This is a genomic window from Kitasatospora sp. NPDC092286, assembly GCF_044755565.1.
Taxonomy (GTDB): domain Bacteria; phylum Actinomycetota; class Actinomycetes; order Streptomycetales; family Streptomycetaceae; genus Kitasatospora.
The window spans coordinates 34,121-392,450 of sequence record NZ_JBIVRD010000002.1; the positions used below are offsets into that span (position 1 = coordinate 34,121).

Genomic DNA, 358,330 nt, shown 5'->3' on the forward strand with positions numbered 1-358,330 from the left:
TGCCGCATCTTCCCCTACGGCACTGGCGCCCCTCACGCCCGCCCCCCCCCCCCCGGGGGGCGGCCCGGGGGGGGGGCGGGGCGGGGGCCCCCGCGGGGGGGGCCCGGGCCGCCCGCCCCCCCGACGGGGCGGAGGGCGGGGGAGAAGGCCGGGCGGAGACCTGGCTGGAGGCCTGGGCGGACGGCTGGGGGGACGGCTGGGCGGGCACCGGAGCCGGCTTGTGCCCGGCCAGCGCCGCCTTGACCGCAGGCACGGCCTGCTCACCCAGGTAGCGGCCGAGCGTCTGGTACGCGTCGAACTGCCGGTGGTCGAACCACTGGTCGCTGGTGCTGTCGTTCGGGAAGGCCGGGTTGGCCACCGCGTAGGAGTGCAGCTCGTACGGCATGCCCGGGGTGAGCACCGCCTGGGCGACGATCAGCGTGCCGTGGGATCCACCGCCGCCGTCCCCGAAGTCGAGCGGTGCCGGATAGCGGATGTCCCCGGTCACGACCGCCCGGGCGGAGAGCCGGTCGGCCAGCTGCGCCGCGAGGCCGCGCAACGGCGGCTGCCGGTCCGCGCCCTGTGTGCCGGTCGGGTCGGCCGGGCGGTTCGGGTCGTCGGGGTTGTCGGGGTCGGCGCTGCCGTCCGCCCGGTCCCCCCGGCGGGTGCCGGAGGGGGACGGGAGCCGGGCGGCGCTGCCGGGGATCAGCAGCTCCGGCTCGTGCAGGGTGATGACGATGCCCAGCTCCTCGCGGGCGAGGGTGATCGCCGCCGCCAGGGTGGCGGCGTAGGCGGTGTCCCCGCTGGCGTCGACGCAGACCGCGGTGCGGACGCCGTGTCGCAGCAGCTCGACCAGACCGAGGTTCTCGTAGTGGCCGCCGTCGGTGGTGAGCAGGAAGCGGTCGTCCATCGGGAAGCGTCCGGACAGCTCGCGCAGCTGGTACTGCAGCCGGCGGACGGCGGGCTGTGGCGCGCGGCGCCAGTCCGGGGCGGCCGTCCAGAGCGGACCGAGCGCGGCGGGGTTGGGCAGCCAGGTGCCGAGCCGGGCGTTGGTGACGGCGAACAGCCCCTGGTACACCCGGGACTGACGGCCCATCGCGGAGGAGAACGCGGCGCCGGAGACGGCCATCGCGGACTGCACGGTGAGGTCCCGGGCGATGTGCCGCCGGGTGCGCCGCTCCAGCAGGTCGGTCCGCGCGTAGCCGACGTCCGGGCCACCCACGTAGTCGTGCGAGAAGGTGAACGAGACCGCCCGGCGCCCGGGCGGGGTGCGGGAGCTGCCGGACAGGTTGGCCGCCGCCGCGAAGATCACCTGGGGGAAGTCGGGGTGCCGGGCCCCGTAGTGGGTGAGCCGGGTCTGCTCCCGGAAGAAGTGGTACGGCCGGGCCAGCACCTCGCCGCCCTCGGTGGATCGGCGCACGGCGAAGGCGGAGGCGAGCCGGCGCCGGTAGAACGGGTGCAGGCTCATCCAGGTCTGGTCGAGGTTGAGCCCGACGGTGGCGAGGACGAGGGGCAGCAGCACCTGGGCGGCGGCGGGCCAGGCGTGGCCGGTGGCGACCGCCCAGCCGAGGGCGAGCAGCGCGCCCGTCGAGAGCGCGGCCAGGGCCGCCCAGACCACCAGGTACTGGGCGATTCCACCGGTGAGCCCGCCGCCGAGCCGGCGGGCCCCGTGCAGCAGGCCGCCGATCGCGGCCGCGCCGTGCTCGATCGCCCGGCGCCCGCGCCACAGTATGCCGAGCAGCAGCGCCAGATAGCTGAGCAGGACGGTGAGGCTGAGGCCCGCGCCGGTCTGCCGCGCGCCGATCGCCAGCTCGTCCTGCAGCCGGACCGCGCCCCAGGCGAGCCCCGGCACCGCCAGCACGCCGACGACCAGCAGCGCGGCCAGGGCCAGCGCGGCGTAGGAAGTCCGGCGCAGCACGCGTGGCAGCAGGGTGTTCCAGCCGAGCAGCGAGAAGGCCAGCAGCCAGAGCAGCCAGCAGACGGCGGCGGCCACGAGCAGCCCGAGGAGCGCGTACAGGGCGGCCGGGCGGACGCCGAGGGCGCCGGGGTGGGCGCCGCCGGTTCGCAGGCCGACGGCGGCCAGGCCGTCCAGGTCGGTCAGCGGGACCAACTGGTAGAAGCGGCTGAGCCCGAGGCCGAGCACCAGGACGGCCGCCAGCAGCAGGGTGAGCGCCGCGACCAGGCCGCGCAGCAGCGTCCCGAGGGCGACCAGCCACTGGCCGGCGCCGTCGGCGAGGTACCGGCCGTGGCGGCGGAGGTGGTCCTCCTCCGGGGAGCCGGGCTCCATCACGTTGTCCGCCGTCAGACCGGAGACGGCGTGCACCGGGCAGCCGGGGGCGGAGTCGCTGAGCGCCAGTTGCAGCGCGCCGACGGTGTAGCCGCCGCCGGAGACGGAGACCAGGTAGCGGGCCTGCTTCAGCCAGGGCCGCAGGGCCTGGAGCGCGCCGAGGGTGACGCAGGCCGAGCGGATGCCGCCGCCGGAGACGCAGAAGCCGAGCCGGGCGTGCTCCCGCCCCGGCGGCACCTGGGTGCCGTTGCGCCAGCGGGCCTGGTGGTCCAGCGGTCCGTGCGCGCGGGGGCCGGACGGCCAGCGGCCGTCATGGGCGGTGGCGACCGGCCAGGGCGGGATCAGCTCGGGGCCGGCGGTGTCGCCGTCCGGCCGGGTGTCGCCGTCCGGTCGGGGGCCGGTGGCCCGGTCGGTGTCGTCGCCCCGTTCGGGTGGAACGCCGCCGCCCTTCGGGCGCGGGCGCCGCCGGAGGCCCGGCAGGGTGGCGCGCAGGGCGCGGGAGAGGGTGACGGCGAGGATGGTCAGGGCGATCGCCCCCGCGGGGAGCAGCAGCAGCCATTTGACGGTGGAGAGGGCCGTCGCGGCGGTGAACGGCGCGTCGGAGCCGGCCCGGCCGGGGCCCAGCCGCCCCAGCCCGGCGGCGAGCAGCACGTCCTCGGCGAGGTCGCAGGCGCCCGCGAGCAGCCCGGCGCCGCCGGCGGCGAGCGCGACCAGCCGCTGGCGCGGCCGGCCGAGGACGTACGCGCCGAGCAGGCCGACGGCGGCCAGGGTCAGGGAGTAGCCGCCGAGGAGCCAGTAGTCGGCCCGCAGCGCGGCGCGGTACTCCCCGATCCGCCCGGTGACCACGGCCTCGGCGGCCGCCCGGGAGCCGGCCAGCTGCAGGCGCACGTCCTGCACGGCGGGCGCCCAGCGGCCGAACAGCAGGCAGCCCAGCGCGAGTGGCAGCAGCGTGCCGAGACCGAGCAGCAGACCGGCCCAGGCCGGGACCGGGGCCGGCCGGTCGGCCTCCTCGGCCCGGCCGATCCAGGACGGCAGCCGGCCGAGGGTGTGCTCCGGCCGAGCGGGCGCGGCCACCCGGGAACCGGGCGCGTCGGGTGCGGCCGTCATCTCCACCTCCCCCGTGAACAGAGTCGGGACCGAGCCGTCAGGCCGGTCGGACGGGCGGCCGAAGTCACTGTCCGCCGCCGATCGGTGACGGATCGGAGCAGCATCATGGCGCGTCTTACCCCGACGCGCGAGACCCCGCACACCGCGCGCCTGGATTCACCCGAATGAGTAAGGAAGTTGGCTGCGGGGTAGATGAGCGTTTCATCCCATCCAGGGGTGCCCGCGTGTCCGCGCAACAGGATCACCCCGGCCGCGTTCCGTCCGACGTATTGTCAGGCCACCGAGGCCGGGCCTACGGTCTACGCACCACGGTCTACGCACGTAGACACCGTGTGGGCCCCTGTGGTCGTCCATTGCCAGGACCGGGACGGCGGCGGGGGGAACGACCGTGGACCCACAGGCAGATCCGCCCCGTCAACCCTCAGACCGCAGGCCCAACCCCGCAGTCGGGCCGCGAAGTTGCGGAGGTACCCATGTCGCAGATCGTCCGCGCCGCCCTCGTCCAGACCCGGTGGACCGGTGATCAGGAGACGATGATCGCCCTCCACGAGCGGTACGCCCGCGAGGCCGCCGCCCAAGGCGCAAAGATCATCGGATTTCAGGAAGTCTTCAACGCCCCGTACTTCTGTCAGGTCCAGGAACCCGAGCACTACCGCTGGGCCGAGCCCGTCCCCGACGGTCCCACCGTCGTCCGGATGCAGGCCCTCGCCCGCGAACTCGGCCTGGTCGTCGTCGTCCCGGTCTACGAGGAGGAGCAGCCCGGCGTCTACTACAACACCGCCGCCGTGATCGACGCCGACGGCAGCTACCTCGGCAAGTACCGCAAGCACCACATCCCCCAGGTCAAGGGATTCTGGGAGAAGTACTACTTCAAGCCCGGCAACCTCGGCTGGCCCGTCTTCGACACCGCCGTCGGCAGGGTCGGCGTCTACATCTGCTACGACCGCCACTTCCCCGAGGGCTGGCGCGCCCTCGGCCTGGCCGGCGCCCAGATCGTCTACAACCCCTCCGCCACCAGCCGCGGCCTCTCCGCCTACCTCTGGCAGCTCGAACAGCCCGCCGCCGCCGTCGCCAACGAGTACTTCGTCGCCGCCATCAACCGCGTCGGCACCGAGGAGTACGGCGACAACGACTTCTACGGCACCTCCTACTTCGTCGACCCGCGCGGCCAGTTCGTCGGTGACGTCGCCTCCGACAAGGAGGAGGAACTCGTCGTCCGCGACCTCGACCTCGACCTGATCGGCGAGGTCCGCCGGCAGTGGGCGTTCTACCGCGACCGCCGACCCGAGGCCTACGGACCGCTCACCGAGGCGTGAGGAGGACACCGGCCATGACCACCCGCACCGTCATCCGCGGCGGCCTCGTCATCACCGCCACCGACGAACTCCACGCCGACGTCCTGATCGAGGGCGAACGCATCGCCGCCCTCGCCACCACCGGCAGCGACACCGCCCAGGCCTGGACCGCCGACACCGTCATCGACGCCACCGGCCACTACGTCATCCCCGGCGGCGTCGACGCCCACACCCACATGGAACTCCCCTTCGGCGGCACCGCCGCCTCCGACACCTTCGAGACCGGCACCCGCGCCGCCGCCTGGGGCGGCACCACCACCATCGTCGACTTCGCCGTCCAGCCCGTCGGCGGCTCCCTGCGCGAAGGCCTCGACACCTGGCACGCCAAGGCCGACGGCAACTGCGCCATCGACTACGCCTTCCACACCATCGTCTCCGACGTCAACGACGGCGTCCTCAAGGAGATGGACGCCCTCGTCGACTCCGGCGAGTCCACCTCCTTCAAACTCTTCATGGCCTACCCCGGCGTCTTCTACAGCGACGACGGCCGCATCCTGCGCGCCATGCAGCGCGGCGCCGCCAACGGCGGACTGATCATGATGCACGCCGAGAACGGCATCGCCATCGACGTCCTCGTCGAACAGGCCGTCGCCGCCGGGAGAACCGGCCCCCGCCACCACGGGGAGGTCCGCCACGAACTCCTCGAAGCCGAGGCCACCCACCGGGCCATCAAGCTCGCCCAGGTCGCCGGCAGCCCCCTCTACGTCGTCCACGTCTCCGCCGCCTCGGCACTCCACGAAATCGCCCAGGCCCGCGACACCGGCCTCAACGTCTTCGGCGAGACCTGCCCCCAGTACCTCTTCCTCTCCACCGACAACCTCGCCGAGACCGGCATCGACGGCTTCGAGGGCGCCAAGTACGTGTGCAGCACGCCGCTGCGCCCGCGCGAGCACCAGGAAGCGCTCTGGCGCGGCCTGCGCACCAACGACCTCCAGGTGGTCTCCACCGACCACTGCCCGTTCTGCTACGTGGGCCAGAAGGAGCTCGGCCGCGGCGACTTCTCCAGGATCCCCAACGGCCTGCCCGGCGTGGAGAACCGCATGGACCTCCTCCACCAGGCCGTCGTCGACGGGCACCTCACCCGCCGCCGCTGGGTCGAGATCGCCTGCACCACCCCCGCCCGGATGTTCGGCCTGCACCCGCGCAAGGGCACCGTCGCCCCCGGCGCCGACGCCGACCTGGTCGTCTACGACCCCACCGCCGTCCAGACCGTCTCCGCCGCCACCCACCACATGAACGTCGACTACTCCGCCTACGAGGGCCGCCGCCTCACCGGCCGTGCCCGCACGGTGCTCTCCCGCGGCACCGTCGTCCTCGACGACGGCGACTGGCTCGGCCGCACCGGCCACGGCACCTTCCTGCGCCGCGACACCTGCCAGTACCTGACCTGAGCCGCCAGTACCTGAGCTGTATCCGACCTGATCCGACCGGACTCTTCGGATCCGTCCGTCTCCCCTCACCACCGCCCGGGGCCGTGGCCCGGCCCCGGGCGGCCACACCCGTTTTCAGGAGCACCCATGGACATCGGCCTCGTCCTGCAGACCGACCCGCCCGCCCGCCTGCTCATCGACCGCATGATCCGCGCCGAACAGGCCGGCTTCAGCCACGGCTGGACCTTCGACTCCTGCGTGCTCTGGCAGGAGCCCTTCGTCATCTACAGCCGGATCCTCGCCGAGACCCGGCGGCTGACCGTCGGACCGATGGTCACCAACCCCTCCACCCGCACCTGGGAGGTCACCGCCTCCCTCTTCGCCACCCTCAACGACATGTACGGCAACCGCACCGTCTGCGGCATCGGCCGCGGCGACTCCGCGATGCGCGTCGCCGGCCGCCACCCCGCCACCCTCGCCCGGCTCTCCGAGGCCATGCACGCCATCAAGGAACTCGCCGAAGGCCGCACCGTCGAGGTCGACGGCACCGAGATGCACCTGCCCTGGGTCCGCGAAGGCGCCGCCCTCCCGGTCTGGATGGGCGCCTACGGACCCAAGGCCCTCGCCCTGACCGGCCGCCAGGCCGACGGCTTCATCCTCCAGCTCGCCGACCCCTACCTCACCGAGTACATGGTCAAGGCCGTCCGCAACGCCGCCGCCGAGGCCGGCCGCGACCCCGACACCCTCACCATCTGCGTCGCCGCCCCCGCCTACGTCACCGCCGACGACTCCCCGGCCGCCCTCGCCCACGCCCGCGAACAGTGCCGCTGGTTCGGCGGGATGGTCGGCAACCACGTCGCCGACCTCGTCACCCACTACGGCGAACACTCCGCCCTCGTCCCCGACGCCCTCACCGACTACATCAAGGGCCGCCAGGGCTACGACTACAGCCACCACGGCCGGGCCGGAAACCCCGACACCGCCTTCGTCCCCGACGAGATCGTCGACCGCTTCTGCCTCATCGGCCCGCCGGACGCCCAACTGGCCCGCCTCGAACAGCTCCGGGCCCTCGGCGTCGACCAGTTCGCCGTCTACGCCATGCACGATGCCGTCGAGGCGACCATCGACGCCTACGGCACCGACGTCATCCCGCACCTCGCCGGCGGACGGCCGACCGGTGAGCGACCGTCCGGCGGGCGACCCGGGCAGGAGACGAGCGGATGACCGCCACCCCCGCGACCGGAGAACCCGGGGACGGCGGATCCGCCACCGCCATATCCCCGGGCCAGACCGAACACCCCGACGGCCGGGTCGAACCCGACCCGGCCGTTCCGCTCCCCGACAACGCCTTCACCAACGACGACCTGCGGCCCGTCCCCGTCGCCCGGCGGACCTGGACCACCTACAACTTCCTCGCCCTCTGGGTCGGCATGGCCCACAACATCCCCTCCTGGACCCTCGCCTCCGGCCTCATCGCCTTCGGCATGGACTGGAAACAGGCCGTCCTCACCATCTCCCTCGCCAACCTCATCGTGCTCGTCCCGATGCTGCTCACCGGCCACGCCGGGACCAAGTACGGCATCCCCTTCCCGGTCTTCGCCCGGGCCTCCTTCGGACTGCGCGGCGCCAACCTGCCCGCCCTCGTCCGGGCCGCCGTCGCCTGTGCCTGGTTCGGCATCCAGACCTGGATCGGCGGCGAGGGCATCTTCCTGCTCGCCGGCAAACTCCTCGGCGAATCCTGGCGCACCGCAGGGGAGTTCGGCGGCCACCCGTGGACGCAGTGGCTCTCCTTCCTGATCTTCTGGGCGGTCGAGATGGCCGTCATCGCCCGCGGCATGGACACCCTGCGCCGCTTCGAGAACTGGGCCGCGCCCTTCGTCCTCGTCGGCGCGTTCGCCCTGCTGGCGTGGATCACCGTCAAGGCCGGCGGCCTCGGACCGCTGCTCGACCGGCCGTCCGAACTCGGCTGGGGCGGCGAATTCTGGAAGGTCTTCTTCCCCTCCCTCATGGGCATGATCGGGTTCTGGTCCACCCTCTCGCTCAACATCCCCGACTTCACCCGCTTCGGCGGCAGCCAGCGCGCCCAGATCCGCGGCCAGGCCCTCGGTCTGCCCACCACCATGACCCTCTTCGCGCTGCTGTCCGTCCTGGTCACCTCCGGCTCCCAGGCCGTCTACGGCGCGCCCGTCTGGGACCCGATCGAACTCGCGGCCAAGATGGAGAACCCGGTCGGCATCCTGTTCGCCCTGCTCACCGTCCTGGTCGCCACGCTCTCCGTCAACATCGCCGCCAACGTCGTCTCACCCGCCTACGACCTCGCCAATCTGCTGCCCCGCCTGGTCAACTTCCGCACCGGCGCGCTGATCACGGGCGTCATCGGGATCGCCATATTCCCCTGGAAGCTGATCTCCGACCCGCACGTCTACATCTTCAGCTGGCTCGGCTTCGTCGGCGGCCTGCTCGGCACCGTCGCCGGCGTTCTCATCGCCGACTACTGGCTCCTGCGGCGCACCCGGCTCCGCCTCGCCGACCTCTACCGCCCGCACGGCGCGTACTGGTACACCGGCGGCTGGAACTGGCGGTCCGTCACCGCCTTCCTGGTCGGCGGACTGCTCGCCGTCGGCGGCGCCTACGGCGGACCGTTCCCGGTGGACGGCCTGGTGCCGCAGCTGAAGCCGCTCGCCGACTACGGCTGGGCGATCGGCTTCGCGGCCTCGCTGCTGCTGTACAGCGGGCTCAGCCTCGGCGCCCGGCGCCGGCTTCGATGACCCTGTCGGCGGGCCTTGTGGGGGCCGGGCCGGCGGCCGGCTACCGCGAGCCGAAGCGGCGGCGCTTGGAGGCCTTGCTCCAGCCTCTCGCGGACTGCTCGTCGGGGGCCTGGCCAGGGGTTGTCCGGCTGGATGCTGCCTGACCAGGTGCCGCCTGGCCGGGTGCCGCCTGGTCGGGTGCTGTCCGGCCGGGTGCCCGGACCGGGGCGCGATCGGCCGGGCGATGGATCAGCGTCAGGCCCTCGTGATCGACGGGGTGCCACTTGTGGTCGTGCGTCGCGAAGGCGTACCCCTGCTCGTTGTCGGTGGTGTACGCCAGCAGCGCACGGCCCTTGCCGGTGTACTTCCTGACCTCGTCCCAGAGCACCTCGCGGATCCGGGCCGACGGATTGCCGATGAAGACGCCGGGAGAGATCTCCAGCAGCCACCTGGTCAGCAGACCGCGCAGGCCGACCGGGCAGTCGGTCAGGACGATGGTGATCACCAGATGATCCCCTCGCCGTAGTTGCGGCCGGATGCCACCATGTCGTCCCGGTCCGTCTGGAGCAGGACGGTGTCCTCCTCTCCGTCCTCCGCCCCGACCGCTGCTCCGTCGGCCGCCCGGCCCCCGGGGCCCGGCCGCTGCGCGTACGGAGCCAGCAGGGCCTTGATGTCGTCGACGCAGCGGTCCAGGAGGCCGCGTTCGCGGATCCGCTCGCGCAGCAGCCGACGGGTGCGGGACGCGACGTCCTCCGGGCCCTCCGCGGCCGCGTCGAAGGCCGCGGGAATGGCGAGGTCCGTCTTGTAGAAGTCGGCCACGTCGAGGACGAAGGAGAGCTCGTGCCCCGAATGGACGAACCCCAGCGACGGGATGCAGCCGAGCGCCGAGACCACGGCCTGTGTGACGCCGTACATGCACTGGGCGGCGGCCGTCACCGCCTGGTTCGGCGCGTCGCCGGAGCCGAAATCGCCCGGGGTGAAGTGCCGTCCGTTCCAGCGGACCCCGGTACGGGCGGCCTCGCGGTGGTAGGTGCGCTTGAGATGGGCACCCTCGTTGCCGAGCAGCTCCCGTCTGCTCAGGCCCGCCGGATCCTCGGCGGGGAACCGCAGCCGGTACATGGCGCGGGCCACCTCCAGCCGGCTGCGGCGGTTGGCCCAGGCCACCGCCTGCGCCTCGGCGAGCGCGGCGGACCGGGTCAGCGCCCGCCCGCCCGCGTAGTAGCGGACGCCGTGCTCGCCAACCCAGACCACACCCGCGCCGGACTCGCCCAGCACGCTGATCGCCTGGTGGCTGATCTTGGTACCTGGCCCGAGCAGCAGCGCCCCGATGGTCGCGGACGGGATGTGCGTCACGCCCGCGTCGTCCGTCGTCGTGATCGCGTTGGCGTCCCGGCTGATGACACACCGCTCCAGATACAGGAACGACAACCGGTCACCGACCCGGGCGAGTTCGCGGGGCGTGGACGTGCGGCGGGTGGCGGGGGCGGCAGCCATCGGCGTCACCGCACCGGGGCGAGCGTCATGAGGCCGCAGCCGTACGCCTTGGCCTTGCCGAGGCCGGAGGTGAGGGCCGCGCGCAGGGCGTCCGGATCGGTGACCGTCAGCCGCCCGTCGTAGGTCGCCGTGCCGATGGTGACCCGCTGCCTGCTACCGGTGACCCGGTCGGCCTTGCCGAAGTCGAGGCTGCGCTGATGATGGACGATCAGCTCGTGCTCATCACCCACAGGCAGTAGACGCCGGTCCGGCGCCTTCTCGACGATGGCGAAACCGGCCCGGTGTTGCTGCTTGATCAGCCAGCCGGTCTGGTGGCCGTGCGTCACATGAGCGGTGCGCTTGGTGGGTTCGGCCTTGTCGCGGCGAATGCTGTGTACGGGATTGGCGGTGAGCCGGAACGCCCAGGTGGAACCGGCTGTCAGGCCCGCCAGGAACCGCCCGTAGTCGTACGTCTGCCAGCCGCCGGTGGTGGGCCAGCCCGCTTGCTCGACCAGGTGGGTGAGGTCCGGGCGGCTCGGGCTGACGAGGTAGAGGAGTACCTCGGAGCGGGAGTTGTGGTCCACTCGCCAGAGCACGCGCGGCTGGGCGGTGGGTGGTGGCGTGGTGGGTGCGTCGGCCCGGGGTGGTGGGGCGGGCGTCCCGGCCGCGGGCGGTTCGGCCGCCGGGGGTTCGGCCGCCGGGGGTTCGGCGAAGGAGGCCATCACGGCGCCGTGCAGCATCTGCGGCGAGGAGAGCAGCCGACGGGCGCCCGTACGGGCGGTGTTGATGCGAAAGCGGGTGAGAAACATGTCAGGCCGGATCCAGGTGGGCCGTCGGGTCATGGTCGGGGTTCAGCGTGGGGACGTCCACGGTGGTGGCCGTCACGGCGCGCAGCGCGTACCGGCGGTGTCGCGGGTCGAAGCTGAGCGGGTGGTCCCGCAGGGCGTCGGCTCTTGCCTGCTCGCCCGGCTCGGCGTCGATGAACACCGAAAGCCGAACGTGTGGGTGGGTGTGCCGGGCCCGGTGCCAGGCGCCGGCCTGCCATGGTTCCTTCGTCAGGGCGGTCTTGAGCGGAACGCCCCGGCGGACACCCAGGTCCACCGGCTCGCTCGGCGGGCAGGAACGGCGTCCGAGGTAGGGGAGGTGGACGGGGGCGCGGACGGCCGACAGCAGCGCGTCGAGCAGTTCGTCGTCGCCCTGGAGGGCCGCGACGAATACGGCGTCCGCGAGATAGAAGCGGTCCGACAGCGGCATCGCCTTGCCGGTGTCGCCGTGGTGGGCCGTCTGGAGGTCTTTGATCCGGGTGCCGGGCTGGTCGATCCGGACGCCGAACCGCAACGCGGCGAGATCGGACAGGTCGGCATCCCGCGCGCGCCCCTGTGCGGCGGCCAGCAGGCCGATCACCCCGCTCTTGGTCGGTGCCGGCTCGGTGGTCCGGCGGGTGAACCGGGCCGAGGCGCCCCATGACTGCAGCGGCCCGGCCAGCCGCAGGAGAAGGACGTTCATCCACGAGGCTCCAGCCGGCTCACGACTGCCTCGCCCACGGCTTCGACGAGTTCGCCGAGGCCCACCTCGGTGCCCAGCCCGGCCAGCGCCGCCGTCCGGTCGCCCACCCGCACGACCCAGGTGCTGGTGCCGCTCTCCGCGCCGAACGCCCGCTCCACGCCGGGCACATGATCGGCCAGCTTCTCGCAGGCGCCCGCGACATGACCGCCCGACCGGTGCCGCCCGCCCAGCGGCACCGGGTCCTCGAAGGCGCCGACGAAGCTGATCGGGCGGGCGGTACGGAGCTTGACGACGACTGCGTCCGGGAGGGTCTGATTGGCGAAGGTGTTCATCTTCCCGCTCGGGATCGACGTGACAAACCCCTCGACGAACGCCTGCACGGCACGCCGCACCGGCTCCGTGCCGGGCTGGTCGGCGCGCAGACCGGACCCGAGGTTGTGGTGCAGCCGGTCGACGTCGACGGCCGCGTAGCGGTACAGCGTCGCGGAGTTGAAGTCGACCGTGCCGATCATTCCGGCGCCCGGCTCGCTGTCCGTGTTCCTGTCGTCGACGGCCGTGTAGTAGTCCGACTCGTTCTCCACCGCGTGCACACTGATCGCGTGGGCGACCTGGGCCGCCGCGTCCACGTTGATGTCGGACGCGTCGGCCACCATCCGGCCGAACAGCGCGATGTCGACGGAGTGGCGGGAGTTGGCGGCCTCCTTGGCCCGCGCCCTGTTCTCCTTGTCCTTGAAGAACGCCTTCAGTCCACCGGAACCCGCCAGCCCCTCGGCGGCGAGTTCTGCGAGAGCGTCGAGTTGACGCGCGCTCAGGAACATCAGGTACGAGGACTCGGGCGCCGGGCCTTCCGCACCCGAACCGGCCGGGTTGGCCGTCTTGCGCTTCGGCGGCTCGATCCTCGCCCCGGTGGCGGCGGTGATGGTCTCGGCGGCCGCGGTCAGCGCCTCGGACTCCTTGAGGGAGACGCTGTCCAGCGCGATGATCCGCCCGGCCAGCAGCTCTGCCACCTTCTTGGTACGGACGCCGAGTTCGTTCGGGTGCAGCAGATTCCCGAACGCCTCCCGGGTGGCGCGCTTCCATGCCTGGCTGGAGACTCGGGAGCGGAGCACCCCGCCGTACACCGCCGTCTTGGGCGAGCCGGTGTCGTCGCGGTTCAGGTTGCTGGGCGGCACGGTCTGCAGAATGTGGACGTCCAGGATGGTGCGGCTCACGATCAGTCCTTGCCCTTGTCCATGGTGGTGTCGGTCGGGTCGGTGAGCGGCTGCTCGTTTGTCGCCGCGGCGTCCGTCGGGTCGTTCGCCGGGTCGCGCGGCGGGCGGTAGGAGTGGAAGCTGCGGCCCCAGGCCCGGTTCACCTCGCCGCGGCGGGTGGGAAGTTGCCAGAGGTGCAGCCGGTCGGCCAGCAGGCCGTAGTCGAGCGGGACGGCCTCGCGGCGAAGCAGCAGGACGATCTCACGCAAGCGCTGGGCGAGGATGTCGAAGGAGATCGCACTCCCGGCCCGCACGAAGCGTTTGCGAAGTGGTTCGTCGATGTCATCGGCCGGCATCAAACGGCGTACCGCAGCTCCGAGTTCAAGACCCCTCGGGTGGTGCATGCCGGCTTCGCGATGCGCCTGCTGATGCAGGGACCAGAGGGTCACTGCCGCGTGCACCGCGTTCTCCGCCGCGGTGTCGGACGGCCCGGTCCGCCCGTCCGGGTAGAGCCTCTCCAGACCGGTGAGGCCCCAGAGTTCGGGCAGACCGTCGGCAGGCTTCCCGGCCCCGCGGCGGATCCGAGCCACGGCCGCCACCGCGTCGGCGCGGTCGGCGCGGTAGCCGTGCTGGAGTTCGGCGATGCGGTGATGCGCGGCATCACCCGCCCGGCCCAGGTCGCGGAGCCGTCGGGCGACGGGAGGGCGGTACGTGGTCATTCGTCGGCCTCCGGGGAGTCGGACCGGTCCGTTTCGGCGGGCGTGGCGGAGTCGCTGGGGTCGGTGGCGCTACCGGTGTCGGTGGCACTGCCGGGATCGGTGGCACTGCCGGGATCGGCGGGGTTGCCGGGCTCGTGGGGCCTGTCGGTCGCGGCGTCCGGGTGGGGCAGCGCCCGGCCGAGCCCACGCATGAACCGGTGGTGGGCGTAGTCGGCGTTGAGCCAGATCCGGCCGCCCTTCCTGGTCGGGACCACCAGCCCCTCGCGGGCGGCCCGCGGGGCGGTGTCCATCAGCCGGTCACCGAGCCGGACGATGATCCGGTGCGCCCGGCGCCGCCACTCGTCGCGCGCCTCCTCGGGGGCCGGCTGTTCGGCCAGTTCCTCGAGCCAGAGCCGGTACGGGCCGTCCAGAGCGCCGTATCCCAGGTCCTCGGCGGTGTCGCGCGGACCGTCCGTCCGGCCGCCCGCGGCCTCGGCGAGATCGGCAGCGAGCCGACCGAGCGCCTGCACGGCCTCCTCGGCCTCCTGCACCGCGCGGACGGCGGTCCGGCCGTACCGGTGGTCGTGTTCGTGGAGCACGACGACGGGCAGCGTGAGGCTGTCGTCCACCACCTCGTCGATCACCGACTGCTGGGTGCCGTAGACCGCGCCGATGATCCGGGCCCGGATCAGCCGGTGCCGGTCCAGGACCCTTTCGCCCGACAGGCGGGACACCCAGTCGAGCACCCGGGGCCGCAACGAGTCCGCAGGCTGTCCGGTCTGCGTTCCGGCGGAACCGTCGTGCGACTCCAGCAGACTCGCCAGCCCCCGCCAGGCGGTGCGCGCCGGGTCGTGCTGGCGTGGCATGTAGACCAGGTGCTCGCCCTGCTTCTTCTCCTGCGCCCGGCTGCGGCGCCAACCGGTCAGTGGCTCGATGTGGTGCCGGTTGTGCGGGGCGAGCGGGTCGCCGTAGGAGAGCACCACCCCGTGCACGGCGTGCCCGTCGTGGTGCAGCCGGATGCGGCGGGACTGCCAGGTGTACACGTCTCGCGGCCCGGAGGGCCGACGGGCGGCCGGGTCGGCGGCCCCCGGGTCCGGTGCCGGGCCGTTCTGTCCGCGACGCCAGGCCGGGAGGTCGTCCTTGGCGATCCGCGGCCCGGTGGAGTCGGCCGCGACGAGGTTGAGCAGCAGTGTCTCGCGGAGGTTGTCGCCCTCGGCCAGGACGCCGCCGAGGTTGCCGGCCCAGCCGACGCCCTGCGGATAGACCTTGCCGCCTTTCAGCCGTGGGTCGCCCACCGCGCCGGTCTTGATCCCCGAGGTGTCGAAGGCATGGGCGTGCACCAGCCAGCGCGCGGCCTCCGCGAAGCCGATCCGTTCGACCTTCGGCAGGCGCATGGTGAAGAAGGGCTCGCCGTTCGGCACATCGGCGACGATCCGGTCGAGGCCGGCCACCTCGTCCTTCTCGGTACGCAGGTCGGGCACCTGGTAGAACGGCGTACGGGGGTGGAGCAGGTCGAAGCGGGCGCGGTGCTGGTCGAGGTAGGGGTGGACGGCGGCGAACGACTCCTGGTCGAGCCAGAGTTGGTGCCAGGCGTCCAGGTCCTTCGGTCCTTCCACGGCGTCGTGCAGGATCGCCAGCAGCAGCCGCATCAGCGCAAACTCCTGCGGAGGGACGTCCCCGACGAGTCGGCGCAGCCGGGCGGCCTCGTCGAAGACCTCGTGCAGTGACAGTTCCGCCGTCGTGCCGTCGAGCCATTGTGCGGGCAGCCAGGGCTGGGCGAGGAGGTCGAACGAGGGCGGCGTGGTGGTGGCTGCCTTCATCGACACCGGGGTGGTGGTCGGCGCCGCGGTTCGTGCGGTGGCCGGCACCGCGGTTCCCGCGGTGGTTGCGGTTCGTGTGGTGGTCGCGGTCGCCGACGTGGTTGTGGTGGGGGTCGTGCTGGTCGCGCCGTTTCGTTCCTCGGGCCGGGTGACCAGCAGGCCGTCGGTGATGCTGTAGTGCAGTTCGTGGCCCGCCAGCTGGGCGCGAAGGTCCTCGTCCAGCGCCAGCACCAGCTCGCCCGCGAGCTGCGGGCACTCCTTCACCTGCCAGGCCTGGACGAGGAGTTGTTCCTCCAGTTCGGCGATCGCCCGGTCGATGACCCACGGTTTGGAGAAGTGGTGGGGCAGGCGGAGGGTGCTGGCCGTCAACGCGCGCAGAGCCCTGGGCGGCGGCACCGCATCCACCGGCAGGTCCAGCCCGCCCATACCCCGGTCCAGCCAGGGGAGGGTGGTGAGCGTGCCGTCCGCCCGGCGCCTGACCACCAGGACCTCGATGCTCTCCGCACCGTCGCGGACCTGTGCCTTCCCGGCCCGGCTGTCATCCGCGTCACCGACTCCGGCGTCGATCCAGCCGACCAGCGAGCGGCCCGGAGTGCGGACCTCGTCGAGGCGGAACACCTCGGCCCGGGCGGTCTGTTGGGCGCAGGCGACACGGTGCCGCTCGGCCGCATCGGACATCGCCTCCGCCCAGTCGGGCGGACCCTCGGGGGCGTCGCCGTAGGCGCGTTGGACGAGCGGGCTGATGTCGGAGGGGAGCCGCAGTAGTCGCAGCGGCCGGGCGTCCCGGTCGTCGGCGTTTTCCGGAGAGGGGTGCAGGTGGGGGCGCAGAACGGCTGCAGCGCGCAGGAGTTGGTGAAGACCGTACACCGAGACCGAGCCTTCGACGGGCTTCGGCGGACCGTCCTGGCCGTGCCCCCAGTCGACGCCGGTGACGAGACAGCGGGCGGTGCGCAGCCGGGCGGGCCGTTCGCTTTGCCCCTCGCCGCGGCGGTGACGGTGCAGCCGGCCCATGCGCTGGAGTAGCAGGTCGACCGGGCAGAGGTCGGTGACGAGCAGATCGAAGTCGACGTCGAGGGACTGCTCCGCGACCTGGCTGGCGACCACGATGTGTGCCCGCGCGGGCCGCGTGCCCCGTGGGCCGAACCGGACGAGCAGGTCGTCGTCCTTGCGGGCCCGGTCGAGGTCGAGGAAACGGGAGTGCGCCACGGTGACCTGCTCGGTGCCGAACCGCACGCGCAGTCGCTCGGCGGTCTCCAGCACCCGGTCCACGGTGTTGCGTACCACGAGTGCGCAGCCGCCGCCGTCGAGCTCCTGCGCGAGCCGGTCGGCCAGGGCGCCGAAGTCGTCGTTCAGCGCCTCCAGCCGGACGTCGGTACCGCGGTCGGCGTCGGCCTCCGGCGTGCGGACCAGCGGAGGGGAGCCGGGGGTGACGGCCGTCAGCAGCGGGTAACCGGTCGTGTTTCGGGCCGTGTTGTGGTCGTTCCCATCGCCGGTGTAGGCGTTGATCAGGGCCTGGCGGGTGGGGACGGGGAGCGTCGCGGACAGCATCACGACCGGTACCCGGTACGCCCCCAGCCAGGCGAGGACGCGCTCCAGGTAGGTGTTCATGTAGGCGTCGTACGCGTGGACTTCGTCGATCACGACGACCTTGCCGGCCAGGGCCAGGTGCCGCAGCGCGAGGTGGCGGCTCTTGAGTCCTGCGAACAACAGCTGGTCGATCGTCCCGACCGTGAAGGAGGACAGCATCCCCTTCTTGCGGCCGCGCAGCCACTGGTGGGCGATCAGCCCGGCGTTCCGGCTCTGCGGGTGTCGGCCTCCGCCCGGTCGCTGCCGGGTGCGGCCGTCCTTGTCGCCGTCCCCGTTGCCGTCCTCGTGGCTGCCTTCGCGGCTGTGGTGGGGTCCGTCGACGTCCACCGCCTCGATCTGTCGCCGTCCGGCCCGCATGAGCCCGGCGTACTCGTCGTGGAGCGAGGCCTTGGCGTGGGCCAGGAACACCGCCCGCTCGCCGTTCCCGGGGAGGTGGTCGAGCCAGGTGGTCAGCCTGGAGAACATCGCGTTGCTGGTGGCCCGGGTCGGCAGCGCCACGAAACACCCGCCCGCCCCACGTCGGGCGGCGAAGATCTCGGCGACGGCCAGGGCCGCCTCGGTCTTCCCCTCACCCATCGGGGCCTCGATCACCATCAGCCCTGGGGAAGGCAGTTCGCGGGCGAGCGCGACCGCCTGCTCCTGGACCGGCCGGGGCCTTGCGGTGGGCGGGAGGTCGAACCGGGACAGCAGCAACCCGGCGGCGGTGCCCTGCGGTTCGGAGGGTTCCCAAAGGGGTGGCAGCTGGAGCCCACGCCAGGCGGCGGTGACCCGCTCCGCCTCGGAACGTGGACGCTCCTCGGGGAAGTAGGGGAACAGCTCGGGATTGCTGGCGATCCAGTCGGCCATGATGACGAGGCCGGTCAGCAGTACCTGGGCCGGCTGCGGCAGCCTGACCGTACGGAGAACGGCCAGGGCGCCGTCCATTCCGCACTCCGCCGTCCATACGTCGAGCAGTTCGAACTGGACCGAGCGCCAGAGGGCTTCACTCTCTCCGGGCGTTCGGAGCAGGTCGGCCCTGAGGTCGAGATCATGGATCTGCGAGAACCCCGGCGGCACCCCGTGATGTCCCCCGGCCACGACCGCGAACTGCCCGGCAGCCCGCGGCGGCCACCCGTGGGCTTCCTCCAGCCACTCCTGGATGAGGAGCTGACCGGCGAGCCCGTGCGGCGCCATCCGCCGGTCGTCCCCGAACTGCTTCGCGGTGGGCATGGCCAGGCCTGCGTCCCGCATACGATCGGCCAGGCCGACCACCTGGCAGGCGAACGCGGGCGTCGCCTTCCCGATGTCGTGCGTCGCCGCCAGCCACACGGCCAGCGCCCGGGCGTCCTCGTCCTTCCCCCCGACTGCCTCCGCCAACAGCCCCCGTACATTCGCGGGCACCCACTCGTCCCACAGCAGCCGCGTGACCGCCGCACTGTCCGCCAGATGCCGCCACAACGGCAGCCACGCCTGCGTCTTCTCGTCGTGCTTCGCCCACACCAGCCGCGCCGCAGGCGAGAGCCGCGCGCCGACGAGGGGCAGTCCGGAGGCCCGTTCGATCACGGGATGATTGAACGCAGACGACGTTGGAGGACGTGGTTTGAAGTCCGGAGCTGACAGAAATTGACTGGTTGAGGCTCGCTGGGGTTTCGGCAATGGCTACGGGTATCGATATCTGTCCGATCCGGGCCGTCGGTCTGATCTCCTGCTACGCCACCAGTACTTGGAGACTCCGGACGCCCGGCGCCGACGCCTACGGGTACACCGCCCGCGCCCCGGGGTCGGCCCGTGCGGGTGAGTGGCATCGATCCGCTCGGAGATCGCACCGGGACCAGCCCCGCGCGGGCGGGGAGCAGCAGCCGACGTACCGTTGGGGGAACCAGCCGGTGGGACCAGCCCCGCGTGGGCGGGGAGCAGTTACGGGTTGAGCCGGATCCGGGTGCCATCCCGGGACCAGCCCCGCGCGGGCGGGGAGCAGGGAGCCCAGCCCCGGGTGCGGACTTCCGCGTGCTGTCGGGACCAGCCCCGCGCGGGCGGGGAGCAGGGGAGCTTGACGACGGACCCGATGAACCAGATGGGACCAGCCCCGCGCGGGCGGGGAGCAGATCTCGATGCCGGTGACCGTGGTGGTGGTCTTGGGACCAGCCCCGCGCGGGCGGGGAGCAGGACAACATCGGCCAGCAGGTCGGTTTGGAGGCGGGACCAGCCCCGCGCGGGCGGGGAGCAGACTTCGTGACGTGCGAGTTTATCGGGGGGTGGGGCGGTTTTCTGCAACTTGTTGGGAACTGGGCATTAGGGTCATAGTCGGTGAAAGGGTGTCAATCGAGCGGATGGTGGTGGGCGTCAGAGGTCAGTCGGCCAAGCGGTCGATGGTGGCGAGGACCTTGGTGGTGCCGTCCTCCTTGGCCAGGGTGGTGGCGATGGCCTGGGCGTGCTGGCGGTACTGCGGGGTGTCGAGGGTCTGGCGGATGGCGGCGGCGAGACGGACGGGGCCGGGGGTGACGCCGAGGCGGGTGAGGCGGGCGGACCAGAAGGGGGCGTCGAGTTGGGCGGGGACGGGGATGGTGGGGGTGCCGGCGAGGAGGGCGGCGGCGGTGGTGGTGCCGGCGCCGGCGTGGTGGATGACGGCGGCCGTGCGGGGGAAGAGCCAGTGGTGCGGGGTGTCGTCGATGGTGAGGACGTCGTCGCTGTCGGATGCGGTGAGGCCGCTCCAGCCGGACTGGACGACGGCCCGGACCCCGGGCGGCACGCAGGGCGGCCAGGACGGTGGCGGTGAGGCGGTCGGGATCGGGGACGACCAGGCTGCCGAAGCCGACGAAGACCGGCGGCGGGTCGGCGGCGAGGAAGTCGGCCAGGCGGGGCGGGGGTTGCCACGTGGGGTCGGGGTGGGGCCACCAGTAGCCGCCGACGTCGAGGCCGGGGTGCCAGTCGGCGGGCCGGGGAATGACGGCGGGTGAGAAGCCGTGCAGGACGGGCTGGGTGTGCTGGGTGCGCGCGGTGCCGTGGCGGGGCAGGCCGAGCCGGCGGCGCAGATGGCGGACGGCGGGAGCGAAGAGGCGGTCGGTGGCGGCCTGGACGGCGTGGCCGGCGAGCAGGTTCCCGGTGCGGCCGAGTGAGCGGGTACCGGTGACGGACGGTGCGAACTCCCGGGTGGGGGAGAGGGGCTGGAGGCGGAGGGCGATGCAGGGAATGCCGGCGGCCTCGGCGGCGACCTGGCCGAGGGCGGCCGTGGTGCCGGTGGTGAGCAGGAGATCGGCGCCCTGGGTGGTGGCCTCGGCGATTCCCTCCCCGAGGACTGGCATGAACGAGCGACTCAGGCGCAGGAGTTGGATGAGTGCGAGGGGGCCCGCGCCGGCCTGGAGGAGGCGTCGGCCCCCGGCGGAGGCGAGGACGGCGCGCGGGTCGATCGGGAGCGGGCGGAACTCCAGGCCGGCCGCCCGTACGGAGTCGGCGAAGGCCGTGTGGGTGGCGACGGCCACCTGATGGCCGGCCGCGTGGAGGCGGGCGCCGAGCCCGGTGAAGGGGGCCGCGTCGCCCCGGGAACCGGCGGTGGCGATCAGGATGTGCATGGCGGCAGTATGGCGGGGAAGGGTGGGGCGGCCCGGAGTGCCACGCCTCCGGGGGTGGAACCGGAGGGGTGGTCGGGGGCGTCCTTCGAGGCAGGGCGGCCCGGTTGGGGCCGCCGTACTGGAGGATGGGAGGACACATGGGCATCGTCGCGTGGATCGTGCTGGGCCTGGTGGCCGGGGCTCTGGCCAAGTTGCTGCTGCCGGGGAAGGACCCGGGCGGCCTGGTGGTGACCACCTTGATCGGCATCGCCGGGTCCTTCGTCGGGGGCTGGATCTCCTCGCGGTTCCTGCACCGGTCGGTGACCGCGCAGTTCTTCGACCTGGCCACCTGGGTCTCGGCGATCGGCGGCGCGCTGGTACTGCTGATCGCCTACCGCCTCATCTTCGGCAACTCCCGCCGCTGACCGGGAACGGGGCCGGCCGCGGGGCCTGTTCCCGCTTCCGGCTCCGCCGCCCGGGCCGCCGCTCAGGCTGTCGGCGAGGCCTCGGTGACCCACGCGGGCAGGTCCTCGCGGGTGGCCAGCCACTCGGCGGGGACCTCGGCGAGTCCGGTGCGGGCGGCGACCACCCCGGCGGCGATGGCGGAGGTGGTGTCCATGTCGCCCCAGCCCTCCAGCGTCCGCCAGATGGCCTCGGGCAGTGAGTCCAACTGCCCTGCGGCGGACCAGAGGGCGAACGGCACGGTGTCCGGGGCGGAGATGCGGAAGCCCGAGCCGAGGACGTTCGCCGCGTGCCGGACGGAGCTGTGCTCGGGGAGGCGGGCGGCGATCCGCAGGCCGGAGCGGATGTCGCTGTCGGGCAGTCGGCCGGCGACCTCCACCAGCAATTCGGCCCGGCCGGGCGGGTCCTGGCCGCGGCTGCGGGTGGCGAACGCCGCCGCCAGCGCGACGGCGACCGCGCCGGTCACCGCCTCCGGGTGGAAGTGTGTGGTGAGCGCCTGGAGTTCGGCCTGGTGCGCGACGGCGTCGAGGTCGTCGGCGAACCAGGCGCCGAGCGGGGCGACCCGCATCGCCGCGCCGTTCCCGTAAGACCCCTGGCCATCGAACTGCCGGGAGGTCACGGCCCGCCAGTCGCCGCCGAGGTCGATCTCGCGCAGCACACGGTGCATCGACGGGCCGTACTTGCGGTTGTAAGCGGTGACGTACTCCTCGGCGAACTCCCCTGCCAGAGCGTCCTGCTGGATCTCGCCGTACGCGATCAGGTGGCGGAGCACGACGAGCGCCATCGCGGTGTCGTCCGTCCAGTGCCAGGGGCCCGGGCGGGTCAGCCGGGCGGCCAGCGCGGCGGGCGCCTCGCTGACGGGCACGGAGAACCAGCGGTCACCGAAGGCATCGCCGAGCGCGAGCCCCTGCAGACTGTCCAGGGCGGGGCCGGTGGCACGCATGTCATCCTCCAGGTGAGATCGACCGAGTGCCGCAGTCTGCCGGGCCGCGGCGCGGACGGGCGAGCGAATTTCCTGGACGGGGCCGACGGGGGCGCCTCGCGCGTGCCGTCGAGGAGGTCGAATCGCGTGCGGGAGTGACGGGAGGGCGGTTGTGCGCCCGCGGTCGGGTATGGGCCCCCGTCGTGACGGGGGCCCATACGGTCAGCGCTTGGCGAGGAGGCCGGCGAGGAGCAGGGCCCAGAGGGCCTCGAAGCGCTCCTGGGCCTTCGGGTCGGACCACTCGGCGGCGTACGCGGGGTCGTGGAAGTGCGCGGTCGCATCGAAGACGGCCCGCGAGACCGACCCGACGTGGGTGAGCCTGAACTCCTTGGTCTCGATGCCGTCCTGGACGATCTGGGCGATCTGGCCGACCAGGGTCTCGATGTGGGCCTCGACGGTGTCGCTGGTCTCGGCGGACCGCTTCATGTAGGTGGCGAACAGCTCCGGGTCGTCGACCGCCTTCTTCCGCTTGGTGGCGAACAGCGTTGCCAGCCAGCGGTGCAGGCGCTCGGCGGCAGGGCCGGGCTCGATGGCGATGGACGAGAGGTTGTTGTGCGCCTGGTCGAGCCAGCGCTGGGTGACAGCCTCTCGCAGCGCCGCCTTGCTCGGGAAATGGCGGTAGACGCTGCTGTGGCTGACGCCGAGGGCACGGGCGACGTCCGAGACGGTGGCCTTGGCCGAGCCGAACCGCCTGAGGACGTCCTCCGTCGCGCTCAGGATCTGCTCGGGGGTGAGTGCGCTGTCCGTGGTCACGGGAGGTACGTCCTTACGGGTGGTGCGTCCGCCATCGGGGCGGCGGACGGTGCTGCTGGCTGGCGGGCAAAGGCGGTCGGACGGCCCGGGCTCGGCGGCGAACCGGTAGCGGCGGGGACGCCGGTCAGCGCTCGCTGTCGAGATGGGCCATCTGAGCGGCAGCGTACCTGTCCCCGGCGGCGGATCCGGCGGGCACCGCGGCCTCGATGGCGGCGAGGTCGGCGGCGGTGAGGGTGATGTCCAGTGCGCCGAGTGCCTCGGTGAGGCGGTCGCGGCTGCGGGCGCCGACCAGCGGGACGATGTCCTCGCCGCGCGAGGCGACCCACGCGATCGCGACCTGTGCCACGCCGGCGCCCTTCTCGGTGGCGACCGCCCGCAGGGCCTCGACCAGCGCGAGGTTGTGGGCGAGGTTGTCGCCCTGGAAGCGCGGGCTGTGGCCGCGGAAGTCGGTGCCGGCCAGGACGCGGTCGTTGTTCCAGTGGCCGCTGAGCAGGCCGCGCGAGAGCACACCGTACGCGGTGACGCCGATGCCCAACTCGCGGGCGGCGGGCAGGATCTCGGCCTCGATGGTGCGCGAGAGCAGCGAGTACTCGATCTGCAGATCGCTGATCGGGTGGACGGCGGCGGCGCGGCGCAGGGTGTCGGCGCCGACCTCGGAGAGCCCGATGTGGCGGACGTAGCCGGCCTTCACCAGGTCGGCGATCGCGCCGACGGTTTCCTCGACGGGAACGTTCGGGTCCAGTCGGGCCGGGCGGTAGACGTCGACGTAGTCGGTGCGCAGGCGGCGCAGGGTGTAGGCGAGGGCGGTCTTGGCGGCGGCCGGGCTGGCGTCGTAGCCGAGCCACTGGCCGTCGGGGCCGCGCTGGGCGCCGAACTTCACGCTGATCTGGACGCCCTCACGGTCGCGGCCGCGCAGCGCGTCGTGGATCAGCAGCTCGTTGTGGCCCATGCCGTAGAAGTCACTCGTGTCGAGCAGGGTGACGCCCGCGTCGAGTGCGGCGTGGATGGTGGCGACGCTTTCGCTCTCGTCGGCCGGGCCGTAGAGGCCTGACATGCCCATGCAGCCCAGGCCGATGGCGGACGTGCTGGGGCCGGTGGTGCCGAGGGTGCGCCGGGGGATTCGGGAAATGGCGGACATCGGGTGCTCCCGCGGGTCGGTGGCGCGTAGGGCGGGGATGGCGGGCTGGGTTCAACTGTGGCACGACAGGTAACAGATTTCAATATCTGTTATCCGTTTTCTGTTTTCTGTCATCTGTTACCCGCCGTCAGTGACCCGCCGCCCATCACCCGCCGCCCGTCACCTGTCGTCTGACATCCGCCGCTCGCCGCCCGGCGCCCGCAGCAGATGGGCCCGGGCCGGCGGCAGGTTGCGCCAGGCCGTCCGGTTCCCCAGTCCGTACACCTCCTCGAACCGCCGCAGCAGCCGCACCACCGCCCGGTGCCGCGCCCCGCGCCGAGGCCCGGAGGTCAGCGTCCGGGCCGTAGTGGTACCCAGATACCCGAAGTACGTCAGCTCGCCGCCGGGCACCAGCAGCCGCAGATAGAGGTCCAGCACGTGCCGCACCTGCGCCGGCTCGAAGTTGGTGAACGGCAGCCCCGAGACGATCACGTCGTACCGCTCACCCGCGGGCCCGCCCCCGTCCGGCGCCGGCGGCCGGCACTCCGGCAGTTCCTCCACCCGGCAGGCGGACAGCCGCAGGTCGATCCCCGGCCCCCGCCGGACCAGCTCCGGATCCTCCCGCAGCCGCTCGGCGAAGCGGGGGTTCGCCTCGACGACGTGCAGCCGGTCGCCCGGGCGCAGCACTTCGGCCAGCCGCCGGGTCACGACCCCCGTCCCGGCGCCGACCTCCAGCACCGAGAGCGGCCGATCGGGGCGGCTGGTCACCGGGACCACCAGGGCGTTCACCAGGTCCGCCCCGCTCGGCGCCAGCGCGCCCGTGCTGTGGAACGTGCGCAGCGCCTCGCGGAGGAAGAGCAGAAGGTCGCCGCCGGTCCGACCCGGGGCGGCGAACGAAGAGCGGGCGTACGGGGCGGGGCGGGGCTGATCTGTCGTCATACCATCGAAGCTAGAAGCGCCTGGCCCCACGCGAATCGGCCGACGAGTGGCGACGACCCCCGACGAAAGTCGAGGACACCGCTGGCCGAAGGTAGGGGGCACCGCCTTGGGAACCGACCGTAGCATCGGGCTAGACCGAAGGGAGGAGACCGATTGAGCACAGGCCGAGCGGACCACCCGGACCACCCGGGCCAACCGCCGTATCAGCCGCAAACGCCGCGCCAGGCATACCCGGGCCACGTGCCCGTCCCGCGTGACCCGGATGAACGGTCGTTCGTGCGCCGCGCTCTGCTCGGCTGGTACGCACCCGGCCACCGTTGGTGGATCGAGACGCTGTTCCTGCTGGCCGTCCTCACCCTGACCGCCGAAGAAACCGTCGTCCACTGGACGAGCACCGAGGACTCCTACCGCTTCCTGCGTACCGTCGTAGCCGCCCTCGCCTCCCTCTCCCTCCTCCTCGTCCGCCGTTACCCAGTCGCCTCCGCGGTCCTCCCCATCCTCACCGCAGGTGTGCTCAATCGCGCCCTCCCCGGCCTGTTCAGCGTCTACAACCTCGCCTCCACCGGCCGCTTCGGCCTCGCCATGGTGGGCGGCGTCGTCATCGCCCTGGTCAGCGCCGCCCGCGCCGACTCGGTCATCGACTGGGTGGGCACCACCGGCTCACAACTTCTCGTCGAGGCCGCCGCCCTCTCCCTCGGTCTCTGGCTGCACGGCCGCCGCGTCCTGATCCAGACCTTGCACGACCAGGTCGACGTGCTGCGCCGTGAACGCGAGCTCCGCGCCGAACAGGCCCGGTCCGCGGAACGATCCCGGATCGCACGGGAGATGCACGACGTACTGGCGCACCGCCTCAGTCTGCTCGTGCTGCATGCCGGGGTCCTCCGGGACCAGGCCCAGGCCGGGACGGTCGCCGACGACCCCGCCCGGCTCGCGCACCGGCTGGAACTCCTGCGGACGACGGCCGCCCGCTCGCTCGACGACCTGCGTGACGTCCTCGGTGCGCTCCGGGCCGAACCGCGGTCCCCGGCCGGCCCCGGAGACACCGAGTACCCCAAGTACGCCGGAGACGTCCACGACACCGGGGGCACCGGGGACGCGGGGGATCGTACGGGCGACTGGGTCTCGGCGGTCGTCGCCGTGCGACCTGTGTCCCCTCGCCCGTCCCCGTCGCTCTCCGCGTCCCCGCCCGTGGGCCCTGGCGAGGCCGGGGGGCCACGACCCGTCCGCGTACCGGCACCGGCGCTGCGCGACCTCACCGAACTCGTCGGCGAGGCCAGGGAGGCCGGACAGACGGTCGAACTCGCCCTCGTCGGCGATCCCGAGAGCATCCCCACCACCCACCGCCTGGCCGTTCACCGAGTGGTGCAGGAGGCACTGACCAACGCCCGCAAGTACGCACACGCCGCACCAGTGACGGTCCGCGTCCGGTACGGTGCCCCGGCGACCAGCGTCGAGGTGCGCAACGGCCCGGGCGAACCGGCACCGTCGGGAGCCTGTACCGGCGGTGGATACGGGCTGGTCGGGCTCACCGAACGGGTCGGCGCGCTGGGCGGATACCTCGATGCGGGCCCCGACGGCCACGGTGGCTTCCGCCTCGCCGCCCAACTTCCGTCACCGAGGCGCCCGCCCGCATCCGTCCGGAAGCCGGCACCGCCCCCGTACCCGCAAGCCGTGCCCTACCCGCAGCCCACGCCCTACCCGCACGTCACGTCGCACCCGCAGCCACCGAGGGAACCCGCATGATCCGCACCATGGTGGTCGACGACGACGCGCTGGTCCGGCTCGGCCTCGTCGATCTGCTCACCCAGGACCCGGTACTCACCGTGGTCGCCGAGGCCGCCGACGGGCTGCAGGCCGTCGAGTTGGCCCGCCGCCAACGCATCGACGTCGCGCTGATGGACATCCGGATGCCCAGACTCGACGGCATCGCCGCCACCCGCCGACTGCGCGAGCTGCCCGAGGGCCCGCGCGTCATCGCGCTCACCACCTTCGACCTCGACGAGTACGTGTACCAGGCGCTCGCCGCCGGTGCCGACGGCTTCCTGCTCAAGGACACCCCGCCCGCCGAGATCGTCCGGGCGGTCCACATCGTGGCCGACGGCCAGGGCATGCTGCACCCGGCCGCCGCTCGCCGCCTCATAGACCGCTACCACCGTGCCGGTGCGCCACGATCGGTCGCCGCCCGCGGCCGTGTCGCCGCGCTCACCCCGCGCGAGACCGAGGTGCTGGGCGAACTCGCCTGCGGGCTCTCCAACGCGGAGATCGCCTCCGTGCTCGGAATGCGCGAGAGCACCGTCAAAGCCCACATCAGCCGGATCCTCACCGCGCTCGGCGTCGGCAACCGTGTCCAGGCCGCACTGCTCGCCCGCGACGCCGGGCTCGTCGAGGGCGCCGACTGATCCGGCGCCGACTGACCCGACGGTGACCGCCCCGACGCCGCCCGCCCCCGACGGCGACCGGTGTGACGGTGGTGGGCCCGACCGTTCGCGCGCCACCCCTGGCACAGGCGCCGGAGGGACCACGAGCACGCCTTCCTCCGCCCCCGCCGAGGGGCTGGCGACGGACCGCCGCCTGGTACCGAATGCTGAGCGGCTGTCACCCATCCGGCGTGGAAAAGCCGTGCCTTGGCGATTTGTGCTGCCGAACCCGGGCGCCGGGTCCATGGTGGAGATGGGCGCGATCCGGCGACCGCGCTCGCGCGCCGATCCAGGCCCGCGCGCCGTGCGCCTGCCGCCGTTCTCCGACGGGCGCCCGAGGCGGGGCCAGGCCCCCGGCGTGCTGGGAGCAGGGCCACCTCGCAGGAAGCCGAACGGTTCTTCTAGGCTCACATCTCGGCTTCCCTGTGGCGGTGCGGTCGCTGCGCCCGCCGCTTCGAAGCCGCCGTCCACGGGGGCTCCGGGCCAACCAGGGCCCCCGGATCGAGCGAGGAGGACGCAATGCCAAGCATGCCGCCCAGCCGTTCCACCGTACTTGGGCCAGACGGGCCGTCCTGGCGGACCGTGCGTCTGACCGGGGCCGTGCGACCGGGCTGGTCCGGGCACCCGGGCTGGTCCGGCCGGCCGGTTCGGCCACTGAATACCGGCGGCGGCCGCGGAGGCGAGCGTTGAGTCCCCAAGCCGTTCGGCCGCCCGGCGCGCCGACCGTGACCACCGACCCCGCACCCGCGTCCGCCCCCGGCACCATGGCCGCCGCCGCCGCTGTTACCGCCACCCTCACCGCAGTTGCCACGGAGGCCGTTCGTCCGGTCTCCCGTCCGGCAGTCGCACCATCGGCGGCGACGGCCACCGCACCGGCCACCGCGCCGGCCGTCGCACTACCCACCGCACCACCCACCGCGCCGCCATCAGCAGCACTGCTGACCGGAGCAACGTCCGCCACGGCGACCACCTCGGCTGTCACGTCGGCTGTCGCATCGGCGACCACCGACGGTGACACCCAACCCGCCCTCACCACCGCCCTCCCGGGCCTTCCGCAGGCCATCAGCTCACGCGCCCGCACGCTGGCCGGAGCCGTCCGCCGACGCTGCGCGGACCTCGCCCGGATCGAGTCCCCCAGTGGCGACGCGCCCCGACTCGACGCCCTCGCCGAAGAGTTGTCCGCAGGCTTCCGGTCCACCGGCGCCACCGCCCGCCGCGAGTCCGGCCCCGCCGGGGACCACCTGGTGCTGCAGTGGGACGGGCAGGACGAAAGCCTGCCGCACCTCCTCGTGGTCGGCCACCATGACACCGTCTGGCCGGCCGGCATCCTGGCCGACTGGCCCGTCACCGAGCAGGACGGCGTGCTCAGCGGCCCCGGCGTGGTCGACATGAAGGGTGGACTCGCCATTCTGGAAGGCGCGTTCGCCCTGCTCGCCGACCTCGGCCAGCGCCCGCACCGCACCGTCCGCCTGGTGGTGGTCTCCGACGAGGAGGTCGGCAGCCCGGACGGCAAGCGCCTGGTCGAACGCCAACTGCGTGGTGCGGCCGCCGTCCTGGGGCTCGAACCGCCCCACCCGGACGGTCGGCTCAAGACCGCCCGCCGGGGCAGCACCCGGGTGCGCCTCACCGTCACCGGTCGCGAGGCGCACGCCGGGAACGACGCGGCCGACGGCGTCTCCGCGGTGGACGAACTCGTGGACCAGCTCGTCGCGGTCCGCGGGCTCGTCTGTCAGCCCGGCACCGAGCTGAACGCCGGCCGGATCAGCGGCGGCACCCGGGCGAACGTCATCGCCGGCCGGGCCGAGGCCGAACTCGGCCTGCGCTTCGCCACCATGGAGGCACAGCGCCGCACGCTCGACAACCTGGCCCGGCTGACCGCCCAGCGCCCGGGGGCCAAGGTCCGGACGGAGGTGCTGTCCAGCCGGCCGGCCTGGCCCGAACGCTCCGGCAATCCGCTGCTGCGGCACGTCCGTTCGCTCGCGGCGGTGCTCGGCCAGCAGCTCGACGGCGCTCCGGCGGGCGGGGCGGGCGACACCAACCTGCCCGGTTCGCGCGGTCTGCCGACGCTGGACGGGTTCGGTGCGGTCGGCGCGGGGGCGCATGCCCGGCACGAGCACATCCGGATCGATCAGCTGGCTCCCCGGATCGCGCTGCTGACGGCGCTCCTCGCGGTTCCGCTGCCGCGCCTGCGGGACCGCTCGGAGGGCTGAGCGGCTTCGTGCGGCGGGAGGGGGCCCGCCCCTCGGCTTCGGCCGGGCGGCGGGCCCCCTTCGTCCGGGGCCTATCGGGGCCCGTCCTCGGCGGACCGCTCACCGTCCGCCGGGGCATCGCCGTCGCGCCCAGCGCCGATTCGGTCGTCGCCTACCCGGTCGTCGCCTACCCGGTCGTCGCCTGCCTGGTCGTCGCCTGCCTGGTCGTCGCCGGTCCGGTCGTCGAGGAGCGGAAACAGGCGGGTGACGGCGGCCACCGGACGGGTGCCGGGCCGGGCGTCGCGCTGTCGGTGCGGGGCGAGCAGGGGGCGGACGGCGGCGCCGAGGTCGGCGAGTTCGTCGGGGGTGAGGTGGAGGACCGCAAGGAGAAGGTCTTCGCCAAGCGCGCCGCCCGCGCCGAGCGGCTGGAAGGCCTGCGCTAGCCGCACCGGAAGGGCCGGGGCGCGAGTGGTGACGCCGCCCGGTGCCGCCCCTGAGCAGCGCCGCGCGCCCCGGCGCGACCGTCGGCGTTCGCGCCCGTGAGGCGCGGACGGCCCGGCTCCCTTGTCAGGCCGCCGCCTCGCCGCGCACAATGGAACCGACCGAACGGTCAGTCGGTGGCCGGGCCCGGGAACCGTGAGGCCCCGCGACAGCCGACGTGTGCACGCGAGAGGGGACCGTGATGACAGCAGAGGTGGCCGAACCGGTCTCCGCGCGGACACAGGAGGACCGGTTCGAGGCGGTGATCGCCGCCGAGCAGCGGATCGAGCCCCGGGACTGGATGCCCGATGCCTACCGGGCGACCCTGATCCGCCAGATCGCCCAGCACGCGCACTCCGAGATCATCGGCATGCAGCCGGAGGGCAACTGGCTCACCCGTGCCCCGTCGCTGCGTCGCAAGGCCATCCTGCTGGCCAAGGCGCAGGACGAGGCCGGCCACGGCCTCTACCTCTACGCCGCCGCGGAGACCCTCGGCGTGGATCGGGCCGAGCTGACCGAGAAGCTGGTCTCGGGCCGCCAGAAGTACTCCTCGATCTTCAACTACCCGACCCTCACCTTCGCCGACGTCGGGGTGATCGGCTGGCTGGTCGACGGCGCCGCGATCTGCAACCAGGTGCCGCTCTGCCGTTGCAGCTACGGGCCGTACGCGCGGGCCATGGTCAGGGTCTGCAAGGAGGAGTCGTTCCACCAGCGCCAGGGTTACGAGCTGCTGATGACCCTGATGCGCGGCACCGACGCCCAGCGGCGGATGGTCCAGGACGCGGTGGACCGCTGGTGGTGGCCGTCGCTGATGATGTTCGGGCCCCCGGACGCGGACTCGCCGAACACCGCCCGCTCGATGGCCTGGCGGATCAAGCGGCACACCAACGACGAGTTGCGTCAGCGCTTCGTCGACATGACCGTCCCGCAGGCGCAGCACCTCGGGGTCACCCTCCCCGACCCCGCGCTGAGCTGGAACGAGCAGCGCGGCGGCTGGGACTTCGGTGAGCCGGACTGGTCGGAGCTGACCCGGGTCATCCAGGGCCAGGGCCCGTGCAACGCCCAGCGGATCGACCGCCGCCGGGCCGCCCACGAGGACGGCGCCTGGGTCCGGGAGGCGGCGGTCGCCTACGCGGAGAAGCGACGGGCGGAGCACCGATCGGCCGAGGGCCGACCTGCGGAGGACCGATCCGCGGGGCACCCGAGATCCGCAGCCGACGGATCCGAAGGCCGTCGCCCCGAACAGCAGGCGAACCAGGCGCAAGCCGAAGCGGAACAGGAGAACGGAAAGTGACCGAGTCCAAGGCCGGCTGGCCCCTGTACGAGGTGTTCGTGCGCCCCCGGCGCGGCCTGAACCACGTCCACGTCGGCTCGCTGCACGCCTCCGACGAGCGGATGGCGCTGCTCGCCGCCCGCGACCTCTACACCCGCCGCAACGAGGGCGTCAGCCTCTGGGTGGTCCGCTCGGACGCGATCACCGCCTCCACCCCGGACGAGCGCGACGCCTTCTTCGACCCCAGCGGCGACAAGGTCTACCGCCACCCGACCTTCTACGACATCCCCGAGGATGTCCCGCACATCTGACGGGGAGCACGCACGATGACCGACGACCACGTCTACCTGAGCCTCGCCGAGGCGTCCCCCGAGCCCGAGGGCGAGGGCCGCTGGGCGTACGGGACGGGCTTCGCCGACCCGCTGCTCGGCGTGGACACCGCCGTACCGGCCGGCCTGGACGGTGCCGACCTCGCCGCCTACTGCCTGATGCTCGGCGACGACGCCCTGGTGCTCGCCCAGCGGCTGATCGAGTGGTGCACCCGGGCGCCCGAGCTGGAGGAGGAGGTGGCGCTCGCCAACCTCGGCCTCGATCTGCTCGGCCAGGCCCGCCAGTTGCTCACCCGGGCCGGCCAGGCCGACGGCACCGGGCGCACCGAGGACGACCTGGCGTACTGGCGCGAGGAGCACGAGTTCCGCAACGTCCGCCTGGTCGAGGCGCCGAACGGGGACTTCGCGTACTCGATCGCCCGGCTGCTGGTCTTCGCCACCGCGCGCGGCGCGCTGTACGAGGCGCTGGCCGGGCACGCCGATCCGGTACTGGCGGCGGTCGCCGCCCGGAGCGTCAAGGAGCTGGCCTACCACCGCGAGTACGCCACCGCGTGGACGCTGCGGCTCGGCGACGGCACGCCGTACTCGTCGGCCCGGATGCAGGCCGGTCTGGACGCCGTCTGGCCGCTGGTGGAGGAGCTGTTCACCGCCCACCCGGTGGAGCTGCGGGCCGGGGTGGACCCGGCGCTGCTGCGCGAGCCGGTGCTGGGCTCGCTCGCCGCCGTGCTCGCCGAGGCCGGGCTGACCGTGCCGGAGGTGCCGGCGCTGGCCACGGTCGGTGGCCGGGCCGGCCGGGACGGTGTGCACACCGAGGCGCTGGGCCCCCTGCTGGCCGAGTTCCAGGTGGTGGCCCGCGCGCACCCGGGGGCGACATGGTGACGACCGCGCGCACCGGCGCCTGGGAGGTCGCGGCGGCCGTCCCGGACCCGGAGCTGCCCATGCTCACCCTCGCCGACCTCGGTGTGCTGGCCGAGGTCGAGGTCGCCGAGGAGGGCGGCGCGGTGACCGCCTGGCTGACCCCGACCTACTCGGGTTGTCCGGCCGTCGCCGAAATGGCCGCCGACGTGGACCGGCGGCTGCGCGCGGCCGGCTATCCGGACGTCCGGGTCCGGCTCCGGCTGGACCCGCCGTGGTCCACCGACCTGATCACCGCCGAGGGCCGCCGCAAGCTGGCGGAGGCGGGCATCGCCCCGCCCGGCCCCGCCGCCCCGGGGCTGCTGGGCCTCGGCCCGACCCGGTTCCTGGACAGCGGTCCCGGCGCCCCCGTCGCATCCGGCGGCCATGGCGGTCACGGGGATCGTGAGGATCACGGGGATCGCGGCGGTCACGAGGCCAGGCCGGCCGCCCCGCCCGTGCCCGCTGTCACCTGCCCGCTCTGCGGCTGCGCCGACACCGAGGAGCTGTCCCGCTTCGGTTCCACCGCCTGCAAGGCGCTCTGGCGCTGCCGCGGCTGCCGGGAGCCCTTCGAACGCGTCAAGGAGATCTGAATGGCCGCCCGTCCCGCCCGTCGCCCGACCTTCCACCGGCTGCGGATCGCCCTGGTGGAGCGGCTCTGCGAGGACGCCGTCGCCGTGACCTTCGCGGTGCCGCACGGGCTCGCCGAGGAGTTCGCGTTCCGGCCGGGGCAGACGCTGACGCTGCGCCGGGAGGTGGACGGCGTCGACGAGCGCCGCTCGTACTCGATCTGCGCCCCCGTCGGCGGCCCGCTGCGGATCGCCGTGCGCGAGGTGCCCGGCGGGCTGTTCTCCCAGTGGCTGGTGCGGGAGGCCCGGCCGGGCGAGGAGGTCGAGGTGCTGACGCCGACCGGGCTCTTCACCCCGGAGCTGGGCGTCCCCGCCGACCATGTCCTGCTGGCGGCCGGCTCCGGTATCACGCCGATGCTCTCCATCGCCGCCTCCGTGCTGGCCGCCGACCGCGTCTCCACCGTCACCCTGTTCTACGGAAACCGGCGCAGCGACACCGTGATGTTCGCCGACGAGCTGGCCGATCTGAAGGACCGCCACCTCGGCCGGTTCCAGCTGGTGCACGTGCTCTCCCGGGAGAGCAGGGACGCCGAGCTGCTCAGCGGCCGGCTGGACCCGGAGCGGGTCGAGGCGCTGCTGAAGGCGCTGGTGGACGTCGAGACGGTGGGCCACTGGTGGCTCTGCGGCCCGTTCGGGATGGTCGCCGGGGCGAAGGACCTGCTGGCCGGGCTGGGGGTGCCCACCGGGCAGGTGCACCAGGAGCTGTTCCACGCCGAGGACGAGCCGGTCGCCGAGCGCGTCGAGGAGGCACCGGCGGGCGGTGGCGCGCACAGCGAGGTCACCGTCGTGCTCGACGGGCGCGGCAGCACGCTCTCCCTCCCGCGGGACCGGTCCATCCTGGACGGCGCCCAGCGTACGCGCCCCGACCTGCCGTTCGCCTGCAAGGGCGGGGTCTGCGGCACCTGCCGGGCTCTGGTCACCGAGGGAGAGGTGGCGATGCGGCGCAACTTCGCGCTGGAGGAGAAGGAACTGGCGGCGGGCTATGTCCTGACCTGCCAGGCCCGCCCGCTGACCGACCGGGTGACGGTCGACTACGACCGGTAGGGGCGGCAGGGCGGGCAGGGCGGCGCGGACCGCGGGCTGGGCGCTGGGGGTGCTGCGAGGCCTCCGGTGGCGGGCGCGCTGATGCCGGCCGGTCGGCATCAGCGCGCGGCTGCCGCCGCCCCGTCAGACCAGGACGGCCGCCGGTTCGCCGAGCAGCCGGACGAGGTCGTTGACGGCGGAGCGCCCGGCCCGGTTGGCGCCGATGGTGCTCGCGGAGGGGCCGTAGCCGACGAGGTGGACGCGGGCGTCGGCGGTGGCGCGGGTCCCGGTGAGGGCGATCCCGCCGCCGGGGGAGCGCAGCCCGAGCGGGGCGAGGTGGCCGACCTCGGGGCGGAAACCGGTGGCCCAGATGACGGCGTCCACCGGGAGTTCCTCGTCGCCCCAGGCGACACCGTGCTCGGTGAGGCGGTCGAACATCGGGCGGCGGTGCAGCGCGCCCAGCGCCTCGGCACGGCGGTAGGCCACCGACGGGCCGAGGCCGGTCACGCTCACCACGCTGCGCACCGGCAGGCCCTGGCGGACCCGCTCCTCGACCTGGGCGACCACCGCCCGGCCGAACTCCGGGGTGAACGGGCCGTCGTGGTAGACCGGCGGGGTCCGGGTGACCCAGACCGTCTCGCCGACCGCCGCGACCTCCGACAGCACCTGGATCGCGGACGCGCCGCCGCCGACCACCAGGACGCGCCGGCCGGCGAACTCCTCCGGGCCCCGGTACTCGGCGTAGTGCAGCTGGCGGCCGGCGAAGTGGCCCGGGTAGTGCGGCAGGAACGGACGGGTCCAGGTGCCGGTGGCGTTGATCAGAGCCCGGGTGGACCAGGTGCCGGAGTCGGTCTCGACGAGCAGCCGGGAGTCCGGCCGCTCGGACTCCGAGCGCACCGCCCGTACGGTGACCGGGCGCACCACGGGGAGCGCGTGCCTGGCCTCGTACGCCGCGAAGTACCCCGGCACCACCTCACGGGCGGGGGCGTCCGGATCGGGCACGGGCAGTTCGAAGTCCGGGAGGTCGTGGAAACCGTGCACGGTGGCCATCCGCAGGGACGGGGAGCGGTGCGCCCAGGCCCCGCCGGGTGCGGCGTCGGCGTCGAGCACGACGAAGCCGCCGTCGGCGTCCGCCCGGTAGGGGGCGAAGCCGCGGCGGCCCAGGTGGTAGGCGGCGGACAGGCCCGCCTGCCCGGCGCCCACCACCACGACGTCCACCCGCAGGTCGGTGCCCACCTCTCGGTCGACGGCCGTGAGCCGCTCCGGGTGTTCACCGTCAGCGGCCCGAGATGTTGCACCGTAAACAGTCACGCCGGTGAAACATCGACGGTGCGGCAGGTGTTCCCGGCGGGGTTCCGCGCCCGGCTCAGGCGGCGGGCGAGATCACCACGGCGGTGCCGTACGCGCAGATCTCGGTACCGATGTCCGCGGCCTCGGTGACGTCGAATCGCATCATCAGCACCGCGTTGCCGCCGCGCGCCTTGGTCTGCTCGACCAGTCGCTGCATCGCCTCGTTGCGGCTCTCCACCAGGGTTTTGGTCAGACCCTTCAGCTCGCCGCCGACCAGCGACTTCAGCGAGGCGCCGATCTGGCTGCCGATGTGCCGGCTGCGCACGGTCAGTCCGAAGACCTCGCCGATCACATGATCGACCCGGTATCCGGGAATGTCATTGGTGGTCACTACCAGGACCTGGGCGTTCGGGCCCTGCCCGCCGCCGTATTCGTCGATGTTTGCCATGGGCCCATCCTGCCGGTCCGCACACGGCCGGACGACAGAGGCCCGGCCCGAATCCGGCGGAGAAGGCGTCGAGAAGCTGGGACGGACCGGTGATCGGGCGGCCGAAAGGCCGTACCGTAGCCCCATGGGCGAGCGAAGCGATCATCCACAGGGGCCGGGCGCGGCGGAGGACTCCGGCGCGCCGGAGATCGAGGCGACGGTGGTGCTGGGCCTGCGGATCACCGACTGGCCGGCGCTGCGCGCGGCCGCGATCGCGGCCGTGGAGGAACTGGACTTCGACGGCATCGACCCGGCCGGCCAGCGCCGCGAACTGCTGCGCGAGGTGGCCGAGGACGCCAACGCGGCGCTCGGCGCGCTGCTGCACCCGGACCGGCTGGTGGCCGCGATCCCGGGCGTCGAGGCGCTCGGCGGCACGCTGGAGATCAGCGTCACCGAGGACTTCGCGCCGGACTTCGCCGAACTGTTCCCGCTGGACGGCGACGAGGAGGACGGTGGCGGCGGGGCGGGGGACTGGACGCTCACCCCTCGGACGGCCTGCCTGCTCCACGCCCAACTGCTGGGACTGGCGGACGCCGCCTACGACGACCTCGACGAGCACGAGGACGAACCGGTCACCGATGGCGACGAGGCCGACTGGACGGTCTTCGGCCGTCTGCCGCAGCGCACCTGGCGCCTCCACCGGGGCTGGCGCCGGGCGATGGCCCGGGCCTTCGACGACCTCGCCGACGACCTCGCGCTCGGCGAGTGGCCGCTGCCGCGCTGCCTGGCCGAGGAGATCGCGCTGCGGATGGCCCTGGTGGACGCCCGCGCGCTGCTCGGCGCACAGCCCGAGTCGGTCGCCGACATGATGGGCGACCTGCCGGCCGACCTGTACGACTACGACTGGGAGGGCTGCCACGACGAGCTGTTCGGTGTCTTCGGCCCGGACGACGGCGATCCGGAGCTGAACGCCGAGCAGCGCACCGAGCTGCTGCTGGCGGCGACGCATCCGGAGGGCTGGTTCCTGTCGTACGAGGACGCGGAGGAGCGGGATCCGCAGCGCGGCTACCGGCGCTGAGGGAGCGGTGACGGGTGAGTGCCCCCACCGGGTTGTTCAGCGTTTTTGTTCAATGACCGAGCGCCGAACCCGAACAACCCCGGTGCGCTACATCTGAAGCGCACGCCTCACCAGTTCCGCCTCACGGGTTCCGTGCCACCGGTGTCGCGTCATCGGTGCCGCGGTTCCGTCGAACGCCGGGAGAGTTCAGCAGATGACGACGCTCTGTATCGGAAACAACCGCACCGAGGAGATGGTCGGGGACCTCACCGGGATGACGCCGCTGGAGCGGCTGTTCGCCGGCTGCGGGGCCCAGCGCATGCTCTGGTTCGCCGAGGACGGCGACGTCCTGGTGCTGCCCTGGGGGCCCGACCCGGTCTACCTCGGGTATGTCACCGGGCTGACCGGTACCCGGGCCGAGAGCCTGACCTTCGTGGTACCGCCGCCGGGCGTGGAGGGCGCGGACATCATCACCCCGGACCGGCTGGCCGAGCCGGGCTTCCGCGAGGAGCTGCGCCGGGCGCTGGCCGGCCGGCCGGTGGAGCGGGTGCTGGCGATCTCGCCCAACGCGGCCGTGGTGGACCTGGCGGCCGCGCTCGGGGCCGAGCACGCCGTCCCGGGCCACGCCTTCGCCGCGCAGGGCGGCAACGCGCTGGTCAACAGCAAGGCGGTGTTCCGGGCGCTGGCCGCCGGGGCCGGGGTGCCGATCCCGCCGGGGACGGTCGCCACCTCGCCGCAGCAGGTGGAGGCGGCGGTCAACGGCCTGCTGGAGCAGGGCCACAGCGTGATGATGAAGGTCGAGTACCAGGCCGGCGGGTTCGGCAATGAGGTCCTCGCCCGGGACGAGGACGTCACCCCGCTGGGCGCCCAGCGGGTCGTGTCGCTGGCGGACCGCGCCGCCGTCGCCGCGTACGTCGCCGAGCGCTGGACCTGGCTGACCGGCGGGCGTGGCCAACGGGTCGTGGTGGAGCGGTACTTCACGGACGCGGTGCCGGTGTACGCGGAGTTCGTGATCGGGGACCACGGGTCGGTGCTGTCCGGGTGCGGCGAGATGGTGATGGACCCGGTGGTGGTCGGCGAGATCACCCCGCCGGTCACCCCTGACGCCGGGGTGCGGGCCGAACTCGTCCACCAGGCCTCCCGGTTGTGCGAGTCGCTGCGGGTGCTCGGCTACCGGGGCACGGTCAGTGCGGACGCGATCCTGACCCCCAAGGGCGAGTTGTACTTCAGCGAGACCAATGGGCGTCTCACCGGTTCGACGCATCTGCACGACGCGTTGTTCGCCCGCCTGGTCGGCGCCGATCACCGCTCCGCCCGGGTGATCCTGGAGCTCGCGGGCCTGCGGGTGCCGTCGTTCCCGGAGGCGGTCGAGGCGCTGGAGCGGGCCGGGCTGGCCTTCGATCCGCAGACCCGGACCGGCGTGGTGTTCAGCTGCGACTTCGCCCCGGCCGACGGCTCGGTGATGTACTGCGTGATCGCCGAGGACGCCGAGGCGGCCCGGGCCGCGGAACGCCGGCTGACCGAACTCTTCCCGCGGTGACGGAGGCCCCGGACGGGCCTTTGGGCGCCGGGCCTTCGGGCCTCGGGCCGTCGGGCATCCGGGCGGCGGTGATCCGGAGGTACGGCGGGCCGGAGGAGTTCCGTGCCGAGACCGTACCCGAACCGGCGGCCGGGCCCGGCCAGGTGCTGATCGACGTCGCCCTGGCCGGGGTCAACTACGCGGACCTGCACTGCCGTACGGGCGAGTACGCGAGGTTCCCGTTGCCCGCGGTGCTCGGCGCGGACGTGATCGGGCGCCGCCGCGGCGACGGACGGCGGGTCGCCGCACTGCTCCGGACCGGCGGCGGCTATGCCCAGGTGGCGTGCGCGGAGCGGTCGTTCACCGTGGAGGTGCCGGACGAGGTCGGCGACGAGCAGGCGCTGGCGCTGCTGGAGCAGGGCGCGACGGCGTACGCCGCCCTGGCCCTGCTCGGGCGGCTGCGGCCGGGTGAGTGTGTCGCGGTGACGGCGGCGGCGGGCGGTGTCGGGCACCTGGCGGTGCAGCTGGCCCGGGAGCTGGGGGCCGGACGCGTGCTGGGGCTGGCCTCGACACCGGCCAAGCGGGAGTTCGTCCGCTCGCTGGGAGCGGACGCGGTGTTCGACCCCGCCGCACCCGAACTGGCCGAGCTGCTGGCCGAGTCGGGCGGAGTCGACCTGTTCGTGGACTCGGCGGGCGGCCGGGGGCTGCGGGACGGGCTGGCGGCGCTGGCGCCGTTCGGCCGGCTGCTCTGCGTCGGCGCCCGAGGCGGACCGGAGGAGGCCTTCGCGGTGGACGAGCTGGCGGAGCGCTCGGCGGGCGTGCTCGGCTTCTGGCTGCAGCATGTGCTGGACGACCGGGTGCTCTTCTCGGGCGTCGTCGAGCAGCTGTTCCGGCTGGCCGGGCGGGGCCGGCTGACGGCGCGGATCGACCGGATCGTCCCGCTCTCCGGCGTGGGGGGCGCGCACCGGGCCCTGGCCGCACGGCAGACGATGGGAAAGGTGCTGATCGACGTCCACCGGGAGGGCTGAGGCATCGGCCCCGAGCGCAGCAGCGCCCGGGGCCCGATGGCTGATGTCCGGCGTCCGGTTTCCGTTGCTCGGCAACCGGGTTCGGCAAGCGGGTTCAGTACCCGGCGGCGTCGTCCAGCCCGTGGCCGCGCAGCGGGACGAGGAAGCTGCGCTCGAAGACCACCACGACCTCGCCGGTGGACTTCGTCCCGGTGGTTCGGCACGTGACGATGCCCTGTCCGGTACGGCTCTTGGAGAGCCGCTTGGCGAGCGTCTCGGTCTGTGCGTACAGGGTGTCGCCCGTGAACACCGGGTGGGTCATCCGGATGTTCTCCCAGCCGAGGTTGGCGATGGTCCGCCCGCTGGTGGAGCGGGCCGTCATCCCGCCGACGATGCTGAGCGTCACCAGGCTGGAGACGATCGGCCGCCCCCAGGGGGTGTGTTGGCTGTACGCGGCGTCGATGTGCAGCGGGGCGTCGTTCATGCTCAGCATGCTCATCAGCACGTTGTCCAGCTCGGTGACGGTCCGCCCCGGGCGGTGCTCGATGACATCGCCGACGGTGAACTCCTCGTAGTAGCGGCCGACCACCTCGCGGTAGTGCCGCTCGCCGATCCGCCGGTAGCCGGCGGGTTCGGGGTCGGGCGTGAGCGCGGACGCGGATTCGGCTTCGGGCATGGCGCGTTGCTCCCCAGGGGTCGGAGTCCGGCGGTGGGCGATCAGGTGTCTGGCGTCAGGTGCCTGGCGTCTGGCGTCTGGTGTCAGGAGGCAGGGATCAGAGGTCGGAGGTGAGCTCCCTGACGTGGCCGGCGAACTCGGTGATCAGCCGCTCGTCCATGTCGGCGCGCATCATCAGCCGCAGACCCGCCTCGCCCTTGGGAACGATCGGGAAGAACACCGCCGAGCTGTAGAAGCCGCGTTCGAAGAGCTGGGCGGAGAGCTTGACCGCACGCTCGGCGTCCCCGACATCCACCCGCCGAACCGGCAGGCCGTTGCCCGCGAAGGTGGTCGGCAGCAGCTTGTCGAAGAGGTCGATGTTGCGGTTCAGCTTCGCCTGGAGTTCGGTGAGTTCGGCGGACCGGTGGACGGCCGCGCTGCCCAGCGAGGCGCCGACCAGCGGCAGTGCCACGTTCTGCGACCAGCCGACCGGACCGGCGTGCCGGTGCAGGAACTCGAACTGCTCGCGGTTGCCGAGCATGGCGATGCCGCCGCCGGTGCCGAAGCCCTTGCCGAGGCTGGCGACGATGACCGTCAACGGGTTCATCTCCAGCCGCGAGCGGACGAAGCCCTCGCCGCGCTCGCCCATGATGGACAGCGAGTGGGAGTCGTCGATGTAGAGGAACAGCCCGTAGCGGTCCTGGAGTTCGAGCAGCCCGTCGAGGGCCGCCGCGCCGCCCATCGAGTACGCTCCGTCGGCGACGTAGGCGACCCGCGGGTACTTGCGGCAGATGTCCTCCAGATAGTTCAGGTCGTTGTGCGGGCAGTTGAGCACCAGCGACTCGTCCGCGCAGATCGGCTTCACATACGCCATGCAGAAGTGGCAGAACCGGTCGAAGACCATCACGCGGGGCCCGCCGCCGCGCTCGCAGGTGCCGTCGAGGTGACCGGAGGCGACCAGCGGCAGGATGCCGGCGGTGAGCGCGGTGCAGGACGCGCCGGGCAGGATGTGCGCGCCGAACAGTTCGCCCAGCTCCTCCTCCAGCCGCACCAGCAGGTTGTGCCGGATCCGGGTGGTGGAGGTGACCAGCCAGGTGCTCTTGGACTCCGTGAGCGCGTCCACCGCTCCGGCCGCGACCTGCGGGTGGTTGTTCAGCCCGAGGTACGCGCAGGAGACCATGTTGGCGAACTCGTGGCCGGTCTCGCGGACGATCAGCCGGTTGTTGGACTCCGAGTCCACCTTGATGCCGATCAGCCCGTTGGCGCCGGCCGCCTGCCAGACCGGGTCGGCGGTGGCGAGCATGGCCTCGGCGTTGCGGTAGCGGCGCGGGCCCTGGATGGATTCTTCGGTCATCGTCACTTCTCCTCCGTGTCGTTCCGGGGGGCTGCGGGCCGTACGGGGGGTACGGGCCGTGCGGGCGGTACCGGCGGTACGGCCCGCGTGGGCTGGTCGGCCTGGCCCGGCGGGCCGAACTGCTCGATCAGACGCTGCGAGGCCTCGAAGAAGGGCATGCCGACCATCACCCCGTCCACGACGGTGACCGAGCGGCCGTTCTCCCGGCCCGCCTCGACCACTCGCAGGGCCTGTTCCAGCAGATGCTCGTCGGGGCTGAACGCCTCGTTGATCAGGGGAAGTTGGCGGGGGTGCACGGCGATCTTGCCACTGAACCCGAAGTCCCGGGCGAGCGCGGCCTCCCGGCACAGCCCGTCCAGATCGGTGACTTCGAAGAACGGCGCGTCCATCGCCTCCACCCCCGCGGCCCGGGCGCTGTTGACCACTCGGCCCCGGGCGTGTGCCAGGGCTTCCCAGGAGAGCCGGGCGCCGACCGCGAACGCGTAGTCGGCGGAGCCGAAGACCAGTCCGCGCAGGCGGTGCCCGGCGGCCGCGATGGCGGGTGCGTGCTCGATGCCCAGGGGCGTCTCCACGACGGCGAGGAACTCCGTCTCCGGGCAGTCCGGTCCGAGCGCTCCGGCGGCGATCTCGATGTCCCGGGGGGACTGCGCCATCGGGATCAGCACGATGTCGGGCTTGACGCGGTACCGGGTGATGGCGATCAGATCGCGCAACCCGTCGGGCCCGGCAAGGGTGTTGATGCGCACCGCGCTGCGGGCGAGCTTGGTGGACGGCAGGTCGAAGAACTCCTCGGCGAGGTGGCGGGCCTCCTCCTTTCGAGCGGGTGGGACCGAGTCCTCCAGGTCGACCATGGCGATATCGGCCCCGGACTGGTGGCTCTTGGCGTACCGCTCCACCGCCATCGCGGGTGTGGACAGCAGGGAACGGCAGTACCGCGTGAACTTCATGGAAATCTCCGAAGTCAGCGAAGTCTGCGGCTCCTGGTTCTATCCCACCGGCATTGTTCGGCGCCGTGCGGCTGGACATTGAACATCAACTCGGAACAACCGCCCCGTGCGACCCATTGTTTGACGCCAACTGTCCTGTGCATGATGAATCTCGAAGGATGGACACCGCCCAGGCGTCAGGACCTCCGGCCGTCAGGACCGCCAGCCGTCAGGTTCTCCTGGCGTCGGCCCCCTGCCGTCGGGTTATCCGCGCTCGGGCCTTCCGCCCTTGGGTTTTCCGTCCACGGGAGACCGCGTCGACGGGGCCTCGGATCATCGGGCTCCGGATCACCGGGCACCGCTTCAACGAAGAAGGGGGCTACTGTGCCGCGTCGGGAGAGTCCACTGGACCAGGGCGACGGGCCGCTGCTGCGGTTCGCGGGCGACTTACGGGCGCTCAGGGAGCGGGCGGGCACCCCGCCGTACCGGCAGCTCGCCCTCCGGGCACACTGCTCGGCCGCCAGCCTCTCGGTGGCGGCGGGCGGCCGGCAGCTGCCGAGCCTCGCCGTCACCCTCGCCTATGTACAGGCGTGCGGAGGGGACGTGCGGGAGTGGCAGCACCGCTGGCAGTTGCTCGCTGCGGAACTGGCCGCGGACACCGCCGCCCGCCGGCGCGCCCAGGACGCCGGGCGGGCCCCGTACCCGGGTGCGGCGGCCTTCGAGGCGGTGGACGCCGAGCGCTTCTTCGGACGGGAGGCGCTGCTGGACCAGTTGGTGGGGCTGCTCGCCGAACGGCGCCTGGTGGTGGTCACCGGGCCCTCCGGGGTGGGGAAGTCCTCGCTGGTCAGGGCCGGTCTGCTGGCGCGGCTCGGCGGGCCGGTGGCGCTGCTCACCCCGGGGGAGCGGCCGATGGAGGCGTACACGCTGGCCCTGGCCCGGCTCGGGCAGCGGGCCGGGGATGGACGGGCCACGCGAGCCCAGGCCGGGAGCGCGCGGGCCGCAGAGGCGCAGGTCGGGCCCGCGCGGGTCGGGTCCGCGCGGACCCGGGGCGGGGGGAGTGGCGAGGCGCGGGCCGGGCGTGGCAACCGGACGGCCGAGGGGGAGTGGGCGGCCGATCCGGTGCTGGTGGTGGACCAGGGCGAGGAACTGGGCACCCGCTGCCGTGACGCCGCCGAGCGCACCCGGTTCCTGGACTCGTTGGTGGCGTGCGCCGAGGACGCGGTCTCCGAGCGGGCGGCCGCCATGGGCGGGAGCGGCGCCGGAACCGCTCGGTGCCGGGTGGTTCTGGTGCTGCGGTCCGACCAGTGTGCCGCGCTGCTCGCCGAACATCCCGCGCTGGCCGCGGCCTGCCAGGACGCCGTGCTGGCGGTCGGCCGCCCGGCGCCCGACGAACTGCGCCGCGCGATCACCGAACCCGCGCTGCGGGCCGGTTGCACCGTCGAGGGTGCGCTGCTCGCCGTCCTGATCTCCACCGCCGCCCAGCAGCCGGGCGCCCTGCCGCTGGTGTCGGCGGCCCTGTTGGAGACCTGGCGGCGGCGCAGCGGCAACGCGCTCACCCTGGCCGGGTTCCAGGCCACCGGCGGCTTCGAGGGGGCGCTGGCCCGGACCGCCGAGGTGTTGTTCGACGGGCTGGGCGCGCTGGACCGCGAGCTGGCCCGGGCGGTTTTCCTGCGGCTCGGCGGTGAGAGCGTGCGGATCCCCGTCGGGATCGGCGAGTTCGACGGCCCCGGGGTGCCGGCCGTGCTGGAACGGCTGGTCCGGGCCCGGCTGGTGGTGCTGGACCGGGACACCGTCGAACTCGCCCACGGCGCGCTGCCGCAGGTCTGGCCCCGGCTGCGGGACTGGCTGGCCGAGAGTCGGGACACGCTCGGCGACCATCGGCGGCTCACCGAGGTCGCCCGCAGCTGGGCCGCCGCCGACCGGGACCCTGAACTGCTCTACCGGGGAGCCCGGCTGGAACTCGTTCGGCGGCGGGTGGCGGCCGGAGAGCTGACCCCGGCCGGAGTCGAGCGGGCGTTCCTGGCGGCGGCCGTGCACGCGGCCGCCGCAGACCGGCGCCGGTCCCGTCGGCAGAGCCTCGCCGTGGCCGGGCTCGCGGCGGCCGGCGGCGCGCTGATCACCCTGGCCGGGGGGAGCCGGATTCTGCGGGCGCGGCGGGATTGATCAGCCCCGGGGCCAGGGAGTTGAACATCGCCCTGTTCAATCAACGGGCGATCGGGGCGCGCCTCGGAATGTCGATCACGTCCTTGCGCGGCCGTCGGCGGGCCGGGTAGCTTGGCGGTCGATCCCGGCTCCCGCAGTTCGTTGATTCACCTTCCAGGATCGGGATTTCCCCTCCGTCGTGGCCGGCCCGGAGCCGGCCGACGGATTTCTCGCGAGCTGATTCCGGTGCCGTCCCGGCCGGTTCGGTATCCGGTTCACCTCGATCCGACTTTTCCCAGCCTCCGGCCCAGCCATTTCCCGAATCCGCGTCAAGGGGGAGTCATGTCCAATTCGGCCCGTCCGGTCCACCCGGTCCACCCGGCCCGTCCGGTTCAAGCGGCCAGTCCGGTGCACAGCTGGGACGAGTTCACCACGCTGCGCGAGGTGGTGGTCGGTACCGCCGTCGGCGCCCGGCTGCCCGGGCAGTCCGACCCTTCGTCCTGGCTGTCCTGCTTTCCGAAGACCAGGGCCGCCGACCTCGGCTCGATCCCGGTCGGCGCCTACTCGCAGCAGGTCGTCGAGGAGACCGAGGAGGACCTGGACGCCCTGGTCGCCACCCTGCGCGGCCTCGGCGTCACCGTCCACCAGCCCGAAGTGGTCGACCACGCCGCCGAGTTCGCCGCCCCGCACTGGAAGGCCGACGGCGGCTTCCACTCCTACTGCCCGCGGGACCTCACCCTGGTGGTCGGTGAGACCGTGATCGAGGTGGCGAGCCCGATGCGCGCCCGCTACTTCGAGGTGTTCGGCCTGCGCGGCCTCTTCCAGGAGTATCTGCGCGGCGGTGCCCGATGGTTGGCCGCACCCCGCCCGCAACTGAACGACGAGCTCTTCGAGTTCGACGCCGACGGGCTGCCGCTGCTCGGCGAGGCCGAGCCGGTCTTCGACGCCGCCAACGTGCTGCGGCTCGGCCGCGACGTCTTCTACCAGGTCTCCCGCAGTGGCAACGAACTCGGGCTGCGGTGGCTGGAGTCCACCCTTGGCCTGCTCGGTGACCTGCGCCTGCACCCGCTGCGCGACATCTACGGATACACCCACATCGACAGCACCATCGCGCTGCTGAGGCCGGGCCTGGTGCTGCTCAACCCCGAGCGGATCAGCCCCGAGACGGTGCCCGAGCCGCTGCGGGGCTGGGACATCCTGTGGTGCCCGCCGGCCGAGCCGTCCGCCGACTCGACCGAGCCCGAGCCCGAGCACTCGCTGAGCGAGAGCTGGATCAGCATGAATCTGCTGATGGTCAGCCCCGACACGGCGATCGTCGAGTCGGACCAGTGGAGCCTGATCAAGCAGCTGGAACACGCCGGCATCACCGTCCTGCCGCACCGGCTGCGCCACTCGCGGGTGCTCGGCGGCGGTTTCCACTGCGTGACCCTGGACATCCGGCGGGACGGCGGGCTGGAGGACTACCTATCGTGATCGCGGCGAGGTGGGGGCTGGCATGCTTGACGGGTGACTTCTCCGTTCGACGCCGCCGTCCCCGCCCCTGCCGCCGCTTCCGTTCCCGCCGTTTCCGTTCCGTCCTCCGCTCCGGAGTCCGTGCCGGCCGCCGAGGACCGGGACGCCCGGCCGCAGTACGTCCTGCCGCTCCTCGTCCGGATGGAGCGGGCCACCCCGCCCGGGCGGACCGACGCGCTGGAGACCTCGGCGCGGGCCGTGCTGACGCTGCTCGCGGACTCGCGCGTCACCGAGCCGGACGGGGAGTGGGCGGAACGGGTCGCCGCCTGGGAGGACGCCCGGATCCGCAAGGTGGTCCGGCGGGCCCGGGGCGGGGAGTGGCGCCGGGCCGGCGAACTGCCGGGGATCACGGTCACCGGGCGGGAGGCGGAGGTGCGAGTGTTCCCGCCCGTTCCGCTGGACGGCTGGCCGAAGGAGCTCGCCAAGCTCCAGGTCTCCGGCACCGATCTGGAGGAGACCGGCCCGGTCGCCGCCGCCGAGCCCGGCCTGCCGGTGCTGTGGCTCAATCCGGAGCTGGAGATGAGCGCGGGCAAGACGATGGCGCAGACCGGCCATGCCGCCCAGGTCGCCTGGTGGCGGCTGGACGAGACGCAGCGCAAGGAGTGGGCCGAGGCCGGTTTCGCCCTCGCCGTCCGCACGGCGACGCCGGAGGCCTGGGCGGAGCTGCTGGTGAGCGGCCTGCCGCTGGTCCAGGACGCGGGCTTCACCGAGATCGCGCCGGGGAGCTGCACGGTGGTCGCGGAGCACCCGGCGCTGCGCGGGTGACGGGTGGCGGGCGGCGGCGAGTGACAGGGAACAGCGGACGGATAACAGCTTTCGGATAACAGAATCTGAAAGCTGTTATCTGTGATCCGTCCCCTGAAAACTGTCATCCGTTCCAGGTCTCCCGTCGCCGTGTCCGAATGCCGCCAGCATCCAGGGCGGCGGGTCGGTGAGTATCGGTGACGAAGGGGTTGGCCCCCGTGCCGTCCGCAGCCGGGCCCGACCCGCCCGAGACTCCGGAAGGACACCCCCGTGACCACCGAGCCCGCCGCCCGGGTGGCGGCCGCCGACTGGGCCGCCGTCGCCGACGAACTGGACGCCCACGGCTGCGCGCTCACGCCCCGGCTCCTCTCCCCGGCCGAGTGCCGGGAGCTGGCGGCCCGGTACGACCGGGCGGAGCTGTTCCGCACCACGGTGGACATGGCCCGCCACCGCTTCGGCTCCGGCCAGTACCGCTACTTCACGCACGACGGCCTCCCCGGGCCCGTCCGGGACCTGCGGGCCGCGCTCTACCCGCACCTGCTCGCGATCGCCCGCACCTGGGCCGGGCGGCTCGGCCGGCCAGCCCCCTGGCCGGACACGCTGGACGAGTGGCTGGAGCTGTGCCACCGGGCCGGCCAGTCGAAGTCCGCCCAGATCCTGCTGCGCTACGGACAGGGCGACTGGAACGCGCTGCACCGCGACGTGTTCGGCGAGATGGTCTTCCCCCTCCAGGTCGTCATCGGCCTCGACGAGCCGGGCAGGGACTACACGGGCGGCGAGTTCCTGCTCGTCGAGCAGCGGCCCCGCGCGCAGTCCCGGGGCACCAGCACCGTCCTCGCCCAGGGCCACGGCCTGGTGTTCACCACCCGGGAGCGCCCGGTGAAGTCGGCCCGGGGGTGGTCCGCCGGCCCCGTCCGGCATGGCGTGAGCACGGTCCGTTCCGGCCACCGCCACGCGCTCGGCCTCGTCTTCCACGAGGCCTGAACGGTTCCGTGATGACCTCCGCCACCCCCGCCCGCTCGCCGCTGATCGGCCCCGCCGCGATCGCCGCCTACGGTCGCCTGCCCGCGCCCGGCCCGCACACCGCGGCCGAACTCGCCGCACTGCTCCGTCTGCTCACCGGCGGCCGGGCCCGCCTCCACACCGTGACCGTCGGCCACAGCCGCGACGACGCCTCCCGCGCCGCCGCGAGGGCCTTCACCGAAGCCTGGCTGGACCTGCCGGGACGGTCGGTGCTCGCCGTCGTCGACTGGCCGGAGCAGGCCGCCTCCTGGCTGCGGCCCGCCCGCCGACTGACCGCCCCGGCGCCGGACGCCTGGGTCCTCGCCGCCGCACCACTCGGCTGGGCGCAACTGGCCCGCCGCCTCGGCCGGGAGCCGGGCTGGCGGGCGTGGCACACCTTCGGTTTCGCCTCGCTCGCCCCGCCCGCCGAACCGCGTGCCGTCGCCCTCGCCGGTCAGGGGGCGCTGGACGGCCTGCGCGGCGCGAGCGCCGACGGCGGCACCTGGGAGATCGCCGACGGCCGGCTCACCACCTGCCCGCCGGGCCGGGCGCCTCAGACGGTGTAGCGGCGCATCGCGCGCAGGCCGCCGTACGCCGCCACGGCCGCCCAGAGGGCCATGATCAGCAGGCCGGACCAGTGGCCGTAATGGATCCCCGGGTCCGGCTGGGTGCGCGTGGCGTACAGCCCGGCCCGGTCGGGCAGGAACTGGCCGGCCTCGCGCACACCGGGGATCGCCGCCAGCCAGGTGGTGCCGAGGAAGACCATCGGGACGAGCAGGCCGAGCGCGGCGCTGAAGTTGCGCAGCATGGCCGTCAGGCCGAGGCAGAGCACCACCAGCAGCGGGTGGTAGAGCACCCCGGCCGTGAAGGCCCGGGCCAGACCAGGGGTGGAGAAGTCCAGGCCGGTGGTGGCGGCGACGACGAGGAACGAGCCGGCCGTGGAGGCCAGCCCCATCAGCAGCCCCAGCCCGATGCCGAGGGCGAGCTTGCCGCCGTAGAGCAGGCCTCGGCGGGGGACGGCGGTGAGTGAGACCGAGATCATGCGGGTGTTGAACTCCTGGCCGATCAGCAGGACGCCATGGCAGGCCACGGCGACATGGCCGAACAGCAGGCCGTAGAAGATCCCGTTGCTCGGGTCCTCGCCCGGGGTGTGGTCCGCCTCCCCGTACGCGGCGTTGACGGCGGCGGCGACACCGACGGTCAGAACGACGGCGACGAGCGGGGCGAGCCACTGGGAGGGAAGGGTGGTGAACTTGACGCGCTCGGAGCGCAGGACGTTCAGGGCGGTCGGAGCGCCGGTCATGGACGTGGTCATCGAGGTGTCGTTCCCAACGGTCTCGGAAGAGGCTGACAGGGAGTGGGCGAGGTGCGGGCGGAGCGGCTCGCGGTGGAGGCACCCCGCCGCCGGTCGCGGAGGCAGGCGCAGGCCCCGGGCCTCGGCGCAGGACTCAGAACTCGGCTCGCCGCAGGGCGCGCAGGCCGCCGTACGCCGCGGCTGCCGCCCAGCCGGCCATGATCAGCAGACCGGTCCAGTGCCCGTACACGACCTGCGGGTTGTCGGCGTAGTGCAGCGCGTACTGGCCGGCCCGGTCCGGGAGGAACTGCACCACGGAACGCGCCCCGGGTACGCCGCTGAGCAGCGGGGAGAGCAGGAAGACGGTCGGCACCAGCAGGCCCATCGCGGCCGTGAGGTTGCCGAGCAGAGCGGTCGCGCCGATGCAGAACACCACCAGCAGGACGGGGTACAGCACTCCGGCGGTGGCGCTGCGGGCGAGGGCCGGGCCGTCCCATGCACCGGGTGTGGTGGCGGCGTATCCGGCGAAGGAGCCGGCCGTCCCGATCAGGCCGACGGCGAGGGCGACGAGTGCGCCGACGGCGAGTTTGCCGCCGTAGAGCAGGCCTCGGCGGGGGACGGCGGTGAGCGAGACGGTGATCATGCGGGTGTTGAACTCCTGGCCGATCAGCAGGACGCCGAAGCAGACCAGCGCGGCCTGGCCGAAGTTGAGGCCGTAGTAGAGGCCGACACCGGGGTCGTCGGTGAGGCTGTGGTCCTTGCCGCCGAGGGCGGCGCCGACGGCGGTGGTCAGGCCGACGGTGAGCAGGGCGGCGAGGACCGGGGTGAACCAGAGCGAGCGGAGGGTGGCGAGCTTGATCCCCTCGGACCGCAGCAGGTTCAGTGCGGTGGACGTGGACGTGGACGTGGACGTGGACGTGGACGTGGACGTGGACGTGGACGTGGCCGGGGCCGGGGCCGGTACGGACGGAACGGTGCTCATGCCGCCGCCGCCCGGTACTCGACGCTGTCGGCGGTCATCCGCATGAACGCCTCTTCCAGCGAGTCCTGCTGGACGGCGATCTCGTACAGCACCACGCCGTTCGCCGCCGCCAGCGCCGCGATCCGCTCCGGCTCGGCCCCGCTCACCTCCCAGGCGTCGCCGTCCACCGGCTCGGCGGTCACCGTTCCCGAACCGAGACTCCCGAGGTCGCCGCCGAGCAGGGCGGCCAGCTTCGTCCGGTCCACCGCGCGGACCCGGATCCGGGTGCGGCCGTGGCGTTGAAGGAATTCCGTGGTGGCGTCGTCCGCCAGCAGCCGGCCCCGGCCGATGACGACCAGATGGTCGGCGGTGAGCGCCATCTCCGTCATGAGGTGGGAGGAGACCAGCACGGCCCGGCCCTCGGCGGCCAGATCGCGCAGCAGGGTGCGGATCCAGCGGATGCCCTCGGGGTCGAGGCCGTTCACCGGCTCGTCCAGCAGCAGCACCGGCGGGTCGCCGAGCAGCGCGGCGGCCACGCCGAGCCGCTGGCGCATGCCGAGCGAGAACCCGCGGATCCGGCGGCCCGCCGCCTCGGTCAGGCCGACCTGCGCGAGCACCTCGTCCACCCGGCGGTTCGGCAGCCCGTTGCTGGCGGCCAGCCAGCGCAGCTGGCCGCGCGCGGTGCGGCCGCCGTGCACGGCCTGGGCGTCCAGCAGGGCGCCGACCTGCCGCAGCGGGTCGGCCAGTTCGGCGTACCGGCGACCGCCGACCAGGGCGTGGCCTGCGGTGGGCCGGTCGAGGCCGAGGATCAGCCGCATGGTGGTGCTCTTGCCCGCGCCGTTCGGCCCGAGGAAGCCCGTCACCGCCCCGGGCCGGACGACGAAGCCGAGGTCGTCGACCACACGCTTTCCGTCGTACTCCTTGGTGAGGCCCTGAACCTCGATCATGACGCCCTCCCGCGTGCTCCCCGGACCTTCCCCGGACTCGCTTCGGGCTCCTCCGGATTCACTCCGACCCGCTCCGACCCGCTCCGGGATTCCGGACCCCGGCTCTCCGGCTCCGACGGCCCCATTCCACCGGAGCGGACCACTCCGGCGGATCCCGCCGGGGAGTGGAGCTCTCTCCCTCTTGGGAGGGAGCCGCGGCACATCGCTGACCTGGCAGGATGGCGTCATGCCCAGGATCCTCGCGCCCCTGCTGAGCGCCGCCACCTACGCGCGGTGGCTGCATCTGGTGATCGGGTGGATCTTCGCCGGCGTCGTCCTGATGATCTACCCGGGGACGTACGGGTTCAGCCTCGCCGAGGTCCTGGCAAGGGCCGTTCTGCTGGATGCCGTGCTGCTCACGCTGGCCGCCCTGCTGCCCGCGATGCGCCGGGCCGAGGGCGTGCAGGCGCGGCTGCTGCTGATGCCCGAACGCGAGCAGGACATCGCCGCCGAACCCGCCCGTACCTGGGCCGACCGCCGACGCACCGCCGTCTGGCTGATCGGCCGGGTGGCTCTCGGCTCGGTGGTCGGGATCCTCGCCGTGCTGGTGCCCGCCGGCGCCGTCGAGCTGGTCGCCGACTCCGCGCCGAACCTGCACGGAATCCAACTCCCGCACCAGCACGGACTGCTCTGGTACCCGCTGCTGGCGGCCGCGGCGCTGTTCGGCTACGGCTGGCTGGTGGTCTGGGCGGGGCGTCTGCAACTCGCCATGGCGGTAAGGCTGCTGGGACCGTCCCCGGCCGAACGGCTGGCCGAGGCCGAGCTGCGGGCCGAACGTCTGCTGGAGCGCAACCGGTTGGCCCGCGAGCTGCACGACTCCATCGGCCACGCGCTGACGGTGACGGTCCTTCAGGCCGGTGCGGCCCGGGAGGTGGGCGACCCGGCCTTCGTCGCCAAGGCGCTCGAAGTCATCGAGGAGACCGGCCGACAGGCCATGGACGACCTGGAGCGCACACTCGTGCTGCTCCGCGAGGCCTCGGACCGGCGGGACGCGTCGGACGGGTCCGTCACCGAGCGCCCCGGCATCGAGCAGCTGTCCGCGCTCTTCGACACCGCGCGGGCCGCCGGCAGCCCGGTGGAGGCATGGATCGACGTGCCGTCGGGGAAGCTGCCCGGGGTGCTCTCCCGCGAGTCCTACCGGATCCTCCAGGAGGGCGTCACCAACGCCCTCAAGTACGCGCCGGGCGAGCCGATCAGCGTCCGGATCGCCCTGCGGGGCGGCCGGTTGGAGCTGCGCTGCGCCAACGCGACGGGCGGGCCTGGCCCGTCGTCCGCGCGCAGCGCGCCGCGCAAGGGCGGCAAGGGACTTCGCGGTATCCGGGAGCGGGCCGCGCTGCTCGGTGGCGAGGCCTCGGCCGGGCTGGAGTCCGGCGAATGGGTCCTGGCCGTCCGCATGCCCCTACGCTTGGGCGTGTGATGATCGACATTCTGCTGGCCGACGACGAGGAACTGGTCCGGGCCGGACTGCGGGCCGTGCTGGAGGCGCAGGGCGACCTGCGGGTGGTCGGTGAGGCCTCCGACGGAGGCGAGGCGGTGGCCATGGCCCGGGAGCTGCGCCCGCACGTGGTGCTGATGGACGTCCGGATGCCGGAGGTCGACGGTCTGGCGGCGACCCGCGCCCTCGTCCGGTCGGGCGCGACCGGGGAGCAGCCGCCGAAGATCCTGGTCGTCACCACCTTCGAGAACGACGACTACGTCTACCAGGCCCTGCGCGCCGGTGCCGACGGCTTTCTGCTGAAGCGCTCCCGCCCGGCCGAGATCGCCCACGCGGTCCGGCTGGTCGCGGCGGGCGAGTCGCTGCTCTTCCCGGCCGCGATCCGTCGTCTCGCCGCAGGCCGGGGCAACGCGGCCGCCCGCGCGACGATGGCCCGTGCCGCCCTGACCGAGCGTGAGGCCGAGGTGCTGCGGCTGGTGGCCCGGGGCCTCGCCAACAGCGAGATCGCCGAGCAGCTGTTCCTCGGCGTGCAGACGGTGAAGACGCACGTCAGCAGTGTGCTGGCGAAGCTCGGCGCCCGCGACCGCACCCAGGCGGTGATCGCCGCGTACGAGTCCGGCTTCGTGGAGCCGGCCGAGGACCGGCTGTCCGAGGAACAGCCGAACCGTGCGGACCCGACGCGGAGTTGAGCCGGCCGTAGGGCAGGAGCCGGCCCACCGACGGGCAGACGCCGGACCCGCCGTCCGGCCCCGCCGTCCGGGACCGGTAACCGGTGGGCCGAAGCGATACCCGGCGGGCCTGGCCGGTACCCGGTGACGGGTGGCCGATGAGGGTGCTCAGGCGGGGTACGCGTGGGTCTGGGCGGCCTTGACCGAGGCCCAGACGGTGGTGCCGGGGGCGAGATCGAGCTCGGCGGCGGCGGCCGGGGTCAGGTCGGCGGCCATCGGCAGGTCACCGGCCAGGTCGGCGCGGACCTGGTCGCCGTGCAGGTCCAGGCCCGCGACCTGGAGCTCCCAGACGTTGCGCGCGCTGGACTGCGGTCGCTCCCGGTGCAGCGTGACGGCGGACGGCGGGAACGCCACGAAGGCGGGGCCGGTCAGCTCCTCGGTGGTGGCCAGCACGGGGCCGTCGGCCAGCGTCACCCGGTGGCCGTCCGCCGTGCCCTGGTAGAGGTTGAGGCCGACCAGGCGGGCGATGTAGTCGGTGCGCGGACGCCGGGCGATCTCGGCGGGGCTGCCGGACTGCACCTCGCGGCCGCCCTCGATCACCACCAGCCGGTCGGCCAGCACCATCGCGTCCAGCGGGTCGTGCGTCACCAGCACCGCCACCGCCTCGAACTCGGCCAGATGGCGCCGGAGTTGGGCGCGGACATCGAGCCGGGTGCGGGCGTCCAGGGCCGCCAGCGGCTCGTCCAGCAGCAGCAGCCGCGGCCGTACGGCCAGCGCCCGGGCGAGTGCCACCCGCTGCGCCTGGCCGCCGGAGAGGCGGCCGGGGCGGGCGCCCGCGTGGTCGGCCAGGCCCATCCGCTCCAGCCAGCCGGCCGCCTCGGCCCGGGCCTCGCGCTTGGGACGGCCCTGGCAGCGCGGGCCGAAGGCGACGTTGTCGAGGGCGCTGAGGTGCGGGAAGAGCAGGTAGTCCTGGAACACCACGCCGACCGGACGCTCCTCGGCGGGGGTGTGCAGCCGCTGCGCCGGGTCCTCCAGGACGCGGCCGTCCAGCCGCAGGTGGCCGCCGGTGAGCGGGAGCAGCCCGGCGAGGGCGCGCAGCGCGGTGGACTTGCCGGCGCCGTTCGGTCCGAGCAGGGCGACCACCTCGCCGGGGGCGGCGGTGAGGGCCAGGTCGAGGGTGAAGGCGGCGCGTTCCACCCGGAGCCGGGCGTCGAGCGCCGGGCCGTTGAGCGCCCGGCCGTCGGGTGCCCGGTCGTCGGGCGTGTGGTCGTCGGGTGTGTGGTCGCTCGGGGTGTCGGCGGGGGCGGTCGTCATGGGGTGGGCGTCCAAGGGGCGGGGGCCGGAGCGGGGGCGGGTGTGCGAGGTGGCGGGCCGGGTGGTCCGGCCCGCCACCGCGGCGCGGGCGGCGCGGCGCTCACGGGGTCGACATCCAGCGGTCGCGCAGCCCGACCAGGACGGCGATGGAGACCACCAGCAGCACCAGCGAGAGCGCGATCGCGGCCTCCGGGTCGGACTCCATGGCGAGGTAGACGGCGAGCGGCATGGTCTGGGTCTTGCCCGGGAAGTTGCCCGCGAAGGTGATCGTCGCGCCGAACTCGCCGAGCGCGCGGGCCCAGGCCAGTACGGCGCCGGCACCGATGCCGGGGGCGATCAGGGGCAGGGTGACCCGGCGGAACGCGGTCAGCCTGGAGGCGCCCAGGGTCGCGGCGGCCTCCTCGTACCGAGGGTCGGCGGCCCGCAGCGCGCCCTCGACGCTGATCACCAGGAACGGCATCGCCACGAACGCCTCGGCGATCACTACGCCGGTGGTGGTGAAGGGCAGCGTGATGCCGAAGGCGGAGTCCAGCCAGGAGCCGACGATGCCGCGCCGGCCGAGGACCAGCAGCAGCGCCACACCGCCGACCACCGGTGGCAGCACCAGCGGCAGGGTGACCAGCGCCCGGATGACGCGGCGGCCGGGCAGCTCGGTGCGCGCGAGCAGCCAGGCCAACGGCACCCCGAGCAGCAGCGACACCGCCGTGGCCGCCGTCGCGCAGACCAGCGAGAGGCGCAGCGCCTCCCAGACCTCGGCGCTGGTGAGCTGGTCGGACAGCGTGCTCCAGGGTGCCCGGACCAGGAGCCCGACCAGCGGGAGGATCAGGAACGCCAGCCCGAGCAGCGCCGGGAGCAGCAGCGCGACCGGGACGCGGTGTGGGCGCCGCCGTCGGCGCGGCATCCCCTTCCCTGGGTGCGCCGCGCCGCCGGTGCCGGTGTTGTGGCCGGTGCCACCGGTGCCGGTGGCACCGGTGGTCCCGGTGGTGCGTCCGCTCACGGTGCCTGGAAGCCCGCCGCGGTGAGTACCTGCGTGGCCTCGGGCGACTCGATGTAGGCGACGAAGGCGGCGGCGCCGTCCTTGTTCGGGGCCTTGGCCAGCGCGGCGATCGGGTAGTCGTTCACGGCCTTGTCGGCCTCGGGGAAGTCCACGCCGTCGATCTTCGCAGCATCGGCCTTCACATCGGTCTTGTACACCAGGGAGGCGTCGACCTCGCCCAGCTCGACCTTGGTGAGCGCGCCCTTGACGTCCTGCTCCAGGGTGACCGGGGTCAGGTTCACGTTGCCGGCCTTGAGCGCGGTCAGGGCGGCGGCGCCGCAGGGCACCTCCTTTGCGCACAGCGCGACCTTGACGCCGGGTGCGGTCAGGTCGCCCAGGCCCGCGATGTGCTTGGGGTTGCCCTTGGGGACGGCGATGGTGAGCGTGTTCTTGACGAAGGTCTTCGACTCGCCGCTGACCCCGCCCGCGTCGGTGACGGTCTTCATGGTGGCCGGGCTCGCGGCGGCGAAGACGTCGGCGGGGGCGCCGGAGTTGATGCTGGTGGCGAGGCCGGAACTGCCGCCGAAGTTGAACTTGACCTTGGCGCCCGGGTTGGCGGCCTCGAACTTCCTGCCGAGTTCGGTGAAGCTCTCCTTGAGCGAGGCGGCGGCGAAGACGTTGATCTCGCCGGAGGCCTTCGGGGTGCCGGCCGACCCGCTGGCGGAGGCGCCCGTGTCGCCCGAGCTCTTGCTGCCGCCGTCGCTGCCGCAGGCGGTGACCCCGAGGCCGAGGGCGAGGGCCACCGCGGTGGCGACGGCGACTCTGCGCGTGGTGGTCGTACGGGTGCTCATCGGTGGTTTCCCCTCCTGGGCGCGCCGGAAGGGCGCGGGGACTCGGTTGCAGATGCGGCCATTAAGGCGATCATAGTGTCGCAAATACGAGTGAAAGTTTGCCTGCCGCATTGCACAGGCAGGGTGCATCAAGGGCGAGTGCCCCGCCGTGGGGAGCCTCAAACGGCGCCGCCCCCGGAAGCCCCGCCTCCCGGAAGCGTGCTCACGGAAGACCCGCCCCCGGAAGCCCCGCCCTGGAAAACCCGTCGCGGCGAAGCGCCCCGGGGCGCGACAGTGGTCACCGTCCGTACGCACCGCCGGCCGACCGGCCGAGCCAAGGGGAGGAGTACACCCATGTCCACGCTGCGCGTCACCGCCGAGCGGCTGACCATCCTGGCGCACCCGAACGCCGACGCACTGGAACTCGCACAGGTCGGCCTCTACCGGGCGGTGGTCGCCAAGGGCGCGTACCGCAGCGGCGACTACGCCGTGTACATCCCCGAGCAGGCGGTCCTGCCCGGCCCGCTGATCGAGGAGTTGGGGCTGACCGGACGGCTGGCCGGCGGAAACGCCGACCGGGTCAAGGCGGTCCGGCTGCGCGGGGAACTGTCGCAGGGCATCGTCTGCCGTCCCGGCGCGCTGGCCGGCACCGACCTGGCGGCCGCCGCCGAGCGCGGCGAGGACTTCGCCGACCTGCTGGGCGTCACCAAGTGGAAGCCGCCGGTCCCGACGTCGATGAACGGCGACGTGGTGAGCGCGCCGGATCTGCTGCCCTGGGTGGACATGGAGAATCTCAAGCGTTTCCCGGGCGTCTTCGAGCCGGGCGAACCGGTGGTGCTGACCGAGAAGCTGCACGGCAGCTGCTGCCTGGTCACCTACCACGCCGCCACCGGCGAGGTGCAGGTGTCGTCCAAGGGCATCGGGGCCCAGGGGCTGGCGCTGGCCGAGGACGAGCGGAACCTGTACTGGCGGGCGGTCCGGGCGTACGGCCTACCGGCGGTGGCCGCCCGGCTGGCGGAGCGTCTCGGCGCCGAGCGGGTCGGCATCTTCGGCGAGGTCTTCGGCGCCGGTGTGCAGGACCTCACCTACGGCGAGTCCGGCCGCGCCGAGCTGCCCGGTTACGCCGCGTTCGACGTCTCGGCGGTGCTGGACGGACAGTTGCGCTGGCTGCCGGCCGCCGAACTGCTGGACGGCCGGCTGCCGCTGGTGCCCGAGCTGTGGCGCGGGCCGTTCGACCCGGACACCGTGCTGGCGCTGGCCCAGGGGCGGGAGACCGTCTCCGGGCGCGAGCTGCACCTGCGGGAGGGCGTGGTGATCCGCCCGGTGGCCGAGCGCTGGAGTCCGGTGGTGGGCGGGCGGGCCATCGCCAAGGTGGTCAGCGACGCCTACCTGACCCGCAAGGGCGGCACCGAGTACGACTAGGCGCAGCCGGTGGGCGTGTGCGGCCGGGCCGGCACATGCCGGTTGATGTACGAGCCGCGGCCGGGCGCCGGCGCTGCACGCCAGGGGCGTGCGGGGCGGTCGTGGGTGATCCGCGACCGCCGTTGTGAGCCCTTCTCCATGTGATTACCAGTCAGTTAAGTTCGGGGGACGGTACTGGAGGAGGAGACAGATGACCACCGCTGCCCAGATACCCGGCCCGTCCGGACTCCCGTTGATCGGGTCGATGCTGGACCTCACCCGGCGCCCGCTGCAGACCTACCTCGCCGCCCGGCGCGACTACGGGGACGTGGTCCGCTTCGTCGCCGGACCGCCCGGGCTCCGCGCCGAGTTCTTCATGGTGTTCTCCCCGGAGGGCGCCCACCAGGTGCTCGCCGGTGAGGCGGCCAACTTCCGCAAGGACAACGGCTTCTACGACGAGCTGCGGACCAGCATCGGCAACGGCCTGCTGACCAGCCAGGACAACGACTACCAGCGCCAGCGCCGGCTGATCCAGCCGCTGTTCACCCGCCGCCGGGTGGACGGCTATGTGGACGCCATCGCGCTGGAGGCGGATGCGCTCACCGAACGCTGGCGGGCGGTGCCCGGCGGTGTGGTGGACGCGGCGGACGAGATGTCCCGGTTCGCGCTGCGCGCCGTCGCCAGGATCCTCTTCGGCTCCGACGTGGAGGCGGCGGTGGAGGTGGTGCACCGCAGCTTCCCGGTGCTCGGCGAGTACATACTCGAGCGGGGTTTCTCCCCGGTCCGCATTCCGCGCGCCTGGCCCACGCCCGCCAACCGGCGCAACGCCGAGGCGCAGCGTGACCTCTACGGGATCTGCGACCAGATCATCGCCGAACGGTCGGCCCGGGCCGGGGCCGTCGAGACGGACGACCTGCTGGCACTGCTCGCCCGGGCCCGGGGCGAGGACGGCGCGGGCCTCGATCCGACGGAACTGCGGGACCAGGTCCTGATCTTCCTGCTGGCCGGGCATGAGACCACCGCGACCTCGCTCGCCTTCGGGCTGCACCTGCTCGCCCGGCACCCGGAGGAGCAGCGCCGCGCCCAGCGCGAGGCGGAGGCGGTGCTCACCGGCCGGTCGCCGACCGCCGCCGATCTGGAGGCCCTGCCGTACATCACCCAGGTGTTGAAGGAGGCGATGCGCCTCTATCCGGCGGCCGCGCTGATGGGTCGGCGCTCGGTGGCCGAGACGGTGATCGGCGGGCACGTCGTCCCGGCGGGCGCGCAGGTGATCCTCGCGCCGTGGGTCACCCACCGCCACCCCGACCACTGGGCCGACCCGGACCGCTTCGATCCGGACCGTTTCCTGCCCGGCCGGGAGAAGGAGCGGCACCGCTACGCCTGGTTCCCGTTCGGCGGCGGTCCTCGCGCGTGCATCGGGCAGCACTTCTCGATGCTGGAGGCGGTGCTGGCGATGGGGGTGCTGCTGCGCGACTTCGACATCGAGGCGGTGGACCACGAGGTGGCGCTCGCTCAGGGGATCACCCTGCGGGCGGACAGCCCGATGCGGATCCGGCTGACGCCGCGGGGCTGACAGGCTGACAGACGGGCGGCGGGCGGCTGACAGGTGGCGGCCGGCAGAAAACAGATGACAGAAAACAGATGTCGGATAACAGATAACGAAAGTCGTCATCTGTTCGCCGTCCTCCCGGGTGGCGCCGGGGTCGACCCGTTCGAGCGTGGGCCCGCCCCGGGTGGTGCGGTGTGCGCGGAAGGGGTGGGGGGTGCGGGCGGAGGGGGTGCCGCCCACCGGGACGGCACCCCCTCGCTCGTCTCCACTCGTCCGATCGCCCGCGGCTCAGCCGCGCGACTGGAAGACGATCCTGGTCCAGCTGGAGCCCGGGCAGTTGCCCCAGACCGCCCACGGCTGCGGTCGCGCGCCGATCCACAGGCCGGTGGTGGAGGTGCCGTTGGCGCAGTAGGTGATGGTGCGCAACTCGCCGGAGTAGATCGTGCAGTTGCCTTCCCAGCGCCAGCCGTAGTTGGCGGTGATCACGCAGTGGTAGGAGGCGGCGATGGCGTCGGCCGTCGTCACGCCGGATCCGGCGGTGATGGACTGGTCGGGGACCGGCTCGGCGGTGGCCGGCAGGGCGGTGGTGCCGAGCACGCCGAGGGCGGCCACGGCTACCACGCCGAGCTTGGTGAAGGTCCTGGCGATACAACCTGACATGGCGTTGTCTCCTCGCTCATGGGGGTTCGTCCCGGCCGGGTGCGGTGCTGGTCGGAATTCCCCGACGCCACCCGACCGGTAACACAATGCACACGAATGACTGCGAAGAGTGAGACGACGAACTATGATGTGACCTGTGTCACAACTAGGCCTTCAGGGTGCCGATTTCCGAGGGGAGCGGCATGGAGCTCAGTGGTCGGTGCACAGGTGGGCGGGAGCCGGATTTCGGCGACGCCGGAGGCGTGCCCGGTCGCGCCCCGGATCCTGGGGCCGCGAATCCCGGCGCGGCTGATTTCGACCGGGTGTTCACGGAGCTGCTGCCCCGGCTCCATCGGGCGGCCGCCTCGCTCACCGGAAGTTCGTTCGCGGCCGGTGACGTGGTGCACGACGCGTATCTGCGAATAGCCCGGCGCCCCGAGCACTTCCTCGGCCATCCGCAGCCGTACGCCTACGTGTTCACCACGATGGCGAACATCGTGCGCGACCAGTGGCGCCGGGAGCGCCGCCGGGCGGCCCTGTCGGGGCCGGTCGAGGCCGAGTTCGGTGCGGCCGATCCCTTCGGCGGCGGGGTGGGGGAGCTGCAGGCGCACTGGGAGGTGGTCCGGCTGCTGCGCTGTCTGACCGTCAAGCAGGCCCGGGTGGTGGTCCTGGTCGACCTCGACGGCTACAGCGTCGACGAGGCCGCCGAACTGCTGGGTGTGCACCGCAGCACCCTGGCGGTCACCCGGCGCCGCGCCCTGGGGCGGCTCCGAGCCGTCCTCGAACACGAACACGAACACGAACGCGGCCGCGAACCCGCCGTCGAACCCGAACCCGGCCCTGGCCCCGAACCCGGCCCTGACCCCGGACCCAGGCCCGGGCCCGGACCGGCGTCCGGTGCCGAAAGAGCTCCCGACGCACCGAACTGACGATGTGTCAGCTGATCCGCCACCCCGGCCCGTACGCTGCGAATCGTGATCACGTACGAGGAGCAACGCCACCGCGCCCTGGCCGGCGAGGGCCGCTGGTCCGAACTGCTGGGTGTCTACCGGCAGGCCCGGGCGGCGGCCGTCGTACGCGGCGGTGAGGACTGGGCGGGGGTGGAGACCGCGCCGCTCGGCCATCTGATCGCCTACGCCGCCCCTCCCGAGCTGGCCGTCCGGCTGTTCGACCCGGACGGTGGCCCGGGCACCGCGGCCGGGGTCGCCGACCACGATGCCGGGCCGCTCTGGGAGGTGCTGGCGACCCGGCACTCGTGGCTGCGGCTGGCCCCGCTGCTCACCCCCGCGCCGGTCCGCCGGCTGGTCGCGCACACCCGGGTGCTGATCGGCGAGGACCTCTCGTACGGCGCCGAGTCCGCCCCGGAGGGCGTGCCGTTGCTGCTGGAGCCCTGGGAGTCGGCGGGCTGGGGCGAGGGCGCGCGGGTCCGGGAGTACCTGCCGTCCGGTGGCTCGTGCAGCGCGCTGCTCACGCTCCCGGCCTCCCGGGAGGGGCTGGGCCCGGTGACACTGCCCGCGCCGGGCGCCCGGCTGCGTGGCCAGCGGGCGACCAGGGCGCTGGCCGCACTGGTGGGCTGGGCGGACTGGGCGGAGGTGGCCTGCGTACGCGGGCCGGCGCCGCAGGCGGTCGCACAGCTCGCCCCGGGGGCGCGGGTCACCGGGGGGTACCTGTCGTTCGCTGCCGCCTACCCGGCCCTGGTCCATGCGGGCGTCGCGGACCGGTCGCACGGCTCGGCGCACGGGCGGCTGGCCCTCTGGCGGGCGCTGGCCGCGATGGCCGGCGCCGACGGGCCGGACCGGGCCGAGGTGAACGCCCTGGTGGCCCGGATGCGCTGCTTCACCTGGTGCGACCCGGCGGACGGTCTGCGTCATCTGCATCTCGCGGTCGAGGACCCGGCGTCCGGCCTGAGCTGGGCGGTCAGCGGCTCCGAGGAGTTGTAGGGCCGGTCCGGCAGCCCCTGGCATCCTTCGGGGCCGCAACCGCGAACCCCCGGCCCGGCGCCGCTCGGGGGTTGGGCGAGGCGCCGGACCGGGGGAGAAGGGGAGGCTCAGGCGGCCGCCGGGGTGGGCGCGGGCGTCGGCTGGGCCCCGCCGGGTACGTCGGTCCCACCGGGCACACCGGCTTCGCCGGACCCCGCGTGGGCGTCCGCCCCCGGGTGGCCGTGCGCGTCGACCAGCGTCCGCTCGTCGAACGGAACCGCGCCCGCCAGCACCTGCCGGGCGCGCTCCCGGTCGAACTCGCCGGTCCACTGCCCGACCAGCACGGTGGCGACGGCGTTCCCGGCGAAGTTGGTCAGCGCCCGGGCCTCGGACATGAAGCGGTCGATGCCGACGATCAGGCCGACCCCGTCCACCAGCGCCGGCTTGTGCGACTGCAGCCCGCCCGCCAGGGTGGCCAGGCCGGCGCCGGTGACCCCGGCCGCGCCCTTGCTGGCGATCACCATGAAGACCAGCAGCGACAGCTGCTCGCCGAGCGACATCGGCTTGTCCATCGCCTCGGAGATGAAGATCGACGCCATGGTGAGGTAGATCGCGGTGCCGTCCAGGTTGAAGCTGTAGCCGGTCGGCACCGTGATGCCGACCACCGGGCGGCTGACGCCCAGGTGTTCCATCTTGGCGATCAGCCGCGGCAGCGCGCTCTCCGAGGAGGAGGTGGAGAGGATCAGCAGGAACTCGCGGCCGAGGTAGCGCAGCAGCGCGAACACGTTCACCCCGGCGACCAGGCGCAGCAGCGCGCCGAGCACCACGACCACGAACAGCGCGCAGGTGACGTAGAAGCCGATCATGATCACGGCGAGGCTCTTCAGCGCGGCCGTGCCGGTCGCCCCGACCACCGCGGCCATCGCGCCGAACGCGCCGATCGGTGCCACCCACATGATCATCGCCATGATGCGGAACACCAGCCGCTGCATGTGCTCGATCCCGCGCAGCACCGGGGCGCCGACCGGGCCCATCGCCTGGAGGGCGAAGCCGGCCAGCAGCGCGACCAGCAGGGTCTGGAGCACCTTGCCCTCGGTGAGGGACGAGACCATGGTGGTCGGGATCATCCCGAGCAGGAAGTCGGTGGTGGACTGCGCCTCGCCGGCGGCGGCCTGGGCGTGGCCGGACTTGGCGAGCGCCGCGGTGAGGTGGAGGCCGGAGCCGGGCTCCAGCAGGTTGCCGACCGCCAGGCCGATGGCCAGCGCCACGGTCGACATGGTGAGGAAGTAGCCGAGGGCGAGCCCGCCGACCTTGCCGACCTTGGCGGCCTTGGTCACCGAGCCGATGCCCAGCACGATGGTGCAGAAGATGACCGGGCTGATCATCATCTTGATCAGGTTGACGAAGCCGGTCCCGACCGGCTTGAGGCCGACCGCGAAGCCGGGCGCGGCCAGTCCGACCACGACGCCCGCGACCACCGACGCGATCACGGCGAGGTAGAGGTAGTGGGTGCGGTCCTTCGCTCTGACCCCGGCCGGCCGGCCGGTCGGCCCTGCGACTCCGGTGATGGACATCTGCGGCTCCTTCGCCCTTGCACGTCCGGCAAGTCCTGGCGGCCTCGGGTGGTGGGCCGCTCCGACTATGGGCCCGCCTCGTGACGAAGGTCACGTTTGTGTTCATAGAGTTCACGGCACGCGGTGGCCGGCGGCTCTGCTCCGGGTGTGGTGCACACTGTCAGGCATGTCCGTGCGCACCCTCCCCGCTCCGCGCCGGCTGGTCCGCAGTCTGGCCGGGCAGCTCTTCGTCGTCCAAGTGGTCATCGTCGCCGCGGTGGTGGCGGGCGGCGCCGTGCTCGCCTACCTGTTCACCGCCGGCCGCACCGAGGCCGCGGCCCGCCGCCAGGTCACCGCCGTCGCCCGCGCGGTCGCCGATTCCCCGTCGGTGCGGGCCGCCGTCGCCGGGCCGGACCCGTCCGCGCTCCTCCAGCCGTACGCGGAGCAGGTGCGGGCGGACACCGGGGTCTCCTTCGTCACCGTGATGGACACCGCCGGGGTGCGCTGGACCCACCCGCTGCCCGGGCAGATCGGCAGGACCTTCCTCGGGCACATCGACTGGGCGCTGGCGGGGGAGACCCGCAGCGAGACGTACACCGGCACGCTGGGCCCGTCGGTCCGCGTCGTCACGCCCGTGCTGGACGACCGGGGCCGGGTGGTCGCGCTGGTCAGCGCGGGCCTCACGGTGCAGTCCATCTCCGCCCAGCTGCGCGGGCCGCTGCTGGCCCTGGCCGGTGTCGCGGTGGCCGCGCTCGCCCTCGGCGGGCTCGGCACCTACCTCGCCAACGCCCGGCTGCGGCGGCACACCCACGGCATGGGGCCGGCCGAACTCAGCCACCTCTACGAGTACCACCAGGCCACCCTGCACTCGGTGCGCGAGGGCCTGGTGCTGCTCGACCGTGGGCACCGGGTGGTGCTCTGCAATGACGCGGCCCGCGAACTCCTCGGCCTGTCAGGGGAATTGGATGGGCAGCCGATCGCCGGTCTGGGCCTGCCGGAGGCGCTGCTCGACGCCGTGCTCGGCGCCGGGCCGGCGCGCGACGAGGTCCACCTCACCGCCGAGCGGGTGGTGGTGCTCAACACCTCCGTCATCGGCACCGGCCTCGGCCGGGTCGTCACCCTTCGCGACCACACCGAACTGCAGTCCCTGAGTGGCGAGTTGGACTCCGTCCGGGGCTTCACCGAAGCGCTCGGCGCACAGGCGCACGAGGCCGCCAACCGGCTGCACGCCGTCGTCTCACTGATCGAACTCGGCCGCCACGAACAGGCGGTGGAGTTCGCCACCGCCGAACTCGCCCTCGCCCAGCAGCTCACCGACCGGGTGGTCGCCGCCGTCGGCGAACCCGTACTGGCCGCCCTGTTGCTGGGCAAGGCCGCCCAGGCGGCCGAGCGGGGAGTGGACCTGACCCTCACCGAGGACAGCCGCATCGACGACGGTGTGCTGCCGCCGGACCTCTCCGACCGCGATCTGATCACCGTCCTCGGCAACCTGCTCGACAACGCGGTGGACGCGGCCGTCGCCGGCGCCGCCGGGAACCCCGCCCCGCCCGAGGTCGCCGTCACCGCCCGGATCGACGACGGCCACCTGCTGCTGCGGGTCGCCGACACCGGTGCCGGGATCGACCCGGCCGCCGTGGACGACGTGTTCCGGCGCGGCTGGAGCACCAAGCGGGACGCCCACGGGCACGGCCTCGGGCTCGCCCTGGTCGCCCAGACCGTCCGGCGCAACGGCGGCACCGTCGAGGTCGGACGCGAGCACGGCGCGGTGCTGACCGTCCGGCTGCCGCTCACCCCGGCCGCCCGGCCGCAGCCGGCGGTGGCCCGGTGACCCCCGCACCTCCCGCCGTGCCGCCGACGCCGGCCGGACCGCCCGCGATCTCCGTCCTGGTGGTCGAGGACGACCCGGTGGCCGCGGCCGCCCACACCCTGTACGTCGAGCGCGAACCGGGCTTCCGCGCCGCCGGGACGGTGCACAGCTGCGCCGACGCCCTGCGCTTCCTGGACCGGGCCCGCGCCGCCGGGACGCCCGTCGACCTCACCCTGCTCGACCTCTACCTGCCGGACGGCCACGGGCTCCAGCTCTGCCGCGGCCTGCGCGCCGCCGGCCACACCACCGACATCATCGCCGTCACCTCCGCCCGCGACCTGGCCATGGTCCGCCAGGCGGTCTCGGCGGGGGTCGTCCAGTACCTGCTGAAACCCTTCAGCGGCGCCGCCCTGCACGACCGCCTGGAGCGCTACGCCCGCTACCGCGACAGCCTGGGCCGTACCGGCGAGGCCACCGGCCAGGACGAGGTCGACCAGGCCCTCGCGCTGCTCCGCACCCCCGAGCGCACCGACCTGCCCAAGGGTCTCAGCGCCCCCACTCTGGACACCGTCGCCACCGTCCTGCGCGAGGCCGTCACCGGCCTCTCCGCGGCCGCGGCCGGCACCGAGGCCGGCGTCTCCCGGATCACCGCCCGCCGCTACCTGGAACACCTCGTCGACACCGGCCTCGCCGTCCGCGAACCCCAGTACGGCACGGTGGGCCGCCCCGAGCTCTGCTACCGCTGGCGGGGCAGGTGAGCCCCGGAGGCCGCCGCCCGGGGCGACCGCCCCGGACCCGGACGTGCGACCGTGCCGCCGCCGGTGCCGACTACGGGTGGACCCGGGTCGCCAGGGCGAGGTACCGGTCGTCCCGGTCCGTGTAGCTGTCCAGGTGCCAGCCGGCGGCAGCGAGGAGGGGGCGCAGGCGGGGTTCGGCGCGCAGGTCGTCGGGGGTGAGGGCGCGGCCGTGGCGGGCGGCGAGGGCGGCGCGGCCGACGGGGTGGAACAGGGCGAGGACGGCGCCGGGGCGGGTGACGCGGGCGAGTTCGCGCAGGGTGCGGGCCGGGTCGGGGAGGTGGGAGATCAGGCCGGCCGCGAACACGGCGTCCAGGGCGGCGCCGGGCAGCGGCAGCCGGGCGCAGTCGGCGAGCAGCAGGGTGGCGGTACCGGGGTGGCGGGTGGCGGCCTGCTGGAGCATCTCGGGGGTGACGTCGGCGCCGAACACCCGGCCCTCGGCGGCGACCGCCGCGCGCAGCAGGGGCAGGGCGCGGCCGGTGCCGCAGCCCGCGTCGAGGACGGACTGCCCGGGCCGCAGGCCGAGTTCGGCGATCGCGGCCGCGTAGCGCGGGCCGTCGTCGGGGAAGCGGGCGTCCCAGTCGGCGGCGCGGGTGGCGAAGAACTCGCGGGTCCGGGCGAGTTCGGCATCGTACGGCGAGGACGGGGGCAGCTGCGGCATGCCCGGAAGAGTAGCGCGCGGGCCGTAACCACCAGGGCGGTCGCTCGTTGGAGAAGCGGGGTTCGTGTCACTCGCCAGGGTGGTTCTCGCTGTCTGTGGGGGGAGCCGACACCAACGGTCGGTAAAGTTAGGCTTACCTAACTTGACTGGGAGTATGCCTTGACGCTCGCCGCTGAGCCCGCCACCGGGCCCGCCGTCCCCGCCCAGGCCCCGGGCGACGCCATCCTGCGCCGCCAGCGCGTCCGCGAGTCCGCCGCCCGTACCTACGCCCGCTCGTTCCCGATCGTCCCCGTGCGCGCCAACGGCATGACCGTCGAAGGTGCCGACGGCCGCCGCTACCTGGACTGCCTCTCCGGCGCCGGCACCCTCGCGCTCGGCCACAACCACCCCGTGGTGCTGGAAGCGATCCGCCGCACCCTCGACAGCGGAGCGCCGCTGCACCTGCTGGACCTCGCCACCGCCGAGAAGGACGACTTCACCACCGCCCTGTTCGAGAGCCTGCCGAAGGGCTTCGGCGAGCACGCCCGGGTGCACTTCTGCGGCCCCGCCGGGACGGACGCCGTCGAGGCCGCGCTCAAGCTGATGCAGACCGCCACCGGCCGCTCCGGCGCCCTCGCCTTCACCGGCGCCTACCACGGCATGACGGCCGGGGCCCTCGCGCTGACCGGCAACGTCGCCGTCAAGGAGCCGCTCCCCGGCGGCGGGGAGGTGGTCCGGCTGCCCTACCCGTACGGCTACCGCTGCCCGTTCGGCGTCGGTGGCGAGACCGGCGCGGACCTCGCCGCGACCTATGCCGAACGGCTGCTGGACGACCCCTCGGGCGGGGTGGTCAAGCCCGCCGCGATGGTCCTGGAGGTGGTCCAGGGCGAGGGCGGCGTCGTTCCCGCCCCCGACGGCTGGCTGCGCGCGATGCGCCGGATCACCGCCGAGCGCGGCATCCCGCTGATCGTGGACGAGGTGCAGACCGGCGTCGGCCGCACCGGCGCGATGTGGGCGGTCGAGCACAGCGGGATCGTCCCCGACGCGATGGTGCTCTCCAAGGCGATCGGCGGCAGCCTCCCGCTCGCGGTCGTGGTCTACCGCGAGGACTACGACGGCTGGCGGCCCGGCGCGCACACCGGCACCTTCCGCGGCAACACCCTCGCCATGGCAGCCGGCGCGGCCACCCTCCGGTACGTCGCCGCCCACGGCCTGGCCGAGCGCGCCGCCCTGGTCGGCGCCAGGATGACCGGGTGGCTGCGGGCCCTCGCCGACGAACTGCCGGTGATCGGCGACGTCCGCGGCCGCGGGCTGATGCTCGGCGTCGAACTCGTCGACCCGGACGCCGAACCGGACGCCTGCGGAGCCCGCCCGGCCGCGCCCGCCCTCGCCGTCAGGGTCCGCGAGGCCTGCCTGGCCCGCGGCCTGATCGTCGAACTCGGCGGCCGCCACGACGCCGTACTGCGCCTGCTCCCGCCGCTCACCATCACCGACGAGCAGGTCGCCGCGGTCCTCGACCGGCTCGCCGACGCCATCCGGGCCGCCTCCGGGGAAACCCGGTGACGGCCCCCGACGAGCCCCGCCTCGACGGATCCCCGCCGGCGGACCTCGGCCCGGTCGACACCCCGCTCGACGCTCTGGCCGGCGGTGTCGCAGGCCCCGCCGCGCTCGGGCCGCTGCTGGCCACGGTGCTGGACGCGCTCGACACCGGGGCCGCCCGGCGCGGCGGTCCGCTGCCCGCCGGCAGCCCGGCCGCGATCGCCGCGCTGGTCACCGAGACCCTGGCCGGCGCCCACGGCCGGGGCGCGCTCGCCCGCCTCACCGAACTGCTGGCCCACGGCGCCGCCGACCCCGCCGACCCGGCCTGCGCCGCCCACCTGCACTGCCCACCGCTCGCCGTCGCGGCCGCCGCCGACCTCGCGGTCAGCGCCCTCAACCCCTCCCAGGACTCCTGGGACCAGGCCCCCGCCGCCACCGCGCTGGAGACCGCGCTGATCGCCGAACTCGCCGTCCTGGTCGGCTACGACCCGGCCCGCGCAACCGGCGTGCTCACCTCCGGCGGCACCGAGTCCAACCTGATGGGCCTGATGCTGGCCAGGGACCAGAAACTCGACGGCATCGTCGAGTTGGACGGCATCCCGGCGGGTGTGACCCCCCGGATCATCGCCTCCCGCGCAGCGCACTTCTCCGTCCAGCGCGCCGCCGCCCTGCTCGGTCTCGGCGAACGCGCCGTCGTCCCCGTCCCGGTCGACCGCGAACTGCGCATGGACCCGGCCGCGTTGGAACGCGCCCTGGCCGAAACCAGCTGGGCCGGGCAGACCCCGATCGCCGTCGTCGCCACCGCCGGCACCACCGACACCGGCGCGATCGACCCGCTGCACACCGCCGCCGACCTCGCCGCCCGCTACGGTGCCTGGCTGCACGTGGACGCCGCGTACGGGGGCGGCGCGCTGCTCTCCGCGCGGCTCGCCCCGCTGCTGGACGGCATCGCCCGCGCCGACTCCGTCTCCCTCGACTGGCACAAGCTCGGCTGGCAGCCCGCCGCCGCCGGGATCTTCCTGACCCGCCGCGCCGAGAGCTACGTCTCGCTCGCCCGCCGCGCCGAGTACCTCAACCCGGCCGACGACGAGCAGGCCGGCTACCCCAGCCTGCTCGGCCGCTCACTGCGCACCACCCGGCGGGCCGACGCCTTCAAGATCGCCGTCACCCTGCGCACGCTCGGCCGGGACGGCCTGGGCAGGCTGGTCGACGCCTGCCACGAACTCGCCCTCGACACGGCCGAGGCCGTCCGCGCCGAGCCCGAACTGGAACTGCACGGCGAGCCCGTCCTCACCACGGTGGTGTTCCGCTACCGCCCGCCGGGGGAGCGGGACCCCGTCGCCGTGGACCGGCTCAACGGCGCCCTGCGCCGGGCGCTGCTGCGCACCGGCCGGGCCGTGGTCGGCCGTACCGAGTTGCCGGGCGAGGGCCCCGGCCGGGTCCGGCTGAAGCTGACGCTGCTCAACCCGCACACCACCCCGGCCGACGTGGGCGCGCTGCTGCACGAGGTGGTCCGGGCAGGCCGGGAGGCCGGGGCGGGGTGACGCGGGGCCGCCGCGACCACGTCCGCGCGGCGGCGGTTGGCCGGTGGTCCGGGCGGGCCGGTGGTTCGAGCGGGCCGGGGCCAGGCGGGCGCTACTCCCCGAACAGGACGGCCCGGGTCTGCTCCCAGGTCTCCTGGTCGGCGGCGACCAGCAGGCCGTCCTCGCCGCCCGGCGCCTCCGGCCGGTACGGGCTGCCGTCCAGCCGGGCGGAGACCCCGCCGGACTCGGTGACCAGCAGCGAACCGGGGGCGTGGTCCCACGGCAGGGTGCGCCAGTAGAGGATGAAGTCCAGCGCTCCCTCGACGAGGTCCGGGTACTCGATCCCGGCGGCGTTCCGGCCGGGCGTGAGCTCGCCGAAGGCCGCCGCGGCGCTGGTCTGGAGCCGGCGGTGCGACGCCGGGTCGAGGTAGCGGCTCTTCACCGAGCCGCGCCACTTGGCGGGCACGGCGGGTGCCGGGGTCCGGGTCAGCCGGTGGCCGTTCCGCCAGGCGCCGGCGCCCAGTTCGGCGCTGTAGCAGGTGGCGGTGACCGGCTGCCAGATCCACGCGGCGACGGTCTGCCCGGCGCGCACCAGCGAGGCCATCACGGCGTAGTCGGGGCGCCCGGCGATGAAGTTCGACGTGCCGTCGACCGGGTCCACCAGCCAGACGGCGGGCTCCGAGTGCAGGGCCTGTGCGAGGGCCGGGTCGGCGGCGACGGCCTCCTCGCCGACCACCGGGACGGGCAGCAGCTCGCGCAGCCGCCGCTCGATGATCACCTCGGCCTCGCGGTCGGCTATGGTCACGAGGTCGCCGGGGGCCTTCTCCATCACCTCGCCCGCGGCCAGGGCCCGGAACCGCGGCTCGACCACCTCGGCCGACGCCTCGGCGAGGATCTCCGCCACCTTGTCCATCAGCACGTGCCCGCTCCCTTCGCTGCCTACCACTCTCGCACGCCTGTGCGGTGGTGACCTGCGGCAGCCCCCTCGGCGGGGCGCGCGTCGCGGCCCCGCGCCGGGCTCCGCCGGTGTCCTCGGCAGCCCCCGGCAGCCTCCCGGCTGTGCCGTCAGCCGTCCCCGGTGGCCGCCCCGTCCAGATAGTGGAAGCCCGGGCGAGGGTGCATCAGGAACTCGTGGTGCGAGATGTTCCACCCGTACGCGCCGGCTATCGCGAACAGCACCCGGTCCGCCGTGCGCAGACCGTCCGCCGCCGGGGCGGCGCGGGCGAGCACGTCCTTCGGGGTGCAGAGCTGACCGGCCAGGGTGGCCCGGCCGGTGGTGACGGCGGGCCGCGGCCAGGGGTGGGGCCAGTCCGGCACCGGCAGCACCGAGAACGGCTGGTCGTGGCCGCGGGTGGCGGGGGTGCGCAGATGGTGGGTGCCGCCGCGGACCACCGCGAAGTCCTCGCCGTGGCTCCGCTTCACGTCCAGGACCTCGGTGGCGTACCAGCCGCAGTAGGAGGTCAGCGCGCGCCCCGGCTCGATCCGCAGGGTCAGGCCGGGGTGGCGGTCGAGAAGTCCGGCCAGGCCCGCGCCGAAGGCCGTCCAGTCGAAGCGGGCGGCCGGGTCGGCGTAGTCCACGGCCATGCCGCCGCCCACGTTGACCTCGTCCAGGACGAACCCGTGCCGGGTGGCCAGCGCGGCCGACCAGCCGACGATCCGCTCGGCGAGGGCCAGCTGCTCCCCGGCGGCCAGCCCGCTGGCCAGGTGGGCGTGCACACCGCGCAGCCGCAGCCGCCGTCCGAGCGGCCCGGCGAGCAGCCGGACGCACTCCTCGGCCCGCTCCGGGTCCAGCCCGAACGGGGTCGGCCGCCCGCCCATCGCCAGCGCCACCGAGGCGAGCGTGCCCGTCGCCACCGGCAGGTTGACCCGCAGCAGCACGTCCACCACGGTCTGCGGCCGCCCGGCCAGGACGGCGGCCAGCCGGTGCAGCTCCTGCTCGCTCTCGACGTGCCAGCGGTGCACCCCGGCGGCCACGGCGGCGGCGATCTCGGCGGGCGTCTTGCCCGGGCCGCCGAACGCCAGCCGGGCGCCCGGCACACTCGCCCGGACATGGGCCAACTCGCCTCCGCTGGAGACCTCGTAGCCGTCCACGGTGTCCCGTAGCGCGGTCAGCAGGGGGGCCTCGGGGTTGGCCTTGGCGGCGTAGTACAGCTCGACCCGCCGGGGCAGCGCGGCCCGGACGGCGGCGGCGTGCGCGCGCAGCGCCGCCAGGTCGTAGACGTAGGCGGGCAGCGCCTCCGGCGCGAGGCCGGCCACGTGCCGGCGGACGGCCTCGGTCATCGGGCACTCCCTGCGGCAGCGGGAACGGGGGCGGTCGCGGTGGCGGGAACGGCGGTGGCGGGAACGGGCCGAGTGCCCGCGAGCGCGTCCCGGCCCGGGGGCTGCGCGGCCCCCGCCAGGACGTGCCCGGCCAGCGGGGACGGCAGCCGGACGTACCCGGCCTCGCGGTCCGCCTTGCGCTCCCAGCGGGTGAGCAGGTTGGCCTTGGCGGGCAGCGGCGCCCCGGCGAGCAGGGCGCGCAGCCTCGGCGGGCAGCCGTGGGCGTGTGCGTACCGTGCCAGTGTGTGGCGGACGGCCTCCCAGAGGGCGCCCTCCAGCGCGGGGTGGCGGTCGGCGAGCGCGGCCAGCAGTTCGGCGATGTGGTTGACCAGTAGGCAGTAGACGACGCGGTCCCAGCCGCGCTCGGCGTCGTACGCCATCGGCCCGGCCACCTCGGGCGGCAGGACGGCGAGCGGGGCGGCGTTCCGTTCGGGGAGGAGCTTGGTGCCCTCCAGGTCGCGGAAGATCACCTGGGCGGGCCACCCGGCCGCGTCCACACCGATCAGCACGTTCTGCAGGTGCGGCTCCAGCACCACGCCGTGGTCGAAGTAGGCGGCCAGCACGGGTGGGACCAGCAGCCGCAGATAGGCGTTCCACCAGTCGAGCGCCACCCGCCCGTCCTCCCGTCGTTCCCCGCCCCCGGGGCCGTCCCGCTGCCCGAGCAGCCGCGAGATGTGCGCCGAGCTGGTCGGGTGCTCGTCGGCGACGGCGGCCGCGAGCAGCGGGGTGACGCCGGGCCGCAGCACACCGGCGAAGCCCTCCCGGACGATCAGGCCGAAGCCCTCGTACAGCGCCTGGTCCGGGCGGCCGTCGGCGCCGGGCAGGGCGAGGGTGCGGAACGCCGGTTCGCGCAGCACCGCGGCGTCCGGGAAGCGCTCGGCGAGGTCGGCCAGCGCCGGGGCGAGCAGCCGGGTGAGCGCGACGGCGCCGGTCAGCTCGTACGCGGCGTTCTTGCGCAGGCAGTTGGTGATCCGGACGTTGAGGCTGAACTTCAGGAACGCGCCCGCGCCGTGCAGGGTGCGCACCGAGGCGGTGGCGGTGAACGGTTCCCCGCCGGGCCCGAGGTCCAGGATCTCCCCGCCGGCCAGCGCGTCACGCAACAGCGGGTGGTCGGCGAGGAGCTGGTACTGCCAGGGGTGGGCGGGCAGCAGTCGGTAACCGGCGGGCGCCTCGCCCAGTCCGTCCAGCAGCGCGGTGGCCCGCTCGTCCAGCGAGGAGTGCGCGAGCAGTTCCTCCCGGACGGCGAGGTGATGCAGCCGGAAGACGGCCCGGGACTCCGGCGCGTAGGCGCGCCAGTCGCCGCGCGCGGCGGAGCGGGACTTCGGGGCGGGGTGGAAGCGATGGCCGAACAGCAGGGCCTGCTCGGACTCCAGGTAGCGGTCGGTGCCGGGTTGTGGTCGGTTCTCCAGCCCCTCCCGCACGCCGTCATGGCTGGACGCCAGCTGGTCGAGGAACTCCTCGTTCACCGTTCCGGTCCGCAGCTCCAGCTCGTGCTGGACGTGCCCGGCCAGCTCACGCCAGTCCAGCTCGGTCCAGCCGTCCGGGCGTTCCTCCTCCACCGGGCCGGTGAAGCGGTGCGCGCCGAGCAGCGAGGTGCGGCGCAGCGTGATCCGCAGCCGGACGCCCCGCCGGGGCAGCCGGACCAGCAGCCGGCCGTCGGTGACGGCGGTCCGGCGCTCGGGTGCGGAGACCTCGCGCAGCAGGCAGTTGAGCAGGGTGTGGGCCACCGCCTGGTCGGCGGTCGGCAGTTCGTGGGTCATCGGCGACTCCAGCGCTTGCGGGACGGGAGGGCTGATCCGGTGGCCGCGACGGCACCGATTCCGGAGTACCACGCCACGGTGTTCGCGCTCATCGCGCGGGCCCGGGCGCCAGGAGGTAGTTGGGGCCGCTGGTGTAGTGCTTGTTGATGTCGGTGGCACCCGAGCGCTGCTTGCCGAGCAGGGTGCCGGCGGTGACCATGGCCTTGACGGGCAGCCGCCCGGCGTCCAGCAGGGCGGTGCGCAGCGGTGCGCCGGCCGGTCCGATCCGGTCGACGGCCTCGGTCAGGCGGCCGCGCAACAGGGCCAGGGTGTCGGTGAGTTCGGCGCGGCCGTGTGCGGCGAGGCCGAACGCCAGGGCGCCGGTGCAGAGATGGCCGGTGATGGTGGTGAACAGGTCGGTCAGCGGCCGGTCGTCCGTGCCGAAGATCCGGGCGTCGTCGAACTCCTCCCGGGCCGGGGCCTGTTCGCCGAGGGTGGCGGCGAGCCGGCCGGTGTGGACGCGCGGTCCGTCGTCGTCCTTGTAGAGCAGCCGCAGGCCGTCGCCGTCCAGGACGAGCGAGGTGTTCTGCTGGTGGGACTCCAGCGCGATGCCGTAGCCGAACAGTGTGGTCTGCCAGTCGAGCAGCAGCTCCAGCAGGGCGTCGTAGAGGGCGAGCGGGTCACCGCCGTAGTAGCGGTCGGCCAGGTGGTCGAGGACGAGGCGGCCGCCGGGGGCGGGGGCCAGCAGGGCGGCCAGCGGGACGGTGACGGCCCGGTCGAGGCCGGCGGGGTAGCGGCGGCAGAGGACGGCGAGCAGTTCGTGCCCGGCGTGGGCCCAGCTCTGTTCGTCGGCGTGCAGGATTCGCCCGGCCAGGCGCGGTTCGCGGGCCAGCACGGCCTCGACCAGTCGCTGGCCGGCGGCGCCGTCGAGCAGGGTGCCGGGCTTGATGGTGCGCCGGTTGAGCCGGCCCAGCGTGGCGGTGGCGAGCGGGAGTTTGAGGTGGCGGGCGGGGTCGTCGGCGACCGCGACGGTGCGCATGGAGAGGGTGGGGACGACGGTCAGGTAGGGCCGGTCGGCGAGCACGGCGCGGTCGGCCAGGCCGGTGGCGCGCAGGGCCTCGGCGAGCGGCGCGCCGACGGTGAGGGGGTGCACCGGCAGGGTGGCCCAGGCGGCGTCGCCGCCGTCCAGGTCGAGGCCGAGCCAGCTGGGGGTGGGCCACCAGCTGGGCAGCGGCCGGTCGCCGTGCGCGGTGACGGCGCCGGCCGGGAGGGCCAGCCAGCGCAGTTCGAAAGCCGGGTGGAACTCCGGTGCATACGAGCGGAGTTGCTGTTCGGTGAGGCCGGCCCGGCCGCGCGCGGTGGGGTAGACCGGGTGGTCGAGATAGGCGGCGAGGGTGTCGTGGCCGAGGGCGGCGGCGGGGCCGGTCCAGTCGGCCGGGTCCGCGCCGTAGAGGTCGGTGAGCGCGGTGTGCACCTCGGCCCGGGAGCGCCGGTGCAGTTCCATGGTGGCCAGGGTCTGCCGGCATTCCTCGGTGAAGGCCGCCCAGCCGGGCCGGTCCTCGTCCTCGGAGAGCCCGGCGAGGGCGGCCACCACGGCCTCCAGGGAGGTGAGTCCGGTGCCGTGGAGTTCCAGCAGCGGCCGCCGGGCCGCGTACTCGCACTGGAAGCCCTCCGTGGCGACGGGCAGGGCGAGGCCGGCCTCGGGGAGGACCAGCCAGCGCCCGTCCGCCCGGTCCTCGGGCCGGCTGTGGCTGCGCAGCCCGAGCACGTCCTCGCGCAGCAGCGCGGAGAGCACCCGCAGGGTCAACTGGGCTTCGGCGGACTGGGGTTCGAAGGAGTCCGGGCCGGTGGTGTTCGCATCGGGTGCAGGGCGCGCGGTGCTCACGGGGTGATCTCCCAGCGGTTGGCCGTGCGGAAGCGGGCGACGGCGGTGTCCACGGCGGCCTGGTCGGTGCCGACGGCCCAGATGACGCCGAGGTAGTCCCGGTTGGTGCGGTAGTGCTCGTGGCGTTCGCCGAGCGGGCGCAGCGGCCGGTAGGCGAGCCGGACGCCGTCGCGCTCCTCGTCGTACGGCCCGGGGGCGGCGGTGAGGATGCCGGCCCGGTCGGCGCAGACGGCCTCGTTGCGGGCGCGGCGGGCGGTGCCGGCGCAGTGCTCGCCGAGATCCTCGGGCAGTGCGCGGCCGAGGTGGGCGCCGAGGATGTGCTCGAACAGCGGGATGCCGAGGACCTCGGCGAGCATCAGGTCGCACTGGTCGCCGATGGCACGGTAGTTGACCTCGATGATCCGGGCCCGGCCGTCCGGCTGGACGACGAACTCGGTGTGGCAGGCGCCGATCCCGATGCCGATCGCGTCGAGCTGGGCGAGCACCTGGCCGACCACGTGCGGCGGGTGCGCGGGGGTGAACTCCAGTGCCTCCTCGATGAAGTGCGGGGGAGGGGAGAGCCTGGTCCGGAAGCCGCCGAGGACATGCCGCCGCCGACCGTCACCAAGCGTCTCCAGGGTGTGCAGCCGCCCCGGCAGGAACTCCTCGACGACGAGGGTGGAACCGGCCCGGCGGTGCTGGATCTCCCGGCATCGGAGCGCCAGTTCGGCGGCGTCGCCGACCAGTGTGACGTCCTCGCTGGCGACGCCCTCGCGCGGCTTGACGACGCAGGGGAACGGCGGGTCCAGCTCGGCCGGGTCCTGCCCGGGCGCCAGCTCGGCGGACCAGACGGAGTCCAGGCCGGCCAGGGCGAGGTGGCGGCGGAGCTGGCCCTTGTCCTTGGCGCGCAGCGCGGCCTTCCAGTCCTTGGCGGGCAGCCCGAAGTACTCGGCGGCCAGGGCGGTCTGGGTCTGGAGGTGGTCGCTGTTGCTGAAGACCGCGTCGGGCGCGTGGTGACGGGAGATGCGGCTGACCACCGCGCGGAAGTCCGGTACCTCGCACTCCAGCACCTCGGGCGCGAACTCCATTCCGGTGTAGGCGCGGTGGTGAGGGCCGGCGTGGTCGGTGAGCACGGTGACGTCCAGCCCGAGCCGGGCGGCGGCCGGGAGGAACCCCTCGGTGACCGAGTCGGTGGGATTGAGGGCGAGCAGATAGAGCCGCATGTCTGGCCTCTCCGTGGTGCGGACGGCTGCCGCCGGGGCCGCGGTGTCCGGCGGGTCGATTCTCGGCACGGGGCGAGATCCTAGGTTAGGTTTGCCTAAGTCCGTCAAGTCGCCCCCGGTGTGGTCCGGGGCATCCATTGATCGCCTATAAGGTAAGCCTCACCTCATTCGATCTCGGGAGTGCCGATGATCTCGGGAACACCTGTGCCCGCCGTGCCCCGCGTCGCGCAGCCCCTCCGCGCGGACTACCGGCGGCTGTCCGACCTCTGCCCGGTGCTGCGGGTCCGGCTGCTCGCCGCCGGCGAACCGCCCCCGCCGGCGGCCATGGGCTGGTACTCGGCGGTCGAACTCGCCCGTGACCCACAGGCGTTGGATGCCGCGCTGGCCGGCGAGGCCGCCCGGATCGCCGCGGCCGACGGCACCGCCCCGCGCCCCCATGTCACCGCCTCCCGGCTGCTGCACCACTACCTGTGGTCCGTCTGCGTCCTGATCGCCGGACCATGGCACCTCGGCCGCCGGGTGCCCACGATCGACCCCGCGGACCTCTGGCTGCACGCCCCCACCGGCGACCTCGCGCTCCGCCCGCGCGACCACATCACCCTCCCCGGTGACGACGAACTCCGCGCCGAACTGCGCGCCGCCGTCGTCACCCACGTCGAACCCCTGCTCACCGCCTTCGCCGCCCCCACCCGGCGCGGCACCCGGGCGCTGTGGGGCATGGTGACGGACGATCTCGCCTCCGCGATCTGGTACCTCGGCCGGATGCTGGGCGAGGAGGACGCCGCCGTCGCCGCCGCCGAGGCCGTCCTGCCCGGCGGCACCCTGCCGCTGCCCGGTGCCGCCGCCTTCCGCCGCCTGACCGGCGCCGACGGCCGCGAGCACATCACCCGCACCCGGCTCGGCTGCTGCCTCTACTACGCGGTCGGCCCCGCCCCCGCCTGCCTCACCTGCCCCCGGACCTCGGACGAGGAACGCCTGCGCCGCCTCTGACGCCCCGTCCGTCACGAGCGGGCCGCGACACCGGTGCCGGTGACGGCCGCCACGCTCGCCCACATGCTCCGCGCCCGGGGAGCCCGAACCGCGGCCGGTCGATGCCGCTCACGCTCCCCGCGGCAGCTCCCGCCGCCCGAACACCGCGACGCCCCGTTCCAGGTCGACCCCCGTCCCGGGCGGGGCACCCGCCAGGTTGTCGTCCCGCAGGGCCAGCTGCTCCTGGCGCTGCTCGATCTGGACCCGCTTGTTGGGGTTGAAGAGGGCGTGCAACTCCTCGATCCCGGCGGCGCCGAGGCCCACCCCGGTACTCCGCGCGCCCGGGCTCCGCCCGCGTCGCCCGATCCGGCGCACCGCGACCGACCCGATCAGCACCAGCATCAGCGCCGCCATCGTCAACATGCTCACGACTATCGCCATGCTGGTCCAACGAGCCCCGGCCGCGCCTTGGTTCCGAGTACCCTGCACCGTGGATCATCTCCCGGACGACCATCTCCCGGACAGTCGTCCCCCGACAACGGAAGCGAGACGCCGATGGCCACCGTGCGCGGAACATCCGTGGACATCCCCACCCAGGACGGCACCGCCGACGCCTACCTGACCCACCCGGACGACGGCGCGCCCCACCCCGCCGTCCTGTTCTACCTGGACGCCTTCGGGCTCCGGCCGCACATCCGGGCGATGGCGGACCGGCTCGCGGCCGCCGGCTACACCGTCCTGGTGCCCAACGTCTTCTACCGGCACGGCCGCGCGCCGGTCGTCGAACTGCCCGAGTTCATCGCCGCGGGCGCGGACCCGGGCCTGTTCGAACGCCTCGGCCCCATCGTGGGGTCGCTCACCCCGGAGCAGACGGAGCGCGACGCCGACGCCTACCTCCGCTGGCTGGCCGACTCCCCGCTCGCCGCCGACGGGCCGGTGGGCATCACCGGCTACTGCCTGGGCGCCCGGCTGGCCCTGCTGACGGCCGCCGACCACCCCGAGCGGGTCGCGGCGGCGGCCGGCTTCCACGGCGGCTTCCTGGCCACCGAGGCAGAGGACAGCCCGCACCTGCTCGCCGACCGGATCACTGCGGAGCTGTACTTCGGGCACGCCGACCAGGACCCTGCGCTCCCCGCCGAGCAGATCGACCGTCTGACGAAGGCCCTCACCGCCGCCGGTGTCCGCCACACCGCCGAGGTGTACGAGGGAGCCCACCACGGCTTCACCCAGGCCGACACCGACCGCTACGACGCGGCGGCGGACGAACGGCACTGGACCGCGCTGCTGGCCCTGCTGGAGCGCGCGCTCTGAGATGATGAGCCGCCTTCCCGCCCGGCCCCCAGGCGGCCACCGTGCGGCAACTCCCCGACGGCACCTGGACGACCCTCACACCCCGCCCTCGGCCGCCCCCTGACGCACCGACTTCCACGCACTGATCGACCCCGAGGCCATCGTCCGAGGTGCAAGGCCGTGGCGTACGGGAGAGTTCGCCCGGCCTCGGGGTGGATGGAAAACCGGTGTCGGCGAGCGTCCTGAGCTGGGATGATCATGTGGTGGTGCACACTGACTACCCACTCCCTCCGTCGCCGGCCGAGGCCGGCTTCCTCGGCGAGTTCGAGACCCATGTGACCGTCGCCTGCCCGGACGGCGATCTGCCGGGGCTCGAACGGTGGGCCGCCGAGCGCGGAGTGAAGCTCCTCCACATCCGCCTCGCCCGGGGCCGGACCAAGTCCCAGCCGATGGTGACCCTGAACGGCGCCGGATCGCTGCGCCAACAGCGTGTCGCGGCGGAGGAGTTGACGGACGGTCTGAGCGCCGCCGGGTACCGGCCGGTGCGGGTGAAGATCGAGGCCACGCCCTGGACGGACGGCGTTCCGGCGAGCGACGAGGACGCGCGCCGGCTCGGCCCGGAGCGGTACTTCGAGCACCATCTCAAGGTGGCTCTCGCCGCCGACGCCGAGCGCGAGGCCCTGACCGCCGTCGCCGTCGGCCACGGCGCGCACGTCTCCTGGAACGCCCGCCGGGTGGCCGGGCCGTCCGGGCGGCAGCAGCGGTTCGTCACCCAGCGCTGCCACGGCGTCGGCCTGCGGACGGCGGGGGACCGGCTGGACCGGCTGGTCGGCGCGGTCGCCGGGGCCGGCTTCGACATCCTCTCGGTGGAACGGGAGTTCGTCGTGTACGACAGCAATCTGGCGGTGGACGACGGTTGGCTCGACGGAACGGACAGACGATGACCGGCACCTGGGAATCCTTCGGATGGCGTAATCGGGAGGTGCCGAAGGCCCCGCTCGACGACGAACGGCGCCCGGGGTACGGGCTGCCGCTGACGCTCCGGCCGGTACAGGACCCGCGCGCGGTCCAGAAGGCGGTTTTCGACCCCGCCCTCAAGCAGTACCCGAACGCCTACCGGGCCACCGACCCCCGGTTCGCGGACCGCGAGGTCGGGCTCGCCTGGCGGGACGCCCGGCGCCGCGCCATCGACCTCGTCCTCGCCGGCATCGCCGGCTCGGACTGGGCCGACCACCTGGTGCTGCGCGGCAGTGTCCTGCTGCGCGGCTGGTACGGCGAGGCGGCGCGCGAGCCGGGCGACCTGGACTTCGTGGTCACCCCGGCCGACTGGGAGATCGGGGAGCCCCGGACGGCCGCGATGATCGACGGCATAGCCCGCGCCGCCGAGCAGGCGGCCGGGCAAGCTGCCGCCGGGCACCCGGTGCGCTTCGACGCTGCGGGCGCCGTGAGCGAGGACATCTGGACGTACGAGCGCGTTCCCGGCCGGCGCCTGGCCCTGCCCTGGACGGCCGAGGGGCTCCCCGGCGGCACCGTGCAGCTCGACTTCGTGTTCAACGAGCGGCTGCCGGTGGCGCCGGAGCGACGGCTGGTCCGTCCGCTGGCGGACGGGCCCGGTGCCCCGGTGCTCGGCGTCACCCCCGAACTCTCGCTCGCGTGGAAGCTGATGTGGCTGGTCACCGACCGGTACCCGCAGGGCAAGGACCTCTACGACGCGGTGCTGCTGGCCGAGTCGTGCCGGCTGCGCCGGTCGGTGCTGCGGGACGCCTTCGTGGGCGGGGAGCACTGGTACGCCTTCCACCCCGTCACCGCGGCGAGGATCGGGGAGCTGGCGGTGGACCTGGAGTGGGACGACTTCGCCCGGGAGTATCCCGAGGCCGAGGGCGGCCCCGAGCAGTACGTCCGACGGCTGGCCGAGGCCCTGGCACCGACCTTCGACGGCGACGACGGGACCGGCCCCGAGGCGAAGCGCTGGTGGCTGGCGGGCTGGGTGGACCGGTATCGCGAGGTGCTCGACAGCGCCGGTATGCCGGAGGTCCAGCGGCGGCTCGCCACCTCCGACGCCCCGGCCGCCCTCGCGATCGTCATCACCCGGGAACTGCTCGGAGGTGAGCGGTGCCGCTTCGAGGACGCCTGCGCCGTCGTCCTGGCGGAGCCGGCCTGGTCCGGCCTGGTCGACCGGTACGGGCGGGACCCGGAGTGGTGGGCCGGCCTGGTGCGAGAGGCCCGCGACGGGGCGTGAGCGCCGGTCGACGGACTGTCAGTGGCGGGTGCGAGGATCGCCGCCATGACCGAGGAGACCTTCGACTGGCGTTCGTTCCTCACCCGGTGGAGCGAGGAGTGGGCGGACGCGCACGCCGACGCCGACGACAACAGGGCGGGTGACGAAGAGCCGCTGCGTGCCCGCTGGCTGGGGTTCGAGCCCGCGTCCGCCGAGCGGACAGCCGCGATGGAGGCGTGGGTGGGGCAGCCGCTGCCGCCGTCGTACCGGGCCTTCCTGGAGGTCAGCGACGGCTGGCGGCACGCGGGCGGCTTCGTCTGGCGGCTCGCCGGTACCGAGGGGGCCCGTTGGCACCGGGACGGCGCGGGGACGGGGCGGCTCGACCGTGAGTTCCTGGACGAGAACTCCTCGCCGGAGCAGGTCATGCGGGCCGGGATGTGGGATCGCGCGGTGCAGTTGGACGTCGAGTCCGACCTGGTGCTCGTCCTGCTCGACCCGCTCGACCGGGACGAGGCCGGGGAGTGGGCGGTCTACCGGCACGCGTCCTGGTCCGGTGGCCCGCCGACCAGGTACGGGTCGTTCCGGGCGTTCATGGCCGCCATGTACCGCGAGTTCCACCGGCTTGCCTCCGGCCGTACGGAGGGGAGGTTCGTCAACAGCACGACCCGGGCGCTGGACGAACTGGTCGAGCAGGGCCGGGCCGAGGCGCTGCGCGGGGGGTACGAGCGGGCCGAGGCGGCACTGAAGGAGGCGGCGGAGTTCGGCAGGCCGCGCGCCACGGAGATGCTCGACCAGATCAGGCGTCTTCTCGGGCAGACCTGGTCGGTCGGCTTTGGCGGCCTGGCGGCCGATCCGCGTTACACCGGTGACGTGGTGGCCGTGCTGGCGGCCGAGCACATCCGGTCCCAACGCGACCCGGGTTCATGGGAGTTCGTGCTGCGTTCCGCGTCCGGAGAGGTGCGCGGCGCGGCGGCGGAGATCCTGCGGCAGGTGGCGGAGCAGACCTTCCGCTACACCGCTCCCGGCGCGTTCGGCCGGGCCGTGGAGCACGCCCGGGAGCAGGCGCGATGGGGCGGCACGGACGAGGCCTGGCGGACGCTGCTCGCCGGGTTGCCGCACTGGACACCGCTGGGGCCGGACCACCTCGCGCCGCTCGGCCTGCTCGCCGACCCCCTCCTCGGGCCGCTCGTCACGCCGGAGCGCGGACGTGAACTCCTCGCCGTCCCGAGGGGCGGGTACGCCGACGACGGACCGGCGGGGGTCGTCGCCCCGGCCGGCGGGTCGGGGTCCGGCTCCAGGTGCGGCTCCGGGTGCGGGGGCGAGTCCGGGTGCGATGGCCTGGCCTGGCTGGCCGCCGAGGACCGGCAGGGGCGCCATAACGGGTACCGCTTCGTCCTGGTCGAGGGTGTGGCCCCGGACGAACTGCCCGCCCGGTTCGGGGCGGACGGCGACGCCACCGCGCTGGGTGCGCCGATGACCCGTTGGGAGGCTCAGCGGCAACGGTTCGCCGGCGGCGTGAGTTCGACGTACGACGACAAGGCGCAGGCCTTCGTCGCCCGGGCCGGAGCCGGTTGGAGCGTCGCGTTCGACACGGACCCGGCCTCCTTCTGCGCCCCGCGCTTCGAGTCCCCGGCCGCAGCCGCCTCGCACGGCACCCGGGCGGTCGTGGTCTGGGGCGTACCGGCCGAGTCGCACGCGGCCGGGGACGGCCTGTTCCACCTCTCCGTCGCGGAGGACGGCGAGGAGCGGTACGCGTACACCGTCGAGGGCGCTGACATCCGCCGCAGCGGCGCGATACCGCCGGCGCTCGACCCGGACCGGTTCTTCGCCCGGGGTGAGGACGCCGGCCCGGACCACGTCATTGCGGAACACGTTCTACCGGAGCAGGACGACCGGCGGCCCGACCGGCGGGCCGAGCGCGCGGCTCTGACGGCGATCGCGGCAGAGTTCGGTGTCGCGCTGCCCCGCTTCGCCCTCACCGAGGGCCGTCTGCACTCCTTCACCACCCGCTCGTGGACGCGCCCGCCGGGGCCCGGCGAGAGCTACGGGGAACTCAGGTGGATGGCGGCGGGCGAGAGCTGACGTGCGGTCGCACCGTGACGGCCACCGGGGTCGCGGGGGTCGCGGGGGTCGCCGGGGCGGACCGGCTCACCTACGGACCGCAGGCGTCCTCGCCCTCGCCGCCGGCGCGTGGCTCCAGCCGCCGCTGACGCAGCAGTTCCTCGTACTCGGCGTGCACCCGCCGGTCCATCGCCAGCGCGAACTGCGCGTCCGCCACCGTCCGGGCCAGCGGGCGTACCCGGAGGATCCGCTCGGTCAGCCGGGCCGCCTCGCCGGGCGGCAGCGGGGCGTCGGCGGAGAGCGCGCCGAGCAGCTGCCCGGCGACCACGGTGGTGAAGATCTCGGCGATCGCGTCCACGTGCTCCCGGGTGCGCCGGCTGGCCTCCAGGACGGCGGAGAGCGGCACCCCCTCGGCGACCAGCGCCGTCGTGGCGTCCATCAGCCGGCGGCTGACGTGGGTGATGCCGTCGTCCTCCACGGTGATGTAGCCCTGGGCGATGGACTCGGCGGTGTTCTCCTCGGTCAGCTGGTCGCCGAAGGTGGCCTTGAGCTCTTCCCAGTCCAGGCGCACCGGCGTCTCGTCCGACCAGGGCGCGACGATCGCGGCCTCCAGCCCGATCAGCTCGGCGACGTCCCGGCCGCTCTCGCCGGCGCCGATCAACTCGGCGATACCGCCCAGGGTGTGGCCGCGCTCCAGCAGTTCGGCGATCACCCGCAGGCGGGCCAGGTGGGCGTCGCCGTACCAGGCGATCCGGCCCTCCCTGCGGGGCGGCGGGAGCAGTTTGCGCTCGCGGTAGAAACGCAGCGTGCGGGCGGTGATGCCGGCCGCTTCGGCCAGTTCCTCCACCCGGTACTCGCGTTGTCCGTCGTCCGCAGCCGCTCTGAGCTTCTCCACGGCGCTCAGCATAGGACCGGCGGTCGTCGAAACGGGGTGGTCGTCCTTCTTCCATCAACTGTCAGCAAGGGCTACCCTGCCAACCATGCCAGTGATTGCTGGCATGGTTACCCGGTCTCCGGGGGGACGCTTCCCGGGACAGTTCCTCTTGGCAGTGTGCAATCCGCGATCCCACCCTCAGGAGGACGCCGCATGGCATCCAGCACCAAGCGCCCCCGGCCCGGCACGCCCGCCCAGGAGGCCGGAAACACCCAGGACGCCGACGACTCCCACGACGCGCACGACGTCCCGGAGACCGACGACGCCCCGGCCGCCCACGACCCCCAGGCCCCCGCGGCCGTCCCGCACGTCCGGGTGGCGGTCATCGGCTCCGGCTTCGGCGGCCTCGGCGCCGGCGTCCGGCTGCGCCGCGCCGGCATCACCGACTTCGTCATCCTGGAGCGCGCCGACTCGGTCGGCGGCACCTGGCGGGACAACAGCTACCCCGGCTGCGCCTGCGACGTCCCCTCGCACCTCTACTCCTTCTCCTTCGCGCCCAACCCCGACTGGCCGCGCAGCTTCTCCGGCCAGCCCGACATCCGCGCCTACCTGGAGAAGGTCGCCGACGTCTTCGGCCTCCGCCCCCACCTGCGCTTCAACACCGAACTCACCGAAGCCCGTTGGGAGGCCGAGCAGACCCGCTGGCGGATCACCACCACCGCCGGTCAGTGGACCGCCGACGCGATCGTCTCCGCCTCCGGGGCGCTCGCCGACCCGCAGATCCCCGACCTGCCGGGCCTGGACACCTTCCCCGGCAAGGTGTTCCACTCCTCCCGCTGGGACCACGACTACGACCTCGCGGGCCGGCGGGTCGCCATGGTCGGCACCGGCGCCTCCGCCGCCCAGATCATCCCGTCCATCCAGCCGAAGGTCGGCCGGCTGACGGTCTTCCAGCGCACCCCCGCCTGGGTCCTCCCGCGCGGCGACCGCGAGATCAGCGGGCTGGAGAAGTGGCTCCACGGGCGGCTGCCCGTCACCGCCAGGATCCGCCGTGGCGCGCTGTTCGCGCTCCGCGAGCTCCAGGTGGACGCCTTCGTCCGCCGGCCCGGCGCGCTGCGCCTCGTCCAGGGGCTCGCCGAGCGGCACCTCGCGCAGGGCGTCGCCGACCCGGCGCTGCGGGCCCGGCTCACCCCGGACTACCGGATCGGCTGCAAGCGCATCCTGCTCAGCAACACCTACTACCCGGCACTCGCCGCCGCCAACACCGAGGTGGTCGCCTCCGGCCTGCGCGAGGTGCGCGGTTCGACCCTGGTCGCGGCCGACGGCAGCGAGCACGAGGTGGACGCGATCGTCTTCGGCACCGGCTTCCACGTCACCGACATGCCGATCGGCGCACGGGTGTTCGGTGCCAACGGCACCAGCCTCGCCGAGGAGTGGAAGGACGGCATGGAGGCACTGCGCGGGTCCACCGTGCACGGCTTCCCGAACCTCTTCTTCGTCGTCGGCCCCAACACCGGCCTCGGCAACAGCTCGATGATCCTGATGATCGAGTCCCAGCTGAACTATCTGATCGACGCGCTCACCACGCTCCGCTCCGTCGGCGCCACCGCGATGCAGCCGACCGCCCGCGCGCAGCGGCACTGGAACCTCGAACTCCAGCACCGGATGGACCGCACCGTCTGGACCACCGGCGGCTGCCGCAGCTGGTACCTGGACAGCAGTGGCAGGAACACCGTGCTCTGGCCCGCCTCCACCACCGCGTTCCGCCGCGCCACCCGCAAGGTGGACCTCGCCGAGTACGAGCTGATCATGCGTACCGCGCCCGCGCCCGCCGCCGGCGCCGCCACCGCCACCACCGAGGAGGCCCTGGTATGAGCCCGACGCTCCCGGCCGACTGCCTTCCGCCCGCTCCCGTCGAGGAGTTGGACGTCCGCTCGACCGACGGCATCCGGCTGCACGTCGAGATTCACGGGCAGCCCGCGGCGCCGACCGTCGTCCTCGCCCACGGCTGGACCTGCTCGACCGCCTTCTGGGCCCCGGTCATCCACCAACTCGCCGACCGTTACCGGGTGGTGGCCTACGACCAGCGCGGCCACGGTCGCAGCGAGATCCCGCCGAGCCGGGTCCGCTACTCCACCCGGGCGCTCGCCGAGGACCTCTCGGCCGTGCTCACCCGGACCGTCCCGGCGGGGGAGCGGGCCCTCCTCGTCGGCCACAGCATGGGCGGCATGACCATCATGGCCGCCGCCGGCCGCCCCGAGGTCGCCGAACGCACCGCCGCCGCCCTGCTGGTCTCCACCGGCCCCGCCGACCTGATCGCCGAACTGACCATCCTGCCGGGAGCGGTGCGCTCCCCGGGGCTGCGCCGCTTCCTCCACCACCGGCTGCTGGGTTCCCGGCTGCCGCTCGGGCCGGTCGGCCCGGCCAGCCGCGCCGGGCTCAAGTACGTGACGATGGGAGCGGCGTCACCCACCGACCGGGTGCAGGCGGCGGCCCGGATCGTGCACGCCTGCCCGACCGCCGTCCGGGCCAACTGGGCGGGCGTGCTGGAGCGGCTGGACGTCAGGGCCGGACTCGCCCGGCTCACCGTGCCGACCGCCGTCATGGTCGGCACCGAGGACCGGATGACGCCCCCGGTGCACGCCCACCGGATGGTCGCCGCGCTGGCCGACCCGCAGGGACTGCTCCTGCTGCCCGGCATCGGCCACATGCTGCCCGTCGAGCGGCCCGCAGAGGTCGTCGCCGAGATCCACCGCCTCGCGGGCGCCCATCTCGCCGTCGCCCACCCGCCCGGCGTCCAGCCGTCGGCCGCCTCACTTGAGAGGACCGCCGACGCATGAACGCCATTCCGCCGCTCTCCGCGCAGGTCGTCGTGATCACCGGTGCCGCCCGAGGCGTGGGCGCCGCGCTCGCCCGCACGCTCGCCCGGCGCGGCGCCGAGGTCGCCCTGGTCGGCCTGGAGCCGGCCGAGCTGAAGAACGTCGCCGCCCTCTGCGGACCGACTGCCACCGCCTGGGAGGCCGATGTCACCGACATCGACGCGCTCACCGAGGCCGCCCGGCAGATCAAGGAACACCACGGCCGGATCGACACCGTCGTCGCCAACGCCGGCATCGCCGTCGGCGGCCCGCTGCTGGACAGTGACCACCGGGTGTTCAGCCGGGTGATCGAGGTCAACCTCCTCGGCAGTGTCGCCACCGCCCGGGCCTTCCTCCCCGCCCTCACCGAGAGCCGCGGTTACCTCCTCCAGATCGCCTCGCTCGCCGCGATCGCGCCCGCCCCGCTGATGAGCGCGTACTGCGCCAGCAAGTCGGGCGTCGAGGCCTTCGCCCACGCGCTCCGCGCCGAGGTCGCCCACCAGGGCGTCAAGGTCGGGGTCGGCTACCTGAGCTGGACCGACACCGACATGGTGCGCGGCGCCGACCAGGACGTCGTCCTCGCCCGGATGCGCTCCCGGCTGCCCTGGCCGGCCGACAAGACCTACCCGCTGGATCCGGCGGTCGCCCGCCTCGCCGCAGGCATCTCCCGCCGCTCCGCCCACGTCTACGCCCAGGCCTGGCTGCGCGGCATTCAGCCGGTCCGCTGGCTCCTCCCCACCCTGATCGCCGCAGTCGGCTCCCGCGATGTCGCCAGGCTGGCCCCGGAGCTGAAGGCCACCGCCGCCACCCGGACGCGCCCCGTCGGCGCGGGCGGCGCCGCCGACGAAGCGGCGCGCGGCGAACGGACCTGAGCGGCACGGGCAACGGAGGATAGGTAACAGACAACAAGTAACAGATGACAGGTAACAGATTTCGAAATCTGTTACCTGTCATCTGTCATCTGTTATTCGAATCTTGTTCGCCCGAGGTGGTGCGGTCAGCTCCAGTTGCCGGTGGTGGGGGTCCAGTTGGGGTTGCCGTAGCGGAAGGTGGTGTCGGGGGTGCCGTTGTAGGCGTTGCTGAGGGCGAAGTCGCCGGTGCTGGGGCGGTAGATACCGTAGGTGGTGCGGCCCTTGCCGGCCCAGTCGCCGACGACGGGGAGGTCGCCGGGGTTGCCGTAGGTAACGGTGGAGACGCTGCCGTCGTCGTGGCGCAGCGCGAAGATGTTCTGTTCGCTGCTGTTGGCGGCGGGGCGGAAGATGCCCATCTGGGTGTGGCCGACGCCGTCCCAGTCGCCGACGATCGGGATGTCGCCGGGGTCGCCGAAGACGACGGAGTCGACGGTGCCGTTGTCATGGCGGACGATGAAGGTGTTGGTGCTGGGGCGGTAGACGGCCATCTGGGCGTGGCCGTTGTGGTCCCACATGCCGGGTACGGGCTTGTCGCCGGGGTCGCCGAAGGTGAGGGAGTCGCTGGTGCCGTTGTCGTGGCGCAGGGCGAAGGTGTTGGTGGAGGGGCGGAAGACGCCGATCTGGTCGTGGCCCACGCCGTCCCAGTCGCCGGTGATCGGGGTGTCCCCGGTGTTGCCGAAGCCCACGTTCGTGGTGGCGCCCGCGGCGTTGCGCAGCGCCCACGTCCCGTCCTGGAACACCCCCGCCGCCGTCGGCCGGACGGAGGGCCCGGTCGGGTCGTCGACGACACTGTTGTTACGGACCGGCTTGTAGGTGCCGAAGTTGGAGAAGTACGGGTAGGGGATGGTGCGGTGCTTGACGCCGCTCCCGGTGAACTCGTAGCCCACATAGGAGTTGTGGCTGGTGTCGGCCCACTGGTCGAATATGACGATGTGTCCGGCAGCCCCCGCGGCGTCGTTCAGCAGGGCGTCGCCGGGCTTGAGGTCGTTCTTGCTGCCGAGCCAGGACGCGACGCCGCTGGGGACGAAGCTGGTGGTGTCCAGACCCGGGGTGGAGAGCTTCCAGGCCATCGAGGCGTAACCGGAGCAGTCCGTGCGGTAGCCCTGGTGGGTACCGTTCCAGCTGTAGACGAGGCCCTGGTTGAACCAGCCGTTGGCACGGCTGATGACCTCGGAGCGGGTGACGGTCGGAGCCGCCGCCAGGAGGGAGGCGCCGCTGCCCGGTGCGCTCTGGACGTTGAGCGGAGCGGACGGCCCCTGGCCGGCACCGCCCTTGTCATTCGTCCCGGGGACGGCGGCCGTGGCGTCGGCGGACGGCCCCGGCTGGGCGAGCGCCGGGGACGCGCCGACGGCGAGGACGGACAGGCCCGTGGCGAGAAGGGCGCAGGCGGCACGCAGGGCGGGGCGCGAAAAAGGCATGGCTGTCTCCAATGAACGGCTCGAAGTCTGCATCGGAAGGCGCCGACGGCAGGGCGGAGGGCGGTGATGGCGACCGGGGCGGCTGTCCTGCAGGAACAGCCGGTCCGGTGCGCCGCCCGGATGGTGCTCCCTGGTGGCAGACACCAGCTTGGTCGCGGCTCAGGGCCGGCGGAAGGGTTGTCAGCTGGACGGAAGCGTCCCTGGACTGTTGCGGCCAGGTCTGTGGCCAGGGCAGGCGAAAGCGTCCGGCGGATGCGTGTGAGGGGTGGCGTGGGGGTGCATCACCGCGGGGAGCGCGCTCATGACGGCGGCTGGGATGCCGGACCGGCCACGGTCGCAGTCGGCACCGCGAAGGAGGCCGACCTGTCCACGGCCCGGGACAACGGAAAACGGCCCCGGACCGGGGCCGTTGGGCGAGTGGGGGCCGGCGGCTACTGCCGGGAGGAGACCTGCTTCAGTACCTCGTAGCCGCGCTGGACGAAGCGTCCGTCCAGCGCCGGGCCGCAGTTGGCCAGAGCCCCGACGACCGAGGCGGTCTGGGGGCAGAGGCCGACCAGTGAGGTGAAGCCGCGCGTGGCGCCGGAGTGGAAGAAGAGGTCGCGGCCGCCGACGCGCCGGTGGTTCCAGACCAGGCAGAGCTGGTCGGTCGAGCGTGGCAACCGCAGCCGGAGCTGCTGGACGTCGTCCAGAGCCTCTCTCAATTCGCTTTCCTCGCCGGGAAGATGCGCGCGGAGGAAGCGCAGCACATCGGCGCCGCCGGCGCGGACGGCGCCGGCGCCGGGCAGGCCGGGGATGCGCCAGGGCGGCAGCGGGCGGCCTCGCCGGTGTCCGACGGCCCGGTCGGGGGCGTCGGGGGAGCAGGTGGTGGACCGCAGGTCCAGCGGGCGGAGAATGCGGTCGGCGAGCAGCTCGGGGTAGGTGGCGCCACCGGCCTCGGTGAGCAGGCGGCCGAGCAGGGCGACACCGTAGTTGGAGTAGCCGAACCAGCTTCCTGGTCTGTGGTGCACGGTGGTTCGCGCCAGGCCCTCCCTCAACTGCTCGTCAAGATAGGCGGCGTACGGGTTGCTGAACCAGGTGGGGGCGGCCTCCGCGAGCAGGCCGGGCGGCAGTCCGGGAAGGCCGGAGGTGTGGGTGGCCAGGTGGAGCAGCCGGATCGGGCCGCCGCGGCGGACGGTCGCAGGGCGCCAGCGCTCGGGGAGGTGGCGTTCCACCGGGTCGTCCAGGGCGAGTTCGCCACGGGCCGCCATGGTGGCGAGCAGCAGTGCCGTGAACGTCTTGGTCACCGAGCCGAGTTCGAAAACGGTCTCGGGCGTGCACGGCGCGGCGCTGTCGCGGGCGAGCCGCCCGTGGCAGCGGACGGCCTGCCGGTCGCCGCGGGCCACCGCCAGTGTGACGGCGGTGGCGTGCGGCGCGGCGGCCCGTACGAGTTCGGCCAGCTCCGGCTCGCCGAAGCCGTCGAGTTCGCCGGGTTCGCCCAGGTCGTCGAGGCGATCCAGGCCGCCCGGGCCGCCCAGACCGTAGGGCCCGCCAGTCGCGGTGGGCCCGCCAGGCCCGCCAGGCCCGTTCACCGGGCCGAACGCGTCGGGCTCCCCCGAACCGCCGAGGGCGCCCGCCACGTTCATGCGGCCACGGCGGCGCCGCCGAGCGCGCGGGAGAGGGTGACGGTGCCGGCCACCACCCCGACCACGGCGGTGTGTTCGTGGTCCTTGAACGCCTGGGCCGGATCCTCCGATACGGGTTCGGAGCTGTCGCGGGGGATCAGTCCGTCCTCGCGCTGAACGGCGGCCAGCGCCTCCCAGCCCTGCATGCCGGTGACGGGCTCGCCGATGCACGAGTCCACCACCAGCAGTTCGCCGACCAGGTCCCACTCGCCGACCTCCAGCCAGATGTCCACCCAGACGGGCAGCCAGGCGCGGACGAAGTCGGCCATCGGCTCGGGCAGGCCTTCCGGGCGGGCGCCCCAGTCGGTGAGATGGAAGACGGCATGAGTGATGTGGTAGCCGGTCATCCAGTCCATGGCCCACGGTTCGGGCGTGGCGCTGAGCCATGTCCCGGCGGCGAGGGCGGCCCAGTCGTCCGGCCGGTCGGCGAGGCCCACCACCCGGCGGGCGTTGGCGACGGCGAGCCGGCGGCCGGGCAGGATCTCGACGGCGTGCACGGACCGCAGCCGGCTGAGCGACGCCAGCAGCTCTTCCAGTGCGGGATGCCGGTAGCCGGCCCTGGCGAAGTGGACATAGGTTTCCAGCGGGTCGGTCATCACCAGATGGCGCAACTGCCGCTCGTAGAGGAGGTTTCCGTTCTGCAGCTGGGACCAGCCGAAGTCCAGGATGTCGCGGGCGACCTGGGCGTTCCGCGGGCCGGTGACGCCGTCCCGCAGGACCAGCGAGGCGGCCAGCGCGCATTCGGCGATCGGCTTGTAGGCGTTGTTGGGGTCGGAGAGGTCGACGGTGACGTTGTCCGGGAGCCGGCCGAAGCCGCGTTCATGGGAGGCGTGCAGCCAGGCCATGGCACGCGAGCCGATCTGCTGTGCGATGGAAAGCCGCTGATCGTCCGTCATGCCGTCGCTCCGTTCGGGGTGATGGCCAGCAGGGCTTCGGCGATGCCGAGTTCGAGCGCGGTTCGGGAGCTGCCGTCTCCGGCGGCGTGGATCCGCTCCAGCACCGGTTCGACCTCCAGCGGCAGTGACAGGCCTTCGGTCCGGGACCAGGCGAGCCAGCGGGCGAGCCGGGCGGCCACCCGGTGGTCGCGGCGCAGCATGGAGCGGACGGTGCCCCGGGCGAGCGCAAGGGTGTGGGTGCGGGCGGTCCGGTGCACCGGGCCGTCGAGGCCGGGCAGGGCGAGCGCGGAGAGCTGGGCCATCCGGACCGACCAGGCCTGCCAGGCATGCGGTTGCGGCTGCGGCGCGTGGTCGGGCTGGGGTGCGCGGAGGGAGAGTTCCGCCAGGCCGGGAGTGCTGATGGAGCGCAGGGTCCGGGCGAACAAGGCCCCGGTGGCCCAGTCCCGCCAGGCGGCGATCAGTGCGGCGCCCTCGGGGGCGTCCGGGCCGTCCGCCTCGGCGGCGGTTGACGGAAAGGCCCGGTGCGCCTCGGCGAGCAGCAGGACGGCCTCGGTGTCGGGCGCGGCGCCGCCGAGCAGTTGCGGGGCGAACAGGTCCGGCCCGAGCACCCGGACGGCGGCGAGCAGCGGCCGGGACGCGTTGGCCGTGCCGGGGTCGACGAGCGCGACCGCACCCCCGGCGCCCCGAAGGGCGCCGAGGGTCTGGGCCGCCATCTGCTCGACCGCTGCGGCGTACTCGTCGCGGAGCGAGGTATGGGCGAATGACATGGCTGGGTGGTCCTCCTTGAGGAAGGCTTCACGAAGGCTTGCGGGGAGGCCCGTTGGGAGAAGTTCCACATCGGTGGGCTTCGCGACGGGTGGCTTCACCGCGCAAGCCTTCGTGCGTGGCCGGTACCCGTTCCGGTTACCGGGTCTTCTCCTTGGGCGGCTTCGGGGACAGAAGGATGAGGCCCAGCAGCAACAGCAGCCCGGCGGCTTCGGGGCGGTACGTGGGCGCGTCGCTGACGACGGCCTCGTCCTCCACCATCAGGGCGCCGAGGGTGTCGAGTTCGGCCCGGGTCGCGCGCGACGCCGGGGCTTTTCCGGTCAGGTACTGAGCAAGCATCAGAAGTGCCTCCTCATAGGATCGTCATCGCCTGGTCCGGCGATGCCCCCGGACCGACCTTATGAGCGCCCACCGATACCTGCATCCGCAGTGCGCTGATCGGTTACCTTTCCGGTCTGTTGGGCCCGCCGGGGTGGGGTCGGTACGGTCGGGGATATGACCACTGCCTTGATCACCGGCGCGACCGCCGGCATCGGAGCCGCGTTCGCCCGCCGGCTCGCCCGGAGCGGCTATCAACTCGTCCTGGTGGCCCGGGACACCGGGCGGCTGGAACGTTCCGCCGCAGACCTGCACGCGAAGTACGGCGTCGAGACGGAGGTGCTCACCGCCGATCTCGCCACCGACGAGGGCATCGCGGCCGTCGAGGCCCGGCTGGCCGATGCCGCCCGCCCGGTGGACCTGCTGGTGAACAACGCCGGCTTCGGCAACAAGGGCGCGTTCCTGACCGTCCCGCTCCAGGACGAACTGGACATGCTGAAGGTGCACATCGAGGCGATCCTGCGGCTGACCACGGCGGCCCTGCCGGGCATGCGCGAGCGGCGGCGCGGGGCGATCGTCAACGTCGCCTCGGTCGCGGCCTTCCTGCCGCGCGGCACGTACGGTGCCAGCAAGGCGTGGGTGGTGAGCTTCACCCAGGGGGTACTGCGCGATGTCGGCGGGACGGGAGTGCGGCTGATGGCGCTCTGCCCGGGCTTCACCCGGACCGAGTTCCACCAGCGGGCGGGCATGGGGACGGGCAACATCCCGTCCTGGGGCTGGCTGTCCGCTGAACGGGTGGTGGACGAGGCCATGCGGGACCTGGCCCGCGGCCGTTCGCTGTCCATCCCGGGCAAGCGCTACAAGGTCGCGATCGCGGCCGCCCGGCTGCTGCCGTCCGGCGCGCTCGGCGGGCTCTCCTCCAAGGCGGCGCGCACCTACGGACCCAACTAGGGCTTGCCCGACGGCCGGGGGCCGGTCGGGCGGCGGTCGGGGAGCGCGGGAATAGAGTGAGCCTCATTATTAGCTTTGCTAACTATGAGCTATTCTCGCTGTGCTGGTGGCCGCCCGACCGCCATGCCCGCCGCGCGCCCGCGCGTCCGACCCCGGGAGGTCCGCCCTTGAGGCCCGAAGGCATCCGATGGACCCCACCCGAGCGCGCCGAGGGCGAGCCCCGCCCGCCGTCCCAGTGGCGCCGGATCCTCGCGCTCTTCCGCCCGTACCGCGGCCGGCTCGCCGTGGTCGGCCTGCTGGTGGCGGCCTCCGCGGTGGTCTCGGTGGTGTCGCCGTTCCTGCTGAAGGCCGTCCTCGACACGGCCATCCCCGAGGGCCGCACCGGGCTGCTCAGCCTGCTCGTGCTCGGGATGATCGCCACCGCCGTGGTGAACAGCGTCTTCAACGTGCTGCAGACGCTGATCTCCACCACCGTCGGCCAGCGCGTCATGCACGACCTGCGCACCGCGGTCTACAGCCACCTCCAGCGGATGTCGCTGGCGTTCTTCACCCGGACCCGCACCGGTGAGGTGCAGTCCAGGATCGCCAACGACATCGGCGGCATGCAGTCCACGGTGACCTCCACCGCCACCTCGCTGGTCTCCAACTTCACCAGCGTGATCGCCTCGGTGGTCGCCATGGTGGCGCTGGACTGGCGGCTGACCGTGGTCTCCCTGCTGCTCCTGCCGCTCTTCGTGTGGATCAGCCGCCGGGTGGGCAACGAGCGCAAGAAGATCACCACCGAGCGGCAGAAGCAGCTCGCCGCGATGAGCTCGGCGGTGCAGGAGTCGCTCTCGGTCAGCGGCATCCTGCTCGGCCGCACCATGGGCCGCTCCCACTCGCTCTCCCGGGAGTTCACCGAGCAGTCCGACCAGCTGGCCGAGCTGGAGGTGCGCGCCAGCATGGCCGGGCGCTGGCGGATGAACACCATCCAGATCGTGATGGCCGCGATGCCCGCGGTGATCTACTGGGCGGCCGGCCTGGCCGCGGCCGGCGGTTCGCCGATCGTCTCGGTCGGCACCCTGGTCGCCTTCGTCTCGCTCCAGCAGGGCCTCTTCCGGCCGACCGTCAGCCTGCTCTCGACCGGTGTGGAGGTGCAGACCTCGCTGGCGCTGTTCCACCGGATCTTCGAGTACCTCGACCTGCCGGTGGAGATCGCCGAGCCCGAGCGGCCGGTCGGCCTGGAGAAGATCCGGGGCGAGGTCCGCTTCGAGGGGGTGGAGTTCCGCTACGACCCGGAGCAGGAACGGCCCACCCTGTCCGGCGTCGAGCTCAAGGTCCCGGCCGGCGGCTCACTCGCCGTGGTCGGCGAGACCGGCTCCGGCAAGACCACGCTCAGCTACCTCGTCCCCCGGCTGTACGACGTGACCGGCGGCCGGGTCACCATCGACGGCGTGGACGTGCGCGAGCTGTCCTTCGAGACGCTGTCCCGGGCGGTCGGCGTGGTCTCCCAGGAGACCTACCTCTTCCATGCCTCGGTCGCCGACAACCTGCGCTTCGCCAAGCCGGACGCCACCGACGCCGAACTGGTCGCCGCCGCCGAGGCCGCGCAGATCCACACGACCGTCGCCGGACTGCCGAACGGCTACGACACCCTGGTCGGCGAGCGCGGCTACCGCTTCTCGGGCGGGGAGAAGCAGCGCCTCGCCCTCGCCCGGACCATCCTGCGCAACCCGCCGGTGCTGATCCTGGACGAGGCCACCAGCGCGCTGGACAACCGCACCGAACGTGCCGTCCAGCAGGCCATCGACACCCTGGCGGCGGGCCGGACCACCATCACCATCGCCCACCGGCTCTCCACCGTCCGGGCGGCCGACCAGATCGTCGTCCTGGACCGGGGTGAGATCGCCGAGCTGGGCAGGCATGACGAACTGGTCGAGGCGGACGGCCGGTACGCGGCGCTGCTGCGGCGCGAGGCGCCGACGGCCGTGCTGGACCGGGCCTGACGGGCGCGCGTTCCGGCCGCGCGTACCGCAGGGCCGGGTACCGCCCGGGGGTCAGGCGGCCTTGGGGACCTCGTTGTAGCTCTCCACGACCTCCTGGCCGGAGAGCTGCTGGATCGCCCGCATCACCTCGTCGGTGACCTGCCGCCGGGCCTTCAGCGAGCGGGCCTGCCCGTGCAGTTCGTCGAAGTGCAGCGGTTCGCCGAAGCGGACCGTCACCTTGCGGACGCGCGGCACGCGCTTGCCGATCGGCAGGATCTGCTCCGGGCCCTCCAGCGCCACCGGCACCACCGGGACACCGGCGGTGAGGGCCAGCCAGGCCACGCCGGTCTTGCCCCGGTACAGCCGGCCGTCGAGCGAGCGGGTGCCCTCGGGGTAGATGCCGAACGCCTTGCCGTCCTCCAGGATCTCCAGCGCCGACTCCAGCGAGGCCTGGGCGGAACGGTAGGTGCCGCGCTCGACCGGCACCGCGCCGATCGACTCGAAGAAGCCCTTGGACAGCGCGCCCTTCAGCCCGGTGCCGGTGAAGTACTCGGCCTTGGCCAGGAAGTGCACCCGGCGCGGCGCGGTCAGCGGGATCACCACGCTGTCGATGAAGGAGAGGTGATTGCTGGCCAGGATCACGCCGCCCTTGCGCGGTACGTTCTCCAGACCTTCGATGTTCGGCCGCCAGATCCCCCGGGAGAGCGGTTTCAGCACCAGCTTGGTGACGAGATTGAGCATGGTCCCTCCCTGGACGAGCATGCCCGGGAGGCGCCCGGGCCTGAACATACGACAATCGGTGATCGGTTCCCGGCCGGGCCGAGATCAGAACCGCAGACTACGACACCCACCCCCGAGCCCGTCCACTCCCGCCGGCCGTGGCGCTCGCCACGGCCGGGTAGGGTACGGCCGTCGGAAACGCACATCAGCAGTTCATAGGAGGGGCAACTCATGGCAGACGTCGACACGATCCGCGCGGCCTTCGACAAGTACGACGTGAACGGCGACGGCCGGATCACCGCCGCCGAGTACGCCAGGGTCGCGCGCGAGCTCGGCGACCTGACCACGTCGATCTCGGTGGCCGAGGCCGTCATCAAGCAGATGGACACCAACCACGACGGCGAGCTGACCTTCGACGAGTTCCTGGCCGCGCGTCAGGGCTGAGTCCGGTCGCAGCCTGCGGGGCCCGCCGTGCGCGGGCCCCGCAGCCGTGTTCCCGGCCCTCCGGTCTCAGCCCCCGGCTGCCGCCCCCTGGGCTGCCGGCCTCAGCTCTCGGTCGGGAACACCCGGCGGACCACCCGCTCCGCCGCCCCGCCGTCGTCCCACGGGCAGAACCGCTCCCGGAACCTCGCCCGCGCGGCCGGCTCCGGGTCGCCCGCCAGCAGCGCCGCCGCCAGCCCGTCGGCGTCCACCGTCACCGCGCCGGGCGGCTCCGCGAACAGGTCGAAGTAGACCCCGCGCACCCGCCGGTACTCGTCCCAGTCCGGCGCGAAGATCACGATCGGCCGGTCCAGCACGGCGTAGTCGAACATCATCGACGAGTAGTCCGTGACCAGGACGTCCGCCGCCAGGTACAGGTCCTCCACGGTCGGGTGCGCGGAGACGTCCACGATCTCCGCCGCGCCCTCGCCCGCCGCCAGGTCGCCCGGGCCGCCGGTGTGGAAGTAGTGGGTCCGCACCAGCAGGGTGAAGCCGGGCCCGAGCCGCCTGGCCAGCTCGCGCACGTCCAGCAGCGGTACGTACCCGCCGCGGCCCTCACGGTGGGTCGGCGCGTACAGCACCGCCGTCCGGTCCGGGGCCAGCCCGAACCGTTCGCGCATCGCGGCCACCTCGGCCGGCGTGGTGTTCGCCAGCCGGTCGTTGCGCGGGTAACCGGTGTCCAGCATCTCGTAGCGGCCGGGGAAGGCCCGGGCGAAGTGCTCGCTGGTGTGCGGGTTCGAGGAGACCAGGAAGTCCCAGCGGTCGACCGCCTCCTGCAGCCGGTCGAAGTCCATCCCGTCCGCGGCGGCCGGGTGGTCCCTGAGGTCCATGCCCATCGCCTTCAGCGGCGTGCCGTGCTGGGTCTGCACATGCACCGTGCCCGGCCGCTTGACCATCGTGCGCGGGAAGTTGACGTTGTTGACGAAGTACTTGGCGGTCGCCATCGCCTTCAGATAGGCGGGCGTGTTGACGATCACGTACGGCACCCCGGCCGGCAGGGTGGCCGCCTGGGCGCGGTTCTCCACCACCCAGACACCCCGGACGCCGGGCACCAGTTCCTTCGCCTTCTCGTAGATCGCGGCCGGGCTGCACGCGTAACCCCGGTGCCAGTAGGCCGCGTAGACCGCCAGGTGCTCGTCCAGCGGCAGCCGGCGGAACGCGTTGTACGCGGTGAAACGGGCGCTGCTGCGCACCCCGCGCTTCACCGCCGGGGCCACCGCCCGTGCCCCGCGCTTGAGTTCGCGCGGCAGCCGGCCGGTACGGCGCAGCTCCGCGTACGCGATCCGCGATCCGCGCGCCGCCAGCCGGTACTGCACGCCGCGCAGGCCGCCGGGGAAGCGGTAGCCGGCCGGCCGGTGGCGGCCGAAGTGCTCGGAGATCCGGCGGAAGAAGTCCTTGCGCAGCTCGGGCGGGACCAGCCCCGGGGTGTCGTAGACGGTCAGCGCCTGCTGGACGGTCCGCTCGAAGACCAGGGTGCGCAGGGTGTCGGGGACGGGTCGGCCCGGGCGGTCCGGACGGTCGAGGAAGCCGAAGATCGCGTCGTACTGGGCGAAGGCGTCGGCGTGCTTGGGGGAGGCGGTGCTGGTGATCGCGCCGGCCCGGCCGCGCCGGTAGAAGTAGCAGGGGCGGTCGAGGTGGCGCAGCCGTTCGGCGGCCAGCAGCGCCGGGTAGGTGACCGAGATGTCCTCGTAGAACCCGCGCCCGAAGGAGACGCCGAGGCCGGTCAGGAACTCGCGGCGGAACACCTTGTTCCAGACCGACATCACGGTCCGGAACAGCGCCGGGTGCTCGGCCAGCGTGCAGCCCTCGACCAGCGGGGAGCCGGCCAGCACGTGCCGCCAGGGGTTGGGCTCGGTGCCGCCGTCGGGGTAGACGTGGGTGAAGCCGGTGAGCAGGACGTCGGCCGGGGTCTCGCGCCGGTGCTCCTGCTCCAGTTCGTCGAGGACCGCCCCGACGGTGCCCTCGGGGAGCCAGTCGTCGCTGTCGACGAACCAGACGTACTCGCCGCGCACCTCGGGGAGGGCGGCGGTACGGGCGCCGCCGAGGCCCTGGTTCTCGGTGAGGTGCAGGACGCGCAGCCGGGGGTCGCGGGCCGCGTACTCGTCCAGGATCGCGCCGCAGCGGTCGGGGGAGAGGTCGTCGACCGCGATCACTTCGAAGCGGGGCCCGCCGGCCGCGCCGGACCTCTCGGCCGGGCCTGGTTCGAGGATCGAGTCGAGGCAGCGGGGCAGGAAGCGCTCCACTCCGTGGACCGGGAGCACGATGCTGAGGAGGACTGGCACGCTGGCCGAGTCTACCGAGCCGGACCAGCGGCGGAGCCGCCCGGGTGCGACCGCCCGGCCGGTACGGGCGGAGGCCGGAACCGCCGGTGCCGGACCCTGTGCGGGACGGCACCGGCAGTCTGGTGGTGGCCCGGCCGACCCTCTACGGCCGAGCCGCCGGTCCGGACCCCTTCCGAGCCTGGCCGCCGCAGCGTCGAGGCGGCCTGGCAGTGGCTCGGAGGAGCCGGAAATCTTCATCAGTCGAACACATGACTGGACACTCTCCCCTAAAGGGGCGTCGATAGAGATATTGCTTGGAGGGTCCGTTGGAGTCAATCCCTCGTATGTGTTCACTTCCTGAAGTGATTTTCCCGGAGTGGCTGCGCGGAGAGGCGTCACCTTCTCTCGTCGTCTCTCCGGTCACCCGGCTCCTGGCGGTGCCCCCGTGCGCCCGGCGCGTGCCTCCCGGCCGGGCGCAGCGCCGGTGCGCCCGGGGCCCCGGGCGCACCGGCCGGTCGTGCACCATCATCGATGCCTAGTCGTGACCGGCCCGGCGGCCCCTGGTGCAGCGTCAGTTGACGCCGCACGATACGGTGGCAGAACACCAGGACGGTTGCGCGAAGACCGTCTGTCACGGATAGTCTTCGCCTCACGGCCCTGGCGCCTCGTAGGGGTGGGAATACTGATGGAACAGATGCAAGTGCGGACTCGGCCCCGAGTGCCGGCGATCCAGTGCGGTGTCGGCGCGACCGGCCGCCGGATCGACCGCCACCTGGCTGTGCTCGGCGCGCCCGCACTCCCGGCGGTGGAGACCGCCGAGGCGGTCGGGTTGATAAGGGAACTGACGCCCCGCGGCGCCAGTGCCCCGACCGCCCGTCGCCGTCACGCGCGGGTGTCGCTGCTGACGCCGCTGCGCCGACTGCGCCGGAGCCTCTTCGGCGGGCGAGGCTAGGGCCCTCACGGCTCGCTGTCGCGCCGCTCGGCACGCGACCCGACGGACCTCCGGGACCGTCGGGTCTTCGGCGTGTCCGGATGTCTCCTTCGCGGGGCGCGGTGCCGGGTTGTTCCGGGGTTCCTGGAGGCTCCCGGGGGGCTGCTTCGGGCCGCCCGCGCGAGCCCGGTTCTCCGGGCGGAAAGGTCTGAACCTCTCAGCGTACGACACCTTGCCCACCTGGCACGGAGAGTCGGCGAGGCAGGTCATCGCACCCCCGGGCGTGGGCCAGGATGGCGTCATGGCGGACAACATCCACTCCACCCCCCTGCAATTCCCTTCCTCCTACTCCAGCACCTTTCACTCCACGACCTTCGAGATCACCACCGGCAGCCACGAGGTGGCGCTCGACATCACCGACCGCTGCGCGGAGTTCCTCAACGAGCAGGCGACCGGGCGCGACGGTCTGCTCAATGTCTTTGTACCGCACGCCACAGCGGGCATCGCCGTTCTGGAAACCGGTTCGGGCAGCGACGACGACTTCCTCGCCACCCTGCGCGAGCTGCTGCCCCCCGACGACCGCTGGCGCCACCGCCACGGCAGCCCCGGCCACGGCCGCGACCACGTGGTGCCCGGCCTGGTCGCCCCGCACGCCACCCTGCCGGTCATCGGCGGTCAACTGGCGCTCGGCATCTGGCAGTCCGTGGTCCTGATCGACACCAATGGCGACAACCCGCACCGGACGGTCCGGCTGTCCTTCCTGGGCTGACGCGCCACCGTTCGGCCGACGGGCTACCGCTGGATCGCGGTGTCCGGGGCGTCGGTGTTCCGGGCCCCGGTGTCCGAGAGAGCTGTAGTGCCGGACGGGCCTGCGGTGCCCGACGTGGCCGGGGCGCCGGCCGGGGCGGTCGTGGCGGCAGTGCCGTCCGCGGCCGCCCCGGCGACCGCCGCGAGATAGCGCTCGATCGCCAGGTACTGGCAGAGCACCGCCACCGGGCGGCCCAGCCGCGCGTACCAGGCGGCGAGCCGGGAGAAGGCCGTGACCTCGAACCACACCTCGCCCGCCGCGTCCATGCTCACCAGGAACGCCTCCTCGCCGCACTCCGGGTGTCCCGGCAGCGTCCCGTACGCGAAGCCGATCCGGTCCGGCGCGGCCACCGTCCACACCACCCGGCAGGGGATCACCAGGTGCGGGCGCCGCAGCCCGGGCAGGCTCAGCCGCAGCAGCACGGTGGCGCCCTGCTCGGCGGGGGCGTACGGGTGGACGGCGAACCCGCTGCCCAGCTGGCTGCCCCAGCCGAGGACGTACCGTCCGGCCCGCTCCAGCACCTCCGGCCCGTGCCCGAGGTGGATCCGCCGCCGCAGCTGCGCGTACCCCGCGGGCAGTCGGGCGTCCCGGGTGGCACCCACCTCCGGGTAGTCGGGCGAGGCGGCGCGGGCGGCTTCAAGGCGCCGGTGGAGAGCGGTCGGCATGGGCCCCACCGTAGCGGGCGCGTTCGGCGGGTGAGGCGGTCGGGCCCGGGTGGCGGGCCGCTGGGCCGAGCCCCGCCACCCGGGCCCGGACGACCTTGCGGGCAGGCGGGGGAGCGGAGTAGGAAGGCGGCATGAGCGAAGCGGTGGACACGGCGGGCGTGCTGAACGAGGACGACGGGCCGGTCTGTGCCCTGGTTCCCACCGGGGCGGAGGCGGCGCTGACGCGTGCCCCGGAGTCGGCCGGTCCGCGCGCGGACTGCGTGCTGTGCGGGGAGCCGACCGAACTGCCCGCCGACCACCCCGGCAGCACGCTCTGCCCCGTCTGCGCCTGGCAGCAGGCCCAGCGGATCGCCTGCACCGGCTGACGGACGCCCCGTGGTCCCATGGCCGCCTGTCCGTTACACCCGATGAGGTGCACCGGGCTGGCTCAGCCGTCGGTGTCGGGGAGCGGGCCGACCCTGGTCACGGCTCCGGTCCACCAGCCCGGTTGATCGGTGGCCGCCCAGTCGACGTCCAGCTCCCGGCAGGTGAGCTCCGCGGCCTTGAGCCGCATGGCGGCCTGAGCGGTCTCCGGCTCGCAGGAGACCGCAGGCCGATCGAGAGCGCCGTCGGCGATGCCCCGGGGGTTCTCGAAGTACACGGCGTAGCGCCAGCGGTCAGGGGTGCGGTACAGGACGAGCGTCCTCGGCGTCCCGAAAGTACGCCAGTACGGCTTTCGTGCGTTTCCCATGCCCGCACGGTATCGGTGCGGGTGCGGACTGCCCGCACCCCGGGCGGCCGGCCCGGAGATCACGCGGCCCGGCCGGCTCGGCGTCGCCCGCCCCTCAGGCGTCCTCCCGGCCGGCCAGGGCGAGGGTGGAGCCGTGACGGCCCTTGCGGACCAGCAGCTGGGCCGGGATCCGGCTGCGCAGGTCGGCCACGTGGCTGACGATGCCGACCGCGCGATCCCGCTCCCGCAGCCCGTCGAGGACGTCCATCACCTCCTCCAGCGCCTGCTCGTCCAGCGTTCCGAAGCCCTCGTCGATGAAGAGGGTGTCCAGCGGCATCCCGCCGGCCTCGTCGGTGACCACGTCCGCGAGGCCGAGGGCCAGGGCGAGCGAGGCGAAGAAGCTCTCGCCGCCGGAGAGCGTCGCGGTGTCCCGTTCGGTGCCGGTCCAGGCGTCGACCACACGCAGCGCCAGGCCCGAGCGCTTGTTGCCGGTGCCCCGGTCGTCGCTGTGGACGAGGGTGTAGCGGCCGCCCGACATCCGCACCAGGCGATCACTCGCCGCCGCCGCGACCTGCTCCAGCCGGGCCGCCAGGACGTACGACTCCAGGCGCATCCGCAGCCGGTTCTCGGTGGAGGTGCCGGCCGCCAGCGCGGCGAGCCGGTTGATCCGGCCGTAACGGACCAGGGCCGGGGCCAGCGAAGCGGCCAGCTCAGCCAGCCGCCGCCCGATCGCGGCCAGCGCCTCGCAGCGCTCGCGCGCCGCGGCCTGGGCGGCGTGCGCCCGGCGCAGCCGGTCGACGGCCTCCTGGAGCCGGGCCCGCGCGCCCGGCACGTCCGCCGGAGGGCGGGCCGCCGCCTCGACCAGCTCGGGCAGCGCGAGCTGCCGCTCCACCGCCGCCAGCTCGGCACGGTGCCGCTCCAGCCGGGCCTCCAGCCGCTCGCGCTCCTCCCGTCGCAGCAGGACGGCGGTGGCCTCCTCCGCGCTCGGGAACCCGGCCGCCACCGCGGCCCTGGCCAGCTCGTCGTCGGCGTTCTTCAGCCGGAGCGCCGCCTCCGTACCGGCCCGCGCGGCCGCGGCCAGCGCCGCCACGCCCCCGGTGAGCCGGGTGAGCGCCGCCGCCCGGTCGGCCACCGAGGGCGCGTCGCCCCGGGCGGCGGCCACCCGTTCGGCCAGGTCCGTCCGCTCGGTGCGGAGCGCCTGGATCCGGGCCGTGAGCGCGGCGCTGCGCTCACCGGCCTCGCGCAGTGCGGCGAGCCGGACGGTCTGCTCCCGCGTCAGCCGCTCGACCCGCTGGGTGACCGGGCCCAGCCCCTCCGCCACCCGCAGCGCCTCGCGGTGCTCCCGCTCCAGCGCGGTGAGCGCCTCCGCCAGCGTCTCCGTGCTCTCCGGCCCGGCCGCGCCGGCGGCGGTGGCCTCGCGGACCCGGAGCCCGGCCAGCTCCCGTTCGGCGGTGTCCGCCGCCTGCTCGGCCGCCGTCTGGGCCGCCCTGGCCCGCTCCTCGTCCTCCGCGCTGACCTGGCCGCCCGCGGGCCGGGCCGGCGCCGGGTGCTCCGGCGAGCCGCAGACCCGGCAGGACTCGCCGGGCCGCAGCTGTGCCGCCAGTTCGGCGGCCATGCCGCCGAGCCGGCGTTCACGCAGGTCCTGGCTGTGTTCGCGGGCGTCCAGCGCCCGGGCCCGCAGGGCCAGCGCCCGGGGCTCCGCGTCCCGGATCTCCGCGCGCAGTCCGTCCCGGCCGCGGGCGGCGGCCAGGCGGTCCGTCGCCTCGCCGCGCCGCGTGTCCACCTGCTCGACCCGTGCACCCGCGGCCCGGGCCGCCGACTGCTCCTCCTGCAACGTGGCGAGCCGGCCGTCGAAGCCGTCCAGCCACTCACCCGCCTCCTCGGCCAGCTCCTCGGCCCGCTGCCGGTCGGCGTCCAGCGCCCGCTCCTGGTGCCCGAGCTCGGCGCACCGCCGCTCGTCGGCCTGCGCCGCCTCCAGCCGGACCACCTCGGCCCGCAGCCGGAGCTCGGCCTGCGCCAGCTCCTCGGCCTCCGCATGGGCGAGCGCCGGGCCCGTGCCGGCCATGACGCGGGCCTCGTCCGGGCCGTAGGCCTTGTCCGGCCCGGCCGCCCCGTCGGGGACGCGCTCCCCGCCCGGGACGCGTGCCGTCTCCGGGATGCGCGCCAGCGCCGCGCGGTGGCGCCGCTCCTCGTCGCCCGCCACGCGGTAGGCCTCGGCGGCGGCCTCGCGCAGCCGTAGCACCGACTCCACGCCGACGGCCGCCTGCGCGGCGGCCAGCCTCCGCCGGTCGCGCCCCAGCGCCGCCTCGCCCTCGGCGAGCCGGGCGGCCTGGAGCGCCGCCTCCTGGTGGCGCCGCTGCCGGCCGGCCAGCTCCTCGGCGGCCTCCCGCGCCAGCTGCGCCTCCCGGTGACCGGCCTCGGCCCCGGCCAGCGCGGCATCGGCGACCGCGAGCTGTTCGGCGGCGCCGCTGCGTAGCATGGCGGCCCAGCCGAGCACCCCGCCGGCGAGATCGGTGCCGGACCGCGTGGGCTCGTCCTCGGCGGGTACCCAGCCCTCGGCGGGCTCGGCCGCCGGGCCGGCCGCCTGTTCGGCCTTGCTGGCCAAGTCCCGAAGGCTCCGCCGCCCGGACTGGACGGCGGCCTCCTGGGCCCTGCGCTGTTCGGCCAGCCAGGACTCGACCTGCCCGAACCGCTCGGTGTCGAACAGCCGGCTCAGCAGCTTGCCCCGCTCCACGGCGTCCGCGCGCAGGAAGCGTGCGAAGTCGCCCTGCGGCAGCAGCACCACCTGGCAGAACTGCTCCCGGCTCATCCCGATCAGCCGGTGGATCTCCTCGCCGGCCTCCTGGTGCGATTTGCTGACCGCCTGCCAGCCGGGTGCGCCCCCGCCCGCGTCGGCCGTCCACTCGCGCAGCAGGGTCTGGGCCCGCTCGACCGTCGTCCCCGTGCCGACCTTCTTCGGCCGTCGCTGCTCAGGGAGCCGGGTGATCTCCAGCCGCCGCCCGCCGAGCGTCAGCTCCAGCCTGACCTCGGTCAGCCGCCGCGGGTCGGCGTGGTCGCTGCGCAGCCGGCTGGCCCGGCGGGCGCCGGGCACCTCGCCGTAGAGGGCGAAGCAGACCGCGTCCAGCACGCTGCTCTTGCCCGCGCCGGTGGCACCGCGCAGCAGGAAGAGCCCGCCGGCGGAGAGGGCGTCGAAGTCGACCGTCTCGGCGCCGGCGAACGGGCCGAAGGCGGTGACGGTCAGCCTGTGCAGTCTCATCGGGGCAGCTCCGCCTTCCGGTCGGTGGTCTCCCGGACGCTCTCGAAGCCCTCGCGCAGCCAGCCCAGCTCGTCCCCGTCCGGTTCGGAGCCCGGGCGGACGTGGCGGAGGAAGCCCTCGGCGATCTCCAGATCCGCGCGCCCGCTCACCCGGGCCGCGTACGACTGCGAGGGCGCCGCCTCGGCCTCCTCGGGGTCGAAGAGCAGTTGCAGGGTGTGCGGGAAGCGCCGGCGCAGCTTCTCCATCGGCTCGGCGGGGCGGCCCGGGTCGGTCAGGGTCGCCTGTACCCAGGACTGCTCGAACGGCGCGTACCTCTCGTCGGACAGCAGCTCGTCGAGCCTTCCGCGCAGGCAGGCCAGCGGGCGCGGCCGCGGGCAGTCGATCCGCTCGGCGGCCACCGAACCGTCCGCGGCGAGGTCGACCAGCCACATCGTCTTGCGCTGGGCGGCCTCGGAGAAGGAGTAGGCGAGCGGGGATCCGCTGTAGCGCAGGTGCGGGGCGAGGGTCTGGCAGCCGTGCAGGTGGCCGAGCGCGGCGTAGTGCACACCGTCGAAGACCGAGGCGGGCACGGAGGCGACGCCGCCCACCGCGATGTCCCGCTCGCTGTCGCTGGGCGCGCCGCCGGTGACGAAGGCGTGCGCCAGCACCACCGCCCTGGTACCGGCCGGGCGGGCCGCCAGGTCGGCTCTGACCTGGTCCATCGCCGCGCCGAGCACCGCCGCGTGGCCGCCGCGCTCCAGCCCGAAGCGCTCCCGGACCAGCGTCGGCTCCAGGTACGGCAGCCCGTAGACGGCGACCGGCCCGTGCGCGTCCGCCAGCAGCACGGGCACCGCGCACTCGCCGGGGTCGGTGCGCAGATGGACGCCCGCCCGGCCGATCAGCCCGGCGCCCACCCCCAGGCGGCGGGCCGAGTCGTGGTTGCCGCTGATGAACACCGTCGGCACGCCGAGCCCGGCCAGCCGGTGCAGCACGTCGTCGAACATGGCGACCGCCTCCAGGCCCGGCAGCGCACGGTCGTACACGTCGCCGGCGACCAGCACGGCGTCCACGCGCTCGGCCCGGACCACCGCCACGAGGTGGTCCAGGAAGGCGCGCTGGGCGTCGTGCAGGCTCTCCCGGTGGAACGAACGCCCGAGATGCCAGTCGGAGGTATGCAGCAGTCGCATGGTCCCCGACCCTAACGTCCGTCACCGACAACGCGGCCCGGAACTGGGATCCCGCTCGTTCCACCGGCCTGCCGGGAATCGCTCTGGGTGGATTGTCGGTGACGGTGTGTAGGTTCTCGATCGTCGGTCGCCCGCGGGATTCCGGGGCGGCCGTGAGAGATGCGAGAAGAGAGAGGGAAGCCATGTCCGTTCGGTCCCGGTACATCGAGTTCTCCGGTCCGGTCGGCCCTGCCGGTTCCGACCGGTACCGGGCGGCGGTGCCGACGGGGAGGCGGGGTCTGCCGCGGGTTCGGGTGCACGCCGGGCAGCGCCCGGGCCCGGGCGGGCCGGGGGGTGGCCTGCCCGGCGGCGGTGCCTCGTCGGGTGGTGGGCCTCCGGCCGGGGGTCCTCCGCGCGGGGGCGGGGCGGGCGGGCCCGGCGGGCGTGCGCGTCGCCGGGGTGGCGGCTCGCGGGGCGCGCCGCCCCCGGAGCCGGTGGCCCTCGCGGTGGCCGCCCGGGCCGCCGACTTCGTGGGCCTGGCCCGGTACGGGCTGTTCGGCACCGCCCCCTACCGGGAGTACCTGCGGCGGACGGAGAGCCGGCTCCGAGCGCTGCGCGGGCAGGGGGTGGAGGTGCACCTGCGGGTGTTCGACGCGGCCGACTACGAGGACTACTGCGAGGCGTTCGGCCTCGACCCCGGTGAGGCGGCCGCCCGGGTCGCGTACGCGGCCGATCCGCAGCTGGCCGGGGAGCCCTTCGTGTACGCGGGGGAGCGGCTGGCCGAGTTGCTTCCGGTACTGGTCGACGACCACCGGGCCAGGGTACGGATCTCGGTCGCCGGCGAGGCGCTGCTGGACGCGGTCGGCGACGGCCCGTACGGGCAGCGGCGGCTGGTGGCGGTGATGAGGTTCGTCACCGCCGCCTACCTGGCACTGGCCGGGGGCGCGGGCGAGGGCTGCCACCTGCTGACGCTGCGCTGCCACGGCCCGGAGGACGGCGAAGAGCTCACCGCCGCGGCGGACGTCCGTGTCGAGGGCGGTCGGCTCGTCGGCACGGGGCGGGACGCGGAGGCGTTCTGCGTCACGCTGGCCGCGGGCGTGGCCGCGCGCGGCTCCGGCGCGCTGCTGCTGCACGGCGACCCGGCCGCGTCCGCCGGACCGCAGGTGCGCGGCTGGGCGCTGGCGGGCGGGCGGTTGCGGCCGATGGCCGTCCAGGAGGTGGCCGACTCGCTCACCGACGACGCCGACCGGGGGCTGCCCTTCCCGCCGGGAGCCGTGCCGCTGCCGGGCTTCCCGCTGCCGGACGGCCCGTCGGCGGCGGGGCCGTCCGGGGTCGAGGACGGGGGTGAGCCCCTGGGCTGACCAGCCGGTTCTGGCCCGGGTGTCCACCAAGCGGCGCTGGGGACTGTTCATCGACCGCCTGTTCGGGGAAGATTTCGGGGAAGATCAACAGGAGGAGCGGGCGGTGCCCCATGCCGCCGCTCCCGAAGCTCTGCCCCGAACCGCGTACCGCAGGTCTCCCCGCGCACCGCCGGTCCGGCGAGCCCGACACGGAGAGGGGGACGCATGGGCCGGATCGAGTTCAGCGCGGAGATCGCCGAGCTGCTCGGCAAGGTGCGGCGGCGTCCCACCGCGGGCTGGCCGTGGCGACCGGGGGAGCCGGTGCCCGCCGGGCTGCCGGTGAAGCAGTCGTGGGGGTGGCTGTTCGCCCCCGACGGCCGGGTGCTGACCCTGGTCAACCCCCGGGACGGCATCGTCTCGCTCCCCGGCGGTTCACTGGAACCGGAGGACACCGGCGATCCGGGCTCGGCGCTGGCACGGGAGGCGGCCGAGGAGGCCCAGGCCGTGATCGGCGCGCCCTACTACCTGGGCTACCTCTACGACCGGGTCGGCTCGGCCAACGGCGGGCACGAGTGCGCGCGGGTCCGGATGGCCGCCGCGCTGCGCGCCGTCGGCCCCAGCGCCGCGGACCCGGCCTCGGGCCGGCACTACCGGCGGCTGCTGGTCGCGCCCGGCCTCGCCGTCGAACTGCTCGGCTGGGGCGGGCCCGGGCTGCGTCAGGCCCGGTCGGCGGTGTCCGCCGCCGTCCAGTGGCTGGGTGTGCCCGCCGCCGCCAACGAGACGATCGAGGAACTGCCGGCCGGGGGCGCCGTGGTGTTCCCCGGCACCGCCCACTCGGGCACCGTCTACCCGGCCGGAGGCTGAGCCGGTGACGCTGCCGACGCCGGAACCGCGGGCTGCCGGGCAACCGGCCGCGTCGTCGTCCCCGGGCGCGGAGTGGGGCGAGGAACCGGCCGCGCCGTCGCTCCCGGACGGGCAGCCGGACGCGCAACCCGGCACGGCCGGGGACCGGCGCGGGCTGTTCCACCACGTCGAGCTGTGGGTGGACGACCTCGCCACCGCCGAGGCGCAGTGGGCCCCGGTCCTGCTCGCCCTCGGCTGCGAGCCGTTCCAGCACTGGCCAGCCGGCCGCAGCTGGCGCCTCGGCGCCGCGTACCTGGTGATCGAGCAGTCGCCCGCCCTGCTGCCGGGCGGCCACCAGCGCCTGCGCGCCGGGCTCAACCACCTCGCCGTGCACGGCTCACGCGAGGCGGTGGCCGCCGCGCTCTCCGCCGGCTGGACGGTACGTGTCGACACCGGTGAGGCCGCGCACCTGATCGACGGTCAGGGCTTCGAGCTTGAGGTCGTCTACCGTGCCGCGCCCGCCGACCCCTCGGGCGCGACCCCCGGCGCGAACGGCGCGAACGGGGTCTGACCAGCGCGGAAGCGCCCGTGCGGGATCCAATTCACCCCGTCGTTATCAGACTGTTCGTCAATATCCTTGGCATGACCACTTCCCGGGGAAGCTACTGCCTGGTATCACTTCTGTGACCCTCGTCACTCCAGGAGACTTCATGCTGCGCCCCACTCGTGTCATGTCGACTTCCGCCCTCGCGGCGGCCCTCACCCTGACCACCTTCTTCGCCGCCTCGTCAGCCGGCGCGGCCACCGTCAACTACGTCGCGCTGGGGGACTCGTACTCCGCCGGCGTCGGCGCCGGCGGCTACACCAGCGAGAGCGGAAGCTGCAAGCGGAGCACCAACGCGTACCCCTACCTCTGGAAGAACGCGCACTCCCCGTCCTCCTTCTCCTTCGTGGCCTGCTCCGGTGCCAAAACCGGTGACGTGCTCAACAACCAGCTGTCGGCGCTGACCTCCGGCACCACGCTGGTCAGCATCAGCATCGGCGGCAACGACGCGGGCTTCGCCGGCACCATGCAGACCTGCGTGCTGGACTCGGAGAGCGCCTGCCTCAGCGCCGTCGCCACCGCGAAGAACTACGCCACCAACACCCTGCCCGCCCAGCTCGACCGGGTGTACTCGGCCATCCACGCCAAGGCCCCCAACGCCCGCGTGGTGGTGCTGGGTTACCCGCACCTGTACAAGATCGGCGGCAGCTGCATCTTCGGCATCGGCGACACCAAGCGCGCCGCCATCAACAGCGCGGCCGACGCGCTCGACGGCGTCCTCGCCAAGCGCGCCGCCAACGCCGGGTTCGCCTTCGGCGACGTCCGCAGCATCTTCACCGAGCACGAGATCTGCGGCTCCAGCACCACCTGGCTGAACAGCACCACCCTCCCCGTCGACGAGAGCTACCACCCCAAGGCCTCCGGCCAGTCCGGCGGCTACCTGCCCGTCTTCTCCGCGCAGGTGTAGCACCCCCGCTCCGCCGGTCCTCCCCCTCCCCCCGAAGGGGGCGGGCCGGCGGAGCGTCACCAGGCCCTACGCCCTCGGCCGCGGGTTCGGCGGGAACGGAATCCCGGCGAGGACGGGCAGCAGGGACTCCTCCTCATAGGCCAGATGCGCCTCCAGCTCCGCCGACATCCGCGCCAGCTCGGACCGGAACCGGTCCGGATCGGCCGCCCCGATACCGGTCAGCAGCGCCACCAGGCCGTCCTTGATCCGGGCCACCGCCCGGTGCTCCTCGCCCAGCCGTTCCAGAGTTCCGCGCAGCTGCGGATGGCTCCGGGCCAGAGCCGGGAAGACGGCGCCGTCCTCCCCGGTGTGATGGTGGGCCAGGCCCTCGCAGAAGGCCAGGCAGTGCTGCCGCAACTGGAGCCCCAGGCCCGGCGGGCGGCCGTCCGCCCACCCGGCCTCGAAGTGCGCGTCGGCCTCCTCGCGGACGTACCGCAGCTGCTCCCGCAGCCAGGTGTGGACCTCCAGCAGCTTGTCCGCGAGGCTGCGCACCTCGCGCGGCGGGGCCGTGGAGCCCTCCAGCACCACGACCGGCAACACCCGTGCGGTGTGCGCCTGGTAGTCGCCGTACCCCGGTGCCGCCCGGACCACGGTCTCGAACAGCCGGTCCCGCCGCGCACCCTCGGCCGGTACCGCGATCGCGTCGAACACCTCCGTCCCGAGCTCCACCCGCACCACCGGGCGGGCGAGCAGATTGCGGTACCAGTGCGGGTGCTCCGGCGCCCCGGCCGCCGACGCACGACCAGCAGCAGCCCGTCGGCCCGGACGTACCCGAGCGGCACCGTGTGCGGGCGGCCCGACCTCGCGCCGGTGGTGGTCAGCAACAGCAGGTCACCCCCCTCGAAGGGGCCGCCGACCCGTCCGCCGTCGGCGCGGAATTCCTCGATGATCGCTTCATTGAAAGACATGGGCATACGTGTGTGTGAAGTCTCCGGAAAAGGGGAGCCGAGGCCGCGGACAGAACGGCGCACGCACGCGACGGAACGACAACGAGGCGGGCGCGCGCAGGCACTGCTGCGACCGCTTGCGTCAGATCAGGGGAGCGGAGTGAGAACTCATCGCGCATCGTCCCTCGGTGAAAGGTGCTCGCCCGGTCACCGGCCGGCCCACATCTCTTTGGCCGGCGCCACGCTGCACGCCCCCATTGGAGTCACCCCACCCACCGCCTGTCAACGAGCGTGATCACGCCGGATGGCCGTCCCGTCGGTGGCCCGGGGATTCTCGCGGGGCGCGTGTCGCCCGGGGTTCTCGGCCCGGACACACCAGTGGTCCGCCGGCGGCGAGGGCGGAATGCTGCCGGGCTCCGGGATCACCTCCGCGGCCCGAACGGCCGCGGCCCCGGCCGACGTGGTGTCGGGCCGGGGCCGCGGTAGGGCTTGTTCGGGACCGCTCAGGCGCACTTCGTGGTGCGGTTGGCGAGCGCGACCCCGGTGACCTTGTCGCCGTCCACGGTGAACTCGTACTGCCAGCCCGGCTTGCCCTCGACCGGCAGCTGGAACTTGCTGCTCTTGGCCAACTCCAGGCCCTTGGCGCCGTAGGCCTGCTTGAGCGCGTCCACGGTCGAACCGGCGCCGATGCCCTCGGCGGTCCGGGCGTCCGCCGGAGCGACCAGCTCGCGCAGTCCGTCGACGCCGAAGGAGACCCGCCCGGCGGTCAGGAACGCCGCGTCCCGGGCCTCGCGGGCCACCATCAGCTGGGCGGTGGACATCGTCGCGTCCGCGATCGTCTTGGCGTCGGCCGCGGAGTTCTTGGCCGAGCCGTACGCGCCCGCGGCGAACTCGGCCGCCTCCTTCGCCGAGGCGTTCGGCGGGAGGGTCGAGCCGGCGGCGGGCTTCTTGAGCGCGTCCGCCTTGGCGTTCAGGTCCTTGTAGGTGGCCTCGGTGGCCGCCTCGGAGGCCATCCGGGCGGCGTCCGGCGCCGGGCCGCCCTTGTAGGCGAAGTCGGTGCAGCCGTCGAGCAGCGACACCGGTGCGGGCTCCAGCGCGCCGGTCGCCAGCGCCGCGTCCTTCGCGATACCCGGCGTCAGGCCGCGGTAGCCGGCGGCGCCGAACGCCACCGGCGTCGGCGTCGCGCTCGCCGGGGCGGTCGCGCTCGCGGCGGCGCCGGTCCGGGCGGCGGCCGCTCCCGTGGCCTTCGAGTCGGCGGCGTCGTCGTTACAGGCCGACGCGCCGGCGACGACCAGCGCGACCGTCAGCCCGGCGCCCGCCAGGCGCCGCAGTGCGGGGTTCTTCCCCAAGTCGATCTCCCCCTTCGTTTCGGAGGACACGGTAGCGAAGCTGCGTGGACGATCCATGCCGGGTTCCGGGCGGGCGCATCCGCCGGTCGGCCAACTCGGCTTTCGGCAAGGGGGATTGGTGGCCGCCCCGCACGCTGCCCCCGGCCCCGGTGAGGGAGATCACATCCGCCGCGCCGGCCCGCGCGCCACCGTTCAGCACTGATCCCGGACGTGGCGGTCGAACTCCTCGATCGCCCAGGTCCTGCCGCCCGCCCAGACCTGGCCGGGGTTCAGGCCGGAGATGTCCAGTGGGGTGAAGCTGAGCCAGGAGTGGGCCGGTTCCGTGGTGCGGACACTGATGTTGTAAGACGTCCCGTCGGTGAGCGGTGGTGGCGTGGTGCCCTCGGCCGACCAGCCGGCCGGCGGCTGGAACAGCGGGAACGAGGTGGCCCCGTGGGCTTTCTGCGGCGTCAAGCTGAGCCGTGAGTCGCTGCGGTGTTCAGAGACGGTGATGAAATCGTAGGCCTCGTCGCCACAGGTCCGCAGCAGCACCACGGGCTGGCCGTTCTCGACGGTGATGCCGGTGATACTCCGCTCCGGTGGGGTGCAGCCGCCCGGCAGCAGCACCGTCACGACCGACCCCAGCCCCCAGTACAGCGTGTGAACTCCCCGATCCCTCATGCGCACGAGTCTCGCCAGGGCGGATCGCGCTTCGGCCACGGAGGGGGCACACCTGGATACCGGAGGCGAGTGCGGCGGGGCCGCGAAATCCCTGATGGCAGGGGGTCGGTGGTCTGTTGAGGCCCGGAGCCGTGGCCGGACACCGCGGTGGGATCCCGGCCGCGCGGAGGGCCCGCGCGGACGACAACCGCGACAGCCAGCTCCTGGGGAGGATCGCCGGGCGCGTCCAGGCACGGATCGAGGAGGTCAGCAGCCCGTGTCCGGGTAGCGGTCCGCCAGGGCCGCGACCGTGCGGGCGACGGCCGCGCGCAGTCCGGGCGGGCCCAGGACCTCGGCCTCCGCGCCGAGTCGGAGCAGGTCGCCGACCGCGACGGACTCCGTCTCGACGGGCAGGTCCGCCTCCACCCAGCCGGCCCCGTCCGGCTGGGAGGCCCCTTCCAGCGCGCGCAGACCCGCCGAGCCGAACTGGGCCGGCAGCAGCTTCTGCGCGAGCGGGGAGAGCCGGACCCGGGCCGTCTGCCGGTGGCAGGCGGCCTCCAGCCGCCGGGACGACTCCTGCCAGTAGGCGGCCAGATCGAAGCCGGCGGGCCGATGGAAGGCGTCCGGCCGTTCGGGGGCGTCCGGCTCCGTCTCCACGGCCAGGAATCGGGAGATCCGGTACGTCCGGACGGTTTCGCCGGCCCGCGCGACCAGATACCAGATGCCGCCCTTGAGGACCAGGCCGAGCGGGTGCAGCTCGCGGTCCACCTCGCCGCGCCAGCGGCGGTAGCGGGTGCGCAGCGGGCGCTGCTCCCAGACGGCTTCGGCGATCTGCGCGAGGTGCGGCACCGGGTCGGCCTCCCGGAACCAGGCGGGCGCGTCCAGGTGGAAGCGGTCCTGGATGTGCCGGGCGCGCCCGGCCAGTTCGGCGGGGAGGGCGGCCTGGAGCTTGAGCTGGGCGGCGGCGAGGTCGGCGCCGAGGCCGAGCTCCCGCGCCGGGCCGGGTGCGCCGGCCAGAAACAGCGACCCGGCCTGGGCATCGGTGAGCCCGGTGAGCCGGGTGCGATAGCCGTCCAGCAGCCGGTAACCGCCCTCGGGGCCGCGGTCGGCGCAGACCGGGACACCGGAGGCGCCGAGGGCCTCGATGTCGCGGTAGACGGTGCGGACCGAAACCTCCAGCTCGCGGGCGAGTTCGGGGGCGGTCATCCGGCCACGGGTCTGGAGCAGCAGGAGGAGGGAGAGGAGCCGGTCGGCGCGCATGGGGCCATTGTGTCGCCCGTACCTGACACGAGGTGTCAGGTACGGGCGGGAAGCTGATCACGCCTCGCCGCACGGATCAGGCCGTGCGGCGGATCGAAAGGAACGCGCATGCCCACGCAGACCAGCGGCCGGTTCACCTTCGCCAACTGGGAGGAGGCCCCGGTCGGCCCGGCCGACGGAACGCCGAGGCTCGCCCATGCCTCCGTCGCCAACAGCTTCACCGGGGGCATCGAAGCGGCCGGTACCACCTGCGAGTACGCCATCGTGTATGTCGGGGAGAGCGTCGGCACGTTCACCGGCATGGAGGTTGTGACGGGTGCCGTCGACGGCCGCAAGGGCTCGTTCGCGCTGGAGGAGCGCGGCACCTTCGACGCGGAGGCCACCCGCTGCACCTTCGAGGTGGTGCCGGGCTCGGGCACGGGCGAACTGGCCGGCCTGCGCGGGACGGGGAGCTTCACCTCCCGCCACGGCACGCCCGCCGTCGAGTACACCTTCGGGTACGAGCTGGGCTGACCGCCCGGCGGTGCCAGCGGCGTCGGCTCAGGGCGTCTCCTCGAGGAGTGCGGCGATGCCGTCGAGGAGGCGTTGCAGGCCGAACTCGAACAGCTCGTCCAGGTCGAAGTCGTACCCGGCCGTGGTGAGCCGCGCGAGTGTGGGGAATCGGCCGGTGGCCAGGATGGCCTGGAACACCGGCTCCTGGGTGTCCAGCCACTCCTCGTTGTTCTGGCCGCTGAGGGCCTCCGCCTCCGCCTCCAGCTCGACGTTGACAGCGGTGCCGCGAACGTAGTTGAACAACGTGAGGTGGGTGGTGAACATCGTCTGCAGGTCCAGACCGCGGCCGTCCAGGGCGGTGAGCACCCACTCGGTGAAGGGCAGTGCGCCGGCGACGGGCTGGGGCCGGGTCACCGACAGGGTCGGCGCGAGCCACGGGTGGCGACGGAACATGTCCCACAGCGTTCGGGCGGCCAGCGTGAGCCGGTCCCGCCAGCTTTCCGGCGGATCGGCGGGGAACGGCCACTGGGAGAGGGTCGCGTCCAGCATCCGCATCAGCAGGTCGTCCTTGTCGGCCACGTGCCGGTACAGCGACATGGTCGCGACCCCGAGATCGGCGGCGACCCGGCGCATGGAGACCGCGGCGACTCCCTCCGCGTCGGCGACCGCGACGGCCGAAGCGACGATCCGCCCGACCGTCAGCGTCTGGTCCGAGCCGCGCTTTCGGTGGGTGGACGATGCCGGGGCGGCGGGTGTGTCCGGGTGCGGCGAGGCCGGGAGCGGGCCGGTGCCCACGGGGCGGCGCCCGGCTTCGACGACTGTGCCGATGCCCGGGACCGCGCGGACCAGGCCCTCGCGGCGGAGCTCGGTGAGCGCCTTTGTCGCGGTCGCCATCGCGACGCCCCACTGCCGGGTGATCTCACGGGTCGAGGGCACCCGGTCGCCCGGTGCGAGCTCGCCCGCCTCGATCCGCTGCCGCAGTTCGGCGACGATCTGGCCGCAGCGTGGCGCTCGCTGTCCGCTCACCGGCGTCCCCTCCGCACTAGTGCACCTGAACGCGCACCACCCTAGTCCCCAGCTCGGTGTTCTCCCCAACCGTGCCCGTCCGGGTGGAGCAGGCGCTCCAGCACTAGTGCACCTAAGGGTCAACTCGCCTTGGTGGCAATGGTTTCCTGGCTTGTCTGATCTCATGTGTACGCCGTACATTCGGCGCTATGGGGAACACCGACGTACTCATCTCCGGCGCCGGCATCGCCGGGCCCGCGCTCGCGTACTGGCTGCGCAGGGCAGGCATCACCGTCACCGTCGTCGAGCGCGCGCCCGCGCCGCGGCCGGGCGGCCAGACCGTGGACCTGCGCGGCGCCGGGCGCACCGTGATGGCGCGTATGGGACTGCTGGAGCAGGCGCGGGCGACCAGCGTCGACCAGCGTGGCATCGCCTTCGTCGACGCCTCCGGCCGGCACACCGCCCGGATGACGGCGGACAGCTTCGGCGGCGAGGGAATCATTTCGGAGATCGAGATACTGCGCGGCGACCTCGGCCGCCTGCTGTACGAGGCGACCCTGCCGGAGACGGAGTACCTGTTCGATGACACCATCACCGCGCTCGACCAGGACGACGACGGCGTCACCGTCGCCTTCGAGAAAGCCGAGCCGCGTCGATACGGCCTGGTCGTCGGGGCGGACGGGCTGCACTCCGCGGTGCGCGCACTGGCCTTCGGCCCGGAGTCGGCGTACGTCCGCCCGCTGAACGTGTACACCGCCTGGTTCACGGCCACCGATGAGCTGGACCTCGACGGCTGGTTCCAGATGTACAACGCACCGGGCGGGCTCGTCGCGTCGGCCCGTCCGGGCCGCCTCCCCGGAGAGATCAAGGCCGGCCTCAGCTTCCGGTCGCCACCGATCGCCTACGACCGCCACGACACCGCCGCGCAGCAGGACATGATGGCCGACCGATTCGCCGGTGCGGGCTGGGAGGTTCCGCGGCTGCTGCGGGCGATGCGCACCGCGCCGGACTTCTTCTTCGACTCCATGGGCCAGGTGCGGCTCGACCACTGGTCTCGCGGCCGGGTGGTGCTGCTCGGTGACGCCGGCTACTGCCCGACGCCGCTCACCGGTCTGGGAACGAGCGTGGCCCTGGTCGGCGCCTACGTGCTGGCCGGCGAGCTCGCCACCGCCGACGGAGACCACCGTGCCGCCTTCCGGAACTACGACCGGGTGATGCGCCCCTATGTCGGCCAGGCCCAGCGACTGCCGCCCGGCGGTGCTTCGGGATACGCGCCCTCCAGCGCGCTCGCCATCCGCTTGCGGGACCTCTCGATGCGCTCGATGAACCGCTGGCCGATGCGGAACCTGCTTGCCGCGCAGTTCGCCAAGGCCGGAGACATCACCCTGCCCGAGTACGGTCACGCACCCGCGCTGTAGTACCCGGCGCGGGCGCGGCCGGGGCGAACGGCCTTCGCCGGGACGGCGCCGCCGTGCTCCTTCGCCCGGGTCGGGCCGGTCGTTCGGTTGCGGCGGTCATCTGCCGTGCGCGTTCGTGGAGTTCCCGGGCGCGCTCCCCTCTTGCTGTGAGGTCTGAGGGCGGCGAGCATTGCGCGGATGCGGTCGTCGGCTAGGCCGGACTGGACGCGTGGGTAGTCTTCGACGGCCAGGTGCCAGGACGCGCAGGCTTCGTCGAGTCTCCCGTTGTGAGATCCCTGCCCTGTGCTACCGGGGCCTGCACTTCAGGTGAGCCAGGGTCACTACTGTGGTGCGGGTGAAGGGCATATGCGCTCACACGGGGGCCTTCGCTGACCGGAGGGAGCCGCCTTCGGCTGGCAGCGGACGCGACGGCAGAGGATCGAGCAGGCCCCGTGAGGCACGACGGACACAGCGATCAGGACGGCGGAAGCCTGATAGGCAGGAATCTGGCCACCTGGCGAGTGCGGCGGGCGGTGAGCGTCGGCGAACTCGCCGAGCGTGCCCGGATCCCGTCCGAGCGCATCGCCCTTCTGGAGAGCGGCCGGAACTGGGTGGACCGCCGCGGTGAGCTGGCCGCCCTGACCGGGGCCCTGCGGCTGGACGCCACCGATCTGACCGGGCAGCCCTACCCCCCGGCCGGCCCCGAGCACGCGGCGGTGCGGGCCGTGGCCTTCGAGCTGCGGCGCGAGATCGCCGGATCCGCAGCGGCGTCCTTGTCCGGGTCGGTGGACGATCTTGACGCCCGTACCTCCTCGGCCTTGGCCGCCGAGGCGGCCGGGGACGAGTACGCGCTGGCGCTTGCCCTGCCGGGCGCGATCCGTCTGGCCGACAGCATCGCCGCGACGGCGCGCTCGGAGGCCGGCCGGGAGCGGGCGGCGGAACTGCGGATGCTGGGACACGTCGCGGCGGCCGGACTGCTGCGGCGCCTGGGCTATCGGGATCTGGCCTGGATGCTGCTGCACACCGCCCGGCCTGGCGGCCCCGAGCCGGTGGAGGTCCTCATTGAGGAGGCCCGGCTGCTGATCGACATGGCCTTGCCGGAGTACGCCCTCGCCCGCCTCCAGCGGGCCAGGGCCGCCGGGGGCGGGCAGGGCCTGCCGCTGGTGGAAGCACTCGCGCACGCCGTCACCGGGCGGCGGGAGACGGCCGATGGGCTGCTTGACCAGGCGGCCGGTCAAGCGGAGGACTCCCGGACGGGCGCGGTGGTCGCGGCCACCCGGGTCGTGGTCGCCGTGGAGAGCGGAGCGGCGCACGAGGTGGTCGAGCATGCCCGGTGCGCGGATCTGGATGCCTTGGAGCCGGCCTGGCGTGCCTCGGTGATGGTGGCCGCCGCCTTGGCTCACGCCCGGCTCGGCCGTCTTGAGGAGACGGCGGCCAACCTCGCCGCGGCCGAGGAGCTGGCGCCGTTGCGGGTGCGTCTGGACTCGTTCGCTCGCGAGCTGCTGGCCGTGCTGCCTGCCCAGACCCACGACCCTGCGTCCGCGGAGACGATCCGGCGAATCGCGGAGCGGGCCGGAGTGCGGTGACGGCACCCGGTTCGGGGAAACCTGTCCCGGCGGACCCCGCGGTCGCCCTACGCTACGGCTTGGTCACCGGAACTGCGAGGGTGGGGTGTGATGAGCGAAGAGCAGGCCCAGCAGATCGGCCAGCGGCTGCGGTTGGCCCGCCGTCAGCGAGGGATGAGCCTGCGGACGCTGGCCGGGCTGTCCGGGCTGTCGGCCGGCTTCCTGTCGATGGTGGAGAACGGCCAGCGGCACCTGGACCGCACCGGGCACATCAACGCCCTGGCCGAGGCCCTGCAGATCGCACCCTCGGAGCTGACCGGCCAGCCCTACGCTCCCGCCGACCCGTCCACCGCGAGCGCGCACGAGGCGATCCCGGCCCTTCGCCTGGCGCTGATGGGCATGAACCTGGGGCTGCCTCCGGACCAGGGGCCGCCGGCCGAGCCGGTCGGCGTGCTGGCCGAGCGGGTCGCCGAGGCCAACCGGCTCTATCACTCCTGCGAGTACGGCCAGGTCGCGGACGTGCTTCCCGGCCTGCTTGGGGATCTGCACGCGGCGGCCGATGCGGCCACCGGTCCGCGGCGGCAGGTGCTGCTGCGGCTGCTGGCGGACGCCTACCACCCGGCCTGCACGCTGCTGCTGAAGAACCTTGGCTACACCGACCTGGCGTTCATCGCAGTCACCCGGGCGGCGGAGGCGATCGCCGAGCTGGACGACCCGATCTACCACGCGCTGTCAGGGTTCTTCCACACCCACGTGCTCATGGCCGCCGGCAGCCCGGCCCAGGCCCTGGCCCGCGCCGGACAGGCCGCTGCCGAGGTCGAGCGGCGCCTGGTGAGCCCGGCCGCGCACGCGCTGCTGGGCGAGCTGCACCTGATCCAGGCGACCTGTCTGACCCAGGATGTCCGCCGCTCGGGCGCCGAGCGGACCCACGAGGTCAACCAGCACCTGGTGGAGGCCGCCAGCCTGGCCGCCCGCACCGGCGAGACCAAGGCATGGCACCTGAACTTCGGGCCGACCAACGTCGGCATCCACCAGGTGAGCCTGAACACCGACCTGGGCCTGCACGGAAAGGCGGTCGCGGCGGGCGGCGGCGTCCGCCCGCAGATCCTGTCCGCCCCAGGCCGGGAGGCGGCCTTCCGCGCGGACCTGGGCCGCTCGCTCGCGCACCTTCGCGGCCGGGACGCCGAGGCCGTCGCCGCGCTGCTGGCCGCCGAGCATGTCGCGCCCCAGCGTATCCACGCCAACGCGCTGGTGCGTGACACCGTCTCCGACCTGCTCGACCGCCAGCTGCCCTCGCATGCCGCCCGGGATCTGCGAGGGCTGGCCCACCGCATGGGCCTGCAGTTCTGAGCTGCACAATTGCCCGGTGGCGACGAACAAGTACGGGGCGGTCTGCGCGGCCGCCGGCTGCCAGACCTACGTTCCGCCCGGCGGCGGAGTGCTCATCCGCGGTGAACGGGGGTGGCTGACCTACTGCCCCGCCGACGGCCCGAGCGGACGGAAGGCCCGCGAGTCCTACGGCGGCCCGAGGGACTCCGAAGACGAGGGCCCGCACGAGCCCGTCGTCGTCTTCCTGCACGACCGCCTGGAGGAGGAACTGGCGGCAGCCGCGGCGGCGGGGATCACTCCCTGGCGGCACTGGCCCCGCCGCAGCCAGCGAGTTGTCGACGGCCACGATGAACTGGTGGTGGAGACCTCGCTGCGGGTCGTCGCCGACCACATCGCCACCTGGGGTCCCTGGCCCGCGATCCTGAACGCCGACAGCCGCTACATGGTCATCAACCTCTTCGAGGAAGCGGAACCGGGACCGGCCCGCGAGGCTCTGCGGGACGCGGTGAGGGCCTTGGCCATGGCCTACCGGGAACACCCCGACTACGACCCGGCCTGGACGCTGCGCGAGCCGTGACGGCCGCCTGGGCGCGTCGAAGTCACACTCGGCCGGGCACGTTCATCCGTACTCGACAGCTAACCCTTTTTGATGCCTGATCAGGGGCTCTCCCATCAGGGAGGGCCCCTGATCGCTGTCCGGGGCGGTGTGTTCACAGCCGTGAACACCGCAGCGTGTTCTCTCGCTTACCTTCGGTGATGCCGGGTTGCCGAGTCACCCCGGAAGGGAGGGGCTGTGATGTCCGCCGACGCGATGATCCACGTCTTCCAGGTCCTGTCGATCGCCGAGCGCGTCCCGCCGGGAGACCAGGAAGGTCCTCGAAGGCTGGGGTCTGGACGACGAGCTGGTGGCCACCTCCTGCCTGAGCGTCAGCGAGCTGGTCACGAACGCCGCCCGGCACGCGGCGGTGATCTCGCCGACCGTGAAGGTCGAACTGAGCACGGATGACACCGAGTTGACGGTTTCCGTCGCGGATGCCCACCCGTTCCGCCCCAAGGCCCTGCCTGCTCCGAACGGTTCGGGCGGCTGGGGACTGGCCCTGGCGAAGGGCCTGGTCGAGGAGGCTCACGGGGGACGACCAGGAGCAGACGAAGCGACAGCTGGAGCGCAGCCCGTAGCCGGTTTCGTGAGGTGTCGGCGGTTTCCCGCAGCCGGCGGCCGACTCTCCGTCGGCCGCCGGTGAGTCACATCAGTCGGGTGCGTCGTTGGCCGTACTGACCGGGGCTGGCGCCCGCATGAGTGGCGGCCGGGTGGGAGGCGTCTCGACTCCGGGTGGCCGGTGGCTCGATCGTGGACAACCGGCTGTCAGAGTTCGCCGGCGATGACGCCGGTGCGGAAGGCGTGCCACTCGGCTTCGGTGAACAGCAGGGCCGGGCGGTCGGGGTTCTTGGAGTCGCGGACAGCGCGGGCGCCACCGGGGAGGACGGCGATCTCGACGCACTCGTGTTCACCCGCACTGGCCGACGACTTCGTCCAGTTGGCGTTGGAGAGGTCGGTGCCGTACAGGTCGGCCTTGGAGGAATCGGTGCTCATGTGCGTGTTCCTTCGTGTAGGCGTGTGACGAGTGCGAGGGAGTCGTCTGTGGAGAGCGCGGTGGCGACGATCCGCTCGTAGGCGGCGGTGTAGCTCTTCACGCCGTGGGCGTCCTCAATGTAGGTCGCGCCGAGCAGGTTCTCCAACACCACGACCCCGGGAAAGCCGATCAGGACGCGCTGTCGTCGGCTGCGCGCGGTGAACTGCGGCAGCCGTGGCCGGCGCTCGATGCGGAGTTTGTATGGCGGATCTTGCCGGATCCGTTCGCGTCCGCGGGGGCGGGAAGTGCCTGGTAGCACCGGTGTTTGACCGGCCCATAGCCGGTTTCGTGAGGTGTCGGCCGCTCCCTACCACCGGCGGCCGACTCTCCGTCGGCCGCCGGTGAGTCACATCAGTCGGGTGCGTCGTTGGCTGTGTTGACCGGGGCTGGCGCCCGCGTGAGTGGCGGCCGGGCGGAGGCGTCTCGACTCAGGGTGGCCGGTGGCTCGATCGTGGACAGCTGGGCGTCAGAGTTCGCCGGCGATGACGCCGGTGCGGAAGGCGTGCCACTCGGTTTCGGTGAACAGGAGGGCCGGGCGGTCGGGGTTCTTGGAGTCGCGCACGGCGCGGGCGCCGTTGGGGAGGACGGCGATCTCGACGCACTCATGCTCGCCCACGCTGGCAGAGGACTTGGTCCAGGCCGCGTTGGAGAGGTCGATGGCGTACAGCTCGGCCTTGGAGGACTCGGCGTTCATGTCCGTTTTCCTTTTTCTAGGTGTGCGATCAGTGCGAGCGAGTCGTCAGGAGACAAAGCTGCAGCAACGATCCGCTCATACGCGGTGGTGTAGCTCTTCACGCCGTGGGCGTCCTCAATGTAGGTCGCGCCGATCAGGTTCTCCAAGACCACAACAGCTGGGACCGGGCCCCGGAATCTGATCAGGCTGAAAGGGCCCGCGCTTCCTGGGTGGGGCGTAGAGCTGAGTGGCATGACTTGGATCGTGACGTTCGGCAGGTTCGAGACATGAAGGAGATTACGTAGCTGCTCGCGCATGATGACAGGCTTTATGGCGAACCGTTGGTGTAGGACAGCTTCGTGGATGATGGCCCACAGGTGCACCGGATTTTCTGAGCGGCTGAGAACGACTTGGCGGGCCTGGCGGACCTCTGCGAGGGAGAGGACTTCCTCAGGGGTGCGGTTGGTGGTTGCGGCGATGGTCTCGCGGGCGTAGGCGACCGTCTGCAGAAGGCCGGGGATCGCTCCAGGGGCATACGCGCGGATACTTTCGGCATCCTCCTCCAGCGAGATGTAGTCCGTGTAGGTCGGGACGAGTACCCCGCGATAGGTCTGCCACCACCCTCGCTTCCCCGCGTCACGGGCGAGACCCTCCAGCGCCGAGCTCACTTCGGTCTCGTGTTGTCCGTAGGCCTTCAGGAGCTGGGTGACCTCGGACGGCCTGATCGACTGGGTGGCGTTCTCGATCTTCGACAGCTTCGGGGCTTTCCAGCCCATCACCTCGGCGGCCTCCTCAAGGGTGAGTCCTGCCTGGTGGCGGAAGTGACGGAGCGTCGAGCCGAGCCTACGGCGACGGACGGTAGGCACCAGGGGTGAGTTCGGCATACGCGCAGTGTTGCACTCCCGGCGCGCGCTGGCGGATGCTTCGCTCTGGTTCACTCCAAAGGAGTCGGTCAAAAATTTGCGACCACGCCTTGACGTCAGGCAAGCTGCTGACTATCGGTAGTTGGCTAGTTACTGTGGTGAAAAGTTAGCTGCTGAGCGGCGGTGTTCAGGGAGTCGGCCCTATGGTGCGACTGGCCTGGGCCGTGCTGGCCTGCTGGCTAGGTGCAAATTTATGACCTTGGGAGCCCTCGTGTCCGAGTTCTCGATCAGCCGTCAAGTCCGTTGGGACGAACTGCCCGAGTCTGTCCGGGGTGCCGTGGGAGCGAGGCTCGACTGTCCCGTCCTTTCGGTGAAGTCTGCTGGGGTGGACTTGGGTTGCGAACTCGCCGTTCGGATCGTGACGGCGGGTGGGGTGTCCGTCTTCGTCAAGGGGGTGCGGGTCGGTGATCCGCGTGCGGAGGGGTTGTGGCGTGAGGCGGCGGTCAACGCGGCCGTCGGATCGTTCTCGCCCGCGCTTCTCTGGCAGGTGGAGGCGGACGGCTGGCGGCTGCTCGGGTTCGAGTACGCCGCGGGTCGCCCTGCCGGGTACGGGCAGGACTCGCGGGATCTGCGGCAGCTGTCCCGGGTGGTCCGGCGGATGGGTCAACTGCGCTGTCCGGATGTTCCGTTGCCGCTGGCCGAGGACCGGTGGGCGGAGTATGTGGACGACCCGGGGCTCCTCGCCCGGTTCGCGGGGGACGTGCTGCTGCACACTGACCTCGCCTGCCGGAACGTCCTGATCCGGGGCGGGCGGACGCGGCTCGTCGGCTGGGGGTCGGCCACCCGGGGTGCCGCGTGGATCGAGGCGGCGTCGTGGGTGCTCCAGTTGATCGCCGTCGGCCGGCATCAGCCCGCGTACGCCGAGGCGTGGGTCTGCGGTATCCCGGCGTGGGAGGAGCTCGACCCCGAGGTGCTGGATGCCTTCGCCCTGGCCAACGTGCGGTGCCGGCAAGGGGATCGGGTCATGGGCGGGGCGGCCCGGAGGTGGTATGCGCACCGTCTCTCCGGGGACCGCCCGATGCTGTGAGGCGCGCCGCCGGTCCCCCCGGGGCTGGCGGCGCGCCCAGGAGTCAGCGCAGGTAGGAGGCCAGGCCCGCCGGCTTGAGGCCGGCCGCGTCGGCTGCCGCCAGGGCGCGCTGGAGGTCGGTGGCCAGGGTGTCGGTCCAGTGCATCAGGACGATGTCGCCGGGCTGCAAGGGGCCCTCGTGCCAGACGTTGGAAGCGCCCCAGCTGAAGTCGGCGTCGGCGGTCAGGACGGTGCGCATGCCGCAGTTGGCGGCGGCCTGGAGGGTGTCGGCGTTCCAGGTGAAGTAGGGCGGGCGGAAGACGGTGGGGGCGGTGCCGAAGGTGCGGGTCAGGGAGTCGCGGGCGTCGCAGATCTCGACCTGCTGCTCGGCGGGGGAGAGCGTGGTGAGGTCCGGGTGGGAGACGCTGTGGTCCTGGATGGACGAACCGGGCACGGCGGTGACCCGCTGGAAGAAGCCGGGGTCGGCGGCGGCCGGCATCGGCAGCGGGAAGGCGGTGATCGGCAGCTTGTGGTCGGCGATGAACTGCTCCGCCTCAGGGGTGCGCTGCCAGCCGTCGTCCACGGTGAAGAAGACGACCTTGTCCTTGGTCGGGACGGACGGGGTGGCCGTCGCCGGGGCGGGGGCCGGGCCGTCCACCCGGACGTCGTCGACGGAGAACGGGCCCTGCTGGTACCAGCCGTGGACGTACAGCCGGACGGTGCGCGCGGTGGGGCCGGTGGTGAAACGGGTGGTCAGCTGCTGCCAGCCGCCGTTGGTGTTCTCCGTCCAGGCGGGGGCGACGTCGCGGCCGGTGCCGGTGGCGCCCAGGTAGACGAACTTGCCGCGTACCCAAGCCGAGGCGGTGTACGTGGTGTTGGGCTGGACGGAGACGGTCTGGGCGCACTCGCCGGTGGAGTTGTCGCCCGCCGGGGTGACGGTGAGCGCGGAGCCGCCGGAGTGCGGGGCGGCGGTGGTGGCCGCGGCCTCGGCGGGGCCGCCGGCGCAGCTCCAGCCGGGGACGCTGCCCCAGTCGGCGAGCGAGGAGGCGGGGATCTCGAAGCCGGGGTTGGTGGCCAGGTTGACGGTGGGAGCGGCGGGGGCGGTGGGGCTGGTGGGGTCGGTGTCGGCGGACGCCGGGGAGGCGAGGCCGCAGACGGTGAGCGCGGCGCACGCGGCGAGCGCGGACAGGCGCGAGGACATGGACAAGTGGGGACTCCTGCGTGGGGGAAACGCACCCGTGGGGAGGGCGCGTCGGAACGGGTTGGGGCGCTCCCCGAGGGGCGGGAGCCGTTGGCGTGCCGCACTCAGACCGAGGCAAAACAATGGACTGGACCACTCGGATCGTCAAGGGAGCGGCAGGTCGAACGATCGCCGTACGGCCGACGACAAAGGGGACAAGACGAACCGTCAGGGGACGTACAGTTCCTCGATGTCCTGGCGGTGGAACTCCGTGATCACCGTTCGCCGCAGCTTCAGCGAGGGCGTGACCAGCCCCTGGGCCTGGCTGAACTCCCTTGGCAGCAGCCGGAACGCGCGGATCGACTCGGCCCGGGAGACCGCGGTGTTCGCCGCCGCCACCGCCCGCTGGATCTCGGCGTGCAGTTCCTCGTCGGCGAGCACCGCCCAGGTGTCCAGCTGCCCGCGCCCGTGACTCTTCAGCCAGTGCGCGAGCGCCGTCGGGTCGAGCGTGATCAGCGCGGCCACGTACGGGCGGTCGTCGCCGACCACCAGGCACTGGGAGACCAGCGGATGCGCCTGGACCCGCTGCTCCAGGGCGGCGGGGGCGAGGTTCTTGCCGCTGCTGGTGACGATCAGGTCCTTCTTGCGGCCGGTGATGGAGAGGTAGCCGCCCTCGTCCAGGGAGCCGAGGTCGCCGGTGCCGAACCAGCCGTCGTGCAGCGATTCGGCCGTGCAGCGCGGGTGGTTGAGGTATCCGCCGAAGACGCTGCCGCCGCGCACCCACACCTCGCCGTCGTCGGCGATGGCCACCGAGGCGCCGGGCAGCGGGTGGCCGACCGTACCGAGCTTCTGCCGCCCGGCCGGGTTGGCGGTGATCGCGGCCGTGGTCTCGGTCAGGCCGTAGCCCTCGTAGATGTTGAGGCCGATGCCGGTGAAGAAGAGGCCGAGCTCCCGCCGGAGCGTCGAGCCGCCGCACACCATGGTGCGCACCCGTCCGCCGAGCACGGACCGCAGCCGCTGGTAGACGGTCCGCTCGTACGCCAGGTGCCGTAACCGCAGTTTGGGGCCCGGGCCGGGGCCGTGGCCGAACGCGCGGCGCTCCCGGGCGGCGGCCCAGTCGACGGCCACCTGCCGGGCCTGCTCGAAGAGTTCGCCCCGCCCGGCCCGCTCGGCGGAGCGCCGGGCCTGCTGGAAGATCTTGTCGAAGATGTAGGGCACGGCGTGCAGGAACGTGGGCCGGTAGGAGGCGAGGGCGGGTAACAGGACGTCGGTGGAGACCTCGGGGAGGTGGCCGAGCCGGAACCCGCCGCGCATCGCCGCGACCTGCACGGCCCGGGCGTAGACGTGTGCCAGCGGGAGGAAGAGCAGGGTGGACGGCTGGCCGCCGCCGGTGTCCTGGAAGACGTCGGCCCAGCCGCCGATCAGGCTGTCGGCCTCGGCGGTCAGGTTGGCGTGGGTGATCAGGCAGCCCTTGGGCGGGCCGGTGGTGCCGGAGGTGTAGACGATGGTGGCGATGTTCTCGGCGGCGACGCCGAGCCGTTGGCGGTGGACCAGCGAGTCGGGCACCCCGCGCCCGTCCTCGGTGATCGCGGTGACGCAGTCGCGGTCCAGCTGCCAGATGCCGGTCAGGTCCGGCAGCGCGTCACAGACCGCGCCGATCGTCATGGCGTGGTCCTCGTCCTCGACCACGCAGGCCACCGCCTGGGTCTCGGCGAGGATCCAGCGGACCTGCTCGGCCGCCGAGGTGGGGTAGATCGGGACGGGGATCGCGCCGATCGACCACAGCGCGTAGTCGAACAGCGTCCACTCGTAGCGGGTGCGGGACATCAGGGCGACCCGGTCGCCGTACCGCACGCCCCGGGTCAGCAGGCCCTTGGCGAGCGCCAGCACCTCGTCACGGAAGGCCAGCGCGGTGACCTCGCGCCACTCCTGCGAGCCCTCGTCCTGGCGGGCCAGCTGGACCAGTTCGGGCGTGCGTTCGGCGGTGTCGTACAGCGAGTCGGCCAGTCCGCCGGCGGCCGGGGGCCGGTCCAGGGCGGGGGTGGTGAACTCGCGCACATCGCCCCCGATCCTGTTGCGGCCCTGCCTGCCGGGCCCGTGGGGCGTCCGGATCGGCGGCGCGCTGGACGGTCGGGCAGGTGCAGCGAAACTATCGGATTGCTCTGCCACTGCCCAGGGTTGTGACCGTGACGCGACGAGATCGGCACCGGCGCGTGGGGAAAGTGCCGCCGGGGGGAGCGGTCCGGGCAGGGCGCGTGATGGGTGAATCCGGGATGTCGGGGATGATTCGGACATGATCAGGGCGGGGGTGCGAAGAGTGGGCATTCGACCCTCGAACGAGTGGTCAGGGCGTAGTAGGCTCTCGCAGACCTGCGACCGGGGCCCTCCCGGCCGGGCCCGATCCGACGTCCACGACCCGCCCACGACCCGTCCGCGAACCGACCTCCAGCCGGCCTCCAGCCGACCGCGATCTCACTGCGATCTCGCCGCGATCCGACTGTGATCCGGCCGAGATCCTGACACACAGCCGACCCGCAGCCACCCCCCCAGCCGACCGTCAGCCGACCTCCGTCCGGGCTCCCGAAGCCTCGAACCGCTCCCCGTCCGCGCCTGGCACTTCCCGACCGAGGACTCCATGCGTCTGCGCAGCAGCTCGATCCGCGCGAAGATCATCGCGCTGCTCCTGGTGCCCATCGTCGCGCTCACCGCCCTGTGGGTGTACGCGACGCTCGCCACCACCGGAGACGTCTGGACCCAGCTGGAGGTCAGCAGTACGTACAAGGAGTTCGGGACGCCGGTCGACCGGTACGCCGACGACCTGCAGAACGAACGCCGCGCCGCCGTCCAGCGGCTGGCGGACCCCGGCTCGCGGGCCGCCCGGGACGCCTTCGAGCAGGCCCAGGCGGTCACCGACCGTGACCTCGCCGTCCTGCGGGTCAAGAAGGACAGCGGCGCGGCCGGCCGGCTGGACGCGGCCCAGCGCGGCCGCTATGTGCAGATCCTCGCCGCCGCCGACCAACTCGCCCCGCTGCGCGGCCAGATCAACCGTACGGCGCTCAACTGGGAGTTCGCGCTCGGTCAGTACAGCGACCTGATCAAGCCCACCTTCGGCTTCCGGTCCGCCTACGTCGCCCGCCAGAGCGGCCAACTGCCCCGCCAGGGAACGATCCTGAACGAACTGGTGCGCGCCCGCGAGTACCTCGCGCAGGAGGACGCGGCGATGGAGGGGCTGCGCACCACCACCGGCCGGGTCACCGCCGAGCAGTACCAGGTGGCGCTGGACGCCCTGCACAACCAGCAGGCCCTGTTCACCGTCTACATCGCCGAGCTGGACCCGGTCGACCAGGCCGACTACATCGCGCTGCGCGGCGGCGAGGCGTGGGCCGCGCTGGCCCGTGCCGAGGCCGACTTCGTGGGCGCCGGCGGCCCGGACCGGGTGGTCCGGGCGATCGGCGGCGACTCCTGGCGGGAGACCGCCGAGCGGGCGCTGGACGACCTCGCCGCGATCAACTCCCGGCTGGCCGGCAGCCTCGGCGACCGCGAACGCTCGTACGCGATCGGGCTGCTCTGGCGCGGCGGCATCGCCGGTGCGATCGGCCTGGTCGCGGTGGTGCTCTCGATCATGATCTCGTACCGGATCGGCCGCGGCATGGTTCGCGAGCTGATCGGCCTGCGCAACGCGGCGAACGAACTGGCCGGTACCCGGCTGCCCTCGGTGATGCTGCGGCTGCGGCGTGGCGAGGCGGTGGACGTCGCGGCCGAGGCGCCGGAGCTGCAGTTCGGGCCGGCCGAGGTCGGGCAGGTCGGACGGGCGATCAACGCGGTGCAGCGGGCCGCCGTCGAGGCCGCGGTCGAGCAGGCCGAACTGCGGCGCGGCGTCGCGGCGGTCTTCGTCAACCTGGCCCGGCGCAGCCAGGTGCTGCTGCACCGCCAGCTGACCCTGCTGGACACCATGGAGCGCCGCACCGAGGACCCGGCGGAGCTGGAGGACCTGTTCAAGGTCGACCACCTCACCACCCGGATGAGGCGGCACGCCGAGGGCCTGATCATCCTGGCGGGCGGGTCGCCGGGGCGTGCCTGGCGCAAGCCGGTGCGGATGGTGGACGTGGTGCGCGCCGCCGTCGGCGAGGTGGAGGACTACGCCCGGGTGACCGTCCGGCCGTTCCCCGGCACCGGGCTGCTCGGTAGCGCGGTCGCGGACGTCACCCACCTGGTCGCCGAACTCGTCGAGAACGCGGCGGTGTTCTCCCCGCCGAGCACCCAGGTCACCGTCCAGGGCGAGGTGGTGGCGCACGGCTTCGCGCTGGAGATCGACGACCGGGGGCTCGGACTGAGCGAGCAGGCACTCGGCGAGATCAACGAACGGCTCGCGGTGGAGCAGGAGTTCGACCTCGCGGACACCGACCGGCTGGGGCTGTTCGTGGTCAGCCGGCTGGCCCGGCGGCACGGCATCCGGGTCCATCTGCGGCCCTCGCCGTACGGGGGGACCACCGCGGTGGTGCTGATCCCGCGCGAGCTGCTGGCGGAGGCGCCGGACGGACTGCCCGAACCCCCTGCCGCCGCGTCGGCCGTGTCCGCCGCGTCCGCCGTCGGCGGCAGGGCCAGGCCCGCCCAGGCCAGGCCCGCCCAGGCCAGGCCCGCCCAGGCCAGGCCCGCCCAGGCCAGGCCCGCCCAGGCCAGGCCCGCCCAGGCCCGGCGGGGCCAGCGGGACCTGGTCGCCGTGCCCGCGCTGGGCGGCGAGGGCGGTGGCCTCGGCGAGGCCGGCGGATCCGGTGGCCTCGGCGATTTCGGTGATTCAGGTGATTCCGGCGATTTCGGTGCGGAGGGCGCCGATGGTGCCCGGGGCGGCGGCCGTGCGGCCGAGGCGGCGCAGGGCGGGCGGCACCGGGGGAGTGGCGGGCCGCGTCCGTCGGCGCCCGAACCGACCCGGACGCCGGGCGGTCTGCCGCGCCGGGCGCGGGTCAAGGGCGGGCCGGTGCTGGTGCCCGCGCCGAACGGTGAGACCGTGTCCGGCACCGGCCGGCACCGCCGGACGGGTGTGCCGCAGGCGGGCTCCGGTCCTGCTGACGTCGGTCCTGCCGACGCCGGCCCGGTGGACCCCGGTGTCGTGGGCTCCCGACCAGCGGACTCCGGCCCCGCCGACCGGCGGCCCGCCGACGGTGCCCTGCCGCGCCGCATCCGGCAGGCCAACCTCGCCCCGCAGCTCAAGGAACGTGCCGGACAGGAGGCCGAGCGGGCCGCGGGCGGTGCCGAATCCGCCCGCGAGCGCTCGCCGGAAGAGGCGCGGGCGACCTTCGCCTCCTTCCAGCGCGGTTTCACCCGAGGCCGCGGTACGGGCACCCCGCCTGCCTCGGGCACGCCGGCCGCATCGTCCCGATCGTCCGTCCGGCCCGCCGCCGTACCCACCTGGAGCCCGCCCGACCCGGCCCGCCGGGCGATCTCCCCGGCGCCCGCGCCGGCCGCTCTGCCCGCGCCGTCCGGCGGCGCGTCGGCCCCCCTGGCGCGCCGCGTACCACCCGCACCGCCGGCACGATTCGCACCACCTGTACTACCCGCACCACCCGCACCACCCGCTCCAGCGGAAGGAACAGATTCATGACCACTTCGACGCAGCCGTCCGGGGACCTCAACTGGCTTCTGGACGACCTGGTGGGGCGCGTCGCGGCCCTGCGGCACGCGGTGATCCTGTCCAGCGACGGACTGGCCACCGGGGCGTCCCGCGACCTCGACCGCGAGGACGCCGAGCACCTGGCCGCCGTCGCGGCCGGCTTCCACAGCCTGGCCAAGGGCGCCGGCGGGCACTTCAAGGTCGGCGGCGTCCGGCAGACCATGGTCGAGCTGGACGAGGCGTTCCTCTTCATCACCGCCGCCGGCGACGGCAGCTGCCTGGCCGTGCTCAGCGAGGCCGAGGCGGACATCGGCCAGATCGCCTACGAGATGGCCCTGCTGGTCAAGCGGGTCGGTGAGCACCTGGCCGCCGAGCCGCGCACCGAGACCGCCCCGCCGGGGAGATGAGCGGTCCGATGGCGGAGGACGAGCCGAGGCGGGAGCGGGACGACCCGGGCGGGGACGAGCCCGAGGTCGACCTGTTCCGGCCGCGCACCCCGGTCGACGAGCGCTGGTTCGACGACGACGCCGGCCCGGTGGTGCGCCTGTACTCGATGACCCGGGGCCGTACCCGACCGGTCGAGGACGGCCTGTTCGACCTGATCTCGCTGATCACCGCCGTCGAGCCCGGACCCGGCTCGGGGGCCGTGCCCGCGCACGTGCTCGACCCGGAGCACCAGACCATCCTGGCCTGGTGCCGCCGGGAGCCGCTGTCCGTCGCCGAGCTGGGCTCCTACACCGACCTGCCGGTCAGTGTGGTCCGGGTGCTGCTCGGCGACCTCTACGACGCCGAGCTGATCAGCGTCACCCGACCCGTTCCGCTCGCCGAGCTGCCGGACGAGCGCCTGCTGCGAGACGTGATCAATGGACTCCGTGCGCTCTGACGCCGCTGCTTCCGCCGCCTTTTCCGGTCCCGGTCCCGGTGCCGCCGGTAGTACCGGTGCCGCCGTTCCCGCCGGCCCGGGGGCCAACGATCCGCGCTGGCGCGGCGGACCGGCCGTCGCCGTGAAGATCCTCGTCGCGGGCGGGTTCGGCGCGGGCAAGACGACGCTGGTCGGCTCGGTCAGCGAGATCCGCCCGCTGCGCACCGAGGAGGAGCTCAGCGAGCTGGGCCGCCCGGTGGACGACACCGCGGGTGTCGAGGCCAAGCGGACCACCACGGTGGCGATGGACTTCGGCCGGATCGACCTGCGGCCCGGGCTCGCTCTCTACCTGTTCGGCACCCCCGGCCAGGACCGGTTCTGGTTCGTCTGGGACGAGCTGGCGCGCGGCTCGCTCGGCGCGGTGGTGCTGGCCGACACCCGGCGGCTGGCGGACTGCTTCCCGTCGGTGGACTTCTTCGAGCAGCGCGGCATCCCCTTCGTGGTCGCGGTGAACTGTTTCGACGGTACCGAGGTGTTCTCCCCCGAGGAGGTCCGCGACGCGCTCGACCTCGACGCGGACATCCCGGTGCTGCTCTGCGACGCCCGGCGCCGCGAGGACGGCAAGGAGCTGCTGGTCACGCTGGTCGAGCACGCCGCCGTACGCCGCCGAGGGGCGTCGGCGGGAGCCTGAGCCGACCGCGCCGTCTCATTCGGCCGTCCGAATCCCGGACGTCCGGCGCATGGAAGGTTGCCTTGACCGGCGCGGCGTGGAAGGCTCAGTGGGCGGAAGCCGTCCGGCCCTGCCGCCGGGACGTACCGAGACCGTGGGGGAGGGCAGCACCGTGACCGTCGACCACCGGCGTGCCGTCACCGTGCCCACCCCCGTCACGCCGACGCTGACGATCCGCCGGTACATCGACCACGCGCTCATCTGCAGCGCCTGCTGTCGGTGACCGGTCAGCCCGCCCTCGGTCCGTCGACAGCCCGCCGGGTCGACCGGGCCATCCCTTCCCGACGTTCCTGACGTTCCGTCAACTCGTCGACCCGGCCGTACCGGACACCCCGTCCGGCGCGCCGCACCTGCCCCGGCCCGCTTCGCGGAGAGCACCAGTGAACCTCGCCTGCCCCAGCTCCAGCCCTGCCGCCGCTACCGTCCGCGTGACGGGGGCGACACTCCCGGTGCGCTGCAACGGTCCGTTCACATGGTTGAATACGTGCATGAACAACGTCGTGGACAGCAGCCGAGGTCACTCCGACCTCGAGCCGTTCTGGCCGTCCCGGCAGCCGCACCTGTTCGACCAGACGTGTCCGGGTTCGCCCAGCGCGTCCCGGCTCTCCGCCCGCTGACCTCAAATCAGCCCCCGGCAGTTCGCCCGGTCGACGCGCAGACGACTCCACCCCGTCCGTCACGCGCGAAATGAGCGGCACCATGTCTTCTTCCTCCACGGCCACCCTTCCCCTGCCCGCCGCGACCCCGCACCTGCGCGCGGTCCGCTCCCTCCCCCCGACCGCCGAACGATGGCACGGCGGGTCCGCCCCGCAGCGCCCGGCGGCCGTTCCCCAGCACCCCGGCGCCTCCGCGCACCCCGGTGCCTCGCAGCACCCGTCCGCCGTCCAGGCCCCGCAGACCGCCCCGGCTCCGCAGGCGCCGCAGGCCCTGCTCGCCGCGCTGCCGGAGGGGGCCACCGTCGTCGCCGCGCTCCCGCAGGGCGCGTTGCCGCAGGCTCTGCTCGCCCAGTACGGCGCGCAGTTCGGCACGCAGTTCGGCGGCGCGACCGGGCACCCGATGGTCGGGTACCTGGTGCTCGTGCCCGCGGAGAACCCGCTTGTGGCGGCCCCGGCCCCGGTCACGGCTCCCGCCGTCGTCCAGACTCCGCCCGTCGGGCCGACCGGAGCCGCGGCGGCCGCCGCCGTCTCCGGACCCGCCGCGGTCCGGCCGGTCCGGCCCGCCGGCCGGGGCATCGCCGTCGACGTGGAGCGCCGCAACGCCTATGTCGACGGACGGCTGCTCGATCTCACCTACCTCGAGTTCGAGCTGCTGGCCCACCTGACCGAGCACCCGCAGCGGGTGCACACCCGCGATCACCTGGTCTCCGCCGTCTGGGGCTACGGCCACGTCGGCGACGGCCGCACGGTGGACGTGCACGTGGCCCGGCTGCGCCGCAAGCTCGGATCGGCCTACCGGGACAGCATCGTGACGGTCCGTCGGGTCGGCTACAAGTACACCCCGGTGGCGTGAACCGCCGCTGAACCAGGCCGGGCGGGCCGCTCGTCCATCGCGGACGTCAGGCCCGCCCGGCCCCGTTGACGGCACGTCAGGGATATTCGCTCGACGGGCGGCCGGTCACGCCCGCTGGTCGGGCGGCAGCAGCAGGACGGCCAGTGCGCTCGCGCAGGTCCGCGCGTGCCCGAGGAACCAGTCCAGTCGGTCGTCCGTCAGGTGGGCCGGTGTCGAGCGCACGGCCAGGGCGAACCGGGCCTGCCCGGAGCGGTCCAGGACCGGGACGGCCGCGGTGCGCACCCCGGCGGCCGACTCGCCGTCGTTGAGTGCGAAGCCGGCTATTCGGACCTTCGCCAACTCCTCGGCCAGCCGCTCCGGTTCGGTGATGGTCCGGTCGGTGAACGGGTGCAGCGGGCCGAGCGCCGCCGCGCCCGCGTCCCCCGGGCGCGGCCAGGCGAGCAGCACCTTTCCGAGCGCGGTGGAGTGCAGCGGCCGGCGCAGCCCGAGCCCGGTGTCCGGGCGGACCGAGGCGCCGACCAGGATCACCGCGTGCGACCCGCTGCGGATCGCCAGGTCCGCGGTGGCGCCGGTGCGCTTGGCGAGCAGGTCCAGTTCCGGCGCGGCCAGGTGCAGTCCCCGCTGGTGGAAGCTGAGTTGGCCGAGTTCGGCGACGGCCGGGCCGAGCCGGTACCGGGCGGTCTGCTCGTCCTGTTCCAGGAAGCCGGCGCTGACCAGCGTCCGGGCCAGCCGGTGCGCGGTGGAGACCGACAGGCCCATCCGGCGGGCCAGGTCCGAGGCGCTCAGGTCGGGGCCGTTGTCGTGGAAACAGTGCAGCAGCCCGAGGGCCCGCTGGACGGCCTGCGCACCGGCCGGCGGGCTCTGGACGGCGGTGGCGGCCTCGGCCATGGCACCTCGCGTTCTGTCCGACGCTCCGGCTGGTTCACCGAAGTCACTTCCAGACTATGGCAGCCAGTGCTTCGGGATTGTGTCGGCGGCGTTGCAATGGAATGGCGTTCATGAACAAGTGATCCCACCATGTGGCAAAGGCTTGCTTCGTGCTCCCTTGCCGTGGAACGCTCGGCACATCGCCACCGAGCAGGACCGAGCAAGGCCGAGTGGTGTCGAGCAACACCGAACAGCACCAAGCAGTACCGGGCAGTACCGAACAGCACCAAGCATTACCGAGCAGGACCACAGGAACCACCGAACCCGCAGGAAGGAGCAGCGCCGTGACGACCCACCGGTGCCCCGCCCCCTGCGCCTGTTGTCGCTGACGCCTCCCCGCGCCTCCCGCACTCCCTGAAGCTCCACGCCCTGTGTCGCGCCCAGCCGCGCCCGCGCACTCCCCGTTGCAGAGGAACCCCACCACCGTGCCCAGTCACGCCCCCAGCGCCCAGGCGACCTCCGAAGCCGCCCCGGACACCCTCTGGTTCACTCGCTGCCCCGTCCCCACCGCCACCGGCATCGCCGCCGACCAGGGGTGGCTCGCCAAGGAGTTCGCCGCCGACGGCATCACCGTCCGCTCGCTCCAGGACGCGCCGCCGGAGGTGGCCGCCGACCACCACTACACCCACGCCCTCACCGGCCTGTTCCGCGAGGGCGGCAACGTCCCGGCGCTCTGGGCCCGTTCGCGCGGTGAGCAGACCCGGCTGATCGGCCTCACCTGGATCGAGGAACGCCAGGTCGTCCTGGTCCGGGCCGGCAGCGGCATCACCACTCCCGGGCAGTTGCGCGGTCTGCGTCTGGCCGTCCCACGTCATGGGATCGGTATCGACTTCTGGCGGGCGATGGCCCTGGCCGGGCTGCACGGCGCCCTCTCGCTCGCCGGACTCACCCTGGACGAAGCCGAGTTGGTCGATGTGCCGGCCGCCCCCGGAGGTGGCCAGTGGGCCGCCGAACTCGCCGCGCTGCGTGACGGTGTGGTGGACGCGGTCTACGTCAAGGGTGCGCTCGCCGTCGAGGCCGCCCGCCGGTTCGGCGCCGAGGTCGCCGTCGAGCTGGACACCGCGCCGGACCGCCGCACCCGGGTGAACAACGGCACGCCCCGCCCGGTGACCGTCCACCAGCGTCTGCTGGACGACCACCCCGACCTGGTGGTCCGGTTCCTCGCCGTCCTGCTGGACGCCGCCGACTGGGCCGTCGACAACCCCGCCGAGGTGGTCCGGATCCTCCAGGCCGAGACCGGCGCCGGAGCCGAGGGCGTCACCGGGGCGTACGCGGCGGGCAGCCACCGCACCCTGCATCTCGACCTCTCCGAGGAGCGCCTCGGTCTGCTGGAGCAGCAGGAGCGCTTCCTGCGCGGCCAGGGCTTCCTCGACGCGGCCGTCGACATCCGTGCCTGGACCGACCCCGAGCCGCTGCGTGCGGCCCGCGAGCTGCTCGACCGTCGCCGCGCGGCTGTGCGCGACTGACGGGCGGCAGGGAACAGAAAACAGAAAACAGGAAACAGATGACGGATAACAGATTTCGTTTTCTGTTACCCGTCACCTGTCGCCCGCCCGCCCGCCCGCTCGCCGCCCGCCCACCCCTCCGCCACCGCCCGTCATCAGCAGCCCCCGACCAGCTGCCGATCCATCAGGAGTTGACCCGTGAAGACCCCCCGCCTCGCCCTCGCTGCCACCGCGCTGCTCGCCACCACCGCCCTGGCCGCCTGCGGCTCGTCCGCCGACGGGGCCAAGGCCTCCGCCGACGGCGGGGGCAAGGCCGAGGTGGTCCTGCGACTGCCCGACCCGGGCAACAACGGCTTCCTCGCCCTCGGCAAGAAGGACGGCTCGCTGGACCGGGCCCTGGCCGCCGTCCACGCCAAGGTCTCCTGGACCGGCAGCGCCGGCCCGTTCGCCCCCGCCGCCCAGGCGCTCTCCGCCGACCAGCTGGACGTCGCGCTGGGCTCGATCACCTCGGCCGTCGCCGCGCTCGCCCAGAAGCCCGGCTTCAAGCTGTTCGCCCAGACCGCCCCCGACGGCGTCGGCGAGGGGATCCTGGTGAAGAACGACTCGCCCATCAAGTCCGTCCAGGACCTGGTCGGCCGGAAGGTCGCCGTCTCCCAGGGCGGCACCAGCGAGTACCTGCTGCTCAAGGCGCTGGAGAAGAACAACATCCCGGCCGACAAGGTCGAGCGCGTCTACCTGCGCGCCGACCAGACCTCGGGCGTCTTCAACTCCGGCCAGGTGGACGCCTGGGCCACCTGGAACACCTTCTCCACCCCGTCGATCGCCAACTCCGGCGCGCACTTCCTGGTCAACGGCAAGGAGGTGGGCTCCGACAACTACGCGGTCTGGGCGGTGCGCAACGGCTTCGCCGAGAAGCACCCCGACGTGGTCAAGGCCTTCTACACCTACCTGCACGAGAACGGCCTCAAGGAGAAGGCCGACCCGGCCGCCTACCTCAACGTCTTCACCGACTCCGGACCGACCGCCGTCACCCCGGCCGAGAAGGACATCGCGGTCAACATCGGCAAGCAGGGCGCGACCGCCGACGTGATCGCCGACGCCGACATCGCCCGCTTCGGCACCGTCGCCCAGTTCTTCGCCGACCAGAAGGTCACCAAGCAGCCGGTCGACGTCAAGCCGTACCTGATCGACATCAGCAAGATCGCGGACGGTGCCAAGTGAGCCCTGCCCCCTCGACAGCGGCAACACCAGCGGCAACACCGGCCGCAACGACACCGGCAGAGGCGGCACCGGTGGCCGCCGGTGGCCACACCCCCGCCGACACCGCGGCCGCCCTCGAAGCCGGCCTGGTCGCCCCCCGGACCAGGCTGCCCGCGCCCCGCCCGCGCGCCCTCGCCGTGATCCTGCGTACCATCGGCCCGCTCGCCCTGCTCGGCGGCTGGGCCCTGGCCTCCGCCACCGGCGTGCTCACCCAGGACGTGCTCGCCTCGCCCGCCCAGGTCGCCGAGGCGGTCGGCGAGCTCTGGGGCAACGGCCAGCTCACCGACGCCCTCGCGGTCTCGCTCACCCGGGCCGGCCTCGGCCTGGTCTTCGGAGCCGCCACCGGTCTGGTGCTGGGCGTGGTCACCGGGTTCTTCCGGCTCGGCGACGAACTGCTGGACTCCGCCGTCCAGGTCCTGCGGACCGTGCCCTTCCTCGCCCTGGTGCCGCTCTTCATGGTCTGGTTCGGCATCACCGAGACGGCGAAGATCGCCCTGATCGGTGTCGCCACCAGCTTCCCGATGTACGTCTCCACCTCCGGCGGCGTTCGCAACACCGACCGCAAACTGATCGAGGCGATGCGCAGCTTCGGCCTCGGCCGCTGGGCGATCGTCCGTACGGTCGTGCTGCCCGGCGCGCTGCCCTCGCTGCTCTCCGGCCTGCGGCTGTCCATGACGCTCAGTGTGATCGCGCTGATCGCCGCCGAGGAGATCAACTCCACCGAGGGCATCGGCTATCTGATGGCCCAGGCGCAGAACTACTCCCGCACCGACATCCTCGCCGTCTGCATCCTGATCTACGGGCTCCTCGGCCTCACCGCCGACGGCATCGTCCGTGTGCTGGAACGGTTCCTGATGCCCTGGCGCAAGGCCACCCAAGGAGCAGGCCGATGACCACCGTCGCGTCCCCCGCCGTGCACATCCGCGGTCTGCGCCGGGTGTTCGGTACCCGGGCCGTCCTCGACGGCGTCGATCTGTCCATCGCGCGCGGGGAGTTCGTCGCGCTGCTCGGTGCCAGCGGTACCGGCAAGACCACCCTGCTGCGGATCCTGGGAGCCCTGGACAAGGCCGACGGCGGCACCGTCCTCGTTCCGCCGGTGCGCACCGTGGTCTTCCAGGAGCCCAGGCTCGTGCCCTCCAAGCGGGTGCTCGCCAATGTCACCGTCGGCCTGCCACGTGGCGCGGCCACCCGGGAGACCGGCCTCACCGCGCTGGCCGAGGTCGGCCTGGAGAAGCACGCCGACGCCTGGCCCGCCACCCTCTCCGGTGGCGAGGCGCAGCGGGCGGCGCTGGCCCGGGCGCTCGTCCGCGAGCCCCAACTGCTCTTGCTGGACGAGCCGTTCGCCGCCCTGGACGCGCTCACCCGGCTGCGGATGCAGGACCTCGTCGGCGACCTGGTCCGCCGCCACCGCCCGGCCGTCCTGCTGGTCACCCACGATGTGGAGGAGGCCGTCCGGCTGGCCGACCGGGTCGCCGTCCTGCGCGACGGCAACCTCGTCCGCGATGAGCGGGTCACCGTCGACCGCCCCCGCGACCCGGCCGACCCGGCCTTCGCCGAACTGCGCCGACAACTGCTCGCGGACCTCGGCGTCCACTGATCCGACCCGCCCCGAACCACCCTGACCCTTCCGGCAATCCCGCCCAGCAACCCCGCTCAGCACCAATGGAGTTGATCCCCATGGCCATCACCCTCGGCGTCCACGCCAGCAACCCCTCGCTCTACTACCTCTCCCGCCTGGACTACCTGAACGAGGAACTGGCCCCGCTCGGCGAGACCGGTGTGTTCCACCGCTACGCGGACGGCACCCGCACCGGCGAACTGCTCGCCGACGGCACCATCGACTTCGGCGGCACCGGCTCCACTCCGCCGGTCACCGCCCAGGCCGCCGGGTACGACCTGGTGTACGCGGCGGTCTCCGCGCCCCGCCCCGACCACGGCGCGCTGCTGGTGCGTGCCGACGGTCCGGTGCGGGCCGTCGCCGACCTCAGGGGCGGCACCGTCGTCCTCGGCATCGGTTCCTGGCAGACCCACCTGCTCGCCAAGGCGCTGCACGCCGAGGGCCTCTCCTACGCCGACGACATCACCCCGGTCCGCCCGGCCGCCGGGGAGGACCCGGCGCAGCGGCTGCGTGACGGCGAGATCGCCGGCTGGATCGCCCAGGGCGCCGAACTGGCCGCCGCCCGCCGGACCGGGGAGTTCCGCGAGCTGATCCGCACCGGGGACTTCATCACCGACCGCTCGGTCTTCTTCACCCGCCGGGACTTCGCCACCGACCGCCCCGAGGTGGTGGCCGCGATCGGCGCCGCGCTGCGCCGGGCCGACGCCTGGGTGGCCGCCAACCTGGCCGAGGCCGCCGCGATCGCCGCCGACGACCTCGGTGGCACCGCCGAGGACTGGCAGAGTGCGCTGGCCGTCCTGCCGTGGCGGCTGGAGCCCGCCACGACCGCCTTCGTGGCCGAGCAGCAGGAGGCCGCGGACATCTTCCACGGGGTCGGCTTCATCGGCCGCGCGCTGACCGTCGCCGACGCCCATCTGCCCGCGCTGGAGGCCCCGGTGGCCGCAGCACTGGCCAAGGCGGTCTGAGTCGTGGCCTCCGAATTCCTCTGGTACATCATCCCGCGCGAGGGCCACTACCCGTGGGAGCTGGCCGGGCGCCGCCCGACGGACCTCCGCTACCTCCAGCAACTCGCGGGCAGTGTCGAGCGGTTGGGCTACACGGGCGCCCTGCTCGCCACCGACCTCTACGACGTGTGGGACCTCGGCAACGCGCTGGCCGCCGCCACCACCCCGGCGTTCAAGCCGTTGCTGGCGATCCACCCCGGGCTGGTCTCGCCCACCCTGCTGGCCAAGATGGCGCTCAGCTTCGACCATCTGCACGGCAGCCGGCTGCGGTTCAACGTGGTCAACGGCTCCACCGCGCAGCTGCGCGAGTACGGCCTGGACGTCGAGCACGACGACCGCTACCGGCTCAGCGCCGAGTACTGGTCGATCGTCAAGCGCCTCACCTCGGGCGAAGTCTTCGACCACAAGGGCGAGTTCTACAACCTGAAGAACGCCGGCGCGAGCCTGCGCGAGCTCACGCCGGTCCAGCCGGGCGGCATCCCGCTCTGGTTCGGCGGCAGTTCGGCGGCCGGCATCGAGATGGCCGCCGAGCACGTGGACGTCTACCTCACCTGGGGCGAGCCGCCGCACCTGCTCAAGGAGAAGCTGGACCTGGTCCGCGAACGCGCCGCCGCGTACGGGCGCACCCTGCGGATCGGGCTGCGGCTGCACCTGATCGTCCGTGACACCGAGGACGAGGCCTGGGCCGCCGCGGACCGGCTGCTCGACGTCACCAGCGAGGCCACCTACGCGCGCCAGCTCGGCGGTGCCAAGGGGGAGGACGGGGTCGGCTGGCAGCGCCAGTTCCGCCAGCACGGCGGCAAGGTCCCGGCCCGCGCCCGGGAGCTGGAGAGCTACCCGAACCTCTGGCCGGGGATGAGCCTGTTCCGCCCCGGTCCCGGTACGGCGGTGGTCGGCTCGACGGCCCAGGTGATCGAACGCCTCCAGGAGTTCGAGTCGCTGGGCGTGGACACCTTCATCCTCTCCGGCAACCCGCTGCTCGAAGAGGCCCACCGGGTGGCCGAGACGGTGCTACCGGCGCTGGGCGTCACCCGCCGGTAGCGCACCGGACAGCAGGGTGAACGGCGCCGGCCAGGTCACGCGGCGCGGCCCGAACGCCCCACCCGGGGGCGCCGGGGCCGCGCCGCGCGCCGTCCTCAGCGGCTCAGCCGGTCGATCTCCGCCAGCTCCTCGGCCGTCAGCGGACCGCCGTTCAGCGCGTCGATGTTCTGGTCCAGCTGGGCGACGGAGCTGGCGCCGATGATCACCGACACCACCCGCTCGTCGCGCAGCACCCAGGAGAGCGCCAGCTGCGCGAGCGTCTGCCCGCGCCGCTCGGCCACCTTGTTCAGCGCCCGCAGCTGCTCCAGCTTCGGGCCGGTCAGCGCCTCCTTGTTCAGGAAGTGCCCGACCGACATCCGCGATCCGGCCGGCACCTCGCCCGAGAGGTAGCGGTCTGTCAGCAGCCCCTGGGCGAGCGGGGAGTAGGAGATCAGGCTGGTCCCGGTCTCGCCGACCGCGTCCAGCACGCCCTCCTCCACGGAGCGGTTGAGAATCGAGTACGCCGACTGGTTCATCAGCACCGGCGTGCCCAGCTCCCGCAGGATCTCCACCGCCTTCCGGTGCTGCTCCGCCGGGTAGTTGGAGATGCCCGCGTACAGCGCCTTGCCCGCGCGCACCGCCGAGTCCAGCGCGCCCATCGTCTCCTCCAGCGGAGTGTCCGGGTCGTAGCGGTGCGAGTAGAAGATGTCGACGTAGTCCAGGCCCATCCGGCCCAGCGACTGGTCCAGGCTGGCCAGCAGGTACTTGCGGCTGCCGCCGTCCCCGTACGGGCCGGGCCACATGTCCCAGCCGGCCTTGGTGGCGATGAACAGCTCGTCCCGGTACGGACGGAAGTCCTGCGCGAACAGGTAGCCGAAGTTGCGTTCGGCGCTGCCGTACGGCGGGCCGTAGTTGTTCGCCAGGTCGAAGTGGGTGATGCCGCGGTCGAAGGCGCGGCGCAGCACCGCCCGCTGCACCTCCAGCGGCTGGGCGTCACCGAAGTTGTGCCACAGGCCCAGTGAGACGGCGGGCAGCTGTACGCCGCTGCGGCCGGCCCGGCGGTAGGTCATCGAGGCATAGCGGTCATCCGCCGCGAGGTAGGTCATGCCGGACATCCTGCCGGCCCCGGCCCTCCGATCAAGCTCTTGCCCCGTTCCTGAGCGGTGCATATGCTCGCGGTGGATCGTGTGTGTGCGAGGCGAGGGAGAGTCGGTATGTCCGTGTACGCCGTACCCCTGCGCTGTTGTCGTCCCCGCAGCACCTCGCGCTGACGCCGCCACCGAGCCGATTCCGCGCGATCCCTCCCCGGTGCCGCCCCCGGGTGAGCGCGGCCGTGTCCGGAGTGCTCAGCCCGGGCCGCCGCGCCGTCCTCGCCGAACTCCCACCGAGTGCCCCACAAGGAGACCGCCATGCGGTTCACCGTCTCGTCCCTCGTCGCCAACGGCCCCGACCCCGTCACCGGTGTGCGGCGCACCCCGAACGAGAAGCTGCACAACGTCATCGACCAGGCCGTCACCGCCGAGGAACTCGGCTACGACGGCTACGGGGTGGGGGAGCGGCACGGCGAGCCGTTCCTCTCCCCGGCGCCGCCCGTGCTGCTCAGCGCCATCGCCGCCCGCACCTCGACGATCCGGCTGTTCACCACCGTGACGGTGCTGAGCATCCTGGACCCGGTCCGGGTCGCCGAGGACTACGCCCTGCTCGACCAACTCTCCGGCGGCCGCCTCGAACTGATCATCGGCAAGGGCAACGACCCGCGCCACTTCGACCTGTTCGGCCTGCCCGAGGAACGGCAGTGGGACGCGCTGGCCGAGAACTACGCTCTGCTGCGCCGGCTCTGGCGCGAGGAGAAGGTGACCTGGGAGGGCGGCACCCGGCCGCCGCTCAAGGACGCGACCATCTCGCCGCGCCCGTTCCAGGACCCGATCCCGGTCTGGCACGGCAGTGCCACCAGCACCCAGTCCACCGACCTGGCGGCCCGCTACGGGGACCCGCTGTTCTCCGCCAACTCCTTCCACCCGCTGGCCAAGTACAAGGCCCTGGTGGACCACTACCGCGAGTGCTGGGAGCACTACGGCCGTGACCCGAAGGACGTCCGGGTCGGCACCAGTTTTGGCGGCCTGTTCATCGCCAGGCGCTCGCAGGACGCCGTCGAGGGCTTCCGCCCGTACTGGGACGCGCTGTTCAACTCGGCGGCCGGCAAGCACAACAACTCGCCGTTCGAGTCGCTGGAGGACGCGCTGGAGCGCGGCTCGGCGCTGGTCGGCAGCCCGCAGCAGGTGATCGAGAAGATCCACCGCTACCACGAGGCCTTCGGCAACGAGGTCGTCGGGATCGGCGTGGACTCGCTCACCGAGGACGTCCAGCACGAGCAGCTGGAGCTGTTCGCGAGCGAGGTCGCCCCGGTGATCCGGCGGGAGCTGCCCTGACGGCCCCTCGGGGGTGACGTACACCTCACCCGGACCGCGGGGCCCGGGGGAATGCCGCCCGCCGTTCCGGGGGACGACGATCACAGGGAGGGCCGTGGACCGCCGGGGGGCGGCCCACGGCCCTCGGCAGGTCTGTCGGGATCTGTCGGGGTGTGTCGGGTCGTGCCCGGCCGGGCCGTTCCCGGTGCACCCCTGGCGTTCTGTACCTACTGGTATGTACAGTGATCGGTATGGCAACCCAGGACCGTCTCATCGAGAGCACCCAGGAACTCCTCTGGGAGCGCGGCTACGTCGGCACCAGCCCCAAGGCCATCCAGCAGCGCGCGGGCGTCGGCCAGGGCAGCATGTACCACCACTTCGACGGCAAACCCGATCTGGCCGCCGCCGCCCTGCGCCGCAGCGCCGAGCAGCTGCGCGCCGTCGCCGAGGCCGACCTGGCCGGGCCCGGCACCGCCTACGACCGCATCGCGGCCTATCTGCACCGCGAACGCGACGTGCTGCGCGGCTGCCGGATCGGCCGGATGGCCCAGGACCCGGAGGTGATCGCCGACCCGCGGCTGCGCGCGCCCGTCGAGGAGACCTTCGACTGGCTGCGCGGCCGGCTGGCCGAACTGGTGGCCGAGGGGCAGACCGCCGGCGAGCTGATCCCCGGTGCCGACCCGGCCGACACCGCCGCCGCGGTGGTCGCCGTCGTGCAGGGCGGCTACGTCCTCGCCCGCGCGGCCGGCTCCGCCGAACCGTTCGAGCAGGCCGTCCGGGGCGCCCTCGGCCTGCTCGCCGCCCACCGCTCCCGCTGAGGCCCGGTCCCCGCGTCGCACCGCCCGCCGCCCTGCCCCGCCCCGTCCCGCCCGGCCGTTCCGGAGGTACCGCCCGTGCACGCCATGCAGTACGAGATCACCCTCCCCGCCGACTACGACATGGGGATCATCCGGAAGCGGGTCGCCGACAAGGGCCACCTGCTCGACGACTACCCCGGCCTCGGCCTCAAGGCGTACCTGGTGCGCGAGCGCGGCCGACACGGGGCCGCCTCCCGGCCGGAGACCGGGGGAGGCTCACCGGTCAACCAGTACGCGCCGTTCTACCTCTGGCGCACCCCCGAGGGGATGAACAGCTTCCTCTGGGGCCCGGGCTTCCGGGGCGTGAGCGCCGACTTCGGCCGCCCGGCCGTCCGGCACTGGCTCGGAGCCGGACTGCGCCGGGGCACCGCGACAGGGAGCCCGGCCGCCGCCACCCGCCGTATCGAACGGCTCCCGGAGGGCGCGGACCCGGCCGAGGCGGTCGAGCGGGCCCTTGCCGGGCTGCCCGACCACCCCGGCCTGCACACGGCCGCCGTCGCCGTCGACCCGGCCCGCTGGGAGCTGCTGCGGATCGCGCTCTGGCACGGCGACGCACCCGAGGACGAGCCCGGCGTCCACTACCGCGTACTGCACCTCTGCCGCCCCGAACTCGACCGGCTGCCCGCCGGCCGCCACTGGTGAAAGGACCGCCCGACCCGATGGAACCCGCCGACCTCACCCCCGCCCCGCTCGACCGCGCCGCCGGCTACGCGCTGCTCAACGACCTCGCCGGACCGCAGACCCAGGCCGACACCCTGCGCGGCCTGGACGAGGTGGCACCCGGCTTCCCCGACTGGATCGTCACCAGCCTGTTCGGCGGCACCTACCAGCGGCCCGGCCTCTCCCCGCGCGACCGCCAGGTCGCCAACCTGGCCGCGCTCACCGCCCTCGGTGGCGTCGAGCCGCAGCTCGCCGACCACGTCCGCAACAGCCTGCGGATCGGCCTCACCCGGGAGGAGATCACCGAGGTGCTGGTCCACCTCGCGCCCTACGTCGGCGTCCCCAAGGCGCTCGCGGGCCTGCGGGCCGCGACTGCGGCCTTCGCCGAGTACGCCGCCGCGGCCGAGGACACCACCGACCCGGATGCCGCGTGACCGCCACCGTCCGGACGGTGCTCGGCGACCTCGATCCGGCCGAACTCGGCGTCTGCGACTCCCACGACCACCTCTTCCTCCGCAGCCCCCGGCTGCCCGGCGAGGAACTGGACGACCAGGGGGCCGCCGCCGAGGTGCTGCGCGCCTTCGCGGCGGCCGGCGGCCGGGCGCTCGTCCAGTGGACCCCGCACGGCATGGGCCGGGGCGGCGCCGCGCTCGCCGGGCTGTCGCGCGGCGCCGGCGTCCACCTCGTCGCGGCCACCGGTCTGCACCAGGCCGTCCACTACGACCCGGACGGGCTCGCCGACCTGTACGACGGACTGGCCGGGCTGTTCACCGCCGAGCTGACCACCGGCCTGCGCGGGGCGCCGGCCGGCACCAGGGCCGGACTGATCAAGGTGGCCGGCGACTACCACGGCCTCGGCGAGCACACCCGCCGGGTGATGGCGGCCGCCGCCGAGGCGCACCACGCCACCGGCGCGCCGATCGCGGTCCACCACGAACTCGGCACCGCCGCGCCCGACGTCCTGGACCTGCTCTGCGGTCGGTACGGCGTCCCGCCCCGGCGGATCGTCCTCGGCCACCTCAACCGGCTCCCCGACCTCCGGCTGCACCGGCACCTCGCCGCCTCCGGCGCCTACCTCGCGCTGGACGGCCCCTCCCGCGCCCACCACGCCACCGACCACCACCTGTTCGACACCATCGCCGCCCTCGCCGAGGCCGGCCACGCCGCCCAGCTGCTCCTCGGCGGCGACACCACCACCCGTGGCGCCCGCCACAGCCCCGGCCCGACCCACCTCCTGACCGCGCTCGCACCCCGCCTCGCCCGCGAGTTCGGCCCCGCCCTCCCGCACCAGCTCCTCACCGCCAACCCCGCCCGCGCCTTCGCCACCGAGTGGGCCGCGCCCTGACGGACCGGCCCGTTCGTTCCTCGTGATCCGCCGGGCCGGGTCCGCGCCCGCGACCACCGGCGCGCCCTCGGCGACCCGCGCCCCCGTCCCGCTCCTGTCGCCTCCGTCACCCCGCATACCCGCTGGTCGGCGGGTCCGCGGCAGCCTCCCGGACCGCTAGGGTGGTTGATCGCGCCTCGGCGGGGGCTTCCGCGACGAGCGGGGGAACCGGGGCGGCCGTCCTGGATGTCCTAGGGGTTGTCCGTCGGACAGGCCCTAGGGGCGGGGACGGGGAGTTCGAGGCGTGGGAGCAAGTAGGACATGGGTCTGACGAGCCACAAGGTGCTGGCGCTGACCGTATTGATCGCCGTCGTGATGATGGCGGGCACCGTCTGGCTGTGGCCGAGACTGGCGAAGCGGAGCTGGCAGGCGGTGCTCGGCCGGATCGGCACGCTGCTCGCCACCCAGCTCACCGTGCTCGCCGCGCTGGGCCTGGTGGCGAACAACTACTTCGCCTTCTACAGCAGCTGGGACGACCTGCTCGGCACCGGCGACAACGGCCCGGTCGTCATCCAGAACAAGGTGGACGCCTCCGGCCGGCTGCGGGTGGAGACCATCGGGCACGCCGAGGTCCAGGGCGGCGGGGCGCTCGGCCGCGACCCCGGAAAGTCCGGGGAGATCCGCGAGGTCCGGATCGACGGGGCCACCACCCGGCTCTCCACCGAGGGGTACGTCTACCTGCCGCCGCAGTACTTCCAGCCGGAGTACGCGCAGAAGCAGTTCCCGGCGGTGATCGTCAGCACCGGCTTCCCCGGCATCGCCAAGAACCTGGTGACCCGCCTCAACTACCCGGGCGCGGCGCTGAAGCTGCTCCAGGAGGGGAAGATGCAGCCGACCGTGATGGTGCTGATGCGCCCGTCGCCCGCGCTGCCGCAGGACACCGAGTGCGAGGACATCCCCGGCGGCGCACAGTCCGAGACGTACTTCACCAAGGACGTCCCGTCCGCGATCCAGGCGTCGTTCCGGGTCTCCGCCGACCCGCAGGCGTGGGGCTTCATGGGCAACTCGACCGGTGGCTACTGCGCGCTCAAGCTGGCCATGCGCCACCCGGAGGTCTTCCCGACCGCCGTCTCGCTCTCCGGTTACTACCAGGCGGCCGACGACCCGACCACCGGTGACCTCTTCAAGGGCAGCGAGCAGCGCCGCAACGAGGCGGACCTGATCTGGCGACTGAAGAACCTGCCCCAGCCCAAGGCGTCCGTGCTGCTGGCCGGCACCAAGGAGGGCGACGGTGAATACCGGCGCGACACCGAGCAGTTCGTGGCCGCCGTGCACAGCCCGATGAAGGTGTCGTACAGCATGCTGCAGACCGGCGGCCACAACTTCGAGACCTGGGGCAAGCTGCTGCCGTCCTCGCTGGAGTGGCTCTCCCAGCACCTCCGGGTGCCCGGCCAGCCGGTCTGAGCCCCCGGCCGCCCTGCCGGCCCCTGACGGTCCCTGACAGCCCCGGCCGGTTCCGGCGGGGCGTCGGGGCCGGGGCCGGGGCTTCGGCTCAAGGCCTGCTCAGGCCACCGGCTCCAGCGTCCCGGTGTGCAGCTCGCCGACCCGGCCACCCTCGCCCTCGTACGTCCAGAAGGCGCGCACCGTCAGCCTGGCGAGGTCCATCACATGGCTGACGGTGATGCCGCTCTGCTCGGTCCAGCTGACGAAGTACAGCTCCGGCCCGACCTCGGCGACGTGCAGCGTCACGTCCTCCCACTGGCCCGCCGACTCGCCGAGGCCCTCCCAGCGCAGCCGCTTGCCGTCGGCCGAGTAGGCGTTGCGGAAGGCCGCGCCGTTGTCGACCTGGAAGAGATAGGTACGGCCGGCGAAGGCGGGCAGGGGCGCGGTCATGGTTGGGCGTGTCCTCGTCTCTTGTGCGGAGCGGTACGGATGGACCTCCAACTTATCCGACCCGGCGACCTTTCCCGGCGTACTCGGGGACACCCGCCACGGCACCGGTCCCACGGCACCGGTCCCCACGGCGCGGATCACCACGGCACGGGGATCGCCATGGCCCCGGGGCGCCGGAGCCCGGGGACGCCACGGCGCGAAGCGCCACGACGGCCGCCCGCCGGGTGTGCGACCGGCACATGGGCGCTCCGGCGGGCCGACCGTACCGTGCAGGCTCCGGCCCACCGGGACGTGGGCCCGACCAGGGAGCCGCCCATGAACCCCGCCAGAGATCCGCACGCCGCAAGCGGCATGAGCCCCGTCCGCAACGGCAGGGACTCCAGACGCCCGGCCGCCGCCCTCGCCGCCGTCCTGCTCACCCTGGCCGCCCTCCTGCTGGGCGCGCCGCCCCGGGCCTCGGCCGCCGCGCCGCTCACCCTGGAGGCGACCTACCCCTCACCCGGCAACGGCTGGGCCAAGGTCGAGCGCTATCTGGACACCACCGCCGGCTTCCACGCCGAGCAGTACCCGGCCGACGGCCGCGGCGACCAGGACGGCGCCCGCCTCACGTACTTCGGCGGCGTCCGCCAACCGTTCTCCGGCCGCTTCCTGCTCTACTCGGCGGCTGGCTGGGACACCGGCAGCCGCCAGACCCCCGTCCTGCTCGTCCACGGTGCCAACGACAACGCCGACCGCGCCTGGGCCAACCCCGGCGAGAGCGGCAGCTGCGGTGCGTCCGGCTGTCCGTCCACCGGCCTGGCCCAGTACCTCGCCTCGACCGGCCACCGCGTCTTCGCGATCAACTTCGCCCACAAGAACGGCGACAACCTGATGCAGGCGCAGGCCGTCGGCGACGCCGTCGCGCTGATCCGGGCCCGGCTCGGCGTCCCCCAGGTGGACGTGGTCGCGTGGAGCAAGGGCGAGGTCGCGGCCCGCGCGTACGTCTCCTCGGTGCGCCCCTCCTGGGGCCGGGCATACGCGGGGGACGTCCGCCGCCTGGTCACGCTCGGCGGTCCGAACGGCGGCCTCGACTACGTGTACGCCCACGGCTGGGCCTTCTCGCTCGCGACCTGGCCGGCCTGCGGCGGCAGCGCCAACGCGCCGTCCCCGCACCTCTTCATGACCTGCTACGGCACGTACACCTCGCAGCCCTGCCTCGGCGTGCTGCCCAGCGGCGGCCACGACTGCTACCCGGGGCAGCGGCAGCTGCTCGCCCGCTGGGACGGCACCTACGGGGTGGACGGCACCGCCCAGGACTGGTGGACGACGTACTACGGCGGCCAGGGCTTCTACACCTCGGGCCAGGGCATCCAGGCGGCCATCGACGCCGGTTCGCTGATCGGACCGCTCCAGCGGGCCGGGGTCCCGGCCGCCGTCCGCGGCTACCTGCTCGCGGGCGGCTCGGCCGACATCCCGGGCGTCCTCAACGAGAACCGGGGGCCCAGCGACGGCATCGTCTTCACCGCGAGCGCGCTGGACACCACCGGGATCGGTACGGTCGGCGGCACCCGGCTGCTCGCCGGGCTCAACCACCTGGAACTGGCCTGGGCGCCGGAGTCGCTGAGCCAGGTGGACGCCTGGCTCGACTGACCGGCCCCGGAGCCCTGTTGACCGGCCGCCTGCGCCGGCGGCCCGGGCGCGACAACGCCCGGGCCGCCGTCACCGGCTCGCCGTCAGCCGGTCCGCGTCAGCGGATCTCCGTCAGCGGATCTCCGTCTCGACGACGGGGATCGCGAACGGCTGCTTGTCGTTCGACGTGTTCCGGTCGTCGTCGCCGCGCACCGAGACCCAGCCCCCGAGCAGCGTTCCGGGGGCCGGGACGCTGCGCGCCAGCCGGACCGGGATCAGCGCCGTCGCGCTCCGCAGTGCGGGCAGGCCGGCCGGGAAGGTGCAGTGCACCCGGTGGCCGTCCTGGAACGGGGCGCAGTTCTCCGGGAAGTACGGGCCTTCCGGCGTCACGCCCGCCGGCAGGGTGACCACCACCGTGAACGGCGAGGCGGTGCGGTCGGGGCCGCGGTTGCCGACGACGGCGTGCACCGTGGTGGTGCCACCGGGTGCGGCGGGGTCCGGGTCCAGCCCGATGACCTCCAGGTCGGAGTCGGAGGCCGTCGCGGCCGTGGCGCCGGGCCCGGCCGAGGGGGCGGTCGACGGTGCGGCCGTGGCCGGCCATTGCAGACCGGCCCAGGCGGGCCCGGCCGTCAGTGCCGTCAGCGCACAACCCGCCGTCAGCGCGGAACCCACCGCGACAGCGCCGCGCACCGCGGCCCGCCGGCCCGACGATCCCCGGCCTGACGTTCCCGGGGCCGAACCCCCGTCCGATCCCTGAACCGAACCACGAACGGATCCTCTGCGGGACATCGCCGCTCACCCTGCCCTTGCGTTCCCGGTGCCCGCGCCGTCGCGGGCCGCGTCCGCAACAGCCTGGCCGACCGGCTCCCCGCCGCTGCCGCAACCCGCCCCCGGCCGCTCGAACGGGGGAAAACCCGCACCGGAAGTCGGCCGGCCCGACTTCCGGTGTTCACCGGCGGCCGGACCGGCGGATCGTCAGGGCGCGAGGACCTGTCCCAGCCGGGTCGCGATCCGGTGCATCACCGGCACCAGCGACGAGCTGCCGTCCTGCTCCTCCAGCGCCCGGATGCGCGCCTCCGGGCCGGAGACCGAGATCGCCGCAGGGGTCGGCGCGCCCGGCACCGCGAGCGCGATGCAGCGCACCCCGATCTCCTGCTCCTGGTCGTCCACCACATAGCCGCGCTCGCGCGCCTCGGCGAGCTGGGCCATCAGCTCCTGCGGGTCGGTCAGCGTGTACGAGGTGTGCGCGGGCAGCGGGTCGGGGCCGAGGACGGCGCGTGCCTCCTCCTCCGGCAGCTGCGCCAGCAGGGCCTTGCCGACGCCCGTGCAGTGCGGCTGCGCCCGTCGCCCGACCTCGGTGAACATCCGCATCGAGCGCCGCGACTGCACCTGCCCGACGTAGACCACCTCACCGCCCTCCAGCACGGCCAGGTTGGCCGTCTCGCCGGTGGCCTCCATCAGTTCGGCCAGGTACGGGCGGGCCCAGCTGCCGAGCAGCCGGCCGGCCGTCTCGCCGAGCCGGATCAGCCGGGGGCCCAGGGTGTAGCGGCGCGTGGTGTCCTGGCGGACATAGCCCTGCTGGACGAGGGTACGAACCAGGCGGTGGATGGTCGGCATGGGCAGACCGGAGGAGGTGGAGAGCTCGCTGAGCGTCGCGATGCCCCCGGAGTCGGCCAGCGCCTCCAGCAGCTGGAAGGCGCGCTCGACGGACTGCACGCCGCCGCTCGCGCGGTCCGTGCCCGTCGTCGATGCGGTCTCGGGGGTGGCGACCACCGGCGTTCCCTTCACTGTGGGGGAGGATCAGAGCCTCCGCGATCGCTTCAACAAACCGTTGAAATTCTGTATCGCGGAAACTAGTCTCCACCTTACAGAATCGGGCCCTCCGGCAGCCGGGTTCGGTTCGAGGCAGTTCCCGCCGGAGCTCCCTTCGTCGGGCTCAACCGTCTTAGGAGTGTCCTGCCCATGGCCACAGATCAGGGACCCTCGCGCAGCCCCGGGCCGGGGGTGCCCCCGGACGCCCTCTCCGCCGCTCCGGCCGTCACCGTCGCCGGTCCGCGCGTCCACCGGGCGGAGGAGGTGCTCACCCCGGAGGCGGTCGCCTTCGTCGCCGGACTCCACCGCGCCTTCGAGGGCCGTCGGCAGGAGCTCCTGGCCCGCCGCAGGGCCCGCCGCGCCGAGATCGCCGAGGCCGGCACCCTGGACTTCCTCCCCGGGACGGCCCACATCCGGGCCGGCGACTGGAGGGTGGCCGAGGCCCCCCGCGCACTCCAGGACCGCCGGGTCGAGATCACCGGCCCGACCGACCGCAAGATGGTCATCAACGCCCTCAACTCCGGCGCCCGGGTCTGGCTCGCCGACTTCGAGGACGCCACCTCCCCGACCTGGGAGAACGTGGTCGGCGGCCAGATCAACCTGATCGACGCCTTCGAGGGCGGGATCGACTTCACCGGGCCGCAGGGCAGGGCGTACGCCCTGCGGCCCGCCGCCGAACTGGCCACCGTGGTGGTCCGCCCGCGCGGCTGGCACCTGGACGAGACGCACCTGCTGGTCGACGGTGCCCCGGTGGCCGGCGCCCTTCTCGACTTCGGCCTCTACTTCTTCCACAACGCGGCCCGGCTGATCGCGCGCGGCCCCGAGGACCCGAACTCCGGCCCGTACTTCTACCTGCCGAAGACCGAGAGCCACCTCGAGGCCCGGCTCTGGAACGACGTCTTCGCCCACGCCCAGGCCGCGCTCGGCATCCCGTACGGCACCGTCCGCGCCACCGTGCTGATCGAGACCATCACCGCCGCGTTCGAGATGGACGAGATCCTCTACGAGCTGCGCGACCACGCCGCCGGGCTCAACGCGGGCCGCTGGGACTACCTGTTCTCGATCGTCAAGAACTTCCGCGACGCCGGCGAGCACTACATCCTGCCCGACCGCAACACCGTCACCATGGCCTCCCCGTTCATGGCCGCCTACACCCGCCTGCTGGTGCGGACCTGCCACCGGCGCGGCGCCCACGCGATCGGCGGCATGGCCGCGTTCATCCCCAGCCGCCGCGACCCCGAGGTCACCGCCGCCGCGCTGGAGAAGGTCAAGGCCGACAAGGACCGCGAGGCCGGCCACGGTTTCGACGGCTCCTGGGTCGCCCACCCCGACCTCGTCCCGGTCGCCCGCGCCTCCTTCGACGCCGTCCTCGGTGAGCGCCCCCACCAGAAGGACAACCCCGGCCCGGCCGAACCGGTCACCGCCGCCCAGCTGCTGGACATCGCGGGCGCCGGCGGCAGCTGCACCCGCGCCGGGCTGCACAACGCCGTCCAGGTCGGCGTGCGCTACATCGAGGCGTGGCTGCGTGGCCTCGGCGCCGTCGCCATCTTCCACCTGATGGAGGACGCCGCCACCGCCGAGATCTCCCGTTCGCAGGTCTGGCAGTGGATCCACAACGGCGTCGTGCTCGCCGACACCGGCGAGAAGGCCACCGCGGCCCTGGTGCGGCGGCTGGTGGCCGAGGAACTGGCCGGGCTCCGGGCCGGGCTGGGTGCCGACGCCTACGCCGGCGGGCGCTGGGACGAGGCCGCCACGCTCTTCGAACAGGTCGCCCTGGCCGAGGAGTTCGTGGACTTCCTGACCCTCCCCGCGCTTCCCCTGCTGGACTGAGCCCCGCTCCGCCCAGTGGCGGCGGCCGGCGCGCCTGCCCCGCCACGCCGCGGCCCCGGACCCCCGCCGTGGGTCCGGGGCCGCGGTCCGCTGTCATGCCGGGGTGATCGTCCGGAGGCCGACGGCCTCGGCGGCTTCCACCAGGCGCTTGTCGTAGGCGAGGAACCAGGCCACCGACGGCGCCACGCTGAGCGCGGCGGCCACATGGATGGCCGTCCAGCGACCGGAGTGTCCCGCCGGGTGCGAGGCGGCCCGCCTGGTCGAAGAGGGCCGGGGTGAGCCGCAGAACGGCCGCGATGCCCAGCCAGTCCTCGGCGTTCCGGCGGGAGACCGGATCGGTCCGGGCGGCGTGCGTGGCGCGACGCGGCTCCGTGCGGGTCGGATCGCCGGTGACGACGAGCGCTCCGCCCGGTCCGTCCAGCCGCTCCAGCAGGGCGGCGCCGCGGTCGTGAGTCCAAGGGGGAGGGAGGGTCAGCCGGGGCGGGTGGCGAGTTCCCTGGCGGCGCGGGCGCAGGCCTGGGCGATCCGGTCCTCGTCGACGGTGGTCAGCCGGCCCCGCTCGACCACGGCGTTGCCGTTGACGAAGAGGGCGGTCAGCGGGGGCAGGGCGCCGAGGGTGAGGGCGGCGACCGGGTCGGCGATCGAGGAGTGCATGATGCCGTCGATCTTCCACAGGGCGAGGTCGGCCAGCTTGCCGGCCTCGATGGAGCCGATCTCGTTCTGCCGGCCGAGCACCCGGGCGCCGCCCATGGTGCCGAGGCGCAGCGCCTGCCGGCCGGTCAGCGCGGTGGGGGAGCCGTGCAGCCGGTTGATCAGCAGGGCGTTGCGCAGCTCGGTGCCCAGCTCGCCGGACTCGTTGGAGGCGGTGCCGTCCACGCCGAGGCCGACCGGGACGCCTGCCGCCAGCATGTCGGGGACGCGGGCGATGCCGGCCGCCAGGCGGGCGTTGGAGGAGGGGCAGTGCGCCACGCCGGTGCCGGTCTCGGCGAACTTGACGAGGTCGGAGTCGTCCATGTGGACGCAGTGCGCCATCCAGACGTCCTCGCCGAGCCAGCCGACCGACTCGAAGTAGTCGGTCGGGCCCATGCCGAACAGCTCCTTGCAGAACTGTTCCTCCTCGGCCGTCTCCGAGCCGTGGGTGTGCAGCCGGACGCCCTTGCGGCGGGCCAGGAGGGCGGTCTCGCGCATCAGCTCGGTGGAGACCGAGAAGGGGGAGCAGGGGGCGATGGCGATCCGCAGCATCGAGTCGAAGGAGGCGTCGTGGTAGCGGTCCACGGCGGCCTCGGAGGCGATCAGGACGGCCTCGGTCGACTCGACCGCGTGGTCCGGCGGCAGCCCGCCGTCCTTCTTCCCGCGGTCCATCGAGCCGCGCAGCGCGGTGAAGCGCAGACCGAGCTCCTGGACGGCCTCGATCTCGGCGCCGAGGATGTCGCCGCCGTCCCGGGGGAAGACGTAGTGGTGGTCGGCGGCCGTCGTGCAGCCGGACTTGAGCAGGGCGGCGGCCGAGCCCTGGGCGGCGGCGTGGACGAGCCGGTCGTCGATCCGGGCCCAGGTCGGGTAGAGCGCCACCAGCCAGTCGAACAGGATGGCGTCCTGGGCCAGGCCGCGGGTGATCCACTGGTAGAAGTGGTGGTGGGTGTTGACCAGGCCGGGGGTGAGGAGGTGGCCCTCGCCGTCGATCCGGCGCACCACGTTGTCCGGCCACTGCGGGGCGGGGCCGTCGCCGACCGACTCGATCCGGTTGCCGAGGACGACCACGTGGCCGCGGGCGTACTCGGTGTCGTCGGCGTCGACCGTCGCGACGGCGACGTTCTCGATCACGATCCGCCGGCCGGCGGGCGGGGGCTGGACTGCCATGGTGGGGCTCCTGGGGGGAGGGCCGACGGGGGAGCACGCTGAGCGGGGGTGCGACGGCCCCCGCGTACCCGGCGGCGGTCACGGGGGCGCTCCGGGTCAGGCGACCGGGATGACCGGGGTGACGCCCTCGCGGTGCACGGTGCCCTCGATCAGGCCGTACATCCGGTCGGCGGCGTAGTAGACCTCGTTCTCGTTCGTCAGGCCGAACGGCTCCAGGTCGACCAGGAAGTGGTGCTTGTTGGGGAGTTCCAGGCGGACCTCGTCCACCTCGGCGCGGTTGTCGAGGACCCGGGTGCCCATCGCGTGCAGGGTCTGCTGCAACGAGTAGGAGTAGGTCCCGGCGAACGCCTCCAGCAGATGGCGGCGGACCTGGGTGTAGCAGCGGTTCCAGTCGGGCCGGGCCTCGTCGCCCCGGCCGGTGAAGCCGTACGCCCAACGGGCCGTCACCTGGGTGGCGAGGATGCGGTCGTAGGCCTCCCGCAGCGTGGTGTACCCGTCCTTGAGGTAGCCCCGGAACTCCGAGTCGGTGGAGTTCAGCACGACGAGGTCCCTGAGGCCCGAGATGACCCGGACGGTCTCGCCGTCGTAGGCGATCTCGGTGGTGCGGGTCTCCTGCCCGTTGCGGACGAAGGAGTGGCCGGTCTCCTCCGGACCGGTGAAGCGGGCCGAGCCGTCGGACGTCCTGATCCGGTCCCAGGCGTACTCCTCGATCCGGATCCGGGCGCGGTGGACGGGGTCGGTGCTGTCGACGAAGTGGCGGGCCAGCGCGATGCCGAAGGCCTCGGCCGACTCGATCCCGTGCTCCTTGGCGAAGGCGTAGACGGTGTTCTTGGTGGTGTCGGTGGGGAGGCAGTTGGCGTTCGACCCGGTGAGGTGGACGTCCTCGAAGTCGCCGGAGAGGGCGACCGAGACGTTCAGGTCCTTGATCTCGTGCCGGGTCGAGTCGCGGCTGATCCGGACGATGCGGTTCTCCGCCTTGCCGTACTGGTTCTGGCCGAGCACATGGGCCATGGCATGGCTCCCAATCAATGAAGTGGCCTAGCTTCCGCGGTAGACCGAGTATCCGAACGGGTTCAGCAGCAGCGGCACGTGGTAGTGGTGCTGCGCGGGCGCGATCGTGAAGACGATCGCGACCTCGGGGAAGAACGGCGTCCCGTCCGACACCGCGGCGAAGTAAGCGGCGGTGCCGAAGCGGAGCCGGACGACCGAGCCCGCCTCCGCGGCCGGCAGGTCCTCGGCCCGGCCGTCGGAGTCCGTGACGGAGGCGCCGAGCACCTGCCAGCCACCCTCGGTCTGCAGTGCGAGCTCGACCGGGACGCCGGCGGCCGGGCGGCCCAGGCTGGTGTCGAGCACATGGGTGGAGATGCCGGTCATGGGCGAAGTGACCTTACTGATGGCAGAGGTGGGACCTGTCGGATCTGACGGTACGTCAGGATCCGTCGAGCAGCCGGTTGATGCGGATGTCGTTGATTCTGCGCAGCTCGCCCCGGGTGATCTCCGTCTCGGTGGCGGCGTCGTTGGGGTGGCGCTCGCGCAGGGCGGCGAGCATGGTGGCCGCGGTGCGGCCGGTCGCGCAGATCAGGAACGCATGGCCGAACTTCGCCTCGTAGGCGGCGTTGGCCTCGTGCAGGGCGTCGAGGAGAGCGCCGTCCGCCCCCCGGATGCCGGCCTGCTCGCGCTCGGCGGTGGCGTCGCCCGCCATGGGTGTGCCGATCCGGGCGTGGCCGGCCATCGCGTCGCGCAGGTCTTCGGTGGTCAGCGTGGCCATGGCCGCCTCGTTGGCGGCGAGCAGGGCCTCGCGGTCGGGCCACGGCCGGGCTGCCGCGACGGTGGTGGCCCAGCGGGGGCTGGAACAGATCTCCAGCAGGAGGGCCGTCAGGTCGGCGGCGTCGGCCGCGGCCAGGGCGTCGAGGACGTGGGGGCGGTTGGTCACGGGTGGACCTCCTGGAGAGTGGCGCCACCCGCACAAGCTAGATCTGCCCACCCGGGCCGTCAACACTTTGTTGAACAGTTGGTGGTTATGGTGTGAATCGGTCCCGGTCGCGGGGGCGTTCCGTTGTGCGATACGCCGAACGCGCCCGCCGGGGGCCGGTCCCGGCCGGTCCGGACCGACTCCCGGCCCCCGGTGCCGCCGCGATCAGCCGGACTTCGAACCGTCCTGGCGGTTGAGGTAGTTGTAGACGGTGAAGCGGCTGACCCCGAGCGCCGAGGCGACCGTCTCCACCCCGTGGCGGACGGTGAAGGCGCCGCGCTCCTCCAGGAGGGCGACCACCCGCTGCTTCTCCCTGCGGTCCAGCTCGGCCAGCGGGCGGCCGTCGAACTGGCGGGTCATCTCCGCCAGCAGCCGGTCCAGCGCGCTGCTCAGGTGCGGCAGCCGGACGGCCAGGGCCGGGGCGCCCTCCCACTCCAGCACCACGTCCTCGCCCTTCGCCTCGGCCGGCGGGACGGGCGTCGCGCCGATCGCGTCCAGCAGCGGCTTCACCGCCGCGGCGAGCGGGTGCTCCGCATGCTCGGTCACGGCCTACCGCCCTCCTCGCCGAGCACGCTGACCTGGACCGAGATCCGGGTCGCGCCGGCGTCCAGGGTCTCCCGCAGCAGCTTGGTCACGGCGGCCAGGACCTGGTCGGCCTCGCCCTCCGCGCCGGTGCCGAACGGGCCGACCGCGACGGTCAGGCCGGCCTCGTCGACCGCCTTCCGGGCCGCCACGGCGTGCTCCGGGAACGTCTCCAGTTCGAACGGTTCTGTCGTGAACTCCACCATCAATCGCACTTGCTCACTTTAGGGCTTGTCTGACCATTCCCGCCGCGCGTTGATGTGACGCGAATGGTCGGACAAGCCCTGACGAGCGCGGGCGCGTCCCGGTCGGGGGCCGGTCTCCGGCAGGCCGTACGCCGATCCCCTGGGCGGGCGCCGCACCCGGTCGCCGGGCGGCGGAGGCGCCGAGCCCCGCCCCCAGGGCACATGCTTGTCGGACCATCGCCAGACCGTCCGGAAGTGAGGCCCGCACCATGCCCGCCACCCCCCGCCAGGGCCATGTGGTCGTAGCTCCCGACAAGTTCAAGGGCACGCTGGAGGCCGCCGAGGCCGCCGCACGGATCGCCGCCGGGATCCGCCGGGCCGCACCCGGTACCGAGGTCCGCGAACTGCCCGTCGCCGACGGCGGCGAGGGCACCCTGGCGGCCGCGCTGGCGGCCGGCTTCACCAGGATCCCGGCCGAGGTGACCGGCCCGACCGGGCTGCCGGTGGCCGCCGCGTTCGCCGTCCGGGGCGACACCGCCGTGGTCGAACTGGCGCAGGCCGCCGGACTGGCCCGCCTCCCCGGCGGCCGGACCGCCCCGCTCGCGGCCGGCTCGTACGGGGTCGGCCAGTTGATCGGCCGGGCGGTGGCCCTGGGCGCCCGGCGGATCGTGCTCGGCCTCGGCGGCAGCGCCTGCACCGACGGCGGCGCGGGCATGGTCCAGGCGCTCGGCGTCCGTCTGCTGGACGCCGACGGCGCCGAACTCCCGGCCGGCGGCGCCGCGCTGCGCCGGCTGGCCCGGATCGACCTCGGCCGGTCGGCCGACGTGCTCGCCGGGGCCGGCGTCGTGGTGGCCTGCGACGTGGACAACCCACTGCTCGGCCCGCGCGGCGCGGCCGCCGTCTACGGCCCGCAGAAGGGTGCCGGCGCCGACGACCTGGTGGTACTGGAGGAGGGGCTGACCCGCTTCGCCGACCTGGTCGGCGCCGCCGTCGGCCGGGACCTGCGCGACGCCCCCGGGGCCGGTGCCGCGGGCGGGGTGGGCTTCGCCGCCCTCGCCCTGCTGGGTGCCACCATGCGGCCCGGCATCGCGTTGATGCTCGAACTGCTGGGCTTCGCCGAGGCGGTGCGGGGCGCGCGCCTGGTCGTGACCGGCGAGGGCTGTCTGGACGCGCAGACGCTGCACGGCAAGGCCCCCGCCGGGGTGGCCGCGGCGGCTGCCCGGTCGGAAGTCCCGGTGGTCGCCGTGGCGGGACGGCTGGAGCTGTCGGAGCGGGAGTGGCGGGCGGCCGGGTTCGCCGGGGCGTACGCGCTCACCGAGCTGGCCGAGCGGCCCGGGGACAGCACGACCAGGGCGGCCGAGCTGGCCGAGGTCGCGGGGGAGCGGCTGGCGGTCGCCTTCCTCGGGGGCGGTGCGGCTTGATCTTCCGCGCGCGATCGGCCGTTGACGTTTTGTTGAAGGCGGGCCTAGGCTCCCAGCACGCTGCCGCCGCCGACCCGGTCGGGGTCAGACCCGCGGCACCAACTGCCGTGCACGCCTTCGCTGTTCCCTCGCCGCTCCCTGCCGCGCCTGCTTCGCCGTTCCCTTCGGTGTCTCCACCCGTCCCCAGGTTTCGGAGGTTCAGATGCCCCTCAGCGAGACTCCGCCGCACCCGGCGGTGATCCGCTCCCGCAGGGTGGTCCTGCCGGACGGCGAACGCCCCGCCGATGTGCTGATCCGGGACGGACGGATCGAGCGGGTCGCCGCGCACGGCTCGGCGCCCGTCGACGGCCGGCCGGTGACCGACCTCGGTGACACCGCCCTGCTCCCCGGCCTGGTCGACACCCATGTGCACGTGAACGAGCCGGGCCGGACGGCGTGGGAGGGTTTCGCCACCGCCACCCGGGCCGCCGCGGCCGGCGGCGTCACCACGATCGTCGACATGCCGCTCAACTCCGTTCCGCCCACCACCACCCCCGACGGCCTGGCGGCCAAACGGCGGACCGCGGAGGGCCAGGCCTGGGTCGACCTCGGCTTCTGGGGCGGCGCCGTCCCCGGCAACGTCCCGGACCTCCAACCGCTCCACGACGCCGGGGTGTTCGGCTTCAAGAGCTTCCTCGCACCCTCCGGGGTGGCCGAGTTCCCGCACGTCGAGCAGGCCGCCCTGGAGGCCGCGCTGGCCGAACAGGCCCGGATCGGCGCCCTGGCGATCGTCCACGCCGAGGACCCGGCCGTCCTGGCCGCCGCGCCCCAGCGGCCCGGCGCGCACTACCGCGACTTCCTCGCCTCCCGCCCGGCCGCCGCCGAGACCGCCGCCGTCGCCCGGCTGCTCGACGCGGCCCGTCGCACCGGCGCCCGGGTCCACATCCTGCACGTCTCCGCCGCCGCCGTGCTGCCGCTGCTGCGCCGGGCCCGCGAGGACGGTGTCCGGGTGACCGCCGAGACCTGTCCGCACTACCTCACCCTCGCGGCCGAGGAGGTGCCGGACGGCGGCACCGCCTTCAAGTGCTGCCCGCCGATCCGCGACGAGTCCAACCGCGACCGGCTCTGGGAGGCCCTGGCGAACGGCGAGTTCGCCGCGGTCGTCTCGGACCACTCGCCGTCCACCCCGGACCTCAAGCTGCTGCCCGAACTCGGCGGCAGCGGCGACTTCGCGGCCGCCTGGGGCGGGATCGCCTCCCTCCAGCTGGGCCTGCCCGCCGTCTGGACCGAGGCCCGCCGACGCGGCCACACCCTCGCCGACGTGGTCCGCTGGATGGCCGCCGGCCCGGCCGCGCTGGCCGGTCTGACCGGCACCAAGGGCGCCATCGCCGCCGGTGGCGACGCCGATCTGGTCGCCTTCGACCCCGACGGCGCGTTCGCGGTGCGCGCCGCCGAACTGCACCACCGCAACCCCGTCACCCCGTACGCGGGCCGGACGCTGACCGGCACCGTCCGCACCACCTGGCTCCGCGGCCGGGTGGTCGACCCCGCCGCCGAGCCCTTCGGCCGCCAGATCACCCGACCCCAGGAGCCGAAGTGAGCACCGTCCACACCCCGAGTGCCCCGTTCACCGAGCTGGTCGACCTGGCGTCCCGGCTGCTCGGCGCCGGCGTCGTCGCCACCAACGAGGACACCTTCGCGGACGCCGAGAACCTGCTGGTCGCCCGGCCCGCCGAGTTCCGCCCGCACACCTTCGGCCACAAGGGCCAGATCATGGACGGCTGGGAGTCCAAGCGCCGCCGCGGCGTCAGCGCCGACCAGCCGCACCCCGCCGACGACGACCACGACTGGACGATCGTGCGGCTCGGCGCCGGCGGCGTGATCCGTGGCGTGATCGTCGACACCGCCCACTTCACCGGCAACCACCCGGAGAGCGCCTCGGTCGAGGCCGCCTCGGTGCCCGGCCACCCCTCGCCCGAGGAACTCCAGGCCGCCGCGTGGGTCGAACTGGTGCCGCGCACCCCGCTCCGGGGTGACACCGCGCACGAGTTCGCCGTCGACAGCCCGGCCCGCTTCACCCACGTCCGCCTCAACATCTTCCCGGACGGCGGCGTCGCCCGGCTGCGGGTGCACGGCGAGGTGCTGCCCGACCCCCGTGAGCTGGACGGTCTCACCTTCGACCTGGCCGCCCAGGAGTACGGCGGCGTGGCCGAGGCGGCGTCCGACCGCTACTTCTCCTCCCCGCACAACCTGAACGCTCCCGGCCGTGCCTCCGTCATGGGCGAGGGCTGGGAGACCAGGCGTCGGCGCGACAAGGCCAACGACTGGGTGCGGATCGCCCTGGCCGCCGGCGGCGAGGTCCTGGCCGTCGAGGTGGACACCACCCACTTCGTCGCCAACGCGCCCGGCTGGGCCGACCTGACCGGCTACGACGCCTCCGCGGGCGGCGACCCGCCCGAGGACGCGGCCGGCTGGTTCGAGCTCCTGCCCCGTACCCGCCTCCAGCCCGACACCCGGCACCGCTTCCGGCTCGACGCCGGCCGCCCGGTGACCCATGTGCGGATCAACGTCCACCCGGACGGCGGCCTGGCCCGGCTCCGGCTGACCGGTCGGCTCACCGAGGCGGGCCGCGCCGCCCTCGCGCTGCGCTGGTTCGACGCCGTCCCGGCCGCCGAGGCCGTCGCCGCCCTGACCGGGGCGGGCCTGGCCGGCGAGGAGGCCGCCGCGCTGACCGCCGCCCGCCCGCTGTCCGGCCGGTCCGCGGCCACCGCCGCCGTCGCCGCGCTTTGGCCGGCGGACCGCGCGGATGACGGCGCGAACGGCGGTCCGGACGACGGGTACTCCGCCCGCCGCCGCGCGGCCGTCCGGAGTCTGCTCGGAATCTGACCGTCCGACACCCCGGGTGGATGCCGCCGGACCCCGGCGCGGACGTAACGGCCGGGCCGGTGCCAGTCAAGTCCTTCGTGCAACCTCCACCAATATTGGCGGAGGACAACTGCCGGAGCCCATGGGTGGCTAGGCTGGAGAAGCTCGCGGGTGGTTTCGCGGGCGGACATCGGAAGGGGACGACATGTCGACACCAGCCCCGGGTCGTCACGCCACGCTGGACCAGGGCGAGCCCGGTCCGTTCACCTCCCTGCAGCACGCCCTCAGACTGCTGGAGGCCGTCGACCGGCACCCCGACGGCGCCACCCTGGTCGCTCTCGCCCGGGAGACGTCCCTGGCGCTGCCGACCGTCCGCCGGCTCGCCGAGATCCTGGAGATCGAGGGCTATCTCCAGTGCCAGGACGGCGGTTGGGTGCTCGGCGGCACCTTCGCGCTGCTCGGCCAGCACAACCGGGAGCAGCTGGTGCGGGCCCGGCTGAACCGCAAACTCGCCGAACTGCGTGACGAGTTGGGCGCGGCGGTGTACTTCAGCCGCTACCACGACGGCGAGCTGTCGGTGGAGGCGGTCGCCGCGGCCGACGACGCCCCGGCGGTGCAGGAGTGGGTGGACTTCCGGGCCACCGCGCACGCCAGCGCGATCGGCAAGTGCCTGCTCAGCCAGCTCGACCACGACGCCCGCCGGGACCACCTGTCCCGGCACCCGGTGGCCCGGCTGACCTCCCGGACGGTCGTCGACGCCGACCAGTTGATGCACCGGCTGGAGCGCCAGCCCGCCACCGTGCCGGTGCTGGACTTCCAGGAGTACGCGCTCGGCACGGTCTGTGCCGCCGTCCCGGTGACGGCGGGCAGCACCGTCGGCTGCCTGGCCACCTCGATGCCGGTCGGCAATGTGCACCGGCTCAAGGCCGCCGCCGAACTGCTCGCGGCCCGTGCCGCGCCGCTGATGCTCGCGATGGCCGTCTGACGGCCCAGCGGTCGCCCGTACCACGAAGCCCCGCCGGCCGAGGCGGGGCTTTGGTGTTTCCCGGGGTCCGTTCCGGCGCACATCACTTATTAGACTTGATGTCGATAAGAGTGTCGAAACCCTTGAAGCGGGGCTCTACCCGCGAGTAGGTTGCCCTGGAACCGAGCGCGAGCCACCCGCCCCCCGGTCAGGAGGCCCCAGCCATGCCCCGTTCCACCGCCCCCGTCCCCGGCGTCCCCGCGGTCCCTACCGCCCCCGCCGTGACCGCCCCCGCCGTGACCGTCCCCGTCCTCGCCGGCCCCGCCGCCCGGGTCCACGAGAGCCTCGTCCTGGAGCCCCGGGACGTGCGCTTCGACTGGTCCGGGCTGCCGCTGCACTGGATCCCCGACGAGCCGGTGGCCACCCACATCATCAACGTCCTGCACCTGCTGCTGCCCGAGGGGGAGCGCTGGTTCGTCAAGGTGTTCAAGGAGGCCCTGCCGCTGATCCGGGACGAGCAGCTGCGCGAGGAGGTGCTCGGCTTCATCGGCCAGGAGGCCATCCACGCCGAGGCCCACCAGGAGGTCCTGGACCACCTGCTCGGCCAGGGCCTCGACCCGCGCCCCTACGTCCGTCAGATCGCCTGGCTGTTCCGGCGCGTCCTCGGCGACCGGCCCGGCCTGACGCCCGCCCAGCAGCGGGAGAACGTCATCGAGCGGGTCGCCTTCGTCGCGGCGATCGAGCACTTCACCGCCTTCCTGGGCAACTGGGCGCTCAACTCCCCGGGCCTGGACCGCGCCAAGGCCGACCCGACCATGCTCGACCTGCTCCGCTGGCACGGCGCCGAGGAGGTCGAACACCGCAGCGTCGCCTACGACCTGATGGTCCACCTGGACCCGGGCTATCTGCGCCGGATCCGCGGCATGGCCGTCTCCGGACCGCTGCTGGTCCACCTCTGGGTGCGCGGCGCCCGCTTCCTGCTGGCCGCCGACCCCACCCTCGACGGGCGGCTGCGGCCCAGCTGGCGCGAGGCGGGACGGATCGCCCGGCGCGGGCTGCTGCCCGACCCGGTCGCGTCGCTCCGCTCCGGCCTGCGGTACCTGCGGCCCGGCTACCACCCCACCCAGGAGGGCTCCTCCAGCCAGGCGCTCGGCTACCTCGCCACCTCCCCGGCCGCCCGCGCCGCCGCCCACTGAGCCCGCCACCGGCCGGGCCGCCTGCCGCCCGTGCCACCAACCGCCCGTGCCACCCGACGCCCGAGCCACCCGACGAGAACGGGGACCGACCGCCCGATGGACCTGCGCACCCCGCCCCCCGACCTCTACGGCCGCCCCCGCGCCGACCGGTTCATGCGGCGCCTCACCGCCTTCGGCGACCGCTACACCCCGGCCCTCGCCGGCCCGCTGCTGCGCCGCAACCCCCGGCGCCCGCCCGGCCGCCCCACCCCGCCGCTGCAACTCGTCGTCACCGGCCGCCGCCAGGTCGCCGCCGACGTCGTCGAGCTGCGGCTCGCCGACCCCTCCGGCACCGCGCTCCCGCCCTGGCAGCCCGGCGCACACCTGCGCCTCGCCCTGCCCTCCGGCCGCGAGCGCCACTACTCGCTCTGCGGCGACCCGGCCGACCGCGCCGCCTACCGGATCGCCGTCCGCCGGCTGCCCGCGGGCGGCGGCGGCTCGGTGGAGATCCACGACGAACTGCACCCCGGCAGCCGCCTGACGGCCCGCCGCCCGCGCAACGGCTTCGCGTTCTGCGCCGAACCGGCCGTGCTGCTGCTGGCCGGCGGCATCGGCATCACCCCGCTGCTGCCGATGGCCCGCGAGGCACGGCGGCACGGCCTGGACTGGCGGCTGCTCCACGTCGGCCGCAGCGCCGACACCCTCCCGTACACGGACGAGCTGCGCGCCCTCGACCCGCACCGCGTCACCCTGCGCACCGACGACGAGCACGGCGTTCCCACCGGCGCCGAACTGCTGGCCCACGCCCCGCGCGGGGCCGCCGTCTACTGCTGCGGACCGGCCCCGATGCTCGCCGCCGTCCAGCGCGCCCTGGACGAATCACCCGCCGCCGCCCTGCACTTCGAGCGGTTCGGTGCCGCCCCGGTCACCGACGGCGAACCGTTCACCGTCCGCCTCGGCGCGACCGGCCCGGCGCTGGACGTCCCCGCCGACCGCTCCGCCCTGGACATCCTCCGCGAGACCCGCCCCGACCTGCCGTACTCCTGCCACCAGGGCTTCTGCGGCACCTGCGAGGTCCGGCTGCTGGCCGGCACCCCCGACCACCGCGACCGCCGCCTCACCCCCGAACAGCGTGCCGCCGGCGCCCTGCTGCCCTGCGTCTCCCGGGCCGCCGAGGGCGAGACCCTGGTCCTCGATCTGTAGCAAGGAGCCCCGTCGTGGCCGAGCCCCCGTCCTTCCCGTTCACCGCGCACGACCTCGCCCGCTTCCGCGAGACCCAGCAACTCGCCTACCACTGCGCCGAACAGGTCGCCGCCTGGATCGAACCGGGCGTCACCGAGCGGCAGGCCACCGCGGAGCTGCGCCGCCGCCTGGTCGCGGCCGGTGTGCGGGACTTCTTCCACATCCCGTTCGCCTGGTTCGGCGACCGGACGGCGTTCCGGCACTTCCACACCCCGCTCCAGTTCTTCGCGGGCGGCCGGCGGCTGGCCGAGGGCATGCCCTATGTGCTGGACTGCGCACCGGTGGTGGACGGCTACACCGCCGACATCGGCTACGGCGGCAAGGTCGGCGAGAACCCGGTCTGGGACCGTCTCGCCGCCGACCTCAAGGTCTACCGCGAGCTGATCCTCGCCGAGGTCCGCGCCCGCAAACCGCTCGACGAGGTGTACGCGGCGGTGGACGCGCAGATCGCCGCGCACGGCTACGACAACCGCCACCAGGTCTACCCCGGCCGGGTGATCGGCCACCAGGTGACCAGGACGACCACCCGCGGCCCGGCCGGGGTGAACGTCCTCGGCTTCGGCGTCCGGACCCTCCAGACGCTCGGCCGCGAGCTGATCGGCGAACGCCTGCACGGCCGTTCACCGCTCTGGGCGGACGGCCGGTCCTCCCGGCACGCGCCGACCCCGGGCCTCTGGGCGGTGGAGCCGCACATCGCCTTCCGCGAGGTGGGCATCAAGTTCGAGGAACTGCTCGTGGTGACGGACGACGACGCGTACTGGCTCGACGACGACCTGCCGCACGTCCGGCGCTGGACCGTGCGGGAGACCCCGCAGCAGACCGCCCAGGAGGCGACCCGATGACGACGACCACCCGCCGCCGGACCGTCCGCTCCGGCGGGCTGCCGCTCGCCGTCTTCGAGGACGGCGACCCGGCCGCCCCCACCGTCCTGCTGGTGCACGGCTACCCGGACACCCATGTGGTCTGGGACGACATCGCCGCCGACCTCGCCCGCGACCACCACGTGGTCCGCTACGACGTGCGCGGCGCCGGCGAGTCGGGCGCGCCGGCCACCCGCGACGGCTACCGGCTGGAGCACCTCGCCGCCGACCTCCTCGCCGTCGCCGACGCCGTCAGCCCGGACCGCCCGGTGCACGTCGTCGCCCACGACTGGGGCTCGCTGCAGTCCTGGGAGGCCGTCACCGCGCCCGGCGCCGGGCAGCGGATCGCCTCCTACACCACCATGTCCGGCCCCTGCCTGGACCACCTGGGGTACTGGCTGCGCGAGCGCTACCGCCGGCCCACCCCGCGCCACCTGCGGCAACTGCTCTCCCAGGGCGTGCACTCCTGGTACATCACCGCCTTCCACCTGCCCTTCCTCGCCCCCGGCGTCTGGCGGCTCGGCCTCGCCCGGGCCTGGCCCCGGGTGCTGCGCGACCTGGAGGGCGTCACCCCGCGCCCCGGCCACCCGCAGCCCACCCTGCGGCGGGACGCCGTGCGCGGCATCGAGCTGTACCGGGCCAATATGCGCCCCGCCCTGGGCCACCCTCGCGAGCGGCCCACCGAGGTGCCCGTCCAGCTGATCACCCTCACCGAGGACCACTACGTCGGAGAGTTCCTCTCCGAGGGGCTGGAGCGCTGGGTGCCGCGGCTGACCCGCCGTTCGCTGCGCGCCTCCCACTGGTCCGCCCTGCTGGAGAAGGGGTCCGCCGTGGCCGCCATGGTCCGCGAGTTCACCGCCCGGGTCGACGCCGGACAGCCCGGCGCGGCCCCGGACCCCGGCCGGCTGGTCGTCGTCACCGGCGGCGGCAGCGGCATCGGACGGGCCACCGCGCTCGCCTTCGCCGAGGACGGCGCCCGGGTGGTGGTCTGCGACCTCGACCTCGCCGCCGCCGAGCGCACCGCCGAACTCGCCGCCCTGATCGGCCCGCCCGCCCACGCCTACCGGGTGGACGTCAGCGACGGCGCCGCCGTGGACGCCTTCGCCCAGCAGGTCGCCGCCGAGCACGGGGTGCCCGACGTGGTCGTCAACAACGCGGGCATCGGCCACTCCGGGACGTTCCTGCAGACCACCGAGAAGGAGTGGCAGCGCGTCCTGGACGTCAACCTCTGGGGCGTGATCCACGGCTGCCGCGCCTTCGGCTCGCTGATGGCCGAGCGCGCCGAGGGCGGCCACATCGTCAACCTCGCCTCGGCGGCGGCCTATCTGCCCGCCAAGGCGCTGACCGCCTACGCCACCAGCAAGGCCGCCGTCTTCATGCTCTCCGACTGCCTGCGCGCCGAACTGGCCGGGCACGGCATCGGCGTCTCCACGATCTGCCCCGGCATCGTCAACACCAACATCACCCGCACCTCCACCTTCTCCGCCACCACCCCCGCCCAGCAGACCGCCAAACAGGCCCGCGCCGCCAAGCTCTACGCCCGCCGCGGCTTCCCGCCCGAGAAGGTCGCCGCCGCCGTCCTGCACGCCGTCCGCACCGGCAAACCCGTCGTCCCCGTCACCCCCGAGGCGAAACTCGCCCGCCTCCTCAGCCGCCTCTCCCCGGGCCTGCTCCGTCTCGCCGCCCGCCTCGACGTCACCTGACGGCAGGCCTCGCGGCCTCCCACGGCGCTTCTTCGCACTACCGCGGGGAATCCCGACAGGAGGTGTCGGGATTCCACGGCAGCATCGGCGGGGTCGGAGCGAGCACGAGGGAAGGAGCAGGGCATGACACAGCCACTGAAGGGCAGGGTCGCGCTGGTCGCGGGGGCGACGCGGGGGGCGGGGCGGGCGATCGCCGTCCAGCTGGGGGCCGCGGGGGCCACGGTGTACGGGACGGGGCGCAGTGCCGAGGGGCACCGGTCGGAGTACGGGCGGGCGGAGACGCTGGAGGAGACGGCGGAGCTGGTCACGGCGGCCGGCGGGCGGGGGATCGCGGTGCGGGCGGACCACCTGGTGCCGGCCGAGGTGGCGGCGGTGGCCGAGCGGATCGACGCCGAACAGGGCGGGCTGGACATCCTGGTCAACGACATCTGGGGCGGCGAGCAACTGTTCGCCTGGGACCGTCCGGTCTGGGAGCACGACCTCGACAAGGGGCTGCGCCTGCTGCGTCTCGCGGTCGAGACGCACGCCGTCACCAGTCACCACCTGCTGCCGTTGCTGCTGCGCAGGCCCGGCGGGCTGGTGGTGGAGATGACGGACGGCACCGCCGAGTACAACGCGAACCGCTACCGGATGTCGTTCTTCTACGACCTCGCCAAGGCCTCCGTGCTGCGGATGGCGTTCGCACTGGGGCACGAACTCGGCCCGCGCGGGGCGACGGCGGTCGCCCTGACGCCCGGCTGGATGCGCTCGGAGATCATGCTGGAGCACTTCGGCGTCACCGAGGAGACCTGGCGCGAGGCGACCGAGCGGGAGCCGCAGTTCGGCATCTCGGAGTCGCCCGGCTATGTCGGCCGGGCGGTGGTGGCGCTGGCCGCCGACCCGGACGTGGCGCGCTGGAACGGGACGTCCCTCTCCAGCGGCGCCCTGGCCGGGGAATACGGCTTCACCGATCTGGACGGCAGCCGGCCGGACGCCTGGCGCTACCTGGTGGACGCGGAGACGGCGGAAGGGCCGCTGGACCCGGCCGGCTACCGCTGAGCGGAAACGCCGTACAGGGCGGCGGTGCGGGCCGCCGCCTGGGCCAACCGCCTTCGCAGCGGCGGCGGTTCGAGCACCTCGGCCTCCGGTCCGAGCCGCAGCAGCTCGTCGTAGGCGACCTCCAGTGATTCGACGGGGAGCCGGACGGTCACCCAGCCGTGGCCGTCCGGCTCCCCGGCGGTGGCGAGGGCCTGCCGGGCGGGGACGGGCTCCAGCAGCCGGGGGAGCAGCTCGGTGCCCAGCGGGCTCAGCCGTACCGTGACACTCTCCCGCAGCAGGGACCGGGCGAACGCGGCCGCGCTGGCCTCCCAGAACGCCCCGAGGTCGAACTCCTCGTCCCGCTCGAAGCGTTCGGGCAGCGGCTCGGCGCTCTCCAGCCGGTCCACCCGGTACACCCGCGGCTCGGTGGCACCCTCCGGGCGGGCCACCAGGTACCAGGTGCCCGCCTTCAGCACCAGCCCGTACGGCCGCAGCGTCCGCGCCACGGTCTCCGTCCGCTCGGCGGCCCGCCGCCGGTAGCGGGCCCGCAGCAGCCGCTCGCCCCAGACGGCCCGGGAGACCTCGGTGAGCAGCGGGGGAGCCGGCGCGGTGCGGAACCAGCCGGGCGCGTCCAGGTGGAACCGCCGCACCCCGGCGGCCGGCGCCTCGCCGAGTTCGTTCAGCACCTTCAGCCGGGCGGTCAGTGCCGGGTCGGCGAGCCCCATGTCGCCCAGCGGGCCGGGCAGTCCGGCGAGCAGCAGCACCTCGGCCTCGGCCCGGTCCAGCCCGGTCAGCCGGGTGCGGTAGCCGTCCAGCAGCCGGTAGCCGCCGGCCCGCCCGCGCTCCGCGTACACCGGCACCCCGGCCTCGGCGAGCGCCAGCACGTCCCGCTGGACGGTGCGCTCGGACACCTCCAGTTCGGCCGCCAGCTCGGCCCCGGTCATGGTCCGCCGCGCCTGCAGCAGCAACAGCAGCGAGATCGCCCGCGCCGCCCGCATCCGCTCCGCCTTTCCCTCCCGGTCGTCCCGCTGATGCCCGATCCTAGGACGCGCGCCCCACCCCCACTGCACCGATCATGGGTGCCACAGGGCCATCACCCGGCGCGAGCGAAGGAGCACCCATGGCCACCGGCACCGTGAAGTCCTACAACGCCGACCACGGCTACGGCACGATCACCCCCGACGACGAGGGACCCGCGCTGTACGTCTACTTCGACTCGATCCTGGGCGCGCGCGAGGACGGGGGCGCGCGCGGCCTCGCCGTGGGCCAGAAGGTGGAGTACGACCCGACCGAGCAGGAGGGCCGGCCGGTCGCGGAGCGCGTCCGGCCGCGGTGAGCCCGGCGCCGGGACCGCGTGCCGGGGCCGTGTGCCGGGGCCGGGAGTCGGGAGCCTAGGATCGAGGCCCATGGAGATCTCGACCGCCCTCTGGTCCTTCGCCCTCGTCGTGGGGCTGCTCACCCTCACCCCCGGTCTCGACACCGCGCTGATCCTGCGCACCTCCGCGCTCGGCCACCGCCGGCAGGCGTGGGGCGTGGTGCTCGGCATCCAGACCGGCACGCTGATCTGGGGCACCCTCACCTCGGCCGGGGTGACGGCGCTGCTGACCGCCTCCCATCTGGCGTACGAGATCGTCCGCTGGGCCGGGGCCGCGTACCTGGTCTGGATGGGCGTGGGGATGCTGCGCAGCCGGGGCGCCGAGCCGGCGGCGGACGCGGTGGGGCCCGCGGACGGCGGTTTCGGGTACGGCTGGCGGCGCGGCACGCTGACCAATCTGCTGAACCCCAAGGTCGGCGTCTTCTATGTGGCGATGCTGCCGCAGTTCATCCCGGCGGGCGCGCCGCACTTCGCCACCGGTGTGGCGCTGACCTGCGTGCACGTCGTGGAGGGGGTGCTCTGGTCGACGGTCCTGGTGGGCTTCGCCCAGGTGGTGCGCGGCTGGCTGCGCAGGCCCGCCGCGCGCCGGGTGCTGGACCGGGTGACCGGTGCGGTGGTGGTCGGCTTCGGGCTGAAGCTGGCGGTCTCCGAGTAAGGCCGTGTGGCGGGCCGCAGAGCGGGGCAGGGGCGGCGACCGGGCAGCGTCACCCGGGTGGTGGCCAGCGATGGCCGCCCCGGGCCGGTCCGGGCTGCACTGGAGGCGACACGGCCCCGGCCCGGCGGGCCGGAGACAGGAGCGGCCCCATGGCCATCATCGCGACGTTCGAGTTCCCCGGGGTCGGTCTGGCCCAGTACGAGGAGGCCGTGGACCGGCTGACCGGCGGTGCGGGCCTCAACGCGCCGTCCGACTGGCCGGTGCGCGGGCTGGTGCTGCACACGGCGGGCCCGACGCCGGACGGCGGCTGGCTGGTCACCGACGTGTGGGAGTCCCGGGAGGCGTTCGAACACTATGCGGCGGTGCTGATGCCGATCCTCCAGGAGGTCGGCATCCCGGCCGTGCCGCCGCTGCTCTGCCAGGCCTACAACGTGGTGACCTGAGCGCGTTCAGGCCGCGTGCGACCGCGGCTTCCCGGCCCCGGCCCCGTCCGTTCGCGCCAGGTCGTGGTGGATCGGCCCGCTGCCGGAGCTCAGCGGCCGGCAGCCGCCGCCGCGGCGGTGGGCGATGATCTCGGCGGCCACCGAGACGGCCGTCTCCTCGGGGGTGCGGGCGCCGAGGTCGAGGCCGATCGGGGAGCGCAGCCGGGCGATCTCGGCGTCGGTGAGGCCGGCCTCGCGCAGCCGGGCCAGCCGGTCGTGGTGGGTGCGGCGCGAGCCCATCGCGCCGACGTAGCCGACCGGCAGCCGCAGGGCGCGTTCCAGCAGCGGGATGTCGAACTTGGCGTCGTGGGTGAGGACGCAGAGCACCGTCCGCCCGTCGATCGCCGCCGCGCCGTCCGGGAGGGCCAGCTGGGAGTCGAGGTAGCGGTGCGGCCAGTCCACGACGACCTGGTCGGCCTCGGGGAAGCGGCGTTCGGTGGCGAAGACCGGGCGGGCGTCGCAGACGGTGACGTGGTAGCCGAGGAACTTGCCGATCCGCACCACGGCGGCGGCGAAGTCGATGGCGCCGAAAACCAGCATGCGGGGCGGGGGAACGCAGGACTCGACGAAGACGGTGACGCTGCCTTGCTCACGGACGGTGGCCGGTTCACGTTCGCCGCAGGGGCGCCCGTCCAGGCCGAGGACGACCCGGCCGGTGCGTCCGGCGTCCAGCATGGCCCGCGCCTCGGCGGTGATCGCGCGCTCCAGCGCGGTGAGGCGGTGCGCGGCGGGGCGCGCGGGGGAGAGGGAGCCGTGGCGGGTGTCGGCGGTGACGGCGAGGGCGGCGCCGACCAGCCCGCCGGGGCCGGCGATCACCCGGGCGAGGGCCACCGGGGTGCCGGCGGCGATGGCCGCGATGCCGGTGTCCAGGGCGGGGTCGGTGCCGGGGGTGACCGGCTGGACGAAGACGTCCAGGACGCCGCCGCAGGTCAGGCCGACCGCGAAGGCGTCCTCGTCGTTGTAGCCGAACCGCTTCAGCACCGGTTCGCCGGAGGCGAGGGCGGCCCGGCACAGCTCGTACACGGCGCCCTCGACGCAGCCGCCGGAGACACTGCCGACCGCCTCGCCGGCCGCGTCCACGGCGAGGGCCGCCCCCGGGTCGCGCGGCGCGCTGCCGGCGACCCCGACGACGGTGGCCACGGCGAAGGAGCGCCCGGACGCGTGCCAGGCCCGCAGCTGCTCGGCGATGTCCTGCATGTCGGGGAACTCCTCGCGCGACGAAGTCGGGGCGGGCCGGAAGGGCCGCCGTACGGGAAACGATTCCGGCCCGGCGACGGTGCGGCCGGCGCGCGGTTAGTCGGCGACGGCCGAGCCCCCAGGACGGCCGCGGCCCCGGGGACGTTCGGGCCGGCCCGCCGGGCTACCGCGCCCCGGGGGCCTCGGTGGTCAGGTGCTCGGGCCGGACCGGGATCCGGTGCAGCGCCAGCCCGGTGGCGTCGCGGATGGCGGCCACGATGGACGGCGTCGCGGAGACGGTCGGGGCCTCGCCCACCCCGCGCAGCCCGTACGGGGCGTGCGGGTCGGGCAGTTCGAGGAGCTCCACCGGCATCGGCGGGGTGTCCAGGATGGTGGGGATCAGGTAGTCGGTGAAGGAGGCGTTGCGCACCTTCCCGTCCTTGACGACGATCTCCTCCATCACGGCCAGGCCGAGCGCCTGGGCGCAGCCGCCCTGGATCTGGCCGACCACCGAGAGCGGGTTGAGCGCCTTGCCGACGTCCTGGACGGCGGTCAGCTCGACCACCTTGACCAGGCCGAGTTCGACGTCCACGTCGACGACCGCGCGGTTGGCGCAGAAGGAGTACTGGAGGTGGCCGGAGCCCTGCCCGGTCTCCTTGTCGAACGGGACGGTCGGGCGGTGGTGGTGCTCGCGGGTGAGGTCGATCGCGTCGTCGCCGAGCAGGTCGACCATGGCCACCAGCGGGCCGGCCGACGCCGAGACCACCGTTCCGGCGCTCAGCGTGAGGTCGTGGTGGGTCCAGCCGTAACGCCGGCGGCCCTTCTCGATCAGCGCCTGCCGGACGGCCTCGGCGGCGAGCTTGACCGCGCCGCCGGTCATGTAGGTCTGCCGGGAGGCGGAGGTCGAACCGGCCGAGCCGACCTCGGTGTTGGCCGGCTGGATGGTCACCTGCTCGACGCCCAGCTCGGTGCGGGCGATCTGGGCGTGCACGGTGACCCCGCCCTGGCCGACCTCCGCCATCGCGGTGTGCACCATGGCGACCGGCTCGCCGCCGATCACCTCCAGCCGCACCCGGGCGGTGGAGTAGTCGTCGAAGCCCTCGGAGAAGCCGACGTTCTTGATGCCGACCGAGTAGCCGACACCGCGCACGATGCCCTCGCCGTGCGAGGTGTTGGACAGCGCGCCCGGGAGCCGCCGGATGTCCGGGCGGTCGGGGTCCAGCGGTGGCGGGAGCGGCATGTCCTTGACGCGGCGCAGGAGTTCGGCGACCGGGGCGGGTGAGTCGATCCGCTGGCCGGTGGGCAGCCGGTCGCCCTCGGCCATCGCGTTCAGCCGCCGCAGCTCGACCGGGTCCATGCCCAGGGCGGCGGCCAGCTTGTCCATCTGCGTCTCGTAGCCGAACGCGGCCTGGACGGCGCCGAAGCCGCGCATCGCCCCGCAGGGCGGGTTGTTGCTGTAGAGCGCGATGGCGTGCATCCGCACGTTCGGGATCACGTACGGGCCGTGGCCGAGCGAGGCCGCGTTGCCGACCACGGCGGGTGAGGAGGAGGCGTACGCACCGCCGTCCAGCACGATCCGGCAGTCGGCGAAGACCAGCCTGCCGTCCCGGGTGGCGCCGTGCTCGTACGTCATCCGGGCCGGGTGGCGGTGGACATGGCCGAAGAAGGACTCGTCGCGGGAGTAGACGATCTTGACCGGCCTGCCGGTGCGCAGCGCCAGCAGACCGGCGTGGATCTGCATCGAGAGGTCCTCGCGACCGCCGAAGGCGCCGCCGACGCCGGCCAGGGTGAGCCGGATCCTCTCCTCCGGCAGGGCCAGCACGGGGGCCATCTGCCGGCGGTCCACGTGCAGCCACTGGGTGGCGATGTAGAGGTCGATGCCGCCGTCCTCGGCGGGCACCGCCAGGCCGGACTCGGGGCCGAGGAAGGCCTGGTCCTGCATGCCGACCTCGTAGCTGCCGCTGACGGTGACGTCCGCCATCGCCCGCACCTCGTCGGTCACCCCGAGGCCGGAGACCAGCCGCTGCTCGTGGCAGATGTTGCCGTGCCCGTGCGACCTGTACTCGTGCGGCTCGTGCACATGGCCGTGGGTCTCCGGGTCGAGGCACTGCTCCTCGGTGGTGATCGGGGTGAGCACCTCGTACTCGACCCTGATCCGCTCCACCGCGCGGCGGGCCGTCTCCGGGTGGTCGGCCGCGACCAGCGCGATCGCCTCGCCGTGGTGGCGGACCTTGTCGATCGCCAGGACCGGCTGGTCCTGGATCTCCAGGCCGTAGTACTTGGAGCCCGGGATGTCCTCGTGGGTGAGCACGGCGTACACCCCGGGCAGCCGCAGCGCCTCGGAGACGTCCACCGAGCGGATGGTGGCGCGGGGGTGCGGCGAGCGCAGGGCCGTACCCCAGAGCATGTCCTCGTGCCACAGGTCGGACGAGTAGGCGAACTCGCCCCTGACCTTCAGCGCGCCGTCCGGGCGCAGCGGCGAGCCGCCGACGCCGTCCCCGCCGGTCTGCCGGATGTCCTGGAGGTTCTTCTGGCCCCGGAGGGTGCGCATGCTCATTCCGCGACCGCCTTCCCGCCCATGCGGGCGGAGGCCAGCCGCACCGCGTCCATGATCTTCCCGTAGCCGGTGCAGCGGCAGAGGTTGCCGGAGAGCGCCTCGCGGATGTCGTCGTCGCCCGGCCGGGCGTCCCTGGCGAGCAGCGCGTCGGTCTGCACCAGCAGGCCGGGGGTGCAGAAGCCGCACTGGACGGCCCCGGCGTCGACGAACGCCTGCTGGACGAGGCCCAGTTCACCGTTCTCGCCGGTCAGGCCCTCGACCGTGCGGACGTCCCGGTCCTGGACCTGGCCGGCCGCGACCAGGCAGGAACAGACCGGCACGCCGTCCAGGTAGACCGTGCAGGAGCCGCACTCGCCCTGCTCGCAGGCGTTCTTCGAGCCCGGCAGGCCCACGCGCTCGCGCAGCACGTACAGCAGGCTCTCGCCCTCCCACACGTCGTCGGCCTCGACCGGCCTGCCGTTGGCGGTGAATGTGACCCTCATGCCGCGCTCCCGATCTGCTTGCCGTAGTCGTTCCACGTCCAGGTGAGGGTGCGCCGGGCCAGCACGGCCAGCGCGTGCCGCCGGTAGTCGGCGGTGCCGCGGACGTCGTCGATCGGTGCGGCGGCGGCCTTCACCAGCTCGCCGAACCGCTGAACCACCCCGGCGCCCAGCGGGCCGCCGGACTCCCAGAGGCCGCGCCCGGCGAGCACGCCCTGGAGGTACTCCTCGGCCTCGACGGCGCGGCGCGGCGTGGGGGCGGCCGAGCCGATCCCGGTGCCGACGGTGCCGCTCCCCGGGTGGAGGGCGAAGCCGAACGCGCAGACCGCGATCACCATGGCGTTGCGGGTGCCGACCTTGGAGAACTGCTGGGGGCCGTCCGCGACCGGGATCCGCACGGCGCGGATCAGCTCGTCCGGCTCCAGCGAGTTGCGCTTCACCCCGACGTAGAACTCGTCGATGGGGATCAACCGGGTGCCGCGCACCGAGGCGGCCTCCACGAGGACGTCCCGGCCGGCCGCCAGCAGCGCGGGGTGCGCGTCACCGGCGGGCGAGGCACCGCCGAGGTTGCCGCCCACGCTGCCGCGGTTGCGGATCTGCGGCGAGCCGACGGTGCGGGCCGCCAGCGCCAGGCCGGGCAGCGGGCCGGACAGCTCGTCGATGATCCGGCTGTAGGGGACGGCGGCGCCGAGCCGCACGACATCGCCGTCGTTCGACCAGGTGGTGAGCTCGGTGACGCGGTTGAGGTCGAGGAGCGCGGATGGCCGGCGCACGTCGAAGTTCAGCTCGACCATGACGTCCGTACCGCCCGAGAGGGGCAGCGCGGTCGGGTGCCCGGCCTTCGCCGCGAGCGCCTCGTCCCAGGTGGCGGGCCGAAGGAACTCCATACGGGGGTCTCCTCACGTCGTCGGCGCCAGGACGGGTGGGCCCGGTGCCCGCCGCCCGGTGCCCGGATCGCGTGGACCGCCTCGTCGCCTCGGCGCCGGATGCCGGTCACCGGCGTCGTTCCGGCGGCGTGTGGACAGTGAACCGCCGAGACGGGCCCGTCGGCAGTCACCGATGGCATGAAGCCCCGGCTCTGGTGCCGCCCGGCATCCTGTACGTTCCTCTAAGGAGGGGAATCGCGCATCCCAGCCGTGGAGCGGACACCACCGACGACCGTGACCCGGCCGCGGTTCCCGAGCCGCGGGCCCGTGATCCGGGCACCGGCCGGTCCGTCCCCCCGAGCCCGGCCGGTCGGGCAGACTGTGAGCCCGGCCGAGCGCCCGGGCCGCCCTCACCCCCAGCCCGTTAGGAGTCCGCGGATGCGTGTCCGTGACCTGCTCGCCCCCGGTGCCCCGCGTCTGCGCCTGCTCGCGGCCGAGGAGGAGCTGGACCGGCAGGTCGGCGGTGTGATGACCACGGACCTGCACGACCCGGGCCGCTATCTGCACGGCGGCGAGCTGGTGCTCACCGGCATGCTCTGGCGCACCGGCCCGGCGGACTCCGAGCGCTTCGTGCGGACCATCGCGGCCGGCGGCGCGGTCGCCCTGGCGGCCGGCGAGGCCGAGGTCGGGCCCGTCCCCGAGGACCTGATCGAGGCCTGTCGCCGGCACCGGATGCCGCTGCTGGCGGTCCCCGACGACATCGCGTTCGGCACCGTCGCCGAGTTCATCGGCCGCCAGGTCTCCGCCGACCGCGCCGCCGACCTCGCCGCCCTGGTGGACCGTCACCGTCTGCTGGTCTCCGCGGCCGGCGGCGGTGGCCTGGACGCCGTCCTCGACCTGCTCGGCGGCGACCTCGACCTGGACTGCTGGGTGCTCACCCCCACCGGATCGGTGATCGCCGGTCCGGCCGAACGGCTCTCCGCCGACGACCGGGACCAGCTGGTCCGCGCCCACCTCGGCGCCCAGCGCGGGCGCCGTCGCCCCCCGCACCTGGCCCGGCTGCGCACCGGCGCCTACTCGCTGCTGCCCGCGCCCGCCGTTCCCGACACCGGGACGCCGCTCGCCGACTGGCTGCTGGCGGTCGCCGGTGACATCACCGAGTGGACCACCAAGCGCCAGCAGCTCGCCGAGAACCTGGCCGGGCTGGTCGCCGCCGAGCGCCACCGCCGGGACGAGGGCCGCCGGCTGCGCCGCCGTCTCGCCGACGAGGCGCTGACGCTGCTCCAGCGCGACGCCGACCCGGCCGAGATCAGCCGCGCCCTCTACGCCTCCTCGGCGATGGCCGCCCGCTACGAGAGCGCCGAGCCCGGGCGCCGGACGGCGCAGGGTTCCTGGCTGGTGCTCAGCGCCGAGGGGACGGGTCTGCCGGAGGGGGCGGTGCGGCCGATCCTGGAGGAAGCCCTCAACGGGACCACCGACCGCGCCCTGGTCGCCGGGGCCGGCGACGACGCGGTGGTGGTGCTGCCGGTCCTCGACAGCCCGGTGCCCGCCGACGCCCTGCGCGAGCTGCTCGCCCCGCTGGAGGCCGGCCTCGGTCCGGAGGGCCGGATCACCCTCGGCGTCTCCGCCCCCGCCTCCGAGGCGGGCGGCCTGCGCGGCGCCCTGGAGGAGGCCCGGCACGCCCGCCGGATCGCCGCCGCCCGGGTGGGCCGGGTCTGCGTCGCCGGTCCGGAGGAGCTGGCCTCGCACGTGCTGCTGCTGGCCGCCGTCCCGGACGAGGTCCGCCGGGCGTTCCGCGGCCGGCTGCTGGACAAGGTGATCGGGTACGACCTCGAACACCAGGCGGACCTGGTCCGCACCCTGGAGGCGTTCCTGCGCTCGGACGGCTCCTGGACGCGCTGCGCCGCCCAGCTGCACGTCCACGTCAACACCCTGCGCTACCGGATCGGCCGGATCGAGGAGCTGACCGGGCGGGACCTCTCCCGCCTGGAGGACCGGGTGGACTTCTACCTGGCCCTGGAACTGGCCTGAGCCGGTAGGTACCGGCCGGACGGACCGAGGGCCCGCCACGACCGCCGGAAACCGGCGTCGTGGCGGGCCCTTCGGCGCGGTGCTACGGCTGGACCGGGATCACCCCGGTGAGCCACTCGAAGACCCCGGGCACCATGTTCTTCCAGACGTCACTGGAGTGCGGGCCGGTGGTCTCCACCGGCTGGACGGTGGTGGGCGCCTTGGCGACGTCCTTCATCGCGACCGCGCCCTCGTAGCCGTCGCCCTTGTTGCCGCTCATGTAGAGGGCGACCTTCGGCGGCTGGCCGGCGGTCTTGAGGATGTTGACCGGGTTGTTGGCCTCGCGCAGCTTGGCGTCCTTGCCGACCAGGGAGTCCGGCTCGGTGGCCGGGTCGTTGTAGCCGGAGAGGCTGACGCCGGCCCGGTAGCGGTCGGGGTGGGCGACCGCCAGCTTGGTGGCGCAGTGCGCGCCGGCCGAGTACCCGGCGACGGCCCAGCGGTCCGGGGCGGGGTCGGCCCGGAAGTTGTCCAGCACCATCTGCGGTACGTCGCGGGTCAGCCAGGCCTCGGCGTTGACCTTGCCCGGCACGTCGGCGCAGCCGGTGTCGGTGTGGTTGCCGAGCAGCAGGGTGCGCGGCGAGACCAGGATGAACGGCGCCACCTTGCCCTGCTGCATCAGCGGCTTCAGCTGGTCGGAGACCTTCAGCGTGCCGTACCAGGTGGAGGAGGAGCCCGGGTAGCCCGGGATCAGCTCGACGACCGGGAACTTCTTGTCCTTGAAGGCCGGGTCGTTGTACTGCGGCGGCAGCCAGACCAGCACCTCGCCGTCGACCCCGGAGACCTGGCCCTTGAGGTCGGTCTTCTGGACGTCGCCCGGCACCTTCGGGTCGTCCACGCCGTGGAACTGCTGCAGCACCTTGGTCGGTTTGGCGTCGCCCCCGCCCTCCTGGCCGTGGCCGGCGCCCGTGCCGTGCTCGGCCGGCGGGACGGGGGGCACGGCCCGGACGTGGTTGCCGGTGCCGAGCAGGTCGTCCCAGGTGCCGTAGATCAGGTTGGCGTTGTTGACCATGACGAAGACCATCGTCACGGCGGTGATCTGGCAGAAGACGATCATGGCGAGTCTGGACAGGATCCGCACCGGTCGAGGTCCGCGGACCTTGCCCCAGAGCAGCATCGCCACCGCGATGGAGATCGGCACGAGGATCACCGTGCAGACGAAGAATGGCGTACCTGTCAGTTGCATCAAGTTCTCGTATCCGGGTTTCAAGCCGCTCCGGGCCCCACTCGCCCGGAACGCGCTCCAATGGCATCAGACGGTGGGGAACGGGAGATCGGTTGCCGTTCAAATCTGTGCGGAACCTGAGAGGAACATCACGTTTCCGGGATGTTCCGTTTTCGGGCCGGACCTAGTCTGCCACCCAATCGGCCCTGTCCTGGACGGCGTTGCCAGCCAACTCCCAGGATCGCCACTCAGCAGGGCACGATACCGCGCGTACGGACCCGGCCAGCGGGCGAGGCGGTGCAATACCGCGCGCGCCGGGAAGCGAGACTATGGGGATGAGCAATACCCGCTTTCGTCCTTACCGCCGGTTCTGGCCCGCCTGCGCCGCCCTGGCACTGGTGGTCGCCGTGGCCGGTTGCAGCAGTACCGGAGGCAGACGCGCCGAGCAGGCCCGCGCCAAGGCCGCGGCCGGCGCCGGCAGCGCTGTCACCACCCCGCGCTGGAAGGTCGCCATGGTGACCCACGCGGGCGCCGGCGACGCGTTCTGGGACACCGTGCGCAAGGGCGCCGAGCAGGCCGCGGCCAAGGACAACATCACCTTCCTGTACTCCAACGACGCGCAGACCCAGAACCAGGTCCAGCTCGTCCAGGCCGCCATCGACCAGAAGGTCGACGGCCTGCTGGTCACCCTCGCCAAGGGCGACGCGCTCGGCGACGTCCTCGGCAAGGCCAAGGCGGCCGGCATCCCGGTGATCACCATCAACTCCGGCCAGGAGTACTCGGCCAGGTTCGGCGCGCTCACCCACATCGGCCAGGACGAGTCCACCGCCGGCCAGGCCGCCGGCACCGAGCTGGCCGCGCGCGGCCGCAGGAACGTCCTCTGCGTCATCCACGAGCAGGGCAACGTGGGCCAGGAGCAGCGCTGCGCCGGAGCCCGGAGCACGGCCGGCGGCCCCTTCCAGGTGCTCTACGTGGACGGCGTCAACATGCCCGACGCCCGCGCCGCCGTCTCCGCCCGGCTCCAGGCCGACCCGGCCATCGACACCGTGCTCACCCTCTCCGCGCCGATGGCCGCCACCGGCCTCCAGGCCATCCAGGACGCCCGCCGCGACGTCGAACTCGACACCTTCGACCTGGGCGCCCAGGTGGTGGCCGGCCTCAAGTCCGGCAGCGTCGGCTTCGCCGTCGACCAGCAGCCCTACCTCCAGGGCTACGAGGGCGTCGACCTGCTCTGGCTGTACCGCTCCAACCTGGACGCGCTCGGCGGCGGCAAGCCCGTCCTGACCGGCCCGCAGATCCTCACCCGGGACGACGCCGACGCGCTCGCCGAGTACGTCGCGAGGGGGACCAGGTGAGCACCGACCTCCTCGCCCAGGACCGCCCGGCGGCACTGCGCCGGCTCTTCGCCCGGCCCGAGTTCGGCTCGCTGATCGCCGCCGCCGCGGTGTTCCTGGTCTTCGCCGCCGTCGCCGAGCCGTTCCTGCGGGTCTCCTCGCTGGGCACGGTGCTGTACGCGGCCTCCACCATCGGGATCATGGCGGTGCCGGTCTCGCTGCTGATGATCGGCGGCGAGTTCGACCTCTCGGCCGGGGTGCTGGTCACCACCGCGGCCCTGACCTCGTCGATGGTCTCCTACCAGCTCACCGCCGTGACCTGGGTCGGTGTGCTGGTCTCGCTGCTGGTGGCGCTGGCCGTCGGCGGCTTCAACGGCTGGATGCTCAGCCGGACGAAGCTGCCCAGCTTCATCGTCACCCTCGGCACGTTCCTGATGCTGACCGGTGCCAACCTCGGCGTCACCAAGCTGGTCTCCGGCACCGTCTCCACCAAGCCGATCTCCGACATGCGGGGCTTCGCCTCCTGCCGCTGGCTGTTCGCCTCCGAGGTCACCGTCGGCGGGCTGACGATCAAGGCCACCGTCTGGTGGTGGCTCGGCCTGCTGCTGGTCGGCAGCTGGGTGCTGCTGCGGACCCGCTTCGGCAACTGGATCTTCGCGGTCGGCGGCGACGCGGACGCGGCCCGCGCGGTCGGCGTGCCCGTCGCCCGGACCAAGACCCTGCTCTACCTCGGCGTCGGCTTCGGCGCTTGGGTGCTCGGCCAGCACCTGCTGTTCTCCTTCGACACCGTGCAGTCCGGCGAGGGCGTCGGCAACGAGCTGATCTACATCGTCGCGGCGGTCATCGGCGGCTGCCTGATCACCGGCGGCTACGGCTCGGTGGCCGGCTCGGCGCTCGGCGCGCTGATCTTCGGCATGGCCAGCAAGGGGATCATCTACGCCCAGTGGAACCCGGACTGGTTCAAGTTCTTCCTGGGCGCGATGCTGCTGCTCGCCGCCCTGCTGAACTCCTGGGTCAAGCGCCGGGCCGAACGGGGGCCGCGATGAGCGACAGCACGAACCACGGGACGAACGAACTGCTCGCCCTGGACGGCGTCGGCAAGACGTACGGCACGGTCCGGGCGCTCCAGGACGTCTCGCTCACCCTGCGGGCCGGCGAGATCAGCTGCGTGCTCGGCGACAACGGCGCCGGGAAGTCCACCCTGATCAAGATCATCGCAGGGCTGCACCAGCACGACGAGGGCGTCTACACCGTCGGCGGCGAGGAGGTCCGCCTGGCCTCCCCGCGCCAGGCCCTGGACCGCGGCATCGCCACCGTCTACCAGGACCTCGCGGTGGTGCCGCTGATGCCGGTCTGGCGCAACTTCTTCCTCGGCTCCGAACAGGGCACCAAGCGCTGGGGCCGGTTCGGCCCGCTGCGCCTGGACGCCGACGGGATGCGCGCCACCACCCGCGAGGCGCTCGCCCGGATGGGCATCGACCTGTACGACGTGGACCGCCCGATCGGCACCCTCTCCGGCGGTCAGCGGCAGTGCGTGGCGATCGCCCGGGCCGTCCACTTCGGCGCCAGGGTGCTGATCCTGGACGAGCCGACGGCCGCGCTCGGCGTCAAGCAGTCCGGGGTGGTGCTCAAGTACGTCGACGCCGCCCGCGACGCCGGGCTCGGAGTCGTCCTGATCACCCACAACCCGCACCACGCCTACCTGGTCGGCGACCACTTCACCCTGCTCAAGCGGGGGCGGATGGCCGGCAGCCACCCCCGGGCGGAGATCAGCCTCGAACAGCTCACCACCGAGATGGCGGGCGGCTCCGACCTCGCCGAGCTCTCGCACGAGCTCGGCCGCAGTGAGCCCCGCCCGGACTCCCGCCCCGGTTCCCCTTCCAGCTCCCCGTCCGACCCCGGCCCCGATTCCCGTGAGGAGCGTCCGCAGCCGTGACCAGCCCCAACGGCCCCACCCGGCCGGCCGTCCTGCCCACCCTGCTCGGTCTCGGACCGCGCGCCGAGCGCCGCCGCCGGGCCCTGCCCGCCAGCATCCTGCGGCTGCCCACCATCGGCGTCGACATCGGCGGCACCAAGGTGGTCGCGGGCGTGGTGGACGGCGAGGGCACGATCCTGGAGAAGCTGCGCACCGACACCCCGCACCGGAGCAAGAGCCCCCGGGTGGTCGAGGACGTCATCGTCGAGCTGGTGCTCCAGCTCGCCGACCGGCACGACGTCCACGCGGTCGGGATCGGCGCGGCCGGCTGGGTGGACGCCGACCGCTCCAAGGTGCTCTTCGCCCCGCACCTGAACTGGCGCAACGAGCCGCTCCAGCAGGCGCTCAGCGAGCGGCTGCGGTTCCCGGTGATCGTCGAGAACGACGCCAACGCCGCCGCCTGGGCCGAGTGGCGGTTCGGCGCCGGGCGCGGCGAGGACCACATGGTGATGCTCACCCTCGGCACCGGCATCGGCGGCGCGGTCGTCCGCGACGGCTACGTGGACCGGGGCAAGTACGGGCTGGCGGGGGAGTTCGGGCACATGCAGGTGGTGCCCGGCGGCCACCGCTGCCCGTGCGGCAACCGGGGCTGCTGGGAGCAGTACTCCTCCGGCAACGCGCTGGTGCGCGACGCGCGCGAGCTGGTCGCCGAGGAGTCGCCGGTGGTGCAGCCGCTGCTGGCCAGGGCCGGCGGCACCGTCGAGGGCATCACCGGCCCGCTGGTCACCGAGGCGGCCCGGGCCGGCGACCCGACCGCCACCGAGCTGCTGTACGAGGTCGGCACCTGGCTCGGCATCGGCATCGCCAACCTGGCCGCCGCCCTCGACCCGGGCCGCTTCGTGATCGGCGGCGGTGTCTCCGAGGCCGGCGACCTGCTGATCGGCCCGGCCCGGGACACCTTCCGCCGCACTCTCACCGGCCGCGGCTTCCGCCCCGAGGCCACCATCGTGCACGCCGCCCTCGGCAACGAGGCCGGTCTGGTCGGCGCCGCCGACCTGGCCCGCCAGGTGGCCCGCCGTTTCCGCACCATCAAGCGCCGCCGGGTGGAGCGCAGCGTGCTGTAGCTCCCGCCACGGGCGCCGCGGGCCACGGGCCGTGCGGAACGTCAACTACCCGTTGGTAGTCACGAGGCCCTGTTGTCCGGGCCATGCCTCCTGTGAAACAACGGAGTTGACGCCCACTCAGGAGGCCCCGGATGAGAGCTCTGGCCCGTATCGCCCCGCCGCTCCTGCTCGCCACCGCCCTGGTCTGGTCCACCGTCGGACCGGCCGGGGCGGCGGCGCCACCGCCCAAGGTGCCCGAGGCGGTGGGCTGGGGCGGGGCGGTGGCCAGCGTGGACGCCGACGCCACGGCGGCCGGCATCGAGGTGCTGCGCAAGGGTGGCAACGCGGTGGACGCCGCCGTCGCCGTCGCGGCCGCGCTCGGGGTCACCGAGCCGTACTCGGCCGGCATCGGCGGGGGCGGCTACTTCGTCTACTACGACCACGACAGCGGCCGGGTCTCCACCATCGACGGCCGCGAGGTCGCCTCCCGGACCGCCGACGAGTCGCTCTTCCTGGAGGACGGCCGGCCGCTGGCCTTCGCCGACGCCGTCACCAGTGGCCTCTCGGTCGGCGTGCCCGGCACCCCCGCGACCTGGGAGACGGCCGTCCGGGAGTGGGGCCGGCACTCGCTGGGCGACGCGCTGGCGCCCGCCCGGCGGATCGCCGAGCAGGGCTTCACCGTCGACCAGACCTTCCAGGACCAGACCGCGCTCAACCAGGACCGGTTCAAGGACTTCCCCGCCACCGCGAAGCTCTTCCTGCCCGGCGGCAGACTCCCCGCCGTCGGCTCCACCCTGCGCAACCCCGATCTCGCCGCCACCTACGGCCAGTTGGCCAAGGAGGGCACCAAGGCGCTCTACCAGGGCGACCTCGGCGCCGACATCGTCCGGGCCGTCCAGCACCCCCCGGTGGACCCGGCCTCCGGGCGCGACGCCCGCCCCGGCAAGGTGGACGCCACCGACCTGGCCGACTACCAGGTCCGCCGCCAGCAGCCCACCCACGTCGCCTACCGCGACTACGACGTCTACTCCGTCGCCCCGTCCAGCTCCGGCGGCACCACCGTCGGCGAGGCACTGGGCATCCTGGAGGACGGCGAGCTGTCCCGGCTGAGCGCCACGCAGTACTACCACCACTTCCTGGACGCCTCCCGGATCGCCTTCGCCGACCGCAACCGCTGGGTCGGCGACCCGCGCTTCTCGTCCGTGCCCACCAGGGAACTGCTCTCCGAGCGGTACGCCGCCTCCCGGGCCTGCCTGATCAGCCCCGACCGGGCGCTCACCAGCCCGCTCGCCCCCGGCGACCCGCGCCACCCGGCCGACTGCGCCTCGTACGGCCCGGCGGTGGCCGAGCCGTACGAGGGGCTGAGCACCACCCACCTGAGCGTCGCCGACCGCTGGGGCAACGTCGTCTCGTACACCCTCACCCTGGAGCAGACCGGCGGCAGCGGCATCACCGTCCCCGGCCGCGGCTTCCTGCTCAACAACGAGCTGACCGACTTCGACTTCACCCCGCTCACCCCCGGGGTGCCCGACCCCAACCTGCCCGGGCCCGGCAAGCGGCCGCGCTCCTCGATCTCGCCGACCATCGTGCTGCGCGACGGCGAGCCCCTCCTCGCGGCCGGCTCGCCCGGCGGCGCGACCATCGTCACCACCACGCTCCAGGTGCTGCTCGGCCGGCTCGACCGCGGCCTGAGCCTGGAGCAGGCGATCGCCGCGCCGCGCGCCAGCCAGCGCAACACGGCCGCCACCCAGGCCGAACCGGCCTTCCTCGCGCTGCCCGAGCGGGCCCGGCTGGAGGCGCTCGGGCACGTGTTCAGCGGCACCCCGGAGATCGGCGCCGCGACCGGCGTCGAGCGCCTGCCGGACGGCCGCTGGGTGGCGGCCGCCGAACCGGTGCGCCGGGGCGGCGGCGCGGCGGCGGTGGTCCGGCCCGCGCCCTGAGCCCGGCCGCCGGATCCCTTGGGCAGGCCCGGCCTGTCAGTGGGCGGCGGTAGATTCGGGGTGGGCGTCCGGCTGGGCGCCCACCCCTCGTCCGTACCACCGGGAAGGCCGCCCGCCGTGACCGTCCGCATCGCCACCTGGAACATCAACTCCGTGACCGCGCGGCTGCCCAAGCTCCTGGAGTGGCTGGAGAGCGCCAAGCCGGACGTGCTCTGTCTCCAGGAGCTCAAGTGCGCCGCCGACGCCTTCCCGTACGAGGCGGTGCGCGAGCTCGGCTACGAGACGGCCGCCCACGGCAACGGCCGGTGGAACGGCGTCGCCATCGTCTCCCGGCTCGGCCTGGACGACGTGGTGCGGGACCTCCCCGGCCAGCCCGGCTACCTCGCCGACGACGCCCTGCTGCCCGACGTCGAGCCGCGGGCCGTCGCCGCCACCTGCGGGCCGGTCCGGGTCTGGTCCGTCTACGTGCCCAACGGCCGCGAGGTCGGCCACGCCCACTACCGCTACAAGCTGGAGTGGCTGGAGGCCCTGCGCAAGGCCTCGGTCGAGGACGCCGCCGGCCCGCGCCCCTTCGCCGTCCTCGGCGACTTCAACATCGCCCCCACCGACGAGGACGTCTTCGACGTCGCCGCCTTCGAAGGCCTGACCCACATCACCCCCGCCGAGCGCGCCGCGCTCGCCGCCCTCGGCGAGGCCGGTCTCCAGGACGTCGTGCCCCGCCCGCTCAAGTACGACCGGCCCTACACCTACTGGGACTACCGCCAGCTGGCCTTCCCGAAGAACCGGGGCATGCGGATCGACCTCACCTACGCCAACAAGGCCTTCGCCGACGCCGTCACCGACAGTTATGTGGACCGCGAGGCCCGCAAGGGCAAGGGCACCTCGGACCACGCGCCGGTCGTGGTGGACCTCGACCTGTGAGTCACGCGCGGTGAGTCACGCTGTGTGAGTGGCCGTCGCCCGAACGGTCCAGAGCGGTGGCCGAGCGGGTGAGGCCTGCATACCGTCGGTGAATGACTGGGTGTAGTTGTTCGATCACGGGGACTTCGGAGTCCCCGGCTGCGCCCGAGAATTCCGGAGGTTCCGGTATGCGCCCCACGCGTACGGCCGCCGCCGCCCTGATCGGCGCGACGGTGCTGACCGGTCTTACGGCCCCCCTCGCGCTGGCCAAGGACGGCGCGGCCACCGTCAGCCCGTCCCAGGCCGCACCGGGCCAGACCGTGAAGGTCACGGTCTCCTGCGAGAAGTCCGACAAGCCCAACGCCAAGACCATCACCGCCAACTCCCCGGCCTTCGAGGGCGGCCCGGCCACCCTCACGCTGGGGTCGGACGGCAAGCACACCGGCTCCGTCCGGCTGGCGGGCAAGTACGGCGGTGACAGCAAGGTGGACGGCAACTGCCCCGACGGCGGTGCCTTCGCCACCAACGTCAACGTGAAGGACGCCGGCGGCTCCGTACCCAGCCAGGGCCTCGGCGAATTCGGAAAGGCCGCGGGGGAGTGGGCCGGCTCGCTCGGCCAGTCCGGCGTGGGCGGCCAGCAGGTCGCCCCGCACGGCGCCGTGCAGACCGGCCTCGGCGGCTCGGTCGCGGCCGATCCGATCGAGCTGGCCGGCGGCGCGGCGCTGGTCGCCGGGGGGGTCGGCGGCTTCTGGCTGCTGCGGCGGCGCGGCGGCGCCGGGTCCCTCTGAGCGGCCCCGGCCTGCTCCGTCCGGGTCTGTTCCGCTGACGTCTGTTCCGTTCGCGAGCGTGCCGTTCGCGAGTGTTCCGTTCGAGAGTGCTCCGTGAGCGCCGCCGGGCCCGGGGGTCCGGCGGCGCTCAGGTGCGCGGGCCCCGCTCAGGCGGGCGCGGGACCGGCCGGGGCGGTCTCCGCGCTCTCCTGGTCCTCCTCGGGGAGGGCCCGAAGGGTGCCGCTGGCCAGCAGGTACTGGGCCAGGATGTATGTCGCCATGATCCAGAACTGGTGTCCCGGCAGCTCCCGCCACTTCGCCAGCTGGGTTGCGATCAGCGTGTCGGAGAGCAGGAACAGCCCCCCGCCCAGTCCAGTCCGCCGGCCGAGCCCGGCCGAGGTGACGGCGGTGGAGGCCAGCAGCAGGCTGTAGCCGGCCACCGGCACCCGCAGCTCGCCGAGGTCCGGCCAGAGCCGGCCGACCAGGGTCACCCAGGCCGTCGCGTACGCGGCGGCGACCACCAGCGCCCGCCGCCGGTCGCTGAGCGCCCCGCGCCGGACGAACATCGTCACGTAGCAGACGTGCGCCGCCGCGAAGGAGCCCATACCGGCCAGGAAGGCGGTGTCGTTGCCGAGCTGGAGCAGGACGTCCCCGCCCGCGCTCAGCAGCAGCGCGGGCACCAGCAGCTTCGGCGCCCCGGCGGCCCGGTCCCCGGCGGCGGTCAGGCTGTGTGCGGCCAGCAGCGGCATCAGGGCCGGTTTGGTGGCGTGCTGCAGGACGGACGTGCCGGTGAGGATCGCGCCCAGATGGGCCGCCGAGGTGGCGGCGAAGCCGCTGAGCAGCCCGGTGGCGGAGCGCAGGCGTCCGCCGAGCACGGCGCGGGTGGTCGTACGGATGCTCATGCGGCGGTGACCTCCGGAAGGGGCGGCGGGGGGTGGGCTGGTCCGTCGTGGCACGATAGGCGACCGGCGGCGTCCGGGGGAAGAGCCTTGTTACCGGCGCGTAGCGGCCGGCCGCCCTGCCAGGGCGCGGCGGTGGATCCCGGCCGCGTCCCGGCGGCGGTCCGCCAATTCGCCGGCTGGTCCGGTTGCTGCCACCGGGGGCGGCGCCCACCGTCTACTCTGGTCCACGACATGGAGCAGCAGGAGTACGCGACCGGCACCACACAGGTGGCCGGTGGCACGGCGGACGGGCACACGGGCGAGGCGGGGCGCAACAGCACCGACGCCGCCGTCGCCGTACGCGAAGCCCGCCCTGACGGTCCGCAGGGGGGCCGGTCGGCCGGGAGTGCCGCCGCACCGTCGCCCGATCCCGGACTGCTCCGGCTCGCCCACTGGTTCGCCGCGGCCGATCCGGGCACCGCCGACGACCTCTGCACCGCCTCCTTCGGCCTCTACCCGGCCCGCCACTTCGGCGTCTGTGCCGAGCCGGCGGCCGGCGCCGGAGCGGACGCCGACGTCAGCTGGTGGCACGGCCCCACCGCGCACGCCCCGGCCGTGCTCCGCTCCCGCGAGGCCCGCCCGGCGCGCGGGCCGCGGCGGGCCCGGCGGGACGCGGCCGCGCTGCCCGTCGTCCTCTCAGGGGCCAAGCCGGGCCGGCCCGGCAAGCACCGCAAGCCCGAGCGGTCCCGGGCGGTGGCCGCACCGCAGGATCGTTCCGCCGCCGCCGAGCGCCGGATCGCCGCCCGCCTGCTGCTCGCCCACCCGCTGGTCACCGCCTCCGGGCCGCACGCCGACGGCTTCCCGCTGATCCGCCGTCACCGTGACTGGCTGACCGAACGCTTCGCCACCCTGCTCGGCTACCGGCTGGTCGTCGGCCCCTGGCATGCCCGCCTCTGCAAGGCCGGGCTTGGCCCCGGCGCCGCCCGCCGCCTCGAACACCCCGTCACCGGTGCCCCGTTCACCCCCGCCGGGTACGCCCAACTCGCCCTCGCCCTGGCCCTGTTGGTGGACGCTCCGGAGCGGCTGCCGCTCGACCGGCTGCTGGCCGCGATGCACGAGGCCGCGCCCGCGCTGGCCGCCGCCCCCGCCGACCGGGCCATGGCCCTCGCCGCGCTGGCGGACTGGCAGGTGCTCACCGACCTGCCGGCCGACCCGGCCGATCCGCGCGCGCGGACCGCCGTCCTGACGGTGGACCGGGAGCTCGCCCGGGCCGTCCCGGCCGGCCCGCCCGCCCTCGCCGACGACGCCGCCGACCTGATCCGCCGCGCCGCCGAGGCCGAGCCCGCGACGGCCGTCCGCCGCCTCCTCGCCGAGACCCCGGCCGTGCTCGCCGCCGACCTGTCCGAGAAGCAGCGCGCCTGGCTGCACCGCCACCGCCACACCGGCCCGGCCGCCCTCGCCGACTTCCTCGGCCTGGAGGCCGAGCTGCGCGCCGAGGGCGTCGCCCTGCTCGACCCCGCCGACGAGCTGACCGACCTCGCCCTCCCCGGCGCGGGCACCCTCGCCCAGGCCACCCTGCTGCTGGTCGAGCGCCTGGTCGAGGAGGTCCGCCCGCTCCCCGGCGAGCCGGCCGCCGGCCTCGATCTGCCGATCCCCGAGGTGCCGATCCCCGACGCGCTGATAGACGGTGTCCTGGGCGACCTCGCCGACGAGTACGGCCTCCCGGCCGGCTGGCGCCGCGACTACCTCGCCGACCGCACCGCCCTGCGCCGCGACGCGCTGGACCTGCTCCACCGGATGGGCCTGATCACCCCCGCCCCGCGCGGCACCCGGCCCCCGGGCTGGCTCCTCCGCGCCCCCGCCGCCCGCTACGCCCCGGCGGCCGACCTGCTCCCCGCGCCCGGCAGCGGCCGCCACTCCCGACCGGACGCACCGGACGCACCGGACGCACCGGACGCACCGGCGATCCCGGCGCCCACGGCCCCGCGGGCGGAGCAGCGGGCGTAGCGCCCGGCCGAGGCTGAGGCCGAGGCCGAGGTACCCCCTGCCGGTGCGCCGCCCGGTTGCCGCGTGCTCACCCGTGCCTTCTCACCCGAGCCGCCGCAGCCGGCCCGGGGTGGTGCCCAGCCGCTCGCGCAGGAGGGTGGTGAGGGTCGTGGCGTTCTCGTAGCCCACCCGCCGGGCCACCGCCTCGGTCGGCAGGGTGGTGGTGCGCAGGAGGTGCACCGCGTGGTCGAGGCGGATCCGCTGGGCGAAGCGAAGCGGGGAGACGCCCACCACCCGGGCGAGGGCGCGCTGCAGCGTGCGCTCGCTCGTGCCGATGGCCCGGGCGGCGTCCGCGATGCGCAGCGGCCGGTCGAGGTGCTCGCGGACCCAGCGCTCGAAGGCGCCGACCGTCGGGTCGGCGCGGGCGAGGTGGCCGGGGACGGCGTAACCGGCCTGGGTGGGGCGGGAGTCGGCGACGAGGTAGCGCGCGGCGAGGTCGGCCAGCGCCGGACTGCCGTCCCGTACCAGGCAGAGCGCCAGGTCGAGGTGGGCCATGGCGGCCCCGGCCGTGGTGACACCGGGCGCCCGGGCGACCATCAGGCTCTCGTCCAGAGCCACCCGCGGGTAGCGGCGGCGGAACTCGGGCGCGAGCCACCAGCTGGTGGTGGCGGGCAGCCCGTCGAGCACGCCGCTCTCGGCGAGCACGAAGGTGCCGGTGCAGGCCGCCGCCAGGGCGATCCCGTCCGCGCGGGCCTGCCGGACCGTTTCGAGGACGGGCCGCTGCCCGGGGGCGGTGACCCACGCGGTGAGCGGTTCCGGCTGCTTCCGCCAGGCCCCGGGCACCACCAGGACGTCCGGGGCTCCGGCGGCCTCCGGCGTGGCGGTGTCCACCAGGTGCCCGGCGGCCGTCCGCACCGGGCCGTACGGGCTGACACACCGCACCTGCCAGGCGGGCGGGGGCTGCGGGAGCTCCCGGCGCAGTTCGTTGGCGGTCCGCAGCACGTCGAGCACCGCGGCGAGGCCGGAATCGAAGACCCCGTCGGCGACCAGGACCGAGACTCTCATGTCGGAAACGGTAAGGGATGTGTCGGATCCGCCACTGGAGGGGCCGGTGGCCCCGCCCCTACGGTGGGCAGCCAGCGGCCCCGACAACCACTCAGGAAGGAATGCCGATGACCGATCCCGCCGTCTCCGCGACCACCCGCGTCGGACTGATCGTCCGCCTGGAGGCCAGACCGGAACACGCCCAGGAGCTCCAGGAACTCCTCACCGGCGCCCTCGACCTCGCCCGGGAGGAGACCGGCACCACGGTCTGGTTCGTGCTGCGCCTCGGTCCGGCCTCCTTCGCCATCGTCGACGCCTTCCCGGACGACGGGGCCCGCCAGGCCCACATCGACGGCCGGATCGCCGACCTCCTCCGCGCCGAGGGCCCGCGCCTGCTGGCCGCCCGGGTGGAGGTCAGCCCGGTCGACGTGCTGGCCGCGAAGCTCCCCGCGGCCTGAACCCCCGGCCGTACCGGCGGGCCCGGGGCGGCGGGGCTCACGGTCTGGCGGTGGCGGTGGCCACGGTGCCGTGCTGGACGGTCTCGACGGTGACGGCCACGCCGCAGGCGCCGAGGATGACGGAGGCGAGAACGGCGGTGCACGCGAGGAAGCGGCGGTGCCGCTGGGGGAGCGGGAAGCGCGGTTCCTGGAGGGCGGCCGGAGGGTTGGCGTTCATGGCACGGAGGTTTCCAGGGCGGTGTGAACGGTCGCTACGCACGGGTGAAGTCCGGATGGGGGGCGGGCGTCGGATTGGGCCCGATATGCCCCACCCCGCACCGCCCCGCCCCGAGCGGGGGCGGGGCGGTGCGAATTCACCTGAACGGGGGACGGTCGCGCCGGCGGGCGTCGGCCATCGCCTCGCCCACGGCGACCCGGACGGCATCCCGTAGGCCGTGGGCCGGGTGGAACCGGGACGGGCCGGCCGCCGGGTCCTCCCGCAGCTCCTTCACGAGGGAGACGCAGAGCAGCAGCATCACCACGACGAACGGCAGCGCGACCAGGATGGTGGCGTTCTGCAGCGCGGTGAGCCCGCCCGCCAGCAGCAGCGCGGCGGCCACCCCGCCCATCAGGACGCCCCAGACCACCACCAGCCAGGTGCGGGGGTGCAGGGAGCCCCGGCTGGAGAGCGAGCCGAGGACCAGCGAGGCGGAGTCGGCGCTGGTGACGAAGAAGGTCATCACCAGCAGCACCGCGACCACGCTGGTCACCGAGCCGAGCGGGAGCGAGCGCAGCATCTCGAACAGCGACGCCTCGGCGCCCTGCGGGATGGTGGCGACCAGGTCGGCCGCGCCGGTGGAGTCCAGCCGGATCGCCGTCCCGCCCATCACGCAGAACCAGATCACCGTCGCCCCGCTGGGCACCAGCAGCACGCCGAGCAGGAACTGCCGGACGGTGCGGCCGCGCGAGATCCGGGCGATGAAGGTGCCGACGAACGGCGCCCAGGAGAGCCACCAGGCCCAGTAGAAGATCGTCCAGGTGCCGAGCCAGCTCTCGTCGGTGAAGGCCCCGGTCTGGGTGGACATGGTGAGCAGGTCGGAGAGGTAGCCGCCGACGCTGGAGGGGATCGAGTCCAGGACGAACACCGAGGGGCCGAACACGAAGACGAAGACCATGATCAGCGAGGCCAGTACGACGTTCGCGGTGGAGAGCCACTTGACGCCCTTGTGGACGCCGGAGAAGGCGGAGAGGACGAAGGCCGCGGTCAGCGAGCCGATGATGATCAGCTGGGCGTGCTGGGTGTTGCGCACCGAGGAGATGTAGCCGAGGCCGTCCGCGACCTGGAGGGCGCCGAGGCCGAGGCTGGTGGCGGAGCCGAAGACGGTGGCGAAGACGGCGAGCATGTCGATTCCCCGGCCGGCCCAGCCGTCCGCGCCGCGCTGTCCGATCAGCGGGACGAAGGCGGCGGAGATCCGGTTGCCCCGGCCCTTGCGGAAGGTGGTGTAGGCGAGCGCGAGGCCGCCGACCGCGTAGATCGCCCACGGGTGCAGGGTCCAGTGGAACAGCGAGAACTCCAGCGCCTGCTGGGCGGCGGCGGCGCTCCGCGGTTCCAGGCCGGAGCCCGGCTGCGGGGCGGCGAAGAGCTGGAGCGGCTCGCCGACGCCGTAGAACATCAGGCCGATGCCCATGCCGGCGCTGAACATCATGGCGATCCAGGCGATGGTGCTGAACTCCGGTTCGTCGTCGTCGCGCCCGAGCCGGATCCGGCCGAAGCGGCTGAACGCGAGCAGGACGGCGAGCACCAGGAAGACATCGGCGGCGACCACGAACAGCCAGCCGAAGTTGTGCAGGACCCAGCCCAGCGCGGTGCTGGAGGTCCGGCCGAGGGAGTCCTCGGCGAAGACGCCCCAGGCGACCACCCCGAGCACCAGGACGGCGCTGATCCCGAACACCGCCCGGTCGGTGGGGAGGGTCGAGGCCGGTTGGTCCGGTTCCGTCGGATCGGGCTCGGGGGTCGGCGGATGACTGCTCATCGGGGTGCCTCTCGTGGCGTACTGGGGCTCGGTGACATGATCAGAAATTGGCTACATGTCGTACTATGTCCAGTTCGCGCCGGGAGGGCGGGGAGGGCACGCCGGGGAAGGGGCCGTCGGGCGGGGTGCGCGGGCCCCGGCCCCGGGCCGTGCGAACGGGCCCTCGGGCCGCCTGGCCGGCCGCGAAGTCCAGCAGCAGTCGGCGCAGTTCGGGCAGCCGCTCGGTCACCGCCAGCTGGCCGCAGGCGAGTTCGGCCGCAGGCCGGTCCGGCGGCGACCGGTCCGGCCGGGCCCGGTCAGACGGTCGGCTGGACCTCGTACGGGGCGGGGTACGGCGTCTCGTACGGGGTCAGCACCAGCCGCACCACGTCCTCCAGCCGCCGCCGGGCGTCCCCGAGCGTGGTGCGGCCGGTCACCCAGGCGGTCAGCTCGCCCTGCCAGGCGTGCCCGACGATGTGCCGCACCAGATCGCTCGCGGCGGCCGGGACCTCCGCCATCACCGCCTGGAGCGCGGCGCTGTCGGCCCGGGCCATGCCCTGCAGGGCCTCGCTGGCGAAGGGATCCGTGGAGGCGGCGACGGCCACCCGGAGCCGGGCCAGCTCGGGCTGGCGCTGGTAGGCCCGCATGCCGCCGCGGACGAAGCGCACCACCCGGTCGGTGGCCCCCAGCCCGGCGCGCGGCCCGCGCAGCTCCGCCACCAGGTCGGCCAGCAGCAGCCGATGCCACTCGGCGATCGCCGCCGCCAGCAGATGGTCCTTGGAGGAGAAGTAGCGGTACGCCGTCCCCAGGGCGACTCCGGACCGCTCGCAGACCTGTTTCATCTGCAGCCGCTCGACGCCGATCTCGTTCACCAGGGCAAGCGCGGCCGCGATCAGGCTTTCGCGGCGTTCGAGCTGACGCGGAGACATCGCCTCCACCGGTCGTGGTGACAGGTCAACCTTGGTCACCCGCACCATGATACGGCTCAGGACCGCTCAGGAGTATGACGCCGACCGGCCGCCCGGAGTTCGCCCCCCGGACACCGGCCCGGGTGAGGGCGTGAGGGGCGGCCGGCCGGTGGTCAGCGGAGCCGGGCCGACCTCTCCCGGACCAGGGCCTCCTGGGTGGCGGAGGCCACCAGCCGCCCGCTCCGGTCGTAGAAATCGCCGTGCGACAGGCCCCGGCCGTCCGAGGCGGACGGGCTGCGCTGGTCGAACAGCAGCCACTCGTCGGCCCGGAACGGCCGGTGGAACCACATCGAGTGGTCCAGCGAGGCGAGGATCAGCCGGGGCGGCTCGGTCAGCTGGAAATAGCTCGGCTGCACGTCCAGTCCGGCCGTGGACCCCAGCGTGAGGTCCGAGAGGTAGGTGAGCGCGCCGACGTGCAGCAGCGGGTCGTCGGCGGGCAGCGGGGAGCCGGTGCGCAGCCAGACGAACTGCTGCTGCATGCCCGGGGCGGCCGGCGGCACCCCGGGCGCGTCCGGCGGGACGAACCGCAGTTCCATGGTGCGGAAGCCGGCCGTGCGGTCGAAGTCCCGGCGGGCGGCCTCGTCCCAGAGCGAGAACGCGTCCGGCACCTCCTCGGGGCCGGGCAGCGGGGGCATCGCGCGGCGGCGGTCGTCCGCCGGCTCGGGCCGCTTGAAGGAGGCGGAGAGGGTGAAGACCGCGTCCCCGTTCTGGACCGCCGTCACCTGGCGGGTGGCGTACGACAGGCCCTCGCGGACCCGGTCGACCTCGTAGTGGATCGGGCGGGTCGGGTCGCCGGGGAGCAGGAAGTAGCCGTGCAGCGAGTGCGCCACGCGGCCGGCCTCGACGGTGTGCCCGGCGGCGGTCAGTGCCTGTGCGGCGACCTGGCCGCCGAAGGCCCGCATCGGGGCTCCGGCGTGGCAGCGGCCCCGGAACGTGTTCTCGTCCAGCCGTTCGATCCGTAGCAGCTCGGCGAACGATCCGGCGCTGTCGGTGGCCCGTCTCTCCTGTTCGGTCACTTCAGTCACAGGCCCATAGTGACAGAAGCCCGCACTATGGGGGACGTGAGCCGATCGGCCAGTTCGAAAGGGCGGTAGGTATAGAACCTGTTTCAGTATTGGCCGGGCCCGACGGGCTGTCAGTGCCGCCGCCTAACGTGCTCGCCATGTCGCAAGCCGCACACGCGTACGCCTATCTGCGCCCGTCCGCCGTCCTCGACGGAGCCGACGGCCCGCGCCTCGCCCTGGAGACCTCCGGCGGCGCCACCCCGCTCGGGGCGGTCGCCAACCCGCGCTTCTTCGCGGGCTTCCTCGCCGATCCGGCACCGGCCGCCGCCGCGCTGCTCGCCGTCGCCGATGTCGCCGCCGCCCGCTACTACCAGCCGCAGCTGCGCGCCTCGCTGGACCCGGTGGTCACCGCCAACGGGGACCGGCTGCGCTTCGAGTCCTTCTCGGGCTGCTGCGGCGTCTACGCCCGTCTCGACGTGCTGGAGGCCGGCCTCGACGGGGACGACATCGGCCACGGCACCACCAACGTGGACGTCAACAACCCGCTGCGGGAGGCGCTCACCCGGATCGGCCCGGCCGACCCGCTGCACCTCGCCGTCGGACCGGACGCGCTGGAGGTGACCACCTTCGACGGGCCGGTCGTGGAGAAGAAGGTCCCGCTGCCCGAGCGCTGGCTGCGCGGCTTCGCCGAGACCCAGGTGACCGCCGCCGGCTTCGACCTGCGGGCCGAGCTGCCCGCCGCCGAGGCGGTCCGCTTCCTGCGCTCGCTGCCGCGCGCCGGCAGTGGCGGCCGGGCCGCGGCCCGCACCGCCCAGTGGGTGGTCCCGGCCGGCCGGACGCTGCGGCCGACCACCCGCCCGGTGCCCGGCGCGGTCTGCCTGCCCGGCCCGGAGCGGCTGGTGGCCCTGCAGCGCGTACTCCGGCACGCGCTGGCGCTGCGGGTGTACGGGCCGGTGGCGGCCGACGGACCGGTGGCCTCGGCCTGGGAGGCGGTGCTGCCGGGGATGCGCCTCACGCTCACCCTCTCGCCCGACGCCTCCCGGGGCTTCTCCGGCGAGGGCGGGGTGCTGGGCGCGCTGGCCACCGGCACCGCCGAGCAGGACGCCGAGCTGGTCGCGGTGCTGCTCGCCTGGGAGCCGCGGATCGAGGTGGCCGAGCTGGCCGAGCAGTCCGGGCTCACCCCCGCCCGGGTGCGGGCCGCCCTCACCCGGCTGGGCACCGCCGGGCAGATCGGCTACGACACGGCGGAGGCCGCGTACTTCCACCGGCAGCTGCCGTACGACGCCGGCCGGGCGGAGGCGCGCAACCCGCGGCTGCGGGCCGCGCAGGCCCTGGTCGCGGCGGGCGCGGTGCGGCTGGAGGCGGGCGGTGCGCTCGCCACGGTGACGGTGGACGACCACCTCCAGCGGGTACGGACGGACGAGGCGGGCCGGGCGAGCTGCACCTGCCTCTGGTGGGCCAAGTACCGGGGCGGGCGCGGGCCGTGCAAGCACGCGCTGGCGGTCGGGATGGTCCGCGAGGCGGCCGCGGCCGGCGCGGTTCCGGCGACGGGCGCGGAGGTGGCCCGATGAGCGGGGTCACGGAGCCGGGGAGCCGGGTCGAGGAGCTGCTGCGGGCGGTGCGGGAGGGGCGGGGACCGCAGATCCCGGCCCTGGTGGCCGCACTGGACCCGGCCGAACGGCGGGCCTGCCTGCCGGAGCTGAAGGCGCTGCGCAAGCAGGTCCGGGGCGAGTGGTCCAAGGAGGCGAGCGCGCGGTCCGGGGCGCTGCTGTTCGCGGGCGCCGGCTGCCACGCGGGGCCGGCCGCCGCCGCCACCTGGATCGGCGGGCGGGACTTCGCCGGCCGGTCCTGGGCCCGCCACCCCGCGCTCGCCGACGTGGTCGAGGCGCAGCCGGTGGAGTGGCAGATCGAGGTGGTCACCCGGCTCTCGGCGCGGCCCGTCCAGCAGTGGGGCTGGGACCTCTACCCGCTGATCGAGCGGGTGGTGCGGCGCACCGGCTGCCCGGTGCCCGACTCCGAGGCCTTCACCACCGAGTGGCTGCGCCAGGTCTCCTCCGGCGGAGGCGGCCGCCGCGGCGAGTCCACCACGCTGCTGGAACGGCTGCGCCGCGACCCGTACCTGCCGGTGCTGCTGCCCAAGGTGTTCGAACTCGCCGACATCGGCTCGATGCTGGACCACCGGCGCAGCGACCGGCCGGGGGACTTCTGGCCGGAGGCGGTCGCCGGGCTGGCGGCCGAGGGCGTGCTGGACCGCGCCGGGCTGATCGACCGCTGCCTGGCCCGGCTGGTGCGCGGTGGCAGGCCGGGCGACCAGCGGCTCTTCCTGGTGACCTTGCAGGCCCTCGCGCCCACCCCCGGGGAGTACGCGGGGCAGGTGCGCAGCCTGGTGGCGCTGCTGGACGGCCTCTCGGCGGTGGCCGGCCACGCCCAGCAGGTGCTGACCGAGCTCGACGAGGCGGGCCTGGTCGAGGCGGAGGTGCTGACCGAGGCCTCGGCGGTGGTGCTGTTCCGGACCGAGAAGAAGCTCGTCCGGGCCCAGCTGGGCTGGCTGGAGAAGGCGGCCCGGCGTTCGCCGGAGCGGGCCGGCCCGGTGGTGCTGGCGGCGGCCGAGGCCTTCGGCCACCCCGACACGGCCCTCCAGGAGCGGGCGCTCAACGTGGTGGCCCGCCACCTCAAGGCGGCCGGCGAGGCCGTTCTGCCCGAGCTGCGGTTCGCCGCCGAGGGGCTCAGCCCGGCCCACCACGCCCGGGCCGGCGTGCTGCTCGGCGCGCCGGTGGGCGGCGACGACCCGGACACCGGGTGGACCGAGCTGCTGCCCCCCGTCCCGGTGCCGCGTCCGCTGGGGGAGCCGATCGCCACCCCGGCCGAGGTGGCCGAGGAACTGTCGGCCCTGCTGGCGGCGGAGCAGCCGGAGGTCGCCGTCTTCGAACGGACCCTGGACGGCCTGGTCCGGCACGCCCACCGGGACCGGGCGGCGCTGGCCGAGGCGCTCGGGCCGGTGCTGCGGGTGCACCCGTGGAACGGCCCCGGACGGTGGGCCGACTGCTCGCCGCGGGACGTCCTGTACGTCGCGCTCGCGATCACCGGGGAGGTCGATCCGCACCGCCGGGACTCGTTCTGGCGCCGGCAGGCGCGGTCCCCGCTGCGCGGTGAGCACAACACCGTCCACGGGAACGTCCTCGCCGCCCGGCTGACGGAGGCGGCCCAGCGGGTGACGGCGGACCGGCCGCCGCTGCTGCTGGCCACGCCCACCGACGCGACCGGTGCGCTGGCGGCGGCGGTGCTGGTCGAGCGGGTGGCCGGGTACGAGGCGGCGGGCGTCGAACCGGGGCCGGCGGACCTGCACACCGCGCTGCTGCGGCTGACCCCGGCCCCGGACGGCGAGGTGCCGGCCGCCGCCGGGCGGCTGGCCTCACCGGCCGGGCGCTGGGTGGCCCGGTGGCTGCGCGAGGGCGGGCTGCCCCGCCGGCGCTCCGAGCGGGTGGTCTTCGCGCCCATGGCGGGGGCCAAGCCGGTCCACCGCTACTGGGAGCGCTGGTGGGAGGAGCTGAAGCGGGTCGTCGTGGCCCAGCCCGGCATCGGTGCCGGCCCCGAGGGCCCGGCGGGCGAGCGGCTGGGCGCCGACTTCCGGGCGCTGCTGGAGGGCACCGAGCCGAGCGTGGCGCGGGTCAGGAAGCAGGCCGAGTGGCAGTGGCAGCCGACCGCGCACTGGGCCGCGCTCCTCCCGCACCACCGCGAGGAGCTGGCCGCCCGCTGGCTGGACTGGTTCGCCGGGGTCGCGGACCGTGAGATCCGCGGCCCGGCCCGGATGCTGCCCCCGCTCGCCGAGGCCGGCGGCCCGGCCGGGCTCGCGGTGCACCTCGCGGTGGCGTACGGCCTGGGCGCGCGGTTCCCCGAGGACCGGACGGCGGCGGTGGACGCGCTGCTGGTGCTCGCCGCGCGCGGGGACCTGGACGCCGGGCTGCTCGGCCGGGAGCTGGCCGAACTGGTCGCCATCGGCGCGGTCAAGCCGGTCCGGCTGGGCCAGGCGGTGGCGGCGGCCGCCGAGACCGGCGCGTACGCCACGGTCTGGTCGGTCCTGGCGGCCGCCCTGCCGGGCCTGCTGGCCGGCGAGCCTACGCGGGGCGCGGGGGACGTGGTCGCGGTGGCGGCGGACTGTGCGCGCCGGTGTTCGGCGCGCGGGCCGATCGAGCAGGTGAGCGCGGTGGCGCAGCGCTCAGGGTCGAGCCGGCTGGTCAAGGAGGCGCGGGCGCTGCGGGAGGTGCTGGCGGGCTGATCCCGGGCGGCGGTGGGGGCGGCCGGGAGTTTGAGAACACTCGTTCTTGACTGAGTGTTCTTAAACTCGTAGGGTCCTGGGCATGGGAAGACCACGCGCCTTCGACGAGGACGAGGCCGTTCAGGCGGCAGCCGAGCTGTTCGCCACCCGGGGCTACGAAGGCACCTCGGTGGACGATCTGGTCACCGGCCTCGGTGTGCACCGGGGCAGCCTCTACAAGGTGTTCGGCAGTAAACGCGGCCTCTATCTGACCGCGCTGCGCCGCCACCTGGACCAGGAGGTGCTGCCGCTCGCGGCGGCCCTCGGCGAGGCCCGCGACCTGCCCGCCGTGCTGGCCCAGGCCGCCGCCGGGTACGACGGCGGCCGGGCCGCCGGGCTGCTGCTGTTCGCGGCGGCCGAGCGGGCGCCGTCCGACCCGGACGTCGCCGCGCTCGTCGAGGAGGGGTTCGCCGCGCTCGACCGGGCGATCGGACGGGTCCTGTCCGCCTCCGGCGATCCCGCGGGCGGTTCGCCCGACGGGCCGGCCGGGGTGCTGGCCGCCACCGTGCTCGGTCTGCGCCTACGGGCCCGCGCCGGGGTCGGCGGGCCGTCGCCCGTCGCCGTGGCGGCGCTCGCCGGCCGCCTCACGGGCTGACCCGCCGGGCGCCGCCACACCACCACCACCGCACCGTCACCACCGCACCGTCACCGGCAACAGAACTGGGGAACGCTCCATGGCTCACGTGAGTGTCAGCAACGGCCTGCTCGTCGTCGAGATCGAAGGGCTCGACCGGCTCTGGGCGGTCAAGAGCAGGATCGAGATCCCGCTCGGCAACGTCCGGGGCGCCACGCTCGACCCGGGGATCCTCCGTGAGCCCAAGGGCGTCAAGGTCGGCGGCACGTACTTCCCCGGGCTGATCACGGCCGGGACGTTCCGGTCGGGCGGCGAATGGGTCTTCTGGGACGTCAAGAACCCGGCCAGGGCCGTGGTGATCGAACTCGCCGACGAGCGGTACAGCCGGCTGATCGTCGAGGTCGACGACCCGCACGCCACCGTGGACCTGGTCGAGCGGCGGAAGGGCGCGCCGCCGGCCGGGCCGGTGGCGGCGGAGCGGTAGGAGGGCGGGAGAACGGCAGGGGACCGGACCCGCGTTCGGGCGGCGGCCCGAGTGCCGCCGCCCCGGCGGGCCCGGTCAGACGGGGACGCCGTCGTCCTCGGCCGAGGCCTTCGACCGCGCCGACCCGTTCGCGCCGGCCGGGTCCGCGCCGTCCGGGACCGGTGGCCGTGGGCCCGTCGGCTGCGGTTCGGACGGCTGCTTCTCCGCCGGCCGCGTCGTGACCGCCCGCCACCAGAGACGCAGGGCCGGGGCCTCCACCGGCTCGAAGGACTTGCCCGGCCGGGGCACCGCCAGCCGGGCGCCGAGCGACTGGGCCGCCGCGACCACCCGCTCGGCGGGTTCGTCCCAGGGGTGCAGCGCCAGGTTGAAGGTGCACCAGTGGATCGGCAGCAGCAGTTCGCCGCCGAGGTCCAGGTGCGCCCGGACGCCCTCCTCGGGCGTCATGTGCACCTCGGGCCAGAAGTCGCTGTACGCGCCGACCTGCATCATCGTCGCGTCGAACGGGCCGAGCCGGCGGCCGACCTCGGCGAAGCCCGGGAAGTAGCCGGTGTCCCCGCTGTGGAACAGCCGGTGCCCGCCGCCGGCCACCACCCAGGACGCCCAGAGGAACAGCGCGCTGGTGCGCGGGCCGCGGCTGCAGTAGTGCCGGGCCGGGGTGGCGGTCAGGGTCAGCCCGGCGACCTCGGCCGACTCCCACCAGTCCAGCTCGACCAGCCGGTCGGCCGGCACCCCCCAGTGCTCCAGGTGCGCGCCCACCCCGAGCGGCACGGCGAACACCGCGCCGGTGCCGGTCAGCTCGCGGATGGTGGCCATGTCCAGGTGGTCGTAGTGGTCGTGCGAGACCACCACCACGTCCACCGGGCCGAGTTCGGCGAGCGGCAGCGGCACCGGGTGCAGCCGCTTGGGGCCGGTCCAGCCGAACGGGGAGCAGCGGTCGCCCCAGACCGGGTCGAACAGCACCCGGCGGCCGCCGATCTCGGCCAGCACGGTGGCGTGGCCGAGCCAGGTGAGCCGCAGGCCCGAGGCGGGCGGCCGGGCCAGGTCGGCGGGGAGCAGCCGGTGCACCGGCACGGCGGCGCCGGGCGCCCGGCGGGTCCTGTCGCCGGTGAGCTGGGCCCGGGTGATCTCCAGCGGGGTGCGCTCGTACACCAGCCGGCGGGTGGGCAGCGGGTTGCGGAAGGCGCCGTCGGCGAACTGCGGTGAGCGGTGGATCCTGGACAGCCGCTCGCCCCGCGGCTCGGCCCCGAAGGCGTCCGTCCGGACCCGGTGCCAGGCCGCGCGGGACAGTCCGGCCAGACCCGGGGGAGTGGCGAGCTGTGGGGTGAGACCGGCGACGCGGGTGAACCACGGGACGGGGCGGGGCACGGCACCTCCAAGGACGGTTACGGCTACCGGGCATGCCGGGGCGCGTACCGAGGGCGGTGGGGCCTCTGCGATACGACAACCATCTCGTCGGAGGTTACTCGCCGTGGGCCGTCCGGACCTGGTGAGCGGCCCCGCGCACGCCGTTCGGCGTAGCGGGGGCCGGGGCGGGACCTACGCCGGGACCTACGCGTAGAAGAGGGTGATCGCCTCCGCGACGCAGTGCGGCTTGGCGCTCTCCGCGCTGCTGATGGTGAACCGGACCACCGTCCGGACGCCGTCGGGCACCTCGGTGGCGGAGACCAGCTCGGCCGTCGCCCGGACCGCCGTGCCGACCGGCAGCGGCGCCGGGAAACGGACCTTCTCCGAGCCGTAGTTCAGCGCCATCCGGACGCCCCCGACGCTGTAGCACTCCTTGGCCAGCATCGGGACGAGCGACAGCGTGAGGTAACCGTGCGCGATCGTCGAGCCGAACCGGCTCTCCTTCGCCCGCTCCGGATCCACGTGGATCCACTGGTGGTCACCGGTGGCCTCGGCGAACAGGTCGATCCGCTCCTGCTCGACGGTGTGCCACTGGCTGGTGCCCAGCTCGGTGCCGACGGCGGCGGTCAGCTCGGCGAGGGAGGCGAAGGACGTCACGGGTGCTCCTGGGTGAGGGTGAGGACTCCGGCAGAGTATGCCCAGTCGCCGGTCACCTGTCAGGAGCCGGTCCCGATCGGGGTCGCACCGCCGAACGGCCGCCGAACGCCTGTCGGAGGGCGGGGGGTTCGGGAAGGCGCGGGCCCGGGAGCGCGGCGCCGGGAGCAGGAGCGCGGGAGTTCAGGACCGCTGGACGCTGCGGCCGACCGGCAGCAGCCGCCGGCCACTGACCAGCTCCGGTACCAGCGAGACGAACATCGGGTCCGGGTCGCCGACCCAGGGCCGCAGACCGGAGCGCAGCGCACGCCGGTACTGCTCCGGATCGCGCACCACGTCCGCCCGGCCGTGCACCAGCACGCTCCAGCCGGTCCGGGTGACCGGGTCCAGCTGGTCCGCCTGGAAGGCCACGACCGTGCCGTCCAGCCCCCGCGCGGTCGTACTGCCCCGGCGCACCGCCAGCAGCAGCCGTCCGTCCGGCGCGACCTCGAAGGAGACCGGCAGGACCGCCGGCAGCGCGTGCTCGGTGTACACCACGCGCCCGACGGGCACGGTGCTGAGCAGCCGCAGGCACTCGGCCTCGCTCAGGGACTCCACACGGTCGTCACGGTCCATGTGTCCGATCGTCCTCCTGTCGGTGCGGTGGCCGATAGGGCCCATGGTCCCTGAGCGGGCAGGACGGGAGCCCCGTTCGCGGGCGCCCGGGCGGTAGCTTGTCCGGCGGCGGTACGGGAGAGCGCGGTCGTACGGGAGTGCGGGCGCGACAGGCGGTTCCGGGTGTCCCGGGGCCGGCGAGGAGGGGGCGTGCGGATGGTCGGCGGAGTCGATCTGGTGGTGATCGGGGCGGACGGCGGGCCCGACCGCGGCTTCGGGGGCTCGGCGCGCGCGGCGGACGGCGCCCGGCTGCTCGCCGAGGTCCTGCCCGGGATGTGCTTCGACGCCGGCTCGGCCGGCTGCCGGGTCGCCGTGGTGGACCCGGGCGCGGACGCCAACACCATGCTCACCGCCGTCCGGGAGGCGGCCCAGCGCCCCGGCCGGTGGCTGGTGGTCTGTCTGGTCGGCCAGTTGGCCGCCGATCCGCGCGGGCGGCGGCTCGCCCTGGTCACCGGTGGCAGCACCGCCGACAACGCCTACCGGCGCGGGCTGGCCTGGGACTGGGTGGTGAGCGCGATGGTCCACGGCGACCAGGAGGAGGCGCTGCTGCTGGTGGACGCCGTCGCGGACCGGGACACCTGGGCGGCACTCGAACGCGGGGGCGGCGAGGACGGGGCCGGTGAACTGCTCAGCTATCCGCGCGTCCCGCTCTGGGGCCGGGTCGGCCGCTTCACCCCCGGCCGGCGTGGCCGGGACGCCGTCCTGCCCGGCGGTGAAGGATCGTTCAGCCAGGTGCTCACCGACGTCCTCCGGCAAGGGGTCCCGGGCGCGCCGGCCGCCGTCGCCCCGCTGGACCTCCAGCCGGCCGTCGCCGCGCTGCTCGACGGGGGCGGGCCCGCCGCCGGAAGCGGCGCGCCGGGCGCACGCCTGCTCGTACCGCCGCAGGGCGGGCGCCTGTTGATGCGCAATCGGGCCGCGGTTCGGGGCGCATTGGCCGGATTGTCGCTTTCCGAGGAACTGTTGGCCGTTCTGTGGCGAGAAAGTGCTCCGACGGATCCGCCTTCCGCGTAAGGTCAGGGGGCCCGAGGTGTTGCCGTGAAGGGCCGGGTTGGCGAAGAATCGACGCACTCGCAGCAACACCGGCGGGACGGCGGAATTCTTCTGGCGGCCACGGAGCACGAACGGGGTCGGTCGCGATGAGGTGGGGCGATGCGGCAGCGCGGAATTGTGGTGCGCCCTGGGGTTGTTGGGGCCAGTGGGGTGGTTTTGGCGATGCTGCTGAGCGCGTGTGCGGCCAGCGGTGACGCCGGTTCCGTCGACCGCCTGGGGACGACTGCGCCCAGTGTCGCGGCGGTGACCCCGGTAGCTCCTTCGGGTGGTCCCGCAAACGACCGGATCGCGCCGACCGAAGGCCCCGAAGGGGCGGCGGGCCGTGCGGTGCTGAGGACCTATCAGGACTGGTGGACGGCGCAGACGGAGGCTTTCGGCCGTTCCGATTCGGACGGTTCCACGCTGGAGGCCTACTCCTCGGGGAGCGCGTTGGGCGGAGCCCTCGTCAATCTCCGTCAGCTCCACGACGCCAAAATGGTGATGATCGGCAGCCCGCGGAATTCCCCCGTGGTGAAGACCCTTGATCTGACGGCCGCTCCACAGACCGCCGTGATCGAGGACTGCCTCGATGTGACGGGCTGGCATCAGGCCGATGCCACCACCCGTGCGACAAAGGATCCGCGGGAACGGCTGACGCGGTACATCGCGACGGTTTCCCTACGGAAGTTCGATGCCCGGTGGCTGATCTACGAGTTCAAGCGGGAGGTGGACCGAACATGCTGAAACCCGTACGGCGATTCGCGATCCGCGCGATGGTGTTCGCCGCTTTGCTGTTATCCCCCGTGGTCCCCGCGGCGGCGGACCCGACGCCCGGTGGGGAGGTCAACCACTGCACGGTGAACGTGATCTGTGCGGGCACCAACGAACCGGGCACCAAGCCCACCCCCGGTACCGGCGGCGGGGGCGGCGGGGGCGGCGGCGGTCCCGAGCTCTGCAGCTACCACGACGTGGAGTGGCCCTGCCACGACCCGGAGCTGGGCTGGTTCAGCAACTCGACCGGCTGCTACTACCAGCTCACCAACCCGCAGCCCCCGGCGGACTCGCCCGACTGGGAGGGCCACAAGCCCTCGGACGGGGCGGTCTACGACAAGACCTGCCGCTCGTCCGACGGCGGGCAGAGCGCGCCCCAACCCACGTTCTTCGCCCAGGCGCCGGCCGGCCCGCCGCCGGACAACCCGGCCGCGCTCGCCAGGCAGGCGGCCGACCGCATCACCTTCCCCGCCCCGGTGCCGGGCATCGCGCCCCAGGGCACGGCGGTCGTGGGCGTGCCGGTCTGGCTCTGGCTGGACCAGTCGAAGGGTTCCGCGGTGCCGGCCCCGGTGACGGTGCACGGCAACACCCTCTCGGTGACGGTCACCCCCAAGCTGGACCGGGTGGTCTGGGACCTCGGTGACGGCAGGGTCGAGACGTGCGAGGGACAGGCCGCCCCCGGGACGCCGTACGACCCCGCGTACGGTGCCGCCGCGTCGCCCACCTGCGGGCACGTGTTCGCCAAGGGCTCGGCCACCTTGCCGACCGGCACGTTCTTCGGGAGCGTCACGGCGCACTGGACGGCCTATGTCACCGTCACCGGCAGCAACCAGAAGATCGACCCGCTCCAGATGACCCGGATGACCGACCTCGAACTGCGGGTGGCCGAGGTGCAGGTCCTCAACTGACCGCCGGGCGAAGGGAGTAGCCGTCCGGTGCGGGGACCGGCGCGGCGCCTCCCGAGCGCGGCACTGTCCGAACACAGCACTGTCCTCAACACTGCACAGTCCTCAACGACGTGGGAAGGCCGGAACCCGGTGGAGAACCGTACATTTGCGACGCCGGGATCCGGCGCGTCCGGGGCGGCGGGGGTGTCCGTGGTGGAGCCGGAGCAGGGGCGCGCCACACCGCACTCACCGGGGCGGACGCTGCGGGCGAGGCGGCGGCGGCCGGCCGTGCTGGCGATGGCGGTGGCGCTGATAGCCGCCGGTGGGCTGGGCGGCGCGGTGCTCTACAACAGCACCGGGCAGCGGGTCGCCGTGCTGGCGCTCGCCCGGGACGTGCCGTACGGGCAGGTGGTGACCGACGCCGACCTGGTGGTGGCGCGGATCGCGAGCGATCCGGCGCTCAAGCCGCTGGGGGCCGTCGACCGGAAGGACGCGGTCGGGATGCGGGCCGCCACGGACCTGAGGCGCGGCGCGCTGCTGCTGAAGGCGGACCTCGCACAGGCGCTGACGGTGCAGCCGGGGCAGCTGGTGGTCGGGGTCTCGGCCAAGCGCACCCAGCTGCCGGCCACCAGGCTCCAGCCGGGCGCGCAGATCGTCGTGGTCTTCACCCCGGACACCGGCCGTCCGGACTCGCTGGCCGCGGTGGTCACCACGATCGGGCGGGTGGACACCGACGGCAGCCAGGTGGTGGACGTGGCGGTGCCGGCGGCCGACGCCGCCCGGCTGGCCGCCTGGGTGGCGAGCGGGCGGATCCAGGTGGTGCTGGCGCCGCGCGGCGCGGCGGCGGGCGGCGCGCCGTCGGGCGGCGCTCCCGGCACCCCCGCGGCGACCCCCACGCCGTCGGGCACGGCCCCGTCGGGCACCGCCCCGGGGACGGCCGCCCCGTCCGCGTCGCAGTCCGGGGCGGGTGGGGCCTGAGATGGCCGTGATCGCGGTGGTCGGCGGCCCGGGGGCCCCGGGCGCGACCACGACGGCACTGGCGCTGCTGCTGGCCTGGCCGCTGCAGCCGGGGCGCCGGGTCCTGCTGGTGGAGTGCGACCCGGACGGCGGCGCGGTGCTCGCCGGCGCGCTGGAGGGCCGGGTCGAGGCCGTGTACGGGCTGCGCAACCTCGCCGTCGCGGACCGGCGCGGGCTGCTCGCCCAGGCGCTCTGGGAACAGCTGATCGACCTCTCGCCCGAGGGCGGCGCCGACCGGCTGCTGCTGCCCGGGCTGACCGACCCCACCCAGGCGCCCGGGCTCGCCTACACCTGGGAGCCGCTGATGGAGGTGCTGCACGGCCTCGAACAGCAGGGCTACGACGTGATCCTGGACCTCGGGCGCTCCGGCGCCACCGGGACCAGCGCCGTGCTGGCCCGGCGGGCCGACGTGGTGGCGGCCACCGTACGGACCACGCTGCGCGGGCTGAGCGCGGTCCGGCCCCGGCTGGCCGCGCTGGCCGAGGACCTGGCGACGGCCGGCACCGGGGCGGACGCCCTGGGGCTGCTGCTGGTCACCGAGGGGCCGTACTCGGGGGCGGAGGTGGCGCGCGAGTTCGGGCTGCCGGTGCTCGGGCAGCTGCCGCACGCGGTGCGCACCGCGCGGGTGCTGTCGGACGGCGGGGACATCACCGACCGGCGGTTCATCCGCTCGGAGCTGATGCGCACCGCCCGGTCGGCGGCCGACGAGGTGCAGCTGCTGGTGCGCCGCCGCCGGCAGCGGCTGGCGCCCTCGGCCGCGCCCGCGCAGGTCGCGGCGGCGCCGACGGCCGAGGGGGAGCCGTCCGGGTACCCGCCGCAGGCGGCCCAGCCACCGCAGCAGCCGTCCCCGTCGTTCGGCCAGCCGCCGCAGCACGGCGCGCCGCCGGTGATCACCACCGGGCCGGTGGCGCCGCTCGCGGGGCTGGCGCCCCAGCCGGCCGCGCCGGCGCCGTTCCCGGCACACGTCCAGCCGCAACATGTCCAGCCACCGCAGCACGTCCAGCCCCCGCAGCAGGCCCGGCCGCCGAAGCATGCCGCGCCCTCGCCGCACGTCCGACCGGAGCAGCACGTCCAGCCACAGCAGTACGTCCAGCCGCAGCAGTCGCCGGGCGCACCGCAGCAGTACGGGCCGTCGCAGCCGTACGGGCAGCCGCAGTCCGTCCAGCCGCAGCCGTACGCGCAGCCCGCCCACCCGCAGCCGTACGCGCAGCCGCCCCAGCCCCACGGCCAGGCGCCGCAGCAGCAGCCGCACGTCACCTACGGGGAGGTGCTCCGTGCGCGGTAGCCCCCTGCATCAGCACCCGGCGGCCGACCCGGCCGCGCTGCCCTGGGCGGCGCCCCAGCCGGTGCCCCAGGCCGGTCCGGTCGCCCCCGGCCCGGTCGCACCCGGTCCGGTCCGGCCCGGGCCGATCGCGCCCGGAGCGCCCCAGCCGCCGCACGGGGGCGGGTACCCGGGCGCCCACCAGGGCGGCGCCGCGACGCCCACCGCCGTCCCCTCCCAGCTGCCCGCGCTCGACCGGCGCGGCGCCGGCACCCGGCCGGCCGTCGACCCGCAGGTGGCGCGCGAGCTCAAGCGCCAGGTGGCGGCCGAACTGCACCAGCAGATCACCCGGCTGACCACCACCTCCGGTGCCGAGCCGGACCGCGCCACCCGCCGCCAGCGCGGCCGGGCGCTGATCGAGGAGGCCGTCGCCCGCTGGTCCGACGCCTACGCGCAGACCCACGGCATCCCGCCGACCCGGGAGCAGGACCGCGCCCTCGCCGAGGCCGTCTTCGACCTGCTCTTCCGGGCCGGCCGGCTCCAGCCCTACCTGGACGACCCGGACATCGAGAACATCCTGATCAACGGCTGCGACGACGTCTGGGTCTCCCGGGTGCACCAACCCCTGCGCCAGGTACCGCCGGTGGCCGACAGCGACGCCGAACTCGTCGAACTGCTCCAGGACCTCGCCCGGCAGCACGGCGGCGGCGAGCGCAGCCTCTCCACCGCCAGCCCGACGCTCGCGCTGCGGCTGGAGGGCGGCATGCGCCTCCAGGCGCTCACCGAGGTGACGCCGCGCCCGTACGTGGCGATCCGCCGTCACCGGGTGGCCTCGGCGACGCTCACCGAGATGGTCCAGCTCGGCACCCTGGACTCCACCCTGGCCGCCTTCCTGGGCTCGGCGATCCGGGCCAGGAAGAACGTGATGATCACCGGCACCCAGGGCGTCGGCAAGACCAGCCTGCTGCGCGCGATGGCCGCCGAGATCCCGCCGGACGAACGGATCGGCACCCTGGAGTCGGAGTTCGAGCTCTGGCTGCACACCCTCGGCCATCTGCGCCAGGTCGTCCCGATGGAGGCCCGCGAGGGCAACGGCGAGCGCGTCGAGGGCCGGATGGCGGGCGAGCTGACGATCGGCGACCTCATCCCGGCCGCGCTGCGGATGACCCTCTCCCGGATCATCGTCGGCGAGGTCCGCTCCGGCGAGGTCGTCCCGATGCTGCGCGTGATGACCAACGGCGAGGGCGGCTCGATGTGCACCCTGCACGCGCGCGGCCCGCACATGGTGGTCGACCGGATCGCCGAACTCTGCCTGGAGTACGGCTCGCACATGACCGACATGCTCGCCTACCGCCTCACCGCCAACGCCGTGGACCTCATCGTGCACGTCGCGATGGTCGACGAGACGGCCGTCGGCGGCCGCCGCCACCGCTTCGTCTCGCACGTCATGGAGGTCACCGGCCTCGGCGAGAGCGGCCGGCCCGCGCTGAACACGGTGTTCGGCCCGCGCCCCGACCTGGGCGAGCCGCGCGCCGTCCCGCACACCCCGCCGAACTGCCTGGACGACCTGCGCCGGGCCGGCTTCGACGCCTCGCTGCTCGGCTCCCGGTACGGGAGCTGGACCGCGCCGCTCCAGCTGCGGATCGGCGGTGGCGCGCGATGATGCTGCTCTTCGCCCTGTGCGGACTGCTGGTCGCCACCGGCCTGGTCGCCCTGGTGGCCTGGGCCCGCGGCAGCGCGGGGACCGGCGAGGAGGGGGACGGCGACCGCACGCCGGCCAACCCGCTGGCCGGCCGCGCCCACGTCTTCTGGTACGGCGCCCCCGGCACCGCCCCCGCCCGGGTGGCGCGGCTGCGCCGGGTCCAGCTGCCGCTGGCACTGATCGGCGCGGCCCTGGCCTGGCTGTTCACCGGCATCCCGCTGACCGCGCTGCTGGTGCCGCTGGCCGTCTTCGGGCTGCCCTGGCTGTTCGACACCACCCGACCCGACACCCACCGGATCGAACGGCTGGAGGCGCTCTCCGAGTGGACCCAGCGCATCGCGGACGTGCTGCTGCTCGGCGTCGGCCTCAACCAGGCCATCGTCACCAGCCGCCGGACCGCCCCGGCCGCGCTGGAGGAGGAGGTGGGTGAGCTGGCCGCCCGGCTGCAGGCCCGCTGGCGGCCCGAGGAGGCGCTGCGCGCCTTCGCCGACAGCATCGCCGACGCCACCGCGGACAAGGTGCTAGCCGCCCTGCTGCTGCGGGCCGGGGACAGCGGTCCCGGCCTCGCCCGGGCCCTCTCCGACATGGCCGACTCGGTCCGCGAGGAGGTCCGCCAGCGCCGCGTCATCGAGGCCGACCGGGCCAAGCACCGCACCACCATCCGCTGGCTGGTCGGCATCATCGTGCTGGTCGTCACCCTCGGCTCGTTCAACACCGACTACACCAGGCCGTACAGCTCCCTGCTGGGGCAGGTGGTGCTCGGCGTGGTGGCCGCGCTGTTCGTGGCGGTGATCGCCTGGATGCGCGCGCTCGCCTCGCACCCGCCGGTGCCCCGGCTGCTGGAGGCCGACCGGCGCAGCCGGGCCGGCCGGCGGTCCGGACCGGGCGCGGAACAGACCGACGCCACCGACGGCGAACGACACCTCGGGGAGGTGCGGTGATCTCCCCCTGGTCCGTGCTGGCCGGCGCGATCGCGGCCGGCGGCGTCGCCCTGCTGGTGTCCGAACTCCGCCCCGCCCCGCCCGACCTGGGCCAGGCGCTGGACCGGCTGCACCGCACCCCCGCCGACCGGGTGCCCGACCCGGACGAGCGGCCGCGCTGGTTCGACCGGATCGGCGAGCGCTCGATCGGCCTGCGCGGCGTGCGGATCCCGCAGCGCGAGCTGTCGCTGATCGGCCGCGCCCCCGCCCGGTTCATGGCGCACAAGCTGCTCTTCGCCCTGATCGGCCTGGTCCTCCCGGCCTATCTGGCGGCGATGGCGGTGCTGCTGGACATGGGCCTGCCGTTCGCCCTGCCGCTGCTGCTCGGGCCGCTGCTGGCCGGGCTGCTCTGGTTCGTCCCGGACGCCATCGTGCGCGGCGAGGCCAAGGAGGCGCGGACCGAGTACCTGCACGGCATCGCCGCCTACCTGGAGCTCGTCGCGCTCGAACGGGCCGCCGACTGCGGGCCCGCCGAGGCGCTGCGCCGGGCCGCCTCGGTCGGGCGCGGCCCGGTCTTCCGCCGGATCCGGGAGGCCCTGGACCGGGCCGCCACCGACCGGCTGCCGCCCTGGGCCGGCCTGGACGCGCTCGCCGTCGAGCTCGGGCTGACCCCGCTGCAGGACGTCGCGGACATCATGCGGATCTCCGGCACCGACGGCGCCGCCGTCTACGACACGCTGCGGGCCCGGGCCAAGGGCCTGCGCGGCGAACTGCTCGCCGAGGACCTGGCCCGCGCCAACGCCGACAGTGAGCGGATGGTCGCTCCCGGGGCCGCGCTGACCCTGCTGATGACCGTCCTGATCGTCTTCCCCGCGCTGCACCAGATGCTCAACTGAGATCAGTACACAGGCAGTTGTGATCAGCAGTCACCACACCACACCCCGGGAGTCCCGATGAACGTCCAACTGAAGAACCTGGCAGGCCGGTTGATCCGGCCGGCCCTGCTACCCGTCCAGTTCGCCCTGCTGCTCTTCCACTTCCGGGTGGGCCGGCTGCGCGCCGCCCGGGCCCGTGGCGACCGCGGTGCCATCAGCATCGAACTCGCCCTGGCGATCATCGCCTTGGTCTTCGTCGCCGGGGCCGTCGCGGTGGCCCTGTACGCGCTGAAGGACAAGGTCGTGAACAAGGTCAAGGAGGACCCGAACCTGCCGGGCGCGGGCGGGGGAGGTGCGACCGGGTGATTCGCCGACCCCGTCGCCGCACCGACCGCGGGGCGATGAGCCTGAGCCTGGCCATCGTCTTCCCCGTGGTGCTCCTGCTCGTCCTGATCGTCGTCCAGGGCTCGATGTGGTGGTACAACCGCCAACTCGCGCTCACCGCCGCCCGCGAGGGTGTGGACGCCGGCCGGGTGCAGGGGAACGCGAGCGACGCGGTGAAGGACGCCGCGGCGAGGCGGCAGGCCGAGGACTTCCTCGGCCGGCAGGGCGAGCGCGACTACCGCGTGAGCACGGACGGGAGTACGCCGGTGCTGATCAGGGTCACCGTCGAAGTGACGCCGCCGATCCTGATACCCGGCGTCACTCCGCCGACCATCACCCAGCACGCCGAGGCGCCGCGCGAGCGGTTCGTCCCCCCGAAGACGGCGCCGTGAGGCGCTCGGCCCGGTGGTGGCGGACCACCCGCGCGCGGCGGTCGGCCCGCGGGCGGGACGGCGGCGGGGTGGCGATCGAGGCGGCGATCGTCGCCCCGGGCGTCGTCGGCCTGATCCTGGTGGCCATCGCCGCCGGCCGGGTGCAGACCACGGCCGGCACGGTGGAGGCGGCGGCCCGCTCGGCGGCCCGGACGGTCTCGATGGCGCGCGGCGTGGAGAGCATGAGGGACCTGGCCCGGACGACGGCCGTGGACACCCTGCGCCAGCAGGGCGTCGACTGCCGCGGCCTGGACGTCCAGGCCACGGACGGCCAGATCGAGGTCCGGGGCAGGGCGATCAGGACCGTCAAGGTGACGGTGCGCTGCGACGTCGGCCTGGACGACCTGCTGTTCGGGCCGAGGATGCCGCTGACGAAGCACCTCGTCGGGGAGTTCACCTCCGTCCTCGACCGGTACCGCGGCGAGTGACCGGGAGTGGGCCCGGGCGGGGCCCGACGGGATACCCCCGCCGGGGATTGGTGACAGCCCGGGGATTGGGAACGGCCCGCGCGGGGGAGACGCAAGCGGAGAGCGCCCGGGGGATGACGGTACGAAGCGGAACGGTTCCCGAGGGAGCCGGTGGGGAGACGAACGTGCGGGAGGGGGCGTGATGGTGCGCACACCCGTGGGAGACGGCCCGGCTGGCCGGGGTGCCCCGGGCGGGCGGGACGGCCTGCGTGGCCCGGGTGACTCGGGCGTCCCGCGTGGCCGGGGCTTCCTGCGTGCCCTGGGTGCCCGGCGCGGCCGGTCGGACCAGGGTGCGATCGCGATCTTCGTGGCGATCTGCGCCGCGTTCCTGGTCCTGGTGATCGCCCTGGTCATCGACGCAGGCGGCCGGCTGCGGGTCGCCGAACGGACCGACGGCTACGCCCAGGAGGCCGCCCGGGTGGGCGGCCAGCAGCTCGACGAGGCCGCCGTGCTCCAGGGCGAGGGGTACCGGGTCAAGCAGGAGTACGTCAAAGAGGCCGCCAACAGCTACCTCGGCCTGTACGGCCTCGCCGTCCACAACGTCGAGTTCTCCGGCGACGGTTCGGTCGTCACCATCACGGTGCAGGCGGACTACCGGCCGGCCCTGCTGGGCGAACTCGGCAAACAGAAGGTGACGGGCAAGGGCAGTGCGACCCTCGTCCACGGAGTCGAGAAAGCGGAGACCGACTGATGGCCGCGCCACGTGCCAAGGACCAAGCCCGAGCCGGACGTTCGGCCCGTGGCGGGCCAGCCTCCCCGGCGCCCGGCCGCCGGCCGGCGCCGCTGCCGCCCCGCCGCGGCCGCGGTGGATCCGTACTCACCGCGCTCGCCGCGCTGGTCGCCCTGCTCGGCCTGCTGGTCGGCGTCCCCGCCCTGCTGCTCTACGGCACCCAGGCGGTGGCCGCGATGGGCGAGGTCGCGCCGGACGGCCTCGGCCAGGCGCTGACCAGCCCGGACGACGGGCGGCTCTTCCTCTGGCTGCTGGTCGCGATCGGCTGGCTGGGGTGGCTCTGCTTCGCGCTCTCCGTCCTGCTGGAGATCCCGGCCCAGCTGCGCGGCCGGATCGCCCGGCGGATCCCGGCGTTCGGCTGGAGCCAGCGGGTCGCGGCCGGGCTGGTCGGTTCGGTGATCGCCCTGCTGCCGGTCGCCGGTTCGGCCTTCGCCGCCGCCCCCGACCGGGCCCCGGCCGCCTCGGCCCCGGCCCAGTTGACCGCCGGCGTGCAGCGGGCCGCGCTGACCGCCGCGCAGGCGGCGCCCGCGCTGACGCCCGCCGCCGAGCAGAACCCCACCTACACCGTGCGCGACAGCCGCCCGGCCGACAGCCTCTGGTCCATCGCCGAGCGTCAACTCGGCTCGGGGGAGCGCTGGGTGGAGATCGCCAAGCTCAACGACGGCCGGGTGATGGACGGTTCGGGAATCCGCTTCGACGCGGACCGGCCGATCCAGCCCGGCTGGGAGCTGCTGATGCCGGGCGACGCCAAGGCCCCGGCACCGGCGCCCGCCCCGGCCCCCGCGCCGCCGGCTCCGACCGCACCGCAGTCCGGGACCACCGGCGCCGGGCACGCCACGGTGACGGTCGCCGCCGGGGACAGTCTGTCGGGCATCGCGCAGCGGGAGCTGGGCGACGCCGAGGCCTGGCCGCAGCTGTTCGAGGCGAACAAGGGCGCCCAGGCGCCGGACGGCGAGCGGCTGACGGACCCGGACGTGGTGGTGCCGGGGATGGTGCTGACCGTCCCGGGGGCGGCCACGCCTGCTCCCGCGCCCGCACCCGCTCCGGCCCCGGCTCCCGCCGACCAGGCTCCGGCCCCCGCGCCGTCCGCCCCCGCCACCCAGGCGCCCGCCCCGGCCCCCGCGCCCGCGACGCAGGCCCCCGGCCAGGCACCGGGCCAGGCCCCCGCCGCCCACGCCGAGGACGCCACGAGCGACGACTACACCGTCGCCCTCGCCGCCTCCACCGTCGGCGTCCTGCTCGCCGCCGTCATGGTCGGTGCCGTCGCCCGCAAGCGCGGCGCCCAGCTGCGCGCCCGCCGTCCCCGGCACCGCATCGCCATGCCCGCCGCCCCGGCCGCCGCCTTCGAGGCCGAGCTCAAGGCCCGCCAGGACGACAGCGGCCTCGACCTGCTCGACCGCGCCCTGCGCACCATGGCCCGCAACACCGTGCGCGGCGGCAAGCGGCTGCCCGCCATCGTCGCCGCCCGGATCACCGCGGGCCGCACGGTCGAGCTGCACCTCGCCGGCCCGGCCGCCCCGATCGCCCCGTTCCGCGCCGCCCACACGCCCAACATCTGGTGGTGCGCCGCCGACTCCGGCGAACTGCTCTCGCCCGCCCAGGCCCGCAAGACCGCCGCGCCCTACCCGGCCCTGGTCACCCTCGGCTCCTCGCCGGACGGTTCGGTGGTCCTCGCCGACCTGGAGACCGTCCGGCTGCTCCACCTGTCCGGCCACCCGGACGACGCCCGGGACGTGCTGCGCACCCTCGCCATCGAGCTGGCCCACAGCCCGCTCGCGGACCGCCTCCACCTGCACCTGGTGGACCTCGTCGAGGAGCTGCCGATCAGCGGCCCGGCCGCCGAGCGCGTCCACCGCCACCCCACCCTGGAGGCCGCCCTCACCGCGCTCGGCCCGCGCACCGCCAAGGCCCGCGCCACGCTGGTCGCCGCCGAGGCCGCCAGCCCCCGGGACGCGCGCAGCCGCGGCCAGGCCGACGAGTCCTGGGTCCCGGAGATCGTGCTCTGCGCCCAGCAGCCCGGTGGCGAGATCCCGGCCGAACTCGGCCGCCTGCTCGACGCCCGCCCCCGGACGTGCGTCGCCGTGGTCACCCGCGCGCCCGAGCGCGGCACCGGCCCGGTCGCCCGCTGGACCCTGCCCTCCACCGGCCAGGCCACCATCCCCGGGCTGCACCTCACCCTGGAGCTCCAGCGCCTGACCACCCGGCAGTACGAGCAGGTCTCCGAACTGCTCAGGGCCGCCGACGACACCACCCAGCACCCCGCCCCCGCCTGGACCCTGGACGGCCCCGGCACCGACCTCGAACCGGCCGAACTCCCCTCCGGCGTACCGGTGCTGGCCGCCGTCGGCGCGCGCACGGAGACCTCCGGCGAGGTGGACGGCGGCACCGAGGCGGCCGGTCCGCGGCTGATCGCCCGGGTCATCGGCACCGGCGCCAGCCCCTTCGCGGGCACCGACCCGGCCGCGCCCGCCGCGCCGGGGGCCCGCTACATCGTCAACGGCCTCGGCCGGCGGGCCGGCACCCCCGCCGTGCCGCCCGCCCGGACGGGCGACGCCGGGCCGGACGCGGGACCGGCCGCCGGGTTCGACGTCGCGCCGGATGCCGAGCCGGACATCGACGAGACCACGCAGAACCTCCGACTGCCCGCCGCCGTCGAGGCGGTCGTCCCGGTGGCCCCGGTGCCGTCGGTGGCCCCGGTGGCCCCGGTGTCGCCGGTCGAGCCCGTGGACCCCGCCCGGCCGGTGCCGCCGCAGCCGCCCGCCGAACCCCTGCCGACCCACGATCCCGCGCCCGCGCCCACCGGCACCGACCCGCGCGTCCCGGCCCGCCCGGAACCGTCCCCCGAACCGTCCCCCGCAGCCGCAGCCGCAGCCGCAGCCGCCGCCGAGCCCGAGCCTGCCGCCGAGCCTGTCACCGAGTCGGCTGCCGGTTCGGCCGCCGAGCCCGGTCCGGCCGCCGTCGCCCCGGTGGCCCGCACCTCCTCCGGCCGCTCCGACAGCGACGACCTGCTCGCCATCCTCCGCTCCCCGGAGGCGCACGCCGTCCGCACCGCCCCCCGGATCCGCCTCCTCGGCCCCGTCGACGTGGCGTGCACGAGCGGCACGGCCGACCCGACCGCCCTGCTGCGGCTCACCGAGCTCGCCGCCTACCTGGCGCTGCGCCCCGGCGCCGACCACGCCGCGCTCGACCACGACCTGCACCCCGGCGCGGCCCACCTCGACCCGCACCCCACCGTCGCCGACGCCAAGAGCCCGCTGCCCGGCAAACTCGCCGACCTGGCCGCCTGGTTCGGCAACTCGACCGAGGGGCGCGCCTTCCTGCCCGTCGACACCACCGAGGGCTACGCCTTCGCCCCGACCGTCACCTGCGACTGGGACGAGTTCCGCAGCCTCTACCGCCGGGGCATGCGCAGCACCAGCGCCACGGCGGACGCGGCCCTCGCCCACGCCCTCGCCCTGGTCCGGGGAGCCCCGTTCGCCGAGGCCCCGCCCGCCGCGTACGGCTGGGCCGAGGCCGAGCGGCAGGACATGATCGCCGCGATCGTCGACACCGCCCACGAACTCGCCGCCCGCCGCCTCCAGTACGGCGACCACCGCAGCGCCGAGGCCGCCGTCTTCCGCGGCCTCGCCGTCGCCCCGGACGTCGAACTCCTGCACCGCGACCTGTTCTACGCCTACGCCTCCGCCGGCGCCCGCGACCAGCTCGTCCGCGCGGTCAACCGGCTCGACGCCCTCAGCCGCCGCACCGGCCGCGACCTCGACGCCGACACCGTCGCCCTCCTGCGCGACCTCCTCTCGGGCTCGTGACCACCGCCGTGCTCACGGAAACCCACGATTCCGTGAGCACGACGGGCGGGCCGAGCCGGGCGCCCGGTGCGTACGGCCCCGGATCTCCCGGGCCGATGGACAAGGCCCGGGTGCTCGGTCGGTTCAGGGGCCGACGTACTCGTACACACACCGCCGTCGGGGTGGCGCAGGACCGCGCGGTGGCCGTTGGGCGTGGGCTGGGCGGGCATCACCACGACGGCACCGGCCGCCACCCCCCCGCTCGACCGCGGCCGCCAGGTCGGAGACCGCCAGGGTGGCCGCCACGGCGGCGACCCGCTGGACCGCCTCCTCCGGTCCGCTGAACAGCAGGCTGATGTTCGCCGACGAGGGGGTGCTGGTCTCCCTGGAGCGGATCGCCCGGCACGCCGGGGTCGGCTCGGCGACGCTGCACCGCCACTTCCGGGGGCGCCGGGCACTGGCCGCGGCCGTCCTGGACGAGCAGGTCCGCGGCCTGTGTGCCCGGGCGGACCGGCTGTCGGCCGAACTCCCGCCGGGCCCGGCCCTGGAAGCCTGGCTGCTGGCCGTCGTCCGGCACAGCGGCACCTTCCGCGGGCTGGCCGTGCTCCTGTCGGAGGAGCTCGCCGAGCCCGGCGACCGGGTCGAAGCACGACACGACCGGGTGCGCGCGACCGGTGCCGAACTCCTGCGCCGGGCCCAGCGGGCGGGTGCGGCAAGGGCGGACGTCACGGTCTCCGAACTGCTCGGCCTGGCCAACGCGATCGCGATCGCCACCGCCCACGGTCAGGACCGGGAGCGACAGGCCCGGCACCTGCTCGACCTCGTGGTCACCGGAGTGCGCCCCCGCGCGGCGACGCCTCCGCGCGCCTCCGACGGACGGACAGTCGGACCGGGTGTACCCGAAGGACCCTGACGGTCCGCCGACCGCCCACCCGGCCTGGCTCGGGTGAGCCGGGATCTCGTAGGGTGGCGGAAAACGGCGTGGTGGCAGGCACCACGGGGCAAGGGCATCAGACGCCGCTGAGCGGCGGGGTGGGCGGTGACCAGAGATGGCGGAAACGACAGCTGTCCCGGGAGGTCCCGATCCGCTGGCGGACGCGGGGCCCTGGGACGCCGTACCGCCCGGTGCGCCGCGCAACCCGTACGAGGAGCATCCACCCGGCCCCGCCGCCCTCTACGAACCCCCGGCGCCGGTCCCCGCCCCGCCGCCCGCGCCGCCCACCGGATGGACCGTCACCGGGATGCCCGCCGTGGTCCCACCGCCCTCGGCGACGCCGCCGCCGGTCGGCCTGCCCGGCGCCACCCCCGCCCACGGCGTGGTCGGCCTGGCCGGCGCCAACGGCTTCGGCACCGCGCCGCGCGGGCGGATCCTGGTGGTCGAAGGCGGCTACGGCACCTCCGGCCGCCGCACCTGGGGCCGCGGCGGGCCCGCGCAGGCGCCCGTGCTGTCCGCGATGCTCGCCGCCGTGCAACCGCAGGTGCTGCTCGCGGCGGACGCCGTGGACGCCGTCCACCTCCCCGGCGCCAGCGACCCGCACACCGTGCTGGCCCACCTGCGCGCCGCCGCCCGCCACCCCGGACCGCTGCTCGTCCATCTCGGCGGCCACCTGCTCGCCGACAAGCGCGGCGGTCAGCTCCACCTCACCCTGCGCGACTCCAAGCCCGGCAGCGTCCGGCAGGACGGCCTCGCCTGGCAGTCCATCGCCGCCGAGCTGCGCCACCGCCCGGCGGAGTGGCAGACCCTCGTCATCGCCGACCTGAGCGCGGACCAGCAGGCCTGGCCGTTCCTCCAGGGCACCGTCTCGCCGCTCGCCGACGGCCTCCCGCTCTGGGCGGTGGTCAGCCCGGACCCGGAGCAGATCGGCACCTTCACCCGCGCCCTGATCGAGGCGCTGCACGGCGGCCGCCCCGGCGCCGATGCCGTCCTGGCGCCCGAACAGCTGCGCCAGCAGGTGTACTCGGTGCTTCGCCCGGACGTCGTCATCCTGGCCACCCACGCGCCCGACCGCCCGATCTTCCGCAACACCGCCCGCCGCGCCGACGGCCCCCTGCCGGACGCCGTCCCGTACGACGGCCCGGGCCCGGCCGCCGTCCTGCCCCGCCCGGCCGCCCCGCACGACACCCCCGCGCCGCGGCCGCCCGTCACCCTGGACAAGCCCGCCGCGGCCGCGTTCGCGCCGGGCGCCGCCGCGGGTACCCCGGTGGCCGTGTCCGTGGTGGCCCCGATGGCCCCGGTGGCTGTCGTGACGGCCGCAGCCGGGGCCGGGACGCCGCCCGAGGGGCCGGTGAACCTGCTGAAGGCCCACATCGCCCCCACCCCTCCGCGGCCGGCCCGGCCCGTCAGCCTGCTGAAGCCGTACGCCTGGCAGCCGCCGGCCCCGGTCGGGGTGACGCTGGACAAGGCGCTCCCGGCGGATGCGGTGCCTCCGGACGACGTGCCTTCGGACCCGCTGCCGTCGGCGGCCGAACCGTCGGACGCCGTGCCCGCCGACGCCGTGCCCGCCGACGCCGCGCCGCCGACCGCCCCGGAACCGGCCGGCGCCGTGCCGGCCATCGAGCCCGCTGCCGAGGTGTCGGCCGACGGCCGGCCCGGTGACGCCGAACCGGCCGGGGTCGCGCCGGTGGACGCCGAGCCCGGGGACGCCACACCCGCGCCCGCGCCCGATCACGAGCCTCAGCCCGAGCCCCGGCTCGCCCCCGCACCCCGCGCCGACTACCGCGAGGTGATCGGCCGGATCGTCCGCAGCGCCGACGCGGGGGAGCACGCCGCCGCCACCGATCTCGCCCTCGCCCTCGAACTGGAGGCGACCGCCGAGCACGGCGCCGTCTCCGCGCCCGTGCTCCAGGTGCGGCAGGTCCGGGCGCATGTGTGCCGGCTCGCCGGGAAGACGGCCGAGGCGGCGGACATCTACCGCGAGGTGGCCCTGACGCTGCTCCGCTCCCAGGGCCCGGACCACCCGGAGACCCAGCAGGCGGCCACCAACGCCGAGGCCTGCTGGCGGGCGATCCAGGACCGGGCGGAGGCCATCCGGATCGCCCCCGGGATCATCGAGCTCCGCGCCTGCCTGCCGGGCCCGGACGGCCGCAAGCTCCGCGCGGCCGAACGCCACCTGGCCCAGCTCGCCGCGGCCGACCGCGTCTGAGGGGCCGGCGCCCCCGAACCGGCCCGCCCCGGACATGACGACGGAGTGGGAAGTCGGCCGGCCGACTTCCCACTCCGTCCTGTCAAGAGCCGGTCGAGCGGTTACCGCCCGGCGATCGCGTGGACGAACTTTGCCCCGTCGATGGTGCCGAGGCCGCTGGCGAGGTCGTAGCCCTTCGCGGCCTGGTAGCCCGTCACGGTGTCCCAGGAGTTGTCGCCCGTGGTCACGTCGACCAGGCCGCTCCACTGCTGCGGGAGCAGGTCGAGGCCGTAGAGGCGCCAGTTGAGCTGGCCGAGGCGGTGCCCGGCGAGCTGGTCGGCGAGGGCGACGACGCCGGAGAAGATCGGGGTCGCCTCGCTGGTGCCGCCGGTGAGGTGCCAGCCGACCGAGGTCGGGTCGTACGACTCGTACGTCCAGGCGCCGCCGTCCACGGCCGCGCTCATGCTGATGTCGGGGGTGCCGCGGTGGTTGCCGGTGACGTTGGCGACGCCGGCCTGGTACAAGGGGCGCTCGAAGATGCCGGAGACCCCGCCACCGCCCGCGCCGTACTTGTCGTGCCAGACCTTGTCGGGCGCGGTCCGCTTGCCGGCGTCGTCCAGGCTGAGCTGGGTGCCGCCGATCGAGGTGACCAGCGGGTCGGAGGACGGCCAGGAGTTGACCCGGTACGGGTAGAGGTCGGTGCCGTTCTCCTGGGCGTCGGTCGCGCCGTTGTCGCCGGAGGCGGCGAGCACGGTGACGTCGCGGGCGGCGGCCTCCTTGAAGGCGTAGCGCAGGTCGGTCAGGGACTTGAAGTCGCCCTTGTCGTAGCCGGGGAAGGTGTTCTCGGTGGCGCCGAAGCTCTGCGAGATCACGTCGGCCCGGCCGGACTTGATGAGGGCCCGCTCGGCGTCCATCATCTCGGGCAGACCGGTCGTTCCCTCGGTCTCGGCGACGCCGGTCTCCACCAGGACGATGTGCGCGTCGGGGGCGATGGCGTGGGCGTACTCGACGTCCAGGGTGGTCTCGCCGGCCCAGCCGGTGTGGTCGGGGTTGGTGGGGTCGAAGACCGGGACGTTGCCCCACTTGACCACCTCGACCTGGGTGTCCGGGATGCCCCACTGCTTGTCGAAGACCTCCAGGTCGTGCTGGATGGTCGGCGAGCCGAAGGAGTCGACGATGACGATGGTGCGGCCCTTGCCGGTGACACCCTCCTGGTACAGCGGGTCCAGGTTGTAGGCGGTCCGGTACTGGAGCGGGGAGTAGCAGTGGATGCCGATCTGGCTGACGCACTGCGAGGTGGACAGCGGGGCCGGCCGCCCGACGGCGCTGGTGTGGCCGCTGGAGGCGGGGCGGACGTGGACGCCGGACGCAGGGTGCGCGGAGGCGGGGGACGCGGCGGAGGCGGCGCCGAGCGCCGGCACGGAGACACTGGCGGCCGTGAGGGCGGTGGCCCCGGCGGCGAACAGGGCCAGGGCGCGGCGGAGGGTGGCGGGGCTGCCCATGGGACTCCTTGGGACGCAGGGCCCGACCTGGTCCGGTCGGGTCGGTCCGGCCATCCCATCGAGAGCCGCATGATCATGCCATAGTCATTTGGAACCGTCGGCATGGTCATGCCTGACCACGGGAAAAGGTAAAGGCCGTCCCAGGTGAAGGTAACCCGGCACCGGGGACGGCATGCTGATGAAACGTCAGATCATCTCACCGGGCTCCACCATTGACGTACAGCGTCTGCCCGCTGACGTACGAGGCGTCCTCGCTCGCCAGGAAGGCCACCACCGAGGCGACCTCCTCGGGGCGCCCGACCCGCCGCAGCGGCGTCCGGGCGGAGGCGTCCGTCTGGTGCTCCTCCGCGGTGGCGCCGACCCGTTCGGCCGTGGCGGCCGTCATGGGGGTGGCGATGTAGCCGGGGGCGACGGCGTTGACGTTGATGTTGAACGGGCCCAGCTCGATCGCCAGGGTGGCGGTCAGCCCCTGGATCCCGGCCTTGGCGGCGGCGTAGTTGGCCTGGCCCCGGTTGCCGAGGGCCGAGCGCGAGCTGAGCGAGACGATCTTGCCGTACTTCTGCGCCACCATGTAGGTCTGGGCGACGTGGCAGCAGTTGTAGGCGCTGGTCAGGTTGACCGTCAGCACCGCGTCCCAGTCGGCCTTCGGCATCCTGAAGAACAGGTTGTCCCGGGTGATCCCGGCGTTGTTCACCAGGATGTGCACCCCGCCGAGGTCTCGGGCGATCTCGGCGAAGACGGCCTCCACCGCCTCGTAGTCGGCCACGTCGCAGCCGTACGCCCGCGCGGTGCCGCCCTTGGCGGTGATCTCCCCGGCCGTCCCGGCGGCCCGCTCGGCGCTCAGGTCGACCACGGCCACGGCCGCGCCCTCCTCCGCCAGCAGCCGCGCGGTGGCCGCGCCGATGCCCTGCGCCGCACCGGTGACGACGGCGACCCTGCCTGCGAAACGAGTCACAGCAACTCCCTCAAGAGACGTTCTCGACGAGGACGGCGGTGCCCTGACCGACGCCCACACACATGGTGGCCAGCCCGCGCCCGGCGCCGGTGCGGCGCATCCGGTGCAGCAGGGTGGTGAGGATGCGGGCGCCGGAGCCGCCCAGCGGGTGGCCGAGCGCGATCGCCCCGCCGGTCGGGTTGACCAGCTCCGGGTCGAGGCCCAGCTGGTCGGTGCCGGCCAGCACCTGGGCGGCGAACGCCTCGTTGAGCTCGGCCTCCTCCAGCGAGTCGATCGACCAGCCGGCCCGCCCGAGCGCCTTCCGGGTGGCCGGTACCGGGCCGATGCCCATCACGTCCGGGTGCACCCCGGCCGAGGCGCCCGCGACGTACCGGCCGAGCGGCCGGAGGCCCAGCCCGGCCAGGGCCTCCTCGCTGACCAGCACCAGCCCGGCCGCGCCGTCGTTCATCGGCGAGGCGTTGCCCGCCGTCACCGTGCCGCCCGGGCGGAAGGCCGGCTTCAGCCGGGCCAGCTTCTCCAGACTGGTGTCCTCGCGGATGCCCTCGTCCTGGTGGACCGTCACCCCGTCCGGGCGTTGGACCGGGATCAGCTCGGCGTCGAAGTGCCCGTCCTTGCGGGCGGCGGCGGCCCGCTGGTGGCTGCGCAGCGCGAAGGCGTCCTGGCGCTCCCGGCCGATGCCGTGGCGGACGGCGACCTCCTCGGCCGTCTCGCCCATGCTGAGCACGCCGTGCAGGTCGGCCATCCGGGGGTTGGTGAGCCGCCAGCCGAGCCGGGTGTCGTAGGTCTCGATCCGGTGCGGCAGCGCCTCGTCGGGGCGGGGGAGGACGAAGGGCGCTCGGGTCATCGACTCGCAGCCGCCGGCCAGCACCACGTCGGCCTCGCCGGAGCCGATCGCCCGGGCGGCCATGGTGACGGCCTCCAGGCCGGAGGCGCAGAGCCGGTTGACGGTGGCGCCGGGCACGGTGTCGGGGAGGCCGGCCAGCAGGACGGCCATCCGCGCGGCGTTGCGGTTGTCCTCGCCGGCCTGGTTGGCGGCGCCCCAGTAGACGTCGTCGATCCGGGCCGGGTCGAGGGTGGGTACGTCGGCGAGCAGGGCGCGCAGCACGGTGGCCGAGAGGTCGTCGGGGCGGACTGTGGCGAGCGCTCCGCGCAGCCGGCCGATGGGTGTGCGGCGGGCTGCGGCGAAGTAGACAGGACGCACGTCGTCGGGCTCCTTATCGTTTTGTCGATATCGCTTTGTCGATCATGGTGTCGATCTCGATCTCGATCGCGGTGTCGGTCGCGGTGTCGGTCGCGGTGTCGGTGCGGCGGGGGTTCTCCCCGGGCGGGGGGTTCTCCCCGGCTCAGAAGGCGTTGACGCCGGTGAGCGCCCGCCCGATGAGCAGCTTGTGGATCTGGCTGGTGCCCTCGTAGAGGGTCATCACCCGCGCGTCGCGCAGGTACCGGCCGACGGGGTACTCGTCGGTGAAGCCGTAGCCGCCGAACACCTGGAGCGCGTTGTTGGCGGCCCGGACGGCGGCCTCGCTCGCGTAGAGCTTGGCGACGGAGGACTCGGTGGCGAACGGCAGGCCGCGGTCGATGTGGTCGGCGGCCTTCCAGGTGAGCAGCCGGGCGGCCTCGACGTCCACCGCGATGTCGGAGAGCAGCTCCTGCACCAGCTGGTGCGCGGCGATCGGCCGGCCGAACTGCTCGCGCTCGCCCGCGTACCGGACGGCGGCCTCCAGGCAGGCCCGGGCGATGCCGACGCAGCCGGCCGCGACGGACATCCGGCCCTTGGCGAGGGCGGCCATCGCCACGGTGAAGCCCTTGCCCTCGGGGCCGAGCCGGGCGCTGTCGGGCACGCGGACGGCATCGAGGGCGAGTTCCGCGGTGGCCTGGCCGCGCAGGCCGAGCTTGCCGTGGATCTCGGTGCGGGCGAAGCCGGGCAGGCCGGTCGGGACGAGGAAGGCGGTGATGCCGCGGTGGCCGGCCTCCCCGGTGCGGGCGAAGAGCAGGGCGACGTCCGCCCACGTCCCGTTGGTGATGAACGTCTTGGCGCCGGTGATCAGCCAGTCCCCGCCGTCCCGGACGGCCCGGGTGGTGAGGGCGGCGGCGTCGGAGCCGGTGCCGGGCTCGGTGAGCGCGAAGCAGCCGAGCGCCTCGCCGGAGGTGAGCCGGGGCAGCCAGTGCCGTTTCTGCTCCGTGCTGCCGTAGGCCTCGACCGACTTGGCGACCAGGCCGAGCGAGACCGAGACGATTCCGCGCACGGCGGAGTCGCCCCGGCCCAGCTCCTCCAGGACCAGGCAGTAGGCGAGGTGGTCGCCGCCGCTGCCGCCGTGCTCCTCGGGGAGGGTGAGGCCGAGGAAGCCGAGCCTCCCCAGCTTGCCGACGATCGCGCGGTCCACGGACTCGGCGCGGTCCCACGCGGCGGCGTACGGCGCGATCTCGCGGTCGGTGAAGGCCGCCGCCAGGTCGCGGACGGCGGCCTGCTCCTCGGACAGCTCCAGATTCATCGCGGCCTCGTTAAACTAGCGCTGCAAGTTTTACCGGGACTGTAACGCCGACCGGGCCGCGCTGGGAAGAGGCGCCTGCCAGAATCGGTCCCCACCCCACTCGACCGGAGGAACCGCGACGATGGCCCGCCCGCGCACCCCCCTGCTCAGCCGCGAGCGCATCGTCACCGCCGCTCTGCTGCTCATCGACACCGAGGGCCTGGACGCGCTCTCCACCCGCCGCCTCGCCACCGAGCTGTCGGTCAGCGGGCCGTCCCTCTACAACCACGTCGCCACCAAGGACGACCTGCTGGACGCGGTGGTGGACAGCGTGATGGGCGAGGTCGACCTGTCGATGTTCACCGCCGGGGTGCCCTGGCCCGCCGCCCTGCGCGACTGGGCCCGCTCCTACCGGGCCGCCCTCGCCGCGCACCCCAACATCGTCCCGGTGCTCGCCCAGGGCCCCGGGCGCCGGCCGAACGCGCTGCGGCTGGCCGACGCCGTCTTCGGCTGCCTGGTCGAGGCGGGCTGGCCGCGTGGGCAGGCCACCCGGATCGGCGCGCTGATGCGGTACTTCGTCACCGGCTCGGCGCTGGCCTCCTTCGCGGCCGGTTTTCCCGAGGACGCCGGGCTGTACGACGCGGCCGACTACCCGCACCTGGGCGAGGCCCACCGGCTCGCGGAGCACCGGGGGGCGGTCGACGAGGGCGCCTTCGAGACCGGGCTGGAGGCGCTCCTCGACGGCCTCGCCCTACGCTACGAACGGACCGTCCGGCAGGGGCGCCCGGGCTACCCGGACCAGCCGGAGCACCCGGATCACCAGGGCTCGCGGGCCACGAAGGCCGGCCGCAGCGAGGGGTCCACCGGGTCGTAGTACCGGTGGTAGACGGGGGTGAGCCCACCGGAGACCGGGGGCACGATCCAGCTCCAGTCGGCGGGGGTGGGCCGCCCCAGCCGCTGCTCCTGGGCGATGTGCCGCAGGAACCGCTCCGACTCGGTGTGGTGGTCGGCGATGGTCACCCCGGCCTCCTGGAACGAGTGCAGCACCGCGATGTTGAGCTCCACCAGCGCCCGGTCGCGCCAGAGGGTGCGCGCGCTGGAGGTGTCCAGGCCGAGCCGGCCGGCGACCGTCGCCAGCATGTCGTACCGGTCGGCGTCGGCCAGGTCGCGGGCGCCGATCTCGGTGCCCATGTACCAGCCGTTGAACGGCGCGGTGGGGTAGCGGACGCCCCCGATCTCCAGCGTCATGTCGCTGATCGCGGGCACCGCGTACCAGCGCAGGCCGAGCTCCGCGAACCAGGCGTGGTCGGGGTGGGTGAGCCGGACCTCCAGCGTGGTGTCGTCCGGCAGTCCGTACCAGCGGGGCCGGGCGCCGGGCCGCTCCTGGACCAGCAGCGGCAGCACCTCGAACCGCTCCCCGCCGCACTTCCAGCCGAGGTCCCGGGCGCGGGCGGTCAGCTGGGCGCCGGCCGGGTCCCCGATCCAGCCGCCGTCCCCGGCCGGGTGGCCGGCGTAGCGGACCAGCTGCTGGTTGAGGACGCGGGCGGCCGGCCGGCCGGGCCGGTCGGGGGCGAACACCGAGATCACCGGGCGGATCCGGCCGCCGTTGCCGGCCAGCCGCAGGTGCTCGAAGCACTCGGTGGCGATGTCGTCGGCGGAGGACAGCTGCCGCAGGTCGCGCACCACCAGGCTGCGCCAGTACAGCCGGCCGATGCAGCGGGCCGCGTTGCGCCAGGCGAGCCGGGCGCCGTAGGTGAGTTCGGCGGACGTCTGCCGGTAGGTCCCGGTGCGGTCGATCTCGTCGAGGACGGCCCGGACCCGCGCGGCCGGGTCACCGGTGCCGGGCTGCTCGCGGTGGAACTGCCGGACGAAGGCGGCGGCCTGGCCGGGGTCGGTGAAGTGCCCCGCCCGGGGCGGGGGTTCGGGAACGAGCGGCGGCCCGGGCGCGGGGTGCGCATGGGCGAACGGGCAGCCGTCGGCCGGGGCCGTCACGGGTCTGCGGGTACGGAGCCGGTTGAAGATCAAGGACACATCCCTCCTGCCGGACAGGAGTACCGGAGGTGTGCGGCCCACCGCAGGGAGTGAACGATTCGGCCCCGCACCCGGGCGATTGGCGATAGGGTTTGGGCCGGTCCGACTGTCGGATCAGCCCATGTCCTCCAGTCGGATGCCCTTGGTCTCCTTCACGAACCGCGCCACGAAGAGGACGGACAACGCGGCGAAGGCCGCGTACACCAGGTAGGTCGCCGAGAGGTTCCAGCGCGAGAGCGACGGGAACGACACGGTGATCGCCCAGTTGGCGATCCACTGCGCGGAGGCGGCGACGGAGAGCGCGGCGGCCCGGATCCGGTTCGGGAACATCTCGCCGAGCATCACCCAGACGACCACACCCCAGGACATCGCGAAGAACAGCACGAAGGCGTTGGCGGCGATCAGCGCGACGGTGCCCTGGAGGTCGGGGAGGGTGACGTTGTCGCCGCTGCCGGTGGCGGCGGAGAACGCCCAGCTGCAGGCGCCGAGCGCGAGGGCCATCCCGGCGGAGCCGATCAGGGCGAGCGGCTTGCGGCCGATCCGGTCCACCAGCAGGATCGCGACCACGGTGCCCAGGATGTTGATGACCGAGCCGATGAAGCTGATCAGCAGCGAGTTGCTCTGGTCGATGCCGACCGACTGCCAGAGGATCGACGAGTAGTAGAAGATCACGTTGATGCCGACCAGCTGCTGGAAGACCGAGAGGCCGATGCCGACCCAGACGATCGGCAGCAGGCCGAACCGGCCGCCCAGCAGGTCGCGGAAGCGCGGCCGGTGGTCGGAGTCGATCAGTGCCCTGATCTCGGCGATCCGGGCCCCGGTGTCGGAGCCCTCGCCCTCGACCTCGGCGAGTACGGCGCGGGCCTCGTCCAGCCGGCCGGCCGAGATCAGATAGCGCGGGGACTCGGGGATGGTCGAGGCGAGCACGAAGTAGACGGCGGCCGGCACGACGCAGATGCCGAGCATCCACTGCCAGGCCTCCAGGCCGAGCAGGTGGCCGCGGGTCTCACCGCCGGCGGCGTTCGCCAGCATCCAGTTGACCAGCTGGGATATCGCGATGCCGAGCACGATCGCGGCCTGCTGGAAGGAGGCCAGCCGGCCCCGGTACCTGGTCGGCGCGACCTCGGCGATGTAGGTCGGGGCGATCACCGAGGCGATGCCGATGGCCGCCCCGCCGAGGACCCGCCAGCAGGCGAGGTCCCAGGCCGAGAACGGCAGCATCGAGCCGACGGCGCTCACCGCGAAGAGCAGCGCGCCCGCCTTCATCACCGTGATCCGGCCGTACCGGTCGGCGAACCGCCCGGCCAGCGCGGCGCCCACGGCGGAGCCGAGCAGTGCCGAGGAGACGATCAGACCGGTCACGCCGTCGCCGACGCCGAACTTCTCCTGGATGCCGGAGACGGCGCCGTTGATCACGGAGCTGTCGTAGCCGAACAGGAACCCGCCGAGGGCCGCGACGGCGGTGATGAAGACGACGAAGCCGAGGCGGCCGGAGGACGCGGTCTCCGTCCCCGAGGGCCCGGCGGGCCTCGGAGACGGAGACCCGGCGGACTCCAAGGGCTGCTTGGTGACGCTCACGATCTTGACTCCTGGTACTCAACGCTGAGTTCGGTAGCCGAGATCGTAACCCCTCAATGTTCAAGTGTTGTACATCGGGAAGCTCAGATTTTGCTCTGAGTATTAGTAAAGTGAACGATCAAACTCGGCCGGGTGCGGGCAGGCCGGGTGCGGGCGGCCGGGGTGCGGGCAGGTCAGGCCGGGGTGGCCAGCGACAGCCCGAACCGGCCCTCGTCGTCCGTCCACCAGTGGTCCAGCCGCAGCCCGGCCGCGGCCAGTTCCTCGGTGACCCGCTCCCGGCGGAACTTGGCCGAGACCTCGGTCCGCAGCTCCTCGCCCCGGTCGAAGTGGACCGGCAGGTTCAGGGCCGGGATCTTCACGGTCTGCGCGCGCAGTGAGCGCAGCCGCATCTCGATCCACTCCTGCCCGGCGTCCCAGACCGCCACGTGCTCGAAGGCGTCCGGGTCGAAGTCCGCCTCCAGCTCCCGGTTCAGCACGTTGAGCACATTGCGGTTGAACTCGGCGGTCACCCCGGCCGCGTCGTCGTAGGCGGCGACCAGCACCCGCGGGTCCTTGACCAGGTCGGTGCCGAGCAGCAGGAAGTCGCCGGGGTCGAGCGCGGCGCGCAGCCCGCGCAGGAAGGTCGCCCGTTCGGCGGGCAGCAGGTTGCCCAGGGTGCCGCCGAGGAAGGCGACCAGGCGGGGTCCGCCGTCCGGGGGCAGCCCGAGCCGGGCGGTGAAGTCGGCCAGTACGCCGTGCACGGCCAGCCCCGGGTACTCGGCCGCGAGCGCTTCGCCGGCCGAGGCCAGCGCGCTCTCGCTGACGTCCACCGGCACGTAGGTGTGCAGGGTGCCGAGGTCGCGCAGCGCGCTCAGCAGCAGCCTGGTCTTCTCGGAGGAGCCCGAGCCCAGTTCCACCAGGGTGCGGGCCCGGGTGGCCGCGGCGATCTCGCCGGCCCGGGCGGTCAGGATGGCCCGCTCGGCCCGGGTGGGGTAGTACTCCGGCAGCCGGGTGATCTCCTCGAACAGTTCGCTGCCCCGGGCGTCGTAGAACCACTTCGGCGGCAGCCATTTGGGCTCGGCGGTCAGGCCCCGCCGCACGTCGTGCCGCAGGGCGGTGCTGAAGTGGTCGGCGGGCAGCAGGCGGGTGAGATCAAATGTGCTCATGACAGGTCGATCCTCTATTCAAAAGGTGAAGGAGAGGGGGAGTGTGACGTTCGCGCGGCCGGGCCTCAGCCGGCCGGGAGCGGGCGTATGGTGACGCCCTCGGGGCCGGCCAGCAGCAGCGAGCGGTCCGGGACGGCGGTCCAGGCCGGGTCGTCGTCGTACGGCTCGGAGGCGACCAGCACGCCGCGCCCCGGCAGGGTCCGGTGGTGCAGGGTGTCGCCCCAGGCGGTCGCGGCGAGCGTCCGGCCGTCGGTGAGCAGCAGGTTGAGCCGGCCGGTGGTGTGCGCGGCCACGTCCGCGACGGTGCCGGCCAGCGCCGCGCCGAGCTCGGCGCCCGCCCGTAGCCGGTGCAGCGCCAGGCCCCAGAGCAGCGCCGAGTCCGTCCGGGCCTCCAGGTCCAGCAGTTCGGCGGGCGGCAGCAGTCCGGCCAGCGCGTCCAGCTTCTCCGGCCAGCCCGTCACCGCGCCGTTGTGGCTGAACAGCCAGCGCCCGGCGGCGAACGGCGCGGCCGCCGCCTCGCCCGGCGCGCAGCCCTCGGTGGCCGAGCGGACGGCCGCCAGCAGCGCCCGGGTGCGGATCACCCGGGCGAGGTCCGCGAACGAGGCGTCCGCCCAGATCGGCCCGGCCCGCCGGTAGCGGGCGGGCACCTCGTCGCCGTCCGCGTACCAGCCGAGCCCGAAGCCGTCCGCGTTGACCGTGCCGTACTGCTGCACCCGGGGCGCCCAGGACTGCCGGTAGAGCCCGAACGGCGGCTCCACCAGCAGCTCCCGGGGCGCCACCGGCTCGCCCAGATAGGCGAGATGGCGGCACATCAGCCGGCCGCCGGGTCGGCGGCGGTGCGGAAGCCGGCGAAGATCTGCCGCCGGACCGGATAGTCCCAGTTGCGGAAGGTGCCCCGGCAGGCGACCGGCGCGACGGCGAAGCAGCCGCCGCGCAGCACCTTGTACTCGGGCCCGAAGAAGACCTCCGAGTACTCCCGGTACGGCCAGGCCCGGAAGCCCGGGTACGGCCGGAAGTCGCTGGCCGTCCACTCCCAGACGTCGCCCATCAACTGACGTACCCCGTAAGGGGATTCACCGCCCGGGTAGCTGCCGGCCGGGGCCGGGCGCAGATGCCGCTGGCCGAGGTTGGCGTGCCCGGGGGAGGGTGCGCCGTCGCCCCACGGGTAGCGGCGGGAGCGGCCGGTGGCCGGGTCGTGCCGGGCGGCCTTCTCCCACTCCGCCTCGGTCGGCAGCCGCCGGCCGGCCCACCGCGCGTACGCGTCCGCCTCGTACCAGCTGACGTGCAGCACCGGCTCGTCCCCGGGCACCGGCTCCAGCAGGCCGAACCGCCTGCGCAGCCACTGGCCGTCCTCGCGGTGCCAGAACAGCGGGGCGGTCAGCCCTGCCCGCTGCCGGTGCTCCCAGCCCTCGGCGGTCCACCAGCGCGGCTCGTCGTAGCCGCCGTCGGCGATGAACCGCTGATATGCGCCGTTGGTGACGGGCGTGGTGTCCAGCAGGAAGGCGGGCAGTTCGACCCGGTGCGCCGGGCGCTCGTTGTCCAGCGCCCACGGCTCGGTGTCGGTGCCCATGGTGAACGGCCCGGCGGGGACGAGGACTTCGGCCGGCAGCGTGGCCGCGTCGGCGGGTGCGGGCGGCGGCGGGGGAGCGGCCAGGACGGGCTCGCCCGACCGCAGCTGATGGGTGATCAGCATGGTCTCGTCGTGCTGCTGTTCGTGCTGGGCGATCATGCCGAAGGCGAATCCGGCGTCCAGCAGCGGTGCGCCCTCCAGCGGGCTGGCGGCCAGCAGGTCGAGCACCCGGCCGCGGACCTCGTGGGCGTACGCGCGGGCCTCGCCGGGCGGCAGCAGCGGCAGGCTGGGGCGCTCGGCGCGCGGGTGCTCGAAGGCGTCGTAGAGCGGGTCGATCTCGGGGTGCATCGGGTCGCGGCCGCCGACGTTGCGCAGCAGCCAGAGCTCCTCCTGGTTGCCGATGTGGGCGAGGTCCCAGACCAGCGGGGACATCAGCGGGGAGTGCTGGGCGGTGAGGTCGCGCTCCCCGACGCAGTCGGTCAGCGCGGCGGTCCGGGCCCGGGCGGCCAGCAGCTCGTTCGCGATCGTCTCGCGCAGCGCCTCCGGGGTGGCGGGGGCGTCGGCGGGGGCGTGGGTCGGGCGGGCGTCGTCGATCATGGTGCGGCCTCCTCCGGGGGAGTGGGGCGGGTGCCGGCGCGCAGGGCGTCCAGCTGGTCGTCGGCGGGGCAGCGGCCGCGCGCGGGGTAGCGCTCGGCGTACTCGGCGACGACGGCGCGCAGCCGCTCGGCTCCGGGCAGACGGCCCAGCGCGGCGTCGGCGGCGGCGAAGCAGGCGAGGGCGGCGCGGCGCAGCCCCGGGTCGGCGACGGCCAGGGTGGCGGCCCGGCGCCAGACGTCGCTGCGCGGTGGCAGCGGGCCGTCGGCGCACCCCAGCGGGTCCAGCGCGGCCAGCGCGGCGTCGGCGGCCGGCGGGTCCTCCAGCAGCGCGGTGACCAGGGCGGTCGGGACGATCCAGCCGTCACCGGGCTGGGCGTCGATCATCCGCAGCTCCAGGTGGCCCTGCGGCCGCACCGGAGGGAAGAGCGTGGTGCGGTGGTAGTCCAGGTCGGCCAGGGTGGGCGGGCGTTCGCCGGCGCCGGCCAGCCAGTCGCGGAAGGTCAGTCCGGCCGGGGCCGTCCAGGGCAGCCCGCCCGGTCGGCGGATGCAGAGCACCTCGGCGTCCAGCACGTAGCGGGACCAGGCCTCGCGCGGGTCGCCGTGGTCCGGGCCGGGGGCGAGGGTGCGGGAGGGGTCCATCCTGGACCAGACGGTCTGCCGGGTGGACCGGTGGCCGGTCGGCTTCCCGTCGAGTAAAGGGGAGTTGGCGAAGGCCGCGACCAGGACGGGGCCCAGCCGGTGGGCCAGCCGCCAGCGCCGGTCCAGCGCCTGCGGGCCCTCCTCGGCCCCGGCGTCCAGGCAGACCTGGACGGAGGCGGTGCCGGTCATCATGATCCGGCCCCAGGGCCCGGCCGAGTCGAAGAATCGTTCCATCGCCAGATAGCGAGGGTGGTCCAGGACCATCAGACGGGGGCGGGCCAGCGGATCGGTACCGGTACCCGTGAGACGCAGGCCCTGCGCCGCGAAGGCGGCCCGCAGGGCGGCGAGATCGCGCCGGGTTTCGTCGACGCAGGCCGTGAGGCCGGGGGCGGGCGGGGAGCTGAGCTCGACCTGACCGCCGGGTTCGAGGGTGAGACGGGCGCCGGAGGGAAGTGAGGTCCCGTCCGGGCCGCCGAGTGGCAGTGAGTCCAACGCGGCGTGCAGCCGCTCCGGTAGGACGGGGCCGGTCGGACATCGGTTGTCGTGGACGAACCACTCGACTTCGATGCCGACCAGCCGGGGAGGTCCGATCTTGAAGCAGACACCTGACATGTGGCTGCGCGCCGCCGACTCGGTCAGTGGCGTCACCCCGCCCGGGGGCGGTTCCGCGCTCTGCCGGTCGGGTGGGCTGGTGGGTGGGCTGGTCGGGCGAACGGGTATCACCGGACTCACCATCCTCGGGATCACGATTGCGGCCCGGTCTACTCTGCCCAGTCTGCTACGGACCATGCGGGCCTGCTCCGCAAACATCTCGTGAAGAGATGTATCCGCAGGTCAGAGGTGGTGCAATCGGGTGAATCAGGGCTTTCGCAGCCGGGCCAGCCGGGCCAGTGCCCGCGCCAGCTCCGGGCCGGGCAGGGCGTAGTTGAGCCGGAGTCCGCCGCGCCCGCCGGGCCCGAAGTCGGCGCCGTCCGAGACCTCCAGGGCGCAGCGCTCCAGCAGCGCCGCCCGGGCGTCCGCGGCCGGCAGGCCGAGCGCGGCGGCGTCCAGCCAGAGCAGGTACGAGGCCTGTGGCGCGGAGCGGACGGCGTCACCGAGCACAGCGGTCAACTCGTCCCGGGCGGTGGCGAGATGACGCAGCAGGGCGTCCAGCCACGGCCCGCCGTGCCGCAGCGCCGCCCGCTGCACCACCTGCTCCAGCAGCCCGCCCTCCCAGAGGCCGTACCCGGCCATCACCTCGCCGAGCCGCCCGCGCAGCGCCGGGTCCGGGACGAGTGCGAAGCAGCTGGGGATGCCGGAGGTGTTGAAGGTCTTGCCGACCGAGTTGAGGGTGACCGTCCGGTCGCGCAGCGGGCCCGCCACGGCCACCGCGACGGGGTGGCGGTGGCCGGGGTGGGTGAGGTCGCCGTGCACCTCGTCGGAGAGCAGCACCCCGCCCGCCCGCGCCGCGGCCTCGGCGAGCCCGTGGATCTCCGCCGCCGTCCAGACCCGGCCGGACGGGTTGTGCGGGCTGCTCAACAGCACCGCCCCGGGCCGGTGCCGGGCGAAGGCGTCCAGCGGCAGCCGGTAGCCGGTGCCGGTGCGGTCGCCGGTGCCGTCGTTACCGTCGTGGACCAGCGGGATCTCCCGGTACGGCAGCCGGGCGGCCCGGCAGAGCTGGGCGAAGCCGCCCCACTCGGGCGTCGGGAACAGCACCGGCCCGGCCGGGCGGACCGCCTCCAGCAGCAGCCGGACGGCGGTCCGGGGCCCGAACGGCAGCAGCAGCACCCACGCCGGGTCCACCGCGACGCCGTGCCGCGCCCGGTACCAGTCGGCCACCAGGGCCCGCCCGGCCGGATCGCAGACCGTGTACCCGTACGCCCGGTGCCGCGCCCGTCGCGCCAGCGCCTCGGCGACGGCCGGTGGACCGGGCAGGTCCATGTCGGCCAGACCCAGTGCGATCACCCCGTCCGGCCCGCCGGCCGTCCGCGCCCACTTGCTGCTCCCCGTCCCGGCCCGGTCGAAGGGCAGTCCGAAGCCGAAGTCGTCCGGCGCGGTCGTCATGGGAGCCTCCGTAGGGTGTGAGACGGCCCGGTCCGCCGTCAGGCTAGGGCGTCCGCTCTCGTTCCGTCCGGCGGTCAGGTCCGTTTCCGGCCCCCGCTGCCACCCGGGCAGGACGGCAGAACTCCGCTTGCACGCGTTCAGCGTGCAGAGGAGGATCTTTTGTGCTTGTAGTCTCATCTGTCGCAGCCATCTCTTCAGATCGCTGCGTCCTCAGAACCGGAGTGAAGGAGTCCCGAAGATGCGGCGACCGAACTGGGTACCGGAGGGCACGGACCTGGACAAACCGAACGCCGCACGGGTCTACGACTACTACCTCGGGGGATCGCACAACTTCGAGGTGGACCGGGAGATGGCCCGCAAGGCGATCGCCCTCTGGCCGGAGCTGCCCCAGATCATGCGTTCCAACCGGGCCTTCCTCCGCCGGGCCGTGCAGTTCCTCGCCGAGCGGGGCATCACCCGCTTCCTGGACATCGGCTCCGGCATCCCGACCTTCGGCGCCGTGCACGAGCACGCCCGCGCGATCCGCCCCGAGACCGAGGTCGTCTACATCGACCGCGACCCGGTCGCCGTCGCGCACAGCCGGCTGCTGCTGGAGAACGACCCGCAGAGCGCCGTCGTCCAGGCCGACCTCCGGGACATCGACGACCTGCTGAGCCGCCCCGAGGTGAAGGCGCTGCTGGCGGCCGGCGAACCGGTGGGCGTCCTGCTGGTCGCCGTCATGCACTTCGTCAGCGACGCCGAGGAGCCGCGGAAGCTGCTCTCGGTGCTGCATGACGCCCTCCCGCCCGGCAGCGCGCTGGTCCTCTCGCACGCCTCCCTGGAGGGCCGCCCCGACCAGGCGGAGGACCACCAGAAGCTCTACCAGCGGACCCCCACCCCGCTGACCATGCGCACCCACGAGCAGATCACCGCCATGTTCACCGGCTTCGAGCTGGTCGAGCCGGGCGTGGTCTACCTGCCGCAGTGGCGCCCCGACCAGCCGGAGGCGGTCGGGCAGCACCCCGAGCGGATGACCGGGGTGGCGGGCGTGGGGTTCCGTCCGTGAGCGGAGCGCCGGTGCCGAGCAGCCCCGAACGGTTCCACGAGGACTGGGCGCGGCTGCTCTCCGGCGACCACGGCACGGCGGTCCACCCCGGCCTGCTCGGCCGGCTGATCTCCCGGACCGCCGCGCTGCTCCACCGGGCCCAGCTGGACGAGCCGTTCGAACCGCACCTGGCCGCCCGGGCCGGCGCCGAGCTCGTCGACGCGCACTTCACCGACCCGGTGGTGCTGGCCCGGGCGGTCGAACTGCTACAGGAACAGCCGGTCGCCGACGGCCGCGGGCCCGCCCTCTGCGGCGCGTTCGCGGCCGGCTGGGCCGACGCCCTGCGCGAGCGCACCCTGCGCGAGCAGGAGGCGATCATGACCGCCGCCGACGTGGCCCGCAAGGAGGCCGAACGGGCCCTGCGCGCCTCCGAGGCCCGCTTTCGCGCGCTCTTCGAGAGCGCGGCCATCGGCATCGGCATCGGCGACACCGACGGCAACATCCTGGCCGTCAACCGCGCCCTCCAGGAGCTGTTCGGCGCCGGCCCGGAGGACATGCAGGGCCGTCGGGTCGGCGACCTCGTCCACCCCGAGGACACCCCCGGCGTCTGGGAGGCGTACGAGGAGCTGATCAGCGGCAAACGGGACTACTTCCAGTTCGACAAGCCGTACTACCGGCAGGACGGCGAGGTGGTCTGGACCCACCTCACGGTCTCGCTGATCCGCGACGACGACGGCCGCCCGGTGTACCAGGTCGCCATGCTGGAGGACGTCACCGACCGCTACCGGCTCCAGGAGCGGCTGCGCCACCAGGCCACCCACGACCCGCTGACCGGCCTGCCCAACCGGGCGGCCTTCTTCGAACGGCTGGAGAAGCTCTTCGAGGAGCCGGACCCGGGCGCCCGGTTCGGCCTCTGCTACGTGGACCTCGACGGGTTCAAGGTGGTCAACGACAGCCTCGGCCACGACACCGGCGACCAGCTGCTCTCCGCCGTCGCCGACCGGCTCAAGGCCGCCCTCACCCCGCTCGGCCATCTGGTCGCCCGGCTCGGCGGCGACGAGTTCGTGGTGCTGCTGGAGAACTGCCGGGGCGAACAGGAGGCGGTCGCCGCCGCCAAGACCGTCCTCAAGGCGCTGGCCGGGCCAGTGCTGATCGGGGACCACAAGCTCGCCGTCGGCGCCAGCGTGGGCGTGCTGGAGCGCCGGGTCTCCACCACCACCCCCGGCGCCGCCGTCCGCGCCGCCGACCTGACGCTGTACCGGGCCAAGGAGGCCGGCCGCGGCCGCTGGACGCTGTTCGACCCCAAGGAGAACGCCCGCGCCGTCAGCCGCTACGCCGTCTCGGTGCGGATGCCGGCCGCCCTCGACCGGGGCGAGTTCTTCATCGACTACCAGCCGCTCTACGCGCTGGCCGACGGCCGGCTCGCCGCCGTGGAGGCGCTGGTGCGCTGGCGTCACCCGCAGCTCGGCGTGCTCGGACCGGACGAGTTCGTGACCACCGCCGAGGAGACCGGCCTGATCATGCCGCTCGGCCGGTGGGTGCTGGAGCAGGCCTGCGGCCAGGCCGCCGACTGGATCAAGCGGTTCGGCGACGACGCGCCCCAGCTCAACGTCAACCTGGCGGTCCGCCAGGCCCGCAGCGCCGCTCTGGTCACCGACCTCGGCCGGATCCTCGACTCCACCGGCCTGGACCCGGCCCGGCTCCAGCTGGAGATCACCGAGTCCACCGTGGTCGGCCCCGAGGACGAGGCGCTGCGCACCCTGCACGGGCTGGTCGACCTCGGCGTCTCGCTCGCCGTGGACGACTTCGGCACCGGCTGGTCGAACCTCGCCTACCTGCGCGACCTGCCGGTCTCCGGCCTGAAGATCGCCGGCTCCTTCGTCGGCGACCTGCACGACCCGGGCAAGGACGAGTCCACCGGCTGGCGGATCGTCAGCGGCCTGGTGTCGATGGCGCACGCGCTGGGCCTGACCGTCACGGCCGAGGGCGTGGAGACCCGGCGGGACGCCGAGCGGCTGCGCACCATCGGCTGCGACTGGGCCCAGGGCTGGCACTTCGGCCGCCCGGTGCGGCCGGGCGAGATCGCCCGCCGGATCACCGAGGAGCCGAAGGGACGACCGGTCGAGGACTGAGCCGGCCGACCCTCCCGCGCCGGACCGTCCGCGCGTCCGCCGCTCAGCCGACCAGGCGGGACAGCTTGATCGAGTGGCCGGTGCGCTCCACCTTCGCCCGCAGGTAGCGGACGTTGCTCGCCGACAGGTGCACGCCCGTCGGCACCCGGCGCTCGACGGCGATGCCGAGGCCGGCCAGCTGCGCCGCCTTGTCCGGGTTGTTGCTCAGCAGGTCGATGCCGGTGGCGCCGAGCGCGGCGAGCATCTGGGCGGCGGCGGTGTAGTCGCGCCCGTCCTCGGGCAGGCCGAGCGCGGTGTTGGCGTCGTAGGTGTCCAGGCCGGAGTCCTGCAGGGCGTAGGCGTCCAGCTTGTTGTAGAGGCCGATGCCCCGGCCCTCCTGCCGCAGGTAGAGCAGGTAGCCGCCCGCCTCGCTGATCCGCTCCACCGACTCGCGCAGCTGCGGTCCGCAGTCGCACCGGTCCGAGCCGAACACGTCGCCGGTCAGGCACTCCGAGTGCAGCCGGACCAGCGGCGTCCCGCCCTGCGGCGCCTCGCCGAAGGCCAGCGCCAGGTGCTCGGCGCCGTCGGCCAGGCCGTGGAAGGTGAAGACCTCGGCCTCGGCGCGGTAGCCGTCCGGGAAGGTCAGCGGGATGCGCACACGCGAACGCACGGTGGCGGGGCCGGGCTGCGGCGTGGCGGGCTGCGGCATGGGTGGGGCCTCCGTTACTGGGGTGGTGTTCCGGTAGTCGACCGTACTAGGTAGTTCCAATTTGAACAACAAGCTTCCGCGAGTCCTTCCCCCGCCGTGGCAATGGCAGCGGCAGCGGCGGGGAGCGGGAAGCGGGACGGGGCGGGAAAGGAAACGGCGCCGGCGCCGACCGCTGGGGCCGGCGCCGGCGCCAGGGCGCGGCGGTGGACGCTACTTCACCCGGCTGGTCATCGCGGCGCGGATGGTGCGGGCGCGCTCGGCGAGGCCGGGGAGGTCGAGGTCGGCGGCGTTCTGGGTGAGGTCGGTGACGCTGCCGACGGTGGTGAAGTCGGCCCAGGCGCAGACGGCGAGGACGCCACCGTGCCCGTTCGGGGTGGCGGAGCACTTGAGGGCGCCGCCGAGCGGGCCGGCCGGGAAGGCGGTGTACGGGGCGGTGGGGGCCTGCGGGGCGTGGCCGCCGACGGTGACCGGGGCGAGCGACGGGTCCGGCCCGCCGAGCAGGTCGTCCAGTTCGCGGACCGGGCTGGAGAAGTTGCCGGTGGCGCCGATCACGATGAAATCGGTCCCGGTGGAACCGGGTCGGCGGTAGCCGGTGACGAAGTGCTCGCGGAAGCGGAGGTAGGCGAGGGTGTCGGGGAAGATCTCCGCGTTCCGGGCGGCGTACGAGCCCGAGGTGTCCGGCTCCCTGGTCAGGTCGCCGATGCTCTGCACCGGGTCCAGCCGGTTCCGCACCGGGTCGTCCGGACCGAGCACGGTGGCCAGCAGTCCGGCCGCCACCAGTGCCGCCAGTACGCCGCCCGACACCTTCCAGGTCCGCCGTGACACCCGCCGGTACCACGGCGGCACCGGCCCCTCCGGCTCCGCCCAGCGGGACTTCAACCGGTCGGCGGAGGTCTCGGGTGCGGGCGCGGGTTCGGCTGTGCTGCCGGTGGTGTCGGCGTCGTTGTTCGGCATGGCGCGGTGGCGATTCCTCCCGGACGGCCGCCCGGATGCCCGGACGGATGTTCGGGTCGGAACAATGCGGCCCCGGACACCGCTCCGTCAAACGCACCGGGGGCGCTCCCCCGGGAACCGGCACCCGGGGCGCCCGCCGGCTGTGAGCTTGCTCACGGTCGGGCGGGGTGTGGCGGGGCGAGCGGTCGGTCGAGGGGGCGTGGCGCCGGGGAATGTCCGCTATTCGGAGAGTTGGGCGCGGGCCGCATCGTGGCAGAGCGGTTCCACCATGTGGATGGGGTCGTACATGGGGTGTTAACACTGGGACACTACCCGGATAACAGCGGTCCTGTATGCCGCTTCGGCGCGCAAGGACAGCGCGATGCCCTCAATGGCGAGGGGGACCGCCGGCGTTCCCCGATACGGGACGTCTCGCGCGCGACTGACGACCACGGAAGGTCCTGAATCTGATGCCGGTCACCTCTCGTTCCTCCGCGTCCCACGACGCCGAGAACCGTGTCATCGAGTCCCTCTACGCCGAGGTTCTGCGCCGCAACCAGGGCGAGCTGGAGTTCCACCAGGCTGTCCGGGAGGTCCTGGAGACCCTCGGCCCGGTGCTGGCCAGGCGGCCCGAGTTCGTCGACGCCCGGATCATCGAGCGGATCTGCGAGCCCGAGCGCCAGCTGATCTTCCGGGTGCCGTGGTCGGACGACAAGGGTGGCATCCACGTCAACCGCGGCTTCCGGGTCGAGTTCAGCAGCGTGCTCGGCCCCTACAAGGGCGGCCTGCGCTTCCACCCGTCCGTCAACCTGGGCATCGTCAAGTTCCTCGGCTTCGAGCAGATCTTCAAGAACGCGCTCACCGGGATGCCGATCGGCGGCGGCAAGGGCGGTGCCGACTTCGACCCGAAGGGCCGCTCGGACGCCGAGATCATGCGGTTCTGCCAGTCCTTCATGACCGAGCTCCACCGCCACCTGGGCGAGTACACCGACGTCCCGGCCGGTGACATCGGCGTCGGCGGCCGCGAGATCGGCTACCTCTTCGGCCAGTACAAGCGGATCACCAACCGCTACGAGTCCGGCGTCCTCACCGGCAAGGGCCTCGGCTGGGGCGGCGCGCAGGCCCGCACCGAGGCCACCGGCTACGGCTGCGTGCTCTTCACCGCCGAGATGCTGCGCAGCCGGGGCGAGAGCCTGGAGGGCCAGCGGGTGGTCGTCTCCGGCTCGGGCAACGTCGCCATCTACGCGATCGAGAAGGCGCAGCAGCTCGGCGCGACCGTGGTCACCTGCTCCGACTCCTCCGGCTACGTCGTGGACGAGAAGGGCATCGACCTCGCCCTGCTCAAGGAGGTCAAGGAGGTCCGCCGCGGCCGGATCTCCGAGTACGCCGAACTGCGCGGCGGCCACGTCAAGTTCGTCGCCGGTCCGGGCGTCTGGAGCGTGGCGTGCGACGTCGCGCTGCCCTGTGCCACCCAGAACGAGCTGGACGAGACGGACGCGCTCGCGCTCGTCCGGGGCGGCGTCAAGGCGGTCGCCGAGGGCGCCAACATGCCCACCACCCCGGAGGCCGTCCGGGTCCTCCAGGAGGCGGGCGTGGCCTTCGCGCCGGGCAAGGCGGCCAACGCGGGTGGCGTCGCCACCAGCGCGCTGGAGATGCAGCAGAACGCCTCGCGCGACTCCTGGACCTTCGCCCACACCGAGGAGCGGCTCGCCGAGATCATGCGGCACATCCACGACTCCTGCTTCACCACGGCCGAGCGCTACGGCAGCCCGGGCAACTACGTGGTGGGCGCGAACATCGCGGGCTTCGAGCTGGTCGCGGACGCGATGCTGGCGCAGGGCCTGATCTGATCCTGCGCACCCTTCCGCGGGTCCTCCCGCGGCTCTGCTGACCCGGGCCCCCGGTCGGTCCTTCGTGACCGGCCGGGGGCCCGGGCCGTTCGCCGTTGGCCGCTCGATGCTTGCCGTTCGTCGTTCGTCGGGGGCTGGGCCGGAACGGTGGTGCCGTGCCGTCTGCCGGACCCGACCGGAGCGGGCACAGGATGTCGGGTGCGGCAGGGTGGGTCCTTTCTACGGTGGTGAGCAGTAAGGGAAGGACGGGGGCTGGCATGCTGGAGCAGCTGAACCGGGCCATGGAGCACATCGAGGACCGGCTCGACCAGCCGGTCGAGGTGGCCGAACTGGCGCGGATCGCGATGACGTCGGAGTACCACTTCCGGCGGTTGTTCTCCGCGCTGGCCGGGATGCCGCTGTCGGAGTACGTCCGGCGTCGGCGGCTGACCGTTGCCGGGGCCGAAGTGCTGTCCGGCGAACGGACGTTGCTGGAGGTGGCGGTCCGCTGCGGCTACACCTCGGGGGAGGCGTTCGCCCGGGCGTTCCGGGCGATGCACGGCGTCGGGCCCGGGGAGGCCCGGCGCGGTGGTGCGGCGCTGCGGTCCCAGCCCCGGATGTCCTTCCGACTCGTCGTGGAAGGGAGTAGCAGTATGGAGTACCGCATCGTGGAGAAGCCCGAGTTCCGGGTGGTGGGCAGGCGGACCCGGGTGCCGCTGGTCTGCGAGGGGGTGAACCCGGCCATCGCCGCGTTCATCCAGGGTCTCGACCAGGAGACCGTCGCCCGGATCTCGGCGCTCTCCGGCCCGGAGCCGGAGGGCATCGTCTCGGTCACCGAGCACCTCTCGGAGAGCCGCGAGGAAGGGTCCGAACTCGACTACTACCACGCGGTGGTGGCGTCCTCGGAGGCCGTCGTCCCGGACGACCTGGACGTCCGGGTGGTGCCGGCCGGCAGCTGGGCCGTGTTCACCAGCACCGGCCCGTTCCCGCAGGCCCTGCAGGAGATGTGGCGGGACGTCTACACCCAGTGGTTCCCGTCCAACCCGTACGAGTCCTGCTCGGGACCGGAGATCCTGCGCACCCGCTTCCTGCCGGACGGCGGCGGGGCGCAGGCCCAGCTCTGGGTCCCGGTCGAGCGGGCGGCTCGCTGAACAGCCCTGGGCCGGTGGGAGGTTGGATCTCCCACCGGCCCAGGGTCGGTGGGGGTCCGCCCGGCCCGGGGGCCTGTTAGGGTCCGCGCATGACGAAGCGTGTGCCCTTCCGGGGCGGGGAGAAGGAGAGCCTGTTCACGGCTCTCGACCGGCATCGCGACGCGGTGCTGTGGAAGCTGGAGGGGCTGGACGACGAGCAGTTGCGGCGGCCGGTGACGGCGTCGGGGACGAATCTGCTGGGCCTGGTGAAGCACCTGGGCGGGGTCGAACTCGGCTGGTTCTGCGAGACGTTCGGCCGTGCGACCGGGCCGCTGCCGTTCGACCTGACCGAGGACGAGGAGTCCGATCTCCGGGTGCGGCCGGACGAGTCCACCGCGGACGTGCTGACCTTCTACGCCCGTGCCCGGGCGGCGGCCGATCTCGTCATCGGGGAGCTGGAGTTGGACGACGTCGGCCGGGCCTGGTTCGGGGACGAGGTGTCGCTGCGCTGGGTGCTGATCCACATGACGACGGAGACCGCCCGGCACACGGGCCACATGGACATCCTGCGGGAGCTGATCGACGGGCGGACCGGAGACCACAGCCGGGGGTGACCGGGCCGGGGCGGCCGCCTTCCCCACCGGGCTGTCCGCCCCCTCGACCACGTGTCTGCTCCGGCCGCGCGCCTGTTCCGGCCACGTGCCTGTTTCGGCCGCGGCCGGCTTTCGAGCGCGGTCAGCTTCCGAGCGCGCTGAGCGCGAAGGCCCGGGTGCCCGCGACGTGGCGGCGGGCGAGGTCGGCGGCGGCCTGCGGGTCGCGGGAGCGGATGGCGGCGAGCAACTGCTCGTGCTCGGTGCACATCGGGGTGGTGCTCTCGGGGCCGGAGGTGAGCCGGAAGAGGCGGCGCAGCCGGCCGTCGAGCGGGGCCATCATGTCCTGGAGCAGCGGGTTGCCGGAGAGCTCGACGATCGCCCGGTGGAAGTCGGCGTTGAGGCTCACGGTCTCGCGCAGCCGCCCCGCCTCGGCGGCCTTCCTGGTCCGGGTCAGGATGCGTTCGAGGGACTTGAGGCCCGCCGGGGTGGCGTGCTGGGCGGCCAGTTGGGCGGCGAGGGCCTCCAGGGACTCCCGTACGGCGAAGAAGTGTTCGGCCTCGGCGGGGCCGAACTCGGCGACCACCGCGCCCCGGCGGGCCTGGACGGTGAGGAAGCCCTCCTGCTCCAGCCGCTGCATGGCCTCGCGGACGGGGACGCGGGAGACGTTCATCGTCTCCGCCAGCTCGCGCTCCACGAGCCGTCGGCCGGCCGGGTACTCGCCCTCGATGATCCGTTCGCGGAGCTGGACGTAGACGAGGTCCCGGAGCGACTGGTGGGCGTCGCCGGGGGTGTCGGGCATCGGGGCTCCAGTCGGGTGGGGGACCGCGCGGGCGGTGGGGGCAGTGCAGATCATTTCAGATCCGTTCGCCGGGCCCGGTGCCGGATCTGGTCCGCGGTGTCGGTGCGGTACCGGTGCGGATCCCGTGCCGGGGCCTGCTCGGGATCCGACCCGGGATGCCGGTCGGCAGCCGGCTCCGGCTGGCTCCATCTCGCTTCCGGTCTCGTTTCGGATCCGTTGGCGGACACCTCTTGTTTGGTATTCGGTATACCAGCTAGCGTGCCCGTGTGACCCCCACCTCGCCCCTTCACCCCGCCCTCCTCCTGGACGCCACCCTGCCCGACGGCACCGCGGCCGACGTCCACCTCGCCGACGGCCGGATCGCCGCCCTGACCGCGCCCGCCCGGCGTGCGCCCGAGGCCGCCGGCCGGGGCCTGCGGCTGGACGGCGCGCTGCTGCTGCCCGCCCTGGTGGACGGGCACGCGCACCTGGACAAGACCTTCCTCGGTGCGCCCTGGCAGCCCCATCGTGCCACCGCCGGTCTCCGGACCCAGATCGCCTCCGAGCGGGAGCTGCGCCGCGAGGTCGCGGCGGCCGTGCCCGTCGCCGACCGGGCCGAGGCGCTGGCCCGGCGGATGGCGGCGCTCGGCACCGGGTACGTCCGCTCGCACGTCGACGTGGATCCGGACACCGGGCTCGACCACCTGCACGCCCTGCTGGAGGTGCGCGAGCGCGTCCGGGACGTGATCGGCATCCAGCTCGTCGCCTTCCCGCAGAGCGGGGTGGTGACCGCCCCCGGCGTCGCCGACCTGCTGGACGCGGCACTGCGCGAGGGCGCCGAGCTGATCGGCGGCCTCGACCCGGCCGGTTTCGACGGCGACGTGGACGGCCAGCTCGACATCGTCTTCGGCCTCGCCGAGCGGCACGACGCCGGCGTGGACATCCATCTGCACGACGGTGGCCCGGTCGGTGCCTCCCAGTTGCGTGACATCGCCGACCGGACGGCCACCCTCGGGCTCGGCGGGCGGGTCGCGGTCAGCCACGCGTACGCGCTCGGGAGCGGTCTCGACTCCTCTGAACTCATGCTCACCGTACAGAAGCTGGCGGACGCCGGGGTGGCCGTGATGACCAACGGCCCGAGCCGCTCGATGCCGCCCGTGAAGCTGCTGCACGAGGCCGGCGTCCGGGTCTTCGCCGGCTCCGACAACATCCGTGACGCGTGGTGGCCGTACGGCACCGGGGACATGCTCGAACGCGCCACCGTCATCGGCCTCCAGGGTGAACTGATGACCGATCAGGAGCTATTTCTCGCAGCGGACTTGGTGACGGAGAACGCCGCGGTGGCGCTCGGGCTGGCCGACTACGGGCTCGCCGTCGGCGCCCGTGCCGACCTGGTGGCGATCGCGGCCGGATCCGTCCCCGAGGCCGTCGCGGCGCACCCCGAGCGGCTGCTCGTCCTGCACGGCGGCCGGGTCGTCCTCGACCGCACGCCGCGGACCTGACCTTTCCTTTCTCGCCTTCCCCTCTTCCCCCTTCCATCCGTTGGCCGGGCCCCACCCCGGTCGGCGGACCCCGCACCCCCCGCCCCTGCCGGAAGGACGCCCCCACCGTGAATGTCTCCGCAGAAAGATCCCAGGCCATCGCCCCGCCGGCCGGCCCGCAGTCGGCCCGGCAGTCGGCCTCGCAGTCGCCGCAACGGCTCGCGGGCGGCCTGATCGGCACCACCGACCTGGTCTTCTTCGTGGTCGCCGCCGCCGCGCCGCTCACCGTCCTCGCGGGCATCGCGCCCTTCGCGATCGGCGTCGGCGGTGCCTCTGCCCCCGCCGCCTACCTGATCTCGGGCGTGCTGCTGGTCCTGTTCGCGGCGGGCTTCACCGCGATGAGCCGCTACGTGCGCAACGCGGGCGCCTTCTACGCGTACGTCGCGCGCGGCCTGGGCCGGACGTTCGGCGTCGTCACCGCCTATGTGGCGGTGGTCTGTTACAACCTGATCACCCCGGGCGTGGCCGCCGCCTTCGGCTACTTCGCCGCCGGGCACATCGAACAGCGCACCGGCGCGCACGTGCCGTGGTGGCTGCTCTCGGGCGGCTGCGTCGTGGTGGTCGGCGTGCTGGGCTGGCTGAAGGTGACGCTCAGCGCCAAGGTGCTCGGCGTCGCGCTGGTCCTGGAGGTGCTGGCGCTGCTGGTGATGGAGGGCGGGGTGCTCGCCGACCGGGGCACGGCCGCGCTCGACCCGGTCTCCTTCGACCCCTCGCTGCTCACCCAGGGCGGGGTCGCCGGGATGTTCGTGCTGGTCATCGGCGCCTTCACCGGCTTCGAGGCGACGGCGATCTACGCCGAGGAGGTGCGTGACCCGCGCCGGACGGTGCCCCGGGCGACGTTCATCGCGATCGGCTTCCTCGCCGTCTTCTACGCCCTCGGCACCTGGATCGTGATGGGCGCCTACGGGACGGACCAGGCCGTGGCGGCGGCCCGCGCCGCCGAGGGGCCGGACCTCACCTTCACCGCGGCCGAGCGCTTCGTCGGTGTCTGGCTCTCGGACTCGATGCACGTCCTGATCGTGGTCTCCGCCTTCGCCTCCGCGCTCGCCTTCCACAACGCGGCCGCCCGCTACCTGTACGCGCTCGGACGGGAGGGGCTGCTGCCGCGCCGGCTCGGGCGGGTGTCGGGCAGGTTCGGCTCGCCCGGTGCGGCGGTCGTGGTGCAGAGCTCGTTCAACGCGCTGGTGGTGCTGCTGGGCGCGGTGCTGGCGGCGGATCCGTATCTGGTGGTGCTGATGTGGTCCAACAGCATCGGTGTGCTCGGCATCATGGCGATGCAGGCACTGGCGGCGGTCGCCGTGTGGGCGTTCTTCCGGCGCGACCGGCGCGGGATGTCGGCGCTGCGGGTGGTCTGGGCGCCGCTGCTGGCGGCGGCCGGGCTGGCCGTGCTCACCGTCCTCGCCGTCTTCAACTTCGGTCTGCTGACCGGGGCTTCGGACTTGGTGAACGCGCTGCTGCTGGTGCCGCTGCCGTTGGTCGCGCTGGCCGGGTTCGCGGTGGCGCGGCACATCCGGCGGACCGATCCGGAGCGGTTCGCGCGGTTGACCGAGGTCGATGTCGAGCGTGGCTGACCCGGTGCGGTCCCCCTCCGCGCGGAGGGGGACCGCCGTCCGGTCTCAGCCCTCGAAGCGGCCGTCCCGGGCGACCACCCGTCCGGCGCGGACGACGAGTTCGCGCCTCGGCAGGTCCACCACCACCTGTGGCAGGCACTCGCCGTCGACCAGCATGAAGTCGGCCGGGGAGCCCGGCGTCAGGTCGGCGGCCGGCAGTCCGAGCAACTCGGCGCCCCCGGCGGCGGCGAGGGCGAAGCAGTCGGCCAGCTCCGCGTCCGTGCGGGCGTCGGTGGTCCAGCCGAGCAGATGCGCGCGGTGCAGCATGTCGGCGTTGCCGAACGGGCTCCAGGAGTCCCGCACGCCGTCCGAGCCTAGGCCCACCTTGACCCCGTGGGCCGCCAACTCCCGGAACGGCAGCACCTGGTGGGTGGAGGGCGCGACGGTGGTCAGGCCGATGCCGGCATCGGCCAGCAGCTCGGCCAGCTCACTGAGCGCGCCGCCGGACAACTCCGGCACGCAGAACGCGTGGCTCACCACGACCCGGCCGCCCAGCCCGGCCGCCTTCGTCCGGGCGGCGATGTCACGCAGCGGGGCGAGGCCCCGGTCGCCGGTGTCGTGCAGGTGGACGTCCAGCTGGAGTCCGTGCTTCTCGGCGAGGCCGAAGACCTGGTCGAGCTGGGCCGGGCCTTCGCCGTCCTCGCCGACCCCGTCGAACCCGGCCGGGTCGATCCCGCCCACCGCGTCGATCAGCCCGCTCGCCGCCGCCTCGGCGAGCAGCGCCCCCGCCCCCGGCGTCCGCCGCACCCCGTGCTGCGGGAACGCCACCACCTGCACGTCCAGCGCCGGGCCCAGCCGCTCCCGTGCGGCGGCCAGCCCCGTCACGCCCGCCAGTCCGTACGCGGGCGCCACATCCACGTGCGCCCGCACCGCGCGCGTCCCCTGGGCCACCGCGTGCGCGAGCAGCCGGCCCGCGCGCTCGGTGAGCGGCGTTCGCTGGTGCTCGTACAGCTCCACATCGCCCCGTACGTACTCCGGCAGCCCGCCGGCCGGGCGCCGGCTGTACCAGGGCTCGCCCCACGCGGTCTTGTCCGGGTGGATGTGGGCGTCCACCAGCGTCGGCAGCGCGATCCGTCCGCGCCCCTCCACCACCTCCACCCGGGAGCCCTCCGGCACCGCGGCGACCAGCAGGCCGTCGACGGCGACCAGGTCGGCGACGGCGGCCGCGCCGAAGGGGCGGACGTCGCGGAAGACGGTAACGGTGGGTAGGGTCATGATTTCTCCTGGTTTGGGGTGTTTTGCGGTCGGCACCAATCAACCCGACGGCGAGGTGATTCGTCAACTCCCTTTTGCAATAGGGGAGATGGTGGTCGGCCCGGTCGCGCCCGGCCGGTGGGTGGCCGGGAGAGCCGGTCGGCGGTCGGGCGACAAGTGACAACTAACAGATGACAGATAACGGATAACAGAATCTGAAATCTGTCATCCGTTATCTGTTCCCCGTTCCCCGCAGGCGCCCCCGTTCGGCGCAGCAGCGGCGGGCCGAGAGCTGCGGGCGGCCGCATGCTGGGGCGGGGAAGGGGGCCGGCAAGCTGAGGAACGGGATCAACGATGGTCAAGGCGTTGGGGTTCGTCGACTACGGCGGGCCGGAGAATCAGGAGTTCCTGGACCGACCGGTGCTGGAGCCCGGACCGGGCCAGTTGGGAATCACCGTGCGGGCGGCCGGGGTGAACCCGGTGGACTGGAAGATCCGCACCGGACGGCTGGGGAAGAACCGTACGCTCCCGGCCGTGCTGGGGCAGGAGGCGGCGGGGGTGGTGGAGCGGGTCGGTCCAGGGGTGGAGGGCTTCACCCCGGGAGACGAGGTGTTCGGTCTCGCGGCCGCCGGCGGCTACGCGGAGCAGACCCTGCTGCTCGCCGCGATGAGCGCGCTGCGGCCGCTCGGGGCCGGGTTCGATCAGGTGGCGGCACTGCCGGTGGCGGCCGCGACCGGGGACGACGGAGTGCGGGACGTCGGGCTCGGTTCCGGCCGGACGTTGCTGATCCTCGGCATCGCGGGCGGCGTCGGCAGCGCCGCCGCGCAGATCGCCCGCAGCCGGGGCCTGCGGGTGATCGGCACGGCGAGCGACACCAACCGGGAGTACGTGGAGTCACTGGGCGCGGTGCAGGTGCGGTACGGCGACGGGGTGGCCGAGCGGATCAGGGCCGCGGCGCCGGACGGCGTGGACGGCATCCTCGACCTGGTCGGCGGAGACGATCTGCGGGCCGCCGCCGAGACGCTGGCCGACCGCGCCAAGCTGGTCAGCACCGTGGACCCGGACACCGTCGCCGAGCTGGGCGGGCGGTACATCACCCGCTCCACCACCTCGGAGACTCTCGCCGCGCTGGCCGCCCTGGTGGCCACCGGAGAACTGGACCCGCACATCACCGGGCGGTACCCGCTGAACCGCGCCGCCGAGGCACTGGCGCTGGTGGAGTCCGGGCACGCGCGCGGCAAGCTCGTCCTGGACATCGGATGAGGCCCCGGACCCCGGCCGAGGAGGAGAGCGGACGATGAAGATCAACGAGGTGACCGTCGGCGGTCCCTGCTGGGTGGAGCACGCCAGCGCCGACCCGGGCGCCGCCAAGCGGTTCTACGGCGAGCTGTTCGCCTGGCGGGCCGAGGCCGGCGAAAGCCACGGGACGGACGGCTACACCTTTATGACGCTGGACGGCGCGACCATCGCCGCCGTGACCCCGCTGGAGGGGGAGGGGCAGCCGACGGCCTGGACGGTCTCCTTCGCCGTCACCGACGCGGACGCCTCCGCCGCCAAGGTGGCCGCGGCCGGCGGGAGCGTCCTCGCCGGACCGGCGGACGTGTCGGACCTCGGGCGGTTCGTCGTGGCCGCCGATCCCTCCGGCGCGGTCTTCGCGCTCTGGCAGGCGCGCGGCCTGCCGGGCGTCGGCCTGCTCAACGCCCCCGGCGCGCTGGGCTGGGTCGAACTGCTCACCAGGGACACCGCGGGCGCGACCGCTTTCTACCCGGCCGTGTTCGGCTGGACGGTCAACCCGTCCGACACCTACACCCAGTGGGGCCTGGCCGGCCTGGACTTCGGCGGGATGATGGCGATGGACGAGAACTTCCCGCCGCAACTGCCGCCGTACTGGCTGCCCTACTTCGCGGTCGCGGACGTCGACGGGACGGCCTTCCGGGCCGGCAGCCTCGGCGCCGATGTGCTGATGCCGCCGACCTCGGTGCCGGACGGCCCGCGGATCGCGGTCCTGCGAGACCCGGTGGGTGCGGTGTTCGGCGTCTACCCGGCAGGCACCGAGGGCTGACCACCCGCGCCGCCCGTACCGTCCGTATCACCCGCGCCGCCCGCACGGCCTGCCCGGTCTGCTCGGTCCGGGCGGTTCGCCCGGCGCGCCCGGTCGCGCCAGAGGGCGACCACCGAACCCGCCGTCACCAGCAGCGCCGCGGCCGGCACCACGTCGCCGACCCGGTCGTACCAGGTCAGCGTGGTGGGCGCGGTCAGCGGCAGCCGCACCGTCAGCGCGCCGGTGCGGTCGGTGCCGAGCCGGGCCAGCTCGCGCCCCTGGGCGTCGAAGGCCGCCGAGACACCGGTGAGCGCGGCCTGGACGGCCGGGCGCCCGGTCTCGGCGGCCCGGATCGCGGCCAGCGAGACATGCTGTTCGGGCGCCCAGGTGTGCTGGAAGGTCGAGGTCGACGACTGGTAGACCAGCACCCGTGCGCCGTCCCGGGCGGCCGTCCGGGACATGTCGGGGAAGGCCGACTCGAAACAGATCAGCGCGCCGACCGGCAGTGGGCCGCCGCCTCGGTCGGTGGCCGGCAGCAGACGGAAGGCGGTGCCGGGCGCCCGGTTCTCCCCCGCCGCCCGGCTGACACCGGCGATCCAGCCGAGCACCGGCCGCAGCGGGATGTACTCGCCGAACGGGACCAGCCGGATCTTGCGGTAGCGGTCCACGATGCCGGTCGGCGAGACCAGGACGGCGTCCTTGGAGATCCGTCCGTCGGCCTTGCGGGCGTCCTCGCCGGCCAGGATCCCGACGCCGGTGTCGGCGGCGAGTCGGCGGAGCCGGGCCAGTGCGGCGGGGTCCCGGTCCAGGTCGGCGGTGGTGCTGCTCTCGCCCCAGACGATCAGGTCGACGGGTCGCCCGCCCAGGGCGGCGGTGGCCTCGGCACTGGCCTCGAACCGGGCCTGCGGATCGTCGACGATGCCGGGCTGGACGAGTGCGACCGTCACCGCCCCGGCACGGGCGGGCGCCGTGCGCAGCGCGAACAGCAGCGGCCCGGCCGCCAGTACCACGACGGTGGCCAGGGCGGCGAGGGCGCGCGGTCGCCACCCGGTGGCCGTCAGGACGATCAGCACCCCGGTGTTGACGGCCACGACGGCGGCGCTGACCAGCCAGATCCCGCCGGCCGAGGCCAGCGCGAGGACGGTCGGGTGCTGCCACTGGGTGGCACCGAGCAGTGCCCACGGGCCGCCGAGCGCGTGCCAGGACCGCGCGTACTCGGTGGTCAGCCAGACCGCCGGGACGACCACCAGTGCGAGCATCGCCCGACGGGCGGTCAGCGGCGGGTGCAGCAGCCGGTGGACGGCCAGGCCCACCCCGGCCTGCAGGGTGCCGAACAGCACCGCGAGCACTGGCAGCGCCGGTCCGACGGACGGGATCAGCCAGTACATCGTGGTGAGGATGAACCCGGCCCCGAACCACCACCCGCGCACCGCGGCCTCCCGAGCCCCGGGCGCCCGCTGCATCAGCAGCAGCCCGGGCACCAGCGCGACCCAGGCCAGCGAGGCCAGTCCGGGGGCCGGAAACGCCAGCACCGGCACCGCCCCGGCCGCGAGCGCCGCCACCCGGGCCGGGTACCGCCGCCCCCGGCCCGAACGGTCCGAACGGCCCGCCGTGTCAGGCCTGCTGGGGACGGGCCTGCTGGGGACGGGCCCGGCAAGGGCGGGACGACTGGCGGCGGGGCGGCGCGACATGTCCCGCATTGTCCACTTCGGAGCCGATCGCTGCCAGATGTCGGTCCACGGCGACACGCGTAGGCCCAGCCCGCTACCACGAGGAATGAAAGGGCGAAAGGGGCGAATCGGCAAGATCGTAAGCTGATCCGGAAAGCAGATGAATTGAGGTCAGTCTAGGTGTCCCGCCATGCGGATGATTGTTTCGGGCGAACGGGGTAACCGCAGTCAAATTCGTGTACGGATTGGGAAGTGAAAGCGCGAGGTGCAGCCGCACGGGGGATTCGCTCGCCACGGAAGGAAGCGGTACGTGAGCCCGAAAATCGACCCCTACTCCAAGACCGTCGAGGACTTTCTCAAGAACGTCAGAAAGCGCTACGACGACGAAGCGGATTATTTCAAGGCCGATTTCGAAGCGGCGATCGAGGGCGTTCAGCCGCGTCCGGATGGCACGTCGGACGACGTCTGGAAAGACTGGGCGGACGCGAATGTCGACACCCTGTGCGACTTCTTCCAGGAGTGGTACGACTGGGGGCTGAAGCAGTACTTCCAGGACGGGCTGAACTATATCGAGAAGTTCAGCTGGATCAATTACAATAATTGCGCCGGAATGTATTTCGTGACCGAAGGGTCGGGGCGCGAGATGCTGGCCGACTTTACGCATCTACAAGGCATGCAGATGGATGACCCGTCATCGAAGAGCCTCGTTGACAAGTGGAAGGAGGACCTCGGTCCGAAGGTCATGGCCAACTACAAGGAAGGAGACTGGTCGACCTTCAATAAGTTCTTCATCAGGGAACTGGCGCCTGGTGTGCGGCCGATCGACGGCGAGGACGACCCCAGTGTGGTGGTTGCCCCGACCGACTGTGTCATCAACATGATTGTTGATGAGCTGACGGAGTCGACGCGGATCCCGTGCAAGGGGGTGACCATGAACGTCCGGCAGCTGCTCGACGGCTCCGAGTACGCGACGTACTTCACCCGCGGCAGGCCGGCGAACCCGGGCGGCGGCACGGCCGTGTCGTGCATCCTGATGCCCGACACCTACCACTGGTATCACGCCCCGGTGAGCGGCCAGGTGGTGGAGGCCCGCGATGACATCGGCGGCGACTACTACGGGATGCGGGACTTCCCGGAACTGCTCAACAAGGGAAACGTCGGATACGGGTACGACTACAGCATGTTCGATTACTTCCGCCGTGGGTACGTCATCATCAAAACGCCGTATTTTGATCACAAGGGGAATCCGGACGGTGATGGCTATGTCGCCCTGGTGCCCGTAGGCCTCAACTCGATCGGCTCCGTGAAGTTCCTCGACAAGTTCAGGGACATCACAAAGGAGTCGACTCCGGTAGAGGTGCAAAAGGGCAATCAGATCGGCTACTTCCAGTACGGCGGGTCGTTGAACATCCTGCTGTTCGAGAAGGGGCGGTTCCCCGCACTGCAACTGCTCATGGGGCAGCGCATCGGGGTCCTGGAGGAATCGAGGCGGACCGAGCGTCTCTTCGAAAACTTCCGCCGCACTCGGCCGCGGCGTGTTCCGCCGACTTCCTGACCCTGATTCCGAACGGAAGGTGAACCATGTCTCGCAGCCCCGTGTACAAGATCCCCGCCAACGTCTCCAGCACGCAGACGATCCACTTCTACCCAGACCCCGAAAATCCCGATGATGCCGACGTCCAGAAGAAGGTCCGCTCCTACGCCGGATATGCGGACGTCGACGGCCCGGGCGCAGCGCAGAGTCATTTGTTCTACTGGTTCTTCGAAAGCCAGACCTGCGACCCCAACCTCGACCCCAAGGACCAGCAGGACCTGATCGAAAAAACGCCGCTGCTGATCTGGCTCAACGGCGGGCCCGGCGCCTCCTCCTTGGCGGGACTGTTCATTGAGAACGGGCCGCTGCGCATCGGTGACGACGCCGCCGGGACAGTGTCGGTGAGCCCCGACACCTGGAACCAGGAAGCGCACGTCGTCTTCTGGGACCAGCCCATCGGCGCGGGATACAGCTACTGTGACGACCCGAAGAAGTATGTCGAGGACGAGGAAACCCTCAGCCAGATGTTCTGGCAGGCCCTGCAGGAGTTCTTCACAACGTACCCGGAGTACGTGAAGTGCCCCCTGTATGTCTGCGGTGAGAGCTACGCGGGCAAGTACGTGCCGGCGATCGCCCTGAAGATCGACGAACAGAACAACAAGCAGGCCGGAAAACACATCGAACTGAAAGGGATCGCCGTAGGCAACGGATGGATCAAGCCGGAACTGTCGATCCGCATCATGATCGACTACGCCTACGTGTCCGGATTCATCGGCAAGAACCAGAAGAAGATCCTGGACGACCACTACGCCACATTCCAGAGCGTCCTCGAGGACGGCGAGAAGACCAAGGACGCCAAAAAGCTGAAGCAGGCCACCGACCTCGGCAACGGCCTGGTGAACGCGGCCCTGGCCTACGGGGTCAACTTCGACGTCTACGACGTACGGCGCTGGGACGACCTGTCCATGGGAGCGCTGCACCCCTACCTCGACAGCGCAGAGGTCCAGAAAGCCCTGCACGTCAACAGGAAATGGCTGTGCCAGGACAATGCCGGCCCGGTGGCCACGGCGCTGAAGTGCGACAACATGGCCGACGCCTCCCCCTTGTACGCCAAGCTCATCGGCAAGGGCTACAAGACCCTCCTCTACACCGGGAACTTCGACACCGCCTGCGGATATCAGAGCACCGAGGAGATCCTGGACGGCATCCTGACGCCGCCCGACGACTGGCGCAAGGCCAAGCGGCTGATCTGGAAGCAGGCACAGGGGAACCCGAAGGGGTTCGTCCGTACCCTCAAAAACGTGACGCAGGTCTCTCTGCCCGACTCCGGACACGAAGTGCCAGCCTACCAGCCGCAGATCTGCCGGGAAATGCTCTACACCTGGCTCTCCGACCTTCCCTTCCACGGCCAGAACCCCGAGAGCGTGGCCCAGGACATCCTTGACCGGGCCCAGAAGGACGCCGACAACGAAACGGGATGAGCAACACCTGGGCGCAGCCGGGGGCCACGAGAACCGGCGCCGGTCCACCAGGGAATGAAGGCGTGCGGTCCGTGTTCGTGAGCCGGATCACCGGCGGATCCTGACTCGATATCAGCACCGTCCGCGGAGATGGCCGGCCCCTCGCAGTCGAATCACGAGGGGCCGGCCATCAACGTACGGGCCGGGCCCAGAGCCCGGGAGCCACGCGGTCAGGCCTCACCGAGGCGGGTCACCGGACGCCCGTCAGCCCTCGTCGCCGCCCTCCAGGTCGCCCTCGGTCTCCAGGAACGCGGCCTGGAGCTGCTCGATCAGCGCCGGGTCGGGCTGCTCCCAGAGGCCGCGGCTGGCCGCCTCCAGCAGACGCTCGCTGATGCCGTGCAGGGCCCAGGGGTTGGCGCCGGCCAGGAACTCGCGGTTGACCGGGTCCAGGACGTACTCCTGGGTCAGCTTCTCGTACATCCAGTCGGCGACCACGCCGGTGGTGGCGTCGTAGCCGAACAGGTAGTCCACCGTCGCGGCCATCTCGAAGGCGCCCTTGTAGCCGTGGCGGCGCATCGCCTCCATCCAGCGCGGGTTGACCACCCGGGCGCGGAAGACCCGGGCGGCCTCCTCGGTCAGGGTGCGGGTGCGGACCGTCTCCGGGCGGGTCGAGTCGCCGATGTAGGCGGTCGGGGCCTTGCCGGTGAGCGCGCGGACGGTGGCGACCATGCCGCCGTGGTACTGGAAGTAGTCGTCCGAGTCGGCGATGTCGTGCTCGCGGGTGTCGGTGTTCTTCGCGGCGACGGTGATCCGCTTGTACGCGGTCTCCATCTCCTCGCGCGCCGGGCGCCCGTCCAGCCCGCGCCCGTACGCGTAGCCGCCCCAGACCGTGTACACCTCGGCGAGGTCGGCGTCGGTGCGCCAGTCGCGGCTGTCGATCAGCTGGAGCAGGCCCGCGCCGTACGTGCCCGGGCGGGAGCCGAAGACGCGGACGGTGGCCTTGCGCTCGTCTCCGTGCACGGCGAGGTCGGCCTGGACGTGGGCACGGACGTAGTTGTCCACGTCCGGCTCCTCCTGGGCGGCGGCGAGACGCACCGCGTCGTCCAGCAGGGCGACCACGTGCGGGAAGGCGTCCCGGAAGAAGCCGGAGATGCGCAGGGTGACGTCGATGCGCGGGCGGCCCAGCTCCTCCAGGGAGATCGCCTCCAGGCCGGTGACCCGGCGCGAGGCGTCGTCCCAGACCGGGCGGACGCCGAGCAGCGCGAAGGCCTCGGCGATGTCGTCGCCGGCGGTGCGCATCGCGCTGGTGCCCCAGAGCGAGAGCCCGACCGAGGGCGGGCAGGCGCCGTCGTTGTCGGCCCGGTACCGCTCGACCAGCGAGGCGGCGAGCGCCTGTCCGGTCTCCCAGGCGAGCTTGCTCGGCACGGCCTTGGGGTCGACGGAGTAGAAGTTGCGCCCGGTCGGCAGCACGTTGACCAGACCGCGCAGCGGCGAGCCGGACGGTCCGGCCGGGACGAAACCGCCGCCGAGCGCGTGCAGGACGGCGTCCAGCTCGTCGGTGGTGGCGGCCAGGCGCGGTACGACCTGGGTGGCGGCGAAGGCGAGCACCTCGTGCACGGCCTCCGGCAGCCCGGCGGCGACCTTCTCGACCGCCTCGGGCGACCAGTCCTCGGCCTCCATCGCCTCGACCAGGGCGCGGGCCTGCGCCTCGGCCGCGTCGGTGGCGCCGAGGGTGAGCGCGGCCTCGTCCAGGCCGAGCGCCTCACGCAGGCCGGGCAGCGCGCTGACCCCGCCCCAGATCTGCCGGGCACGCAGGATGGCGAGCACGATGTTGACCCGGTCGGTGCCGGCCGGGGCCTGGCCGAGGACGTGCAGGCCGTCGCGGATCTGGGCGTCCTTGATCTCGCAGAGCCAGCCGTCGACGTGCAGCAGGAAGTCGTCGAAGCCGTCGTCCTCGGGGCGCTCGTCCAGCCCGAGGTCGTGGTCGAGCTTGGCGGCCTGGATCAGGGTCCAGATCTGCGCGCGGATGGCGGGCAGCTTGGCCGGGTCCATCGCGGCGATGTTGGAGTGCTCGTCCAGCAGCTGCTCCAGCCGCGCGATGTCGCCGTAGGAGTCGGCGCGGGCCATCGGCGGGACGAGGTGGTCGACCAGGGTGGCGTGGGCGCGGCGCTTGGCCTGGGTGCCCTCGCCCGGGTCGTTGACCAGGAACGGGTAGACGAGGGGCAGGTCGCCGAGGACGGCGTCCGGGCCGCACTCGGCCGACAGCGCGGCGGTCTTGCCGGGCAGCCACTCCAGGTTGCCGTGCTTGCCGAGGTGGATCACCGCGTCGGCGCCGAAGCCGCCGTCCGCCTGGGCGGCCGCGATCCAGCGGTAGGCGGCCAGGTAGTGGTGCGACGGCGGGAGGTCCGGGTCGTGGTAGATCGCGACCGGGTTCTCGCCGAAACCGCGCGGTGGCTGGATCAGGACCAGCAGGTTGCCGGAGCGGATGGCGGCGAGCACGATGTCGCCGTCCGGATTCTGCGAGCGGTCGACGTACAGCTCGCCGGGGGCCGGGCCCCAGTGCTCCTCGACGGTGTCGCGCAGGCCCTGGGGGAGCGTGGCGTACCAGCGGCGGTAGTCGGCGGCGGGGATCCGGACCGGGTTGCGGGCCAGCTGCTCCTCGGTGAGCCAGTCCTGGTCGTAGCCGCCGGCCGCGATCAGGGCGTGGATCAGGGCGTCACCCTCGTGGAGCGCTGCCTGTCCGGTCGTCTCCGAGCCGGCTCGGGCCGGGACGTCATCGGCGTCGGTGTCCAGGCCCGGCAGGTCGTGGCCGAGGTCCATGCCCTCCGCGCGGAGCCGGTGCAGCAGCCGGATCGCACTGGCCGGGGTGTCCAGGCCGACCGCGTTGCCGACCCGGGCGTGCTTGGTCGGGTAGGCGGAGAGGACCAGCGCGAGCCGGCGCTCGGCGGCCGGGATGTGCCGCAGCCGGGCGTGCTTGACCGCCGTCCCGGCGACCCTGGCGGCGCGCTCGGGGTCGGCGGCATAGACGGTGAGGCCGTCCTCGTCCAGCTCCTTGAAGGAGAACGGGACGGTGATCAGCCGGCCGTCGAACTCGGGCACGGCGATCTGGGTGGCGGTGTCCAGCGGGGAGAGGCCGTCGTCGCTGGCCTCCCACTGTGCCCGCGACCAGGTCAGGCAGAGCGCCTGCAGGATCGGCCGGTCCAGCGCCGCCAGCGCGCCCGCGTCCCAGGCCTCCTCGTCGCCGCCGGCCTGCGCGTCGGCCGGGCGGGTGCCGCCGGCGGCCAGCACGGTGGTGACGAGGACGTCGGCCGTGCCGAGCGCGGCCAGCAGCTCGGGCTCGGCGCCGCGCAGCGAGGCGCAGTAGTAGGCCTTCGCCTGCGCACCCTGGTCCTCGATGGCCCGGCAGAGGGTCTCGACGAACGCGGTGTTGCCGCTCATGTGGTGGGCGCGGTAGTAGAGCACGGCGACGGTCGGGCCCTCGCTCGTCCGGGCCTCGCGCTCCAGCGGGCCCCAGGCCGGGGCGGAGGCGGGCGGCGCGAAGCCGTGACCGGTGAGCAGCACGGTGTCGGAGAGGAACGCGCCCAGCTCGGCCAGGTTGGCCGCGCCACCGTGGGCGAGGTAGGCGTGCGCCTCGGCGGCGATGCCGGCCGGGACGGTGGACAGCTCCATCAGCTGGGCGTCGGGCGCCTGCTCGCCGGTCAGCACGACGACCGGGCGGGGGCCGGCGAGCAGTGCGTCCAGGCCCTCCTGCCAGGCGCGCCGGCCGCCGAGCAGGCGGACCACGACCAGGTCGGTGCCCTCCAGCAGGGCGGGCAGCTCCTCGGCGGAGAGCCGGGCCGGGTTGCCGAGGCGGTAGCGGACCGGGCCCTCGGAGGCGCGGGCACTGAGCAGGTCGGTGTCGGACGTCGACAGCAGCAGGATCATGCGAAGGCCCTCCCGGCCTCGATGGCGGGCACGGGGACGCGCAGGGGCGCGGGCATGCGGCAGCGCAAAGCTTCAAGCCTTCCTCGGGGTCCGCGCCCCGGGCCGGTGGAGGACGGCAGGAGTTCCTGGCTTCCACGGCGGTTGAACCGTGGTCACAGTGGCGGGACCGCACCGGGCTTGCACCGGTTTCCTCCCCTGCGCCGTCGCTGGCGTGCGGGCGGTCCGCGGGGACCGCCCGCCAGCATCGTACGGGGTGCGGCCGACCCGGGGGAGAGTGATCCGGACCGCAGCCGGGGTCACGGCCGGGCGGGAGGCGTGGATCCGGCCTGTGGGGGAGCGGCGGGTGCGGTCGGGCGGCAGCCCGTGGACGCGGCCGGGGGAAACCGGCGGAGTGACCGGACGGAGGCCGTGGGTGTGACCCGGCGATGTGACCCGGCGGAGGCCGTGGGTGTGACCCGACGGACGGAGGCAACCGATCGGATCATCTGTATGCTCGCGGCCATGCCACCGACACCCGACGCCACCGTGCCGGGCGCCGCGGTGCCCGACCGGGGGCGCGCGGACGCCTGTCCAGGAGCCCTTCGTCTGCACACCGCCGATGACGGAGCCCTGGCCCGGGTGCGCATACCCGGCGGTCTGCTGACGGTGCGTCAGGCGCTCGCGCTGGCCGACGCCGCCGACGCGCTCGGCGACGGCGACCTGGAGACCACCTCGCGCGGCAACGTCCAGTTGCGCGGCCTCGCTTCGGACTGCGGACGCGAGCTCGCCGACCGGCTGCGCGCCGTCGGCCTGCTGCCCTCCGAGACCCATGAACGGGTCCGGAACATCGTCGCCTCCCCGCTCGCCGGGCTGGACCGGGCGGGCTTCGCCGATATGCGGGCCTGGGTGCGGGAACTGGACGGCCGGCTCTGCGCGAGCGCCTGGGCGGCCGGTCTCTCCGGCAAGTTCCTCTTCGCGCTGGACGACGGGCGGGGCGATGTCGCCGCGCTCGACGCCGATGTGACATTGATCGCAGGCCCGGGCGGTACGGCGCTGCTGCGCCTCGGCCGGGCCCCCGTCGCGCGGCCCGTGCCGGCCGGGCGGGCGGTGGACGCGGTGCTGGCCGCGGCCCGCGGCTTCCTGGACGCGCTGCGGGCGCACGGCCGCAAGGCCTGGCACCTGCGCGAGGTGCCCGATCTCCTGCCGGACCTGCTGGCCGGGCTGCCCGACCTGTCCGGCCTGCCCGATGCGCCGGACCTGCCGGACGCCTCCGCGGGTGTCGTGCCGCTCCCCCCGGTGGGCGGGGCACATCCCGAGGTGGGCGTGGTGCCCGGCGGCCTGTCGGTCGGGATGCGCTTCGGCCGGGTCGGCTCCGACCAGTGGCGGACCCTGGCCGACGCCGCCGAGGGCGAGCTCAGACTGACTCCCTGGCGCGGCGCCGTCCTGCCGGGCGCCCCGCCCGGGCGACTGCCCGCGCTGGCCGCGGCCGGCTTCCGTACCGAGCCGGGATCGCCGTGGGCGCGGGCCACCGCCTGCACCGGACTGCCGGGCTGCGCCCGGTCGGTGGCCGATGTCCGGGCTGACGCGGCGCGGGCGCTGGACGTGATGAGCGGCGCCGGCCTGCCCGTGCACTGGTCCGGCTGCGAACGGCGCTGCGGGCACCCCGCCGGACGATGGGTGGACGTGCTGGCGACCGGGCGGGGCTACCGGGTGACGGTGACCGACGGAACGTCGGGCGTGAAGAGCGGCGAAACGAGTGACGTGACGAGCCATCTGACGACACACCCGACGAGTCACCTGACGAGCGGCGTGACGAACGTGACGAACGACGTGACGAACGAGGAGATGGCCGAGGCGGTCGCCGAGGCCAGGAGGACCACGAAGTGATCGAGTACGAGAAGGACGGCGCGTCCATCTACCGCCAGTCCTTTGCCACCATCCGCGCCGAGGCCGACCTGGCCGCCCTGCCCGCGGACGTCTCCCAGGTCGCGGTGCGGATGATCCACGCCTGCGGCATGGTCGACCTGGTCGAGGACCTGGTGTACTCGCCGGGCGTGGTCGCCTCCGCCCGCCGGGCACTGCGCGCCGGGGCGCCGATCCTCTGCGACGTGAACATGGTGGCCAGCGGTGTCACCCGCAAGCGGCTGCCCGCCGACAACGAGGTGATCTGCACCCTGACCGACCCGTCGGTGCCCGAGCTGGCCCGGAAGACGGGCAACACCCGCAGCGCCGCCGCGATGGAACTGTGGCTGCCCCGGCTTGAGGGCGCGGTGGTGGCCGTCGGCAACGCGCCCACCTCGCTGTTCCGGCTGCTGGAGCTGATCGAGGCGGGTGCCCCGCGCCCGGCCGCGGTGATCGGCGTCCCGGTCGGCTTCATCGGTGCCGCCGAATCGAAGGACGCACTGGCCGGGCATCCGTCCGGGCTGGAGCACCTGGTGGTGCGCGGCCGTCGCGGCGGCAGCGCGATCGCCGCCGCCGCCATCAACGCGATTGCGAGCGAAGAAGAGTGACGGAGCAGCAGAACGCCACCGGCCGGCTCTACGGAGTGGGTCTCGGCCCCGGCGACCCGTCCCTGGTGACGGTTCGCGCCGCCGAACTCATCGGCAAGGCCGACGTGGTGGCGTACCACAGTGCCCGGCATGGCCGCTCGATCGCCCGCTCCATCGCCGAGCGATATCTGACGGGTGGTCAGATCGAGGAGAAGCTGGTCTACCCGATCACGGTCGAGACCACCGACCACCCCGGCGGCTACCGAGGGGCGTTGGACGACTTCTACGAGGAGGCGGCCGTCCGCCTCGCCGCCCACCTGGACGCCGGGCGCGACGTCGTCGTGCTCGCGGAGGGCGACCCGCTGTTCTACGGCTCGTACCAGCACATGCACAAGCGCCTCGCGCACCGCTACCCGACCGAGGTGGTCCCCGGCGTGACGTCGGTCAGCGCGGCCGCCGCCCGGCTCGGGCAGGCGCTCACCGAGGCCGAGGAGACGCTCACCATCATCCCGGGCACCCTGCCCGAGGAGGAGCTGACCGCGCGGATCGCCTCCGCCGACTCCGCCGTGATCATGAAGCTGGGCCGCACCTTCCCGGCCGTCCGTCGCGCCCTGGAGCGGGCCGGGCGGCTCGACGACGCGCAGTACGTGGAGCGCGCCTTCATGGACGGCGAGCGCACCGCGCCGCTGGCGGACGTCGACGCCGAGACCGTGCCGTACTTCTCGGTGGCCGTGCTGCCGAGCAAGGTCGCGCCGTTGGAGGCCGTGGTCTCCGTTCCCGCGGCCTCCGTGCCCGAGGCTTCGGAGTCCGAGGCTTCGGAGCCCGAGGGTGTGGGTGCCGGCAGTGTCACCGTCATCGGTACCGGCCCGGCCGGCCCGCTCTGGCTCACCCCCGAGGCACGCGGTGCGCTCGCGGCCGCCACCGACCTGGTCGGCTACACCACCTACCTGGACCGGGTGCCCGTCCGACCCGGTCAGCAGCGGCACGGCTCGGACAACAAGGTCGAGTCCGAGCGCGCCGAGTTCGCGCTCGACCTGGCCCGGCGAGGACACCGCGTCGCCGTGGTGTCCTCCGGTGACCCGGGTGTCTTCGCGATGGCCACCGCCGTGCTGGAGGTCGCCTGCGAGGAGACGTACCGGGACGTCCCGGTACGGATCGTCCCCGGCATGACCGCCGCGCACGCGGCCGCCTCCCGGGCCGGCGCCCCGCTCGGCCACGACTACGCCGTGGTCTCGCTGTCCGACCGGCTCAAGCCCTGGGACGTCGTGGCCAAGCGCCTGCGTGCCGCGGCCGAGGCCGACCTGGTGCTCGCCCTCTACAACCCCGGTTCGCAGTCCCGCACCACTCAGGTCGGCCGCGCGCGCGACCTGCTGCTGGAGTACCGGGCGCCCGGGACGCCGGTGGTGATGGCCCGCGATGTCGGCGGTCCGACCGAGCGCGTCCGGACGGTGCGGCTGGGGGAGCTGGACCCCACGCAGGTCGACATGCGGACCATCCTGCTCATCGGCTCCTCGCAGACCCAGGCCGTCGAGCGTGGCAACGGCACCGAGGTCGTCTGGACCCCGCGCCGGTACCCGGAGTAGCGGGCGGACAGCGAACGGCAAACGACAAACGGCGAACAACTAACAGATAACAGATTTCGAAATCTGTTATCTGTTAGTTGTCGGCTGTTACCCGCACTCCGTCAGCCGTCAGCCCGCCGGCTTGGCCAGCACCAGCTCGGTGTTGTGGTCCCCGGCGGAGCCGAGCAGCTTCGCCGGGTTGGCGTACGGGTCGTTGTACGACAACTCCCGGTACAGGGCGGCCAGTCCGGCGTCCGAGGTGTTGCCGAAGTCGGTCGCGTACGGTGCGGCGGACTCGATCAGCGTGGTGAACAGGGAGAGCGTGCCGTCCCCGTTGTCGGCGATCTCGATGATCCGGGCGTGTTGCGGGTAGTCGATGTGGGAGGCGGTGTTGATCTCCCAGAAGGCGCGCTCCGGCACCCCGTGGCCGTGCGCGGTGATCTTGTTCATGTGGGTGTGGCCGTTCACCCAGGCGACCACGTTCGGGTAGCGCTGCAGCAGGGCCACCAACTCGTTGCCGTCGTGCCGCTTCTCGAAGATGTTGCGCGGGTCCGGCAGCAGGTTGCCCATGGTGTCGCTGGTGTGGTGGCTGAAGACCACGATCAGCTGGTCGCTGCCGCCGCCGCGCACCCTGCGGCCGTCCGCGTCGTACCAGTGGCCGCTGTTCGCCTTGAGCCGGCTCTCCAGCCAGCGCAGTTGGGCGGTGCCGAGCGAACCGTCCGCGAAACCGGCCTGGTTGGTGGTGTCCAGGCTGATGCCCAGCACCTTCTCCGAGATCCGGAAGGTGTAGTACAGCTTGCCGCTGCCCACCGCGTCCGAGGTGAAGCCGTGGCCGTGCGGGCCCGCGCCGGTGTAGGCGGGGTCGAGGTGCGCCTTGGCGAACTCCTTGAGCGTGAACGGCCGGCGGCGCTCGTCCGGGGTGATCCGGCGCACCGCGTCGCCGTCCGACAGCAGCCGGCCCAGCAGCAGCGCGGCACCGGCCGGATCGCGTCGCAGCGCCTCCATCAGCTTGGCCGCGTCCGCGTCGTTGCAGCCCTCCAGCTTGTACTCGCCGGTGTAGAGCGAGTCCAGCAGCCCGAAGTCGGGCAACGAGCCCTCAAGGCTGTCGTCGTGGTTGCCGACCGTGGTGTACCAGGGCGTCCGCAGGCCGGGCGCGTCGAACGGGCGGCCGGCGGCGGCGAGCAGCCCGGGCACCTGCGGGAACCCCTTGGCCTTGTAGCCGTCCTGGAACGTCGACTCGGGGTTCCAGTAGGCGGCGCTGCCGGAGTTCTGCACGCCCTCGTAGCGGGAGGTGTCACCGGTGTTCTGGGCCAGCCGGCCGCCGGCCATCACGGTCAGGTACCAGTCGAGCTCGATGTGCTCGTGGTTGTCGGTGTTGTCGCCGGTGGCCATCACCAGGCTGAACGGCATCCCCGTGTACGGGCCGCCGGCCAGCGAGTTGACCCGCTCGACGAGCGCGGAGACGCCGCGCGCGTTCAGGGTCTCCTGCGGACGGTGCGCACTGTCGTTGAACCGGGCCAGGTACTCGAACCGTACCGGGGACTCGGTGTCCACCAGGTGCAGGTCGGTGAACTGGACGAAGCTGGCCAGGCCGGTGCGGCGGTCGTCCCGTCCGGCGCCCGGGGCGGCCACGTCGCCGCGGACCACCAGCGGCCGGCCCGGCCCCGCGGTGAGCCGCTTGTACGCGGCGCTGCCGACCGGAGTGGCGACCTGGTCGAGCGTCGTCCCCTTCACCTGGACGGCGCGCGCCGCGGTGGCCGCCAGCGCGCGGTCCCGCTCCACCGCCGACGCGAACCGCGCGCCGCCCGCCGACAGCGCCGTCCACGCCGCGGCCACCGACGTGCCCGTGACGAACGTGCGCCGACTCATCCCAGCCACAACAACCCCCACGCTTCTGACGGTCCGGTTGGGCGGATCGTCATGTCATGAACCCGACTTCTGGCGGAGCGAAAGATTACTCACTGGTAGGGGTGCGGTGCGAGGCCCGGGCGGAGAACTCTTCGGGAACGCGTGGGGACAGGGTGGGAGCGAGCGACCCCGCCGGGGCTCCGCCAGGCGAATGGGGGAAAATCGACCCCGGCGGCCGACCCGGCCGTGCAGTGGCGGACGGCCCGGTTCCGGTGGCACCGGCGGGCGGTCCCGAGACAAAGGGGCGCACGTGGCCGAATCGGGAGGCCGGGCCGGGCAGCTGAAGAGCAGCGGCCTGCGGCACGGCTGGACGACGGGCGCCTGTGCCACGGCGGCCACCAAGGCCGCCTACACCGCCCTGCTCGACGGCGGCTTCCCCGACCCCGTGACGATCACGCTCCCCAAGGGCCAGCGGCCCGCGTTCGCCCTGGCCGTCGAGGAACTGGCCGTCGAGGAACTGACCGCCGAGGAGCCGGCAGCCGAGGACCTGGCGGCCGGGGGCCCGGCGGCCGGAGAGCCGCTGGGCCCCCGGGCGATGGCCGGGGTGGTCAAGGACGCCGGCGACGACCCCGACGTCACGCACGGCGCGCTGATCCGTTCGACCGTGTGGGCGGGGGAGCCCGGCAGCGGGGTGGTGTTCCGGGCCGGACCGGGGGTGGGGACGGTCACCAAGGCGGGGCTGCCGCTGGCGGTGGGGGAGCCGGCCGTCAATCCGGTGCCCCGACAGATGATCCGGGACGCCGTCGCCGAGGTGGCGGCCGAGTTCGGCGGCACCGGGGACGTGGTGGTGGAGATCTCCGTCGACCACGGGGAGGAGATCGCCCGCTCCACCTGGAACCCCCGGCTGGGAATCCTCGGTGGGCTGTCCATCCTCGGCACGACCGGGATCGTCGTCCCCTACTCCTGCTCCGCCTGGATCGACTCCATCCGGCGCGGGGTGGACGTGGCCCGGGCCGCCGGGCGGACCCATGTCGCGGGCTGCACCGGTTCGACGTCCGAGAAGGTGGCCGTCGCGGTGCACGGGCTGCCCGAGGACGCGCTGCTCGACATGGGCGACTTCGCCGGCGCCGTCCTCAAGTACCTCAAGCGCCACCCGGTGCCCCGGCTGACCATCGCGGGCGGCTTCGCCAAGCTCTCCAAGCTGGCCGCGGGCCACCTCGACCTGCACTCGGCGCGTTCCCAGGTCGACAAGGGGTACCTGGCCGGGCTGGCCCGCAAGGGCGGTGCGGACGCGGCGCTCGCCGAGGCGGTGGCCGCGGCCAACACGGGCCTGGAGGCGGTCCAGCTCTGCCGGGCGGCCGGCGTCCCGCTCGGCGACCTGGTGGCCGAGGCCGCCCGCGCCACCGCGCTCGGCGTGCTGGTCGGTTCGCCGGTCGCGGTGGACGTCATCTGCATCGACCGCGCGGGCACCCTCGTCGGCCGGGCGGAGCCGCTCGGGCCGGCCGCCGGCTGAGCGAACGGGCACCCGGTTCTCCGGGGCAGGAGCCGAGGGCGCCTGCCCTTCCATATCGTGGATGAGATTGCCACCGTCCTGCCCGAGGCGTCCGTCACCTGGCAGTGCGTCACCCTCGACGGGCCGGAGGACGACTGGGCGGAGGCGTGCTGCCGTGCTGCCGGACGGGTCTGCGCCCGAAGGCGGCGACGCCCTTGCTGGCGTCATGTACTGGCGCAGATAAGCCCTGTAAAAGGACAAATAGTTCGCCACGCCCACCCCGGATTCTGGTGATATCTCAAGCATGAGATATGGTCTGGCGGGTGACAGGCGACTACCTCACCCGTATCGGCACCCTCATCCGTACCGCGCGTCAGCACCGTGGTTGGTCCCAGGCCCAGCTCGGCGAAGCCCTCGGCACCAGCCAGAGCGCGGTCAACCGCATCGAACAGGGCAAGCAGAACGTCAGCCTTGAGATGATCGCCCGCATCGGCGAAGCCCTCGACAGCGAGATCGTCTCCCTCGGCTACGCCGGCCCGATGCACCTGCGCGTCGCCGGCGGCACCCGGCTCTCCGGCGCCATCGACGTGCGCAGCAGCAAGAACGCCTGCGTGGCGATCCTCTGCGCCTCGCTGCTGACCACCGGCCGCACCACGCTGCGCCAGGTGGCCCGGATCGAGGAGGTCTACCGGATCCTCGAGGTGCTCACCAGCATCGGCGTCAAGAGCCGCTGGATCAACGACGGCCGCGACCTCGAACTCACCCCGCCCGCCGAGCTCGACCTCGCCGCCATGGACGTCGCGGCCGCCCGCCGCACCCGCAGCGTGCTGATGTTCCTCGGGCCGCTGATGCACCGCGCCGACCGCTTCGCCATCCCGTACGCGGGCGGCTGCGACCTCGGCACCCGGACCGTCCAGCCGCACCTGGCCGCGTTGCGCCGCTTCGGTCTGGAGGTCGCCACCACCTCCGGCGCGTATCACGCCTCGGTCGAGCCGGGCGTCTCGCTGGACCGCCCGATCGTGCTGACCGAGCGCGGCGACACCGTCACCGAGAACGCCCTGCTCGCCGCCGCCCGGCACAACGGCGTCAGCGTCATCCGCAACGCCTCCTCCAACTACATGGTCCAGGACCTCTGCTTCTTCCTGGAACTGCTGGGCGTGAAGATCGAGGGCATCGGCACCACCACCCTCACCGTGCACGGTCTGCCCGAGATCGGTTGCGACGTCGACTACACCCCCGCCGAGGACCCGGTGGAGGCGATGAGCCTGCTGGCGGCCGCGGTGGTGACCGGCTCCGAGCTGACGATCCGCCGGGTGCCGATCGAGTTCCTGGAGATCGAGCTCGCGGTGCTGGAGGAGATGGGCCTCGACTACGACCGGACCCCCGAGTACCCGGCCCACAACGGCCGCACCCGGCTCACCGACCTCACCGTGCGGCCGTCCAAGCTGACCGCGCCGATCGACAAGATCCACCCGATGCCGTTCCCCGGCATCAACATCGACAACGTGCCGTTCTTCGCCGCGATCGCCGCGGCCGCCCACGGCACCACGATGATCCACGACTGGGTCTACGACAACCGCGCCATCTACCTCACCGAACTCACCCGCCTCGGTGCGGACATCAAGCTGCTCGACCCGCACCGCGTCCTGGTCCAGGGCCCGACCCGCTGGCGCGCCGCCGAGATGGTCTGCCCGCCCGCGCTGCGTCCCGCCGTGGTCATCCTGCTCGCCATGCTCGCTGCCCAGGGCACCTCGGTGCTGCGCAACGTCTATGTCATCAACCGCGGTTACGAGGACCTGGCCGAGCGCCTCAACTCGGTCGGCGCCCAGATCGAGACCTTCCGCGACATCTGACGCCCGCCCGGGAACCGCCTGTCGACCGGCCTCAGCCACCGAGGCCGGTCAACAGCCAGGCGACATCCAGCCGACAGCCGGACGACATCCGGTCCGGCTACTCCCCGGTTTCGCCGTCGAGGTGCTCGCGCAGGAGGTCGGCGTGGCCGTTGTGGCGGGCGTACTCCTCGATCATGTGGGTGAGGATCCAGCGCAGCGAGAAGACCTCCTCGCCGTAGTGCCCGAGTACGTCCAACGACTCGGCGGCGGCGACGAGTTCCCGGGCGTGGTCGCACTCGCGGCGCCAGACGGTGAAGGCCTCGTCGGGGTCGGCGGTGTCGGTGTCGAACTCGGCGAAGGTGCCGTCGGGGTGCTTCCAGAAGCCGTTCCGGGCCTCGTTGTTGAGGACGTTGCGGAACCAGCTCCGCTCGACCTCGGCGAGGTGCCGGACCAGGCCGAGCAGCGAGAGCCCCGACGGCGCGAGTGCCCGGGTCCGGAGCTGCTCGGCGGTCAGCCCGGCGCACTTCATGGCGAGGGTGTCCCGCTGATAGTCCAGAAAACCGGTCAGGGTGGACCGTTCGTCGCCCGTCCGCGGGGTCTCGGTGCGCTGATCGCTCTTCATGCGCCCATTCTGCCGAAGGGGCCGGACGCCCGCCCGGTGATTTCCGAGGGCGGTGGCGTCAGCCGCCCACCGTCGTGATCCCCAGGCCGAGCAGCCGCTCCAGCCGGCCGACGGCCGCCGGGACGTCCGGTGCGACCGGTACGCCGGCCGGTACCGCCGGGCGCTCCACGATCACCACGGGCAGGCCGAGTTCGCGGGCGGCGGTCAGTTTGGGGGCGGTGGCGGCGCCACCGCTGTCCTTGGTGACCAGCACGTCGATGCGGTGCGCGCGCAGCAGCTCCCGCTCACCGTCGAGGGTGAACGGGCCCCGGTCGAGCAGGACTTCGGTGGCGGCCGGCATCGGCGGCTCCGGCGGTTCGACCGAGCGGGCCAGGAAGTGCAGGCCGTCGAGGCGGGCGAAGGCGCCGATGCCCTGGCGGCCGGTGGTCAGGAAGACGCGCCGGCCGAGGGAGGGCAGCAGCGCGGCGGCGGAGGCGAGCGAGGCCACCGGGTGCCAGCGGTCCCCGGCCACCGGTGTCCAGCCCGGGCGGCGCAGGGCCAGCAGCGGTACGCCGGTGGCGGCGGCCGCGAGGGCCGCGTTGTGCGACATGGCGGCGGCGAACGGATGGGTGGCGTCCACGAGCGCGTCCACCCGCTCGGCCCGGAGCCAGTCGGCGAGTCCGTCCGGCCCGCCGAAGCCGCCGATCCGGACCTCCCCGGCGGGCAGCCGGGGTTCGGCGACCCGGCCGGCCAGCGAGCTGGTGACCCGCAGCGCGGCGGCACCGGTCAGTGCGGAGGCCAGCGCGCGGGCCTCCGTGGTGCCGCCGAGGATCAGGACGTGTGCCATCAGGCCCCGCAGGGCTCGTGCGGGCGCTCGCGGTCCGCCGAGTAGAGGTGGCTGTCGCGGAACTGCTCGGCGGCCAGCGTCCGTCCGACGATGATCACCGCCGTCCGGACCACGCCCGCCGCCTTCAGCTGCCCGGCGATGTCGGCCAGGGTGCCGCGCAGCACCAGCTCGTCGGGGCGGCTGGCCATCGCGACCACGGCGGCCGGGCAGTCGGCGCCGTAGTGCGGCAGCAGCTGCTCGACCACGTCGTCCACGTACCCGGCGGCCAGGTGCAGCACCAGCAGGGCGCCGCTGCGGCCGAGGGTGGCCAGGTCCTCGCCCTCGGGCATCGGGGTGGCGCGCTTGGCGATCCGGGTGAGGATGACGGTCTGGCCGACGGTCGGCACCGTCAGTTCCCGCTTCAGCGCGGCCGCCGCGGCGGCGAAGGCGGGCACGCCGGGTACGACCTCGTACGGGACGCCGGCCGCGTCCAGCCGGCGCATCTGTTCGGCGACGGCGCTGAAGACGGACGGGTCGCCGGAGTGCAGCCGGGCCACGTCCTGCCCGGCCTCGTGCGCGCGGACCAGCTCGGCGATGATCTGGTCCAGGTTGAGCTGCGCGGTGTCGACCAGCCGGGCGCCGGGCGGGCACTCGTCCAGCAGCTCGCGCGGCACCAGGCTGCCGGCGTAGAGGCAGACCTCGGCGCGGGCCAGGATCCGCTGGCCGCGCAGGGTGATCAGGTCGGCGGCGCCCGGGCCGGCTCCGATGAAGTGGACGGTCACGAGGAGTCTCCTAAACGGCAGAGGGCTTGGCGGCGGGCTGCGCGGGCTCACCGGCGGGCGGTACGTGCTCGACGGCCGGCCGTGCGGGCTTGACGGCGGACCACTGGGTGACGGGCATCGCCTGCCGCCAGCCGGTGAAGCCGCCCACCGGGACGGCGTGCGCGACGGAGAGCCGCAGCAACTCGCCGCCGTGGCGCCGGTACCACTCGGTGAGCAGGGCCTCGGACTCCAGCGTCACGGTGTTGGCGACCAGTCGCCCGCCCGGTGGCAGCGCCGCCCAGCAGGCGTCCAGCAGGCCGGGCGCGGTGAGCCCGCCGCCGATGAACACGGCGTCGGGGGTGGGCAGTCCGGCGAGCGCGGCGGGTGCGGGCCCGGTGACCACGCGTAGCCGGGGCACGCCGAGCGCGGCGGCGTTGCGGGCGATGCGCCCGGCCCGGACGGCGTCCCGCTCGATGCTGACGGCCTGGCAGTCACGGTGCGCGCGCAGCCACTCGACGGCGATCGAGCCGGAGCCGCCGCCGACGTCCCAGAGCAGTTCGCCGGGGGCGGGGGCCAGCGTGGCGAGGGTGGCGGCGCGGACGTGCCGCTTGGTGAGCTGGCCGTCGCTCTCGTAGGAGTCGTCGGGCAGACCTGGGACGAGGGACGTCCGGGGGCCGTCGGCCAGTTCGACGGCGATGACGTTCAGCGGGTCGCCGGCCGGGTGGGGCCAGCCGTCCGCCGGACCGTCCAGCCGCCGTTCGCCCGGTCCGCCGAGCTGCTCCAGCACGCTCAGCCGGGCGGCGCCGTGGCCGCGCGCGGTGAGCAGCCCGGCGACGGCGGCCGGGGTGGCGGCGTCGGAGCTGAGCACCAGCAGGCGGCGGCCGGGGTGGAGGGCGAGGGTGAGGGGGTCCAGGGGGCGGCCGACCAGGCTCACCACCTCGGTGGCTTCGAGCGGCCAGCCGAGCCGGGCGCAGGCGTAGGAGACGGAGGAGGGGTGCGGCAGTACACGCAGCCGTTCGGCTCCGACGGTCTCGGCGAGGGTGCGGCCGATGCCGTAGAACATCGGGTCCCCGCTGGCGAGGACGGCCACCGCGCGCGAGGCGTGCTCGGCCAGCAGCCCGGGGACGGCCGGGCGCAGCGGTGAGGGCCACGGCACCCGTTCGGCGGCCACCTCGTCGGCGGGCAGCAGGGCGAGCTGCCGGGGCCCGCCGATCACCACCTCGGCGGTCCGCAGCGCCGCCCGGGAGGTGCCGGCGAGGCCGGGCCAGCCGTCGGCCCCGATCCCGACGACGGTGATCGGGGGTGGCAGCTCGGGCACCGGGTGGCTCCTCGTCGATCCGTTTGGCGTGGTCGGGGCAGCCTACCTGGCGGTTCGCCCGCCTCTCCCGGCCAGGGTGCGGGCCTTCCCGGCCGTCGGGATACGGGCCTTTCCCGCTGGGGTGCGGGCCTTCCCGGCCGTCGGGGTGCAGGTCTTCCGGGACCGGGCTAGCGTCGTCAGGGGGGACCTCAGCACGCAACGGAGGACACCATGTCCGAGTCAGCGGTCCCGTACTCCACCAACAACGTGGGCATCCCGGTGCCGAGTGACGAGAACTCACTCACGGTGGGCCGGGACGGCCCGATTCTGCTGCACGACCACTATCTGATCGAGAAGATGGCCCAGTTCAACCGGGAGCGGGTGCCCGAGCGGGTGGTGCACGCCAAGGGAGCCGGGGCGTACGGCGTCTTCGAGACGACGGAGGACGTCAGCCGGTACACGAAGGCGACCCTGTTCCAGCCGGGCAAGCGGACCGAGATGCTGGCCCGCTTCTCGACCGTGGCCGGGGAGCAGGGCAGCCCGGACACCTGGCGCGACCCCCGCGGGTTCGCGTTGAAGTTCTACACCGAGGACGGCAACTACGACCTGGTCGGCAACAACACGCCGGTCTTCTTCGTCCGCGACACGATCAAGTTCCAGGACTTCATCCGCTCGCAGAAGCGCCGCCCCGACAACGGGCTGCGCGACCACGACATGCAGTGGGACTTCTGGACGCTGTCGCCGGAGTCCGCGCACATGGTCACCTGGCTGATGGGCGACCGCGGCATCCCGAAGTCGTACCGGCATATGAACGGCTATGGCTCGCACACCTATCTATGGATCAACGCGAGCGGTGAGCGGCACTGGGTCAAGTACCACTTCAAGACCGACCAGGGCATCGACTTCCTCACCGCGGAGGAGGCCGACCGGCTGGCCGGCACCGACCCGGACCTGCACCGCCAGGACCTCTGGCACGCCATCGAGCACGGCAACCACCCGTCCTGGACGCTGTACGTCCAGGTCATGCCGTTCGACCAGGCGCCCGGCTACCGGTTCAACCCCTTCGACCTGACCAAGGTGTGGCCGCACGGCGACTACCCGCTGATCAAGGTCGGGACGATGACCCTGAACCGCAACCCCGAGGACTACTTCATCCACATCGAGCAGGCCGCCTTCGAGCCCTCCAACCTGGTCCCCGGCGTCAGCGTCTCGCCGGACAAGATGCTGCTCGGCCGGATCTTCTCCTACCCCGACACCCACCGCTACCGGATCGGCCCCAACTACGCCCAGCTGCCGCCGAACCGGCCGCACGTCCCGGTGCACTCGTACGCCAAGGACGGTCCGATGCGCTTCGACCCGGCGCGCACGGCCGCACCGTACGCGCCCAACTCCAAGGGCGGCCCGGCGGCGGACCCGCAGCGGTACGACGACCCGGCCGCCGGGTGGCAGAGTTCCGGCGAGATGGTGCGTGAGGCGTACTCGCTGCACGCCGAGGACGACGACTGGGGGCAGGCCGGCACGATGGTGCGCAAGGTGCTGAACGACGCGCAGCGCGACCGGCTGGTCTCGAACATCGTCGGCCACCTCAAGGACGGGGTCACCGACCCGGTGCTGGAGCGGGCGGTGCAGTACTGGCGCAATGTCGACAAGAACCTCGGCGACCGCGTCGCCGCGGGTGTCGGCAAGTCCTGACCGGCTGTTGTCGCAGTCGCAGTCGCAGTCGCAGTCGCAGTCGCAGTGGCTGGTGGTGGTGAGGGCGCGGGCCGCAGGCGGGCCCGCGCCCTCACCGCTGCGTCCAGTCCCCGGACGGGATGAGCGCGGGGTGGGCGCGCAGCCGGGCGGCGACGGCCGGGCCGGCCAGGTAGACCCAGGCGTCCAGGGTCTCGCCGGTCTCGGTGCGCACGGCCAGCCGGCGCCGGACGTAGTGGCCGGTGCCGTCCGCCCGGCAGCCCTCCAGAGCGTCGAGCCCGGCGAGCGCGGGGGCGTACGCGTCGGCGTGCACGGTGATCAGCTCGCCCACGATCCGCCGGCCCGGTGCCTGGTCCGGCAGGGCGTACGGGAAGCCGGGGCCGTCGTGCAGCGCGGCGCCGTCCAGGACGGCCGACCGGATGTCCGCGCAGTGGCCGGCCAGGTGGGCGGCGTGGTTGCCACCGTCGCTGCGGAGCGTGCCGTAGACGAAGAACGGCAGGCCGGCCGACGAATCGGCGGACGAACCAGCGGACGAACCGGTGGGCACGGGGTCGCCACCTCCTGGCTGGGGAGCGCCCACGGTACGTCGCGGTGGCCGCCTGGCGATACCCACTGGCGCGACGGGCCGCCGATGCGCTCTCATAGCGGGTGTTTCGTCAGCACCGTCCAAGGGGGACACCCATGACAGCACCCGTCTCACCCAAGTCCGCGACGGACTCAGCCGCCCCCGGGGCCGCCCGGCTGGGCGGGGCGGTCTGGGGAGCGCTCGCCCTGGTGTACGTGGTGTGGGGGTCGACCTATCTGGCGATCCGGATCGCGCTGGAGACGATGCCCTCCTTTCTCTCCGCCTCGGCGCGCTTCCTCTGTGCCGGACTGCTGCTGGCCGTCTTCGTCCTGGTCCGCCACGGGCGGGCCGGCCTGCGGGTGAACCTGCGGCAGCTGGGCTCGTCCGCGCTGGTCGGCGGCCTGCTGCTGACCGGGGGCAACGGGCTGGTGGTGCTCGGCGAGAACTCCGTCCCGTCCGGACTGGCCGCCCTGCTGGTCGCCGCCGTCCCGCTCTGGATGGTGCTGCTGACGGCGGCGAGCGGCGACCGTCCGAAGCCCGCCGAACTGGCCGGTGTGCTGGTCGGCCTGGCCGGGCTGGCGGTGCTCTCCGCGCCCGCGATCGGCGGGGACATCGCGCCCGCCGGGGTGATCGTGGTCATCTGCGCCACGCTGGCCTGGGCGGCCGGCTCGTTCGCCGCCAAACGGATCGCGATGCCGGGCAACGTCCTCGCCGCGAGCGCGTACCAGATGCTCGTGGGCGGCCTGGGCAACCTGCTGATCGCCCTGGTCCGCGGCGAGCAGCGCGGCTTCGACCCGGGCGCCGTCTCCGGCCGCTCCTGGCTGGCGCTCGGCTACCTGGTGGTGGCCGGTTCGCTGGTCGCCTTCACCGCGTACGCCTGGCTGCTGCGGTCCGCGCCACTGACGCTGGTCGCCACCTACGCGTACGTGAACCCGGTGGTGGCGGTGCTGCTCGGCTGGCTGATCCTGGCCGAGCCGCTGACCGGCCCCACCCTGCTGGGCGGGGCGATCGTGGTCGCGGGCGTCTGCCTGGTGGTGAGCGTCAGCCGGGCGCCTTCTCCCCGCAGGCCGTCCCGCCGGACGCCCGCCGATCCCGCCGACCGGACGCCTACCGGTCGGACGCCTGGCCGCCGGCGGTGAGCTCCACCGCCGGGTCCGGGCCGGTGGTGAGGGAGCGGGAGGAGGCGATCTGCCGCAGGTGGGCGTAGGGGCTGGTCAAGGTCGACCACCGGCCCCGGGTCGTAGGTGTCGCGGCCCATCGCGACGGTGCCGAAGCAGTCGTTCGCGGCCTCTCAGTCGGAATCAGCCGAACCGGATCTGCCGGACCCCCGTCCACGCCCGGCGCAGCCTGCCACGGAGCTCGCCGTCCGTGTTGGGCGCGAGCGTCAGCCCGGCCGAGGCGGCGATGCGGTCGGCGACCCGCGCGACGGGGAGGTGGTCGGTGTGGAGGTGCTCGCCGAACGCGTCGCCGTTGAGCCGCTCCAGACAGTGGTCCAGCTTGGCGACGGCGAAACTCTCCCGGCGCAGCGGCGCGTCCTTGCCTCCGACCAGCCGGACGGCATGCCCGAAGTCGCGCTCGCGCAGCCGCCGCAGCACCGTCTCCCGCTCGGCCAGCAGGGCGAAGTGTCGTACGTCATGGCCGCGTTCGCGCAGCCGTCCGACGGTGTCGGCGAAGTACGCAGGCTCGACGACGGTCATCGGCACGATCACCGCCCCTCGGTACTCGGTCAGCGTGCGGTCCAGCACCTCGTACACGCCCTGCCGCCAGGCCGGCAGGTCCTGGAAGTCGCCCCGCAGCGGCTTCGGCAGCATCCGGTGCAGCCCGAACCCGACCTCCTCCGGGTCGCAGATCACGCTGCCGGGGAGCCGGCGCCGGAGCTCGTGCGCCGTCTGTGTCTTGCCGCCGCCGAAGGGCCCGTTGATCCACAGGAGCATGCCCGGCACCCTACGGGAGCCCGCCGGGTGGCGTCGGGGGGATTCCCGGCTGTCGTCTGCGCGGGCCAATTCCTTTGATTCGGCCGGGTTCGGCGTATCCGCGCAGACGGGATAACGTCCGCATTCCGGAACATTCGGTCTGGTCCCGGCCAGAACGAAGCTATTCGGTCATTGTCCCAATTCATGGCATGAGCATGCAGGGTGTGGGATATTCCTAGTAGCTGTTCGGTTGACTCCAAGTAACGCCATGGTGCACGCGTCATGGCAAGACGTTCCCAGGGCCTCTCCGGGCAGCGGTCGCGGTCGCGGCCGACGGGGAGGTCGAACGGCACCGACAACCCTCTGGAGCCTGGAGAATGGACAACCACGGCACCACCATCGCGCTCGACACCGCACAGGTCACGCGGTTCTTCGAGCTCGGCTATCTCGTGCTCCCCGCCTTCCTGCCGTCGGATCTCGTCGCCCGACTGGAAACCGAGGTCGACCGCTGGGTCGACACCGGCCTCCGGGACCGCTCGATCGCGGCCTGCCTCGACCCGGAATCGGCCGGAACCCCCGCCGTCCTGGAGATCGAGCTGGCCGCCCACGGCGAACTGGTCGGCCACCCGCCGCTGCTCTCGACAATCTCCCGGCTGATCGGCCCGGATTTCGTCTTCCACCACATGCACAGCAATCGCCAGGCCCCGGGATCGGCCGGCAAGGAATGGCATCACGACTACGAGCAGGGCCCGCACGCCGACCGTTCGAAAGTCATGGTCCACGCGCTGCACTATCTCGGCGGACTCGACCCGACGGTGGGCGCGCTCGCGGTACTTCCCGGCTCGCACCGGGAACTGGCGGGAAAACGCGCCAGAGCCCATCTCGGTACCGCGGAACTCCCCGGCGAGGCGGTGATCGACGACCTGCCGCCGGGCTCCACCGTGCTCCTCCACTCGGCGCTCTTCCACGCCCGCCGTCCCTCACCCGCAGGTCAGCGCCGTGAGCGGTACATGGTGGACAGCTCGTACTGTCAGTGTGGTGTCAGCTGGCCGCCGGTCAAGCCCTACTGGCGCCACCTGCTCGCCCGGGGCAGGGCACTCGGGCTGGACGGCGGCCGGTGGCCCGAGCTGTTCGCCGAGCGGCACTTCACCGAGTACGTCAGGCCGAACTGAACCGGGCCGCCCCCGAAGCGGGCCACCCCCGCATCCGAAGGGAGCCACCACGAAACCGAACCGCTGCGCCCCGACCCCGAAGGGACCCGCCCGATGAGAATCGTCTCCAGGCTCGACTTCGAGACCGTGCTGCGCCTCTACCGGCAGGAGCACCCGGCGGACCGGGTACACGAGGAGAACTCCAACAGCGACGGCGACGCCCATCTGCTCAGCGCCGAGAAGCTGTTCGGCAGCTGGGGGAAGGTCCGGCTCGACCGGGCGGAGGTGCTGGACACCGTGCTGCCGTGGCACCTCGGCGAAGGCGGTGAGCTGGAGCTGGTCTCCCCGGCCGGGCTGACCGTCGCCGAGACCGTGGCCCGGCTGCGCGAGCTGGGCGACGGCTACGCCCGGTCGAACCCGTGCTGCTGGCGCAAGCTGCTCCGCCAGGCCGAGCAGCCCTTCACCCCGGTCTTCCTGAGCACCTCGGCCATCGGCAGCACCGACTACCAGGGACTGCTGCGACCGGACGGGCTCACTCATCTGGACGGACTGCACCGCATGATCGCCTGGGAGCTGTCAGGCCGGCTCGGCCCGGGCGTCGAGATCGAGGCGTACGTCGCGGGCCTGCCGGCCCCGGCCCCGGACCGGACCTCGACCCTGGCCCCGGCCCGACCGGAGTCGGCCGAGGCCGGGTACGGCGCCCGACAGGGTCCGTAGGAGACGCCCTACCCCCGGCCGACGTACGGCATGGCGCTCGGCATCACGGTGACCGAGGGGATGTTCACCCCCAGGGGCAGGGCCGCCATCGCCACCACCGTCTCCGCGACGTGCCGCACGTCCATCGTCGGCTCGACCCGGAGGCTGCCGTCGGGCTGGCGGGCGGCGGGCTGCTCCCGGCCGACGGGCGTCACATTGCCGATGTCGATCTGGCCGCAGGCGATGTCGTGGCGGCGCCCGTCCAGGGAGAGCGACTTCGTCAGCCCGGCCACCGCGTGCTTGGCGGCGGTGAAGGCGATCGAGTCGGGGCGGGGGACATGGGCCGAGGGCGCGCCGTTGTTGATGATCCGGCCGCCGCGCGGCGACTGCTCCTTCATCATCCGGTACGCGGCCTGGGCGCAGAGGAAGCTGCCGGTGGCGATGGAGCCGAGGACGCGGTTCCAGTCCTCGACGGCGACGTCCTCGGTGGGGATGTACGCCATGGTGTCGGCCGCGTTGTTGAACAGCAGGTCGATCCGGCCGAAGCGGAGCGCGACCTCGCCGAACAGCTCACGCACGGCCGCCGGGTCGGTGATGTCCGTGGGCACCGGCACCAGCCGGTCCGCGAGGGAGGGGCCGGCGAGCCGGGCGGTCTCCTCCAGCGCGTCCTTGCGGCGGCCGGCCAGGACGACCGACCAGCCGTCCGCCGCCAGTGCCAGTGCGCAGGCCCGGCCCACACCACTGCCGGCTCCGGTCACCACGGAGATCTTCGCGACCACGGAATCAACCCCTTGTACATTCCAGGTGCATGACGAGAGATCAGTTTTTGGACGGCGGCCTTCGCCGTCAAGAGCGCCCATCAGGTCAACGAAACGCCGCACCACCGAGTGGTCCGGACCCTCCGGACCACGGGATCCGGGCCACCGGACCGAACCACATGGACAGGAACAGCGGATGACCACTCAGCACACCTTCGACGCCACCGACCCCGGCATGCCGGCGGGTCCGCGGACCGGCACCAGTCGCGCCCTGTTCGATCGGGCGAACAAGTCCCTGGCAGGCGGGGTGAGTTCCTCCTCGCGGATCACCTCCACCGGCCCGCATCCGTATCCCCTGTACATCGAGCGCGGCGCCGGGGCGCACATCTGGGACGCCGACGGCAACGAGTACGTGGACTTCCTGATCTCCTACGGCAGTGCCGTCCTCGGTCACGCCGACCCGGCCCTGGCCCGGGTGCTCGGCGGGGTTCTGGCCACCGGCACGATGTTCGGCACCTGCAATCTGCCGGAGATCGAACTGGCCGAGCAGATCCAGAAGATGGTCCCCTGTGCGGACCTGGTGCGCTACGCCAACTCGGGCTCGGAGGCGATCCAGGGAGCGGTCCGGGCGGCCCGCGGTTTCACCGGGCGGTCCAGGATCCTGAAGTTCGAGGGGCACTACCACGGGTGGACGGACGTGCTCGCGGTCTCCAACCGGCCCACCGCCGCCGAGGTGGGCCCCTACGACGCGCCGTCGGCCCTCCCGCACTCTCCCGGCATCCCGGCGGGCGTCGTGGACGACGTGGTGGTCTGCCCGTGGAACGACCCGGCGGCGCTCCGTGCGGTACTGGACGCGCACCGGGACGAGATCGCGGCGGTGATCTGCGAGCCGATCGTCGCCAACAACGCCTGTACCATGCCGGATCCGGGCTTCCTGGAGACCCTGCGGGAGGAGTGCACCCGGCGCGGGCTCGTCCTGGTCTTCGACGAGGTCTGCACGGGCTTTCGCACCGGTCCCGGCGGCGCGCAGTCCCTGTTCGGTGTCGTCCCCGACCTGGCCGTCTACTCCAAGGCGCTGGGCGGCGGACTGCCCATCGCCGCCTTCGCCGGGCGCGCGGACATCATGGGCGAGGTCGCCGCCAACCGGGTCAAGCACGGGGGCACCTACAACGGTTCACCGCTCTGCGCCACCGCCGCCCTGGCCACGCTCACCCGGCTCGCCGACCCGGCGGTCACCGAGCGGATCGACTCGGCCGGCAGGCGCATCATGGAGGCGGTCCGCCGGGCCGCGCACGACCACCGGGTCCCGTGCGCGGTGCAGGGCGTCGGCGCGATGTTCCAGGTGGTGTTCACCGCCGACGGCTCGCCGACCCGGCAGTACCGCGACACCCTCGCGCTGGACCAGCGGCGCTACGATGCCTTCCGGCACGCCCTGTTGGTGCGCGGTATCCACGTCAACGCGTACGGGCTGGCCTGCTGGTTCGTCTCGGCCGCGGTGACCGACGAGGACGTCGAGGCCACCTGCGCGGCGATCGACGAGGCGTTCGCGACGATCCGCTGAGACCTGGCCGGCCCCCGCTCGTCCGCCCGGCGCGGCCCGCGGACGCCCGGGACTACCCGGGGAACGGGGGCCGGCCCGCCCACCAGTTGCCGGGGGCCTGCGGGTCGCGGCCGGACCAGTACTCGATGATGCCGTCGGTGAACTCCGCCGCCGACAGGCTCCCGTCGCCGTCCCGGTCGAGCCGGCGGAACGCCTCGTCCGCGTCCTGGCGGTCGAGGCCGGGGAAGTGGCCGCGCTGGAAGAGGAAGAACTCGTCCGCGTCGACCGTGCCGCTGCCGTCGGTGTCGGCGATCGCGAGGAAGGCCTCGGCCAGCGCCCCGAGGCTCGCCCGCGCGGCGGCGGGGTCGTCGGCGAGCGTCCGGGTCGACTCGATGAACTGCGTCCGGGTGATGGCGGTCGTCCCCGCCGGCAGCTGCGCGAGGTGCAGGTCGTGCCAGATCGAGAGGTACGCGGCGACGATTCGCTGTTCGGCCTCCGACCTCTCCGGATATCCGAGCGACAGCGCCACGGACCGGCCCATCAGGATGTGGTCGTGCGCCGTCAACTGTCCGTCGCCGTCCGCGTCGAGATGGTCGAACCCGTGGCCGATCTTCGCGATGAGCAGTTCCTCGGACAACGTTCCCCCTTGCCTGCGGTAACACGACGCCTGCACGCTAACCCCTCCGGCGGGACGGGCGCAGCCGAACATCCGGCCCCGGGGCGCCGGGGAACCGCCGCTGACCGGCGCGGAGGCAGGCCCGGTTCCCCGCCGAATACCCCTGAAAGGATGAATGTCGAACACCTCCACCGCCGGTGGGGCGTTCACCCTTCAACGCATCCGGGAGCGGCCGCTCGGCACGGCGAGCGGCTGGCTCGACATCGCGTTCGAGCGGCGAGCGCCTTTCCGGACGGGAGGCCTCTTTCGTGTTCAAGTAGGAGTCGTGTCAAGCGCGCTGATGGTCAATCAACAGTTGGCGCCCTGGTACGTTCAGGAAACCTGTGCCAGATGTCCCATTACGGAAGAGGCCATGACCAGCGAGCCATATGTCCCGCCCAGGTTCCCGATCTCGATCAAGGGTGTTGTGCTCGACGACGAGGGGCGCGTCCTCCTGCTGAAGAACGAGCGGGCCGAGTGGGAACTGCCCGGCGGAAAAATGGAGTCCGGCGAGGCGGCACCGGACCGCGTCGCCCAGGAGATCCTCGAAGGGAGCGGGTGGCGGGCCGAGGCCGGCCCGGTCCTCGACGTGTGCACCTACCAACCCCTGCCCGGGCGCTACGTTTTCATCGTGACGTACGGATGCCATCGGCTCGACGGCGCCAGTGCCCCGCCGGTCGTCAGCGGCGAGCGCAGGGAGGCCAGGCTCTTCCGGCGGGACGAAGTGCCGAGCCTGGTCATGTCGGACGGCTACAAGGCGAGCATCGAGCGGTGGTACGAGCACTCCGACCGAAGGTGACGCGGGGATCCCGGTACCGTCCGCGCCCTGGTGTGGCCCCGCCCCGGGTCGGGGCCACGGAGGAGTCGGCGGCCGCCCCGGAGCGGGAGCGCGCTACGCGCTAGGCCTGGTGGTCCGCCCAGATGTACGCCTCGGGGAGCAGGTCGAGGACGGGGACGGTGCGCAGCGCGTCGTTCGGGCCGACGATGACGTTGATGGTGGGGAAGTAGTCGAGCAGCACCTGGCGGCAGCGCCCGCACGGGGAGATGACGCCCCGCTCCCCGTCGGCGACGGCGACGATCTCCGTCAGGTCGTACGCGCCCTGGGCCGCCGCCGCTCCGATGAGGACGAGTTCGGCGCAGGGGCCGCCGGTGAAGTGGTAGGCGTTCAGGGCGGTGACGATCCGGCCGTCGGCGTTGCGGGCGGCAGCCGCGACGGTGTGGTTGTCGGCCCGGGCGTAGGACCGGACCACCTGGGTGGCGGCGTCGACGAGTTCGTGGTCGGGGGCGGTCATGGCGGTCGGCTCTCCTCGGCGGTCGGGGGTGCGGCGGGATACGAGCATGACCCTTCAGCCCTTTGACGTGCCAACGATTAACGCCGGTGCCACCTTCGTTCTGCGTCCGTGACGGTTCGCCGGCCGCGGTCTGGTGGAGGAGGTGTCCGCGGACGCCTGCATTCCGCTGCCGGCCACCGACCCGCTGCCGTAGGCGTGGCTCAGCCCGCGTTCCGCAGTGCCGCCTGGGCGAGCCGTTCCGCCAGTTCGCCGAAGGCGGCGCCCAGTTCCTCGTCGGCGACGCCGGTTGCGTAGCCCTGGAAGGCCAGCGCCGCCTGGGCCTGGACGGCGGGGGTGGCGTAACCGGGGTCGATCGGGTAAGGCGCGTCGGGCTGCCAGGGGAGCGGCCAGTACTTGGGCCAGGGGATCGCCCGCTCGGGCGGGGTGGGGCACCAGTCGTCCCCGGCCTCGGTGAGGATGGCACGGGCGTTGCCGCCCGAAAGCCGGGCGGTGATGGCGGCGTTGGCCACCGCGCCGACGGTGGCGGCGACGGCGAACCGCAGCTCGGTCGCGCCGGGCGGGATCGGTTGCGGGTTGAGCGCCGGCTGGTGGTGTCCGGCCGGGTGGACGTGCCAGGTGGGGCCGAGGACGGGCAGGTGCGGGCGGATGCCGTCCAGGGCCTCCGGGTGGAGGCGGCCCAACAGCTGGATCAGGGTGGCGGATTGGCTGACGAGGGTCATCGGGAACCCCTTCCTTCCGGACGGACGACCACCCCGGAGGAGTGATCACTGCCGGTAGCCGATCGTAGGCGCAGCGGATCGGGGAAGGGGTGGCGACACACCCTCAGTGCGCGGCGGCCAGCAGCTCCCTGGTGTAGTCGGTGTGCGGGGCGGTGAACAGCTGGTCGCGGTCGGTGCTCTCGACCAGGCGGCCGCCGTGCATCACGGCCACCCGGTCGCAGAAGTGCCGGACCACGGCGAGGTCGTGGGAGACGAACAGGAAGGCGACGTCGAGGCGTTCGCGCAGCTCCATCAGTAGGTTGAGCACCTGGGCCTGCACCGAGACGTCCAGTGCGGAGACCGGCTCGTCGGCGATGATCAGGCGCGGCTCGGGGGCGAGCGCGCGGGCGATGCCGATCCGCTGGCGCTGGCCGCCGGAGAACTCGTGCGGGTAGCGGTCCAGATGGGCGGCCGGCAGACCGACCTGCTCCAGCAGTTCGGCGGACCGCTCGCGGCGCTCGGGCGCGGACAGGGCGGTGTGCAGACGCAGTGGGGTGTCGAGGGTCTGGGCGACGGTGCGGCGCGGGTTGAGCGAGGCGTACGGGTCCTGGAAGACCAGCTGGATCTCCCGGCTGAGGCGCCGGCGCAGCGCCCGGTCGGGGGTGGTGGCGTCCACGCCGTCGTACCGCACCCGCCCGCCGGTGGGGTGCTGCAGTCCGGCCAGGACGCGGGAGGTGGTGGACTTGCCGGAGCCGGACTCGCCGACCAGGCCGACCGTCTCGCCGGGGGCGATCCGCAGGCTGACGCCCTCCACGGCCCGGACGGGCTCGCCCGGGCGGATGCCGGGGAAGCGGCGGCGGCCGGGGAAGTGGACGCTGAGGTCCTCCACCTCGACCAGCCAGCGACCCGTTCCCGTCGGCCCTGCCGGCCCCACCGCCCCGGCAGGCCGCCGACCGGCGAACGAGAACGACGGTGACGGATCGTCAACCGTCGGCAGCGGCGTGCCCGGTACCGTCTCCAGCGTGAGCGCCGCGCCGACCAGGGCGCGGGTGTACGGCTGCCGCGGGGCGGCCAGCAGTTCGGCGGTCGGCGCGGACTCCACCTGCTCGCCGCCGCGCAGCACCAGCGTGCGGTCGGTGGTGCCCGCCACCACGCCCAGGTCGTGGCTGACCAGCAGCACGGCCGTGCCGTGCTCGCGCTGCAACTCGCCCAGCAGGTCGAGGACCTGCCGTTGGACCCGGGCGTCCAGCGCGGTGGTCGGCTCGTCGGCGATCAGCACGTCCGGGTCGTTCATCAGGGCCATCGCGATCATCACGCGCTGGCGCATGCCGCCGGAGAACTGGTGCGGGTAGTCGCGGGCCCGGCCGGCCGGGATGCCGACCCGGTCGAGCATCGCGGCCGCCCGCCGCCGGGCCTCGGCGCGGTCGGCGCCGGGGTGGTGCAGCCGGTACATCTCGGCGAGTTGGGCGCCGACGCCGTGGAACGGGCTGAGCGAGGTGAGCGCGTCCTGGAAGACCAGTGCCGCCCGGCCGCCCCGTACGCCGCGCAGGACGGACTCGTCGGCGTCCACCAACTCGGTGCCGCCCAGCCGGACGGAGCCGGTGACGGTGGTGGTGCGCGGGTCGTGCAGGCCGAGTACGGCGAGCCCGGTCGCGGACTTGCCGGAGCCGGACTCGCCCACCAGGCCCAGGACTTCACCCCGGGCGAGGTCGAAGGAGAGCCCGCGGACGGCCTGCACGGGGGCGCCGCCGCGCGGATCGGCGAAGGTGACGGACAGGTCGCGGACGCTGAGCACCGGGTCGGGGGAGGAAGGGGCGTTCACGGTCGGGGACTCCACAACGTATGGGCGGGTCAGCTGAGGCGGATGCGGGGGTCGAGCCAGGCCACCACCAGGTCGGCCAGCGCGACGAACAGCACCACGAAGCAGGCGGCCAGCAGGACGGCGCCGACCACGGCGGGCAGGTCCTGCCCGGAGACGGCCTCCGCCGCGAAGGTGCCGACGCCGTTCAGGCCGAACACCGTCTCGGTGATCACCGCACCGCCCAGCAGCGCGCCGGCCTCCAGACCGAGCAACTGCACCAGCGGTCCGGCGGCGCCGCGCGAGGTGTACTTGAGGTGGGCGCGCAGCCGGCCGAGGCCCTTGCCGCGCGCGGTGCGGACGTACTCCTCGTTCATCGTCTCCAGCAGCTGGGAGCGGGAGAGCCGGGCGAACACGGCGGAGTTGACGAAGCCGAGGACCAGCCAGGGCAGCAGCATCCCGCCCGCCCAGGCGGCCAGGTCCTTCGACGGCGGGGTGTAGGAGGGCAGTGGCAGCAGGCCGGTCGAGTAGACCAGCGCCCACTGGGCGACGTACCCGAGGAAGTAGATCTGCACGCTCGCGCCGACCAGGGTGAAGCCGGAGAGCAGCCGGTCGGTGCGGGTGCCGTGGCGCAGCGCGGAGACGAAGCCGGTGCCGAGACCGAGCACCATCAGGACGACGAGTGCGCCGGCGGTGAGCGAGAAGGTGACCGGCAGGTGGTCGGCCAGCGCCTCGGTGACGGGCTGGTGGAGCCGGTAGGAGTAGCCGAGGCACGGCGCGTCGCAGTGGATGACGGAGCCGTCGACGTCGCTGATGTCCCGTCCGGCGACCACCCCGGCCAGGTAGTCGGTGTACTGGGTCAGCAGCGGCTGGTCCAGTCCCATGCTCTGGCGGACCGCCGCGACCTGGCCGGTGTCGCAGCGCGGGCCGCAGGCGGCGCGGGCCGGGTCGGCGGGGGCGGCGTAGAAGAGGGCGAAGGCGGCGGCGGAGACCGCGACCAGCACGGCGAGGGCCTGGAGGGTCCGCCGCAGGGCGAAGGAGAGCATGGCCGGTCCGGGGTCGAGGAGGAGGGAAACAGAGGAGGCAGGGGAGACGACGGAGACAGGGAGCGAGGAGGGGCCCCGCCCCGGCCCCCGCGCGGACGGCGGGGGCCGGGGCGGGCGAGGCTCAGGACTTCAGGTAGAGCCAGGCCAGGCTGACCGACCCGTAGATCGGGTGGATGAACGCCCCGCCGATGTTGCTGCCGCGCAGCTGGTTCATGTTGGGGTAGGCGAAGGGCAGCACCGGCAGGTCCTTCATCACGGTCTGCTCCAGCGCGTACAGCTCCTTGGCCTTCTGCCGGGGCTCGCCGATCTGGTTGATCCGGTCGATCTCCTTGTCCACCTCGGCGTTGTGGTACCGGGCGGCGTTGAGGTCGCTGTTGGCGCGGCCGTCGAAGGAGAACGGGATCAGCGTGGACGGGGTCGGCCAGTCCACCGAACTGGTCTCCTCGAAGAGGTCGTACGGGGAGTCGGCGCGGTGTGCCTCGTCCAGCAGGGCCTTCGGGTCGACCGGCTTGGGCACGATGGTGATGCCGGCCTTGCCGAAGCCCTCGACCAGCACCTGGGCGACCCGCTGCCCGGTGGGCGTGTTGGCGTACGCGTAGGTCAGGCCGGCCGGCGGCTGCTTGGCCTCGGCGAGCGCCTGCTTGGCGGCCTCCGGGTCGCCCTCCGGCTTGGCCGGGTACAGGTCGTAGGTCTGCCAGTCGACCAGCGCGGGCGAGCTGAGCGTGCTGGCCAGCTCGCCGATCCGGGTGCCGCCCTGGACCTGGCGGGCCTGCTGGCGAGGGTAGGCGAGGTGGAGGGCCTTGCGGACCGCGACGTCCGGCACCCGCTCGTTGTTGATCATCAGCTGGGTGACGAAGGCGCCCTGGCGGCCGGAGACGACCAGTTCCTTCGCCTTCGGGTCGGTGTCGACGGTCTGGTACAGCTCGGGGGAGAGCTGGGTGGCGACCGTGGTGGCGTCGGCGCCGCCGTCGCGGCCGGAGAGGATCTCCTGGTTGAGGTTGAGCGCCTCCTTGCCGAAGGTGAAGACGAACTTCTCCGGGTACTGGTTGCGGATCGGGTCGGTCTCCGCCTTCCAGTGCGGGTTGCGCTCCAGCACCAGCCGGGTGTTCTGGACGTGCTCGGCGATCCGGTACGGGCCGCTGGCGAACGGCAGCCGGTCGTAGTCCGTACCGGTGTCCTTGTCCTTGCGCACCGGCGAGGAGGAGGACTGCGCGGCCATGTACGGGACGTCGGCCTGCGGCTGCGGGAAGTGGAAGACGACGGTGCGCTCGTCCGGGGTCTCGATCGCGGCGAGGTCGCCGTCCTGCGGGCCGGAGTACTTCTTGCGGGCGTCCTCGTAGCTGGCCTCGCCGGTCAGCCACTGCGGCCAGTACGGCGGGCCGACCTCGTAGCCCTTGCCGAAGCTGCGCTCGATGCCGTACCTGACCTGCTGGGAGGTGATCGGCTGGCCGTCCTCCCAGGCCAGGCCCTCCTTGAGCTTGTACGTCCAGGTGCGGCCGCCGTCGGCGGAGGTGCCGGTGTCGGTGGCGAGGTCGCCGACCAGCCTGGCCTTGCCGTCCACCACCTGGTACTGGGTCAGCTGGCGGCCCCAGAGCAGCGAGGTGTTGTAGGTGGCGCCCGCGTACACCTTCTGCGGGTCGAGGTGGCGGAAGTCGGTGGTGTTGTAGACGTTCACCGTGCCGCCCTGGCGGGCACCGGGGACGGCGGGGGCCGGGCCGGCGCTCTCCTTCTCGGTGCCGAGCGCGGCGGTCAGCGGGGAGGCGTCCTTGGCGGCCGGACCGCCGGCGGCGGCACCGGAGCCCGCGCCCGCCCCGGCCGAGCAGGAGGTCGCCAGCAGCGCGGTGGCGACGACGGCGAGGGACGGTTTGATCCAGCGCATGGCGAATCTCTCCTTGCCCCGGTGGCCGGGGCTGGTAGGTGACATGAGGAGCGGCGGGAAGAAGAAGACGGAGAAGGCCGGCGGGCCGGGTCTCAGCGGGCGGCGCGCGGATCCAGGGCGTCCCGGACGGCGTCCCCGAGCAGGTTGAAGGCCAGCACGAAGAGCAGCAGCGCCACGCCCGGGAAGAACATGTAGGTCGGGTCGGCCTGGAAGACCTCGGAGCCGCGGGCGATCATCCGGCCCCAGTCCGGGATCGGCTCGGTGATGCCGACACCGAGGAACGAGAGCACCGCCTCGGAGGCGACGAAGGTCGGCACCGCCATCGTGGCGTGCACCAGAAGCTGCGCCCGGACATTCGGCAGGAGTTCGCGGACGACGATATGGAATCCGCCGGCGCCGAGCGCCCGGGCGGACTGCACGAAATCCCTTTCCCGAAGCGACCGGACGGAGGCGCGCAGGGAAAGCGCGAGCGGAATCCAGCCGAACGCGGAGAAGACCAGGATCAGCACCAGGAACTGCATCCACTCCGGTTCCGCGGTGCCGGGATCGACCAGCCGGGACTGGATGATCGGGCTGAGCGCGAGCAGCAGGAGCAGGGTGGGGAAGGCCAGCAGCACATGGGAGAGGAAGCCGAAGAGCCGGTCGGTGACCCCGCCCAGGTAGCCCACGGCGACGCCGACCAGCACCCCGAGGGTGGTGGTGATGACCGCCGAGGCGAAGGCGATCAGCAGCGAGGTGCGGATGCCGTACAGCAGCTGGGTGAACACGTCCCGGCCGAGGCCCGGCTCCAGGCCGAACCAGAAGTCGCCGGAGATACCGCCGTTGGGCAGCATCGGCAGCCCGCCGTCGCTGAGCAGGCCGGGCGTGTTCTGGCCGTAGTGCTCGACCGGGTTCTTGCCGTACAGGGCGGCGATCAGCGGCGCGGCGAGCGCGAGCAGCAGGAAGAGAAGGACGACGGCGAGGGCGGCGGCGCCGACCCGGTCGCGGCGGATCCGGCGCAGCGCGGCGCGCAGCGGGCGGTCCTGCGGAGCGGGGGGCCGGGCCCGCGGCGCGTCCGGGGCGCCCGGAGCGTCGGGCGTGCCTGCGACTGTCTCGACCACTGCCATGAGAGGCGTACTCCCCGAATTCTCCGCCGCCCCGTGGGTGAGGGTGCGCTGGTGTGCATTTCCGGACCGGCCTACGGGGGTTTCCCGGCGGCCTGCCGAACGCCATCAGATCGGACACCACCGGACTTCCGCAAATCATTCCCGGCGGAACTCCGGGGCAATGTTTCGGGAATTGTGACGGCTTCATTCCGCTGCAATAGTGCCGTTGCACTAGAACGCCCGTAAGGGGGCAAACCGGGCGATGCGCAGGGTGTCGTCCCGCATTCTGAGATCTCCGCCACACCCGCTGGGGCGTTGATACGATCCCAGGGAGCCGCGACTGGCGCGCACGGATGGAATCGACCATCGGGAAGCGGCTCCGTGCCGACGCACGTCAGTTGCCGAGCGCCTGGGCCGTCCGTACTCGTCCGCCTGCCACGAGGAGACCGCCTTGGCCACCCCTGCCACCCCCGCGACGCCGCACACCACCGCGAGCGCCGCCGCCAACACCGCGTTCCGCAGCGCCCTCGACGTCGTCCGCGACGTGGAGCCGCGGATCGCCGCCGCGATCGGCCAGGAGATCGAGGACCAGCGCGCCTCGCTCAAGCTGATCGCCAGCGAGAACTACGCCTCCCCGGCCGTCCTGCTCGCCATGGGCAACTGGCTCAGCGACAAGTACGCCGAGGGCACCGCCGGCCGCCGCTTCTACGCCGGCTGCCGCAACGTCGACACCGTCGAGACGATCGCCGCCGAGCACGCCCGCGCGCTCTTCGGCGCCGACCACGCCTACGTCCAGCCGCACTCCGGCATCGACGCCAACCTGACCGCCTTCTGGGCGGTGCTCTCCCAGCGGGTCGAGAGCCCGGCCCTCCGGCGGGCCGACGTCCGCAACGTCAACGACCTCACCGAGCAGGACTGGGCCGAACTCCGCCACGAGCTCGGCAACCAGCGGATGCTCGGCATGTCCCTGGGCACCGGCGGCCACCTCACCCACGGCTTCCGCCCCAACATCTCGGGCAAGATGTTCGAGCAGCGCAGCTACGGCACCGACCCGGCCACCGGCCTGATCGACTACGACGCGCTGCGCGCCACCGCCCGGGAGTTCCGCCCGCTGATCCTGGTGGCCGGCTACTCGGCGTACCCGCGGCTGGTGAACTTCCGGACGATGCGCGAGATCGCGGACGAGGTCGGCGCGACCCTGATGGTCGACATGGCGCACTTCGCCGGGCTGGTCGCCGGCAAGGTGCTCACCGGTGACTTCGACCCCGTCCCGCACGCCCACATCGTCACCACCACCACCCACAAGTCGCTGCGCGGCCCGCGCGGCGGCATGGTGCTCTGCACCTCCGAGCTGGCCGAGCACGTCGACCGCGGCTGCCCGCTGGTGCTCGGCGGCCCGCTGTCGCACGTGATGGCCGCCAAGGCGGTCGCCTTCGCCGAGGCCCGCCGCCCGGAGTTCCAGCTGTACGCCCGCCGGGTGGTGGACAACGCCCACGCCCTCGCCGAGGGCCTGCTGCGCCGTGGCGGCAAGCTGGTCACCGGCGGCACCGACAACCACCTCGTCCTCGCGGACGTCTCCGGCTACGGCCTGACGGGCCGTCAGGCCGAGGCGGCGCTGCTGGACTCGGGCATCGTCACCAACCGCAACTCCGTCCCGCAGGACCCGAACGGCGCCTGGTACACCTCGGGCGTCCGGCTCGGCACACCCGCGCTCACCACCCGGGGTCTGGGCGTCGCCGAGATGGACGAGATCGCCGGCCTGATCGACACCGTGCTGCGCGGCACCACCCCGGCCGTCGGCCGCACCGGCGCCTCCTCCAAGGCCCAGTACACCCTGGACGAGTCGCTGCGCGACGGCGTCGCCAAGCGCGCCGCCGATCTGCTCGCCGGCTTCCCGCTCTACCCGGGCGTCGACCTGTCCTGATGGGCGCGCGGGGGGTGCGGGCCCGGCCGGGCCCGCACCCCACAAATCGGCTAGTACTGAAGCGACTTGTACTGCAGGAACTCCTCCAGCCCGTGTCGCCCCAGCTCCCGGCCGAGCCCCGAGTTCTTGTAACCGCCGAACGGCGCCAGCGGGTTGAAGCGCCCGCCGTTGAGGTCCACCTGCCCGGTGTCCAGGCGGCGGGCGAACGCGGCAGCGGTGTCGGTGTCCGCGGCCCAGACGCCGCCGGCCAGTCCGTACTCGGTGCCGTTGGCCAGTTCGGCGGCGTGCTCCTCGTCACGGTAGGCGAGCACGGCCAGTACCGGGCCGAACACCTCCTCCTGGGCGACCGTCATGTCGGCGGTCACATCGGCGAGTACCGTCGGCCGGACGTAGAAGCCGGTGGCCAGGCCCTCGGGGGCGTCGGCGCCGCCCGCGACGAGCCGGGCGCCCTCGGCGAGCGCGCCGGTGATGTAGCCGCGCACCCGCTCCCGCTGGCGGGCGTTGACCACCGGCCCGATCCGGGTCTGCGGGTCCGCCGGGTCGCCCGGGGTGTACTTGGCGGCGGCCCGCTCGGCGATCGCCACCGCCTCCTCGTACTGGTCCTGGTGGACCAGCAGCCTGGTCCACGCGCTGCACGTCTGGCCGGAGTTGGCGAAGACGTTGGCCACGTTGACGTTGACCGCCCGGGTGAGGTCGGCGCCGGGCAGCACCACATTGGCGGACTTGCCGCCCAACTCCAGTGCCACCCGCCTGATTCCGCGCCCCGCGGTCTCGGCGACCGCCCGGCCGACGGCGGTCGACCCGGTGAACGAGACCACGTCCACGCCCGGGTGCCCGGCGAGCGCCGCCCCCGCGACCGCGCCGGTGCCGGTCACCAGGTTGAACACCCCCGCCGGGAAGCCCGCCCCGTGGACGAGCCGCGCGAACAGCCGGGCCACCAGCGGGGTGTCCTCGGCCGGCTTGAGCACCACCGGACAGCCGGCGGCCAGCGCGGGGACGACCTTGGCCACGATCTGGTGCAGCGGGTAGTTCCACGGCGTGATCGCCGCGACCACGCCGGCCGGTTCGGCGAGCACCACGGAGTTGCCGATCCGCTCCTCGAACGGGTACTCCGCGAGCAGCGTGAGGTAGGAGCCGGTGACGGCCAGCGGCAGCCCGGCGTGCACGGCGGTGGCGAAGCCGACCGGCGCGCCCAGCTCGGCGACCACCGTCTCGGCGATCTCCTCCTGCGCGGCGGCCAGGCCGTCCCGCAGCCGGGTCAGCGGCGCCAGCCGCTCCTCACGGGTGGTGGCGGCCCAGGCCCGGGCCGCCCGTCGGGCCGCGGCGACGGCGGCGTCCACATCGGCCGCGCCGCCGGCCGGGACGGCGGCGAGCGGCTGCTCGGTCGCCGGGTTCAGCACCGGGATCGACCCGGTGTCGAGGGAGGGCCGCCAGGCGCCGTCGATGTACTGGTCGCCGTACTCCGCGTACTGCTGCACCGGTTGGGTCCTCTCGTCTTCTCGGCCGCTCGATGGGCGGCGCTGGTCAGGTGCCAGTCAAGGCGGACCGGGTGCGTCGGCGCAAGAGTCGATCATGTGACCGACCGGCGTGCGGGCGGTGTTCGCACGCCGGCCGGGCGCCGTTCGTACCGTGGCCGGGCAGGGTTCGCACCCGGACCGGCCGCGGTGGTGTCCTCCCTGGTCGGGCCAGGTGTCGGCGTGGCCGTCGGGGGCGCCCCCGGCCGGGTGCTCAGCGCGGTGCGAACCGCGCGGTGTACTCCTCGAACGGCTCGATCCCGACCTCCGCGCGCCGCTCGTCCAGCCGCTCCGGGTCCTCGCACGGCCAGGGCACCGGCCGGCCGTCCGCCACCGCGCCGATCTGGGTGCCGTACCGCTGCTCGCGGCCCTCGTTGACGGCCAGCCGGTCGGCCAGGAAGGCGAGGTCCCGCGCGCTCGCCGCGCCGGCCGCGACCGCCTCCGTCATCAGCGCCACGGCCCGCCGCTGCACGTCGAGCTGGCGGTCCGCGTGCTGTGCGACCAGCCAGGCGGCGCGGGCGGCGTCCGTGCCGGCCAGCGGTTCGGACGGCCAGCCGTGCTCCGTCATGATCTCGTTCAGCCGGTCGCCGTGCCGGGCGGTCAGCCGCCGCCAGACCGCCTGCTCGGCGAGGTCCGGGCTGTTGGCGAGGTGGGCGGCGCCCTGGTCCTCGGCCGCCATCCGCAGCAACTCCTCGGCCAGTGCCCGCTCCGGTGCCTTCATCCGCTCCGCTCCCAGCTCTCCGGGCCCCTTCCGGCGGGGCCGCCCGCCACCACCGTAGGCGCGGCCGGCGCGACGAAGATCGTTCCCGTTGATGGTGACAGCCCGGGCACCGGGGCGGCAGGATGGAGGAACCGGTCCCGCCGGATGATGCGTTCACCACGCGGCCATGAAGTGGCGAGTTGCGAAACTCTTCTGTCCGAAACCTCCTCACGGCTGATCAGTCGGCGGTAGATTGCAGCGAACTCGGGCGCGCGGGAATACCGTTGGCAACCGGTCCGAGCGGTGTGCCCGTGTCGGGCCGGAGGCTGCCCCGGACGGCCGGCGGGGAGAGCCTCCCCGCCGACCCGTGGATCCGCGTCAGAGAGATCGTTCGCAAGGGTCGTCCGTACCGCGTAAGGAGCATCCCGTGACCGACGCCGCGTTGACCGCCGAGCAGCAACGGCCCGCAGAGCCGGCCTCGCTCAATGACGTGCCCGGCTGGTTCTGGGAGCACGACCGGCACCTCTTCGAGTGGTTCCTGAACCGGCAGGAGAAGGCCGGGGTCACCGGTGACCTGCTGGAGATGGGTGCCTACCTGGGGCGCAGCGCGATCGTGATCGGCTCGCACCTCCAGCCCGGGGAGGCCTTCACGGTCTGCGACCTGTTCGACTCGGACGCCCCGGACGACGAGAACGCGGCCGAGATGGACGCGTCCTACCGGAAGACGCTGACCCGCTCCGCGTTCGAGAACAACTACCTCGCCTTCCACGACCGGCTGCCGGAGATCATCCAGGCGCCCACCTCGACCCTGGCCGGCGGCCGCATCCCGGCCGGGGCGTTCCGCTTCATCCACATCGACGCCTCGCACCTGTACGAGCACGTGGTCGGCGACCTCCAGGTGGCCCGGACGGCGCTCCGGTCGGACGGCGTGGTGGTCCTGGACGACTACCGCTCGCAGCACACCCCGGGGGTCGCCGCCGCCACCTGGGAGGCGGTGTTCAACCACGGCCTCAAGCCGATCGTGCTGACCGAGGGCAAGTTCTACGGCACCTGGGGCGACCCTGAGCCGGCCCAGCGCGACCTGCTGGACCGGATCGGCCTCGCCAAGGGCTGCGAGCTCGCCAACGAGGCGCTGAACGGGCAGCGGGTGCTGCGGATCTTCGGCACCTCGGAGGGCATCGGGCCGGTCCCGGCCTCCCGCCACCACGACCGGCTGGCCGCCGAGGCCGCCCGCCGCGAGGCCGAGCGGACCGCCGACGAGGCCCGCCGCGAGCTGCGGCGCGAGCAGGAGCAGGCGGCCAGGGACCTCGCCGACCGCCGGGCCCGCGCCGCCGAGCGCCGCCGCCCGGCCAACGTGGCCAAGCGCGTCGCGGGTGACCTGCTCCCGCCGGTGGTCACCTCCGTGATCCGCCGCGCCCGCCAGGGCTGACGGCCGGGCTTCAGTACCTGCCGTTTCGCACACAGCCGCGTGGCCCACCCGGGCCGCGCGGCTGTTGCGCGTTCCTGCCCGCCGATCGGTCAGTGGGGTCCGTTGGCGATGCTGTCCCGCAGCCGCTGCCTGATCCGTTCCGAGGCCTCGGGCAGCCACTGAGCCAGTTCGGCTTCGAAGCGGCGGCGTTCGGCACGCAGGAGGCGGGCGAGCGGCGACCGTGAGCAGTGGAGGAACCACCGGTTGCCCGGTTCGTGGCGGAGCCAGGAGTACACGCGGCGGATCACCGGTCAACTCCCGGGACGGTCCAGCGGATGCGCAGGTGGTGGGCGCTTTCGGGGAGGATCACCGGCAGGGACAACGGGCCGGTGTGGTTGAGGTGTTCGACGATGAACCGTTCGGCGCTGGGGCCGGTGAGGTAGCGCTCGAACCACTCCCACTGGGGTCTGCCGAGGGGGCGGAACTGGAGGGAGAACCAGAGCGAGGAGAGGGCTTTGGGGAGGAGGAAGTAGGTCGTCGGCGGCATGATGCCGGTGATCTCGGCGGTGACCAGGCGGTTGTCCCTCACGCGGCACTCTCCTCGGAGCCGGCCGCGGACTCCGGGGTGATCTCAGCCCAGATGATCTTTCCCACGTGTTCGCGCGGGCAGCAACCCCACTGCTGGGAGAGCGACTTGACGAGCAGGAGACCACGCCCCGACTCGTCCTCTCCGGAAGTCGTGCGGAGGATCGGCCCGCGTTCGGCCCGGGCGTCGTGCACCTCGATGCGGAGGCGGGAGCCGTCGACGGAGAGCGCCAGCCAGATGCGGTTGCCGGGCGGCGTGCCGTGGACCACGGCATTGGTGACGAGCTCCGAGACCAGCAACAGCCCGGCGTCGGCGAAGCGCTGACCGTGGGGCAGGCCGGCGAGCAGCTTTTCGAGCGCTCGCCGGGCCTCCTCCGGCGAGCGCTTGCTGCGCGGCAGCCAGCAGCTGGTGGAGGCGGAGGGCGGGGGAGGGCAGTTGAGGGCTTCGGGCATGGCGGAGCCACCTTCAGGGAGTGGGGTAATAGGTGACGGCGACGGCCGGGCGGTGCTTCAGGGCGCCAAGTGCACTGGCATGGGGGTGCTGGCGAGCATGGCGCAGACTCCGGCATGATGTGACCGTCTGTCAGCTTTCCGTTACGGGCAGCATGGAGCATGGCTCGGGGCATTTGCAAGCCATGTCGAGCAAATATGAAAACTTTCACTCCATCGGGCAAGGTGCCACCTCTAGGCTCACGGTGGTGGTGGCGGAGCATCACCAAAGCCATGCACACTGGTCCATGGACAGCTCTGGAGGGTTTACGTAGATGGCAGTTGCAGTGCCGGCCGTGCGCTACCGGCGCATCGCGGCCGAGCTGAGAAGGCTCCGCGAGCTCAAGAACCTGTCAGCCGAAGAGGTGGCAGCCCAGGTCGACGGCGTCAACCTGGTGAAGCTCAGTAGGTATGAGAACGCTCGCGTCCAGCTGAAGCCGGACGTCGTCCGTTCGCTCCTCGACTTCTACCAGTGCGACGAGGAGTTGAAGGAAGTCCTCGTCGAGATCCTCCGGGACAAGCGTCGACCGGGGTGGGTGGCCGGCTTCGAGCAGTTGAACCCGCTCTACACCGACCTGATCCGGCTGGAAGAGACGGCGGCCGGCATCAAGTCCTACGAGTCGGCATACATCCCCGGACTGCTCCAGACCCGCAACTATGCCCACGCCATCATCTCCAGCGGAGTCATCAAGAAACCGAGCGTGGAGGAGCGGGTTGATGTGCGGATCAATCGGCAGTCCGTCCTGACGCGGGCTGACAATCCGCTCAAGCTATGGGCTGTCATCCACGAGTCGGCGCTGACCATGGGTACGGCACAGGGTGTGATGCTTGATCAGCTCGACAAGCTGCTTCATTTCAGCAGGCTCCCGAACGTCAGCATCCAGATCATGTCGGCCATGGCTCCGCCGCATCCTGGAATGACTGGGCCCTTCTCCCTCCTGGAGTTCCGGCAACGGGACCTCGACCTGGTTCTGCTGAGTGGAATGTTTGGCGGCAACTGGGTTGAGGATCCGGATCATGTGGACATCTATCGAGGCGCCTTCGACGAGATCATGGCGACAGCCTTGGATCTCGACCAGTCGCTCAACCTCATCACAGAAAAGAGAGACAAGCTCAAGTGACCCACTACCCCGTCGCCTCCGCCCTGCCCGTGACGTGGCAGAAAGCTGCTGCCAGCGACCCGAACGACAACTGCGTCGAGTGCGGCACTTTGCAAGGCGCCGTCGTGGTCCGGGACAGCAAGGACGCCAGCGGCCCCGCTCTCGCCTTCCCCGCCGACACATGGCGGGCGTTCGTGGCCGGCGTCCGTATCGGTGACTTCCCCTCCGGCTGCTGACCCGCCCGGCTTCAACAGCCCCTGCGCCGAACTGGGCGCAGGGGCTGTTGTGTTGCTTCGGCGTGGGGTGCGACGCTGTATCGAAGTTGGCAGTCGACGCGGCTCTCGTTCAACCGCGTGCTCTGAGAACTCCTACGTGGAGAAGGAAAGAGACAGGGAGAGTGAGCATGATCGAGCTGGTGAGCCCATTCAAGAAGTCGTCGTACTCCACCCAGGCGGGGGAGTGTGTGGAGGTAGCGGACTTGGTGGACGGTGGCCGGGTCGTTCGGGACAGTAAGGACGCCAGCGGCCCTGCCCTCGCCTTTCCTGTCGACGCCTGGCGGGCGTTCGTGGCCGGCGTCCGAGCCGGGGACTTTCCCTTCGGTTGCTGACGAACACCCATGCCGAGAACAAGGCAAAGAAGAGGGAGGGTGAGCATGATCGAGCTGGTAACCCCGTTCAAGAAGTCGTCCTACTCCCAGCAGGGGGGTGAGTGCGTCGAGGTGGCAGGCCTCGCCGACGGCGGCCGGGCCGTCCGGGACAGCAAGAACCCCAGCGGCCCTGCCCTCGCCTTCCCCGTCGACGCCTGGCAGGCGTTCGTGGCCGGATTCAGCGCCGGAGATTTCGCCGTCGACCGCTGACCTTCCCGGTTTTCTGCGGCCCCGCGCCGGAGCTCGGCGCGGGGCCGGTTCCACCTCGTCCTAGAGCAGAGGAGACATGTTCAAGTGGCCTACTATCCCGTAGCCTCCGCCCTTCCCGTGAAGTGGAGGAAGGCGCGCGTCAGTAACCCGAACGACGACTGCGTGGAATGCGGCCCGCTGGAAGGCATGGTCATGGTCCGCGACAGCAAGGACCCCAGCGGCCCCACCCTCGCCTTCCCCGCCGACGCCTGGCAGGCGTTCGTGGCTGGCGTCCGAGCCGGGGACTTTCCCGCCGAGCACTGACCCGCCCCCACCACCCCCCTCCCCCCGAGCATCGAAATCGGTACGGCTCAGGGGTCGAAGAATCCGCTTTCCCGGTCCCTCCCCGCCCCCCGAGGATGGCAGGTGAACCAGCCTGCCCGGGAGGAATCGTGTCGCCACTGTCGCCAGCCCAATCAGCCCTCGGCCCGGGGCTGTTGCCGCTCACCGCCGAGGCCGGACCCGATGGGCTGGCCGTCGGCGGGCTCCTGCTCGACGATCTCGCCGAGCAGTACGGGACCCCGCTCTTCGTCTACGACGAGGAACACCTGCGCCGGCGCTGCCGCGAGGCCGTCGCCGCCTTCGGGCCCGGCAACGTCGCGTACGCGTCCAAGGCGTTCCTCTGCACGGCTATGGCCCGCCTCGCCCATGAGGAGGGCATGCTGCTGGACGTCGCCTCGGGCGGCGAACTGCGGGTCGCCCTGCACGCCGAGGTGCCGCCGGACCGGATCGTGCTGCACGGGAACAACAAGAGCGACGCCGAGCTGCGCACCGCGATGGCCGTCGGCCTGCGCCACATCGTCGTGGACAGCTTCGACGAGCTGGACCGGATCGAGCGGCTGCACGCCGAGGAGGGCCTGCCGCCCGCCCGGGTACAGCTGCGGGTGGCGCCCGGGGTGGCGGCCGGCGCCCATGCGGCGATCCAGACCGGCGGGCACGACTCCAAGTTCGGCTTCGGCCTCGCCGACGGCACCGCCGACGCCGCCGTGCTCCGGGCCACGAACTCCCCGGCCGTCGTCCTGGAGGGCGTCCACGCGCACGTCGGCTCCCAGGTGCTGAACGCCGCCGAGCTGGCCAACGGCGCCGCCGCCCTCGCCCGCTTCGCCGTCGCCCGTGGTGTGCGCCGGCTGACCGTCGGCGGCGGGCTGGGCGTGGCCTACCTGGGCGGGCAGAGCGCGCCCTCGTTCGCGGCCTGGGCCGAGCGGGTGCACGCGGCCGTGCGCGGCGCGGGCTGGACGGGAGAGGTGGGCGTGGAGCCGGGCCGTTCGATCGTCGCGCGGGCCGGGCTGACCCTGTACCGGGTCGGCACGATCAAGGACATCAAGGACGTCCGGACGTACGTCAGCGTGGACGGCGGCATGAGCGACAACATGCGCCCCGCACTGTACGGCGCCTGCTACGAGGCGTTCCTGCCGCGCTGCCCCGAGGCGCCCCGCCCGCTGCGGGCCCGGCTGGTCGGCAAGCACTGCGAGAGCGGCGACGTCATCATCGACAACGCGGCGCTCCCGGCCGACCTGAGCGTGGGGGACCTGCTGGCCACCCCCGTCACCGGCGCCTACGGCTACGCGATGGCGTCCAACTACAACAAGCTGCCCCGCCCGGCGGTGGTCTTCGTCCGCGACGGCGCGGCCCGCCTCGTCGTACGGCGCGAGACCGAGGAGGATCTGCTGCGCCTGGACGTCGAAAACGGACCGGATGATTCCGAAAACCTGGCCCTGGTGGCTGCGCGACGGTCGCATGCGTCCTAATCTGGCCCGATGCTGAACAGCGCCCGTCTGCTCGTCCTGCTGGAGATCGCCCGCCGGGGCACCATCGTGGCCGCCGCGCAGGCCCTGCACCTGAGCCCGTCCGCCATCTCGCACCAGCTCGCCCGCCTGGAGCAGGAGCTGGGGGTCGCGCTGGTGGAACGGGCGCCGCAGTCGCTGCGGCTGACCCCGGCGGGCGAGCGGCTCGCCGACCACGCGCAGGCGATCGCCGATCTGATGGCCGTCGCCCAGGACGACCTGCGGGCGCATTCGGAGGGCACCGCGGGCGTGCTCAGGCTGGGCTTCTTCGCGTCCGCGGGGCTGGATCTGCTCCCGCGGGCGCTGGCGGCGTTCGCGGTCCGGCACCCACAGGTCGAGCTGGAGCTGATCATGGGGCAGCCGCACGAGCTGATTCCCGATCTGGAGGCGGGCCGGCTGGATGCGGCCGTCGTCTTCGAACACCCGCTGGACCCGTGGTGCCGGCAGGCGGCGGTGGACGTCCAGATGTACTTCGACGAGCCGCAGCTGGTGGTGGTGCCGCTGCGGCACCGGCTCGGGCGGCGCTCGCTGGTGCGGCTGGCCGAGCTGGAGGGCGAGAGCTGGATCGGCACGCACGGCGGCAGCACCGGCGAGCCGGTGCTCGAACGGGCCTGCGCCGCCGAGGGGTTCCGCCCCCGGGTGCGCTGCCGCAGCGACCACTACCAGGTGACGATCAACCTCGCGCGGGCCGGGATGGGCGTCGCGCTGATCCCGGCGCTGGGCGTGGCCGACAGTTCCGGGGTGCACGTCTGCCGGCTCGACCACCCGCGGCTGCACCGGCGGATCGGGGTGGCCACCCGGGCCACCAACCGCAACCCGGTGCTGCGGGCCTTCCTCGTCGAACTGCGCGCGGCCGCCGGGGAGGTCAGGTCACTGCTGGAGCTGCAGTGGTCCTGACCGCCCCGGCGGCCTCAGGCCCTATACCCGTCCGACGCCCTGGCCGTCCGGCGCACAACCCGTCCGACACGCCTAGTTGACGTTCACCGCGCTCCAGGTGGCCGCCACCGCGTTGTACTCGGCGCCGCCCTGGCCGTACAGGTCCGCCGCCGCGCTCAGGGTGGCCGCGCGGGCGCCCGCGTAGTCGGTGGTGGAGGTGAAGTAGACGGTCAGCGCGCGGTACCAGATCTGCGCGGCCTTGTCCCGCCCGATGCCGGCCGGCGTCGAGCCGTCGGCCGTCGGGCTGTTGTAGCCGAAGCCGTTGACGGTCTTCGCACCGCTGCCCTCGGACAGCAGGTAGAAGAAGTGGTTGGCCACGCCCGACGAGTAGTGCACATCCAGGTTGCCCACGTCCGCCGACCAGTAGTCGGCCGACTGGCCGTCCTTGGAGGGCTGGTCCATGTAGCGCAGCGGGGTGCCGTCGCCGTTGAGGTTGATCAGCTCGCCGATCCAGTAGTTCGGCGGGTTGGAGGGCAGGTCGGCGTACCACTCGACCATCGTGCCCATGATGTCGGAGGTGGCCTCGTTGAGGCCGCCGGACTCGCCCGCGTAGTTGAGGCCGGCGGTGGCGGCGGTGACGCCGTGGGTCATCTCGTGGCCGGCCACGTCGATCTCGGTCAGCGGGTGGCTGTCTCCCGAGCCGTCGCCGTAGGTCATGCAGAAGCAGTTGTCGTCCCAGAACGCGTTGGTGTAGTTGGTGTCGTAGTGCACGCGGCTCGCGGCGCCGACGCCGTCGTTGCGGATGCCGTTGCGGGTGAAGGCGCTCTTGTAGAAGTCCCAGGTGGTCGCCGCGCCGAACTGGGCGTCCACGGCGGTCGATTCGCGGTTGGAGACGGTTCCGTCGCCCCAGCTGTTGGTCGGGTTGGCGAACAGGGAGCCGTTGCCGGCGGTCCCGTTGTTCATGTCGCTGGTGGACTGGCCGCCACGGGTGTCGTCCTGGAGCCGGTACTGGCCGCCGCTCTGGACGGTGTTCAGCTGGACGCTGCCGACGAAGACGCCGTTGCCGGGACCGGAGACGGTCTGCACCTGCTCGTGGCTGGAGAGCACCTGGCCGGTGGTCGCGTCGGTGACCAGCAGCTGTCGGCTCGGGGTGCGGTTCGCGCGCACGCCCTCCACGACGGTCCGGTACGCGAGCCGCGGTTTGCCGTCGCTCGCCCACACCACCAGCTCCGGCGTGCCGGTCCGGTGCACCTGGGTCAGCGGGGACTCGTCGGCGTCCCCGGTGATGCCGACGGTGGCCCGTATCGCGCCGGTGGCCTGCGCGGCGGCCTGGTCGACGGGGATCCGCGGGGTGAGGCTCGGCAGGCTGATCCGCGCGGAGACGGCCTTGTCGACCTTCTTCACCGAACCGTCGGCCTTCTGATGGACCACCAGATCGCCACCGAGCACCGGCAGGCCGGCGAAGGTGCGCTCGAAACGGAGGTGGCGGGTGCCGTCGGCGTCCACCACGGCGTCCTTCGCGACCAGCTTCTCCTGGCCGCCCAGCGCGAGGGCCTTGGCCAGCGGTCCGGCCTGGCCGTTCGCCAGCGCGATCATGGCGGCGTGCTGCCGGGCGGCCTGCGCCTGGAGGGCGGGGGCCGGGCCGGCCTGGGCAGTGGCGCTCACCTGGACGACACCGGTGAGCAGGGCGGTGGCGGAGAGCACGGCGACGGTCGCAAGCTTTCGCTTCACGTGCGAGTCCTTCCGGGAAACCGCGTCGGTACGCGGTCGCACCACGTCCCCGGGGCCGGGTCGGCACCTGTGGGGCGGAACGGGCGCTGACGTGCTGCGCCCCGTACGGTCGAGCGGCAGAGCACCGGGGGTGGGGGTGGTGGCTACCGAACGGGACTGGCGAGAAGCATGACAATCCGGCATTTGAAATGACAGGCCCGGCTCAGGCATTGGCCAGGTCTCGCCAGCCGGGGAAGGCCTCCGACGGGGTGACAGAACGGGTCAAACACACCCGCTTTGCCGTGGGTTTCCGTGCGAACCGCACCGCCCCGCCTGCGCTGATATCTGATCCATCGTCAGACATTCGACGATCATGATCGAGCTGGCGCCGTTTTACACGACTGTAGAACTTCCGATACGGAGTCTTGACGTCCGCTTGGCGAGGTCCCGCCACCGGCCGCCCTTGTCCACCGTCAGGACGTCTGCTACACGCGCGGTTCCGGAGCCGGACCGCGGTCGTGGGCGGTCGGCGAGCTACGGTCGTCGCCGGATGCGGCGGTGGTGTTCGGGCAGGGGAGGTCGGCATGGCCGAGATCGAGGTCCCGGGGCCTGAGCCGGAGTGGGAGACGGCTCCGTCGCACCAGGGCGGGAAGCGCAATCCTGCGTTCCGGCAGAGCATGTGGGAGTTCGCCGCCATTGCGGTGATCTTGCGAGGACGTCACCCGTTTGAGTGAGTTCGCAGTCATGCGGCTGTGGTCGATGAAGCCTTGCGAGGACGATCGACCTTGGACCGCCCGATTCTGCTGAATTCCCAACAGGGTTAGGTCAATGATCGACGTCGGCAGGACAGGACGGAGGCCCCGATTGACGACCTCAAAGACCACGCACCGGCGTTCCTTCGGTAGGATCGCGCGCTTGTGTCGCATGGTCGTTGCAGTGGCGATTGCGATGCTCTCGATCGGCGCAGGCAGCGTCGCGCGGTCTGCCCCACTGTCTCCGGCGCCGTCGCAACCGGGTGTTGCGGCGTCGCCTGGCTGCGAGACATTCTTCCCGTCGCCCTACGAGGTGTGCGGCGCGATCCTGGACAAGTACAAGGCGCTGGGTGGCCCACAGAGTTTCCTACTGCTGCCGAAGTCCAACGAAAGGCCGGCGCCGGACGGCGCCGGGGCGTTCTCTGAGTTCGTGGGCGGCAACATCTACTGGTCGCCCTCAACAAGCGCGCACCCTGTCGCTCATGACTTCCTCACCAAGTGGGGACAGTACGGGTACGAGGCCGGGTTCATGCGATACCCCACCACCGACGAGATCGTGCTTGGCGACGGCGTCAGCCGCCGTCAGGAGTTCGAGGGTGCGTCTATCTACTTCAGCTTCGTCACCGGTGCGCACGAGGTGCACGGTCTGATTCGGCAGGCATGGGTTGATCTCGGGGCAGAGACCAGCTTCCTGGGCTTCCCCACTTCCGATGAACAGGACACCCCACCCCAGCACAGCCCCTGGGGCGGCCGCGAGAGTCTGTTCCAGACCGGAGTGGTCACCGCGAACCTCACCAACAACTCCACCCACGTCGGCAACTGGTCGATTTATCCCACGCCGGCTCCGGCAGGGCTGACGCGAACCATGCCGACGGCGGACCGCCTGCCCGCCCTGCGTGCACAGGACCTACCCGAAGCCACGGTTCCGACCGGTCGTGCGGTCAAAGCGGGCGACGGGTGCCCGGAGGGAACGACCGATTACAGCAAGATCAACAAAGCCGAATGGAACTGCGAGAGCGTCTCGGAGGACCTGAGCTACTACGAGGTGATGCTTCGCAAGGGTGAGGCGCGCGGAGCGCGTATCGATGACGACAGTGCTGAACCGGCCAAGACGGCGGGATTCGGACGGCTGCACGCGGGCGAGGACCACAACATCGGGCCCCACACGATCCAGCTCATTGCGCGAGACTCGCAGTACTGCTCGCCGCTGGGCTACCAGAATCGATGCTCGTACACGATGGCGTTCCATTTCGACAAGGACTTCATCGACAACATCACCGTAGTCGTCCAGCAGCACGCAGACACCGAAGGCAGGTCACCCGACAGCCATGACCTCGGAGTCGTCACCGCGTACTGCGGGATCGGTAATCCCGCCGACCACCGCAGGGGCTACTGTCGCGATGACATCCCCCCGCCGTTCAACGGCGGCAAGAAGCACTGACACACCCGCAGCCGTCGCCGGGACAAACGGGCTTCAGCACCCTGTGGAAATCTGTGGTGGTGCCCGGAACCGGGGCGTGTACGGCGTTCAAGGCCCGGAACCCTGGAACGCGATCCCTCGAAATATCCCGAAGCGGAGACGAGCTTGCGGGATTCCCTGCCAGCAGGGGTTTGGACCTTTCTCGCCGTATTTGATGCAGAGCGCGAAAACCGTGGTCAACCAACGCTGGAGTTCGACACGGAGGTGCTGACATGGGGGTCCCGGGGGTGGTAGCCCGGGCCCCCATGCTACTGGCTCGCTGCCTTGCGGTCTGGGCAAGTCCCCGATTATCCATCAGATGGACCGCCTCGGAGCGCCGGGCACGGCGTCTGCAACAGCACAGCGGCCTATTGCTTGAGCCCGGTGAACCCATGCGGTCACAGCACTGGCCGAGCAACTCCGACGCCGGACCGTGGTCGTGGGCGGTCAGTGAACCGGTGACGAGCCGGCCGGTGGCGCGGTCGTGCCGGACCGCCCGGGTCGTCGCCGGGCGGTCTCCGGCCGACCGGGCGATGGCGCCTCCGACGCTCCGGCCGCCGTGCCGTTCGAGGCCGAACCGGCCTTCGCGGGTGCCGTTGACGGACTCGATCAGCCGGCGGACGGACTTTCAGCAACCCCCGCCGGGACGTGGGGCGCCCCGACCCGGCTCACGCCCCGACCCGGCTCACGCCCCGACGCGAGGCCGTACCGGCCGTAGCGCGCAGGCGGCCAGCGCCCGCCCCACCTCGCGGATGGCGTGCACCGCCGCCCGCTCGGTGCTGGGGCCGAGCGCCGTGTCCCAGTGCGCGATCACCGCGTAGGCGATCCGGCGCGCGCCCACGACGACACCCGCGTCCGCCCGTACCCCGGTGTCGGTGCCGGTCTTGTTGGCCACCAGCAGGCGGCCCGGCAGCGGCTCGGGGAAGCAGGGCGCGTACGGGTCGTGGTCGATCAGCGCGGGGACCAGACCGTGGTCGGTGTTGGACCGCATCCAGTCCAGCAGCCGGGCCGAGGCGGCCGGCGAGGCCATCTCGCCGCGCACGGCCAGCGCGACCAGCCGGGCGAGGTCCCCGGCGGTGCCGGTGGCGAACACCGGCGGCACGCCCGGCCCGCGTTCGTCGCGCACCCGGTCGTGCAGGGTGAGCCGGGCCAGCCCCAGCTCCCGGGCCAGCCGCCCGGTGGCGGGCAGGCCGACCAGCCGCAGCAGCGCGTTGGTCGCGGTGTTGTCGCTGACCGAGGCGGTGAGCCAGGCCAGGTCCTCGACCGTCCAGCCGGGGCGGCCGAGCCGCCGCAGCAGCCCGGTGCCGCCCGTCACATCGGTGTCGGTGATCTCCACCGGCCGGCCGGCGTGCAGTTCCCCGGTGTCCAGCCGCCGGGACACCTCGGCGAGCAGCAGCAGCTTGGACGCGCTGGCGACCGGCAGCACGACATCGGCGTCCACGCCGACCGTCCCGTCACCCCCGAAGCCGCCACCACCGTCGTCGAAACCGCCGCCGCAGCCGAACCCTTCGCCGACGGCGTCCACGTCCACGGCGGCGACGGCGAGGGTGAGCGGCAGGGCCGCCGCACTGCGGGCGGCGGCCGCCACCTGGGCGAGACTCATCGGACCCGCACCACCTCTCCGGCCCGCACCGAGGTGGGCCGGCCGTCGCGCACCGCGATCCGCCCGGCCACCACGACCGTGTCCACGCCCTCCGGTGCCAGCAGCGGCCGCTCGAAGGTGGCGGCGTCCCGGACCGCGTCCGGGTCCAGCACCACCAGGTCGGCCACCGCGCCGTCGCGGATCACCCCGCGGCCGGTCAGCCGGAACCGTTCGGCGGGCAGCCCGGTCATCTTGTGCACCGCGAGTTCCAGCGGCAGCAGCCCTTCGTCGCGGCCGTAGTGGCCGAGCACCCGGGCGAAGCTGCCCGCCCAACGGGGGTGCGGGCGGCCGGGTTTGGGCACCCCGTCCGAGCCGATCATGGACAGCGGGCTGGCCAGGACCCGGCGGACGTCGTCCTCGCGCATCGAGTGGCTGATGATGGTCACCTCTCCCTGCGAGTCCAGCAGCAGGTCGCAGACGTACTCCACCGGGTCGAGCCCGCGGTCGGCCGCCAGGTCGGCGATCCGGTGGCCCTCGGCCGAGCGGCGCGCCGGGGCGGCGGCCACCGCGATGAGGTCCCAGCCGCCGTTGCCGACGGTGTTCTCCCAGCCCGCCACGCCCTGCGCGATGTCCGTCCGGATCCGCTCGCGCACCTCCGGCCGGCGCAGCCGCTCCAGCAGCGCGGCCACCCCGCCCTCGCTGGTCCACGGCGGCAGCATGGCGTGCAGCACGGTACTGCCCGCGGTGTACGGATAGACGTCGCAGAGCACGTCGATCCCGTCCGCGCGGGCCTGCTCCAGCCGGGGGAGGGTGCGCAGGGTCGCGCCCCAGGCGTGCCGGCCCGCGGTCTTGTGGTGCGACACCTGGAGCGGCGCGCCGGACCGCTCGGCGATCTCCAGCGCCTCCTCCAGGGCCTTCTCCACCTGCGACATCTCGTCCCGCAGATGGGTCACGTACGGCTTGCCGTGCCGCGCGGCGACCCTGGCCAGCGCGACGATCTCCTCGGTGTCGGCGTAGGTGCCCGGCGGGTAGATCAGCCCGGTGGAGAGCCCGGCCGCGCCCTGGGCCAGGGCCCGGTCGAGCAGTTCGCACATGGCGGCCAGCTCCTCGGGCCGGGGCGGGCGGGCGTCGAAGCCCATCACCCCGGCGCGCAGCGTGCCGTGACCGACCAGCGAGGCGATGTGGTTGCGCCGCAGCTCGGGCCGCTGGCCGGCGGCGAAGGCGTCGAAGTCCTCGGCCGGCCGGACCGGCCCGATGCCGAAGGTCACCCGCAGGTGTTCGGCCAGCTCGGGCAGCCGCTGCGGCAGCGCGGGGAAGAGACTGCTGCCGCAGTTGCCACTGATCTCGGTGGTGACGCCCTGGAGCAGCGGGGCCAGCCGCAGCTCCTCGACGGCGTCGTCGTCCGCGGCCGTGTGCGCGCCGACCGGTGCGGCCAGCGCGTCCGAGTGGGTGTGCACATCGATGAAGCCGGGGGTGACGACCCGTCCGGTGGCGTCCACCGTCCGGGCCGCGGCCACGGCGGTGCCCGGCGGCAGGACGGTGACCCGCCCGCCGGAGACCGCGAGGTCGGCCGGACGGGCGGCGGCGCCGGTGCCGTCCACCAGGGTGCCGCCGCGGACCAGCAGTTCCACGTCGGAGATGCCCACGATCGCCCCCATCACAGCACCGTCGAGAGAAAGGCCCGGGTGCGCTCGTGGCGCGGGGCGGTGAACACCTCGTCGGGCCGGCCGGCCTCGACGACCGCGCCCTGGTCCATGAAGAGCACCCGGTCGGCGACCTCGCGGGCGAACCCCATCTCATGGGTGACGACGATCATCGTCATCCCGCTGCGGGCCAGGTCGCGCATCACCCCGAGCACCTCGCCGACGAGTTCGGGGTCGAGGGCGGAGGTGGGCTCGTCGAAGAGCATCACCGTGGGCTCCATGGCCAGCGCGCGGGCGATCGCCACGCGTTGCTGCTGGCCGCCGGAGAGCTGGCCCGGGTAGTGGTCGGCGCGGTCGGCCAGCCCGACCCGGCGCAACAGCTCGCGGGCCTGCTGCTGGGCCTCGGCCCGGTTGCGGCCCTTGACGGCGACCGGGCCCTCCATCACGTTCTGCACGGCGGTACGGTGCGGGAACAGGTGGAACCGCTGGAACACCATGCCGATCCGCTCGCGCTGGCGGCGGATGTCCCGGGGCCGCCGCTCACGCAGCCTGGCTCCGGCCGGGCTGCCGTGCGGCTCGTAGCCGACCAGCTCGCCGTTGACCGCGATCCGCCCGGCGTCGATCTTCTCCAGGTGGTTGAAGCAGCGCAGCAGGGTGGACTTGCCGGACCCGGAGGGCCCGATCACACAGAGCACCTCCCCGGCGCGGACCTCCAGGTCGATGCCGCACAGCACCTCGGTTTCGCCGAAACGTTTCCGCACGCCGCGTGCTGAGAGAATCAGGTCATCGTCCGTCGCGACCGTCACTGGTCCGCCCCCTTCGTCTTCTCCGCCGTGTTCGCCGCGGCGGGCTTCTTCGCCCTGAGGGCCTTCCCCGGCGCCCCCTGAGCCCTGGTCCGCCCCGGTACGAGGTTCCCCAGCACCCGCCGCCGCAGCGGCCGGGCGGACACCCCGGGGCTGAACCGCCGCTCCACCGCGTGCTGGGCGACGCTGGCGATGGTGGTCAGTACCAGGTACCAGATCGACGCCACCACCAGCAGCGCGATCACCTCGAAGTTGGCGAGGTAGAGGTGCTGGGAGACGGTCATCAGATCGGCGCCGGCGATGACCGAGACCAGCGAGGTGGTCTTCAGCATCGAGATGAACTGGTTGCCGAACGGCGGGATGATCACCCGCATCGCCTGCGGCAGCACCACCCGGAAGAGGATCTTCGGGTTGGACATGCCCAGCGCGGCGGCGGCCTCGCGCTGCCCCGGGTCCACGCTCTGGATGCCGGCCCGGACGATCTCCGACATATAGGCGCCCTCGTTGATCGACAGGCCCAGCAGCGCCGCCACGAACCCGGTGATCAGGGTGTTGGACTGCCAGCTGACCAGCTTGGGTCCGTCGAACGGGATGCCGATGCTGATCTCCGGGAAGAGCAGCGCCAGGTTGAACCAGAAGATCAGCTGCACCAGCAGCGGCGTCCCCCGGAAGAACCAGGTGTACGCGCCGGCCGTCATCCGCAGCACCGGGCTGTCGGACAGCTGCATCACCGCCGCCACCACACCGATCACGATGCCGACCAGCTGCGAGATCAGGGTGAGCTGGACGGTCACCCAGAGCCCCTCCAGGATCACGCTGTCGAACTGGTACTCGGCGATGATGTCCCAGTGCAGGTTGGGGTTGACGATGACCGTGTAGGCCAGCCAGACCGCGATGAACGCGGCGGCCAGCACCGCCAGCCAGCGCCCCGGCCGGGGGCGTCCGGTCACCTGGAGGGTCAGGTCGTCCTCAGCCGGCGCGGCGCCGGAGCCAGGGAGCGCGGCTTCTCTCATATCGGTGCTCATCGCCGTTCTCACTGCCCGGCGGTGTTGACGGTGGCGCGGGTCACGGCGCTGCCGCCGACCTCGTACTGGTCCAGGATCTTCCGGTAGTCACCGGACTCGATCAGCTCCTGGAGCGCGCCCTGCACGGCGTCCCGCAGCCCGCTCTCCTTCTTCGCCACCGCGATGCCCCACGGCGCCGTCCCGTACTGCTCCGGCAGCACCTGGTAGGAGCCGTTCTTCTGGACGAACATCTGCGCCACCGGGTAGTCCACGATGGTGGCCACCGCCCGTCCGCTGTCCAGCTGGAGCAGCCCGGTCGGGGCGTCCTCGCTCTGCGAGATGTTCATCTTGGTGGCGCACTTGGCGTTCTGCTGCTCGCCGATGTCCAGGTTGGAGCTGCCCTTGGCGAGGACCACGGCCTTGCCGCACAGGTCCTCCAGGGACTTGATCCCCTCCGGGTTGTCCTTCTTGGTCATCACGACGCCGCCGGTGCGGAAGTAGTCCACGAAGTCGACGGCCTGGCGGCGCTGCTCGCTGTCGGTCATCGAGGACATCACCAGGTCGAACCGGCCGGCCTGGAGGCCGGGGATCAGCCCGTCGAAGGACGCGTTGGTCATCTCCAGCTTGAGCCCCAGCCGCCCGGCGATCGCCGCGGCCAGGTCCGGGTCCACCCCGGTCAGCTCGGTGGTCCCGGGCTTGTACATCTCCATCGGCGGGTATCCGACGGCGGTGGCCACTCTCAGCACACCGGCCTGCTTGAATTTCGCGGGCAGCGCCTCGGCGCCGCTCTTTCCGGCGGCACCCTGGGCCCCGGCCGGAGCCGGAGCGGTGCCCTGGTCGGAGCGCCCGCAGGCGGTGGCCGCCAGGGCCACCAGAGCCAGCGCGGCCAGACAACGCAGAGGACGGGGGCGGTTCATGGCATCTCCCTCGGGCGGTGACGGTGCGCCGATGCTGGCAGCCCGGTCCCGGTGAACGGAAGATGATGAAGCTATTGCTCTCTGACCAACGAATTTCGTATTGCTCCCCCCCCGGGGTTCAGGCCTCCACCCCGCCTCCGGGAAAACGCGACGTGCCGGCCGAGAGGCTCGGCCGGCACGTCGCCGGGTACCGCGGTTCGGAGCGGCGGCTCAGGCGCGGGCGCCCTCCGTGGCGTCGGCGGCGTGCGGCGTGTCGCCCGTCCCGCCCTCGGCGGTGAGCTCATGCTTGACGGCGTCCAGCGAGGGGTTCTGCCAGGCGCTCCGCAGGCCCCAGCGGTAGAAGGCCAGCGCGAGCACGGCGACGATCAGCAGGTCCCAGCCCTCGGGCAGGTAGCCGTGTCCGCCGAAGTCCGCGCTGCCGGCCCAGGAGACCCCGGCCATCACGAACAGGTAGGCGATCATCCAGACGCCGGCCTTGAGGTGCGGCTTGAGCTCGGCCCACGGCTTGCGCAGCTCGTACCAGGCCCAGATCGGCAGCCCGGCGGCCATCAGCAGGATCACCTTGCCGGTCAGCGGCCAGCGCGCCCAGTACAGCACCAGCGAGCCGAAGACCATGGCGGTCGGGGCGATCACCGGCATCGCGCGGAGCCTGACCGGGCGGGGCAGCTCGGGGGCGAGCCGGCGCAGCGCCATCACGGCGACCGGGCCGGTGATGTACGAGATCACGGTCGCCACCGAGACGATCTCGGCCAGGGAGCCCCAGCCGCGGAAGACCGCGAGGAAGAGGAAGGCGATGAGGAGGTTGAGCAGCAGCGCCGGGCGCGGGATGCCGGTCTTGGGGTCCACCCGGCCGAAGACGGCCGGCAGGTGGCCGTTCTCCTGCACCCCGTGGATCATGCGCGAGGTGGTGGCGGCGTAGATCATGCCGGTGCCGCTGGGCGAGACGAAGGCGTCCGCGTACAGCAGCAGGGCGAGCCAGTTCAGGCCCCAGGCGATCGAGAGGTCGGCGAGCGGCGAGGTGTAGGCGAGGCCGCCCCAGCCCTGGGAGAGGTCCGCCGTGGGGACGGCGCCCAGGAACGCGATCTGGAGCACGACGTAGATCACCAGGGCGATCAGGATGGAGCCGATCACCGCCATGGGCAGCGACTTGCCGGGGTTACGGGCCTCGCCGGCCAGGTTGAGCGGGGACTGGAAGCCGTTGAACGCCCAGACGATGCCGGAGACGGCGACGGCCGTGAAAACCGCGCTCCAGCCGTTCGGGGCGAAGCCGCCGTGGTCCTGGAAGTGCGAGGTGTCGAAGTGCGCCAGCAGCAGGGCGCTCGCGGTCAGCGTGGGGACGACCACCTTGAACACGGTGATCGCGGTGTTGGTCTTGGCGAAGAGCGTGATCGCGAACCAGTTGAGCGCGAAGTACCCGACCAGCAGCACGCCGGCCACGGCCACCCCGCTGACGGTGAGCTCCTGTCCGTTGAAGAGCCCCTGGGCCCAGCCGAAGTGCCAGGAGCTCATGTACTGCACGGAGGCGGTGGCCTCGCCGGGGATCACCGAGACGATGGCGATCCAGTTGGCCCAGGCGGCCAGGTAGCCGGCCAGCGAGCCGTGCGAGTACTGGCCGTACCGCACCATGCCGCCGGCCTTGGGGAACATCGACCCCAGTTCGCTGTAGGTGAGCGCGATGGTCAGCGCCACCGCCGCCCCGATCACCCACGCGACGATCGAGGCCGGTCCGGCCAGGCGCGCGGCGCGCTCGGCGCCGAACAGCCAGCCCGAGCCGATGATCGACCCGAGGCCGACGGCCGTGAGGCTGATGGTGCCGAGCGAGCGGCGGTAATGCGTATGGGATGCCGTCCTCGGCGCGGGCGCGCTCAACGTATCGGTCCTCTGTCTCATCAGGTCCGGACAAACGGACACAGCTTATGGTGGGAAATCGGGCGAAATCCTCAGATAAAGCTCAAATGGCGCAATTGTTGCCATCTTGTGTCCGCCACCCGGGTGCTTTCGTGGTGCGGGCGGGCTGCCGCCGAACGGGCGTGCCACGCACTGCCCTTGGCCGTCGGCGACGGCGTCGGCAGCGGCGTCGACGACCGGGCCGGCCGTGAAAACCGGGCCGACTGCCGCGACGACGGCTGTGACAACGGCCACGGCCACTGCCACGAGGCCGGGAAAACGAAAATTCCCCGCAGGTGCTCTTACGAGCTCCCGCGGGGAATCACTCTGTGTCCGAGGGGGGACTTGAACCCCCACGCCCGATAAAGGGCACTAGCACCTCAAGCTAGCGCGTCTGCCATTCCGCCACCCGGACAGGGTGTGTGCTTCGGGGTCTTCCTGCTCGCCCCCTCGGCGACAGAGAGAACATTACCAGGGTTCTGGAGCGCTTCTCACCTGCGTTTCCTCGGTGCGGGCCGATGGGGACGGCAGGGCTGGCTGGGCTGGGAGGGATGGGTCGAGGGCCTGATCGAAAGCGGGGCGAAGCGGTGGTTCGGGTGAACCAAGCGGTCGGTTTGGGGGCGGACGGCGGTCGGTACCGGACGGGAACGGTCCGACCCGGGCAAGTTGTCGACGGAGCCGCGTCCCCGTGGACGGCTCTCCTAGCCTCTGTGAACCGAGGGCGCCATGAGCGGAACGCCTGATTCCCGGCGTCGCGGACGAAGGGCGGCTGGACGTGGAGCAGATCAACGGGGCGGCGAAGGCCGAGCCGAGACGCGGGGAGAACGGGCCCGTCGAGGGGGTGTGGCGGTTCCCGGTGCCGGCGGTGGAGGCGTCGGTGCCCCGGACCAGACACGCGGTGCGCGACCGGCTGCTGGCCCAGGGCATGGCGGGGGTGCGCTACCAGGAGCTGGTGGACGACCTGCTGCTGATCGTCTCGGAGCTGGTCGGCAACGCGGTCACGCACGCCGCGCGGCTCTCGCCGGAGGTCACCACCGAACTGTCGGTCCGGGAGGGCTGGGTGCGGGTCTCGGTCGAGGACGGCGACCCCTACCGGCCGAAGGCCCTGGAGAGCGACACCGGGCGGACCGGCGGGCGCGGGCTGCTGCTGGTGAAGAGCGTGACCCTACAGGCCGGCGGGGTCTGCGACGTGGAACGGACGGGGGAGGGCGGCAAGGTGGTCTGGGCCTCGCTGCCCATCCCCCGGGAGGAGACCGCGTAGCGGCCGGCTACCAGTCGCGGCCGGCGATTTCCCGGATGCCGGGCAGGGCCGCCTCGAAGACGGTCTCGAACCAGACCGAGAACGGGCGCTCGGCCCGCAGCTCGCGCAGCTCCTGCGCGGTCACGAAGGCGAAGTCGTCGACCTCGTCCGGGTCGGGCTCGACCGGGGCGGTGATCAGCCCGACGAACAGGTGGTTCCACTCCCGCTCGATCAGGCCGGAGGTCTCGTCCGGCAGGTCGTAGCGGACGGTGCCGGCCTCGCAGAGCAGCGCGGGTGCGGCGCCCAGCTCCTCCGCGGTGCGGCGGGCGGCGGCGACGAACGGCGGCTCGCCGGGGTACGGGTGGCCGCAGCAGGTGTTCGACCAGACGCCGGGGGAGTGGTACTTGCAGAGGGCCCGGCGCTGGAGCAGCATCCGGCCCTGGCGGTCGAAGAGGAACACCGAGAAGGCCCGGTGCAGCCGGCCGGGCTGCTGGTGGGCCCAGAGCTTCTCGGCGGTGCCGGTCGTGACGCCCTTGTCGTCGACCAGCTCCAGCAGGATCTCGGTGCCCGATCCCGCCCCGGCCGAGGCCCGGGGGCCGGCCGTCACCACGGTCTCCACGTCGGTCTCCACGTCGAGACCGGTGTCGATCTCGGAGGTGAAGTGCGTCGGGTCGGTCGGCGGACTCTGGGGCATGAGGCCTCTTTCGGGAGCAACGGGAGCACCGGTGCCGGCGTCATGCTCCAGTCTGCCGTATGGGTGGCGGTCCGGACGGGTCCCACGCACAACGAGGTCGATCATGACCGTTCCCGACCGCTTCCGAGCACGCGGACAGGGCAGCTCCCCGTCCGCGCAGCCCCCCGGCCGCGTTCGGGCCGGTCGCCCCGGTCGCCTACCATCACATACGACACGGTGCCCGCATCTGCGGCGGCACCGGCGCGCCCGCCCACCCGGCCGGCCCAGCAGGCCGCCCGGCAGCAGGCGCAGCAGCGCACTGCACGACGGATCAGGAGACCCCGCATGATCGGCCTCGTTCTGGCAGCCGGCGCCGGCCGCCGGCTGCGCCCGTACACCGACACGCTGCCCAAGGCGCTGGTGCCGGTCGCCGGGGAGCGGACCGTCCTGGACCTCACTCTCCGCAACTTCGCCGAGGTCGGCCTCCGGGAGGCGGCGATCGTCGTCGGCTACCGCAAGGAGGCGGTCTACGACCGCAAGACGGCGCTGGAGGAGAAGTACGGCGTCCGGCTCACCCTGGTCGAGAACGACAAGGCCGAGGAGTGGAACAACGCCTACTCCCTCTGGTGCGCCCGCGACCTCTTCGCCGAGGGCCTGCTGCTGGCCAACGGTGACACCGTCCACCCGGCCTCCGTCCAGCGGACCATGCTGGAGGGCAACCAGCGCCTCACCGAGGCGGGCGCCGCGCCGGGCATCCTGCTCGCCCTCGACACGGTGAAGAAGCTCGCCGACGAGGAGATGAAGGTCGTCGTCGACCCGGCCGCCGGCATGCGCCGCATCACCAAGCTGATGGACCCGGTCGAGGCCAGCGGCGAGTACATCGGCCTCACCGTGATCAACCCGTCCGCCGCCGCCGACCTCACCGACGCGCTGCGCGCCACCTACGAGCGCGACCCGCAGCTGTACTACGAGGACGGCTACCAGGAGATGGTGAACCGCGGTCTGCGGATCGACGTGCAGCCGATCGGTGAGGTGTCCTGGGTCGAGGTCGACAACCACGACGACCTGGCGAAGGCGCGGGAGATCGCGTGCCAGTACTGACGAGGCTGGTCCCGTCGCCGGTCTTCGTCGAGATCCGTCCGGGCGCGCTGGACACACTCGGCGGCATCCTCGCCGACCAGCGGCTCTCCGCCTCGGGCCGGATCGCGGTGGCGATCAGCAACGGCTCGGGGGCGGTGCTGCGGACGCGGCTGGAGCCGGCCCTGCCGGGCGCCGACTGGTACAACGTCGACGACGGCAGCCTGGACAGCGCGGTGCGGCTGGCGGACGAGATCCGCGGCGGGCACTACGACGCGATCGTCGGACTCGGCGGTGGCAAGATCATCGACGCCGCCAAGTACGCCGCCGCCCGGGTCGGCCTGCCGCTGGTCGCGGTCGCCACCAACCTCGCCCACGACGGCATCTGCTCGCCCGTCTCCACGCTCGACAACGACGCCGGCCGGGGTTCGTACGGGGTGCCCAGCCCGATCGGGATCGTGGTCGACCTCGACGTGATCCGGCAGGCCCCGCCGCGCTTCGTGGCGGCCGGGATCGGCGACGTCATCTCCAACATCTCGGCCTGCGCGGACTGGGAGCTGTCCCAGGCCGTGACCGGCGAACCGGTGGACGGACTGGCCGTCGCGATGGCCCGCTCGGCCGGTGAGAACCTGCTGCGCCATCCCGGAAACCTCCAGGACCGGGACCTCCTTACGGCCCTCGCGGAAGCCCTGGTACTGTCCGGCATCGCGATGAACATCGCGGGCAGCACCCGGCCCTCGTCGGGCGCCTGCCACGAGATCTCGCATGCCCTGGACGTGCTGTATCCCAAGCGGTCCGCCCAGCACGGCGAACAGGTCGGCCTCGGGGCCGCCTTCGCCAGCTTCCTGCGGGGCGAGCACGAGCTGACCGGTCTGATCGTGGAGCGCCTGGCGTACCACGGACTGCCGGTGACCGCCGCTCAGATCGGCTTCACCGAGGCGGAGTTCACCGAGGCGGTGCACTACGCTCCGAACACCCGTCCGGGCCGCTTCACCATTCTTGAGCACCTCGACCTCTCCCCATCCGCAATCAGGGACGCGTACGCCGACTATGTCCAAGCCGTCAACAGCTGACCGCCCGACCGGACCCTCCGCCGGCGGCCCCGACCGGCCCCCGGTGGACCTGACCCGCCGCCCCTCGATCGAGGAACTGCGCGCGGTGATCCACCCGGAGGGCATGCTCCAGCGCCGCAGCGCCGAGCACTGGGCCGGCCGCCTGTACATGCGGAAGATCTCACTGCGGATCACCCGTGTGCTCTCCACCAAGACGGCGATCACGCCCAACGGCCTGACCTACCTGATGATGTTCACCGGCGTCCTGGCCGGTGCCGCGCTGATCGTCCCGGGTATCACCGGCGCGATCCTCGGCGCCCTGCTCATCCAGGTCTACCTGCTGCTGGACTGCGTGGACGGCGAGGTGGCCCGCTGGCGCCGGCAGACCTCGCTCACCGGCGTCTACCTGGACCGGGTCGGCCACTACATGTCCGAGGCCGCCCTGCTCACCGGTCTCGGCCTGCGCGGCTGCGACCTCTTCCACCGGGCGGGCGGCGCGGCGCACTGGGAGTGGGCCTTCCTCGGCACGCTCGCCGCGCTCGGCGCCATCCTGATCAAGTCCGAGACCGACCTGGTGGACGTGGCCCGCGCCCGCAGCGGTCTGACGGCGGTCGAGGACAGCGCCTCGGTGCCGCGCTCGTCCGGGGTGGCCAAGGCCCGCCGGGCGGCCTCCTTCCTCAAGTTCCACCGGCTGGTGGGCGCCGTCGAGGCCTCGCTGTTCATCCTCGCGGCGGGTGTCGCCGACGCCGTCCACGGCGGGCTGTTCTTCACCAGGCTCGCGGTGGTCGTGCTGGCCGCCATCGCCATGCTGCAGACCGTGCTGCACCTGCTGAGCATCGTCCTCTCCAGCAGGCTGCGGTGACCGCGGTGAGCGGCCCGGCCGCGGACACCTTCCGGCTCGGCGCGGTGATCATTACCATGGGCAACCGCCCCGCCGAACTGAACGCCCTGATCGAGTCGGTCCGCGCCCAGGAGGGCCCGGAGGTCGAGCTGGCCGTGGTCGTCAACGGCGCCCCGATGCCGCCGCTCCCGGCGGGCGTGCGCGCCGTCGAACTGCCGGAGAACCTCGGCATCCCGGGCGGCCGCAACGTCGGCATCGAGCTGTTCGGCCGCGACGGCCGGGACGTGGACGCGGTCCTCTTCCTGGACGACGACGGCCGGCTGCCGGGCACCGACTCGGCCCGGTTGCTGCGCGAGGCCTTCACCGCCGATCCGGAGCTGGGCATCGTCAGCTTCCGGATCGCCGACCCCGACACCGGTGTCACCCAGCGCCGGCACGTGCCCCGGCTGCGCGTCGGAGACCCGCTGCGCTCGTCCCGGGTGACCACCTTCCTGGGCGGCGCCGCCGCCGTGCGCTGCACGGTGTTCGAGCAGGCCGGCCAGCTGCCCGCCGAGTTCTTCTACGCGCACGAGGAGACCGACCTCGCGTGGCGCGCGCTGGACGCCGGCTGGGCCGTCGACTACCGGGCCGACGTGGTGCTGCACCACCCGACCACGTCGCCCGCCCGGCACGCCTCGTACTTCCACAATGTGGCCCGCAACCGGGTTTGGCTCGCGAGGCGGAACCTTCCGGCCCTGTTGGTGCCTCTCTACCTGGGAACCTGGTTTCTGCTCACCCTGGCCCGACGCCCCTCCCCGGAGGCGCTGAAGGCCTGGTGGGGCGGGTTCCGGGCGGGCTGGCGCGAACCGTGCGGTGCGCGGCGGCCCATGCGATGGCGTACCGTTTGGCGACTGACCAGGCTGGGCCGGCCACCGGTCATCTGATCCGTCCGATGACCGTACCGCCGGTCGATCGGGCGGTCGTACTGCCGTACGGTCGGCCGATCGCTGCGGCCGGTGACCACACACCGGCCGGATTCCCCCCGTGATCCCAGTGGATCCCCCTCGGCGCACGGCCGGCGGACCCCCGCCGACCGGCCGCCCCGACCCGATCCCGCGCGAAGGACGAATGTGTCGACAGTGAGTGAACCCGTCAGCCTCTCAGCCCCGAGGGGGGCGGACGCGGGCCTGACCCCCAAGCAGCTTGCGGACAAGTACGGCTTGGCGGTGAGCGGCAGACGGCCCGGTCTGGTCGCCTACACCAAGCAGCTCTGGGCCCGGCGCCACTTCATCTGGGCCTTCGCCACCGCCCGCCTGGTGGCCCAGTACACCGACGCCAAGCTCGGCCAGCTCTGGCAGGTCGTGACGCCGCTGCTGAACTGCGCGGTGTTCTACCTGGTCTTCGGTGTGATCCTGAACAACAAGGACGGATTCCCGAAGTACGTCGCGTGGCTCTGCATCGGCGTGTTCGTCTTCCAGTTCACCCAGAGCGCGGTGCAGTCGGGCACCCGGGCGATCTCGGACAACCTGGGCCTGATCCGCGCGCTGCACTTCCCGCGCGCCTCGCTGCCGATCGCCTTCACCGTGATCCAGCTGCAGCAGCTGCTGATCTCGATGGTCGTGCTGGTCGTGGTCGTGCTGGTCACCGGCGTCAAGCCCAGTGTCACCTGGGTGCTGGTCCTGCCGGCGCTGCTCCTGCAGTCGATGTTCAACACCGGTGTCGCGCTGATCATGTCCCGGATCGGGGCCAAGACGAGTGACATCTCGCAGCTGATCCCGTTCGCGATGCGGGCGTGGATGTACCTGTCCGGCGTGATGTACAGCATCCAGGACAAGATCGACAGCTGGCCGCCGTTCTGGCAGACGCTGATGCAGATCAACCCGGCCTCGGTCTACATGGACCTCATCCGGCACGCCCTGGCACCGGAGATCTACAACAAGCACGTCTACGGCGCCAACGCCCAGGAACTGCCGGCCCACCTGTGGAAGTACGGCATCGGCTGGGGGCTCGGAATGCTGCTGATCGGATATGTCTTCTTCTGGAAGGCCGAGGAGGAGTACGGCCGTGGCTGACACCGACCTGAGCAAGAACCTCTCGATCAACGACGCGGACGTGGCCCGCGAGCCCACCGTGGTCGTCGACGACGTGCACATCGTCTACCGGGTGCACGGCGCGGGCTCCGGCAAGGGCAGCGCCACCTCCGCGATCAGCCGGATCATCAGCCGCAAGCGCGCCTCCGGCGTGCGCGAGGTGCACGCGGTGCGCGGGATCAGCTTCACCGCGTACAAGGGCGAGGCGATCGGTCTGATCGGCTCCAACGGCTCCGGCAAGTCGACCATGCTGGCGGCCATCGCCGGTCTGCTGCCGACCGAGAAGGGCGGCATCTACACCAACGGCCAGCCCTCCCTGCTGGGCGTCAACGCGGCCCTGATGAACGAGCTCACCGGCGAGCGCAACGTCGTGCTCGGCTGCCTGGCGATGGGGATGTCGCCGGCCGAGGTGCGGGCGCGCTACGACGACATCGTCGACTTCTCGGGCATCAACGAGAAGGGCGACTTCATCTCCCTGCCGATGCGCACCTACTCCTCCGGCATGGGCGCCCGTCTGCGGTTCTCCATCGCGGCGGCGAAGACCCACGACGTGCTGCTGATCGACGAGGCGCTGGCCACCGGCGACCAGGCGTTCCAACAGCGCAGCAAGAACCGCATCACCGAACTGCGCAAGGCCGCCGGTACGGTCTTCCTGGTCAGCCACGACAACAGCTCGATCCGCGAGGTCTGCGAGCGGACGATCTGGATCGAGCACGGCGAGCTGATCATGGACGGGCCGACCGAGGAGGTCGTGGGCCGCTACGAGCGCGGCGAGCGCCCGTAACGCCCACCGGGCCCCGTACGGGAGGGCCGGTACCGGGAACCACCCCCGGCACCGGCCCTCCCGCCGTCTGCGCGCCTCCGGTACGCCCCCGGGCGGCCCTCGGCCGGCCGGGTGAGCGCCCCTGCGCCGGGCGGGGCGCCCTTCTCCCGCGCGGCGGGTGGTGTCAGGCTGTAGACGCGGGGGTTGTGTGCTGGACGTGACGCCATACTCGGACGCGTGTCCGAGTCGGACCGGTGATCCAGAGCGGTGTAGAACGGGGGAGTGACAGCAGTGTCGGCTTCGGCCCAGCCCAGTAGTGAACCAGCGGACCGTTCGACGGGGGTGACGCTGGACAAGGCGGCCGCGGAGAACTTCCCGGTCGCCCCGTTCTTCCTGCCCGCCGCCTGGCGCGACGACCTGATGGCCGTCTACGGCTTCGCCCGCCTGGTGGACGACGCCGGCGACGGCGACCTGGCCGACCCGGCCGGCGCGGCCCGGCTGCTCGGGGTGGCCGAACAGCCCCCCGCCGCCCCTTCGGCCCAGCCCGGCCCGGCCGAGACCGCCTTCCGGCTCGCCCTGCTCGACGGGCTGGAGCGGGACCTCGACCGGGTCTTCGAGGCCGCCCTGCACCCCGGGACCGCCGAGGCCCCCCGCCACCCCCTGCTGCGCGCCCTCGTCCCGCTGGTCGACCGGCACGGCCTGACCCCGGAGCCGTTCCGCCGCCTGATCGAGGCCAACCGGGTGGACCAGACCACCGCCCGCTACGCCACCTACCAGGACCTGATCGGCTACTGCACGCTCTCCGCCGACCCGGTGGGCCGCCTGGTGCTGGCCATCGCGGGCGTCTCCACCCCCGAGCGGATCCGGCTCTCCGACGAGATCTGCAGCGCCCTCCAGATCGTGGAGCACCTCCAGGACGTCGCCGAGGACCTCGCCCAGGGCCGGATCTACCTCCCGGAGGAGGACCTGACCCGGTTCGGCGTCACCGAGGAGGAGCTCGCCGCCCCCGCCGCGAACGGCGCGGTGCGCGAGCTGATCGCCTTCGAGGCGGACCGGGCACGCACCCTGCTCGACCACGGCGCGCCATTGGTAGGTACGGTTCGGGGGAGGCTTCGACTGCTCCTGGCGGGATTCACCGCAGGCGGCTACGCGGCCCTGGCGGCCATCGAGGCCGCCGGGTACGACGTACTCGCCCAGCAGGCGAAGCCTGACAAGCGCCGCCTCGCAGCGAAGGCGGCGGCCATCTTCGCGAAGGGAAGGTGAACGCCCGAGTGGCGGCATCACCACTGGCGTCGGCGCAGGTCATGGCGGCATACCGGTACTGCGAGGCAGTCACCGGGCTACAGGCGCGCAATTTCAGCTACGGCATCCGTCTGCTGCCGGAGCCCAAGCGGCTGGCCATGTCGGCCCTGTACGCCCTGGCCCGCCGGGTCGACGACATCGGCGACGGGGACCTGCCCGCCGACCGCAAGGCCGAGGCCCTGCTGCGCACCCGCGGGCTGCTGGGCGAGATCCGCGCCGGGGCGGTCGCCGAGGACGACACCGATCCGATCAAGGTCGCCCTGGCGGACGCCGCCCGGCGCTTCCCGATCCCGCTCGGCGGCTTCGACGAACTGATCGACGGCGTCGAGATGGACCTCAAGGGCGCCGAGTACCAGACCTACGAGGAGCTGAAGGTCTACTGCCGCTGCGTCGCGGGCGCGATCGGCCGGCTCTCGCTCGGCGTGTACGGCTGCGACGACCCGGAGCGCGGTGCCCGCTACGCGGACACCCTCGGCCTGGCGCTGCAGCTCACCAACATCCTGCGCGACCTGCGCGAGGACGCCCTGAACGGCCGCGTCTACCTGCCCGCCGAGGACCTGGCCAGGTTCGGCTGCGAGCAGGGCTTCGCGCTGCCCAGGCCGCCGATCGGCGCCGACTTCACCGGCCTGGTGGCCTTCGAGGCCGCCCGCGCCCAGGCCGCGTTCGAGGAGGGTCTGCGGCTGCTGCCGATGCTCGACCGCCGCAGCCGGGCCTGTACCGCCGCGATGGCCGGGATCTACCACCGGCTGCTCGGCCGGATCGCCGCCGACCCGGAGTCGGTCCTGCGCGGCCGGGTCTCGCTGCCGGGCTGGGAGAAGGCGTATGTGGCGCTTTCCGGGCTCGCCGGGGGGCGTTCTTGATTCTCGCCACAGTTCTGTCACGCTGTGTCAGCGGGGAATCACTTATGGGTAGAGCCGTGTTGACCACGACTGTGCTGGCCACAACGACCGCCACCGGGCGGTCCAGCGAATGCGAGGGGGAGGGCCGATGACCGGGCGAGCCGATGCCGCGCGCCCGGCCGCCGTCGTGGTCGGCGGCGGCCTGGCAGGGATCACCGCCGCACTGCGGCTGGCCGAGGCGGACCACCGGGTCACCCTGGTCGAGGGCCGCCCCCGGCTGGGCGGGCTGGCCTTCTCGTTCCAGCGCGGCGAGCTGACCGTCGACAACGGCCAGCACGTCTACCTGCGCTGCTGCACCGCCTACCGGGGCCTGATCGACCGGCTCGGGGCGAGCCGGCTGGTCCACCTCCAGGACCGGCTCGACGTCCCCGTCCTGGGCGTCTCCGGGCCCGACGGCGCCCCGGTGCGAACCCTGGGCCGACTGCGGCGGGCCGGGCTGCCCGTTCCGCTGCACCTGGCCGGCAGCCTCGCCCGGTACCCGCACCTGGGCCCGGCCGACCGGGCCCGGGTGGTCCGCGGCGCGCTCGCCCTGAAGGGCCTGGACCTCGCCGACCCGGCGCTGGACGGGCTCTCCTTCGGCGCGTGGCTGCGCCGCAACGGGCAGAACGAGCGCACCCTCGCCGCCCTGTGGGACCTGGTCGGCGTCGCCACGCTGAACGCCCGGGCCGACCAGGTGTCGCTGGCGCTGGCCGCGATGGTGTTCAAGACCGGGCTGCTCTCCGACCCGGGCGCCTCCGACATCGGCACGGCCGCCGTCCCGCTGGGCGCGATCCACCACGACGCGGCGCTCGCCGAGCTGGAGCGCGCCGGCGTGCGGGTGCTGCTGCGCGCCCGTGCCGCGGAGCTCAAGCCGGCCACGCCTCAGCACGCCGTCCGGCTGGAGAGCGGCGAGCTGCTCACCGCCGACACCGTCGTCCTGGCCGGCGCCCAGGACACCGCTGCCGCCCTGCTGCCGCCCGACGCCATCGACGGGCAGCGGCAGCTGGCCGACTTCGGCACCGCGCCGATCCTCAACGTCCACGTGGTCTACGACCGCACGGTGCTGCGCCGCCCGTTCTTCGCGGCGCTCGGCTCGCCGGTGCAGTGGGTGTTCGACCGCACCGCGCACTCCGGACTGGCCGGCACCGAGTCGGGCCGGGCGCACCCCGGAGCCCAGTACCTGGCGGTCTCCCAGTCCGCCGTCCAGGACGAGATCGATCTGCCGGTCGCCGAGCTGCGCCGCCGTTACCTGCCGGAGCTGGCCCGCCTGCTCCCGGCCGCCGGCGGCGCCGAGGTGCTGGACTTCTTCGTCACCCGTGAGCGCACCGCGACCTTCGACCCGGCCCCGGGCACCGCGGCGCTGCGCCCGCACGCCCGGACCAAGGTCCCCGGGCTGCTGCTGGCCGGTTCGTGGACGGCCACCGGCTGGCCCGCGACGATGGAGGGCGCGGTGCGCAGCGGCCACGCCGCGGCCGACGCGGCGCTCGCCGGCGGCGGCACCAGGATCCCGGTGGACCGCGGCGACGGGAGGTGGCCCAGGTGACCACGGGCCCCGCCACCGGCGACCCCGCGAGATCCGGCGGTCCCACCGCCGGCCTCACCGGCCTCATCGACATCGCAAGCGCCCGGCCGCCCTTCGCGGCCCGGCACCATCAGGGAGAGGGAACGCACGTGGAGTCAAGCACCGGCACTGCCGTCGGAGGCACGGCGCACGCCGAACCGGTCTCGGTGCCCGAGCTGCTCGCCCGTAGCCGTACGCTCTGCACCCCACCGCTGCGGGCCGCCGTCGCCCGTCTGGCCGCACCGATGGACACCGTCGCGGCCTACCACTTCGGCTGGATCGACCGGGACGGCACGCCGTCCGCGGGGGACGGCGGCAAGGCCGTCCGCCCCGCTCTGGCCCTGCTCTCCGCGCAGGCGACCGGCGCCCCGGCGGAGGTGGGGGTACCCGGCGGGGTCGCCGTTGAACTGGTGCACAACTTCTCGCTGCTCCATGATGATCTGATGGACGGTGACGAGACCAGACGCCACCGGGCCACCGCCTGGACGGTCTTCGGTCCGGCCCAGGCGATCCTGGCCGGTGACGCCCTGGCGACGCTCGGTACGGAGGTGCTGCTCGACGCCGCCGTCACCGGTGGAGCGAGCCCCACCGACGCCGCCCGCGCCGTCCGGCTGCTCACCACCGCGACCCGCGGGCTCATCGACGGCCAGGCGATGGACGTGGCCTTCGAACAGCGGGACAGCGTCACCGTCGCCGAATGCCTGGAGATGGAGGGCGGCAAGACCGCCGCGCTCCTCGCCGCCGCCTCGGCGATCGGCGCCGTCCTGGCCGGCGCCGACGACCGGGTCTCGGACGCCCTCCAGCGCTACGGCCACCACCTGGGGCTCGCCTTCCAGGCGGTGGACGACCTGCTCGGCATCTGGGGCGCCACCGAGGTCACCGGCAAGCCGCACTGGGGCGACCTGCGCCAGCGCAAGAAGTCGCTGCCGGTCGCCGCCGCGCTCGCCGAGGGCGGCGCCGCGTCGCGCCGGCTCGCCGAGGAGCTGGCCGACCCCACCGGGCGCGGCGAGGAGAGCGAGCCCCAGCTCGCCGCCCGCGCCGGCCTGATCGAGGAGGCCGGCGGCCGTGCCTGGACCCAGGAGGAGGCCCGCCGCCAGCACACGACCGCCCTCGCCGCCCTGGACGAGGTCCCCATGCCCGACACGGTGCGCGAGCACTTCGTCGCACTCGCCGAATTCGTGGTGGTACGAGAGAGGTGACGTTACGTTGACAGCAACCGCGGACGGCCGGCTCGACCCTGAGTACGATTCCGAGCCGGTCGCGGTGGGCGACCGCCCCCCGGCGCTCCTGAGCGCCGGGCGGTGGCAGCCCGAAGGGACCGACCCGCTCCGGCCGGCCGACCGTCCCGACGAACAGCACACCGGGCCGGCCTCCGCCGAGGAGACGCTGGCCCGCGCCACCACCCACCTGCTCTCGCTACAGAGCTCGGAGGGCTGGTGGAAGGGTGATCTGGAGACCAACGTCACCATGGACGCCGAGGACCTGCTGCTCCGGCAGTTCCTCGGAATCCGAACGGCTGAGCAGACCAAGGCCACCGCCGAGTGGATCCGCTCCCAGCAACGGGAGGACGGCACCTGGTCCACCTTCCACGGCGGACCGCCCGAACTCTCCACCACCGTCGAGGCGTACGTCGCCCTCAAGCTCGCCGGCGACGACCCCAACGCCCCGCACATGCTCGCCGCCGCCCGCTACGTGCGCTCCGCCGGCGGCATCGCGGCCGCCCGGGTGTTCACCCGGATCTGGCTCGCGCTCTTCGGCTGGTGGCCCTGGGCACGGCTGCCCGAGATGCCGCCCGAGATCATGTTCCTGCCCAAGTGGCTCCCGCTGAACATCTACGCCTTCGGCTGCTGGGCCCGGCAGACCATCGTGCCGCTGACCATCGTCTCGGCCCACCGCCCGGTCCGCCCGGCCCCCTTCCCGCTCACCGAACTGCACACCGACCCGGAGCACCCCTTCCCGGACCGGCCGCTCGCCCCCGCCACCACCTGGGACGGCGTCTTCGAGCGCCTCGACAAGGTGCTGCACGCCTACCACCGCCGGGCGCTGCGCCCGCTGCGCCGGCTCGCCATCTCCCAGGCCTGCCGGTGGATCGTCGAGCGGCAGGAGGCCGACGGCTGCTGGGGCGGCATCCAGCCGCCCGCCGTCTACTCCCTGATCGCCCTGCACCTGGAGGGCTACGAGCTGGAACACCCGGTGGTGCAGGCCGGCCTGTCGGCCTTCGACCGGTTCACCGTGCACACCGAGGACGGCCGGCGCTGGCTGGAGGCCTGCCAGTCCCCGGTCTGGGACACCTGCCTGGCCACCATCGCGCTGGTCGACGCCGGGGTGCCGGCCGACCACCCCGCACTGGTCTCCGCGGTGGACTGGATGCTCGCGGAGGAGATCACCCGGCGCGGCGACTGGTCCGTGCAGCGGCCCTCGCTCGCGCCCGGCGGCTGGGCGTTCGAGTTCGAGAACGACACCTACCCCGACATCGACGACACCGCCGAGGTGGTGCTCGCACTGCGCCGGGTCGCCCACCCGAGCCCCGCCAAGGTGGCCGGAGCGGTGGACCGCGGCGTCGACTGGAACCTCGGCATGCAGTCCAAGAACGGCGCCTGGGGCGCGTTCGACGTCGACAACACCAGCACCCTGCCGAACAAGCTGCCGTTCTGCGACTTCGGCGAGGTGGTCGACCCGCCGTCCGCCGATGTCACCGCCCATGTGGTGGAGATGCTCGCCGAGGTCGGCAAGGGCCGGGACCCGCGCACCCGCCGGGGTGTGGAGTGGCTGCTGCGCAACCAGGAGGCCGACGGCTCCTGGTTCGGCCGCTGGGGCACCAACTACATCTACGGCACCGGTTCCGTCCTGCCCGCCCTGGTCGCGGCCGGCGTCCCGGACGAGCACCCGGCGATCCGCCGCGCCGTCCGCTGGCTGGAGGACCGGCAGAACACCGACGGCGGCTGGGGCGAGGACATGCGCTCCTACGAGGACCCGGCCCGTTGGGCCGGGCGCGGCGACTCCACCGCCTCGCAGACCGCCTGGGCGCTGATGGCGCTGCTCGCGGCCGGCGAGGGCCCGGACGGCCGGGCCAACCCGGCGGTCGAGCGCGGGGTGGACTGGCTGGTCCGCACCCAGCTGCCCGAGGGGACCTGGGACGAACCGCAGTTCACCGGCACCGGATTCCCCTGGGACTTCTCCATCAACTACCACCTCTACCGGCTGGTCTTCCCGGTCACCGCACTCGGCCGGTACCTCCACGGCAGCCCGGCCACCGGCCGGGAGAACACCGGCACCCCGACGATCGGGGCGGCCCGGTGAGCCGAGCCCCGCTGCTGGTGCTCTGCGCGCTCGGCCCCGAGGTGTGGGCCCTGCGGGGCGGGGACTGGCGCGGCGCGGCCGCCGGTCCGCCGGTCCTCGTCCGCACCGGGGTGGGCCGGCGGCGGGCCTCACTCGCCGTCAGAAGGCTGCTCAGCGCCGCCCCCGGCGGCTACGGCGCGGTCGTGGTGGCCGGCTTCGGGGCCGCCGTCGCGCCGGGAATAAGCCCCGGCGACGTCATCGTTGCGAACGGGGTGCGCGATGCCGAAGGGAACCTCTTCGCGGTCGACTCGGGCCCGGATCTCACCCGGGTCCTGAAGGCACGCGGTCTGACGGTCCACACCGGGGTGCACCACACCGCGGACCATGTGGTGCGCGGCATCGAACGGCGCGCCCTGCACCTGCAGGGCGCGCTCGCGGTCGACATGGAGGCCGCCGCGGTCACCGCGGCCCTCCAGGAGCTCCGCCCGACGCTGCCCGCGGCCGTCCTGCGGGTGGTCGTCGACACCCCCGAGCACGAACTGCTGCGTCCGGGCACTCTCCCGGCCGGACTGCGCGCCTGGCGGGCCCTGCGCGCGACCGTGCCCGCCCTGGTCGACTGGCACGAACAGAACCGGCCGCCGCGGGGGCGCCTTATGGGCCCGCCGTCCGGAATCCTCCACCACCCCACATCCTCGACGCTCCCTCAGGAGGCGAGCTAGCCATGGCCATGCCGTTGCGCCAAACCGTGCGGGTCGGCACCTACCTCATGCAGCAGAAGCTCAAGCGGCGGGACAAATTCCCGCTGATCGTCGAACTGGAACCGCTGTTCGCCTGCAACCTGGCCTGTGAGGGATGCGGCAAGATCCAGCACCCGGCGGGTGTGCTGAAGCAGCGGATGCCGGTCGCCCAGGCGGTCGGCGCGGTGCTGGAGTCGGGTGCCCCGATGGTCTCGATCGCGGGCGGCGAGCCGCTGATGCACCCGCAGATCGACGAGATCGTGCGGCAACTGGTCGAGCGCCGCAAGTACGTCTTCCTCTGCACCAACGCGCTGCTGCTGCGCAAGAAGCTGGACAAGTTCAAGCCCTCGCCGTACTTCACCTTCACCGTGCACATCGACGGCATGCGCGAGCGGCACGACGCCTCGGTGGCCAAGGAGGGCACCTTCGACGAGGCGGTGGAGGCGATCAAGGAGGCCCAGCGGCGGGGCTTCCGGGTCACCACCAACAGCACCTTCTTCAACACCGACACCCCGCAGACCATCATCGAGGTGCTGGACTACCTCAATGACGAGCTCAAGGTCGAGGAGATGATGATCTCCCCGGCGTTCGCCTATGAGAAGGCCCCCGACCAGGAGCACTTCCTCGGCGTCGAACAGACCAGGGAGCTGTTCCGCAAGACCTTCGCCGGCGGCAACCGGCGGCGCTGGCGGCTCAACCACAGCCCGCTGTTCCTGGACTTCCTGGAGGGCAAGGTCGACTTCTCCTGCACCGCCTGGGGCATCCCCAACTACTCGCTGTTCGGGTGGCAGCGCCCCTGCTACCTGATGTCCGACGGGTACGTCCCCACCTACCGCGAGCTGGTCGAGAAGACCGACTGGGAGAAGTACGGCCGCGGCAAGGACCCGCGCTGCGCCAACTGCATGGCGCACTGCGGCTACGAGCCGACCGCCGTCCTCGCCACCATGGGCTCGCTCAAGGAGTCGCTGCGCGCGATCACCGAGACCATCAGCGCCAACCGCGGCCACTGACCGGCCGTCTGTGACCTCACGGTCCGGCCCGGGCCACCCGCCCGGGCCGGACCGCCCCGTCAGGGGGCACCACCGCACCGCTCCGAGTCGTGAGGTGAACACATGTCACTGCTCTCCAGCGTCAAGTCCCCGGCCGACCTGCGGGAGATCCCGGCCGCCGACCTCCCGCTGCTCGCCGACGAGATCCGCGCGTTCCTGATCGACGCCGTCACCAGGACCGGCGGCCACCTCGGCCCGAACCTCGGTGTGGTGGAGCTGACCATCGCGCTGCACCGGGTCTTCGACTCCCCGCGCGACCGGATCGTCTGGGACACCGGCCACCAGAGCTACGTCCACAAGCTGCTCACCGGCCGCCAGGACTTCTCCCGGCTGCGGATGAAGGACGGCCTCTCCGGCTACCCCTCCCGCGCCGAGTCCGAGCACGACCTGGTCGAGAACTCGCACGCCTCCACCGCCCTCTCCTACGCCGACGGCCTCGCCAAGGCCGCCCGGCTCCTCGGCCAGCACGACCGGCAGACCGTCGCCGTGATCGGCGACGGCGCCCTCACCGGCGGCCTCGCCTGGGAGGCGCTCAACAACATCGCCGAGGCCCGGGACCGGCCGCTGGTGATCGTCGTCAACGACAACGAGCGCTCCTACGCCAGAACCGTCGGCGGCCTCGCCCACCACCTCGCCACGCTGCGCACCACCCAGGGGTACGAACGCTTCCTCGCCCTCGGCAAGGAGGCGCTGCAGCGCACCCCGCTGGTCGGCCAGCCGATCTTCGACGCGCTGCACGGCGCCAAGAAGGGGTTCAAGGACGCCTTCGCCCCGCAGGGCATGTTCGAGGACCTCGGGCTCAAGTACCTCGGGCCGATCGACGGCCACGACCTCGGCGCCGTCGAGCAGGCGCTGCGCCAGGCGCGCGGGTTCGGCGGCCCGGTCATCGTGCACTGCCTGACCGTCAAGGGCCGCGGCTACCGGCCCGCCGAGCAGGACGAGGCGGACCGCTTCCACGCCGTCAACCCGATCGACCCGTACACCTGCCTGCCCGTCTCGCCCAGCGGCGGGGTCTCCTGGACGTCCGTGTTCGGCGAGGAGATGCTCGCACTCGGGGCGGAGCGGCCGGACGTGGTCGCGATCACCGCCGCGATGCTCCAGCCGGTCGGGCTCGCCAAGTTCGCCCAGGCGTACCCCGAGCGGATCTTCGACGTCGGCATCGCCGAGCAGCACGCCGTCACCAGCGCGGCCGGCCTGGCCACCGGTGGGCTCCACCCGGTGGTGGCGGTGTACGCGACCTTCCTCAACCGGGCGTTCGACCAGGTGCTGATGGACGTCGCCCTGCACCGGCTGGGCGTCACCTTCGTACTCGACCGCTCCGGGGTGACCGGTCCGGACGGGGCCTCGCACAACGGCATGTGGGACATGTCGATCCTGCAGGTCGTCCCCGGTCTGCGGCTGGCCGCCCCGCGCGACGCCGATCAGCTCCGCGCCCAGTTGCGGGAGGCGGTGGAGGTGGTGGACGCGCCGACCGTGGTCCGCTTCCCCAAGGCGACCATCGGGCCCGTCGTCCCGGCCCTCGAGCGGATCGGCGGCGTGGACGTACTGCTGCGGACCGGGCCGGAGCCCGAGATCCTGCTGGTCGCCGTCGGCACCACCGCGGCCGCCTGCCTGGACGCGGCGCGGCTGCTGCTCGCCGAGGGGTTCACCGCGACCGTGGTCGACCCGCGCTGGGTCAAGCCGGTCGACGAGGCGCTGCCGCTCCTGGCCGCGGCGCACCGGCTGGTCGTCACCGTCGAGGACAACGGCCGGACCGGCGGCGTCGGCGCCGCGATCGCGCAGACGCTGCGCGACGCCGACCTGGACGTTCCACTGCGGGTGCTGGGCCTGCCGCAGCAGTTCCTCGAACACGGCGCCCGCGGCGACATCCTGGAGGAGACCGGCCTGACCGGGACCGGGGTCGCCGCCCAGACCGCGGTCTTCGCCAAGAACCTGCTACCGACCCGAGGAGCGGACCAGCACCATGCCGGCTGACCCCGACAGCACCGAAGCACGCTTCGACCTCGCCGCCCTGCTCGCCGAACGCGGGGCCGAGCGTTACGAGTTGCACAGCCGCTACCTCAATCCGCAGCTGCCCCGGATGCTGCGCACCATCGGCTTCGACAAGTACTACGAGCGCGCCGAGGGCCCGTACTTCTACGACGCCGAGGGCCACGAGTACCTCGACATGCTGGCCGGCTTCGGCATCTTCGCGCTGGGCCGCCACCACCCGGTGGTGCGGTCCGCCGTCCAGCAGGTGATGGACCTCGACCTGCCCGACCTGGTCCGCTTCGACTGCTCGCCGCTGCCCGGGCTGCTGGCCGAGCGGCTGCTCTCCTTCGCGCCCGGGCTGGACCGGGTGTTCTTCGGCAACAGCGGCACCGAGGCCGTCGAGACGGCGCTCAAGTTCGCCCGGTACGCGACCGGGCGCAAGCGGGTGCTCTACGCCGACCACGCCTTCCACGGGCTGACCGCCGGGTCACTCTCCGTCAACGGTGAGAACGGATTCCGCAAGGGCTTCGACCCGCTGCTGCCGGACACCGCCGTTCCGCTCGGCGATCTCGTCACCCTGGCCAAGGAGTTGAGGAAAGGCGATGTCGCGGCGCTGATCGTCGAGCCGGTCCAGGGCAAGGGCGTGCAGGCCCCCCCTCCCGGCTGGCTGCGCGCGGCCCAGGAACTGCTGCACGAGCACAAAGCGCTGCTGATCTGCGACGAGGTGCAGACCGGGATCGGCCGGACCGGTGAGTTCTTCGCCTACCAGCACGAGGAGGGGGTACTGCCGGACCTGGTCTGCGTCGCCAAGGCGCTCTCCGGCGGGTATGTGCCGGTCGGGGCGACGCTCGGCAAGAGCTGGATCTTCGAGAAGGTGTACTCCTCGATGGACCGGGTGCTGGTCCACTCGGCCAGCTTCGGCTCCAACGCCCAGGCGATGGCGGCCGGCCTGGCGACCCTGGAGGTGATGCGGGACGAGAAGGTGGTCGAGAACGCCCGCCGGGTCGGCGATCTGTTCCGGGAGCGGCTGACCGCGCTGACCGGGAAGTACGAGCTGCTGGCCGAGGTCCGGGGCCGGGGCCTGATGATCGGTATCGAGTTCGGCCGGCCGAAGTCGCTCAAGCTGCGCACCGGCTGGACGGCTCTCCAGGCCGCCCGCAAGGGCTTGTTCGCGCAGATGGTGGTCGTACCGCTGCTCCAGCGGCACCGGATTCTCACCCAGGTCTCCGGTGACCACCTGGAGGTGATCAAGCTGATCCCGCCGCTGATCATCACCGAGCGGGATGTGGACCGGTTCATCGACGCGTTCACCGATGTCATGGACGACGCGCACCGGGGCAGCGGCCTGATGTGGGACTTCGGCCGGACGCTGGTGAAGCAGGCGGTCGGCAACCGCTGAGCGCCGCGGTCGGCCCGGTCGGCGGCGGAGAGTACGGGCACGGGGTGGGAGGTCGGCGGGGCCGACTTCCCACCCCGTGGGAGATACCGCGTCAGAGCTCTGTCCGGCGGCGCCGGATGACGACGACGAGATCGACGACGGCGAACAGGGTGAGCAGCCCGCAGGCCACCGCGAAACCGGTGAGGGTGCCCCGGCTGGGGGCGCCGTACGCGGGGGAGTTGGCCGCCCAGATCGCGAAGGCCGCGGTGGCGAGGGCGAACAGCGGTGTGAAGGTGAGTGAGAGCAGATAACGCAGCTTGAGGTCGCTGCGGGCGGTGGCGGGCTCGGTGCCGCTGCGCCACCGGCGCGGGGTGGTGGTGCGCATGTCCGTTCACCTCCCGGATCCGGGTGCGGCCGGTGTGGGCGGTCTACGATTCCAGCGTACGTCCGGGGCGAGCAGGGGAGCGGCGATGGCGGACGCGGAGGGCTATGCGGGGCTGCGGGTGGAACGGGCCGAGGAGCTGGCCCGTCGGCACGGCTGGGCCTCGGTCCGGGTGCTGCCGCCCGGGGCGATGATGACCATGGACCACCGGGAGGGCCGGCTCAACCTCGCGGTGCGCGACGGGGTGGTGGAGCGCAGCTGGGAGGGGTAGGGCCGGCCGGCCTCCGGGAGCCGGTGAGCCGCCGCTCGGCGGCGGCGACCAGGGGTTCGAGCAGGGGCAGCGAGAGCAGCACCAGCAGGCCGGCGGCCCAGCCGGCCAGGACGTCGGTGACCCAGTGGGTGCCGAGGTAGAGGGTGGTGAGCCCGACCGAGCAGGCGGTGGCGGCGGCGAGCACCGCGCCGGTGCGCCGCCAGCGGGCCGCCAGGTAGGCCAGGACGCCCCAGGTGACCACGGCGTTGGCGGTGTGCCCGGACGGGAATATGGTGCCGCCGGAGAACAGCTCGGGCGAGCCGACGTACTGGGCGTAGTGCGGGCCGAGGCGGCCGGTGGCGATCTTCACCGCGCCGACGGTGGCGTTGAGCAGCAGCAGGGCCACAGCCATCACCAGCAGGGGGCGCAGCCGCCGTAGCCGGTGGGCGCGCCAGCCGAGCCAGGCGAAGGCCGCGACGGCGGACGGACCGCGCTGCCCGGCCACCACCCAGATGTCCAGCAGCGGCTCCAGGCTGGGCCAGCGTTCGTACGGGCGCATCAGCCGTACCGACCAGTCGAGGTCGACCAGCGCGGTGTTGAGCAGCACGCCGGCCACCACCAGCAGATAGCCGAGGGCGGTGAGGGCCAGCGGTCCGGCCTGCCGCCGGGCCGTCGGCGGACCGGACGCCGCGGGGGTGGGGCGTGGGCGCTCGCGGCGGGAGGTCAGGTTCTCCGGCAGTTCACTCGGCGCTTGCACGGTGGTGACGGTACCCACCTGTCCGGCGACAGTCCCCGGGGAGTGGAGATTTTCCGGGGAAATCGGGGACAAGGCTGAAATATAGCTGCTTGGAGGTGCTTTCCCGATATTCTTCCGTCGAATATCGGTGTGGCCTTCGAATGGTTATTCCAAAGGGTGTGCAAAGCGAACGGAGTGGGAGGCCGGTCGGCCGGCTTCCCACTCCGTGGTAACCCTGCGTAGGTTCGGTGCTCAGTCGAGGGGGCCGCCGGCCACGTAGATCACCTGTCCGGAGACGAAGCCCGCACCCTCGCCGGCGAGGAACGAGATGGTGTGCGCCACGTCCTCCGGGACGCCGACCCGCTGGACCGGGATCTGGCCGGCGGCGGCGCGCTTGAAGTCCTCGAAGTCCATGCCGACCCGGGCGGCGGTGGCGGCCGTCATGTCGGTGGCGATGAAGCCGGGGGCGACGGCGTTGGCGGTGATGCCGAACTTGCCCAGCTCGATGGCCAGGGTCTTGGTGAAGCCCTGCAGACCCGCCTTGGCGGCCGAGTAGTTGGCCTGGCCGCGGTTGCCCTGGGCGGAGGACGAGGACAGGTTGACGATCCGGCCGAAGCCGGCGTCCACCATGTGCTTCTGCACCGCCCGGGTCATCAGGAAGGCGCCGCGCAGATGAACGTTCATCACCGTGTCCCAGTCGGACTCGGACATCTTGAAGAGCAGGTTGTCGCGCAGCACGCCCGCGTTGTTCACGAGGACGACCGGGGCGCCGAGTTCGGCGGCGATGCGGTCGACCGCGGCCTGTACCTGCCCGGCGTCCGAGACGTCGGCGCCGACGGCGAGGGCGCGGCCGCCCGCCGCGGTGATCCGGTCGACGGTGTCCTTGCAGGCCGCCTCGTCCAGGTCGAGGACGGCGACGGCGTACCCGTCGGAGGCCAGGCGCAGCGCGGTGGCGGCGCCCAGGCCGCGCGCGGCGCCGGTGACGACGGCGACCCTGGGGGCGGTGCTCTGCTCGGTCATGCTCGCTCTCGTCTCTCTTGGTGGACCGCTGAGGTGGCCACACCTTACCCGCGAGTAGGGTGCCCGGCCAGGGTGGAGAGCCGCAGGTGACCGAGGGTAAGGACCGACCGGTCGGCTTTCTCCTGCGAACGGGTTACGGTCGGGGCGACGCGGCGAGTAAATATGCCAATGTTGCCGAACCTGCGTCTACTATCCGCCCCCGCCTGCCAGCGAGGGCCCGCCGTTTGTATAGTGTCCGCCAGCAGCCACCGGCTGCACGGCTGGAGCGCCCTCCCTCACAGCGGGACGCCCACTCGCCGTTACTGCCCCACCCGGGTGTCCCACACACACCGGGTGTGACATCGGGACGGATACATGGTGCTGGGGGAGATCCCGACGACCCGCGTGTCCGCGCGACTGCAGCAGTCGCCCGGACACCTCATCCGCGTTGCACAGCAGGTACACACCCGTCTGTGGTCCGAACATGTCGGAGCCGATCTCACGGCCCCGCAGTTCGCCGTACTGCTGGTCCTCGCCCTGGAACCGGGCGCTGACCAGCGGACGGTCGGCGAGAGAGCCTCGCTGGACAAGGCCACGATGGCCGAGATGGTCGCTCGGCTGGTCCGTCGTGGACTGGTGCTGCGAAGGCGCGATCCGGCCGACGGCCGGCGCAAGCTGCTCGCTCTCTCGCAGAGCGGCGCCCAGGCGGTGCGCGAGGCCACCGGCGGAGTGGTCCGCGTGCAGCGCACGCTCTTCGAGCCGCTCACGGCCGAGGAGCAGCTGGAAATCGTCCGCGTGATGGCCAAGATAGCCAGGCTGGAGCCCGCTGCGGTCGCCGTCCTCACGGACGCGCGGCCGATGCTGGACGCCCAGCGGGCGATCGGCTATCTGATCAGGGTGAGCCAGCAGGTTCACACCAAACTCTGGTCGGAGCACGTCGGTTCGGACCTGACGGCGCCGCAGTACGCGGTGCTGGACGCGCTCGAACTGGAGCCGGGCGCCGATCAGCGGACGGTCGGCGAGCTGGCCTCGCTGGACAAGGCCACGATGGCCGAGATGGTCAGCCGTCTCGTCCGGCGCGGTCTGGTGCAGCGTCGGCGCGACCCCTCGGACGGGCGGCGCAACCTGCTGTCGCTCTCGCCGGCGGGGCAGGACCTGCTGCACCGCTCGGCCGCGGGCGTGGCGGAGGTTCAGCGGTTGTTGCTGGCCGCGCTGGAAGAGGAGGAACACGCACCCGCCCTGGCGTTGATCGCCAAGGCGGCCAGGCTCTAGGCGCCCTTCCTCGCGCGCTAGCCAAAACGATTCGCCACCGTGCCGGAGGTCCTCCTGTCGAGGGCCGAAGGAGCGTGGTCGGACCGGTCGGTAGGGCTGCGCGCCGAGCGGCGGGACGGTTCCGGCCGACGTCGCGGGCCCTTCACACCGAAGGCCGCCCACCCCGAACGGGGTGGGCGGCCTTCGGTGTTGACGCTCGGTCGGGGGCGGTGCCGTCGAACACCGGTCCGGCGTCGACGGCGCCGAGGCGGCGTCAGTTCCAGTCGAAGCTCTGCGGGTCCGGGCCGATCCGCTCGCCGGTGGCGATGCCGGCGATCGCGGTCAGGTCGGCCGCGTCCAGCTCGAAGCCGGTGACGTCCAGGTTCTCCTTGATCCGGGCCGGGGTGACCGACTTCGGGATCGCGATGATGCCGCTCTGCAGGTGCCAGCGGAGCACCACCTGGGCGACGGTGCGGCCGTGCTTCTCGGCGATCTTCACCAGCACCGGGTCGGCCAGCAGCTCCTTGCCCTGGCCCAGCGGGCTCCAGGCCTCGGTGGCGATGCCGTGCTGGGCGTGGAAGGCGCGCAGTTCGCCCTGCGGGAAGTACGGGTGCAGCTCGACCTGGTTCAGCACCGGGGCCACCGAGGCCTCGTCGAGCAGGCGGGTGAGCTGCTCGGCGCCGAAGTTGGAGACGCCGATGGACTTCACCCGGCCGCCGGCGAGCAGCTGCTCCAGGCCCTTCCAGACGTTCAGGAAGCTGCCGTGCATCGGGCGCGGCCAGTGGATCAGGTAGAGGTCCACGTAGTCCAGGCCGAGCTTGGCCAGCGAGGCGTCGAACTCGCGCAGTACCGCGTCGCGGCCCTGCTCGCCGGACCAGTCGCGGGTGCCGGAGTTCCACAGCTTGGTGGTGATGTAGAGGTCCTCGCGGGCCACGCCGCCCGCGAGCGCCTCGGTGATCGCCTGGCCGGTGCCGGCCTCGTTCTCGTAGATCGCCGCCGTGTCGATCGAGCGGTAGCCCGCCTGGATGGCGTTGCGGACGGCCGCCGTCGCCTCCGCGTCGGGAACCTGCCACACGCCGAAGCCGAGCTGCGGGATCTGCGAGCCGTTGTTGAGGGTGATGCTGGGGATCTTGCTCACGGGAAGGGATACCCTCCTGGTTGACCATCGTTTCCAGTGAAGGCCAACCGGTGGCGCCGCGGGATTGTTCCCGTCCGGCGAAAGAATTTTCCGACGCGTTGTACCGGCGTACGCAGGGGTTCTCGGTGCCGGGTCCGTCGGGCGGCCGCCGGGAAAACCTGTTGCGCAGGTCACATCCGGATTGGCAGGCTCGCTGCCATGACGTCCTGACCGGCCCCTCGCCGTGACCGTGCCGGCCGCCTTCGCCGCTGTTCCCCACCCCTCCCGGTCGCCGTTCCGGCGCCCGGACCGCCGCCGTTCCGGTGCGCCGTGAGGTCCGAGATCCGGGCCGCGCCACCGGCCGTCCGCGCCACCCGCCCGTACCACCCGCAACGGAGCGTCATGCCGCTCAAGACCTTGCCGCTGGCTGATCCCGGCAGCCCCGATCTCTCTTCACCGCTCGCCTTCCTGCGCTGGCTGCAGCGCAGCCAGCGGCGCGGGCAGGTGCTCTCCACCTGCTGGGCGCTGCTCGAGATGGGGTGCCAGGCGGCCCTGCCGATACCGCTCGGACTGGGCGTCCAGGCCGCCGTCGACGGCGACGGCGCCGGGATCTGGCGGGCTGGGGCCGCCGTCCTGGCCCTCGCCGCGGTCGCCTCGCTCGGCGCGGTGCTGCTGCACCGTCAGGCGGTGTGGAACTGGATCCACGCCGCCACCCATGTCCGTCAGCTGGTGGCCCGTCAGGCCTCTGGCCTCGGCGCCGGGTTGTCCCGCCGGATCGCCACGGGCGAGATCGTGGCCGTCGGCAGCGGGGACGTCGAGAAGATCGGCTGGTATGTCGAGCTGATCGCCCGGCTCCGCGCCGGGGTGGTCGTCTGGCTGGCGGTGGGCTGCGCCGTGCTGGTGGCCGAACCACTGCTCGGCCTCATCGTCCTGCTCGGTGTACCGGTTCTGGCCGCCGCGGTCTGGCCGCTGCTCGGCCCGTTCGAACGGCGCTACTCCGAACAGCGCGCGCTCGGCGGCAAGGCCACCGAGCTGGCCGCCGACACCGTCGCCGGGCTGCGGGTGCTGCGCGGCATCGGTGGTGAGGAGCTGTTCCTGGCCCGGTACCGGGCCGCCTCGCAGAAGGTCCGCGCCGCCGCCGTCCGCTCGGCCCGGGTCCGGTCCCTGATGCAGGCTCAGCAGGTCCTGCTGCCGGGCCTGTTCGTGGTCGGCGTCACCTGGTACGGCGCCCACCTGGCCGCCGACGGCCGGATCACCATCGGCACCCTGGTCGCCGTGTACGGCTCCACCGCCTTCCTGGCCGCGCCGCTGCGCATCCTGGGCGAGGCCGCGCACGCCTGGAGCGTCGCCAGGGTCTCGGCCGGCCGGGCCGTCCGGGTGCTCTCGCTCAGCCGCACCGACGGCACGGCCGGGGCCGCGCTGAGCCGGCCCGGACAGGCCGACCTGTACGACCCGGCGACCGGCCTGACCGCCCGCGCGGGCGAGCTGACCGCCGTGGTCTGCGGCGACCCGGACTTCGCCGGCGCACTCGCCGAGCGGCTCGGCGGACACGTCCCGCTCGCCGACGGCGAGCAGCCGCAGCCCTCCGTCCGGCTCGGTGGCACCGAGCTGGACACCGTCCCGCTGACCGAGGCCCGGGCGGCGGTGCTGGTCCACGACAAGGAGCCGGTGCTGCTCTCCGGCACTCTGGCCGGGCTGTTCGACATCCCCGCCTCGGGCCGGGTCGCGCCGGCCGACGCGCTCGCCGCCGCCCGTGCCGACGATGTCCTGGACGCCCTGGTGGACGGCTCGCCGGACTGCGCGGGGGACGCGATGCGGGCGCGGATCACCGAGCGCGGCCGCTCGCTCTCCGGCGGCCAGCGTCAGCGGCTGGCGCTCGCCCGCTCGCTGCTGGCCGACCCGCCGGTCCTCGTCCTGGACGAGCCCACCAGCGCGGTCGACGCCCACACGGAGTCGCGGATCGCCGCCGGGCTGCGCAGGCACCGGGAGGGCCGCACCACCGTGGTCTTCGCGACCAGTCCGCTGCTGCTCGACCAGGCCGACCGGGTGGTGCTGGTGCTGGACGGCCGGGCCGTCGCGGCCGGCCGCCATCGCGAGCTGATGCACACCGAGCCCGGCTACCGGGCCGTGGTCACCCGCGACGAGGAACCGGCCGCCGTCGGGGAGGGCGCATGACCGTCGTCCGCCCCCCGGCCCGTCCGGCTTGCCCCACCCACCTGGCCCGCCCTGCCCGCGGCGAACGTCCGGCCCACCGCGACCGCCCGGCCGGAGAACAGAGGAGCACCGTATGAAGCCCCCCGCCCATCAGGAGCAGGGGCCGGCCACCACGCTGCCGGTCGGCTCCCCGGCCGCCGTGCGCTCCTACCTGCGGCTGCTCGCCCGGCGTCACCGGGCCGGCTTCTCGTCCGTGGTGGCGCTGCACTCGGTGGCCACCGTGGCCGGGCTGGTCGGGCCCTGGGTCCTCGGCACCCTGGTCGAGTCACTGGCCACCGATACCGCCGAGACCGCCGTCGCGGCCGCCGTCGGCTGGTACCTGCTGGCGCTGGTGGTGCAGTCCGCCTTCACCTGGTGGTCCCGGATGCGCGGCAGCATCCTCGGCGAGCGCGTCCTGGCCGACCTGCGCGAGGACTTCCTGGTCCGCTCGGTCGCGCTGCCCACCGGCGTGCTGGAGCGGGCCGGTACCGGGGACCTCGTCTCCCGGGGCACCACCGACATCGACCGGCTGGACAAATCGGTCCGCGAGGCGGCGCCCGAGCTGGCCGTCGCCGTGGTCTCGCTGCTGCTGGTGCTGGGCGCGCTGGTGATCACCTCGCCGCTGCTCGCGCTCACCTCGCTGATCGGCCTGCCGCTGCTGCTCGCCAGCTCCCGCTGGTACTTCCGGCGGGCCCCGCAGTCCTACCGGAACGAGTCGGCCGGCTACGCCGCGGTGAACACCGTGCTGGCCGAGACGGTGGACGCCGGGCGGACGGTCGAGGCGCTGCGCCTCGGCGACCAGAGGGTCCGGCTGACCGACCGCAAGCTCGGCGAGTGGCTCGCCTGGGAGCGGTACACCCTCTGGCTGCGGTCGGTCTGGTTCCCGACCATCGACGCGGTCTACGCCCTGGCCGTGCTCGGGACCCTGGTCCTCGGCGGGCTGTTCACCCTGCGGGGCTGGATCACCGTCGGCCAGCTGACCACCGGCGTGCTGTACGCCCAGGCGCTCGTCGCCCCGGTCGACCTGATCCTGCGCTGGTACGACGAGCTGCAGATCGGGCAGGCCTCGCTGGCCCGGCTGGTCGGGGTGCGCGAGGTACCCGAGCACGAGAGCGACGAGGACGCGCTTCCGGACGGCCGGCAGGTCCGGGCGACGGATGTCCGGTTCGGCTACCGCGAGGGCGCCGACGTGCTGCACGGCATCAGCCTGGACGTCGCCCCGGGAAGCCGGGTGGCGCTGGTCGGGCCGTCCGGCGCGGGCAAGTCCACCCTGGGCCGGCTGCTGGCCGGGATCTACGCGCCCGGCCGGGGCAGTGTCACGCTCGGCGGGGCGGCGCTGGCGAGGATGCCGGCCGAGCGGGTCCGGGCACAGGTCGCGCTGGTCAACCAGGAGCACCACGTCTTCGTCGGCACCCTGCGGGACAACCTGCGGCTGGCCGTGCCGGAGGCCGACGACACCGAGCTGCGCGCCGCGCTGGACGCGGTGGAGGCCGGTGACTGGGTGGACGCGCTGCCGGAGGGCCTGGACACCGAGGTCGGTTCGGGCGCCACCGCGCTGACCCCGCCGCAGGCGCAGCAGCTGGCCCTGGCCCGGCTGGTGCTGGCCGATCCGCACACCCTGGTGCTGGACGAGGCCACCTCGCTGCTGGACCCGCGGGCCGCCCGGCACCTGGAGCGCTCGCTCTCCCGGGTGCTGGAGGGCCGGACGGTGATCGCCATCGCCCACCGGCTGCACACCGCGCACGACGCGGACGTGATCGCCGTGGTCGAGGGCGGGCGGATCAGTGAGTACGGCAGCCACCCGGAGCTGGTGGCGGCCGGTGGTCCGTACGCGGCGCTCTGGCGCTCCTGGCGCGACGAGCGATGACGCGAACGGTCATGATCGACTACAGCTGGTGAGCGAAGGTAAACCCGCACGGGGTGAGATTGCCCCGTGTGGGTTACTCCTGGGCGCGTAACCGGACAAATCGGGTTCGCGGCCAGCAGACTGCGCGGGTGACCAAGATTTCAGACGGCTCGTCCGGTTCCAAGCGCAGCGAAATCGCGGGAATCCCCACCCGGTACATCGGGATCGGCGTCATCGTCGTCCTGGCGGTGTGGTTCCTGTTCGCCAACCTCGACAAGGTGAAGATCCAGTTCTGGGTACTCACCGTCACCGCGCCGCTCTGGATCGCCCTGCTGGCCACCCTGCTCGCCGGCGGCGCACTGGGCTGGCTGCTGAAGGGCCGGCGCGGCAAGTGACCACCGCCCCCGGGGCCTCCGGCTTCACGCCGCTGATCGAGCTGCGCGGCGTCAACAAGCACTTCGGGGACCTGCACGTCCTGCAGGACATCGAACTGACGGTCGGGCGCGGGGAGGTCGTGGTGGTGATCGGCCCGTCCGGCTCCGGCAAGTCCACACTCTGCCGGGCGATCAACCGGCTGGAGCCGATCGAGGCCGGCACCATCGTGATCGACGGGCAGGCGCTGCCCGAGGAGGGCAAGGGCCTGGCCCGGCTGCGCGCCGAGGTGGGAATGGTATTCCAGTCCTTCAACCTGTTCGCGCACAAGACCGTGCTGCAGAACGTCTCGCTGGCCCAGATCAAGGTCCGGGGCCGCTCCCGGACGGAGGCCGACGCCAAGTCCCGGGCGCTGCTGGAGCGGGTCGGTCTGGCCTCGCAGGCGGACAAGTACCCGGCGCAGCTCTCCGGCGGCCAGCAGCAGCGGGTCGCCATCGCCCGGGCCCTCGCCATGGAGCCCAAGGCGCTGCTCTTCGACGAGCCCACCTCGGCCCTCGACCCCGAGATGATCAACGAGGTGCTGGACGTGATGCGCCGGCTCGCGAACGAGGGCATGACCATGGTGGTGGTCACCCACGAGATGGGATTCGCCCGCGCCTCCGCCAACCGGGTGGTCTTCATGGCCGACGGGCGGATCGTCGAGGACCGCGCCCCCGAGGCCTTCTTCAGCGCTCCCGAGAGCGCGCGCGCCCGGGACTTCCTGTCCAAGATCCTGAAGCACTGAGGCGGCGCCATGAGGGAGATGACCGCCGCACGGCTGCTCGCCGTCGCCGCGCTGGCCCTGCTGCTCACCGGCTGCGGCAAGCCGGGCACCCCGCCGCCCAAGGGCCCGCAGGCCGGTGCCCTGCCCAGCTACCAGGTGCGGAACGCCGCTGACATCACCGGCTCGCCCACCCTGGACGCCGCGCGCAGCCGCGGCCACCTGGTGGTCGGCGCCAAGGAGGACCAGCCCTACCTCGGCGAGAAGAACCCGGCCACCGGGGAGTACTCCGGCTTCGACATCGAGATCGCCAAGATGGTCGGTGCCTACCTCGGGTTCGCCCCGGACCGGATCGAGTTCAAGACCATCGCCTCGGCCAACCGCGAGACCGCGCTGCAGAACGGTCAGGTGGACTTCTACGTCGGCACCTACACCATCAACGACAACCGCAAGAAGCTGGTCGGCTTCGCCGGGCCGTACTTCATGGCCGGACAGTCGCTGCTGGTGCGCAAGAAGGACAACAGCATCCACGGTCCGGAGGACCTGAACGGCAAGAAGGTCTGCTCGGCGGCGGGATCCACCCCGTACCAGCGGATCCAGCAGCAGTACCCGAAGGCCAAGCTGATCGGCTACGACACCTACTCGGCCTGTGTGGACAACCTGATCACCGGCCAGGTGGACGCCGTCACCACGGACAACAGCATCCTGCTGGGCTACGCGGCCAAGGTGCCGGACGAGCTCAAGGTGGTCGGCCCGCTGTTCTCCCAGGAGCCGTACGGGATCGGGACCCCGAAGAACGACACCGTGCTGCGCGACGCGCTGAATGACGCCCTCGTCCAGCACGAGGAGAACGGCGACTGGAAACGGGCCTTCGAGGCCACCCTCGGCCTCTCCGGCGCGCCCGCGCCCACCCCGCCGCCGATCGACCGGTACTGAGAGGGCCCGCGCTGTGAAGACGCTGACCGACAACTGGTCGATCTACTGGAACGGCTTCCTCGGCACCCTTTCGCTGTTCGCGGTGAGCGCCGTGCTGTCGCTGGTGCTCGGCGTGCTGATCGCGAGCTTCCGGGTCTCGCCGGTGAAGCCGCTGCGGATCTTCGGCACCGGCTGGGTGACCCTGCTGCGCAACACGCCCCTGACGCTGCTGTTCTTCATCGTGGTGCTGGGCCTGCCGCGGTTCGACATCACCCTGCCGTTCTTCACCTTCGCGGTGCTCGCGCTCGGTTGCTACACCTCGGCGTTCGTCTGCGAGGCGATGCGCTCGGGCGTCAACACCGTGCCCTCCGGGCAGGGCGAGGCGGCGCGCAGCCTGGGGATGACCTTCGGCCAGACGATGGGGCTGGTGGTGCTGCCCCAGGCGTACCGGTCGGTGGTCGCGCCGATCGGCAGCGTCATGATCGCGCTGGCCAAGAACACCGCGATCGCCGGCTCGTTCAGCGTGACCGAGCTGCTCGGCACCTATCGGACCATCAACGAGCTGGGCTACAGCATCGTCTGGACCTTCGTCTGGATCGCTGTCGGCTATCTGATCATCACCCTGGCTATCAGCGCCGTCTTCAATCTGCTGGAACGACGAGTGGCGGTGTCGCGATGACCGTTCAATCCTCGGCGCTGTACGACATTCCGGGCCCACGGGCGATCGCCCGGCACCGGCTGTACGGCGTGATCGCGCTGCTGGTCATCCTGGCGCTGATCGGGTGGATCGTCTACATGCTGTTCCACACCCACCAGTTCACCTACCGGAAGTGGATGGCCTTCGAGTACCAGGGCGTCCAGGAGCTGCTGCTGCGCGGGCTCGGGAACACGCTGAAGGCCTTCGGCTGGACGGTGCTGTTCGCGCTGCCGTTCGGCGCGCTGTTCGCGGCCGGGCGGCTCTCCGACCACCGGGTGGTGCGCCGGCTCTCCACGCTGGTGGTCGAGTTCTTCCGGGCCATGCCGCTGCTGGTGATGATCTTCTTCATCTTCGTCGCGCTCAAGGTGCAGCCACTCTGGGCGCTGGTGGCCGGGCTGGTGCTCTACAACGGTTCGGTGCTCGCCGAGGTGTTCCGGGCCGGTGTGCTGGCGGTGCCCAAGGGGCAGCGGGAGGCGGCGTTCGCGCTCGGGATGCGCAAGACCCAGGTGATGACGTACGTGCTGGTGCCACAGGCCAACCGGGCGATGCTGCCGGCCATCATCAGCCAGCTGGTGGTCGCGCTCAAGGACACCTCGCTGGGGTTCCTGATCACCTATGAGGAGTTCCTGCACGCGGGCAAGCTGATCGCCACCAACCTGGACTACGATCTGCCCTTCATCCCGGTGGTGATGGTGATCGCGCCGATCTACATCGGGATGTGTCTGCTGCTCTCCTGGCTGGCGCACCTGGTCGAGCGCCGCGGCCGACGCCGCCCCAGCATGCGCGGCGGCCCGCCGGTGGCCAGGGCGGAGGTGGCGATGGGGCTGCCGCCGTCGGTGCAGCAGTAGCCGGGAGCGGTGGGGGAGACGGTTCGCTCCTGGACCATAGGTACGGATGGGGTTATGCCAATGACCTCCAAAGTCTGCTTATGATTACCCGGGCGGGGAACAGCGGACGGGCGGTCGGAGGGCGGTGGAGCCGGTGTTCGACTCACGCCACATCAGGACCTTCCACGAGGTCGTCCGGGCCGGTTCCTACTCGGCGGCCGCCCGCGAACTCGGCTACACCCAGCCGGCCATCACCCAGCAGATGAAGGCCCTCGAACGCACCGTCGGCGTACCGCTGTTCACCCGGGCCGGGCGGGGGCTGCGGCTCACCGAGGCGGGCGAGGCGCTCTCCCGGCACGCCGAGGTGATCCTCGGCAGCCTCTCCGCCGCCCAGCAGCAGCTCGCCGCGCTCGCCCGGCTGCGCGCCGGGCGCGTCCGGGTCTGCGCCTTCCCCAGCGCCAACGCCACCCTGATACCCGAGGCGATGGCCAGGCTGCTCGCCGAACACCCCGGGGTCCGGGTCGAACTGCTGGAGGCCGAGCCGCCGGACTCCGTCCAGCGGCTGCTGCGCGGCGAGTGCGACATCGCGCTGGCCTTCCGCTACCCGGGCGTGGCCGCCGAACTGCCGGACGGCCTGGACGAGATACCGCTGATGGAGGACCTGCTCACGGTCCTGCTGCCGGTCGGCCACCCGCTCGGCCGCCGGCACGCCGTCCGGCTGGCGGACCTCGACGGCGAGCGCTGGATCGCCGGCTGCCCGCGTTGCCGGGCCAACCTGCTGCACGTCTGCGCGGAGGAGGGCTTCGCCCCGGACATCGTCTTCTCCACCGACGACAACCTCGCCGTGCAGAGCCTGGTCGCCGCCGGGGTCGGCATCGCGCTGATGCCCGCGCTGGTGCTCTCCTTCATGTGCCACCGCAAGGTCACCGGCCGGGCCGTCGAACCGCACCTGCGCCGCCAGGTCAGCGCGTACGTGCTGCGCGACCACCGCCGGATCCCCGCCACCGCGCTGGTGCTGGACCAGTTGCGGTCGGCCGCCGCGGCCAGGGTCGGCTGCTGAACCCATAAGCCCGCGTTGGGTAACCCTGAAGAAACCCTCGTTGGACGTGATAGGTCGGCCGGGTCGAACCTGCTGGCATGACACCCTCAGCCACGGTCGGCAGTGACCGGCTCACCGAGCGTATGGCCGCCCTGATCGGCGAGATCCGCGCCGTCGTGGACCGCGGCCTGCCTCCGGAACTCACCGCCTACCTGGTCGGCGAACGACTCGCCCCGCACCTGCTCGCCGGCCCTGACGGCGCCGACGCGCTGCTCACCGCTGGCCAGCGCGAGGGCGACCCGGACCGCTACCGTCAGCACGTCCTGCACGCCGAGCCCGACGGCGGCTTCTCCGTCGTGGCCCTGGTCTGGCTGCCCGGCCAGGAAACCCCGATCCACGACCACGTCTCCTGGTGCGTGGCCGGCGTCCACCAGGGCCAGGAGAGCGAGACCCGGTACCGGCTGGTCTCCGACGGGCGCACCGCCCACCTCGTGGAGACCGAGCACGTGGTCGGCCCGGTCGGCAGCGTCGCCGCCTTCGCCCCGCCCGGTGACATCCATCTGGTCCGCAACGCCTGCGGTTCCACCGCCATCTCGATCCATGTGTACGGCGCCGACATATCCCGGCTCGGCACCAGCATCCGGCGGGTCTACCGGCTGCCCGCCGACGGGCGACGGTGAGCGCGCGGTGGCACTGACCGTCCGGGAGCGGCACACCCGCACCCGTCTGCTGCCCCCGCTCGGCGGGGACGCCCCCGGCCTGCTGCTCGCGGCGCTCGGGGTGGCCGCCGCGATCGCCGTCCACCAGGCCGTCCCCGCCGTGCCCAAGCTGACCGCCGCCGTCGTACTCGGGATCGCGGCGGCCCACCTGCCCGGGCTGCGGCCGGTGGTCCGGGGGGTGGCCAGGCCCGGACTGTCCACCGCCGGGCGGCGGCTGATGCGGATCGGCATCGTGCTGCTCGGCCTCAAGCTCGGCCTGGACGACGTGCTCGGCCTCGGCTGGGCCACCGTCGGCATGGTGCTCGCCGTGGTCTCCGTGACCTTCGCCGGCACCTGCTGGCTCGGGCGCCGGCTCGGCCTGCCCGGCGACCAGCCGCTGCTGGTCGCCACCGGGTACTCGATCTGCGGGGCGTCGGCGATCGGCGCGGTCAGCCAGGCCGCCGGCAGCGAGGAGGAGGACGTCGCCGCGTCGGTCGCCCTGGTCACCCTCTGCGGGACCCTCGCCATCGCCGTCCTTCCGCTGCTCCAGCACCCGCTCGGGCTCGGTGAGGCCGACTTCGGGCGGTGGGTCGGCGCCAGCGTGCACGACGTCGGCCAGGTGGTCGCCACCGCGCAGACCGGTGGGGCGGGTGCGCTGCGCGAGGCCGTACTGGTCAAGCTGATGCGGGTGGTGCTGCTGGCGCCGCTGGTCGCCGGAGTCGCCGTCGCGGTGCGGCGCGCGCACCGGGCCCGCGCTGCCGGGTCGGACGGGTCGGACGGGTCGGACGGGGGAGCGGCGGGCGGGCGGGCCGGGCGCCCGCCGATCGTGCCGCTGTTCGTGGCAGGCTTCCTCGGGATGATCGCGCTGCGCAGCACCGGTGTCCTGCCCGAGCGCGCGCTCACGCTGGCCGGCGACGCCCAGGAACTGCTGCTGGCCGCCGCCCTGTTCGGCCTCGGCAGTGCCGTGCACCTGCCCAGCCTGGTGCGTACCGGCGGGCGGATCGTTCTGCTGGGCCTCGCCTCGTGGGTGATGATCGCGGGGATCTCCTACGCGGGGGTGCTGGTCACGACGTGAGCGAGGGACGCGGGGGCTCCGCTATTGTCGGGCGGGTACTCGCTCGGCGAGAGAGCCCGAGCCCGGAACCGAGCTTCGAGGAACGCCGCATGTCCACCGCACTGCCCGAACGGGACGGTTACGACGCCGTCGTCACGCTCGACCGGCGGGAGGGCCCGTTCGGCGAGGTGGTACTGCGGCAGCGCGGTCGGCACTTCGAGATCATCGCCAACGGCTGCTTCCTGATGGACACCGCCGACGGGCGTTCGGAGCGGCTGCTGATCCAGGCGGCGCTGGACGAGCTCGACCGCACCGGTGCCGCGGTGGAGCGGCCGTCGGTGCTCATCGGCGGGCTCGGGGTGGGCTTCTCGCTGGCGTACGCGGCGGCCGAGCCGCGCTGGGGCCGGATCGCCATCGTCGAGCGGGAGGACGCGATCATCGACTGGCACCGCACCGGGCCGCTGGCGGCCTTCTCGGCCGGCGCGCTGGACGACGAGCGGGTCGCGGTGCTCCACACCGATCTGCTGGAGTACCTGGCCGCGGCGGACGGCGAGCGGTACCACGCGCTCTGCCTGGACATCGACAACGGCCCGGACTGGACGGTGACCGACTCCAACGCCGGGCTGTACGGCGCGGACGGGCTGGCCGTGCTCCGGCACCGGTTGCGGCCGGGCGGGGTGCTGGCGGTCTGGAGCGCGCAGCCCTCCCCGGCCTTCGAGGAGGCGCTGCGCGCGGCCGGCTTCGCGGACGTGGTCACGCACGAGATCCCGGTCGCCCGGGGCGTGCCGGACGTGGTGCACCTGGCCCGCCGCGCCGGCTGAGCGGGCGGCGGGCAGGTGCGGCGACAGCCGGGTTACTTCAGGCCGTTGTCCACGGCGGCCATCAGCTCGCCGCCGGCGGTGTCACCGTCGAAGGACCAGACCATCGCGCCGGCCAGCCCCTGGGACTTGATCCAGGCGGTCTTGCGGGCGATCTCGGTCGGGTCGTCGTAGGTGTAGAACACCGTCCCGTTGTAGAGGTACGAGAAACCGGCCACCGGATCCCGGTAGAGGGTGTAACCGCCGCTCGTGGCCAGGTCCTTGAGCTTGTGGTAGTCCTCGAACCCGGCCTCGTAGCTGCCCGGCGCGGGGCCGGTCGCGCTCTGGAAGAGGCCGTTGGTGGTGCCGCGCGGCACGCCCGTCCAGCCGCGTCCGTAGAACGGGATGCCCAGGGTCAGCTTGCTCTTCGGGGCGCCGCCGTTGACGTAGGCGTTGATCGCGATCTCGGAGCTGAACTGGCGGTCCGGGGTACTCGGGTCGCCGGCCGCGAGCTTGATCGCGGACTGCTGGTTGGTGCTCATCTCCCAGCCGCCGTGGTAGTCGTAGCCCTGGATGGTGGCGAAGTCGAAGGCGCCGAACAGGCCCGGGACGTCGATGCCCGCGGTGATCTTCGCCGGGTCGGCCGGGAGGAAGGCGCTCAGCGTGTAGTGCTTGCCGGTGGTGGTGCCGAGCGCGTCCAGCTGACGGCGGAACTCCTGGGCCAGCAGGGTGTAGTTGGCCTTGTCGGCGGGCTTGTAGATGTTGCCGAGGTGCCCGTCGGAGTTCGGCCACTCCCAGTCGAGGTCGATGCCGTCGAAGATGTTGGCCGCGCTGCCCGCGCCGCCGCGGCCGTCGATGACCGGCAGGTTCCCCTTGATGTACATGTCGATGCAGGAGCTGACCAGCGCCTTGCGGGAGGCGTCGGTGGCCGCCGCGTCGGAGAACCACTTGCTGTACGACCAGCCGCCGATCGAGATCTGGATCTTGAGGTTGGGGTACTTGGCCTTGAGCTGCTTCAGCTGGTTGAAGTTGCCGGCCAGCGGCTGGTCCCAGGTGTCCGTGGTGCCCGCCACCGAGCTGCCGGCGTCCCAGCCCTTGCCGAAGTCGGCCCAGGCGTCACCGGCGCCGTCGCCCGCGTTGGGGTCGGAGTCGTTGCCGGCCGCCTTGTTGGTGATGAAGCACTGCTTGGTGGTCGGGTGGATGTTGGCGAAGGCGTAGTTGAGCGTGGTGAGGCGGCCGGCCGAGCCCGAGGTGTCCAGCTTCTTCACGCTGTAGCCGCGGGCGTAGATGGACCACTGGGTGAAGTAGCCGATCTTCAGCGCGCCCGGGTTGGTGCCGCCCGGCTTGGTCTTGCCGGTCACCGGGCCGGAGGCGGTGGAGACGTTTCCGGCCGCGTCGCGGGCCTTCACCGTGAAGGTGTACGAGGTGTCCGGGGCCAGGTTGCCGACGGTGGCGGCGGGGTCGGTGACGGTCGCGGCGAGCGCGGTGCCGTTGTAGACGTCGTAGGCGGTGACGGCGACGTTGTCGGTGCTGGGGGCCCACGCCAGGGAGATGCTGTTGGCGTCCGAGCCGGTGACGGTCGGGGTGCCGGGGGTGGTCGGCGCCTGCCTGTCCGGGTCGGTGGGCGGCTTGGTCGTGACGCTCAGCGGACCGGCGGCGGCCGAGCGGTTGCCCGCCGCGTCGAAGGCCTGCACGGTGAACTGGTAGGTGGTGCCGGCGGTCAGGCCCTTGACCGTGACGGCGGTGGTGCTGCCGTCGGTGGTCGCCACCTTGGCGCCGTTCTGGAACACGTCGTAACCGGTGACGGCGACGTTGTCGGTGCTCGCCGTCCAGGACAGATCGGCCGTGGTCTGGGTGGAACCGGTGGACTGGAGGCCGCCGGGAACGCTCGGCGCGGTCTGGTCCCCGCCCGTGCCGTCACACGGCTGGCCGTTCAGCTTGCAGTTCAGCAGCGGCGCGTAGGTGCCCGAGTAGGAGACGTTGAAGCCGAGGTTGTACGAGCCGCCGGGCGGCAGGCTGCCGGCCCAGCTGGGGTTCTTGACCGTGACGTGGGAGCCGGAGGTGGTGTAGGTGGCGTTCCACAGCGAGGCCAGCGTGTTGGCGGTCGGCAGGTCGAACTCCAGGGTCCAGCCGTTGACCGGCGCGCTGGAACCGTTGGCGATGGTGTAGCTGCCCTCGTAGCCGGCGCCCCAGTCGCTGCCCTTGGTGAACGTCGCCGTGGCGGAGCCCGCGGCGGTGGCGGGGCCCGCGGCGGCGGTGGTGGCGGGCAGTGAGACGGCGAGTAGTGGGACGAGCAAAGTCCCGGCCGCGAGCAGCGGCAGTTTGATCCGACGTCGTTGCATGAAGATGGCTCCTGTCCTGGGGCCTCCGGGCATGCCGGGTCGCCCCGTTACCTGTGGGGAGGTGTCAGGTGCGTGGAGCAGCGTGCGGGAGCTCCGGCCGTGGGGTGGCGCGGAACGGGAGACCTCGGGCCGTCGGGGTGCCACGGAGGGTCCTGTGCTTACCGAGGGTAAAGAGCCCTTCGTCAACTGGCAATAGGTCTGTACCAGTTGGCGGCCGTGTGCATGGCAGAGCCCTGCGGCGGGCCTTGGTTGACCTGGGGCTTTGTCAACAGCCTTGGGCCGGTTGGCTGTTCGGTGTGGCTTCGGTGCGGAGGGAATGGGGGTGGGGGCTTCTGGCAACGGCGCGGTGGCCGTCCCGTCTGGGGACGGGACGGCCACCGGGGCGCGGTTGGGCCTGGCGTTCGGCCTCGGCCTCGGTTTCGGCCTGGGCCTCAGCCGAAGGGGCTGGTCTCCGGTGCGGCGGCCGGGGCGGTCTCGGCCGGGGCGGGGGAGGGGAGGTCCTGCGGGGCGAAGGGGTTGAAGTCCGGCGGCGGGATCATCACCGGCGTGCCCTTCGGCTTGCGCTCCGGGTCGTCCGGGGTGTCAGCGCCCTGGGCGGAGACGGTCGGCGGGGCCGAGGGCGGCGGCGGGACGGGCGCGGGCTGCCGCGGGATGGTGGTGCCGAACGGGTCGGCCGGCTGGTCGGCCGTCACCGTGCCGAACGGGTCGGCGGTGTGGACGGCGGCCGGGACGGTCTCGGCCGGGGCGGGGGGCGGGAGGTCCTGCGGGGCGAAGGGGTTGAAGTCCGGCGGCGGGATCATGACGGGGGTGCCCTTGGGCGGCTCGTCCTGCGGTCGTTCGGCGGGCGCGGGGTCGGCGGTCGTGTCCCGCAGGTGCGCCGGCAGCGGGGCGGAGGCATCGGGTGTGGTGCCGTCGGGTGTGGTGTCGTCCGGCGAGAGGGCGCCGGACGGGCTGTCGGGTGCGGCCTCGTCGGGGGCGTCGGGGGCGGCGGCGTAGGTGAACGGTGCGGGCTCGACGGCGGGTGGCGCGGCCTCGACGGGCACGGCGGGCGCGGTGGTGACGGCGGGGGCGGGCAGCGTGCCGGGCACGCCGTCCCAGCCGAACTGCACGCTCTTCAGCAGCTCGGCGAAGACCTCGGTGTACAGCTCCCAGTCCTGCGGCTGGGCGGTGGACAGCTGGACGCAGAGCACCGAGACGCCGTCCGGCAGCGGGACGAACGCCTCCACGACCGAGGTGACCACCCAGCGCCGCAGTCCGTCGGCGGCCAGCGGGCCGGGCACCGGGATGCTGCGGGCCTCGACCAGGACGGCGGCCGGGCCGGCGGGCAGCAGCACCGTCCAGACCTCGGCGTGCCGGCGGACGGTGGCCAGTTCGGTGGCGAGGCCGGTGATCGGCAGCGGGTGGCGGGCCAGCGAGACCACCAGAGTGGCGTCGGTCGCCCGGCCGTTCGCCTCCAGCGCGGACACGCCCGCGTAGACCGCGCCCGAGGAGGTGACCAGGTCCGCCAGGGTGGCGGCGATCACCGCGAAGTCCCGGCGCGGTGCCGGGCCGGTACCGCTGAACAGCTCCTCGGCGGTCTCGGCCAGATGTGCCGTCAGCTCCTCGGCTGCCGCGGCGGCGGCCGGATCCGTACCGTTCCCCGCTGCCGGGCCGGTCGGCACCGTCCGGGCGGAGACGCCCGCCGGGCCGCCCGGGGCGGTCAGCGGGTGGAAGCCGGGCGGGAGCACCAGCCGGACCTCGGCGCCCGCGCCGGTGGGCAGTTCGACCGCTTGCCGGGTCTGCTGCCCGGATGCCAGCGCGGCCAGCGCGGCGGCGAACGGCGGGCGCAGCTTCAGGTCGGCGATCTCGCCGGTCACCGGCAGCTCGAACAGCGCCGCCGAGGTGGTGCCCCGGTCGGCCACCGCGCCGCGGACCGCTCCGCCGCCGTAGCGGGCGAGCAGCCCGGCGGTGACCCGCTCGGCCACCGGGGTACCGCTGCCGGGACGGGCCGTGCCGGCGGTGAGTACGGTGCCGAGCCGGTCGACGGCCGCGTGCACCGGGCCGTTGGGCGCGAGCGGCAGGTTGAACAGCGCCTCGGCCTCGGGGTGTGTGCCCGCGCGCAGGGCGGTCAGCGAGGCCGCGGGGTGGCGCGAGGTGAGCTCGTCGAGGAGCGCGTCGGTGAGTGTGCCGAGGGTCGCGGAGACCTGCTCCGCCGCTGCGAAGGGGCTGGTCTCCGCACTGAACTGGCCGTGCTGGGTCAACTGGTGAGCCCCCGCTCTGCTGCGTGTACGTGTGGTGGTGCCGGCAGATCCGTGCACATTCCTATCAGAGGCCGCCGCCGGGGCAGAACCGGCCGCCGGGGGGCCGGGCGGCCGGGCCCGTCAGAGGGCGGCCGGAGGGACGGATCCGGAGGCCAGCGCGGCGACGGTGTCCGCGATCCCGGGGGCGGCGAACAGGGCGGCGAGGTCGCGCACCAGGCGCCCGGTCGGGCCGTCGGGGCGCTCCCCGGCGAAGAACCCGGCGAGTTCGGCGGCCAGCGCGGGCTCCCGGGCGGCGGTCAGCGTCAGGGCGGCCACGAACTCCTGCACCAGGTGGAGTTGGAGCTCCTCCAGCGGCACCGAGCGGTCGGCCAGCCACTCCAGTGAGGTGATCTCGGCGTTGGCGATCCAGGCGCGGACGGCCAGCCGCAGACCGGGGCTCGGCGACGGGATCGCCAGATGGGCCAGGATCTGATCGTGCGCGGCCCGCCGGACCTCGTCGATCACCGCCGAGGTGCCCGGGCTGGCCGCCACCGAGCCGCCGCGCAACAGGGCCGCGAAGCCGGGGCCGTGGCTCTGGACGAAGTCCAGGTAGCGGCCCATCACCCGGTACAGCCGCTCCGACAGCGGGCCATCGGCCGGCTCCTCGAAACGGCCCGCCAGCTCGTGTCCGGCCCGGCGCAGCGACTCCTCGTACAGCGCCTGTTTGCCGGGGAAGTAGTGGTAGACCAGCGGCCGGGAGGCGCCGGCCGCCGCCGCGATGTCGTCGATCGACACCTCCTCCGGCGGGCGGCGGCTGAACAGCTCCAGCGCGACGGCGATCAGCTGCTCGCGCCGCTCGTCCACGCTGAGCCGCCGACGCGGCCGTTCGGCGCCTCGGTCGCCGCTCCGGCCGCGGCCGTGGACGTCACCGCTTCGGTCGGGGCGTGCGGACGTGGGCGACGCCGACGGCGTTCGGGAAGCCATGCGCGCCACCCTATCCGGCCCGTGCCGCGCGCCCTAGCCGGGCGCATCGGACCGTCCAACAGGGCGGTCCGATACGCCCGGACCGGGGGAGTGGCCCCGTCAGGGGGATCCGGCCCGCCCTCCGCTTCCGCCCCCCCGGAGCACCGGCGCGGGCGGTCCTGGTGCCGCGTCAGCACTCCCACTTGTGGGAGCGCAGGTAGGTGCCGGCCCCGGAGAGGTTCAGCTTGGCGTCCTTCGCCAGACAGAACACCTTGGTGCCGCCCCAGTCGGTGGCCGTGTAGGCGGACACGGGCGCACCCGACTCGCCGTGGTTGTAGACGGACCGAACCCGGGTGCCGGCGGCCCAGCCGCACACGATCTGGCCGTTGGACCAGTCCGCGTCGTCGACCCGCCACTCGCACCTGGATCCGGTCCCGTTGTCGCCGGTCCAGGCGCAGAACAGTCCGGACGCGCAGTCCGGGTAGCCGGTGGCCGTCGCCTCGGCGGAGGCCGGGAACAGCCCGCTCAGCGTGGCCGCCAGGGCCATCCCCGACACCACTCGCACCACCCTGCTGATTCGCACCATCAGATCCCCTCGTCCCAGGTCGCTCGGGCATTGCCGTGGTCACGGCAGTGCGGACACGAACCTAGAACCCCCAACCGCCGGTCGGCAGGGCGCGACCAGGAGCGCGGAGGATCGTGCACGGGAGTGCGGTTCACCGGATCACGCCCCTGCTGGAGGAAGCGTCGCGCGGAACTCCAGGTAGCGGCGGTACGCCTCGATGCCGTCCGGGACGAACTCGTCGCGGGCCAGCCGGGCGTCCAGCTCCCGCGGGGTCAGCCAGGCGTGCCAGGCGACCTCCGACTCCTGCGGCGCGACCGGGCCGTTCCACCGGGCCTCGTACACGTCGCACCACCAGGAGAGGCCGTCCCGCCGGAACAGGAACTTGAACAGCGGGCGCGGCTCGATCCCGCTGACCCCCAGTTCCTCCTCGGCCTCCCGGACGGCCGCGCCCGGGTAGCTCTCGCCCGCGCCGACCACCCCGCCGACGAACATGTCGTACGCGCCGGGGGCGAACATCTTGGTGTCGGTGCGCCGGTGGACGAAGAGCCGTCCGGCCGGGTCGCGGACCAGGACGAAGACGCACCGGTGGGTCAGCCCCCGCCGGTACACCTCCCCGCGCGTGGCGGTACCGGTCACCCGGTCGTGCTCGTCGACGACGTCCAGCAGCTCTTCGGCAGGGTTGGTCATGACGGACAGGTTAGGGTTCTCCGGGCCCGGATCGAACGCGGGCACGAGTACGGAACGACGGGTTGAGGCGGCACGCGGTGGTGGAGATCCGGGGCGGGACGGCCGAGGGCTTCGAGCCGGTCAGGGCGGCCTTCGCGGGCGGCTTCCGTGAGCACGGCGAGCTCGGCGCGGCGTTCGCGCTGTACGTGCGCGGCCGCAAGGTGGTCGACCTGTGGGGCGGCGACGCCAGGCCCGAGGTCGGCGGGCGGCCCGCGCCGGCCGTGCCGTGGACGGCCGGCACCGCGCAGGTGCTGCGCTCGGTCACCAAGGGCCTGACCGCCACCACGGCGCTGCTGCTGGCCCAGCGTGGGCAGCTCGACCTGGACGCGCCGGTCGCCGAGTACTGGCCGGAGTTCAAGGCGGCCGGCAAGGAGCGGGTGCCGGTGCGCTGGCTGCTCTCGCACCAGGCCGGGGTGCCCGCGCTGGACGTGCCGCTGGGCCTGGCCGACGTGCTCGGCTGGGAGCGGGCGGCGGCCGCCGTCGCCGCCCAGGCGCCCGCCTGGGAGCCCGGCACCGCGCACGGCTACCACCCGTACACCTTCGGCTGGCTGGTCGGCGAGGTGGTGCGGCGGGCGAGCGGGCGGACCGTCGGCCGGTACTTCGCCGAGGAGATCGCCCGCCCGCTCGGCCTCGACCTGTGGATCGGACTGCCGGCCGACGCCGCGCACCGGGTCGGGCGGCTGGTGGACCTGCCCGCGCCGCAGGCCGGCAGGACCGGCCCGAGCGGGCTGCGGCTGCGCCCCAAGCAGGCGGTGCGGGACGCCTACCGGGACCCGGCCTCGCTGACCGCCCGGGCGTTCGCCTCGGTGCGGCCCGAGGTGGACCTCAACGACCCCGTGGTGCAGGCCGCCGAGATACCCGGCGCGGGCGGCATCGGCACCGCCCGCTCGCTGGCCCGGTTCTACGCCGCGCTGATCGGTGTCGCCGACCGGCAGGGGGGTGGCACGGCGCCGCCGCCGCTGCTCGGGCCGGAGCTGCTGGCCCGGGCGGCCGGTCCTGCGGTCAGCGGGCCGGACCGGGTGCTGATCGTGAACTCCGCCTTCGGCCTGGGCTTCTTCCGGCACGGCCCGACGTCCCCGATGGCCTCGCCGGCGAGTTTCGGCCACCCGGGCCGGGGCGGTTCGCTGGGCTTCGCCGACCCGGACCTGGGCATCGGCTTCGGGTACGTCACCAACGGCATGCAGCCCGGCGTCACGGGGGACATCCGTTCCCGGGGCCTGATCCGGGCGGTGCGGGCGTGCCTGGACGGGGGCGCCGCGGACCACCTGCGGTAGGGCCGGGCGGCGCCACGTGCGTGTGCTTCGCGCGTCGGCCTGTGCGGTGGACCGGGCCGGTCAGGCCTGGCCGGTCTCGAAGCGGCCGATCCGGTCGCCGACGACGGTGAACCGCCAGACGGTGCGCATCTCGCCCCAGGTCTCGTTGCTGTAGTTGGCGATCAGCGACCGCCCGCTGTCCGATTCCGACTGGACGTCCATGTGGCCGCGGCTGGAGAAGATCTCACGGTCGATCCAGTCCCGCAGGTCGCGGTCGGAGCCGTCGTCGGACATCGTCGCGTCCGCGGTGAGCAGGTTCAGGAAGGCGTCCTGGTCGCCCGCGTTGATCGCGGTGACGGCGGCGCGGACGGTCGGGTCGGAGAGTTTGGCGGTGGCGATGGTCATGCGGGGTCTCCCAGGAGTGAAGGGTCGGGACTCCTGTTTATGGCGTCACCCGGTCGTGTTCGGGCATGTCGGCGGCGCGTCGGAGATTTCGGACATCCATGTGCTTGGATCCCGATATCGGTGAGGTGCTCAGCGAGGGAGACGCGGCCGGGAGCTCGTACGGGCGCCGGGCCGCGGGCCACGGGGAGTGGTTGCGGGGTGGGGGGGCCGGCACGCCACCACAACCCCCAAGTAGCCAAACCCCGGGTGGGGGGGGCGGGCCCACCCCGGGGCCGCGGGGGTCGAAAAAACCCCCGGCGGAAGC

Annotated in this window: 318 protein-coding genes, 1 tRNA gene, 3 pseudogenes, 1 CRISPR repeat array and 2 riboswitches; of the genes and pseudogenes, 183 read left to right on the forward strand and 139 right to left on the reverse strand. The window is 73.4% G+C overall.

What is annotated here, in order from left to right; translation table 11 throughout:
- Window positions 1-3,846: 3,846 nt before the first annotated feature.
- The 4 genes from ACIQIB_RS02880 to ACIQIB_RS02895 all read left to right on the forward strand — a co-directional run bounded on the left by ACIQIB_RS02880 (window position 3,847) and on the right by ACIQIB_RS02895 (window position 8,866).
- Complete coding sequence (locus ACIQIB_RS02880) at window positions 3,847-4,689, forward strand: nitrilase-related carbon-nitrogen hydrolase (protein WP_363608653.1); 843 nt, start codon at window positions 3,847-3,849, stop codon at window positions 4,687-4,689.
- A gap of 14 nt (window positions 4,690-4,703) precedes the next feature.
- Entirely contained in the window at window positions 4,704-6,119 is a 1,416-nt protein-coding gene (gene hydA / locus ACIQIB_RS02885) for a dihydropyrimidinase (RefSeq protein ID WP_400756349.1), read from the forward strand.
- Window positions 6,120-6,245: 126 nt separating this feature from the next.
- The gene (locus tag ACIQIB_RS02890; RefSeq protein WP_400756350.1) at window positions 6,246-7,322 is read left to right on the forward strand and encodes a TIGR03842 family LLM class F420-dependent oxidoreductase; all 1,077 of its coding nucleotides are present in this window, start codon (window positions 6,246-6,248) and stop codon (window positions 7,320-7,322) included.
- Window positions 7,319-8,866 carry an NCS1 family nucleobase:cation symporter-1 gene (locus ACIQIB_RS02895; protein ID WP_400756351.1) on the forward strand — a complete coding sequence of 516 codons (1,548 nt, stop codon included), beginning with the start codon at window positions 7,319-7,321 and terminating at the stop codon, window positions 8,864-8,866. The genes ACIQIB_RS02890 and ACIQIB_RS02895 overlap by 4 nt, the downstream gene beginning before the upstream one ends.
- 40 nt (window positions 8,867-8,906) lie before the next feature.
- Here the strand turns inward: ACIQIB_RS02895 and cas2e are convergent, their stop codons facing one another.
- From cas2e to ACIQIB_RS02935, 8 genes are all read right to left on the reverse strand, one after another.
- Window positions 8,907-9,350: a type I-E CRISPR-associated endoribonuclease Cas2e gene (gene cas2e, locus ACIQIB_RS02900; RefSeq protein WP_400756352.1), complete on the reverse strand. Its 444-nt coding sequence runs from the start codon at window positions 9,348-9,350 to the stop codon at window positions 8,907-8,909.
- Window positions 9,347-10,339 carry a type I-E CRISPR-associated endonuclease Cas1e gene (cas1e, locus tag ACIQIB_RS02905; RefSeq protein WP_400756353.1) on the reverse strand — a complete coding sequence of 331 codons (993 nt, stop codon included), beginning with the start codon at window positions 10,337-10,339 and terminating at the stop codon, window positions 9,347-9,349. The genes cas2e and cas1e overlap by 4 nt, the downstream gene beginning before the upstream one ends.
- Window positions 10,340-10,344: 5 nt before the next feature.
- Window positions 10,345-11,127: a type I-E CRISPR-associated protein Cas6/Cse3/CasE gene (gene cas6e, locus ACIQIB_RS02910; RefSeq protein WP_400756354.1), complete on the reverse strand. Its 783-nt coding sequence runs from the start codon at window positions 11,125-11,127 to the stop codon at window positions 10,345-10,347.
- Between the two features lies 1 nt (window position 11,128).
- On the reverse strand, window positions 11,129-11,824 hold the full coding sequence (gene cas5e / locus ACIQIB_RS02915; protein WP_400756355.1) for a type I-E CRISPR-associated protein Cas5/CasD: 696 nt from the start codon (window positions 11,822-11,824) through the stop codon (window positions 11,129-11,131).
- Window positions 11,821-13,035, reverse strand: a complete 1,215-nt coding sequence (gene cas7e / locus ACIQIB_RS02920; protein WP_400756356.1) for a type I-E CRISPR-associated protein Cas7/Cse4/CasC — start codon at window positions 13,033-13,035, stop codon at window positions 11,821-11,823. The genes cas5e and cas7e overlap by 4 nt, the downstream gene beginning before the upstream one ends.
- 2 nt (window positions 13,036-13,037) lie before the next feature.
- Window positions 13,038-13,733, reverse strand: a complete 696-nt coding sequence (casB, locus tag ACIQIB_RS02925) for a type I-E CRISPR-associated protein Cse2/CasB (RefSeq protein WP_400756357.1) — start codon at window positions 13,731-13,733, stop codon at window positions 13,038-13,040.
- Window positions 13,730-18,661, reverse strand: coding sequence for a type I-E CRISPR-associated protein Cse1/CasA (gene casA, locus ACIQIB_RS02930; RefSeq protein WP_400756359.1), 4,932 nt, complete (start codon window positions 18,659-18,661; stop codon window positions 13,730-13,732). The genes casB and casA overlap by 4 nt, the downstream gene beginning before the upstream one ends.
- A 264-nt stretch (window positions 18,662-18,925) precedes the next feature.
- A CRISPR array of direct repeats spans window positions 18,926-19,325; the repeat unit is 29 nt; unit sequence GGGACCAGCCCCGCGCGGGCGGGGAGCAG.
- A gap of 123 nt (window positions 19,326-19,448) precedes the next feature.
- Entirely contained in the window at window positions 19,449-19,847 is a 399-nt protein-coding gene (locus ACIQIB_RS02935; RefSeq protein ID WP_400756361.1) for a glycosyltransferase, read from the reverse strand.
- A gap of 214 nt (window positions 19,848-20,061) precedes the next feature.
- Between ACIQIB_RS02935 and ACIQIB_RS02940 the strand changes: the two genes are divergently transcribed.
- Window positions 20,062-20,214, forward strand: coding sequence for a hypothetical protein (locus ACIQIB_RS02940; protein WP_363608689.1), 153 nt, complete (start codon window positions 20,062-20,064; stop codon window positions 20,212-20,214).
- A 318-nt stretch (window positions 20,215-20,532) separates the two neighbouring features.
- On the opposite strand, the pseudogene ACIQIB_RS02945 reads toward ACIQIB_RS02940, so the two are convergent.
- Window positions 20,533-20,667, reverse strand: a pseudogene (locus ACIQIB_RS02945) (glycosyltransferase); the annotation flags it as partial.
- Between the two features lie 137 nt (window positions 20,668-20,804).
- Between ACIQIB_RS02945 and ACIQIB_RS02950 the strand changes: the two are divergent.
- Window positions 20,805-21,071, forward strand: a complete 267-nt coding sequence (locus ACIQIB_RS02950) for a GlsB/YeaQ/YmgE family stress response membrane protein (RefSeq protein WP_363608645.1) — start codon at window positions 20,805-20,807, stop codon at window positions 21,069-21,071.
- Window positions 21,072-21,133: 62 nt separating this feature from the next.
- Here ACIQIB_RS02950 and ACIQIB_RS02955 read toward each other — a convergent pair whose 3' ends face one another.
- From ACIQIB_RS02955 to ACIQIB_RS02970, 4 genes are all read right to left on the reverse strand, one after another.
- A complete protein-coding gene (locus ACIQIB_RS02955; protein WP_400756363.1) occupies window positions 21,134-22,051 on the reverse strand; it encodes an ADP-ribosylglycohydrolase family protein in 918 nt (305 codons plus the stop codon).
- A gap of 201 nt (window positions 22,052-22,252) precedes the next feature.
- Window positions 22,253-22,843 (reverse strand): TetR family transcriptional regulator, encoded by a 591-nt coding sequence (locus tag ACIQIB_RS02960; RefSeq protein ID WP_363608643.1) that lies wholly within the window; start codon window positions 22,841-22,843, stop codon window positions 22,253-22,255.
- Between the two features lie 124 nt (window positions 22,844-22,967).
- Window positions 22,968-23,981, reverse strand: coding sequence for an aldo/keto reductase (locus ACIQIB_RS02965; RefSeq protein ID WP_400756365.1), 1,014 nt, complete (start codon window positions 23,979-23,981; stop codon window positions 22,968-22,970).
- 159 nt (window positions 23,982-24,140) lie between these two features.
- Window positions 24,141-24,899: a methyltransferase domain-containing protein gene (locus tag ACIQIB_RS02970; protein WP_363608639.1), complete on the reverse strand. Its 759-nt coding sequence runs from the start codon at window positions 24,897-24,899 to the stop codon at window positions 24,141-24,143.
- A gap of 276 nt (window positions 24,900-25,175) precedes the next feature.
- On the opposite strand from ACIQIB_RS02970, the gene ACIQIB_RS02975 reads away from it, so the two are divergent.
- The 9 genes from ACIQIB_RS02975 to paaE all read left to right on the forward strand — a co-directional run bounded on the left by ACIQIB_RS02975 (window position 25,176) and on the right by paaE (window position 34,154).
- Window positions 25,176-26,642: a histidine kinase gene (locus ACIQIB_RS02975; protein ID WP_400756367.1), complete on the forward strand. Its 1,467-nt coding sequence runs from the start codon at window positions 25,176-25,178 to the stop codon at window positions 26,640-26,642.
- The gene (locus tag ACIQIB_RS02980; RefSeq protein ID WP_363608635.1) at window positions 26,639-27,298 is read left to right on the forward strand and encodes a response regulator transcription factor; all 660 of its coding nucleotides are present in this window, start codon (window positions 26,639-26,641) and stop codon (window positions 27,296-27,298) included. The genes ACIQIB_RS02975 and ACIQIB_RS02980 overlap by 4 nt, the downstream gene beginning before the upstream one ends.
- 743 nt (window positions 27,299-28,041) lie before the next feature.
- Complete coding sequence (locus tag ACIQIB_RS02985; protein ID WP_400756369.1) at window positions 28,042-29,526, forward strand: M20 family metallopeptidase; 1,485 nt, start codon at window positions 28,042-28,044, stop codon at window positions 29,524-29,526.
- Window positions 29,527-29,534: 8 nt separating this feature from the next.
- Window positions 29,535-29,948, forward strand: a complete 414-nt coding sequence (locus ACIQIB_RS02990; RefSeq protein ID WP_400756371.1) for a hypothetical protein — start codon at window positions 29,535-29,537, stop codon at window positions 29,946-29,948.
- Between the two features lie 239 nt (window positions 29,949-30,187).
- Entirely contained in the window at window positions 30,188-31,279 is a 1,092-nt protein-coding gene (gene paaA, locus ACIQIB_RS02995; RefSeq protein ID WP_363608629.1) for a 1,2-phenylacetyl-CoA epoxidase subunit PaaA, read from the forward strand.
- Entirely contained in the window at window positions 31,276-31,569 is a 294-nt protein-coding gene (paaB, locus tag ACIQIB_RS03000) for a 1,2-phenylacetyl-CoA epoxidase subunit PaaB (RefSeq protein WP_363608627.1), read from the forward strand. Before paaA ends, paaB begins: the two co-directional genes overlap by 4 nt.
- Before the next feature lie 15 nt (window positions 31,570-31,584).
- Window positions 31,585-32,466 carry a 1,2-phenylacetyl-CoA epoxidase subunit PaaC gene (gene paaC, locus ACIQIB_RS03005; protein ID WP_363608625.1) on the forward strand — a complete coding sequence of 294 codons (882 nt, stop codon included), beginning with the start codon at window positions 31,585-31,587 and terminating at the stop codon, window positions 32,464-32,466.
- Window positions 32,460-33,074 carry a 1,2-phenylacetyl-CoA epoxidase subunit PaaD gene (gene paaD / locus ACIQIB_RS03010; protein ID WP_363608623.1) on the forward strand — a complete coding sequence of 205 codons (615 nt, stop codon included), beginning with the start codon at window positions 32,460-32,462 and terminating at the stop codon, window positions 33,072-33,074. The genes paaC and paaD overlap by 7 nt, the downstream gene beginning before the upstream one ends.
- Window positions 33,075-34,154 carry a 1,2-phenylacetyl-CoA epoxidase subunit PaaE gene (gene paaE, locus ACIQIB_RS03015; RefSeq protein ID WP_400649717.1) on the forward strand — a complete coding sequence of 360 codons (1,080 nt, stop codon included), beginning with the start codon at window positions 33,075-33,077 and terminating at the stop codon, window positions 34,152-34,154. It begins immediately after the preceding gene.
- Window positions 34,155-34,277: 123 nt separating this feature from the next.
- Here paaE and ACIQIB_RS03020 read toward each other — a convergent pair whose 3' ends face one another.
- Together ACIQIB_RS03020 and ACIQIB_RS03025 are read right to left on the reverse strand one after the other, a co-directional pair.
- Window positions 34,278-35,369 (reverse strand): NAD(P)-binding domain-containing protein, encoded by a 1,092-nt coding sequence (locus ACIQIB_RS03020; protein WP_400756372.1) that lies wholly within the window; start codon window positions 35,367-35,369, stop codon window positions 34,278-34,280.
- 130 nt (window positions 35,370-35,499) lie between these two features.
- Complete coding sequence (locus tag ACIQIB_RS03025; protein ID WP_363608619.1) at window positions 35,500-35,871, reverse strand: YbjQ family protein; 372 nt, start codon at window positions 35,869-35,871, stop codon at window positions 35,500-35,502.
- A gap of 124 nt (window positions 35,872-35,995) precedes the next feature.
- On the opposite strand from ACIQIB_RS03025, the gene ACIQIB_RS03030 reads away from it, so the two are divergent.
- From ACIQIB_RS03030 to ACIQIB_RS03040, 3 genes are all read left to right on the forward strand, one after another.
- Entirely contained in the window at window positions 35,996-36,928 is a 933-nt protein-coding gene (locus ACIQIB_RS03030) for a hypothetical protein (protein ID WP_363608617.1), read from the forward strand.
- Between the two features lie 193 nt (window positions 36,929-37,121).
- Entirely contained in the window at window positions 37,122-38,447 is a 1,326-nt protein-coding gene (locus ACIQIB_RS03035; RefSeq protein WP_363608615.1) for a peptide ligase PGM1-related protein, read from the forward strand.
- Complete coding sequence (locus tag ACIQIB_RS03040; protein ID WP_363608613.1) at window positions 38,444-39,454, forward strand: zinc-binding dehydrogenase; 1,011 nt, start codon at window positions 38,444-38,446, stop codon at window positions 39,452-39,454. The genes ACIQIB_RS03035 and ACIQIB_RS03040 overlap by 4 nt, the downstream gene beginning before the upstream one ends.
- Window positions 39,455-39,548: 94 nt before the next feature.
- Here the strand turns inward: ACIQIB_RS03040 and ACIQIB_RS03045 are convergent, their stop codons facing one another.
- From ACIQIB_RS03045 to ACIQIB_RS03055, 3 genes are all read right to left on the reverse strand, one after another.
- Entirely contained in the window at window positions 39,549-40,109 is a 561-nt protein-coding gene (locus tag ACIQIB_RS03045) for a MaoC family dehydratase (protein ID WP_363608611.1), read from the reverse strand.
- Window positions 40,110-40,206: 97 nt separating this feature from the next.
- Window positions 40,207-41,442 (reverse strand): aminotransferase class I/II-fold pyridoxal phosphate-dependent enzyme, encoded by a 1,236-nt coding sequence (locus tag ACIQIB_RS03050; RefSeq protein WP_363608609.1) that lies wholly within the window; start codon window positions 41,440-41,442, stop codon window positions 40,207-40,209.
- A gap of 2 nt (window positions 41,443-41,444) precedes the next feature.
- Window positions 41,445-42,389: a CoA ester lyase gene (locus tag ACIQIB_RS03055; RefSeq protein ID WP_363608607.1), complete on the reverse strand. Its 945-nt coding sequence runs from the start codon at window positions 42,387-42,389 to the stop codon at window positions 41,445-41,447.
- 363 nt (window positions 42,390-42,752) lie between these two features.
- Between ACIQIB_RS03055 and ACIQIB_RS03060 the strand changes: the two genes are divergently transcribed.
- The 5 genes from ACIQIB_RS03060 to ACIQIB_RS03080 all read left to right on the forward strand — a co-directional run bounded on the left by ACIQIB_RS03060 (window position 42,753) and on the right by ACIQIB_RS03080 (window position 48,334).
- On the forward strand, window positions 42,753-44,531 hold the full coding sequence (locus tag ACIQIB_RS03060) for an ATP-binding protein (RefSeq protein ID WP_363608605.1): 1,779 nt from the start codon (window positions 42,753-42,755) through the stop codon (window positions 44,529-44,531).
- 321 nt (window positions 44,532-44,852) lie between these two features.
- Complete coding sequence (locus ACIQIB_RS03065) at window positions 44,853-45,983, forward strand: inosamine-phosphate amidinotransferase 1 (protein ID WP_400756374.1); 1,131 nt, start codon at window positions 44,853-44,855, stop codon at window positions 45,981-45,983.
- A 33-nt stretch (window positions 45,984-46,016) separates the two neighbouring features.
- Window positions 46,017-46,787 carry a peptidyl-tRNA hydrolase gene (locus tag ACIQIB_RS03070; protein WP_400756376.1) on the forward strand — a complete coding sequence of 257 codons (771 nt, stop codon included), beginning with the start codon at window positions 46,017-46,019 and terminating at the stop codon, window positions 46,785-46,787.
- Between the two features lie 249 nt (window positions 46,788-47,036).
- Entirely contained in the window at window positions 47,037-47,750 is a 714-nt protein-coding gene (locus ACIQIB_RS03075; RefSeq protein WP_400649671.1) for a 2OG-Fe(II) oxygenase, read from the forward strand.
- A gap of 11 nt (window positions 47,751-47,761) precedes the next feature.
- The gene (locus ACIQIB_RS03080) at window positions 47,762-48,334 is read left to right on the forward strand and encodes a hypothetical protein (RefSeq protein ID WP_400756377.1); all 573 of its coding nucleotides are present in this window, start codon (window positions 47,762-47,764) and stop codon (window positions 48,332-48,334) included.
- On the opposite strand, the gene ACIQIB_RS03085 is transcribed toward ACIQIB_RS03080, so the two are convergent.
- From ACIQIB_RS03085 to ACIQIB_RS03095, 3 genes are all read right to left on the reverse strand, one after another.
- Window positions 48,322-49,083, reverse strand: coding sequence for a hypothetical protein (locus ACIQIB_RS03085; protein WP_400756379.1), 762 nt, complete (start codon window positions 49,081-49,083; stop codon window positions 48,322-48,324). The two genes, ACIQIB_RS03080 and ACIQIB_RS03085, sit on opposite strands and share 13 nt — an antisense overlap.
- 133 nt (window positions 49,084-49,216) lie before the next feature.
- Window positions 49,217-50,044, reverse strand: coding sequence for an ABC transporter permease (locus tag ACIQIB_RS03090; RefSeq protein ID WP_400756380.1), 828 nt, complete (start codon window positions 50,042-50,044; stop codon window positions 49,217-49,219).
- Window positions 50,041-50,970 (reverse strand): ABC transporter ATP-binding protein, encoded by a 930-nt coding sequence (locus ACIQIB_RS03095; RefSeq protein ID WP_400756381.1) that lies wholly within the window; start codon window positions 50,968-50,970, stop codon window positions 50,041-50,043. Before ACIQIB_RS03095 ends, ACIQIB_RS03090 begins: the two co-directional genes overlap by 4 nt.
- 226 nt (window positions 50,971-51,196) lie before the next feature.
- On the opposite strand from ACIQIB_RS03095, the gene ACIQIB_RS03100 reads away from it, so the two are divergent.
- Entirely contained in the window at window positions 51,197-52,426 is a 1,230-nt protein-coding gene (locus ACIQIB_RS03100; protein ID WP_363608571.1) for a histidine kinase, read from the forward strand.
- On the forward strand, window positions 52,426-53,133 hold the full coding sequence (locus ACIQIB_RS03105; protein ID WP_400756595.1) for a response regulator: 708 nt from the start codon (window positions 52,426-52,428) through the stop codon (window positions 53,131-53,133). The genes ACIQIB_RS03100 and ACIQIB_RS03105 overlap by 1 nt, the downstream gene beginning before the upstream one ends.
- Window positions 53,134-53,280: 147 nt before the next feature.
- Here the strand turns inward: ACIQIB_RS03105 and ACIQIB_RS03110 are convergent, their stop codons facing one another.
- The 3 genes from ACIQIB_RS03110 to modA form a co-directional block, all read right to left on the reverse strand.
- The gene (locus ACIQIB_RS03110; RefSeq protein WP_400756382.1) at window positions 53,281-54,426 is read right to left on the reverse strand and encodes an ABC transporter ATP-binding protein; all 1,146 of its coding nucleotides are present in this window, start codon (window positions 54,424-54,426) and stop codon (window positions 53,281-53,283) included.
- Window positions 54,427-54,526: 100 nt separating this feature from the next.
- On the reverse strand, window positions 54,527-55,327 hold the full coding sequence (locus ACIQIB_RS03115; RefSeq protein ID WP_363608683.1) for an ABC transporter permease: 801 nt from the start codon (window positions 55,325-55,327) through the stop codon (window positions 54,527-54,529).
- Between the two features lie 92 nt (window positions 55,328-55,419).
- On the reverse strand, window positions 55,420-56,253 hold the full coding sequence (modA, locus tag ACIQIB_RS03120; RefSeq protein WP_400649656.1) for a molybdate ABC transporter substrate-binding protein: 834 nt from the start codon (window positions 56,251-56,253) through the stop codon (window positions 55,420-55,422).
- Between the two features lie 333 nt (window positions 56,254-56,586).
- On the opposite strand from modA, the gene ACIQIB_RS03125 reads away from it, so the two are divergent.
- Entirely contained in the window at window positions 56,587-57,654 is a 1,068-nt protein-coding gene (locus ACIQIB_RS03125) for an RNA ligase (ATP) (protein ID WP_400756383.1), read from the forward strand.
- A 190-nt stretch (window positions 57,655-57,844) separates the two neighbouring features.
- Window positions 57,845-59,206, forward strand: coding sequence for a cytochrome P450 (locus ACIQIB_RS03130; protein WP_400756385.1), 1,362 nt, complete (start codon window positions 57,845-57,847; stop codon window positions 59,204-59,206).
- A gap of 264 nt (window positions 59,207-59,470) precedes the next feature.
- Here the strand turns inward: ACIQIB_RS03130 and ACIQIB_RS03135 are convergent, their stop codons facing one another.
- Window positions 59,471-59,842 (reverse strand): hypothetical protein, encoded by a 372-nt coding sequence (locus ACIQIB_RS03135; protein ID WP_400649651.1) that lies wholly within the window; start codon window positions 59,840-59,842, stop codon window positions 59,471-59,473.
- A gap of 302 nt (window positions 59,843-60,144) precedes the next feature.
- Between ACIQIB_RS03135 and ACIQIB_RS03140 the strand changes: the two genes are divergently transcribed.
- A complete protein-coding gene (locus ACIQIB_RS03140) occupies window positions 60,145-60,750 on the forward strand; it encodes an RNA polymerase sigma factor (RefSeq protein WP_400756387.1) in 606 nt (201 codons plus the stop codon).
- Window positions 60,751-60,795: 45 nt separating this feature from the next.
- The gene (locus ACIQIB_RS03145) at window positions 60,796-61,761 is read left to right on the forward strand and encodes a hypothetical protein (protein WP_400756388.1); all 966 of its coding nucleotides are present in this window, start codon (window positions 60,796-60,798) and stop codon (window positions 61,759-61,761) included.
- A 107-nt stretch (window positions 61,762-61,868) separates the two neighbouring features.
- Here the strand turns inward: ACIQIB_RS03145 and ACIQIB_RS03150 are convergent, their stop codons facing one another.
- Window positions 61,869-63,314 (reverse strand): cation:dicarboxylate symporter family transporter, encoded by a 1,446-nt coding sequence (locus ACIQIB_RS03150; protein ID WP_400756389.1) that lies wholly within the window; start codon window positions 63,312-63,314, stop codon window positions 61,869-61,871.
- Window positions 63,315-63,480: 166 nt separating this feature from the next.
- On the opposite strand from ACIQIB_RS03150, the gene ACIQIB_RS03155 reads away from it, so the two are divergent.
- Together ACIQIB_RS03155 and ACIQIB_RS03160 are read left to right on the forward strand one after the other, a co-directional pair.
- Complete coding sequence (locus ACIQIB_RS03155) at window positions 63,481-65,121, forward strand: ATP-binding protein (RefSeq protein WP_400756391.1); 1,641 nt, start codon at window positions 63,481-63,483, stop codon at window positions 65,119-65,121.
- The gene (locus tag ACIQIB_RS03160) at window positions 65,118-65,858 is read left to right on the forward strand and encodes a response regulator (protein WP_400756393.1); all 741 of its coding nucleotides are present in this window, start codon (window positions 65,118-65,120) and stop codon (window positions 65,856-65,858) included. Before ACIQIB_RS03155 ends, ACIQIB_RS03160 begins: the two co-directional genes overlap by 4 nt.
- Before the next feature lie 70 nt (window positions 65,859-65,928).
- Here ACIQIB_RS03160 and ACIQIB_RS03165 read toward each other — a convergent pair whose 3' ends face one another.
- Window positions 65,929-66,555: a class I SAM-dependent methyltransferase gene (locus tag ACIQIB_RS03165; RefSeq protein ID WP_400756394.1), complete on the reverse strand. Its 627-nt coding sequence runs from the start codon at window positions 66,553-66,555 to the stop codon at window positions 65,929-65,931.
- A gap of 159 nt (window positions 66,556-66,714) precedes the next feature.
- Here ACIQIB_RS03165 and ACIQIB_RS03170 point away from each other — a divergent pair, with 159 nt between their 5' ends.
- Window positions 66,715-68,097 carry a diaminobutyrate--2-oxoglutarate transaminase family protein gene (locus ACIQIB_RS03170; RefSeq protein ID WP_400649638.1) on the forward strand — a complete coding sequence of 461 codons (1,383 nt, stop codon included), beginning with the start codon at window positions 66,715-66,717 and terminating at the stop codon, window positions 68,095-68,097.
- 74 nt (window positions 68,098-68,171) lie between these two features.
- On the forward strand, window positions 68,172-69,617 hold the full coding sequence (locus ACIQIB_RS03175) for a pyridoxal phosphate-dependent decarboxylase family protein (RefSeq protein WP_400756597.1): 1,446 nt from the start codon (window positions 68,172-68,174) through the stop codon (window positions 69,615-69,617).
- A gap of 91 nt (window positions 69,618-69,708) precedes the next feature.
- Here ACIQIB_RS03175 and ACIQIB_RS03180 read toward each other — a convergent pair whose 3' ends face one another.
- From ACIQIB_RS03180 to ACIQIB_RS03200, 5 genes are all read right to left on the reverse strand, one after another.
- Entirely contained in the window at window positions 69,709-70,509 is an 801-nt protein-coding gene (locus tag ACIQIB_RS03180) for an inositol monophosphatase family protein (protein WP_400650301.1), read from the reverse strand.
- 152 nt (window positions 70,510-70,661) lie between these two features.
- A complete protein-coding gene (locus tag ACIQIB_RS03185; protein ID WP_400756396.1) occupies window positions 70,662-71,876 on the reverse strand; it encodes a type III PLP-dependent enzyme in 1,215 nt (404 codons plus the stop codon).
- Window positions 71,873-73,675, reverse strand: a complete 1,803-nt coding sequence (locus ACIQIB_RS03190; RefSeq protein WP_400756398.1) for an IucA/IucC family protein — start codon at window positions 73,673-73,675, stop codon at window positions 71,873-71,875. The genes ACIQIB_RS03185 and ACIQIB_RS03190 overlap by 4 nt, the downstream gene beginning before the upstream one ends.
- Before the next feature lie 88 nt (window positions 73,676-73,763).
- Entirely contained in the window at window positions 73,764-75,539 is a 1,776-nt protein-coding gene (locus ACIQIB_RS03195) for an IucA/IucC family protein (protein ID WP_400756399.1), read from the reverse strand.
- Window positions 75,536-76,741 carry an acetyl-CoA carboxylase biotin carboxylase subunit family protein gene (locus tag ACIQIB_RS03200; protein ID WP_400756600.1) on the reverse strand — a complete coding sequence of 402 codons (1,206 nt, stop codon included), beginning with the start codon at window positions 76,739-76,741 and terminating at the stop codon, window positions 75,536-75,538. The genes ACIQIB_RS03195 and ACIQIB_RS03200 overlap by 4 nt, the downstream gene beginning before the upstream one ends.
- A 204-nt stretch (window positions 76,742-76,945) precedes the next feature.
- Between ACIQIB_RS03200 and ACIQIB_RS03205 the strand changes: the two genes are divergently transcribed.
- On the forward strand, window positions 76,946-77,731 hold the full coding sequence (locus tag ACIQIB_RS03205) for an iron-sulfur protein (protein WP_400756401.1): 786 nt from the start codon (window positions 76,946-76,948) through the stop codon (window positions 77,729-77,731).
- Window positions 77,732-77,839: 108 nt separating this feature from the next.
- Here the strand turns inward: ACIQIB_RS03205 and ACIQIB_RS03210 are convergent, their stop codons facing one another.
- The gene (locus ACIQIB_RS03210; RefSeq protein ID WP_363608536.1) at window positions 77,840-78,133 is read right to left on the reverse strand and encodes a DUF6191 domain-containing protein; all 294 of its coding nucleotides are present in this window, start codon (window positions 78,131-78,133) and stop codon (window positions 77,840-77,842) included.
- 132 nt (window positions 78,134-78,265) lie between these two features.
- On the opposite strand from ACIQIB_RS03210, the gene ACIQIB_RS03215 reads away from it, so the two are divergent.
- From ACIQIB_RS03215 to ACIQIB_RS03230, 4 genes are all read left to right on the forward strand, one after another.
- Window positions 78,266-79,021: a dienelactone hydrolase family protein gene (locus tag ACIQIB_RS03215; protein ID WP_400756403.1), complete on the forward strand. Its 756-nt coding sequence runs from the start codon at window positions 78,266-78,268 to the stop codon at window positions 79,019-79,021.
- Window positions 79,022-79,266: 245 nt separating this feature from the next.
- On the forward strand, window positions 79,267-79,944 hold the full coding sequence (locus tag ACIQIB_RS03220) for a hypothetical protein (RefSeq protein WP_363608532.1): 678 nt from the start codon (window positions 79,267-79,269) through the stop codon (window positions 79,942-79,944).
- The gene (locus ACIQIB_RS03225) at window positions 79,941-81,239 is read left to right on the forward strand and encodes a nucleotidyl transferase AbiEii/AbiGii toxin family protein (RefSeq protein ID WP_400756405.1); all 1,299 of its coding nucleotides are present in this window, start codon (window positions 79,941-79,943) and stop codon (window positions 81,237-81,239) included. The genes ACIQIB_RS03220 and ACIQIB_RS03225 overlap by 4 nt, the downstream gene beginning before the upstream one ends.
- Before the next feature lie 45 nt (window positions 81,240-81,284).
- Entirely contained in the window at window positions 81,285-83,300 is a 2,016-nt protein-coding gene (locus ACIQIB_RS03230; protein ID WP_400756407.1) for a DUF6461 domain-containing protein, read from the forward strand.
- A 70-nt stretch (window positions 83,301-83,370) separates the two neighbouring features.
- Here ACIQIB_RS03230 and ACIQIB_RS03235 read toward each other — a convergent pair whose 3' ends face one another.
- Complete coding sequence (locus ACIQIB_RS03235; protein ID WP_400756409.1) at window positions 83,371-84,186, reverse strand: MerR family transcriptional regulator; 816 nt, start codon at window positions 84,184-84,186, stop codon at window positions 83,371-83,373.
- Window positions 84,187-84,366: 180 nt separating this feature from the next.
- On the opposite strand from ACIQIB_RS03235, the gene ACIQIB_RS03240 reads away from it, so the two are divergent.
- The 3 genes from ACIQIB_RS03240 to ACIQIB_RS03250 are packed head-to-tail and all read left to right on the forward strand — an operon-like array spanning window position 84,367 to window position 87,883.
- Complete coding sequence (locus tag ACIQIB_RS03240) at window positions 84,367-86,028, forward strand: NAD(P)/FAD-dependent oxidoreductase (protein WP_363608524.1); 1,662 nt, start codon at window positions 84,367-84,369, stop codon at window positions 86,026-86,028.
- Complete coding sequence (locus tag ACIQIB_RS03245; RefSeq protein ID WP_400756411.1) at window positions 86,025-86,993, forward strand: alpha/beta fold hydrolase; 969 nt, start codon at window positions 86,025-86,027, stop codon at window positions 86,991-86,993. The genes ACIQIB_RS03240 and ACIQIB_RS03245 overlap by 4 nt, the downstream gene beginning before the upstream one ends.
- The gene (locus tag ACIQIB_RS03250) at window positions 86,990-87,883 is read left to right on the forward strand and encodes an SDR family oxidoreductase (protein WP_400756413.1); all 894 of its coding nucleotides are present in this window, start codon (window positions 86,990-86,992) and stop codon (window positions 87,881-87,883) included. The genes ACIQIB_RS03245 and ACIQIB_RS03250 overlap by 4 nt, the downstream gene beginning before the upstream one ends.
- 125 nt (window positions 87,884-88,008) lie before the next feature.
- Here ACIQIB_RS03250 and ACIQIB_RS03255 read toward each other — a convergent pair whose 3' ends face one another.
- The 5 genes from ACIQIB_RS03255 to ACIQIB_RS03275 form a co-directional block, all read right to left on the reverse strand.
- A complete protein-coding gene (locus tag ACIQIB_RS03255) occupies window positions 88,009-89,340 on the reverse strand; it encodes a hypothetical protein (RefSeq protein WP_363608519.1) in 1,332 nt (443 codons plus the stop codon).
- Window positions 89,341-89,771: 431 nt separating this feature from the next.
- Window positions 89,772-90,962, reverse strand: a complete 1,191-nt coding sequence (locus ACIQIB_RS03260; protein ID WP_400756415.1) for a serine hydrolase domain-containing protein — start codon at window positions 90,960-90,962, stop codon at window positions 89,772-89,774.
- Window positions 90,959-91,897, reverse strand: a complete 939-nt coding sequence (locus ACIQIB_RS03265; RefSeq protein WP_400756417.1) for a DUF6895 family protein — start codon at window positions 91,895-91,897, stop codon at window positions 90,959-90,961. Before ACIQIB_RS03265 ends, ACIQIB_RS03260 begins: the two co-directional genes overlap by 4 nt.
- Window positions 91,894-92,664: a hypothetical protein gene (locus tag ACIQIB_RS03270; RefSeq protein ID WP_400756419.1), complete on the reverse strand. Its 771-nt coding sequence runs from the start codon at window positions 92,662-92,664 to the stop codon at window positions 91,894-91,896. Before ACIQIB_RS03270 ends, ACIQIB_RS03265 begins: the two co-directional genes overlap by 4 nt.
- 136 nt (window positions 92,665-92,800) lie before the next feature.
- A complete protein-coding gene (locus ACIQIB_RS03275; protein ID WP_363608511.1) occupies window positions 92,801-93,001 on the reverse strand; it encodes a hypothetical protein in 201 nt (66 codons plus the stop codon).
- 156 nt (window positions 93,002-93,157) lie between these two features.
- Here ACIQIB_RS03275 and ACIQIB_RS03280 point away from each other — a divergent pair, with 156 nt between their 5' ends.
- Both ACIQIB_RS03280 and ACIQIB_RS03285 read left to right on the forward strand, forming a co-directional pair.
- Window positions 93,158-93,931 (forward strand): SDR family oxidoreductase, encoded by a 774-nt coding sequence (locus ACIQIB_RS03280; protein ID WP_363608509.1) that lies wholly within the window; start codon window positions 93,158-93,160, stop codon window positions 93,929-93,931.
- A gap of 167 nt (window positions 93,932-94,098) precedes the next feature.
- The gene (locus ACIQIB_RS03285; protein WP_400756421.1) at window positions 94,099-95,916 is read left to right on the forward strand and encodes an ABC transporter ATP-binding protein; all 1,818 of its coding nucleotides are present in this window, start codon (window positions 94,099-94,101) and stop codon (window positions 95,914-95,916) included.
- A gap of 51 nt (window positions 95,917-95,967) precedes the next feature.
- On the opposite strand, the gene ACIQIB_RS03290 is transcribed toward ACIQIB_RS03285, so the two are convergent.
- Window positions 95,968-96,636, reverse strand: coding sequence for a lysophospholipid acyltransferase family protein (locus tag ACIQIB_RS03290; protein ID WP_363615259.1), 669 nt, complete (start codon window positions 96,634-96,636; stop codon window positions 95,968-95,970).
- A 210-nt stretch (window positions 96,637-96,846) separates the two neighbouring features.
- On the opposite strand from ACIQIB_RS03290, the gene ACIQIB_RS03295 reads away from it, so the two are divergent.
- Entirely contained in the window at window positions 96,847-97,059 is a 213-nt protein-coding gene (locus tag ACIQIB_RS03295; RefSeq protein WP_363615257.1) for an EF-hand domain-containing protein, read from the forward strand.
- A 101-nt stretch (window positions 97,060-97,160) separates the two neighbouring features.
- On the opposite strand, the gene ACIQIB_RS03300 is transcribed toward ACIQIB_RS03295, so the two are convergent.
- Window positions 97,161-99,377 carry a CDP-glycerol glycerophosphotransferase family protein gene (locus tag ACIQIB_RS03300; RefSeq protein ID WP_400756423.1) on the reverse strand — a complete coding sequence of 739 codons (2,217 nt, stop codon included), beginning with the start codon at window positions 99,375-99,377 and terminating at the stop codon, window positions 97,161-97,163.
- A gap of 664 nt (window positions 99,378-100,041) precedes the next feature.
- On the opposite strand from ACIQIB_RS03300, the gene ACIQIB_RS03305 reads away from it, so the two are divergent.
- Window positions 100,042-100,308: a hypothetical protein gene (locus tag ACIQIB_RS03305; protein WP_363606336.1), complete on the forward strand. Its 267-nt coding sequence runs from the start codon at window positions 100,042-100,044 to the stop codon at window positions 100,306-100,308.
- 280 nt (window positions 100,309-100,588) lie between these two features.
- Window positions 100,589-101,056: a YjbQ family protein gene (locus tag ACIQIB_RS03310; protein WP_363606338.1), complete on the forward strand. Its 468-nt coding sequence runs from the start codon at window positions 100,589-100,591 to the stop codon at window positions 101,054-101,056.
- A gap of 23 nt (window positions 101,057-101,079) precedes the next feature.
- On the opposite strand, the gene ACIQIB_RS03315 is transcribed toward ACIQIB_RS03310, so the two are convergent.
- A complete protein-coding gene (locus ACIQIB_RS03315) occupies window positions 101,080-101,760 on the reverse strand; it encodes a DUF1990 family protein (protein WP_400756425.1) in 681 nt (226 codons plus the stop codon).
- 131 nt (window positions 101,761-101,891) lie between these two features.
- Between ACIQIB_RS03315 and ACIQIB_RS03320 the strand changes: the two genes are divergently transcribed.
- Window positions 101,892-102,125, forward strand: a complete 234-nt coding sequence (locus tag ACIQIB_RS03320) for a hypothetical protein (RefSeq protein WP_400649592.1) — start codon at window positions 101,892-101,894, stop codon at window positions 102,123-102,125.
- A gap of 62 nt (window positions 102,126-102,187) precedes the next feature.
- On the opposite strand, the gene ACIQIB_RS03325 is transcribed toward ACIQIB_RS03320, so the two are convergent.
- The 3 genes from ACIQIB_RS03325 to ACIQIB_RS03335 all read right to left on the reverse strand — a co-directional run bounded on the left by ACIQIB_RS03325 (window position 102,188) and on the right by ACIQIB_RS03335 (window position 106,891).
- Entirely contained in the window at window positions 102,188-102,490 is a 303-nt protein-coding gene (locus ACIQIB_RS03325) for a hypothetical protein (protein ID WP_363606342.1), read from the reverse strand.
- Between the two features lie 94 nt (window positions 102,491-102,584).
- On the reverse strand, window positions 102,585-105,725 hold the full coding sequence (locus ACIQIB_RS03330; RefSeq protein WP_400756427.1) for an AAA family ATPase: 3,141 nt from the start codon (window positions 105,723-105,725) through the stop codon (window positions 102,585-102,587).
- Window positions 105,722-106,891 (reverse strand): exonuclease SbcCD subunit D, encoded by a 1,170-nt coding sequence (locus ACIQIB_RS03335; RefSeq protein ID WP_400756429.1) that lies wholly within the window; start codon window positions 106,889-106,891, stop codon window positions 105,722-105,724. The genes ACIQIB_RS03330 and ACIQIB_RS03335 overlap by 4 nt, the downstream gene beginning before the upstream one ends.
- Before the next feature lie 473 nt (window positions 106,892-107,364).
- On the opposite strand from ACIQIB_RS03335, the gene ACIQIB_RS03340 reads away from it, so the two are divergent.
- The 4 genes from ACIQIB_RS03340 to ACIQIB_RS03355 all read left to right on the forward strand — a co-directional run bounded on the left by ACIQIB_RS03340 (window position 107,365) and on the right by ACIQIB_RS03355 (window position 110,564).
- Complete coding sequence (locus ACIQIB_RS03340) at window positions 107,365-108,231, forward strand: hypothetical protein (protein ID WP_400756431.1); 867 nt, start codon at window positions 107,365-107,367, stop codon at window positions 108,229-108,231.
- Between the two features lie 204 nt (window positions 108,232-108,435).
- Window positions 108,436-109,074, forward strand: a complete 639-nt coding sequence (locus ACIQIB_RS03345) for a hypothetical protein (protein WP_363606348.1) — start codon at window positions 108,436-108,438, stop codon at window positions 109,072-109,074.
- A gap of 4 nt (window positions 109,075-109,078) precedes the next feature.
- Window positions 109,079-109,624, forward strand: a complete 546-nt coding sequence (locus ACIQIB_RS03350) for a glyoxalase (protein WP_363606349.1) — start codon at window positions 109,079-109,081, stop codon at window positions 109,622-109,624.
- A gap of 160 nt (window positions 109,625-109,784) precedes the next feature.
- Window positions 109,785-110,564: an SGNH/GDSL hydrolase family protein gene (locus tag ACIQIB_RS03355; protein ID WP_363606350.1), complete on the forward strand. Its 780-nt coding sequence runs from the start codon at window positions 109,785-109,787 to the stop codon at window positions 110,562-110,564.
- Between the two features lie 66 nt (window positions 110,565-110,630).
- Here the strand turns inward: ACIQIB_RS03355 and ACIQIB_RS03360 are convergent.
- The 4 genes and pseudogenes from ACIQIB_RS03360 to ACIQIB_RS03375 form a co-directional block, all read right to left on the reverse strand.
- Window positions 110,631-111,517: pseudogene (locus ACIQIB_RS03360) on the reverse strand (nitroreductase/quinone reductase family protein).
- Between the two features lie 476 nt (window positions 111,518-111,993).
- A complete protein-coding gene (locus ACIQIB_RS03365) occupies window positions 111,994-112,869 on the reverse strand; it encodes a hypothetical protein (RefSeq protein WP_400756433.1) in 876 nt (291 codons plus the stop codon).
- Window positions 112,870-113,031: 162 nt separating this feature from the next.
- Window positions 113,032-113,499, reverse strand: a complete 468-nt coding sequence (locus ACIQIB_RS03370; RefSeq protein WP_400756435.1) for a hypothetical protein — start codon at window positions 113,497-113,499, stop codon at window positions 113,032-113,034.
- A 246-nt stretch (window positions 113,500-113,745) separates the two neighbouring features.
- Entirely contained in the window at window positions 113,746-114,738 is a 993-nt protein-coding gene (locus ACIQIB_RS03375; protein ID WP_400756436.1) for a helix-turn-helix transcriptional regulator, read from the reverse strand.
- A 108-nt stretch (window positions 114,739-114,846) separates the two neighbouring features.
- Here ACIQIB_RS03375 and ACIQIB_RS03380 point away from each other — a divergent pair, with 108 nt between their 5' ends.
- On the forward strand, window positions 114,847-115,251 hold the full coding sequence (locus ACIQIB_RS03380) for a DUF3224 domain-containing protein (RefSeq protein WP_363606356.1): 405 nt from the start codon (window positions 114,847-114,849) through the stop codon (window positions 115,249-115,251).
- Between the two features lie 27 nt (window positions 115,252-115,278).
- Here the strand turns inward: ACIQIB_RS03380 and ACIQIB_RS03385 are convergent, their stop codons facing one another.
- On the reverse strand, window positions 115,279-116,256 hold the full coding sequence (locus ACIQIB_RS03385; protein ID WP_400756438.1) for a TetR/AcrR family transcriptional regulator C-terminal domain-containing protein: 978 nt from the start codon (window positions 116,254-116,256) through the stop codon (window positions 115,279-115,281).
- Between the two features lie 188 nt (window positions 116,257-116,444).
- Between ACIQIB_RS03385 and ACIQIB_RS03390 the strand changes: the two genes are divergently transcribed.
- The 4 genes from ACIQIB_RS03390 to ACIQIB_RS03405 all read left to right on the forward strand — a co-directional run bounded on the left by ACIQIB_RS03390 (window position 116,445) and on the right by ACIQIB_RS03405 (window position 121,103).
- Window positions 116,445-117,653: an FAD-dependent monooxygenase gene (locus tag ACIQIB_RS03390; RefSeq protein ID WP_400756439.1), complete on the forward strand. Its 1,209-nt coding sequence runs from the start codon at window positions 116,445-116,447 to the stop codon at window positions 117,651-117,653.
- A 431-nt stretch (window positions 117,654-118,084) separates the two neighbouring features.
- A complete protein-coding gene (locus tag ACIQIB_RS03395; RefSeq protein WP_363606362.1) occupies window positions 118,085-119,218 on the forward strand; it encodes a DNA-binding protein in 1,134 nt (377 codons plus the stop codon).
- Between the two features lie 90 nt (window positions 119,219-119,308).
- Window positions 119,309-120,547, forward strand: coding sequence for a helix-turn-helix domain-containing protein (locus tag ACIQIB_RS03400; RefSeq protein ID WP_400756440.1), 1,239 nt, complete (start codon window positions 119,309-119,311; stop codon window positions 120,545-120,547).
- A 16-nt stretch (window positions 120,548-120,563) separates the two neighbouring features.
- Entirely contained in the window at window positions 120,564-121,103 is a 540-nt protein-coding gene (locus ACIQIB_RS03405) for a DUF6221 family protein (RefSeq protein WP_363606365.1), read from the forward strand.
- Between the two features lie 195 nt (window positions 121,104-121,298).
- Here ACIQIB_RS03405 and ACIQIB_RS03410 read toward each other — a convergent pair whose 3' ends face one another.
- The gene (locus ACIQIB_RS03410; protein ID WP_400756610.1) at window positions 121,299-121,535 is read right to left on the reverse strand and encodes a hypothetical protein; all 237 of its coding nucleotides are present in this window, start codon (window positions 121,533-121,535) and stop codon (window positions 121,299-121,301) included.
- On the opposite strand from ACIQIB_RS03410, the gene ACIQIB_RS03415 reads away from it, so the two are divergent.
- Entirely contained in the window at window positions 121,432-121,767 is a 336-nt protein-coding gene (locus ACIQIB_RS03415) for an ATP-binding protein (RefSeq protein WP_400756441.1), read from the forward strand. The two genes, ACIQIB_RS03410 and ACIQIB_RS03415, sit on opposite strands and share 104 nt — an antisense overlap.
- A gap of 122 nt (window positions 121,768-121,889) precedes the next feature.
- On the opposite strand, the gene ACIQIB_RS03420 is transcribed toward ACIQIB_RS03415, so the two are convergent.
- The 4 genes from ACIQIB_RS03420 to ACIQIB_RS03435 form a co-directional block, all read right to left on the reverse strand.
- Window positions 121,890-122,117, reverse strand: coding sequence for a DUF397 domain-containing protein (locus ACIQIB_RS03420; RefSeq protein WP_363606381.1), 228 nt, complete (start codon window positions 122,115-122,117; stop codon window positions 121,890-121,892).
- The gene (locus ACIQIB_RS03425) at window positions 122,114-122,269 is read right to left on the reverse strand and encodes a Scr1 family TA system antitoxin-like transcriptional regulator (RefSeq protein WP_363606383.1); all 156 of its coding nucleotides are present in this window, start codon (window positions 122,267-122,269) and stop codon (window positions 122,114-122,116) included. Before ACIQIB_RS03425 ends, ACIQIB_RS03420 begins: the two co-directional genes overlap by 4 nt.
- Before the next feature lie 354 nt (window positions 122,270-122,623).
- Window positions 122,624-122,851: a DUF397 domain-containing protein gene (locus ACIQIB_RS03430; protein ID WP_363606384.1), complete on the reverse strand. Its 228-nt coding sequence runs from the start codon at window positions 122,849-122,851 to the stop codon at window positions 122,624-122,626.
- Window positions 122,848-123,714, reverse strand: coding sequence for a helix-turn-helix domain-containing protein (locus tag ACIQIB_RS03435; RefSeq protein WP_400756443.1), 867 nt, complete (start codon window positions 123,712-123,714; stop codon window positions 122,848-122,850). The genes ACIQIB_RS03430 and ACIQIB_RS03435 overlap by 4 nt, the downstream gene beginning before the upstream one ends.
- A gap of 364 nt (window positions 123,715-124,078) precedes the next feature.
- Here ACIQIB_RS03435 and ACIQIB_RS03440 point away from each other — a divergent pair, with 364 nt between their 5' ends.
- Window positions 124,079-124,780 (forward strand): aminoglycoside phosphotransferase, encoded by a 702-nt coding sequence (locus ACIQIB_RS03440; protein WP_400756445.1) that lies wholly within the window; start codon window positions 124,079-124,081, stop codon window positions 124,778-124,780.
- Between the two features lie 43 nt (window positions 124,781-124,823).
- Here the strand turns inward: ACIQIB_RS03440 and ACIQIB_RS03445 are convergent, their stop codons facing one another.
- Window positions 124,824-125,960, reverse strand: coding sequence for a polysaccharide deacetylase family protein (locus ACIQIB_RS03445; RefSeq protein ID WP_400756446.1), 1,137 nt, complete (start codon window positions 125,958-125,960; stop codon window positions 124,824-124,826).
- Window positions 125,961-126,167: 207 nt separating this feature from the next.
- Complete coding sequence (locus tag ACIQIB_RS03450) at window positions 126,168-127,997, reverse strand: AMP-dependent synthetase/ligase (protein WP_400649544.1); 1,830 nt, start codon at window positions 127,995-127,997, stop codon at window positions 126,168-126,170.
- Window positions 127,998-128,574: 577 nt separating this feature from the next.
- Between ACIQIB_RS03450 and ACIQIB_RS03455 the strand changes: the two genes are divergently transcribed.
- From ACIQIB_RS03455 to ACIQIB_RS03480, 6 genes are all read left to right on the forward strand, one after another.
- Window positions 128,575-131,538 carry a nitrate- and nitrite sensing domain-containing protein gene (locus ACIQIB_RS03455; RefSeq protein ID WP_400756447.1) on the forward strand — a complete coding sequence of 988 codons (2,964 nt, stop codon included), beginning with the start codon at window positions 128,575-128,577 and terminating at the stop codon, window positions 131,536-131,538.
- Window positions 131,535-131,954 (forward strand): roadblock/LC7 domain-containing protein, encoded by a 420-nt coding sequence (locus tag ACIQIB_RS03460; RefSeq protein ID WP_363606390.1) that lies wholly within the window; start codon window positions 131,535-131,537, stop codon window positions 131,952-131,954. The genes ACIQIB_RS03455 and ACIQIB_RS03460 overlap by 4 nt, the downstream gene beginning before the upstream one ends.
- Before the next feature lie 8 nt (window positions 131,955-131,962).
- Window positions 131,963-132,430: a DUF742 domain-containing protein gene (locus tag ACIQIB_RS03465; protein WP_363606391.1), complete on the forward strand. Its 468-nt coding sequence runs from the start codon at window positions 131,963-131,965 to the stop codon at window positions 132,428-132,430.
- A 121-nt stretch (window positions 132,431-132,551) separates the two neighbouring features.
- Window positions 132,552-133,100, forward strand: coding sequence for an ATP/GTP-binding protein (locus tag ACIQIB_RS03470; RefSeq protein ID WP_363606392.1), 549 nt, complete (start codon window positions 132,552-132,554; stop codon window positions 133,098-133,100).
- 527 nt (window positions 133,101-133,627) lie between these two features.
- On the forward strand, window positions 133,628-133,756 hold the full coding sequence (locus ACIQIB_RS03475; RefSeq protein ID WP_363606393.1) for a hypothetical protein: 129 nt from the start codon (window positions 133,628-133,630) through the stop codon (window positions 133,754-133,756).
- Between the two features lie 82 nt (window positions 133,757-133,838).
- Window positions 133,839-134,648, forward strand: a complete 810-nt coding sequence (locus ACIQIB_RS03480) for a winged helix-turn-helix domain-containing protein (RefSeq protein WP_400756448.1) — start codon at window positions 133,839-133,841, stop codon at window positions 134,646-134,648.
- Between the two features lie 105 nt (window positions 134,649-134,753).
- Here ACIQIB_RS03480 and ACIQIB_RS03485 read toward each other — a convergent pair whose 3' ends face one another.
- Window positions 134,754-135,536 carry an IclR family transcriptional regulator gene (locus tag ACIQIB_RS03485; protein ID WP_363606395.1) on the reverse strand — a complete coding sequence of 261 codons (783 nt, stop codon included), beginning with the start codon at window positions 135,534-135,536 and terminating at the stop codon, window positions 134,754-134,756.
- Between the two features lie 464 nt (window positions 135,537-136,000).
- Here ACIQIB_RS03485 and ACIQIB_RS03490 point away from each other — a divergent pair, with 464 nt between their 5' ends.
- The 6 genes from ACIQIB_RS03490 to ACIQIB_RS03515 all read left to right on the forward strand — a co-directional run bounded on the left by ACIQIB_RS03490 (window position 136,001) and on the right by ACIQIB_RS03515 (window position 141,943).
- Complete coding sequence (locus ACIQIB_RS03490) at window positions 136,001-137,041, forward strand: ABC transporter substrate-binding protein (RefSeq protein ID WP_400756449.1); 1,041 nt, start codon at window positions 136,001-136,003, stop codon at window positions 137,039-137,041.
- A 177-nt stretch (window positions 137,042-137,218) separates the two neighbouring features.
- The gene (locus ACIQIB_RS03495; RefSeq protein ID WP_363606399.1) at window positions 137,219-138,241 is read left to right on the forward strand and encodes an NrtA/SsuA/CpmA family ABC transporter substrate-binding protein; all 1,023 of its coding nucleotides are present in this window, start codon (window positions 137,219-137,221) and stop codon (window positions 138,239-138,241) included.
- A 71-nt stretch (window positions 138,242-138,312) separates the two neighbouring features.
- Window positions 138,313-139,173, forward strand: coding sequence for an ABC transporter permease (locus ACIQIB_RS03500; protein WP_400756450.1), 861 nt, complete (start codon window positions 138,313-138,315; stop codon window positions 139,171-139,173).
- Entirely contained in the window at window positions 139,170-139,877 is a 708-nt protein-coding gene (locus ACIQIB_RS03505) for an ABC transporter ATP-binding protein (protein WP_363606403.1), read from the forward strand. Before ACIQIB_RS03500 ends, ACIQIB_RS03505 begins: the two co-directional genes overlap by 4 nt.
- A gap of 80 nt (window positions 139,878-139,957) precedes the next feature.
- Window positions 139,958-140,863 carry an ABC transporter substrate-binding protein gene (locus ACIQIB_RS03510; RefSeq protein ID WP_363606405.1) on the forward strand — a complete coding sequence of 302 codons (906 nt, stop codon included), beginning with the start codon at window positions 139,958-139,960 and terminating at the stop codon, window positions 140,861-140,863.
- A 3-nt stretch (window positions 140,864-140,866) separates the two neighbouring features.
- The gene (locus tag ACIQIB_RS03515; RefSeq protein WP_400756451.1) at window positions 140,867-141,943 is read left to right on the forward strand and encodes an LLM class flavin-dependent oxidoreductase; all 1,077 of its coding nucleotides are present in this window, start codon (window positions 140,867-140,869) and stop codon (window positions 141,941-141,943) included.
- Window positions 141,944-142,038: 95 nt separating this feature from the next.
- Here the strand turns inward: ACIQIB_RS03515 and ACIQIB_RS03520 are convergent, their stop codons facing one another.
- Entirely contained in the window at window positions 142,039-143,028 is a 990-nt protein-coding gene (locus ACIQIB_RS03520; protein WP_363606408.1) for an aldo/keto reductase, read from the reverse strand.
- A gap of 303 nt (window positions 143,029-143,331) precedes the next feature.
- On the opposite strand from ACIQIB_RS03520, the gene ACIQIB_RS03525 reads away from it, so the two are divergent.
- The 6 genes from ACIQIB_RS03525 (at window position 143,332) to ACIQIB_RS03550 (ending at window position 148,635) form a co-directional block, all read left to right on the forward strand.
- Complete coding sequence (locus tag ACIQIB_RS03525) at window positions 143,332-144,351, forward strand: LLM class flavin-dependent oxidoreductase (protein WP_400756452.1); 1,020 nt, start codon at window positions 143,332-143,334, stop codon at window positions 144,349-144,351.
- Window positions 144,352-144,581: 230 nt separating this feature from the next.
- Window positions 144,582-145,148, forward strand: a complete 567-nt coding sequence (locus ACIQIB_RS03530) for a TetR/AcrR family transcriptional regulator (protein WP_363606411.1) — start codon at window positions 144,582-144,584, stop codon at window positions 145,146-145,148.
- 75 nt (window positions 145,149-145,223) lie between these two features.
- Entirely contained in the window at window positions 145,224-145,829 is a 606-nt protein-coding gene (locus ACIQIB_RS03535) for a DUF4865 family protein (RefSeq protein ID WP_400649528.1), read from the forward strand.
- Window positions 145,830-145,846: 17 nt separating this feature from the next.
- Window positions 145,847-146,281 carry a carboxymuconolactone decarboxylase family protein gene (locus tag ACIQIB_RS03540; RefSeq protein ID WP_400756454.1) on the forward strand — a complete coding sequence of 145 codons (435 nt, stop codon included), beginning with the start codon at window positions 145,847-145,849 and terminating at the stop codon, window positions 146,279-146,281.
- Entirely contained in the window at window positions 146,278-147,192 is a 915-nt protein-coding gene (locus ACIQIB_RS03545; RefSeq protein ID WP_400756456.1) for a phosphotriesterase, read from the forward strand. Before ACIQIB_RS03540 ends, ACIQIB_RS03545 begins: the two co-directional genes overlap by 4 nt.
- A 300-nt stretch (window positions 147,193-147,492) precedes the next feature.
- Entirely contained in the window at window positions 147,493-148,635 is a 1,143-nt protein-coding gene (locus tag ACIQIB_RS03550) for an alpha/beta hydrolase-fold protein (protein WP_363606417.1), read from the forward strand.
- A 99-nt stretch (window positions 148,636-148,734) separates the two neighbouring features.
- On the opposite strand, the gene ACIQIB_RS03555 is transcribed toward ACIQIB_RS03550, so the two are convergent.
- Window positions 148,735-149,064 (reverse strand): MoaF-related domain-containing protein, encoded by a 330-nt coding sequence (locus ACIQIB_RS03555; RefSeq protein WP_363606418.1) that lies wholly within the window; start codon window positions 149,062-149,064, stop codon window positions 148,735-148,737.
- A 315-nt stretch (window positions 149,065-149,379) separates the two neighbouring features.
- Between ACIQIB_RS03555 and ACIQIB_RS03560 the strand changes: the two genes are divergently transcribed.
- On the forward strand, window positions 149,380-150,693 hold the full coding sequence (locus ACIQIB_RS03560; RefSeq protein ID WP_400756458.1) for an esterase/lipase family protein: 1,314 nt from the start codon (window positions 149,380-149,382) through the stop codon (window positions 150,691-150,693).
- A gap of 111 nt (window positions 150,694-150,804) precedes the next feature.
- On the opposite strand, the gene ACIQIB_RS03565 is transcribed toward ACIQIB_RS03560, so the two are convergent.
- On the reverse strand, window positions 150,805-151,344 hold the full coding sequence (locus ACIQIB_RS03565; protein ID WP_400756460.1) for a hypothetical protein: 540 nt from the start codon (window positions 151,342-151,344) through the stop codon (window positions 150,805-150,807).
- A gap of 303 nt (window positions 151,345-151,647) precedes the next feature.
- Window positions 151,648-152,445 (reverse strand): IclR family transcriptional regulator, encoded by a 798-nt coding sequence (locus ACIQIB_RS03570; RefSeq protein WP_363606422.1) that lies wholly within the window; start codon window positions 152,443-152,445, stop codon window positions 151,648-151,650.
- Between the two features lie 189 nt (window positions 152,446-152,634).
- Between ACIQIB_RS03570 and aceB the strand changes: the two genes are divergently transcribed.
- Window positions 152,635-154,314 (forward strand): malate synthase A, encoded by a 1,680-nt coding sequence (gene aceB / locus ACIQIB_RS03575; RefSeq protein ID WP_400756461.1) that lies wholly within the window; start codon window positions 152,635-152,637, stop codon window positions 154,312-154,314.
- A 471-nt stretch (window positions 154,315-154,785) separates the two neighbouring features.
- On the opposite strand, the gene ACIQIB_RS03580 is transcribed toward aceB, so the two are convergent.
- From ACIQIB_RS03580 to ACIQIB_RS03605, 6 genes are all read right to left on the reverse strand, one after another.
- Window positions 154,786-156,171, reverse strand: coding sequence for an 8-oxoguanine deaminase (locus ACIQIB_RS03580; RefSeq protein ID WP_363606426.1), 1,386 nt, complete (start codon window positions 156,169-156,171; stop codon window positions 154,786-154,788).
- 96 nt (window positions 156,172-156,267) lie between these two features.
- Window positions 156,268-157,182 carry a factor-independent urate hydroxylase gene (gene pucL / locus ACIQIB_RS03585; RefSeq protein ID WP_363606427.1) on the reverse strand — a complete coding sequence of 305 codons (915 nt, stop codon included), beginning with the start codon at window positions 157,180-157,182 and terminating at the stop codon, window positions 156,268-156,270.
- A gap of 27 nt (window positions 157,183-157,209) precedes the next feature.
- Window positions 157,210-157,545, reverse strand: coding sequence for a hydroxyisourate hydrolase (uraH, locus tag ACIQIB_RS03590; RefSeq protein ID WP_400649511.1), 336 nt, complete (start codon window positions 157,543-157,545; stop codon window positions 157,210-157,212).
- A 55-nt stretch (window positions 157,546-157,600) separates the two neighbouring features.
- Window positions 157,601-158,104: a 2-oxo-4-hydroxy-4-carboxy-5-ureidoimidazoline decarboxylase gene (gene uraD / locus ACIQIB_RS03595; protein WP_363606431.1), complete on the reverse strand. Its 504-nt coding sequence runs from the start codon at window positions 158,102-158,104 to the stop codon at window positions 157,601-157,603.
- A 204-nt stretch (window positions 158,105-158,308) separates the two neighbouring features.
- The gene (locus ACIQIB_RS03600; protein ID WP_363606432.1) at window positions 158,309-158,689 is read right to left on the reverse strand and encodes a helix-turn-helix domain-containing protein; all 381 of its coding nucleotides are present in this window, start codon (window positions 158,687-158,689) and stop codon (window positions 158,309-158,311) included.
- Entirely contained in the window at window positions 158,686-158,931 is a 246-nt protein-coding gene (locus tag ACIQIB_RS03605) for a thiamine-binding protein (protein WP_400650290.1), read from the reverse strand. The genes ACIQIB_RS03600 and ACIQIB_RS03605 overlap by 4 nt, the downstream gene beginning before the upstream one ends.
- Window positions 158,932-159,179: 248 nt before the next feature.
- Between ACIQIB_RS03605 and ACIQIB_RS03610 the strand changes: the two genes are divergently transcribed.
- From ACIQIB_RS03610 to ACIQIB_RS03650, 9 genes and pseudogenes are all read left to right on the forward strand, one after another.
- Window positions 159,180-160,331, forward strand: a complete 1,152-nt coding sequence (locus tag ACIQIB_RS03610) for a glycerate kinase (RefSeq protein ID WP_363606435.1) — start codon at window positions 159,180-159,182, stop codon at window positions 160,329-160,331.
- A gap of 202 nt (window positions 160,332-160,533) precedes the next feature.
- Window positions 160,534-161,910, forward strand: a complete 1,377-nt coding sequence (gene allB, locus ACIQIB_RS03615; protein ID WP_400756463.1) for an allantoinase AllB — start codon at window positions 160,534-160,536, stop codon at window positions 161,908-161,910.
- A pseudogene (gene alc, locus ACIQIB_RS03620) lies at window positions 161,907-162,959 on the forward strand (allantoicase); the annotation flags it as partial. The gene allB and the pseudogene alc, both read left to right, overlap by 4 nt.
- A gap of 421 nt (window positions 162,960-163,380) precedes the next feature.
- The gene (locus ACIQIB_RS03625; protein WP_363606437.1) at window positions 163,381-164,160 is read left to right on the forward strand and encodes an IclR family transcriptional regulator C-terminal domain-containing protein; all 780 of its coding nucleotides are present in this window, start codon (window positions 163,381-163,383) and stop codon (window positions 164,158-164,160) included.
- A 203-nt stretch (window positions 164,161-164,363) separates the two neighbouring features.
- The gene (locus tag ACIQIB_RS03630) at window positions 164,364-165,335 is read left to right on the forward strand and encodes a metal-dependent hydrolase (protein ID WP_363606439.1); all 972 of its coding nucleotides are present in this window, start codon (window positions 164,364-164,366) and stop codon (window positions 165,333-165,335) included.
- Window positions 165,336-165,431: 96 nt separating this feature from the next.
- Window positions 165,432-166,517, forward strand: coding sequence for a PDR/VanB family oxidoreductase (locus ACIQIB_RS03635; RefSeq protein ID WP_400649497.1), 1,086 nt, complete (start codon window positions 165,432-165,434; stop codon window positions 166,515-166,517).
- A gap of 14 nt (window positions 166,518-166,531) precedes the next feature.
- The gene (locus ACIQIB_RS03640; protein ID WP_400756465.1) at window positions 166,532-167,398 is read left to right on the forward strand and encodes a M24 family metallopeptidase; all 867 of its coding nucleotides are present in this window, start codon (window positions 166,532-166,534) and stop codon (window positions 167,396-167,398) included.
- A complete protein-coding gene (locus ACIQIB_RS03645) occupies window positions 167,395-169,119 on the forward strand; it encodes an SDR family oxidoreductase (protein WP_400649491.1) in 1,725 nt (574 codons plus the stop codon). The genes ACIQIB_RS03640 and ACIQIB_RS03645 overlap by 4 nt, the downstream gene beginning before the upstream one ends.
- A gap of 123 nt (window positions 169,120-169,242) precedes the next feature.
- A complete protein-coding gene (locus tag ACIQIB_RS03650) occupies window positions 169,243-170,157 on the forward strand; it encodes an SDR family oxidoreductase (protein WP_363606445.1) in 915 nt (304 codons plus the stop codon).
- Here the strand turns inward: ACIQIB_RS03650 and ACIQIB_RS03655 are convergent.
- Entirely contained in the window at window positions 170,148-171,134 is a 987-nt protein-coding gene (locus tag ACIQIB_RS03655) for a helix-turn-helix transcriptional regulator (protein WP_400756466.1), read from the reverse strand. The two genes, ACIQIB_RS03650 and ACIQIB_RS03655, sit on opposite strands and share 10 nt — an antisense overlap.
- 122 nt (window positions 171,135-171,256) lie before the next feature.
- On the opposite strand from ACIQIB_RS03655, the gene ACIQIB_RS03660 reads away from it, so the two are divergent.
- From ACIQIB_RS03660 to ACIQIB_RS03670, 3 genes are all read left to right on the forward strand, one after another.
- Window positions 171,257-171,472, forward strand: coding sequence for a cold shock domain-containing protein (locus ACIQIB_RS03660; RefSeq protein WP_363606447.1), 216 nt, complete (start codon window positions 171,257-171,259; stop codon window positions 171,470-171,472).
- Between the two features lie 70 nt (window positions 171,473-171,542).
- Window positions 171,543-172,166: a LysE family translocator gene (locus ACIQIB_RS03665; protein ID WP_363606448.1), complete on the forward strand. Its 624-nt coding sequence runs from the start codon at window positions 171,543-171,545 to the stop codon at window positions 172,164-172,166.
- 149 nt (window positions 172,167-172,315) lie between these two features.
- Window positions 172,316-172,609 (forward strand): hypothetical protein, encoded by a 294-nt coding sequence (locus tag ACIQIB_RS03670; RefSeq protein WP_363606450.1) that lies wholly within the window; start codon window positions 172,316-172,318, stop codon window positions 172,607-172,609.
- Between the two features lie 6 nt (window positions 172,610-172,615).
- Here ACIQIB_RS03670 and ACIQIB_RS03675 read toward each other — a convergent pair whose 3' ends face one another.
- The 4 genes from ACIQIB_RS03675 to ACIQIB_RS03690 form a co-directional block, all read right to left on the reverse strand.
- Window positions 172,616-173,845, reverse strand: a complete 1,230-nt coding sequence (locus tag ACIQIB_RS03675; RefSeq protein ID WP_400756467.1) for an XdhC family protein — start codon at window positions 173,843-173,845, stop codon at window positions 172,616-172,618.
- 163 nt (window positions 173,846-174,008) lie between these two features.
- Complete coding sequence (pucD, locus tag ACIQIB_RS03680) at window positions 174,009-176,375, reverse strand: xanthine dehydrogenase subunit D (protein ID WP_400756602.1); 2,367 nt, start codon at window positions 176,373-176,375, stop codon at window positions 174,009-174,011.
- Window positions 176,376-176,377: 2 nt separating this feature from the next.
- Window positions 176,378-176,863, reverse strand: a complete 486-nt coding sequence (locus tag ACIQIB_RS03685; protein ID WP_363606452.1) for a (2Fe-2S)-binding protein — start codon at window positions 176,861-176,863, stop codon at window positions 176,378-176,380.
- Complete coding sequence (locus ACIQIB_RS03690) at window positions 176,860-177,747, reverse strand: FAD binding domain-containing protein (protein ID WP_400756469.1); 888 nt, start codon at window positions 177,745-177,747, stop codon at window positions 176,860-176,862. Before ACIQIB_RS03690 ends, ACIQIB_RS03685 begins: the two co-directional genes overlap by 4 nt.
- A 417-nt stretch (window positions 177,748-178,164) precedes the next feature.
- Between ACIQIB_RS03690 and ACIQIB_RS03695 the strand changes: the two genes are divergently transcribed.
- Window positions 178,165-179,757 (forward strand): PucR family transcriptional regulator, encoded by a 1,593-nt coding sequence (locus ACIQIB_RS03695; RefSeq protein ID WP_400756470.1) that lies wholly within the window; start codon window positions 178,165-178,167, stop codon window positions 179,755-179,757.
- 82 nt (window positions 179,758-179,839) lie between these two features.
- On the opposite strand, the gene ACIQIB_RS03700 is transcribed toward ACIQIB_RS03695, so the two are convergent.
- Window positions 179,840-180,979 carry an alpha/beta hydrolase gene (locus ACIQIB_RS03700; RefSeq protein WP_400756471.1) on the reverse strand — a complete coding sequence of 380 codons (1,140 nt, stop codon included), beginning with the start codon at window positions 180,977-180,979 and terminating at the stop codon, window positions 179,840-179,842.
- 314 nt (window positions 180,980-181,293) lie between these two features.
- Between ACIQIB_RS03700 and ACIQIB_RS03705 the strand changes: the two genes are divergently transcribed.
- The 7 genes from ACIQIB_RS03705 (at window position 181,294) to ACIQIB_RS03735 (ending at window position 188,938) form a co-directional block, all read left to right on the forward strand.
- Window positions 181,294-182,313 carry a substrate-binding domain-containing protein gene (locus ACIQIB_RS03705; protein WP_363606458.1) on the forward strand — a complete coding sequence of 340 codons (1,020 nt, stop codon included), beginning with the start codon at window positions 181,294-181,296 and terminating at the stop codon, window positions 182,311-182,313.
- A complete protein-coding gene (locus ACIQIB_RS03710) occupies window positions 182,310-183,338 on the forward strand; it encodes an ABC transporter permease (protein WP_363606459.1) in 1,029 nt (342 codons plus the stop codon). The genes ACIQIB_RS03705 and ACIQIB_RS03710 overlap by 4 nt, the downstream gene beginning before the upstream one ends.
- Window positions 183,335-184,228 (forward strand): ATP-binding cassette domain-containing protein, encoded by an 894-nt coding sequence (locus ACIQIB_RS03715; protein WP_400756472.1) that lies wholly within the window; start codon window positions 183,335-183,337, stop codon window positions 184,226-184,228. Before ACIQIB_RS03710 ends, ACIQIB_RS03715 begins: the two co-directional genes overlap by 4 nt.
- On the forward strand, window positions 184,225-185,331 hold the full coding sequence (locus tag ACIQIB_RS03720) for an ROK family glucokinase (RefSeq protein WP_400649470.1): 1,107 nt from the start codon (window positions 184,225-184,227) through the stop codon (window positions 185,329-185,331). The genes ACIQIB_RS03715 and ACIQIB_RS03720 overlap by 4 nt, the downstream gene beginning before the upstream one ends.
- A 131-nt stretch (window positions 185,332-185,462) precedes the next feature.
- Entirely contained in the window at window positions 185,463-187,250 is a 1,788-nt protein-coding gene (gene ggt, locus ACIQIB_RS03725; protein WP_400756473.1) for a gamma-glutamyltransferase, read from the forward strand.
- Between the two features lie 117 nt (window positions 187,251-187,367).
- Complete coding sequence (locus ACIQIB_RS03730; protein WP_400756474.1) at window positions 187,368-188,171, forward strand: exodeoxyribonuclease III; 804 nt, start codon at window positions 187,368-187,370, stop codon at window positions 188,169-188,171.
- A 167-nt stretch (window positions 188,172-188,338) separates the two neighbouring features.
- Window positions 188,339-188,938: a hypothetical protein gene (locus ACIQIB_RS03735; protein ID WP_363606465.1), complete on the forward strand. Its 600-nt coding sequence runs from the start codon at window positions 188,339-188,341 to the stop codon at window positions 188,936-188,938.
- Window positions 188,939-189,084: 146 nt separating this feature from the next.
- On the opposite strand, the gene ACIQIB_RS03740 is transcribed toward ACIQIB_RS03735, so the two are convergent.
- Window positions 189,085-189,819, reverse strand: coding sequence for a lysoplasmalogenase (locus ACIQIB_RS03740; protein ID WP_400756475.1), 735 nt, complete (start codon window positions 189,817-189,819; stop codon window positions 189,085-189,087).
- Between the two features lie 231 nt (window positions 189,820-190,050).
- Between ACIQIB_RS03740 and ACIQIB_RS03745 the strand changes: the two genes are divergently transcribed.
- Window positions 190,051-191,805 (forward strand): DUF2398 family protein, encoded by a 1,755-nt coding sequence (locus tag ACIQIB_RS03745; protein WP_400756477.1) that lies wholly within the window; start codon window positions 190,051-190,053, stop codon window positions 191,803-191,805.
- A gap of 81 nt (window positions 191,806-191,886) precedes the next feature.
- Here the strand turns inward: ACIQIB_RS03745 and ACIQIB_RS03750 are convergent, their stop codons facing one another.
- Window positions 191,887-192,849, reverse strand: a complete 963-nt coding sequence (locus ACIQIB_RS03750) for a helix-turn-helix domain-containing protein (protein WP_363606469.1) — start codon at window positions 192,847-192,849, stop codon at window positions 191,887-191,889.
- Between the two features lie 107 nt (window positions 192,850-192,956).
- On the opposite strand from ACIQIB_RS03750, the gene ACIQIB_RS03755 reads away from it, so the two are divergent.
- Window positions 192,957-193,286, forward strand: coding sequence for an antibiotic biosynthesis monooxygenase (locus tag ACIQIB_RS03755; RefSeq protein WP_363606470.1), 330 nt, complete (start codon window positions 192,957-192,959; stop codon window positions 193,284-193,286).
- 37 nt (window positions 193,287-193,323) lie between these two features.
- Here the strand turns inward: ACIQIB_RS03755 and ACIQIB_RS03760 are convergent, their stop codons facing one another.
- From ACIQIB_RS03760 to ACIQIB_RS03775, 4 genes are all read right to left on the reverse strand, one after another.
- Complete coding sequence (locus ACIQIB_RS03760) at window positions 193,324-193,503, reverse strand: hypothetical protein (protein WP_363606472.1); 180 nt, start codon at window positions 193,501-193,503, stop codon at window positions 193,324-193,326.
- A gap of 136 nt (window positions 193,504-193,639) precedes the next feature.
- Complete coding sequence (locus ACIQIB_RS03765) at window positions 193,640-195,298, reverse strand: BCCT family transporter (protein WP_363606474.1); 1,659 nt, start codon at window positions 195,296-195,298, stop codon at window positions 193,640-193,642.
- A gap of 296 nt (window positions 195,299-195,594) precedes the next feature.
- Window positions 195,595-196,245 carry a TetR/AcrR family transcriptional regulator gene (locus ACIQIB_RS03770; RefSeq protein WP_363606475.1) on the reverse strand — a complete coding sequence of 217 codons (651 nt, stop codon included), beginning with the start codon at window positions 196,243-196,245 and terminating at the stop codon, window positions 195,595-195,597.
- 113 nt (window positions 196,246-196,358) lie between these two features.
- Window positions 196,359-197,270 (reverse strand): acyl-CoA thioesterase, encoded by a 912-nt coding sequence (locus tag ACIQIB_RS03775; protein WP_400756478.1) that lies wholly within the window; start codon window positions 197,268-197,270, stop codon window positions 196,359-196,361.
- A 137-nt stretch (window positions 197,271-197,407) separates the two neighbouring features.
- Here ACIQIB_RS03775 and ACIQIB_RS03780 point away from each other — a divergent pair, with 137 nt between their 5' ends.
- The 4 genes from ACIQIB_RS03780 to ACIQIB_RS03795 all read left to right on the forward strand — a co-directional run bounded on the left by ACIQIB_RS03780 (window position 197,408) and on the right by ACIQIB_RS03795 (window position 202,622).
- Window positions 197,408-198,820 (forward strand): SWIM zinc finger family protein, encoded by a 1,413-nt coding sequence (locus ACIQIB_RS03780; RefSeq protein ID WP_363606478.1) that lies wholly within the window; start codon window positions 197,408-197,410, stop codon window positions 198,818-198,820.
- Window positions 198,817-201,525, forward strand: coding sequence for a DUF6493 family protein (locus ACIQIB_RS03785; protein WP_400756480.1), 2,709 nt, complete (start codon window positions 198,817-198,819; stop codon window positions 201,523-201,525). Before ACIQIB_RS03780 ends, ACIQIB_RS03785 begins: the two co-directional genes overlap by 4 nt.
- An 82-nt stretch (window positions 201,526-201,607) precedes the next feature.
- Window positions 201,608-202,159 carry a TetR/AcrR family transcriptional regulator gene (locus ACIQIB_RS03790; protein WP_363606481.1) on the forward strand — a complete coding sequence of 184 codons (552 nt, stop codon included), beginning with the start codon at window positions 201,608-201,610 and terminating at the stop codon, window positions 202,157-202,159.
- Between the two features lie 79 nt (window positions 202,160-202,238).
- On the forward strand, window positions 202,239-202,622 hold the full coding sequence (locus tag ACIQIB_RS03795; RefSeq protein ID WP_363606482.1) for a hypothetical protein: 384 nt from the start codon (window positions 202,239-202,241) through the stop codon (window positions 202,620-202,622).
- A 75-nt stretch (window positions 202,623-202,697) separates the two neighbouring features.
- Here ACIQIB_RS03795 and ACIQIB_RS03800 read toward each other — a convergent pair whose 3' ends face one another.
- The 3 genes from ACIQIB_RS03800 to ACIQIB_RS03810 form a co-directional block, all read right to left on the reverse strand.
- Window positions 202,698-203,918 carry an MBL fold metallo-hydrolase gene (locus ACIQIB_RS03800; protein WP_400756604.1) on the reverse strand — a complete coding sequence of 407 codons (1,221 nt, stop codon included), beginning with the start codon at window positions 203,916-203,918 and terminating at the stop codon, window positions 202,698-202,700.
- A 252-nt stretch (window positions 203,919-204,170) separates the two neighbouring features.
- Window positions 204,171-204,623: a MaoC family dehydratase gene (locus tag ACIQIB_RS03805; protein ID WP_400756481.1), complete on the reverse strand. Its 453-nt coding sequence runs from the start codon at window positions 204,621-204,623 to the stop codon at window positions 204,171-204,173.
- A gap of 180 nt (window positions 204,624-204,803) precedes the next feature.
- On the reverse strand, window positions 204,804-205,235 hold the full coding sequence (locus ACIQIB_RS03810) for a pyridoxamine 5'-phosphate oxidase family protein (RefSeq protein ID WP_363606485.1): 432 nt from the start codon (window positions 205,233-205,235) through the stop codon (window positions 204,804-204,806).
- A gap of 195 nt (window positions 205,236-205,430) precedes the next feature.
- Between ACIQIB_RS03810 and ACIQIB_RS03815 the strand changes: the two genes are divergently transcribed.
- The 15 genes from ACIQIB_RS03815 to ACIQIB_RS03885 all read left to right on the forward strand — a co-directional run bounded on the left by ACIQIB_RS03815 (window position 205,431) and on the right by ACIQIB_RS03885 (window position 222,676).
- Window positions 205,431-206,285 carry a hypothetical protein gene (locus tag ACIQIB_RS03815; RefSeq protein WP_363606487.1) on the forward strand — a complete coding sequence of 285 codons (855 nt, stop codon included), beginning with the start codon at window positions 205,431-205,433 and terminating at the stop codon, window positions 206,283-206,285.
- A 201-nt stretch (window positions 206,286-206,486) separates the two neighbouring features.
- On the forward strand, window positions 206,487-207,047 hold the full coding sequence (locus ACIQIB_RS03820; RefSeq protein ID WP_400649428.1) for a hypothetical protein: 561 nt from the start codon (window positions 206,487-206,489) through the stop codon (window positions 207,045-207,047).
- On the forward strand, window positions 207,041-207,982 hold the full coding sequence (locus ACIQIB_RS03825) for a hypothetical protein (RefSeq protein WP_400649425.1): 942 nt from the start codon (window positions 207,041-207,043) through the stop codon (window positions 207,980-207,982). The genes ACIQIB_RS03820 and ACIQIB_RS03825 overlap by 7 nt, the downstream gene beginning before the upstream one ends.
- A 192-nt stretch (window positions 207,983-208,174) precedes the next feature.
- Window positions 208,175-208,939, forward strand: a complete 765-nt coding sequence (locus ACIQIB_RS03830) for an SAF domain-containing protein (RefSeq protein ID WP_400756482.1) — start codon at window positions 208,175-208,177, stop codon at window positions 208,937-208,939.
- A 1-nt stretch (window position 208,940) separates the two neighbouring features.
- On the forward strand, window positions 208,941-210,263 hold the full coding sequence (locus ACIQIB_RS03835) for a hypothetical protein (protein WP_400756483.1): 1,323 nt from the start codon (window positions 208,941-208,943) through the stop codon (window positions 210,261-210,263).
- The gene (locus tag ACIQIB_RS03840) at window positions 210,253-211,902 is read left to right on the forward strand and encodes an ATPase, T2SS/T4P/T4SS family (protein WP_363606494.1); all 1,650 of its coding nucleotides are present in this window, start codon (window positions 210,253-210,255) and stop codon (window positions 211,900-211,902) included. The genes ACIQIB_RS03835 and ACIQIB_RS03840 overlap by 11 nt, the downstream gene beginning before the upstream one ends.
- Window positions 211,899-212,882, forward strand: coding sequence for a type II secretion system F family protein (locus tag ACIQIB_RS03845; protein ID WP_363606495.1), 984 nt, complete (start codon window positions 211,899-211,901; stop codon window positions 212,880-212,882). The genes ACIQIB_RS03840 and ACIQIB_RS03845 overlap by 4 nt, the downstream gene beginning before the upstream one ends.
- Window positions 212,879-213,757 carry a hypothetical protein gene (locus ACIQIB_RS03850; RefSeq protein ID WP_363606496.1) on the forward strand — a complete coding sequence of 293 codons (879 nt, stop codon included), beginning with the start codon at window positions 212,879-212,881 and terminating at the stop codon, window positions 213,755-213,757. Before ACIQIB_RS03845 ends, ACIQIB_RS03850 begins: the two co-directional genes overlap by 4 nt.
- A 57-nt stretch (window positions 213,758-213,814) precedes the next feature.
- On the forward strand, window positions 213,815-214,102 hold the full coding sequence (locus tag ACIQIB_RS03855; RefSeq protein WP_400649414.1) for a hypothetical protein: 288 nt from the start codon (window positions 213,815-213,817) through the stop codon (window positions 214,100-214,102).
- Between the two features lie 35 nt (window positions 214,103-214,137).
- On the forward strand, window positions 214,138-214,512 hold the full coding sequence (locus ACIQIB_RS03860; protein ID WP_400756485.1) for a TadE/TadG family type IV pilus assembly protein: 375 nt from the start codon (window positions 214,138-214,140) through the stop codon (window positions 214,510-214,512).
- Window positions 214,509-214,979, forward strand: coding sequence for a TadE family protein (locus ACIQIB_RS03865; protein ID WP_400756486.1), 471 nt, complete (start codon window positions 214,509-214,511; stop codon window positions 214,977-214,979). Before ACIQIB_RS03860 ends, ACIQIB_RS03865 begins: the two co-directional genes overlap by 4 nt.
- Window positions 214,980-215,160: 181 nt before the next feature.
- Entirely contained in the window at window positions 215,161-215,709 is a 549-nt protein-coding gene (locus tag ACIQIB_RS03870; protein WP_363606503.1) for a hypothetical protein, read from the forward strand.
- On the forward strand, window positions 215,709-219,554 hold the full coding sequence (locus tag ACIQIB_RS03875) for a LysM peptidoglycan-binding domain-containing protein (protein ID WP_400756488.1): 3,846 nt from the start codon (window positions 215,709-215,711) through the stop codon (window positions 219,552-219,554). The genes ACIQIB_RS03870 and ACIQIB_RS03875 overlap by 1 nt, the downstream gene beginning before the upstream one ends.
- Before the next feature lie 274 nt (window positions 219,555-219,828).
- Entirely contained in the window at window positions 219,829-220,446 is a 618-nt protein-coding gene (locus ACIQIB_RS03880; protein ID WP_400756490.1) for a TetR/AcrR family transcriptional regulator, read from the forward strand.
- A 136-nt stretch (window positions 220,447-220,582) separates the two neighbouring features.
- Window positions 220,583-222,676, forward strand: coding sequence for a hypothetical protein (locus ACIQIB_RS03885; protein WP_400756492.1), 2,094 nt, complete (start codon window positions 220,583-220,585; stop codon window positions 222,674-222,676).
- A gap of 101 nt (window positions 222,677-222,777) precedes the next feature.
- Here ACIQIB_RS03885 and ACIQIB_RS03890 read toward each other — a convergent pair whose 3' ends face one another.
- The 4 genes from ACIQIB_RS03890 to ACIQIB_RS03905 form a co-directional block, all read right to left on the reverse strand.
- Window positions 222,778-224,157 carry a S8 family serine peptidase gene (locus ACIQIB_RS03890; protein WP_400756493.1) on the reverse strand — a complete coding sequence of 460 codons (1,380 nt, stop codon included), beginning with the start codon at window positions 224,155-224,157 and terminating at the stop codon, window positions 222,778-222,780.
- Between the two features lie 196 nt (window positions 224,158-224,353).
- Window positions 224,354-225,112: a 3-oxoacyl-ACP reductase FabG gene (gene fabG / locus ACIQIB_RS03895; protein WP_400756495.1), complete on the reverse strand. Its 759-nt coding sequence runs from the start codon at window positions 225,110-225,112 to the stop codon at window positions 224,354-224,356.
- A gap of 10 nt (window positions 225,113-225,122) precedes the next feature.
- A complete protein-coding gene (locus ACIQIB_RS03900) occupies window positions 225,123-226,313 on the reverse strand; it encodes a thiolase family protein (protein ID WP_400756496.1) in 1,191 nt (396 codons plus the stop codon).
- Window positions 226,314-226,455: 142 nt separating this feature from the next.
- Window positions 226,456-227,604, reverse strand: coding sequence for an acyl-CoA dehydrogenase family protein (locus ACIQIB_RS03905; protein WP_363606511.1), 1,149 nt, complete (start codon window positions 227,602-227,604; stop codon window positions 226,456-226,458).
- A gap of 121 nt (window positions 227,605-227,725) precedes the next feature.
- Between ACIQIB_RS03905 and ACIQIB_RS03910 the strand changes: the two genes are divergently transcribed.
- The gene (locus ACIQIB_RS03910) at window positions 227,726-228,457 is read left to right on the forward strand and encodes a TetR/AcrR family transcriptional regulator C-terminal domain-containing protein (RefSeq protein ID WP_400756498.1); all 732 of its coding nucleotides are present in this window, start codon (window positions 227,726-227,728) and stop codon (window positions 228,455-228,457) included.
- Here ACIQIB_RS03910 and ACIQIB_RS03915 read toward each other — a convergent pair.
- The 7 genes from ACIQIB_RS03915 to ACIQIB_RS03945 all read right to left on the reverse strand — a co-directional run bounded on the left by ACIQIB_RS03915 (window position 228,400) and on the right by ACIQIB_RS03945 (window position 237,185).
- The gene (locus ACIQIB_RS03915) at window positions 228,400-229,614 is read right to left on the reverse strand and encodes a nitric oxide synthase oxygenase (RefSeq protein WP_400756500.1); all 1,215 of its coding nucleotides are present in this window, start codon (window positions 229,612-229,614) and stop codon (window positions 228,400-228,402) included. The genes ACIQIB_RS03910 and ACIQIB_RS03915 overlap by 58 nt on opposite strands.
- Window positions 229,615-229,728: 114 nt before the next feature.
- Window positions 229,729-231,171: a sugar porter family MFS transporter gene (locus tag ACIQIB_RS03920; RefSeq protein ID WP_400756606.1), complete on the reverse strand. Its 1,443-nt coding sequence runs from the start codon at window positions 231,169-231,171 to the stop codon at window positions 229,729-229,731.
- Between the two features lie 194 nt (window positions 231,172-231,365).
- Window positions 231,366-232,337: an L-histidine N(alpha)-methyltransferase gene (gene egtD / locus ACIQIB_RS03925; RefSeq protein ID WP_363606515.1), complete on the reverse strand. Its 972-nt coding sequence runs from the start codon at window positions 232,335-232,337 to the stop codon at window positions 231,366-231,368.
- 65 nt (window positions 232,338-232,402) lie between these two features.
- Complete coding sequence (egtC, locus tag ACIQIB_RS03930) at window positions 232,403-233,149, reverse strand: ergothioneine biosynthesis protein EgtC (RefSeq protein WP_363606517.1); 747 nt, start codon at window positions 233,147-233,149, stop codon at window positions 232,403-232,405.
- On the reverse strand, window positions 233,149-234,504 hold the full coding sequence (egtB, locus tag ACIQIB_RS03935; RefSeq protein WP_400756501.1) for an ergothioneine biosynthesis protein EgtB: 1,356 nt from the start codon (window positions 234,502-234,504) through the stop codon (window positions 233,149-233,151). Before egtB ends, egtC begins: the two co-directional genes overlap by 1 nt.
- Entirely contained in the window at window positions 234,501-235,754 is a 1,254-nt protein-coding gene (gene egtA / locus ACIQIB_RS03940) for an ergothioneine biosynthesis glutamate--cysteine ligase EgtA (RefSeq protein WP_400756502.1), read from the reverse strand. The genes egtB and egtA overlap by 4 nt, the downstream gene beginning before the upstream one ends.
- 246 nt (window positions 235,755-236,000) lie before the next feature.
- A complete protein-coding gene (locus tag ACIQIB_RS03945; protein ID WP_400756504.1) occupies window positions 236,001-237,185 on the reverse strand; it encodes an aminotransferase class I/II-fold pyridoxal phosphate-dependent enzyme in 1,185 nt (394 codons plus the stop codon).
- 238 nt (window positions 237,186-237,423) lie between these two features.
- Between ACIQIB_RS03945 and ACIQIB_RS03950 the strand changes: the two genes are divergently transcribed.
- Together ACIQIB_RS03950 and ACIQIB_RS03955 are read left to right on the forward strand one after the other, a co-directional pair.
- On the forward strand, window positions 237,424-238,230 hold the full coding sequence (locus tag ACIQIB_RS03950) for an SAM-dependent methyltransferase (RefSeq protein ID WP_363606523.1): 807 nt from the start codon (window positions 237,424-237,426) through the stop codon (window positions 238,228-238,230).
- Window positions 238,231-238,241: 11 nt separating this feature from the next.
- Complete coding sequence (locus ACIQIB_RS03955; protein ID WP_400756506.1) at window positions 238,242-240,341, forward strand: putative bifunctional diguanylate cyclase/phosphodiesterase; 2,100 nt, start codon at window positions 238,242-238,244, stop codon at window positions 240,339-240,341.
- Window positions 240,342-240,384: 43 nt separating this feature from the next.
- Here ACIQIB_RS03955 and ribA read toward each other — a convergent pair whose 3' ends face one another.
- Window positions 240,385-241,029 carry a GTP cyclohydrolase II gene (gene ribA / locus ACIQIB_RS03960; protein ID WP_400756508.1) on the reverse strand — a complete coding sequence of 215 codons (645 nt, stop codon included), beginning with the start codon at window positions 241,027-241,029 and terminating at the stop codon, window positions 240,385-240,387.
- 210 nt (window positions 241,030-241,239) lie between these two features.
- Window positions 241,240-241,983, reverse strand: a complete 744-nt coding sequence (locus ACIQIB_RS03965; protein WP_400756509.1) for a hypothetical protein — start codon at window positions 241,981-241,983, stop codon at window positions 241,240-241,242.
- Window positions 241,984-242,432: 449 nt separating this feature from the next.
- Here ACIQIB_RS03965 and gdhA point away from each other — a divergent pair, with 449 nt between their 5' ends.
- From gdhA to ACIQIB_RS03980, 3 genes are all read left to right on the forward strand, one after another.
- Entirely contained in the window at window positions 242,433-243,812 is a 1,380-nt protein-coding gene (gene gdhA / locus ACIQIB_RS03970) for an NADP-specific glutamate dehydrogenase (RefSeq protein WP_400756511.1), read from the forward strand.
- A gap of 257 nt (window positions 243,813-244,069) precedes the next feature.
- Window positions 244,070-244,942, forward strand: a complete 873-nt coding sequence (locus tag ACIQIB_RS03975; RefSeq protein ID WP_363606532.1) for an AraC family transcriptional regulator — start codon at window positions 244,070-244,072, stop codon at window positions 244,940-244,942.
- An 89-nt stretch (window positions 244,943-245,031) separates the two neighbouring features.
- Entirely contained in the window at window positions 245,032-245,535 is a 504-nt protein-coding gene (locus ACIQIB_RS03980) for a DinB family protein (protein WP_363606534.1), read from the forward strand.
- Window positions 245,536-245,656: 121 nt separating this feature from the next.
- Here ACIQIB_RS03980 and ACIQIB_RS03985 read toward each other — a convergent pair whose 3' ends face one another.
- Window positions 245,657-246,313: a GntR family transcriptional regulator gene (locus ACIQIB_RS03985; protein ID WP_400649366.1), complete on the reverse strand. Its 657-nt coding sequence runs from the start codon at window positions 246,311-246,313 to the stop codon at window positions 245,657-245,659.
- Window positions 246,314-246,579: 266 nt separating this feature from the next.
- Here ACIQIB_RS03985 and ACIQIB_RS03990 point away from each other — a divergent pair, with 266 nt between their 5' ends.
- Both ACIQIB_RS03990 and ACIQIB_RS03995 read left to right on the forward strand, forming a co-directional pair.
- Complete coding sequence (locus tag ACIQIB_RS03990; protein WP_400756513.1) at window positions 246,580-247,794, forward strand: amidohydrolase family protein; 1,215 nt, start codon at window positions 246,580-246,582, stop codon at window positions 247,792-247,794.
- Window positions 247,795-247,901: 107 nt separating this feature from the next.
- A complete protein-coding gene (locus ACIQIB_RS03995) occupies window positions 247,902-249,404 on the forward strand; it encodes an APC family permease (RefSeq protein WP_400649361.1) in 1,503 nt (500 codons plus the stop codon).
- A 45-nt stretch (window positions 249,405-249,449) separates the two neighbouring features.
- Here ACIQIB_RS03995 and ACIQIB_RS04000 read toward each other — a convergent pair whose 3' ends face one another.
- Window positions 249,450-250,658, reverse strand: a complete 1,209-nt coding sequence (locus ACIQIB_RS04000) for an amidohydrolase (RefSeq protein WP_400756514.1) — start codon at window positions 250,656-250,658, stop codon at window positions 249,450-249,452.
- A gap of 333 nt (window positions 250,659-250,991) precedes the next feature.
- Here ACIQIB_RS04000 and ACIQIB_RS04005 point away from each other — a divergent pair, with 333 nt between their 5' ends.
- Complete coding sequence (locus ACIQIB_RS04005) at window positions 250,992-251,900, forward strand: NADP-dependent oxidoreductase (RefSeq protein WP_400756516.1); 909 nt, start codon at window positions 250,992-250,994, stop codon at window positions 251,898-251,900.
- A 34-nt stretch (window positions 251,901-251,934) separates the two neighbouring features.
- On the forward strand, window positions 251,935-252,699 hold the full coding sequence (locus tag ACIQIB_RS04010) for a VOC family protein (RefSeq protein WP_400756518.1): 765 nt from the start codon (window positions 251,935-251,937) through the stop codon (window positions 252,697-252,699).
- Here the strand turns inward: ACIQIB_RS04010 and lnt are convergent.
- The gene (gene lnt, locus ACIQIB_RS04015; RefSeq protein WP_400756520.1) at window positions 252,675-254,240 is read right to left on the reverse strand and encodes an apolipoprotein N-acyltransferase; all 1,566 of its coding nucleotides are present in this window, start codon (window positions 254,238-254,240) and stop codon (window positions 252,675-252,677) included. The two genes, ACIQIB_RS04010 and lnt, sit on opposite strands and share 25 nt — an antisense overlap.
- A 418-nt stretch (window positions 254,241-254,658) precedes the next feature.
- Between lnt and ACIQIB_RS04020 the strand changes: the two genes are divergently transcribed.
- Window positions 254,659-255,903, forward strand: a complete 1,245-nt coding sequence (locus ACIQIB_RS04020) for a phosphatidylserine decarboxylase (RefSeq protein WP_400649350.1) — start codon at window positions 254,659-254,661, stop codon at window positions 255,901-255,903.
- Window positions 255,904-255,944: 41 nt separating this feature from the next.
- Entirely contained in the window at window positions 255,945-257,363 is a 1,419-nt protein-coding gene (locus ACIQIB_RS04025; RefSeq protein ID WP_400756521.1) for a hypothetical protein, read from the forward strand.
- A gap of 243 nt (window positions 257,364-257,606) precedes the next feature.
- On the opposite strand, the gene cobN is transcribed toward ACIQIB_RS04025, so the two are convergent.
- Window positions 257,607-261,266: a cobaltochelatase subunit CobN gene (cobN, locus tag ACIQIB_RS04030; protein ID WP_400649344.1), complete on the reverse strand. Its 3,660-nt coding sequence runs from the start codon at window positions 261,264-261,266 to the stop codon at window positions 257,607-257,609.
- A 119-nt stretch (window positions 261,267-261,385) separates the two neighbouring features.
- Window positions 261,386-261,459: riboswitch (cobalamin riboswitch) on the reverse strand.
- 308 nt (window positions 261,460-261,767) lie between these two features.
- On the opposite strand from cobN, the gene cobG reads away from it, so the two are divergent.
- From cobG to ACIQIB_RS04045, 3 genes are read left to right on the forward strand one after another with little or no spacing between them, the layout of a single operon-like run.
- Window positions 261,768-263,132 (forward strand): precorrin-3B synthase, encoded by a 1,365-nt coding sequence (gene cobG / locus ACIQIB_RS04035; protein WP_400756522.1) that lies wholly within the window; start codon window positions 261,768-261,770, stop codon window positions 263,130-263,132.
- Window positions 263,129-263,755: a precorrin-8X methylmutase gene (locus tag ACIQIB_RS04040; RefSeq protein ID WP_400756523.1), complete on the forward strand. Its 627-nt coding sequence runs from the start codon at window positions 263,129-263,131 to the stop codon at window positions 263,753-263,755. The genes cobG and ACIQIB_RS04040 overlap by 4 nt, the downstream gene beginning before the upstream one ends.
- Window positions 263,752-265,317, forward strand: coding sequence for a precorrin-2 C(20)-methyltransferase (locus tag ACIQIB_RS04045; RefSeq protein ID WP_400649340.1), 1,566 nt, complete (start codon window positions 263,752-263,754; stop codon window positions 265,315-265,317). The genes ACIQIB_RS04040 and ACIQIB_RS04045 overlap by 4 nt, the downstream gene beginning before the upstream one ends.
- 108 nt (window positions 265,318-265,425) lie before the next feature.
- On the opposite strand, the gene ACIQIB_RS04050 is transcribed toward ACIQIB_RS04045, so the two are convergent.
- Window positions 265,426-267,165 carry a TIGR03767 family metallophosphoesterase gene (locus tag ACIQIB_RS04050; protein ID WP_400756524.1) on the reverse strand — a complete coding sequence of 580 codons (1,740 nt, stop codon included), beginning with the start codon at window positions 267,163-267,165 and terminating at the stop codon, window positions 265,426-265,428.
- A 190-nt stretch (window positions 267,166-267,355) separates the two neighbouring features.
- Here ACIQIB_RS04050 and ACIQIB_RS04055 point away from each other — a divergent pair, with 190 nt between their 5' ends.
- Window positions 267,356-268,657 carry a cobalt-precorrin-5B (C(1))-methyltransferase gene (locus ACIQIB_RS04055; RefSeq protein ID WP_400756525.1) on the forward strand — a complete coding sequence of 434 codons (1,302 nt, stop codon included), beginning with the start codon at window positions 267,356-267,358 and terminating at the stop codon, window positions 268,655-268,657.
- A 302-nt stretch (window positions 268,658-268,959) separates the two neighbouring features.
- Window positions 268,960-270,489, forward strand: coding sequence for a UDP-N-acetylglucosamine 1-carboxyvinyltransferase (locus tag ACIQIB_RS04060; RefSeq protein WP_400649333.1), 1,530 nt, complete (start codon window positions 268,960-268,962; stop codon window positions 270,487-270,489).
- A 97-nt stretch (window positions 270,490-270,586) separates the two neighbouring features.
- Here the strand turns inward: ACIQIB_RS04060 and ACIQIB_RS04065 are convergent, their stop codons facing one another.
- The 4 genes from ACIQIB_RS04065 to cbiE are packed head-to-tail and all read right to left on the reverse strand — an operon-like array spanning window position 270,587 to window position 273,974.
- A complete protein-coding gene (locus ACIQIB_RS04065; RefSeq protein ID WP_363606558.1) occupies window positions 270,587-271,090 on the reverse strand; it encodes a DinB family protein in 504 nt (167 codons plus the stop codon).
- 58 nt (window positions 271,091-271,148) lie between these two features.
- Window positions 271,149-271,916: a cobalt-precorrin-6A reductase gene (locus ACIQIB_RS04070; RefSeq protein ID WP_400756526.1), complete on the reverse strand. Its 768-nt coding sequence runs from the start codon at window positions 271,914-271,916 to the stop codon at window positions 271,149-271,151.
- On the reverse strand, window positions 271,916-272,677 hold the full coding sequence (gene cobM / locus ACIQIB_RS04075; protein ID WP_363606561.1) for a precorrin-4 C(11)-methyltransferase: 762 nt from the start codon (window positions 272,675-272,677) through the stop codon (window positions 271,916-271,918). Before cobM ends, ACIQIB_RS04070 begins: the two co-directional genes overlap by 1 nt.
- Before the next feature lie 10 nt (window positions 272,678-272,687).
- Entirely contained in the window at window positions 272,688-273,974 is a 1,287-nt protein-coding gene (gene cbiE / locus ACIQIB_RS04080) for a precorrin-6y C5,15-methyltransferase (decarboxylating) subunit CbiE (protein ID WP_400756528.1), read from the reverse strand.
- Window positions 273,975-274,184: 210 nt separating this feature from the next.
- On the opposite strand from cbiE, the gene ACIQIB_RS04085 reads away from it, so the two are divergent.
- Entirely contained in the window at window positions 274,185-275,645 is a 1,461-nt protein-coding gene (locus ACIQIB_RS04085; RefSeq protein WP_363606564.1) for a catalase, read from the forward strand.
- 91 nt (window positions 275,646-275,736) lie between these two features.
- On the opposite strand, the gene ACIQIB_RS04090 is transcribed toward ACIQIB_RS04085, so the two are convergent.
- Window positions 275,737-276,189 carry a gamma-glutamylcyclotransferase family protein gene (locus tag ACIQIB_RS04090; protein ID WP_400756531.1) on the reverse strand — a complete coding sequence of 151 codons (453 nt, stop codon included), beginning with the start codon at window positions 276,187-276,189 and terminating at the stop codon, window positions 275,737-275,739.
- Between the two features lie 134 nt (window positions 276,190-276,323).
- On the opposite strand from ACIQIB_RS04090, the gene ACIQIB_RS04095 reads away from it, so the two are divergent.
- Window positions 276,324-277,346, forward strand: a complete 1,023-nt coding sequence (locus tag ACIQIB_RS04095) for an EamA family transporter (protein ID WP_400756532.1) — start codon at window positions 276,324-276,326, stop codon at window positions 277,344-277,346.
- 162 nt (window positions 277,347-277,508) lie between these two features.
- On the opposite strand, the gene ACIQIB_RS04100 is transcribed toward ACIQIB_RS04095, so the two are convergent.
- The gene (locus ACIQIB_RS04100; protein WP_400649317.1) at window positions 277,509-278,141 is read right to left on the reverse strand and encodes an AAA family ATPase; all 633 of its coding nucleotides are present in this window, start codon (window positions 278,139-278,141) and stop codon (window positions 277,509-277,511) included.
- Between the two features lie 356 nt (window positions 278,142-278,497).
- Between ACIQIB_RS04100 and ACIQIB_RS04105 the strand changes: the two genes are divergently transcribed.
- Window positions 278,498-279,292, forward strand: coding sequence for a phytanoyl-CoA dioxygenase family protein (locus ACIQIB_RS04105; protein WP_400756534.1), 795 nt, complete (start codon window positions 278,498-278,500; stop codon window positions 279,290-279,292).
- Window positions 279,293-279,385: 93 nt separating this feature from the next.
- Window positions 279,386-279,988 carry a DUF6309 family protein gene (locus tag ACIQIB_RS04110; RefSeq protein WP_363606572.1) on the forward strand — a complete coding sequence of 201 codons (603 nt, stop codon included), beginning with the start codon at window positions 279,386-279,388 and terminating at the stop codon, window positions 279,986-279,988.
- 8 nt (window positions 279,989-279,996) lie between these two features.
- Here the strand turns inward: ACIQIB_RS04110 and ACIQIB_RS04115 are convergent, their stop codons facing one another.
- A complete protein-coding gene (locus tag ACIQIB_RS04115; protein WP_363606573.1) occupies window positions 279,997-280,746 on the reverse strand; it encodes an SDR family oxidoreductase in 750 nt (249 codons plus the stop codon).
- 175 nt (window positions 280,747-280,921) lie between these two features.
- Between ACIQIB_RS04115 and ACIQIB_RS04120 the strand changes: the two genes are divergently transcribed.
- Window positions 280,922-282,286, forward strand: coding sequence for an aspartate aminotransferase family protein (locus tag ACIQIB_RS04120; protein ID WP_400756536.1), 1,365 nt, complete (start codon window positions 280,922-280,924; stop codon window positions 282,284-282,286).
- Window positions 282,287-282,338: 52 nt separating this feature from the next.
- Here ACIQIB_RS04120 and ACIQIB_RS04125 read toward each other — a convergent pair whose 3' ends face one another.
- Window positions 282,339-282,902, reverse strand: coding sequence for an EF-hand domain-containing protein (locus ACIQIB_RS04125; RefSeq protein ID WP_363606576.1), 564 nt, complete (start codon window positions 282,900-282,902; stop codon window positions 282,339-282,341).
- Window positions 282,903-283,056: 154 nt separating this feature from the next.
- Between ACIQIB_RS04125 and ACIQIB_RS04130 the strand changes: the two genes are divergently transcribed.
- A complete protein-coding gene (locus tag ACIQIB_RS04130) occupies window positions 283,057-283,719 on the forward strand; it encodes an NUDIX domain-containing protein (protein WP_363606577.1) in 663 nt (220 codons plus the stop codon).
- Window positions 283,720-283,819: 100 nt separating this feature from the next.
- Here ACIQIB_RS04130 and ACIQIB_RS04135 read toward each other — a convergent pair whose 3' ends face one another.
- The 6 genes from ACIQIB_RS04135 to ACIQIB_RS04160 all read right to left on the reverse strand — a co-directional run bounded on the left by ACIQIB_RS04135 (window position 283,820) and on the right by ACIQIB_RS04160 (window position 290,739).
- A complete protein-coding gene (locus tag ACIQIB_RS04135; protein WP_363606579.1) occupies window positions 283,820-284,212 on the reverse strand; it encodes a cytidine deaminase in 393 nt (130 codons plus the stop codon).
- A 200-nt stretch (window positions 284,213-284,412) separates the two neighbouring features.
- Window positions 284,413-284,931, reverse strand: coding sequence for a hypothetical protein (locus tag ACIQIB_RS04140; RefSeq protein ID WP_363606580.1), 519 nt, complete (start codon window positions 284,929-284,931; stop codon window positions 284,413-284,415).
- Between the two features lie 103 nt (window positions 284,932-285,034).
- The gene (locus ACIQIB_RS04145) at window positions 285,035-286,732 is read right to left on the reverse strand and encodes a dipeptide ABC transporter ATP-binding protein (RefSeq protein ID WP_400756538.1); all 1,698 of its coding nucleotides are present in this window, start codon (window positions 286,730-286,732) and stop codon (window positions 285,035-285,037) included.
- Between the two features lie 29 nt (window positions 286,733-286,761).
- Window positions 286,762-287,754 (reverse strand): ABC transporter permease, encoded by a 993-nt coding sequence (locus ACIQIB_RS04150; RefSeq protein ID WP_400756540.1) that lies wholly within the window; start codon window positions 287,752-287,754, stop codon window positions 286,762-286,764.
- 121 nt (window positions 287,755-287,875) lie between these two features.
- Window positions 287,876-289,633, reverse strand: a complete 1,758-nt coding sequence (locus tag ACIQIB_RS04155; protein WP_400756542.1) for an ABC transporter substrate-binding protein — start codon at window positions 289,631-289,633, stop codon at window positions 287,876-287,878.
- A 92-nt stretch (window positions 289,634-289,725) separates the two neighbouring features.
- Complete coding sequence (locus ACIQIB_RS04160) at window positions 289,726-290,739, reverse strand: ABC transporter permease (protein ID WP_400649297.1); 1,014 nt, start codon at window positions 290,737-290,739, stop codon at window positions 289,726-289,728.
- A 305-nt stretch (window positions 290,740-291,044) separates the two neighbouring features.
- A riboswitch (ZMP/ZTP riboswitch) is annotated at window positions 291,045-291,140 on the forward strand.
- Window positions 291,141-291,169: 29 nt separating this feature from the next.
- Here ACIQIB_RS04160 and ACIQIB_RS04165 point away from each other — a divergent pair.
- Window positions 291,170-292,642, forward strand: a complete 1,473-nt coding sequence (locus ACIQIB_RS04165; protein WP_400756543.1) for a glycine hydroxymethyltransferase — start codon at window positions 291,170-291,172, stop codon at window positions 292,640-292,642.
- A 50-nt stretch (window positions 292,643-292,692) separates the two neighbouring features.
- Here ACIQIB_RS04165 and ACIQIB_RS04170 read toward each other — a convergent pair whose 3' ends face one another.
- Together ACIQIB_RS04170 and ACIQIB_RS04175 are read right to left on the reverse strand one after the other, a co-directional pair.
- Window positions 292,693-294,120, reverse strand: coding sequence for an aldehyde dehydrogenase family protein (locus ACIQIB_RS04170; protein WP_400756545.1), 1,428 nt, complete (start codon window positions 294,118-294,120; stop codon window positions 292,693-292,695).
- Between the two features lie 250 nt (window positions 294,121-294,370).
- Window positions 294,371-294,877 carry a DUF6624 domain-containing protein gene (locus ACIQIB_RS04175; protein WP_400756547.1) on the reverse strand — a complete coding sequence of 169 codons (507 nt, stop codon included), beginning with the start codon at window positions 294,875-294,877 and terminating at the stop codon, window positions 294,371-294,373.
- 406 nt (window positions 294,878-295,283) lie between these two features.
- Between ACIQIB_RS04175 and ACIQIB_RS04180 the strand changes: the two genes are divergently transcribed.
- The gene (locus ACIQIB_RS04180; protein ID WP_400649288.1) at window positions 295,284-296,285 is read left to right on the forward strand and encodes a class I SAM-dependent methyltransferase; all 1,002 of its coding nucleotides are present in this window, start codon (window positions 295,284-295,286) and stop codon (window positions 296,283-296,285) included.
- A gap of 89 nt (window positions 296,286-296,374) precedes the next feature.
- Here ACIQIB_RS04180 and ACIQIB_RS04185 read toward each other — a convergent pair whose 3' ends face one another.
- Genes ACIQIB_RS04185 through ACIQIB_RS04195 form a run of 3 tightly spaced genes read right to left on the reverse strand, consistent with a single transcriptional unit; the run spans window position 296,375 to window position 297,302 of the window.
- The gene (locus tag ACIQIB_RS04185; protein WP_363611677.1) at window positions 296,375-296,572 is read right to left on the reverse strand and encodes a hypothetical protein; all 198 of its coding nucleotides are present in this window, start codon (window positions 296,570-296,572) and stop codon (window positions 296,375-296,377) included.
- Complete coding sequence (locus ACIQIB_RS04190; protein ID WP_363611679.1) at window positions 296,569-296,853, reverse strand: hypothetical protein; 285 nt, start codon at window positions 296,851-296,853, stop codon at window positions 296,569-296,571. The genes ACIQIB_RS04185 and ACIQIB_RS04190 overlap by 4 nt, the downstream gene beginning before the upstream one ends.
- Window positions 296,850-297,302, reverse strand: a complete 453-nt coding sequence (locus ACIQIB_RS04195; protein WP_363611681.1) for an ATP-binding protein — start codon at window positions 297,300-297,302, stop codon at window positions 296,850-296,852. The genes ACIQIB_RS04190 and ACIQIB_RS04195 overlap by 4 nt, the downstream gene beginning before the upstream one ends.
- A gap of 311 nt (window positions 297,303-297,613) precedes the next feature.
- Here ACIQIB_RS04195 and ACIQIB_RS04200 point away from each other — a divergent pair, with 311 nt between their 5' ends.
- The 7 genes from ACIQIB_RS04200 (at window position 297,614) to ACIQIB_RS04230 (ending at window position 302,014) form a co-directional block, all read left to right on the forward strand.
- On the forward strand, window positions 297,614-298,459 hold the full coding sequence (locus ACIQIB_RS04200; RefSeq protein WP_400756549.1) for a helix-turn-helix domain-containing protein: 846 nt from the start codon (window positions 297,614-297,616) through the stop codon (window positions 298,457-298,459).
- A complete protein-coding gene (locus ACIQIB_RS04205; protein ID WP_363611685.1) occupies window positions 298,456-298,674 on the forward strand; it encodes a DUF397 domain-containing protein in 219 nt (72 codons plus the stop codon). The genes ACIQIB_RS04200 and ACIQIB_RS04205 overlap by 4 nt, the downstream gene beginning before the upstream one ends.
- A gap of 167 nt (window positions 298,675-298,841) precedes the next feature.
- Window positions 298,842-299,045 carry a DUF397 domain-containing protein gene (locus ACIQIB_RS04210; RefSeq protein ID WP_363611688.1) on the forward strand — a complete coding sequence of 68 codons (204 nt, stop codon included), beginning with the start codon at window positions 298,842-298,844 and terminating at the stop codon, window positions 299,043-299,045.
- A gap of 45 nt (window positions 299,046-299,090) precedes the next feature.
- Window positions 299,091-299,294: a DUF397 domain-containing protein gene (locus ACIQIB_RS04215; protein ID WP_363611690.1), complete on the forward strand. Its 204-nt coding sequence runs from the start codon at window positions 299,091-299,093 to the stop codon at window positions 299,292-299,294.
- Between the two features lie 117 nt (window positions 299,295-299,411).
- On the forward strand, window positions 299,412-299,597 hold the full coding sequence (locus ACIQIB_RS04220) for a DUF397 domain-containing protein (protein WP_363611692.1): 186 nt from the start codon (window positions 299,412-299,414) through the stop codon (window positions 299,595-299,597).
- Window positions 299,598-299,725: 128 nt separating this feature from the next.
- On the forward strand, window positions 299,726-301,081 hold the full coding sequence (gene lysA / locus ACIQIB_RS04225; protein WP_363611694.1) for a diaminopimelate decarboxylase: 1,356 nt from the start codon (window positions 299,726-299,728) through the stop codon (window positions 301,079-301,081).
- Window positions 301,082-301,090: 9 nt separating this feature from the next.
- Window positions 301,091-302,014 (forward strand): LysR substrate-binding domain-containing protein, encoded by a 924-nt coding sequence (locus ACIQIB_RS04230; protein ID WP_363611696.1) that lies wholly within the window; start codon window positions 301,091-301,093, stop codon window positions 302,012-302,014.
- A 72-nt stretch (window positions 302,015-302,086) separates the two neighbouring features.
- On the opposite strand, the gene ACIQIB_RS04235 is transcribed toward ACIQIB_RS04230, so the two are convergent.
- On the reverse strand, window positions 302,087-303,724 hold the full coding sequence (locus tag ACIQIB_RS04235; protein WP_400756551.1) for a M4 family metallopeptidase: 1,638 nt from the start codon (window positions 303,722-303,724) through the stop codon (window positions 302,087-302,089).
- A gap of 563 nt (window positions 303,725-304,287) precedes the next feature.
- On the opposite strand from ACIQIB_RS04235, the gene ACIQIB_RS04240 reads away from it, so the two are divergent.
- Together ACIQIB_RS04240 and ACIQIB_RS04245 are read left to right on the forward strand one after the other, a co-directional pair.
- Window positions 304,288-304,437 (forward strand): hypothetical protein, encoded by a 150-nt coding sequence (locus tag ACIQIB_RS04240; protein ID WP_400649269.1) that lies wholly within the window; start codon window positions 304,288-304,290, stop codon window positions 304,435-304,437.
- Between the two features lie 202 nt (window positions 304,438-304,639).
- Window positions 304,640-305,896 carry a hypothetical protein gene (locus tag ACIQIB_RS04245; RefSeq protein ID WP_363611702.1) on the forward strand — a complete coding sequence of 419 codons (1,257 nt, stop codon included), beginning with the start codon at window positions 304,640-304,642 and terminating at the stop codon, window positions 305,894-305,896.
- A gap of 703 nt (window positions 305,897-306,599) precedes the next feature.
- On the opposite strand, the gene ACIQIB_RS04250 is transcribed toward ACIQIB_RS04245, so the two are convergent.
- The 7 genes from ACIQIB_RS04250 to ACIQIB_RS04280 form a co-directional block, all read right to left on the reverse strand.
- On the reverse strand, window positions 306,600-307,517 hold the full coding sequence (locus ACIQIB_RS04250) for a serine hydrolase (RefSeq protein WP_363611704.1): 918 nt from the start codon (window positions 307,515-307,517) through the stop codon (window positions 306,600-306,602).
- Complete coding sequence (locus ACIQIB_RS04255) at window positions 307,514-309,154, reverse strand: amidohydrolase family protein (RefSeq protein WP_400756554.1); 1,641 nt, start codon at window positions 309,152-309,154, stop codon at window positions 307,514-307,516. The genes ACIQIB_RS04250 and ACIQIB_RS04255 overlap by 4 nt, the downstream gene beginning before the upstream one ends.
- A complete protein-coding gene (locus ACIQIB_RS04260) occupies window positions 309,154-309,918 on the reverse strand; it encodes an amino acid ABC transporter ATP-binding protein (protein WP_363611780.1) in 765 nt (254 codons plus the stop codon). Before ACIQIB_RS04260 ends, ACIQIB_RS04255 begins: the two co-directional genes overlap by 1 nt.
- Window positions 309,919-309,941: 23 nt before the next feature.
- Window positions 309,942-310,967 carry an amino acid ABC transporter permease gene (locus ACIQIB_RS04265; protein WP_400649261.1) on the reverse strand — a complete coding sequence of 342 codons (1,026 nt, stop codon included), beginning with the start codon at window positions 310,965-310,967 and terminating at the stop codon, window positions 309,942-309,944.
- An 8-nt stretch (window positions 310,968-310,975) separates the two neighbouring features.
- Window positions 310,976-311,863: an ABC transporter substrate-binding protein gene (locus tag ACIQIB_RS04270; protein ID WP_363611710.1), complete on the reverse strand. Its 888-nt coding sequence runs from the start codon at window positions 311,861-311,863 to the stop codon at window positions 310,976-310,978.
- Window positions 311,864-312,073: 210 nt separating this feature from the next.
- Complete coding sequence (locus ACIQIB_RS04275) at window positions 312,074-313,732, reverse strand: APC family permease (RefSeq protein WP_363611712.1); 1,659 nt, start codon at window positions 313,730-313,732, stop codon at window positions 312,074-312,076.
- 348 nt (window positions 313,733-314,080) lie between these two features.
- Window positions 314,081-314,165 (reverse strand) — tRNA-Leu (locus ACIQIB_RS04280).
- Between the two features lie 360 nt (window positions 314,166-314,525).
- Between ACIQIB_RS04280 and ACIQIB_RS04285 the strand changes: the two genes are divergently transcribed.
- Complete coding sequence (locus tag ACIQIB_RS04285) at window positions 314,526-315,011, forward strand: ATP-binding protein (RefSeq protein ID WP_400649257.1); 486 nt, start codon at window positions 314,526-314,528, stop codon at window positions 315,009-315,011.
- 7 nt (window positions 315,012-315,018) lie between these two features.
- Here the strand turns inward: ACIQIB_RS04285 and idi are convergent, their stop codons facing one another.
- Window positions 315,019-315,684, reverse strand: a complete 666-nt coding sequence (gene idi / locus ACIQIB_RS04290) for an isopentenyl-diphosphate Delta-isomerase (protein ID WP_363611714.1) — start codon at window positions 315,682-315,684, stop codon at window positions 315,019-315,021.
- Window positions 315,685-316,008: 324 nt separating this feature from the next.
- Here idi and ACIQIB_RS04295 point away from each other — a divergent pair, with 324 nt between their 5' ends.
- From ACIQIB_RS04295 to ACIQIB_RS04365, 15 genes are all read left to right on the forward strand, one after another.
- Window positions 316,009-316,764, forward strand: a complete 756-nt coding sequence (locus ACIQIB_RS04295) for a phosphocholine cytidylyltransferase family protein (RefSeq protein ID WP_363611716.1) — start codon at window positions 316,009-316,011, stop codon at window positions 316,762-316,764.
- Window positions 316,752-317,813 carry an iron-containing alcohol dehydrogenase family protein gene (locus ACIQIB_RS04300; protein ID WP_363611718.1) on the forward strand — a complete coding sequence of 354 codons (1,062 nt, stop codon included), beginning with the start codon at window positions 316,752-316,754 and terminating at the stop codon, window positions 317,811-317,813. Before ACIQIB_RS04295 ends, ACIQIB_RS04300 begins: the two co-directional genes overlap by 13 nt.
- Window positions 317,814-317,916: 103 nt before the next feature.
- Window positions 317,917-318,654 carry a CDP-alcohol phosphatidyltransferase family protein gene (locus ACIQIB_RS04305; RefSeq protein WP_400650278.1) on the forward strand — a complete coding sequence of 246 codons (738 nt, stop codon included), beginning with the start codon at window positions 317,917-317,919 and terminating at the stop codon, window positions 318,652-318,654.
- Window positions 318,655-318,710: 56 nt separating this feature from the next.
- On the forward strand, window positions 318,711-319,556 hold the full coding sequence (locus ACIQIB_RS04310) for a glycosyltransferase (RefSeq protein ID WP_363611787.1): 846 nt from the start codon (window positions 318,711-318,713) through the stop codon (window positions 319,554-319,556).
- A gap of 186 nt (window positions 319,557-319,742) precedes the next feature.
- Window positions 319,743-320,684 (forward strand): ABC transporter permease, encoded by a 942-nt coding sequence (locus ACIQIB_RS04315; protein WP_363611720.1) that lies wholly within the window; start codon window positions 319,743-319,745, stop codon window positions 320,682-320,684.
- A complete protein-coding gene (locus ACIQIB_RS04320) occupies window positions 320,677-321,486 on the forward strand; it encodes an ABC transporter ATP-binding protein (RefSeq protein ID WP_363611722.1) in 810 nt (269 codons plus the stop codon). The genes ACIQIB_RS04315 and ACIQIB_RS04320 overlap by 8 nt, the downstream gene beginning before the upstream one ends.
- A 321-nt stretch (window positions 321,487-321,807) precedes the next feature.
- Complete coding sequence (gene hpnC, locus ACIQIB_RS04325) at window positions 321,808-322,728, forward strand: squalene synthase HpnC (protein WP_363611724.1); 921 nt, start codon at window positions 321,808-321,810, stop codon at window positions 322,726-322,728.
- Window positions 322,729-322,769: 41 nt separating this feature from the next.
- The gene (gene hpnD / locus ACIQIB_RS04330; RefSeq protein WP_363611789.1) at window positions 322,770-323,627 is read left to right on the forward strand and encodes a presqualene diphosphate synthase HpnD; all 858 of its coding nucleotides are present in this window, start codon (window positions 322,770-322,772) and stop codon (window positions 323,625-323,627) included.
- A 127-nt stretch (window positions 323,628-323,754) separates the two neighbouring features.
- Window positions 323,755-325,188 carry a hydroxysqualene dehydroxylase HpnE gene (gene hpnE / locus ACIQIB_RS04335; RefSeq protein WP_363611726.1) on the forward strand — a complete coding sequence of 478 codons (1,434 nt, stop codon included), beginning with the start codon at window positions 323,755-323,757 and terminating at the stop codon, window positions 325,186-325,188.
- Between the two features lie 128 nt (window positions 325,189-325,316).
- A complete protein-coding gene (locus tag ACIQIB_RS04340; protein WP_400756556.1) occupies window positions 325,317-326,405 on the forward strand; it encodes a polyprenyl synthetase family protein in 1,089 nt (362 codons plus the stop codon).
- Window positions 326,406-326,412: 7 nt separating this feature from the next.
- Window positions 326,413-328,506, forward strand: a complete 2,094-nt coding sequence (shc, locus tag ACIQIB_RS04345; protein ID WP_363611728.1) for a squalene--hopene cyclase — start codon at window positions 326,413-326,415, stop codon at window positions 328,504-328,506.
- Entirely contained in the window at window positions 328,503-329,204 is a 702-nt protein-coding gene (locus ACIQIB_RS04350; protein WP_400756557.1) for a 1-hydroxy-2-methyl-2-butenyl 4-diphosphate reductase, read from the forward strand. The genes shc and ACIQIB_RS04350 overlap by 4 nt, the downstream gene beginning before the upstream one ends.
- Window positions 329,205-329,206: 2 nt before the next feature.
- Window positions 329,207-330,232 (forward strand): adenosyl-hopene transferase HpnH, encoded by a 1,026-nt coding sequence (hpnH, locus tag ACIQIB_RS04355; protein ID WP_363611732.1) that lies wholly within the window; start codon window positions 329,207-329,209, stop codon window positions 330,230-330,232.
- Between the two features lie 102 nt (window positions 330,233-330,334).
- On the forward strand, window positions 330,335-332,245 hold the full coding sequence (dxs, locus tag ACIQIB_RS04360) for a 1-deoxy-D-xylulose-5-phosphate synthase (protein WP_363611734.1): 1,911 nt from the start codon (window positions 330,335-330,337) through the stop codon (window positions 332,243-332,245).
- On the forward strand, window positions 332,235-333,641 hold the full coding sequence (locus tag ACIQIB_RS04365) for an aspartate aminotransferase family protein (protein WP_400756559.1): 1,407 nt from the start codon (window positions 332,235-332,237) through the stop codon (window positions 333,639-333,641). Before dxs ends, ACIQIB_RS04365 begins: the two co-directional genes overlap by 11 nt.
- A 91-nt stretch (window positions 333,642-333,732) precedes the next feature.
- Here the strand turns inward: ACIQIB_RS04365 and ACIQIB_RS04370 are convergent, their stop codons facing one another.
- On the reverse strand, window positions 333,733-334,005 hold the full coding sequence (locus ACIQIB_RS04370; protein ID WP_363611738.1) for a DUF6343 family protein: 273 nt from the start codon (window positions 334,003-334,005) through the stop codon (window positions 333,733-333,735).
- A gap of 85 nt (window positions 334,006-334,090) precedes the next feature.
- Here ACIQIB_RS04370 and ACIQIB_RS04375 point away from each other — a divergent pair, with 85 nt between their 5' ends.
- On the forward strand, window positions 334,091-334,273 hold the full coding sequence (locus ACIQIB_RS04375) for an I78 family peptidase inhibitor (protein ID WP_363611740.1): 183 nt from the start codon (window positions 334,091-334,093) through the stop codon (window positions 334,271-334,273).
- Here ACIQIB_RS04375 and ACIQIB_RS04380 read toward each other — a convergent pair.
- Both ACIQIB_RS04380 and fabG (ACIQIB_RS04385) read right to left on the reverse strand, forming a co-directional pair.
- Window positions 334,224-335,009, reverse strand: a complete 786-nt coding sequence (locus ACIQIB_RS04380; RefSeq protein WP_363611742.1) for a phosphatase PAP2 family protein — start codon at window positions 335,007-335,009, stop codon at window positions 334,224-334,226. The two genes, ACIQIB_RS04375 and ACIQIB_RS04380, sit on opposite strands and share 50 nt — an antisense overlap.
- 231 nt (window positions 335,010-335,240) lie before the next feature.
- Complete coding sequence (fabG, locus tag ACIQIB_RS04385; RefSeq protein WP_400649239.1) at window positions 335,241-336,008, reverse strand: 3-oxoacyl-ACP reductase FabG; 768 nt, start codon at window positions 336,006-336,008, stop codon at window positions 335,241-335,243.
- Between the two features lie 384 nt (window positions 336,009-336,392).
- Here fabG (ACIQIB_RS04385) and ACIQIB_RS04390 point away from each other — a divergent pair, with 384 nt between their 5' ends.
- Window positions 336,393-337,259: a MarR family transcriptional regulator gene (locus ACIQIB_RS04390; RefSeq protein ID WP_363611746.1), complete on the forward strand. Its 867-nt coding sequence runs from the start codon at window positions 336,393-336,395 to the stop codon at window positions 337,257-337,259.
- Window positions 337,260-337,512: 253 nt separating this feature from the next.
- On the opposite strand, the gene ACIQIB_RS04395 is transcribed toward ACIQIB_RS04390, so the two are convergent.
- Window positions 337,513-338,376: an aldo/keto reductase gene (locus ACIQIB_RS04395; RefSeq protein ID WP_363611748.1), complete on the reverse strand. Its 864-nt coding sequence runs from the start codon at window positions 338,374-338,376 to the stop codon at window positions 337,513-337,515.
- Window positions 338,377-338,757: 381 nt separating this feature from the next.
- On the opposite strand from ACIQIB_RS04395, the gene ACIQIB_RS04400 reads away from it, so the two are divergent.
- From ACIQIB_RS04400 to ACIQIB_RS04450, 11 genes are all read left to right on the forward strand, one after another.
- Complete coding sequence (locus ACIQIB_RS04400; protein WP_400756608.1) at window positions 338,758-340,530, forward strand: ABC transporter transmembrane domain-containing protein; 1,773 nt, start codon at window positions 338,758-338,760, stop codon at window positions 340,528-340,530.
- A gap of 112 nt (window positions 340,531-340,642) precedes the next feature.
- Window positions 340,643-342,415: an ABC transporter ATP-binding protein gene (locus tag ACIQIB_RS04405; RefSeq protein WP_363611750.1), complete on the forward strand. Its 1,773-nt coding sequence runs from the start codon at window positions 340,643-340,645 to the stop codon at window positions 342,413-342,415.
- A gap of 128 nt (window positions 342,416-342,543) precedes the next feature.
- Window positions 342,544-342,789, forward strand: coding sequence for a LapA family protein (locus ACIQIB_RS04410; RefSeq protein ID WP_363611752.1), 246 nt, complete (start codon window positions 342,544-342,546; stop codon window positions 342,787-342,789).
- A gap of 32 nt (window positions 342,790-342,821) precedes the next feature.
- The gene (locus ACIQIB_RS04415) at window positions 342,822-343,550 is read left to right on the forward strand and encodes an amino acid ABC transporter ATP-binding protein (RefSeq protein ID WP_363611796.1); all 729 of its coding nucleotides are present in this window, start codon (window positions 342,822-342,824) and stop codon (window positions 343,548-343,550) included.
- 9 nt (window positions 343,551-343,559) lie between these two features.
- A complete protein-coding gene (locus tag ACIQIB_RS04420; RefSeq protein WP_363611754.1) occupies window positions 343,560-344,462 on the forward strand; it encodes a glutamate ABC transporter substrate-binding protein in 903 nt (300 codons plus the stop codon).
- 13 nt (window positions 344,463-344,475) lie between these two features.
- The gene (locus tag ACIQIB_RS04425) at window positions 344,476-345,120 is read left to right on the forward strand and encodes an amino acid ABC transporter permease (protein ID WP_363611756.1); all 645 of its coding nucleotides are present in this window, start codon (window positions 344,476-344,478) and stop codon (window positions 345,118-345,120) included.
- Window positions 345,117-345,986, forward strand: coding sequence for an amino acid ABC transporter permease (locus ACIQIB_RS04430; protein WP_400756560.1), 870 nt, complete (start codon window positions 345,117-345,119; stop codon window positions 345,984-345,986). The genes ACIQIB_RS04425 and ACIQIB_RS04430 overlap by 4 nt, the downstream gene beginning before the upstream one ends.
- Window positions 345,987-346,119: 133 nt before the next feature.
- Window positions 346,120-347,025 (forward strand): LysR family transcriptional regulator, encoded by a 906-nt coding sequence (locus ACIQIB_RS04435; RefSeq protein WP_363611760.1) that lies wholly within the window; start codon window positions 346,120-346,122, stop codon window positions 347,023-347,025.
- 77 nt (window positions 347,026-347,102) lie between these two features.
- Complete coding sequence (locus tag ACIQIB_RS04440) at window positions 347,103-347,684, forward strand: cysteine dioxygenase family protein (protein ID WP_363611762.1); 582 nt, start codon at window positions 347,103-347,105, stop codon at window positions 347,682-347,684.
- 7 nt (window positions 347,685-347,691) lie between these two features.
- Complete coding sequence (locus ACIQIB_RS04445; protein ID WP_400756562.1) at window positions 347,692-348,777, forward strand: YeiH family protein; 1,086 nt, start codon at window positions 347,692-347,694, stop codon at window positions 348,775-348,777.
- A gap of 89 nt (window positions 348,778-348,866) precedes the next feature.
- The gene (locus ACIQIB_RS04450) at window positions 348,867-349,577 is read left to right on the forward strand and encodes a spermidine synthase (protein WP_400649225.1); all 711 of its coding nucleotides are present in this window, start codon (window positions 348,867-348,869) and stop codon (window positions 349,575-349,577) included.
- Between the two features lie 32 nt (window positions 349,578-349,609).
- Here the strand turns inward: ACIQIB_RS04450 and ACIQIB_RS04455 are convergent, their stop codons facing one another.
- The 5 genes from ACIQIB_RS04455 to ACIQIB_RS04475 all read right to left on the reverse strand — a co-directional run bounded on the left by ACIQIB_RS04455 (window position 349,610) and on the right by ACIQIB_RS04475 (window position 356,329).
- On the reverse strand, window positions 349,610-351,895 hold the full coding sequence (locus ACIQIB_RS04455) for a glycosyl hydrolase family 18 protein (RefSeq protein ID WP_400756565.1): 2,286 nt from the start codon (window positions 351,893-351,895) through the stop codon (window positions 349,610-349,612).
- A gap of 431 nt (window positions 351,896-352,326) precedes the next feature.
- Window positions 352,327-354,135 carry a hypothetical protein gene (locus tag ACIQIB_RS04460; RefSeq protein WP_400756567.1) on the reverse strand — a complete coding sequence of 603 codons (1,809 nt, stop codon included), beginning with the start codon at window positions 354,133-354,135 and terminating at the stop codon, window positions 352,327-352,329.
- Between the two features lie 120 nt (window positions 354,136-354,255).
- Window positions 354,256-355,098 carry a TetR/AcrR family transcriptional regulator gene (locus ACIQIB_RS04465; protein WP_400756570.1) on the reverse strand — a complete coding sequence of 281 codons (843 nt, stop codon included), beginning with the start codon at window positions 355,096-355,098 and terminating at the stop codon, window positions 354,256-354,258.
- 169 nt (window positions 355,099-355,267) lie between these two features.
- Entirely contained in the window at window positions 355,268-355,663 is a 396-nt protein-coding gene (locus ACIQIB_RS04470) for a peptidase inhibitor family I36 protein (RefSeq protein ID WP_400756571.1), read from the reverse strand.
- Between the two features lie 138 nt (window positions 355,664-355,801).
- Complete coding sequence (locus ACIQIB_RS04475; protein ID WP_363611774.1) at window positions 355,802-356,329, reverse strand: NUDIX domain-containing protein; 528 nt, start codon at window positions 356,327-356,329, stop codon at window positions 355,802-355,804.
- Between the two features lie 62 nt (window positions 356,330-356,391).
- Here ACIQIB_RS04475 and ACIQIB_RS04480 point away from each other — a divergent pair, with 62 nt between their 5' ends.
- Window positions 356,392-357,642 carry a serine hydrolase domain-containing protein gene (locus tag ACIQIB_RS04480; RefSeq protein ID WP_400756573.1) on the forward strand — a complete coding sequence of 417 codons (1,251 nt, stop codon included), beginning with the start codon at window positions 356,392-356,394 and terminating at the stop codon, window positions 357,640-357,642.
- A 60-nt stretch (window positions 357,643-357,702) separates the two neighbouring features.
- Here the strand turns inward: ACIQIB_RS04480 and ACIQIB_RS04485 are convergent, their stop codons facing one another.
- Entirely contained in the window at window positions 357,703-358,026 is a 324-nt protein-coding gene (locus tag ACIQIB_RS04485; protein WP_363611776.1) for a nuclear transport factor 2 family protein, read from the reverse strand.
- Window positions 358,027-358,330 lie beyond the last annotated feature (304 nt).

Coding starts and splice junctions, on each gene's coding strand:
- ACIQIB_RS02880 (WP_363608653.1), top strand. CDS start 3,847: ATGTCGCAGATCGTCCGCGCCGCCCTCGTCCAGACCCGGTGGACCGGT.
- hydA (WP_400756349.1), top strand. CDS start 4,704: ATGACCACCCGCACCGTCATCCGCGGCGGCCTCGTCATCACCGCCACC.
- ACIQIB_RS02890 (WP_400756350.1), top strand. CDS start 6,246: ATGGACATCGGCCTCGTCCTGCAGACCGACCCGCCCGCCCGCCTGCTC.
- ACIQIB_RS02895 (WP_400756351.1), top strand. CDS start 7,319: ATGACCGCCACCCCCGCGACCGGAGAACCCGGGGACGGCGGATCCGCC.
- cas1e (WP_400756353.1), bottom strand. CDS start 10,339: ATGGCTGCCGCCCCCGCCACCCGCCGCACGTCCACGCCCCGCGAACTC.
- cas6e (WP_400756354.1), bottom strand. CDS start 11,127: ATGTTTCTCACCCGCTTTCGCATCAACACCGCCCGTACGGGCGCCCGT.
- cas5e (WP_400756355.1), bottom strand. CDS start 11,824: ATGAACGTCCTTCTCCTGCGGCTGGCCGGGCCGCTGCAGTCATGGGGC.
- casB (WP_400756357.1), bottom strand. CDS start 13,733: ATGACCACGTACCGCCCTCCCGTCGCCCGACGGCTCCGCGACCTGGGC.
- ACIQIB_RS02950 (WP_363608645.1), top strand. CDS start 20,805: ATGGGCATCGTCGCGTGGATCGTGCTGGGCCTGGTGGCCGGGGCTCTG.
- ACIQIB_RS02955 (WP_400756363.1), bottom strand. CDS start 22,051: ATGCGTGCCACCGGCCCCGCCCTGGACAGTCTGCAGGGGCTCGCGCTC.
- ACIQIB_RS02965 (WP_400756365.1), bottom strand. CDS start 23,981: ATGTCCGCCATTTCCCGAATCCCCCGGCGCACCCTCGGCACCACCGGC.
- ACIQIB_RS02970 (WP_363608639.1), bottom strand. CDS start 24,899: ATGACGACAGATCAGCCCCGCCCCGCCCCGTACGCCCGCTCTTCGTTC.
- ACIQIB_RS02980 (WP_363608635.1), top strand. CDS start 26,639: ATGATCCGCACCATGGTGGTCGACGACGACGCGCTGGTCCGGCTCGGC.
- paaA (WP_363608629.1), top strand. CDS start 30,188: ATGACAGCAGAGGTGGCCGAACCGGTCTCCGCGCGGACACAGGAGGAC.
- paaC (WP_363608625.1), top strand. CDS start 31,585: ATGACCGACGACCACGTCTACCTGAGCCTCGCCGAGGCGTCCCCCGAG.
- paaD (WP_363608623.1), top strand. CDS start 32,460: ATGGTGACGACCGCGCGCACCGGCGCCTGGGAGGTCGCGGCGGCCGTC.
- paaE (WP_400649717.1), top strand. CDS start 33,075: ATGGCCGCCCGTCCCGCCCGTCGCCCGACCTTCCACCGGCTGCGGATC.
- ACIQIB_RS03025 (WP_363608619.1), bottom strand. CDS start 35,871: ATGGCAAACATCGACGAATACGGCGGCGGGCAGGGCCCGAACGCCCAG.
- ACIQIB_RS03030 (WP_363608617.1), top strand. CDS start 35,996: ATGGGCGAGCGAAGCGATCATCCACAGGGGCCGGGCGCGGCGGAGGAC.
- ACIQIB_RS03035 (WP_363608615.1), top strand. CDS start 37,122: ATGACGACGCTCTGTATCGGAAACAACCGCACCGAGGAGATGGTCGGG.
- ACIQIB_RS03045 (WP_363608611.1), bottom strand. CDS start 40,109: ATGCCCGAAGCCGAATCCGCGTCCGCGCTCACGCCCGACCCCGAACCC.
- ACIQIB_RS03050 (WP_363608609.1), bottom strand. CDS start 41,442: ATGACCGAAGAATCCATCCAGGGCCCGCGCCGCTACCGCAACGCCGAG.
- ACIQIB_RS03055 (WP_363608607.1), bottom strand. CDS start 42,389: ATGAAGTTCACGCGGTACTGCCGTTCCCTGCTGTCCACACCCGCGATG.
- ACIQIB_RS03065 (WP_400756374.1), top strand. CDS start 44,853: ATGTCCAATTCGGCCCGTCCGGTCCACCCGGTCCACCCGGCCCGTCCG.
- ACIQIB_RS03080 (WP_400756377.1), top strand. CDS start 47,762: ATGACCTCCGCCACCCCCGCCCGCTCGCCGCTGATCGGCCCCGCCGCG.
- ACIQIB_RS03085 (WP_400756379.1), bottom strand. CDS start 49,083: ATGACCACGTCCATGACCGGCGCTCCGACCGCCCTGAACGTCCTGCGC.
- ACIQIB_RS03090 (WP_400756380.1), bottom strand. CDS start 50,044: ATGAGCACCGTTCCGTCCGTACCGGCCCCGGCCCCGGCCACGTCCACG.
- ACIQIB_RS03095 (WP_400756381.1), bottom strand. CDS start 50,970: ATGATCGAGGTTCAGGGCCTCACCAAGGAGTACGACGGAAAGCGTGTG.
- ACIQIB_RS03100 (WP_363608571.1), top strand. CDS start 51,197: ATGCCCAGGATCCTCGCGCCCCTGCTGAGCGCCGCCACCTACGCGCGG.
- ACIQIB_RS03105 (WP_400756595.1), top strand. CDS start 52,426: ATGATCGACATTCTGCTGGCCGACGACGAGGAACTGGTCCGGGCCGGA.
- ACIQIB_RS03110 (WP_400756382.1), bottom strand. CDS start 54,426: ATGACGACCGCCCCCGCCGACACCCCGAGCGACCACACACCCGACGAC.
- ACIQIB_RS03115 (WP_363608683.1), bottom strand. CDS start 55,327: ATGCCGCGCCGACGGCGGCGCCCACACCGCGTCCCGGTCGCGCTGCTG.
- modA (WP_400649656.1), bottom strand. CDS start 56,253: ATGAGCACCCGTACGACCACCACGCGCAGAGTCGCCGTCGCCACCGCG.
- ACIQIB_RS03125 (WP_400756383.1), top strand. CDS start 56,587: ATGTCCACGCTGCGCGTCACCGCCGAGCGGCTGACCATCCTGGCGCAC.
- ACIQIB_RS03130 (WP_400756385.1), top strand. CDS start 57,845: ATGACCACCGCTGCCCAGATACCCGGCCCGTCCGGACTCCCGTTGATC.
- ACIQIB_RS03135 (WP_400649651.1), bottom strand. CDS start 59,842: ATGTCAGGTTGTATCGCCAGGACCTTCACCAAGCTCGGCGTGGTAGCC.
- ACIQIB_RS03150 (WP_400756389.1), bottom strand. CDS start 63,314: ATGTCCATCACCGGAGTCGCAGGGCCGACCGGCCGGCCGGCCGGGGTC.
- ACIQIB_RS03155 (WP_400756391.1), top strand. CDS start 63,481: ATGTCCGTGCGCACCCTCCCCGCTCCGCGCCGGCTGGTCCGCAGTCTG.
- ACIQIB_RS03165 (WP_400756394.1), bottom strand. CDS start 66,555: ATGCCGCAGCTGCCCCCGTCCTCGCCGTACGATGCCGAACTCGCCCGG.
- ACIQIB_RS03180 (WP_400650301.1), bottom strand. CDS start 70,509: ATGGACAAGGTGGCGGAGATCCTCGCCGAGGCGTCGGCCGAGGTGGTC.
- ACIQIB_RS03185 (WP_400756396.1), bottom strand. CDS start 71,876: ATGACCGAGGCCGTCCGCCGGCACGTGGCCGGCCTCGCGCCGGAGGCG.
- ACIQIB_RS03190 (WP_400756398.1), bottom strand. CDS start 73,675: ATGACCCACGAACTGCCGACCGCCGACCAGGCGGTGGCCCACACCCTG.
- ACIQIB_RS03200 (WP_400756600.1), bottom strand. CDS start 76,741: ATGCGGCTCTATCTGCTCGCCCTCAATCCCACCGACTCGGTCACCGAG.
- ACIQIB_RS03210 (WP_363608536.1), bottom strand. CDS start 78,133: ATGTTGACGATGGCGGCGCTGATGCTGGTGCTGATCGGGTCGGTCGCG.
- ACIQIB_RS03215 (WP_400756403.1), top strand. CDS start 78,266: ATGGCCACCGTGCGCGGAACATCCGTGGACATCCCCACCCAGGACGGC.
- ACIQIB_RS03225 (WP_400756405.1), top strand. CDS start 79,941: ATGACCGGCACCTGGGAATCCTTCGGATGGCGTAATCGGGAGGTGCCG.
- ACIQIB_RS03230 (WP_400756407.1), top strand. CDS start 81,285: ATGACCGAGGAGACCTTCGACTGGCGTTCGTTCCTCACCCGGTGGAGC.
- ACIQIB_RS03235 (WP_400756409.1), bottom strand. CDS start 84,186: ATGCTGAGCGCCGTGGAGAAGCTCAGAGCGGCTGCGGACGACGGACAA.
- ACIQIB_RS03240 (WP_363608524.1), top strand. CDS start 84,367: ATGGCATCCAGCACCAAGCGCCCCCGGCCCGGCACGCCCGCCCAGGAG.
- ACIQIB_RS03245 (WP_400756411.1), top strand. CDS start 86,025: ATGAGCCCGACGCTCCCGGCCGACTGCCTTCCGCCCGCTCCCGTCGAG.
- ACIQIB_RS03250 (WP_400756413.1), top strand. CDS start 86,990: ATGAACGCCATTCCGCCGCTCTCCGCGCAGGTCGTCGTGATCACCGGT.
- ACIQIB_RS03255 (WP_363608519.1), bottom strand. CDS start 89,340: ATGCCTTTTTCGCGCCCCGCCCTGCGTGCCGCCTGCGCCCTTCTCGCC.
- ACIQIB_RS03260 (WP_400756415.1), bottom strand. CDS start 90,962: ATGAACGTGGCGGGCGCCCTCGGCGGTTCGGGGGAGCCCGACGCGTTC.
- ACIQIB_RS03265 (WP_400756417.1), bottom strand. CDS start 91,897: ATGACGGACGATCAGCGGCTTTCCATCGCACAGCAGATCGGCTCGCGT.
- ACIQIB_RS03270 (WP_400756419.1), bottom strand. CDS start 92,664: ATGTCATTCGCCCATACCTCGCTCCGCGACGAGTACGCCGCAGCGGTC.
- ACIQIB_RS03275 (WP_363608511.1), bottom strand. CDS start 93,001: ATGCTTGCTCAGTACCTGACCGGAAAAGCCCCGGCGTCGCGCGCGACC.
- ACIQIB_RS03280 (WP_363608509.1), top strand. CDS start 93,158: ATGACCACTGCCTTGATCACCGGCGCGACCGCCGGCATCGGAGCCGCG.
- ACIQIB_RS03290 (WP_363615259.1), bottom strand. CDS start 96,636: ATGCTCAATCTCGTCACCAAGCTGGTGCTGAAACCGCTCTCCCGGGGG.
- ACIQIB_RS03295 (WP_363615257.1), top strand. CDS start 96,847: ATGGCAGACGTCGACACGATCCGCGCGGCCTTCGACAAGTACGACGTG.
- ACIQIB_RS03305 (WP_363606336.1), top strand. CDS start 100,042: ATGGAACAGATGCAAGTGCGGACTCGGCCCCGAGTGCCGGCGATCCAG.
- ACIQIB_RS03310 (WP_363606338.1), top strand. CDS start 100,589: ATGGCGGACAACATCCACTCCACCCCCCTGCAATTCCCTTCCTCCTAC.
- ACIQIB_RS03315 (WP_400756425.1), bottom strand. CDS start 101,760: ATGCCGACCGCTCTCCACCGGCGCCTTGAAGCCGCCCGCGCCGCCTCG.
- ACIQIB_RS03320 (WP_400649592.1), top strand. CDS start 101,892: ATGAGCGAAGCGGTGGACACGGCGGGCGTGCTGAACGAGGACGACGGG.
- ACIQIB_RS03325 (WP_363606342.1), bottom strand. CDS start 102,490: ATGGGAAACGCACGAAAGCCGTACTGGCGTACTTTCGGGACGCCGAGG.
- ACIQIB_RS03330 (WP_400756427.1), bottom strand. CDS start 105,725: ATGAGACTGCACAGGCTGACCGTCACCGCCTTCGGCCCGTTCGCCGGC.
- ACIQIB_RS03335 (WP_400756429.1), bottom strand. CDS start 106,891: ATGCGACTGCTGCATACCTCCGACTGGCATCTCGGGCGTTCGTTCCAC.
- ACIQIB_RS03345 (WP_363606348.1), top strand. CDS start 108,436: ATGGGCCGGATCGAGTTCAGCGCGGAGATCGCCGAGCTGCTCGGCAAG.
- ACIQIB_RS03355 (WP_363606350.1), top strand. CDS start 109,785: ATGTCGACTTCCGCCCTCGCGGCGGCCCTCACCCTGACCACCTTCTTC.
- ACIQIB_RS03370 (WP_400756435.1), bottom strand. CDS start 113,499: ATGAGGGATCGGGGAGTTCACACGCTGTACTGGGGGCTGGGGTCGGTC.
- ACIQIB_RS03375 (WP_400756436.1), bottom strand. CDS start 114,738: ATGCGCGCCGACCGGCTCCTCTCCCTCCTCCTGCTGCTCCAGACCCGT.
- ACIQIB_RS03380 (WP_363606356.1), top strand. CDS start 114,847: ATGCCCACGCAGACCAGCGGCCGGTTCACCTTCGCCAACTGGGAGGAG.
- ACIQIB_RS03390 (WP_400756439.1), top strand. CDS start 116,445: ATGGGGAACACCGACGTACTCATCTCCGGCGCCGGCATCGCCGGGCCC.
- ACIQIB_RS03400 (WP_400756440.1), top strand. CDS start 119,309: ATGAGCGAAGAGCAGGCCCAGCAGATCGGCCAGCGGCTGCGGTTGGCC.
- ACIQIB_RS03420 (WP_363606381.1), bottom strand. CDS start 122,117: ATGAGCACCGATTCCTCCAAGGCCGACCTGTACGGCACCGACCTCTCC.
- ACIQIB_RS03430 (WP_363606384.1), bottom strand. CDS start 122,851: ATGAACGCCGAGTCCTCCAAGGCCGAGCTGTACGCCATCGACCTCTCC.
- ACIQIB_RS03435 (WP_400756443.1), bottom strand. CDS start 123,714: ATGCCGAACTCACCCCTGGTGCCTACCGTCCGTCGCCGTAGGCTCGGC.
- ACIQIB_RS03445 (WP_400756446.1), bottom strand. CDS start 125,960: ATGTCCTCGCGCCTGTCCGCGCTCGCCGCGTGCGCCGCGCTCACCGTC.
- ACIQIB_RS03455 (WP_400756447.1), top strand. CDS start 128,575: ATGCGTCTGCGCAGCAGCTCGATCCGCGCGAAGATCATCGCGCTGCTC.
- ACIQIB_RS03460 (WP_363606390.1), top strand. CDS start 131,535: ATGACCACTTCGACGCAGCCGTCCGGGGACCTCAACTGGCTTCTGGAC.
- ACIQIB_RS03465 (WP_363606391.1), top strand. CDS start 131,963: ATGGCGGAGGACGAGCCGAGGCGGGAGCGGGACGACCCGGGCGGGGAC.
- ACIQIB_RS03475 (WP_363606393.1), top strand. CDS start 133,628: ATGAACAACGTCGTGGACAGCAGCCGAGGTCACTCCGACCTCGAGCCG.
- ACIQIB_RS03480 (WP_400756448.1), top strand. CDS start 133,839: ATGTCTTCTTCCTCCACGGCCACCCTTCCCCTGCCCGCCGCGACCCCG.
- ACIQIB_RS03485 (WP_363606395.1), bottom strand. CDS start 135,536: ATGGCCGAGGCCGCCACCGCCGTCCAGAGCCCGCCGGCCGGTGCGCAG.
- ACIQIB_RS03505 (WP_363606403.1), top strand. CDS start 139,170: ATGACCACCGTCGCGTCCCCCGCCGTGCACATCCGCGGTCTGCGCCGG.
- ACIQIB_RS03510 (WP_363606405.1), top strand. CDS start 139,958: ATGGCCATCACCCTCGGCGTCCACGCCAGCAACCCCTCGCTCTACTAC.
- ACIQIB_RS03520 (WP_363606408.1), bottom strand. CDS start 143,028: ATGACCTACCTCGCGGCGGATGACCGCTATGCCTCGATGACCTACCGC.
- ACIQIB_RS03525 (WP_400756452.1), top strand. CDS start 143,332: ATGCGGTTCACCGTCTCGTCCCTCGTCGCCAACGGCCCCGACCCCGTC.
- ACIQIB_RS03530 (WP_363606411.1), top strand. CDS start 144,582: ATGGCAACCCAGGACCGTCTCATCGAGAGCACCCAGGAACTCCTCTGG.
- ACIQIB_RS03540 (WP_400756454.1), top strand. CDS start 145,847: ATGGAACCCGCCGACCTCACCCCCGCCCCGCTCGACCGCGCCGCCGGC.
- ACIQIB_RS03550 (WP_363606417.1), top strand. CDS start 147,493: ATGGGTCTGACGAGCCACAAGGTGCTGGCGCTGACCGTATTGATCGCC.
- ACIQIB_RS03555 (WP_363606418.1), bottom strand. CDS start 149,064: ATGACCGCGCCCCTGCCCGCCTTCGCCGGCCGTACCTATCTCTTCCAG.
- ACIQIB_RS03560 (WP_400756458.1), top strand. CDS start 149,380: ATGAACCCCGCCAGAGATCCGCACGCCGCAAGCGGCATGAGCCCCGTC.
- aceB (WP_400756461.1), top strand. CDS start 152,635: ATGGCCACAGATCAGGGACCCTCGCGCAGCCCCGGGCCGGGGGTGCCC.
- ACIQIB_RS03580 (WP_363606426.1), bottom strand. CDS start 156,171: ATGGCAGTCCAGCCCCCGCCCGCCGGCCGGCGGATCGTGATCGAGAAC.
- pucL (WP_363606427.1), bottom strand. CDS start 157,182: ATGGCCCATGTGCTCGGCCAGAACCAGTACGGCAAGGCGGAGAACCGC.
- uraH (WP_400649511.1), bottom strand. CDS start 157,545: ATGACCGGCATCTCCACCCATGTGCTCGACACCAGCCTGGGCCGCCCG.
- ACIQIB_RS03605 (WP_400650290.1), bottom strand. CDS start 158,931: ATGGTGGAGTTCACGACAGAACCGTTCGAACTGGAGACGTTCCCGGAG.
- ACIQIB_RS03610 (WP_363606435.1), top strand. CDS start 159,180: ATGCCCGCCACCCCCCGCCAGGGCCATGTGGTCGTAGCTCCCGACAAG.
- allB (WP_400756463.1), top strand. CDS start 160,534: ATGCCCCTCAGCGAGACTCCGCCGCACCCGGCGGTGATCCGCTCCCGC.
- ACIQIB_RS03625 (WP_363606437.1), top strand. CDS start 163,381: ATGTCGACACCAGCCCCGGGTCGTCACGCCACGCTGGACCAGGGCGAG.
- ACIQIB_RS03630 (WP_363606439.1), top strand. CDS start 164,364: ATGCCCCGTTCCACCGCCCCCGTCCCCGGCGTCCCCGCGGTCCCTACC.
- ACIQIB_RS03635 (WP_400649497.1), top strand. CDS start 165,432: ATGGACCTGCGCACCCCGCCCCCCGACCTCTACGGCCGCCCCCGCGCC.
- ACIQIB_RS03645 (WP_400649491.1), top strand. CDS start 167,395: ATGACGACGACCACCCGCCGCCGGACCGTCCGCTCCGGCGGGCTGCCG.
- ACIQIB_RS03650 (WP_363606445.1), top strand. CDS start 169,243: ATGACACAGCCACTGAAGGGCAGGGTCGCGCTGGTCGCGGGGGCGACG.
- ACIQIB_RS03655 (WP_400756466.1), bottom strand. CDS start 171,134: ATGCGGGCGGCGCGGGCGATCTCGCTGCTGTTGCTGCTGCAGGCGCGG.
- ACIQIB_RS03660 (WP_363606447.1), top strand. CDS start 171,257: ATGGCCACCGGCACCGTGAAGTCCTACAACGCCGACCACGGCTACGGC.
- ACIQIB_RS03665 (WP_363606448.1), top strand. CDS start 171,543: ATGGAGATCTCGACCGCCCTCTGGTCCTTCGCCCTCGTCGTGGGGCTG.
- ACIQIB_RS03670 (WP_363606450.1), top strand. CDS start 172,316: ATGGCCATCATCGCGACGTTCGAGTTCCCCGGGGTCGGTCTGGCCCAG.
- ACIQIB_RS03675 (WP_400756467.1), bottom strand. CDS start 173,845: ATGCAGGACATCGCCGAGCAGCTGCGGGCCTGGCACGCGTCCGGGCGC.
- pucD (WP_400756602.1), bottom strand. CDS start 176,375: ATGCGCACCCTCCGGGGCCAGAAGAACCTCCAGGACATCCGGCAGACC.
- ACIQIB_RS03685 (WP_363606452.1), bottom strand. CDS start 176,863: ATGAGGGTCACATTCACCGCCAACGGCAGGCCGGTCGAGGCCGACGAC.
- ACIQIB_RS03690 (WP_400756469.1), bottom strand. CDS start 177,747: ATGGAGTTCCTTCGGCCCGCCACCTGGGACGAGGCGCTCGCGGCGAAG.
- ACIQIB_RS03695 (WP_400756470.1), top strand. CDS start 178,165: ATGCGTGTCCGTGACCTGCTCGCCCCCGGTGCCCCGCGTCTGCGCCTG.
- ACIQIB_RS03700 (WP_400756471.1), bottom strand. CDS start 180,979: ATGCAACTGACAGGTACGCCATTCTTCGTCTGCACGGTGATCCTCGTG.
- ACIQIB_RS03705 (WP_363606458.1), top strand. CDS start 181,294: ATGAGCAATACCCGCTTTCGTCCTTACCGCCGGTTCTGGCCCGCCTGC.
- ACIQIB_RS03715 (WP_400756472.1), top strand. CDS start 183,335: ATGAGCGACAGCACGAACCACGGGACGAACGAACTGCTCGCCCTGGAC.
- ggt (WP_400756473.1), top strand. CDS start 185,463: ATGAGAGCTCTGGCCCGTATCGCCCCGCCGCTCCTGCTCGCCACCGCC.
- ACIQIB_RS03735 (WP_363606465.1), top strand. CDS start 188,339: ATGCGCCCCACGCGTACGGCCGCCGCCGCCCTGATCGGCGCGACGGTG.
- ACIQIB_RS03740 (WP_400756475.1), bottom strand. CDS start 189,819: ATGAGCATCCGTACGACCACCCGCGCCGTGCTCGGCGGACGCCTGCGC.
- ACIQIB_RS03745 (WP_400756477.1), top strand. CDS start 190,051: ATGGAGCAGCAGGAGTACGCGACCGGCACCACACAGGTGGCCGGTGGC.
- ACIQIB_RS03750 (WP_363606469.1), bottom strand. CDS start 192,849: ATGAGAGTCTCGGTCCTGGTCGCCGACGGGGTCTTCGATTCCGGCCTC.
- ACIQIB_RS03755 (WP_363606470.1), top strand. CDS start 192,957: ATGACCGATCCCGCCGTCTCCGCGACCACCCGCGTCGGACTGATCGTC.
- ACIQIB_RS03760 (WP_363606472.1), bottom strand. CDS start 193,503: ATGAACGCCAACCCTCCGGCCGCCCTCCAGGAACCGCGCTTCCCGCTC.
- ACIQIB_RS03765 (WP_363606474.1), bottom strand. CDS start 195,298: ATGAGCAGTCATCCGCCGACCCCCGAGCCCGATCCGACGGAACCGGAC.
- ACIQIB_RS03780 (WP_363606478.1), top strand. CDS start 197,408: ATGTCGCAAGCCGCACACGCGTACGCCTATCTGCGCCCGTCCGCCGTC.
- ACIQIB_RS03785 (WP_400756480.1), top strand. CDS start 198,817: ATGAGCGGGGTCACGGAGCCGGGGAGCCGGGTCGAGGAGCTGCTGCGG.
- ACIQIB_RS03790 (WP_363606481.1), top strand. CDS start 201,608: ATGGGAAGACCACGCGCCTTCGACGAGGACGAGGCCGTTCAGGCGGCA.
- ACIQIB_RS03795 (WP_363606482.1), top strand. CDS start 202,239: ATGGCTCACGTGAGTGTCAGCAACGGCCTGCTCGTCGTCGAGATCGAA.
- ACIQIB_RS03810 (WP_363606485.1), bottom strand. CDS start 205,235: ATGGACCGTGACGACCGTGTGGAGTCCCTGAGCGAGGCCGAGTGCCTG.
- ACIQIB_RS03815 (WP_363606487.1), top strand. CDS start 205,431: ATGGTCGGCGGAGTCGATCTGGTGGTGATCGGGGCGGACGGCGGGCCC.
- ACIQIB_RS03820 (WP_400649428.1), top strand. CDS start 206,487: ATGCTGCTGAGCGCGTGTGCGGCCAGCGGTGACGCCGGTTCCGTCGAC.
- ACIQIB_RS03825 (WP_400649425.1), top strand. CDS start 207,041: ATGCTGAAACCCGTACGGCGATTCGCGATCCGCGCGATGGTGTTCGCC.
- ACIQIB_RS03835 (WP_400756483.1), top strand. CDS start 208,941: ATGGCCGTGATCGCGGTGGTCGGCGGCCCGGGGGCCCCGGGCGCGACC.
- ACIQIB_RS03845 (WP_363606495.1), top strand. CDS start 211,899: ATGATGCTGCTCTTCGCCCTGTGCGGACTGCTGGTCGCCACCGGCCTG.
- ACIQIB_RS03855 (WP_400649414.1), top strand. CDS start 213,815: ATGAACGTCCAACTGAAGAACCTGGCAGGCCGGTTGATCCGGCCGGCC.
- ACIQIB_RS03860 (WP_400756485.1), top strand. CDS start 214,138: ATGAGCCTGAGCCTGGCCATCGTCTTCCCCGTGGTGCTCCTGCTCGTC.
- ACIQIB_RS03870 (WP_363606503.1), top strand. CDS start 215,161: ATGGTGCGCACACCCGTGGGAGACGGCCCGGCTGGCCGGGGTGCCCCG.
- ACIQIB_RS03875 (WP_400756488.1), top strand. CDS start 215,709: ATGGCCGCGCCACGTGCCAAGGACCAAGCCCGAGCCGGACGTTCGGCC.
- ACIQIB_RS03885 (WP_400756492.1), top strand. CDS start 220,583: ATGGCGGAAACGACAGCTGTCCCGGGAGGTCCCGATCCGCTGGCGGAC.
- ACIQIB_RS03890 (WP_400756493.1), bottom strand. CDS start 224,157: ATGGGCAGCCCCGCCACCCTCCGCCGCGCCCTGGCCCTGTTCGCCGCC.
- ACIQIB_RS03905 (WP_363606511.1), bottom strand. CDS start 227,604: ATGAATCTGGAGCTGTCCGAGGAGCAGGCCGCCGTCCGCGACCTGGCG.
- ACIQIB_RS03910 (WP_400756498.1), top strand. CDS start 227,726: ATGGCCCGCCCGCGCACCCCCCTGCTCAGCCGCGAGCGCATCGTCACC.
- egtD (WP_363606515.1), bottom strand. CDS start 232,337: ATGAGCACATTTGATCTCACCCGCCTGCTGCCCGCCGACCACTTCAGC.
- egtC (WP_363606517.1), bottom strand. CDS start 233,149: ATGTGCCGCCATCTCGCCTATCTGGGCGAGCCGGTGGCGCCCCGGGAG.
- egtB (WP_400756501.1), bottom strand. CDS start 234,504: ATGATCGACGACGCCCGCCCGACCCACGCCCCCGCCGACGCCCCCGCC.
- egtA (WP_400756502.1), bottom strand. CDS start 235,754: ATGTCAGGTGTCTGCTTCAAGATCGGACCTCCCCGGCTGGTCGGCATC.
- ACIQIB_RS03945 (WP_400756504.1), bottom strand. CDS start 237,185: ATGACGACCGCGCCGGACGACTTCGGCTTCGGACTGCCCTTCGACCGG.
- ACIQIB_RS03950 (WP_363606523.1), top strand. CDS start 237,424: ATGCGGCGACCGAACTGGGTACCGGAGGGCACGGACCTGGACAAACCG.
- ribA (WP_400756508.1), bottom strand. CDS start 241,029: ATGCCGCAGCCCGCCACGCCGCAGCCCGGCCCCGCCACCGTGCGTTCG.
- ACIQIB_RS03965 (WP_400756509.1), bottom strand. CDS start 241,983: ATGCCGAACAACGACGCCGACACCACCGGCAGCACAGCCGAACCCGCG.
- gdhA (WP_400756511.1), top strand. CDS start 242,433: ATGCCGGTCACCTCTCGTTCCTCCGCGTCCCACGACGCCGAGAACCGT.
- ACIQIB_RS03975 (WP_363606532.1), top strand. CDS start 244,070: ATGCTGGAGCAGCTGAACCGGGCCATGGAGCACATCGAGGACCGGCTC.
- ACIQIB_RS03980 (WP_363606534.1), top strand. CDS start 245,032: ATGACGAAGCGTGTGCCCTTCCGGGGCGGGGAGAAGGAGAGCCTGTTC.
- ACIQIB_RS03985 (WP_400649366.1), bottom strand. CDS start 246,313: ATGCCCGACACCCCCGGCGACGCCCACCAGTCGCTCCGGGACCTCGTC.
- ACIQIB_RS04000 (WP_400756514.1), bottom strand. CDS start 250,658: ATGACCCTACCCACCGTTACCGTCTTCCGCGACGTCCGCCCCTTCGGC.
- ACIQIB_RS04005 (WP_400756516.1), top strand. CDS start 250,992: ATGGTCAAGGCGTTGGGGTTCGTCGACTACGGCGGGCCGGAGAATCAG.
- ACIQIB_RS04010 (WP_400756518.1), top strand. CDS start 251,935: ATGAAGATCAACGAGGTGACCGTCGGCGGTCCCTGCTGGGTGGAGCAC.
- cobN (WP_400649344.1), bottom strand. CDS start 261,266: ATGATCCTGCTGCTGTCGACGTCCGACACCGACCTGCTCAGTGCCCGC.
- cobG (WP_400756522.1), top strand. CDS start 261,768: ATGCCACCGACACCCGACGCCACCGTGCCGGGCGCCGCGGTGCCCGAC.
- ACIQIB_RS04050 (WP_400756524.1), bottom strand. CDS start 267,165: ATGAGTCGGCGCACGTTCGTCACGGGCACGTCGGTGGCCGCGGCGTGG.
- ACIQIB_RS04055 (WP_400756525.1), top strand. CDS start 267,356: ATGGGGGAAAATCGACCCCGGCGGCCGACCCGGCCGTGCAGTGGCGGA.
- ACIQIB_RS04065 (WP_363606558.1), bottom strand. CDS start 271,090: ATGAAGAGCGATCAGCGCACCGAGACCCCGCGGACGGGCGACGAACGG.
- ACIQIB_RS04070 (WP_400756526.1), bottom strand. CDS start 271,916: ATGGCACACGTCCTGATCCTCGGCGGCACCACGGAGGCCCGCGCGCTG.
- ACIQIB_RS04085 (WP_363606564.1), top strand. CDS start 274,185: ATGTCCGAGTCAGCGGTCCCGTACTCCACCAACAACGTGGGCATCCCG.
- ACIQIB_RS04095 (WP_400756532.1), top strand. CDS start 276,324: ATGACAGCACCCGTCTCACCCAAGTCCGCGACGGACTCAGCCGCCCCC.
- ACIQIB_RS04100 (WP_400649317.1), bottom strand. CDS start 278,141: ATGCTCCTGTGGATCAACGGGCCCTTCGGCGGCGGCAAGACACAGACG.
- ACIQIB_RS04105 (WP_400756534.1), top strand. CDS start 278,498: ATGGACAACCACGGCACCACCATCGCGCTCGACACCGCACAGGTCACG.
- ACIQIB_RS04110 (WP_363606572.1), top strand. CDS start 279,386: ATGAGAATCGTCTCCAGGCTCGACTTCGAGACCGTGCTGCGCCTCTAC.
- ACIQIB_RS04120 (WP_400756536.1), top strand. CDS start 280,922: ATGACCACTCAGCACACCTTCGACGCCACCGACCCCGGCATGCCGGCG.
- ACIQIB_RS04130 (WP_363606577.1), top strand. CDS start 283,057: ATGTCGAACACCTCCACCGCCGGTGGGGCGTTCACCCTTCAACGCATC.
- ACIQIB_RS04135 (WP_363606579.1), bottom strand. CDS start 284,212: ATGACCGCCCCCGACCACGAACTCGTCGACGCCGCCACCCAGGTGGTC.
- ACIQIB_RS04140 (WP_363606580.1), bottom strand. CDS start 284,931: ATGACCCTCGTCAGCCAATCCGCCACCCTGATCCAGCTGTTGGGCCGC.
- ACIQIB_RS04150 (WP_400756540.1), bottom strand. CDS start 287,754: ATGCTCTCCTTCGCCCTGCGGCGGACCCTCCAGGCCCTCGCCGTGCTG.
- ACIQIB_RS04155 (WP_400756542.1), bottom strand. CDS start 289,633: ATGCGCTGGATCAAACCGTCCCTCGCCGTCGTCGCCACCGCGCTGCTG.
- ACIQIB_RS04160 (WP_400649297.1), bottom strand. CDS start 290,739: ATGGCAGTGGTCGAGACAGTCGCAGGCACGCCCGACGCTCCGGGCGCC.
- ACIQIB_RS04175 (WP_400756547.1), bottom strand. CDS start 294,877: ATGAAGGCACCGGAGCGGGCACTGGCCGAGGAGTTGCTGCGGATGGCG.
- ACIQIB_RS04195 (WP_363611681.1), bottom strand. CDS start 297,302: ATGCCCGAAGCCCTCAACTGCCCTCCCCCGCCCTCCGCCTCCACCAGC.
- ACIQIB_RS04200 (WP_400756549.1), top strand. CDS start 297,614: ATGGCAGTTGCAGTGCCGGCCGTGCGCTACCGGCGCATCGCGGCCGAG.
- ACIQIB_RS04210 (WP_363611688.1), top strand. CDS start 298,842: ATGATCGAGCTGGTGAGCCCATTCAAGAAGTCGTCGTACTCCACCCAG.
- ACIQIB_RS04215 (WP_363611690.1), top strand. CDS start 299,091: ATGATCGAGCTGGTAACCCCGTTCAAGAAGTCGTCCTACTCCCAGCAG.
- ACIQIB_RS04230 (WP_363611696.1), top strand. CDS start 301,091: ATGCTGAACAGCGCCCGTCTGCTCGTCCTGCTGGAGATCGCCCGCCGG.
- ACIQIB_RS04240 (WP_400649269.1), top strand. CDS start 304,288: ATGGCCGAGATCGAGGTCCCGGGGCCTGAGCCGGAGTGGGAGACGGCT.
- ACIQIB_RS04250 (WP_363611704.1), bottom strand. CDS start 307,517: ATGAGTCTCGCCCAGGTGGCGGCCGCCGCCCGCAGTGCGGCGGCCCTG.
- ACIQIB_RS04255 (WP_400756554.1), bottom strand. CDS start 309,154: ATGGGGGCGATCGTGGGCATCTCCGACGTGGAACTGCTGGTCCGCGGC.
- ACIQIB_RS04265 (WP_400649261.1), bottom strand. CDS start 310,967: ATGAGCACCGATATGAGAGAAGCCGCGCTCCCTGGCTCCGGCGCCGCG.
- ACIQIB_RS04270 (WP_363611710.1), bottom strand. CDS start 311,863: ATGAACCGCCCCCGTCCTCTGCGTTGTCTGGCCGCGCTGGCTCTGGTG.
- idi (WP_363611714.1), bottom strand. CDS start 315,684: ATGCCCCAGAGTCCGCCGACCGACCCGACGCACTTCACCTCCGAGATC.
- ACIQIB_RS04295 (WP_363611716.1), top strand. CDS start 316,009: ATGATCGGCCTCGTTCTGGCAGCCGGCGCCGGCCGCCGGCTGCGCCCG.
- ACIQIB_RS04305 (WP_400650278.1), top strand. CDS start 317,917: ATGCTCCAGCGCCGCAGCGCCGAGCACTGGGCCGGCCGCCTGTACATG.
- ACIQIB_RS04310 (WP_363611787.1), top strand. CDS start 318,711: ATGGGCAACCGCCCCGCCGAACTGAACGCCCTGATCGAGTCGGTCCGC.
- hpnD (WP_363611789.1), top strand. CDS start 322,770: ATGGCGGCATACCGGTACTGCGAGGCAGTCACCGGGCTACAGGCGCGC.
- hpnE (WP_363611726.1), top strand. CDS start 323,755: ATGACCGGGCGAGCCGATGCCGCGCGCCCGGCCGCCGTCGTGGTCGGC.
- hpnH (WP_363611732.1), top strand. CDS start 329,207: ATGGCCATGCCGTTGCGCCAAACCGTGCGGGTCGGCACCTACCTCATG.
- dxs (WP_363611734.1), top strand. CDS start 330,335: ATGTCACTGCTCTCCAGCGTCAAGTCCCCGGCCGACCTGCGGGAGATC.
- ACIQIB_RS04365 (WP_400756559.1), top strand. CDS start 332,235: ATGCCGGCTGACCCCGACAGCACCGAAGCACGCTTCGACCTCGCCGCC.
- ACIQIB_RS04370 (WP_363611738.1), bottom strand. CDS start 334,005: ATGCGCACCACCACCCCGCGCCGGTGGCGCAGCGGCACCGAGCCCGCC.
- ACIQIB_RS04375 (WP_363611740.1), top strand. CDS start 334,091: ATGGCGGACGCGGAGGGCTATGCGGGGCTGCGGGTGGAACGGGCCGAG.
- fabG (WP_400649239.1), bottom strand. CDS start 336,008: ATGACCGAGCAGAGCACCGCCCCCAGGGTCGCCGTCGTCACCGGCGCC.
- ACIQIB_RS04400 (WP_400756608.1), top strand. CDS start 338,758: ATGCCGCTCAAGACCTTGCCGCTGGCTGATCCCGGCAGCCCCGATCTC.
- ACIQIB_RS04405 (WP_363611750.1), top strand. CDS start 340,643: ATGAAGCCCCCCGCCCATCAGGAGCAGGGGCCGGCCACCACGCTGCCG.
- ACIQIB_RS04420 (WP_363611754.1), top strand. CDS start 343,560: ATGAGGGAGATGACCGCCGCACGGCTGCTCGCCGTCGCCGCGCTGGCC.
- ACIQIB_RS04430 (WP_400756560.1), top strand. CDS start 345,117: ATGACCGTTCAATCCTCGGCGCTGTACGACATTCCGGGCCCACGGGCG.
- ACIQIB_RS04440 (WP_363611762.1), top strand. CDS start 347,103: ATGACACCCTCAGCCACGGTCGGCAGTGACCGGCTCACCGAGCGTATG.
- ACIQIB_RS04450 (WP_400649225.1), top strand. CDS start 348,867: ATGTCCACCGCACTGCCCGAACGGGACGGTTACGACGCCGTCGTCACG.
- ACIQIB_RS04455 (WP_400756565.1), bottom strand. CDS start 351,895: ATGCAACGACGTCGGATCAAACTGCCGCTGCTCGCGGCCGGGACTTTG.
- ACIQIB_RS04465 (WP_400756570.1), bottom strand. CDS start 355,098: ATGGCTTCCCGAACGCCGTCGGCGTCGCCCACGTCCGCACGCCCCGAC.
- ACIQIB_RS04470 (WP_400756571.1), bottom strand. CDS start 355,663: ATGGTGCGAATCAGCAGGGTGGTGCGAGTGGTGTCGGGGATGGCCCTG.
- ACIQIB_RS04475 (WP_363611774.1), bottom strand. CDS start 356,329: ATGACCAACCCTGCCGAAGAGCTGCTGGACGTCGTCGACGAGCACGAC.
- ACIQIB_RS04485 (WP_363611776.1), bottom strand. CDS start 358,026: ATGACCATCGCCACCGCCAAACTCTCCGACCCGACCGTCCGCGCCGCC.